The sequence below is a fragment of the Blastococcus brunescens genome (assembly GCF_035320885.1).
GTDB lineage: Bacteria > Actinomycetota > Actinomycetes > Mycobacteriales > Geodermatophilaceae > Blastococcus_B > Blastococcus_B brunescens.
The window spans coordinates 874,245-1,320,164 of sequence record NZ_CP141261.1 but is presented as its reverse complement, the minus strand read 5'-3'; the positions used below and the strand labels follow the sequence as shown (position 1 = coordinate 1,320,164).

General features: G+C 71.1%; 481 protein-coding genes, 7 tRNA genes, 80 pseudogenes and 3 riboswitches (1 of these 571 cut by a window edge). Of the genes and pseudogenes, 207 read left to right on the top strand and 361 right to left on the bottom strand.

The genetic code is table 11. The annotated features are described in order from the left end of the window. The 3 genes and pseudogenes from U6N30_RS08755 to U6N30_RS08745 form a co-directional block, all read left to right on the top strand. A protein-coding gene (locus tag U6N30_RS08755) for an ATP-dependent DNA helicase (protein ID WP_324276968.1) crosses the window boundary here: on the top strand, positions 1 to 219 show its end. It extends 2,286 nt beyond the left edge of the window; 219 of the gene's 2,505 nt are visible here — the last part of the coding sequence; its start codon lies off the left edge, out of view; its stop codon occupies positions 217 to 219. Beyond that, positions 216 to 1,124: pseudogene (locus tag U6N30_RS08750) on the top strand (MobF family relaxase); the annotation flags it as partial. The gene U6N30_RS08755 and the pseudogene U6N30_RS08750, both read left to right, overlap by 4 nt. Before the next feature lie 119 nt (positions 1,125 to 1,243). Continuing rightward, positions 1,244 to 1,432 (top strand): annotated as a pseudogene (locus U6N30_RS08745) (toprim domain-containing protein); the annotation flags it as partial. 312 nt (positions 1,433 to 1,744) lie between these two features. Here U6N30_RS08745 and U6N30_RS08740 read toward each other — a convergent pair. The 10 genes and pseudogenes from U6N30_RS08740 to U6N30_RS08695 all read right to left on the bottom strand — a co-directional run bounded on the left by U6N30_RS08740 (position 1,745) and on the right by U6N30_RS08695 (position 14,268). Further along, positions 1,745 to 4,090 (bottom strand): AAA family ATPase, encoded by a 2,346-nt coding sequence (locus U6N30_RS08740; protein WP_324276967.1) that lies wholly within the window; start codon positions 4,088 to 4,090, stop codon positions 1,745 to 1,747. Continuing rightward, on the bottom strand, positions 3,994 to 4,683 hold the full coding sequence (locus U6N30_RS08735; RefSeq protein ID WP_324276966.1) for an ATP-binding protein: 690 nt from the start codon (positions 4,681 to 4,683) through the stop codon (positions 3,994 to 3,996). The genes U6N30_RS08740 and U6N30_RS08735 overlap by 97 nt, the downstream gene beginning before the upstream one ends. 361 nt (positions 4,684 to 5,044) lie before the next feature. Next, positions 5,045 to 5,692 carry an Abi family protein gene (locus U6N30_RS08730; protein WP_324276965.1) on the bottom strand — a complete coding sequence of 216 codons (648 nt, stop codon included), beginning with the start codon at positions 5,690 to 5,692 and terminating at the stop codon, positions 5,045 to 5,047. Between the two features lie 174 nt (positions 5,693 to 5,866). Then, a complete protein-coding gene (locus tag U6N30_RS08725) occupies positions 5,867 to 6,259 on the bottom strand; it encodes a hypothetical protein (protein ID WP_324276964.1) in 393 nt (130 codons plus the stop codon). Between the two features lie 88 nt (positions 6,260 to 6,347). Continuing rightward, positions 6,348 to 7,865 carry a type IV secretory system conjugative DNA transfer family protein gene (locus U6N30_RS08720; protein ID WP_324276963.1) on the bottom strand — a complete coding sequence of 506 codons (1,518 nt, stop codon included), beginning with the start codon at positions 7,863 to 7,865 and terminating at the stop codon, positions 6,348 to 6,350. A 1,302-nt stretch (positions 7,866 to 9,167) separates the two neighbouring features. Continuing rightward, positions 9,168 to 9,476: a hypothetical protein gene (locus U6N30_RS08715; RefSeq protein ID WP_324276962.1), complete on the bottom strand. Its 309-nt coding sequence runs from the start codon at positions 9,474 to 9,476 to the stop codon at positions 9,168 to 9,170. After that, positions 9,473 to 10,093, bottom strand: coding sequence for a conjugal transfer protein (locus U6N30_RS08710; RefSeq protein ID WP_324276961.1), 621 nt, complete (start codon positions 10,091 to 10,093; stop codon positions 9,473 to 9,475). Before U6N30_RS08710 ends, U6N30_RS08715 begins: the two co-directional genes overlap by 4 nt. Before the next feature lie 192 nt (positions 10,094 to 10,285). Then, positions 10,286 to 11,314 (bottom strand): M23 family metallopeptidase, encoded by a 1,029-nt coding sequence (locus U6N30_RS08705; protein WP_324276960.1) that lies wholly within the window; start codon positions 11,312 to 11,314, stop codon positions 10,286 to 10,288. Beyond that, positions 11,311 to 12,393, bottom strand: coding sequence for an ATP-binding protein (locus tag U6N30_RS08700; RefSeq protein ID WP_324276959.1), 1,083 nt, complete (start codon positions 12,391 to 12,393; stop codon positions 11,311 to 11,313). Before U6N30_RS08700 ends, U6N30_RS08705 begins: the two co-directional genes overlap by 4 nt. A 418-nt stretch (positions 12,394 to 12,811) precedes the next feature. Next, a pseudogene (locus U6N30_RS08695) lies at positions 12,812 to 14,268 on the bottom strand (SCO6880 family protein). 581 nt (positions 14,269 to 14,849) lie between these two features. Here U6N30_RS08695 and U6N30_RS08690 point away from each other — a divergent pair. Then, entirely contained in the window at positions 14,850 to 15,230 is a 381-nt protein-coding gene (locus tag U6N30_RS08690) for a hypothetical protein (protein WP_324276958.1), read from the top strand. Positions 15,231 to 16,712: 1,482 nt separating this feature from the next. On the opposite strand, the gene U6N30_RS08685 is transcribed toward U6N30_RS08690, so the two are convergent. From U6N30_RS08685 to U6N30_RS08675, 3 genes are all read right to left on the bottom strand, one after another. After that, positions 16,713 to 17,093, bottom strand: coding sequence for a hypothetical protein (locus U6N30_RS08685; protein WP_324276957.1), 381 nt, complete (start codon positions 17,091 to 17,093; stop codon positions 16,713 to 16,715). 1,262 nt (positions 17,094 to 18,355) lie between these two features. After that, the gene (locus tag U6N30_RS08680) at positions 18,356 to 18,970 is read right to left on the bottom strand and encodes a hypothetical protein (protein WP_324276956.1); all 615 of its coding nucleotides are present in this window, start codon (positions 18,968 to 18,970) and stop codon (positions 18,356 to 18,358) included. A gap of 523 nt (positions 18,971 to 19,493) precedes the next feature. Continuing rightward, positions 19,494 to 20,246 carry a hypothetical protein gene (locus tag U6N30_RS08675; protein ID WP_324276955.1) on the bottom strand — a complete coding sequence of 251 codons (753 nt, stop codon included), beginning with the start codon at positions 20,244 to 20,246 and terminating at the stop codon, positions 19,494 to 19,496. 617 nt (positions 20,247 to 20,863) lie between these two features. Here U6N30_RS08675 and U6N30_RS08670 point away from each other — a divergent pair. The 5 genes from U6N30_RS08670 (at position 20,864) to U6N30_RS08650 (ending at position 25,651) form a co-directional block, all read left to right on the top strand. Further along, complete coding sequence (locus U6N30_RS08670; RefSeq protein ID WP_324276954.1) at positions 20,864 to 21,883, top strand: KAP family P-loop NTPase fold protein; 1,020 nt, start codon at positions 20,864 to 20,866, stop codon at positions 21,881 to 21,883. Then, on the top strand, positions 21,766 to 22,806 hold the full coding sequence (locus U6N30_RS08665) for a hypothetical protein (RefSeq protein ID WP_324276953.1): 1,041 nt from the start codon (positions 21,766 to 21,768) through the stop codon (positions 22,804 to 22,806). Before U6N30_RS08670 ends, U6N30_RS08665 begins: the two co-directional genes overlap by 118 nt. A gap of 147 nt (positions 22,807 to 22,953) precedes the next feature. After that, on the top strand, positions 22,954 to 23,457 hold the full coding sequence (locus U6N30_RS08660; RefSeq protein WP_324276952.1) for a hypothetical protein: 504 nt from the start codon (positions 22,954 to 22,956) through the stop codon (positions 23,455 to 23,457). A gap of 594 nt (positions 23,458 to 24,051) precedes the next feature. Further along, a complete protein-coding gene (locus U6N30_RS08655; RefSeq protein ID WP_324276951.1) occupies positions 24,052 to 24,903 on the top strand; it encodes a hypothetical protein in 852 nt (283 codons plus the stop codon). A gap of 250 nt (positions 24,904 to 25,153) precedes the next feature. Further along, positions 25,154 to 25,651: a TatD family hydrolase gene (locus U6N30_RS08650; RefSeq protein ID WP_324278211.1), complete on the top strand. Its 498-nt coding sequence runs from the start codon at positions 25,154 to 25,156 to the stop codon at positions 25,649 to 25,651. A gap of 364 nt (positions 25,652 to 26,015) precedes the next feature. Here U6N30_RS08650 and U6N30_RS08645 read toward each other — a convergent pair whose 3' ends face one another. The 21 genes and pseudogenes from U6N30_RS08645 to U6N30_RS08545 all read right to left on the bottom strand — a co-directional run bounded on the left by U6N30_RS08645 (position 26,016) and on the right by U6N30_RS08545 (position 39,353). Beyond that, positions 26,016 to 27,320 carry an AfsR/SARP family transcriptional regulator gene (locus tag U6N30_RS08645; RefSeq protein WP_324276950.1) on the bottom strand — a complete coding sequence of 435 codons (1,305 nt, stop codon included), beginning with the start codon at positions 27,318 to 27,320 and terminating at the stop codon, positions 26,016 to 26,018. Next, on the bottom strand, positions 27,314 to 27,934 hold the full coding sequence (locus U6N30_RS08640; protein ID WP_324276949.1) for a hypothetical protein: 621 nt from the start codon (positions 27,932 to 27,934) through the stop codon (positions 27,314 to 27,316). Before U6N30_RS08640 ends, U6N30_RS08645 begins: the two co-directional genes overlap by 7 nt. Further along, positions 27,931 to 28,206, bottom strand: coding sequence for a hypothetical protein (locus U6N30_RS08635; protein ID WP_324276948.1), 276 nt, complete (start codon positions 28,204 to 28,206; stop codon positions 27,931 to 27,933). Before U6N30_RS08635 ends, U6N30_RS08640 begins: the two co-directional genes overlap by 4 nt. Before the next feature lie 458 nt (positions 28,207 to 28,664). Beyond that, entirely contained in the window at positions 28,665 to 29,387 is a 723-nt protein-coding gene (locus tag U6N30_RS08630) for a LysM peptidoglycan-binding domain-containing protein (protein WP_324276947.1), read from the bottom strand. Beyond that, positions 29,384 to 29,758 carry a hypothetical protein gene (locus tag U6N30_RS08625; RefSeq protein ID WP_324276946.1) on the bottom strand — a complete coding sequence of 125 codons (375 nt, stop codon included), beginning with the start codon at positions 29,756 to 29,758 and terminating at the stop codon, positions 29,384 to 29,386. Before U6N30_RS08625 ends, U6N30_RS08630 begins: the two co-directional genes overlap by 4 nt. Before the next feature lie 47 nt (positions 29,759 to 29,805). Beyond that, complete coding sequence (locus U6N30_RS08620) at positions 29,806 to 30,201, bottom strand: pilus assembly protein TadE (RefSeq protein WP_324276945.1); 396 nt, start codon at positions 30,199 to 30,201, stop codon at positions 29,806 to 29,808. Between the two features lie 68 nt (positions 30,202 to 30,269). After that, positions 30,270 to 30,416, bottom strand: a complete 147-nt coding sequence (locus U6N30_RS08615; RefSeq protein ID WP_324276944.1) for a hypothetical protein — start codon at positions 30,414 to 30,416, stop codon at positions 30,270 to 30,272. Next, on the bottom strand, positions 30,413 to 30,739 hold the full coding sequence (locus U6N30_RS08610; protein WP_324276943.1) for a TadE family protein: 327 nt from the start codon (positions 30,737 to 30,739) through the stop codon (positions 30,413 to 30,415). Before U6N30_RS08610 ends, U6N30_RS08615 begins: the two co-directional genes overlap by 4 nt. A 16-nt stretch (positions 30,740 to 30,755) precedes the next feature. After that, positions 30,756 to 30,923, bottom strand: coding sequence for a hypothetical protein (locus U6N30_RS08605; RefSeq protein ID WP_324276942.1), 168 nt, complete (start codon positions 30,921 to 30,923; stop codon positions 30,756 to 30,758). A 98-nt stretch (positions 30,924 to 31,021) separates the two neighbouring features. Then, positions 31,022 to 31,294 (bottom strand): hypothetical protein, encoded by a 273-nt coding sequence (locus U6N30_RS08600; RefSeq protein ID WP_324276941.1) that lies wholly within the window; start codon positions 31,292 to 31,294, stop codon positions 31,022 to 31,024. 189 nt (positions 31,295 to 31,483) lie between these two features. Next, positions 31,484 to 32,548 carry a type II secretion system F family protein gene (locus U6N30_RS08595; RefSeq protein ID WP_324276940.1) on the bottom strand — a complete coding sequence of 355 codons (1,065 nt, stop codon included), beginning with the start codon at positions 32,546 to 32,548 and terminating at the stop codon, positions 31,484 to 31,486. After that, on the bottom strand, positions 32,500 to 32,781 hold the full coding sequence (locus tag U6N30_RS08590; RefSeq protein WP_324276939.1) for a hypothetical protein: 282 nt from the start codon (positions 32,779 to 32,781) through the stop codon (positions 32,500 to 32,502). The genes U6N30_RS08595 and U6N30_RS08590 overlap by 49 nt, the downstream gene beginning before the upstream one ends. Beyond that, positions 32,778 to 33,041, bottom strand: coding sequence for a hypothetical protein (locus tag U6N30_RS08585; protein ID WP_324276938.1), 264 nt, complete (start codon positions 33,039 to 33,041; stop codon positions 32,778 to 32,780). The genes U6N30_RS08590 and U6N30_RS08585 overlap by 4 nt, the downstream gene beginning before the upstream one ends. Continuing rightward, positions 33,019 to 34,305, bottom strand: coding sequence for a hypothetical protein (locus U6N30_RS08580; protein WP_324276937.1), 1,287 nt, complete (start codon positions 34,303 to 34,305; stop codon positions 33,019 to 33,021). Before U6N30_RS08580 ends, U6N30_RS08585 begins: the two co-directional genes overlap by 23 nt. Beyond that, complete coding sequence (locus tag U6N30_RS08575) at positions 34,302 to 35,045, bottom strand: CpaE/TadZ family protein (RefSeq protein ID WP_324276936.1); 744 nt, start codon at positions 35,043 to 35,045, stop codon at positions 34,302 to 34,304. Before U6N30_RS08575 ends, U6N30_RS08580 begins: the two co-directional genes overlap by 4 nt. Positions 35,046 to 35,087: 42 nt before the next feature. Beyond that, positions 35,088 to 35,330: a hypothetical protein gene (locus U6N30_RS08570; RefSeq protein ID WP_324278667.1), complete on the bottom strand. Its 243-nt coding sequence runs from the start codon at positions 35,328 to 35,330 to the stop codon at positions 35,088 to 35,090. A 154-nt stretch (positions 35,331 to 35,484) separates the two neighbouring features. Further along, positions 35,485 to 35,628, bottom strand: a pseudogene (locus U6N30_RS08565) (SAF domain-containing protein); the annotation flags it as partial. Between the two features lie 188 nt (positions 35,629 to 35,816). Further along, positions 35,817 to 36,212: a hypothetical protein gene (locus U6N30_RS08560; RefSeq protein ID WP_324276935.1), complete on the bottom strand. Its 396-nt coding sequence runs from the start codon at positions 36,210 to 36,212 to the stop codon at positions 35,817 to 35,819. After that, positions 36,209 to 36,781, bottom strand: a complete 573-nt coding sequence (locus U6N30_RS08555; RefSeq protein ID WP_324276934.1) for a hypothetical protein — start codon at positions 36,779 to 36,781, stop codon at positions 36,209 to 36,211. Before U6N30_RS08555 ends, U6N30_RS08560 begins: the two co-directional genes overlap by 4 nt. Then, on the bottom strand, positions 36,769 to 37,386 hold the full coding sequence (locus tag U6N30_RS08550; protein WP_324276933.1) for a hypothetical protein: 618 nt from the start codon (positions 37,384 to 37,386) through the stop codon (positions 36,769 to 36,771). Before U6N30_RS08550 ends, U6N30_RS08555 begins: the two co-directional genes overlap by 13 nt. A gap of 1,139 nt (positions 37,387 to 38,525) precedes the next feature. Then, the gene (locus tag U6N30_RS08545) at positions 38,526 to 39,353 is read right to left on the bottom strand and encodes a coiled-coil domain-containing protein (RefSeq protein WP_324276932.1); all 828 of its coding nucleotides are present in this window, start codon (positions 39,351 to 39,353) and stop codon (positions 38,526 to 38,528) included. Between the two features lie 661 nt (positions 39,354 to 40,014). Here U6N30_RS08545 and U6N30_RS33625 point away from each other — a divergent pair. Then, positions 40,015 to 40,428: pseudogene (locus U6N30_RS33625) on the top strand (SRPBCC family protein); the annotation flags it as partial. 55 nt (positions 40,429 to 40,483) lie between these two features. On the opposite strand, the gene U6N30_RS08540 reads toward U6N30_RS33625, so the two are convergent. From U6N30_RS08540 to U6N30_RS08530, 3 genes are all read right to left on the bottom strand, one after another. Further along, the gene (locus U6N30_RS08540) at positions 40,484 to 40,906 is read right to left on the bottom strand and encodes a hypothetical protein (protein ID WP_324276931.1); all 423 of its coding nucleotides are present in this window, start codon (positions 40,904 to 40,906) and stop codon (positions 40,484 to 40,486) included. A 224-nt stretch (positions 40,907 to 41,130) separates the two neighbouring features. Next, on the bottom strand, positions 41,131 to 42,468 hold the full coding sequence (locus U6N30_RS08535) for an MFS transporter (RefSeq protein ID WP_324276930.1): 1,338 nt from the start codon (positions 42,466 to 42,468) through the stop codon (positions 41,131 to 41,133). After that, positions 42,456 to 43,478, bottom strand: a complete 1,023-nt coding sequence (locus tag U6N30_RS08530) for a rhodanese-like domain-containing protein (protein ID WP_324276929.1) — start codon at positions 43,476 to 43,478, stop codon at positions 42,456 to 42,458. Before U6N30_RS08530 ends, U6N30_RS08535 begins: the two co-directional genes overlap by 13 nt. Before the next feature lie 9 nt (positions 43,479 to 43,487). Between U6N30_RS08530 and U6N30_RS08525 the strand changes: the two genes are divergently transcribed. The 7 genes from U6N30_RS08525 (at position 43,488) to U6N30_RS08495 (ending at position 48,232) form a co-directional block, all read left to right on the top strand. Further along, positions 43,488 to 44,558, top strand: a complete 1,071-nt coding sequence (locus U6N30_RS08525) for an ArsR/SmtB family transcription factor (RefSeq protein WP_324276928.1) — start codon at positions 43,488 to 43,490, stop codon at positions 44,556 to 44,558. Next, positions 44,555 to 45,004, top strand: a complete 450-nt coding sequence (locus U6N30_RS08520) for an MFS transporter (protein ID WP_324276927.1) — start codon at positions 44,555 to 44,557, stop codon at positions 45,002 to 45,004. The genes U6N30_RS08525 and U6N30_RS08520 overlap by 4 nt, the downstream gene beginning before the upstream one ends. After that, a complete protein-coding gene (locus U6N30_RS08515) occupies positions 45,001 to 45,327 on the top strand; it encodes a hypothetical protein (protein ID WP_324276926.1) in 327 nt (108 codons plus the stop codon). The genes U6N30_RS08520 and U6N30_RS08515 overlap by 4 nt, the downstream gene beginning before the upstream one ends. Next, positions 45,312 to 45,848, top strand: coding sequence for an MFS transporter (locus tag U6N30_RS08510; protein WP_324276925.1), 537 nt, complete (start codon positions 45,312 to 45,314; stop codon positions 45,846 to 45,848). The genes U6N30_RS08515 and U6N30_RS08510 overlap by 16 nt, the downstream gene beginning before the upstream one ends. Then, positions 45,845 to 46,345 (top strand): prolyl-tRNA synthetase associated domain-containing protein, encoded by a 501-nt coding sequence (locus tag U6N30_RS08505; RefSeq protein ID WP_324276924.1) that lies wholly within the window; start codon positions 45,845 to 45,847, stop codon positions 46,343 to 46,345. Before U6N30_RS08510 ends, U6N30_RS08505 begins: the two co-directional genes overlap by 4 nt. A 15-nt stretch (positions 46,346 to 46,360) precedes the next feature. Then, on the top strand, positions 46,361 to 47,602 hold the full coding sequence (locus tag U6N30_RS08500; protein ID WP_324278210.1) for a trans-sulfuration enzyme family protein: 1,242 nt from the start codon (positions 46,361 to 46,363) through the stop codon (positions 47,600 to 47,602). A 237-nt stretch (positions 47,603 to 47,839) separates the two neighbouring features. Further along, entirely contained in the window at positions 47,840 to 48,232 is a 393-nt protein-coding gene (locus U6N30_RS08495; RefSeq protein ID WP_324276923.1) for a helix-turn-helix domain-containing protein, read from the top strand. 56 nt (positions 48,233 to 48,288) lie between these two features. Here the strand turns inward: U6N30_RS08495 and U6N30_RS08490 are convergent, their stop codons facing one another. After that, on the bottom strand, positions 48,289 to 49,539 hold the full coding sequence (locus U6N30_RS08490; RefSeq protein ID WP_324276922.1) for a tyrosine-type recombinase/integrase: 1,251 nt from the start codon (positions 49,537 to 49,539) through the stop codon (positions 48,289 to 48,291). A gap of 107 nt (positions 49,540 to 49,646) precedes the next feature. Beyond that, positions 49,647 to 49,725: transfer RNA gene (locus tag U6N30_RS08485), tRNA-Asn, on the bottom strand. Positions 49,726 to 49,860: 135 nt separating this feature from the next. Between U6N30_RS08485 and U6N30_RS08480 the strand changes: the two genes are divergently transcribed. After that, the gene (locus tag U6N30_RS08480; protein WP_324276921.1) at positions 49,861 to 50,070 is read left to right on the top strand and encodes a hypothetical protein; all 210 of its coding nucleotides are present in this window, start codon (positions 49,861 to 49,863) and stop codon (positions 50,068 to 50,070) included. 135 nt (positions 50,071 to 50,205) lie between these two features. Here U6N30_RS08480 and U6N30_RS08475 read toward each other — a convergent pair whose 3' ends face one another. The 10 genes and pseudogenes from U6N30_RS08475 to U6N30_RS08430 form a co-directional block, all read right to left on the bottom strand. Continuing rightward, a complete protein-coding gene (locus tag U6N30_RS08475) occupies positions 50,206 to 50,355 on the bottom strand; it encodes a hypothetical protein (RefSeq protein WP_324276920.1) in 150 nt (49 codons plus the stop codon). Between the two features lie 421 nt (positions 50,356 to 50,776). Beyond that, entirely contained in the window at positions 50,777 to 51,409 is a 633-nt protein-coding gene (locus U6N30_RS08470) for a hypothetical protein (RefSeq protein ID WP_324278209.1), read from the bottom strand. 69 nt (positions 51,410 to 51,478) lie between these two features. After that, positions 51,479 to 52,663 (bottom strand): annotated as a pseudogene (dnaG, locus tag U6N30_RS08465) (DNA primase); the annotation flags it as partial. Further along, entirely contained in the window at positions 52,663 to 53,139 is a 477-nt protein-coding gene (locus tag U6N30_RS08460; protein ID WP_324276919.1) for a hypothetical protein, read from the bottom strand. The gene U6N30_RS08460 and the pseudogene dnaG, both read right to left, overlap by 1 nt. An 8-nt stretch (positions 53,140 to 53,147) precedes the next feature. Further along, on the bottom strand, positions 53,148 to 53,771 hold the full coding sequence (locus tag U6N30_RS08455) for a YdcF family protein (protein ID WP_324276918.1): 624 nt from the start codon (positions 53,769 to 53,771) through the stop codon (positions 53,148 to 53,150). 71 nt (positions 53,772 to 53,842) lie between these two features. Continuing rightward, a complete protein-coding gene (locus U6N30_RS08450) occupies positions 53,843 to 55,162 on the bottom strand; it encodes a putative PEP-binding protein (RefSeq protein WP_324276917.1) in 1,320 nt (439 codons plus the stop codon). 46 nt (positions 55,163 to 55,208) lie between these two features. Then, on the bottom strand, positions 55,209 to 56,540 hold the full coding sequence (locus U6N30_RS08445; RefSeq protein WP_324276916.1) for a PEP/pyruvate-binding domain-containing protein: 1,332 nt from the start codon (positions 56,538 to 56,540) through the stop codon (positions 55,209 to 55,211). 168 nt (positions 56,541 to 56,708) lie between these two features. After that, entirely contained in the window at positions 56,709 to 56,834 is a 126-nt protein-coding gene (locus U6N30_RS08440; protein ID WP_324276915.1) for a hypothetical protein, read from the bottom strand. 309 nt (positions 56,835 to 57,143) lie between these two features. Next, positions 57,144 to 58,007: a tRNA dihydrouridine synthase gene (locus U6N30_RS08435; protein ID WP_324276914.1), complete on the bottom strand. Its 864-nt coding sequence runs from the start codon at positions 58,005 to 58,007 to the stop codon at positions 57,144 to 57,146. Then, positions 57,929 to 58,300, bottom strand: coding sequence for a tRNA-dihydrouridine synthase (locus tag U6N30_RS08430; protein ID WP_324276913.1), 372 nt, complete (start codon positions 58,298 to 58,300; stop codon positions 57,929 to 57,931). Before U6N30_RS08430 ends, U6N30_RS08435 begins: the two co-directional genes overlap by 79 nt. 197 nt (positions 58,301 to 58,497) lie before the next feature. On the opposite strand from U6N30_RS08430, the pseudogene U6N30_RS33620 reads away from it, so the two are divergent. Together U6N30_RS33620 and U6N30_RS08425 are read left to right on the top strand one after the other, a co-directional pair. Further along, positions 58,498 to 58,650 (top strand): annotated as a pseudogene (locus U6N30_RS33620) (type IV toxin-antitoxin system AbiEi family antitoxin domain-containing protein); the annotation flags it as partial. Between the two features lie 559 nt (positions 58,651 to 59,209). Next, complete coding sequence (locus U6N30_RS08425) at positions 59,210 to 59,563, top strand: hypothetical protein (protein WP_324276912.1); 354 nt, start codon at positions 59,210 to 59,212, stop codon at positions 59,561 to 59,563. Positions 59,564 to 59,653: 90 nt separating this feature from the next. On the opposite strand, the gene U6N30_RS08420 is transcribed toward U6N30_RS08425, so the two are convergent. From U6N30_RS08420 to U6N30_RS08320, 20 genes and pseudogenes are all read right to left on the bottom strand, one after another. Next, positions 59,654 to 60,058, bottom strand: coding sequence for an aldehyde dehydrogenase family protein (locus U6N30_RS08420; RefSeq protein WP_324276911.1), 405 nt, complete (start codon positions 60,056 to 60,058; stop codon positions 59,654 to 59,656). Next, the gene (locus U6N30_RS08415) at positions 60,052 to 60,369 is read right to left on the bottom strand and encodes an aldehyde dehydrogenase family protein (protein WP_324276910.1); all 318 of its coding nucleotides are present in this window, start codon (positions 60,367 to 60,369) and stop codon (positions 60,052 to 60,054) included. Before U6N30_RS08415 ends, U6N30_RS08420 begins: the two co-directional genes overlap by 7 nt. A gap of 81 nt (positions 60,370 to 60,450) precedes the next feature. After that, positions 60,451 to 61,103 (bottom strand): annotated as a pseudogene (locus tag U6N30_RS33615) (aldehyde dehydrogenase family protein); the annotation flags it as partial. Between the two features lie 37 nt (positions 61,104 to 61,140). Beyond that, positions 61,141 to 62,679, bottom strand: a complete 1,539-nt coding sequence (locus tag U6N30_RS08405; RefSeq protein ID WP_479690591.1) for a glycine--tRNA ligase — start codon at positions 62,677 to 62,679, stop codon at positions 61,141 to 61,143. Between the two features lie 131 nt (positions 62,680 to 62,810). Then, positions 62,811 to 63,245 (bottom strand): hypothetical protein, encoded by a 435-nt coding sequence (locus U6N30_RS08400; RefSeq protein WP_324276908.1) that lies wholly within the window; start codon positions 63,243 to 63,245, stop codon positions 62,811 to 62,813. Positions 63,246 to 63,356: 111 nt separating this feature from the next. After that, positions 63,357 to 63,767: an HNH endonuclease gene (locus tag U6N30_RS08395; protein WP_324276907.1), complete on the bottom strand. Its 411-nt coding sequence runs from the start codon at positions 63,765 to 63,767 to the stop codon at positions 63,357 to 63,359. A 59-nt stretch (positions 63,768 to 63,826) separates the two neighbouring features. Next, positions 63,827 to 64,102 (bottom strand): antibiotic biosynthesis monooxygenase family protein, encoded by a 276-nt coding sequence (locus U6N30_RS08390; protein ID WP_324276906.1) that lies wholly within the window; start codon positions 64,100 to 64,102, stop codon positions 63,827 to 63,829. A 60-nt stretch (positions 64,103 to 64,162) separates the two neighbouring features. Then, positions 64,163 to 64,474, bottom strand: a complete 312-nt coding sequence (locus tag U6N30_RS08385; RefSeq protein ID WP_324276905.1) for a hypothetical protein — start codon at positions 64,472 to 64,474, stop codon at positions 64,163 to 64,165. Further along, positions 64,465 to 64,890 (bottom strand): hypothetical protein, encoded by a 426-nt coding sequence (locus U6N30_RS08380; protein ID WP_324276904.1) that lies wholly within the window; start codon positions 64,888 to 64,890, stop codon positions 64,465 to 64,467. Before U6N30_RS08380 ends, U6N30_RS08385 begins: the two co-directional genes overlap by 10 nt. A gap of 147 nt (positions 64,891 to 65,037) precedes the next feature. After that, positions 65,038 to 65,837, bottom strand: a pseudogene (gene uppS, locus U6N30_RS08375) (polyprenyl diphosphate synthase). Next, positions 65,797 to 66,495, bottom strand: coding sequence for a DNA repair protein RecO (recO, locus tag U6N30_RS08370; protein ID WP_324276903.1), 699 nt, complete (start codon positions 66,493 to 66,495; stop codon positions 65,797 to 65,799). The pseudogene uppS and the gene recO overlap by 41 nt, the downstream one beginning before the upstream one ends. Positions 66,496 to 66,583: 88 nt before the next feature. Then, positions 66,584 to 66,868 carry a KH domain-containing protein gene (locus U6N30_RS08365; RefSeq protein ID WP_324276902.1) on the bottom strand — a complete coding sequence of 95 codons (285 nt, stop codon included), beginning with the start codon at positions 66,866 to 66,868 and terminating at the stop codon, positions 66,584 to 66,586. Beyond that, complete coding sequence (gene era / locus U6N30_RS08360) at positions 66,847 to 67,500, bottom strand: GTPase Era (protein WP_324276901.1); 654 nt, start codon at positions 67,498 to 67,500, stop codon at positions 66,847 to 66,849. Before era ends, U6N30_RS08365 begins: the two co-directional genes overlap by 22 nt. Before the next feature lie 737 nt (positions 67,501 to 68,237). Then, entirely contained in the window at positions 68,238 to 68,378 is a 141-nt protein-coding gene (locus U6N30_RS08355; protein ID WP_324276900.1) for a hypothetical protein, read from the bottom strand. A 47-nt stretch (positions 68,379 to 68,425) separates the two neighbouring features. Then, the gene (locus tag U6N30_RS08350; protein WP_324276899.1) at positions 68,426 to 68,569 is read right to left on the bottom strand and encodes a hypothetical protein; all 144 of its coding nucleotides are present in this window, start codon (positions 68,567 to 68,569) and stop codon (positions 68,426 to 68,428) included. Then, positions 68,562 to 69,929: a hemolysin family protein gene (locus tag U6N30_RS08345; protein ID WP_324276898.1), complete on the bottom strand. Its 1,368-nt coding sequence runs from the start codon at positions 69,927 to 69,929 to the stop codon at positions 68,562 to 68,564. Before U6N30_RS08345 ends, U6N30_RS08350 begins: the two co-directional genes overlap by 8 nt. Positions 69,930 to 69,942: 13 nt before the next feature. Continuing rightward, positions 69,943 to 70,242, bottom strand: a complete 300-nt coding sequence (ybeY, locus tag U6N30_RS35375) for an rRNA maturation RNase YbeY (protein ID WP_324276897.1) — start codon at positions 70,240 to 70,242, stop codon at positions 69,943 to 69,945. Positions 70,243 to 70,447: 205 nt separating this feature from the next. Beyond that, the gene (locus tag U6N30_RS35370) at positions 70,448 to 72,610 is read right to left on the bottom strand and encodes a PhoH family protein (RefSeq protein ID WP_479690590.1); all 2,163 of its coding nucleotides are present in this window, start codon (positions 72,608 to 72,610) and stop codon (positions 70,448 to 70,450) included. A 166-nt stretch (positions 72,611 to 72,776) separates the two neighbouring features. Next, positions 72,777 to 73,595 carry an enoyl-CoA hydratase/isomerase family protein gene (locus U6N30_RS08325; protein WP_324276896.1) on the bottom strand — a complete coding sequence of 273 codons (819 nt, stop codon included), beginning with the start codon at positions 73,593 to 73,595 and terminating at the stop codon, positions 72,777 to 72,779. A 55-nt stretch (positions 73,596 to 73,650) separates the two neighbouring features. After that, positions 73,651 to 74,010 carry a histidine triad nucleotide-binding protein gene (locus U6N30_RS08320; RefSeq protein WP_324276895.1) on the bottom strand — a complete coding sequence of 120 codons (360 nt, stop codon included), beginning with the start codon at positions 74,008 to 74,010 and terminating at the stop codon, positions 73,651 to 73,653. A 106-nt stretch (positions 74,011 to 74,116) separates the two neighbouring features. On the opposite strand from U6N30_RS08320, the gene U6N30_RS08315 reads away from it, so the two are divergent. From U6N30_RS08315 to U6N30_RS08290, 6 genes are all read left to right on the top strand, one after another. Continuing rightward, on the top strand, positions 74,117 to 75,175 hold the full coding sequence (locus tag U6N30_RS08315; protein WP_324276894.1) for a putative selenate ABC transporter substrate-binding protein: 1,059 nt from the start codon (positions 74,117 to 74,119) through the stop codon (positions 75,173 to 75,175). Positions 75,176 to 75,237: 62 nt separating this feature from the next. Beyond that, positions 75,238 to 75,918 carry a phosphonate ABC transporter ATP-binding protein gene (locus U6N30_RS08310; protein ID WP_324276893.1) on the top strand — a complete coding sequence of 227 codons (681 nt, stop codon included), beginning with the start codon at positions 75,238 to 75,240 and terminating at the stop codon, positions 75,916 to 75,918. Further along, a complete protein-coding gene (locus U6N30_RS08305) occupies positions 75,915 to 76,154 on the top strand; it encodes a hypothetical protein (RefSeq protein WP_324276892.1) in 240 nt (79 codons plus the stop codon). Before U6N30_RS08310 ends, U6N30_RS08305 begins: the two co-directional genes overlap by 4 nt. Then, entirely contained in the window at positions 76,151 to 76,771 is a 621-nt protein-coding gene (locus tag U6N30_RS08300; protein ID WP_324276891.1) for a PhnE/PtxC family ABC transporter permease, read from the top strand. The genes U6N30_RS08305 and U6N30_RS08300 overlap by 4 nt, the downstream gene beginning before the upstream one ends. Before the next feature lie 337 nt (positions 76,772 to 77,108). Next, positions 77,109 to 77,528 (top strand): PhnE/PtxC family ABC transporter permease, encoded by a 420-nt coding sequence (locus tag U6N30_RS08295; RefSeq protein WP_324276890.1) that lies wholly within the window; start codon positions 77,109 to 77,111, stop codon positions 77,526 to 77,528. Between the two features lie 513 nt (positions 77,529 to 78,041). Next, positions 78,042 to 78,905: a transposase gene (locus U6N30_RS08290; RefSeq protein WP_324273226.1), complete on the top strand. Its 864-nt coding sequence runs from the start codon at positions 78,042 to 78,044 to the stop codon at positions 78,903 to 78,905. A gap of 56 nt (positions 78,906 to 78,961) precedes the next feature. On the opposite strand, the gene U6N30_RS08285 is transcribed toward U6N30_RS08290, so the two are convergent. The 6 genes and pseudogenes from U6N30_RS08285 to hrcA all read right to left on the bottom strand — a co-directional run. Then, on the bottom strand, positions 78,962 to 79,570 hold the full coding sequence (locus tag U6N30_RS08285) for a 16S rRNA (uracil(1498)-N(3))-methyltransferase (RefSeq protein WP_324278208.1): 609 nt from the start codon (positions 79,568 to 79,570) through the stop codon (positions 78,962 to 78,964). After that, positions 79,528 to 79,677 (bottom strand): hypothetical protein, encoded by a 150-nt coding sequence (locus tag U6N30_RS08280; RefSeq protein ID WP_324278666.1) that lies wholly within the window; start codon positions 79,675 to 79,677, stop codon positions 79,528 to 79,530. The genes U6N30_RS08285 and U6N30_RS08280 overlap by 43 nt, the downstream gene beginning before the upstream one ends. Before the next feature lie 46 nt (positions 79,678 to 79,723). Continuing rightward, on the bottom strand, positions 79,724 to 80,209 hold the full coding sequence (locus U6N30_RS08275) for a DnaJ C-terminal domain-containing protein (RefSeq protein ID WP_324276889.1): 486 nt from the start codon (positions 80,207 to 80,209) through the stop codon (positions 79,724 to 79,726). Continuing rightward, the gene (locus U6N30_RS08270) at positions 80,206 to 80,856 is read right to left on the bottom strand and encodes a DnaJ domain-containing protein (protein ID WP_324276888.1); all 651 of its coding nucleotides are present in this window, start codon (positions 80,854 to 80,856) and stop codon (positions 80,206 to 80,208) included. The genes U6N30_RS08275 and U6N30_RS08270 overlap by 4 nt, the downstream gene beginning before the upstream one ends. Before the next feature lie 15 nt (positions 80,857 to 80,871). Beyond that, positions 80,872 to 81,237: an HrcA family transcriptional regulator gene (locus tag U6N30_RS08265; RefSeq protein ID WP_324276887.1), complete on the bottom strand. Its 366-nt coding sequence runs from the start codon at positions 81,235 to 81,237 to the stop codon at positions 80,872 to 80,874. A gap of 112 nt (positions 81,238 to 81,349) precedes the next feature. After that, positions 81,350 to 81,865 (bottom strand): annotated as a pseudogene (gene hrcA, locus U6N30_RS08260) (heat-inducible transcriptional repressor HrcA); the annotation flags it as partial. On the opposite strand from hrcA, the gene U6N30_RS35365 reads away from it, so the two are divergent. Together U6N30_RS35365 and U6N30_RS08250 are read left to right on the top strand one after the other, a co-directional pair. Continuing rightward, complete coding sequence (locus U6N30_RS35365) at positions 81,852 to 82,547, top strand: type II toxin-antitoxin system VapB family antitoxin (RefSeq protein ID WP_479690589.1); 696 nt, start codon at positions 81,852 to 81,854, stop codon at positions 82,545 to 82,547. The pseudogene hrcA and the gene U6N30_RS35365 sit on opposite strands and share 14 nt — an antisense overlap. Positions 82,548 to 82,603: 56 nt before the next feature. Further along, the gene (locus U6N30_RS08250; protein ID WP_324276886.1) at positions 82,604 to 83,224 is read left to right on the top strand and encodes a dihydrofolate reductase family protein; all 621 of its coding nucleotides are present in this window, start codon (positions 82,604 to 82,606) and stop codon (positions 83,222 to 83,224) included. Positions 83,225 to 83,231: 7 nt separating this feature from the next. Here the strand turns inward: U6N30_RS08250 and U6N30_RS35360 are convergent, their stop codons facing one another. From U6N30_RS35360 to U6N30_RS08210, 10 genes and pseudogenes are all read right to left on the bottom strand, one after another. Next, positions 83,232 to 83,396 (bottom strand): response regulator transcription factor, encoded by a 165-nt coding sequence (locus U6N30_RS35360; RefSeq protein WP_479690588.1) that lies wholly within the window; start codon positions 83,394 to 83,396, stop codon positions 83,232 to 83,234. A gap of 164 nt (positions 83,397 to 83,560) precedes the next feature. Continuing rightward, a pseudogene (locus tag U6N30_RS35355) lies at positions 83,561 to 83,827 on the bottom strand (response regulator); the annotation flags it as partial. Between the two features lie 5 nt (positions 83,828 to 83,832). After that, positions 83,833 to 84,939, bottom strand: a complete 1,107-nt coding sequence (locus U6N30_RS08240; protein ID WP_324276885.1) for a sensor histidine kinase — start codon at positions 84,937 to 84,939, stop codon at positions 83,833 to 83,835. Positions 84,940 to 85,001: 62 nt separating this feature from the next. Next, positions 85,002 to 85,547: an ABC transporter permease gene (locus U6N30_RS08235; RefSeq protein ID WP_324276884.1), complete on the bottom strand. Its 546-nt coding sequence runs from the start codon at positions 85,545 to 85,547 to the stop codon at positions 85,002 to 85,004. Beyond that, positions 85,544 to 85,705 (bottom strand): hypothetical protein, encoded by a 162-nt coding sequence (locus U6N30_RS08230; protein WP_324276883.1) that lies wholly within the window; start codon positions 85,703 to 85,705, stop codon positions 85,544 to 85,546. The genes U6N30_RS08235 and U6N30_RS08230 overlap by 4 nt, the downstream gene beginning before the upstream one ends. Further along, complete coding sequence (locus U6N30_RS08225; RefSeq protein WP_324276882.1) at positions 85,702 to 86,610, bottom strand: ATP-binding cassette domain-containing protein; 909 nt, start codon at positions 86,608 to 86,610, stop codon at positions 85,702 to 85,704. Before U6N30_RS08225 ends, U6N30_RS08230 begins: the two co-directional genes overlap by 4 nt. Before the next feature lie 68 nt (positions 86,611 to 86,678). Next, positions 86,679 to 87,797, bottom strand: a complete 1,119-nt coding sequence (locus tag U6N30_RS08220; RefSeq protein WP_479690587.1) for an NAD(P)/FAD-dependent oxidoreductase — start codon at positions 87,795 to 87,797, stop codon at positions 86,679 to 86,681. Further along, positions 87,776 to 87,955 carry an FAD-dependent oxidoreductase gene (locus U6N30_RS35350; RefSeq protein ID WP_479690586.1) on the bottom strand — a complete coding sequence of 60 codons (180 nt, stop codon included), beginning with the start codon at positions 87,953 to 87,955 and terminating at the stop codon, positions 87,776 to 87,778. The genes U6N30_RS08220 and U6N30_RS35350 overlap by 22 nt, the downstream gene beginning before the upstream one ends. Before the next feature lies 1 nt (position 87,956). Further along, positions 87,957 to 88,277, bottom strand: coding sequence for a TraR/DksA family transcriptional regulator (locus U6N30_RS08215; protein ID WP_324276881.1), 321 nt, complete (start codon positions 88,275 to 88,277; stop codon positions 87,957 to 87,959). 85 nt (positions 88,278 to 88,362) lie between these two features. After that, positions 88,363 to 89,607 (bottom strand): oxygenase MpaB family protein, encoded by a 1,245-nt coding sequence (locus U6N30_RS08210; protein ID WP_324276880.1) that lies wholly within the window; start codon positions 89,605 to 89,607, stop codon positions 88,363 to 88,365. A gap of 226 nt (positions 89,608 to 89,833) precedes the next feature. Here U6N30_RS08210 and U6N30_RS08205 point away from each other — a divergent pair, with 226 nt between their 5' ends. From U6N30_RS08205 to U6N30_RS08195, 3 genes are all read left to right on the top strand, one after another. Next, positions 89,834 to 90,346 carry a leucine-rich repeat domain-containing protein gene (locus U6N30_RS08205; RefSeq protein ID WP_324276879.1) on the top strand — a complete coding sequence of 171 codons (513 nt, stop codon included), beginning with the start codon at positions 89,834 to 89,836 and terminating at the stop codon, positions 90,344 to 90,346. Between the two features lie 11 nt (positions 90,347 to 90,357). Next, positions 90,358 to 90,726, top strand: a complete 369-nt coding sequence (locus U6N30_RS08200) for a hypothetical protein (RefSeq protein ID WP_324276878.1) — start codon at positions 90,358 to 90,360, stop codon at positions 90,724 to 90,726. 360 nt (positions 90,727 to 91,086) lie between these two features. After that, positions 91,087 to 91,221, top strand: a complete 135-nt coding sequence (locus U6N30_RS08195) for an LPXTG cell wall anchor domain-containing protein (protein WP_324276877.1) — start codon at positions 91,087 to 91,089, stop codon at positions 91,219 to 91,221. A gap of 423 nt (positions 91,222 to 91,644) precedes the next feature. Here the strand turns inward: U6N30_RS08195 and U6N30_RS08190 are convergent, their stop codons facing one another. After that, complete coding sequence (locus tag U6N30_RS08190; RefSeq protein WP_324276876.1) at positions 91,645 to 91,899, bottom strand: hypothetical protein; 255 nt, start codon at positions 91,897 to 91,899, stop codon at positions 91,645 to 91,647. 464 nt (positions 91,900 to 92,363) lie between these two features. Between U6N30_RS08190 and U6N30_RS08185 the strand changes: the two genes are divergently transcribed. Continuing rightward, complete coding sequence (locus U6N30_RS08185; protein ID WP_324276875.1) at positions 92,364 to 92,816, top strand: hypothetical protein; 453 nt, start codon at positions 92,364 to 92,366, stop codon at positions 92,814 to 92,816. Positions 92,817 to 93,243: 427 nt separating this feature from the next. On the opposite strand, the gene U6N30_RS08180 is transcribed toward U6N30_RS08185, so the two are convergent. Further along, the gene (locus tag U6N30_RS08180) at positions 93,244 to 93,489 is read right to left on the bottom strand and encodes a hypothetical protein (RefSeq protein WP_324276874.1); all 246 of its coding nucleotides are present in this window, start codon (positions 93,487 to 93,489) and stop codon (positions 93,244 to 93,246) included. A 228-nt stretch (positions 93,490 to 93,717) separates the two neighbouring features. Here U6N30_RS08180 and U6N30_RS08175 point away from each other — a divergent pair, with 228 nt between their 5' ends. Continuing rightward, a complete protein-coding gene (locus U6N30_RS08175; protein ID WP_324276873.1) occupies positions 93,718 to 95,397 on the top strand; it encodes a hypothetical protein in 1,680 nt (559 codons plus the stop codon). Further along, positions 95,328 to 95,678, top strand: a complete 351-nt coding sequence (locus tag U6N30_RS08170; RefSeq protein WP_324276872.1) for a hypothetical protein — start codon at positions 95,328 to 95,330, stop codon at positions 95,676 to 95,678. Before U6N30_RS08175 ends, U6N30_RS08170 begins: the two co-directional genes overlap by 70 nt. An 85-nt stretch (positions 95,679 to 95,763) precedes the next feature. On the opposite strand, the gene U6N30_RS08165 is transcribed toward U6N30_RS08170, so the two are convergent. Further along, positions 95,764 to 96,195, bottom strand: coding sequence for a hypothetical protein (locus tag U6N30_RS08165; RefSeq protein WP_324276871.1), 432 nt, complete (start codon positions 96,193 to 96,195; stop codon positions 95,764 to 95,766). 1,448 nt (positions 96,196 to 97,643) lie between these two features. Between U6N30_RS08165 and U6N30_RS08160 the strand changes: the two are divergent. Beyond that, positions 97,644 to 99,049, top strand: a pseudogene (locus U6N30_RS08160) (IS1380 family transposase). 494 nt (positions 99,050 to 99,543) lie between these two features. Continuing rightward, complete coding sequence (locus U6N30_RS08155; RefSeq protein WP_324276870.1) at positions 99,544 to 100,380, top strand: pentapeptide repeat-containing protein; 837 nt, start codon at positions 99,544 to 99,546, stop codon at positions 100,378 to 100,380. 243 nt (positions 100,381 to 100,623) lie between these two features. On the opposite strand, the gene U6N30_RS08150 is transcribed toward U6N30_RS08155, so the two are convergent. Further along, complete coding sequence (locus tag U6N30_RS08150) at positions 100,624 to 101,889, bottom strand: coproporphyrinogen-III oxidase family protein (protein ID WP_324276869.1); 1,266 nt, start codon at positions 101,887 to 101,889, stop codon at positions 100,624 to 100,626. A gap of 114 nt (positions 101,890 to 102,003) precedes the next feature. Here U6N30_RS08150 and U6N30_RS08145 point away from each other — a divergent pair, with 114 nt between their 5' ends. Continuing rightward, positions 102,004 to 102,675 carry an enoyl-CoA hydratase-related protein gene (locus U6N30_RS08145; protein ID WP_324276868.1) on the top strand — a complete coding sequence of 224 codons (672 nt, stop codon included), beginning with the start codon at positions 102,004 to 102,006 and terminating at the stop codon, positions 102,673 to 102,675. Between the two features lie 57 nt (positions 102,676 to 102,732). Here U6N30_RS08145 and U6N30_RS08140 read toward each other — a convergent pair whose 3' ends face one another. The 4 genes and pseudogenes from U6N30_RS08140 to U6N30_RS08125 form a co-directional block, all read right to left on the bottom strand. Continuing rightward, positions 102,733 to 103,107, bottom strand: coding sequence for a PH domain-containing protein (locus tag U6N30_RS08140; protein WP_324276867.1), 375 nt, complete (start codon positions 103,105 to 103,107; stop codon positions 102,733 to 102,735). Positions 103,108 to 103,159: 52 nt separating this feature from the next. Then, entirely contained in the window at positions 103,160 to 104,941 is a 1,782-nt protein-coding gene (gene selB, locus U6N30_RS08135) for a selenocysteine-specific translation elongation factor (RefSeq protein ID WP_324278207.1), read from the bottom strand. A 375-nt stretch (positions 104,942 to 105,316) separates the two neighbouring features. After that, positions 105,317 to 106,245 (bottom strand): annotated as a pseudogene (gene selA, locus U6N30_RS08130) (L-seryl-tRNA(Sec) selenium transferase); the annotation flags it as partial. A gap of 86 nt (positions 106,246 to 106,331) precedes the next feature. Then, a tRNA-OTHER gene (locus U6N30_RS08125) sits at positions 106,332 to 106,427 on the bottom strand. 213 nt (positions 106,428 to 106,640) lie between these two features. Between U6N30_RS08125 and U6N30_RS08120 the strand changes: the two genes are divergently transcribed. Continuing rightward, positions 106,641 to 107,051: a helix-turn-helix transcriptional regulator gene (locus U6N30_RS08120; protein WP_324276866.1), complete on the top strand. Its 411-nt coding sequence runs from the start codon at positions 106,641 to 106,643 to the stop codon at positions 107,049 to 107,051. A gap of 109 nt (positions 107,052 to 107,160) precedes the next feature. Here U6N30_RS08120 and U6N30_RS08115 read toward each other — a convergent pair whose 3' ends face one another. After that, entirely contained in the window at positions 107,161 to 107,610 is a 450-nt protein-coding gene (locus tag U6N30_RS08115; protein WP_324276865.1) for a DUF6624 domain-containing protein, read from the bottom strand. Between the two features lie 252 nt (positions 107,611 to 107,862). Here U6N30_RS08115 and selD point away from each other — a divergent pair. The 6 genes and pseudogenes from selD to U6N30_RS08085 form a co-directional block, all read left to right on the top strand. After that, positions 107,863 to 108,847: pseudogene (gene selD, locus U6N30_RS08110) on the top strand (selenide, water dikinase SelD). Positions 108,848 to 108,973: 126 nt separating this feature from the next. Continuing rightward, positions 108,974 to 109,891 carry a zinc-binding dehydrogenase gene (locus tag U6N30_RS08105; RefSeq protein ID WP_324276863.1) on the top strand — a complete coding sequence of 306 codons (918 nt, stop codon included), beginning with the start codon at positions 108,974 to 108,976 and terminating at the stop codon, positions 109,889 to 109,891. Between the two features lie 132 nt (positions 109,892 to 110,023). Beyond that, the gene (locus U6N30_RS08100) at positions 110,024 to 110,212 is read left to right on the top strand and encodes a hypothetical protein (RefSeq protein WP_324276862.1); all 189 of its coding nucleotides are present in this window, start codon (positions 110,024 to 110,026) and stop codon (positions 110,210 to 110,212) included. Between the two features lie 140 nt (positions 110,213 to 110,352). Further along, positions 110,353 to 110,586, top strand: a complete 234-nt coding sequence (locus tag U6N30_RS08095; RefSeq protein WP_324276861.1) for a helix-turn-helix domain-containing protein — start codon at positions 110,353 to 110,355, stop codon at positions 110,584 to 110,586. Positions 110,587 to 110,588: 2 nt separating this feature from the next. Continuing rightward, on the top strand, positions 110,589 to 110,984 hold the full coding sequence (locus U6N30_RS08090) for a Clp protease N-terminal domain-containing protein (RefSeq protein WP_324276860.1): 396 nt from the start codon (positions 110,589 to 110,591) through the stop codon (positions 110,982 to 110,984). Continuing rightward, positions 110,981 to 111,067: pseudogene (locus U6N30_RS08085) on the top strand (Clp protease N-terminal domain-containing protein); the annotation flags it as partial. The gene U6N30_RS08090 and the pseudogene U6N30_RS08085, both read left to right, overlap by 4 nt. A 77-nt stretch (positions 111,068 to 111,144) precedes the next feature. On the opposite strand, the gene U6N30_RS08080 reads toward U6N30_RS08085, so the two are convergent. From U6N30_RS08080 to lepA, 18 genes and pseudogenes are all read right to left on the bottom strand, one after another. Continuing rightward, positions 111,145 to 112,338 (bottom strand): RNA polymerase sigma factor, encoded by a 1,194-nt coding sequence (locus U6N30_RS08080; RefSeq protein ID WP_324276859.1) that lies wholly within the window; start codon positions 112,336 to 112,338, stop codon positions 111,145 to 111,147. A 6-nt stretch (positions 112,339 to 112,344) separates the two neighbouring features. Continuing rightward, on the bottom strand, positions 112,345 to 112,488 hold the full coding sequence (locus tag U6N30_RS08075; protein ID WP_324278665.1) for a YciI family protein: 144 nt from the start codon (positions 112,486 to 112,488) through the stop codon (positions 112,345 to 112,347). Between the two features lie 11 nt (positions 112,489 to 112,499). Continuing rightward, positions 112,500 to 112,751: a hypothetical protein gene (locus U6N30_RS08070; RefSeq protein WP_324276858.1), complete on the bottom strand. Its 252-nt coding sequence runs from the start codon at positions 112,749 to 112,751 to the stop codon at positions 112,500 to 112,502. 167 nt (positions 112,752 to 112,918) lie between these two features. Further along, positions 112,919 to 113,068, bottom strand: coding sequence for a hypothetical protein (locus tag U6N30_RS08065; RefSeq protein ID WP_324276857.1), 150 nt, complete (start codon positions 113,066 to 113,068; stop codon positions 112,919 to 112,921). Between the two features lie 385 nt (positions 113,069 to 113,453). Continuing rightward, positions 113,454 to 114,317, bottom strand: coding sequence for an FAD-binding oxidoreductase (locus U6N30_RS08060; RefSeq protein ID WP_324276856.1), 864 nt, complete (start codon positions 114,315 to 114,317; stop codon positions 113,454 to 113,456). A 97-nt stretch (positions 114,318 to 114,414) separates the two neighbouring features. Next, the gene (locus U6N30_RS08055; protein ID WP_324276855.1) at positions 114,415 to 115,734 is read right to left on the bottom strand and encodes an FAD-binding oxidoreductase; all 1,320 of its coding nucleotides are present in this window, start codon (positions 115,732 to 115,734) and stop codon (positions 114,415 to 114,417) included. 67 nt (positions 115,735 to 115,801) lie between these two features. Beyond that, a complete protein-coding gene (locus U6N30_RS08050; RefSeq protein WP_324276854.1) occupies positions 115,802 to 117,712 on the bottom strand; it encodes an ATP-binding protein in 1,911 nt (636 codons plus the stop codon). A gap of 459 nt (positions 117,713 to 118,171) precedes the next feature. After that, complete coding sequence (locus tag U6N30_RS08045; protein WP_324278206.1) at positions 118,172 to 118,522, bottom strand: ATP-binding protein; 351 nt, start codon at positions 118,520 to 118,522, stop codon at positions 118,172 to 118,174. Then, on the bottom strand, positions 118,483 to 119,262 hold the full coding sequence (locus tag U6N30_RS08040; RefSeq protein WP_324276853.1) for an AfsR/SARP family transcriptional regulator: 780 nt from the start codon (positions 119,260 to 119,262) through the stop codon (positions 118,483 to 118,485). The genes U6N30_RS08045 and U6N30_RS08040 overlap by 40 nt, the downstream gene beginning before the upstream one ends. 202 nt (positions 119,263 to 119,464) lie before the next feature. Beyond that, on the bottom strand, positions 119,465 to 119,779 hold the full coding sequence (locus U6N30_RS08035; protein WP_324276852.1) for a DMT family transporter: 315 nt from the start codon (positions 119,777 to 119,779) through the stop codon (positions 119,465 to 119,467). A 12-nt stretch (positions 119,780 to 119,791) separates the two neighbouring features. Continuing rightward, positions 119,792 to 119,854: riboswitch (guanidine-III (ykkC-III) riboswitch) on the bottom strand. A gap of 4 nt (positions 119,855 to 119,858) precedes the next feature. Beyond that, a complete protein-coding gene (locus U6N30_RS08030) occupies positions 119,859 to 120,512 on the bottom strand; it encodes an MFS transporter (RefSeq protein ID WP_324276851.1) in 654 nt (217 codons plus the stop codon). After that, positions 120,404 to 120,910, bottom strand: coding sequence for a hypothetical protein (locus tag U6N30_RS08025; protein ID WP_324276850.1), 507 nt, complete (start codon positions 120,908 to 120,910; stop codon positions 120,404 to 120,406). Before U6N30_RS08025 ends, U6N30_RS08030 begins: the two co-directional genes overlap by 109 nt. Beyond that, the gene (locus tag U6N30_RS08020) at positions 120,907 to 121,413 is read right to left on the bottom strand and encodes an MFS transporter (RefSeq protein ID WP_324276849.1); all 507 of its coding nucleotides are present in this window, start codon (positions 121,411 to 121,413) and stop codon (positions 120,907 to 120,909) included. The genes U6N30_RS08025 and U6N30_RS08020 overlap by 4 nt, the downstream gene beginning before the upstream one ends. 167 nt (positions 121,414 to 121,580) lie before the next feature. Then, positions 121,581 to 121,826 carry a LolA-like protein gene (locus U6N30_RS08015; protein WP_324276848.1) on the bottom strand — a complete coding sequence of 82 codons (246 nt, stop codon included), beginning with the start codon at positions 121,824 to 121,826 and terminating at the stop codon, positions 121,581 to 121,583. Next, positions 121,799 to 122,284, bottom strand: a complete 486-nt coding sequence (locus U6N30_RS08010; protein ID WP_324276847.1) for an LppX_LprAFG lipoprotein — start codon at positions 122,282 to 122,284, stop codon at positions 121,799 to 121,801. Before U6N30_RS08010 ends, U6N30_RS08015 begins: the two co-directional genes overlap by 28 nt. Before the next feature lie 69 nt (positions 122,285 to 122,353). Then, positions 122,354 to 123,010, bottom strand: coding sequence for an MOSC domain-containing protein (locus tag U6N30_RS08005; RefSeq protein ID WP_324276846.1), 657 nt, complete (start codon positions 123,008 to 123,010; stop codon positions 122,354 to 122,356). A gap of 74 nt (positions 123,011 to 123,084) precedes the next feature. Beyond that, positions 123,085 to 123,438 carry a hypothetical protein gene (locus U6N30_RS35345; protein WP_479690614.1) on the bottom strand — a complete coding sequence of 118 codons (354 nt, stop codon included), beginning with the start codon at positions 123,436 to 123,438 and terminating at the stop codon, positions 123,085 to 123,087. Positions 123,439 to 123,589: 151 nt separating this feature from the next. Next, positions 123,590 to 124,833: pseudogene (gene lepA / locus U6N30_RS08000) on the bottom strand (translation elongation factor 4). Positions 124,834 to 125,158: 325 nt separating this feature from the next. On the opposite strand from lepA, the gene rpsT reads away from it, so the two are divergent. Further along, positions 125,159 to 125,419 (top strand): 30S ribosomal protein S20, encoded by a 261-nt coding sequence (gene rpsT / locus U6N30_RS07995; RefSeq protein ID WP_324276845.1) that lies wholly within the window; start codon positions 125,159 to 125,161, stop codon positions 125,417 to 125,419. A gap of 76 nt (positions 125,420 to 125,495) precedes the next feature. Here rpsT and U6N30_RS07990 read toward each other — a convergent pair whose 3' ends face one another. Both U6N30_RS07990 and U6N30_RS07985 read right to left on the bottom strand, forming a co-directional pair. Further along, positions 125,496 to 125,711, bottom strand: a complete 216-nt coding sequence (locus tag U6N30_RS07990; RefSeq protein WP_324276844.1) for a hypothetical protein — start codon at positions 125,709 to 125,711, stop codon at positions 125,496 to 125,498. Between the two features lie 2 nt (positions 125,712 to 125,713). Further along, positions 125,714 to 125,890 carry a hypothetical protein gene (locus U6N30_RS07985; protein ID WP_324276843.1) on the bottom strand — a complete coding sequence of 59 codons (177 nt, stop codon included), beginning with the start codon at positions 125,888 to 125,890 and terminating at the stop codon, positions 125,714 to 125,716. Positions 125,891 to 126,297: 407 nt separating this feature from the next. Here U6N30_RS07985 and U6N30_RS07980 point away from each other — a divergent pair, with 407 nt between their 5' ends. Next, the gene (locus tag U6N30_RS07980) at positions 126,298 to 126,441 is read left to right on the top strand and encodes a hypothetical protein (protein ID WP_324278664.1); all 144 of its coding nucleotides are present in this window, start codon (positions 126,298 to 126,300) and stop codon (positions 126,439 to 126,441) included. 415 nt (positions 126,442 to 126,856) lie between these two features. Here the strand turns inward: U6N30_RS07980 and U6N30_RS07975 are convergent. Beyond that, positions 126,857 to 127,513 (bottom strand): annotated as a pseudogene (locus tag U6N30_RS07975) (ComEC/Rec2 family competence protein); the annotation flags it as partial. After that, a pseudogene (locus U6N30_RS07970) lies at positions 127,501 to 128,121 on the bottom strand (ComEC/Rec2 family competence protein); the annotation flags it as partial. The pseudogenes U6N30_RS07975 and U6N30_RS07970, both read right to left, overlap by 13 nt. Before the next feature lie 153 nt (positions 128,122 to 128,274). Here U6N30_RS07970 and U6N30_RS07965 point away from each other — a divergent pair. Beyond that, positions 128,275 to 128,736: a hypothetical protein gene (locus U6N30_RS07965; RefSeq protein WP_324276842.1), complete on the top strand. Its 462-nt coding sequence runs from the start codon at positions 128,275 to 128,277 to the stop codon at positions 128,734 to 128,736. 33 nt (positions 128,737 to 128,769) lie between these two features. Here the strand turns inward: U6N30_RS07965 and U6N30_RS07960 are convergent, their stop codons facing one another. Then, a complete protein-coding gene (locus tag U6N30_RS07960; RefSeq protein ID WP_324276841.1) occupies positions 128,770 to 129,345 on the bottom strand; it encodes a hypothetical protein in 576 nt (191 codons plus the stop codon). A gap of 323 nt (positions 129,346 to 129,668) precedes the next feature. Here U6N30_RS07960 and U6N30_RS07955 point away from each other — a divergent pair, with 323 nt between their 5' ends. From U6N30_RS07955 to U6N30_RS33605, 5 genes are all read left to right on the top strand, one after another. Next, a complete protein-coding gene (locus U6N30_RS07955) occupies positions 129,669 to 129,938 on the top strand; it encodes a hypothetical protein (protein ID WP_324276840.1) in 270 nt (89 codons plus the stop codon). A 191-nt stretch (positions 129,939 to 130,129) separates the two neighbouring features. Further along, the gene (locus tag U6N30_RS07950; protein WP_092202759.1) at positions 130,130 to 130,531 is read left to right on the top strand and encodes a hypothetical protein; all 402 of its coding nucleotides are present in this window, start codon (positions 130,130 to 130,132) and stop codon (positions 130,529 to 130,531) included. Positions 130,532 to 130,661: 130 nt separating this feature from the next. Next, a complete protein-coding gene (locus U6N30_RS07945) occupies positions 130,662 to 131,594 on the top strand; it encodes a restriction endonuclease (protein WP_324276839.1) in 933 nt (310 codons plus the stop codon). Between the two features lie 67 nt (positions 131,595 to 131,661). Beyond that, positions 131,662 to 131,943 (top strand): hypothetical protein, encoded by a 282-nt coding sequence (locus U6N30_RS07940; protein ID WP_324276838.1) that lies wholly within the window; start codon positions 131,662 to 131,664, stop codon positions 131,941 to 131,943. 569 nt (positions 131,944 to 132,512) lie between these two features. Continuing rightward, the gene (locus U6N30_RS33605; protein WP_422678052.1) at positions 132,513 to 133,094 is read left to right on the top strand and encodes an HNH endonuclease; all 582 of its coding nucleotides are present in this window, start codon (positions 132,513 to 132,515) and stop codon (positions 133,092 to 133,094) included. 86 nt (positions 133,095 to 133,180) lie between these two features. Here the strand turns inward: U6N30_RS33605 and U6N30_RS07935 are convergent, their stop codons facing one another. Continuing rightward, positions 133,181 to 133,645 carry a hypothetical protein gene (locus U6N30_RS07935; RefSeq protein ID WP_139228873.1) on the bottom strand — a complete coding sequence of 155 codons (465 nt, stop codon included), beginning with the start codon at positions 133,643 to 133,645 and terminating at the stop codon, positions 133,181 to 133,183. 500 nt (positions 133,646 to 134,145) lie between these two features. Continuing rightward, complete coding sequence (locus U6N30_RS07930; RefSeq protein ID WP_324276837.1) at positions 134,146 to 134,778, bottom strand: HNH endonuclease; 633 nt, start codon at positions 134,776 to 134,778, stop codon at positions 134,146 to 134,148. A gap of 241 nt (positions 134,779 to 135,019) precedes the next feature. Between U6N30_RS07930 and U6N30_RS07925 the strand changes: the two genes are divergently transcribed. Continuing rightward, positions 135,020 to 135,322 carry a nucleoside triphosphate pyrophosphohydrolase gene (locus U6N30_RS07925; RefSeq protein ID WP_324276836.1) on the top strand — a complete coding sequence of 101 codons (303 nt, stop codon included), beginning with the start codon at positions 135,020 to 135,022 and terminating at the stop codon, positions 135,320 to 135,322. A gap of 69 nt (positions 135,323 to 135,391) precedes the next feature. Here the strand turns inward: U6N30_RS07925 and U6N30_RS07920 are convergent, their stop codons facing one another. From U6N30_RS07920 to U6N30_RS07905, 4 genes are all read right to left on the bottom strand, one after another. Then, positions 135,392 to 135,997: a hypothetical protein gene (locus tag U6N30_RS07920; RefSeq protein WP_324276835.1), complete on the bottom strand. Its 606-nt coding sequence runs from the start codon at positions 135,995 to 135,997 to the stop codon at positions 135,392 to 135,394. Then, positions 135,994 to 136,902 carry a YDG/SRA domain-containing protein gene (locus U6N30_RS07915; RefSeq protein WP_324276834.1) on the bottom strand — a complete coding sequence of 303 codons (909 nt, stop codon included), beginning with the start codon at positions 136,900 to 136,902 and terminating at the stop codon, positions 135,994 to 135,996. Before U6N30_RS07915 ends, U6N30_RS07920 begins: the two co-directional genes overlap by 4 nt. Before the next feature lie 183 nt (positions 136,903 to 137,085). After that, positions 137,086 to 137,610 carry a protein NO VEIN domain-containing protein gene (locus tag U6N30_RS07910; protein ID WP_324276833.1) on the bottom strand — a complete coding sequence of 175 codons (525 nt, stop codon included), beginning with the start codon at positions 137,608 to 137,610 and terminating at the stop codon, positions 137,086 to 137,088. Positions 137,611 to 137,701: 91 nt separating this feature from the next. After that, the gene (locus tag U6N30_RS07905) at positions 137,702 to 138,100 is read right to left on the bottom strand and encodes a hypothetical protein (RefSeq protein WP_324276832.1); all 399 of its coding nucleotides are present in this window, start codon (positions 138,098 to 138,100) and stop codon (positions 137,702 to 137,704) included. Positions 138,101 to 138,201: 101 nt separating this feature from the next. On the opposite strand from U6N30_RS07905, the gene U6N30_RS07900 reads away from it, so the two are divergent. The 4 genes from U6N30_RS07900 to U6N30_RS07885 all read left to right on the top strand — a co-directional run bounded on the left by U6N30_RS07900 (position 138,202) and on the right by U6N30_RS07885 (position 143,528). Then, complete coding sequence (locus U6N30_RS07900; RefSeq protein WP_324276831.1) at positions 138,202 to 139,389, top strand: hypothetical protein; 1,188 nt, start codon at positions 138,202 to 138,204, stop codon at positions 139,387 to 139,389. A 196-nt stretch (positions 139,390 to 139,585) separates the two neighbouring features. Then, positions 139,586 to 140,284 (top strand): hypothetical protein, encoded by a 699-nt coding sequence (locus U6N30_RS07895; RefSeq protein WP_324276830.1) that lies wholly within the window; start codon positions 139,586 to 139,588, stop codon positions 140,282 to 140,284. A 451-nt stretch (positions 140,285 to 140,735) separates the two neighbouring features. Further along, positions 140,736 to 142,055, top strand: coding sequence for a hypothetical protein (locus U6N30_RS07890; RefSeq protein ID WP_324276829.1), 1,320 nt, complete (start codon positions 140,736 to 140,738; stop codon positions 142,053 to 142,055). A gap of 822 nt (positions 142,056 to 142,877) precedes the next feature. Next, entirely contained in the window at positions 142,878 to 143,528 is a 651-nt protein-coding gene (locus tag U6N30_RS07885) for a hypothetical protein (protein ID WP_092198912.1), read from the top strand. 918 nt (positions 143,529 to 144,446) lie between these two features. Here U6N30_RS07885 and U6N30_RS07880 read toward each other — a convergent pair. The 21 genes and pseudogenes from U6N30_RS07880 to U6N30_RS07785 form a co-directional block, all read right to left on the bottom strand. Continuing rightward, positions 144,447 to 144,590, bottom strand: coding sequence for a hypothetical protein (locus tag U6N30_RS07880; protein WP_324276828.1), 144 nt, complete (start codon positions 144,588 to 144,590; stop codon positions 144,447 to 144,449). Between the two features lie 267 nt (positions 144,591 to 144,857). Beyond that, the gene (locus tag U6N30_RS07875; RefSeq protein WP_324276827.1) at positions 144,858 to 145,196 is read right to left on the bottom strand and encodes a hypothetical protein; all 339 of its coding nucleotides are present in this window, start codon (positions 145,194 to 145,196) and stop codon (positions 144,858 to 144,860) included. Positions 145,197 to 145,254: 58 nt separating this feature from the next. After that, positions 145,255 to 146,004, bottom strand: a complete 750-nt coding sequence (locus U6N30_RS07870) for a DUF3631 domain-containing protein (RefSeq protein WP_324276826.1) — start codon at positions 146,002 to 146,004, stop codon at positions 145,255 to 145,257. Continuing rightward, positions 146,001 to 146,201, bottom strand: a complete 201-nt coding sequence (locus U6N30_RS07865) for a hypothetical protein (protein WP_324276825.1) — start codon at positions 146,199 to 146,201, stop codon at positions 146,001 to 146,003. Before U6N30_RS07865 ends, U6N30_RS07870 begins: the two co-directional genes overlap by 4 nt. Before the next feature lie 640 nt (positions 146,202 to 146,841). Then, complete coding sequence (locus U6N30_RS07860; RefSeq protein ID WP_324276824.1) at positions 146,842 to 147,267, bottom strand: hypothetical protein; 426 nt, start codon at positions 147,265 to 147,267, stop codon at positions 146,842 to 146,844. Positions 147,268 to 147,681: 414 nt separating this feature from the next. Next, complete coding sequence (locus U6N30_RS07855; protein ID WP_324276823.1) at positions 147,682 to 147,873, bottom strand: hypothetical protein; 192 nt, start codon at positions 147,871 to 147,873, stop codon at positions 147,682 to 147,684. A 226-nt stretch (positions 147,874 to 148,099) separates the two neighbouring features. Continuing rightward, positions 148,100 to 148,732: a recombinase zinc ribbon domain-containing protein gene (locus U6N30_RS07850; RefSeq protein WP_324276822.1), complete on the bottom strand. Its 633-nt coding sequence runs from the start codon at positions 148,730 to 148,732 to the stop codon at positions 148,100 to 148,102. Between the two features lie 21 nt (positions 148,733 to 148,753). Continuing rightward, a pseudogene (locus U6N30_RS33600) lies at positions 148,754 to 148,834 on the bottom strand (hypothetical protein); the annotation flags it as partial. Beyond that, entirely contained in the window at positions 148,801 to 149,487 is a 687-nt protein-coding gene (locus U6N30_RS07845) for a recombinase family protein (protein WP_324276821.1), read from the bottom strand. The gene U6N30_RS07845 and the pseudogene U6N30_RS33600, both read right to left, overlap by 34 nt. Before the next feature lie 13 nt (positions 149,488 to 149,500). After that, positions 149,501 to 149,977, bottom strand: coding sequence for a ComEC/Rec2 family competence protein (locus tag U6N30_RS07840; protein WP_324278205.1), 477 nt, complete (start codon positions 149,975 to 149,977; stop codon positions 149,501 to 149,503). After that, positions 149,974 to 150,258, bottom strand: a complete 285-nt coding sequence (locus U6N30_RS07835; protein ID WP_324278663.1) for a hypothetical protein — start codon at positions 150,256 to 150,258, stop codon at positions 149,974 to 149,976. Before U6N30_RS07835 ends, U6N30_RS07840 begins: the two co-directional genes overlap by 4 nt. Then, on the bottom strand, positions 150,255 to 150,401 hold the full coding sequence (locus U6N30_RS07830) for a ComEA family DNA-binding protein (RefSeq protein WP_324278204.1): 147 nt from the start codon (positions 150,399 to 150,401) through the stop codon (positions 150,255 to 150,257). Before U6N30_RS07830 ends, U6N30_RS07835 begins: the two co-directional genes overlap by 4 nt. A gap of 170 nt (positions 150,402 to 150,571) precedes the next feature. Continuing rightward, positions 150,572 to 150,679, bottom strand: a pseudogene (locus U6N30_RS07825) (SLBB domain-containing protein); the annotation flags it as partial. Positions 150,680 to 151,240: 561 nt separating this feature from the next. Next, positions 151,241 to 152,079, bottom strand: a pseudogene (locus U6N30_RS07820) (DegV family protein). 138 nt (positions 152,080 to 152,217) lie between these two features. After that, positions 152,218 to 152,954 (bottom strand): annotated as a pseudogene (locus U6N30_RS07815) (histidine phosphatase family protein). Further along, entirely contained in the window at positions 152,951 to 154,102 is a 1,152-nt protein-coding gene (nadD, locus tag U6N30_RS07810; RefSeq protein WP_324276820.1) for a nicotinate-nucleotide adenylyltransferase, read from the bottom strand. Before nadD ends, U6N30_RS07815 begins: the two are co-directional and overlap by 4 nt. 391 nt (positions 154,103 to 154,493) lie before the next feature. Continuing rightward, positions 154,494 to 155,546 (bottom strand): VWA domain-containing protein, encoded by a 1,053-nt coding sequence (locus tag U6N30_RS07805; RefSeq protein WP_324276819.1) that lies wholly within the window; start codon positions 155,544 to 155,546, stop codon positions 154,494 to 154,496. Then, positions 155,510 to 155,872, bottom strand: coding sequence for a hypothetical protein (locus tag U6N30_RS07800; RefSeq protein ID WP_324276818.1), 363 nt, complete (start codon positions 155,870 to 155,872; stop codon positions 155,510 to 155,512). Before U6N30_RS07800 ends, U6N30_RS07805 begins: the two co-directional genes overlap by 37 nt. Continuing rightward, positions 155,872 to 156,753, bottom strand: coding sequence for an AAA family ATPase (locus U6N30_RS07795; RefSeq protein WP_324276817.1), 882 nt, complete (start codon positions 156,751 to 156,753; stop codon positions 155,872 to 155,874). Before U6N30_RS07795 ends, U6N30_RS07800 begins: the two co-directional genes overlap by 1 nt. Positions 156,754 to 156,786: 33 nt before the next feature. Beyond that, a complete protein-coding gene (locus U6N30_RS07790) occupies positions 156,787 to 157,377 on the bottom strand; it encodes a glutamate-5-semialdehyde dehydrogenase (protein WP_324276816.1) in 591 nt (196 codons plus the stop codon). Next, positions 157,368 to 157,973, bottom strand: coding sequence for an aldehyde dehydrogenase family protein (locus U6N30_RS07785; RefSeq protein ID WP_324276815.1), 606 nt, complete (start codon positions 157,971 to 157,973; stop codon positions 157,368 to 157,370). Before U6N30_RS07785 ends, U6N30_RS07790 begins: the two co-directional genes overlap by 10 nt. 141 nt (positions 157,974 to 158,114) lie before the next feature. Between U6N30_RS07785 and U6N30_RS07780 the strand changes: the two genes are divergently transcribed. The 5 genes and pseudogenes from U6N30_RS07780 (at position 158,115) to U6N30_RS07755 (ending at position 161,439) form a co-directional block, all read left to right on the top strand. After that, positions 158,115 to 158,303, top strand: a complete 189-nt coding sequence (locus U6N30_RS07780; protein WP_324278662.1) for a hypothetical protein — start codon at positions 158,115 to 158,117, stop codon at positions 158,301 to 158,303. Then, positions 158,285 to 159,096, top strand: a pseudogene (locus tag U6N30_RS33595) (metal ABC transporter substrate-binding protein). The gene U6N30_RS07780 and the pseudogene U6N30_RS33595 overlap by 19 nt, the downstream one beginning before the upstream one ends. Then, positions 159,093 to 159,311: pseudogene (locus U6N30_RS07765) on the top strand (ATP-binding cassette domain-containing protein); the annotation flags it as partial. The pseudogenes U6N30_RS33595 and U6N30_RS07765, both read left to right, overlap by 4 nt. A 194-nt stretch (positions 159,312 to 159,505) precedes the next feature. Then, positions 159,506 to 160,132: pseudogene (locus U6N30_RS07760) on the top strand (metal ABC transporter permease); the annotation flags it as partial. A 77-nt stretch (positions 160,133 to 160,209) separates the two neighbouring features. Further along, a complete protein-coding gene (locus tag U6N30_RS07755) occupies positions 160,210 to 161,439 on the top strand; it encodes an iron chelate uptake ABC transporter family permease subunit (protein ID WP_324276814.1) in 1,230 nt (409 codons plus the stop codon). A gap of 58 nt (positions 161,440 to 161,497) precedes the next feature. Here U6N30_RS07755 and U6N30_RS07750 read toward each other — a convergent pair. From U6N30_RS07750 to U6N30_RS07665, 18 genes and pseudogenes are all read right to left on the bottom strand, one after another. Further along, positions 161,498 to 161,919: pseudogene (locus tag U6N30_RS07750) on the bottom strand (peptide deformylase). Between the two features lie 84 nt (positions 161,920 to 162,003). Continuing rightward, positions 162,004 to 163,128 carry a glutamate 5-kinase gene (gene proB, locus U6N30_RS07745; protein ID WP_324276813.1) on the bottom strand — a complete coding sequence of 375 codons (1,125 nt, stop codon included), beginning with the start codon at positions 163,126 to 163,128 and terminating at the stop codon, positions 162,004 to 162,006. After that, complete coding sequence (locus tag U6N30_RS07740) at positions 163,125 to 163,349, bottom strand: hypothetical protein (protein WP_324278661.1); 225 nt, start codon at positions 163,347 to 163,349, stop codon at positions 163,125 to 163,127. Before U6N30_RS07740 ends, proB begins: the two co-directional genes overlap by 4 nt. 42 nt (positions 163,350 to 163,391) lie before the next feature. Further along, a pseudogene (gene cgtA, locus U6N30_RS07735) lies at positions 163,392 to 163,613 on the bottom strand (Obg family GTPase CgtA); the annotation flags it as partial. Between the two features lie 122 nt (positions 163,614 to 163,735). Beyond that, positions 163,736 to 164,652, bottom strand: a pseudogene (gene obgE, locus U6N30_RS07730) (GTPase ObgE); the annotation flags it as partial. Positions 164,653 to 164,750: 98 nt separating this feature from the next. Further along, positions 164,751 to 165,008: a 50S ribosomal protein L27 gene (rpmA, locus tag U6N30_RS07725; protein ID WP_324276812.1), complete on the bottom strand. Its 258-nt coding sequence runs from the start codon at positions 165,006 to 165,008 to the stop codon at positions 164,751 to 164,753. A gap of 7 nt (positions 165,009 to 165,015) precedes the next feature. After that, positions 165,016 to 165,327: a 50S ribosomal protein L21 gene (gene rplU, locus U6N30_RS07720; RefSeq protein WP_324276811.1), complete on the bottom strand. Its 312-nt coding sequence runs from the start codon at positions 165,325 to 165,327 to the stop codon at positions 165,016 to 165,018. Then, positions 165,312 to 167,255, bottom strand: a complete 1,944-nt coding sequence (locus tag U6N30_RS07715) for an Rne/Rng family ribonuclease (protein ID WP_324276810.1) — start codon at positions 167,253 to 167,255, stop codon at positions 165,312 to 165,314. The genes rplU and U6N30_RS07715 overlap by 16 nt, the downstream gene beginning before the upstream one ends. After that, a complete protein-coding gene (locus U6N30_RS07710) occupies positions 167,252 to 167,458 on the bottom strand; it encodes a hypothetical protein (protein ID WP_324276809.1) in 207 nt (68 codons plus the stop codon). The genes U6N30_RS07715 and U6N30_RS07710 overlap by 4 nt, the downstream gene beginning before the upstream one ends. Continuing rightward, the gene (locus tag U6N30_RS07705) at positions 167,436 to 168,536 is read right to left on the bottom strand and encodes a hypothetical protein (protein WP_324276808.1); all 1,101 of its coding nucleotides are present in this window, start codon (positions 168,534 to 168,536) and stop codon (positions 167,436 to 167,438) included. The genes U6N30_RS07710 and U6N30_RS07705 overlap by 23 nt, the downstream gene beginning before the upstream one ends. A 526-nt stretch (positions 168,537 to 169,062) precedes the next feature. After that, positions 169,063 to 169,668, bottom strand: a pseudogene (locus U6N30_RS07700) (TIGR03936 family radical SAM-associated protein); the annotation flags it as partial. A 151-nt stretch (positions 169,669 to 169,819) separates the two neighbouring features. Further along, a pseudogene (locus U6N30_RS07695) lies at positions 169,820 to 171,411 on the bottom strand (TIGR03960 family B12-binding radical SAM protein); the annotation flags it as partial. Positions 171,412 to 171,983: 572 nt separating this feature from the next. Beyond that, positions 171,984 to 172,394 carry a nucleoside-diphosphate kinase gene (gene ndk, locus U6N30_RS07690; protein ID WP_324276807.1) on the bottom strand — a complete coding sequence of 137 codons (411 nt, stop codon included), beginning with the start codon at positions 172,392 to 172,394 and terminating at the stop codon, positions 171,984 to 171,986. Between the two features lie 11 nt (positions 172,395 to 172,405). Further along, on the bottom strand, positions 172,406 to 172,627 hold the full coding sequence (locus U6N30_RS07685; protein ID WP_324278202.1) for a DUF4233 domain-containing protein: 222 nt from the start codon (positions 172,625 to 172,627) through the stop codon (positions 172,406 to 172,408). Then, positions 172,567 to 172,812: a hypothetical protein gene (locus tag U6N30_RS07680; RefSeq protein ID WP_324276806.1), complete on the bottom strand. Its 246-nt coding sequence runs from the start codon at positions 172,810 to 172,812 to the stop codon at positions 172,567 to 172,569. The genes U6N30_RS07685 and U6N30_RS07680 overlap by 61 nt, the downstream gene beginning before the upstream one ends. After that, positions 172,809 to 173,522 carry a glutamate ligase domain-containing protein gene (locus U6N30_RS07675; RefSeq protein ID WP_324276805.1) on the bottom strand — a complete coding sequence of 238 codons (714 nt, stop codon included), beginning with the start codon at positions 173,520 to 173,522 and terminating at the stop codon, positions 172,809 to 172,811. The genes U6N30_RS07680 and U6N30_RS07675 overlap by 4 nt, the downstream gene beginning before the upstream one ends. Positions 173,523 to 173,653: 131 nt before the next feature. Next, a pseudogene (locus tag U6N30_RS07670) lies at positions 173,654 to 174,028 on the bottom strand (dihydrofolate synthase); the annotation flags it as partial. Positions 174,029 to 174,183: 155 nt separating this feature from the next. Then, entirely contained in the window at positions 174,184 to 174,639 is a 456-nt protein-coding gene (locus tag U6N30_RS07665) for a YccF domain-containing protein (protein WP_324276804.1), read from the bottom strand. Positions 174,640 to 174,718: 79 nt separating this feature from the next. Between U6N30_RS07665 and valS the strand changes: the two genes are divergently transcribed. The 3 genes from valS to U6N30_RS07650 all read left to right on the top strand — a co-directional run bounded on the left by valS (position 174,719) and on the right by U6N30_RS07650 (position 178,353). Further along, the gene (gene valS / locus U6N30_RS07660; RefSeq protein WP_324276803.1) at positions 174,719 to 177,313 is read left to right on the top strand and encodes a valine--tRNA ligase; all 2,595 of its coding nucleotides are present in this window, start codon (positions 174,719 to 174,721) and stop codon (positions 177,311 to 177,313) included. A 120-nt stretch (positions 177,314 to 177,433) separates the two neighbouring features. After that, positions 177,434 to 177,637 (top strand): hypothetical protein, encoded by a 204-nt coding sequence (locus tag U6N30_RS07655; RefSeq protein ID WP_324276802.1) that lies wholly within the window; start codon positions 177,434 to 177,436, stop codon positions 177,635 to 177,637. A gap of 128 nt (positions 177,638 to 177,765) precedes the next feature. Then, on the top strand, positions 177,766 to 178,353 hold the full coding sequence (locus tag U6N30_RS07650; RefSeq protein ID WP_324276801.1) for an endonuclease domain-containing protein: 588 nt from the start codon (positions 177,766 to 177,768) through the stop codon (positions 178,351 to 178,353). Between the two features lie 54 nt (positions 178,354 to 178,407). On the opposite strand, the gene clpX is transcribed toward U6N30_RS07650, so the two are convergent. The 10 genes and pseudogenes from clpX to paaK all read right to left on the bottom strand — a co-directional run bounded on the left by clpX (position 178,408) and on the right by paaK (position 186,782). Then, positions 178,408 to 179,676, bottom strand: a complete 1,269-nt coding sequence (gene clpX, locus U6N30_RS07645; protein WP_324276800.1) for an ATP-dependent Clp protease ATP-binding subunit ClpX — start codon at positions 179,674 to 179,676, stop codon at positions 178,408 to 178,410. Between the two features lie 326 nt (positions 179,677 to 180,002). Beyond that, complete coding sequence (locus U6N30_RS07640; RefSeq protein WP_324276799.1) at positions 180,003 to 180,632, bottom strand: ATP-dependent Clp protease proteolytic subunit; 630 nt, start codon at positions 180,630 to 180,632, stop codon at positions 180,003 to 180,005. An 18-nt stretch (positions 180,633 to 180,650) separates the two neighbouring features. Then, the gene (locus tag U6N30_RS07635) at positions 180,651 to 181,229 is read right to left on the bottom strand and encodes an ATP-dependent Clp protease proteolytic subunit (protein WP_324276798.1); all 579 of its coding nucleotides are present in this window, start codon (positions 181,227 to 181,229) and stop codon (positions 180,651 to 180,653) included. Between the two features lie 334 nt (positions 181,230 to 181,563). Next, on the bottom strand, positions 181,564 to 182,883 hold the full coding sequence (tig, locus tag U6N30_RS07630; protein WP_324278201.1) for a trigger factor: 1,320 nt from the start codon (positions 182,881 to 182,883) through the stop codon (positions 181,564 to 181,566). A gap of 231 nt (positions 182,884 to 183,114) precedes the next feature. Then, positions 183,115 to 183,188: transfer RNA gene (locus U6N30_RS07625), tRNA-Pro, on the bottom strand. A gap of 59 nt (positions 183,189 to 183,247) precedes the next feature. After that, positions 183,248 to 183,373 (bottom strand): hypothetical protein, encoded by a 126-nt coding sequence (locus U6N30_RS07620; protein WP_324276797.1) that lies wholly within the window; start codon positions 183,371 to 183,373, stop codon positions 183,248 to 183,250. Then, positions 183,367 to 183,549, bottom strand: coding sequence for a hypothetical protein (locus U6N30_RS07615; RefSeq protein ID WP_324276796.1), 183 nt, complete (start codon positions 183,547 to 183,549; stop codon positions 183,367 to 183,369). Before U6N30_RS07615 ends, U6N30_RS07620 begins: the two co-directional genes overlap by 7 nt. Before the next feature lie 2 nt (positions 183,550 to 183,551). Then, positions 183,552 to 184,894 (bottom strand): annotated as a pseudogene (locus U6N30_RS07610) (amidase). A gap of 138 nt (positions 184,895 to 185,032) precedes the next feature. Beyond that, positions 185,033 to 185,218 (bottom strand): TetR-type transcription factor C-terminal domain-containing protein, encoded by a 186-nt coding sequence (locus U6N30_RS07605; protein WP_324276795.1) that lies wholly within the window; start codon positions 185,216 to 185,218, stop codon positions 185,033 to 185,035. A gap of 409 nt (positions 185,219 to 185,627) precedes the next feature. After that, positions 185,628 to 186,782, bottom strand: a complete 1,155-nt coding sequence (gene paaK / locus U6N30_RS07600) for a phenylacetate--CoA ligase PaaK (protein ID WP_324276794.1) — start codon at positions 186,780 to 186,782, stop codon at positions 185,628 to 185,630. A gap of 168 nt (positions 186,783 to 186,950) precedes the next feature. Between paaK and paaA the strand changes: the two genes are divergently transcribed. The 11 genes and pseudogenes from paaA (at position 186,951) to U6N30_RS07545 (ending at position 193,523) form a co-directional block, all read left to right on the top strand. Continuing rightward, positions 186,951 to 188,009, top strand: coding sequence for a 1,2-phenylacetyl-CoA epoxidase subunit PaaA (gene paaA / locus U6N30_RS07595; RefSeq protein ID WP_324276793.1), 1,059 nt, complete (start codon positions 186,951 to 186,953; stop codon positions 188,007 to 188,009). Positions 188,010 to 188,011: 2 nt separating this feature from the next. Continuing rightward, positions 188,012 to 188,368, top strand: coding sequence for a 1,2-phenylacetyl-CoA epoxidase subunit PaaB (gene paaB, locus U6N30_RS07590; RefSeq protein WP_422678099.1), 357 nt, complete (start codon positions 188,012 to 188,014; stop codon positions 188,366 to 188,368). A 31-nt stretch (positions 188,369 to 188,399) separates the two neighbouring features. Then, positions 188,400 to 188,903, top strand: a complete 504-nt coding sequence (locus tag U6N30_RS07585) for a Phenylacetic acid catabolic protein (protein ID WP_324276792.1) — start codon at positions 188,400 to 188,402, stop codon at positions 188,901 to 188,903. After that, a pseudogene (locus U6N30_RS33590) lies at positions 188,836 to 189,305 on the top strand (1,2-phenylacetyl-CoA epoxidase subunit PaaC). Before U6N30_RS07585 ends, U6N30_RS33590 begins: the two are co-directional and overlap by 68 nt. A 44-nt stretch (positions 189,306 to 189,349) precedes the next feature. Further along, on the top strand, positions 189,350 to 189,730 hold the full coding sequence (locus U6N30_RS07570) for a metal-sulfur cluster assembly factor (RefSeq protein ID WP_324276790.1): 381 nt from the start codon (positions 189,350 to 189,352) through the stop codon (positions 189,728 to 189,730). Beyond that, positions 189,700 to 189,813: a PaaD-like zinc ribbon domain-containing protein gene (locus U6N30_RS33585; RefSeq protein ID WP_422678051.1), complete on the top strand. Its 114-nt coding sequence runs from the start codon at positions 189,700 to 189,702 to the stop codon at positions 189,811 to 189,813. Before U6N30_RS07570 ends, U6N30_RS33585 begins: the two co-directional genes overlap by 31 nt. Next, complete coding sequence (locus U6N30_RS07565; RefSeq protein WP_324276789.1) at positions 189,814 to 190,773, top strand: FAD-binding oxidoreductase; 960 nt, start codon at positions 189,814 to 189,816, stop codon at positions 190,771 to 190,773. After that, positions 190,683 to 190,898 carry a 2Fe-2S iron-sulfur cluster-binding protein gene (locus U6N30_RS07560; RefSeq protein ID WP_324276788.1) on the top strand — a complete coding sequence of 72 codons (216 nt, stop codon included), beginning with the start codon at positions 190,683 to 190,685 and terminating at the stop codon, positions 190,896 to 190,898. Before U6N30_RS07565 ends, U6N30_RS07560 begins: the two co-directional genes overlap by 91 nt. Positions 190,899 to 190,956: 58 nt before the next feature. Then, positions 190,957 to 191,184: pseudogene (locus U6N30_RS07555) on the top strand (thioesterase family protein); the annotation flags it as partial. A gap of 754 nt (positions 191,185 to 191,938) precedes the next feature. Next, complete coding sequence (locus U6N30_RS07550; RefSeq protein ID WP_324276787.1) at positions 191,939 to 193,375, top strand: alpha/beta hydrolase; 1,437 nt, start codon at positions 191,939 to 191,941, stop codon at positions 193,373 to 193,375. 74 nt (positions 193,376 to 193,449) lie between these two features. Beyond that, positions 193,450 to 193,523 (top strand) — tRNA-Gly (locus U6N30_RS07545). Between the two features lie 168 nt (positions 193,524 to 193,691). Here the strand turns inward: U6N30_RS07545 and U6N30_RS07540 are convergent. Continuing rightward, positions 193,692 to 194,801: a PIN domain-containing protein gene (locus U6N30_RS07540; protein ID WP_324276786.1), complete on the bottom strand. Its 1,110-nt coding sequence runs from the start codon at positions 194,799 to 194,801 to the stop codon at positions 193,692 to 193,694. 1,007 nt (positions 194,802 to 195,808) lie between these two features. On the opposite strand from U6N30_RS07540, the gene U6N30_RS33580 reads away from it, so the two are divergent. The 4 genes from U6N30_RS33580 (at position 195,809) to U6N30_RS07530 (ending at position 197,917) form a co-directional block, all read left to right on the top strand. Further along, complete coding sequence (locus U6N30_RS33580; RefSeq protein ID WP_422678050.1) at positions 195,809 to 196,105, top strand: helix-turn-helix domain-containing protein; 297 nt, start codon at positions 195,809 to 195,811, stop codon at positions 196,103 to 196,105. A gap of 135 nt (positions 196,106 to 196,240) precedes the next feature. Continuing rightward, complete coding sequence (locus tag U6N30_RS07535) at positions 196,241 to 196,435, top strand: helix-turn-helix domain-containing protein (RefSeq protein WP_324276785.1); 195 nt, start codon at positions 196,241 to 196,243, stop codon at positions 196,433 to 196,435. Positions 196,436 to 196,826: 391 nt separating this feature from the next. Next, a complete protein-coding gene (locus tag U6N30_RS35340) occupies positions 196,827 to 197,252 on the top strand; it encodes a hypothetical protein (protein WP_479690585.1) in 426 nt (141 codons plus the stop codon). 98 nt (positions 197,253 to 197,350) lie between these two features. Next, positions 197,351 to 197,917, top strand: coding sequence for a site-specific integrase (locus U6N30_RS07530; RefSeq protein ID WP_324276784.1), 567 nt, complete (start codon positions 197,351 to 197,353; stop codon positions 197,915 to 197,917). An 87-nt stretch (positions 197,918 to 198,004) separates the two neighbouring features. Here the strand turns inward: U6N30_RS07530 and U6N30_RS07525 are convergent, their stop codons facing one another. Next, complete coding sequence (locus U6N30_RS07525) at positions 198,005 to 198,904, bottom strand: helix-turn-helix transcriptional regulator (protein WP_324276783.1); 900 nt, start codon at positions 198,902 to 198,904, stop codon at positions 198,005 to 198,007. A 135-nt stretch (positions 198,905 to 199,039) separates the two neighbouring features. Between U6N30_RS07525 and U6N30_RS07520 the strand changes: the two genes are divergently transcribed. From U6N30_RS07520 to U6N30_RS33575, 9 genes and pseudogenes are all read left to right on the top strand, one after another. Next, complete coding sequence (locus U6N30_RS07520) at positions 199,040 to 200,062, top strand: zinc-dependent alcohol dehydrogenase family protein (protein WP_324276782.1); 1,023 nt, start codon at positions 199,040 to 199,042, stop codon at positions 200,060 to 200,062. 113 nt (positions 200,063 to 200,175) lie between these two features. Next, entirely contained in the window at positions 200,176 to 200,355 is a 180-nt protein-coding gene (locus U6N30_RS07515) for a hypothetical protein (RefSeq protein WP_324276781.1), read from the top strand. Positions 200,356 to 200,419: 64 nt separating this feature from the next. Continuing rightward, positions 200,420 to 200,758, top strand: coding sequence for a cyclophilin-like fold protein (locus tag U6N30_RS07510; RefSeq protein WP_324276780.1), 339 nt, complete (start codon positions 200,420 to 200,422; stop codon positions 200,756 to 200,758). Between the two features lie 51 nt (positions 200,759 to 200,809). Further along, positions 200,810 to 201,697, top strand: coding sequence for an NAD(P)-dependent alcohol dehydrogenase (locus U6N30_RS07505; protein WP_422678049.1), 888 nt, complete (start codon positions 200,810 to 200,812; stop codon positions 201,695 to 201,697). Between the two features lie 8 nt (positions 201,698 to 201,705). Then, positions 201,706 to 201,918 carry a hypothetical protein gene (locus tag U6N30_RS07500; protein ID WP_324276778.1) on the top strand — a complete coding sequence of 71 codons (213 nt, stop codon included), beginning with the start codon at positions 201,706 to 201,708 and terminating at the stop codon, positions 201,916 to 201,918. Positions 201,919 to 202,051: 133 nt separating this feature from the next. Next, a pseudogene (locus U6N30_RS07490) lies at positions 202,052 to 203,304 on the top strand (MFS transporter). Continuing rightward, entirely contained in the window at positions 203,301 to 203,966 is a 666-nt protein-coding gene (locus U6N30_RS07485; protein ID WP_324276775.1) for an SDR family NAD(P)-dependent oxidoreductase, read from the top strand. The pseudogene U6N30_RS07490 and the gene U6N30_RS07485 overlap by 4 nt, the downstream one beginning before the upstream one ends. Positions 203,967 to 204,153: 187 nt before the next feature. Continuing rightward, a complete protein-coding gene (locus tag U6N30_RS07480; RefSeq protein ID WP_324276774.1) occupies positions 204,154 to 205,680 on the top strand; it encodes a serine hydrolase in 1,527 nt (508 codons plus the stop codon). 488 nt (positions 205,681 to 206,168) lie between these two features. Then, positions 206,169 to 206,312 (top strand): helix-turn-helix domain-containing protein, encoded by a 144-nt coding sequence (locus U6N30_RS33575; protein ID WP_422678048.1) that lies wholly within the window; start codon positions 206,169 to 206,171, stop codon positions 206,310 to 206,312. A gap of 153 nt (positions 206,313 to 206,465) precedes the next feature. Here U6N30_RS33575 and U6N30_RS07475 read toward each other — a convergent pair whose 3' ends face one another. The 4 genes from U6N30_RS07475 to U6N30_RS33570 form a co-directional block, all read right to left on the bottom strand. Then, the gene (locus U6N30_RS07475) at positions 206,466 to 206,696 is read right to left on the bottom strand and encodes a hypothetical protein (protein ID WP_324276773.1); all 231 of its coding nucleotides are present in this window, start codon (positions 206,694 to 206,696) and stop codon (positions 206,466 to 206,468) included. A gap of 494 nt (positions 206,697 to 207,190) precedes the next feature. After that, on the bottom strand, positions 207,191 to 208,045 hold the full coding sequence (locus U6N30_RS07470; RefSeq protein WP_324276772.1) for an alpha/beta hydrolase: 855 nt from the start codon (positions 208,043 to 208,045) through the stop codon (positions 207,191 to 207,193). Positions 208,046 to 208,443: 398 nt separating this feature from the next. After that, positions 208,444 to 208,917, bottom strand: coding sequence for an IclR family transcriptional regulator domain-containing protein (locus U6N30_RS07465; protein WP_422678098.1), 474 nt, complete (start codon positions 208,915 to 208,917; stop codon positions 208,444 to 208,446). Next, a complete protein-coding gene (locus tag U6N30_RS33570; protein ID WP_422678047.1) occupies positions 208,881 to 209,192 on the bottom strand; it encodes a helix-turn-helix domain-containing protein in 312 nt (103 codons plus the stop codon). The genes U6N30_RS07465 and U6N30_RS33570 overlap by 37 nt, the downstream gene beginning before the upstream one ends. Positions 209,193 to 209,328: 136 nt before the next feature. Here U6N30_RS33570 and U6N30_RS07460 point away from each other — a divergent pair, with 136 nt between their 5' ends. Beyond that, positions 209,329 to 210,015, top strand: coding sequence for an SDR family NAD(P)-dependent oxidoreductase (locus U6N30_RS07460; RefSeq protein WP_324276770.1), 687 nt, complete (start codon positions 209,329 to 209,331; stop codon positions 210,013 to 210,015). 115 nt (positions 210,016 to 210,130) lie between these two features. Here U6N30_RS07460 and U6N30_RS07455 read toward each other — a convergent pair. The 7 genes and pseudogenes from U6N30_RS07455 to U6N30_RS07425 form a co-directional block, all read right to left on the bottom strand. Continuing rightward, positions 210,131 to 210,322, bottom strand: a pseudogene (locus U6N30_RS07455) (IS30 family transposase); the annotation flags it as partial. A 124-nt stretch (positions 210,323 to 210,446) separates the two neighbouring features. Further along, positions 210,447 to 210,629, bottom strand: a complete 183-nt coding sequence (locus U6N30_RS07450; protein WP_324276769.1) for a hypothetical protein — start codon at positions 210,627 to 210,629, stop codon at positions 210,447 to 210,449. Beyond that, positions 210,623 to 211,438, bottom strand: a complete 816-nt coding sequence (locus tag U6N30_RS07445; RefSeq protein ID WP_324276768.1) for a transketolase family protein — start codon at positions 211,436 to 211,438, stop codon at positions 210,623 to 210,625. Before U6N30_RS07445 ends, U6N30_RS07450 begins: the two co-directional genes overlap by 7 nt. Further along, entirely contained in the window at positions 211,435 to 211,878 is a 444-nt protein-coding gene (locus U6N30_RS07440; RefSeq protein WP_324276767.1) for a hypothetical protein, read from the bottom strand. Before U6N30_RS07440 ends, U6N30_RS07445 begins: the two co-directional genes overlap by 4 nt. After that, entirely contained in the window at positions 211,776 to 212,357 is a 582-nt protein-coding gene (locus tag U6N30_RS07435; protein WP_324276766.1) for a hypothetical protein, read from the bottom strand. Before U6N30_RS07435 ends, U6N30_RS07440 begins: the two co-directional genes overlap by 103 nt. A gap of 333 nt (positions 212,358 to 212,690) precedes the next feature. Then, positions 212,691 to 214,237 (bottom strand): annotated as a pseudogene (locus tag U6N30_RS07430) (DUF6537 domain-containing protein). 224 nt (positions 214,238 to 214,461) lie between these two features. Continuing rightward, positions 214,462 to 215,778, bottom strand: coding sequence for a thiamine pyrophosphate-dependent enzyme (locus U6N30_RS07425; protein ID WP_324276765.1), 1,317 nt, complete (start codon positions 215,776 to 215,778; stop codon positions 214,462 to 214,464). 673 nt (positions 215,779 to 216,451) lie between these two features. On the opposite strand from U6N30_RS07425, the gene U6N30_RS07420 reads away from it, so the two are divergent. Then, positions 216,452 to 217,501, top strand: a complete 1,050-nt coding sequence (locus U6N30_RS07420; protein WP_479690584.1) for a PucR family transcriptional regulator — start codon at positions 216,452 to 216,454, stop codon at positions 217,499 to 217,501. Positions 217,502 to 217,627: 126 nt separating this feature from the next. Here the strand turns inward: U6N30_RS07420 and U6N30_RS07415 are convergent, their stop codons facing one another. The 6 genes and pseudogenes from U6N30_RS07415 to U6N30_RS07390 form a co-directional block, all read right to left on the bottom strand. Continuing rightward, positions 217,628 to 218,086 (bottom strand): MaoC family dehydratase, encoded by a 459-nt coding sequence (locus tag U6N30_RS07415; RefSeq protein ID WP_324276763.1) that lies wholly within the window; start codon positions 218,084 to 218,086, stop codon positions 217,628 to 217,630. Continuing rightward, the gene (locus tag U6N30_RS07410) at positions 218,086 to 218,742 is read right to left on the bottom strand and encodes an SDR family oxidoreductase (protein ID WP_324276762.1); all 657 of its coding nucleotides are present in this window, start codon (positions 218,740 to 218,742) and stop codon (positions 218,086 to 218,088) included. The genes U6N30_RS07415 and U6N30_RS07410 overlap by 1 nt, the downstream gene beginning before the upstream one ends. Positions 218,743 to 218,844: 102 nt before the next feature. After that, positions 218,845 to 219,581 (bottom strand): annotated as a pseudogene (locus U6N30_RS07405) (SDR family oxidoreductase). Positions 219,582 to 219,615: 34 nt separating this feature from the next. Further along, positions 219,616 to 220,671, bottom strand: a complete 1,056-nt coding sequence (locus U6N30_RS07400) for an acyl-CoA dehydrogenase family protein (protein ID WP_324276761.1) — start codon at positions 220,669 to 220,671, stop codon at positions 219,616 to 219,618. A gap of 87 nt (positions 220,672 to 220,758) precedes the next feature. After that, positions 220,759 to 221,172, bottom strand: a complete 414-nt coding sequence (locus tag U6N30_RS07395) for a hypothetical protein (RefSeq protein ID WP_324276760.1) — start codon at positions 221,170 to 221,172, stop codon at positions 220,759 to 220,761. A gap of 45 nt (positions 221,173 to 221,217) precedes the next feature. Then, positions 221,218 to 221,933 (bottom strand): annotated as a pseudogene (locus tag U6N30_RS07390) (thiolase family protein); the annotation flags it as partial. A gap of 168 nt (positions 221,934 to 222,101) precedes the next feature. On the opposite strand from U6N30_RS07390, the gene U6N30_RS07385 reads away from it, so the two are divergent. Beyond that, positions 222,102 to 222,779: a TetR/AcrR family transcriptional regulator gene (locus U6N30_RS07385; RefSeq protein WP_324278199.1), complete on the top strand. Its 678-nt coding sequence runs from the start codon at positions 222,102 to 222,104 to the stop codon at positions 222,777 to 222,779. A gap of 262 nt (positions 222,780 to 223,041) precedes the next feature. Here U6N30_RS07385 and U6N30_RS07380 read toward each other — a convergent pair whose 3' ends face one another. The 15 genes and pseudogenes from U6N30_RS07380 to U6N30_RS07335 form a co-directional block, all read right to left on the bottom strand. Beyond that, complete coding sequence (locus U6N30_RS07380) at positions 223,042 to 223,230, bottom strand: hypothetical protein (RefSeq protein WP_324276758.1); 189 nt, start codon at positions 223,228 to 223,230, stop codon at positions 223,042 to 223,044. Between the two features lie 370 nt (positions 223,231 to 223,600). Continuing rightward, positions 223,601 to 224,686: pseudogene (locus tag U6N30_RS07375) on the bottom strand (glycerate kinase). 705 nt (positions 224,687 to 225,391) lie between these two features. Further along, on the bottom strand, positions 225,392 to 225,916 hold the full coding sequence (locus U6N30_RS07370; RefSeq protein WP_324276757.1) for a flavin reductase family protein: 525 nt from the start codon (positions 225,914 to 225,916) through the stop codon (positions 225,392 to 225,394). Between the two features lie 51 nt (positions 225,917 to 225,967). Further along, positions 225,968 to 226,573 (bottom strand): RraA family protein, encoded by a 606-nt coding sequence (locus U6N30_RS33565; RefSeq protein ID WP_422678046.1) that lies wholly within the window; start codon positions 226,571 to 226,573, stop codon positions 225,968 to 225,970. A 68-nt stretch (positions 226,574 to 226,641) separates the two neighbouring features. Continuing rightward, positions 226,642 to 227,197 (bottom strand): annotated as a pseudogene (locus tag U6N30_RS33560) (NAD(P)-dependent oxidoreductase); the annotation flags it as partial. After that, the gene (locus tag U6N30_RS33555; protein ID WP_422678045.1) at positions 227,092 to 227,403 is read right to left on the bottom strand and encodes a hypothetical protein; all 312 of its coding nucleotides are present in this window, start codon (positions 227,401 to 227,403) and stop codon (positions 227,092 to 227,094) included. The pseudogene U6N30_RS33560 and the gene U6N30_RS33555, both read right to left, overlap by 106 nt. Positions 227,404 to 227,637: 234 nt before the next feature. After that, positions 227,638 to 228,155, bottom strand: a pseudogene (locus tag U6N30_RS35335) (amidohydrolase family protein); the annotation flags it as partial. Then, positions 228,053 to 228,517 (bottom strand): amidohydrolase family protein, encoded by a 465-nt coding sequence (locus U6N30_RS33545; RefSeq protein ID WP_422678044.1) that lies wholly within the window; start codon positions 228,515 to 228,517, stop codon positions 228,053 to 228,055. The gene U6N30_RS33545 and the pseudogene U6N30_RS35335, both read right to left, overlap by 103 nt. Positions 228,518 to 228,769: 252 nt before the next feature. Beyond that, positions 228,770 to 229,072, bottom strand: a complete 303-nt coding sequence (locus U6N30_RS33540) for a TOBE domain-containing protein (RefSeq protein WP_422678097.1) — start codon at positions 229,070 to 229,072, stop codon at positions 228,770 to 228,772. A 179-nt stretch (positions 229,073 to 229,251) separates the two neighbouring features. Further along, positions 229,252 to 229,913: pseudogene (locus tag U6N30_RS33535) on the bottom strand (ABC transporter ATP-binding protein). Next, positions 229,906 to 230,289 carry an ABC transporter permease subunit gene (locus U6N30_RS07355; RefSeq protein WP_324276754.1) on the bottom strand — a complete coding sequence of 128 codons (384 nt, stop codon included), beginning with the start codon at positions 230,287 to 230,289 and terminating at the stop codon, positions 229,906 to 229,908. Before U6N30_RS07355 ends, U6N30_RS33535 begins: the two are co-directional and overlap by 8 nt. After that, a complete protein-coding gene (locus U6N30_RS07350) occupies positions 230,286 to 231,536 on the bottom strand; it encodes an ABC transporter permease (RefSeq protein ID WP_324276753.1) in 1,251 nt (416 codons plus the stop codon). Before U6N30_RS07350 ends, U6N30_RS07355 begins: the two co-directional genes overlap by 4 nt. A 93-nt stretch (positions 231,537 to 231,629) precedes the next feature. Beyond that, complete coding sequence (locus U6N30_RS07345; protein WP_324276752.1) at positions 231,630 to 232,541, bottom strand: ABC transporter substrate-binding protein; 912 nt, start codon at positions 232,539 to 232,541, stop codon at positions 231,630 to 231,632. Between the two features lie 360 nt (positions 232,542 to 232,901). Next, positions 232,902 to 233,144 (bottom strand): nuclear transport factor 2 family protein, encoded by a 243-nt coding sequence (locus U6N30_RS07340; protein WP_324276751.1) that lies wholly within the window; start codon positions 233,142 to 233,144, stop codon positions 232,902 to 232,904. After that, positions 233,141 to 234,655 carry an LLM class flavin-dependent oxidoreductase gene (locus U6N30_RS07335; RefSeq protein WP_324276750.1) on the bottom strand — a complete coding sequence of 505 codons (1,515 nt, stop codon included), beginning with the start codon at positions 234,653 to 234,655 and terminating at the stop codon, positions 233,141 to 233,143. Before U6N30_RS07335 ends, U6N30_RS07340 begins: the two co-directional genes overlap by 4 nt. A 186-nt stretch (positions 234,656 to 234,841) precedes the next feature. On the opposite strand from U6N30_RS07335, the gene U6N30_RS07330 reads away from it, so the two are divergent. Further along, on the top strand, positions 234,842 to 235,429 hold the full coding sequence (locus tag U6N30_RS07330) for a Crp/Fnr family transcriptional regulator (RefSeq protein ID WP_324276749.1): 588 nt from the start codon (positions 234,842 to 234,844) through the stop codon (positions 235,427 to 235,429). A 328-nt stretch (positions 235,430 to 235,757) separates the two neighbouring features. Here the strand turns inward: U6N30_RS07330 and U6N30_RS07325 are convergent, their stop codons facing one another. The 24 genes and pseudogenes from U6N30_RS07325 to U6N30_RS07215 form a co-directional block, all read right to left on the bottom strand. Continuing rightward, on the bottom strand, positions 235,758 to 235,934 hold the full coding sequence (locus U6N30_RS07325; RefSeq protein ID WP_324276748.1) for a dodecin: 177 nt from the start codon (positions 235,932 to 235,934) through the stop codon (positions 235,758 to 235,760). Positions 235,935 to 236,066: 132 nt separating this feature from the next. Continuing rightward, positions 236,067 to 237,330 (bottom strand): annotated as a pseudogene (locus U6N30_RS07320) (bifunctional 3,4-dihydroxy-2-butanone-4-phosphate synthase/GTP cyclohydrolase II). Positions 237,331 to 237,517: 187 nt separating this feature from the next. Continuing rightward, positions 237,518 to 237,646, bottom strand: a riboswitch (FMN riboswitch). 1,120 nt (positions 237,647 to 238,766) lie between these two features. Beyond that, the gene (locus U6N30_RS07315; protein WP_324276747.1) at positions 238,767 to 239,612 is read right to left on the bottom strand and encodes a C-terminal binding protein; all 846 of its coding nucleotides are present in this window, start codon (positions 239,610 to 239,612) and stop codon (positions 238,767 to 238,769) included. 338 nt (positions 239,613 to 239,950) lie between these two features. After that, positions 239,951 to 240,571, bottom strand: coding sequence for an aldo/keto reductase (locus U6N30_RS07310; RefSeq protein ID WP_324276746.1), 621 nt, complete (start codon positions 240,569 to 240,571; stop codon positions 239,951 to 239,953). 41 nt (positions 240,572 to 240,612) lie between these two features. Continuing rightward, on the bottom strand, positions 240,613 to 240,837 hold the full coding sequence (locus U6N30_RS07305; RefSeq protein WP_324276745.1) for a hypothetical protein: 225 nt from the start codon (positions 240,835 to 240,837) through the stop codon (positions 240,613 to 240,615). Positions 240,838 to 240,902: 65 nt separating this feature from the next. Then, on the bottom strand, positions 240,903 to 241,730 hold the full coding sequence (locus U6N30_RS07300; RefSeq protein WP_324276744.1) for an enoyl-CoA hydratase-related protein: 828 nt from the start codon (positions 241,728 to 241,730) through the stop codon (positions 240,903 to 240,905). Beyond that, the gene (locus U6N30_RS07295; protein ID WP_324276743.1) at positions 241,727 to 242,686 is read right to left on the bottom strand and encodes an acetate--CoA ligase family protein; all 960 of its coding nucleotides are present in this window, start codon (positions 242,684 to 242,686) and stop codon (positions 241,727 to 241,729) included. The genes U6N30_RS07300 and U6N30_RS07295 overlap by 4 nt, the downstream gene beginning before the upstream one ends. Continuing rightward, positions 242,626 to 243,843 carry a CoA-binding protein gene (locus U6N30_RS07290; RefSeq protein WP_324276742.1) on the bottom strand — a complete coding sequence of 406 codons (1,218 nt, stop codon included), beginning with the start codon at positions 243,841 to 243,843 and terminating at the stop codon, positions 242,626 to 242,628. The genes U6N30_RS07295 and U6N30_RS07290 overlap by 61 nt, the downstream gene beginning before the upstream one ends. Then, the gene (locus U6N30_RS07285; protein WP_324278198.1) at positions 243,840 to 244,631 is read right to left on the bottom strand and encodes an acyl-CoA dehydrogenase family protein; all 792 of its coding nucleotides are present in this window, start codon (positions 244,629 to 244,631) and stop codon (positions 243,840 to 243,842) included. Before U6N30_RS07285 ends, U6N30_RS07290 begins: the two co-directional genes overlap by 4 nt. Before the next feature lie 81 nt (positions 244,632 to 244,712). Further along, a pseudogene (locus tag U6N30_RS07280) lies at positions 244,713 to 245,089 on the bottom strand (acyl-CoA dehydrogenase family protein); the annotation flags it as partial. Next, on the bottom strand, positions 245,061 to 245,828 hold the full coding sequence (locus U6N30_RS07275; RefSeq protein ID WP_324276741.1) for an SDR family NAD(P)-dependent oxidoreductase: 768 nt from the start codon (positions 245,826 to 245,828) through the stop codon (positions 245,061 to 245,063). The gene U6N30_RS07275 and the pseudogene U6N30_RS07280, both read right to left, overlap by 29 nt. 20 nt (positions 245,829 to 245,848) lie before the next feature. Beyond that, positions 245,849 to 246,990: pseudogene (locus U6N30_RS07270) on the bottom strand (thiolase family protein). Between the two features lie 35 nt (positions 246,991 to 247,025). Then, positions 247,026 to 247,415, bottom strand: coding sequence for an aldehyde dehydrogenase family protein (locus U6N30_RS07265; RefSeq protein WP_324278197.1), 390 nt, complete (start codon positions 247,413 to 247,415; stop codon positions 247,026 to 247,028). Positions 247,416 to 247,482: 67 nt separating this feature from the next. Then, positions 247,483 to 248,478 (bottom strand): aldehyde dehydrogenase family protein, encoded by a 996-nt coding sequence (locus U6N30_RS07260; RefSeq protein WP_324276740.1) that lies wholly within the window; start codon positions 248,476 to 248,478, stop codon positions 247,483 to 247,485. 7 nt (positions 248,479 to 248,485) lie between these two features. Continuing rightward, positions 248,486 to 249,058 carry a thiamine pyrophosphate-dependent enzyme gene (locus U6N30_RS07255; RefSeq protein WP_324278196.1) on the bottom strand — a complete coding sequence of 191 codons (573 nt, stop codon included), beginning with the start codon at positions 249,056 to 249,058 and terminating at the stop codon, positions 248,486 to 248,488. 267 nt (positions 249,059 to 249,325) lie between these two features. Beyond that, positions 249,326 to 249,666: pseudogene (locus U6N30_RS07250) on the bottom strand (hypothetical protein); the annotation flags it as partial. After that, positions 249,657 to 250,262, bottom strand: coding sequence for a thiamine pyrophosphate-binding protein (locus U6N30_RS07245; protein WP_324276739.1), 606 nt, complete (start codon positions 250,260 to 250,262; stop codon positions 249,657 to 249,659). The pseudogene U6N30_RS07250 and the gene U6N30_RS07245, both read right to left, overlap by 10 nt. Positions 250,263 to 250,498: 236 nt before the next feature. Further along, entirely contained in the window at positions 250,499 to 250,789 is a 291-nt protein-coding gene (locus U6N30_RS07240; RefSeq protein ID WP_324278195.1) for a TetR family transcriptional regulator C-terminal domain-containing protein, read from the bottom strand. After that, on the bottom strand, positions 250,789 to 251,112 hold the full coding sequence (locus U6N30_RS07235; RefSeq protein WP_324276738.1) for a TetR/AcrR family transcriptional regulator: 324 nt from the start codon (positions 251,110 to 251,112) through the stop codon (positions 250,789 to 250,791). Before U6N30_RS07235 ends, U6N30_RS07240 begins: the two co-directional genes overlap by 1 nt. Before the next feature lie 433 nt (positions 251,113 to 251,545). Beyond that, the gene (locus U6N30_RS33530; protein WP_422678043.1) at positions 251,546 to 251,842 is read right to left on the bottom strand and encodes a TRAP transporter large permease subunit; all 297 of its coding nucleotides are present in this window, start codon (positions 251,840 to 251,842) and stop codon (positions 251,546 to 251,548) included. Beyond that, positions 251,785 to 252,999, bottom strand: coding sequence for a TRAP transporter large permease (locus U6N30_RS07230; protein WP_324276737.1), 1,215 nt, complete (start codon positions 252,997 to 252,999; stop codon positions 251,785 to 251,787). Before U6N30_RS07230 ends, U6N30_RS33530 begins: the two co-directional genes overlap by 58 nt. After that, positions 252,996 to 253,499 carry a TRAP transporter small permease gene (locus U6N30_RS07225; protein WP_324276736.1) on the bottom strand — a complete coding sequence of 168 codons (504 nt, stop codon included), beginning with the start codon at positions 253,497 to 253,499 and terminating at the stop codon, positions 252,996 to 252,998. Before U6N30_RS07225 ends, U6N30_RS07230 begins: the two co-directional genes overlap by 4 nt. Positions 253,500 to 253,714: 215 nt before the next feature. After that, a complete protein-coding gene (gene dctP / locus U6N30_RS07220; RefSeq protein WP_324276735.1) occupies positions 253,715 to 254,701 on the bottom strand; it encodes a TRAP transporter substrate-binding protein DctP in 987 nt (328 codons plus the stop codon). 687 nt (positions 254,702 to 255,388) lie between these two features. Next, on the bottom strand, positions 255,389 to 256,585 hold the full coding sequence (locus tag U6N30_RS07215; protein WP_324276734.1) for an MmgE/PrpD family protein: 1,197 nt from the start codon (positions 256,583 to 256,585) through the stop codon (positions 255,389 to 255,391). A gap of 280 nt (positions 256,586 to 256,865) precedes the next feature. Here U6N30_RS07215 and U6N30_RS33525 point away from each other — a divergent pair, with 280 nt between their 5' ends. Next, positions 256,866 to 257,501, top strand: a complete 636-nt coding sequence (locus U6N30_RS33525) for an FAD-dependent oxidoreductase (protein WP_422678042.1) — start codon at positions 256,866 to 256,868, stop codon at positions 257,499 to 257,501. Between the two features lie 66 nt (positions 257,502 to 257,567). On the opposite strand, the pseudogene U6N30_RS07210 reads toward U6N30_RS33525, so the two are convergent. Further along, positions 257,568 to 258,811, bottom strand: a pseudogene (locus tag U6N30_RS07210) (IS256 family transposase). A gap of 134 nt (positions 258,812 to 258,945) precedes the next feature. On the opposite strand from U6N30_RS07210, the pseudogene U6N30_RS07205 reads away from it, so the two are divergent. Then, positions 258,946 to 259,170: pseudogene (locus U6N30_RS07205) on the top strand (FAD-dependent oxidoreductase); the annotation flags it as partial. Between the two features lie 80 nt (positions 259,171 to 259,250). Here the strand turns inward: U6N30_RS07205 and U6N30_RS07200 are convergent. Continuing rightward, positions 259,251 to 259,505 (bottom strand): tyrosine-type recombinase/integrase, encoded by a 255-nt coding sequence (locus U6N30_RS07200; protein WP_324276733.1) that lies wholly within the window; start codon positions 259,503 to 259,505, stop codon positions 259,251 to 259,253. 216 nt (positions 259,506 to 259,721) lie between these two features. Then, positions 259,722 to 260,465, bottom strand: a complete 744-nt coding sequence (locus U6N30_RS07195; protein WP_324276732.1) for a TetR/AcrR family transcriptional regulator — start codon at positions 260,463 to 260,465, stop codon at positions 259,722 to 259,724. Between the two features lie 208 nt (positions 260,466 to 260,673). On the opposite strand from U6N30_RS07195, the gene U6N30_RS07190 reads away from it, so the two are divergent. The 5 genes from U6N30_RS07190 to U6N30_RS07170 all read left to right on the top strand — a co-directional run bounded on the left by U6N30_RS07190 (position 260,674) and on the right by U6N30_RS07170 (position 264,040). Beyond that, a complete protein-coding gene (locus tag U6N30_RS07190) occupies positions 260,674 to 260,919 on the top strand; it encodes a hypothetical protein (protein WP_324276731.1) in 246 nt (81 codons plus the stop codon). 43 nt (positions 260,920 to 260,962) lie between these two features. Continuing rightward, positions 260,963 to 261,970, top strand: a complete 1,008-nt coding sequence (locus U6N30_RS07185; RefSeq protein ID WP_324276730.1) for an acetate--CoA ligase family protein — start codon at positions 260,963 to 260,965, stop codon at positions 261,968 to 261,970. Continuing rightward, positions 261,961 to 262,695, top strand: coding sequence for a hypothetical protein (locus tag U6N30_RS07180; RefSeq protein WP_324276729.1), 735 nt, complete (start codon positions 261,961 to 261,963; stop codon positions 262,693 to 262,695). The genes U6N30_RS07185 and U6N30_RS07180 overlap by 10 nt, the downstream gene beginning before the upstream one ends. A 111-nt stretch (positions 262,696 to 262,806) precedes the next feature. Then, a complete protein-coding gene (locus U6N30_RS07175) occupies positions 262,807 to 263,097 on the top strand; it encodes a hypothetical protein (protein WP_324276728.1) in 291 nt (96 codons plus the stop codon). Positions 263,098 to 263,440: 343 nt separating this feature from the next. Next, on the top strand, positions 263,441 to 264,040 hold the full coding sequence (locus U6N30_RS07170) for an enoyl-CoA hydratase/isomerase family protein (RefSeq protein WP_324276727.1): 600 nt from the start codon (positions 263,441 to 263,443) through the stop codon (positions 264,038 to 264,040). Between the two features lie 468 nt (positions 264,041 to 264,508). Here the strand turns inward: U6N30_RS07170 and U6N30_RS07165 are convergent, their stop codons facing one another. The 10 genes and pseudogenes from U6N30_RS07165 to U6N30_RS07125 all read right to left on the bottom strand — a co-directional run bounded on the left by U6N30_RS07165 (position 264,509) and on the right by U6N30_RS07125 (position 270,121). Next, a complete protein-coding gene (locus tag U6N30_RS07165; RefSeq protein WP_324276726.1) occupies positions 264,509 to 265,015 on the bottom strand; it encodes a CoA transferase in 507 nt (168 codons plus the stop codon). A gap of 31 nt (positions 265,016 to 265,046) precedes the next feature. After that, positions 265,047 to 265,573, bottom strand: a pseudogene (locus U6N30_RS07160) (CoA transferase). A 109-nt stretch (positions 265,574 to 265,682) separates the two neighbouring features. Further along, positions 265,683 to 266,234, bottom strand: coding sequence for an acyl-CoA dehydrogenase family protein (locus U6N30_RS07155; protein ID WP_324276725.1), 552 nt, complete (start codon positions 266,232 to 266,234; stop codon positions 265,683 to 265,685). A gap of 23 nt (positions 266,235 to 266,257) precedes the next feature. Further along, positions 266,258 to 266,458 carry an acyl-CoA dehydrogenase family protein gene (locus tag U6N30_RS07150; RefSeq protein WP_324276724.1) on the bottom strand — a complete coding sequence of 67 codons (201 nt, stop codon included), beginning with the start codon at positions 266,456 to 266,458 and terminating at the stop codon, positions 266,258 to 266,260. 32 nt (positions 266,459 to 266,490) lie between these two features. Further along, positions 266,491 to 266,829: pseudogene (locus U6N30_RS33520) on the bottom strand (acyl-CoA dehydrogenase family protein); the annotation flags it as partial. A 109-nt stretch (positions 266,830 to 266,938) separates the two neighbouring features. Further along, positions 266,939 to 268,466, bottom strand: a pseudogene (locus U6N30_RS07145) (tripartite tricarboxylate transporter permease). Further along, a complete protein-coding gene (locus U6N30_RS07140) occupies positions 268,463 to 268,711 on the bottom strand; it encodes a tripartite tricarboxylate transporter TctB family protein (RefSeq protein WP_324276723.1) in 249 nt (82 codons plus the stop codon). The pseudogene U6N30_RS07145 and the gene U6N30_RS07140 overlap by 4 nt, the downstream one beginning before the upstream one ends. 73 nt (positions 268,712 to 268,784) lie before the next feature. Beyond that, positions 268,785 to 269,006 (bottom strand): hypothetical protein, encoded by a 222-nt coding sequence (locus U6N30_RS07135; protein WP_324276722.1) that lies wholly within the window; start codon positions 269,004 to 269,006, stop codon positions 268,785 to 268,787. Between the two features lie 78 nt (positions 269,007 to 269,084). Next, a complete protein-coding gene (locus tag U6N30_RS07130) occupies positions 269,085 to 269,285 on the bottom strand; it encodes a hypothetical protein (RefSeq protein WP_324276721.1) in 201 nt (66 codons plus the stop codon). Further along, a complete protein-coding gene (locus U6N30_RS07125) occupies positions 269,282 to 270,121 on the bottom strand; it encodes a Bug family tripartite tricarboxylate transporter substrate binding protein (RefSeq protein WP_324276720.1) in 840 nt (279 codons plus the stop codon). Before U6N30_RS07125 ends, U6N30_RS07130 begins: the two co-directional genes overlap by 4 nt. Positions 270,122 to 270,933: 812 nt before the next feature. On the opposite strand from U6N30_RS07125, the gene U6N30_RS07120 reads away from it, so the two are divergent. Continuing rightward, entirely contained in the window at positions 270,934 to 271,170 is a 237-nt protein-coding gene (locus U6N30_RS07120) for a type II toxin-antitoxin system VapB family antitoxin (RefSeq protein ID WP_324276719.1), read from the top strand. Then, positions 271,167 to 271,496, top strand: coding sequence for a type II toxin-antitoxin system PemK/MazF family toxin (locus tag U6N30_RS07115; RefSeq protein WP_012948661.1), 330 nt, complete (start codon positions 271,167 to 271,169; stop codon positions 271,494 to 271,496). The genes U6N30_RS07120 and U6N30_RS07115 overlap by 4 nt, the downstream gene beginning before the upstream one ends. A gap of 574 nt (positions 271,497 to 272,070) precedes the next feature. On the opposite strand, the gene U6N30_RS07110 is transcribed toward U6N30_RS07115, so the two are convergent. The 7 genes and pseudogenes from U6N30_RS07110 to U6N30_RS07085 all read right to left on the bottom strand — a co-directional run. Then, on the bottom strand, positions 272,071 to 272,238 hold the full coding sequence (locus tag U6N30_RS07110; protein WP_324276718.1) for a hypothetical protein: 168 nt from the start codon (positions 272,236 to 272,238) through the stop codon (positions 272,071 to 272,073). 85 nt (positions 272,239 to 272,323) lie between these two features. Continuing rightward, on the bottom strand, positions 272,324 to 272,644 hold the full coding sequence (locus U6N30_RS07105) for a hypothetical protein (RefSeq protein WP_324276717.1): 321 nt from the start codon (positions 272,642 to 272,644) through the stop codon (positions 272,324 to 272,326). Positions 272,645 to 272,659: 15 nt separating this feature from the next. After that, entirely contained in the window at positions 272,660 to 273,808 is a 1,149-nt protein-coding gene (locus U6N30_RS07100) for a zinc-dependent alcohol dehydrogenase (RefSeq protein ID WP_324276716.1), read from the bottom strand. 662 nt (positions 273,809 to 274,470) lie between these two features. Further along, positions 274,471 to 275,520 carry a hypothetical protein gene (locus tag U6N30_RS07095; RefSeq protein WP_324276715.1) on the bottom strand — a complete coding sequence of 350 codons (1,050 nt, stop codon included), beginning with the start codon at positions 275,518 to 275,520 and terminating at the stop codon, positions 274,471 to 274,473. 116 nt (positions 275,521 to 275,636) lie between these two features. After that, positions 275,637 to 275,759: pseudogene (locus U6N30_RS35330) on the bottom strand (hypothetical protein); the annotation flags it as partial. A 146-nt stretch (positions 275,760 to 275,905) separates the two neighbouring features. Then, positions 275,906 to 276,400, bottom strand: a complete 495-nt coding sequence (locus U6N30_RS07090; protein ID WP_324278660.1) for a hypothetical protein — start codon at positions 276,398 to 276,400, stop codon at positions 275,906 to 275,908. A gap of 227 nt (positions 276,401 to 276,627) precedes the next feature. Continuing rightward, positions 276,628 to 277,049, bottom strand: a pseudogene (locus U6N30_RS07085) (AfsR/SARP family transcriptional regulator); the annotation flags it as partial. A gap of 378 nt (positions 277,050 to 277,427) precedes the next feature. Here U6N30_RS07085 and U6N30_RS07080 point away from each other — a divergent pair. Further along, complete coding sequence (locus tag U6N30_RS07080; RefSeq protein ID WP_324276714.1) at positions 277,428 to 278,435, top strand: LLM class flavin-dependent oxidoreductase; 1,008 nt, start codon at positions 277,428 to 277,430, stop codon at positions 278,433 to 278,435. 102 nt (positions 278,436 to 278,537) lie between these two features. On the opposite strand, the gene U6N30_RS07075 is transcribed toward U6N30_RS07080, so the two are convergent. From U6N30_RS07075 to U6N30_RS07060, 4 genes are all read right to left on the bottom strand, one after another. Continuing rightward, positions 278,538 to 278,810: a hypothetical protein gene (locus tag U6N30_RS07075; RefSeq protein WP_324276713.1), complete on the bottom strand. Its 273-nt coding sequence runs from the start codon at positions 278,808 to 278,810 to the stop codon at positions 278,538 to 278,540. Beyond that, complete coding sequence (locus U6N30_RS07070) at positions 278,783 to 279,373, bottom strand: class I SAM-dependent methyltransferase (RefSeq protein ID WP_324276712.1); 591 nt, start codon at positions 279,371 to 279,373, stop codon at positions 278,783 to 278,785. Before U6N30_RS07070 ends, U6N30_RS07075 begins: the two co-directional genes overlap by 28 nt. A 643-nt stretch (positions 279,374 to 280,016) precedes the next feature. Next, a complete protein-coding gene (locus U6N30_RS07065; RefSeq protein WP_324276711.1) occupies positions 280,017 to 280,673 on the bottom strand; it encodes a response regulator transcription factor in 657 nt (218 codons plus the stop codon). Beyond that, positions 280,670 to 281,833, bottom strand: a complete 1,164-nt coding sequence (locus tag U6N30_RS07060; RefSeq protein WP_324276710.1) for a sensor histidine kinase — start codon at positions 281,831 to 281,833, stop codon at positions 280,670 to 280,672. Before U6N30_RS07060 ends, U6N30_RS07065 begins: the two co-directional genes overlap by 4 nt. A 189-nt stretch (positions 281,834 to 282,022) precedes the next feature. Between U6N30_RS07060 and U6N30_RS07055 the strand changes: the two genes are divergently transcribed. Continuing rightward, positions 282,023 to 282,499, top strand: a complete 477-nt coding sequence (locus U6N30_RS07055) for a DUF6326 family protein (RefSeq protein WP_324276709.1) — start codon at positions 282,023 to 282,025, stop codon at positions 282,497 to 282,499. A gap of 379 nt (positions 282,500 to 282,878) precedes the next feature. Here the strand turns inward: U6N30_RS07055 and U6N30_RS07050 are convergent, their stop codons facing one another. Together U6N30_RS07050 and U6N30_RS07045 are read right to left on the bottom strand one after the other, a co-directional pair. Continuing rightward, positions 282,879 to 283,139 carry a hypothetical protein gene (locus U6N30_RS07050; RefSeq protein ID WP_324276708.1) on the bottom strand — a complete coding sequence of 87 codons (261 nt, stop codon included), beginning with the start codon at positions 283,137 to 283,139 and terminating at the stop codon, positions 282,879 to 282,881. A gap of 267 nt (positions 283,140 to 283,406) precedes the next feature. Then, positions 283,407 to 283,604 carry a hypothetical protein gene (locus U6N30_RS07045; protein WP_324276707.1) on the bottom strand — a complete coding sequence of 66 codons (198 nt, stop codon included), beginning with the start codon at positions 283,602 to 283,604 and terminating at the stop codon, positions 283,407 to 283,409. 12 nt (positions 283,605 to 283,616) lie between these two features. On the opposite strand from U6N30_RS07045, the gene U6N30_RS07040 reads away from it, so the two are divergent. The 6 genes from U6N30_RS07040 to U6N30_RS07015 all read left to right on the top strand — a co-directional run bounded on the left by U6N30_RS07040 (position 283,617) and on the right by U6N30_RS07015 (position 287,727). Further along, positions 283,617 to 283,856 carry a hypothetical protein gene (locus tag U6N30_RS07040; protein WP_324276706.1) on the top strand — a complete coding sequence of 80 codons (240 nt, stop codon included), beginning with the start codon at positions 283,617 to 283,619 and terminating at the stop codon, positions 283,854 to 283,856. After that, complete coding sequence (locus tag U6N30_RS07035) at positions 283,853 to 284,065, top strand: helix-turn-helix transcriptional regulator (RefSeq protein WP_324276705.1); 213 nt, start codon at positions 283,853 to 283,855, stop codon at positions 284,063 to 284,065. The genes U6N30_RS07040 and U6N30_RS07035 overlap by 4 nt, the downstream gene beginning before the upstream one ends. Positions 284,066 to 284,407: 342 nt before the next feature. Then, on the top strand, positions 284,408 to 284,857 hold the full coding sequence (locus U6N30_RS07030) for an ATP-binding cassette domain-containing protein (RefSeq protein ID WP_324276704.1): 450 nt from the start codon (positions 284,408 to 284,410) through the stop codon (positions 284,855 to 284,857). Beyond that, complete coding sequence (locus tag U6N30_RS07025) at positions 284,803 to 285,306, top strand: hypothetical protein (RefSeq protein WP_324276703.1); 504 nt, start codon at positions 284,803 to 284,805, stop codon at positions 285,304 to 285,306. Before U6N30_RS07030 ends, U6N30_RS07025 begins: the two co-directional genes overlap by 55 nt. Then, positions 285,303 to 286,115 carry an ABC transporter permease gene (locus tag U6N30_RS07020; RefSeq protein ID WP_324276702.1) on the top strand — a complete coding sequence of 271 codons (813 nt, stop codon included), beginning with the start codon at positions 285,303 to 285,305 and terminating at the stop codon, positions 286,113 to 286,115. The genes U6N30_RS07025 and U6N30_RS07020 overlap by 4 nt, the downstream gene beginning before the upstream one ends. Positions 286,116 to 286,455: 340 nt before the next feature. Beyond that, the gene (locus tag U6N30_RS07015) at positions 286,456 to 287,727 is read left to right on the top strand and encodes an IS110 family RNA-guided transposase (protein ID WP_324276002.1); all 1,272 of its coding nucleotides are present in this window, start codon (positions 286,456 to 286,458) and stop codon (positions 287,725 to 287,727) included. A 246-nt stretch (positions 287,728 to 287,973) separates the two neighbouring features. Here the strand turns inward: U6N30_RS07015 and U6N30_RS07010 are convergent, their stop codons facing one another. After that, positions 287,974 to 288,270, bottom strand: a complete 297-nt coding sequence (locus U6N30_RS07010) for a type II toxin-antitoxin system PemK/MazF family toxin (protein ID WP_324278194.1) — start codon at positions 288,268 to 288,270, stop codon at positions 287,974 to 287,976. Positions 288,271 to 288,491: 221 nt separating this feature from the next. Here U6N30_RS07010 and U6N30_RS07005 point away from each other — a divergent pair, with 221 nt between their 5' ends. Further along, a complete protein-coding gene (locus U6N30_RS07005) occupies positions 288,492 to 288,833 on the top strand; it encodes a type II toxin-antitoxin system VapB family antitoxin (protein WP_324276701.1) in 342 nt (113 codons plus the stop codon). Then, positions 288,830 to 289,159: a type II toxin-antitoxin system PemK/MazF family toxin gene (locus U6N30_RS07000; protein ID WP_324276700.1), complete on the top strand. Its 330-nt coding sequence runs from the start codon at positions 288,830 to 288,832 to the stop codon at positions 289,157 to 289,159. The genes U6N30_RS07005 and U6N30_RS07000 overlap by 4 nt, the downstream gene beginning before the upstream one ends. A gap of 541 nt (positions 289,160 to 289,700) precedes the next feature. Here the strand turns inward: U6N30_RS07000 and U6N30_RS06995 are convergent. The 8 genes from U6N30_RS06995 to U6N30_RS06960 all read right to left on the bottom strand — a co-directional run bounded on the left by U6N30_RS06995 (position 289,701) and on the right by U6N30_RS06960 (position 296,440). Further along, on the bottom strand, positions 289,701 to 290,219 hold the full coding sequence (locus U6N30_RS06995; protein WP_324276699.1) for a hemerythrin domain-containing protein: 519 nt from the start codon (positions 290,217 to 290,219) through the stop codon (positions 289,701 to 289,703). A gap of 420 nt (positions 290,220 to 290,639) precedes the next feature. Further along, complete coding sequence (locus U6N30_RS06990; RefSeq protein WP_324276698.1) at positions 290,640 to 290,789, bottom strand: hypothetical protein; 150 nt, start codon at positions 290,787 to 290,789, stop codon at positions 290,640 to 290,642. 59 nt (positions 290,790 to 290,848) lie between these two features. Continuing rightward, the gene (locus tag U6N30_RS06985; RefSeq protein ID WP_324276697.1) at positions 290,849 to 291,661 is read right to left on the bottom strand and encodes an alcohol dehydrogenase catalytic domain-containing protein; all 813 of its coding nucleotides are present in this window, start codon (positions 291,659 to 291,661) and stop codon (positions 290,849 to 290,851) included. Positions 291,662 to 291,905: 244 nt separating this feature from the next. After that, positions 291,906 to 293,027: an MBL fold metallo-hydrolase gene (locus U6N30_RS06980; RefSeq protein ID WP_324276696.1), complete on the bottom strand. Its 1,122-nt coding sequence runs from the start codon at positions 293,025 to 293,027 to the stop codon at positions 291,906 to 291,908. Positions 293,028 to 293,214: 187 nt separating this feature from the next. Then, positions 293,215 to 293,421 carry a hypothetical protein gene (locus tag U6N30_RS06975; protein WP_324276695.1) on the bottom strand — a complete coding sequence of 69 codons (207 nt, stop codon included), beginning with the start codon at positions 293,419 to 293,421 and terminating at the stop codon, positions 293,215 to 293,217. A 204-nt stretch (positions 293,422 to 293,625) separates the two neighbouring features. After that, the gene (locus U6N30_RS06970) at positions 293,626 to 293,964 is read right to left on the bottom strand and encodes a VldE C-terminal domain-containing protein (RefSeq protein ID WP_324276694.1); all 339 of its coding nucleotides are present in this window, start codon (positions 293,962 to 293,964) and stop codon (positions 293,626 to 293,628) included. Between the two features lie 544 nt (positions 293,965 to 294,508). Continuing rightward, positions 294,509 to 294,666: riboswitch (cyclic di-AMP (ydaO/yuaA leader) on the bottom strand. A gap of 237 nt (positions 294,667 to 294,903) precedes the next feature. Next, positions 294,904 to 295,542, bottom strand: a complete 639-nt coding sequence (locus tag U6N30_RS06965) for a class F sortase (RefSeq protein ID WP_324276693.1) — start codon at positions 295,540 to 295,542, stop codon at positions 294,904 to 294,906. A 49-nt stretch (positions 295,543 to 295,591) separates the two neighbouring features. Next, a complete protein-coding gene (locus U6N30_RS06960; protein WP_324276692.1) occupies positions 295,592 to 296,440 on the bottom strand; it encodes a hypothetical protein in 849 nt (282 codons plus the stop codon). 385 nt (positions 296,441 to 296,825) lie between these two features. Between U6N30_RS06960 and U6N30_RS06955 the strand changes: the two genes are divergently transcribed. From U6N30_RS06955 to U6N30_RS06945, 3 genes are all read left to right on the top strand, one after another. Then, on the top strand, positions 296,826 to 297,296 hold the full coding sequence (locus tag U6N30_RS06955) for a copper resistance CopC family protein (protein WP_324276691.1): 471 nt from the start codon (positions 296,826 to 296,828) through the stop codon (positions 297,294 to 297,296). 67 nt (positions 297,297 to 297,363) lie between these two features. Next, complete coding sequence (locus tag U6N30_RS06950) at positions 297,364 to 298,608, top strand: copper resistance D family protein (protein WP_324276690.1); 1,245 nt, start codon at positions 297,364 to 297,366, stop codon at positions 298,606 to 298,608. Continuing rightward, complete coding sequence (locus U6N30_RS06945; protein ID WP_324276689.1) at positions 298,566 to 298,835, top strand: cupredoxin domain-containing protein; 270 nt, start codon at positions 298,566 to 298,568, stop codon at positions 298,833 to 298,835. The genes U6N30_RS06950 and U6N30_RS06945 overlap by 43 nt, the downstream gene beginning before the upstream one ends. Here U6N30_RS06945 and U6N30_RS06940 read toward each other — a convergent pair. The 7 genes from U6N30_RS06940 to U6N30_RS06910 all read right to left on the bottom strand — a co-directional run bounded on the left by U6N30_RS06940 (position 298,796) and on the right by U6N30_RS06910 (position 302,854). Beyond that, a complete protein-coding gene (locus tag U6N30_RS06940; protein WP_324276688.1) occupies positions 298,796 to 299,272 on the bottom strand; it encodes a potassium channel family protein in 477 nt (158 codons plus the stop codon). The genes U6N30_RS06945 and U6N30_RS06940 overlap by 40 nt on opposite strands. Next, complete coding sequence (locus U6N30_RS06935; protein WP_324276687.1) at positions 299,230 to 299,592, bottom strand: hypothetical protein; 363 nt, start codon at positions 299,590 to 299,592, stop codon at positions 299,230 to 299,232. The genes U6N30_RS06940 and U6N30_RS06935 overlap by 43 nt, the downstream gene beginning before the upstream one ends. A gap of 51 nt (positions 299,593 to 299,643) precedes the next feature. Beyond that, positions 299,644 to 300,021 carry a VOC family protein gene (locus tag U6N30_RS06930; RefSeq protein WP_324276686.1) on the bottom strand — a complete coding sequence of 126 codons (378 nt, stop codon included), beginning with the start codon at positions 300,019 to 300,021 and terminating at the stop codon, positions 299,644 to 299,646. Positions 300,022 to 300,103: 82 nt separating this feature from the next. After that, positions 300,104 to 301,087: a sigma-70 family RNA polymerase sigma factor gene (locus U6N30_RS06925; RefSeq protein ID WP_324276685.1), complete on the bottom strand. Its 984-nt coding sequence runs from the start codon at positions 301,085 to 301,087 to the stop codon at positions 300,104 to 300,106. An 86-nt stretch (positions 301,088 to 301,173) separates the two neighbouring features. Next, a complete protein-coding gene (locus U6N30_RS06920; RefSeq protein WP_324276684.1) occupies positions 301,174 to 301,530 on the bottom strand; it encodes a hypothetical protein in 357 nt (118 codons plus the stop codon). Then, on the bottom strand, positions 301,521 to 302,684 hold the full coding sequence (locus tag U6N30_RS06915) for a hypothetical protein (RefSeq protein ID WP_324276683.1): 1,164 nt from the start codon (positions 302,682 to 302,684) through the stop codon (positions 301,521 to 301,523). Before U6N30_RS06915 ends, U6N30_RS06920 begins: the two co-directional genes overlap by 10 nt. 35 nt (positions 302,685 to 302,719) lie before the next feature. Further along, a complete protein-coding gene (locus tag U6N30_RS06910) occupies positions 302,720 to 302,854 on the bottom strand; it encodes a hypothetical protein (RefSeq protein WP_324276682.1) in 135 nt (44 codons plus the stop codon). A gap of 218 nt (positions 302,855 to 303,072) precedes the next feature. Here U6N30_RS06910 and U6N30_RS06905 point away from each other — a divergent pair, with 218 nt between their 5' ends. From U6N30_RS06905 to U6N30_RS35325, 4 genes are read left to right on the top strand one after another with little or no spacing between them, the layout of a single operon-like run. Then, on the top strand, positions 303,073 to 304,140 hold the full coding sequence (locus U6N30_RS06905; RefSeq protein WP_324276681.1) for a sensor histidine kinase: 1,068 nt from the start codon (positions 303,073 to 303,075) through the stop codon (positions 304,138 to 304,140). Further along, on the top strand, positions 304,137 to 304,385 hold the full coding sequence (locus tag U6N30_RS06900) for a sensor histidine kinase (protein ID WP_324276680.1): 249 nt from the start codon (positions 304,137 to 304,139) through the stop codon (positions 304,383 to 304,385). The genes U6N30_RS06905 and U6N30_RS06900 overlap by 4 nt, the downstream gene beginning before the upstream one ends. Beyond that, positions 304,373 to 304,852 (top strand): response regulator, encoded by a 480-nt coding sequence (locus U6N30_RS06895; protein ID WP_479690583.1) that lies wholly within the window; start codon positions 304,373 to 304,375, stop codon positions 304,850 to 304,852. Before U6N30_RS06900 ends, U6N30_RS06895 begins: the two co-directional genes overlap by 13 nt. Next, a complete protein-coding gene (locus U6N30_RS35325; RefSeq protein WP_479690582.1) occupies positions 304,840 to 305,013 on the top strand; it encodes a LuxR C-terminal-related transcriptional regulator in 174 nt (57 codons plus the stop codon). The genes U6N30_RS06895 and U6N30_RS35325 overlap by 13 nt, the downstream gene beginning before the upstream one ends. A gap of 4 nt (positions 305,014 to 305,017) precedes the next feature. Here the strand turns inward: U6N30_RS35325 and U6N30_RS06890 are convergent, their stop codons facing one another. Beyond that, complete coding sequence (locus tag U6N30_RS06890) at positions 305,018 to 305,323, bottom strand: hypothetical protein (RefSeq protein ID WP_324276679.1); 306 nt, start codon at positions 305,321 to 305,323, stop codon at positions 305,018 to 305,020. A gap of 252 nt (positions 305,324 to 305,575) precedes the next feature. Between U6N30_RS06890 and U6N30_RS06885 the strand changes: the two are divergent. Together U6N30_RS06885 and U6N30_RS06880 are read left to right on the top strand one after the other, a co-directional pair. Next, positions 305,576 to 305,821 (top strand): annotated as a pseudogene (locus U6N30_RS06885) (GNAT family N-acetyltransferase); the annotation flags it as partial. 41 nt (positions 305,822 to 305,862) lie between these two features. Continuing rightward, positions 305,863 to 306,879 carry a sterol carrier protein domain-containing protein gene (locus U6N30_RS06880; RefSeq protein ID WP_324278193.1) on the top strand — a complete coding sequence of 339 codons (1,017 nt, stop codon included), beginning with the start codon at positions 305,863 to 305,865 and terminating at the stop codon, positions 306,877 to 306,879. Here the strand turns inward: U6N30_RS06880 and U6N30_RS06875 are convergent. Beyond that, entirely contained in the window at positions 306,824 to 307,141 is a 318-nt protein-coding gene (locus U6N30_RS06875) for an RpiB/LacA/LacB family sugar-phosphate isomerase (RefSeq protein ID WP_422678041.1), read from the bottom strand. The genes U6N30_RS06880 and U6N30_RS06875 overlap by 56 nt on opposite strands. After that, positions 307,138 to 307,302, bottom strand: a complete 165-nt coding sequence (locus U6N30_RS33515) for an RpiB/LacA/LacB family sugar-phosphate isomerase (RefSeq protein ID WP_422678040.1) — start codon at positions 307,300 to 307,302, stop codon at positions 307,138 to 307,140. Before U6N30_RS33515 ends, U6N30_RS06875 begins: the two co-directional genes overlap by 4 nt. Positions 307,303 to 307,328: 26 nt before the next feature. Here U6N30_RS33515 and U6N30_RS06870 point away from each other — a divergent pair, with 26 nt between their 5' ends. After that, complete coding sequence (locus U6N30_RS06870) at positions 307,329 to 307,994, top strand: DUF429 domain-containing protein (RefSeq protein ID WP_324276678.1); 666 nt, start codon at positions 307,329 to 307,331, stop codon at positions 307,992 to 307,994. 18 nt (positions 307,995 to 308,012) lie between these two features. Here the strand turns inward: U6N30_RS06870 and U6N30_RS06865 are convergent, their stop codons facing one another. Continuing rightward, the gene (locus U6N30_RS06865; protein ID WP_324276677.1) at positions 308,013 to 308,774 is read right to left on the bottom strand and encodes an SDR family oxidoreductase; all 762 of its coding nucleotides are present in this window, start codon (positions 308,772 to 308,774) and stop codon (positions 308,013 to 308,015) included. 279 nt (positions 308,775 to 309,053) lie between these two features. Here U6N30_RS06865 and U6N30_RS06860 point away from each other — a divergent pair, with 279 nt between their 5' ends. Then, positions 309,054 to 309,848, top strand: coding sequence for an MFS transporter (locus tag U6N30_RS06860; RefSeq protein WP_324276676.1), 795 nt, complete (start codon positions 309,054 to 309,056; stop codon positions 309,846 to 309,848). Continuing rightward, positions 309,812 to 310,711: an MFS transporter gene (locus U6N30_RS06855; protein WP_324276675.1), complete on the top strand. Its 900-nt coding sequence runs from the start codon at positions 309,812 to 309,814 to the stop codon at positions 310,709 to 310,711. The genes U6N30_RS06860 and U6N30_RS06855 overlap by 37 nt, the downstream gene beginning before the upstream one ends. 9 nt (positions 310,712 to 310,720) lie before the next feature. On the opposite strand, the gene U6N30_RS06850 is transcribed toward U6N30_RS06855, so the two are convergent. After that, a complete protein-coding gene (locus tag U6N30_RS06850; RefSeq protein WP_324276674.1) occupies positions 310,721 to 311,386 on the bottom strand; it encodes a mycothiol-dependent nitroreductase Rv2466c family protein in 666 nt (221 codons plus the stop codon). A 122-nt stretch (positions 311,387 to 311,508) separates the two neighbouring features. Between U6N30_RS06850 and U6N30_RS06845 the strand changes: the two are divergent. The 3 genes and pseudogenes from U6N30_RS06845 to U6N30_RS06835 form a co-directional block, all read left to right on the top strand. Then, positions 311,509 to 312,063 (top strand): annotated as a pseudogene (locus tag U6N30_RS06845) (gluzincin family metallopeptidase); the annotation flags it as partial. Further along, positions 311,961 to 313,835, top strand: coding sequence for an aminopeptidase N (gene pepN, locus U6N30_RS06840; protein ID WP_324278192.1), 1,875 nt, complete (start codon positions 311,961 to 311,963; stop codon positions 313,833 to 313,835). The pseudogene U6N30_RS06845 and the gene pepN, both read left to right, overlap by 103 nt. 11 nt (positions 313,836 to 313,846) lie before the next feature. Beyond that, on the top strand, positions 313,847 to 314,086 hold the full coding sequence (locus U6N30_RS06835) for a hypothetical protein (protein ID WP_324276673.1): 240 nt from the start codon (positions 313,847 to 313,849) through the stop codon (positions 314,084 to 314,086). Between the two features lie 246 nt (positions 314,087 to 314,332). Here the strand turns inward: U6N30_RS06835 and U6N30_RS06830 are convergent, their stop codons facing one another. The 8 genes and pseudogenes from U6N30_RS06830 to U6N30_RS06795 all read right to left on the bottom strand — a co-directional run bounded on the left by U6N30_RS06830 (position 314,333) and on the right by U6N30_RS06795 (position 320,145). After that, positions 314,333 to 314,803 carry a DUF5130 family protein gene (locus tag U6N30_RS06830; RefSeq protein ID WP_324276672.1) on the bottom strand — a complete coding sequence of 157 codons (471 nt, stop codon included), beginning with the start codon at positions 314,801 to 314,803 and terminating at the stop codon, positions 314,333 to 314,335. A gap of 43 nt (positions 314,804 to 314,846) precedes the next feature. After that, positions 314,847 to 315,221, bottom strand: coding sequence for an aa3-type cytochrome oxidase subunit CtaJ (ctaJ, locus tag U6N30_RS06825; RefSeq protein ID WP_324276671.1), 375 nt, complete (start codon positions 315,219 to 315,221; stop codon positions 314,847 to 314,849). Between the two features lie 30 nt (positions 315,222 to 315,251). After that, a pseudogene (locus U6N30_RS06820) lies at positions 315,252 to 316,624 on the bottom strand (amidase). A gap of 108 nt (positions 316,625 to 316,732) precedes the next feature. Further along, entirely contained in the window at positions 316,733 to 317,176 is a 444-nt protein-coding gene (locus tag U6N30_RS06815; RefSeq protein ID WP_324276670.1) for a class F sortase, read from the bottom strand. 234 nt (positions 317,177 to 317,410) lie between these two features. Continuing rightward, the gene (locus tag U6N30_RS06810; protein ID WP_324276669.1) at positions 317,411 to 317,623 is read right to left on the bottom strand and encodes a hypothetical protein; all 213 of its coding nucleotides are present in this window, start codon (positions 317,621 to 317,623) and stop codon (positions 317,411 to 317,413) included. Positions 317,624 to 317,676: 53 nt separating this feature from the next. Next, on the bottom strand, positions 317,677 to 318,258 hold the full coding sequence (locus U6N30_RS06805) for a hypothetical protein (protein WP_324276668.1): 582 nt from the start codon (positions 318,256 to 318,258) through the stop codon (positions 317,677 to 317,679). A gap of 464 nt (positions 318,259 to 318,722) precedes the next feature. Then, positions 318,723 to 319,586: an SCO6745 family protein gene (locus U6N30_RS06800; protein WP_324276667.1), complete on the bottom strand. Its 864-nt coding sequence runs from the start codon at positions 319,584 to 319,586 to the stop codon at positions 318,723 to 318,725. Positions 319,587 to 319,608: 22 nt separating this feature from the next. After that, a complete protein-coding gene (locus U6N30_RS06795; RefSeq protein WP_324276666.1) occupies positions 319,609 to 320,145 on the bottom strand; it encodes an HNH endonuclease in 537 nt (178 codons plus the stop codon). Between the two features lie 2 nt (positions 320,146 to 320,147). Between U6N30_RS06795 and U6N30_RS06790 the strand changes: the two are divergent. From U6N30_RS06790 to U6N30_RS06745, 11 genes and pseudogenes are all read left to right on the top strand, one after another. After that, positions 320,148 to 320,813, top strand: a pseudogene (locus U6N30_RS06790) (hypothetical protein); the annotation flags it as partial. Continuing rightward, a pseudogene (locus U6N30_RS06785) lies at positions 320,732 to 321,445 on the top strand (hypothetical protein); the annotation flags it as partial. The pseudogenes U6N30_RS06790 and U6N30_RS06785, both read left to right, overlap by 82 nt. A 113-nt stretch (positions 321,446 to 321,558) precedes the next feature. Further along, positions 321,559 to 322,359 carry a prolyl oligopeptidase family serine peptidase gene (locus U6N30_RS06780; RefSeq protein ID WP_324276665.1) on the top strand — a complete coding sequence of 267 codons (801 nt, stop codon included), beginning with the start codon at positions 321,559 to 321,561 and terminating at the stop codon, positions 322,357 to 322,359. A gap of 126 nt (positions 322,360 to 322,485) precedes the next feature. Continuing rightward, on the top strand, positions 322,486 to 323,490 hold the full coding sequence (locus U6N30_RS06775) for a mechanosensitive ion channel family protein (RefSeq protein ID WP_324278191.1): 1,005 nt from the start codon (positions 322,486 to 322,488) through the stop codon (positions 323,488 to 323,490). 314 nt (positions 323,491 to 323,804) lie between these two features. After that, a pseudogene (locus U6N30_RS06770) lies at positions 323,805 to 324,134 on the top strand (MFS transporter); the annotation flags it as partial. Between the two features lie 80 nt (positions 324,135 to 324,214). Continuing rightward, positions 324,215 to 324,358 carry a hypothetical protein gene (locus U6N30_RS06765; RefSeq protein ID WP_324278659.1) on the top strand — a complete coding sequence of 48 codons (144 nt, stop codon included), beginning with the start codon at positions 324,215 to 324,217 and terminating at the stop codon, positions 324,356 to 324,358. Positions 324,359 to 324,784: 426 nt separating this feature from the next. Next, entirely contained in the window at positions 324,785 to 325,288 is a 504-nt protein-coding gene (locus U6N30_RS06760; protein WP_324276664.1) for a globin, read from the top strand. 8 nt (positions 325,289 to 325,296) lie between these two features. Beyond that, positions 325,297 to 325,413, top strand: a pseudogene (locus tag U6N30_RS35320) (hypothetical protein); the annotation flags it as partial. A gap of 79 nt (positions 325,414 to 325,492) precedes the next feature. Further along, positions 325,493 to 326,155, top strand: a pseudogene (locus U6N30_RS06755) (alpha-amylase family glycosyl hydrolase); the annotation flags it as partial. Positions 326,156 to 326,196: 41 nt separating this feature from the next. Further along, positions 326,197 to 326,868, top strand: coding sequence for an alpha-amylase family glycosyl hydrolase (locus U6N30_RS06750; RefSeq protein ID WP_324278190.1), 672 nt, complete (start codon positions 326,197 to 326,199; stop codon positions 326,866 to 326,868). Positions 326,869 to 327,119: 251 nt separating this feature from the next. Further along, positions 327,120 to 327,560, top strand: coding sequence for a biotin transporter BioY (locus U6N30_RS06745; protein ID WP_324276663.1), 441 nt, complete (start codon positions 327,120 to 327,122; stop codon positions 327,558 to 327,560). 150 nt (positions 327,561 to 327,710) lie between these two features. On the opposite strand, the gene U6N30_RS06740 is transcribed toward U6N30_RS06745, so the two are convergent. Further along, positions 327,711 to 328,118, bottom strand: coding sequence for an acyl-CoA thioesterase (locus U6N30_RS06740; protein WP_324276662.1), 408 nt, complete (start codon positions 328,116 to 328,118; stop codon positions 327,711 to 327,713). Between the two features lie 100 nt (positions 328,119 to 328,218). Between U6N30_RS06740 and U6N30_RS06735 the strand changes: the two genes are divergently transcribed. Next, complete coding sequence (locus U6N30_RS06735) at positions 328,219 to 328,743, top strand: protein-tyrosine phosphatase family protein (protein ID WP_324276661.1); 525 nt, start codon at positions 328,219 to 328,221, stop codon at positions 328,741 to 328,743. Here U6N30_RS06735 and ettA read toward each other — a convergent pair. The 3 genes and pseudogenes from ettA to U6N30_RS35310 form a co-directional block, all read right to left on the bottom strand. Then, entirely contained in the window at positions 328,730 to 330,040 is a 1,311-nt protein-coding gene (ettA, locus tag U6N30_RS06730) for an energy-dependent translational throttle protein EttA (RefSeq protein ID WP_479690581.1), read from the bottom strand. The two genes, U6N30_RS06735 and ettA, sit on opposite strands and share 14 nt — an antisense overlap. Then, entirely contained in the window at positions 330,040 to 330,789 is a 750-nt protein-coding gene (locus U6N30_RS35315; RefSeq protein WP_479690580.1) for an ATP-binding cassette domain-containing protein, read from the bottom strand. Before U6N30_RS35315 ends, ettA begins: the two co-directional genes overlap by 1 nt. A gap of 74 nt (positions 330,790 to 330,863) precedes the next feature. Next, a pseudogene (locus U6N30_RS35310) lies at positions 330,864 to 331,019 on the bottom strand (single-stranded DNA-binding protein); the annotation flags it as partial. A 203-nt stretch (positions 331,020 to 331,222) separates the two neighbouring features. On the opposite strand from U6N30_RS35310, the gene U6N30_RS06720 reads away from it, so the two are divergent. From U6N30_RS06720 to U6N30_RS06705, 4 genes are all read left to right on the top strand, one after another. Then, a tRNA-Arg gene (locus U6N30_RS06720) sits at positions 331,223 to 331,295 on the top strand. Between the two features lie 156 nt (positions 331,296 to 331,451). Further along, complete coding sequence (locus U6N30_RS06715; protein ID WP_324276659.1) at positions 331,452 to 331,928, top strand: flagellin N-terminal helical domain-containing protein; 477 nt, start codon at positions 331,452 to 331,454, stop codon at positions 331,926 to 331,928. A gap of 43 nt (positions 331,929 to 331,971) precedes the next feature. Beyond that, on the top strand, positions 331,972 to 333,015 hold the full coding sequence (locus tag U6N30_RS06710; protein WP_324276658.1) for a flagellin: 1,044 nt from the start codon (positions 331,972 to 331,974) through the stop codon (positions 333,013 to 333,015). Between the two features lie 550 nt (positions 333,016 to 333,565). After that, on the top strand, positions 333,566 to 334,504 hold the full coding sequence (locus U6N30_RS06705) for a lytic transglycosylase domain-containing protein (RefSeq protein ID WP_324276657.1): 939 nt from the start codon (positions 333,566 to 333,568) through the stop codon (positions 334,502 to 334,504). 73 nt (positions 334,505 to 334,577) lie between these two features. On the opposite strand, the gene U6N30_RS06700 is transcribed toward U6N30_RS06705, so the two are convergent. Continuing rightward, positions 334,578 to 336,602, bottom strand: coding sequence for a tetratricopeptide repeat protein (locus U6N30_RS06700; protein WP_324276656.1), 2,025 nt, complete (start codon positions 336,600 to 336,602; stop codon positions 334,578 to 334,580). A gap of 145 nt (positions 336,603 to 336,747) precedes the next feature. Here U6N30_RS06700 and U6N30_RS06695 point away from each other — a divergent pair, with 145 nt between their 5' ends. After that, positions 336,748 to 337,110 (top strand): cupin domain-containing protein, encoded by a 363-nt coding sequence (locus tag U6N30_RS06695; RefSeq protein ID WP_324276655.1) that lies wholly within the window; start codon positions 336,748 to 336,750, stop codon positions 337,108 to 337,110. Here U6N30_RS06695 and U6N30_RS06690 read toward each other — a convergent pair. Beyond that, entirely contained in the window at positions 336,996 to 337,844 is an 849-nt protein-coding gene (locus U6N30_RS06690; protein ID WP_324276654.1) for an NUDIX hydrolase, read from the bottom strand. The two genes, U6N30_RS06695 and U6N30_RS06690, sit on opposite strands and share 115 nt — an antisense overlap. A gap of 71 nt (positions 337,845 to 337,915) precedes the next feature. On the opposite strand from U6N30_RS06690, the pseudogene nadA reads away from it, so the two are divergent. The 4 genes and pseudogenes from nadA to nadC all read left to right on the top strand — a co-directional run bounded on the left by nadA (position 337,916) and on the right by nadC (position 341,488). Further along, positions 337,916 to 338,928: pseudogene (gene nadA, locus U6N30_RS33505) on the top strand (quinolinate synthase NadA). 106 nt (positions 338,929 to 339,034) lie between these two features. Further along, a pseudogene (locus U6N30_RS06675) lies at positions 339,035 to 340,267 on the top strand (L-aspartate oxidase); the annotation flags it as partial. Continuing rightward, positions 340,165 to 340,515 (top strand): annotated as a pseudogene (locus U6N30_RS06670) (hypothetical protein); the annotation flags it as partial. The pseudogenes U6N30_RS06675 and U6N30_RS06670, both read left to right, overlap by 103 nt. 76 nt (positions 340,516 to 340,591) lie before the next feature. Then, positions 340,592 to 341,488, top strand: coding sequence for a carboxylating nicotinate-nucleotide diphosphorylase (nadC, locus tag U6N30_RS06665; protein ID WP_324278189.1), 897 nt, complete (start codon positions 340,592 to 340,594; stop codon positions 341,486 to 341,488). Here nadC and U6N30_RS06660 read toward each other — a convergent pair. From U6N30_RS06660 to U6N30_RS06645, 4 genes are all read right to left on the bottom strand, one after another. Then, entirely contained in the window at positions 341,477 to 342,124 is a 648-nt protein-coding gene (locus tag U6N30_RS06660) for a hypothetical protein (RefSeq protein WP_324276652.1), read from the bottom strand. The two genes, nadC and U6N30_RS06660, sit on opposite strands and share 12 nt — an antisense overlap. A 276-nt stretch (positions 342,125 to 342,400) precedes the next feature. Next, complete coding sequence (locus U6N30_RS06655; RefSeq protein WP_324276651.1) at positions 342,401 to 343,006, bottom strand: hypothetical protein; 606 nt, start codon at positions 343,004 to 343,006, stop codon at positions 342,401 to 342,403. 87 nt (positions 343,007 to 343,093) lie between these two features. Beyond that, complete coding sequence (locus U6N30_RS06650; protein ID WP_324276650.1) at positions 343,094 to 343,519, bottom strand: hypothetical protein; 426 nt, start codon at positions 343,517 to 343,519, stop codon at positions 343,094 to 343,096. Between the two features lie 5 nt (positions 343,520 to 343,524). Then, complete coding sequence (locus tag U6N30_RS06645) at positions 343,525 to 344,127, bottom strand: LLM class flavin-dependent oxidoreductase (protein WP_324276649.1); 603 nt, start codon at positions 344,125 to 344,127, stop codon at positions 343,525 to 343,527. Between the two features lie 287 nt (positions 344,128 to 344,414). Between U6N30_RS06645 and U6N30_RS06640 the strand changes: the two genes are divergently transcribed. The 3 genes from U6N30_RS06640 to U6N30_RS33500 all read left to right on the top strand — a co-directional run bounded on the left by U6N30_RS06640 (position 344,415) and on the right by U6N30_RS33500 (position 347,200). Next, complete coding sequence (locus U6N30_RS06640; RefSeq protein WP_324276648.1) at positions 344,415 to 346,328, top strand: putative bifunctional diguanylate cyclase/phosphodiesterase; 1,914 nt, start codon at positions 344,415 to 344,417, stop codon at positions 346,326 to 346,328. A gap of 153 nt (positions 346,329 to 346,481) precedes the next feature. Then, positions 346,482 to 346,961, top strand: a complete 480-nt coding sequence (locus tag U6N30_RS06635) for a hypothetical protein (RefSeq protein WP_324276647.1) — start codon at positions 346,482 to 346,484, stop codon at positions 346,959 to 346,961. Further along, the gene (locus U6N30_RS33500; protein ID WP_422678038.1) at positions 346,844 to 347,200 is read left to right on the top strand and encodes a transglutaminase-like domain-containing protein; all 357 of its coding nucleotides are present in this window, start codon (positions 346,844 to 346,846) and stop codon (positions 347,198 to 347,200) included. Before U6N30_RS06635 ends, U6N30_RS33500 begins: the two co-directional genes overlap by 118 nt. A 70-nt stretch (positions 347,201 to 347,270) precedes the next feature. Here the strand turns inward: U6N30_RS33500 and U6N30_RS06625 are convergent, their stop codons facing one another. Continuing rightward, entirely contained in the window at positions 347,271 to 347,465 is a 195-nt protein-coding gene (locus tag U6N30_RS06625; RefSeq protein ID WP_324278188.1) for a hypothetical protein, read from the bottom strand. Positions 347,466 to 347,775: 310 nt separating this feature from the next. Next, positions 347,776 to 348,580 (bottom strand): annotated as a pseudogene (locus U6N30_RS33495) (FAD-dependent oxidoreductase); the annotation flags it as partial. A 142-nt stretch (positions 348,581 to 348,722) separates the two neighbouring features. Between U6N30_RS33495 and U6N30_RS06605 the strand changes: the two are divergent. From U6N30_RS06605 to U6N30_RS06525, 17 genes are all read left to right on the top strand, one after another. Continuing rightward, on the top strand, positions 348,723 to 349,373 hold the full coding sequence (locus tag U6N30_RS06605) for a flavin reductase family protein (RefSeq protein ID WP_324276643.1): 651 nt from the start codon (positions 348,723 to 348,725) through the stop codon (positions 349,371 to 349,373). A gap of 13 nt (positions 349,374 to 349,386) precedes the next feature. After that, positions 349,387 to 349,899, top strand: a complete 513-nt coding sequence (locus tag U6N30_RS06600) for a sigma-70 family RNA polymerase sigma factor (RefSeq protein ID WP_324276642.1) — start codon at positions 349,387 to 349,389, stop codon at positions 349,897 to 349,899. 37 nt (positions 349,900 to 349,936) lie between these two features. After that, positions 349,937 to 350,971, top strand: coding sequence for a hypothetical protein (locus tag U6N30_RS06595; protein ID WP_324276641.1), 1,035 nt, complete (start codon positions 349,937 to 349,939; stop codon positions 350,969 to 350,971). Between the two features lie 19 nt (positions 350,972 to 350,990). After that, the gene (locus U6N30_RS06590) at positions 350,991 to 351,968 is read left to right on the top strand and encodes an ABC transporter ATP-binding protein (RefSeq protein WP_324276640.1); all 978 of its coding nucleotides are present in this window, start codon (positions 350,991 to 350,993) and stop codon (positions 351,966 to 351,968) included. Further along, positions 351,965 to 352,813, top strand: a complete 849-nt coding sequence (locus tag U6N30_RS06585; protein ID WP_324276639.1) for an ABC transporter permease subunit — start codon at positions 351,965 to 351,967, stop codon at positions 352,811 to 352,813. Before U6N30_RS06590 ends, U6N30_RS06585 begins: the two co-directional genes overlap by 4 nt. A 167-nt stretch (positions 352,814 to 352,980) precedes the next feature. Next, on the top strand, positions 352,981 to 354,582 hold the full coding sequence (locus U6N30_RS06580) for a sodium-dependent transporter (protein WP_324276638.1): 1,602 nt from the start codon (positions 352,981 to 352,983) through the stop codon (positions 354,580 to 354,582). A gap of 25 nt (positions 354,583 to 354,607) precedes the next feature. Next, positions 354,608 to 354,742: a methionine/alanine import family NSS transporter small subunit gene (locus U6N30_RS06575; protein WP_324276637.1), complete on the top strand. Its 135-nt coding sequence runs from the start codon at positions 354,608 to 354,610 to the stop codon at positions 354,740 to 354,742. A 184-nt stretch (positions 354,743 to 354,926) separates the two neighbouring features. Beyond that, entirely contained in the window at positions 354,927 to 355,241 is a 315-nt protein-coding gene (locus tag U6N30_RS06570) for a dihydrofolate reductase family protein (RefSeq protein WP_324276636.1), read from the top strand. After that, positions 355,238 to 355,510, top strand: a complete 273-nt coding sequence (locus U6N30_RS06565) for a dihydrofolate reductase family protein (RefSeq protein ID WP_324276635.1) — start codon at positions 355,238 to 355,240, stop codon at positions 355,508 to 355,510. Before U6N30_RS06570 ends, U6N30_RS06565 begins: the two co-directional genes overlap by 4 nt. A 419-nt stretch (positions 355,511 to 355,929) precedes the next feature. Continuing rightward, on the top strand, positions 355,930 to 356,130 hold the full coding sequence (locus U6N30_RS06560; RefSeq protein WP_324278657.1) for a hypothetical protein: 201 nt from the start codon (positions 355,930 to 355,932) through the stop codon (positions 356,128 to 356,130). Continuing rightward, positions 356,103 to 357,002, top strand: coding sequence for a 7,8-didemethyl-8-hydroxy-5-deazariboflavin synthase CofG (gene cofG, locus U6N30_RS06555; RefSeq protein ID WP_324278187.1), 900 nt, complete (start codon positions 356,103 to 356,105; stop codon positions 357,000 to 357,002). The genes U6N30_RS06560 and cofG overlap by 28 nt, the downstream gene beginning before the upstream one ends. A 7-nt stretch (positions 357,003 to 357,009) precedes the next feature. Then, a complete protein-coding gene (gene cofH, locus U6N30_RS06550) occupies positions 357,010 to 358,164 on the top strand; it encodes a 5-amino-6-(D-ribitylamino)uracil--L-tyrosine 4-hydroxyphenyl transferase CofH (RefSeq protein WP_324276634.1) in 1,155 nt (384 codons plus the stop codon). Positions 358,165 to 358,372: 208 nt separating this feature from the next. Further along, a complete protein-coding gene (locus tag U6N30_RS06545; protein WP_324276633.1) occupies positions 358,373 to 359,401 on the top strand; it encodes a Pycsar system effector family protein in 1,029 nt (342 codons plus the stop codon). Between the two features lie 1,123 nt (positions 359,402 to 360,524). Beyond that, a complete protein-coding gene (locus U6N30_RS06540; protein WP_324276632.1) occupies positions 360,525 to 361,433 on the top strand; it encodes a hypothetical protein in 909 nt (302 codons plus the stop codon). 307 nt (positions 361,434 to 361,740) lie between these two features. Then, positions 361,741 to 363,642, top strand: a complete 1,902-nt coding sequence (locus U6N30_RS06535; protein WP_324276631.1) for a LuxR C-terminal-related transcriptional regulator — start codon at positions 361,741 to 361,743, stop codon at positions 363,640 to 363,642. A 97-nt stretch (positions 363,643 to 363,739) separates the two neighbouring features. Further along, the gene (locus U6N30_RS06530; RefSeq protein WP_324276630.1) at positions 363,740 to 364,408 is read left to right on the top strand and encodes a flavin-containing monooxygenase; all 669 of its coding nucleotides are present in this window, start codon (positions 363,740 to 363,742) and stop codon (positions 364,406 to 364,408) included. Beyond that, complete coding sequence (locus tag U6N30_RS06525; protein WP_324276629.1) at positions 364,408 to 364,878, top strand: NAD(P)/FAD-dependent oxidoreductase; 471 nt, start codon at positions 364,408 to 364,410, stop codon at positions 364,876 to 364,878. Before U6N30_RS06530 ends, U6N30_RS06525 begins: the two co-directional genes overlap by 1 nt. A 39-nt stretch (positions 364,879 to 364,917) precedes the next feature. Here the strand turns inward: U6N30_RS06525 and U6N30_RS06520 are convergent, their stop codons facing one another. The 12 genes from U6N30_RS06520 to U6N30_RS06465 all read right to left on the bottom strand — a co-directional run bounded on the left by U6N30_RS06520 (position 364,918) and on the right by U6N30_RS06465 (position 374,953). Further along, complete coding sequence (locus tag U6N30_RS06520; protein WP_324276628.1) at positions 364,918 to 365,766, bottom strand: formate/nitrite transporter family protein; 849 nt, start codon at positions 365,764 to 365,766, stop codon at positions 364,918 to 364,920. A 70-nt stretch (positions 365,767 to 365,836) separates the two neighbouring features. After that, positions 365,837 to 369,070 (bottom strand): ATP-binding protein, encoded by a 3,234-nt coding sequence (locus U6N30_RS06515; protein WP_324276627.1) that lies wholly within the window; start codon positions 369,068 to 369,070, stop codon positions 365,837 to 365,839. Further along, the gene (locus U6N30_RS06510) at positions 369,037 to 369,522 is read right to left on the bottom strand and encodes a biotin carboxylase N-terminal domain-containing protein (RefSeq protein ID WP_324276626.1); all 486 of its coding nucleotides are present in this window, start codon (positions 369,520 to 369,522) and stop codon (positions 369,037 to 369,039) included. The genes U6N30_RS06515 and U6N30_RS06510 overlap by 34 nt, the downstream gene beginning before the upstream one ends. Then, the gene (locus U6N30_RS06505) at positions 369,515 to 370,030 is read right to left on the bottom strand and encodes an acetyl-CoA carboxylase biotin carboxyl carrier protein (protein ID WP_324276625.1); all 516 of its coding nucleotides are present in this window, start codon (positions 370,028 to 370,030) and stop codon (positions 369,515 to 369,517) included. Before U6N30_RS06505 ends, U6N30_RS06510 begins: the two co-directional genes overlap by 8 nt. Before the next feature lie 5 nt (positions 370,031 to 370,035). Then, positions 370,036 to 371,103, bottom strand: a complete 1,068-nt coding sequence (locus U6N30_RS06500) for a PEP/pyruvate-binding domain-containing protein (RefSeq protein ID WP_324276624.1) — start codon at positions 371,101 to 371,103, stop codon at positions 370,036 to 370,038. An 11-nt stretch (positions 371,104 to 371,114) separates the two neighbouring features. Next, entirely contained in the window at positions 371,115 to 371,381 is a 267-nt protein-coding gene (locus U6N30_RS06495) for a PEP-utilizing enzyme (RefSeq protein WP_324276623.1), read from the bottom strand. Further along, the gene (locus U6N30_RS06490; RefSeq protein WP_324276622.1) at positions 371,372 to 371,503 is read right to left on the bottom strand and encodes a hypothetical protein; all 132 of its coding nucleotides are present in this window, start codon (positions 371,501 to 371,503) and stop codon (positions 371,372 to 371,374) included. The genes U6N30_RS06495 and U6N30_RS06490 overlap by 10 nt, the downstream gene beginning before the upstream one ends. Next, entirely contained in the window at positions 371,500 to 372,456 is a 957-nt protein-coding gene (locus U6N30_RS06485) for a hypothetical protein (RefSeq protein WP_324276621.1), read from the bottom strand. The genes U6N30_RS06490 and U6N30_RS06485 overlap by 4 nt, the downstream gene beginning before the upstream one ends. Beyond that, on the bottom strand, positions 372,348 to 372,920 hold the full coding sequence (locus U6N30_RS06480) for a hypothetical protein (protein WP_324276620.1): 573 nt from the start codon (positions 372,918 to 372,920) through the stop codon (positions 372,348 to 372,350). The genes U6N30_RS06485 and U6N30_RS06480 overlap by 109 nt, the downstream gene beginning before the upstream one ends. Further along, the gene (locus tag U6N30_RS06475) at positions 372,917 to 373,240 is read right to left on the bottom strand and encodes an AMP-binding enzyme (protein WP_324276619.1); all 324 of its coding nucleotides are present in this window, start codon (positions 373,238 to 373,240) and stop codon (positions 372,917 to 372,919) included. Before U6N30_RS06475 ends, U6N30_RS06480 begins: the two co-directional genes overlap by 4 nt. Positions 373,241 to 373,268: 28 nt before the next feature. Beyond that, positions 373,269 to 373,586 carry a hypothetical protein gene (locus tag U6N30_RS06470; RefSeq protein WP_324276618.1) on the bottom strand — a complete coding sequence of 106 codons (318 nt, stop codon included), beginning with the start codon at positions 373,584 to 373,586 and terminating at the stop codon, positions 373,269 to 373,271. After that, entirely contained in the window at positions 373,523 to 374,953 is a 1,431-nt protein-coding gene (locus U6N30_RS06465; protein WP_324276617.1) for an AMP-binding protein, read from the bottom strand. The genes U6N30_RS06470 and U6N30_RS06465 overlap by 64 nt, the downstream gene beginning before the upstream one ends. Before the next feature lie 89 nt (positions 374,954 to 375,042). On the opposite strand from U6N30_RS06465, the gene U6N30_RS06460 reads away from it, so the two are divergent. From U6N30_RS06460 to U6N30_RS06440, 5 genes and pseudogenes are all read left to right on the top strand, one after another. Continuing rightward, positions 375,043 to 375,864: a helix-turn-helix domain-containing protein gene (locus tag U6N30_RS06460; protein ID WP_324276616.1), complete on the top strand. Its 822-nt coding sequence runs from the start codon at positions 375,043 to 375,045 to the stop codon at positions 375,862 to 375,864. A gap of 22 nt (positions 375,865 to 375,886) precedes the next feature. Beyond that, positions 375,887 to 376,303 (top strand): hypothetical protein, encoded by a 417-nt coding sequence (locus U6N30_RS06455; RefSeq protein WP_324276615.1) that lies wholly within the window; start codon positions 375,887 to 375,889, stop codon positions 376,301 to 376,303. Positions 376,304 to 376,521: 218 nt separating this feature from the next. Continuing rightward, complete coding sequence (locus U6N30_RS06450) at positions 376,522 to 377,682, top strand: NADPH:quinone reductase (RefSeq protein WP_324278186.1); 1,161 nt, start codon at positions 376,522 to 376,524, stop codon at positions 377,680 to 377,682. A 119-nt stretch (positions 377,683 to 377,801) separates the two neighbouring features. Continuing rightward, positions 377,802 to 378,155 (top strand): cupin domain-containing protein, encoded by a 354-nt coding sequence (locus U6N30_RS06445; RefSeq protein ID WP_324276614.1) that lies wholly within the window; start codon positions 377,802 to 377,804, stop codon positions 378,153 to 378,155. 68 nt (positions 378,156 to 378,223) lie between these two features. After that, a pseudogene (locus U6N30_RS06440) lies at positions 378,224 to 379,272 on the top strand (glycerate kinase); the annotation flags it as partial. On the opposite strand, the gene U6N30_RS06430 reads toward U6N30_RS06440, so the two are convergent. From U6N30_RS06430 to U6N30_RS06390, 11 genes and pseudogenes are all read right to left on the bottom strand, one after another. Beyond that, on the bottom strand, positions 379,239 to 379,832 hold the full coding sequence (locus U6N30_RS06430) for a DeoR/GlpR family DNA-binding transcription regulator (protein WP_324276613.1): 594 nt from the start codon (positions 379,830 to 379,832) through the stop codon (positions 379,239 to 379,241). The pseudogene U6N30_RS06440 and the gene U6N30_RS06430 sit on opposite strands and share 34 nt — an antisense overlap. Continuing rightward, positions 379,748 to 380,113 carry a DeoR family transcriptional regulator gene (locus tag U6N30_RS06425; RefSeq protein WP_324276612.1) on the bottom strand — a complete coding sequence of 122 codons (366 nt, stop codon included), beginning with the start codon at positions 380,111 to 380,113 and terminating at the stop codon, positions 379,748 to 379,750. The genes U6N30_RS06430 and U6N30_RS06425 overlap by 85 nt, the downstream gene beginning before the upstream one ends. 17 nt (positions 380,114 to 380,130) lie before the next feature. Continuing rightward, positions 380,131 to 380,898 (bottom strand): annotated as a pseudogene (locus U6N30_RS33490) (PdxA family dehydrogenase); the annotation flags it as partial. 298 nt (positions 380,899 to 381,196) lie between these two features. Further along, a complete protein-coding gene (locus tag U6N30_RS33485; protein WP_422678096.1) occupies positions 381,197 to 381,481 on the bottom strand; it encodes a nucleotide-binding domain containing protein in 285 nt (94 codons plus the stop codon). Between the two features lie 362 nt (positions 381,482 to 381,843). Further along, positions 381,844 to 382,521: pseudogene (locus tag U6N30_RS33480) on the bottom strand (four-carbon acid sugar kinase family protein); the annotation flags it as partial. A gap of 27 nt (positions 382,522 to 382,548) precedes the next feature. Further along, positions 382,549 to 384,042 (bottom strand): GntP family permease, encoded by a 1,494-nt coding sequence (locus U6N30_RS06415; RefSeq protein WP_324276610.1) that lies wholly within the window; start codon positions 384,040 to 384,042, stop codon positions 382,549 to 382,551. A 259-nt stretch (positions 384,043 to 384,301) separates the two neighbouring features. Continuing rightward, the gene (locus U6N30_RS06410; protein WP_324276609.1) at positions 384,302 to 385,456 is read right to left on the bottom strand and encodes an acyl-CoA dehydrogenase family protein; all 1,155 of its coding nucleotides are present in this window, start codon (positions 385,454 to 385,456) and stop codon (positions 384,302 to 384,304) included. 85 nt (positions 385,457 to 385,541) lie between these two features. Further along, complete coding sequence (locus tag U6N30_RS06405) at positions 385,542 to 385,682, bottom strand: biotin/lipoyl-containing protein (RefSeq protein ID WP_324276608.1); 141 nt, start codon at positions 385,680 to 385,682, stop codon at positions 385,542 to 385,544. An 8-nt stretch (positions 385,683 to 385,690) separates the two neighbouring features. Further along, entirely contained in the window at positions 385,691 to 386,473 is a 783-nt protein-coding gene (locus tag U6N30_RS06400) for a biotin carboxylase domain-containing protein (RefSeq protein ID WP_324276607.1), read from the bottom strand. Next, positions 386,470 to 387,459 carry an acetyl-CoA carboxylase biotin carboxylase subunit gene (locus tag U6N30_RS06395; RefSeq protein ID WP_324276606.1) on the bottom strand — a complete coding sequence of 330 codons (990 nt, stop codon included), beginning with the start codon at positions 387,457 to 387,459 and terminating at the stop codon, positions 386,470 to 386,472. The genes U6N30_RS06400 and U6N30_RS06395 overlap by 4 nt, the downstream gene beginning before the upstream one ends. Before the next feature lie 5 nt (positions 387,460 to 387,464). Further along, positions 387,465 to 389,065, bottom strand: a pseudogene (locus U6N30_RS06390) (carboxyl transferase domain-containing protein). 102 nt (positions 389,066 to 389,167) lie between these two features. Between U6N30_RS06390 and U6N30_RS06385 the strand changes: the two are divergent. Further along, a complete protein-coding gene (locus tag U6N30_RS06385) occupies positions 389,168 to 389,785 on the top strand; it encodes an SACE_7040 family transcriptional regulator (protein ID WP_324276605.1) in 618 nt (205 codons plus the stop codon). Between the two features lie 102 nt (positions 389,786 to 389,887). Here U6N30_RS06385 and U6N30_RS06380 read toward each other — a convergent pair whose 3' ends face one another. After that, a complete protein-coding gene (locus U6N30_RS06380; RefSeq protein WP_324276604.1) occupies positions 389,888 to 391,681 on the bottom strand; it encodes a hypothetical protein in 1,794 nt (597 codons plus the stop codon). 48 nt (positions 391,682 to 391,729) lie between these two features. Continuing rightward, on the bottom strand, positions 391,730 to 392,875 hold the full coding sequence (locus U6N30_RS06375) for a hypothetical protein (RefSeq protein ID WP_324276603.1): 1,146 nt from the start codon (positions 392,873 to 392,875) through the stop codon (positions 391,730 to 391,732). A gap of 274 nt (positions 392,876 to 393,149) precedes the next feature. Between U6N30_RS06375 and orn the strand changes: the two are divergent. Both orn and U6N30_RS06365 read left to right on the top strand, forming a co-directional pair. Then, a pseudogene (gene orn, locus U6N30_RS33475) lies at positions 393,150 to 393,617 on the top strand (oligoribonuclease); the annotation flags it as partial. Between the two features lie 228 nt (positions 393,618 to 393,845). Continuing rightward, positions 393,846 to 393,921, top strand: a tRNA-His gene (locus U6N30_RS06365). A 109-nt stretch (positions 393,922 to 394,030) separates the two neighbouring features. Here the strand turns inward: U6N30_RS06365 and U6N30_RS06360 are convergent. Beyond that, positions 394,031 to 394,240: an FKBP-type peptidyl-prolyl cis-trans isomerase gene (locus U6N30_RS06360; RefSeq protein ID WP_324276601.1), complete on the bottom strand. Its 210-nt coding sequence runs from the start codon at positions 394,238 to 394,240 to the stop codon at positions 394,031 to 394,033. A 44-nt stretch (positions 394,241 to 394,284) separates the two neighbouring features. On the opposite strand from U6N30_RS06360, the gene U6N30_RS06355 reads away from it, so the two are divergent. Continuing rightward, entirely contained in the window at positions 394,285 to 394,731 is a 447-nt protein-coding gene (locus U6N30_RS06355; protein ID WP_324276600.1) for a hypothetical protein, read from the top strand. A 4-nt stretch (positions 394,732 to 394,735) separates the two neighbouring features. Here U6N30_RS06355 and U6N30_RS06350 read toward each other — a convergent pair whose 3' ends face one another. Beyond that, on the bottom strand, positions 394,736 to 394,975 hold the full coding sequence (locus tag U6N30_RS06350) for a dihydrofolate reductase family protein (RefSeq protein ID WP_324278185.1): 240 nt from the start codon (positions 394,973 to 394,975) through the stop codon (positions 394,736 to 394,738). A gap of 591 nt (positions 394,976 to 395,566) precedes the next feature. Here U6N30_RS06350 and U6N30_RS06345 point away from each other — a divergent pair. The 3 genes and pseudogenes from U6N30_RS06345 (at position 395,567) to cobC (ending at position 399,550) form a co-directional block, all read left to right on the top strand. Further along, complete coding sequence (locus U6N30_RS06345; protein ID WP_324276599.1) at positions 395,567 to 396,781, top strand: HNH endonuclease signature motif containing protein; 1,215 nt, start codon at positions 395,567 to 395,569, stop codon at positions 396,779 to 396,781. After that, positions 396,721 to 397,533 (top strand): annotated as a pseudogene (locus tag U6N30_RS06340) (cobyric acid synthase); the annotation flags it as partial. The gene U6N30_RS06345 and the pseudogene U6N30_RS06340, both read left to right, overlap by 61 nt. 118 nt (positions 397,534 to 397,651) lie before the next feature. After that, the gene (gene cobC, locus U6N30_RS06335; RefSeq protein ID WP_324276598.1) at positions 397,652 to 399,550 is read left to right on the top strand and encodes an Rv2231c family histidinol phosphate aminotransferase CobC; all 1,899 of its coding nucleotides are present in this window, start codon (positions 397,652 to 397,654) and stop codon (positions 399,548 to 399,550) included. 20 nt (positions 399,551 to 399,570) lie between these two features. Here the strand turns inward: cobC and U6N30_RS06330 are convergent, their stop codons facing one another. The 6 genes and pseudogenes from U6N30_RS06330 to U6N30_RS06310 form a co-directional block, all read right to left on the bottom strand. After that, on the bottom strand, positions 399,571 to 400,899 hold the full coding sequence (locus tag U6N30_RS06330) for a methyl-accepting chemotaxis protein (RefSeq protein ID WP_324276597.1): 1,329 nt from the start codon (positions 400,897 to 400,899) through the stop codon (positions 399,571 to 399,573). A 75-nt stretch (positions 400,900 to 400,974) separates the two neighbouring features. After that, the gene (locus U6N30_RS06325) at positions 400,975 to 401,319 is read right to left on the bottom strand and encodes a GMC oxidoreductase (protein WP_324276596.1); all 345 of its coding nucleotides are present in this window, start codon (positions 401,317 to 401,319) and stop codon (positions 400,975 to 400,977) included. Further along, a complete protein-coding gene (locus U6N30_RS06320) occupies positions 401,316 to 402,716 on the bottom strand; it encodes an FAD-binding protein (RefSeq protein WP_324276595.1) in 1,401 nt (466 codons plus the stop codon). Before U6N30_RS06320 ends, U6N30_RS06325 begins: the two co-directional genes overlap by 4 nt. A 600-nt stretch (positions 402,717 to 403,316) precedes the next feature. Further along, complete coding sequence (locus U6N30_RS33470) at positions 403,317 to 403,751, bottom strand: NAD(P)/FAD-dependent oxidoreductase (RefSeq protein WP_422678095.1); 435 nt, start codon at positions 403,749 to 403,751, stop codon at positions 403,317 to 403,319. A gap of 304 nt (positions 403,752 to 404,055) precedes the next feature. Next, positions 404,056 to 405,039: pseudogene (locus U6N30_RS33465) on the bottom strand (NAD(P)-binding protein); the annotation flags it as partial. A 764-nt stretch (positions 405,040 to 405,803) separates the two neighbouring features. Then, complete coding sequence (locus U6N30_RS06310) at positions 405,804 to 406,418, bottom strand: TetR/AcrR family transcriptional regulator (RefSeq protein ID WP_324276593.1); 615 nt, start codon at positions 406,416 to 406,418, stop codon at positions 405,804 to 405,806. Between the two features lie 60 nt (positions 406,419 to 406,478). Between U6N30_RS06310 and U6N30_RS06305 the strand changes: the two are divergent. Next, positions 406,479 to 406,949, top strand: a pseudogene (locus U6N30_RS06305) (acyl-CoA dehydrogenase family protein); the annotation flags it as partial. 80 nt (positions 406,950 to 407,029) lie between these two features. Then, on the top strand, positions 407,030 to 407,743 hold the full coding sequence (locus tag U6N30_RS06300; protein ID WP_324276592.1) for an acyl-CoA dehydrogenase family protein: 714 nt from the start codon (positions 407,030 to 407,032) through the stop codon (positions 407,741 to 407,743). 305 nt (positions 407,744 to 408,048) lie between these two features. Here the strand turns inward: U6N30_RS06300 and U6N30_RS06295 are convergent. From U6N30_RS06295 to U6N30_RS06260, 8 genes and pseudogenes are all read right to left on the bottom strand, one after another. Continuing rightward, positions 408,049 to 408,381, bottom strand: a pseudogene (locus U6N30_RS06295) (trimeric intracellular cation channel family protein); the annotation flags it as partial. A 60-nt stretch (positions 408,382 to 408,441) separates the two neighbouring features. Beyond that, positions 408,442 to 408,870 (bottom strand): hypothetical protein, encoded by a 429-nt coding sequence (locus U6N30_RS06290; RefSeq protein ID WP_324276591.1) that lies wholly within the window; start codon positions 408,868 to 408,870, stop codon positions 408,442 to 408,444. A 29-nt stretch (positions 408,871 to 408,899) separates the two neighbouring features. Then, on the bottom strand, positions 408,900 to 409,079 hold the full coding sequence (locus U6N30_RS06285) for a hypothetical protein (RefSeq protein ID WP_324276590.1): 180 nt from the start codon (positions 409,077 to 409,079) through the stop codon (positions 408,900 to 408,902). Positions 409,080 to 409,090: 11 nt separating this feature from the next. Continuing rightward, entirely contained in the window at positions 409,091 to 410,467 is a 1,377-nt protein-coding gene (locus U6N30_RS06280) for a 3-hydroxyacyl-CoA dehydrogenase (RefSeq protein WP_324276589.1), read from the bottom strand. A gap of 56 nt (positions 410,468 to 410,523) precedes the next feature. Further along, entirely contained in the window at positions 410,524 to 411,249 is a 726-nt protein-coding gene (locus U6N30_RS06275; RefSeq protein ID WP_324276588.1) for an enoyl-CoA hydratase/isomerase family protein, read from the bottom strand. Between the two features lie 13 nt (positions 411,250 to 411,262). Then, entirely contained in the window at positions 411,263 to 412,477 is a 1,215-nt protein-coding gene (locus U6N30_RS06270; RefSeq protein ID WP_324276587.1) for an acetyl-CoA C-acetyltransferase, read from the bottom strand. A gap of 49 nt (positions 412,478 to 412,526) precedes the next feature. Beyond that, the gene (locus U6N30_RS06265) at positions 412,527 to 413,438 is read right to left on the bottom strand and encodes an acyl-CoA dehydrogenase family protein (protein WP_324278184.1); all 912 of its coding nucleotides are present in this window, start codon (positions 413,436 to 413,438) and stop codon (positions 412,527 to 412,529) included. Beyond that, positions 413,372 to 413,668 (bottom strand): acyl-CoA dehydrogenase family protein, encoded by a 297-nt coding sequence (locus U6N30_RS06260; RefSeq protein ID WP_324276586.1) that lies wholly within the window; start codon positions 413,666 to 413,668, stop codon positions 413,372 to 413,374. The genes U6N30_RS06265 and U6N30_RS06260 overlap by 67 nt, the downstream gene beginning before the upstream one ends. 120 nt (positions 413,669 to 413,788) lie before the next feature. Between U6N30_RS06260 and U6N30_RS06255 the strand changes: the two genes are divergently transcribed. From U6N30_RS06255 to U6N30_RS06245, 3 genes are all read left to right on the top strand, one after another. After that, complete coding sequence (locus U6N30_RS06255) at positions 413,789 to 415,291, top strand: AMP-dependent synthetase/ligase (protein ID WP_324276585.1); 1,503 nt, start codon at positions 413,789 to 413,791, stop codon at positions 415,289 to 415,291. Then, entirely contained in the window at positions 415,252 to 415,578 is a 327-nt protein-coding gene (locus U6N30_RS06250; protein ID WP_324276584.1) for a hypothetical protein, read from the top strand. The genes U6N30_RS06255 and U6N30_RS06250 overlap by 40 nt, the downstream gene beginning before the upstream one ends. 158 nt (positions 415,579 to 415,736) lie before the next feature. Further along, complete coding sequence (locus tag U6N30_RS06245; protein WP_324276583.1) at positions 415,737 to 415,979, top strand: hypothetical protein; 243 nt, start codon at positions 415,737 to 415,739, stop codon at positions 415,977 to 415,979. Between the two features lie 69 nt (positions 415,980 to 416,048). Here the strand turns inward: U6N30_RS06245 and U6N30_RS06240 are convergent, their stop codons facing one another. The 5 genes from U6N30_RS06240 to U6N30_RS06220 all read right to left on the bottom strand — a co-directional run bounded on the left by U6N30_RS06240 (position 416,049) and on the right by U6N30_RS06220 (position 419,393). After that, complete coding sequence (locus tag U6N30_RS06240; protein WP_324276582.1) at positions 416,049 to 416,330, bottom strand: ubiquitin-like small modifier protein 1; 282 nt, start codon at positions 416,328 to 416,330, stop codon at positions 416,049 to 416,051. Further along, entirely contained in the window at positions 416,327 to 417,256 is a 930-nt protein-coding gene (locus U6N30_RS06235; protein WP_324276581.1) for a beta propeller repeat protein, read from the bottom strand. The genes U6N30_RS06240 and U6N30_RS06235 overlap by 4 nt, the downstream gene beginning before the upstream one ends. A 288-nt stretch (positions 417,257 to 417,544) precedes the next feature. Further along, the gene (locus U6N30_RS06230) at positions 417,545 to 418,039 is read right to left on the bottom strand and encodes a hypothetical protein (RefSeq protein ID WP_324276580.1); all 495 of its coding nucleotides are present in this window, start codon (positions 418,037 to 418,039) and stop codon (positions 417,545 to 417,547) included. Positions 418,040 to 418,113: 74 nt separating this feature from the next. Further along, complete coding sequence (locus tag U6N30_RS06225) at positions 418,114 to 418,527, bottom strand: L,D-transpeptidase (RefSeq protein WP_324276579.1); 414 nt, start codon at positions 418,525 to 418,527, stop codon at positions 418,114 to 418,116. Next, positions 418,509 to 419,393 (bottom strand): Ig-like domain-containing protein, encoded by an 885-nt coding sequence (locus U6N30_RS06220; RefSeq protein WP_324278183.1) that lies wholly within the window; start codon positions 419,391 to 419,393, stop codon positions 418,509 to 418,511. The genes U6N30_RS06225 and U6N30_RS06220 overlap by 19 nt, the downstream gene beginning before the upstream one ends. Positions 419,394 to 419,469: 76 nt before the next feature. On the opposite strand from U6N30_RS06220, the gene U6N30_RS06215 reads away from it, so the two are divergent. After that, positions 419,470 to 419,542 (top strand) — tRNA-Lys (locus U6N30_RS06215). A gap of 98 nt (positions 419,543 to 419,640) precedes the next feature. Further along, positions 419,641 to 419,871: a hypothetical protein gene (locus tag U6N30_RS06210; protein WP_324276578.1), complete on the top strand. Its 231-nt coding sequence runs from the start codon at positions 419,641 to 419,643 to the stop codon at positions 419,869 to 419,871. A 12-nt stretch (positions 419,872 to 419,883) separates the two neighbouring features. Here U6N30_RS06210 and U6N30_RS06205 read toward each other — a convergent pair whose 3' ends face one another. The 4 genes and pseudogenes from U6N30_RS06205 to U6N30_RS06190 form a co-directional block, all read right to left on the bottom strand. Continuing rightward, positions 419,884 to 420,186, bottom strand: coding sequence for a hypothetical protein (locus U6N30_RS06205; RefSeq protein ID WP_324276577.1), 303 nt, complete (start codon positions 420,184 to 420,186; stop codon positions 419,884 to 419,886). 44 nt (positions 420,187 to 420,230) lie between these two features. Beyond that, positions 420,231 to 421,703, bottom strand: coding sequence for a potassium channel family protein (locus tag U6N30_RS06200; RefSeq protein WP_324276576.1), 1,473 nt, complete (start codon positions 421,701 to 421,703; stop codon positions 420,231 to 420,233). Further along, positions 421,691 to 421,879: pseudogene (locus tag U6N30_RS06195) on the bottom strand (ion channel); the annotation flags it as partial. The gene U6N30_RS06200 and the pseudogene U6N30_RS06195, both read right to left, overlap by 13 nt. Before the next feature lie 28 nt (positions 421,880 to 421,907). Continuing rightward, entirely contained in the window at positions 421,908 to 422,435 is a 528-nt protein-coding gene (locus tag U6N30_RS06190; RefSeq protein WP_324276575.1) for a DUF6394 family protein, read from the bottom strand. A 105-nt stretch (positions 422,436 to 422,540) separates the two neighbouring features. Between U6N30_RS06190 and U6N30_RS06185 the strand changes: the two genes are divergently transcribed. The 14 genes and pseudogenes from U6N30_RS06185 (at position 422,541) to U6N30_RS06125 (ending at position 430,770) form a co-directional block, all read left to right on the top strand. After that, complete coding sequence (locus U6N30_RS06185; RefSeq protein WP_324276574.1) at positions 422,541 to 423,008, top strand: hypothetical protein; 468 nt, start codon at positions 422,541 to 422,543, stop codon at positions 423,006 to 423,008. Next, on the top strand, positions 422,957 to 424,177 hold the full coding sequence (locus tag U6N30_RS06180) for a CocE/NonD family hydrolase (RefSeq protein WP_324276573.1): 1,221 nt from the start codon (positions 422,957 to 422,959) through the stop codon (positions 424,175 to 424,177). Before U6N30_RS06185 ends, U6N30_RS06180 begins: the two co-directional genes overlap by 52 nt. Next, positions 424,177 to 424,443, top strand: coding sequence for a hypothetical protein (locus tag U6N30_RS06175; protein WP_324276572.1), 267 nt, complete (start codon positions 424,177 to 424,179; stop codon positions 424,441 to 424,443). The genes U6N30_RS06180 and U6N30_RS06175 overlap by 1 nt, the downstream gene beginning before the upstream one ends. Beyond that, a complete protein-coding gene (locus U6N30_RS06170) occupies positions 424,440 to 424,778 on the top strand; it encodes a hypothetical protein (protein WP_324276571.1) in 339 nt (112 codons plus the stop codon). Before U6N30_RS06175 ends, U6N30_RS06170 begins: the two co-directional genes overlap by 4 nt. A gap of 93 nt (positions 424,779 to 424,871) precedes the next feature. Then, positions 424,872 to 425,822 (top strand): MFS transporter, encoded by a 951-nt coding sequence (locus U6N30_RS06165; protein ID WP_324276570.1) that lies wholly within the window; start codon positions 424,872 to 424,874, stop codon positions 425,820 to 425,822. Between the two features lie 53 nt (positions 425,823 to 425,875). Continuing rightward, positions 425,876 to 426,046 carry a hypothetical protein gene (locus tag U6N30_RS06160; RefSeq protein WP_324276569.1) on the top strand — a complete coding sequence of 57 codons (171 nt, stop codon included), beginning with the start codon at positions 425,876 to 425,878 and terminating at the stop codon, positions 426,044 to 426,046. A gap of 198 nt (positions 426,047 to 426,244) precedes the next feature. Further along, positions 426,245 to 427,429: an FAD-dependent monooxygenase gene (locus tag U6N30_RS06155; protein WP_324276568.1), complete on the top strand. Its 1,185-nt coding sequence runs from the start codon at positions 426,245 to 426,247 to the stop codon at positions 427,427 to 427,429. Positions 427,430 to 427,496: 67 nt separating this feature from the next. After that, on the top strand, positions 427,497 to 427,712 hold the full coding sequence (locus tag U6N30_RS06150; protein WP_324276567.1) for a hypothetical protein: 216 nt from the start codon (positions 427,497 to 427,499) through the stop codon (positions 427,710 to 427,712). 37 nt (positions 427,713 to 427,749) lie between these two features. Beyond that, the gene (locus U6N30_RS06145; RefSeq protein WP_324278182.1) at positions 427,750 to 428,487 is read left to right on the top strand and encodes an ABC transporter substrate-binding protein; all 738 of its coding nucleotides are present in this window, start codon (positions 427,750 to 427,752) and stop codon (positions 428,485 to 428,487) included. Between the two features lie 110 nt (positions 428,488 to 428,597). Further along, positions 428,598 to 428,786: pseudogene (locus U6N30_RS33460) on the top strand (helix-turn-helix domain-containing protein); the annotation flags it as partial. Continuing rightward, positions 428,744 to 429,373, top strand: a complete 630-nt coding sequence (locus tag U6N30_RS06140; RefSeq protein WP_422678094.1) for an IclR family transcriptional regulator domain-containing protein — start codon at positions 428,744 to 428,746, stop codon at positions 429,371 to 429,373. The pseudogene U6N30_RS33460 and the gene U6N30_RS06140, both read left to right, overlap by 43 nt. A gap of 243 nt (positions 429,374 to 429,616) precedes the next feature. Further along, the gene (locus U6N30_RS06135; protein WP_324276565.1) at positions 429,617 to 430,048 is read left to right on the top strand and encodes an MFS transporter; all 432 of its coding nucleotides are present in this window, start codon (positions 429,617 to 429,619) and stop codon (positions 430,046 to 430,048) included. Between the two features lie 38 nt (positions 430,049 to 430,086). Continuing rightward, a complete protein-coding gene (locus U6N30_RS06130; RefSeq protein WP_324276564.1) occupies positions 430,087 to 430,563 on the top strand; it encodes a hypothetical protein in 477 nt (158 codons plus the stop codon). A 15-nt stretch (positions 430,564 to 430,578) separates the two neighbouring features. Next, positions 430,579 to 430,770, top strand: a complete 192-nt coding sequence (locus tag U6N30_RS06125; protein WP_324276563.1) for a hypothetical protein — start codon at positions 430,579 to 430,581, stop codon at positions 430,768 to 430,770. Positions 430,771 to 430,832: 62 nt separating this feature from the next. On the opposite strand, the gene U6N30_RS06120 is transcribed toward U6N30_RS06125, so the two are convergent. From U6N30_RS06120 to U6N30_RS35300, 8 genes are all read right to left on the bottom strand, one after another. Then, complete coding sequence (locus U6N30_RS06120; protein ID WP_324276562.1) at positions 430,833 to 432,074, bottom strand: ABC transporter substrate-binding protein; 1,242 nt, start codon at positions 432,072 to 432,074, stop codon at positions 430,833 to 430,835. Then, positions 432,071 to 433,297, bottom strand: coding sequence for a branched-chain amino acid ABC transporter permease (locus U6N30_RS06115; RefSeq protein WP_324276561.1), 1,227 nt, complete (start codon positions 433,295 to 433,297; stop codon positions 432,071 to 432,073). Before U6N30_RS06115 ends, U6N30_RS06120 begins: the two co-directional genes overlap by 4 nt. Positions 433,298 to 433,354: 57 nt before the next feature. Next, positions 433,355 to 433,813: an ABC transporter permease subunit gene (locus U6N30_RS06110; RefSeq protein WP_324276560.1), complete on the bottom strand. Its 459-nt coding sequence runs from the start codon at positions 433,811 to 433,813 to the stop codon at positions 433,355 to 433,357. Next, on the bottom strand, positions 433,759 to 434,178 hold the full coding sequence (locus U6N30_RS06105; RefSeq protein ID WP_324276559.1) for an ABC transporter permease subunit: 420 nt from the start codon (positions 434,176 to 434,178) through the stop codon (positions 433,759 to 433,761). The genes U6N30_RS06110 and U6N30_RS06105 overlap by 55 nt, the downstream gene beginning before the upstream one ends. Continuing rightward, positions 434,175 to 434,606: an ABC transporter ATP-binding protein gene (locus U6N30_RS06100; protein ID WP_324276558.1), complete on the bottom strand. Its 432-nt coding sequence runs from the start codon at positions 434,604 to 434,606 to the stop codon at positions 434,175 to 434,177. Before U6N30_RS06100 ends, U6N30_RS06105 begins: the two co-directional genes overlap by 4 nt. A 94-nt stretch (positions 434,607 to 434,700) precedes the next feature. Then, complete coding sequence (locus U6N30_RS06095) at positions 434,701 to 435,039, bottom strand: ATP-binding cassette domain-containing protein (RefSeq protein ID WP_324276557.1); 339 nt, start codon at positions 435,037 to 435,039, stop codon at positions 434,701 to 434,703. After that, positions 435,036 to 435,386 (bottom strand): ATP-binding cassette domain-containing protein, encoded by a 351-nt coding sequence (locus U6N30_RS35305; protein ID WP_479690579.1) that lies wholly within the window; start codon positions 435,384 to 435,386, stop codon positions 435,036 to 435,038. Before U6N30_RS35305 ends, U6N30_RS06095 begins: the two co-directional genes overlap by 4 nt. After that, on the bottom strand, positions 435,362 to 435,826 hold the full coding sequence (locus U6N30_RS35300) for an ATP-binding cassette domain-containing protein (protein ID WP_479690578.1): 465 nt from the start codon (positions 435,824 to 435,826) through the stop codon (positions 435,362 to 435,364). The genes U6N30_RS35305 and U6N30_RS35300 overlap by 25 nt, the downstream gene beginning before the upstream one ends. Before the next feature lie 466 nt (positions 435,827 to 436,292). Here U6N30_RS35300 and U6N30_RS06085 point away from each other — a divergent pair, with 466 nt between their 5' ends. The 4 genes and pseudogenes from U6N30_RS06085 to U6N30_RS06070 all read left to right on the top strand — a co-directional run bounded on the left by U6N30_RS06085 (position 436,293) and on the right by U6N30_RS06070 (position 439,346). Further along, positions 436,293 to 437,552 (top strand): FAD-dependent oxidoreductase, encoded by a 1,260-nt coding sequence (locus U6N30_RS06085; RefSeq protein WP_324276556.1) that lies wholly within the window; start codon positions 436,293 to 436,295, stop codon positions 437,550 to 437,552. Between the two features lie 36 nt (positions 437,553 to 437,588). Beyond that, a pseudogene (locus U6N30_RS06080) lies at positions 437,589 to 437,915 on the top strand (ATP-binding cassette domain-containing protein); the annotation flags it as partial. 65 nt (positions 437,916 to 437,980) lie between these two features. After that, positions 437,981 to 438,448, top strand: a complete 468-nt coding sequence (locus tag U6N30_RS06075; protein WP_324276555.1) for an AAA family ATPase — start codon at positions 437,981 to 437,983, stop codon at positions 438,446 to 438,448. Positions 438,449 to 438,515: 67 nt separating this feature from the next. Further along, on the top strand, positions 438,516 to 439,346 hold the full coding sequence (locus tag U6N30_RS06070; RefSeq protein WP_324276554.1) for an ABC-2 transporter permease: 831 nt from the start codon (positions 438,516 to 438,518) through the stop codon (positions 439,344 to 439,346). 34 nt (positions 439,347 to 439,380) lie between these two features. On the opposite strand, the gene U6N30_RS06065 is transcribed toward U6N30_RS06070, so the two are convergent. Continuing rightward, complete coding sequence (locus U6N30_RS06065; protein WP_324276553.1) at positions 439,381 to 440,097, bottom strand: helix-turn-helix transcriptional regulator; 717 nt, start codon at positions 440,095 to 440,097, stop codon at positions 439,381 to 439,383. A gap of 494 nt (positions 440,098 to 440,591) precedes the next feature. Between U6N30_RS06065 and U6N30_RS06060 the strand changes: the two genes are divergently transcribed. Next, positions 440,592 to 441,122: a cupin domain-containing protein gene (locus tag U6N30_RS06060; RefSeq protein WP_324276552.1), complete on the top strand. Its 531-nt coding sequence runs from the start codon at positions 440,592 to 440,594 to the stop codon at positions 441,120 to 441,122. A 295-nt stretch (positions 441,123 to 441,417) separates the two neighbouring features. On the opposite strand, the gene U6N30_RS06055 is transcribed toward U6N30_RS06060, so the two are convergent. Beyond that, on the bottom strand, positions 441,418 to 442,596 hold the full coding sequence (locus U6N30_RS06055) for an MFS transporter (RefSeq protein ID WP_324276551.1): 1,179 nt from the start codon (positions 442,594 to 442,596) through the stop codon (positions 441,418 to 441,420). 89 nt (positions 442,597 to 442,685) lie between these two features. Here U6N30_RS06055 and U6N30_RS06050 point away from each other — a divergent pair, with 89 nt between their 5' ends. Next, positions 442,686 to 443,231: a DUF488 domain-containing protein gene (locus U6N30_RS06050; protein WP_324276550.1), complete on the top strand. Its 546-nt coding sequence runs from the start codon at positions 442,686 to 442,688 to the stop codon at positions 443,229 to 443,231. A gap of 80 nt (positions 443,232 to 443,311) precedes the next feature. Here U6N30_RS06050 and U6N30_RS06045 read toward each other — a convergent pair whose 3' ends face one another. The 4 genes and pseudogenes from U6N30_RS06045 to U6N30_RS06030 all read right to left on the bottom strand — a co-directional run bounded on the left by U6N30_RS06045 (position 443,312) and on the right by U6N30_RS06030 (position 445,891). Next, on the bottom strand, positions 443,312 to 444,118 hold the full coding sequence (locus U6N30_RS06045) for an aldehyde dehydrogenase family protein (protein ID WP_324276549.1): 807 nt from the start codon (positions 444,116 to 444,118) through the stop codon (positions 443,312 to 443,314). A 59-nt stretch (positions 444,119 to 444,177) separates the two neighbouring features. Continuing rightward, positions 444,178 to 444,783 (bottom strand): annotated as a pseudogene (locus tag U6N30_RS06040) (aldehyde dehydrogenase family protein); the annotation flags it as partial. A 179-nt stretch (positions 444,784 to 444,962) separates the two neighbouring features. After that, the gene (locus U6N30_RS06035) at positions 444,963 to 445,607 is read right to left on the bottom strand and encodes a proline dehydrogenase family protein (protein ID WP_324276548.1); all 645 of its coding nucleotides are present in this window, start codon (positions 445,605 to 445,607) and stop codon (positions 444,963 to 444,965) included. Beyond that, a complete protein-coding gene (locus U6N30_RS06030) occupies positions 445,598 to 445,891 on the bottom strand; it encodes a hypothetical protein (RefSeq protein ID WP_324276547.1) in 294 nt (97 codons plus the stop codon). The genes U6N30_RS06035 and U6N30_RS06030 overlap by 10 nt, the downstream gene beginning before the upstream one ends. Positions 445,892 to 445,920: the final 29 nt, after the last annotated feature.

Below are 445,920 nucleotides of genomic sequence, written 5' to 3'. Positions count from 1 at the left end.
ACCGCGCGCTGGGCGCCGCTTGTCGACAGCATCGACCCACGCATCGCCGGCGACCCCTACTGGCCGGTCCTGGCCGAGCGGCTCGCCGCCGCCGACCGCGCCGGCATCGACATCACCGCGCTCGCCCGGGCCGTCGCCGCCGAACGTCCCCTGCCGGACGAGCAGCCCGCCGCCGCGCTGTGGTGGCGACTGTGTCGGCACCTCTCCCCGCCGCGATGACCGCCACCGATTCCTACGTCCCGGAGACGCTGCGCCCGGACTGGACCCCGGTTCTGGCCAGCGTCCTCGGCCCTGAAGCAGCCGAGCGGGTGGTCGCCGACCCTGCCTGGCCCGCGCTGGTCGCCGCCGTCACCGCTGCCCGCCCCGCCGGTTGGCAGCCCGACCAGGTGCTGTCCACGGCCCATGACCTGCTGCGCGCCGGTCATCCCGACGACGACCAACTGCGCCCGGATGAGCTGGCCACCGCCCTGGTGTGGCGGATCCGCGTGCTCACCGACCCAGCGTCCGCCGCACGCGCACACGCGCCGACGGTGCCGACCGACCTCGAACGGCTGCCCACTTCAGACGGAGTTGCCGACGACGACTGGCTGGCCAGCCTCGTCGAACCCAACGACACCGACCTCCTCCATGAGGACCTGGACGGCAACGACCCGGCCACTGCCGAACGACTCTTCTCGACAGGAGACGAACGCCGAGACGCCGACGCCGGTCGCCGAGCCGCTGCCGACCGGACTGACGAAGAAGAAGTGCGCGTCGACCGGGACCGTCTCCTGGCGCTCAACCAGCAGGCCGCCGACTTCTTCACAGCCCACTTCCGCGGCTCCTGGGCACCGGCCTACCTCGCCAACCGGCTCGGCACCGACCTTGCCGACGACGAGCGGTTCACCATCGGCTACGCCCCCGACAGCTGGACCGCGCTGACCAGGCATCTGCGCCACCTCGGCGCCACCGACGCGGAGATCGTCGCCGCCGGCCTCGGCAGCTACGCCTCCACCGGCCGGGTCATCGACCGCTTCCGCGACCGGCTCGTCTTCGCCATTCGCGATGGCGACGAGGTCCACGGCTGGATCGGCCGCCGCAACCGCGACCACGACGAGGACGGGGACCACGCCGTCCCCAAGTACCTCAACACCGCGGAGACCGAGCTGTTCACCAAGGGCCACGAGCTGTACGGCATGACCGAAGGAGCCGCTGAACTGGCCGCCGGCGCCGTCCCGGTCATCGTTGAGGGCCCCTCGACGCGCTGGCAGTCACCCTCGCCGGCGACGGCGACCACGTCGGCATCGCCCCACTGGGCACCGCCTTCACCGACGCACAGGCCGAGGCGCTACGCCCATTCATCGGCAACGAAAAGCCCGGGATCATCGTCGCCACCGACGCCGACCGGGCCGGACAGCAGGCCGCCCAGCGCATCTTCTGGCAGCTCACCGCCCGTGGCGACGATCCCCGCCACCTCGCCATCCCGACCGGCAAGGACCCCGCTGAGCTGCTGCAGACGGCGGGCGCCGCCGCTCTGCGTCAGGCCCTCGCGGACTCCCCAGCCTGGCCAGCGCAGTCATCGACGCCCGCGTCGCCGTCTACGCCGACCGGCTGGACACCGTCGAAGGCCAGGTGCACGCCGCTCGCCGCGCCGCCGAGGTCATCGCCGCCGTCCCGTCTACGAGTTGGCCGGCGCACCTCACCCACGTGGTGGCCCGCACGGGCATCGCACCCGACATCGCACTGTCCGAGGTCTTCGACGCGGCTAATGCCCGGGAAGAGAATGCCCGCCTGCGGTCGTGGACAGTGGCGTCCGACGGGCAGCCTGAGGACGCCCCCGAAGCGCATGCAAGGAAGACTCCAACTGAATCGCTCGCCGACAGCGTGCATTCAGCTCAGCGCATTGCGCGGTGGCGCCCTTCTCACACGCCAACTCACCCGAGGCCAGGCCAACGGTTGGGACGGTGACATCGTCGCCCAGGTAACCTGCAGAGCTAGCCAAAGTGGTGGCCCCACGCTGCTCGCGCCATGGCGTTGGAGGGCGCTCACCATGTGGTGTGTCGCGTGCAGTAGGACGTCGCCTCGCCGCCTTACGCCTGATCGTAAGCCTTCTGCACTCCTGCAACTCGCCCCAGTGCGTCTCAAGCCCCGACAGCGTTGGGCTGACGCCAAGCGTCGGAAGCGGTTGCGAGTGGCCCGCGATATAGCGGCAAGCATCCTCGAAGACTCTCGTCACGACAGCGATGGCTTCTGGTAGCGCCTCCGTCTTGATGTTGGGCAGCACGGTCATTCGGATGTTCGGCTGGTAGCGCTGCGAGACACCCTTGAGGAGTTCGGTCTCGGCGAAGACTTCACACCAAGCTCGAATCCAGTCGTAACCTTCACGAACCAGCGCAGCACGCGCTTCTCCATCAACGACCTTCGCGGCTTGAATCGTTTGGTTAACGTTCTTCTTAAGGTTGCTCAAACTGTCCCACCGCGGCCCGGTCGCGCGCGTAACCGTGCCCTTGCCTTCTTCGTCCGTGATGTGGAAGTAAGAGCAGCGCTTGGACTGTTCGAACAAACCCAGCAGGGTCGTGGCAAAGAAGATGTCATGGGTGAAGACGATGACCTGGTTGTTTTCGGTGAGGACCGCTACCCGCTGGGCGACTTCGTTGATCCGTCGGTGATCCAGGTTGGAGACGGGGTCATCGAAGATGACCGGGGCCGTGATGCCGGCAAGGCGCGCTTCGGCGAGGAAGTCGGCCATGGCAAGGACCTTCTGCTCTCCCTCAGAGAGCACCCTCGACGGCTTGTACTTACCACTCAGCACTTTGCGGCGCTGCGCCTTACCCTGACGGCCGACAAACTCGACCTTTAGGCTAGGCGCCCTGAGGGCTCGACACTCTTCGACAAAGAGCTTGTCGAAGCTCTTATTGATCAACTGGTCGCTTGCGTCTTTGGACAGGTCTGTCACGGCACGGCAATGGTTCGGCAGCGCCCGAGCCAGGATCTTGAGCCTGTCGGCCTCTTTGGCATTGCGTACTTGATTCTGGATCGTCGACCAGGACTTGGCTAGTTCGGCAGCGGCGACCAGTTCGCTGACTTCCTTTTTCTTGTCGCTCAGAGCGCTGGCACGGTTCCTCGCCTGCTCTCCCAGCTCGTGCAGCTCGTCACTTGCATGGACGTGAGCCGCCTCCACGTGGGTGAGGAGCGTCGTCGCCTGGGCTTGTGCGTCGCTCGTTGCGGCTCGGTCGTCCGCCACTGCGGCACGCACTGCTAATACAAGAGCCTCTAGGCGCTGCAGGTGCTCGTAGAAACTTGGCTGATCGTCGCGTCCCTCGTACTCCCGAAGGAGTGAGGTCATCTCGCTAATCTGGATCGAACGCACGGCTGCGGTGAGGGTCGTCAGCTGGGCAGTGGTCGCGGTGATATCCGCGCTAATCTTGTCGGATAGGTAGTCGCCATACTTCTTGACCAGGTCCTTCGCCGGGTCACTGAGAGGTTGGCGGCAGTAGAGGCATCGGTCGATGTCGTGGACACCGAGGGCAGCAAGATGCTGGCGGTACACCTCACCGCCAGCGACGAAGGCTTCCCAGGATTCCTCCGGATCCGCTGGCAGGTCGGCCGCCGCGAACAGCTCTGCGCGGAACGCCTTGTAGTCGGCTTGCAGCTCAACTCGCTTGGCTAGTGAGGTGTTGTACGCCGTAACGTCGAAGCCGTTCAGGACCGTCGCTGCAGTAGTCGCTTGGCTCAGCACACGTTCAGCGCGCTGGTGGAACGTGATCTGAGCGGCGACTGTATTGGCTTCCAGTGCAGCAACGGCACGCCTCAACGCGTCGATTCGCCCATCCACCTTCGGGTCGTTGTCGACGCGGCCTTTTAGGTCTTCCAGATCCGTCGACGCCCCAAGTGTTTCAATTAGCGGATAGACACTTGACTCCTTCGGGAATCGGCTCAGCAGAGTCGTACTCTCAGCCTTCAGGTCCGACACTCCGCTTTCGATCCTGGACTGCACGGCTTTGATGCCGGAAATCACATGGTTGAACAAGGCCAGGACAGCAGGCACGTAAACGTATTCGAGATCATCGTCGACATGAAAGTTGACCGACGGGCTATCAAATATCGACATGCGCGTGAAGGGCGCATGCCCCTCTGGCCGGTCCAGACGAGCTCCTGCTCCTCCCCGCCGAGGGTGAAGCCAATCCTCGCCGATGGAGCCTGTTCCACCTCGGCGGTGATGTCGCCCAGGATAATGTCGGCCGTGCGACTGTCAGCTAGCGCTTTGAAGATGCGGGAGTACCCGGTCTTCCCTGTCCCATTCTCGCCGTAGAGGATCGTTAGCCCGGCATGGGGCTCAATGACCGCACCGGGGACCAACGCATTGACCCCACTGACCTCAGCGATCTTCGTGATACTTAGAGGGAGTTCGGCCTCATCAACCTGGACGTCGACCTCAAGCGCCGCCTGGGCAGGCAGCAGACGTTCGTCGAAGGACTTCTCCTGCCGAAACAAGTCGTATGCGTAGTCGATGTCGTTAGCGGCCAGCGGCCGTCCCGTGCTCAAGATCTGCTGAACGATAAATCGGACCCACTCGTCCTGCCGGTTAGCCCAAGAAGCCAAAGTCGAGCGAGGGTCAGGCGCGATGACCGCCTGCTCGTTGGGCTGATTCCCGTTGTCACCAGAACCCGTCACGGCTTGAATCCGAAGTTTGGCCGAGAGCATTTGCTGCCTTCGACATGGCCAAACTTCCGGGCTGGTCGCATGTCAGGTTCCCCGCCAACAGCTTTTGAGAGTGCCCGATGCAATACTTGGGGTCCGGCGTTGCGCCCTCAACGTGCTCGACCGACATCAGACCGCTCCTTCCCTGCTACTCGCGAGATGAGCTCCTCGGGACCACGGTCAGTCCGAGCTGAGCTACGCAGAGCGACACTATCCGCGGCCACCGACAAGACCCGAGCGCCGGACGCTCCTGACGTAGCCGCTCGTCGCCCCCCAGCCAGGGAGGGGCGCAGGTCGCGGCGGAGCCGCACCGGGGCTCCGCGGCGGGTGTCTGCCAGAGCGGGTCGGCCGTGTCCGTCCAACGCTACGGCCGGGTGGCCAGCAGATTGGCCACCGTGCTGGTGGCCTGCAGGTACTGGCCCAGCTGAGGGTCGAGGCGGCCGGCGAGGCCGATCATGTCGGCCAGTCGGCCGGCGACGTCGGTGGTTAGCAAGGGTTCGTGGTGGGCCACGCGGTTCCGCAGGTCATGCAGGCGACCGACCGGACCGTCGACGTGCATGGCCCGGTCGGTGCCCGGCGGAAAGGCGCGGTGCAACGCGGGGACCCACAGCGTCTTCTCGTGCGCTGCGGAGCTGAGGTAGCGCCAGAAGCCGAACATCAGCTCGGCGACGATCTTGCCCGGCGGGGTGGCCGGGCCGCCGGCGTTGGCGATCGCGTGACGCAGGCTGTCTCGGGGCTTGTTGTTCACGTCGACACGGCGTCGTCCTCGCGTGCGGTACAGCGGAGCGAAGACGGTGTCTGCGGCCAGGGTCCAGTGCGGTGGTCCAGGCCAGCGAGCGGACAGGGCCACGTCGTAGGCATTGCGCAGCCCGACCTCCACGTGCGCCAGGTCGTGCATTAGCGCGGCGCTGAGCTGGGCGTTCCACTCGTACAAGGCCAGCGCCCGGTCCAGGTCCGCGTCGGTGGCGGCAAGGTAGACCGCGAATCGCGGGCCGCTCAGCCAAGCCTCCACCCAGCGACCGGCCGGTGGGAAGGCCGGCGGCGTCGGCGTTGTCATCACGTCCCATCCTGGCGTAGAGTGATCGTGAAAGCCCCGGTGGACCGCTGACCTCTGGTCATGTCGCCGGGGCTACGTCTTTCCTGGCCTCCGTCCGCCCGTTTCCCCGCGGTGATCCGCCAGCGCTGATCATCGAGGGGAGGCGTCGAGGAAGGCGGTGTAGCGGCTTTCGGCGGGCCAATCCTGGTGCCGGCCGGTGCGGCAGGTGCTCTCCCCGAGCCGTTGGGCCACGCGGTCGCAGAACATCGGGAAGGCGTAGCGGTTCCACTCCTCCATCAACTGGGGATCTGCGGCCTTCTCTGCTTCCCACCGCAGCACCGCCAGCACGGGCAGTTCCCGGGCGATGTGGGCGTGCCGGGGCCAGCAGGCCGGGACCATCTGCGCGGGCCGCCACGCATATTCGTGGTTGATCCATGCGACGACGTCGTCACACCAGCTCCAGACCGCTGCGCCCAGCTCCCCGGTGCAGGCGGCCGGCTCCCAGGGGCGCTCCAGATCCGCGACCGCGCCGGCCTGTGCCACTCCCCGCGGTCGCCTCGACGCGCGTTCTCCAGGAGTTCGAGCGCACGCAGCACCGCGAGAGGTGGCGGTGGAAACGGCAGGACGATCATCAGGACCGCGACTCGCGCTGCGGTGCGGTCGGCGGGTCGGCCGGGTCGACGTGCCGGCTCGGGACGAGTCGGTAGTCGCGGGCGTAGGCCAGCGCGGCAGCAGTGCGCTGCTCGACATCGTCGATGTCCGGGCGGGCGCGGCTGACACGCGCACGGGCAGCGTCGAGCTCGGTAGCGAGCTGATGACCATCCTTGCCATCGAGGCAGCGCCGCGACCTGGCGATGATCGGCGGCGCGGTACCTGCGACGACGAGAGCGTGCCGCTCGGGGATGCGACGGATGTCGCCGGGGCGCAACACCCGCACGTCCTCGCCTGAGCGGGACGTGCCGATGCCGCCTGGCCCGTCGGTGACGGTCCGCCGGCTGATCCGCACGTCGTCGAGCAGGTCGGACAGTTCCCGGTAGAAGTGGACGTCCTTGCCGCCGCCGAAGATGACAAGGTTGTTGGTGAGCCCGAACAGCGAGCGGGCCTCGTCCTCACCGTAGGAGACGACCATTTGTTTCCAGGTCTGGGCGGCGTAGATGAACGACAGACCGAGCGCGCGTTCGTTGGCCATCCGTACCCGCAGGGTCGGCAGCGGCGTGGTGGACGGCAGTTCGTCGAGGCAGGCCAGGAAGCACGGGGTCAGCCGCCCGTGCGGCGAGGTGGCAGCGACGTGCAGGGCGGTGTCGAGGACGTGTTCGGCGACCGCGGTCATCAGCGGTGCCGCCGAGGCGTAGGGGTCCTCCCGACCGAGCAGGTACACCGTTCCCTGCCGGGCGATGAGGTCGGCCAGATCGGTCGCCGACCGTCCGCGCGAGGGCAGGCAGCGAGCCCTGATGTCCGGCTGGAAGAACAGCGCCATCGCTTGCTGGACCGTGGTTACCGTGTTGCCGACGGTGTCCGGGCTGCCGTGCAAGGCACCGATCAGCAGCCCATCCCAGAACCGGGCCGCGTGCGGATGCTGCTGCAGGATCTCGGCGGGCTGCTCGGCGGCGACCGGGTTGGCGACCCACTCCAGGACGTGCTCCAGAGTGCGGCCGATGAGTGCTGCCGCGTGCAGGAATCCCTGCAGCACCTTGGCGGTCTCCGCGGCGTAGAACCGGGCAGCGTTGTCCTGCCGGCCGCCGGTGACCGCGCCGGCGACGGTGCCTGCGGCGAAAGCCTTGGCTCGTCGTTCGGCGATCCGAGGATCGACGCAGCCGGCGACCGGATCCCACACCAGCTCCGGCAACCCCGGTGCGGCGCCGAACGGATCGAGCACCGCGACCGGACGCGGCGGCTCATCCGGGCCGGAGGGTTGTTGACGACGCCCGGCGGTCAGCAGCAGGTCCTCGACCTTGGTCAGCGTCGCCAGCCCGGCGCCGCGGTGGGCCAGGAGGGCCGGAGCGAGCAGGTCGAGGGTCTTGCCAGACCCCTGCTCGCCGTAGACGCCGGTCGTGCGGTCGTAGCGGCACCACAGCTCCACCCCGTGCGGCTGGGAGGAGCGGCCCAGCCGCCAGCCGACGTCGGTCGGATCGAACCCTGACGTGAACATCCGACTCCCCTTCACCGTGCCCGGCTGGGCCCGGACCGCTGGGCTCGCGCCGCCTGCAGCTGCTGGTGGGCCTGCTGAATGGCCACGCTGAGCGCGACCGGCGTCTGCGGATCGTCGAGCAGCGCCCGATTCGCGGCCCAGGCCCGGCGCGGGAAGCCGGCCGTCGCGCGGGCGCCCGGATCGGCTGCCTGGTCGGCGACGGCGAGGAGAGCAGCCGGGCGTTGTGCAGGGCGCCGGCGACCGGTTGCAGGTCGGTGGCGTTGACCCGGACCAGCCCGCCGGGCTGATATCCGCGCAGGTACGCGGCCACCCGCTCCTCGCGCGGCGGCACGTCCCGGGCGTAGGCGATCAGGGATCCGTTGTCCGCCCAGGACCGGACGGTGCGGTAGAGCAGCTGCGTGGCGAGAGTTGGGAGGTGCTGAGCCGCCGACGTGACCGATGCGCGCAGGGACGCCGTCCAGGTGGCCGGGTCAGGTTCGGACCGGAGGACGGCATGGAGTCGACCGGCTGCGGTCACCCCGGATGGTGTGTGCTGGTGAAAGCGGCGGCTACCGTCGTCGTACGGACGCAGGGCTGCTCGGACGGCCCGCCAGGCGTCGGCCGCCGTCGTTTGACCTGCCGGTGGTGCGTCGGTCGAGCCGAGGTGCGCCGCAGCGGAGCTGAGTGTCTGGGCGGCGATCGTGTAGGCCAGTACCTCGGTGACCGACGGTGGATCATTGGCTCGGGCCGTGGCCTGGAGTAGGACGCCGATGGCGTCGGGGACAACGCGTGCCGGGTCGACGGACGCATTGACCGCGGGGCCTGGAACGGGGCGGTCGAGAATGGCGACGTCGGCACGTGTCGGCGGTTGCAGCGCGGCTGTCTGCTGGACCAGGGCCGCCTGACGCTCGACCTCGGTGTGCCACTGTGTCGCCGGACCGGCAGGCAGGCGGTGGGCGACCACCTCGGCCAGCGGCGTCACTGTCTCGGCTACGGCGGTGGCGACGGCCCACCGGCTGGTCACGGTGGTGTGGTCGTACAGGACGCCGACGGTGTCGGCTGCGGCAGCCGCCAACCGGGTCAACGCCGACTCGGTCGCTGGAGCGCGGACGCCGAGCTCTGTGCAGGCGGCAGCCAGGGCGGCGACCTGCTGTTCGCGGCGATCGCCGGCGAATGGAGAGACGCCGTCGTGGCGCAGGTGGGTCAGCGCCCGACCCAGGTGGCCCAAGGCGGTGCCTGCATCGGCGCGCGCGGCTGCGCTGTCGTCCGTGGTCCGCGCTGTGTCGGCGAGGGCGTCGAGTAGCTGTCCGAGCGACGTGGCCATCAGCGTGGCGCACGCAGCGCTCGGTGGCCGTGCTGGGCGGCGGCGAGGACGTCGGGGTGCGCGAAGTCGTCAGCGGGCAGGTTGCCGAGGATGCGCAGCGCCTGCTCGACGAGCCGGTCGGGGTCAGTGGCGTCGGCGCTTGCGGGCACTGGGCCGCTGGGCGCGCGCAAGGCAGTGGCGGCGGCGAGGCAGTGCAGCTGCGCTGTCGGTCCGGCCTGGTCGTTGCGGGAAGCCGCGGCGAACAGTGCCGCAGCCTCGGCCCGTGCGGCCAGCAGATCGGAGTTCAGGCCGTTGTCGGTCGAGCTCATCGAGGATTCTCCTTCACAGTGCGGACGGCTGATACCTGGGTCGACGGTGCTGGGGAAGTCGATCTGGAAGTGGTCGTCGGGACAGATCTGTGGAGACGGCCGCGGATCGCGTCGCCGCCTGTGGACAGGAGGCGATGAAGACGTCCCCGGCTGTCTCTGGACGGGTAGCGATCCGGGCGGATGACCGCTCGCCCGGCGCGGAGCTGCCGCAACCCGAGGGCTTGCTGGGCCTCCCTGCGGGTGGCCATGCCGCCGCGGGCGTCGCCCGGTCGCCGGTGGCGGGCGACCAGGACAGCGGTGATGACCGCGGCGGTCAGCAGGACGAGCTCGGCGAGGACAACACACGCGTACACCGGCACCGGCCGGGCGACCCGAGCCAGCTGATCCGGTGGCAGGCCGCGGCCGGGATCGCCGCTCAGGAGCCCGCCGAGGACGTGGGTGATCGTCTCGGTGCCCTGCGGCCACACCCAGCCACCGCCCCACAACGCCGAGGCGAGTCCGAGACCGGCCAGGGCCGCCAGCGCGACAGCGATCAGGGCGCCACCGACTGCGGCGACGGCCAGTTCCCATCCCCGAGCGATCGGCTGTGGATCGCGACGCCGGAAGGGCGTCGTCACGCGCCGGCCCTGAACCGGTGGTTGATGTCCACGTCCTGGTTCCCCTCTCTGCCGGTCAGCCGGCGGTGGTGGCATGCAGGTCGACGCCGCGGCTGGCCAGCCACGGCACTGGATCGACGGACGCGCCGTCGAGGCGGACCTCGAGGTGCAGGTGGACGCCGGTGCTGTTGCCGGTGGACCCCTGGAAACCGATCAGCCCCCGGCGCTGACGCGCTGGCCGACGGTGACGGTGTAGGCCGACAAATGCGCGTAGCGGGTGGTCACCCCGCCGCCGTGGTCGAGTTCGACGAGGTTGCCGTAGCCGGCCAGGCTCAGGTTGCCGTCGCGGTCGCAGTAGGCGCTGGTGCACTCGGCACGAACTACGGTGCCGTCGGCGGCGGCGTAGACGGGGGTGTCACGGGGGCCGGCGATGTCCACACCGGCGTGCAGGGTGCCCCAGCGGGGCCCGTAGCCGGAGGTGACGGGGCCGGCGGTGGGGCGGATCCACGACCCGGCCGGGACCGGCAGGCCCGGGCAGACGCCGGCCGCCGCACCGCTCGCGACTGCGGTGGCTTGGGCGGCGGGCCACAGCATGGCGGTCAGCTCGCGGGCGAGCGGCTCCCAGCGGGCGTATGCGCCGCCGGCAGCCGAGATCTGCACGGCCTGGGCCGTCTGAGTGAGCGGAATGGTCTGCCAGTTCGGTACCTCGACCAGCCGGCGGTAGAAGGCCTCGGCGGCGTAGACGGGGTCCATCAGCTGGGCGACCGTGCCCCATCCGGCGGTCCAGCGCTGTTGGAAGGTGTTGACGCTGTCGTGGTCCGAGCCGAGGCCGTCATGCGGATAGGTCAGGCTGCTGGCGGTCACCGCGGCCTGCTCGGCGGTGAGTGCGGGGCTGCTGCCGTCGTTGGCTAGCATCCGGATGCGGGACTCCTGGTAGGCGGTGGCCAGCGCCACGGTGGCCGCGTACGGGTCGAGCCCTTGTGCCGCGGCGACGGCGACGATGGTCTGCGCGTGGCCCATCTGGACGGCGTCCAGTCCGATGCCGGCGACTGTGGCGCCGGTGCCGCCGATCGAGCAGGACGACGACGCCGCCGACGTCGACACCTCTGGAGCGGCGAGAACCGCGAGCGGGATCAGCAGCAGGGTCAGTACGCCGAACACTGGGACGGCGACGGGAGCGGCGGCCTTCCACAGCCACCGCTTCGCGTACGCCCGGGCCAACCCCTCGGCCGTCCTGCTCATGCCGGACGTCCTGTGAGGGCCTCGTTGGTGTCGGTCAGGGCCAGCTCGGGCGAGGTGAGGACGGTCTGCACCTTGAACGCGCGGTCGCCGACCAGCCACAGGGCACGGCCCTTGCCGGCGATCGCCCAGCCGGTGACCACCCGTTGGGCGATCGGAGTCAGCCCGAGCATGGTGGCGAGCTCGTCAGCGACCGCTTGGTCCTGGCCGTGCAGCACCTTGACGTCGCACAGGTGCAGCAGGTCCCGGGCGATGGCCACCGCCTGGGAAGAGGCGTCGCCGGCGGTGAGCATGTCCGAAGGCTTGTGCGCGAGCAGGACCTGCACGTCTGCATCGCGGCGGGACAGCCGCAGGTTGGCGTCCAGGCTCTTCATCGCCTCGGCACCGAGGCGCATCTGCCGCCAAGTCTCGTCGCGGATGACGATGCGCAGGTCACCCGGGTCGGCGATCTCGCGCATCGCCTGGCCCCAGGAGTTCAGGCAGGTCAACGCGATGCCCACGGCCTGGTCACCGAGCGGCTCGAGGCGGGACAGCGACAGCGACTGGATCGGCGCGCGCCAGTCGACCTCGATCGACGTGTGGTCGTCGAACAGCCCGGCCAACGAGCCCTTCACGAGGGAGCCGAGGGCATCGCGCAGAGTCCGGGTGGCGTCGAGGAAGTGCCGCCGGTCGGCGTACCGGCAGCAGGCGACGAGCTCGTCGGTGGGCTCGTCCAGGGCTCGCCACAGCTGCGGGATGGTGGGCTCGGTCAGCCGGGTGGCTCCGCTGCGGTAGCCGGTGAGCAGTCGCAGCGCCTCGCCGACGGCGGTCTCCTCCACCGGGCCGAAGGGGACGTTCTGGGAGCCGACGAGGCCGCGGATTAGCACGATCCAGCGGGCGAACATGATGGCCTCGCGGCGGCGGGCCTCGGCAGCGTCGAGCCGGTCCCAGCCGTGGCCGAGCGGGCCGAAGGCAAGCGGGTTGACCCGGGCGGACAGTCCGTGGCCGATGACGAACGGCTCCACGCCCAGCGCGCGGCAGAGTGGCTCGTACTCGTCCTTGGTGTCACCGAGGACGAGGGTGCGGTAGCCGTAGGCCAGCATGCGCAGCGCGAAGGCCTTAACGGTGGCGGACTTCCCCGGCCGGGCTTGCCGAAGACTACGACGTTGGGATTGGTGACCGGAATGGCGTCGTCAGTGACCCAGCCGACCGGATCGCAGTAGAACGCCCCGCCCGACAGCAGGTCGATGCCCATCTGCGCGCCGGTGGGCGGCAGGCCGGAGCTGGCGATCAGCGGCCACACCACTGGCGTCTGCTCCGAGGTCATCCGCCACACCGACAGTGGCGCCGTCGCCGCCGCACGGCCCTGGCCCCGACCGCGTGGCCCGCGGCGGGGCATCAGCGCGGTGAACGGCCCGCGCTCCCGTTCCGCCGCCTCGACGGTGGGGACGGCCGGGAGCCGGTGGCCGAAGTCGTCGAGCAGGACGGCGACGTCCCGGCCCCGGCGGGAGCCGCGACGGTTCATCGTCGTCCCCTGCGGTCGGGCAGCCCGACGCCGAGGGGAATGGCGGCGGCGGCGAAGCCGGAGTCCTGCGCCATGTCTAGCCGCAACGGCACGAAGCCGGCGGCACGGATGGAGGCGGCGAGCCGGCGGCCGTGCTCGTCCACCGGCCAGGCGGCCGGGACGGTGACGCAGGCCGCGACGGCGGGACGGACGAGCGCCCGCCCGGCGGCCAGCTTCTCGTCGGCGGCACCGATTCGGTCCGTGTCCCGCCGCTGCCGGGCCCGCTGCCGAAAGCCCATGCGGGCGCGCAGCTCGTTGCCGGTGGTGGCGCTCATCTCTTCTCGGCCGACCAGCCGGGTGGCCCGGTCCAGCGGCAGCGGGGCGAGGAACACCGTCAGACAGCGCCGCTCCCCGCCGTCGTCGGAACCAGCACCGGGGCCAGTGCGCCGAGCACCGCTCCGGAGTCGGGCAGCAGGATCGTGTCCGTGACCGACGCCCACGCGTCGTGCACGTAGTGACGCACCTCGGCGCGGGCCTGGGTGGGTCCGGCGGCGGCCATCGGCACCCCGGTCGCCAATTGGGCGCCGTTGGCGGCGGCCAGGTCGGCGGCGATCAACTGCCCACGGTCTCCGGGGGCGAAGCCGGTGCGCACCGCGGCAGCGAGTGCTGCTGAGTCCAGCCAGGTGACCGCGGTGCAGCCGACCGGCCCGCGTAAGGCGCTCTCGACCTCGGCCATCACCCCGTGCAGCACCCGCGCGCGGCCGTCCACCCCACCGCCGGACTCCTTCGCGGCCCGACCCATCCGGCTCTCGCGGACGACGAGGGTCACGAAGGCCTCGGTGCGCACTGCGGCCGGGGTGAGGGTGGCGCCCAGCAGTGCATTCACCCGGGCGGCCAGGGGCGCGGCATCGGAGCGGGTGTGGGCTCGTTCCCAAGCGGCGCGCTCAGCACCGTCGTCGGGCACGGTGCGCACCTGCAGGGCCAGGACGTCGATCAGTTCGGTGCGCGCGGCGATTTCACACAGCTCGGCCAGGCCGGCGCCCATCCGATCCCGCTCGGCCGGCTCGGCGAGGCCGATGCCGGGGTGGTCGATCCGCGCCACGGCCGCCCAAGTGCGCGCCGCGGAGTTCTGCACGATCACCGGGCGGGTGAACAGCTGCCCGTAGGGCGGTCCGTCGTGGGTCCGGATGCCGGCGAGCACTCCGGGCAGGTCTGCCTCGGACAGGTCCTCGGCCGTCCCGGACGCGGCTCGGGAGCCGAACACCGTCCAGCCCATCGCTCCTCCCATCGCGTATAGGCAGAGATCGCTGAACCAGCGGCCCGCCGCGCGTCCCCGGATGGGGACCAGCAGCACGGCGGCCAGCAGCGCCCACACCGGCAGCCAGATGGCGAACAGCCCCCATGCCTGCGCGTTCAGGGCCAACAGCGCCGGTACGCCCGTGAGGGTGACGAGGGCCAGTTGGGCGCCGGTCATCCCGAGGAACCAGCCGGAGACGTCGCGGGAGTAGTCGCCGTAGCGGACGGCGTTCATCGCGCGTCGTCCTGGTCGGGACCGATCGGGTCGCTCTCACCGGGCCGGTCAGGTGCGATGCCGTCGAACCGCTCGGCGGGCCAAGCCGCGGAAGATGCGCCTTCGGGATAGTCAGCGCGCCCGTTCCCGCTCGGTCTCGTCCGCTGTGTTTCATCATCGTCGGGACGGCGCCCGCCTCCGGTCGCTGTCCCTCCGCCGGAGCCGTTGCCGCGCGCCGGTACCCGGGCGGGCAGCGGCTGCCCGTAGTAGGGATGGGTGTGCCCGACTCCGGCGCCCGACAGCACGTCGGACGCCGAGGTGGCCACCCCGCGGCCAATCGGCCGGCCGTGGAGGTCCCGGTGGCGAACGCACGCAGCGCGCCGGCGAAGCGCCCACTGGTCGCTGCGTCTGCGGTCGACTCGCCCTGCGCGCGGTCGCCGACCAGCTGCGCCGCTGCGCCGGAGGCGGCCACACCACCGGATGTGGCACCCGCCGCCGCGGTGGCCACGGCTGCTCGCCCGCCACCAGCCTTCTGCAGCGCACCCATGACTCCGCCGGACGCGGCCAGCGAGGAGCGCAACGACGCCCCACTCGACGTGCCGGGGTCGACGAAGGCCAGCAGCCGGAACAGCGCCAGCGGACAGATGGCTCCGAGCAGGATGAGCAGACAGCCGACAACCGCCATGCCGATCGCGGCCTCGGTGCTCGTCTCCTCTGCTCCGGTGAGGATGCCCTCGGTGATGGTCACTCCGACGCCGAGGACGAGCACGGCGACCGGGGCAACCAGCAGCGCGGCGAGGAACCAGCGGAGGCTCCGCCAGAACCAGCTGCTCGACGTCTGCGCCAGCAGTCCTCCTGCCGAGATCGCCGAGGTCGCGGCCAGCACGATCAGCGCCGCCTCGCGAACCAGCATCAGTAGCAGGTAGCCCACGCTGGCCGGCACCAGCAGGAAGATCGAACTGACCCCGAGCACGGTGGCGACCGTGCCGTCGACCAGGTCGCGGCTCACGCTGATCGACGGGTCGAAAGAGGCCAGGTTGTCGATGTCGAGCAGGCTGCGCAGCAGGGCGGTGGTCAGTCCTGAGACGCCGGTGACCAGCAGCGCCGCCACCCCGATGTAGCTGGCCCAGACCAGCCCGAACTGCAGCAGTCCGATCAGCAGCCGGCCCAGCGTCTGCCCGTCACGGCGCACTGCCGCGATGCCGAGCTGGACCATGGCCATCATCGCGGCCACGGTCGCGCCGATGCCGAAGGTCACCGGATATACCGCGGCCAACGGGCCGCCGGCGGACAGATCCGGGGTCGCCAGAGCGTCGATCACTGAGAACGCCAAACCCAGCAGCCACAGCCCGGCCTCCCACAGCGACAACATGGCATTGACCCAGACGTCTTCGACCACCGCGCCGGCTGCTTCGCCGACCGCGCAGAACGGGTTGATCGGCAGGCACGGCAGCGAGTCTCCGAGACCCGGCACCGCCGGAAAGGCCGTCACCATCGGATCCGCGGCCGCCGACGGACCTGCGGACACCAAGCAGATCGCCAGTGACAAGAGAAGAAGCGTTCCCAGTCGGCGCCACCAACCGCAACGCCCTCCGCGTCGCTGCTCAGACATGGCGCAGGTCCCGGTAGCCAGCTGCGATGGCTGCCTCGGTGCCTGGCCAGACCGACGGCGCCGGCGCCGGCTCCTCCCTGGGCCGATGACCCACCGGTCCCCGACCCAGGCCATGCGCTGACAGTCGACGATCGCAATCCGGGAGGTCTGCTCCACGGTCACGGTGAACTCGAAGTTCACGCACACCACGGCGAAGTCCTCGCCTACCGTGCCCTTGATCAGCCCCATCACCGGACGGACGACGATCGCCAGCTGCGGCGACCCCGCACCGGACAGGCCCGCCGCAGACAACAGGCTGGCCATGCCGTCCACCCCGGACCACGTCTCTGGCGTCGGCCCGCCCAGAGCGGCCCACTCCGCGATCACCCGTCGCACGCCGTCCATCGAGCCGCTCTGCATCGCCGTCACGTCGATCGCCGCCAGCTGCGCCAGCGAACCCTCCGGAGTACGCGGGAAGCCGGTGGGCACGTCCGCCGGGCCCACGCCGGTGGCGCGTGGCAACTCGAGAACGCCTGAAGCCTGTCTCGACAACGGGCCGGGCAGCGCGTCATCTGGGTCGGCGGTCGGCATCGGCGCGGCGGCCAGCGCATCGTGACGCGACATGCCCGGAGAGGGAGCCGCAGTCTGTCGTGCGGCGTCCCTCTCGTCCGGCTTCTCGGTCAGCCCTCCGACGACTGCCAGGACAAGACCGGCCAACACCGCCAGCGACACCACCGCGCTGACCACGAGCACCACAAGGAGACGCGCCGGGCTCCACTCCGGCGCACCGCTCCCCGGATGTCGGAACGGCGGCGCATCAAGTGCACCCACTGCCGGTGATCGATCCGAGGATGACCAGGATGACCGTGTAGGTGATGGCCACCATCACGACCACCGCGACGCCCATCGCCCCGTATCGGGAGGCATGCGGATGCGAGAACATTCGACCTACCAGGACCGAGCCCAGCGACACGACCGCGGCGATCCCGATCAGCGCCAGCACGCCCCACTTCACCCACGCCGTCACCTGATCGGCGAAGGCCTGCACTCCCGGCGGAGCCTCCGGGCAGACCGCCGCGGTCAACTCCACCGGCGCCGCGGTGGCAGGCCACGCGGTCAGCACGACCAGGCCCACAGCGACGAACGCGACGGTCGAGGCCGCTCGTACCGCTGCAGAAGCGGTCCTGCGGGCGTTCACCGGGCCTCCCCGCCGCGCCCCGCTGGGACGATGCCGCCCGGTGCCGATGCCGAGACTGCGGTGGCACGGCCGGCATCAACAGCGCGGCCAGCGACCGGCCGGCAGCCTCCACCGCCTTGGGCAACCGGTCCCCGGTCAGACCGGCGGTCTGCAGTCGTCGGTCGATCGGAACTCGGATCACCCGTCCCCGGGACTGCAACTCGCGAAGCACCGGACCGCAGTTGGCGTTCACCGCCTGGGGCCAGCGCGCCGGGCCTACGACGGCCACCACCACCGGCTGCTCGGCGAGCCGGCTCAGCACGTGCTCGGTCAGTCGCACCCCCGGCACGGTCGGCCGGCAGACGACGACGGTGCGCGTGCGGTCGGCGGCCAGTCGGGCCAGGTCTTCCGGAGCAGGCAGCCCGAGATCGAGGACGGTGACCGCCGGCTCCTCGTTGATCGGGAGGACCGGCCAGCCGCCAGGTTCCACGTCCGCGACGCGGCGGTCGATCGTGACGCGGTCGCGGGAGCCACGTCGCCAGGCGCCGGCGGCGTCGGTGCCCAGCTCCGCCGACGCCGCGGCGATCAGCCCCGACCGGCGGGGATGCGCGGTCTCCACCAGGTGCACCCGCCGGTCGTTGGCTGCGGCAGCGTCGCTGATGGCCAGCGCCACCGTGGAGGCGCCGGCACCGGCGTGTGCCGCTACGACCGTGATCCAGTCGGCTGCCAGCCCGTCGGTGTCGCCCCTGCCCAGGACAGTCGCGGGCGCGCTGTCACCCTTGCTCGCGCCTCGCTGCGGCGCTCTGTCACCGCTGTCAGCCCACCGCCCGCGGTGCGTGTCATCTCCAGCCGGGAGCGCCGTGCTGTCCCGATTTCGCCTTGTGCGGCGCGGAGATTGAACCGGTGCACCCGCCGGTGCAGGGTCCTCGGACACGGAGAGCTCGTGGAGACGCGTCGGCGCCGCGAGCTTGCCTTCGGCGGCTCGCGGACGACGGGCACGCAGTTCGCGGAAGGCCTGCTGGATCTCCGCGACCGACAGCAGCCGCTCGTCGAGGTGGACGTCGCCGCCATTCGAGCCATCGCCCGTCACGGCGAAGGCGCCATCAACGTCCTGCCGCAGTGCGCTCACGCGACGGCCGCCAGGTACTGGGGAGCCACGCCGCGCAAGGCGGTTAGGGTCCGGTTCCGCCGACGGTACAGGGTGCGCGTCGTGATGCCGTGTGCTGCGGCGACCTTCTGGTCGGCGCGCCGGTGTTGCCGGTCGCGGCTGCACTCGGTGGCGATCAGCAGAGCGACGTCCTCGGCGTCGACCCCTGAGCGCACCGCCCACTGCAGCAGGTCGACGACGTCAAGGTCCTCCCCTCCCCGTCGGCGCTCGCCGTTGCGATCCGAGTGATGTCGCCCGTAGCGGTCAGGATCTCGACCCGGTCGGGGTGGTAGCGGCTGCTGGGTCGCAGCTCGGCGAGTACCGCGCGTCGGGTCTCGGCGCGCAGGTTCGCCGCGATCGCGCGAGGCCGGCGTCGCCATGGGTAGCGGCGGATCTGGCAGGCCAGCTCGCCGACGACCACGGCGAGGATGTCCGGGTTCAGGTCAGCGAGCTGCCTGGCCATCGTCCGCACCAGCCCGCTGAGCAGGTGAAGCGTCAGCAGCAGCGCGTCGTTGTCGCGGCCACCGTCCACAGCGGCCAGCCGAACGAGCGCGGCGAGCACGACGTCGCGGTGGTCGTCCGTGCCGCCCTCGGCCCAGACGGCGAGCAGGTCATGGACGCTGCTCAACCCGGCCAGGGCGGGCTCGGTGGCGGCCCAGCGGACGAGGATGGCGTCGTCCAGGCGTGCGGCGAGCGCCGGCCAGCTGCCGACGATGGTGGGGTCGTGGAACATGTGCGGGTCCTCCGGCATCGGTGTGATGCCGTCGACACTCTGCAGAGACGTTCAACGAGTCGTCACCCTCGGCAGGGGTGACAGGAGGCGGTCACGTCACCCCTTCACCAGCGCTGTCCCGCTATCGCGTCCGGGGAGACTTGGCATTCCGAAGCGAGGGGTGACGGAGCGAGAAGTGAGGGGTGACGTACCGAGATGCGACAACGAAGGCGACCTGATCCGCTCGCCGTACCTGGCACGGGTGTATCCCGGAAGCCGATCTTCGACCTGGCCGCCCAGCCGACCACAGGACCCACGGCCGGCTGGGCGGCCTGTTCCGGTGGCCGAACCCGCTACGGCGCCGTTCGACATTGCCGCTGCAGCCGGCCGCTGGTTTCTCATAGCGGTCGCTCCATGGTGACGAACCGCTTATCGCCGTTGCTGGAAACCAGGTACGGCAGGATCGCCGCCCGCATCGCTTTGTTCATGAGTGGAAATTTGGCGTCATCGCCTCATGGAGGCCCCTGCCGGTTGGCTGCTTCGCGTCCGTCCGACTCAAGCCCTACTTGATGCCTAGCAGGTACACCAGCAGCGCCAAGAGAAGAGCGGAGCCGAAACCGAGGGCAGCTACCCGGGCGTCTCTCCGGTGGTTGGCCCTTGCGAGCCGTACCTCCCGCCGCGGGGATGGGTCGACGAGCACGACGTCGCGCTCCAGCGAAAGCCGCTGAACGAGTGGGCGTGCCCACTGAACCAACGCGAAGCTGCCGATCAGCCCGAGCACCAGAGTCGGTGCCCACAGAAGCGGGTGCAGCACGCCGACGACTGCGGCTACTAGGGGCAGTACGAGCAGCGCTGCGATCGCGATTACAGCTAGGGACCAGATGCTGCCAGCGGCGTTGGGTCGCGGCCTGCCCAGCCTCACCACCATGCGGGCGAGCCCATGCGTGATCGCGTCGAGACGCTGTGGGTCCTGGCACCGCACGTGCAGCGTTCCGTTCGTCGCTGGCCGGGAGGTGAGCAGGGTTATCCACGCGAAGCCATCACCGCCAGCTCCACCCGGCCCCTCCTGCAGTACGCCTTCGCGGAGGAGACGTCTCGCGGTGACGAAGTGCAGGCCGTCGAGGTAGACCGGGCTGGGATCCTCGAGCTTCTCAAGGGTAAGCGGATCCGGCCCGGTGTTGCGTAGAACCAGCTCCGCGTTCTCGCCCGCCAGGCGCGTCATCTCGCGGCAGATCTCATAGACCGCCGTCAGGTCGAGTGCGACCCGGTCAAGGATCACGCCGCGAACATCGAACGGGAACGGACCCTCGGCCAAGCGGTAGCCCGGGCCGCGTCGCCACCACACCATTGCTTCTCCTTCGCCGCGAAGGAGCACCGTACTGAGGGCACGTGGCATCGGTGCAGACCGCGCCGGGAACCGAAGGCGGTTGGCGAACGTCCTCCTATGCAGGCGACGTCTGCTGTGTACAGCCTTGGGCGTTCCGTGACCCCGAACTGACACCGTGCGCGACGTCGACGAGGCCACCCGCCGGCGGCTACGTTACCCCGCCCCGAGGGGGCTCCGGCATTGATGACCGAGGCGCGCGTCGACTGCCCCCAGCCCGTTACGCTAGCCGAACCCCTACCGGGACGCCGTGCCCGCGCTTCCGGTGAGCGCGCGACACCGGCGCACCCCACTTGCGGCCGGAACGGGCGCTTCTGCTCGGCCGTTTCACTGCCGAGCTCGGTCGTAGGGCGTGTGCCTCACGGCCGAGCATGCCTCGGACCGTTCCAGGTGTAGCGATCAAATCGGGCTCGCTCTTGCCGTTTGGATCCCGTGGAGGCATCCGACCCGTCGCTGCTCAGCAGCCCACCTGTCGGACGCCCTCGGTACCGTCCGCGAGCGACGAAGGGGGCCGCTGTGTGGGCGGACAATGAGACCGATCTGGACCTTTGGGCTTTGACGAACTGGTCGATGAGCTCGTTGTCGCGCTGACGACGCCGAACCTGCTTCCCCTCACGGTCGGAATCCTCGGCGACTGGGGCTCAGGCAAGAGCAGCCTGCTCAGGATCACCCGCCGGGAGCTTGAGGCGGAGACTGATGAGAACGGCATGTGCCCGTACCTGTGCGTCGACTTCAGCCCGTGGCTCTACGAGGACTACGAGGATGTCAAGACGGCCTTGATGAGGCAGGTCCTCGAAGCGTGCCGTGCTCGAGCGACAGCCCCCGAGGCGCTGGAGACGGTGGAGCGGCTCGGCCGGTTCGCGAGGCTGCTCGGGAGGCAGAGCCGGACCGTCGGCAGGTTGGCGCTGACGGCTGCACCTGCTGCCCTGCCTCTCGTGCTCGGCATGCCGGATATGGGTCTTGCGGACGCGACTACTAGCGCGGTCCAAGGAGTCGCCCAGGCGGTAGCGCCGCTTGCGACGGACGCGCTGAAGGACGAGGCCGAGCCTCCCGCGGAGAACGACGAGATCCGTGACCTCCCAGCCTTCCGGGATGAGTTCAAGAAGCTGATCGCCTCTTTGGACGGTGTCGACGCGGCGGTCGTTTTCGTCGACGACTTGGACCGGTGCCTCCCAGAGACGGTCGTGGACACGTTCGAGGCCATCCGCTTGTTCTTGAACTCACCGCAGACGGCTTACGTCGTCGCGGCGAGCCGCGAGATTGTCGAGTCGGCGATCGACTCCCGGTATCCCGGGCTCGCCCGCGAGGACGGCCGCGGCATCGGGCACGACTACTTGGAGAAGATGCTGCAGTTCCAGGTGTCCGTCCCGCCGCTGTCCCCGGGCAGACCGAGAGCTACATCAACCTGCTCATCACGCAGCTGCATTTGTCGGCGGACGACTTCGACAGGGTGCGCGAGTCGCTGCGCGAGCGCCAGCAAGGAGATCCCTTCGCGCCGACGTTCAACGCCGCGACCGCCCGGGAAGCGTTGCAAGACTTGCTCACCGACAACATCGACGCCGATCTGAGCTGGACCGGCGAGATCAGTGAGGTACTGGGTTTCCTGCGTGGGAACCCACGGCAAGTCAAGCGGTTCCTCAACGAGCTGACGTGGCGGCGCCGAGCAGCGGCACGACGAGGCGTCGACCTGCGGCATGACGTGCTGGCGAAGTTGATGGTCTTGGAGGAGCAGAACGGCGCCGACTTCCAGACGCTTTTCGATTGGCACCGGCAGGCCGGCGGCCCGTCGCCTGAGCTGGCTCTGGCAGAGGCGCAGGCACGGTCCGGCGAAGCGGCAGCATCGGCGAAGCCGACAGCACCGGCGGAAGCCGAGGACGGAAAGCAGGTCGCGTCCGCACGGAAGGGACGCCGTGCAGAAGCGGACACCGACAGCTCTCCGCCGCGGAGCGCGCCCATCGAGGAGGCGGACCCGGCCGCCGACGCGGCGGCGTCGTGGCTGGCGCGCCCGAAGACCCGCGCGTGGCTTCGGCTGTCGCCCGCCCTGGGCGAGATCGATCTGCGCCCCTACTTCTCGTACTTTCGCGACCGGCTGACAGTCGGCAGCGCGACGGCGACGCTGCGGCCGCAGCTGCAGGTTCTGCTAGGCGATCTGCTGTCGAACGTCCAAGCGCAGTCGCGGGCTGCACTCGACGCGTGCAAGAAGCTGGTCGAGGAAGAGCAGGACCTCGTCGCCGGGGCGCTCCTGGATGCGGTCGCCCGCCGGCCCGACGGCCCCGGCTTCTACTCCGCCTGCGAGTTCGCGGCGCGCATGCCGAGGACGGCCCCGCGATCTGCGAGGAACTCGCGGCGATCCCGCACCGGGCCCTGCCGGCCCTCAGGATTCCCGGCGCGGTCAGGCGGCTCCAAGGAGCGTCGGGCAGCGCCGAGCTCGCGGCAAGCTGGGCGGCCAGCAACGTCGTTGCGGTCGCGAAAGCTGCCGCAGCAGCGCTGAGGCCCCGGGCCGGGGCCTGACGTGGGAACATCGGCGGACCGCGGCGCGGGGACGGGCGGCGCTTGGACCCCGCTCAAACGCGCTGCCACGGACTACGCGCGGGCTGCCTCAGGGGGCTCGGGCGGCGCTCGCGTCTCAGCCGAACGGGTGCTGGGCCGGCACGTCGCAGTCCTCGGCGGGGCGGGAGCGGCGACACGCTCGGCGACTGCTGGCAGAACCGGGCTGTCCCGGCTCGGCGGCCTGCTCGCCGGCGTCGGCAGCGCCGGCCTTGGACCGACGCTGGACGCCCTTGGCCTCGGCCACCTCGTCGGCACGGACAGGTTCGAGGTCCTCGACGAGCTCATCACCCTCGTCGCCGGCGACGCGTCCGACGTCGAATCCCAGGCGGCTCGCGACGCGGCGTGCGACGTCCTCGACGAGCTGTATGCCGACGCAGACACGTGGCAGGAGCTGGAAGCGACCGGCGTCTCCGCCGAGCAGCTCCAGGCCCTCCTCACCTTGTTCGTCGCGAAGTACGTCTATAACCGGCTGCCGGTACTCGCGGAACGACTAGCTCGGCTCATGGACCCGACCGCCGTAAAGGAAGCCGACCAGCAGATCGTCGGGATGATCCACGACCTCGTATCGCTGCGGATGCCCGAGGACCCCTGACGTTCGATTGGGGCGGCGCCGCCGGCAGGACATTCGCCGACGACGCAGTGCGCGAGGTCTACGAACTCCTCAGCGAGCTTGGCGGAGAGGACGAGAAGTGAGGTCCTACCTGGTGCGCACGGACGCCAGCGCCGACCCAGACACGCACGGCGCGACGGTCCTCGACTGGGGACCCGGCTCGACGGCGGCAAGCATCGACTGCAGCCCTGACTTCTTCGACGGCTGGCGGCCCACACGCCAGGCCGCCGACCTATTCCTGCTGGCTGCCGCGGCCTACTGCGTCGACAAGGTGAGCCCCCGCCAGGAGGCTCTCGACGCCTGGACCCGCGACCTCCGCCTCGCCGTTCCGGTCCAGGTCCCAGACGGGTTCGGCGCCGACCTATTCGACCGCGCGTTGTCGTTCCTGACGGGCGACATCTGGCGGCTCTCCGCCTACGAGTCTGCGGCCGACCCGCTCGCGGCCCTGCCCGTGCTGATGCCGGCGTTGCTCCCCTCGTCGACATCGACGGCGTCTCCCTGTTCTCCGGGGGCCTGGACTCCCTCTGCGGCGTCATCGATCTGCTCGAGGCCGATCCCGCCTTACGGCTTGGGCTGGTGGCGCACTATGACGGTGGTCACGCGTCCTCGAAGCAGACGGTTCTGCATAAGCGCCTTTCGGACGTCTACGGAGCCCACCGCGTCGTCCTGCGGCGGCTTTGGCTTCGCCCGGCAGCTCGCGATCCCCGCCAGGAGCATCCGTCGCCGCCGCCCGTCGAGACCACGACCCGTGGCCGCTCGCTGCTGTTCTTGGCAGCCGCGCTCGCGCTGGCCTCGTCCATCTCGCCGGAGGCGCCGGTGTATCTACCCGAGAACGGCTACATCGCTCTCAACGTCCCGCTGACACGAGCCCGCACGGGCAGCGCCAGCACCCGGACGACGCACCCGCACTTCCTGCGGCTGTTCGGCGAGGCAGCGCGCGGCGCGGGCGTCCGGAACCCGTTGCTCAACCCCTGCTCGCTCAAGACGAAGGGCGAGATGCTGCGCGACTCGCGGAACCCGGAGCTGCTCCGGGAGCTCGCGCCGCTCACGGTCTCGTGCTCCCACCCGGAAGCAGCCCGGATGCAGGACCGTCCGCAGGGCAACTGCGGCTACTGCTTTCCTTGCCTCATCCGGCGGGCGTCTCTCGCCGTGCCGGGCTGGGACGACGCGGAGTACGCCTGGGACGCGCTCACGGACAGCGGCCTTATCGACGAGACGGACCGGCAGCGTGGAGCCGATCTGCGAGCGGTCCTGAACGGCGCTTTCGGCGAGCGTCCCGACTCTGATTTGCTGCGCAATGCGCCGCTGCCGGCCGGCTCCCACGCCGACCACCTCGCCGTCTGGCGGAGGGGTAACGAAGAGCTCCGGTCTTGGCTCAAGGCAGGAGCCCAGGGCTCGCTGGCCGCCGTCGTGGCCCGGCTGCCGTGATCCGGCTCCTGGACACGCACTGCCACGTGGACGCCTACCCGGACCCCCGGGCGGTCCTAGTGGAAGCCGACGCGGCAGGGGTCGACGTCGTCGCGGTTAGCGAGACCCCGGAGGCGTACCGGCGGTTGAGGACACGGCTCGGCAGGGCGTCGGGCGTCTCCGTCGCTCTCGGTTTGCACCCGGCCAGTCGGTTGGCCGCAGCAGCGGGGCAGCTCGAACGGTTTCTCCGGATGTTGCCGGACGCCCCTGGATCGGCGAGGTCGGTCTCGACTTCGCGCCCGGCACCGACCGCCGCGAGCGGACCCGGCAGGTCCACGCCTTCGCCGCCGTGCTCGACCACGGTCTCTCGAGAGCGAAGCCGATGACGGTGCACAGCCGTGGCGCCGCCAAGGAAACCGTCGAGCTGCTGGCCCAGGCCGGTCAACGCGCGCTGCTGCACTGGTACAGCGGCGACCTCGCAACCGCTGACGACGCCTTCACGGCCGGCTTGTGGTTCTCCGTCAACCCCTCCATGACGCGGAGCAAGAAGGGACGCTCACTGATCGACCGGCTCCCCCGCCAACGGGTTCTCTGCGAAACCGACGGCCCGTATTGCACCACGGGAGGCAGACCGGCTCATCCAGCCGACGTCACCGCGGTCGCCCGATCTCTCGCCGAAGCCTGGTCATGCTCAGAAGCAGACGCTCGATCGCTCCTGTCCTCCAATGCGGTCGCCTTCCTCGACGGAGCGCCCAGCGAGCTGCCTTGATCGCACGCCCGCAACGCGCGACCCGGCACCCGTCTCGGCTTTGATCGACGCCACACCAGCCGGAAGGCCGGTTCCGTCGCCAGATGCCGAACCTCCTATGGGAATGGTGGGGTCCGGGGATCATCGGCTGTCCGTCCCGTAAGACCCGCTCGAGATCCCCGGTGACCGGGGGCTATGCCGGGCAAGTGGTCTGGCTCCCCGGGCGCGACACTGCGGCTGGCTGCCGCTGCCGAATGGCGCGGGCCGTCTGCCCGCTGGGGAGCGCACTGATTGTCCTACCGCCGTCTGCACGGCTATTCGAAGTTGCGCAAGTTCGTCGGTCCACCCGTAGAGGTTCGCGCCTCCGGGCCACCTGCGTCGTTGATCAGCTCGCTCTGTTTATCCACTGTCGGCGGAAGAGGATCTCGGCGGTTCTGGGTGGTAGGTCTTCCTCGACCTCGGCCTCGTGATTGGCCAGAATGCGGGCGACGTAGGCGTCGGCCTCGGCCCTGTTGTCTTGGGCGTCGCAGGCGGCGACCAGGTCGAGCAGCGGCACGTCCTCGTAGCTGCCGGCTTTCAGCGCCACATGAGCGGCGTCCGCGGCAAGCTCGGGCTCGCCTGCGGCGAGGTGGTGCGTCGCGACGGTGTGCGCCACGTCAACGATCATGGCGGCGTACTCGTGGTCGAGCCGGGAGTTCTCCTCGACGAGCCAGCTGTACCCGCCCGGCGCACCCTGCCGCGACGTGGGCAGGTCGAACGGCGGCCCGGTGACCAGGTCGAGAGCGGCCTGCAGGTCGGCGATGCCGTCGACACCGCGGGCCAGCCCGCGAACTCGCAGTCGACGGAACAGCTCAGCGTCGATAAGGACGTCGTCGATGCGATAGCGGCCGACCCCGCCGGCGGTGACGCCGGACGGCAGGTAGTCCGCGCCCGTCGCCGGGTTGGTGCCCAGCCAGGCGCGCACGATCGAGATCGACTGCCGCACCTTGGTCTTGCCGACGACATCGGGCTCGTTGGGCCAGATCGCGGTGGCGTAGCGCTCGCTGGTCACGCTGCCGGGCCTGGTGGCCAGGTAGGCGACGATCTCGGTGTAGAACTGCCGCCGCGGGTTGCGCTCGGGCAGCGTTCCCTGCGCCCGCACTTCGACCGGGCCGAGCAGGGTCAACTTCGGCCGCGGGCAGGACGGGTCGGCCCAGTCGACGAGGTCGGCATCCAGGGCAGGGTCGGCGACCTCGACCTGGTCACGAGTACCGGCATCGGTCGCCGGAGCCAGTGCCTGCAGGTCCTGCTCAGTGGTCGCGGCTCGATCCAAATATGTCTGCGCGGACAGCGGCAACACCGAGTTGGCCATCCACGGCGAGGTGTCTGCTAGGCCGAGCAGCGGGACGCCGTCGTCCGCTCCGGCCACAGCTGGTGGCTGCCGCCGCTCGGAAAGGGCCGGGTCGACTCGGAGGCTCCCGCAGGCGTCGGCGTGCTTGTCCCAGGGCTCGTCACCGTGCGCTGGTGGGATGGGTCGGTCGTTGGGTACGGCGGCCAGCGCGAGCACCCGAGCCAGCTGCGCGGCCTCGTCGGCCGGGATCTGCTGCGCGATCAGCTCGACTCCCAAGGCGGGGATGCTGAGCATGCCGGCCTCGTCGACAGTCAGCTGCCAGCGACCGGCGTCCGCGTGGTCCGGGTCGTCGATCAGCACCAACGCGGCCGCGCCGCGGCGCGCTGCTGCTCCATGGCGGTCAGCAGCCGTTCCAGCACGGCGCTGTCCTCGGCCACAGCCGGGGCGATGAGCAGCACGTGCGGCGCCCACGCGTCGCCGGCCACGTCACGCAACCGGCCCGACAGCACGTCGACGTCGGCGATATGCATGACTTCGGTGACCGATTCGAGGTGGCCGTCGAGCGCCGCGATCGCCTTCTCGACGTCGTCGGTGTAGGTCAGCCGGTCGGGATTGATCTGGGCCAACTCCTGGCCGAAGCCGACCAGGGTCACCTGCAACATCTCCGACCACGTGTTGTGCGCGAGCTCGGCAGCGAGGAACCGGGCCAGGTTCAGGCAGCGTTCGGCGTCCCCGGACAGGGACAGGGTCGCGACCCGTTCCAGGTCGAGCAGCCAGTGCTCGCCCTCGGCCGTGTAGCCCACCGACGTGAGCATGGGGAACGGTGCGAAGAAGTAGGCCCGCTGCTTCTCGTCATAGGTCAGCGGATCGCCGCGCCGGATCGACCAGCGGGTGCCCGCCCGGTCCACCGTCCACGGCTCCGGGGCCTCCGAGGCCGGCTCGGTGAGTACCAGAGTCAGCACGTCGTCGGTCATGCAGGCCGCCACCACGTCGGGCAGACGAGCACCGTCGACCTCGCCAGGGCCTGCACCAGGGCCCGCAGCGCATGGTCCAGCCAGGTGACGTCGGCACTGCCGACGCTGCCGGCCTCCTGCAGTGCTCGTTCGACGTGCAGCAGCTCCGGTGGCGTGCTGCCGATCGTGCGGCCGGGACGTCGCTGCCGGAACTGCCGACGGCGATAGCGCAGCAGCGCGGTCAGCGAGGCCCCGGCCAGCAGCAGCCCACCGCCGGCGGCGAAGGCGATCATCGGCAGCTCCGAGGCGCTACCCGTCGAGGACTCGTCAGGCCTCGCGGGCGACGGCTCGACGCTGTTCGGTGCAGCCGTGGGAGACGAGGTCGGGGCGTTAGTGGCCGGACCGGGCGCGGCCGGAGGCGGCGCATTGGTGCCCGGCGTGGTCGAGTCGGCTGGAGCGGAGGTGCTCGGGGGTGGCGCTGAAGGCGGTGCTGGCTCGGTCGTGGGCGATGCCGGCTCGGCTGCAGGAGGCACCGGTGCGCTGGGCGCAGGCGTCGCGGGACTGGTTGGGTCAGGGATGCTCAGCGTCCAGCCCGGTCGGATCAGCGACGGGTCGGTGAAGGTGGCACCTCCGGGTTGGCTGCGTCCCCGGTTGAGCTCCCAGGCTTGTCGCCAGTTGTGCCCGCTGCCGGTAATCTCCTCCGTGAGGTCCCACAGGGTGTCACCGGGTTCCACCGTGACGTCCTCGACGGTCATCGCGGTGTTCGGGGCCGAACCCTCGACGGCAGGCCGACCGCGTCGGGCGGCAGCACCAACACCGTGCCCGGGAAGATCTCGTTGTCCGGACCGACCGCAGTCGGGTTGAGCCTGGCGATCTCCGGATACCGCAGCGGTTCCCCGAGATACCGCTCGGCCAGCGCCCACAAGGTGTCTCGGCGCTGCACCTGGTAGGTCGTGGTCGCGGCCGGAGGCCCGTGCTCGTCCGGCATGAAGTAGGCGGCCGGTGTCTGCGCTGCGACCGGTGCGCTCGCGTGCTGCGCCGGAGCCGGGACGACGGTGGATGTAGCCGCGACCGGCAACGGCGGCACTGTTGCGGTGGATGCGGGGGCGCCGGGGGCCAACGGAGCGACGGTGAAGCCGACCGCGACGGCGGCGACCAGGGCGGCTGCTGGCCGCTGGAAGATGCCGAGCCCGGGCAGCGCCGGAACCGGTCGTGCGCGGGCGAAGGCCACGATTTCCGCCACTGTCGCGGCGGTGAACAGTGCCCAGCACACCCACACGCCAGCCGCGAGGACGAGTCCAGCGAGCTGTCCGTTGTCGCGGGACGTCAGGACGGCGCCGACCTCGTCCAGCGACGGCAGGCTATGCGGCACCAGATGCAGCACCGCCATCAGCACCGGTACGCCGACGACGACGGCGATCAGCGCCACGAGGGCACCCGTGGCCTTGAGCAGGCGGGCGGCGTGGCCGGTCACGACAGGCCCTCACCGCTGGTGACCCCAACCAGCAGCTGGGCGGTGCGCACGCGGGTATGGCTGACGGGGATGCCGAGCAGAGGTGTCGAGTCGGTGACGGTCACGCTGACCTCGACGATGCCGGGGCCGGTGACGGTCACCGTGCCAGTCGCACCGGCTTGGTCGAGATAGGAGCGGGCCGCGGTCGCCGCCAACTGCGCGTCGGTGCTGCCACCGGTGGGAACCGGGCCGATGGCGATGCTGGCCGCGCGGGCTGCCTCAGCCGAGTACGTGTCGGCGCGGTTGGCGGCCTGGATCGCGGTCCCGGCGTCGACGAGTGCGGTGACCAGGACGCCGACGATGAGCACGATGAAGCAGAACAGCACGGCCACCGAGCCGCGGTCGTCCCGGAGTTGAGCGCTGGCTCTGGGGCGGGGTGTCACGACAGGTCCCTGGCCGGGTCGAGTGGGCTGGTGGCGCTGTCGTGCAGCGTTCGGGAGCCCGGCAGGCCGGCAACTCCACCGAGGTCGGACATGTTGACGGTGCACGACACGGCGACGGTGACCGATGCCGAGGCGCCCGGCGGCGCGGTGAACTCGGAGGTGTCGACGCTGACCTGGACGTCGATGCAGTGCAGGCCCTGGCTGGTCAGTGCGGTGGTGGCGGTATCGGTGGCGATCTGCTGAGCCGCTGCGGCCGATCGGGCCAGCGAGGCGTCCCGCGCCGCGATCCCGGCAACGCCGCTGATGCGGTCGCCGGCCAGCGCGATCCGGGCGCCGACCACCAGCATGGCCACCAGGAGGAGTCCGACCGGCAGCAGGATCGCCAGCTCCACCGACTCCGAGCCTCGGTCGTCCCGCCACCGCCGTCGGCGGCCGTTCGGAGCCGGCTGCAGGTCGCGGCTCATGGCGAGTCCGGGGTGGTGAAGCGTTCCTTGCCGCGCACCACGGTGACATCGACGGTCGGGGCGAACCCGGGCAGCGGGATCACGTTGGGCACGCTGGCGGTGACGTGCACCGAAACCGTGGTCGCGGTGTCGGACTCGGTCACCGAGTAGCCGGTGATGGCGCCGGTCCCGAGTCTGGCCAGGTACGTGTCCGCCGCCGCCTGCCCCGCTCCCCGGCCGCCCCGTGGACGCTGGCGGCGCGGGCTCCGACGTGCGCCGCGGCGTCGGCCGCTTCCCGGGCGAAGTACCACATCGCGAGCTGCGGGCCGGCCAGCAGCAACGCGACGATGATGGGGAAGAGGATCGCGAACTCGACGCTGGATGAGCCCCGCTCGCTTCCGCGGCCGCCGTGTCGGCGGGAGCCTCGGCGCGCGACCGGACCGCGCGGCGAGGATGCCGCACGGTTCCGAGTGCGCGTCTCGAGCATGGAAGGGCTGCCGGTTCTACTGGAACAACGACGTCTTACTGGCCACGAACGCGATGGCCGCTGCGCTGACCGCGCCGCCGAGAGCGATGGCCAGGATGACCATGAACGCCTTCTCCGAGGAGTCCGAGCCTCGGTCGTCAGCGACCTGTTCGGCGCGCAGCCAGGCCAGGATCGACAGGGCCATGACAGACAGGGCCGTGACGCACTGCGCCACGACGGCCTGGGCGCCCCGGCGTCGGATGGTGAGCTGGAACATCGGAAACCTCCGGGTAGGCGGTGCGGTCATGACGAGATCCCGAACATGCGGAGCATGAAGGGGACGAGCACGAACAGGGTCAGACCCGTGACCAGCAGGGCCAGCGGGCGCGACATCCGCTCACTGACCTGGTTGGCCTCGGTACGGGCGTCGGACAGCTCGGCGTGCCGAAGCGTGCGGGCGCTGGCCAGCAGGGTGTTGTAGACCGAGGCGCCGTCGGCAGCCACTGCCGCGATGTCGGCAAGGTTCCGCAGCTCGGCGACCTGTAGCTCCTCGCCGAGGTCGCGCAGCTCCCCCACGGTTTGCGGCCGGACAGCGCTGCGCGGCGGATGGCGCGGCGCATGCGGACGAACGGCATGCTGCCCGAGATCTCGGCGGCCTCCTCCAGTGCCTGCTCCACCGAGCCCCGCGCCCGACGTTCACCGGCCACCAGGGTGAGGAAGGACTCCAGGTTGCTCCGGAACTCCACCCGCGCCTTGTCCGCCGCCTCACGGGCCTCGGCCGAGGGCAGGAACCACCCGACGACGGCGATCCCCAGCCCGACCGCAGCGGGCAGCACGAAGGGCACCGGAACGTCGAGCAGCACGAACACCAGGCCGAACAGCGACGGAGCGAGCAAGCCGGCGAGCGCCAGGGTCAGCTTGCGGGCCGCGAGCTGAGCGCGGGTCCAGCCAATGATCGCCAAGTCGGCGTCCGAGACGCCCAGATGCCCGTCCAACGCCCGCGCCACCGGCACCGGCAGCCAGTCCCACCGGTCTCGGGTGGACGTCGTCACCGCCGGCGCCGTTCGCGCGGTCGGCTCGGCCGCCAACTGCTCCAGTGCGGCCACCAGTGACGGCGGCGCCGGACGCAGTGCACGGACCGCGAGGACGAGGCCGCCCGCGATGAGCATCCCGGCGAGAGTGGCCGTCTGCAGCCCGGTCACCGGTGCACCAGAGCCGGGTCCGGGTCGAAGAGCACCCGCGGGGCTTGACCGGGTCGGACAACCGGCGCATCCACCGCAGCGACGTCGCGAAGATCGCCACCACTGCCAGCAGGGCGATCTGCCCGAACGGCGTCGAGTAGCCCGAGAGGAACGTCCGGGCGAACAGCGTCATCCCGACCACCAGCACCAGGGTCACCACGACGATGGTGCGCATGTTCGACCGCGGCTTGGCGCGTTCGGCCTCCACCTCGCGGACCATGCGGGAGCGGTCGTCGAGGTCGGTGGCCAGCGCGGTGAGCACTTCGGCGAGCCCCGGCCCGCCGTTGCGCTCCCGCAGGATGAGCACCATGGCGATCTTCTCGGCGGCCGGGTCGTCGATCTCGCGGGCGAACTGGCGCAGCGCCGTCTCGGTGCCCTGCGGCCCCATCCTGGTCACCAGGTTGGTGACCGCCGGTGCGATCGGCTCCGGCACCGAGTTCAGGGAGCGACGCAGCGCATCGCGCGTCGACCCGGCGGCGCCGGAGCTGATGAGGTCGGCCAGCCGCCGCGTCCAGTCCGCCAGCGCCTCGGACGTGGCGATCAGTCGCTTGGCCTCCTTGCCGCCGCCGAGCACCTTCGGAATGAACACGACACCGCCGGCAGCGCCCAGCGCCGCGGCCGGCCAGCCAGTGACCAGCAGGACGAGCACGCCGGCGGCCAGCGCACCGAGGAACAGCGGAGTGGCCCCCGCCGCGAGGACGAGCGCACCGACGGCGAGCGCTCCGGCAGGAAGGAGACGCCGCGCACCGCCCCGACGACGCCGACCAGGCCGGCCGCGAGCAGCAACCCGGCCAGGGTCAGGAGCAGGCCACCGGCCGTCACGACGCACGCTCGCGGCGGTGAGGACCGGTGTGCCAATCCGAGGCGCCCGGGTGCAGCCAGTTCAGATCGAAGCCGACCGCGGTCAGCCGCTCGGCCAGCGACTCGCTGAGCATCCCCGGCCCCGTGGCCTGGGCGCGCCCGTCCTCGGCGCGCGGCGCGAAGATCGGCTTGAGGTCCGGCCGACCGGAGTCGCCGATCGGGCCGAGTTCGTAGATGCCCGAGACGTACCGGGCGTAGTCACGGTCGCGATGCACGTGCACGACCAGGCTCAGGGCGGCCAGCGAGCGCAGCACCAGCTCCGGGGACGGGGCCGGATGCGCCTTCAGCGCGTTGATCAGCACCTTGTCGAACACGCCGTCGGCCGACGGTGAGTGGATCGTGCACATGACCGACGAGATGCCGCTGGTCGCGGCCTCCAGCAGATAGGTGACGTAGGCGCCGCGGACCTCCCCACGAGCACCCAGGTTGGGGACGCGCGCAGCGCCAGGTGCAGCGCATCCCCCATGTCGAACCCGCCTCTGCCTTCGGCGTTGGGTAGCCGGGACTCGAACGGTCGGCACACCGCGTGCCGCCTGACCAGCTGCCGGCGTTCGGGGTCCCACCGAGGCAGGTGCAGACCCAGCTCCCGCTCGTCCTCCACGGTGATGACCACGTTGTTCCACGGGATGGCGTTGCCCAGCGCGCGCAGCAGCGTTGTCTTGCCGACCCCGGCGCTCCGCTCACCAGCGGAGATGCGCCGGCGATGATCGCCGCATGCAGGAAGGCTCGCACCGGTGAGTCGACCATGTTCATCTCGTGCAGGTCGTCGAGGCTCGGATCACTGAACCGGTGCACCCGGATCACCCCGGCTGGGCGCGGCAGCACGTCGATAGCCGCCTGCAGCCGCGCGCCGAGCTCGGTCACGCCCTTCAGCCGCACGTTCAGGATGGGGCTGGCCGAGGAGAACTCGCGGCTGGTCTGACCGTCGTCCGACCGTGAACCGATCGACCGCAGCAGCTGCTCGAGCTCCTCGTCGCTGGAGGCGATCGACGGCCCGGGCACGAGTTGGCCGCTGGCCATCCGCAGCATCGTCGGCTCGCAGCCCTCGAAGTGGATGTCCTCCACGTCGTCTCGGGCCATCAGGGGAGCCAGTCGCCCCAGCCCGTCCAGCTCGGCCAGCACGGCCGCGAAGATCCTGTCCTCGGTGGTCAATTCCGGCGCCGGACGGCCGCGATTGGCCTCGTGCAACAGCCACTGGTCGTACTCATCGCGGATCAACTTCCGGGTCAGCTCGCGCCGCGGGCCCGGGGCGTAGTTCCTGTCCTCCACCGTCAACCGGGTCGACACCCGGTCACGCAACTCCACCACGACGCGGTACTCGGTGCTGGTGAGCTCCTTGGTGTCGGCTGGTGTGGCGTCGACCGGCGCGGCCACCGCAGCCAGCGGCTCTGGCGGCGGCAGCGGCGGACGCTCGCGGGCGGGCCGCGGCAGATCGGGGGCGGCAGGCACTTCCAGCCGCGGCGACGCGGTGTCCTCGTTCCTCATCCGGCCACCACCTCGGCGACACGGGACGCCTCCGTCGGACTGGTCAGCGTCTTGGCCAGGGACGACGCCGCGCGCAGCAGTGCGGACCGTTGCAGCGTCTTCGGGCTGACCGTCGCGCCGTCGGAGAGCGCCTGCGCTGCGGTCCGGTCATAGGGCAACGTGCCCGCCAGCGGTAGGTCCAACGCCTTGGCGACTTCGCCGGCGGAGTACGGCCCGTCCCCAACCACGAGTGCCGTGACCTTCGCCAAATCGCCGAGCTCGTGTCGCAGTCGTTGCGTCGCATCCTGCGCCGCGTGCACCGACCGCACGCTGGGCCGCACCGCCAGCAGCACGCGGTCGGCGGCCCGCAGCACCGGCCAGCAGCCGCGCTCGGTCACCAGTCGTCCGGCGTCGACCAAGGCGTCCCGCCCGATCGACGCGCTCGACGTGTGCAGGGCCGAGGCCAGCCGCTCCCATGCGTCGGCGGTGAACGAGGTGCCCTGCGCGGCGGTCGTCACTCCTGGAACCAGCCACACCTGCGGCTGCTCGGGAAGCTGCACCGCATGCTGGGCGACCATCGTGGCGGCCTGCATCGCCGGGACACCCCGCCGGGCCGCCGTCGACCATGACAGGAGTCCCCGGTCGGCGCCGACCCGGCCGGCCAGCAGCCCCGGCGCCATGTCTCCGCCGGCCGGGTCACAGTCGGCGACCAGCAATGGCCCGGGCCACGCCAGGGCCAACGCCCAGGTCGAGGTGGTCACCCGGGCGCCGCCTTGCCCGAGGCCACGACGGTGAGCATCAGCTCACCGCCCCGCCGGTAGCACGATCAGCGCCAGGTTGCCGGTCGAGGCCAGCTCGGCCACACGCACGCCATCGTCCGCGCTGACCCGTACGTCGATCACCGTCACTTGTGTGGCCTGGTTGAGCGGCCCGACCTCGGCGACCGTCGCGTCGATCGGCTGATCGGGCGCGCCGTTGGTCACGCCGGTCGGGGTACCGCTGCCACCGGTCGAGCCGGTGCTGCCGGGCGTCGCCACGATCAGCACCTGCTGCCCCGGGCTCAGCCCTCGGGACGGGAACTGCCCTCCCGCATCGGCAGGGCGACCAGCATCTCCCCGCCGCGAACCCGCTATCCGGGCCGACCTGGGCGCCGGTCAGCAGCTCTCCCCGGCTCAGCGGCACCTGGGCGACCATCCCGACGATCTGAGACCGCTGCGAGGCAGGGATCGGTGACAGGTTGGGATCCGACGTCACGTTCGCGACCGCCAGGTCCTCCGCGGTGATCGTGGAGCCCAGTTGCACATCCCGGGCGACTGCCAGCACCTCGGTGCGCGAGGTGAGCATCTGGCCGGCTGCGAAGGCCAGCAGGCCACCGAGCAGCACGACCAGCACGCTCAGGACCAGCGACTTGCGGCTGGCACGTCTCCTCGCCGCTGCGCTTCGCACCGGAGGAGCCGGCGGCGGCGCGGCCTCTGGCGCCGGAGCCGGACGGCGCCCGGCCGCCGACGACGCCACCCCGTCGACCCGCGTCGTCACCTGATCACCACCGACTGCACCTCCGCCACCGCGAACGTCGCGTTCGAGGTCGTCGTCAGATCTGGCAGCATGCCGGTGGCGCCCGTCGACGACGTCCAGGTGACCGACCACTGGATGCCGTACGTCGCCGTCACCCGCTCACCGGGCTGGTGGATCGATGACTGCGGGTACCGGTAGTCACAGCCCGCCGGCGACGCGGCCCACACCCCGTCGCCCGGCTGCCAGGCCACACCAGGACCCGAGCACGACACCGCGGCAGCTCCATCGCCCGGCGTGAACGACAGCGCCGTCGGCGTCACGCTCACCTCCGCCCACACGCCTCCAGCGTCGGCACGCGCGGTCAGCGCTCGGAACGATTCCGGGTCGGTCCAGAACCAGGTGTAGGCGTTCACGACCGTGAACGGCTGCCCGTCCTGCAGGGTGCCTGCCGGATACCGGCCCTCGTCGGTGACGGCACCGTCAGGGTGCTCAACGCCTGTCGCGCGAGCTGTGCTGGATCGACCGCGGCCGGAGCCGCCGGCGGGGTCGCCGACCAGAAGGTGAAGCCGTTGGTACCGGGGAACGCACCACCGCCGGTGTAGAAGAGGCAGCTGTAGATGGCGCCGTCCGTGCGACCGCCCCAGATGGGTGAGTCCTTCGGAGGCTGTTGGGCCATTGCCTCCGCGTAGCACTGCATGTCCTGTGCCCACCATGCCTGGCCGTCCTGGCAGGGAATGACGCTGCCGGAGGGGCTGACCGTGCAGACAGCCGCAGGCGTGCCGCCACCGCCGCCGGGAGTTGTTGCGCCCGGTGGGGCCGCCGTCCCACCGTCATCCTCGGCCGTCTCGACCTCGACCACACAGATGCCGTGCGAGTCGTACTGCTGGCAGGTCGCCGGATCAGCGACAGCAGCCGGCGAGAGGACCAGCCCGGCGCACATCCACAGCAGCGCACCCGCCAGGGCGAGGGCTACTCGTCGCATGACTGCGCCTGCCTGTTCGGAGCCTCCCTGACCCGCCAGGACGACGTGTCCGGATAGTTCGGGTTCACCACGGTGAGTTGCTGGACGAGGTACCGCGGACGGTCGGGAGGCACGATCGACTGTCCGGTGGCGTCGACCGCGTCGACCTGGCTCACGTCGACGCAGGCGGTGACGACGACGGTCGGGAAGACAGGTGACGGCGAAGCGGCGGGACTGTTGGAGAGGTCGACGCTGGCGGCGGATGCAGTCACCAGCTGCGACCGACCGGTCTGGCGGTAGCCCTGGGAACGGAACTTCCCGATGGCCGTGGCCTGCGCAGTGGCTTCCGGAGCCACGGCGACCTGGTAGATCCCGTCGAGCGGGAGTGACGGGTCGAGGTACAGGTCGTCGATCGTCCGCAGGTACTCCGGGACGAGTTCGACCGCCGCTGCCTGCGCTTCCTCGACGGGGCTCGGCGCGGTCGGCGAGGGAATGGGTGTCCCGGTGGTCGACGTCCCGGAAGTCGGCGAACTCGACGGGCCGGACTCGGACGACGAGGAACAACCCGAGGCCGTCAGCGCCAGGAGCACCGCGGCCGCTCCTGCCGTCGCGCGTATCACCGCCATGCCTGGTCACCCCCAGCGCGTCACCGTCCGTCGACCGAGGTTGCCCTCCGTGTTGAGCGGACGTGTGACCGCCGTCGCCTTCCACCCTTTCGGGTGACAGTTCGTCCCTGAGTTCGTCACTCGCCCTCCCCGTCTGGGTGTATCGCGCGCTGATGACACGCTGCCGCACCGCAAGCTGGGGTGGCGCAGATATCCACAGGGTCGGCGCGGCGAGGAACAGGACGAGATTCCTGTGGAGTTCGAGGGTGGCCACCGGCGGATGAACGACATGTGGATGGTCGCCTCGGTGGCGGGAGCGCTGGTCGGCGCCACAGCTACGCCCTGGCTCACTGCCCACGGGCTCGCGCAGCTGGCGCGGATCGACGCTGCCCGTCCGGGCCTGACGCTGGCCAGCGCCGTCGCCGGCGGCGGGGCGGGAGCCGCGGCGATCGTGACGTCCCACCGTTCGGAGACGTGGTGGCTGGTGCCTGCGCTGCTGGTCTGGGGATGTGCCTTGGTCGCCGCGGCCTCCTGCGATGCGGTCACCCAGCGCATCCCGACACCACTCGTCCGGCAGGCCGCCGTCGGCACCGGCGTACTGCTGACCGTCGGCTTCGCCGTGCACGGTGACTGGCTCGGCCTGCTCGTCAGCGGCCTCGCTGCTGCGGCGGCGGGAGTCGTCCTGCTGTTGTGCTGGCGGTTCGCGGGAGCAGGGTTCGGTGACGTTCGCCTGGCTGTGCTCGGTGGTCTGGGTCTCGGACACGCCACGCATCGGGGCTTGTTGTTGGCCCTCGCCGCCTTCTCTTTGATCACCGTGACGCAGGCCGTGATCACTTTGATGCGGGGCGGGGACCGCCGGGGCACCTTCCCTACGGCCCTGCGCTCGCGGCGGGCTTTCTGCTCGCGGCCACCCTCTGACTGTGACGTCCATCCGAAACCGTTGGCGGTGGGTTCCCCGAGCAACATCGCTGGCACGGCAGCAGGGCGCCGGTCCCAGCGGCGCAAACTTCATCGCCCGCTTCCATCACCGCGCAAGGCGCGTAGGACGAGCTCGGCCACGCTGCTCCGGTCAGTCGCTGGTCTCTTTGGTTCCTGTGGCCGTAATCTCGCCTCGACGCCATGCGCGTCCCGCGGGGACTGGGGGCGCCGCGCCCGGGTGGTCACGGCTTGTCGAATCGGGCTTCGGCGCGGTCGGCTCTGCTGCGCTGCACGCGGGCTTCGTCGCGCGCCGTGTTGAGCTCGCCGCGCAACTCGGCGAGTTCCTCGCGCAGTCGTCGGTTCTCCTCCTCGTGACGGGCACGCAGGTCGTCGGCTCGCTGGTGGCCATGGGTCTTCTCACGTTCGGCGTCGTGTACGGCGGCGTCCCGCTGGGCGGTCATCGCCGCCAGCTTGCCGCGCAGGTCGCTGACCTCGTCACGGAGGTCTGCGGCTTGCCGGTCAGCCTGCGCCAGGCCCCGGCGTACCGACTCGACCGCAACCTCGGCTCGGGTGGCGCGCACCGACTCGGCGTCGGCCCGCTCGACAGCGTTGCGGGATCGCTCTTCCGCCTCGGACTGCGCGACCATCGCGGCTTCCGCTCGTCGGATCGCGCCGTCGCGGTCGCCGTGTGCCTCGACGAGCCGAGCCCGGACGACGGTGAGCTTCTCGGCCAGATCGGCCGACTTCGCGGCGGACTGCTTCCGCTCTGCATCCACGGCCGCGAGGGCGTCGGCCAGCTCGGCGTTCAGCCTCTCTCGCTCGGTCTCGGCCTCCGTCAGCTGCTGGCGAGCCTCTTCGAGCCCGGTACGGAGCTGCTCGCTCATGCCAGAGGCCTCCTCAGCAGCGGCGTCGGCCTCCGCGCGCTCGGCCTCGGCGCGCTGTTGCGCTTGCTCAGCCCGGCTGGCGCGGGCCGCGGCGGTCGCGACCTGCTCGGCCGCCTCACTGGTCACAATTTCGATCTGCAGCTCGGCGGTCTCCGGATCGGCCACCGTCCGCAGCTCCTCGAGCAACCCCTCAGCTGCTGATCCAAGTGCTCGATCATGCCGGCGATCTGGCCGTGCAACTCACTTGCCCGCTGTCGCGTGGCATCGATCGGCCGCTGCTCGATCCCGGTCGCGTGCCCGGACTGCTCCCTGCGCAGCCGGCGACGGGCGTGCCAGGCGGCGGTCCGATTGTGCGCGCTGTCGTCGCAGTACTCCGGCGGCCGACCGGCCCCTGCCTGCGAGGCCGCCGCTAGCCGCCGGCAGCCGGGGAACCGACAGGTACGCCGTTCGGTTTCAGTTACGTCGCTCATAACGCAAAGCTGCACCGACGTAATGACGACAGAACGAGATTCGGCAGTTCCTGTGGAGAGCGAAACCGCTTCCACATCCCCAGGCTGAGGCCTGTCTCTCCGTGCTCCCCCAACGCCCGGTCTACGACCGGCCCGCCCGGGTGGTGCCAGCTGGGATATCGGCCCGACCTGGCAAGTGGAACCCGAGCCGGAGAACACCAGCAAGGTTAAGGTGCGGTTACTGGCCGAAGGGGCCGGGCCGTACCCGGGGAGTTCGAGGCCCGCCACATCGATCGGCACGGCCCCGGGTGGGAGGCCGTGGCCAGGGGCGTCGGCCACGACGACGGCTGGCCGCTGTACCTGGCCCGGTACGCCGCCCTGTTCAGCGAGGCCGGCTGATGCCGCCGATCACCGTCCGCACCGAGGTCGACCGGCCCGCCGAAGCCGCGTTCGCCTACGCCACCGACGCGTCCCGGTTCCCGGAGTGGCAGGCAGGGGTGGTCAGCGGCCACCTCGAGGACTCCGCAGGCGGCCCCGCTGTGGGCGCTCGGTGCGTCACCGTCCGCCGCATCGGTGGCGCCGAGCGGGCCTCGACGTCTGAGCTGGTCCGCCTTGACCCGCCGCGGGCGTGGGCGGTGCGTGGCCTCGACGGCCCCATCCGGGCCGCGGTCGACGTGACCGTCGAATCACTCGACGCCGACCGCTCAACGGTGGCGATCGCGGTGGACTTCACCGGCCACGGCATCGGCAGAGTGCTGGCGACGTTGCTCGTCCGCCGCCAGGCGTGCAAGGAGATGCCGGCCAACATCGCCCGGCTCAAGGAACCATCGAGCAGTCCACCAGCTGACCCGCGCCGCGGAGCACGGGTCAGCGACTGGCTGCCGCGATCTGCCACACCGGGCCGCGATGAGTTCGGGTCGGCCGCATCCCGTGGTCGGCGAGCACTGAAAGCATCGCGGCCGGCGGGTGAGCGAAGGTGCGGAACTGCCGGTCACTCAGGCGCAGCAGCGTATTCTGCGTGGCCACGAACGCGCGCGAAGCGAGATTGCGCGGCGGAAAGCTGAACACCAGCTGTCGGCGAGCATCGTCGGCGGCCACCCCGAGCAGCGTCGCGTAGTCGGGGTAGCAGCAGACGACCCGGTGCAGGACCACGATGTCGGCCGGCTCAACCGCGGCCGGATCGGCGGAGATGTCGACCAGGCGATGCACCGTGCGGCCGGTCACACCCGCCTCGGCTGCGAGCGCCGCCGCCTCCTGCTGGTAGTTGGGTGAGAGCTCGAGGTTGGTCACGGTCGCCGCCCCTGGTGGAGCAGCTCGAGCCCGATCTCGCCGACCCCGCCGCCGATCTCCAGCACCGTCGCGTCGCGCACGCCGTTCCCGGTGAGCAGGTCGACCATCCGGCGGGCGGCCTTGTCCAGCCCCTCTTCCGATAGCGGGCCGCCATCCGTTGCGCGAACCGGTCGTCGAACATCCGGTCGCAGCCGCGGGGATCACAGCAGCCAGCCATGGCCGGACTATCCCACCGACCCGGCCGAACTCGAAGTCCTCGATGGACGTCTGTGAGTCTCGTACATCCGAACGGCGACGACGGCGGCGGAAACGGCACTGATTCCTGCGGCGGCCCAGACGGCGGCGTCCAGTCCCACCAGGTCGGCCACGATTCCGCCAAGGACGGCGCCCACGGCGTAGCCGAGGTCGCGCCAGACCCGGTAGACGCCCACGGCCCGCCCCCGCCAGGCCGGGTGCGCCACGTCGCCGATCACCGCCAGCAGGGTGGGGTAGACCATCGCGGTGCCGGCCCCGAGCAGCACGGTGCCCGCGGCCCAGCCGGTGAAGCCGTTGGAGGCGGCGATGACCGCCAGGGCGGCGGCCTGGGTGGTCATGCCCGCGGTGATCAGGTGCTTGCGCCCGATCCGGTCGGAGAGGGCGCCAGTGATGAGCTGCCCGGCGCCCCAGACTCCGGGGTAAAGGGCGAAGAGCAGGCCGATCTGGGCGACCGGCAGGTCGGCGGTGGCAAAGAGCAGCGGGAACAGGCCCCAGGACAGGCCGAAGTTGAGGTTGTTGACCAGGCCGGCCTGACTGGCCGCCGACAGCGCGGGCTCGGTGAGACTGGTCTGGACGAAGATCTGCCGGTCAGTGAGGTCGGCGTGCAGGTGATCGTGGATGCCGTCGGCACGAGGTGTGTGCTGCCCGGCTTCGAGGCGGGCGTGGCCGCGGGTCTCGCGGATGAACACACCGGAGAGCAGCAACGCCAGGGCGGTGTAGGCGATGCCGAGCAGGAACGGCGCCGGCCGCAGGCCGTATTGCTCGGCCAGGTAGCCGGCGAGCAAGGAGGTGACCGCGACCGCGCCGTAGCCGGCCGCTTCGTTGAGGCCCATCGCCATTCCTCGTCGGGCGGGGCCGACCAGGTCGATCTTCATCACCACGGTGGTCGACCAGGTCAGTCCCTGATTGATGCCGAGCAGCACGTTCGCGGCCACGACCCAGCCCCAGTTCGGGGCGAGAATCAGCATCAGCGGCACCGGGATGGCGAACAGCCATCCCACCAGCAGCACAGGCTTGCGGCCGAAGCGGTCGGAGAACGTGCCGGCGAACCAGTTGGCAGCCGCCTTCGTGATCCCGAACGCGGCCACGTAGGTGAAGATGAACGTGTAGCCGGTGAGCCCGAACTCGTCTTGGGCGAGCAGTGGCAGCACGGTCTGCTGCTGGCCGACCATGCCGCCGACCAGGGCGTTGACCGCGACCAGCAGCGCGAACTGGGCCGCGTTCTCGCGCAGGCCCAGCCGCGGCGGCCGGGACGTGGGCACCGTGGCCTCGTTGGATATGGAGGGGCGCTGGCTCATGCCCGCCATCCCCGGACCAGGTTGTCGCCGGTGGTTTCCGCCCAATCCTCCGGGCCGCCGGTGAGCACGGCGATGTCCGGTCGTCCCGCCTTCGCCAGCACACTTGCTGCGCCCATGGCCCGCTCTCCGTGGCCGCACATCACGACCGTGGGCCGGGTGGGCAGCTCCCCGGCCTGCTGGGCGATCGCGCCGAGCTCAATGTGGCGTGCACCGGGGATGTGCCCGGCGGCGTACTCACTCTCCTGCCGGACGTCGAGCACCTCGACGTCGCCGCGCCGAGCGGCGAGTTGCTCGGCGTCCAGGAGACGCACTCCTTCCACTGGTCGTCCGTCCGCTGTCCAGGCCGCCATGCCGCCGGCCAGCTCCCCGAGGATCCGTTCGTAGCCGATCTTGAGCGACTGCCAAACGATCTCCGCAAGGTCCTGATCCTGGTTGCGCACGATGATCAGCGGGCCGCCGAAGGGGACCAACCAGCCGAGCCAGGTGGCGAACTGGTCGCGCAGTAGGATCGAAATGGCGCCGGGGACATGGGCCTGGCCGTAGTCGGCGATCGGCCGGACGTCGACCACCGTCGTCCCCTCACCGCGCAGCTGCTCCACCATCGACGCGGTGAGGAGGTCGACCCGATGGGCACTGGAGGTGTGGAGCACCCGCGGCCCGCGCCGGTTCAGCTCGCCCAGGTGGTCGAAGTACTCCGGGTAGCTGCCCAGCGAGTTAATGAGGGCCTGCACGAAAGGGTCCTCGTCGGTCGCCTTCAGTAGCGCATTGTGCGTCTTCTCGGTGCCGATGGTGCTGGTGCGCTGGGCGCCGGGTGGCGCGGAGCAGAAAGAGCCGGCGCCATGGGTGGGCCACAGCGCCACGTCGTCACCCAGGCGGGCTAGACGCTGCAGGGATCGGTACTGGGCGCGGGCGAGCTCCTCGGTCCGCTCTTGTCCGAGCAGGTCCGTCCGCGCGGCCGAGCCGACGATCAGCGAGCCACCGGAGAAGACACCCAGTGGCGCGGCGCCGTCGAGGAGCACGTAGGAGAGGTGCTCGTCGGTGTGACCGGGAGTGAAGAGGGCGCGCAGGCGGAGTCCGCCCAGATCGACCTCGTCCTCGTCGTCGAGTCCGAGGTGGTCGAAGTCCCGGCGCCCCCGGGCAGAGGCGATGACCTGGGCACCGGTGTCTCGAGCCAGTTGGAGGGCGCCGGACAGGAAGTCGGCGTGCAGGTGGGTGTCGACGGCATACGCGACCGTGAGCCCGCGGTGCGCGGCGACTGCGTTCAGGGACCGCAGGTCACGGCTGGCGTCGATGGCAAGCCCTCGGCCGTCACCCAGGTCGACCAGATACGCGCTGTTTCCGAGCCCCTCGTCCACCACTGGGACCACATCGACCGACATGGCAGCCCATCCTCTCGTGTTCCAACGATTTATGGAACAGTAGCCCCTCGTGGAGGATCGATGAACAAGACCGAGCTGTACGACGCGATGGCACGCACCGGGAAAGCACTGGCCAGCGGCCGACGACTGGAGATGCTTGAGCTGCTGGCCCAGGGCGAGCGCTCGGTGCAGGACCTGGCCACCGTCGGTGCCCTGAACCTGACCACGGCATCAGCGCACCTACAGGTGCTTCGGGACGCCGGGCTGGTCGCTTCCCGCCGAGAGGGCACCAAGGTCTTCTACCGGCTCAGCGGCGACGACGTCGCGGCGCTGGTGTCGCAGATGTTCGCCGTGGCCGAGGCCCACCGACCCGACGTGCGCTCGGCGAAGGCCGCCTACCTGCCCGACGACGTGCGGGTGATGACCCGCGAAGAGGTCACAACGGCGGCCGGATCCGGTGAGGTGGTGCTGCTCGACGTCCGTCCCTCAGAGGAGTTCGCAGCCGGACACCTGCCCGGCGCAGTCTCCATCCCGCTGCCGGAACTGGCGGCGCGCCTCGAGGAGATTCCCGCCGACGTCGAGGTGGTCGCCTACTGCCGGGGCCGCTACTGCGTGATGTCCTACGAAGCGGTTCACCTGCTCACCAACCGCGGTCGCAGCGCGACGCTGCTGGCTGACGGGATTCTGGAGTGGCGCTCCGACGAGGCCGGCGCGAGCGACCGTCAGGTGGGTGCACCATGACCACCGCTCAACCCACCTCTGCAGCCCTGGCTGCGCAGACAGAGCCGCCCGAGCAGCGCCGCACGCTCATCACCCTGGTGCTGGCTCAGATCCTCAGCGGTGCGGGACTCGCCGCTGGCGTCACCGTGGGCGCCCTGCTCGCCGAGGACATGCTCGACAGCAGCAGCCTGGCCGGTGTGCCCAGCGCCCTGTTCACGATCGGCTCGGCTGCGGCCGCGGTCAGCGTCGGACGCGTCAGCCAACGCCTGGGCCGTCGCGCCGGGCTCAGCGCCGGCTACGCCGTCGGTGCACTGGGCAGCCTCGGTGTCGTGATCGCAGCAGCCGCGGGCAACGTCGGGCTGCTGTTCGTCTCCCTGTTCGTCTACGGCGCCGGCACGGCCACGAACCTGCAGGCCCGCTACGCCGGAGCCGACCTCGCCTCCCCGCCCGCCGAGGCCGAGCCGTGAGCACCGTGCTGGTGGCCACCACCGTCGGCGCGGTGGTCGGCCCCAACATGGTCACCGCCACCGGCCGTTTCGCCGAGTCCATCGGCGTTCCCGGTCTCGCCGGGCCCTTCATGCTCGCCGGTCTCGCCTACGCCGCCGCGGGTGTCGTGCTGTTCGTGCTGCTGCGCCCCGATCCGCTCCTGCTCGCCCGCGACCGCGCCGACCAGGCCAGCGCCGCGGCGCGCGCCAGCGGGAACGCCGCACCGGAGCCGGCACCCGGCCGGGCCAGCGGCTGGTCCCCGCAGTCGCCGTCGGCGCCGGAATCCAAGTGCTCACCCAGCTGATCATGGTTGCGATCATGACCATGACCCCCGTCTACATGCTGCATCACGGCCACGGGGTCGGTGCCGCCGGCACCGTCATTGCCACGCACATCGCAGCTATGTATCTGCCCTCACCCCTGTCGGGGTGGCTGGTCGACCGCTTCGGACGTCTGACGATCGCTGTCGCGTCCGGCCTCACCCTGCTCAGCGCCGGCCTGCTCGCCGCCTTCGCACCCACGGAGTCGGTGTTCCTGCTCGCGGTCGCCCTGGGTCTGTTGGGGCTGGGCTGGAACCTCGGCCTGGTCAGCGGGACCGCGGTCATCACCGACACCGTTCCGCTGGCCACCCGGGCCCGCACCCAGGGTTCGGTGGACCTGTGCATCGCCATCGCCGGAGCAGGCGGTGGGCTGGGCTCAGGCCTGGTCGTGCACGCCAGCAGCTACGCCACCCTCGCCGTCGGCGGCGGTGTCCTGGCCCTGGCGATCATCCCGTTCGTGGCCTTCACGAGGCCGCGCCCCACAGCCGTGAACGTGTCGTCGTGAGCGCACCCGAGGCCCGTCAGCGGCTGCTGGATCACCTGGCCGCACTTGGCATCGACGCGCCCATCGTCGGCTACCCGGCCCACTCCACCGTGGAGGAAGGCAAGGCGCTGCGCGCTCAGATGGCCGGCACGTTCACCAAGAACCTGCTGCTGCGGGACAAGAAGTCCCGGCTCTTCCTGCTCTCAGCCCAAGAAGACACCGCCGTCGACCTGAAGACGCTGCACACCAGGATCGGCGCGCAAGGCCGCCTCGGCTTCGCCGCACCCGATTTCGTGCGGACCCTCCTCGACGTCGAGCCAGGCACCGTCACGCCGCTGGCGCTGCTGAATGACACTGACGGTGCGGTCACCTTCGTCATCGAGAAGGACCTGCTCGACGCCGAACAGGTGAACTTCCACCCGATGATCCAGACCGAGAGCATCGGATTGAGCCCGGCACAGCTCACGGCCTTCCTGGACTCCTGCGCCCACCCGCCGCTGGCCGTGTCACTGGCCTGAGCGCCTTGAGCCGGCCTGTTCCCACGCCTCGTTGCCCCGCCGCCTGCGCCACCGACCCCTCGACGAACGGAGAGTCATCGTGACCCACACACCCGGCCAATCGACCCGCGCCATCCACGGGACCAGCCTCAAGGACCCCCACGGCGCCCCCACCTGCCGATTTACAACACCACGACGTTCGCCTTCGAGGACACCGCGGCGCTGCTGGACGTGGTCGAGGGCCGCAAGGCCGGCTCCCTCTACACCCGCTACGGGCTCAACCCGACGACCTTCGCGCTGGAAGAGACGATGGCCGCCGTCGAGGGAGCCGAAGCCGCCCTTGCCTTCTGCTCCGGCATGGCCGCCGAAGCTGCGCTCTTCGCCCAGTACGGCCGCGAGGGCATCGTCTGCCTCGGTGACGCCTACGGCGGCACGCTCGAACTGCTCGCCGACCAGCTGCCTCACCTGGGCATCAACACGACGTTCCTGCTCGGGTCCGAGCTCGATCAGCTGGAAGGCGCGCTGCAAGCCGGCGCGCGCCTGATCTTCCTCGAGACCCCGACCAACCCAGCGCTGGAGATCTTCGACGTCGCCGCCATCTCCGCGCTCGCCCACCAACACGGGGCACTCGTCGCGGTGGACAACACGTTCGCGTCGCCGGTCAACCAGCGGCCGCTGAAGCTGGGCGCCGACTTCGTCGTGTACTCCGCCACCAAGTACCTCGGTGGGCACTCCGACGTCACCGCCGGCTTCCTGCTCGGCAGCGCTGAGCTGGTCACCCCGGTCTGGGGTTGGCGCAAGAACCTCGGCACGACGATCGGCCCGGAGCCCGCGTCGTTACTGGCCCGCAGCCTGCGCACTCTGACCATCCGCGTCCAGGCGCAGAACGCCTCCGCGCAAGCCATCGCCGATGCCCTGGAAGCCGATCCGCGCGTCGCTCGGGTGCTCTACCCGGGCCTGCCCTCCTTCCCCGGCCACGCGCTTGCCGCCAAGCAGATGAGCGGCTTCGGCGGCATTCTCACCATCGAGGTCAACGCCGACGGCGCGACTACCAGCCGAGTCGCGGACCGCCTTGCGCTGTTCTCCCTGGCGCCGAGCTTGGGCGGGGCCGAGAGCCTGGCCACCCAGCCGGTGACCACCACCCACCACGGACTGTCGGAGCCGGAGCGTGAGCGGCGCGGCATCACCGATTCCATGGTGCGTCTCTCCGTCGGCCTGGAAGACACCGCCGATCTGATCGCCGACCTCACCGAGGCACTCAACGAGGTGACCCGATGATCTCCTCCACCAGCGCCGTGGACCACCGAATCGCCCCACAAGAGGATGGCTCCGGGAAAGCATCCAAGACCATTTAGTTCCCCACGGCGCCTGCTTCGGGTGCGGAAGCACCAACGCGCAGGGGCTGCAGCTCCACAGCTTCCCCGCTGAGACGGGCCTAAAGGCGACCACCGGCCTTGGCTCTTTCGTGGTCTGACAACGAGAGCTCCCTGTGCGTCAGGCTGGAGTAGCGGCCCAATGCGACCAGAACGATCCGAGAGAACGGTCGCTGTTGAGTCTGGGATGCGGAAGGTGAACTCAGCGATCGCATCGGACCCCGGCAATGGTCTTCCGCCGGGGTGCGAGGCAGACGAGGTGTCCACACCTCGCCCTACCTTGCGGTGCAGGGCCTCCCCGGGCGGCGTCGCGAGACCAGAGAGGTTCGTCATGGATAACCCGGATGACCTGCTGACCACGGCCGAGGTTGCCCTGATCATGCGCTCGCCCGTCTCCACGTTGAGGTACTGGCGGCACCTTGGCACGGGACCACACAGCTTCCGTGTGGGACGTCGCGTGGTCTACCGGCGCGCTGACGTTACCGCGTGGCTGCATGAGCAGGCGGAAGCAGGGCGCGCCGAACGAGCGGGGTGAGCGGCGGGATTCAGCGCCGCCCCGCCGCCGTGCCAGGACTTCACGGCGATGACAGCTCAACGGTTCAACACCCGCGCCGCCTCGGCGCTGACGACCTGCCGGCCGAAGTAGACGTCGAGCGTCATGGACGGGTTGGCGTGGCCCAACTGGTCGGCCACCTGGCGCGGACTGAGGCCGGCCTCGTCGAGGCGGGTGGCGACGGTCTTGCGGAAGGTGTGCGAGGTGACCCACGACCAAGGCCCTTCCTCGCAGCGGATGCGTCGCCCGCCTGCCCCGGCCCTGAAGGAGCCGTCCTCGTCGAGCTGATAGCCCGTTCCCCCGCAGGTCTCGCACTCGAACGAGTCGAGCAACTGGCGGAGGTCTCCTGAGACGTTCGACGGATCCCTCAGGGCGCCGGTCAGCGGCGGAGGGAAGACGACCTGAGTGTCCGCCTGCCGGCGGGAACTCGCCCGCCGGTCCTCCAGCATCCGGACGACGAACTCGGGCAGCGCGATGATCCGCCAGCCGGCGGTGGTCTTCGGCCGCGGCTGGACCGCCAGCCCGGCGCCTGGCACGCGGACCACTGTGGCATTCACTTCCCAGGTCCCGGCCCCGAGGTCAAGGATCGGCTTGCCGTCGCCGTTGGTTCCGTACCGCAGAGCCAGCGCTTCGCCGATCCGGCAGCCGGTGGCCAGCATCCAGTCGACGAGGTCGGGCAGGTCGAGCTCGGTCGCGCGGTCGCTGGTTCGGAATAGCTCGACGAGTCGTCCGGTCTCTGCCGCAGTCAGGGCGCGCGGCGTTCGCTTGCCGGTACTGATCTTGGCGATGGCGTCGCGGACCGGATTGACCGCGACGGCGCCGTCCTGGATCGCCAGCGCGAACATCCCGGAAAGGCACGCCCGCGCTGTCTTGGCCGCCCCCGGTCCGCTGCTCTTGGCGATGGCGGCCAGCGCTCGGCTGACCACGCCGGAGGTCACTTCGCGGATGCAGAGCTGACCGAAGGCCGGCTTGACCTGCTTGCTGACCACCGAGCGGTAGGTGCGCTGCGTGCCGGTCGACCAGCCATGGTCGGCCTCCATCCAGGCGTCGGCCAACGTGGCCATTCGTGTTGCGGCAGTGATCGCACCGACGCCGCCGGGAGCCTGGCGGCCGGTGAACTCGGCTTTCAGCGCCCGTTCGGCGGCGGCGCGCGACGGCCCCACCTTGGACACCAGCCGGACCCGGCCGTCGAAGTCGCGGAACTTCGCCCGGGCTTTGACCTGGCCGCTCGGCTGCGCGATGAACAGGACCTTGCCGTACGTGCCGAGCGGGAGCGGTGGCCGGCCCACGGCATCCTCCTCATCCGTATTGGATGCCTAAAGGATGCCCCACCTGTTCAGGCAACGCCACAACGAAAGGCTCTGAGCAGCAAACTCGCTGGTCAGGGCCTCGGTCGCGCTCCCCGACTGGACTTGAACCAGTAACCCTGCGATTAACAGTCGCATGCTCTGCCAATTGAGCTACGGGGGACGAGCGGGTTCGACCCGCTGGCCCGACGAGACTACCCCACGCTCGGAGGACCTCCGGGACCGCCTCGCCCGCCTCTCACGGTTGCGCGCAACACAGGTAGCGTGATCACCGATCTCGCTCGCCCGTCTGCGGAGGTACTCGTGGCCAAGCTGTCCTTTCTCGCCGGATTCGGCGCCGGCTACGTCCTCGGCTCGAAGGCCGGCCGCGAGCGCTACGAGCAGATCCGCCGCGGCTGGGAGAACGCCAAGGACGACCCGCGCCTGCAGAGCATCGCCGGCGTCGCCCAGGCCAAGGCCGACGACGCCGTCTCGTCGCTGCGTGCCCGCATGGGCAGCGAGCCGCCGCGCTGACCAGCGCTCCCGGCTCCGGCGTCCGCCGATGGTGCAGCTGAGGTCAGCGACACGCACCTGCCGGCCGGTCCCGGCGACCACAACTGCTCACTCGGCGACCGGGCAACTGGACGCCGCGCTGAGCGGTGCGTCGGATCAGTCGACCTGGTCGGCCGCGACCAGGTCGGCGAGCTTCCGGCGCGCGGCCTCGCGCGCCTCGGGGTCGCTGCGGCGCTGGTCGTCGTCGAAGACCACGGTCCACTCCCGCCCCGCCTGACCGGGGATCCGGCGGGCGACCAGCAGCACCCCTCCCCACCGGGGAGCGGCGAGCGCTGGCTGGCCACGATCGTCTGGTCCACCCGGCGGCGCACGATCGCGGGCAGGTCACCGGCGTCGGTGACCACGTATCGCCGCTGCGGCTGCCGCGCCTGGACGCCGGGCTCCACCTCGGCCAGCGAGGTGACGACGAAGCTGCCACCGCCGTCCGCGGTGGCCGACCAGCGCGCCTCCGCGATCTCGTGCCAGCGCAGGACCGCGGAGTCCTCGACCGACGTCACCGCCCTCGGCACCACGCTCAGGCCGCGGGAGGTGGCGACCAGCCAGCCCTCCTCGCGCGTCAGCGTGCCCCAGGCGAGCACCCGCTCGTCGGGATCGGGAGAGGCCAGGACGGCGACCCGCACCGGCTCCGGCGGCCGGGCGAAGCGGCGCTTCAGCGTGTCGAGCAAGGTCACGGGGTCAGCCCGCCGGTCGCCCGCTTGCGCAGCGAGATCGCCAGTTGCTCCAGGTCCATCAGCTGCTTGAACGCCTTCATGTAGTCGTCGGAGGACTCGACCGGGTTCATCCGCTGCAGCTTCCCCTTCACCGCCGCGATCTGGCGGACCGTGTAGATCTCCTGGAGCCGGGCCATCAGCGCGTTGACGTAGTGGGTGTCGCCCTCCCCGACCGTCCGCATGGGCTCCACGGCCAGCGCCGTCAACTGCGCGCGGGCGGAATCCCGGGAGCAGTGGACGGTCAGCTGCTCCAGCCAGGCCGCCCCGGTGACCGTCGCGCCCGCGGCCCTCCGGCAGCAGCCACGGCAGCCGCGACCGCGGCGTAGTCGGGGTCGGTGTATGCCTCGGGGGAACGGCGTCGAACGACGGGCCGGCGACCTCCGGTACCTGGAGCGCCGCCTTGACCGCCTCCCGTTCGATCTCGAGGGCGACGTCGTCCGGGCTCTTCTGCGGCACCCGGGCGCGCGGCCGGCCACGGCCGGCGTCCCCGCCCTCGCCGCCGAGCCGGCGCAGCCGGTCCATGACGTCGGTCTCGTCGGGCAGGCCGAGCAGCCCCGCGAGGCGCCGGGCGTAGGCGGGCCGCAGGGCATGGTCCTTGATCTGCGCCAGCAGCGGCGCGGTCTTCTCCAGCGCGGCGACCCGCCCTCGACGGTGTCCAGGTCGTAGCCGCCCAGCGTCGTCTTCAGCACGAACTCGATCAGCGGCGTTCGCCGGGCCACGAGGTCGCGGACGGCGGCGTCGCCGTGCTCCTGGCGCAGCTCGCACGGGTCGTGCCCGTTCGGCTCGACGGCGACGAACGTCTGGCCGACGAACCGCTGGTCCTCGGCGAAGGTCTTCATGGCCGCCGCCTGGCCGGCCGCGTCGCCGTCGAAGGTGTAGACGACCTCGCCGCGGAACTCGTCCTGGTCCATCAGCAGCCGGCGCAGCACACTGATGTGCTCCCCGCCGAACGCGGTGCCGCAGGAGGCGACCGCGGTCGTCACCCCGGCCAGGTGGCAGGCCATCACGTCGGTGTAGCCCTCGACGACGACGGCCTGGTGCCGCCTGGCGATGTCGCGCTTGGCCCGCTCGATGCCGTAGAGCACCGTGCTCTTCTTGTACAGCGGCGTCTCGGGGGTGTTGAGGTACTTCGGCCCCGGGTCGTCGTCCATCAGCTTGCGGGCGCCGAAGCCGATGACGTCGCCGGTGATGTCGCGGATCGGCCAGACCAGCCGGCGGTGGAACCGGTCGATGAGCGTTCCGCGCGAGGACTCCTTGGCCAGCCCGCCGGTGACCAGCTCGGCCTGGGTGAACCCTTTGCCGCGCAGGTGCCGGGTCAGGGCGTCCCACCCGGCCGGCGCGAAGCCGCAGCCGAAGTCGAGGGCCACCTGCCGGTCGAACCCGCGCTCGGCGAGGAACTGGCGCGCGGGCGCGGCCTCCGGCGTCCCGAGCTGCTCGGCGAAGAAGGCCGCGGCGGCGGTGTTCGCGGCGACCAGCCTGGCCCGCTGGCCGACGTTGGCCCGGTCGGGCGCACCGGTGGCGCGGCCGCTGTCGTCCTCGTAGTGCAGCTCGACGTTCGCCCGCCCGGCCAGCAGCTCGATCGACTCGGAGAACGACAGGTGGTCGATCTGCTGGATGAAGGAGATGACGTCGCCACCCATCCCGCAACCGAAGCAGTGCCAGAGCCCGCGACTGGGCGTCACCTGGAAGGACGGCGACTTCTCGTCGTGGAAGGGGCAGAGGCCCTTGAGGCTGCCGCCGCCGGCGCGCTTGAGCTGCAGGTGTTCGCCGACGATCTCGTCGATCTTCGAGCGTTCGCGGACCAGTGCGATGTCCGCGGCCCGGATGCGTCCCCGGCCGGCCATCAGGCGGCCGCCGCCGCTGCGGCCCGACGGCGCATGGTGTGCTCCCACCACAGCAGGAAGACCTGCTGGTCCAGCGGCAGCGACCCGTCGATGGTGATGGTGGCCCGCGGTGTCCAGCCCGGGGTGGTGCCGCTCTCGGCCACCTGCGTGCCGTGCATCAGGAAGCGGTGGGTGCCCTTCCACCGGGAGGCAGGGCGCACGTCGACCGTCGTCCCCTCCAGCTCGATGGCCCAGGTGCCCCTCCAGCCGGAGGTCTGCCGCGCACGCAGCCGCGCCACGCCCTCGGGATCGCCCGACCGGCGGGCGACGAGCTCACGCTTGTGCTTGGCGTACTCCCAGGTGCGGTCGCCCACGGTCACCGTCGCCGCCTCCCGCCATCGCGCGGGTTGCACGGTGGCGACGACGGCGCCGGCGCGCAGCACGGGGACCACACCCTTCGCGGCCCCGGCGGAGCCGGCCTTGCCGAGTTCGAGCACCGCCCTCCTCAGCCGATCCCGGGTGCGCCGGCGACGCTCTCACCGGTCGCGCGGTAGAGCAGGTAGGCGGCAGTCTCCCGCAGGATGTAGCGGAACTGCGTGCCGCGGGTCTGCACGGCCGGGCCCTGCCGGGTGGGTGAGCTCTCCGCATCGATGCCCTGGTCCTCGGCCATCCGCTCGGCCCGCATCGCATGCCACGGATCGGTGACGACGACGGCGCTGGTCCAGCCGTGCTCGCCGAACGCCGTCGCCACCACGCGCATGCTCTCCAGGGTGTCCACGCCCTCCTCGACGGCGAGCAGTGCGTCACGGGACACCCCGCCGTTCGCCAGGTACTCCCGGCCTGCCTCCGCCTCGGTGAACTCATCACCCTCGGCCCGCCCGCCGACGGTCACGATCACCGGAGCCACGCCCTCCTCGTAGAGCGCGATCGCATGCTCCAGCCGCGCCTCGAAGATCGACGAGGGCACGCCGTTGTACTGGGCCGACCCGAGCACCACGATCGCGTCGGAGGCCGGGCGCGCGTCCTGCCGGGCGTTCCACCAGATGGCCAGCCCCGTCGAGGTGACCAGCAGGACGAACGCGAGGACGGCAGCGCCGGCCACGCGGTTCAGCAGGTTCCCGATGCGCACCCCACACGTCATGGGTACCACGCGGGGCTGACGCCGCGAGGCCCCTGGGGACAGTGAGGCGCGCGACCCCGCTACGAGCCCGCGCGGTCCCCGCCCAGGGCGGCCCGTCCCGCCTCGAGGCGGGCGACCGGCACGCGGAACGGCGAGCAGGAGACGTAGTCCAGCCCGACCGCGTGGAAGAAGTGCACCGAGTCGGGGTCGCCGCCGTGCTCGCCACAGATGCCCAGCTTGAGGTCCGGGCGCGCCGCGCGACCGGCCTCGGCGCCGATCTGCACGAGCCGGCCGACCCCTTCGCGGTCCAGGGACTCGAACGGCGAGATGCCGAAGATCCCCTTGTCCAGGTACTGGTGGAAGAACGCCGCCTCCACGTCGTCGCGGGAGAAGCCCCAGGTCATCTGCGTCAGGTCGTTGGTGCCGAAGGAGAAGAACTCGGCGTACTCCGCGATCTCGCCCGCCGTGAGCGCGGCCCTCGGCACCTCGATCATCGTGCCGATCAGCGCCTCGATCTGGACGCCCTCCTCCTGGCACACGTCGGCCAGGACGCGCTCGGACTCCTCGCGGATCGCCTCCAGCTCCTGGACCGCACCCACCAGGGGGATCATGATCTCCGGCCGCGGGTCCCCGCCGGCCTTGCGCCGCTCGCACGCCGCCTCGGCGATCGCCCGCACCTGCATGGCGAACAGGCCGGGGACGACCAGGCCCAGCCGCACGCCGCGCAGCCCCAGCATCGGATTGGACTCGTGCATGCCGCGCACCGCGGCCAGCAGGCGCAGGCTGCCCTCGTCGGGTTCGCCGCGCTCCTCGGCCAGGGCGACGCGGACCGACAGCTCGGTCAGGTCGGGCAGGAACTCGTGCAGCGGCGGGTCGAGCAGCCGGACGGTGACCGGCAACCCGTCCATCGCCTCGAAGATCTCGAGGAAGTCCTGCTTCTGCAGGGGCTCCAGGGCGTCGAGCGCGGCCTGCCGCTCCTCGTCGCCGTCGGCCAGGATCAGCTTCTCGACCAGCTGCCGGCGGTCGCCGAGGAACATGTGCTCGGTCCGGCAGAGACCGATGCCGCGGGCGCCGAAGCGCCGGGCCCGCGCCGAGTCCTCCGGGGTGTCGGCGTTGGTGCGCACGTCGAGCCGCCGCACCTCGTCGGCGTGGGTGAGGATGCGGTGGACGCTGCGCACCAGGTCATCGGCGTCATCGGAGTCCGGATCGATCTCGCCCTCGAAGTAGCGGACGACCGACGACGGCTCCACCGGCACCTCGCCCAGCCACACCTTGCCGGTCGAGCCGTCGATCGAGATGACGTCGCCCTCGGCGACCACGGTGCCGTCGGGGGCGGTGAACTTCTTGGCCTTGGTGTCGACCTGTAGCTCCTCGGCGCCGCAGACGCAGGTCTTGCCCATCCCCGGGCGACGACGGCGGCGTGCGAGGTCTTGCCGCCGCGGCTGGTCAGCACCCCTGGGCGGCGATCATCCCGGAGAGGTCGTCGGGGTTCGTCTCCCGGCGCACGAGCACGACCTGCTCGCCGCGGTCGGCCCACCGCACCGCCTCCTCCGAGGAGAAGACCGCCTTGCCGACGGCGGCACCGGGTGAGGCGTTCATGCCCTGGGTGAGCTGCGTGGCGTCCCCACCGGAGACGAATCGCGGGAACATCAGCTGGGCCAGCTGGTCGCCGGTGACCCGGCGGACGGCCTCGTCCATGTCGATGAGGCCCTCGTCCACCAGCTGGGTGGCGATGACGAACGCGGCTGCGGCGGTGCGCTTGCCGACGCGGGTCTGCAGCATCCAGAGCTTGTTGCGCTCGATGGTGAACTCGATGTCGCACAGGTCGCGGTAGTGCGACTCCAGGCGCGCCATCGTCGTCATCAGCTCGTCGTAGGCGTCGTGGTCGATGTCGTCGAGGTCGGCCAGGGGCACCGTGTTCCGGATCCCCGCGACGACGTCCTCGCCCTGGGCGTTCTGCAGGTAGTCGCCGTAGACGCCCTGCGCGCCGCTGCCGGGGTCGCGCGTGAACGCGACCCCGGTGCCGGAGTCGGCGCCCAGATTGCCGAACACCATGGCGCAGACGTTGACGGCCGTGCCGGCGTCGCTGGGGATCCGCTCGCGACGGCGGTAGATGATCGCCCGGTCGGAGTTCCAGGAGTCGAAGACGGCGTTGATCGCCATGTCCATCTGCTCCCGCGGGTCCTGCGGGAAGTCGGTGCCGGTGTGCTCCCGGACGATCGCCTTGAACCGGTCGACGACGTCCTTCAGGTGCTCGGCGTCCAGGTCGAGGTCGAGCTCCGTGCCCTGCTCGGCCTTGGCCGCGTCGAGCGCCTCGTCGAAGTGCTCGCCGTCGATGTCGAGCACGGTCTTGCCGAACATCTGGATGAGCCGGCGGTAGGAGTCCCAAGCGAAGCGCTCGCTGCCCGACTGCTGCGCCAGGCCCTGCACCGACTCGTCGTTGAGGCCGACGTTGAGGACCGTCTCCATCATCCCGGGCATGGACGCCGCGGCACCGGACCGCACCGAGACCAGCAGCGGGTCCGCCGGGTCACCCAGCGTCTTCCCCATGGCCTCCTGCAGCGCCGCGAGGTACTCGGTGACCTGGGCGTCCAGCTCCGGCGGGGTGCCGCCGTGCTCGAGGTAGTACCGGCAGGCGTCGGTGGTGATCGTGAAGCCGGGCGGGACGGGCAGGCCCAGGTTGGTCATCTCCGCCAGGTTGGCGCCCTTGCCGCCCAGCAGGTCCTTCTGATCCTTGCTGCCCTCGGTGAAGTCGTAGATCCACTTGGTCCCGGCCACCGCGCACCTCCGCATCCGTCAGCCCTCGGCGGGCACGTTCCCCTGGGACGTCCCCGCCGGAGCGGGCAAGACGTCATGAACGTCCCATGGACGTAGTCGTCGATCGTGACGGACGGTGGCGGTGGCCGCGACCCCGTACCGGGTGACACGGATCACCCTCGCCGGCGGTCAGGCGGGGGCGGTCCCGCAGATCCGCAGGCCGTCCTCACCGATGACGGTGAGCTCCGTCGTCGTCCCGTCCGACCACTGCACCGGCACCAGGCGCGCCTCCCCGTCCCGAACGGCTTCGCCCACCTGGCCGGGGCCCTCGCCCAGGTAGGCGGCGGCCAGCTCGTCGGCCGACAGGCGGATCCGCTCCTCCTGGCAGAGCAGGTCGTAGGCGGTCTCGGTGTCCCCTGCGACAGGGCCGCGACGAAGACTCCCGCGACCTCCCGCGCCTGGTCCGCGCCCGAGCCGCGGACGACGAGGGTCAGCACGACCATGAGGACGGCGAACAGCACGGTGCCACCGAAGACGAGGACCAGGATCTTCCCCGACCTGCGCGGCGCGCCCGTGTGCAGCGCCTCTGGCCCGTCGTCGTACAGGAACGGGCCCTGGGGGCGCTCATCCGCCGCTCACCTCGAGCTCGGCTCCCGCCGGCGGGCGCGGGTCGTCACGGTCGGCCAGCCAGCCCTCGGGCAGGGCGACCGGACGCGGCGGGCTGGTGCGCCCACGCGGAGCCCCGAGGACGGCGACCGGATAGGGCTGGTCGGGAATCGCGGCGAGCAGCTCCGCGAGCTCGTCGAGACCGCTGACCATCGCCAGGGCCCGGCGGGTGTCGGAGCCGACCGAGAAGCCCTTGAGGTACCACGCGACGTGCTTGCGGAAGTCGGTGCAGCCGTGCACCTCGCCCTGCTCCTGCGACAGCAGGGTGGCGTGCCGGTGCATGATCGCGGCGACCTCGGCCATCGTCGGCAGGCAGCGCCGCGGGGTCCCGGAGAAGGCGGCCGCCAGGTCGCCGAACAGCCACGGCCGGCCCAGGCAGCCGCGCCCGATGACGACGCCCGCGCAACCGGTCTCGGCCACCATGCGCAGCGCGTCGTCGGCCTCCCAGATGTCACCGTTGCCGAGCACCGGGATGTCCACCGCCTCCACCAGGCGCGCGATCGGCGACCAGTCCGCGGTGCCGCTGTAGAGCTGGTCGGCAGTGCGCCCGTGCAGGGTGATCGCGGCGACGCCCTCGTCCTGCGCCGTCCGTCCCGCGTCGAGGTAGGTGACGTGGTCGGCGTCGATCCCGATGCGGGTCTTCACCGTCACCGGCACGTCCTTCGCCGCGCGGACGGCGGACCGGACGATGTCGCGGAACAGGATGCGCCGCCACGGCAGGGCGGAGCCACCGCCCTTGCGGGTCACCTTGGGCACCGGGCAGCCGAAGTTGAGGTCGATGTGCGCCGGGCGGGTGCCGGCGACGCCCTCGTCGACGAGCATCTCGACCGCGCGGCCCACGGTCGCCGGGTCGACGCCGTAGAGCTGGACGGAGAACGCGTCCTCTCGTCCGCGGTGGCCCGGATCATGCGCAAGGTCTTCTCGTTGCGCTCCACGAGCGCCCGCGTGGTGATCATCTCGCAGACGTAGAGGCCCGCCCCGAACTCGCGGCACAGCGTGCGGAAGGCAGGGTTGGTGATGCCGGCCATGGGCGCGAGCACCACGGCGGGGTCGACCGCGAGCGCGCCGAGCTTCAGCGGCGGGAGCGCCGTCGCCGGCTCGAGCGTGCTGGTCACGCCACCCAGGGTAGGCGGCGACCCCCGTCACTCCTCGTCGCCCGGAGGGTGAGCCTCGCGGGCCGACGTCCAGCCGCGTCGTAGGGCGGCCACACGTCGGGCGATGCGGCCGGACCTCGTCGTCCTCAGGACCGCGACGGATCCACAGATGTCGGCGGTCGTCCACCGGAGCCGCCGGCCTGATTCAGGGTCGACCCATGAACACCCGGCCGCCCGTCCCAATGGTCATCTCCGAACCCTCCCGCCGCAGGCTCGGTATCTTCACCATTGCCGACCTGGCTGAGCGTGGGGTCAGCGAGCGCGAGATCCGGACGGCGGTGCAGGCCGGAGAGTGGGTCCGGCTGCGGACGGGGGTGTTCGTGACCGCGAGCGACCTGGCCGAGGTCGAGCGGACAGATCGCCGTCCAGGCCTCGACGCGCTCGCCGTCACGACCCGTCTTGCCCGCCCGACCGCCGTGCTGAGCGGAGCCACCGCGGCCTGGGTCTGGGGACTTCCTCGGCCGAGGTCGGTGCCGACCACCGTGCATCTCACCGATCCGCACCGGTGGCGCCGGGGCCGCGGCTGGGTGATGACGCACGCCGGCCTGCCGGACGACGAGGTAACAGTGCGCGGCGCCTACCGGGTCACGACACCGGCGCGGACCGTGGTCGACCTCGCCCGCGCCTGGCCGGAGGTGCACGCCGTGGCCGCCGTCGATGCGGTTCTGCTCCGTCAACTGGCCGACCGCGACGAACTCCGGCGCGTCCTGGACCGCCAGGCGTACGTGCCCGGCATCCCCGCGCCGTGCGCGCGGTGGACCTCTCCGACGGGCGGGCGGAGTCGTGGCTGGAGACCTTCGGCCGCCTGGCCTTCGCCTCCTGGCGCTGCCGCCGTTCATTCCTCAGGTCGAGCTGTGGGTCGATGGCCGATTGCTCAAGGTCGTGGACGGCTGGTACCCCGATGCGGCGCTGGCCATCGAGTTCGACGGCCGGGTCAAGTATCGGCAAGCCCGGTACGGCCGGACCCCGGAGGACGAACTCTGGAGGGAGAAGCGGATCGAGGACGTGCTCCGCTCGTTCGGCGTCCGCTTCGTCCGGGTGGTCCATGCGGACCTAGGCCCGTCGCGACGTGCCGACCTCGACGCGCTCGTGCGTCGTCACCTGGCCATCCCGGGCCCCCGCCACCGAGAGTTCGACGAGGTGGCTCGTTCGGAGGGGTACTGGCGTGGCGCGGACGGGGGTGACGACGGTTGGCTCGCCCGCACCCACGACGAGGTGGGTTGAGCCGCTGGAGCCGACATCTGGCCGCGCTGTGACGCGGCCAGACGTCCGGCCCACCGGCCCTGCCCGGCGCACGTCGCCGGTGCGGTGTACTCAGAACGGGTAGACGCGCGGCTCCACCTGCATGCTGATCCAGCGGAGCTCGGTGAACGCGTCGATGCCGGCGAGCCCGCCGAAGCGGCCGTAGCCGCTGTCCTTCACACCACCGAACGGCATCTGCGCCTCGTCGTGCACCGTCGGGGCGTTGATGTGGCAGATGCCGGACTCGATCCGCCGGGCGACCTGGAAGCCGCGCGCGGCGTCCCGGGTGAAGACCGCCGCCGCCAGCCCGTACGCGCTGTCGTTCGCCGCGGCGATCGCCTCCTCCTCGCTGTTCACCCGCGTGATCGTGACGGCCGGGCCGAAGATCTCCTCGTGGAAGATCTCCATGTCCGGCGTCACGTGGTCGACGACGATGCCGGGCATGATCGTGCCCTGCGGCTCGCCCGAGGTCAGCACGGTCGCCCCTTGGCGACGGCGTCGTCGACCAGCTTCCGGACGTGCTCGACGGTGCTGGTGCCGATGACCGAGCCGAGGACGACGTCCTCCTTGCGCGGGTCTCCGCACGGGAGGGACTCCACCCGGGCGACGAGCTTCCCGACGAACTCCTCGGCGATCGACTCGTCGACGATGATCTTGTCGGTCGACATGCAGACGTGACCCTGGTTGACGAAGCCGCCGAACGTGGCGCCCTGGACGGCGGCGTCGATGTCCGCGTCGTCCAGAACGAGGAGCGGGTTCTTGCCCCCGAGCTCCAGGACGGCGGGCACCAGGTGCCGGGCGCAGACCTCCCCACGATGCGGCCCACGCGGGTGGAGCCGGTGAAGTTGAGGCGACGCACCGCCGGGTGCGCCACCATCGCCTCGGTGACCTCGGCGGCGTCCTCGGGGGCCACGGTGATCACGTTGACGACGCCGTCCCCGAGGCCGGCCTCGACGAGGATCTCGCCCAGCAGCATGTGCGTGGCCGGGGAGAGCTCCGAGCACTTGAGGACGACGGTGTTGCCGGCGGCGAGCGGGAAGGCGACGGCGCGGGTCGACAGGATCACCGGCGCGTTCCAGGGCGCGATGCCGATGACGACGCCCGCCGGCTGGCGGATGCCCATGCTCAGGCTGCCGGGGACGTCCGACGGGATGATCTGCCCGCCCACGTGGGTGGTGAGGCCGGCCGCCTCGCGCAGCATGCCCGCCGCGAGGTGGACGTTGAAGTGACCCCAGCCGGCGGTGGCGCCGCACTCTGCGGCCATGCGCTCGACGAAGCGGTCGGTGTTGGCCTCCAGCAGGTCGGCGGCCTTCAGCAGCAGCGTCCGGCGAGCCGTCGGCGTCGTGGCGGCCCACGTCGGGAACGCCGCGGCGGCGGCGTCGACGGCCTTCAGCGCGTCCTCGACACCGGCCGACTGGCTCCGGGTCACCACTTCCCCGCCGACGGGGTTGGCCCGGTCGAACGTCCGGCCGCTGCCGGCGGACAGGGCCTCGTTGCCGATGAGCAGGTTGGTCTCGAACATGGTCGCGACTCCTCGTGCTAGATCTCGGGGTACGGGTTCAGCATCCCGGCAGACGGGCGGCGAGGTATGCCTCGACGGCGTCCAGACCGACCCGTTCCTGACTCATCGTGTCGCGCTCGCGGATGGTGACGGCCTGGTCGTCGAGGGTGTCGAAGTCGACCGTGATGCAGAAGGGCGTGCCGACCTCGTCCTGACGGCGGTACCGGCGGCCGATGGCACCGGCGTCGTCGAAGTCCACGTTCCAGTTGCGCCGCAGGGTGGCGGCCAGGTCCTTCGCCTTGGGCGACAGGTCGGCGTTGCGCGACAGCGGCAGGACGGCCGCCTTCACCGGCGCCAGCCGCGGGTCGAGCGTGAGGACCGTCCGGGTGTCGACGCCGCCCTTGGCGTTGGGCGCCTCGTCCTCGGTGTAGGCCTCGACGAGGAAGGCCATGAGCGAGCGGGTGAGGCCCGCCGCGGGCTCGATCACGTACGGCGTCCAGCGCGTGTTGCTGGCCTGGTCGAAGTACGAGAGGTCCGTGCCCGAGTGCTCCGAGTGCGTGGACAGGTCGAAGTCGGTGCGGTTGGCGATGCCTTCGAGCTCACCCCACTCCGAGCCCTGGAAGCCGAAGCGGTACTCGATGTCGACGGTGCGCTTCGAGTAGTGCGACAGCTTCTCCTTGGGGTGCTCGAAGTGCCGCAGGTTGTCCCGGTCGATGCCGAGGTCGGTGTACCAGGACGTCCGCTGGTCGATCCAGTACTGGTGCCACTCCTCGTCGGTGCCCGGCTCGACGAAGAACTCCATCTCCATCTGCTCGAACTCGCGGGTCCGGAAGATGAAGTTGCCGGGCGTGATCTCGTTGCGGAAGGACTTGCCGATCTGGCCGATGCCGAACGGCGGCTTCTTCCGCGCCGCGCCCATGACGTTCGCGAAGTTCACGAAGATGCCCTGGGCGGTCTCCGGGCGGAGGTAGTGCAGGCCCGACTCGTCCTCGATCGGACCGAGGTAGGTCTTGAGCATCATGTTGAAGTCGCGCGGCTCGGTCCACGCGCCCTTCGTGCCGCAGTTGGGGCAGGAGATGTCGGCCAGCCCGTGCTCGGGGAGCCGCCCCTTCTTCTCCTCGTAGGCCTCCTCGAGGTGGTCGGCCCGGAACCGCTTGTGGCAGCTCTGGCACTCCGTCAGCGGGTCGGTGAAGACGCCGACGTGCCCCGAGGCCACCCAGGTCTGGCGCGGCAGGATCACCGAGGAGTCCAGGCCGACGATGTCGTCCCGGCTCTGGACGACGGTGCGCCACCACTGCTTCTTGATGTTCTCCTTGAGCTCGACGCCCAGCGGGCCGTAGTCCCATGCGGAGCGGGTGCCGCCGTAGATCTCCCCGACGGGAAGACGAATCCCCGTCGCTTGCAGAGGTTCACCACCTTGTCGAGGCGGGCGGGGTCGTGCTTGGCGGTGCTCTCGCTCACGGCGGGGGCTCCATCCGGCTGGCGGTCGGCGGTTGACCTGCCCACGGTAGTTGCCGCCTCCCGGCGCTCCCCACGGCCGGTGCCTGCCCGCACCGCACGACCGCGACGCGCGGGGCGCCGGTTCCCTCCGGTGCACCCGGCCGGCCGGCCTGACTCGTGCCCCGCCGGCCACTGGGGAGCACCCCGCCCTCGGCACTCCCGGCCACGCGTTCACCGTCGACGTCAGCTACCGCCTGCTCGTCTCACCCACGCCCCAGGCCCGGTCGGTCAGGTGACCGCCCGGTCCGGTGAGGACGAGGCCGCGGCGACCTGCGTCCCCTGACCCACGAGGTCGATGTCGCCGTCGACGGTGACCCCACGCAGCATCATGACCAGCAGCACGGCGCCCAGGGCGAGGAGCACGAGCACGACCGCGGCGATCCACGGCCAGGTGCGGTGCCGGCGCCGGGGCTTCGGGCGCGGACCGACCGTCACGTTGACGGCGGCGGGTGTGCCGAACTCGAGGGTGCGGTGCGGAGGCTTCCGGATCTGGGCGTCGAGGGTCACGGTCGATTCGTCCGGGTGGATCGGAGGGGTCGCGAGGTTCCCTGCCGCGACGTCCGCCCGGACCGCCCGCCCCGGTACCGGCGGCCGGGGGACCTTCATGGTCGGATCGGCTGACGTCGGCGGCGGCCCCTGATCGTCGGGCTTCGGTCCGGTCATCGGGTTCCTCCGTGATCGTCGTCCGGGTGGGTCCCGGCCAGCGGCAGCCCGCTCGACGGAACGTGCCCCCGTGGCGGCCGGATCACTCGTGCCCGCGTGGATCCCCCGGTCCTACGGCGGCGCCTCCGTGAGGGCGGGCGCCGGCATCAGCGCTGCCGGAGCGGGGTCCGGCTCGCCGGGGAACAGCCGCGCGAGGTCCCGCCCGATCTCGACGTGCCGCACGAGGAACGCCCGCTCGTCCAGCCGCTTGCGCCGGAGCCAGCCGGTCACCTCGTCGTTGCACTTGCTGGCGTTGCAGGACGCGCAGGCCGGGGCGATGTTGTCGAGGGTGTAGCGGCCGCCCCGCGAGATGGGCAGCACGCAGTCGCGCTGCAGCGGCACGTCGACCGCACCGCAGTAGGCGCAGCCACCCCAGGCCGCCTGGAGCGCCGCCCACTGCTCGGGGCTGAGATCGTGCTCGACCCGCGCCATCCGGCGCTGCCGCTTGCGGGCGCTCCTCGCCCGTCGCGTCTGGGCGGCCACGGGCGCAGCGTAGGGCTCGTGGGGCGCGACGAGCGGCGGCCACGCGGGCAGTCCGACGGTCAGTCGGTGAGGTACACCCCGGGCTCGTCGAGCGCGTGCACCCACACCGGCGCCCCGGCGATCTTCACGTCCGCCGCCCCCAGCCCCCGACGGTAGGAGCCGACGCCGTCCCAGCGGGTGACCAGCGCCCACAGCGAGGGATCGTCGGCCGACCTGCCCAGCTCGCCGTGGAGGAAGCCGGGCCGGGTGGCGAGCGCTGCCAGCAGCGGTTGCACGGCGGCGGCCAGCGCCGCCCCGTCGTCCCCCGTGGCCCGTAGCCGTGTCACTGCGAACACCGTGGTCCTCCCTGTCGGTCTGCCTGCGGCCGCTGACGTTGCCATGCTCCGTCGACCGGCTCAGAAGAAGTCGCAGACCGTCAGGTCCTCCTGCACGTAGACCAGCAGGGTGAACGTCTCGCCGTTGTCCATGGCCAGGGTGAAGGTTCCGACGTCGGCGCCGGAGACCTCGTCGTGCTCGATGCTGTCGAACGTGCCCTCGGTGAACCCGACCCCATCCAGCACCTGCGTGTAGAAGTAGCGCCCCAGCTCGTAGGCCGGGTCGCCACCGGCCGCCGCCGTGGTCGAGGCGTCCTGCACCTCGGCGCACGAGAGGTCGTAGGCGGTCTGCCAGTTGCCGTCGGCCAGGGCGTCGACCCAGGTCAGCGCCACCTCGTCCGATCCTGGGAACGCGTTCGCCGCGACCGCCGTCGGCTCGGCGAGCTGCGCCCCCCGGGCAGGTCACCCAGGGAGGACTCCCGGCTCGGCTCGGCCGAGGACGACGTCGCCGGGGCGCTGGAGGAGGTGCCGGCGGCGGCCGGGGCGTCGTTGCCCGAGTTCCCGCCGGTCAGCAGGAGCACGAGGGCGATGCCGATGCCGGACAGGAGCACGGCACCCCCGACGATCAGCCACGGCAGCATGTTCTTCCCCGGGCTCGGCGGCTGGGGCGGCGGACCGTAGGGGCCCGGAGCCGGCGGACCGTAGGGGCCCGGCTGGTGCTGCGGAGCGGGCTGCCCGTAGGGGCCGGGCTGGTGCTGCGGGGAGGGCTGGCCGTACGGCGGTCCGAACGGCTCGCGGGGCTGCGTCATGGATCTCGGAACTCTCTCGGACGGCGCGCGATGGGCGGTGCTCGCCCGGAGAGGAGCACCGTAGTGAGGAGCGGCGTCGACCGGAACCGGATACGCCGCGTCCCCGTCCCGGGACCCGCACTGAGCCGGCGAGGGCGGGGTCCTCGTTCAGGCGCTGCCGAAGCGCCGCTGCCGCGACGCGTACTCCTCGACCGCCGCCCACAGGTGCCGGCGGTCGAAGTCCGGCCACAGCGTGTCGAGGAAGACCAGCTCCGCATAGGCCGACTGCCACAGCAGGAAGTTGCTGGTCCGGTTCTCCCCGAGCTGCGCACGAACAGGTCGACGTCGGGCATGTCGGGCTCGTCGAGGAACCGGGCGATCGTCGACTCGTCGATCTTGTCCGGGTTCAGCCGGCCCGCGGCGACCTCGCGGCCGATCGCCGCGGCCGCATCGGCGATCTCGGCCCGCCCGCCGTAGTTCACGCACATCGTCAGGGTGAGGACGTCGTTGTCGCGGGTCAGCTCCTCGGCGACCTCGAGCTCCTTGATCACGCTGCGCCACAGCCGGGGACGACGACCCGCCCAGCGCACCTGGACCCCGAGCTCGTGCATCTCGTCGCGCCGCCGCCGGATGACATCGCGGTTGAAGCCCATGAGGAAGCGGACCTCCTCGGGGCTGCGCCGCCAGTTCTCGGTGGAGAAGGCGTACGCGCTGATGGCGCCGATGCCGAGCTCGATGGCGCCTTCCACGCAGTCGAAGAGCGAGGACTCCCGGCCTCGTGGCCAGCCGTGCGGGGCAGGCCCCGCTGCTTGGCCCACCGCCCGTTGCCGTCCATGACGATGGCGACGTGCTTGGGCACCTTGTCCGCCGGGATCTGCGGCGGACGCGCGCCCGAGGGATGCGGGTTCGGCGCCTTCACCTCGCGCCTCACAGCGGGACGATCGCTTCCCGGCGGGCCGCCGTCGCATCCGACCGGTCGACCAGCGGCAGCGAGCGCAGGCCGCGCTCCAGGTGCCACTGGAGCAGCGCCGCGACCAGGCCGCTGCCCTCGCGCCGGTTGGTGGCCTGCGCCGCCTCGGCGCGGTCCCAGTCGCCGGTCAGCAGGGCGTCGAGCAGTTCGATGGTCACCGGGTTGGGCATGGCCGAACCGGTGGGCCGGCAGGCGGGGCAGACGGAGCCTCCGGCCGGGACGGAGAAGTGCCGGTGCGGACCGGGCTCGGCGCACCGGGCGCAGTCACTGAGCGCCGGCTCCCATCCGGCCACCGACATCGCCCGCAGCAGGAACGCGTCGAGGACGAGCCCGGCCGGATGGGTGCGGTCCGCCAGCGCGCGCAGCGCCCCGACGACCAGCAGGAACAGCCGGAGCGAGGGCTCCTTCTCCTCCGAGGTCAGCCGGTCGGCGGTCTCCAGGACGGCGGTGCCGGCGGTGTAGGACGGGTAGTCGTCGACGACGTCGTTGCCGTAGGACCGGATGGACTCCGCCTGGTTGACGATGTCGAGGTTGCGACCGGTGTAGAACTGCACGTCCACGTGGCTGAACGGCTCCAGCCGCGAGCCGAACTTGCTCTTGGTGCGCCGCACGCCCTTCGCGACGGCCCGCACCTTGCCGTGCCGGCGGGTGAGCACGGTGACGATCCGGTCGGCCTCCCCAGCTTCTGGGTGCGCAGGACGATGCCCTCGTCCCGGTACAGCGCCTTCGGCGTCATGCTCATGGTCAGTAGCCCAGCCGGTTGAGCTTCTTGGGGTCGTCCTGCCACTCGCCGAGCACGGTGACGTGCAGCTCCAGGTGCACCCGTGCGCCGAGCAGCGTCTCCATGCCGGCCCGCGCCTCGCTGCCGATCGCCTTGATGATCTGCCCGCCCTTGCCCAGCAGCATCGGCTTCTGGCTGTTGCGCTCGACGTGCAGCAGGGCGTGGATCTCGACCAGCTCGCCGCCGGCCGCCTTCGGGTCGGGGCGGCGGACGATCTCCTCGATGCTCACCGCCAGCGAGTGCGGCACCTCCTGGCGCACCTTCTCCAGCGCCGCCTCGCGAACGAGCTCGGCGAGCTGGCGCTCGACGTCCTCGTCGGTGGTCTGCTCCTCCGGGTAGAGCGGTGGCCCTCGGGCAGGAGCCCGATGAGCAGGTTCTCCAGCAGCTCCACCTGGTCGCCGCTGACCGCGCTGACCGGCACGACCTCGGTGGCCTCGACCAGCGCGCTGGCGGCGATCAGCTGCTCGGCCACCTGCTTCTTCGAGGCGGCGTCGGTCTTGGTCACGACGACGACGATCGGCGCGCTCACCTCCCGCAGCTGCCGGGCGATGAACGCGTCACCGGTGCCGACCGGCTGGTCGGCCGGGATGCAGAAGACGATCACGTCGACGTCGGAGAGCGTGTCCCGGACGACGTCGTTGAGCCGCTTGCCGAGCAGGCTCTTCGGCTTGTGCAGGCCGGGGGTGTCGACGACGACGATCTGCCCGGCCGGCTTGTGCACCACCCCGCGGATCGCGTGCCGCGTGGTCTGCGGACGGTTGCTGACGATGCCGACCTTCTCGCCGACCAGCGCGTTGGTCAGCGTGGTCTTCCCGGCGTTGGGGCGGCCCACGAGGGCTGCGAAGCCGCTGCGGTGCGGCGGCTGTTCCGGGGCTTCCACGGACCCAGTCTCCCACCGGGGTCCGACGTCCCCTGTCCCGCTCCTGCGGTGTTCCTCCCGGCACCGGACTCCTGCACCACTTCAGGAGCAGGAGCACCACGTCGGGAGGCGGCTGGGATGATCGCCGACGTGGCAGGACGACGGAGCAGTGCACGACCACCGCAGGCGACCGTGGCGAGGAGCGCCGGCTGCACGTCGAGCAGACCCGCGGCTTCCGCTTCGTCGTCGGCTGGGGGCTTAAGCGCTCGGCAACCGTGGTGCCCGCGCCGCTGCGCTACTGGCAGTACCGCCCCGCGGGGCCGACGGCGATCGGCTTCGTCGTCCTCGTCGTCGGCCTGTGGCTCGGGGCGTTCGCGTGGGTCGGAGGCTGGCCGGAGGTCCGCGGCGAGCTGCCGCTGGCGCTCATCGCAGGTCTGTCCGTCCTCGTGCTGAGCACCGGCCGGTTCACCGTCTCCGCCCACGGCATGTCCTTCGACGTCGCCGCGACCCGTCCCGACCCGGCACGGGTGCTCCCCTGCTGCTGGTGCGCGAGGCCCGCATCGGTGCCGCGCCGGAGGACTGGCCGAAGCCCAAGCGCCGCGGCGGTTGGTGGCCGGGGCGGACCAAGGTCGCGGTCCGGCACCTGGCGGAGGGCGACGCTCGGGGCGACCAGGCGTTCACCCTGTGGGTGCGCGATCCCGACGACTTCGCGGCCGCCCTGGGTGTTCCCTCGACCGCTGAGCCTGCTGCCGTCCGGCCTAGGCAGTGGTGCGCAGGCTCCCGTCGGGGCCGGCGAGGTGCACGGGCGCGGACGGCGTGAGGTCGCGGACGGCGGCCAGCCCCTCCTGCTCCACGGCGTCGGCGGCCGAGACGATCGCGGCCGCCTCCAGGGCGTCCACCCCGCTGGAGACCGCGGCGGCGACCGCGGCCTGCAGTGCCGACAGCTTCAGGGACGGCAGGTCGACGGTGGCGGCGAGGTAGGTGCGCCCGTCGGTGTCGCGGACGGCCGCCCCTCGGCCGCGCCGGTGCGTCCGCGCGCGGACCGGGCGAGGGTGACGAGCTTGGCGTCCTCGGGCTGCAGATCAGGCACGGCGCGTCAGCCTTCCACCGGGGCCGGCTCCTCGTAGCGGGTGGCCCCTTGCCCGGTGTTCCGCGGGACTCCTCCGCGTCGTCCTCGGCCGGTTCCTCGACGCGGCACACCAGCATCGTGTCGATCCGGTTCCGGCGTCCGCCCGTGCTCTCGGCAACCAGTCGCAGCCCACCGATCTCCGCCGAGGCCCCTCGATCGGCACCCGGCCCAGCTCGCGGGCCAGCAGCCCGCCGACGGTCTCGACGTCGTCGTCCTCGGGCAGCTCGACGTCGAACAGCTCGGCGAGGTCCTCGACCGGCAGCCGCGCGGTGACCCGCATCGATCCGTCGGACAGCTCCTCGACCGGCGGCCGCTGGAAGGCGTCGTGCTCATCGGCGATCTCGCCGACGATCTCCTCGAGGATGTCCTCGATGGTCAGCAGTCCGGCGAAGCCGCCGTACTCGTCGACGACGATCGCGATGTGCACGCGGGCCGCCTGCATGTCCCGGAGCAGCTCGTCGACCGGCTTCGACTCGGGCACGAACGTCGGCGGCCGCATCAGCTCCTCGACCTTGGGGCCGCGGTTGTCGGTGCTGTTCTGGGACCGGCGGACGAGGTCCTTGAGGTAGACGACGCCCACGACGTCGTCGACGTTCTCGCCGATCACCGGGATCCGGCTGAACCCGCTGCGCAGCGCGAGCGCCAGCGCCTGCCGCACGGTCTTGGTGCGCTCGATCCAGACGACGTCGGTGCGCGGGACCATGACCTCCCGGGCGATCGTGTCGCCCAGCTCGAAGACCGAGTGGATCATGTTGCGCTCGCCGGACTCCACGACGCCGCGCTCCTCGGCCATGTCGACCAGCTCGCGCAGCTCGACCTCGGAGGAGAAGGGACCGTCCCGGAAACCGCGGCCCGGCGTGAGCGCGTTGCCGACCAGGATCAGCAGGGTCGCGACCGGCCCGAGCACGCGGCCGAGCAGCTTGATCACGCCTGCGGTGGCCAGGGCGACGCCGTAGGAGTGCTGGCGGCCCAGGGTGCGCGGCCCGACGCCGACCAGCACGTAGCTGACCACGATCATCGCCCCGGCGGCGCCGAGGACGGCCTGCCAGGTGCTGTCCCACAGGTCGAAGAAGAGCAGCGCCACGATGACCGCCGCGAACATCTCGCAGACGATGCGCAGCAGGAGCAGCAGGGCGACGTGGCGGGCGCGCTCGAGCACGACCTCCTCGAGGCCGTCGGCCCGCTTCACGCCGTCGCGCCGCAGCTCCTCGACGCGCGCCTTGGAGACCCGCTGGAGGGCGGCCTCCATGGCGCCGAACAGACCGGCGAGCGGGACGAGGAGGATCGCGATCACCAGCAGGGTGATCGAGCTGGAACTCATCGGGACGCCCCCATCAGGTGCGCGGCTCCCGCGTCACCGGCGCGCCGGTCACCGGCTCACGGGGCGCCGTCCGCCACGCCTCGATGAGCTTCTGCTGGAGACCGAACATCTCTTTCTCCTCATCGGGTTCCATGTGGTCGTACCCGAGCAGGTGCAGCACCCCGTGCGTGGCCAGCAGGATCAGTTCGTCGTCCATGGAGTGCCCGGCGGCCCGGGCCTGCCGCACGGCGACCGCCGGGCAGAGGACGACGTCACCGAGCAGGGCCGGGCCCGGCTCGGGGTCGTCGGGGCGGGCCGTGTCGAGCTCGTCCATCGGGAAGGCGAGGACGTCGGTCGGCCCCTTCTCCCCATCCAGCGCTCGTGCAGGCTGCTCATGTACTCGACGTCGACGCAGAGCACCGACAGCTCGGCCAGGGGATTGACGTCCATCTCCCCCAGCACGAAGCGGCAGATGCCGGCCAGCTCGGCCTCGTCCACGGCGATCTCGGACTCGTTGGCCACCTCGACGGGCACGCCGGTCAGCTCCCCTGGCGGCGCGGTCGGGTCGTCCGGACCGGTGCGCCGGCACCCGGTCGGGCCGCGGTGGGCTGCCGGGTGGCGTCCCAGCGCTCGTAGGCGTCGACGATGTTGCCGACCAGGCGGTGGCGGACGACGTCGGAGCTGGTCAGGTTGGCGAAGTGCACGTCCTCGAGCCCGTCGAGGATCTCGCGGACGATCTTGAGCCCGCTCTGCGCACCCCCGGGAAGGTCGACCTGGGTGACGTCACCGGTGACCACGATCTTGGACCCGAAGCCGAGCCGGGTGAGGAACATCTTCATCTGCTCGGCGGTGGTGTTCTGCGCCTCGTCGAGGATGACGAACGCATCGTTGAGGGTGTTGTGGGTGACGAGGAAGTCGTCGGTCACGTACAGGGAGTCCTGCGCGGCGACCTGGATGCACATGGTCTCCATCTCGCCCACCGGCTCGATGCTGTGGATGAAGCGCATCGGCCGCCCGCCGCCGGCAGCGTCGTACGCACGCCGCTTCCGCTCCAGCCGGAACGGCGAGATCCCGGCCGGCAACCGGATCTCGAGGATGTGGGCCGCGTGCCGGTGGTGGACTGGCCGCCCCTGCGCCAGGCCCGGACGTCGACCGGTCGCCACTCGGGTGCGGGAGGTGACGATCCCGCCCAAGGAACGGACGAGGAACATGACGTCGTCCCGGAGCCGCTCCGACGTCGTCGTGTACTGGATGCGGCACGTTCGTCCGCGCTGCGTGACCGGACCACCGTCCGAGTCCAGCAGCCCTTGGAGGAGCGCAGTCCGGACTTCCGCCGAGTTGTGGGAGTACAGCCAGGGAACGAACTTCGTGGCCGACCGCGTCCCGGCGAGGCCCAGTTCTCTGATGGTCTCGGTGACCGGATTGGCGATCCGGAGGCCGCCTCGGCCGCCGTTCACGTGCCGGAGGACGTATTCGGGGCCTCTCTTGTGCGCCACCTCGATCCCCTCGAGCGCCGACTCGAGGGCCACGACCAGCTCGGGATCCGTCGTGGAGAAGGAAGGCGTCGTCGCGGTGGTGAGGCAGCCATCGCCCAGCAGCAACCCGAGCGCGTAGGGATCGAGCGGCACCTCCTGGGGCTCGAACTCGACCGCATCGACCACCGGGAGTTCGTAGCGGTGAGCACCTGCGCCCCAGCGCAGGTGCCCGATCATCTCCTGCGTCTCGAGGGTGCGCGCCGTTCCGCGACGGCGGTCGTCCGGCGTCGTCACCGTCCACAGGTGCTCCCCGCAGGCCAGCGTCGAAGCGCCGTCCTGGGTGGTGACCCGGTAAACGACCTTCTTGCCCTGCGGATAGACGCCGAGCACCGGGGTCGGCAAGCCGTCGGAACCGACGACGAGGTCGCCGACCTGCAGCGTGCCGATCGGCATGAAGCCGTTCGGCGTGAGCACCATCGCGTCGTACGGCTGCGCCCGGCCCCGCATGTAGGCCAGCGGTGCGACCTCGATGGTGCCGGAGGCCATCAGCCGGGGAATCGACTCGGGGTCGACCATGTCGTGCAGCGCGTCGTAGAGCGGCCGCAGGTAGGGGTCGATCTTCTCCGAGAGGCTGCCGGGCAGGTAGCCCAGCCGCTCACCGGCCTCGACCGCGGGACGGGTGAGGATGATCCGGTTGACCTGCTTGGTCTGCAGCGCCTGCACGGCCTTGGCCATGGCGAGGTAGGTCTTGCCGGTACCGGCGGGGCCGATGCCGAAGACGATGGTGTGCACGTCGATCGCGTCGACGTAGCGCTTCTGGTTCAGCGTCTTGGGCCGGATGGTCCGGCCGCGGCGGCTGATGATGTCGAGGCTGAGCACATCGGCCGGGCGCTCGGAGCCACCGCTCCTGAGCATGCCGATGACCCGGCGCACCGAGTCCGGCCGCAGCTGCTGACCGGTACCGAGCAGCGCGATCAGCTCGTCGAAGACACCGACGGCGAACGCGTTGTCCGCCGGCTGCCCGGTCACGGCGATCTCGTTGCCGCGCACGTGCACGTCGGCGTCGACCTCGGCCTCGACCAGGCGCAGCAGCTCGTCGGCCGACCCCAGCAGAGCGACCATCGAGACGGACTCGGGAACGGTGATGGTGGCGCGTACCGGGGGCCCCGGCGTTCCGGTGCGGGCGACATCCGCGGCGGCGGCCTGCGCGGACGCCTCACGGGACATGTGGGCACTCGGCGGGGGACGCCTGGGGAGGTGTCGGGCAAGAACCCTCGACCCTGCCTTCCAGAGAAGAATCGTGCACCTGGATGCACTGCGGACCGGTCGAGTCTACCCGCGTCGGGCGACCGGAATCCCGGGTTCGCTCCTCGGGGGAGCCCGGCGGCTCCGATCAGCGACCGGAGTACGTCGCCTGCCCCGGGCCCTCGGTGAGGAAGGAGGCGACGGCGCCGCGGAGGTCCTCGGTGGCGAACAGCGCCCCGGAGACCTCCGGCACGAGGGCGTCGGCGGCACGGGCACCGTTGCGCACCGTCTCGGCCACCAGCTTCTTGGTCGCCGCGTGCGCGACGGTCGGCCCCGCGGCGATTCGGTGGGCGTACTCGCGCGCCGCGGCGGCGAAGCCCTCGTCGGGCAGGACCCGGTTGACCACGTTCCACCGCTCGAGGACGGCCGCCGGATAGCGCTCGCCGGTGAACACCAGCTCCCGGGCCCGGGCCGGACCGGCCCGCTCGGCCAGCCGCTGCGGCCCGCCCATCGAAGGCGTCAGGCCGACGACGATCTCCACCAGGCCGAACGACGCCTTCTCGGCGGCCAGCAGGATGTCGCAGGCCAGCGCCAGCTCGAAGGCCGCCGTGAGGGTGAGCCCGTGGGCGGCGAAGACGGTCGGCACCGGCAGGTCCTCGATCGCCTGCGACACCCTCAACAGCCGGGCCCAGAGCTCCGCACCGCGCTCGGCCGGCTCCGGCCCCTCGGCGATGGCTTGGAACTCGGTCACGTCCACCCCGCCGGAGACCACCTTTCCGCGCGCCTCGACCAGCACCGCCCGGGCCCGGTCGGCGCGCGCGGGCTCGGTGAGCGCTCCCAGCTCGGCGGCGACGGCCTCCAGCGCGTCGAACGTCGCGCCGTCGAAGAGGTTCAGCGGCGGGTTGTCCAGGACGACGACGGCGACGTCGCCGTCCCGCTCGATCCGGAGGGGCGCGGTGTCGGTCATGCACCGATCCTGTCAGCCCGCTCGCGAACCGCAGGATCGCCCATGTCTGCGCACCTCAGCCGGGCGGCCAGCCGAGCCCTCGGCCGCCCAGGACGTGCAGGTGGACGTGGTGCACGGACTGCCCGGCCTGCGGGCCGGTGTTGGTGACCAGGCGGTAGCCGGGCTCGGCGCCGCCGTCGGTCACCAGGCCCTCCTGGGTGGCGACCACGTGCGCCCCGGCGACGACGTCGCCCAGCAGCTCCGGGTCGGCCGTGACGAGGGCACCGACCGTGGCGTGGTGTTCCTTGGGGATGACCAGCACGTGGGTCGGCGCCTGCGGATTGATGTCGCGGAACGCGAGCACGCGCTCGGTCTCGTGGACGACGTCGGTGGGGATCTCACCGGCGACCATGCGGCAGAAGAGGCAGTCGGTCACGTCCCGACCCTAGAAGGACGTGCCCGGCCCCGCTCGGAGGCTCGTGTCGGGCCTGCGAGGCAGGACGGGGTCCTGCTGCTCGCGTGCCCGGTGCGGACCCCGACGGGTGGCCGATCGAGTGCCGGGCGAGGATGGCCGCATCCATCGCCGTCCACGCCAGGAGGTCCCGCCGTGCCCGCTCCCCGCCCCCGCGCCCACACGAGGACGTAGTGACGCTCGCTCGCGCCGCCCGGTCGGGTGGTCCCGAATCCGTTTCCCCCACCTTCTCCCGCCGCAGCCTCCTCGCCGGCTCCGGCATCGCCCTCGCCGCCGTCCTCGCCGGCTGCGGCCGCCCTCCCCCGTCTCGGCCTCGCCCGACCCGGCCGGGCCCCTGCGCATCGGCGCGATCCCCGATCAGGACCCGGAAGTCCTGCAGCGGCTCTACGGCACCGTCGCCGACTCCCTCTCCGACGCCCTGCAGCTCGATGTCTCCTACGAGCCGGTCACCGACTACGCCGCGGCCGTCTCCCTCTTCCGCACCGGAGACCTCGACCTCGTGTGGTTCGGCGGGCTGACCGGCGTCCAGGCCCGGCTGCGGACGCCCGGCGCCGTCCCGATCGCCCAGCGCGACATCGATGCGGCGTTCCACTCGGTCTTCGTGGTGAACGCGGCCACCGGGCTGGCACCGTCGGACGACCTCACGCCGCTGGCCGGACGCCGATTCACCTACGGCAGCGAGACCTCGACCTCGGGCCGGCTCATGCCCGCGTTCTTCCTCCAGCAGCAGGGCGTCGATCCGTCGGGCTTCCCCGGCGGGCCGGGCTTCTCCGGTTCGCACGACGCCACGCTGGCGCTCGTCGCCTCGGGCACCTACGAGGCCGGTGTCCTCAACGAACAGGTCTGGAGGAGCCGCACCGAGGAGGGCGCGGTCGATCCGGCGGTGATGCTCTACGCCCGCACCCCGGCCTACCACGACTACCACTGGCTGCTGGCACCGTCGGCCGTCGACCGGCTGGGTGCGGACCTGCCGAGCCGGCTGACCGGGTACTTCACCGGCCTGGCACCGGACGACCCGGACGACGCCGTCGTGCTCGAGCTGTTCGGCGCGGACTCCTTCATCGCGACGGAGGCCGCGAACTACGAGCAGATCGAGGCGATCGGCCGCGACCTCGGGCTGATCAACTGACCGAGGTCGCCCGGCTCACCGGCATCGAGGTCCGCTTCGGCGGCACCACCGCCCTCGACGGGGTGGACCTCGCGGTGGCCGCCGGGGAGCGGGTCGCCGTGATCGGAGCGTCGGGAGCCGGTAAGTCGACGTTGCTCGGCGTCCTGAACGGGTCGGTGACCCCGACGGCGGGATCGGTGCGCGTGCTCGGCACCGAGGTCGCCGGTCTGCGCGGACCGGCCCTCCGCCGGCTGCGTGCCCGGACGGGCACGATGCACCAGCACCTCGAGCTGATCGGCCCCCTGCGGGTGGTGCACAACGTCAACGCCGGACGCCTGGGCACCTGGTCGGCGGCCCGCGCCCTCCGCTCCCTGGTGCAGCCCCAGGGTCTGGACGACGTGCGGACGGCGCTGGCGCGGGTGGACCTGGCCGACCGGATGTTCCAGCGCACGGACCGGCTCTCCGGCGGGCAGCGGCAACGGGTGGCGTTGGCCCGCCTGCTGGTGCAGCGACCGGAACTGGTGCTGGCCGACGAGCCGGCGTCCGCCCTGGACCCCGCCCTCGCCGATCAGGCCCTGCAGCTGCTCGGAGGCCTCGCGGTCGAGCGCGGCGGCGCACTCATCACCTGCCTCCACGACCCGGCGCTCGCCCTGCGTCACTGCGACCGGATCGTGGGGCTGGTCGACGGCCGGGTCACCCTCGACGCTCCGACGTCGTCGCTGACGCTCGCCGAACTGGAGCGGTTCTACGGGGTGGTGCGGTGACCGCCGTCCTGGCGTCGCCGGCCGCTGTGCCGCGGCTGCGTCGGGACCGACGGCGCTGGGCGTGGGGCGTCGGGGGCGCCGCCCTCCTCGTCTGGTCGCTGGCAGGAGCCGGGCTGTTCTCCGGGCCGGTGGTGAACCCGGCGGGCCTGCGGCAGTTCGGCCGGTTCGCCTCCGCCGCCCTCTCCCCGCGCGGGACGCCGGGTTCCTCGCGCTGCTCGCGGAGGCGACCCTGGTGACTGTCGCCTACGCCGCCCTGGGCGCGGCCCTGGCCGTCACGCTCGGTGCGCTGGGGGCGGTCGCGGTCGCGCGCACGACCTGGGGACGACGCCGCGTGGGCTGGACGGCGGCCCGCGGGCTTCTCGCGGTGCCGCGCGGCCTGCACGAGGCGGTGTGGGGCCTGCTGCTGCTCAACGTCCTGGGCCTGGACCCGTGGGTCGGCGTACTCGCCATCGGCATCCCCTACGGCGCGGTCACCGCCAAGGTCTTCGCCGACCTGCTCGACGAGGTTCCCCGCGGCGGCTACGAGGCGCTGCTCGCGGGTGGGTCGGGTCGTGGCAGCGCCGCGCTGTACGGGTTGCTGCCCGCAGCGGCCGGCGGGCTGCTCTCGTACTCCTTCTACCGACTCGAGTGCGCCGTCCGGTCGGCCGTCGTCCTCGGTCTCATCGGCGCGGGCGGACTGGGCTACCAGCTGTCGCTGTCGTTCTCCTCGCTGCGCTGGGACGAGGTGTGGGCGGCCGTGTACGCGCTCGCCGCGTTGTGCGTGCTGGCCGACCTGGGCGGCCGCGCCGTGCGGCGCCGCGTCGGCGAGCCGCGACCGGGGGCGGGCAACGGCCCTCCCGTGACCGGCTCCTGACCAGCGCGGTCCTGGGATCCCTGGCGCTGGTGGCGTGGTCCGGGTGGTTCCTGGCGCTGACGCCGGCGACGCTGACCTCGTCCCGCACCCTCGAGCAGCTGTCGTACGTGCTGCGCGCCGCCTGGCCGCCGGCCACCGGCGGGGATCTGCTGAGCGCGATCGCGTCCGCGGCCGTCGACACGGTGCAGATGTCGGTGATCGCCATCGCCCTCGCCACGGTCGGCGCCGTCGTCCTCTCCGGGCTCGCTGCCCGGCGGCCGGGGGCGGGGCCGGGCCGGTGGATGGTCGGGACCGGCGTTCGCTTCGCCCTGCTGCTGCTGCGCGCCGTCCCTCCCCGGTGTGGGCCCTGGTGCTGCTCTTCGTCCTGCTGCCCGGCGTCCTCCCGGGGGCGCTCGCGCTGGGGGTCTACACGCTGGGCGTGCTGGGCCGGCTCGTGGCCGAGGCGACGGAGGAGGTCGATCCCCGCCCGAGGGCGGCGCTGCGCGCGGCCGGCGCCTCCCCGCTGGGCGGCTGGCTCTACGGCGTGCTGCCCGCCTTGAGCGGAACGGTGCTGGCGCTGTCCCTCTACCGCTGGGAAGTGGCCATCCGCGACACCGTGCTCGTCGGGCTGCTCGGCGCGGGTGGGATCGGCGTCCTGCTGTCCGGCGCCATCGCGGCCTTCGACTGGGCCGCCGTCACCACGGTGCTCGCGGCGATCGTGCTGCTGACTCTCGCCGTCGACCTGGTCAGCGAGCGCGCCCGCACCGCCCTGCGCTGAGCCGCGCGCCGAGGGGCTCCGCGATCCTCCCTCACCGTTCCGGGTCCTCCCCACCGTCGACCGCGAGGGAGGACTGTGAGTGTGGCCGGGTCGGTACATCGGTGATGGGCTGACGGCCGACAGCAGTGGGTGTGACTCCAGGGAGGACTGGCTTCGTGCCTTGCATGGGACCTGTCCGCCTGCTGCTGTCGGCACCGGCCCGGCGGGAGACGTTGGCCTGATCAGGAGCTTGACCGCCAGTAGCTGCTGGCGTGTCTCATCACAGTCCTGCCATCTCCGCACCGGACCGGGACCTGCCGCGTCCCCCGGTCAAGGAGAAGAACGCATGTCCATGCTGGCAGAACTGGTCGAGGTCGTCATCGGCGTCGACACGCACAAAGACACCCACACCGCTGCCGTGATCGACACCGGCACCGGCGGGGTGCTGGCCCGGATCACCGTGCCGGCTGACCCGGACGGTTATGCCCGGCTCAGCGCGGTGGCGCAGGAGCACCCGGGCTGCGGGCCTGGGCGATGGAAGGCTCTGGCGGCTACGGCGCCGGCCTGGCCCGGCACCTGGCCGAGCTCGGTGAACTGGTCATCGAACTGGACCGCCCCAAGCGCCCGGCGCGCAAGGCCGGAGCGAAGTCTGATCCGATCGACGCCGAACGCGCCGCCCGGGATGCGCTGGCCCGCACCCACCTGGCCCAGCCCAAGACCGGTGGCCAGCGCGCGGCGCTGCAGATGCGACTGACCGCCCGCCGGGCCGCGATCGAGGCCGCCACAGCCGCCCAGCGGCAGCTGCACGCGCTGGTCACCACCGCCCCCGAGGTGGTCCGGGGCAAGTTCCGCGGACAGTCCACCCGCACCATGATCACCACCGCTGCCCGGCTGCGACCGACGGCGGCCACCGGGGAGCTGGAGGTGATCACGGCGTTGACGGTGCTGCGCGATCTGGCCCGCCGGATCCGGTTCATGGAGAAAGAAGCCCGCGGGCACGAGACCCAGATCCGCGCCATCGTGCGGTCCTGGCGGCCCGATCTGCTCGAGCTGACCGGAGTCGGCCCGATCGTCGCCGCCACCGCGCTCACCGCCTGGTCCCACCCCGGCCGCTGCCGCGACGATGGCGCCTTCGCCATGCTCGCCGGCACCGCACCGATCCCGGCGTCCTCGGGCAAGACCGTCCGCTACCGACTCAACCGAGCAGGCGACCGACAGCTCAACCGCGCCCTGCACACCGTGGCCCTCGTCCGGCTACAACGCGACGCACGCACCCGCGCCTACGCCGACCGCCGCCGCGCCCAGGGCAAGACCGACCGAGAGATCAAACGCATCCTCAAGCGCTACATCGCCCGCGAGCTCTACCGCCGCCTCGAAACAGTCCCCACGACGCCTTGACACGTCATAGGAGCGTCCCCTGATGACCAGGGACCCTGATCATCAGGGCGGGCGGGTCAGGCCCAGCGGGTGCGCATGCTCAGCGCGGCCAGGGTGGCGGCGCCGGCGGTCGAGGTGCGCAACACCTCGGGGCCCAGACGGACGGCCTCGGCACCGGCCGCGCGGAACGCGACGACCTCGCCGTCGGTGAGACCGCCCTCCGGACCGACGATGACGGCGATGCTGCCGCTCTGCGGGATCTGCAGGCCGGACAGCGGACGGCGGGCCTGCTCGTGCAGCACCACCGCCAGGTCCACGTCCGCCAGCATCCCGCAGACCTCGCGGGTGGTCATCAGGTCGGTGACCTCCGGGACGTGCGGACGGCGCGACTGCTTGCTCGCCGCGTGCGCCGCCGACCGCCACTTGGCGACGCCCTTGGCCACCCGGTCCTCGCGCCAGCGCGTGATGCACCGCGAGGCCGCCCAGGGCACGATCCGGTCGACGCCCAGCTCCGTGGCCAAGTCGACGGCGAGCGGCCCGCGGTCGCCCTTCGGCAACGCCTGGACCAGCACGAACTCCGGTTCCTGCACCGGCACCTCGAAGCGCCGCACGACCGCGACCCGGAGACCGTGCGGACCGGCGCTCACCACGTCGCCTTCGGCGACGGTGCCCCGACCGTCTCCCACCCGCACCCGCTCGCCCGCGGACAACCGCAGCACCTCGACCGCGTGGCGCCCTCGCTGCCGTCGATCAGGAGGTCGTCGGACCCGGCGAGCTCGTCGACGATGAACATGGGAGAGCCGCCCAGCTCCGGAACACCGGTTTCTGGAACGGTCATGTCAGCGCCCGTTGAAGGCGTCGCGGACCCGGGAGAACAGCCCGCCCTGCGCCTCGCGGTGGGAGTCGGCCTGGTCCTCCCCGCGCAGCGCCGCCAGCTCGCGCAGCAGCTTCTCCTGCTCGGCGTCCAGGCGGGTGGGCGTCGCCACCTCCACGTGGACGACGAGGTTGCCGCGGCCGGTCCCGCGCAGCCGGGGCGCCCCGTGCGCCCGCAGGGTCAGCTTGCTGCCCGACTGGGTGCCCGGCTTGATGTCGAGGTCCTCGTCGCCGTCGAGGGTCGTGAGGTTCAGCGTCGTCCCGAGGGCGGCCGAGGTCATCGGCAGGGTGACGCGGCAGTGCAGGTCCTCGCCGTCGCGGGTGAAGACGTCGTGCGGCCGCTCGTGGATCTCCACGTAGAGATCGCCGGCCGGCCCGCCGCCGGGGCCGACCTCGCCCTGCCCGGTGAGCCGGATGCGCATGCCGTCCTCGACGCCCGCCGGCACCTTCACCTGCAGGGTGCGACGGGAACGGACCCGCCCGTCGCCCCGCACTCTCGGCACGGGTCGGGGATGACCTGGCCCGTGCCGACGCAGGTGGGACACACGCGGCTGGAGACGACCTGGCCGAGGAAGCCCCGCTGCACGCTCTGCACCTCACCGCGACCGGAGCAGGTGACGCAGGTGGTCGGGTGGGTGCCGGGCGCAGTGCCGGCACCGGTGCAGACGGTGCAGAGGACGGCGGTGTCGACGGTGATGTCCTTCGTCGTCCCGAAGACCGTCTCGTCCAGGTCCAGCTCGACCGGGATGAGCGCGTCCCGCCCGGCACGGGTCCGGCTGCGGGGCCCGCGGGTGGCCGCCCCGCCGAAGAACGCGTCCATGATGTCGCCGAGCCCGCCGAACCCGGCTCCGCCGAAGCCGCCCGCCCCGCCACCACCGGCGGCGTCGAAGGGGTCGCCACCGAGGTCGACGATGCGGCGCTTCTCCGGATCGGTCAGCGCCTCGTAGGCCCGCGTGACCTCCTGGAACCGCTCCTTCGCCGCCGGATCGGGGTTGACGTCGGGGTGCAGGTCCCGCGCCAGCTTGCGGTAGGCGCGCTTGAGGTCGCTGTCACTGGCATCGCGGGACACGCCCAGCACGCCGAAGTAGTCGGTTGCCATCGGGTTTTCTCAGCCTCAGCTCTCGGCCAGCAGGTGGCCGACGTAGCGGGCCACGGCGCGAACCGCGGCCATGTTCATCGGATAGTCCATGCGGGTGGGCCCCACGACCCCGAGCCCGCCGAGCGCCCGGTCGCCGGAGCCGTAGCCGACGGAGACGAACGATGCGCCGGTGAGAGCCTCGTGGGCGTTCTCCTCACCGATCCGCACCAGCACCGTGCTCGCGTCCACCTGACTCATCAACCGCAGGACCACGACCTGTTCTTCCAACGCCTCCAGCAGCGGCCGGAAGGTGCCGGGGAAGTCGAGGGCGTTGCCGCGCGCGAGATTGGCCGTCCCACCGATGACCAGCCGGTCCTCGCTGGGCTCGACGAGCGTCTCCATCAGGGTGGCGCCGACCGTGGCGACCAGCCCGCGCAGGTGCGGGGGCGGTCTCGACCAGGTCGGGGACCTTGTCACCCGCGTCCACCAGCTTGACCCCGCTGAACGCGGAGTTGAGCAGCGTGCGCAGCTCTGCCACGGCCTCCGCGTCGACGTCCACGGGAGTGTCGACGACGCGCTGCTCGACGCGACCGGTGTCGGTGATGAGCACCAGCATCAACCGGGCGGCGGCGAGCTGCACCACCTCCAGGTGGCGCACCGCGCTGCGCGAGAGGGTCGGGTACTGGACGACGGCGACCTGACGGGTGAGCTGCGCGAGCAGGCGGACGCTGCGGCTCAGGACGTCGTGCAGGTCGACGGCGCCGTCGAGGAAACGCTCGATCGCCCGCCGCTCGGCCGTCGACAGCGGCTTGACCGCGGACAGCCGGTCCACGAACAGCCGGTAGCCCTTGTCCGTGGGCACCCGGCCGGCGCTGGTGTGCGGCTGGGTGATGTAGCCCTGCTCCTCCAGCACCGCCATGTCGTTGCGGATGGTGGCCGGGGAGACACCGAGGTCGTGCCGCTCGGCGAGGGCCTTGCTGCCCACGGGGTCGTTCGTCGAGACGTAGTCCTGGACGATGGCCCGGAGCACCTCCAGGCGGCGTTCGTCGTGCGCCACGGTGACACCTCCCCGTACCGGTCGACGTGCCGTGCGGCGCCGCTGGACTGGCACTCGCACGGGCAGAGTGCCAGGCCAGCATACGCGAAGGACCCCGCCCTCCTCCCCGTTAGAAGGACCCCGCCCCCGCACCGCTCGCAGGCTCGCGGCGAGCCTCCGGACGGGGCCAGGCGAGCCTCTGGAGGGACCGCTGGCGGACGGCGACGCGGCCCTGACTCGGGCGGCTAGGGTGGGTTCTCGGCGTCCCGGCACGGGGCAGAGAGCGGAGGTCGGTTCCCTGATCTTCAAAGCGGTACGTGATGGCCGCCCGTACCCCGACCACGGCTTGTCCACCCGGGACTGGGCGATGATCCCGCCCCGGCAGGTGCGGATGGACACGCTGACGACGACGAAGAAGGAACTGGCGCTCGACGCGCTCCTCGCCGACGACTCCACCTTCTACGGCGACCTCTTCCCGCACGCGGTCCAGTGGCACGGCGAGCTGTACCTGGAGGACGGTCTGCACCGGGCGCTCCGGGCGGCCCTGCAGCAGCGCAACGTCATCCACGTGCGGGTGCTCGATCTGGACGCCCTCACCCCGGTGCAGGCACCGTCGGGTCCCGCCACGGCGTCGATCCCGGCGCAGCCGCCGGTGCCCAACCCCCGACGGGTCTAGCCGGGCGCCGCACCGACGAGCGATGAGGTCAGGCCGCCGATCGGGTCTGACCCGGTATGACCCAGATCATCGCCGACATCTCGGTATCCCTCGACGGTTTCGTCACCGGGCCCGACCCAGGCCCGGACAACGGCCTGGGCACGGGCGGTGAGGCCCTGCACACCTGGGCGTTCTCCGACGATCCCGACGATCGCCGGCTGCTGCGCGAGTCGACAGCCCGTTCGGGCGCCGTCGTCCTCGGCCGCCGGCTCTTCGACATCGTCGACGGGCCACAGGGCTGGAACGACGACTCCGGTTACGGCGCCGGCGAGGTCGGCACGCCCGCGTTCGTCGTCGTGACGAGCTCGTCGCCGGAATCCGTGCGACGCAGCGACCTCGACTGGACGTTCGTCCCCACCGGTCTGGCCGACGCCGTCGCCGTCGCCCGGGAGCGCGCGGAGGCGGCATCGTCGCTGCGCGGCCGGGACCTCGATGTCGTCCTCATGGGAGGTGGCGCCACGATCGGGTCGGCGCTCGCCGCCGGGCTGGTCGACGTCCTCACGCTGCATCTCGCACCCGTCGTGCTCGGCGCCGGCACGCCGCTGTTCACCGGCGGGGAGCGGCGCACCCTGGTCCAGCGCACCGTGGTCCCGACGTCGAACGCCACGCACCTGACCTACGACGTCGTCCCCACCTGACACGGCACTAGAGCCAGCCCTTCTCCGAGGCCACGCGGGCCGCCTCGACCCGCGTGCGCGCACCGGTCTTCCCGATCGCCGAGGACAGGTAGTTCCGCACCGTCCCCTCCGACAGGAACAGCCGGCCGGCGATGTCGGACACGGTCGCCCCGTCCACCGCCGCGCGCAGCACGTCGGCCTCTCGGGTGGACAGCGGCGTGGCGCCGATGGCCAGCGCGGCGGCCGCGAGGTCGCGGTCGATGACCCGCTCCCCGACATCACCGCGCGGATGCCCCGGGCGAGCTCGGCGACGGGCGCGTCCTTCACCAGGAAGCCGGCCGCGCCGACCTCCATGGCGCGGCGGAGGAAGCCGGGCCGGCCGAACGTCGTCAGGATGACCGCCCGGCAGCCCGGCACGGCAGTGGTCAGTTCGCGGGCCGCCTCGATGCCGTCGAGACCCGGCATCTCGATGTCGAGGAGCGCCACGTCGGGCCGGTGCTGGCGGGCCGCGTCGACCACCGCGTCGCCCCGGCCGACCTCGGCGACCACCTCGAGGTCCTCCTCCAGTTCCAGCAGCGCCCGGAGCGCGCCACGGACAAGTGCCTGGTCCTCGGCGATGAGCACCCGGATCACCGGGCCACCGCCTGCTCCGCGGGCACCTCCGCCGGGACGACGGCGGTGAGCCGGAAGCCCCTCCCGTCGGCGGGACCGGCCTCCAGGCGTCCGCCGATGGCTTCCACCCGCTCCTGCAGGCCGGACAGCCCCGCGCCCCGCGGACCGGTGCCGCCACGGCCGTCGTCGGTGACGGCGAGGGTGACCTGGTCGTCGGACACGTCGAGGTCGACGGCCACCGAGTGGGCGCCGCTGTGCCGCAGGACGTTCGTCGTCGCCTCCCGCACCACCCATCCCAGGACCGCGTCCAGGGCACCCGGGAGCGGGTCGACCGGGGCGGGAGCACGCAGACCGATGCCGGCGGCCGACAGCGCCGAACGCGCCTCCACCAGCGCCTGCGCCAGGCTCACCTGCCGGTAGCCGCTCACCGCCTCGCGGACCTCGGCGAGGGCACGCCGGGCGGCGTCCTCGACGTCGGCCATCTCCTGCCGCGCCCGGGCCGGGTCGCGCTCGGCCAGCCGGCCGGCGAGCTCGCTCTTCAGCGCGATCAGCGACAAGCTGTGGCCGAGGAGGTCGTGCAGGTCGCGGGCGAAGCGCATCCGCTCCTCGGCGACGGCGCTGCGGGCCAATTCCTCGCGGGCCTGCGTCAGCTCGGCGTTGACCGACACGAGGTACCGGGTGCCGCGCAGCGCGAATGCCGTGAGCACGCACATCACCGGGAGGATGAAGACGTCGCTCAGCAGGTCGTCCGCCGCGACGACACCCGCGCACACCGCGGTCGCGCCCAGCACCGCCGGCCAGACCCACCGCTCGGGCAGCGTCACCGCCACGGCGGCCGACAGATAGATCATCAGGCCGGCCCACGCCGTTCCCAGGCTGACCGCGAGGCCGACCCCGAGCACGGCCACGACGGCGAGCTCCCGGTACGCCGGGGCGCAGCCGGGGGCGAAGGCCCGGCCGAAGACGAGGAGGTACACGGCCGTGAACACCAGGAGCGCCAGCGCCGCGAGGATCCGCACGCCCAGCGGCCGCGGCTCGGTGACCAGGTCGGCTATCGGGAAGAGCTGGAACAGCAGCCACGGCAGGGCCCACGCCAACTGGTGGAACCGGCTCCGCACGTCCATGACCGGGACCGTAGCCCCGGGTCAGCCGGAGACCGCGTGCAGCGGCCGCCGCCGCGCCACCGTCACCGCGAGGACGGCGAAGAGGGCCGTGAACGCGGCCAGCGCCAGCACGGGAAGGCCGGCCGGCGAGCCGCCCGCGGCCACGTCGCGGCCCATCTCGGCGTACCAGTAGGAGGGCATGAACCGGGCGAGGACCTGCATGGACTCCGGGAACATCTCCACCGGCCACCACAGGCCACCGAGCGCGGCCAGGATGACCCCGAGGATCCCGATCGCTCCCCGGCTGCCTTCTCCTCCAGGCTCAGCCCGATCAGCAACCCGAGCGCCACGAAGGCGATGGAGCCCGCCCAGAGCACCCCCACCAGCGCCACCCAGGTGCTGGGGGCGAGCTCGACCCCGTTGATGAACCGGCCGACGAGCGCGACCACGACGAGGCTGGGCAGCGCCAGGATCGCGCCCACCGCCACGTCGACGGCGAACACCTGGGTCTGCGGCACCGGCGTGACCCGCAGCTGCCGGAGCCAGCCCGACGCCCGGTCGAAGGAGATCCGGATGGTCGCGCCGAGGGCGGCACCCAGGGCCCCGTAGGCCATCATCGACACCATCACCGAGGCGGCGACCTCCTCGAACCCGGCCGCGCCCCCATCTGCCCACCGATGATCTTGGTGATGAAGATGGTGAACAGGGCGGGCAGGAGCACGGTGAAGAACAGGTACTGCTTGTTGCGCCCGACGCGGCGCAGCTGGAAGGCCAACAGCGGGTTCATCGGGCGGCTCCGATCGTCTGGTGCGTAACGGTCGAGATGAGTGACAGGACGGCGTCCTCCAGCGTGGCGCCGCGGACCTCCAGGTCCGGCAGCCCGCCGTCGGCCAGCAGCGCGCGGAGCGTGGCGTCGGCGTCGGCGGTGGCCAGGGTGACCGTGGCGCCCTGGCGGGTCACGCCGGTGACGGCGGGAAGGCAGTCGAGACCGCGGTCGGGCGCGGCGGTGAACGAGATGGTGCGGCCCGCGACGTGCGCCTTCACCTGGGCGGTGGACCCGTCGGCGACCACCCGTCCGTGCGCCACGACGACCACCCGGTCGGCGACCGCGTCGGCCTCCTCCAGGTGGTGGGTGGCGAAGACGACGGTGTGCCCGCTGCCGGCCAGACCGCGCATCGTCGTCCAGAAGGCACGACGGCCTTCGACGTCCATGGCGGAGGTGGGCTCGTCGAGCAGCAGCAGCGGCGGGGCGCCGGCCAGGGCGAGGGCCAGCAGCACCCGCTGCCGCTGGCCGCCGGACAGCGCCTCGACCGGGCGGTCGAGCAGGCCGTCGATGCCGGCGGTGACGACGAGGTCGTCCAGCGGCCAGGCGGTCGGGAAGCTGCGCCGGACCAGGCCGAGGACCTCTCCGACGCGGGCCTCGCTGGGCAGCCCGCCGTGCTGCAGCATCGCGCCGACGCAGCCGGCCCGGACCGCATCCTGCGGCGTCCGGCCGAGGAGGCGCACCGATCCCGCAGCGGGGTTCAGCAGCCCGAGGACGGCGTTGACGACCGAGGACTTGCCGGCGCCGTTGGCACCGAGCAGGGCCACGGTCTGGCCGGTGGGGATGGTGAGGTCGAGGTCGTGCACGGCGACGGTGTCGCCGTAGCGGACGGTGAGACCGGAGACGTCGAGAGCAGGGGAACCAGGCACGGCCCCAGCCTTCCGAGCCGGCGCTCCGGCCAGTAGTGCGGAACGTCGCCGGTCGCGTCTGACATCCGTCAGGTCACCGCAGGGGTCGAAGGGGCGCAGCTCCGGGGGCGCCTTCCCGTCGAGCACGGCCCGGGCCAGCAGCATGCCGGTGACCGGCCCGAGGGCCATCCCCACATGCCATGCCCGCCGGCGACGAAGACCCGGGGTGATGCGGTCGCACCCAACAGCGGCAGGCCGTCGGGGGTGACCGGCCGGGAGCCGACCCACTCGTCCTGCCGGTCGTCGAGGTCGACGCCGGAGAGGAACGGCCGGACGGCGTCCACGATCGCGTCGATGCGACGGGGGTCCAGGGCGTCGTCGGGACGGCGGAACTCCATCATCCCGGCGATCCGGAGCCGCTCGCCGAGCGGCGTGCAAGCCACCCGTTCCACCGGGAAGTACAGCGGTCCGCCCGGCATGCGCCGCGCGGGGACGCTGAAGCTGTAGCCCCGGCCGGCCTGCACCGGCTGCCGGACGCCAAACCGCCGGGCGAGCGCGCCGAGCCAGGCACCGGTGGCCACGACGACGGCGTCGTGGCGCTGGTCACCCGCCTCGGTGGCGACGACCACGCCGTCCCCGGTGTCCCGGAGATCGCCGATGCCCTGCCCCTCCCGGACGTCGCCGCCACGGTCGCGGACCGCGGCGGCGAGCGAGTGCACGAACTCCGGCGGGTCCAGGTAGCGCTGACCCGAGATGCGCAGCGCGGCGCCGGCCTCGGTGGTGAGCACCGGCTCCATCGACCGGGCCTCGGCACTGGAGACGAGGCTGAACCGGACGTCGCGCTGACCGGCGCTCTGGACGCCCCGCAGCTCCGCGAGCAGCCCCTCCCGCTGCCGCTCCGACCGGTAGACGGCCAGGAACGGCTCGCTGCGCGGGGTCCGGGCCGTTACGCCACCGGCGGCCAGGGCGTCGAAGGCATCCAGTGCCTGCTCGTTGAGCGGCACGAGCGCGGCCATGCCACGACGCCACCGCCGGTGCGTGCTGTTGCGGGCGAAGGCGAGGAGGAAGCGCACCAGCCCGGCATCGGCGCGCAGCGGCAGGTAGACCGGGGAGCTCGGGTCGAGGACGGCCGTGAGCCCGTAGCGCAGGACGGCCGGCTCGGGCAGCGGCGCCGCCAGGCTCGGGGTCAGCCAGCCGGCGTTCCCCACGAGGCGCCGGCCGCCACCCGGTCCCGCTCGTAGACCGTGACCGACGCCCCACGCTCCTGCAGGAACCAGGCCGTGGCGAGGCCGACCATCCCGGCCCCCACGACGGCGACGTCGTGCGGCCGCTCCCTGGTCGCGTGCGGCCGGGCGCCTCCGGCCATCTCAGGCCGCGGCGGTGCAGGCGACGCAGGTGCCGGCGAACGGGCGCAGCTCGAGGCGCTCCTCCGGGATCTCCCGCTGGCAGCCGGTGCAGCGGCCGTAGGTGCCGGCATCGATCCGGGCGAGGGCGGCGTCGATCTGCTCGATGGTGGCCTTCAGGTCCGCGGCCCGGCGCTGGGCGACCGGGTCGGGAACGGACTGGGCGCACTCGGCGAGGGCCTCTTCCCGCTGCCGGACGGCGTCGGCGCGGTGCTCGTCGAGCAGGGCACGGAAGCGGTCGTCCGAGCCGGAGGGGACGGTCTGGGTGTCGAGCGAGGTGGACATGCGGAACTCCTTGGGGCAACGCGGGAAGACGCGGTCACCGGGTCGGTGGCGCGTCAGGACGGGCGATCTGGACTCCAGGGAGGAGTCAGGAGGCCTGTGGCGGGGCCCTGTCCTGGCTGCGGCGGAGGACGTCGAGCCCTCGCAGACCGCGTGCTCGCCGGTTCATCGCCAGGGCGAGCAGCATCCCGCCGGAGAGGGCGGGTACGGCGGCGGCGCGAGCACCGTGCGGGGAGCCTGCATCTCGGAACGCGTACGCGTCCATCGCCGACCCACCCCTTGCACAGCCCGGCGCCGTTGCCGGAACGCAGGACTCTAGCCCAGAAACGCGGAAGTTACCCGGCCCTTTCGGGTGAGCGCGGGTCGTGCGCGGCGATCTCCTGGCGGGGGCGCGGCACCGGACAGGTCTGCGGGAAGGTGCCCAGGCCGGCCACCTCGTAGCCGTGCGGATAGCTCCGGACCTGCGGCAGCTGGCGGGCGAAGTACGGCTCTGCGCGGGGTGGGAGGAGGCGCACGAACCGGCCGCGTGCCACCAGCCCGCCCCGGACGAGCGCGCGGAACAGGCGGTTCGGGTGGGGAAGCCGAAGGCGTCGAGCAGCGGTGGGTCCATCACCGCGTGCGAGATCCGCCGGACCAGCGCGCCCGGTAGGCGGTGGTTGGGCGGGAAGGTGGCGAGCAGGGCGAGGGTCGACTCTGCGACGTCACGTGCGCCCGCGTCGAAGGCGAAGTGCTCGCGCTCGTAGGCGTCGAGGAGACGGGCGAACCCCTGCCAGGTCTCGGGGATGTCGCGGATACCCATGCGCCGGCCGAGGTCGCGGTAGTACTCGGCGCTCGCGATGCGCTCGGTCTCGGTGAGCCGACGCCAGCCGTAGGCGTCGATCCACCGGATGGGCATCACCACGAAGGTGGCCAGGACGTAGCGCAGGTCGTCGTTGCCCACGCCGTGGGCGCGGTGCATCTGGTTCATCCGCCGGATCGCGGTCCGGCCCTGGTCGCTGGTGGGCCCGTGCTCCAGGACGGCGTCGAGGATCAAAACCGTGTCGTCGTAGCGCTTCTGCGTCCGCTCGGTGAACTCCCCGTGCCCGCCAGCAGCCCGCCGATGCTCGGGACCGCGTACGTGCGGAACAGCGCGAAGCTCAGCGCCTGGTTCATGTCCCACGGGAACTCGTGGGTGCCCATGAGCCGGTAGATCTCGGCGAACTGCGTGCGCGGGTCCAACTCGTCGATGCGCCGGCGGATCGCGAAGCGTCGTCCCATGCGGCGGAGCATGCCCGCCGGACGGGCGGAGCGGTAGGCCGCCGCACGCTGGGCTCCTGTGGGGCTTCGACTGCATCCTCGCGGCTTGCAGACCCCGCGAGCGGACGGACGACGACAGCAACCGACCAGCTTTGGAGCCACAGCCGGATGCGGCACCTGTTCGCCCCTAAAGGCGGCTTCAGGGACACCTGCGCGGCCCGCCTACGGCGTTGGTCTGCATTGGCGATCCCCGGCTGTGCGAGAGTCCGCTGCGTCCGCAACGGACGGAGCGGATCAGCGCGGGAGTGAGGTCAGCAAGGCCGATGACGGGGCAGCACTACCGGGACACCACCGGCGCCTACGGGCGACCGCAGCCGGTCAACGTGCGGGACGGGCGAATAGTTGGCGGCCGAAGGAGTCGGGCAACGACGGTCGCCCTCGACGGCCCGGCAACCCCGGCGTCGGTCGCGCTAGTCGCAGAGCTGCTCAGCAGCCTGACGCGCAAGCGGTTGATGATCACTACCAACAACAAGGAGCCGAACCTCGACTTCCTGGCCAGCCTCCCGCCGCTGCACGCGCTCACGGTGTTGCGTACAGACACTCGAGACCTGGGCGTCTTGGCCGAGCACTCTGATGCGCTTGAAGAACTCCACCTAGAGCTAGGGCGAGGCAGCGTCGCGGTGGAACCGCTCGGCGCCTTGCCGCACTTGCGTCGGCTGTACCTGCGAAAGACCGGCTCGGGGTCGGTCAAGGCAGCCCCGGAGGCATTGGCAGAGGCCACAGCGTTGGAGCACCTGGTGTTGCACAGCATCACGCTGCCGAGCCTTGCCCCCTGACGGTGTTGCCCATGCTGCGCGGACTTGCGCTCAAGCTTGGTGGGGCGCCCGACCTGACTGCGTTCCCGGACTTTCCGGCGTTGCGCTTCTTCGAGGCCTGGCAGGTGCGCGGGCTGGAAGACCTTCGCCCGGTCGCCGCATCGCGCACGCTCGAAGTGCTCTACCTAGAAAGCCTGCCCCGCGCCGAACTACCGGACTTCTCGCAGGCCGTCTCCCTTGCCCACGTGCGGCTCGACAATCTGCCCATCAGCGAGGGGCTCAGCGGCCTGGCGGCTGCGCCGAATCTCCGTCAGGTGCGGATCAGCCGCAGGGTCTTCTCCCAGAGGAAGTGGCGCCCTTGCGAGGACACCCCACCCTCCAGGCCGCCTTCATCCCGCTGACCGGTCGGGTGTCAGACGACGAGTCGCGGCTCGGGTTGGCGAGCCCTCACGAGGCTCCGTTCGTCGCCTTCGGCGCTGGCGTCATGGACCTTCCACCCGACGGATGGAACGGCGCGTACCTCACCAGCGCCGAACCACCGACTAGCTCCGGAGACTCTGCCCGCTCTGGGGCTGGTGTCCCATAGTGGGCCGCTACAGGACACAAGGCGGCTTCACCGACATCCGAAGCCGCGCCCACCGATCGGGTGATCATTGGAGGAGTAGGGGACTCGTGGGAGCGTCTCCAGCATGAACGGCGCAGCGGACCTGCGGAACTGGCGTGTGTGGGCACTGCTCCTCACGACTTGGGCCGTGATCGTTGTGGCTGCCTTCGTCCTTGGCGACAGTGACTACGGCTATGGCGCCCTCATCGGTGGTCCGGCAGGGCTGCTGGGAGCGTTCGCGGCCATCTACTTCCTCCGCCGTCGCAGGTCGGTGAACGGGAAGCCGGACTGATCTTTCGCCCGCACCGATGTGTCCGTCAGTGGGCCGCTATGAGCCAGAGCCACGGAGAATCCCGCCGCCTGGCACGCGACCACCTGTGCTCGGTGTTAGGCATTGTCGGAGCGACGCCGACGGGCGGCCCTGATGCCGCCACCGAGCGCTAGACCGATGGCTGCGCCGGCGATGCCCCAACCGATCTCACCGTTGCTGAGCCAAAGCGCGACGGCCGCCGCCACTGCGCCGACAAGGGCAAGGGCGAAAAACCATTTGGTCCCCGGCCGGTCGGGCCCATCACCCGCTGCCGGTCGCTGGTCATCCGTCGTCACGCGGCGGAGTCTTCCGAAACAGGGCAACGGGAGCACGTGGTGTCATCCGCGTGAGTGTCTCTAAGTGGGCCGCTCAGGGGCACGCGCATGCAAGCCCGTTGGAACGACGTCATCTCCAGGCGGCTGGCAACCCACCCATCTGGCGATCAAGCTCCCAGTCGGCCGGCCGCTCTTCCGGGGAGAACCAAGCGCACCCGGCGGCAATCCACTTTGACCGGTAGTCGCGGACCCACTTGAGATCGAGATCATCCACGCCTGACTCCGCGCCGCAGCAGGAGCAGATGACGTATTGAGCGCCGCCGGACCTCGACCAACGCTCGTCATCCTCATCGAGACCGCACACCCTGCAGATGCTCTCGACCATCCCCACCTCCTCGTCGACCCCATCATCTTCGGTAGGCGCATGCGTGTCCCTAAATGGGCCGCTCAGGGACACGCTCGCCAGAGAGCGGCCTATGACACCCCTGGCGACCTCGCTTGCACACGGGAGTCCCGCGCCTGCATGGTGACGATCATGAAGCCGCGTCCCCAGGATGATCCAGGGCAGCCCAGAGAGGGCGCGTACACCGAGAACCGGCCCGTGTCATGGCTGCTAGTGGTTGTCCCGGCTCTCACTGCTGTTCTCTTCACGAACAGTTGGGTGTCGGGCAGTGGCTCATGGCCAAACTGGGCGTACGCCCTGCTTGTGACGGGCTCCTTGGGCCTCATCGTCGCGGTTGTCATTCAACGACGGAGAGCCAGGATCGGCCGGCGGTAGTCCTGTCCCAAAGTGGGCCGCTCAGAGCGACTTCCGCGTGACGCCGTTGTTGGCAAGGCAAGCTGTGCGCCGTGAACCGACTCCACGAAGAGGATGAGCCCGGAGGAGAGTTCATCCCTGCGAGCGTCGCGCAGCTGCTTGCTTCATCTCTCCCTCCGAATCGCGCTGAGGGCGGACGGTGGTTGGCCGAGCGGGCGGGCCACCCCGAGGCGGACGACCTGCTCCTGCGGTTGCTTCTGCTAGACGACAACACGTTTGTCCCGCATGAGGTCGCCGAGGTGTTGCTGGAGCGACGTGATCTCTCGGGGAGCCGACTTGTAGCACGGGCCGTCGCTGAGGCCGATCACCGCGATCTGACCTACCACTGGATCCTCGACGCTGTTGAGAACGTCTGGATGCAGACGGCCGAGGACTTGCGCATCGCCCAGGACCTGTGCTGCGAGCTGGCCGATGACGTGGACCCTAGGGTCGCCACTGGAGCGCGAGAACTCCGGGACTTCACAGAAACTGGCAAGCGTCGGTAGGTATGCGCCCCTCTTGAACACTCGCCCTAAATGGGCCGCTCAGGGACACAAGGCGGCCCTACACCTAGGGGCACGTCCTCCCGGCCACCTGCGAAGTAGCTAGACGTTCCTCCTGGTCGCACGGCTCCGCTCGAAGAGAGCCCTGCCTCCCCAGGCAAGTGCGCTCACAAGCAGCAGGCCGTATGCCCACCAGGGAGCTGACCGGTTGTCGTCAAAGAGCAGCAGCAAGACAAAGCACGCGAAGGCAACAAGGGCGGGGCCTAACGTCGGCCACAAAGACGGCGGTGGGTCCACGTGCCGGGCGGGCTCGGAAGTCACCCGTCGAACGGTAGACCAGGGGCTTTCGCGAGGCCTCATCTCGCGCCGGACCTGTCCCTAAATGGGCCGTTCAAGGACACAAGGCGGCCCTGCGGACGTTTCGGTCCGCCTAGGTCGCCTGATCCAGAACGCGAAGGACTGCGGCTACCGCCGCTGGGTCGGGGCGGGTGCCACCCCTCTCCACGAGGGCGCGGGTCTCGTTCAGCATCTCCTTGTCCACACGGCCGGGGGCGAGCGCTGTGTTGATCAGGCCAGCAAGCGCAGACTCCGCCTCCTCGCGCCGCATCCACGCGTCTTGGTCTTCGATGCTGGCACTCTCCGGATAAGGGTCGTACTGCGACAGGTCGTCGTACACGGACTGCAGCAAGTCGCGCGATTCAGGCGTCAGCATGGCGCACTGACGATCCCACACGCCAAGTGGAAGGGGGCATAGTGGGCCGCTGAGGGATGCCGGCGTTCGGCCGGCGCGGAGGGCGGCTGTAGAGACAGCTGAGCAGCCCCTGCAAGGTTCGTGTGCCTCGTCGGTCACTCGCCATGCGAGAGTCCTGATGCTGACGCAGCTTGCTTGGGCCGAGGGCGGGGAATGGCAACGGATCACGCTGCCGATAGGCGCGTCAAGTTCTACGGCGTTCACGACTTGGGTAGTCACTGGCAGGCGGAGCGCGCCGCTGCCGTTCTCGAACACTTCGACTCGACAGCCGTTTCTCGGACGGTCGCTGACGTCCTCGAGCTGCACAACGCGCAACTGTTCGCGGCTAACGGCCTGTTCCCCGGTGCCTATAGCGACGAGCAGCAGGCAACCGCCCGTGCCCGGGTACGGGTCGCGCGCTCGGTGGTCGGCAGGTTCTTCAATGCCCTGAACGAAGGCAACCTGGCGGCGCAGGTTGGCGACGTCGGCTACGAGTACCACTCCGATTTGCTGGAGTTGTTCGCGCGCTTCAAGGTCTATGACCGCTGCAGCACGGCGACCGTCTTGTCGGTGCTCGATGACGCGGGCATCCGTCTGGGCGAGATGCTGGCCCAGCCGGACCTGGTGCGGGCTTGTGATGCCGAGCTGCGGGCCCGGTTGATCGCCGAACCGACCAACGCTGAGCAGTTGCTGCGTAAGTACCTGGAGCGAGATGCCCGACGCGCCGTCCACCTGCCGGCCAGCCTGACGACGGCCGATGCGCGGGCCTTGCTGGACGCCTTTCTGGAAAGTGACGACGCCAACCCCAACTGGGTGGAGCTGATCGCTACGGCCCCGCTGAACAGATACCCGGCCCTGGGGCTCGACGCCAAGCTCAAGCTCAAGGCCAAACGCAAGCATGACCGCTGGACCGAGGACTTCTTCCGGGAGAACACCGGCATCCGCACCGGCTGCGAGGTGGCCATTGCCGATGAGCAGTCGGAACCGGTGGAGGCCTCGCTCGATGGACTGGTCAGCAAGTTCTCCTACAGCCGACGGTGGCTGGAGGACGGTCTGGACTACCCGACAATCCTGAACAACTTCATCCACCTCTTCGAGTTCGCTGACCGGCACATGCTGCTGACGCTCCCGTCGTTCGACGCTCAGCGTGGGGGCATCGAGCGCTTGATGGGCGTCGCGGGCCGCGATGACTACCCGATCGGTGCGGCCTTCCGCCACAAGCATCAGGCCGCGCTGCTGCAGACGGCGCTATACCACCACTTCCTGCGCAGTCAGCAAATTGAGCTGGAAGCCGTCGTCGACTGGTACTTCAGCGACTACCTCCCGAGGCACTTCGGCGCGGCCAATCTCCGCTTCGTCTCGTCAAGTCAGGCAGCCAGCTACTTGGAGAAGAGCCGGCACCTCTTCGTTGAGATGGAGAGGGTCATCAAGCAGTTCGCGCTGTACGTAGAGAATGGGGAGCTGGACACCGAGCTGTTGGCCATCGCCTCAGACCAGGTCAGCTACAAGGCGATCCCCAGTCTGCTCGACGGCAAGTACGTCTATGCCAGCGACGACCGCGACATCCAGCAGGTCCTGTACCTGCTGTTTTCTGATCAATCCGAACTGGCCTACATCAACGAGGCGCTACGGGCCGACGACGCAGCCACTCTCTTGATCGCCAACCAGGTGGCCTACGGCGACTTTGAGGAGTACCAGCGGCGACGGGTGGACTACCTGATCGAGCAGGGCGTCTGGACTGACACGGGGAGCGCGTGCACTTCACCAGTCCGTACGAATTCCGGGTGTTGCGCGGCCTTTCCCATGCGGAGGCGGCCAGCTACTACCACTACCCGGCTGAAGCGCGGGCGCTGATCGACGCGATGGTGGCCAAAGGTTGGCTGGTGCGACGGAGCACCCTGCTGACGGATGCTGAGGCGAGCTACTTCAATTACAGCCTGAACCAGTCCGAGTTCAGCAACGGACCGGACCTACGTAACCGCTACCTCCACGGCTCGCATATGGATGCCAGCGACGAGGACGAGCACTTCCGAACGTACGTGACGGCACTCAAGCTACTCATTGCGCTCGTCATCAAGATCAACGACGACTTCTGGTTGCAGGCTGACGAGACAAGCGGGGACCCGACAAGTTAGGTCGAGTCGGTCGGTACCTAGTGAGTCGCGAACCCGCTCGCGCTGGTGTTCAGCGGACGGCAGCACCGCCACGTCGTCGGATTTTTCACGAATCGGGAAACGTGTCCCTTAGTGGGCCGCTACGGGACACCTGCCAGGCGAAGCAGGAATCTGCTTGAGCGAGGCCGAACGGTGGCTCGCGCAACGGCCGGTGACGGCTACCGCGCCGTCCGAACGGTGACGAGGAACTCCACGCTGTTCGATGCCACGACGTCACCGGTCCAGGGGCCTCGAGGTGGCCGTCGTCGCCGTCGTAGCCGCGCAGCGCCTGCCCGCTCGGTACGCGATGGATCGGCTGCGCTGTCCCGTCGTCCTCGACCACCTGGATCTCGATCACGCGTCCGTGGACCCGCTCCTCGGCCGCGACGCTGAGTCCGCCGTGGTGCGACTCGACGCGGCGTAGCCGGCCGTCCGGCCCGGTGTAGCGGATGCACTGGAGGTCGACGAGCTGGTTCCGCTCGATGGCTTCCCGCAGCACTCGTGCTCCCAGCCGCCCACCTCTACGACGACGTCCACCACATCAACCTATGCCCGGCCGATGTTCGTCCCTAGGTGGGCCGCTCAGGGACAGAAGGCGGCTTCAAAGATCGACCTAGTCACGGTCCACGGACCTCACGGACCCTTCTTCCTCCTCTCCGCAAGCTTCGTGATCAGCCCGTACTTGGCGAAGACCAGGACCATGACCAAGAGCCCCAGTCCGACCGCCAGCAGCGTCTCCATCGGTGCAGGCCCTCCAGGGGAATTTGGGGACACGGTGGGACCCGTTCACTTACGGCGAATCAGCGTGAGCCCTGCTCGTCGCTTGCCCGCTGAACCGCTTCGGCGTGCCGCCCTCGTCCCAGGTACACGGTGCGGAAGTTCCAGGCTTCGATGGCAACGATGCCCAGAGTCCAGATGACGAGAAATGCCAGCCCCTCCGGTAGATCCCGTGCCCACCCGCGTCCATCCAAACCAGATGAGGAACGCCGCTACGGGCAGGCTGACCAGCCACATGACCCTGCTGAATCGGCTACCAGGGCGCATCAACTTCGGCCCTACCCACACCCACATCGCGGCCTCCCGCAGTCACCGCTCAAGATCTTTCCCGTCACTGAGACCTCAGCAGACCTCATCCATCTGCGCCATCGCGACGAACTCACTCCATCCACGCGGGTGCCCCTGATTGGGCCGCGCTGGGACACAGGGCGGCCTAGGAGACCCGGGCTGTCGCTAGTCACTTTCCTCTTCCTCATGAAGAAGAGGACGACAGCTCCAACACGGCGATCACGGGAAGGCCGGCGGACAGGACTATCGGAAAGTCCTGAGAGACGGCCGCCAGGATTGTCGTCTCAGTCATGGCTCCTCCCTACGTCGTTGGGCGGAGGCCCCGCTGGTGGATCCGCGGGCTGTCCGGATTGCGCAGGGCAGCATCAGCCCGAGCATGGCCGCAGCCGCTGCAACAGGGCCGTACGTCGCTCGGAGCGTCCCGACGCGAAGCCTTCCGGCGACCGCGCTCAACACCAGCGTGAAGCAGCTGACGATAAGGATTCCGAGCCCTACGTACTCAGCCGGGCTGTCGGCAACTATCTGGGTCTGGCCGCCGGCTCGGATGATCGCCACTACCCACGTTGCGGCCCACACCGTCCAGGCGGCGAGGTGGACCCCGCATAGGTCACTTCTCGGTCGCTCATAGCCGGCTCAACGTAGCGGCCAATTCGGGCATCGCCTCGCCGTCGGGTGCCGTATCGCCTGAACGAGTGCCCGGCTCGCGGCCCTTCGCTCCGACACCTTCGCGGCACGCTGTCCGCTACTGGGGCCGCTAAGCCTCGATCCACCGATGGGCTGAGCGCCGCGGACGGGCGCGGGAACGCCGAAATGCCCCTCTGACCTGGGAAGATACGACTTGTCTAAGGTCCGTATCGCCAGTTCAAGAAGGGCATCTCGTAGATGCAACTTTCTCACACCCGCCCGGTGGTGTCCGCGACGTTCGATGAGCCCAACCTCGTGTCGGCGGCAGGCCTGGTTCCGCTGATGGCGCTGGCCGGCAAGGCCGGGCTGCGGGAGCTGACCGACGAGCGGATGAGCGTGCCGACCGACAAGGGCGCCAACGCCGGTCTGAAGCTGTCCTCGCTGGTAGCAGGCATGGCCGCCGGCGCGGACAGCATCGATGACATGGCCCTGCTGCGGCACGGCGGCATGGGAAAGGTCTTCAGCGGCGCCTACGCCCCTCGACACTGGGGTCGTTCCTGCGCTCGTTCGCCTTCGGCCACGTCCGCCAGGCCGACGCGGTCGCCTCCCGGTTCCTGGTCGACCTCGCCGAGCACACCGAGCTGCTCGGCCGCGTGGAGGACTCGGGCACGGTGCTCGTTGATATCGACGACACCATCGTGGAGGTCCACGGATACCAGAAGCAGGGCGCCGCGTTCGGCTACTCCGGGGTCCGGGGCCTCAACGCCCTGCTCGCCACCGTCTCCACCGATCAGATCGCGCCGGTGATCGCCGCCCAGCGCCTGCGCAAGGGCTCGGTCGGCTCCCCGCGCGGGGCGGCCCGGCTGGCCACCGACACCCTCGCGCTGATCCGCCGCAGCCAGCTCACCGGCCGGAACGTGCTGGTGCGAGCCGACTCGGCGTTCTACTCCCACGCCCTGGTCACCGCCGCGCTCAAGGCCGGCGCCGAGGTCTCGATCACCGTGCGGATGGACCCCGCCGTCAAGCGCGCGATCACGACGATCGGCGAGGACGCGTGGACCACGATCAAGTACACCGACGCGATCTACGACCAGGCCACCGGCACCTGGGTCTCCAACGCCCAGGTCGCCGAGATCCCGTTCACCGCGTTCGTCTCGAAGAAGAAGGCCGACCAGGTCTCCGGCCGGCTCGTGGTCCGCCGCATCCCCGAGCTCAATCCCACGCAGAGCACCGGACAGGAGACGCTGTTCGACACCTGGCGCTTCCACGCCTTCTTCACCACCACCGCACCCGCCGACCTCGACACCGTCGCCGCGGACCAAACCCACCGCCGGCACGCGATCATCGAGAACGTCCACGCCGACCTCAAGGCCTCCGCCCTGGCCCACCTGCCCTCGGGTGCCTTCAACGCCAACGCGGCCTGGCTGGTCTGCGCCGTCATGGCCTTCAACCTCACCCGCGCCGCCGCGACGGTGACCACGAGCCCCGCGCTGGCCAGAGCGGCAACCGCGACGATCCGCCGCAAGCTCATCCACGTCCCGGCCCGGATCGCGACCTCCGCCCGACGCCTCCATCTGCACCTGCCCAACCGCTGGCCCTGGCAGAAGGAGTGGTCAGCGCTCTACGACGCCCTTCTCACACGACCCGCCGCCACGGTGACCTGACAACGCCGCCGGTCCCTACGAGCAGGAGCAACAGTGGAAGTGCCGGGCAGACCGGCGGCTCCTTCACGCCCTGACGCCAGCGCAGCCACCTCGCCCGAGAACGAACCATGCCCCCGCTCAGTCGGTGGATCGAGGCTAAGGGACCCGGCTGGCCGGCTCGGACCGGAAGCTCCACGACCCGCTGTCAAGCCGTCGAGCGGGGGCGGCACCAGATCTCGCTACCGAGCGGCTGGCGATGATGCACTGATGTCCGCCCGCGCAAGGCATCGCCAGCGACGCGGCGACCTCAGGAGGCCAGTCATGCAGCCTCGTTCGCGCCGTCTACCCTCACACGACACCCACGCCCACCCCAGAACAGCCATAGCCGGCTGGCTGGACCTTCGGCGCGGGCCCGCAAGATCAGGAGCGAGGCGCCAGGGATCACGGGGGCAAGGCGCGGTAGCCCTGTCGCATCGGTCTTCCGTCGACACGGTTACCACATAGTTCGAGATGCCTTGATTGCCCTGCTCGCCGTAGCGGTCACCTTCACGTTGGACAATCGAATCGCCACGCGCCAGGAGCAGGCGGAGGAACGCCGGGCCGACCTGCAGGAAGAGGCAGAGGAACGCCGCGCTGACCAGCAGGAGGTTCTCGAGAATCTCCGCTTTGTCAGAGACCGGTCTGGGGACCGGACCAGCTTGAAACCATTCGGAAGCATGCTCCTGAGAGGCGCAAGCCTCAATGGCCTTGATCTCGGCTGCCCGAAAACCGATCTGACCCGTTGTGCGACGTTCGACTCAGCAGACATGAGAGAAACCGGGCTCGTCACTGCCAAGCTGAACAACGCTTCGCTTCGTGCGACGAACCTGACCGACGCGCATCTCACCGGGGCGGACCTCACCGACGCGGACTTCACCGAAGGGGACCTGATCGGCGCGGACCTCACCCGCTCAGACCTCACCCGCGCGGACCTCACCGAAGCGAATCTCACCGACGCCAATCTCACCGGCGCGAACCTCACCGACGCGGTCCTCCCACGCGCGGACCTCACCGGCGCCAGCCTCTGGTACGCGAAGCTCGGCGGCGCCAACCTCACCGGCGCCAATCTCAGCGGCCAGGACCACTGGTACGCGAGCTTCAGCGGCGCGAACCTTTCCTACGCCGACTTCACCGGCACGGAACTCTGGGCCGCGAACCTCACCGACGCGAACCTCACCGGCGCGAATCTCACCGGCGCGGGACTCTCGTCCGCGAACCTCACCGGCGCGAACCTCACCGACGTCTGCTTCGACAACCGCACGATCTGGCCGCAGCGGTTCCAGCGCCCCGCCGTCGCTCATTGCGGCGGATAGGGCCGCGATTCTGCGCTCATCCACCAGGCACAGTGCCCAGCATCTGTCACGTAGTGGGCCGCACAGGGGCACCGAGTCGCCTCGAGCTGAGCGCTCCCGCGGGAATCGGATCAAGCGGCAGAGCTCGACGGGCGTCTGGGAAGAAGCCCCATGGGCGGCTCATTGGCCTCAGCTGAGGCGCTGGAACGAACGCCTTCCCACGCCCCGCTCCGCCGGCATGCAGCCAAGGCTGGTGCCCCAGGACTAATCCGTGAGGTCGCGGACGACGGCGTCGGCGAGGAGCCGTCCGCGGTCGGTGAGGACGGCGCGGCCCGCTGCGTGCGCGACAGGGTCGAGGAGACCGCGGGCGACGCAGTCCGCGGCCCGCGCGCGGCCGGTGTCGGACAGGAGACCGAGGGCCAGGCCCTCCCGCAGACGCAGGCCGAGCATGATCGTCTCCAGCGCGCGGTCGGCGTCGTCGAGCAGCTCGGCGTCCTGCGCCGGGCTCGTGCCGGCCGTCAGCCGGTCGGCGTAGGCGGCCGGGTGCTTCACGTTCCACCACCGGAGCCCGCCGACGTGGCTGTGCGCCCCGGCCCCACGCCCCACCAGTTGGCGTTGGCCCAGTACAGCTCGTTGTGCCGGCAGCGGGCGGCGTCCGACGTCGCCCAGTTCGACACCTCGTACCAGTCGAAGCCGGCCGCGCGCAGGGTCGTGTCGGCTTGCTCGTAGCGGTCGGCCAGCACGTCGTCGTCCGGCATGGGCAGCTCGCCGTTCCTGATCCGGCGGGCCAGCCGGGTGCCCTCCTCGACGATCAGGGCGTAGGCGCTCACGTGGTCGACCGGGCCGGAGAGGACGGCGTCCAGGAGGCGGCCCAGTCGGCGTCGGTCTCCCCGGCGTGCCGTAGATGAGGTCGAGGTTGACGTGCTCGAACCCCGCGGCGCGGGCCTCGTGCGCCGCCTCGACCGCCCGCCCCGGGGTGTGCCGGCGATCGAGGACGGCGAGCACGTGCTCGGCGGCGGACTGCATGCCGAGGCTGACCCGGGTGAAGCCGGCCTCGCGCAGCCGCGAGAGGTACCCGCGGTCGACGGTCTCGGGATTGGCCTCGGTGGTGACCTCGACGTCGTCCGACACCGGGAACAGGCGCCGGACCTCGGCGAGGACGGCCGCGAGGTCGTCGGCCGGGAGGAGCGTCGGGGTGCCCCCGCCGACGAAGACGGTGGAGACGGTGGGCAGCTCGGGGCCGAGGGTGGCCGCGGCCCGGCGCAGCTCGGCGATCGCCGTCCCGGCGTACTCGGCGCGGTTCGCGCCCGGGCCGAGCTCGTCGGAGGTGTAGGTGTTGAAGTCGCAGTAGCCGCAGCGGGTCGCGCAGAAGGGCACGTGCACGTACAGACCGAACGGCGTGGTGGCGAGGTGCTCGCGCGCGCTGTCCGGCAGGGCGTCGGGACCGGGCGCGCCGGCCGGCACGCCGGGACCCGGGAGCAGCGGCAGGACGGTGTTCATCTGCTCCCAGTGTGCCGCGCCGGCGCCCACGACCGGCAGGATGCCGGGTGTGACTTCCGATCGTGTGGTGCAGGTCGAGGTGTCCCGCGGCGTCGCGACGCTGACCCTCGACTCCCCGCCAACCGCAACGCCCTGTCCCGCGCCGTGCGCACGCAGCTGCGGGCGGCCCTGTCCGATGCGCTGGCCGACGACGCGATCCGGGCCATCGTGCTCGACCACACCGGGCGGGTGTTCTGCTCCGGGATGGACCTCGCCGAGGCCGCGGGCGGTGGCGTGCAGGACCAGGGGGTCCGCGAGTTCCCGGACCTCCTCGAGATGATCTGGTCGTCGCCCAAGCCGGTGGTGGCGGTGGTGCGCGGGCCCGCGCGGGCTGGCGGGGTCGGGCTCCTGGCCGCCTGCGACGTCGTGGTCGCCGGCGCCTCGGCCACGTTCGCGTTCTCGGAGGTGCGGCTCGGCCTGGTACCGGCCGTCATCTCCGCCGTCGTCGTCCCCCGGATGCTGCCGCATGTGGCGCACCGGCTGATGCTGACCGGCCAGGTCTTCGACGCCGACGTCGCGGTGGGCGGCGGCCTGGTGGACCTCGTCGTCCCGGACGACGTCGTCGATGCCGAGGTCCGGGCGCAGCTGGTGCACCTCACTGCGGGCGCGCCGGCCGCACTGGCCGAGACCAAGCGCCTGCTGCGGGCCGGCACGGCGCTGGAGTTCGACGAGCTGCTCGACCTCTCGGCCCGGTTCTTCGCCAGCGAGGAGGGCCAGGAGGGCATCGCCTCCTTCCGGGAGAAGCGCTCCGCCCGCTGGGTGCCGAGCGGCGACTAGATGTCTCAGCAGGCCCTGCTCTGCCCACAGCTCGTCGGCAGAGCAGAGCCTCCGACGTCAGAGGACGTAGGTGGCGATCATCTGGCCGAGCTGCCGGATGTCGGCGTTGCCCTTGAACTCCAGCCGTACCTTGCCCAGGCCGCTGAACCAGAGGTCGAGCTCCGCGTCGAGGTCGAACGTGCCCGCCGTCTCGATCGAGAAGGCCTGGACCTTGCTGTAGGGCAGAGAGGTGAAGTCGCGCTTCTTCCCCGTCATCCCCTGCACGTTGACGGCGATGAGCCGCTTGTTCGTGAAGACGACGAAGTCACGCATGGCCTTGAAGCAGGCGACGATCTGCTCGTTCTGGATCATCAGCGGCGCGACGGCCGGGCCGATTTCCTGCGGGTGGATGGCGCTGAGTTTGAAGACGGAGCCGTTCGAGAAGTCGATCACGACCGCACGTTAGGTGCTCAAGGTGGCACTTATCGTCATCCACGCCGGAGTTTCAGCGCAGGCGGCGGGTGTTGTCCGGGAGTCGGACCGTCACCGCCTGCGCGTCGAGCCACTCGGCCAGGGGGACCGCCACCCGACGGCTGGTGCCCCAGGCTTGCCGGGCCTGGCTCAGCGTGAACGGCTGCTCGATGCTCGCGAGACGGGCCCGGGCGACCTCGGCGATCGTAGGCGCGAGGTAGACGCCGTCGCCGATCCGCACGAGCTGCCCGCTGCGGACGGCTGCGGCCAGCTCCCGCACCCCCAGCCCAGCCGCGACCAGGTCCGGCGCCTCGAGAGCGGCGAACGGGTCCTGCGCGAGCCGAGCCCGGATCTCGTCGACCGCCCGTTGCACCTCCGGCGGGAGCTCGGCGGCCGCGTCGACCACCCGTCCCGCGCGCAGTTCCAGCGGCGGGCGGACCACTGCGGCCACCAGCTCGGCGTCCGGCAGGTCGAGGGCGCGTCGCACCACCTCGACCGGCGGTCCCGGCTCCAGCGGTCGCAGCCGCCGGTAGCGAACGACGACGTCGGGCACGCGGGCGGCGAGATCGTCCTGCAGTCCGGCGGCCATCAGCCAGCCGCCGTGGAGGGAGGCACCCTCCGGGATCGGCCAGCCCATCGCCGTGAAGTCCTCGGTCCGGACGATCCTGCGGCGCGCCAGGTCGACCGCGGCCCCCGCCGCCCCCGTGGCTGGGCGGCCATGTCCGCGGCCCGCGCGCGCGCCGCCCCGCGTCGCTGCAGCTCCGGCGGGTCGACGTCCCGGACGTCGGCCCCGAGAACCCTTCGAGCGCCGGGATCGCGGAGCAGGAGCCGGTCCCCACGCGCAGCGGCAGGGGCGCGCCCAGCCGCAGGCGGACCATCGAGCCCTCGAGCGGCCGCAGCCGGGCGGCGACGGCCGCGGATCCGATGTGCACCACCGGTTCGGCCGGCAACCGCTCCCCTGCTCGCCGTCGAGCGCCACGTCGACGAGTTCGGTGGAGCGGAAGGCGTCCGGGGTCAGGAGGACGTCGCCGCGCGAGAGTGCCTCGACCGCGACGTCCCGGAGGTTGAGCGCCACGCGGGCGACGGCGGTCGCCCGCTCGACCGGCGCTCCCAGCGACTGCACCCGCCGGACCACCACGTCCCGGCCGCCGAGCACGAGCCGGTCGCCGGCGGCGACGCTCCCGGCCGCGAGGGTCCCGGTGACCACCGTGCCGGCTCCCCGGATGGTGAAGGCGCGGTCGATCCACAGCCGCACGGGCGCGGACGGATCGGCCGGCGGCAGACCGACCAGCAGCGCCTCCAGGGCGGTCCCGAGGTCGCGGATGCCGTCGCCGGTGACGGAGCTGACCGCGACGGCGGGGACGTCGCCCATGGACGTGGCCGCCAGCCGCTCCCGGACGTCGGCCACCACCGGCGCCGGGTCGGCGAGGTCGGACTTCGTCACTGCGAGCAACGCGTGCCGCACGCCGAGCGCGTCGAGCACCGCGACGTGCTCCGCCGTCTGGGCGGACCAGCCGTCGTCGGCGGCGACCACCAGCAGGGCGGTCGGCACCGGCCCGACGCCGGCGAGCATGTTGCCCACGAACTTCTCGTGCCCGGGCACGTCGACGACCGCGACCCGGCGACCCGAGCGCAGCGTCGTCCAGGCGAAGCCGAGGTCGATGGTCAGGCCGCGGCGGCGCTCCTCCGCCCAGCGGTCGGGCTCCATCCCGGTGAGCGCGCGGACGAGGGCGGACTTGCCGTGGTCCACGTGCCCGGCCGTGGCGATGACGTCCATGTGGTTGACGTCCGACTGTTCCGTCTCTGGAGGCGTCATCGTGCGGCGGCCGCCAGCACCGCACCGGCCAGCTCCTCGTCCGCCGACGGCGGGAGGCTGCGCAGGTTGAGCAGCGTGCGGCCGTCCTCCACGTAGCCGACCACCGGCGGGGTGCCCAGCCGCAGCAGGACGGCGAAGGATTCCGGCAGGGCGACTGCCGCACTGCCCAGCGGGTGCTCGGGAGCTCCGCCCCGCCCACGCGCGCGTCGGCGTCGACGGCCCGGGCATCGAGGCCCGCGTCGGCGAAGCGCGCGGCCAGCCCCGGGCCCGCTGCCGGAGCCCCTCGAGGTCGGCGGCGAGCATCTCCTGCACCGGTGGCAGCGGCCCGCGCAGCGTCGCCTCCAACGCCGCGAGCGTCGTCTTGTCGACCCGGAGGGCCCGGTAGAGCGGATGCCGCCGCAGCCGCTGCACGAGCTCCGTCCGGCCCAGGACGAGCCCCGCCTGCGGGCCGCCGAGCAATTTGTCACCGCTGGCCAGCACGAGATCGGCGCCGGCGGCCAGCGTGCTCTGCAGATCGGGCTCGTCCGGCAGCAGCGGATGCGGGCGCAGCAGTCCGGACCCGATGTCGGCCACCAGCGGCGTGCCCGTCCCGGCGAGCGCGCCGGCCAGTTCGCCCACCTCCACCTGCCGGGTGAACCCGCGGACGACGAAGTTCGACGGGTGCACCTTGAGCACCGCCCCGTCTCCGGCCCGAGAGCGCCCCGGTAGTCGGCGAGCGTGACCCGGTTCGTGGTCCCCACCTCGCGCAGGCGGGCGCCGGTGGAGGTCAGCAGCTCCGGGATGCGGAAGCCGTCGCCGATCTCGACCAGCTCGCCGCGCGCGAGCACCAGCTCACGCCCCTGGCCGAGGGCGGTCGCGACCAGGGCCAGCGCGGCGGCGCAGTTGTTGACGACGATCGCGGCCTCGGCGGCCGGGACCGCGTCGAGCAGGGCAGCGATGGCCGCCTCGCCCCGCGGACCTCGCCGCCCGCTGGTCAGGTCCAGCTCGACGTCGGTGGTGCCGGCGGCCGCGGCGATCGCCTCGACGGCCGCGGAGGACAGCGGCGAGCGCCCGAGGTTGGTGTGCACGAGGACGCCGGTCGCGTTGAGGACCGGCCGCAGGCTGCTCGCCGTCCCCGGCAGCGAGGCGAGCACCGCATCGACCGCTTCCGGCGGCGCCACCTCGCCGTTCCGGATCCGCTGCTGCACCTGCTGCACCGCGCCCTTGACCAGACCACGCCCCAGCCGCTCGCCCGCGGCGGCGAGCCGCGGGTCGGCGAGCAGGGTGTCGGTGCGCGGGACCTGCCGGCGGGGATCGGCGCTCATCGCCCCGCAGCGTAGGCGGAACTCGATCGTTCTCACCCGTTCGTCGACTTCAGCTCGCTCTCGCGGTGCTGGATCGGGGAAAATTCTGGCGGAGGCGGACGGGAATCGAACCCGCCTGACCGAGATGCTCGGCCACGTCGGCTTTAGAGGCCGCGGGGGTCACCAGACACCCTGACGCCTCCGCCGGCCACCTTACGGGGCGGCGGTCGCCGGAAATTGTCGGAGGGCGGTGCCAGCATCCCGATCGTGAACCACCACGAGTCCTCCCCGCCGCGACGCTGCCCCCGGTCACGCTCGGCCCCGAGGAGGCGGCGGCCGTCGCGGTCGCCCTGGCCGCCCGGCCCGACGGCCCCTACTCCGAGGCGGGGCGGGGCGCTCTGGAGAAGGTCCTGGAGGTGCTCGAGCCCGATCCTCGCCGGCGCGCCGAGCTCCTGGCCACCAGTCTCTGGGTGAGCGCCGAGGCAGGCCGGTCGGCCGAGATCCGCTCGGTCGTCGAGGAGGCCGTCACCCGGCGCCGGGTCGTCTCGCTGCGCTACCGCGACGGCAAGGGCCAGGCCACGCGGCGGGAGGTGGAACCGCAGCTGGTCGTCCAGAGCAGCGACCAGCTGTTCCTCGTGGCGTGGTGCCGGGAGCGCGACGCGCTCCGCTGGTTCCGCGTCGACCGGATCGAATCCGCGAACCCGACCGGTGAGACCGCCCCCGGCGTGAGCTCACCGGGCTGGGTGCACCGCCGTCGACAGGGCATCCCGCCGGCCGGAAGCTGGGTCGCGCCCCGTCGGCGCCCCGGCCTGCACCGCCGCGGCTGACGGTCCTCCCCGGCGGCCGCGCCTGATGGCCCTGCTGCAGGGCCCTCCATCGGCCCCGTCCAGAGGCTCTTCCCGAGCTTGCGAGGGATGAGGAGGACGGGGTCCTTCTTCAGTCGGCGGCGCAGATCTCCGCCATCTCGGCCAGGTAGTCGGCCAGTGGCTCCAGGCGGGCAGCCGCCCGGAGACCCTCGACCGCGGCCGGGTCGGCGAGCGGAGTCGCAGGCTGCGGGCCATCCGGACCGCACCCCACCTGGGTGCCGTACGTCTGGGGCTGCCCCGCCCCGACGGCCACCCGGTCCTCGAGGTACGCGAGGTTGCCCGGTGACGCCTGCCCGGCCGCCACGGCTGTCCGCAGGAGCTCCAGCGCCCGCCGCTGGAAGGCCGGGTCCTGGTCGGAGTGCTGGGCGATGGCCCAGGCGGCGTCCTCGCCGTCCTCGCCGACGAGCTGGACGGTCGGCCACCCGTGCTCGTCGAGGATTTCTTCGAGCCGTTCGGTACGGGCGGCGTCGCCCTCGGCGTCCGGACCGCCCGTGCGGCCGCTCTGGTCCCGCCCGAGCATGGCGAGCAGTTCCTCGTGCAGTTGCTGGTCGAAGCCCGGGGCCGCGACTCCTTGGCCGTGGCGCTCGTCGTCGTGGCGGACCTGGACGGGGCCGCGGACGTCCCGGAACCGTCGTCCGAGCAGCCGGTCACGAGCACGACCACGAAGGCGAGCAGCAGCATGCGCATGGCGACCTCCACGGGGCCCTGGCTCATGATCACGCCCCGCCCCGCTGGGGCTACCGTCGGAGGCGTGACCACCGCACCCGCCCGCATCCGGCTCACCCAGTACGCGCACGGCGGCGGCTGCGCCTGCAAGATCCCGCCCGGTGAGCTGGAGTCCGTCGTCGCCGGGCTCACCTCCACCGGCCCCGCCTCCCCAACGCCGAGCTCGTCGTGGGGCTGGACGACGGCGACGACGCCGCGGTCGTGCGCCTCCCGGGCGGCCAGGGGCTGGTGCTCACGACCGACTTCTTCACCCCCGTGGTCGACGACGCCTACACGTTCGGCCGGATCGCCGCGGCCAACGCGCTGTCCGACGTGTACGCGATGGGCGGCAGCCCCGTCGTCGCCGTCAACCTGCTCGGCTGGCCGCGCGACGTCCTTCCCGCCGAGCTCGCCGCCGAGGTGCTGCGCGGCGGCCTCGAGGTGGCCCAGGAGGCGGGGTGCCACGTCGGCGGCGGCCACTCGATCGACGATCCCGAGCCCAAGTACGGGATGGCCGTGACGGGCCTGGTCGACCTCGACCGGATCATCCGCAACGACGCCGCCGTGGCCGGGACCGCCCTGTCGCTGACCAAGCCGCTGGGCGTCGGCGTCCTGAACAGCCGGATGAAGGCGACCGGCGAGGTGTCGGAGGAGGCGGTCGCCTCGATGACCACGCTCAACCGGGCGGCCGGTGAGGCCGCGGTCCGCGCCGGGATCCGGGCGGGCACCGACGTCACCGGCTTCGGGCTGCTCGGGCACCTCTACAAGATGGCCCGCGCGAGCGGGGTGACCGCGGTGGTCGACGCCGCCGCCGTCCCCTACCTGGCCGGCGCGCGGGAAGCGCTGGCCGAGGGTTCGTCTCCGGCGGCACCCGCCGCAACCTGGACTGGGTCCGGCCGCAGACCGACCTGTCGGCGGTGTCGGAGGACGAGGCTTTGCTGCTCGCCGACGCCCAGACGTCGGGCGGCCTGCTGCTGGGCGGCGAGGTACCCGGGGCCCCGGTGATCGGCGAGTTCGTGGAGCGCGGGGAGTTCGTCGTCGTCCTCCGCTGACGGGGCGTCTTCCGCCGCGAGCCCCCGCGCGCACGGGTTGCCGTCGCCGCTGATCGGCGGCTCGGTTAGCGTCCGACACATGCTCGCCGCCTTCGTCTCCACCGCCGCCCCGAAGGACCCCTCTCCGTGCTGGAGGTGGGCGACCGGCCGGAGCCGGAGGCGCCCGAGGGCTGGACGACGATCCAGGTGAAGGCGGTCTCGCTCAACCACCACGACCTGTTCAGCCTGCGTGGCATCGGTCTGCCCGAGGAGCGGATGCCGATGATCCTCGGCACGGACGCCGCGGGCATCGACGAGGACGGCAACGAGGTCGTGGTGCACGGCGTGATCTCCACGCCGGACTGGATGGGCGACGAGACGCTGGACCCCAAGCGGTCGCTGCTCTCGGAGGTGCACCAGGGGTCGATGGCCGAGAAGGTCGCCGTCCCGAAGCGGAACCTGCTGCCCAAGCCCTCCGAGCTGTCGTTCGGCGAGGCCGCCTGCCTGCCCACGGCCTGGCTGACCGCCTACCGGATGCTGTTCGTGAAGTCGGGGCTGCGGCCGGGTCAGACCGTGCTCGTGCAGGGCGCCAGCGGTGGCGTCGCGACGGCGCTGATCGTGCTCGGCCGCGCCGCCGGCTTCCGGGTCTGGGTGACCGGGCGCAGCGAGGAGAAGCGGGCCGCGGCCCTCGCCCTCGGTGCCGACGAGGCGTTCGAGACCGGCGCCCGGCTGCCCGAGCGGGTCGACGGCGTCATGGAGACCGTCGGTGAGGCGACCTGGAGCCACAGCATCAAGTCGCTCAAGCCCGGTGGGGTGCTGGTGACCTCCGGTGCCACCACCGGCTTCAACCCGGGCGCGGAGCTCAACCGGGTGTTCTTCACCCAGCTGTCGGTCGTGGGCTCCACGATGGGCACCAAGGCCGAGCTCGAGTCCCTGATCCGGATGTGCGCCGTCACCGGCATCCGCCCGCAGATCGACGTCGAGCTGCCGCTGCGCGAGGCGCGCGACGGCTTCGCCCGCATGCTCGAGGGCCGGACCAACGGGAAGATCGTCTTCACGCTCTGAGAAACACCCCTGCCCCCCGCCGCTCGCGCGCTCGCGGCGGGCCCCTGCAGGGGGCCGCGACGCCTACGTCGGCTACGTCGAGGACACCGGCATGAGCGAGTACCGCCGGACACCGGGCAACCGGGTGCTCACATGCTCACCCGCGACCTCGACGACGGGCGCACCGAGATCCTGACGCTGAGCTTCTGGAAGTCACGCGAGGTGATCGCCGGCTTCGCGGGCGACGACATATCCCGCGCCGTCTTCTACCCCGAGGACGACCGGTACCTGGTGGACCGGGAGGCCACGGTGACGCACTTCGAGGTCCACCCGGAGCCCTGAGCATCGGGTCCGGCGACGAGAGGGCAGTTGTGGTCGCCCTGCCCGGCGTGTCCTCACGTGTCGCCGACCGCAACCGCTCACTCGAACCGCCGTGTCAACCGGAATTGACAATCGTGGGGACGCAACTTAGGTTGACAACCATGGCGGACACAGCGCAGGTGGCATCGGCCGCCGGCAGCCGGGATCCCGCGATCGGCCTCAAGGCCGTGCGTTCCCTCCGGACGCTCGTCGAGCGGCTGGAGGCGCTGCAGGTGGGCAACGCGCGCGATCAGGGCTGGACGTGGGAGCAGATCGCCCAGCTCCTGGGCGTGACCCGGCAGGCGGTGCACAAGAAGTACGCGAGCGGTCGCGGGCCGCTCCGGCGGAAGGACTGACCATGTTCGAACGGTTCACCCTCGAGGCCCGGCAGACCGTCGTCCGTGCGCAGGACGAGGCGCGGCGGCTGCACTCCGGCCGCATCGGCACCGAGCACCTGCTCCTGAGCCTGCTGCGCCAGCCGACGCCGAGCGCAGCCGTGCTGACGCGGCACGGGCTCACCCACGACGCCGTGGTGGAGGCGGTCGTCGGCTATGTCGGCGACGGCGACCTGGACGCCGACGCGCTGACGGCGCTGGGCATCGACCTGGACGCCGTCCGCACCTCGGTCGAGGCGAGTTTCGGCCCCGGGGCGCTGGACCGGCCAACGGGCTCGACGGCGTCGGCCGGTCACATCCCCTTCACCCCCGCGCGAAGAAGGTGCTGGAGCTCTCGCTCAGGGAGGCCATCGCGATGAAGACGAAGATGATCACCGACGGGCACATCGCGCTCGGCCTGCTGCGCGAGGGCGAGGGCCTCGCCATGAGGGTCCTGACCGACCGCCGCGTCGACACGGTGGAGCTGCGCCGCGACCTCGCCGAGGCCCTCCGGGGGCCTGACCCCGTCGGGCCGTGCGTTCACCGGGCCGGACGAGGACGGCCGTCCTCTGCCGTCGCGTCGCGCAGCTGCGCGTTCAGCCGGGCGGCCTGGCGCGTCAGGTGGTCGCGCTCGGGCAGGTTGGCCGCGGCTCGGGCGGCGTCGGCGTAGAGCCGGGCCGCGGTGCCCGGGTTCCCGTCCCGCTCGTGCAAGTACGCCGCGACGGCGGTGTACCGCGGCAGCGCAGGGTCGAGCACGGCCAGGGCGGCCAGGCCGGCTCGCGGGCCGTCGGCCTCGCCGACCGCGACGGCGCGGTTGAGGCCGGCCACCGGGCTGCCGGTGAGCCGCACCAGCTCGTCGTACCACTCGACGATCTGCACCCAGTCGGTCTCCGGCGCGGTGCGGGCGTCGGCGTGGAGGGCGGCGATCGCGGCCTGGGCCTGGAACTCGCCCAGGCGGTCGCGGGCGAGAGCCGCCTGGAGCACCTCGACCCCTTCGGCGATCAGTCGGGTGTCCCACCGGGTGCGGTCCTGCTCGGCCAGGGGCACGAGAGTGCCGTCGGGGCGGGTCCGCGCCGGCCGTCGCGCGGAGTGGAGCAGCATGAGCGCGAGCAGTCCCGCCACCTCCTCGTGCTCGATCCCGGCCGCCAGCTGGCGGGTGAGCCGGATCGCCTCGGCGGCCAGGTCGACGTCGCCCGAGTAGCCCTCGTTGAAGACGAGGTAGAGGACGCGCAGCACGGTGCCGACGTCCCCGGGCTGGTCGAACCGCACGCCCGACACCGTCTTCTTGGCGCGGCTGATGCGCTGCGCCATGGTCGCCTCCGGCACGAGGTAGGCCTGCGCGATCTGCCGCGTGGTCAGCCCGCCCACCGCGCGCAGCGTCAGCGCCACCGCCGAGGCCGGCGTCAGGGTCGGGTGGGCGCACAGGAAGTAGAGCCGCAGCGTGTCGTCCACCGCCTCGGCCGGCCCGGGCACGGGCTCGTCGTCGACCAGGACCTCACGCCGCCGGCGGGAGGCGTCCGCCCGGACGACGTCGAGGAAGCGGCGCCAGGCGACGGTCACCAGCCACGCCTTCGGGTCCCGCGGAGGGTCGTCCGGCCACACGCGCACGGCCTCGACCAGGGCCTCCTGGACGGCGTCCTCGGCCGCCGCGAAGTCGACTCCGCGGCGGCCGAGGATCCCGATCACGGTGGGGATGAGCGCCCGCAGCAGGGCCTCGTCAACCGTGCGGTCCACCGAGAGTCACTCCGTGACGGTCGGCGGCATGGTGAGGAACGGGCGCAGCTCGAGCCACTCGTGGATCGGCTTCCCGCCGGCGCCCGGTGCAGCGGACAGCTCGCCGGCCAGTTCGATCGCCCGCTCGTAGCTGTCGACGTCGATCACCATCCAGCCGGCGATCAGGTCCTTGGTCTCCGCGAAGGGGCCGTCGGTGACCGGCGGCCGCCCTCGCCGTCGGAGCGGACCCACGTGCCGTCCGCCGAGAGGGCCTGACCGTCGACGAACTCGCCGGTTCCCTGGAGCCGATCGGCGAAGTCCTGCATGTACTGGATGTGGGCGGTGACCTCCTCCGGCGTCCACTGGTCCATCGGCACGTCGTTGACCGCTGCGGGGGCGCCCCGGTAGTGCTTGAGCAACAGGTACTTGGCCATCGTGTTCTCCCTGGTGAGGTGCGACCCATTCTGGCCGCCTCCACCCGGGGGACGGAGCCGCGCGGGGGTTCTCGACATCCCACGGCGTACTTTTTCCGACCTGCCTCGGGCGCGCGACGGTGCCCGGACGTGGTCCTGCACGTCCGGGCACCGTCGGGATGCGGTCGTCAGTCGATCGCCCGCGTGTACGCCCCCGCCTGCAGGACGCCCTGCGGGTCGTAGGTGTCGACCACCTGTCGGAGCCGGGCGAGCGTCGGCTCGTCGTAGGACCGACGGGCGGAGACGGCGTCGTGCGGGATCCCGAAGTTCGGCCACACGCCCCCGTGTCCCAGTCGGCCAGGGCGGTGAACACCTGGTCGGCGTGCGCCAGAGAGCCGGCGGCCATGCCCTCGTCGATCGCCATCCCGACCGTCAGCACGCTGAAGCGGGCCGCCCGGTGGTTGAAGGCGCTCGGGTGTGCGCCCTCGCGGGAGTAGGCCCCACCCAGGTGCCGGACCTCGACGATCACCTGCGGCGATCCCGACCCGGCGCCGGCGACGGAGAGCAGCCGCTCGGCCGCCTCCGCGGGGAACGCGTCCAGCAGGATCGCCGGGTCGACGACGGGCATCGGGTCGACCGGGTCGGCGTGCACCGAGTCGATCTCGGTGTAGGGCCGCAGCCGGGCGTCGTCCAGGATCACCGGCGCCACCTCCCGCAGCTGGTTCAGCAGCCGGGCGCCCTCGGAGGGCTCCCCGCCCACAGGAACCGGATGGCCAGGCTCATCCGGCCGGCGAGCGGCGGCGGGATCTCGGGCAGCGGCGGCAGCTGGAAGATCGCGAAGGACGTCGTCCCCAGTTCCGGCAGGTCGTCGGCCCAGCCCCGCCACCGGTCGACGACCCGGGCCGCGTCCGCCGCGTCGAAGTAGATCGCCCCGCCGTAGAACTCCGGCATCCGGATCAGATCGAACTCCATGGCAGTCACGATGCCGGCGGCGCCCTTGCCGCCGCGGAGCGCGAAGAACAGGTCGGGGTGCTCGGTCGCGGTCACCCGGCGGAAGACGCCGTCGCCGGTGACCACCTCGAAGGCGCGCACCCGGTCGGCGTTGATCCCGTACGTACGGGCCAGCGGACCGACGCCACCACCGGTCGTGTAGCCGACGATGCTGACGTCGGTGGTCGAGCCGTTGACCCCCGCCAGGCCGTGGGACGCCGCGATCGGGACCAGCCCCGACCACTTCACGCCGGACCCGATGCGGGCCCAGCCCTCCGGGTGCACGGTGACCTCGTCCAGGCCGCGGGTGAGGACGAGCAGATGGCCGGCGAGCGACCGCTCCGCGCCGTGGCCGGTGGCCTGCACGCCGGCGGTGAGGCCGCGGGCACCCGCGAAGCGGACGGCGGCGACGACGTCCTCGGCCGTGCGGACGGCGACGACGGCGGCCGGCCGCATCGGGACGGCGAGGTTCCAGGGGCTCACGAGCGCGTCGTACTCCGGCTCGCCGGGGGTGTGCAGGGAGCCGGTCAGCTCGGCGCGCAGGGCGTCGAACGAGATGTCCGAGTCGACGTAGGGGGCGTCGAGGGTGAGGGTCATGGGGTCCTCCAGGTCGGGTCTGACTGATGGAGGAACCGTGGGCCGTGGCCCTTGACGGGAGCCTGCGGTGAGGTTGAGGCGCGACTTGAGCCCGGCCTCAGGCCGGGCCGTGCGCCGCCAGGAAGAGACCGCCCGGGTCGACGGCACGACGGACGGCGGAGAGCCGAGCGTGCACACCGGGCGGGAACACCTTCCGGGTGTCGGTGCGCGCATCGACCATCGGCAGGTACTGCCGCCCTGTCGCCCAGGCCTCCACCGCGGCCAGGAACCGGCCGGCGTCCTCCCGCTGGCGTGCCCAGTCGGCGTCGTCCCCACCGCCGAGACCGAGACCCAGGGCGAGGAACTCCCCGTCCAGGGCGGCCAACGCGCCGCCGTCGGGATCCGGGCGGGACAGCGCCCCGCCGAGCTGGCGCAGCTCCGCTGCGGCCAGCCGCGTTCCCGAGCCGGGACCGACCGCCTCGACGATGCCGGCGATCGCCGCGTCGGGCAGGCCGGAGACGAGGGTGCTGCTGGCGTAGGCCGGCGTCGGCCCCTCGGGATCGAGGTGCAGCCGCACGAGCGAGGCCGCGGGCACGCGGGTGACCGTGTCGAACTCGGGGGCGAGGGCGCGCAGCGGCGCGAGGACCTCCGCGGCGGCGGCGTCGTCCCCCAGCACGGCGCCGTCGATCATGGCGATGCGCCGGCCCCGCAGTTCGGCCGGGACCGCGTCGTCGGCCGGGATGTCGAGCAGGCGGAAGGCCGTGGTGACCTCCTCGCGGGCATCCGCGCACCAGGCCACCCAGGCAGGGAGCACCCGCTCCACCGCCGTCCAGTCCCAGGACAGGTGCCCGGCGACGACGGTCTCGAGCGGGAAGAGCTGGAACTCGAGCGCGGTGACTACGCCCAGCGGCGCCGCGCCTCCGCGCAGCGCCCAGAACAGCTCGGGCTCCTCGTCAGCGGTCGCGCGCACGCAGGTGCCGTCGGCGAGGACCAGGTCGACGGCGGAGACGGCGTTGCACTGGAGACCCAGCTTCCGGGCGTACCAGCCGATGCCACCGCCCAGCGAGTAGCCGACGACGCCGACGTCGGGTGACGAGGGGTGCCGGGCGGCCAGGCCGTGCCGGCCGGCGAGCTCGGCCAGGTCTCCCCACAGCACACCGGCGCCCGCACGGACCGTCCGGCGGTCGGTGTCGATCTCCAGGTCCGTCATCGCCGAGGTGCGCAGCAGGACGGCGCCGCCCAATCGGCCCTCGAGCGGCGGGGCGCCGTGGCCCGTCCCCTGGGCGGCGACCTGCAGGCCCGCTCCCGCCGCCGCGACCAGGACCTCGGCCACCTCGTCGGGGAATGCCGGGTAGGCCACTGCGGCGGGGTGGTCGCGCACCTGGAGGTTCCACGGCGAGCGGGCCATGTCGTAGGCCGGGTCGCCCGGCAGCTGCACGGACCCACCGCACAGCCCGCGCAGCGCCTCAGCGGGGCCGGCGGCGCCGTCGGGATCTGCTGCTGCGTCACGGGGTCCTCCCGGTTGCCAGTGCCCGACCCTCGCCGCTGGGACTTGAGAGGAACTTGAGGCCGGCGGCGGACGCCTTCTCCAGCACCGTGCGCACCATGCCCGGGGTGAGGAACAGCTGCTGGGCCACCTCGCGGATCCCGAGCCCTCCGGCCGACAACTCGAGGATCCGGAGTTCGGTCGCCGTCGGCGCCAGGACGCTCTCCCGTTCGACGGCGTCGGGACACCCCCGCCGCTGGAGAGCCGCCCGTGCCCGGTCCCGGATGCCCACCGCGGCCCTGGCGTGCGCCTCCTCGAGCGCGGCGCGCAGCAACGGCACCGCCTCGTGGTCCGGCAGCTCCGGTCTCGCCCCCAGCGCGCAGCGGGCGCGGGCGAGGTCGACGGCGGCCGTCGTCGTGGCCAGCAGGCCGACCGCCTCCCGGAGGTGGTCCAGCCCCGCGGCTCCGCGGAGCTCGCCGAGCAGCCGCAGCGACGCGCCGAGATGACCGGGCGCGCCCCAGCGGCGCAGCAGCCGCACCTCCTCCTCGGCCACGGCGACGGCGTCGTCCGTACGGCCGAGGCCTCGGAGCGCGAGCGCCGCGGTGCTGCGCCATGGGTTCCACACCGGGTTCGGCACGGGAACCGGCGTCGGGACCGCGTCCAGCACCGCCAGGGCGCGGTCGTGGTGGCCCTCGGCGGTGAGCACCCGTGCGATCGCGTGCTGCAGGAGCCGGCCGCCGTCCCCCAGCGCGGGCGCCGCCCCCGCCGCATCGGCCGTGGCCCGCGCGGCGGCGAGATCGCCGCGGTCCAGGTGGCAGCCGATGAGGAAGGCCAGGGCGAAGGGCGGGGCGATGCCCGCGCCACCCCACATCCGGCTCTCGTCGAGGGCGTTGGCGAGGCACGAGTCGGCCTCGGTCAGCTCACCCCGGCGCCAGTGCCAGAACCCCTGCCACAGGTTGGTGGAGAGGACAGCGAACAGCGATCCGCGGGCATGCGCCTCGGCACGGGCGCGGGCCCAGAAGTCCCCCAGGTCGTCGTCGGCGAGCATGCGGATGATCGCCGCGACGACCCAGAAGAGCCCGTGGTCCACCGCCCACAGCCGGTCGCCCTCCAGCGCGAAGCGAGCCAGCCGGACGGCCCGCTCGCGGTCGGCGCCCTCGATGGTCACGTCGTAGGCCAGCGCCGCCGCCAGCATCTGTGCCCCGTACCCCTCCCCGTCCGGGTCCGGGACGGGGTGCCGCCAGAGGGCGGGGTCGAGCGCGTGCATGTAGCCGCTGACCAGCTCGATCGCCAGCAGGGCCTGGCGATGATCGGCCAGGTCGCCGGGCAGGGCGTCGGCGGCCCGCCTCGCGAAGGCGGTGGCCGCCCCGGGTGGGCTCGCGAACACCTGGGTCCGGGCGATCGCCACGGCGACGTCGGCCCGTTCCCGCGGGTCCGTCAGGCGCTCGTAGGCCTGGAGCAGGTGCTCGGTGCTCGCCGCGCCGTCCACCAGCGACTCCAGCATCCCGAGCTCGCGGAGGAGGTCGCACCGCTGCGCGTCGGCGGGCAGCTCCTCGAGCGCCCGCCGCAGGTAGGTCACGGCGCTGTCGGCCGCGCCGCGCTCGGCCGCCGTCCGCGCCGCGCGGCACAGCACCTCCGTCGCCTCGCCGTCGCCGCGGACCGGAGCCAGCAGCAGGTGTGCGGCCACCTGCTCGTCGGTGGCCCCGGCCGCGCGCAGCAGGCCGGCCGCGCGCTCGTGCCGCAGCGCCCGCTCCGCGGCCGGCTGGTCGCGGTACACCGCCTCGCGTACCAGCGGATGCACGAACGCCAGCGGCTGTTCGTCCTTGACGACCTCCGCGCGCGCGAGTGCGGCGAGGGCCGCGGCGGTGTCCGGTTCCGGCAGCTCCGCCAGCGCGGCGACCACGGGGAGCGGCGCTCCGTCGCCCAGCACGCCGGCGGCGCAGGCGACCGCCGGTGCCGCGCCCCCAGCCGGCGAAGCCGCATGAGCACCATGCTCGAGATCGCGCGGGACCCGACGGCGACGACAACGTCGGCGTGGGCGGCGTCGGGCCGGACCCCGTCGGCCTCGAGAGCGCGGAGCAGCTGGCGGAGCAACAGCGGGTTGCCCGACGTGGTGCGGTGGCAGGCCACCGCGAACAGGGGTGAGATCGGCTCCCCAGTCGCCGTCCGACCAGCTCGGTCACGGCGTCGAGGGACAGCGTCGTCGGCCGGAGGACGACGGCGGCCGGCTCGAGCGCCAGCTCCGCCAGCAGCTCCTCGTCCTCGTGGGCCTCACCCGTGCGCACCGTCCCGACGACGAGGACCGGCACCGCCTCCAGCCGTCGCACGAGGTAGGCCAGCGCCCGCAGCGAGGCGCTGTCGCACCACTGGACGTCGTCGATCGCCAGCATCACCGGCCCGTCGGCCGTGAGGTTGACGGCGACGCAGTACAGCCCGTGCAGGGCGGCGAAGGACCCGTCGGGCGACTCCCTCCCATGGGATCGAAGACGCCGCGCGCGCTGGCGGCGGCGCCGGCCAGCAGCTCGTCCCGGCGCCCCGGGTCGGTGAGCTGCGGCTCGAACAGCTGCCGCACCACCCCGAAGCCGAAGGTCTTCTCCAGCTGGCTGCCGCGGGCCGTGAGCACTCGCACCGAGCGCTCCGCCGCGAGCCGCCGCGCCTCGGTGAGGAGCCGCGTCTTGCCGATGCCCGCCGGGCCCTCGATCAGGAGCAGCCGTGGGTCTCCGGACGTGAGGTCTGCCAGTGCAGCGCGGACGGCGGCCAGTTCTCGCTCCCGGTCCAGCAGATCCTCGGGGACGTGCTGGGGAGCCGCCGCTCGGACCTCCGCGGCGCGCGAGCGCTGCAGCGGCACGCCGAGTTCCGGCGCATGGGCCAGCACCTGGCGCTCCAGCTCCCGCAACGGGGGCCAGGATCGACACCGAGCTCGTCGGCCAGCGTCGTCCGTGCCCGGCGGAGGGCACCGAGGGCGTCGGCCTGCCGGTTCGCCCGGTAGAGGGCGAGCGCGAGCAGCCGCCACCGCTCCTCGCGCAGCGGTTCCTCCGCGACCATGGCCTCCAGGTCGGGGACGAGCAGTGCTGCCTCGCCCAGCTCCAGGCGCACCGCCATCAGCCGTTCTCGGGCCACCGTGCGGAGCTCGGCCAGGCGGGCGATCTCCGCCTCGGCCCACGGCTCGTCCGTCCACTCCGCCAGCGGAGGGCCGCGCCACAGTGCGAGCGCCTCGCCGACGAGCTGCACGGTCGCGGCGGCGGGCGCCGTTCCCGACCGGTCGAGCAGCCGCTCGAAGCGCCACACGTCGACGGCGTCCTCGGGCAGCCGTACCGCGTACCCGCGCCCCGCACTGACGATGATCGACGTGCGCGCCCGGGCCGCACTCCCCGGCTGCAGCCGCCGACGCAGGTGTGACACGTAGGCCTGCAGTGCGCCCGCGGCGTCGGCCGGCGGCCGGTCACCCCACACCGCCTCGGTCAGTCGCTCGACGGGCACGACTTCGCCGCGGGCGAGGATCAGGACGACGAGGACGGCGCGCTGGCGAGGTCCTCCGAGGTCGAGAGGGGTTCCCCGGAGGTGGCCGTGCACGCACCCAGCAGGCTGATCCGCAGCTGCCCGGTGCCGTCCACAGCGCCTCCCTCGCAGGAAAGCTAGACGAGGAAGCACGCCCCGTGGAGCGGTTGGGCCGCCGTCGGGATCAGTGGACGAGCTTGAGCCCGACGACGCAGCCGATGAGCCCGACGATCAGCAGCACCTTCACCAGTGACACCGGTTCGGTGCCGGTCACCATCGCGTAGACGACGGTGAGCGAGGCCCCGATGCCGACCCAGACGGCGTAGGACGTGCCCACCGGCAGCTCCCGCATCGCGTAGGCCAGGCCGGCCATGCTCAGCACGAGAGCGATCCCGAACACGATCGACGGGGCGAGGCGGCTGAACCCCTCCGAGCGACCCAGGGCCGTGGCCCACACCGCCTCGAGCACCCCGGACACGACGAGCACCAACCACGACACGACGGACCTCCACCGGCACCGTCTTGTCGCCCACCGGGTACGGCACCCCTCGTCCGGGAGCCGGATCGGCGGCTCCCGGCTAGCTTCCCACGGCGTGCTCGGCCGGCCTGCTCTCGCGCAGCAGGACCAGCGCGGCGAGCGCCGCCAGACCCGCCGCGATCGCGGCCCCGGCGAACACGGTGTGCAGCTGGGTGAGGACAGCCGCATCGGTGGCCGCGTCGTAGACGGCGCAGTCCGCGGGCGTCTCCGGGCAGAGCTCGAAGGGCGTGCCGATGGCGTCCACCTCGGCGGTGAACCGGCGCAGCGCCACGGCGGTGAGCAGCGACAACCCGGCCAGCATGCCCACCGTGCGGGCGACGACGGCCAGCGCGCTGGCGCTGCCGTGCATCTCGGCCCGCGTCACCGCGAGCAGCACGGCGTTGACGGGGGCGATGGCCAGCCCGAACCCGAGGCCGGCCGCGACCAGGACGACGGTCGATGCGACGCCGTCCAGGGAACGCGCGTCCCAGGAGGTCATGACCACGAAGGCGACCGTGGTCAGCGCCATCCCGCCGGCGGCGACGAGACGCGGGGGCACGGTGCGGCACAGCAGGCCGCCGGCGACCGCGCCGACCGGGACGGCGATCAGCAACCGGAGCAGCACGAGCGCCGCGCCGAGCTGGTCCCCCGGCGTCGTCGTGGCACGCGCGAAGAGCGGGATGTCGACCAGCGCCGCGACCAGGGCGGCACCCACCAGGAGGTTGACCAGCAGCGCCCCCACGCGCCGACCGGCCGCAGCGCCTGCAGCGGCAGCACCGGCTCCTCGGTCCGGCGCTCGTGCCAGACGAAGGCCACCGCGGCCGCCAGCGCCACCGGGAGGAGGAGCGGGCCGTGCGCCACGATCTCGGTCGCCGGATCCGCCGCCGCGAACGCCCACACGAGGCTTCCCAGCGCGACGACGGCCAGCGTCGACCCGACCACGTCGACCTCACCGGCCAGCCGCCGCAGCCCCCGCAACGGGATCACCGCGCCTCTCGGTGCCAGCAGGCTGCGTGCCACCAGGGCCGCCCCCGAGGCCAGGCCGACCAGCACGAGCGGGGTGGTCCACTCCAGGGCGCCGGCGACGGGCACGTAGAGCAGGCCGAGCGTCACGTCCTCCGCCAGCGCAGCGGAGCGGCCAGCTGGAGACCGAGGGCGAGCGCGGTGAGCGCCGCGAGCCCCAGCCCGAGCGGGTCGGGGCGGCGCACCCCGCCGGTGACCGCGGCGCCGACCGCGAGGGCCAGCCCGAGCAGCAGGTTCAGCCAGAAGATGGCCCGCCAGTCCGCGAACGCGAGCACCGCCGCCCCGGCCAGCGGTCCGAGCACCGCGCCTGCCTCCTGGACGGCACCGACGACGCCGAGCGGCAGCGCACGGCGCTCCGGCGGCCAGCGGTCGGCGACGAGCGCGAGGGTCGCCGGCACCAGGCCGCCGGCCCCGATGCCCTGCAGTCCGCGACCGATCACGGCCGGACCCAGGGTGTCGGCGGTGGCGGTGAGCAGCGAGCCCAGCGCGAACAGCAGCAGGCAGCCGACCAGCACCGGAACACGGCCGCGGAGGTCGGCCAGGCGCCCGAGCAGCGGCAGCGTGGCGGTGTACCCGAGCAGGAAGCCGCCCACGATGGGGTGGCCCGCTGCAGCTCGTCCAGCCCGACGCCGACCCCGGTGAGGATGTCGGGCAGCGCGAGGACGACGACGTAGGTGTCGGCCGCGGTGACCAGGACGGCCAGCGTGGCGAGGACGACGAGCGGGAGGCCGGGTGCCGGTCTGCCGGCGCCGACCCCTGCTCAGCCGGTGGCCGGTGCGGTGATCTCGACATCGGCCCCGAAGTCGCTCAGCTCGAGGATGTAGGTCGCGTCGTCCTCCGCCGTGAAGAACGGCCCGGTCAGCTGCGCCCGCCGCAGCTCGCCGCTGTCGACGGCGATCGAGAAGCGGGCATCGACCGGCCGGCTCGGGTCCTCGCTGGTGAGGAGCTGCTCCACGAGCTCGCCGGGCAGCTCCGCCGTCACCTCGCGGACCACCTCGCCGTCCACCCGGCGCTCCTCCCCAGCTCGGCCGACTCCGCCGACGACAGGAGCTGGGAGATCCCGGTGTCGGCGTCGATGAGCTCGCCCGGGTCGCCGAACCCGAACTGCGCCGGGTCGACCTCGCTGAAGCCGGACGTGAAGGGCAGCTGGGCGTAGACCGTGCCGTCGACCGAGACCACGGCGAGGTCCAGCGTGGAGCCCATGGCCAGGACCTGGAGGGTGCCCTCGAAGGCGGCCGGCCGGGCGATGTCGCCCTCGCCCCCGACCAGCGCGGTCCCGGTCTCTGGCGCACCCTCGCTGGTCAGGACGAAGTGCGCGCTGTCGGCCTCGTCGAGGGTCTGCTTGGCCTGCGCCAGCAGGTCGGCGGCCGACTCGGTGTCGCCGGCGTCGTCGCCGCCGCAGCCGGACAACGCCGGGACGGCGAGCAGCGCGAGGGCGAGCAGCGGTGCCGCCGTGCGGCGCATGGAGACCTCCCGTGGGCCGGGAAAGGAACCCGGCGTATCGCGGCGGACAGTAGCGCGCCGCCGTGCCGCTCAGGCGCTGGCCGTGGTCCGCGCGTCGATGCGGGTCCGGAACCTCGGTTGGTCCTTCAGCGGCAGGTGGTGCACCGCCGGGGCGAGCTCGGCGACGCGGGCCTTCTGGGTCGTGAAGATGCGGAACGCCCGGCCGGTCGTGACGCCGTGGTCGGGGCGGTGGACGACGTCGATACCGTCCCCCTCGCCGAGCTCGCCGGTCTCCAGGACCCGGAGGTAGGCGCCGGTCGCGCCGTGGGCGGTGAAGCGCCTGACCAGCTGCGGCTCGTCCCAGAACCGGGCGAAGTTGGCGCAGGGGATGCGTGGTGCGGTGACCTCGAACAGCGCCGTCCCGATCCGCCACCGCTCACCGAGCAGGGCCCCGGTGAGGTCCAGGCCGCTGGTCCGGAGGTTCTCGCCGAAGCGCCCCGGCGGCAGCTGGCGGCCGAGCTCGGCGATCCAGAAGTCGGCGTCCTCCTGGGCGTAGGCGTAGACCGCCTGCCCCTCCCCGCCGTGGTACTTGCGGTTGACCTGCACGTCGCCGTCCAGACCGAGCCCGTGGACGGCGATCCGGCCGGCAACCGGCCGCTTGTCGATGCCGGTCCGGACCGGCTTGCGGCCCGGAACCGAGGGCAGGTCGGTGCCCGAGACGCAGACCGCGTCGACCCGCGCGGGCACGCCCTCTCCTCGCTCACGCTCGTCGAGCGCGTGCCCGCCAGGTGCTCTGTCCCTCGGTGAGTTCGCGAGCTCGCTCACTTCTTGGACGCGGTGGACTCGTTCGTGGAGAGCGCGGCGACGAACGCCTCCTGGGGAACCTCGACGCGGCCGACCATCTTCATCCGCTTCTTGCCCTCTTTCTGCTTCTCCAGCAGCTTCCGCTTGCGGGTGATGTCACCGCCGTAGCACTTGGCGAGGACGTCCTTGCGGATGGCGCGCACGGTCTCGCGCGCGATGACCCGGGAGCCGACGGCGGCCTGGATGGGCACCTCGAACTGCTGCCGCGGGATGAGCTCGCGCAGCTTGCCGGCCATCATCACGCCGTAGCTGTAGGCCTTGTCCTTGTGCACGATCGCGCTGAAGGCGTCGACGGCCTCGCCCTGGAGCAGGATGTCGACCTTGACCAGCTTCGACTCCTGCTCGCCGCCCTCGGAGTAGTCCAGCGAGGCGTATCCGCGGGTGCGCGACTTCAGCGCGTCGAAGAAGTCGAAGATGATCTCCCCAGCGGCAGCACGTAGCGCAGCTCCACGCGGGACTCGCTCAGGTAGTCCATCCCGCCCAGCTGGCCGCGGCGGCCTGGCAGAGCTCCATGATCGCGCCGGTGTAGTCGCTCGGCGCGATGATCGTGGCGTTGACGATCGGCTCGTAGATCGCCGAGATCTTGCCCGCCGGCCAGTCACTGGGGTTGGTCACCGTGATCTCGGTGCCGTCCTCCATGACCACCCGGTAGACCACGTTGGGCGCGGTGGAGATGAGGCTGATGCCCGCCTCGCGCTCCAGCCGCTCGCGGACGATCTCCAGGTGCAGCAGGCCGAGGAAGCCCACCCGGAAGCCGAAGCCCAGCGCCGCCGACGTCTCGGGCTCGTAGGTCAGCGCGGCGTCGTTGAGCAGCAGCTTGTCCAGCGCCTCGCGCAGCAGCGGGTACTCGCTGCCGTCGATGGGATAGAGGCCGGAGTAGACCATCGGCTTGGGGTCGCGGTAGCCGCCGATCGACTCGGCGGCCGGCTTGTGCTGCAGCGTCACGGTGTCGCCGACGCGGGACTGGCGCACGTCCTTCACACCGGTGATGAAGTAGCCGACCTCGCCGACGCCCAGGCTCTCGACCGGCTTTGGCTCCGGCGAGATGACCCCGATCTCCAGCAGCTCGTGGGTCGCGCCGGTCGACATCATCTTGATCTTGTCGCGGGAGGAGATCCGGCCGTCGACGACGCGGACGTAGGTGATGACGCCGCGGTAGATGTCGTAGACGGAGTCGAAGATCATCGCCCGGGCCGGGTCCTGCGCCTCGCCGGTGGGCGCGGGGATCTCCTCGACGATGCGGTCCAGCAGCTCGGGCACGCCGACGCCGGTCTTGCCGCTGACGCGCATGACGTCGTCGGGCTCGCAGCCGATGATGTGCGCGATCTCCTCCGCGTACCGCTCGGGCTGCGCCGCCGGCAGGTCGATCTTGTTGAGCACCGGGATGATCGTGAGGTCGTTCTCCAGCGCCAGGTAGAGGTTGGCCAGCGTCTGGGCCTCGATGCCCTGCGCGGCGTCGACGAGGAGGACGGCGCCCTCGCAGGCGGCCAGCGACCGGGACACCTCGTAGGTGAAGTCCACGTGCCCGGGGGTGTCGATCATGTCGAGGACGTACTCGGTGCCGGTGTGCGCGCCCGAGCGCGGTGTCCAGGGCAGGCGCACGTTCTGCGCCTTGATGGTGATGCCGCGCTCGCGCTCGATGTCCATCCGGTCGAGGTACTGGGCGCGCATGTGGCGCCCTCGACGAGTCCGGTGACCTCGAGCATCCGGTCGGCCAGCGTCGACTTTCCGTGGTCGATGTGGGCGATGATGCAGAAGTTCCGGATGAGGGCCGGATCGGTGGTGGCAGGAGTCGTCACAGTGCGGCCATCGTCCCACGGCCCCGGGCCGGTCCGGGCGAGTGCCGGGAATCCGGTGCGCCGTGCGGTCCTGGAGGCCCGACTCGGGCTGTGCCGAGCGTCGCCGGACCGCGGGTTGGGGTCCGGCGACCGACGCTGGTAATCTTGCAGGCCGGTCCTGTGGCGCATGCCGCCCGGACGCACGAACGACTGTCAGAAGTACTCCCTCCTGTCGAGACACCGAGGCTCACGCGTGGCGAACATCAAGTCCCAGCTCAAGCGGATCAAGACCAACGAGAAGGCGCGTCAGCGCAACGTTGCCGTCAAGTCCGCCCTGAAGACGGCCGTCCGGCGCGTCCACAAGGCCGCTGACGCCGGCGACGCCGCGGCTGCGGCCACCGCCTTCCAGGTCGCCGCCAAGCAGCTCGACAAGGCCGCCAGCAAGGGCGTCATCCACAAGAACCAGGCGGCCAACCGCAAGTCGGGTCTGGCCAAGCAGGTCGCCGGCCTCTGAGCCGGTGGGCCGCGCTCCGGCGCGGACCGAACGAGCCCCTCCCCTGCGGGACGGGGCTCGTCGCTTTCCCGTGCGGTCAGCGGCCGGGGTAGGCGGCCCGGCCGCCCCTGCCGGTCTCCGCGCGGATGGTGACGATGCGGCGGACGGCCCGTTCGAGGGCGTAGTCGGCGCTCGCGGCGGCACCCTTGACGTCCGCGTTGAGCTCCGCGGCCACACCGATGGCCTGCTGGAGCCCGTCGATGCTCCACCCCCGCGACTGGGCCTGCGCCTTCTTCACCTTCCAGGGCGGCATCTTCAGGGTGCGGGCCAGCTCCCCGGGTTGGTCGAGCTGAGTGAGGCGACGCGGGCGGCGGTGCGCACGCCGTCGGCGATGGCGTCGGCGATGAGGACGTGCGGCACCCCGCGTTCCAGGGCCCACCGCAGCATCTCGATCGAGCCGGCCCGGTCGCCGACCAGCACCCGTTCGGCCACGGTGAAGCCGGTGACCTCTGCCTGGCCGCGATGGAAGCGCGCGACGGCGTCGCCGTCGATCGTCCCCCGAAGTCCGACACCAGCTGGCTCGCGGCCGCCGACAGCTGCCGCAGGTCGTTGCCGATCGCGTCGACGAGCGCGGTCACCGCGTCGGCCGTGATGCGACCACCGAACTGCCGCACCTCGTTGCGGGCGAACCCGGCCAGGTCACCGGGTGACTTCAGCTTCGGGCACTCGTCGAGCGCCGCACCGGCCGCCGTGAAGGCCTTGACCAGGGCCTCGTTGCGTTTGCCGCCGAAGTGGACGATCACCAGGGTCAGCTCGGGATCGGGGTCCTTGGCGTAGCCGATCAGCGCATCCGACAGCGCACCGGCGGCCTCCTGGACCCCGAGCACCACGACGAGCCGGTGCTCGCCGAACAGCGAGGGTGCGAGGACGTCGGCCAGCTGCCCGATCGGCAGCCCCGCGGCCGGGAGCTCGTGCACCTCCGCGTCGGGGTGGCGGCCGAGCACGGCGGTGCGGACGGCGCCGACGGCCCGCGCCCGCAGTAGCTCTTCCTCGCCCATCACGACGCGCAGCCGGGAGGTGGGTTCCACAGGTCGAGCCGCCACCTCTGCATCGTGTCACGGCGGACCGACGCTCCCGTGCGGACGGCACGTCCCTCGCGGTCGGGCCGTCGATCGCTGCCGCTCCCGCTGGCTGGCCCCGGGTCGCGATCCCCCACCCGCTGCCCGACCCCACCACCGCGAGGTCGCCCTGCCGGTCGGTGCGGTGCACCCGCATGCCCGCCCTGGCCAGCCAGGTGAGCAGCCGCTCGGTGGGGTGGCCGTAGGTGTTGTCGGCGCCGACGGAGATGAGCGCGACGCGGGCGCCGCTGGCGGTGAGGAACTCCGGATCGGCGTCACCGCTCCCGTGGTGGGGCACCTTCAGGACGTCAGCGCGCAGGTCGGTCCCGGCCGAGACCAGGTGCGCCTCCTCCTCCGCACCGAGATCGCCGGTGAAGAGGATCGCGACACCGCCGGCCGTCGCGCGGACGACGAGGGACATGTCGTTCGCCTCGGCCGCTGCGCTCACCCGCTCGGGAGCCGGCGCCAGGACCTCCACCGTCACACCGCCCACCGTGCGCCGGTCCCCCGGCACGAGGACCATTCGTTCGCCCCCGGCCCGCCGCACCTGGTCCTCGAAGCCGCGCACCCGGTCGTCGGCGGGCGAGATCGTCCCCGTCGCGACGACTCCGACGTCCCTGCCACCCAGCGCGCCCGCCAGTCCGCCCACGTGATCGGCGTCCAGGTGCGAGACGAGCACCAGCGGCAGCGTGTCGATCCCGAGCCGGTCCAGGCAGCGGTCCACCGGGCCCACCTCGGGACCGGCGTCGACGAGCACCCCGGCACCCGATCCGGTGGGCAGCACGAAGGCGTCCCCTGTCCCACGTCGCAGGCGACGACCAGGGCGTCGGACGGCGGCCACCCCCGTACCACCTGGCGTACCGGCCAGCCGAGGACGAGCAGACCGACGAGACCGGCGAGAGCGAGGGGACGGAGCCGTCGGAAGCGCCACAGCGCCCAGCCGGCGGCCACGAGGAGGACTGTCAGCAGCACGGCACCGGTCGTCCCGGCCGGCCATCCCGTCGCGCCGTCCGGCACACCGGCCGCGCGCTCGGCCACGAGGACCAGCCACCGGGTCGGCCAGCCGGCCAGCCAGACCAGCAGGTCGGCGACCCAGGGCAGCGGAACCCCCACAGTCGCGGCGAGCAGCCCGAGGACGGTGGCCGGCGGGACCGCCGGCGCGGCGAGCAGGTTGGCCGGCAGCGAGACGAGGCTGACCGTCCCCGACAGCCCGGCGACGATCGGCGCAGTGACCAGGCCCGCGGCCGCGCTCACGGCCACCGCGTCGGCCAGCAGGGCCCAGCAGCCGCGCTCGCGGAGCCGCCGGGACCATCCGGGCGCCAGCAGGACGATGCCCGCGGTGGCCGCGACGGAGAGCGCGAACCCCGCATCCCTCGCCAGCCCGGGATCGAGCAGGAGGAGCACGCAGACCGCTGCGCTCAGTGCCGGGACGGCCGCACGGGAGCGGCCCGACGCCAGGGCCAGCAGGGTCACCGCACCCATGGCAGCCGCGCGGACGACGCTCGGATCCGGCCGGGCCAGAACGACGAACCCGACGAGAGCGAGGGCCGCGACGGCGGCCTGCACCCGGCGGTCCACCGCCCGACGACGGAGCGGCCGCAGCACACCGGCCAGCACGATGGCGACGTTCGCCCCCGTCAACGTCAGTTAGACGTATGGCACAAGATCCGCCCGGGGGCCCCACGCATAACAGCAGGCCAGATGGCAATTCCGGGCCTCGCTGACGTCGAGCGATGTCGCCGTGGGAGCGTTCGCTTCGTGCTCGTAGCCGCCTTCGTCCTGTCCTGCATCTCCCTCGCCGTGGCGATCGCGGGCTTCCTCCTTGCTGTGCGCACGTTCCGGCGCGCCGGGGTGCGGGTACGCGTGAGCGTCAGCAAGGGAAAAGCCATCAGTAAGTGGGACGGCACCTTCGCCCCGCTCGCCAAGATACTGAGCCTGACGGTCACCAACACCGGTCTGGCGAAGGTCGAGGTGAGCAACCCGCACTGGAAGGTGCGCGGTCAGAAGGACGTCTTCATCCCGAGCAACACCGTCGGAGCCAAGACCATCGAGGGGTACCACTCTGACCACTGGGAGTACCCGGCCACCATAGCGGCGCAGATGGGTGTCACGAAGGAACGCTCCGTCCGGGCGCAGGCCGGGATCTGCTTGCCCGACGGCCGCAAGGTCTACAGCAAGACTGTGAAACTGGGTCCCGAGGACCTCGAACGCAGCCTGTAGACGCACGTCGTTCGCGTCACCGCAGCGGCACAGCTACGCCTGGGCGGCATCATTCGGCTGCACGTAGCCCGGAGGGATGCCCGTCTCGCGCGAGCTGGCGACGGCGTACGTCAGCTCGCTGATCAGATCTGTGGCCTCGGACAGCGCCCGCTCGACCGCGATCAGCTCATCGAGCGACTGCGCAGGCTCCACGCTGGTCTCCCGACTAGGGACCCGCTGCCACACGTTGGAGTCCACGGATTCGCGATCCCACTGTTCCAAGTAGGCGGCCTGGTCATCCGGCGCGACCCGAAGCCACTCGGACACCGGACGCATGGCCTCGCGTCCGCGTAGCAGCCAGTCCTGGTGGACGATCTCGTTGCGTCGTCTCCGTGCCGCGTAGGCCAGCTTCGCAGCGGCCAGCACCCGGTCCTGTAGCGGCCCGGTCAGCCGCGCCTTCGCCAGCTTCCGCACCTGCCGGTCCTGTTCCCCGCCGCCCTTCCGACGCGTCTCCTCGAACGGGGTGCTGCGGTCGAGGTGATGCCAGAGGAGTCCCATCTGTAGGTCGAGTCGAGATCCCGAGATGGTGACGCGACCGACTTCTTGCAGAACGTCCGGGCCGGGGTACATGCCACCGACCTCATCACAGGCTGACGACCCCAGGCGGACGGCCTACCGCTGCCGGAAGGAACCGACGGCGGGCGCGTCAACGGGTCTGAGAAGGTCCGGGACATGAGCGACCTGACGGACGCAGGTCTCGCACTCTGCGACTGACCGCTGCCGGTCACGGCCGACCACGCGGACGTTCAGCGGCTGCCGGCTCGGGGCACCGCTCGGGTCCTTGGCCGAACACGGACCGAGGGGATGGATGCCATGAAGGGCGACGAGGCCCGGGTGGTGACCGCGTTCTGCGACTACCTCAAGGCTGGGCCGTCGAGACCGGGGTCAAGTGGGTGGACGTCGTAGCCCAGCGGGACGGGCAGACGATGTACGCGGAAGTGAAGGGGCGAGCCGGGCCGGACACCGGGACGGTCCTGGACATCCTGTACGGACAGCTATTGCGCCGCATGGAGACTGAGGACGCGCCCGAAGTCCGCTACGCCGTGGTCGTGCCGGACGAAGCAGTGACCAAGGCGCAACGCGTCCCCGCATGGGTGCGTGGCCGACTGCGCATCGACCTGTACGCCGTCGATGCCGAGGGGCGGGTCTCGCCCGTCCACTAGACCTACTCCGCCGCCGCCCGGCACGACCCCGTCATCGCTGTCTGAGGACCACGCCGTGCGAGCCTTGGCGGCATGGAGTGGTCGACCATCGCCGGGCTCGCGTCAGCTGGTGGTCTGGGGGTGTCGTCTCGAACCTCGTATCTGCGGCTCCTGGCCGTAGGCGGGCAAGGTCGCAGGTGCGCGAAGCCGCTATGAAGCTGGAGAGCCTTCTACCGCAGTGGTCGCTCGTTGAGAAGGAAAAGGCGTTCGACTCCGAAGCCTGGGAGCAAGCAGTCCGGTCTGTGCACATCGAGTGCCTCGCGGCAGGGGTCCCTCGCAAGCTGACCGACCAGTTCGTTCGCGCAGCGCGGGGTTGGTCAACCGTCTACCGCATCAAGGGCGCTGACCTGCTGGTCGGCGAGTGGGAGGCCCTCGATGACTGGTCGAAGGGCCACAGCGCACTGCTCTACGACTACCTGTGGCACCCGCGCCGCACCCGACTTACGTATAAGAGACGGCTACGTGCGCTGGAGACGCAGTTCGACCAGTTCAACGAGGAGGCGAAACAGCGCCAGGCTGCACGGCGAGCGGAGCGAGCTGCCGAGACGGCGTGATGCTGCTCGTTGGAGCGTCGAGTCCGTCGGCTGGCCCGCGCGGTAGCCAAGGATCCCGTGTGTCCCGGCGTCGGCCCGTCGGCGCAGTTAGGGTGCGATCGTTTCCAGTCAGCGACGCAGGAAGTAGGGCATGGCAGTCCCGGAGTACCAGACCTTCATGGCCCCCGTCCTCCGCGCGCTGCAAGATGGCCAACCGCGCCCCGCCAGTGAAATCCGCGAGGTCGTGGCCGCCGAGATGGGCATCACCGAAGAAGACCGGCAGGAGCTGATCAAGAGCGGCATCCCCGTCTTCGACAACCGCGTGGGCTGGGCGATCACCTACATGGTGCAAGCGGGTCTCATCCGCCGCCCGAGGCGGGCGATCAACCAGATCACTGAACGCGGCCTGCAAGTGCTCCGCGACCATCCCGCCCGAGTGGACAACCGCGTACTCACGCAGTTCGAGGAGTTCCGCGAGTTCAAGTCCCGAGCCCGGACGCAGCAGCAGGCGAAGGATGACGCTGCCCAGCCCGCGTCATCGGCTGAGGCGGCCGCATCGGTGGGCGCGCCCCGCGAGACCATCACCACCGCCATCAAGGAGAACAACGCCGCCGTTGCCTCGGACATCCTCATGCGGATCCGTGAGCGGGACCCGGCTTTCCTCGAAGTCCTGGTCCTCCAAGTCCTGACGGCAATGGGCTACGGCGGCGCAGCCGGATCCGCTGAGCGGCTGGGCCGTTCCGGCGATGAGGGCCTGGACGGCGTGATCAAGCAGGACCCGCTCGGGCTGGACCGCATCTACGTGCAGGCGAAGCGATACGCCGCTGAGCGCACGGTCGGACGGCCAGACATCCAGGGCTTCGTCGGTGCCTTGCACGGGGCCCAGGCCGACAGGGGCGTCTTCATCACCACCAGCCGCTTCAGCCAGGATGCCCTGGACTACGCCGAGAAGGTCAACGCCCGCGTAATTCTCATCGATGGCGCGACGCTGGCCGAGCTGCTGGTCAAGCACAACATCGGCGCACAGGACTCGGAGACGTTCGTGCTCAAACGAGTCGACGAGGACTTCTTCGACGAGTCCTGACTCTGACGGAGTCATGCGCGCCCTCAGTCGCGGCCGCGCAGGACGGCTCCCTGGTGGTGTCGCTCCCGTGGTCGACGGCCGTCCGGCGGCCCTGCCTGAAGCCGCCACCGGGCGACGGCGGAGGCTTCAGCAGGTACGCCTTGGAGTCGGCCAAGGCGGCCACGGCCTCAGCGACCCGCTGCCGGTCGACCTCGCCGTCGTCGTCCAGCAGCTCGACCAACTCGACCTGTTGCCAGAGGTCGGCTGGGTCGTGGAGCTGCGCGGCCAGCCGCTCGACCTCGGCGGTCTACATCCGGGTGCCCCGCCTCATCCGGGCGGAATCACTGCGGCTGTCGGTGGCTGGCTGTAGAGACAGCCGCGTGGACCAACACCGGTGCAGCCGGCTCGTGAGCGGAGGACGACGTGACCAGTGTCTGACCCACTAGTGCCTCTTATCGCCGACGTAGCCGCCTTGACTGCCCGTCTGGATTCTCTGATCGACAACACCGGTGGGCCTTCAGCATGTTGGCGTTGGAGGGGAGGGAGCTACTCGAGGGGCTACCCAGTCCTGTGGGTGCGCCTCACGACAGGTTTCCGGCGTCAGCTGAAAGTGCACCGACTAGTGGCCGAGCTCGTCAACGGTGAGGTGGACGAGACCGTTGACCATATTTGTCACGACGCACAGACCTGCGGTGGCGGGGAAGGCTGTCCGCATCGTAGTTGTCTCAACCCGTTCCACCTGCGAGCCGAGTCCCTAGCAACCAACACATCACGGAACCGGGCGGGCATCCAGGGGAGACCTGCCGGCGCGGGCACCCATTCGACGTCACGGAGTCCGGCCGGCGGTACTGCCGCACGTGCGCGGCCGAGGCCGCTCGACAGCGGCGCGCAGCCAACGCCATCCCGAGGCAGCCCGATCGCGAGTATCGACCGCGCGGGATGACCCGCGAGCAGCTTGTGAATTGGGGCTTGGCCGAGCGAGGCGGGGACGGCTGCTGGTACTGGCGTGGCCGGCCGGCCAGCCGAGCCGACGGGTACGTCACGGTGCGGGACGCAGGAACCAACAGAATGATCGACGTGCACCGCCTGGTCTACGAGACCATTCGCGGGCCCATTCCGGCCGGGTACGTCATCGACCACACGTGCCACGGCCCGGAGTGCACCGCGAAGCCGTGTCCGCACCGCGCCTGCTGTCACCCAGACCACCTGGCCGCGGTCCCGGCCAAGGAGAACAACGCGGCGCACCGCCGGCGGCCGCGCGGGAATACCTGCAAGCGGGGGCATGACCTGGCCGACGCCTACGTCGACAAGCGCGGGGCCCGACACTGTCGCATCTGCGCCAACGATCGCCAGCGAGAGTCTTCCGTGCGGTCGGAGGTCGACGGGCGTGCCCGGAAGGACGGCCAGTGCGCGAACGGACACCGGATCGCTGAGGTCGGCCTGACTGCAGCGGGTCGGTGCCGGGAGTGCCATCGGGAGGCTCAGCGGACGTACAAGGCGAGGCAGCGAGCGAGGCACTGACGACCTAGTGGCCGGGGGCCAAGCCGATCGAGACCACGTGCCAGAGGTGACGGACTAGCTGCTGTTCCCTATCCCATGCTTCATCCTCACGCGTTGGCGTAGGCGTCCATCTCCTCGAGAAGCGCCTCAGCGACCTTCTTGTCCATGCGGTACTTCCGCGAGTTGTAGTCGGTGTCGTATGGCCCGGTGACACCCCCGCCGATGGCGTTGCGAGCGAACCCGATAGCCGACATGCGACCACCCATCGCCTTGCCGTCGAAGTCCTGGATGCCCGTGTGTGCACCCATGTGCTCGAAGACGTCGTCGAGGTCCACAGCCGGGGCGTGCTCCGCGATGTAGCGCATCGCCACCGCTGCGTCGGAGTCCGCGAGCCACTCGACGAGCTTGCGCAGGCGAGGGCGGGTCCACTTGCCGGGCAGGTAGTCGTCGTCCTCGCCACCGCCGGCGGCAGGTGCGTCGCCGTTGGACGAGTACGAGACGCCGTAGGCGGCCTGGACAGCGTGAATGACACTGTCGAACGAGTCGTGCTCAGTGTCGAAGCTGATCTTCATAAGGATTGAGCTCTCCTGAGACTCTTCTTTGGTGATCGCCTGCCGTTCACCAAGTGACCTGAACACTAGTCGTCATGGGGGACGTGTGTCAACAAGACGCGAAGAGAGTCGAAGAGGTCCTAAGAAGAGGCTTTCCCTCGCAGCGTTGGAAGCGGCTCCAGGACTTTGCCGCATCGCCTACCACTGACGTGAGCCTTCCCCCGACGTTCAGGAGGCGGTCGCGCGGCGGGCGGGCTTCCGCGACGAGGGGTGGTGCGCGCACTCGACCCGACTGAAGGTGTCAGCGCCCGAGCAGGCCGGCGGCGGCTTCACGTCGATGGGCAAGAGCGACTTAACTCAGCCCACGGTCAGTCGCCAGTAGGTGAACTGACTGCATGAACTGCCGCCTTGCTTCGGGCGTAGTGGCTAGCGGGTCTGTGGCGCTCCGCATGCTGAGCTCGAGCGCCTTGCGCAGGGGTGCGGCGAGCCAGCGATTGCCTCGTTGCGGGCCAGAAGGTCGCCTACCTCGGTTGGCCGAGGTGGGCGGGCGCTCTTGATGAGATTGCACGGGGGCAGGCCACCACGAGGTTCCACACGCCGTTGAGGTCAGGCCCGTCCCAGATGCCGCTTTTCATCAGCGCGAACGGATACACGTGGTCAACATGCACGGCTCCCGCAGCCAGCGTGACGGGCTCGCCGCAGTAGAAGCACCGGCCATGTTGGAAGCCGATCAGGGCCTCGCGCGCGCCGGCCACCGCCACCCGACGGATTGGGGTGAGGAGATGTTCCCCGTCCGCGGAGACGATGACTCCAGTACCGATCAGCCCTCGCCCCACCTCCGCATCGAAACACGCCTCAACGATCGACCAGCGCGCGTCCAGCTCCGGCCCGAGCAGGACCTCGTGCCGGGCGATGGCCAACATCTGCGGCGTCAGTGTTAGCCGCCGGGAGCTGCCCCGGCCACGGATCTCATAGAAGCGGTGCCCCACCTCGCCGACGCCGCGCAGGTTGTGGAACTTCTTCATGACCATCTGCGGCATCGAGGCCACAGCAGCGTCGAGGAGGCGGTCGGTTGGCCGACCGTTCTGCAGGCTCGATACCGACTCCTCTCGTAGAACCGTCAGGAAGTCGGCGGTCCCGGTGACTGACGCCACCGGCCCCTGCGGGTAACGCTAGGCACGCTGAACGAGCTGCATGGCGTACGGAACCGCCAGCTCGGTCAACGACACGTCCTCACGCCCTCGGCGCGCCAGGTCTAGGAGCGCGCTCCCGAGTGCGAACTTGTACGTGCGGGAGTTGGCACCCATGAGGACGGCCATCCGCCACGACGTCACGGCTGTCGGTTCGACTCGGTAGAACTCCACGAGCGAAGTGAAGCCGAAAGGAGCGACAAACGTGGGCAAGCTGGTCCGAGACCTGATCCCCGACATCATCGAGCGCAGCGGCAGGACTCCGCACGTGCGCCTGCTCGGCGAAGCGGAGTACGTCGACGCGCTGCACTCCAAGCTGCTCGAAGAGGCCGAGGAGCTGCGCACCGCCGATCCCAACTCACGCCTTGAAGAAGCGGCCGACGTCTATGAAGTCCTGCTGGCCATCGCTCAGACACTGGATGTAGACATCGCGGACGTTGCCGCCGCCGCCGATGCCAAGCGGGCGGAGCGTGGCGGCTTCGAGCGGCGCATCTGGCTGGAAGCGTGACCTGACGCTCGTCGCCCTGACTGGCTCGTCGGCGTCTGGGATCGGTCCATCGGAGCAGTGGCCAACGGCCTAAGTGGAAGGACCGCCCAGTTGGTACAACGCGAGGTCAACGTCTCGTGCTAGCCAGATGCGACCGGAGTCGGCCAACATGTCGCGCAGGGCTTCGATCGCAGCCATATACGGCCCGTAACTGATCCGGTCACCTACCTGATATCCGAGCTTTTTCAGGCCGATGTGGGCGCGACTGTCATACACCGCCATTCTTTGAGGCGCTGCCGCCAGCAGGATCGTGGAAGGCCAGGCACCGGTCCCCTGCACGCATCCCGGAAGCAGCCTCAGCTTGTCACGTCCTCGTGCCGCGGCCTCCGGTGTACCTGACTCGTCATCTCGCGCGGCTTCCAAAGCTTCGCCCGTGATCTGGCGGACCTCTTCGTCGGACATCCGGTTGAGCGGGAGCGCCCACTTCCGGTAGTCGCCAAGTCGCTTCCAGAGCAGAAGACCGCCGAGATCAAGCTTGCCGAGGCTTCCATCACGGTCGGCGCGGCTGGCGACCTCCGCCAGCGCCTGGTCGTAGTAGGGAGACGCACTCTTTAGGTAGTCCTCGCGAGCCCGCACCAGCTCGTTGACGATCAACTCCCTACTAGAACCGCCGCTGCGCTCCGGGGCCGCGATCACCGAACACCTGCGAAGAACTGGCGGTGGTAGGCCACCGCAGCCATGTCGACATCGTGGCCCGGACGCGTACGCAGAGATGCCAGAACGGAACGGTCCGCGGTCCGGTGCACTTTCCTGTCCTCGCCGATGAAGATCGCGCCCTTGTCGAACAGGACATGATCGTTGGGACAGAGGCACAGCACGTTGTCGATGACGTCGGGGCCGTTGTGCGGCCGGCCCAGGGCGCGGATGTGCGCGCCCTCGGCGTACGCGCCTCCGTCGACTTCGAGACGGATGCCGCAGACCTGGCATGTGTGGTCGTGCAGGTTCTTGACCCACTGGGTCACGGCGCTGTTGCGAACCACCCGTTGGGTCACGCTCTTGGCTCGACTCGGGGCTTGGTCGCCGGCGGGCGTGGACGTGGTCCCAGCTCCCGGTGGTGCCTCCCAGGCGGTACCGCCGTCGGCCTTCTCGAGCAGGTAGCGGAACACGAGCGGCCCATCGGGATGTGGCTCGGACCAGTGTCGGACCACTGTGTACAGGCCGTCGTAGCGGAGTCCGCTGGCCGGCGTGTACGCAGAGCGGTTCCGCTTGCGGCGGGGAACGCCACGGATGACGCGTACCGGCAGTCCCCGTTCCTCGGAGCGGACGAGAGCGAGGTTCCCGCCGGCCATCTGCTGGTCTTCCACATGCCGAGTGCGGTCCTCGTTCTGACCGCCTTCGCCCGTGTAGATGATGCGGACACCTTGATCGTCGTCGGCGTAGCCGCCCGAGACGACGATCGCGTCTGCCCCTTCCTCGGGGTTGCCGCTGATCCCGTTCTGGTTGTGCCGGTGCAAGCCCGCGAGGCGGACCTCAGCCCGAGACTCGAACTCGTGCCCCTCCCGGTAGCCGGGAATCTCGCCTAAAACGCTGGGCAGGGCCACACGAGCAAGATACGAGTTCGTCCTCGCGCGCCGGCAGTCCCGGATCACCCCGCGTGGTGACGCTGCGGCCTTGGTCCGCCCCGCGAGACCGTCAAGGACGGCCAACTGCGAGGCCCGGCCGAGCCGAGTCGCCGGGGCGATAACGACCAGCGACGCGGGCTACTCGTCGGGGAGAAGGGCGGGCTACTCGTCGGGGAGAAGGTAGGCGAACCTTCTGGCCTCAAGAGCTTCCTCGGCTGGCGTCCAGTCCGTCCACACCCGTCGACGACCTCCAGCAGTGTGGAACTGCCCCGTCGACTGATCCTTGGTCACCTCGATCCCGTCCACCACGATGAGGTCCGAGTGGGCGCAGTCCAGTCCGTGGTTCACCTCATTGATGGTCAGCTCCACCGTGTCGATGATCATCGAGCTGCCCTTGACCTCGCAGTGCCGCTCGACGCCGTCGACCATGACCTTGATGTCGTAAGGCTTGCCGAGCACCTCCCAGTCCGTCGCGCCCAGGGCCTTCTCGTAGTACTCCAGGGCGGCGGCAACGGCGTGCTGTTCGACGGCGGCCCGGCGCTCGGGGTCCTGAACGCGCGTCGTGCTCCCCGGGGGTGCCTTCTGCCCGCTCGGTTCGGCATCCTCGATAAGTTCGCCACCCTCGTCCTCGACACCCGTGGTCAGCCTCGCCAGCTCGATGCCGGGGATGAGGTCGAACAGCTGCATCGGGAACTTGACGAAGTAGGCCTGCTGGGTGCGGACCTGCGTCCCGCCGTAGCGGTAGAAGGGAAGTAGACGGGTGCGCCGTGATGCTCAATCAGGGACGCGCGGAGCTCCATGAGCTGATCAAGCAGCGGCAGCAGCGAGGCCGGGGTCGGGGGCTGCGGGAAGTGGGAAAACCCTTCGAGCGGCGCAACCCAGCCTTCGGTGGTGCGGGGCCGGGCAGAGCGCGCCCGCTGGTGCCTCGCGGCTGCCAGGTGTACTCGGGCACCGTCGTCGCCGACTCCATGACGTCTGACCAGCCCACGAGGGCTCGCGCCTTGCCCGACCAGTGCAATACCCGGTCACCGGGCTTCACCTCGCCGACGAGGTCGTACGACCACACGCCGGCGTTCAGCTTCGGGGCCTTGAGGTTGGCACCGAGATCGTCCCGGAGCGTGATCTCCATCCAGTACCGCTGGGCCGGGTCTGCGGTCCACCAGGTGTTGAGCGCCACGGCACGCAGCCTGCTATAGGCGCGGTACTCGCCGTGACCAGGACACGGAGCGACCGCCCCGAAGGCTGATTCCGTCGTACCTGACCGGTATCGATGCGGTCGTGGAGACGAAGCGGTGTGCGAACTGCAGGGTGGTGAAACCCGTCGACCAGTTCTACTGGGACAACACGCACCAGCGACATCTGGCCCGCTGCAAGCCCTGCTACAGGGAGCGGCAGAACCAGCTGCGGCGGCAACGCTGGGCGCAGATGACGCCGGAAGAACGGGCTGCCGCGAACGAGAAGCAGTATGCCGCGGACGCCCGGCGGCGCGAGGAGATGGGAGATGAGGCCTGGCGCGCCTACCGCCTGGCCCTGTTCGACGCCTACGTCGCGGAAAGCCGCCAGAACCTGTGGCAGTACCTGCGCGAGCACCCGTGCATGGACTGCGGCGAGACCGACATCGTCGTCCTCCAGTTCGACCACCGGGACCGCGAGTCCAAGGAGATGATCGTCAGCCGGATGATCGCCTCGGGACGGCGCTGGCCGGTCATCCTGCGCGAGATCGAGAAGTGCGACGTCGTGTGCGGAAACTGCCACGCCGCCGCACGGCGACGCAAATGGGCTGGAGGAAGGCCCCCGTGCGGGAGGCAACGGCCGGTGCAGGATGACCTTGATCGGCGGACCGGCGGCCAGACGTCGGTGATCCGCACCGTTCTGTCAGACACGGCCGGTAGCAACTCGGCCGTGGAGGAGAAGCAGTGCCTGCACTGCCTCGAACGGAAGCCCGTAACCGAGTTCTACTGGGACGAGAAGAGACAGCGCTACAAGGCCTGGTGCAGGCCCTGCGAGAACGCAGTCAAGGGTGAACGCCGGAGGCAACGCAGCGCCCAGATGACGCCGGCCGAGCGGGCCGCGGAGAACCAGAAGCAGTACGCCCGGGACGCGCGGAAGAAGGAAGCGATAGGCGAGGACGCCTGGCGCTCCTATCGCACCGGATTGCACACGGCGTACGTGGAGCAGAACCGCGCGAACCTCTGGCAGTACCTCGAGGACCACCCGTGCGTCGACTGCGGTGAGACCGACATCGTCGTCCTCCAGTTCGACCACCGGGACCGCGAGTCCAAGGAGGTGAACGTGAGCCAGATGATCTACAGCTACAGCTGGCGGTCCATCCTCCGGGAGATCGACAAGTGCGACGTCGTGTGCGTCAACGACCACATGCGCCGGACGGCGAGGCAACTGAACTGGAAGAAGGCCTTGCTCGCCGAGGTCCCGATCACAAGCGTCGCCGACGTGGACGCCGTCTAGTACCGCGACTGGCAACGTTCGCCCTGAAGGCGGCTTCAGAGACACTCAGGGCGTCGGCTCGCTCAAGTCGGATAGGCGTGCGCTCAGGACCGGATAGCGTTCTGCGCCCTGGGCCTGTTCTGAAGAAGACCGAAGCCAGGCACCCTCCGGGTGGATTCGGTCGCGCACCTGCCGCTCGAAGGGAGCACGAGACCCGATGACGTCCAAGGCCCAGCGAAAGGCGGCCAAGCGACGAAAGGCGGCTCTCAGAGCAGAAAAGCTCGCTCGGGGCGAGAAGGTCGACACCGACCTGTTGCCCCGCCCACTTCGACTAATTGCCCAGTCGCACGAGCATCTGCAGTCCGTCGTCAGCGGCGCTGACAATATCGATGAAGCCGTCTCGCTTGTTCGTCAGCAACTATCCTCCGCCGCCGAGCGTATCGAGGATCTCGCCCGACCATACGACAGCTTCGACATCATCGAGTTGATCCGCCAACGAAATGCACTGGCCGACCCGGAGACCTTTACAGAAGCGGAGCACGAGGGCAGCGCCACCGTCATCGAGCTAATTGCCTTCATCCTCTCTGGACGAGGGCAGAGAAGTGGTGAAGCTTCACGCCCCGGTGAGTCACGGCCGAATCCGAGCCGCATAGTAGGCAAGCTGCAAGAGCTGGCCGAATCAGCCGTGAACGCAGGCTCCATGCTTGCAATGTTCACTTTTGTCCAGGCTCAGGATCCTATGTCGCGCATCGGCTTCGGAACCGTCTTGCGAGAGGCATTCCTCCGCAATACATCGTATCCCCACATGGTGGAAGACACCCTAACTGAGCTGTTCGGTGACCCCTGGTCGAGTCCGAGTGTATCCGCGTCCTCGGCTTTACGGTCGCAAATGTACGGGCAATCTTCGACGAACTGATCGAACGACATTCCGAGGCCTGGGAACTAAGATTCGACGCCTTTCGACAGGTCGGCCGATACGCTCAGGAGTACCCGGACGGTCCTCCTCCCGACGTGCGCGATCATGCGACAGAACTCCTCAATAGCGTATGGGCGAATGCTGGCGACGCGTCAACCTTCGACGCGACCCAGTTGGCCACCGCCGTCAACTTGCCGACCCATGTCGTCGAATCCGTTATGAACGTATTCGCCCACACCATGTCGCCGGAGCTCAGCACCACACTCGCATTACGCTATTTTGAGGGGGTTCGCCGTTCCGCGTCCGTCCCATCCTAAGAGACCGCACGTCTGGGACGGCTGTATTCGTGCACCAAGGACTCCTTGTCCCAGCCATCCGCGAAGCGATAGAACAGGCGCTGAAGTCCGACGACGCTGCTTGGGACGTCTACAGCAAGCACCGAGGGACGTATGTGGAGACGGAGGCGTTGCGTCTCTTGTCGTCCAAGTTCAAGGACGCCACGATTCGACCCGGATTCGAATACTTCGTGCCCGACCCCACGAAGCCGAGCGAACACCAGCCGGCCGAGTACACCAAGCTTGTCGAGAGCGACGGTCTCATAATCGTCGACGACATCGCCATCCTCCTGGAAAGCAAGAGCGTGGCCATGCGAGCACAGTCGCGAACCGGCCACTTTGCTCGCCTCAAACAGGATCTCCGGCGAATGGTGGGCGACGCGGCAGAGCAAGCTCGACGAGCCAGGGAACGAATCCATAGCGACGGCGGCCTGAGGATTCGCAATGGTGATTGGCTGGATCTCTCGTTCGTCCGAGAGATCCATACCGTGGCCGTTAGCCTTGACGACCTATCAGGCATCGCCACCGTTACGACGGATTTGGTTGAGGCAGGGCTTCTGCCGGATGAAGAACTGCCCTGGATTGTGTCACTTCACGACTTGCGGATCATTACCGAACTCGTAGAACGGCCATCTGAGCTGGTGATGTACTTGCGTCGGCGGAGAGAGCCGGACGTAACACGCAAGTTTCACGCGATAGACGAGTTGGATTTCTTCTTATACATGTACCGGCGAGGTCTTTACGTTGAGCCGGATCCCGACAGGGTGCAAGCCGAACTGCCACAGTTGGGCGAACCTTCGGTCAGTGCCAAGCGGCGACACAAGGCGCAGCCACTTGAATTCATCACCACCGAGACTGGCCCACTCGACGCTTGGTACATGTCTCAACTGGGCATCCGTCAGGCTGCTAGCCCCAAGCCGACGCTGAATGCCAACCCGGGCATTCTTGCGCTCGTGGATGATTTGGCCCGATTGAATGCGCCAGGCTGGCTCTCGGTGGGGACCACTCTGCTGGAGGCCTCCGCAGCGACCCAGCACCAATGGTCTGAGTATGCAGAACACCTCTGCCGTATGACCCTGCAGGATCGAAAGGCGCACACTGCCACGGTCGTCGGGGGCCATACGGCAGCCGCCAGTTTTGTTCTTGTCTGGGCTACGCCGGAGTTCGGTCAATCCCCGTCCGCAGCTCGCCCTCGCCTTGCTGCGTACCTTCGCGCAAAGAAGTATCAGCTCCGGGTCGCACGTGGCTTGGTACTACTCTTCGATCCACCGAGCAGGAAACTGGTCGACAGCATCTTCACGAATGACGTCTGGGCGTTCGACGAAGAAATAGAGGAGCAGGTTGCCACACTCAAACCCGTAGCTCAGCATTCCCGGTCTGTCCCGCTAGCTCGCAGGGCGGGCAAGACGCGCGGAGCGCGAAAGAAGCGACGCTGAGCCCCGAGAGTTGGATCTTCTCCGCGCGTACGAGGTGCTGGGTCTCCGTCAGGCCTGAGCCTCCTGGGTGTCCCGTAGTGGGCCGTTTAAGGCGCGAAGTGGCACCTTCGCGGCAACTCGGCCTGGCCGCATACGAGGATCAGCAATCTTTGCATGTGGCTGGCGCGCACGTCGGACCTCACCAGCCGCCAGACCGACGGCAACGCGGGCCAGGACACCCTGCTATGCGGCCGCACCCGGGACCGCGGACTGAATCCGCGAGCGTGGTGGCGCTCGGCACAGCGCTGGAATGATGGGCTGTGCCGCGCCTGAGTGCGGCTATCGCTGAATCACGGGCAGCCGTCCTGGTAGACCCGGGGCCCGGGTGGCCAACTGCGTTCCGCAGTCGGTGTTGTACAGCGTTGCTTTCTGCGTCTGACTGGATGTCTCCGCCACGAGAATGGCTTCCACACTCACACTCCCAGTGCCAGTGCATACATTGGCGACCGTCGTGCCAATAGCGCCCGTGTTCGTAAGTCGTCTTCATGCGCGTAATCACTCCACGCTTCGCCATGTGCCTGGGTGACCCTGACTTCCAGTGGCTCCGCATCGTGCCACACCCGGATGACCCGTATGCCTCGACCCGGTTCGCCGCATTCGAGCTCATTCCGGGACACGCCGCCACCGAGGCCGAGGTGCTCGTGCTCTCCGGTGCGGTGCCCGGGGTGACTGAGCAGCCCGGGCCCATGGGTCGTGGGCCCGGCGTCGCGGTAGCGCGCGGGTGGTCAGGCCCGGCCAGCCGTCTGGCTAGCCTCACCCTGACCGCCAGAACGGGAGGCATCGGTGCAGGCAGACGAGACCGCCTACGGTCAGCTCACGGACGTACTCGGCCAGCTGAACGCCATCATCCAGCGGCTGCCCGCAGCCGAGGACTCGGTAGCGGCATACCAGCAGCGCGTCGATCGGTACCTCGCGCTAGGAGACCTGGCCGAGGCGCTCAGCTGGATGCATGAGTCGCTGCAGATGGCCTACATGGAGCTGGAGTCCGCGGCCGCCATCGTCGACCAGGATCGGCCCGTCGACAGCGCATATGGCACGGGACGTCCATGGGCCGGACCGCAGCCGCCCCGCTACCTGCTGGGCTTAGCCGACCGGGCTGCCGACGGCACTGCCCGGGCCACGACGTCTTACCGGGCGCGACTGAGCGACACCCGGCTGACCGAGTCGATGGACCCGGCGTGCCCCAAGATCATGGACGGCCGCCCGTGCTCTGGGACACGGGTCAATCGCGCCGATGGGTCCCGCGCCGCCGCGTGCTGGCCTCATCTGACGGCGGAGCAGAAGAGCGAGATCAACGCGGAGCGCAAGAAGGCCATCGCGGCCAACGCCTGCGCGGAGTGCGGAGTGGCCGCCGGTGAGAAGTGCATCCAGGACGGCCGGACCACGACCGTCCACCAGCGACGCCTACGCGCCCTCCACCAACCAGGTTCCTGACGTCCTCCGCCTGGCCATGGTGTAGCGGCCACGGCCTCGCGGATCTGCTCGGCATTCTCGACGGACAGGTCAATCTTGTAGTCGACGCCCGACGCGCCTAAGGCCACCGCCTTCGTGCGCCTCCAGCTGCGTCTTGCCGGTCCCACGAGCGTCGCGCAGTCGACGAGGATCACCCGGACATTCACCTTCCCGGCGTAGTCGAGGGCGTCATCCTCCTCGTCGTCCTGGTCTTGCTTCTGGTCTTGCTCCTGCGGCGTCGTGGGACTGCCTGACAGTTGATGGTCGCCTGGGGACAACCCAGGCGACCATCAACCGACGAGCCATCGCATGTCACCCCGGTAGGTGCAGTCGTGCTGGCCGTCCTAGACGGCTATCTATCGCTGTAGTCGTCCCGGTATCCCGCCCACCCCGTCCCTGAGCGGGGCCCCGGCCTCGACAGCCTCCCAGACGGCCTGCCGCCACTCGGCCAGCACGGCGCGCGCCGAAGGGTCGCCGGCACGGGCGACGGCCTCGCAGGCACCCACACCGCCCCGAGTGTCGGCGAGGCGTCGCACGGTCCACTCCTCAGGCCCGGCCGAACTGCCGCGGGGATGCTGGCCGAATCGTCTGCGGGCCTCGTCGAGCCCGCGCCGACCGGCCGTCACCCGCCGACCTCGCGCATCTCCAGGACGCCGGGGACGTTGACGCTCAGCAGGTTCGCCCAGGCGTCAGCGTGGTACCGCGCCCGCTGCCTCTTTCGCAGGGCATCACTACTCGTGAGGATTCGGCCACGATCCTGTTCGGCCGCGTCACGGACAAGCCGCTCGTGCTCGGCAGACATGCGGCGGCTTTCCGCGCCATACCAAGCGCCCAGCTCGGCCCCCAGGGCCTCGCGGACCCAGGCCGGGGCCCTCCCGAGGTGCGCCGCCTGGTCGAAGGTCAGGGTCGAGGGTGCGGCCACCGGCCGGGGTCGGGGTCGAGCTCGAGCGGCCGGTCGGGGCCGGTGACCGACTGGGGCCTGGCCTCGCGGTGGGTGACCGTCAGCGGGTGCGGCTCGCGGTCGGCGTAGCGGATTGCGGTCATATTGTGGTTCTCCTTCTCGGTTGCCCCCGCCATGTCCGGCGAGGGAGCTTCTAGATGTGGGGCTGGGGACGACATCGAGACCCCCAGACCCTCAGACCCGAGAATCAGCAGCACGTTCCGGTGTCCAATCAGGGCCGGGGGAGGGGTCCCCCACCTCCCTTCCGGCTGCCACTCGTTCCGAAAGTGAGGGAGTTCCTCGGCGGGCCTGGCACGGGGCGTCGGCCCTTCGGCGGGTCGGCGGGTCGGCGGGTCGGGCCCGGCAGAGGTTCACCGCAGGCCCGAGCCAGTGAGAACGGCCTCGCGGAACATGTCGGTGATCTCGCGCTGTCGACCGGGCTCGCAGCCGACGCGGGCGTACGTCAGGGCACGGGCCAGGTCGGTCATCTGGGCGAGCATCAGAGCCAGGTCGTGGACGTGGGAACCGGGCGTCAGGTAGGCGCGCATCTCCTGGTCGCCCTCGCAGGCGGCGTCCAGCAGGGCGATGCACTGGAGCATTGAGGTCTGCCGCTCGGCGCGGGTGATCCCGTGGTCGGGGTTCTTGACGATGGGCTCCCAGGCGTTGCGGATCGGCTTGGGGCCACCACGGCGGCGGGGGCGTCGGGTCATGGGGCGTCGTTCTCCAGGGTGGGTAGCGGGGTCTGTCGCGGGTGCTGTGCCGTGGGCGCTACAGATGTCGCGGCGCTGACCTGCGATGTAGCGGGTGTCGCCCCAGTCGCGGGATCTGAGGGGTGGCCCCCAGGGAGGGCAGGAGGTCGGGGCAGTACCGCTCCCAGGCCTCCCAGAGGTCCGACCGGCGGTAGCCCTTGCGGACGCCGTCGGAGCGGCGGACGTCAACCGAGCGGATGCCGTGCTCACGCAGAAGGCCGGCGAGTCGCAGCGGGTCCAGTGGCTCCCCTCCCAGGGAGCGCCACGGCGACTCCTCGAGGGCGTGCAGCTCGGTGAGGATGTCGCTGGTCCACATGGCCAGGTGCTCGCCGAAGACGAGGTGCAGGTCCCTCAGCAGCCGCACCCGGAGGGACGGACCTGCTTCGGTGGCGGTCGCCTTGATCAGTGCCTCGCAGGCGTCCCGCGCCAGCTCCGGCCACCGACCCCCGAGGACGTCGGCGACGGCCAGCAGCGGTTCCCAGCAGTCGGCGGCGCGATCCTCCACCCCGGCCGGCATGTCCGGCCAGGCGTTGGCCAGGGCGTCGACCACCGACGCACCCCAGGTAGCCAGGTGTGCCCGCAGTCGGTGGCCCTCGGGCTCCACCCTCCGGCGGCGGTAGGGCTCCAGACGCTCGGTTGGACGACGCTTCCGCATCCGGATGATGACCGACCGGGTCATCAGGGTCTCGGGCAGATTCCCGAGCCCGGCCAGGGCCACCGGGGCGAAGACGTCGAAGTCCTTGACCACGATCGTCTTGCCCTCGGTCACGCACCGGAAGACGGGGTTCCGCGCGCGTGACCGCTGTTGAGCAGCCCGCGCAGGCTCTCGTTGTCCTCGTCCTTGCCATACCGGCCGAAGATGGCGTCGACCTCATCGAACAGCAGCGTCGGCCGGTCCATCTCGATCTTGCGGAAGATTGCGGCAACCGAGCTGTTCGTCGTGTGCAGCGCGTTGGCGGCCAGCATCCCGGCGATCTCCAGCAGTCGGGTCTTCCCCGAGCCGGGCTCGGGGCTGAGGGCGGCCAGTCGGGGGTCGTGTCGAAGGCGTCCAGGACGTGCGTGTGGAGCACCCACAGGGCTGCTGCCACGGCCGCATGCTCGCTGGGGAAGGCGACGTACCGGGTGAAGAAGTCGAGCGCCGCGTCGGCGATCTCGCCCCCTGGGGGACACCCCCATAGACCCGTGACAGCCGCTACAGCCGCTACATGCCTGGTCAGAAGGCTGCTCAGTGTCGCGGGTCGTCGCGGTCGTCGCGGGAGTAGCGGATGTAGCGGGTGTAGCGCTCTCCGGAGAGACCTCGACCAGAGGACTGGCGTGCTGGCGGCACGCAGAGTCCCCGTCGGCGTTGGTCAGTGCCCAGGCGACCATCCCCAGGACGTCGTCTCCTCCTTCGGGCTTGATCTCCTCCAGCGTGGCCGCGATGGCGCGGACGTCGGCGGCCACGGCGCACCCGGCCCGGATCAGCTCCACCACTCGGGTCACCGACCGCATGGCCCAGGCGTGGCGTCCCAGCGTCGGGCTGCCTGGGGTAGTTGCCCGCGCTGCGGCCAGCAGGTCGGCGACGGCCTTCCGGCCGTAGGTGCAACCGTGCTCCGGTCCGTCGTGCTCAGCGAGGAAGGCGCGGGCCTCGGTGTAGCTGGCGGCCCTCTCCCCGGCACCCCTCCCGACTACCGCCCGCGTGGACCAGCGCGCCGATCAGGTCGTCGTCGGGGCCGCAGTCGAACAGCTCGTCCAGGTCGACCGGCTGCTCGATGCCGTAGCCCGCGTCCGGATACTTCGGCCGGGTCGAGCCGGGCAGGAAGGCCAGCAGCCGGCTACCGCCGTTGGGAGTACCGCCGACGTAGTCCCCTACGTGTCCGGCCGACGTCGCCAGCGGGCTGATCTTGCCGATGCCGGTCGAGCGGACGAGGTAGTGCCGGCCGCCCGATGGCGTGGTGTGGATGCCGAAGGACCGGAACGGCGGCAGGTGGCCCACTGACCCGTCGTCCTTGGTGTCGACGTCGACCACGTCGACACCGTGGCCACCGACCATGGCCAGGGCGTCAACCCCCGGCCGGAAGGCGTCCAGCAGCGGCAGGGACTCCGCAGCGGTGATCGTGGCCCACCCTGCCGGGGGATGACGTCGGACCGCTTGTCCCCGGGCTGCCAGCCCTGGCGCGGCTGACAGACCACCACGGGGATGCCGTGGGCGATGAGGTCGAAGGCCAGCGCGACGACGGCGGCCAGCAGCTCCGCGTCGCTACGCTGGACGTCGACCGGCTGGGCGGCTTGGTCACTTGCGGGCGGCGCGGCACTCTCCCCAGGGGCCGCGCCGTTCGTCGTCTCGATCATCGGGCAGCGCCTCGCGGCAGAAGACGCAGACGGGCGCGCTGGGCGTCGGAGAGCGGCGGTGCCGTTGCGGCGACCCGCTGGGCCACCACGCGCATGTGCTCGCGCTCGGCCGGTGTCACTGAGCGTCGCCCCCGGCGAGTCGGTGGGCCAGCGCACAACGGTCCTCGGGGTCGAGGTAGCCGGAGGAGATCAGGCGGTCGATGTACCGCTCAGCGGCGCGGATGGACCGGGCGCGCTGCGCCGGGCGAAGGTGCTCCGACCAGTCGATGTCGGACGGCGGCCAGGTGGCCGCGTTGATGCTGGGCAAGAAGCGCTCCCACCGAATCAAGCGAACAGGAATAAGGTCCCGCCGTGGGAGCCGGTTGCTCTCCCACGGGGTGTCCCGCTTGGTGGTGGTGGTGAACGGTCCTTCGTGCTTCAGCAGACGCCGTCCCGGTGTTGAGGCGTCGTGGTGCCAAAACGGTAGAGCACTGGATCGGGCCGCGTGGGCGGCTTCAGATGAGGAACGGTTCCTCGCTGGTGAGGAGACTTCCTCAGCTCCAGTCGACTGCGATCGACTCCGGCCGGAAGCTCCTCGCGCCGCGCGTGGTGGGCAGAATCCGCACGGTCGCCATCGTGGAGATGACCTCCCGCTTCTGGGCCAGGGTTGCCTTGGTCTCCCACCAGTCCCGCACCCCCGGCCCGGCGACCTCGCCGACCAAGCGCGACGTCCACGTCGTCCTGGCGCGCTGCTCGGCGGCCTCGATCTCGGGGAGCAAGCGGGCTTCGATCCGCGCCAAGGCCTGCGGCGTCAACTCACCGGCAGCAGCAGCGTCGTAGAAGCCATCGAGCCGGGCGCGCTTCTCCTGGGCCTCGGCCAGGGCGTCCTCCCGGTCGGGATTCTTGCTGCTGTCGGCCGTCAGGTCGGCCGCGTCCGGACGCTCCAGACGGGTCAGGATGACCTCGGTGACGTACTCGTCGGTGTCGTCTTCGTTCCGAGAGACGTGGAAGCCGTCCACGCAGAGGTAGGCCAGAGAGCCTCGGTTCTTCTGCACCCGCACCCGGCCACCGCAGACACCACAGACGGCGATGCCGGACAGCAGGTGCTTGACGGCGGAGTCGCGCTGCGAGCGCCGCGCCGGGTCGTTCAACTTGGCCACCAGTGCCAAGTGGGTGCCCTCGTCCACCAGCGGCGGCCAGACCGCGTCACCGACCACCTTGCCCTGGTGGACGCGCTTGCCCGCGTAGCCGGGGTTCACGCACAGCCGCTTGATCTGGGTAAGGTCCCAACCTCGGCCACCACGCGGGGTCGGGATGCCGCGCCGGTCGAAGTCCTGGGCGATGGAGTAGGGCGTCTCCCTTCCAGCACCCGCCGGGCGACCTCGCGGACGACGGCCGACGTCGTCTCGTCGGGCACCTGCTCGACCAGCTCACCGGTCTTCTCGTCGTACACGCGGCGGTAGCCATAGAGCACCTTCCCGTGGGGTCGACCCTTGCCCGCGTTGGCTCGCACGGAGCGCAGCACCCGCTTCCTGGTCTGGTCGGACTCGCGTTCCGACAGTAGGAAGTCCAGGCCGGTCTGGAACCTGTCGTCCGCCTCGGCCATGTCGAAGACCCGACCGGAGTAGCACAGCAGCACGCCACGACGCTCGAACAGGTCCCGCAGCCGCACGTACTCGGCCAGGTCACGCGAGGACCGCGAGGACTCCCAGGTGACCAGCACGTCGGCTTTGCCCGCGTCAATGAAGTCGATCAGGTTGCGGTACGACGGCCGGGCCTTGGTGGCGTAGCGCGAGGCGCTGCGGTCGTTGTCCCGAAACGTCTCCACGAGGTCCCAGCCGTTGCGCTCGCAGACGGCACGGCACTCGGTCTCCTGCTCGTCCACCGAGCGACCCCGGTCGTTGGGGTCCGAGGAGACACGCGCGTAGATGACGGCTCTCATATCCCACACCCTATTAACCGACGTTGGCACCGGACACGGCGGTGAGGTGCGCCAGACCGGCCCGGCGGAAGTCCTCCTCGAGCACCGGGTCCAAGGCCCGGGTGTCACCCACGACCAGCCCGGGGAGCAGGCCGGCGGCCGGGGGCTCCAGGACGCGCCGTGCGGAGTCCGCCAGCGCCGCTCGCAGGCTGCCTGCGGCCTGCTGCACGCGGCCCGGGTCGCCGACCAGCCGTGGTGGTGCGCGGGCGGACAGCAGGGCCACCACGTCGTCGCCGGCTCGCGGGACGCCGGCCCGGACCCGTACCTGGGCCCGCTGACCGGGCAGCAGTCCCCGCCAGTCGTCCGCCGCTCCGAACAGCACGACGTCCGCGTCCAGGCTGAACGTCGTCCCGTCGGCCTCGAGTCGGGTCACGGTCGCATCGGCGACGACGCGACCCGCCCCTGCCCCCAGGACATGTGGATCGCCGTCCAGCTCGAGCACCACCGTCACGGTCCGCTCTCCCTCTGCGGCGGCCCGAAGGGGCGAGCCGTCACGGGCGGCTCCCCGGACCGCCGACGACGCCGAGGCGACCGCCACCCCGCCAGCACGATGAGCAGCACGGCCGTCGCTGGGCCGTGCGCGCGCCGCACCAGGACCGCCAGCAGGCACGCCGCGAGGACGGCGCCGGCCAGCGTGACGGTGGCACCCGAGGGCGCCAGCAGCGTCGTGCCCCAGATCGCGGCGGCGGCTGGGACGAGCCGCAGGTCCACCCAGCTCCAGCGCGGCGTCACACAGCCACCAGCTCGGCAAGCTCCGCGGCGATCGCGGGCCCGATGCCGGGGACGTCGTCGAGCTCGTCCACGCTCCCGAACGGGCCCTGCCGGGTGCGGTGGTCGACGATGCGCTGGGCGAGCACGGGTCCGATGCCCGGCAGCGCGTCCAGCTCCGCGACGTCGGCGGTGTTGAGGTCGACGCGGCCGCCGGTCCCCGCACCTGTCGAGGCGCCGGCGGGACCGCCTCCCCCGGCAGCCCCACGGCGAGCTGCTCCCCGTCGCTGACCACCGCGGCGAGGTTCACCGAGGTCGCGTCGGCTCCCGGCACCAGGCCCCCGGCCGCGGCCAGGGCGTCGGCCACCCGGGAACCGCTCGGGAGCGTCACCAGGCCGGGGCTCGCGACCTGCCCCACCACGGACACGACGACGGTCTCCGTCATATCGGCGACCTCCCCGACCGGGGTCGGGGCGGGGACCGTCGCGCCGGCGGGTGCCTCCTCCACCGGCTCGACCCGGGGCGGTCCAGCCAGGTCCAGCCGGCCAGCACGAGAGCGGCCAGCACTGCCGCGACCCAGAGGGAACGGGCACCGGGCCGGCCGGGATCCCAGCGGGCCTCCTGCCGGGGGCGCGGTGCCGACCGATCCCGCCCGGCAGGACGGTCCCGTCCCCGGGATCGGAGACCACGGGGCCGGTTCGGGCATCGTCCTCCCCGGCCATCCCGCGTCCGAGCCTGGTTCCGGCGGACCGTCGGTCTCCAGGTCCCCAGGAACCCAGCCACCCGGCCGATCCCGCTCGGCCAGCAGGAGCCGCAGGCGCGCACGGATGACGTCGGCGTCGTCGCCGCGGCGGGAGGAAGCGCACGACCGGACGCTAGGGAGGCGTACGCCGACAGACGGCGCGATCAGCCGATCTGTGGACAGTGATGATGCCTGTGGACGGCGGGGAGCAGTTCGACAGTGGTCGACGCGATGCTGCGCCCCATGCCGTGCCAGATCCTGCGCTCAGCCCTCCAACGGGTCCGCGAACGTGTCGTCGCCCGTGTCCTGCCAGAACGGCGCCACGACGATGCCCACCGCGCCCGGCCCGACGTGCGCCCCGATCGCCGCACCCAGCTCGCTGACGTGCAGCTCGCGCAGCTGGGGCAGCCGATCGCGGAGCTCGGCGGCGAGCCGGTCGGCCTTCTCCGGTGCGGCGAGGTGATGGACCGCGATGGACACCGGTCCCTGGCCCGCGGTCTCGACCGCCCGCTGGACCAGGCGGTTCAGTGCCCGCGCGGACGTCCGCACCTTCTCCAGGGGCACGACGCGGCCGTCCTGCACGTGCAGCACCGGCTTGACCGCGAGCGCCGATCCGAGGACGGCAGCGGCTGCGCCGATGCGGCCCCACGGCGCAGGTGCTCCAAGGTCTCGACGACGAACAGGGTGGTGGTCGCCGCCGCGGTCTCGCGCGCCGTGCGCGCGACATCGGCCGCGTCGGACCCCGCCGCCGCAGCCCGGGCGGCGGCCAGGACGGCGAACCCGGCGCCCATCGCCGCCGACCGGGAGTCGACCACGGTGACGATGTGCTCGCCGACCTGCGAGGCGGCCAGCCGCGCGGCGTCCCAGGTGCCCGAGAGCTCGGCCGACAGGTGGATGGAGACCAGCCGGTCCGCGCCCTCGTCGAGCGCCCGGCGGTACGCGGCCACGAAGTCGCCGGGAGTGGGACGCGAGGTCGAGACGGTCTGCCCTCGCACCGCGAGGGCGCGGGCGACCTCGCCCGGCCCGATGTCGTGGCCTTCGCGGCCCGATCGGCCGGGGAGCACCACGTAGAGGGGAACCAGGTGGATGCCGTAGCCCTCCACCAGCTCCTCGGGGAGGTAGGCCGACGAATCGGTGACGACGGCGACGGGCACCCGGCGAGGCTAGCCCGCCGGTGTCGGGGACCCGGAGGAGCGCACGCACAGCGGCACTCCCGTCACCAACCCGATGGCCGGGTACACCTAGACGGCGTCGGCGTCCCCAGGAGGCGGCGGGGCGCCACCCTCCGGCGTCGCCAGCGCCTCCGCGGTCGGCAGCCTCCGGGCGCCTTCCACGGCACCACCCGGCAGCGGCTGCACCGCGGTGTTGTGCCGCAGCAACCGCCAGCGGTCACCCTGCACGGCCAGCTCGCTCCAGGCGCAGTTTGCCAGCGGGCCGAAGACCCGGCGGTGGTCCGCGCCCAGGCCGAGCAGGCGCTCGATGAGCCGCCCGGCCGTCCCGCCGTGGGTCACGACGACGGCGGTCGCCACCGCGGGCAGCTCGGCGAGGGCTGCCACCGTCCGCTCGGCCACCGCGGCGGGATCCTCACCACCGCGGCCCAGCACCGGGCGGCCGGCCATCCAGTCGGCGTACTGCTCGGGAAAGCGGTCGGCGACCTCGTCGCGGGTCAGCCCTCCCAGGAGCCCATGCCGTGTTCGCGCAGCCGTTCGTCGAGCCGCACCTGGACGCCGAGCACCGCACCGAGCGCGGCAGCGGTCTCTGCGGCACGGTCGAGATCGCTGGAGACCACGACGGTATCCTCGGGCACCAGGCCGGAGGCGACGTACGGGGCGGCCAACGCCGCCTGCTGCCGGCCACGGTCGTCCAGTGGCGGGTCGAGCTGCCCCTGGAACCTTCCCGCGGCGTTCCACTCGGTCCGCCCGTGCCGCCACAGGATGAGGCGCGGGACCGGCAGCGCGGGCAGTGCTGCGGAGGTCACCGGCCGGTCGTCTCCCCGTCGCCGGACACCGTTCCGCCGGAGGTCGCGTCGCCGGACGTCGCGCCGCCGGACGTCGCGCCGTGGGCGGTCGTGCCGTCGACCCGCGTGGTGCCGGTCGCCGGCGTGGCTGCGTCGACGAACGGAATGGTGGGGCAGTCCTTCCAGAGACGCTCGAGCGCGTAGTACGCGCGCTCCTCGGCGTGCTGGATGTGGACGACGACGTCGACGAAGTCGAGCAGGACCCACCGGGACTCGGCGACTCCCTCCCGACGGACCGGCTTGATGCCCCGCTCGCGAAGGCGCTCCTCCACGGCGTCGACGATGGACTGGACCTGACGCTCGTTCGGCGCCGAGGCCAGGACGAAGGCGTCGGTGATGGCGAGCCGCTCGCTCACGTCGACGATGGAGACGTCGGTGGCGAGCTTGTCCGCAGCCGCCTGAGCGGCGAGCAGCGCGGTGTCCCGCGCCTCGGCCGAGGCGGTCATCGGGGTACCTCCTGGAGGTGGTCGGTAGGGGCTGGGGCTCGGGCCTGCGGGCGCCGTCGGCGACGGACCGCCGCGGGACCTCGCGGTAGAGGCCCCGCTTCTCGATGTACTGCACGACACCGTCGGGCACCAGGTACCAGACGGGCATGCCGCGGCCGACGCGATCGCGGCAGTCGGTGGAGCTGATCGCCAGGGCCGGCACCTCGACCAGGCTGACGACCCCTCGGGCAGGTGGGCGTCGGCGAGGTGGAAGCCAGGGCGGGTCACGCCGATGAAGTGCGCCAGGTCGAACAGCTGCTGGTTGTCCCGCCAGCTGACGATCTGGGCCAGGGCGTCGGCCCCCGTGATGAAGAACAGCTCGGCGTCGGGCCGCTGCTGCCGGAGATCGGTGAGGGTGTCGATGGTGTACGTCGGACCGCCCCGGTCGATGTCCACCCGGCTGACGGAGAACCGCGGATTGGAGGCGGTGGCGATCACCGTCATGAGATAGCGGTCCTCGGGCGGGCTCACCTCGCGCTCGCTCTTCTGCCACGGCTGACCCGTGGGCACGAAGATGACCTCGTCGAGACCGAACAGGCCCCCGACCTCGCTGGCGGCGACGAGGTGGCCGTGGTGGATGGGGTCGAACGTCCCGCCCATGATCCCGACCCGGCCACCTGCCACCGGACGAGCCTATCCGGGACCTCCGGAGCCGGCCCCGTCAGGACCGGCCCCGGCGAGCGGCCCCGCCACCCTGCCTGGGGCAGGGATGCGGATCCGCTGCGACCGGCTCCCCGTGCAGCCGGTCGCAGTCCGTGCCGTGCGTCGTCGCACGGATGGTGCGGCGCGGTCGGTCGCCCCGGCGCCGTGCTGCCCAACGCACGATCGGTCGAAGGGTTACGGATCCCCGGCGTGTCGCCTTGTGGCCGTGCGCACAACACCTCCCGGGGCGCCCCGACGCGACCGGTGGACCCGTCGACACGTCGACAGGTCGCCGTGTCGACCAGGCGACTCGCTCAGAGCGTGGTGACGAACTCCGCCAGCTGCGCCGCGTTCCGGCACTCGACCATGTCGATCACCTCGCCGTAGCGGTTCGCGACCGAGTCGCCACTCCCCACAGGCGCTGCGGCTCCGGGTTGAGCCAGTGCGCTGACCGCGACCGCCGCACCAGGTCCGCGAGCACCGGCAGGCCGGGCTGCCGGTAGTTCGTCCGGCCGTCACCGAGCACCAGCAGGGATGTCTTCGGCCCGACGGCCGACGCCCAGCGGTCGGCGAACACCTCGAAGGCGGTGCCGTAGTCGCTGTGCCCGTCGAAGCCCACGACGTCGGCCTCGCGGCCGATCCTCGCGACCGCGTCCACGACGTCGGCGCCGGGCCGGAAGAAGCGGGTCACCTCGTCGGTGCTGTCGACGAACGCGAAGGCGCGCACACCGGTGAAGTGCTCGCGCAACGCCTGGGTCAGCATCAGCGTGAAATGGCTGAAACCGGCGACCGACCCGCTCACGTCGCAGAGCACGACGAGCTCGGGCTTGTGCACCGCGCGCGGACGGTGGTGGGTGACCACGGGCACGCCTCCGGTGCCCAGCGAGGCGCGCACCGTCTTGCGGAAGTCCAGCCGGCCCTGCCGGCCCATCTTCCGGCGCGCGGAGAGCCGCACCGCCAACCGGCGGGCCAGCGGGGCGACCGCCCTGCGCAGCTCGGCGAGATCGGAGGACTGGGCGCGGAGGAAGTCCACCTGGTCGGCGAGCGGCCGGACGGCGTTCTTCGCGATCTTGTCCCGCCCCTTCTCCGCCGCCGTGCGCCGCCGGACCTCGGACTCGATCGCCGCCCGGAGCGCGGTCAACCGTTCGCGGATCGTCTGGCGGGCCACCTGCTCCCCCAGCCCGCCGCGGTCACCGTCGGCGAGCAGCCCGGCCAGCAACTGGGCCACCAGGGTGTCCGGCGAGAGCGCCCGCAGGACGCGGTAGCTGAAGAACGACTGCCCCGACGGCGACGGCTGACCGCGGCCGAGCAGCTCGACGGCCTCGCGGGCGAAGCGGCGGAGCGCCTCCTCGTTCCCGTCCAGCAGCAGCTGGAGCAACTGCTCACGCATCAGCGCCGCCAGGTCGACACCGTCGTCGCCGGGCACGTCGAGGGTCGACTCCCCGGCTCGCCGTCGGCGGCGCCGTCCGTCCCGTCCGCGGCGGTGGCGCGCGGCCGGTCCGTCAGCGGCCACCACAGGTCGAAGAGGACGTCGTAGGTGGGGCGCTGGGCGGCCCGCTGCAGCAGCACCGCGGCCAGGCCATGCCGCAGCTGCTCGCGATCGAGCAGGTCGACGACGGTCAGGATCTCCGCCGCGTCGACGGCCTGGCTGATCCCGACCGGGATGCCCGCCTCCCGGACCGCTCGGACGAAACCGTCCAGGTGACCGGCCAGCCCGCCGGGCTCGGCGTCGCGAGCCGCCGGGTCCGTCATCAGTTCAGCCGGAGCTCGGCCGCGGCACGGTCCTGGTCGCTCGCGTGCTTCAGCACCACACCCAGCGTGGAGCGGACCGCCGGCTCGTCCAGGGTGTCCAGGCCGAGCTCGAGCAGCGTCTGCGCCCAGTCGAGGGTCTCCGAGATCGACGGCGACTTCTTCAGCTCCAGCGCCCGCATCGCGCGCACGGTGCGCACGAGCTGCTCGGCCAGGCCCGGGGCGAGATCGGGCACCCGCGACAGGACGATCTCCCGCTCGCGCTCGGCCGAGGGGTAGTCCAGGGCCAGGTAGAGGCACCGTCGCTTCAGCGCCTCGGACAGCTCGCGGGTGGCGTTGGAGGTGAGCACGACCATCGGCCTGCGGGCGGCGGTGATCGTGCCGAGCTCGGGAATGGTCACCTGGAAGTCCGACAGCACCTCGAGCAGCAGGCCCTCGACCTCCACGTCGGCCTTGTCGGTCTCATCGATGAGCAGCACCGTCGGGTCGGTGCGGCGGATGGCGGTCAGCAGTGGGCGGGAGAGCAGGAACTCCTCGCCGAAGATGTCGTCGTGAACGGTGCCCCAGTCGGCGCCGTCGGTGCCTTGGGACGCCTGGATGCGCAGCAGCTGCTTCTTGTAGTTCCACTCGTACAGCGCCCGCGCCTCGTCCAGGCCCTCGTAGCACTGCAGCCGGATGAGCTCCGAGCCGGTCGCAGTCGCCAGTGCCTTGGCCAGCTCGGTCTTGCCGGTCCCGGCCGGCCCCTCCACCAGCAGCGGCTTCCCCAGCCGGTCGGCGAGGAAGACCGTCGTCGAGATCTGCGCGTCGGGCAGGTAGCCCGCCGTCGACAGCCGCTTGCTGACGTCCGCGACCGAGGAGAACTGCGGGGACTGCTGGCGGGGCATGCGGCTCCTCGGGACGGAACGGGACTGCGCGGATCAGCGGGTGTGGCCGATGCCGGTGACGACGTAGGTGGTGGAGGTGAGCTCGGGGAGGCCGAGCGGCCCCCGGGCGTGCAGCTTCTGGGTGGAGATGCCGATCTCGGCCCCGAACCCGAACTCGCCGCCGTCGGTGAACCGGGTCGAGGCGTTCACCAGCACGGCAGCAGCGTCCACGCCGGCGGTGAAGTCGGTGATCGCCGAGGCGGAGTCGGCGACGATGGCCTCGCTGTGCCCGCTCCCCCACTGCGCGATGTGCTCCAGCGCGGCGGGCAGGTCGTCGACCACGCGCACCGCCATGTCCATCGACAGGTACTCGGTCGCCCAGTCCTCGTCGGTGGCAGGCACGACCGCCTCGTGCGCGGCGCGAGCAGCGTCGTCGCCGTGCAGCGTGACGCCGGCGTCGGCCAGTGCGGCCAGCAGGCGGGGCAGGAACGGGACGTCGCGGTGCACGAGCAGTGTCTCCGCGGCGTTGCACACGCTGACCCGGTGGGTCTTGGCGTTGAGCACGATCGCCTCGGCCATCGCGGCGTCGGCCGAGGCGTCGACGTAGACGTGGCAGTTGCCGACGCCGGTCTCGATCACCGGCACGGTCGACTCCCGGACGACGCGCTCGATGAGCGACGCCCGCCCCGCGGGATGACGACGTCGACCAGGCCACGGGCGCTGAGCAGCTCGCCCACCGAGGCGCGGTCCGCGGGCAGCAGCTCCACCGAGCCCGCCGGTAGCCCGGCCTTCTCCGCCGTCTCGGAGAGGATCGTCACGAGCGCGGTGTTGGTGCGGTAGGCCGACGCCGAGCCCCGCAGCAGCGCGGCGTTGCCGCTCTTGAGGCACAGGCCGGCTGCGTCGACGGTCACGTTGGGCCGGGCCTCGTAGACGATGCCCACGACGCCGAGCGGCACCCGGACCTGGCGCAGCTGCAGCCCGTTCGGCAGTCGCGAGCCGCGGACCACGTCACCGACGGGGTCGGGCAGGGCGACGAGGTCGCGCAGCGCGGCCGCGACCCCGGCCACCCGCCCGGCGTCGAGCCGGAGCCGGTCCAGGACGGACTCCGGGGTGCCGTCGGCCGCTGCCGCCGCCACGTCGGCGGCGTTGGCGGTCAGCACCTCGTCGGTGCGCTCCACGAGCGCGTCGGCCATCGCGGTCAGCGCGGCGTCCTTCACGTCGGTCGGCAGGGTGCGCAGCACCGGGCGGCCGCACGCGCGCGCAGCGCGGCGGCTCCGATCAGCGGCAAGGAGGAGACGTCGGACACGCCCGCGAGGGTACGCGGGAACCGGCATGCTCCCGACCCCTGCGGCCCGTCACGTCGTTATGCGAGAATGATTCTCATGAGCGCCCGTACCGCCCGTTGGACCGCCGCCGTCGCCGCGACCTCCGCCGCCGCCCTGCTGACCGGGTGCGGGGTGGACGAGGGATCCGGTACCGACTCGGGCCGGCTCACCGTGCTCGCCGGCTTCTACCCCTCGAGTGGACGGCCGCCCGCGTCGGCGGGGATCTCCTGTCGGTCTCGTCGCTGACCGCGCCCGGCGCCGAAGCCCACGACCTGGAACTGGCGCCGCAGGACGTGGCTGCGGTCTCGGAGGCCGACCTGCTCGTCTACCTCGACGGGTTCCAGCCGGCGCTCGACGAGGCCGCCGAGTCCGAGGGCGGGGACCACGCCTGGGACGCCGGCCAGGCCGCCGACCTCGTCGAGGGCGAGGCGCACGAGCACGCGGAGGACGAGCACGCCGACGAGGCCGAGCACGCGGACGAGGCCGAGCACGCGGAGGAGGGCGGCGAGGAGGAGCACGCGGTCGACCCGCACTTCTGGCTCGACCCGACGCGCCTGGCGTCGGTCGGCGACGCCCTTGCCGACCGGCTGGCCGACCTCGACCCGGACAACGCCTCGACCTACGAGGCCAACGCAGCCGCCCTCCGCGCCGACCTCGAGGAGCTGGACCGGGAGATCGAGACGACCTTGTCGAGCTGCGCCGTCAGCACCCTGGTGACCGGTCACGACGCCTTCGGCTACCTGGGCGAGCGCTACGGTCTCGAAGTGACCGGGATCAGCGGGCTGAGCCCTCGCAGGAGCCGTCGGCCGCCCAGCTGGCCGAGCTCGCCACGCTCGTCCGCGAGCGCGGGGTCACCACCGTCTACACCGAGACCCTCGTGGATCCCGCCGTCGCCGAGACGGTGGCGGACGAGGCCGGCGTCCGCACCGCGGTCCTCGATCCGATCGAGGGTCTGACGGACGAGTCCGACGGCGAGGACTATCTGCAGGTGATGCGCGCCAACCTCGCCACCCTGCAGGAAGGCCAGTCCTGCTCATGACCGCAGTCCCCGATCCACCGGCCGCCGTACAGCTGCGGGACGCCAGCGTCGGCTACGGCGACGTCCCGATCCTCGCGCACGTCGACCTGACGGTGCGGACCGGCGAGGCCGTCGCGATCCTCGGCTCCAACGGCTCGGGGAAGACCACGCTCGCGCGAGGACTGCTCGGACTCGCCCCCGTGCTCGGCGGCGAGGTGGAGCTGCTCGGTGCGCCGGTCGGCAGGCTGCGGGAGCGCGGCCGGGTCGGCTACGTCCCGCAGCGGCACACGGTCAGCGGAGCGGTCCCGGCCACCGTCCGCGAGGTCGTCGCGGTCGGGCGGCTCCCCGCCTCGGCCTCTTCCGGCGGCTCGGCGCCGCCGACCGCGCCGCCGTCGGCGAAGCCGTCGCCGCGGTGGGTCTGGCCGACCGCATGGACGAGCCGGTCGCCTCCCTCTCGGGCGGTCAGCAGCGTCGCGTGCTCGTGGCCCGCGCGCTGGCCGCCCAGCCCGAGCTGCTCATCATGGACGAGCCGACGGCAGGCGTGGACAGCGCGAGCCAGGACGCCCTCGCCGCGGTGCTCGCCCGCGTGTCGGCTGCCGGCACCACCCTCCTGGTGGTCACGCACGAGGCCGGCCCGCTCTCCACCGTCCTCACCCGAGCGGTGGTCGTCGACCACGGGCGCATCCGCTACGACGGGCCCCTCGCCGGGATCGAGGCCACGGCCGACTACGGCCGGCACGACCACTGCGGTGCACCGGACCAGCCCCCGGCACCCGCTACCGGCTCGACCAGCCGACCGTCGCGGCCCGGCTCCGGACGGGAGGCCGCTGACGTGGAGGTGCTCGAGTACGACTTCATGCAACGGGCGCTCCTGGCCTCCCTCATGGTCGGCCTGGTGGCGCCCGCGGTCGGCATCTTCCTGGTCCAGCGACGTCTGTCGCTGCTCGGCGACGGTCTGGGACACGTCGCCCTGACCGGGGTCGCGATCGGCGTGCTGACCTCCACGGCACCGGTGGGCACCGCACTCGTCGCCGCCGTCCTGGGCGCCGTCCTCATCGAGCTGATCCGGGCGCGAGGCCGCACCAGCGGGGACGTGGCGCTGGCCATCCTCTTCTACGGGGGATCGCCGGCGGCGTGGTGCTGCTCAGCCTGGCTCCGCGCGGCCAGGCCACCAACCTCGACGCCTACCTCTTCGGCGCGATCACCACGACCGCGCCGTCCGACCTCGCCGTCTTCGCCGTCATCGCCGTCCTGGTACTGGCCGTGGTGGGTCTGCTGGGCCAGCGCCTCTACGCGGTGAGCGACGACGAGGAGTACGCCCGCGCGGTGGGGCTGCCCGTGCTCGCGTTGAACGTCGTGCTGGCAGCCCTCGTCGCGGCCACCGTCGTGCTCTCGATGCGAGTGGTCGGGCTGCTGCTGATCAGCGCACTGATGATCGTGCCCAGCGCGGTCGCCCAACTGGTCGCGCGCAGCTTCCGGCAGGCCCTGTTCCTCGCCTGCGCCGTCGGTCTGGTGGTCAGCCTCTCCGGGACGACCGCGTCGTACTACACGGGCACTCCCTCCGGCGGGACGATCGTGCTGCTGGCCATCGCCGTGTTCCTGCTGGTCTCCCTCGCGACCGCGGTGCGCGAGAGCGCGGCCCACCGCCGCCACCGTCGGCGCGTCGGCGTGCACGCCGCCCACCCGCACGAGCACGGCGAGGGCTGCGGCCACCTGCCGGTTCCGCACGGCGACCACGTCGACTACGACCACGACGGGCACCGCCACGCGCCGCACCTGACCGGCTCGGGCGTGCACTACGACGAGCACGGGGAGCACGCCGTCCCGGCTCCTTCCTCCCCGCGCCTTCGTCCCCGGCACGGAGTGCCGAATGATCGAGGTCGTGAGCTCACCGATGGACCCAGCAGCGTCGCGACCGCGACCGACGAGCGTCCGCGAGGAGGCCTGGTGAGCGCGCCGGAGCCGATCGACGCCGGAGCCCGGCGTCCCAGCCGTCAGCGCAGCGCGGTTCTGGCGCTCCTGGACGACCTCGACGACTTCCGCAGCGCCCAGGACCTGCACTCCCTGCTCCGCGGCCGGGGCGACTCGGTCGGCCTGGCGACCGTCTACCGGGCGCTCCAGGCACTGGTGGACGACGGCCAGGTCGACGTCCTGCGCGGCGCCGACGGCGAGGCCGCCTACCGGCGCTGCTCGCCGGTCCACCACCACCACCTGGTCTGCCGCTCCTGCGGCACCACCGTCGAGGTGACGGATCCGCCGGTGGAACGGTGGGCGGCGCGGATCGCCGCCGAGCACGGGTTCGCGGACGTGCAGCACCAGGTCGAGGTGTTCGGCACCTGCGCGACCTGCACCGCCGCCGGCTGAGGCTCAGTGGCACGCATCAGGGCGTGGGATGGCCGGATGGCCGCCTCGGGCCGAGCCGTCAGCGGTCGCGCAGTGCGCGCAGCGCGGTCTTGCGCGCGTCGCCGGTGAGCCGGTCGAGGAACACCTTCCCGTCGAGGTGGTCGACCTCGTGCTGGAGGCACCGGGCCATGAGCCCCTCGCCCTCCAGCCGCAGGGGCTTGCCGTCGACATCGAACCCTCGGCCACGCAGTGCATCGCGCGCACCGTCGGCGCCCAGATACCCGGGACCGACAGGCAGCCCTCGTCGCCGTCCTGGATCTCCTCGGACCGCTCGACGATCACGGGGTTGACCATGTGCCCGATGACACCGTCGATGTTGTACGCGAACGCGCGCACGTTCACGCCGATCTGCGCTGCGGCGACACCGGCCCGACCGGGGTGGTCGACGGTGTCGAGGAGGTCGCGGACGAGTGCGGCCAGCCAGTCGTCGAACGCCGTCACCTCGTCGGACGGGGTGCGCAGGACCGGGTCACCGAGCTCACGGATGGGGCGGATCGTCACGCGCAGCAGTCTCTCAGCCCGCGGTCAGCGCCCGACGTGCCGCCCGACCAGGACCATCTCGTCGCGGTGCACGACCTCTCGGCGGTACTCCGGCGCGAGGTCGCCGGTCTTGCGGCCGAGCAGGCCCGGCATCTCGCGGGCGTCGTAGGCGACCAGCCCGCGGGCCACGACGACGCCGTCGGGGCCGACCAGCTCCACCGGGTCGTCGGCCAGGAAGTCGCCGGTCACCCCGGTGACGCCGGCGGCCAGGAGCGAGGCGTGCCGCTCCCGCACCGCCCGGACGGCGCCCTCGTCCAGCAGCACGCGCCCGCGGGGCCGGCTGGCGTAGCGGAGCCAGAACTGGCGGGCGCTCGGTCGGCGGCCCATCGGGGTGAAGAGCGTGCCCACGAGCTCCCCGGCGAGCGCCGCGGCGGCCTGCTGGGTGGAGGTGACCACGACCGGGACGCCGGCGTGGGCCGCGATGAACGCCGCCTCCACCTTGGTGGCCATGCCGCCGGTACCGACCCCGTTGCGCTTCGCGGTCCCGAGGACGACGGCGTCGAGATCTGCCGGCGCGGTCACCGTCTCCACCAGCTGCGCCGGGCCGACGCGCGGGTCGCCGTCGTACACGCCGTCGACGTCGGAGAGCAGGACCAGCGCGTCGGCCCGCGCGACGTGGGCCACGAGCGCGGCCAGCCGGTCGTTGTCGCCGAAGCGGATCTCCTCGGTGGCGACGGTGTCGTTCTCGTTCACCACCGGGAGGACGCGGAGGCTGAGCAGTTTCTCGACCGTCTGCTGCGCGTTGCGGTAGTGGCTGCGCCGGGTCAGGTCGTCGGAGGTGAGCAGTACCTGGCCGACGGTGATGTCGTGCCGGGCGAACGCGTCGGCGTAGGTCTGCACCAGGCGGAGCTGCCCGACGCTCGCGGCGGCCTGGGCGGTGGCGAGGTCACGCGGGCGACCGTCGAGCCGCAAGGGTGCCAGGCCGGCCGCGATGGCACCCGAGGAGACGAGCACGACCTCACGACCGGCGGCGCGGGCCGCGCCGAGGTGGTCGACCAGCGCCGACAGGCGGGCGGCATCGAGCCCGCCCGGAAGTGTCGTGAGGGACGAGGAGCCCACCTTGACGACCACCCGGCGCGCGCCGGCGATCTGCGGACGCGCGGCGCTCACGGCGCCTCGTCCGGGAGATCAGCCGGCAGGTCGTCGTCGGTCCACGTGTCCTCACTGAGCTCGTAGGGCGTACGCCGCGCCTTCTTGGCGGCCAGCCGCTCCTCGGCACGGACGCGGTGCGGCGCGTCCACCCGCGAGTCAGTGCCCCGCCCGCCCAGACCGGCGGACTCCTCCACGGTCAGCGTCCCGGCCGGCAGCGCGGGCACCCAGTCGAAGGTCACGCCGCCGATCGTGACGGCATCGCCCTCGCGTGCCCCCGCCTTGGCCAGCTGCTCCTCCACGCCGAGCCGGTTGAGCCGGTCGGCGAGGAAGCCGACGGCCTCGTCGTTGGTGAAGTCGGTCTGCCGGACCCAGCGCTCGGGGCGGACGCCGCGGACGACGAAGGCGCGGTCGTCCGGCCCGGTCTCCCACTGGTGGTCGCGCTCGACGGTGAAGCCCGAGTCGTCCACGGCCTTCGGCGTGATCGTGACGCGGGCCGGCTCCATCGTGGGCAGGCTCGCGCGGTGCTGCTCGACGTGGGCGGCCAGCGCGAAGCCGAACTCCTTGAGGCCCTCCCCGTCGCGGCGCTCACCGGGTAGACGTCCAGGCCGCGCTTCTCCAGGGCGGCGCGCACGAGGTCGACCAGCTCGCGGCCGTCGGGCACGTCGATCTTGTTGAGGACGGCGATCTGCAGCCGGCCGACGAGGTCGAGCTCGTCGTCGCCGGCCGCCGCTCCCGAGTACAGGGCGAGCTCGTGCTCGAGCGCCTCGATGTCGCTCTCCGGGTCGCGGCCGGGCTCCATCGTCGCCATGTCGACCACGTGCACCAGGACGGCGCACCGCTCGACGTGCCGCAGGAACTGCACGCCCAGGCCCTTGCCGGTGGAGGCGCCCGGGATGAGCCCGGGGACGTCAGCCATCGTGTAGACGGTGTCGCCGGAGCGGATCACGCCCAGGTTGGGCACCAGGGTGGTGAACGGGTAGTCGGCGATCTTCGGGCGGGCGGCCGACATCGCGGAGACCAGCGACGACTTGCCCGCGGACGGGAAGCCGACCAGGCCGACGTCGGCGATGCTCTTGAGCTCGATGACCGCGTCGAGGGCCTCGCCCTCCTCGCCGAGCAGGGCGAAGCCGGGTGCCTTGCGCCGCGCGTTGGCGAGCGCAGCGTTACCGAGCCCGCCCTTGCCGCCCTTGGCGAGCACCACCCGGGTGCCGGCGCCCACGAGGTCGGCGATGACCCGGCCGTCGGGAGTGGTGACCACCGTGCCGGCTGGAACCCTGAGGACCCGGTCCTCGCCCCTGCCGCCGTGCCGGTTGCTGCCCTCGCCCGGACGGCCGTTACCGGCCTTCTGGTGCGGCCGGTGATGGAAGTCCAGCAGGGTGTGCACGCTGGGATCGACCTCGAGGATCACGTCCCCGCCGTCGCCACCGTTGCCCCCGTCGGGCCCGCCGAGGGCTTGAACTTCTCCCGATGGACCGAGGAGACGCCGTGGCCACCGTTCCCGGCGGCGACGTGCACGACTACCCGGTCGACGAAAGCGGCCATCTGCGCCGCCCCTTACCTGTTGTCACGCTGATGCGGAACGACATCGAGCGCACGGGCGAATCGCCCGTGCGCTCGAAGACGTTGGTACGTGTGAGTGCTCAGGCCTCGACGGCCGAGATGGAGACGGTCTTCCGGCCCCGACGGGTGCCGAAGGTGACCGAGCCGGCGGCGAGCGCGAACAGCGTGTCGTCGCTGCCACGGCCGACGCCCAGACCCGGGTGGAAGTGGGTTCCGCGCTGGCGCACGATGATCTCCCCGGCCTTGACGACCTGGCCGCCGAAGCGCTTCACGCCGAGGCGCTGGGCGTTCGAGTCGCGGCCGTTACGGGACGACGAGGCGCCCTTCTTGTGTGCCATGTCGGCGTCAGCCCTTCGAGATGTCGCGGACCACGACGCTGGTCAGGGGCTGACGGTGCCCCTGCCGCTTGTGGTAGCCGGTCTTGTTCTTGAACTTGTGGATGTGGATCTTCGGGCCCTTGCCGTGCTCAATGATCTCACCGGTCACCGTCACCTTGGCCAGGGCCGCGGCGTCGCTGGTGACGGTGTCGCCGTCGACCAGCAGGATGGCCGGGAGGGCGACCGTGTCACCCGCGGCACCCGCCAGGCGGTTGATCGTGAACGTGTCGCCCACGGCCACCTTGTGCTGGCTGCCACCGGCCTTCACCACTGCGTACACCACTGACTCCTCGTATCGCTCTTTGCTAGCTCTGTGTTCCGGCGCGCAGACCGGAGCGATCGCCGGGTGCTGGACGGGCTGCGGTCGCCTGACCCGGCGGCACCCGAAGGCGCCCGCGCGGTGGCGGTGCAACCCGACCAGCGTACCTGAGCCGATTCAGCCCCGCTGCAGGGTCCCGTCGCGCCCCGCTCCGGGTCAGGAGACGGGCGGGCCCGCCGGACGGCTCGCCGCGCGGCGACGGCGGGGACGCGTGGTCGACTCCGCCTCCGCCGGCGCCGGGACGCCCTGTTCCTCGACCGGGGGCGCCTCGACGGACGCCCGCTCCGGAGCCTGGTCCCCCGGAGCCACCTCGACGGCAGCGACCTCGACTGCTGTGGCTTCGGCCGGTACGTGCTCGGCCGGGGAGCCCTCCGCGATCTCCTCGTCGACCGGGAGCACCTCGACCGCGGATGCCTCGGGTCCCGCCACGGCCGACGCCGCCTCGGATGCCTTGCCCTCGGATGCCTCGCCCTCGGATGCCGCGCCCTCGGATCCGGCGTCCTCGGCGGTACCGGCGAGCACGGCGGCGTCCTCGGCCGCCCGCTCCTCCCCGACTGGCCGCGGTTCCGTCGTCCCCGGTTGCGACGACCGCCCCGGGAGCCCTCGGCCTCGCCGTCCGCGGATCCGGCCGCCGTCTCCTCCGACGACCCGGCCGGCACGACCTCCGTGGCGAGGTCCTTGCCGTGCTCCTTGGCGTCGTCCCTGCCCGCGTCCTTGGCTGCGTCCTTGCCTGCGTCCTTGGCGTTGTCCCGGCCGCCGGAGCGGTCACGGCGGCCGGTGCCGCCACCGTTGCCACCCCCGCCGCCGTTGCCGCCACCGGAGTTCCCGCCCGCGCCACCCCCACCGCGGCGCTTCTCGTCCACGGGATCGGTGCTGACGAGGACACCACGGCCGCGGCAGTGCTCGCAGGGCTCGGAGAAGACCTCGAGCAGCCCCTGCCCGACCCGCTTGCGGGTCATCTGGACCAAGCCCAGCGAGGTCACCTCGGCCACCTGGTGCTTGGTGCGGTCGCGGCCCAGGCACTCGGTGAGCCGCCGCAGCACGAGGTCGCGGTTGCTCTCGAGGACCATGTCGATGAAGTCGATGACGATGATGCCGCCGATGTCGCGCAGCCGGAGCTGGCGGACGATCTCCTCCGCGGCCTCCATGTTGTTGCGCGTGACGGTCTGCTCCAGGTTGCCGCCGGAGCCGACGAACTTGCCGGTGTTGACGTCGACGACCGTCATGGCCTCGGTGCGGTCGATGACCAGCGAGCCGCCCGAGGGCAACCAGACCTTGCGGTCTAGTGCCTTCATCAGCTGCTCGTCGATGCGCAGGTCGTGGAACACGTCGCCCTCGCCGGTGTAGCGCGAGAGGCGCCCGGTCAGCTCCGGGGAGACGTGCGCGACGTAGGCCTCGACGGTGTCCCAGGCGTCGTCGCCCTGGACGACGAGGTCCTTGAAGTCCTCGTTGAAGACGTCGCGGATGACCCGGATCGCCAGGTCCGGCTCGCCGTAGAGCAGGGTCGGCGCATTCGAGGTCGACTCGGCCTTCTTCTGGATGACGTCCCACTGCGCGGTCAGCCGGTTGACGTCGCGGGTGAGCTCCTCCTCCGAGGCGCCCTCCGCGGCGGTCCGGATGATCACGCCGGCGTCCTCGGGGACGATCTTCTTGAGGATGTCCTTGAGCCGCTGCCGCTCGGTGTCGGGCAGCTTGCGGCTGATCCCGGTCATGGAGCCGCCGGGCACGAAGACCAGGAAGCGGCCGGGCAGGTTGATCTGCTGGGTCAGCCGGGCGCCCTTGTGGCCGATCGGGTCCTTGGTCACCTGCACCAGGACCTTGTCCCCGGACTTCATCGCCGTCTCGATGGACCGCTGCTTGCCCGACAGCCCTGCGGCGTCCCAGTTCACCTCGCCGGCGTAGAGGACCGCGTTGCGCCCTTGCCGATGTCGACGAACGCGGCCTCCATGCTGGGCAGCACGTTCTGGACGCGGCCGAGGTAGACGTTCCCGGCGAAGGACGTCGCCGACGCCTGCGTGACGTAGTGCTCGACGAGGACGTCGTCCTCGAGGACGGCGATCTGCGTCCGCTCACCCCGCTGGCGGATGACCATCGTGCGGTCGACGGCCTCGCGGCGGGCGAGGAACTCGCTCTCGGTCAGGATCGGCGCGCGACGGCGACCGGTGTCCCGGCCGTCCCGGCGGCGCTGGCGCTTGGCCTCCAGGCGGGTCGACCCGGCCACGCCGCGGACGTCGTCGTCGCTGGTCAGCCGGCCGTTGCGGCCGGCTCGTTCGGGACGGTCGTCGTCGTCGGAGTCGTCGCCGGCGGCCTCGCCGCCTCCCCGCTCCCGCTGCGCCGGCGGCGACGCCGACGGCGCCGGGTGCTGGAACCACCCTCGGACTCGTCGGAGTCGGTGTCCGCGGAGTCCTCGCCGGACTCCCCGTCCTCGTCGTCGTCGGAGTCGGCCTCGGAGGCGTCCTCCGAGGCGTCCTCGTCGCCGGAGTCCTCGCCGGTGCGGCCACGGCCGCGACCCCGGCGGCCGCGGCGGCGACGCCGGCTGCCGGTGCCACCCTCGTCGCGGTCCCCGTCTCGTCGCTGTCGCCGTCCTCGGCGTCCTCGGTGTCGGCGACCTCGGTGCCGGTCGTGTCCTCGGCCTCGGCCTGCTCGGCCGGACGGCGGCGGGAGCGGCTGCGGCGGGGGCGTCCGGGGCCGGAGTCGGCCTCGACGTCCTCCTCGGCCGGAGTGGTCTCCTCGACGGCCTCGACCTCGGGGGCCTCGGCGGGACGGCGACTGCGCCGGCGCGGCGGGGGCGGGACGTCCGTCTCGCTGGGCGCCACGAAGCTGACGAAGGCCGGCGCGGCCGGGGCGGGTGCCGGCGCCTCGACGGAGTCGGGGTCGGCGGCGATCACCGAGCGGGTGGCCCGGCGGCGGGGGCGGGCGACGACGGCAGTCGGCTCGGGCGAGCTGAATGCCGTCGCGAACCGCGGCAGCTCTGGTTCCGGCTCGGCCGGCGCGTCAGCGGCGGCCACCTCCTCGGCGTCCTCGGTCTCCTCGGCCTCCGGGACCGCGGGATCCGCCGGGACCGAGGAGTCCTCGGACACCGCAGGGATCTCGGTGACCTCGCCGTCTGGGGCGGCCCCGGTCGGACTCTCGTCGGTGGTCTCGGTGCTGGTGCTGTCTGAATCGGCCACGAGGGCTCGTCTCCTCATGTGCTCCCGGGCGCCGATCGGATGACTGGCGACCGCGCAGGAGCACGGGTTGGGCGGGGCGGGCCGTCGCACGGGGTACGGCGGGGATGGCCCGTCCTGCAGAAGTCTGGTGTCGGTCTCCGCGCGGCGGTTGCCGCGGCGGTGGCCGGACTGCTGGTGGTGCCCGCGCCGGACGCAACGCCGATGCGGTGGAACTGGTCGAGTGCTGCTGATCGTGTGCTGCTGCGATCCTGCGGTGCTGGTCTGTCGGTGGTGCGAGGGTCTGCGTGGTCCGGACCGGGCGGCCCGGATCGGGTGCGTCACGTCTGGCAGCCGTGGCGCTCGACGTCGCGCGGTCTCCGGGGACCCACCGGTCAGATCGCCGCGTGCTCCTGGGGAGGCGCGCTGCACGGTCCGGTCCGAGCGGATCGGCCACGGTCCCGGTGTCGTCGAGCCGGCCCTGCGCCTCACGCACGGCCCGGGCGGGCAACGGCGGGTGCAGGTCGGCGACGGCAGCCAGGGCGGCCAACACGTCGTCAGGTCGTACGGCGGGCGTCAACTGCCGGACGACCATGTGCAGTATGGCACAACCCGCCTGCTCGCCTGCCGAGGCGCTGGCTACCGACGCGCGCGCGTCGATGTCCTTGAGGCCGTTCTTCGTCCGCTTGGCGACCGTCACCACGTCGCGCGCCAGGAACTCCTCGACGGCGGGCCGCAGCTCGGCCAGCGTGACCCCGGGCAGCTCCACCCGCCAGACGGAGGTGTCGATCCGGTCGGCCAGCGAGCCGGTCCCCTCCCCCGCCTCGACGCACTCGAGGATCGCCACCTCGGCGGGCAGCGAGGCGTCCAGCGCCGCCCGCACCGCCTCCGGGTCGCAGGCGACCGACAGCCCGATCTCCACGTACTCCGCCTCGCTGGCGGCACCCGTGGGTGCCGCGCCGAGGTAGGAGATCTTCGGGTGCGGGCTGAACCCGGCCGAGAACGCCATCGGCACCTGCGCGCGGCGCAGCGCCCGCTCCAGGGTCCGGGCGAGGTCGCGGTGCGAGGCGAAGCGCAGGCGCCCCCGCTTGGCGTAGCGGATGCGCAGCTTCTGGACCGTCGGCGGCGGGGGCGGACCGTCGGGCTGGCGCGCCATCAGACGACGGTGAGCGGCAGCAGGCTGCGCCCGGTGGGGCCGATCTGGATCTCGGTCCCCATGGTCGGGCAGACGCCGCAGTCGTAGCAGGGGTCCACCGGCAGTCGGCGACCTCCTCCTCGGAGAGCGCCTCCTGCCAGTCCTCCCAGAGCCACTCCTTGTCCAGACCCGAGTCCAGGTGGTCCCAGGGCAGGATCTCGTGCTCGGTGCGCTCGCGGGTGGTGAACCAGTCGAGGTCGACACCGAGGGGCTGCAGTTCCTCGGCCGCTGCCGTCGTCCAGCGGTCGAAGGAGAAGTGCTCGCTCCAGCCGTCGAACTTCCCGCCGTCGCGCCAGACCCGCTCGATGACCCGACCGACGCGGCGGTCGCCCCGCGAGAGCAGTCCTTCGATGACGCCGGGCTTGCCGTCGTGGTAGCGCAGCCCGATCGAGCGGCCGATGCGGCGGTCCTCGTTGATCTTCTGGCGGAGCAGGCGCAGCCGGTGATCGATCGTCTCGGCGCTGGCCTGGCTCGCCCACTGGAACGGGGTGTGCGGCTTGGGGACGAACCCGCCGATCGAGACCGTGCAGCGGATGTCCTTCTGCCCGCTGGCCTCGCGGCCGGCCTTGATCACCTCGACGGCGAGGTCGGCGATCTCCAGCACGTCCTCGTCGGTTTCCGTGGGGAGCCCGCACATGAAGTAGAGCTTCACCTGACGCCAGCCGTTGGCGTAGGCGGTGGTGACCGTGCGGACGAGGTCCTCCTTGGACACCGTCTTGTTGATCACCCGCCGGATCCGCTCGCTGCCGCCCTCGGGGGCGAAGGTCAGGCCGCTGCGCCGCCCGTTGCGGGAGAGCTCGTTGGCGAGGGTGACGTTGAAGGCGTCGACCCGGGTGCTCGGCAGGCTCAGGCTGACCTTGGAGTCCTCGTAGCGGTCGGCGAGCTCCTTGGCCAGCTGGCCGATCTCGGAGTGGTCGGCGCTGGACAGGCTGAGTAGCCCGACCTCCTCGTAGCCGGTCGCCTTGAGGCCCTGCTCGACCATGGAGCCGATGCCGGTGATCGTCCGCTCGCGCACCGGGCGGGTGATCATCCCGGCCTGGCAGAAGCGGCAGCCACGGGTGCAGCCGCGGAAGATCTCGACGCTCATGCGCTCGTGGACGGACTCCGCGAGCGGGACGATCGGCGTCTTCGGGTAGGGCCACTCGTCGAGGTCCATGACGGTGCGCTTGCCGACCGTGGCAGGGACGTCCTCGCGGGTGCGCTGCAAGCCGGCGATGGCGCCGTCCGGGCCGTAGGAGACGGTGTAGAAGCGCGGCACGTAGACGCCGTCGACGCGGGCCAGGCGCGCGAGCAGCTCGATGCGACCACCCGGGCGGCCCTGCAGCTTCCACGCCTTGACGACGTCGGTGATGTCGCCGACGACCTGCTCGCCGTCGCCGAGGACGGCGCAGTCGACGAAGTCGGCGACCGGCTCGGGGTTGAACGCGGCATGCCCCCGGCGACGACGACGGGGTGGCTCTCGTCCCGGTCGACGGCGTGGATCGGGACGCCGGCGAGGTCGAGGGCCTCGAGCAGGTTGGTGTAGCCGAGCTCGGTGGCGAAGCTGACGCCGAGGAGGTCGAAGTCGCGCACCGACCGGTGCCCGTCGACGGTGAACTGCGGGACGCCGTTCTCGCGCATCAGACCTGCGAGGTCGGGCCAGACGGCATAGGTGCGCTCGGCCAGGACGTCCGCGCGCTCGTTGAGGACCTCGTACAGGATCATCAGGCCCTGGTTCGGCAGCCCGACCTCGTAGGCGTCGGGGTACATCAGCGCCCAGTGGACGTCGGCGTCCTCCCAGGGCTTCACCTGCGAGTTCAGTTCACCGCCGACGTACTGGATCGGCTTCTGGATCTGGGCCAGCAGCGGCTCGAGGCGAGCGTAGAGCGACTCGCCTGCAGCGGCGTGGAGTTCGGCAGTCATGACCGGTCCAGGGTAGCCGCCGCCGGCCGGGGCCTCTCCGGCCAAGGGCCCGGGAGCGAGGCGCGGTGACGCTCGACCTCGGCATCCGCGGTGTCCTCGACCGGGACGAACGATCACTGGACGAGCACCAACGGCGGCTGGGCGACCGGTCGCACAGCGCGATGGGCCGGCCGAGCTAGGCGCTGACCTTCGCGTCGTTCACGGGGGCGATCGCCGTCCTCGGTCTCACCGGGCACGTCGCGCCGGCACTGTGCCTCGGGTTCCTGCTGTGGTTCACCAGCGGTCTGCTGACCTACTGGCACCTGGCCTGGACGTCCCCCGACCAGCCCGCCGACCTCTGAGAAAGGACCACCTCGCCCCCTGCGAGGGGGCCGTCAGCCGAGGTCGGGGAAGAAGAGCTTCACCTCGCGCGCGGCGGACTCGGGCGAGTCCGAGCCGTGCACGATGTTGTTCTGCACCTCGAGGGCGAAGTCGCCGCGGATGGTGCCGGGAGCGGCCTTCACCGGGTCGGTGGCGCCGGCGAGCGCGCGGAACGCCTCGATCGCGCGCTCGCCCTCGACCACCAGGGCCATGAGCGGACCGCCGGTGATGAACTCGACGAGCGAGCCGAAGAACGGCCGCTCGCTGTGCTCGGCGTAGTGCGTCTCGGCGGTCTCGCGGCTCAGCGTGCGCAGCTCGGCGGCCACCAGCCGCAGGCCCTTGCGCTCCAGGCGGGTGATCACCTCGCCGACGAGGCCACGGGCGACGCCATCGGGCTTGACGAGGACGAGGGTGCGTTCGGTCACGGGGCGGGAGCCTACGTGGTGGCCGTCGACCCACCGTCGCCGTCGTCCCGGACCGACGCCCGGGCCGGCCCGAACGGCGAGCCGAGGAGCTCCTTGCGGACCTGCAGCAGGTAGAGCCAGATGAGCACGAACGCCCCGGCGACGAACCACATCACGCCGTCCAACAGGCCGGTCAGCAGCAGCGGCACCTGCAGGACGCTGCCCACCACCAGGCCACGCGGACGGCGCTGGATGCCCGCTGCCAGGACGAGGACGACGGCCAGTCCGAGCAGGAAGGCGAGCCGTCCACCGGTGAGCCCTCACCGGTCTGCGCGATGCCCCGGGGCACGAACAGCACGGCCAGGCCTTCGAGCACCAGGACGCCGGCCGCCGCTCCGGCCAGGGCCCGACCGGCGCGCGCCGGGTCGGGGGCGGTCATGCGCCGCTCCGGCCCAGGAGCGAGCGAGCCTCACCTGCCGTGATCACGCTGCCGGTCACCAGCACGCCGGAGCCACCGAGGGCGTCGTCGGGACCGGCCTCGGCCAGCTCGATCGCCTCGGTCAGCGCCTCGGCCAGGCGAGGCGAGACGCTCACCCGGTCGGCGCCGAAGACGTCGACGGCCAGGGCCCCCAGCTCGTCGGCAGGCATCGCCCGCGCCGAGCTGTTCTGCGTGACCACCAGCTCGGCGCACACGTCCTCGAGCGCGGCGAGGATGCCGTGCACGTCCTTGCCGCTGACGCAGCTGACGACACCGACCAGCCGGGTGAAGTCGAAGGACTCCTTGATCGCATCGACCGTCGCCGCCATGCCCGCCGGGTTGTGCGCGGCGTCGATGAGCACCGTGGGACTGGTGCGCACCCGCTCCAGGCGGCCGGGCGAGCGGACGCCGGCGAAGGCGGCCCGCACAGCCTCCTGCTCGATCGGCCCGGTCGCGGCACCCGCACCGAGGAACGCCTCGACCGCCGCCAGCGCGGTGACCGCGTTCTGCGCCTGGTGGGCCCCGAACAGCGGGAGGAAGACCTCCTCGTACTCGCCGCCCAGGCCCTGCAACCGGACCTGCTGCCCGCCGACGGCGACCCGCCGCTCCAGCACGCCGAACTCGGTGCCCTCGCGGGCGACCACGGCCTCGACCTCGACGGCACGGCGCACGAGGGCGTCCAGCGCGCCGGGCTGCTGGTGGGCGAGGACGGCGATGGCGTCGGCCTTGATGATCCCGGCCTTCTCCCCGCGATCGTCGCGACGTCGGGCCCGAGGTACTCGGCGTGGTCCAGGTCGACCGGGGTGACGACGGCGACCCGGCCGTCCGCGACGTTCGTGGCGTCCCAGCTGCCACCCATGCCGACCTCGACGACGGCGACGTCGACCGGGGTCTCGGCGAAGAGGGCGTACGCCATGCCCACCATGACCTCGAAGAAGGACAGCGGGTGCTCGCCGGCGGCGTCGACCATCTGGACGTAGGGCGCGATGTCCTCGTAGGTCTCGACGAACCGCTCGGCACTGACCGGCTCGCCGTCCAGCACGATCCGCTCGCGGATGGACTGCAGGTGCGGGCTGGTGAACCGGCCCACCCGCAGCCCGAAGCCGCGCAGCAGCCCGTCGACCATCCGCGCCGTGGTCGTCTTGCCGTTGGTGCCGGCGACGTGGATCACGGGCATGGCGCGGTGCGGCGACCCGAGGAGGTCGACAAGGGCGGTGATGCGGGTCAGCGAGGGCTCCAGCCGGTTCTCCGGCCACCGCGCCAGCAGCTCGTTCTCGACCCGGGCCATGTCACCGGTACTGCCGCTGTTCACCGACCCAGGATGCCAGCCGGTCAGTACGCCGCCGCGCGCGCTCGGCCGGCTCCGTCCACCACGCCGCTGCCCGCGTGCATCCAGTCCCGCGGCGGAGCGGTCTCCACCACCCGCTTGCCCAGGGGGAACAGGCCGACCGCGGCGAGCTTGAAGGAGGCGACGCCGAAGGGGATGCCGATGATCGTGAGGCAGAACCCGATGCCCGCGATGACGTGGACCAACGCCAGCCACCAGCCGGCGACGAGGAACCACAGCACGTTGCCGATGGCCGACGCCACGCCGGCACCGGGCGCGCGCACCGTGGTCCGCCCGAACGGCCAGAGGACGAAGCCCGCCAGCCGGAACGATGCGATGCCGAACGGGATCGTGACGACGAGCAGGCAGGCGAGCACTCCCGCCAGCAGGTAGGCCAGCGCGAGGATCCAGCCCTGCAGGACGAGCCAGACGACGTTGAGCAGCAGGCGCAGCGTGTCCATGCATGGCTGACGGTCGACGCCGGCGGGGGTTCCCGGCGTGCGCGGAACCTCGTTGCCGCGTCTTCCTAGGATGGAGGGCATGGCTCCCGACACCGCGACCTCGGACACCCCTGCCGCGGGAGCGACCGTCGGCGTACCCGAGAAGCCCTCGATCGACGGGCTCGAGGAGAAGTGGGTCGAGCGCTGGGCAGCCGAGGACACCTACGCCTTCGACCGCGAGGCCGCCCTGCAGGGACCGCGTGAGCAGATCTGGTCGATCGACACTCCTCCGCCGACCGCCAGCGGGTCGCTGCACGTCGGGCACGTGTTCAGCTACACCCACACCGACTTTGTCGCCCGCTACCAGCGGATGCGCGGCCGGCACGTCTTCTACCCGATGGGCTGGGACGACAACGGCCTGCCGACCGAGCGGCGGGTGCAGAACTACTACGGCGTGCGCTGCGACCCGTCGCTGCCCTACGACCCGTCGTTCGAGCCGCCCGCCAAGCCCGACAAGAACCAGCTGCCGATCTCGCGCCGCAACTTCGTGGAGCTGTGCATGCAGCTGACCGAGGAGGACGAGGCGGAGTTCGAGAAGCTCTGGCGCCGGGTCGGGCTGTCGGTGGACTGGTCGAACGTCTACCGGACCATCTCGGAGTCCTCGCGCGCCACGGCGCAGCGGATGTTCCTGAACAACCTGGCCCGCGGTGAGGCGTACGCCCAGGAGGCGCCGACCCTCTGGGACGTCACCTTCCGCACCGCCGTCGCCCAGGCCGAGCTCGAGGACCGGGAGCGACCCGGCGCCTACCACCGGATCGGGTTCTCCAGCCGCGAGGGCGCGGTCTGGATCGAGACCACCCGGCCCGAGCTGCTGCCCGCCTGCGTGGCGCTGGTCGCCCACCCCGACGACGAGCGGTACCAGCCGCTGTTCGGCAAGACGGTCCGGACGCCGCTTTTCGACGTCGAGGTGCCGGTGGTCGCGCACCGCATCGCGGAGCCGGGCAAGGGCTCGGGCATCGCGATGATCTGCACCTTCGGCGACCTCAACGACGTCACCTGGTGGCGGGAGCTGCAGCTGCCGACCCGGGCGATCGTCGGCTGGGACGGCCGGATCCTGACCGACCCGCCGCCCGGGGTGCCGGCCCAGCCCTACGACGAGCTCGCCGGCAAGACAATGTTCAGCGCGCAGCAGCGGATCGTGGAGCTGCTGAAGGAGTCGGGTCACCTCGACGGCGAGCCGCGGCCGATCACCCACCCGGTGAAGTTCTTCGAGAAGGGCGAACGGCCGCTGGAGATCGTCACCACGCGGCAGTGGTACATCCGGAACGGCGGCCGCGACACCGACCTGCGCGACGCCCTGGTGGCCCGCGGCAAGGAGATCCAGTGGGTGCCCGAGCACATGCGGCACCGGTACGACAACTGGGTCGAGGGTCTCAACGGCGACTGGCTGATCAGCCGCCAGCGGTTCTTCGGCGTCCCCTTCCCGGTCTGGTACCGGCTGGACAGCTCCGGTGAGCCCGTCCACGACGACCCGATCCTGGCACCCGAGGCGTCGCTGCCGGTCGACCCGTCGTCCGACGTCCCTCCGGGGTTCACCGAGGACCAGCGCGGCACGCCGGGCGGGTTCATGGCCGACCCCGACGTGATGGACACCTGGGCGACGTCGTCGCTGTCGCCGCAGGTCGCCTCGGGCTGGGACACCGATCCGGAGCTGTTCGCCGCGGTGTTCCCGATGGACCAGCGCCCCCAGGCGCACGACATCATCCGCACCTGGCTGTTCTCCACCGTCGTCCGCGCGCACTTCGAGCACGGCGCGGCGCCCTGGACGCACGCCACCATCTCCGGCTTCGTCGTCGACCCCGACCGCAAGAAGATGTCGAAGTCGAAGGGCAACGCGACCACCCCGATCGACGTGCTGGAGCGCTACGGCACCGATGCCGTCCGCTGGCGCGCCGCCGGTGCCCGGCCGGGTGCCGACTCGCCGTTCGACGAGGCGCAGATGAAGGTCGGCCGGCGGCTGGCCATGAAGATCCTCAACATCGGCAAGTTCGTCCTGGGGCTGGGCGCGGGGTCCGTGGACCTCGATTCGGCCGCCGAGCGGATCACCGAGCCGATCGACCGGGGGCTGCTGGCCGGGCTGGCCCGGGTCGTCGACGAGGCGACCGCGGCCATGGAGGCGTTCAACTACACCCGTGCGCTCGAGGTGGCCGAGACGTTCTTCTGGTCGTTCTGCGACGACTACGTCGAGCTGGTGAAGTCGCGGGCCTACCGGTCGGACGCCGCCGCCGAGTCCGCGCAGGCGACGCTGGCGCTGGCGTTGTCGGTGCAGCTACGGCTGTTCGCCCCCGTGCTGCCGTTCGTGACCGAGGAGGTCTGGTCGTGGTGGCAGGCCGGCTCGGTGCACCGCGGGCCCTGGCCGACCGTTGCGGAGCTGCCGACCGGTGGCGACCCCGCCGTGGTGTCGACTGCCGCGGAGGCGCTGGCCGGCGTGCGCAAGGCCAAGTCCGACGCCAAGCAGTCGATGCGGGCCGACGTCCAGACGGCGACCGTGGTCGCCCCCGAGGCGCAGGTGGCGCACGTGGAGGCCGCGCGGTCGGACCTCACCGACGCCGGCCGCATCGCGCAGCTGTCGGTGCTGGCCGGCGACGGTCCGCTGACCGTCCAGGTGGTCCTGGCCCCACCCGCCGAGGCCTGACGACCGCCGATTGAACGCGAGCGGCCCAGATCAGCGAACCTTGTGGGCCGCTCGCGTTCAGTCGCCGCACCGTCCACAGGGTCCGAGCGGGACAGAGGGCGCATCGGCCAGGCTCCGACGGTGCACACGCTGTCCCAGCTGCTCCCCGACGGGGTCGCGCCCCGGGGCGAGGTGGTCCGGTTCACCAGTTCGAGCAGCGTCGCGCGTTGGCTCAGCCGCGGAGACCTGGTGCCCGTGCAGCCCGGAGTCCTGGCGCTGGCCGAGCGGGCCGGCGAATGGGAGGTCCGGGCACGAGCGGCGGCGCTGTGGTCAGGGGCGTGCTGAGCCATCTGTCGGCCCTGACCGTGGCCGGCCTGGCACCGCCCCGCGCGCCGGTGCACGTCACCGTCCCGACAGCGCGCTGCCCGCGGGGTGGTGACGGCGTCGTCGCGCACCGGTCCGACCGCCCGCAGGTGACGATCCAGCGCGGCCGACTGGAAGCTCTCGTGCCGGAACGCAGCCTGGTCGACGCCTGGACCTGGGCCCACACGCCGCGGCGCAACCGGCTGGCCGCTCGAGAGCTGCCGCTGGTCCGCCATGCGCTGATCGACGGCGTCCGCTCCCGCGAGTTCAGGGTCTCGGCGGTGCGGAGGGAATCTGCGCGCCTCGGCTCCCACCCCGGCCGGGCCGCGCTCGAGGAGGTCCTCGCCCTGGTCGCCGGCGGCTGTCAGAGCGAACTGGAGATCTGGGGCGTGCTGCATGTTCTCCCCGGACCGCCACAGGTTCCCGCTGGCGTGCAGCAACATCCCGTTCCGTTGCCCGGCGGCCGGATCGTGCACCTCGATGCCGCATTTCTGGAAGCGATGGTCGCCGTCGAGCTGGACGGGGCATCGTTCCACGGCAGCCGACTGCAACGGGAGCGAGACCTCCGTCGCGACAGCGCGCTGGCGGCGGCGGGATGGGTGGTGCTGCGATTCAGCTACGAACGCCTCGTGACCGACCCTGAGGGGTGCCGGCGGGAGATCGTGGCGGCAGTACTCGGCCGAATGGTGACCCGTTGAACGCGAGAGGCCCAGAACCGCTCGGGTCCTGGGCCTCTCGCGTTCAGTCGATGATCAGGCGGACTTCTCGCGGCGCTCGCGGGTGGGCTTGCGCGGGACGATCGTCGGGTTCACGTGCTCCAGGACGACCTCCTTGGTGATGACGACGGAGGCGACGTCCTCGCGGCTGGGGATGTCGTACATCACCGACTGGAGCACCTCCTCCATGATCGCCCGGAGCCCGCGGGCGCCGGTGCCGCGGAGGATGGCCTGGTCGGCGATCGCCTCGAGCGCGTCGTCGGTGAACTCCAGGTCCACGCCGTCGAGCTCGAAGAGCTTCCGGTACTGGCGCACCAGGGCGTTCTTCGGCTCGGTGAGGATGTTGATCAGCGCCTCGCGGTCGAGCTTCTGCACGCTGGTGATCACCGGGAGGCGGCCGATGAACTCGGGGATCATGCCGAACTTCAGCAGGTCCTCGGGCATGACCTCGGCGAACGCGTTGGCCTCGGCGATCTCGGCCTTGCCGCGGACCTGGGCAGCGAAGCCGATCCCCTGCTTGCTCGTCCGGTCCTCGATGACCTTCTCCAGGCCGGCGAAGGCACCACCCACGATGAACAGCACGTTCGTCGTGTCGATCTGGATGAACTCCTGATGGGGGTGCTTGCGGCCGCCCTGCGGCGGAACCGACGCCGTCGTCCCCTCGAGGATCTTCAGCAGCGCCTGCTGCACGCCCTCACCGGAGACGTCGCGGGTGATCGACGGGTTCTCGCTCTTGCGGGCGATCTTGTCGACCTCGTCGATGTAGATGATCCCGGTCTCCGCGCGCTTCACGTCGTAGTCGGCGGCCTGGATCAGCTTGAGGAGGATGTTCTCGACGTCCTCGCCGACGTAGCCGGCCTCGGTCAGCGCGGTGGCGTCGGCGATCGCGAAGGGCACGTTCAGCATCCGGGCGAGGGTCTGCGCCAGGTGGGTCTTGCCGCACCCGGTCGGGCCCATCAGCAGGATGTTCGACTTGGCCAGCTCGACGCCCTCGTCGCGCCGGTCACCGCCGGCCTGGATGCGCTTGTAGTGGTTGTAGACGGCCACCGAGAGCGTGCGCTTGGCCTTGTCCTGGCCGATGACGTACTGCTCCAGGAAGTCGTGGATCTCCTTGGGCTTGGGCAGCTCGTCGAACTTCAGGTCCGAGGACTCCGAGAGCTCTTCCTCGATGATCTCGTTGCAGAGGTCGATGCACTCGTCGCAGATGTAGACCCCGGGGCCCGCGATGAGCTTCTTGACCTGCTTCTGGCTCTTCCCGCAGAAGGAGCACTTGAGCAGGTCACCGCTCTCACCGATTCGTGCCACGTGCTGACCTCCACCTGTGAATCGCTGGTCCTGGTGCCAGGAGCCTGCGTTGAGATTCTGACTGCTCAGCCCCTGCTCGGCCTCGTTGTTTTGGCCTCTTCGTGAAAGCCGAGGCCACGGGGCTGTCCTCCCGGCGCCATGTGCCGGGGATCGGGCGTCCGCAGACCGTAACCCCCACCGGCGACGTCTCCGGGCAATGACTCACCCGGTTCCGGCGACCGTCCCACATCCGTCCCGCGGGTGCCCTCCGCCCCTCGGTCCACGACCGGTGTCGACGGTACGGGTCGGCGCCGCGACACGCGCAGCTCCGACCCGTACCGACGGGGTCAGACCGCCGGAAGGGCGTTGAGCTTCCGACTCTGGATGACCTCGTCGACGATCCCGTAGGCCTTCGCCTCCGGCGCCGTGAGGATCTTGTCCCGCTCGATGTCGAGGCGGACCTGGTCGACGGTCTGCCCCGTGTGCCGAGCCAGGATCTCCTCCATCTGCGACCGCACGCGCTGGATCTCGGCGGCGTGGATCTCCAGGTCGGAGACCTGTCCACCGGACTCGCCGGAGGGCTGGTGGATCAGCACCCGGGAGTACGGGAGCGCCAGCCGCTTGCCCGGCGTCCCGGCCGCGAGCAGGACGGCGGCGGCCGAGGCGGCCTGGCCCATGCAGACGGTCTGGATGTCGGGCCGGACGAACATCATCGTGTCGTAGATCGCCATCAGCGAGGTGAACGAGCCACCGGGCGAGTTGATGTAGATCGTGATGTCGCGGTCGGGGTCGGCCGACTCGAGCGTGATCAGCTGGGCCATCACGTCGTTGGCCGAGGCGTCGTCGACCTGCACGCCGAGGAAGATGATGCGTTCCTCGAAGAGCTTGTTGTAGGGGTTGGACTCCTTCATGCCGTAGCTCGTGCGCTCCACGAAGGAGGGCAGGATGTAGCGGCTGGAGGGCATCTCGAAGCTCATGTCAGTTCCTCCGAACCGTCAGTTGTCCGCGACGGGGTTCGCGGTGTCAGTCATGGCGGCCTTGCTCACCACGTGGTCGACGAAGCCGTACTCCAGGGCTTCCTGCGCGGTGAACCAGCGGTCGCGGTCGGAGTCCTTCTCGATCTGTTCCGCGGTCTGCCCGGTGTGCAGCGCCTGCAGCTCGTTGAGCTGACGCTTGGTGCTGCGGAACAGCTCCGCCTGGATGGCGATGTCCGACGCCGTGCCGCCGACGCCGGCCGACGGCTGGTGCATCAGGATCCGTGCGTGCGGCAGGGCGTAGCGCTTGCCCTTGGCGCCGGCGGTCAGCAGGAACTGGCCCATCGAGGCGGCCAGGCCCATGCCGTAGGTGGCCACGTCGCAGTCGATGAACTGCATCGTGTCGTAGATGGCCATGCCGGCCGTCACGGAGCCGCCGGGCGAGTTGATGTAGAGGTGGATGTCCTGCTTCGGGTCCTCGGCGGACAGCAGCAGCATCTGCGCGGCCAGCTGGTTGGCGATGACGTCGTCGACCTGGCTGCCCAGGAAGATGATGCGCTCGCGGAGCAGGCGCTCGTAGACCGAGTCGTTGAGATTCATCCCCCGGCCGCGGCGCGCATCAGCGGTGCGCCGGCCAGGTTGGGGTCGGTAATGCTCACGGGTGCGGTGACCTCCGTAGAACTGTCTGAGCAGTCGGTCTCGGCTGGGCGGGTTGCTCGGTGGTGCAGGCCAGTGCGGGCCTCCGGGTGGGGTTACCCCCGGCGATCGCCTGAGTCCTGTCGACCCTAACGCGGACGTCCGACCAGACGGTCCCGCTCGGGGCGGTGTTCGCCGACGGCGCAGCGGAAGGGGCCGGAAACGGCCGACGCCGCCCTGCCCGGTCGGGCAGGACGGCGTCGGGTGGACCCGCCCGGAGTGGGACTCAGGTCCTCGTTCAGACCTTTGCGTCGTCCTGCCCGGCCTCGTCGGGGCTGTCGGCGCTGTCGGCGGGGCCGGCGTCGGCGTCGGCGTCGGCCGGCGTGGCCGCCCGGACGGTCTGCGGGCGCAGCGCCTCGAGGTCGACGACGTTCCCCGACGCGTCGGTGATGGTCGCCTCCTCCAGCAGCTGGGCCAGCGTCTTGGTGCGGCGGACGTCGGCGACGAACTCGGCGATGTTGCCGCCCTGCTGCAGCTGCTGGGCGTACTGCTCCGGGCTCATCCGGCTGCGCTGGGCCTGCGCCATGATCTGCGCGGAGAGGTCGTCGTTGTCGACGGTGACCTCACGGGCGTCGGCGATCGCGTCGAGGATGAACTGCGTCTTGACCGCCTGCTCGACGTTCGTCCGCTGCTCGGAGTCGTACTCCTCGCGGCTCTGACCGCCGGACATCTGCAGGAAGCTGTCCCAGTCCATGCCGGCCTGCTGCAGCTCGCGCTCGAAGGCCTGGTTGCGCCACTCGATCTCGCGCTCGACGAGGTTCTCGGGCATGGGCACCTCGACGGTCTCGATGAGGTGCTCGACGATCTTGTCACGGGCCTGCGCGCCCTGGGTCAGGGTCTTGGTGCGGGCCAGCCGGGTGCGGACGTCCTCGCGCAGCTCGGCGAGGGTGTCGAACTCGCTGGCGGTCTGGGCGAACTCGTCGTCCAGCTCGGGCAGCTCCTTGGTCTTCACCGAGCGGACGGTGACGGTGACCTCGGCGTCCTGGCCGGCATTCGGGCCGGAGAGCAGGGCGGTGGTGAAGGTCTTCGTCTCGTCGGCGGAGAGGCCGCGGACGGCGTCGTCGAGGCCCTCCATGAGGTTGCCGGAGCCGACCTCGTAGGACATGCCGGTGGTCGAGCCGTCCTCGAGCACCTCGTCGCCCAGCTTGGCCTCGAGGTCGATGGAGACGAAGTCGCCGTCCTCGGCCGCGCGCTCGACGCCGGTGAGCATGCCGAAGCGCTCCCGCATGACGTCGATCTGCTGGTCGATCTCCTCGTCGGTGACCTCGACGTCGTCGACGGTGACGGCGAGGCTCTCCAGCGACGGGAGCTCCAGCTGCGGGGCGACGTCGACCTCGGCGGTGAAGGCGAGGGTGTCGTTGTCGTCGAGGCGGGTCACCTCGATGTCGGGCTGGCCGAGCACGCGCACCTGGTTCTCGCGGACGACCTCGGAGTACACCTCCGGGATGGCGTGCTGGACGACCTGCTCGAGGACGACGGGGCGCCCGATGCGCTGGTCGAGCACGCGGTTGGGCACCTTGCCCGGACGGAAGCCGGGAACGCGGACCTGCTTGCCCAGCTCCTTGTAGACCTCACCGAAAGCGTGGTCCAGGTCCCCCAGGGCACCTCGATCGCCATCCGGACCCGCGTGGGGCCCAGTTCCTCGATGGTGCTCTTCACAGCGGCAGTGCTCCTCGGTACGGCAGTGGATGGGACGTCGGCGGAGGCGTCGACGCCGGGTCGACCCCCGAGTCTACGGACGTCGGGAGCACGGGCGCGGGGCGGCATGCGCCGCCTGCAGCGACCTCGGTCGGGGTGACAGGATTTGAACCTGCGGCCCCCTGCTCCCAAAGCAGGTGCGCTACCAAGCTGCGCCACACCCCGCGGCCGCCCGAGTCTAGGCGGGTCCGGGACGGTCACCGACCGGCGAGGGGCCGGAGAGCTCAGGACGGGCCGTCGCCGACCACCAGCGCGGGGTCGATCAGCCGCACGTCCACCCCCACGAGTTCCCACTCCAGCACGGTCGCGGTCATCGCCCCGGAGCTCACCAGCGGGTCCTCGGTCACCACCGCGCGGGCGTCGGCCAGGAGCCGCACCGCAGCACGTAGGCGGCTCCTCCGCCGGGCTCGACCGGACCGCCCAGGAGCACCAGCCCACGCTCGACGAGGATGTCGACGAACGGCTCGTGCTCGGGCGGCTCCCCGTCGAAGCCCGGCCGCTGGAAGAGGAGCACGAGGGCGTACACCGCTAAGCCGAGACCGCCGGACGACGGTCGGCCCACGGCGCCGCCTCCTCGAGCGCGGCGGCCACCCGGACCAGCACGTCCTCCCGGCCGTACGCAGCGACCAGCTGGACGCCGACCGGGAGCCCCTCCTCCGTCCAGTGCAGCGGCAGGCTGATCGCCGGCTGCCCGGTGACGTTGAACTGCGCGGTGTAGGGGATGAAGCTGTTGATCCGGCGCCCCTCCTGCTCGGGGCCCTCCGCGGTGAACCACCCCAGCTCGGGCGGGGGCGCTCCCACGGTGGGCGTGACCAGCAGGTCGAAGCCCAGGCCACCGTCCTCGGGCGCCGCCCACCACGCCGCCATCCGGCGGGTCCAGCGGCCGAGCATGTGCCGGGCGCCGAGGTAGTCCTCGGCGGTCATCCTCTTCCCGGCCGCCCGGTACGCGACGTTGCGCGGCTCCAGCTCGTCGTCGCGCACCGGCCTGCCGAGCACCCGCTCGAAGGCCCCGATCGTCAGCGCCGTGTCGCCGGCGATGGTGGCGTTGAAGAACCGCCCGAACAGCGGGTCGAACATCCCGTCGGGGGCGCCGGGCTCCACCGCGCAGCCGAGCTCCTCGAGCAGCCGCCCGGCCCGCTCCACCGCGGCCCGGCACTCCGGGTGGTCGAGGTAGCGCTCCCCGGGGTCGGCGTCGAGCACCCCGACGCGCAGCCGGCCCACCGGGACGCCGACCTCTTGCGCGAGCGGCCGCGCGAAGGGCGGGGCGATGTACGGATCTCCCGGCATCGGCCGGCCGATGACGTCGAGCACGGCGGCGGTGTCACGGACCGAGCGGGTGACCACCCCGTCGATCGTGGCGCCCGCCCAGCTCTCGCCCGCGTCGGGGCCCTGGCTGACCCGGGCCCGGGTCGGCTTGAGCCCGACGAGCCCGCACTCGCTCGCCGGGACGCGGATGGACCCGCCGCCGTCGCTGGCGTGCGCGACCGGAACGAGGCCCGCGGCGACCGCCGCCGCCGAGCCCCGCTGGACCCACCCGTCGACCGGCCGGGGTCGTAGGGGTTGCGCGCCGGGCCGTTGGCGGTGGGCTCGGTGGTGACGGTGGTGCCGAACTCGGGCACGTTCGTGCGGCCCAGGGGCACGAAGCCGGCCCCGCGGAGGTGCCGCGCGAGGTAGCTCTCGGTCGGCCAGCGCCAGCCGGCGTCCCGGAGGAACGAGGTTCCGTAGTGGGTGGACTCGCCGGCGAGATGGCAGCCCATGTCCTTGAGCAGCATCGGGACGCCGCGGAACGGGCCGTCCGGCAGGCCTTCGGCCACCTCGGCGCGCGCCTCGGCGAACCGGTCCCGGACGACGGCGTCGAGCTGCGGGTTCACCCGCTCCACCCGCTCGATGGCGGCCTCGACGAGCTCGGCCGGGCTCACCTGCCCGGTCCGGACCAGGTGCGCCTGCTCGGTGGCGTCCAGCCACGTGGTGTCGGTCACGTCGGGCACGCTAGCTGCCGCCCCCGACGATCACGACCCGGTACGCAGCCCGCGGAAGGACGTCTCCACCAACGCGTCGGCGAGGTCGTCGGGCGTCAGCCCGCCGCCGGGCCGGTACCACTCGGTGAGCGAGTTGACCGTGCCGAACAGCAGCCGGCTGGTGACGGCGGGATCGACGTCGGGGCGCACGTCCCCCTCGTCCACGGCGGCGTGCACCAGGCGGGTGACGATCGCGTCGAACTCCCTGCGCCGCTGCAGCGCGGCCCGTTCCACGTCGGAGTTCCCCGCACCCGGAGGAGCAGGGTGACGAACGGGAGCTCCGCGGCGAGCACGTGGACCGACCGGCGGACGACGTGCTCGAGGCGGTCGATGGCCCGGCCGGTGGTCGCCCCGGCTTCTTCGGTGACGGCGAACAGGCCATCCAGCGCGCGGTCGAGGGCCAGTCGCAGCAGCTCGATCTTGCCGGGCACGTGGTGGTAGATCGCCGACTTCGTGACGCGGAGCCGCACGGCGAGCTCGTCCATGCTCGTCGCGTCGTACCCGCGCTCGTTGAAGGCGGCGACGGCGACGTCGAGCAGCGAGTCCAGCGAATGACCGGGCCGGCCACGACGGACCGGGGTGGCCGTCACGCGCGGTTCCGGTTGTCGACCAGCCGTTGCAGCTTGCCCACCGAGCGGGGCAGCGTCTCCGGGTCGACGACGAGCACCTCGACGCTGGTGCCGACGGTGTCCTTGATCGTGGTCACCACCTCGGTGGCGGCGGCCGGCCGTCGCTCGAGCGGGCAGTCGGGACGCGCCTCGATGCGCACGACGAGGTGGTCGGCACGACCGCGGGTGGTCAGCTCGAGCGCGAAGTGCGGGGAGAGATCAGGCGTCCGCAGCACGATCTCCTCGATCTGGGTCGGGAACAGGTTCACGCCCCGCAGGATGATCATGTCGTCGGTGCGGCCGGTGATCTTCTCCATGCGACGCATGCCCGGACGTGCGGTTCCCGGCAGCAGTCGGGTGAGGTCGCGGGTGCGGTAGCGCACGACCGGCATGGCCTCCTTGGTGAGAGAGGTGAAGACCAGCTCGCCCGGCTCGCCCTCCGGCAGGACCTCCCCGGTGATCGGGTCGATGACCTCCGGGTAGAAGTGGTCCTCCCAGATGTGCAGGCCGTCCTTGGTCTCTCCGCACTCCTGGGCGACGCCGGGGCCGATGACCTCCGACAGCCCGTAGATGTCGACGGCCTGGATGTCGAGGCGCTGCTCCAGCTCCTGGCGCAGCTGCTCGGTCCAGGGCTCGGCGCCGAAGACGCCGATCTCCAGGGACGACGAGCGGGGGTCGATGCCCTGACTCTCGAACTCGTCGATCACCGTGAGCATGTAGGACGGCGTCACCATGATCACCCGGGGCCGGAAGTCCGTGATGAGCTGTACCTGTCGGGCGGTCATGCCGCCGGAGACAGGGACGACGGTGCAGCCGAGCTTCTCCGCGCCGTAGTGCGCGCCCAGCCCGCCGGTGAACAGGCCGTAGCCGTAGGCGTTGTGCACCGTGTCGCCGGGACGACCGCCCGCCGCGCGGATCGACCGGGCCATCACCGTCGCCCAGATGTCGAGGTCGCGCTCGGTGTACCCCACGACCGTGGGCCGCCCGGTCGTGCCGGACGAGGCGTGCACGCGGCGAACCTGATCCCGCGGGACGGCGAACATGCCGAACGGGTAGTTGTCGCGCAGATCGGCCTTGCTGGTGGTCGGGAACCTCGCCAGGTCGGCGAGCTCGCGGCAGTCGTCCGGGTGCACCCCGCTTCCTCGAACGCCCGGCGGTAGTGCGGGACGTTGTCGTAGGCGTGCCGCACGGTCCACCGCAGCCGCTCCAGCTGCAGGGCACGCAGCTCGTCGACGCCCAGCTTCTCGGCGTCGTCCAGCAGTGCCGGCGGGGGCGCCTGCCCGACGGACCGGGCCGCCCCGTTGGTCGGCGTCGTCATCGGAGCTCTCCCGCCGTCCTTGTGCGCTGCGTCACTCTGCGGCACACTATTACCGACCGTCCGGTCAGTAAATACCTCCGAGGAGCCCGATGTCCGCGCCTCCCTGGACCGCCCCGCCGTCGACGAGACCGCACTGCAGGAGCAGTTCGACGCCACGATCGCCGCAGGGCACCGGATCGAGCCGCGTGACTGGATGCCCGAGGGGTACCGGAAGACGCTGATCCGGCAGATCGCCCAGCATGCGCACTCGGAGATCATCGGGATGCAGCCCGAGGGTGACTGGCTCCTCGCGGCACCGAGCCTGCGCCGCAAGGCGATCCTGCTGGCCAAGGTGCAGGACGAGGCCGGCCACGGCCTCTACCTCTACTCGGCAGCGGAGACGCTCGGCGCCGACCGTGCCGACCTGACCGACAAGCTCATCGAGGGCCGGCAGAAGTACAGCTCGATCTTCACCTACCCGACGCTCACCTACGCCGACGTCGGGGTGATCGGCTGGCTGGTCGACGGCGCGGCGATCTGCAATCAGGTGCCACTGTGCCGCAGTTCCTTCGGCCCCTACGCCCGGGCGATGATCCGGGTCTGCAAGGAGGAGTCGTTCCACCAGCGGCAGGGCTACGAGCTGCTGATGACGATGATGCGCGGCACCGACGAGCAGCGGGCCATGGTGCAGGACGCCGTCGACCGGTGGTGGTGGCCGTCGCTGATGATGTTCGGCCCGCCCGACACCGACAGCCCGAACTCCGCTCAGTCGATGGCGTGGGGCATCAAGCGGCACAGCAACGACGAACTGCGCCAGCGCTTCGTCGACATGACCGTGCCGCAGGCGGAGTTCCTCGGCGTGACGCTGCCCGATCCCGAGCTCTCGCTCGATGCGGCGACCGGCCGCTACCGGTTCGGTGCCATCGACTGGGACGAGCTCACGCGGGTCATCAGCGGCGGCGGCCCGTGCAGCGTCGAGCGCACGGCCCGACGCCGGGCCGCGCGGGACGACAACGCGTGGGTGACCGAGGCGGCCACCGAGTACGCGAGGAAGCACTCGTGAGCATGACGAGCGAGGGTGGCCACGGCGCCGTCCCGACCGGGCCCGAGGTGCCCGTGGCGCCGGCGGCGGGGCCGGTCCGCAAGGACTGGCCGCTGTACGAGGTCTTCGTCCGCGGCAAGCGCGGCCTCAACCACGTGCACGTCGGCTCGCTGCACGCCCCGGACGACGAGATGGCGGTGCACGCGGCGCGCGATCTCTACACCCGGCGCAACGAGGGCGTGAGCATCTGGGTGGTCAAGGCCGTCGACATCACCGCGTCGAGCCCCGACGAGAAGGACCCGATGTTCGCCCCGAGCGGCGACAAGGTCTACCGCCACCCGACGTTCTACGAGATCCCCGAGAACGTCCCCCACATGTGAAGGACCCCTTCCCAGGGCTGAAAGGAGGGCAATGCACGAGGAGACCGTCTACGAGGCGTTGAACGACGCCGGGGGCGGCGAGGGGCACTGGGCGTTCGGCACGGGGTTCGACGAGCCGCTGGCCGGCGTCGACACCACGGTCCCCGAGGGCATCGACCCGGCCGACCTGGGCGCGTACTGCCTGATGCTCGGCGACGACGCCCTGGTGCTCGCCCAGCGGCTGACCGAGTGGATCACCGCTGCTCCGGAGCTCGAGGAGGAGGTGGCGATCGGCAACATCGCCCTCGACCTCCTGGGCCAGGCGCGCCTGCTGCTCGCGCGGGCCGGGTCGGTCGGCGTCATGGGGCGCAGCCGGGAGAGGGCGACGGCGTCGATCCCCGACGAGGATGCGCTCGCCTACTTCCGCGATCCCGACGAGTTCCGGCACACCCCTCGTGGAGGCGCCCAACGGGGACTTCGCGCAGACGATGATCCGCCTGCTCGCCGCCTCGACCGTGCGGCTGGCGGTCGTCACCCGCCTGCGCGGGTCCCGTGACCCGGTGCTGGCCGCCATCGCGGCGAAGGGCGTCAACGAGCTCGCCTACCACCGCGACCACGCCGCGCGCTGGGTCCTGCGCCTCGGCGACGGCACGCCGGAGTCCTCGCGCCGCGCCCAGGCGGGCGCCGACGCCGTCTGGCCGCTCCTGGCCGAGGTCTTCTCCCCACCGACGTGGAGTCCCGGCTCGTCGACGCCGGGGTCGCCGTCGACCCGGCCGGCGTCCGCGACGAGGTCAGGTCGGTCCTCACCCAGGTGCTGGACCAGGCCACGCTGCGGGTGCCCGCATGGCCCGCCGACGCCCCACCTCTGGCCCGGCACGGCGAGCACGGCGAGGTGCTGACCGAGCTGCTCGCCGGCCTGCAGGGGCTGGCCCGGAAGCACCCGGCGGCGACGTGGTGACCGGCGTGCGCCGAGAACCGGACCCGAGGGAGGTCGCCGCGACGGTGACCGACCCCGAGCTGCCGATGGTCAGCCTGGCCGATCTGGGGGTGCTGCGCGACGTCCGGGTCGACGACGACGGCACCGTGGTCGTCGAGATCACCCCGACCTACACCGGCTGCCCGGCGATGGGGGTCATGCGGGCCGACCTGGTGCACGCGCTGCACCGCGCCGGATTCCCCGACGTCGACGTCCGCACCGTCCTCTCCCTGCCTGGAGCACCGACTGGATCAGCGACGAGGGCCGCCGCAAGCTCGCCGTCGCCGGTATCGCGCCGCCGGGGAGAGCGCCGGTGCCGACGGAGGGTCCGGTCCCGCTGCAGCTGGGCCCCAGCCGACGGACGGCGGACTGCCCGTTGTGCGGCTCGACCGACACCGAGGAGCTGAGCGAGTTCAGCGCGACCGCGTGCAAGGCGCTGCGCCGCTGCCGCAGCTGCCGTGAGCCCTTCGAGCACGTGAAGGAGATCTGAGTGACCGCCGCGCCACTGAGCCCAAGACGCCGGCCGCGGTTCCACCCGCTCCGGGTCGCGCACGTCGAGCGGCTGACCGACGACGCGGTCGCGGTGACGTTCGACGTCCCGCCGGAGCTGGCGGAGGACTACGCCTTCCGGCCGGGGCAGGCGCTGACCCTGCGCCGGGTCGACGGCGACCGCGACGAGCGGCGCTCCTACTCGATCTGCGCGCCGATGGGTGCAGCACCTCGGGTCGGCGTCCGCGAGGTGCCCGGCGGCTTCTTCTCGTCCTACCTGGTCCACGAGGTGCAGCCGGGCGACCGCATCGAGGTGCTGCCGCCGTCGGGAACGTTCACCGCCGACCTCTCGGCGCCCGGCGACCACGTCTTCGTCGTGGCCGGTTCCGGCATCACCCCGGCGCTGTCGCTGGCCGGCACGGTGCTCCGGGACGGCGAGTCCACGGTCACCGTCTTCTACGGCAATCGGCGAACGAACACGGTGATGTTCGCCGACGAGCTGGCCGACCTCAAGGACCGCTACGGATCCCGCCTCCAGCTGGTGCACGTGCTCTCCCGGGAGCCGCGTGACGCCGAACTGACCAGCGGCCGGCTCGACGGAGACCGGCTGCGGACGCTCGTCGACAACCTGGTCGACGCCGAGCACGTGGACCACTGGTGGCTGTGCGGGCCGCACGGGATGGTGCAGGACGCCCGCGAGCTCCTCGGCGAACTCGGCGTGCCGACCGCGAAGGTGCACCAGGAGCTGTTCTACGTCGAGAACGTCCCGCCGGAGCCGGTCCGGGGCGACGAGGAGACCGTCGAGGGGCCGAGCGCCCAGGTGACCGTCGTCCTCGACGGCCGGACGACGACGCTGGCGCTCCCCGCGACGTGCCCGTGCTCGACTCGGCGCAGAAGGTGCGCGGCGACCTGCCCTTCGCCTGCAAGGGCGGCGTGTGCGGGACGTGCCGGGCGCGGGTGACCGAGGGCGAGGTGGTGATGCGGCGGAACTACGCCCTGGAGCCGGCCGAGGTCGAGGCGGGCTACGTGCTCACCTGCCAGAGCCTGCCGGTGTCCGAGTCCGTCACCGTCGACTACGACGCCTGACGTGCGGCCCTTCACGGTCGGCGAGACGGCGACGCTGGACGTCGTCGTCACCCCGCAGATGACCGTCGACTTCGACGAGATGGGCAAGGTCCATCCGGTCTACGCGACGTACACGATGGCCAAGCACTTCGAGGAAGCCGGACGCAAGCTGCTGGTGCCCCACCTCGAGCCGGGCGACGCCGGCGTCGGCAGCTCGGTCACCGTCGAGCACCTGGCCCCGGCCTGGGTCGGCGACGCGCTGACGGTCACCGCCCGGTGCACCGAGATGCGCCGCAACCGGCTCGTCTGCGCCTGCACGGCCGTCGACGCGTTCGGACGGGAACTGGGCCGGGGACGACGGAGCAGGTGGTGCTGCCCGCCGACGTCCTCGAGGCCCGCATCGGGCAGCGCGCGCGGCTGCCCCGGGACCGATGACCGGCACGCCGAAGGGCCGTGCGCAGGTGGCTCCCCGCCGTCCGCGAGAATGGGCCGGACCGGCGAGTGCCGGATGAGGTCGGAGCGCGGCCGGACCCACAACAGGCCCGGGCACGGTTCTCCGCGGACAGGAAGCGGGGCCATGTCCGGTCGTCGAGCAGCGTTCCTCCTCGTTCCACTGCTGGCCCTGGGTGCCTGCACCGGCGCGGAGGAGGACGACGCCGCCCCGGAGACCACGGCCGCCAGCGTGGAGATGGGCGCGTGCGAGTTCGACGTGCCGGCGGGTGTGGAGATCGAGTGCGGCACGCTGCCCGTCCCGGCCGATCGCGACGATCCCGACGGCGAGGAGATCCAGCTGGCCTTCGGCATCGTGCGGAGCGACGCCGACAGCCCGGTGGAGGACCCCGTCGTCTACCTGTCGGGAGGACCGGGTCAGAGCACGCTGGAACTCGTGCCGCAGGCGTTCGGCCAGCTCTACGAGCCGCTCACCGCGAACCGGGACCTCGTGCTCCTCGACCAGCGGGGCACCGGGCTGACCGAGCCGTCGCTGGCGTGTGACGAGTACAGCTCGTGGGTCCGGGAGTCACTGGGCTCGGACCTCCCCGGAGGAGCTGGAGAACCAGGCGGTGCAGTCGCTGGACGAGTGCCGGCAGCGGCTGGTCGAGGAGGGCGTCGACTTCGCCGACTACAACAGCGCCGCCTCGGCCGCAGACCTCGAGGACCTGCGGGTCGCTCTCGGCTACGACCAGTGGAACCTGTACGGGATCTCCTACGGCACCCGGCTGGCGCAGGCCGCCATGCGCGACCACCCCGACGGCATCCGGTCGGTCGTCCTGGACGCCGCCTACCCCGTCGACGCCGACCTCTACGCGGAGACGCCGGGCAACGCCGTCCGGGCCATGGAGGAACTGTTCGCCACGTGCGCCGACGACCCCGCGTGCGCCGCCCGGTACCCCGACCTCGAGCAGCGGTTCCAGACCCTCGTCGACGAGCTGAACACCACGCCGGCGCCGATCACCGTGGTCGATCCGACGAACGGCCAGCGCGTGGAGGACGAACTCGACGGGGACTCGCTCGTCGGCTTCCTGTTCCAGACCCTCTACTCCACCGAGCTGGTGGCCCACCTCCCGGAGATCATCGCCGCGGCGGACGACGGCGAGTTCGGCACGGTCGGCCTCCTGCTCGGTGCCCTTTCCGCGCAGCTGGATCTGGTCAGCGTGGGCCAGCAGCTGGCCGTGCAGTGCCAGGACGAGGTCGCGTTCGGCTCCCAGGAGGACGTGGCGGCGGCCGCCGCCGAGCACCCGTTGGTCGAGGGCTTCTTCGAGGGCGCGCCGACCTTGGGCCCCGGCGTCTTCGACGTGTGTGCCTCGTGGGACGCCGGCGAGCCCGGCGACGGGGCGAACGACGCCGTGACGAGCGACATCCCCGCGCTGGTGCTGGCCGGCGACCTGGACCCGATCACGCCGCCGCGCTGGGGTGAGGAGATCGCCGAGCAGCTGCCCGACAGCTTCTTCGTCCGGTTCCCGTTCACCGGGCACGGCGCGCTGCCCAGCCACGACTGCGCCGTGCGGATCGCCGAGGAGTTCCTGGACGATCCCGACAGCGAGCCGACGACGGACTGCGTCGACGACATCGAGCCGCCGGCCTTCACCGCGGACGACGTCCAGGTCGAGATGACGTCGTTCGAGAGCGAGGAGCTCGGCCTCACCGGGCTGCGGCCGGAGGGCTGGACCGAGGTGATCCCCGGCGTGTGGCAGGAGTCGGCCCTGGTGACGCTGATCCAGCAGGTCGTGCCCGGCGCCACCGCCGAGCAGCTGCTCCAGCAGGTCGGCATGCAGCTGGGCCTCGCCGAGCCGCCCCAGCCGGTCGGCGAGCTGGCGACCGAGTCGCTCACCTGGCAGGTCTACCGGCTCGATGACCTCGGGCAGAGCGTCCAGCTGGCGCTCGCCGACGGTCCGGACGGCCTGCTGCTGGTCCAGCTGACGACGAGCCCCGCCCGCGACGACATCCACCGCGAGCAGGTCTTCCTGCCCGCCGTCGAGGCGCTGGCTCCGCAGTCCTGAGCCGGGTGCTCGGTCCCCTCGCTGTCGGCGAGGGACGCCCGCGCTAGGCTCTCCACGGACCTCTCGCAGGTCTCGCGGGTGTAGCTCAATGGTAGAGCCCCAGCCTTCCAAGCTGGCCATGCCGGTTCGATCCCGGTCACCCGCTCCACGCACTGACCAGCTTGTATGCCCGTTTGCGCAGCTCAGCGCGGCCTCGGCGCCGCTCTTGTGCCTTAACGGTGCTGACCTCTGCTGACCGTTGACCACCGGCTTTGGCCGGTGCTTAAGGCACGGATAAGGCACGACCTCGAGCGGCCCAAGCTACGAACGCGTAGTCCTATGGCTCACTGCACTGCCAGGTGAAACCGGCTCTTACATCGGGGGCCGTCGGCTGGGCGCCACGGCTACGGGGATCGTCGTCATGTGTCGAGGAAGTCCCATTCGCTGCCGAGTGCCCAGCGCAGGGCCGAAGGCTTGCCGTTGAGCATCCCGAGCTCGAAATCCGTGTACGGGCCCAGCTGACCAGGCTCTGTGTACAGCCCTCAACACGCCGGCGCCCTGGCCCTGCAATCGCGAGTAGGCGCTCCAGCTCGGCGTCGTCCCCAGCGTCCTCGAGCCGGTACTCGTGCTGGAGGGAGCGGTGGTACCAGATGCGGTCGAACAGCTCCCGTTCTGCCTCCACGATCTCGTCCAGCCGTCGGGGCTCCTCTTCGAAGTAGGTCTCCGCGAACAGCTCCTCGATCTCGTCGCCGAAGTAGTCCAGGAGGACCTGATTGAGGCCGTCGACTCCTAGCCCGTAGGTCGACCCCTCCGCTGCGAACAGACTGGCGAGGTCAGGATGCGACTGCCGCGCGTCTCCGTCGGGCAAGGAGAAGTCGTCGCTGTTGCTAGTGATGAACGCGTGCGGCTCCTGGTCCAGGTCGACCCCGCGGACAGTCGTTTCGTAGAGCTCGATGAGCAAGGCGTCGGCGACACTGTTGCGGGACCGGTGGAACGGCGCCTGCTTCGACAGGCCGCGCTCGACCACCCCGCGCTTCTCTTCGTCCCCCGGCTCGAGGACACGGCCGGCTCGGAGCTGGTCCAGCACCTCATCGAAGTTGCGGGTCGTCATCGCTCCAATGAGCGGGACATGACGCGCAAGGTCCGTGATGACCTTGAGAGCCTGCTCCTGGTCCGAACCGCCAAAGTCATCGAGATCTTGCTTGATGAGCTTGAACCGCTGGGCGATGGTCGCCGTCATCGACGTTTCAACCCGATCTCGGTTCCGCTCGAACTCGTCGATGACGAGTCGAGGGACGAGTAGCCCGACCTGCCCCTGGTGAGCGAGTACCCGGAGCGCGACGATCCAGCGCTGCCCGTCGCGGCGCTTGCACAGGTCCAGCCAGGTGGAGGTGTCAACGAACAGATGGAGCACGACGCCACCGTATGGCGTACCCGGAGGCGACATGGCCCAGGTGACCGAGGAGCAGAAGGCTCAGCGAGCGGCCGCACGCCGCCGCAGCTCTGCCTTCGCGGCCGAGGAGGACGCCTCCGTCATGAGCGCAAGGCGCACCTGACCCACCTGAGCGCCCGGGGGCGGACCTCCCTCTAGCTCCTGGAGGGCACCGCGCTGACGGTGACGTCCGGACAGTCGCCGTAGAGCGGGGGTGACGGGGTGGTGACGACCCGACCGGCCCGACGTCACCCCAACCGGCGCGCCCCTGGCTCTCGCTAGCGACGTGCCTCCTGGCCCTGCCGGACGGCAGTGCCCTCTGCCGGCGCGCCACGCCTCGCTGAGAGGCGCACCGATCCGGTTCGAGTGGTCGCGCGCCGGTGACACCCCGAGCGACTTGCCGTTAGGCAGCTGACCAAACCCTGTCACCCGCGGCGTCGCCTACTCGTCACAACGGATTGCGCAGACCTGGATGCATGAGGTGTGTCAGGTCGTGGTCTTCTCCGGTTCGGCAGTCGAGATGGCCGCGGAGAGCGCTCAGGCGAGGACGCGTGTACGCAGCCGGTCGGGTCCACGGTGCGGAAGTCCGCTGACGGGGTGACGTTGCGCGGCGACCTCGAAAGAACGTGAATTGGACGCTCACTCAGGCGTTAGCGGGCACCAGCTGCTGAGGCGGCAGCAAGATCCCTTCGGCGGCCACCCGTGCGCACCTCGTCCAGCACGCCACGTCGATGCATGCGCTACCACCGCCGAGCCGACTCGATTCGATTCCTGCAACCGCATGACACTGCCCGGAGCCGTCGCTATAAGGACGGAAAACCCGGAGACCGCCAGAGCAGGTGGGGAGGGCGTCAACTCGACGGACGTCACCTCGGCGAACCGGGGCCCGGGCTGCCAGAGAAGCGGCAGAGAACAGGAACTTCGCCGGGCACTGTCACCAACCGGCTGGAAATGGCGCCTTCTCCGGGTGGAGACGCGGCGCCGGACGCCGGCGCACGAGGCCACGCGACGAGGAGGGCGAGATGGGCGACGCGCAGCGACTTCGGGATCCGGTGTTCAGCGACGCCCTCTTCCCCACCCCCGAGGAGGCTGCCACGGTGCTCCGCGTCGGGCGCACCACGATCTACGCGCTGATGAAGGTCGGTGAGCTGCGGGCGGTCCGTATCAGCCGGAGGTGCCGTGGAGGACTTCCTGCTCGACGATGTCGGCATCTACGAGATGAGTGTGGGGCGCGATTGCGTCGTCGCTTTGAGGCCACCGTGCCAGGTCCCTCGACTGCAGCAAGACCGAATCGGGTCTCCAAGGACTCTCGGCCATGAAACGTTCAGCCCATCCGCAGCCCCGACACTCTCCTCACCGGCGACGGTGCGTGACTCCGACCGCACCATCGGTGGAAGAACTCCTGCGGGGTCGGCAGGGCGCCTTCCATGCCTAGGACGAGCTCGCATGGCTTGGTGTCGCATGAGCAGCACGACCAGCTGCTGACCGTCGCGCAGGCCGGGGACTACCTCGGAACCGGCGAACGCTTCATCCGCCGGCTGATCGCTCAACGGCGTATCACCTACGTCAAGCTCGGCAAGTACGTCAGGCTTCAGCGCTCAACGCTCGACGCATTCATCGAGGCCGGACGTGTCACGAGCGAGGAGTAGCGCGACCCCTGCACGCCGGCAGCGACCGCTGTTGCGCGACTAGGGGAAGCGGGAAACCGCGGCGTTCTCCACCCCGCTATACGACGTGTGCGCCGCCCCTTTGTTTTTCGTCACAGCGACGACATGACACAAGGTCTGCGGCGAAACGACCGAACCCATGCGGAGGCCGAGTCAAGGCTCGGCATTCACATGGCTGCGAATGTGGCCCCTCGGCCCGGTCGAAGACTGACGCTCTCAGCTTCCTTGCTCAGTCGACACGACACGTCGAGCTGAGTAAGTCAAGACCTTCGCTTGAAGCAGTGGATCGCAACAGCTGAGTGACGCCGAGGCGCCGACACCTGCTTGCGGTCACGCGACGCTCCCATCGACTGCAAGACACGGAAAGGTCGTCATGGGTCGAAGAGGCTGGGGCACTGTTCGCAAGCTTTCCTCTGGCCGCTACCAAGCCCGCCATCCGGATGGCTCGGGCAACCAAGTCTCGGCGCCGTCCACATTCGCCACCAAAGCTGAGGCCGATCGGTGGCTCGCAAGAGCGCAGACCGAGATGGACTCGGGCCGCTGGGCCAACCCGAAGGCGGGCAAGGAGACGCTCAAGGTTTACGCCGAGCGGTGGGTCGAGACTCGCCTCGTCCGGGGCCGGCCGCTGGCCCTCGCACCGCAGAGCTCTACCGGGCACAGCTCAAGAACCACATCGTTCCGGCCTTGGGAGCGACGCAACTTCGCCAACTGGAGACGTCCGCCGTCCGGGCCTGGTACGGCGAGCTCAGCGGCCCGAGAGGGCCAGGCCAGGTCACGGCGGCCAAGTGCTACCGACTGATTCGTGCCATCTGCACCACGGCCGTGGACGACAACCTCATCGCGCGGAACCCATGCGCCATCCGTGGGGCGGGGCAGGAACGTTCGAGCGAGCGACCGATGTTCACGCTCGCTCAGGTCCAGGCGCTGGCTGATGCCGTCGAGGATCGCTGGCGAGCGCTGATCCTCCTGGCTGCCTGGACGGGCCTGCGCATCGGTGAACTGTCGGCGCTCCGTCGGGAGCACCTCGATCTAAAGGCCGGCACCGTGAGCGTGAAGAGCGCGGTCATCGACGTGATCGGGCAGGGACGTTCCTACGGCCCGCCGAAGTCGGCCGCCGGCCGCCGAGCCGTGGCCATCCCGCCGCACATCATCGGCGAATTGGAGCACCACCTCGCGGCGTACGCTCAGCCCGGCGCGCAGGGTCTGATCTTCGTGGGACCGAAGGGCGGGCCCATCCGACGCAACAACTTCGCCTCACGGGTGTGGGCTCCGGCAGCCGAGGCGGCCGGACTCCCGCCCGGCTCTCACCTGCACGACCTGCGCGGCTGGGGCGCCACCGTCGCCGCCCGGCACGGCGCCACCACCAGGGAGTTGATGCACCGACTCGGGCACGCCTCCCCGCCGCGGCGCTTCGCTATCAGCGCTCCGAGCAGGAGCGAGATGCCGCTCTCGCCGCCGCCATGAGCGCGGCGCTGGCGGACTTGAACGACACGACTCCCGGGGCAAACACGTCGTCCAGTGGCCGGTCTCGTGGGTCGCGTTGAAGAACGATTAAGGCCGGTCCGTGGCTGGGGTGGTTGCGTCGGCGGTGGTTGCGTCGGCGGTGGTTGCCGCCCAGCTGGCCAGCAGCTTGAGGGCGTCTTCGGACGGTGAGCCGGGTTCAGCGGTGTAGATGGTCAGGGCCAGCTTCCCGGAATCCGGGATGGGCAGGTCGAGCGTGTGGTAGGTCAGCTCGAGGGTGCCAACGGCGGGGTGGTGGAACTGCTTGGCGCCGTTGTGGTGGATGCGCACGTTGTGGGCGGCCCAGCGGGTCCGGAACTCCTCGCTGACCGTCGAGAGCTCGCCGACGAGTTCGCGCAGCTGCGCGTCGTGCGGGCGGCGGCCGGCCTCGGCACGGAGTAGGGCGACGGTGGTGTTGGCCGCCTTCTCCCAGTCGGAGTAGTAGTCCTGCGCCTGCGGGTCGAGGAACTGGAACCGGGCGAAATTCGCCGGGCGGCGAGGGTCGTCGAACATGGGTGAGTGCAGCGCCCACCCCAGGGTGTTGGTCGCGAGGATGTCCAGGCGTCCGTTGGCCACGAACGCGGCGGACCCGGTCATCGAGTCCAGCATCCACTGCACCTGCGGCTGGATCTGGGCCTTGCTGCGGCGCTGCGGTGTGCGGTTCGGCTTGGCGGCGGCGCGGGCCAGATCGAACAGGTAGGTCCGCTCGGCGTCGTCCAGCTGAAGCGCCCGGGCGACGGCCTCGAGGACGTCTTCGGAGACCCCGGCGATGTGGCCCTTCTCCAGCCGGGTGTACCACTCGGTGCTCACCCCGGCCAGGACGGCGACCTCTTCCCGGCGCAGCCCAGGGACCCGACGCCGGCCGCCGCCGGGCAGCAGCCCCGCCTGCTCCGGGGTGATGCGGGCGCGCCGGCTGGCGAGAAAGTCACGGATGTCGGAGCGGTTGTCCACGCCGTCGACGCTACGTCGCCCCGCCGGTGAAGGGAGGTCGAGCTTCTCCCCCATAAACCCGACCTCCCACGCCCGCGCCGCGAGGCGTTCTCTGGACGTCGACGTCCGACCAGACCATTCGAGAAGGAGCACCTCTTGCGACAGGTAGTTCTGCACACCGCCGGCGACGTCCGCGTCGAGGACCGCCCGGACCCGAAAATCATCGACCCCACCGACGCGATCATCCGACTGACCGCTACCTGCATCTGCGGGTCGGACCTGTGGCCCTACCGCGGCATCGAGCCGGCCGACCACCAGGTGATGGGCCACGAGTACGTGGGCATCGTCGAAGAGATCGGCGACCAGGTGAAGAACGTAAAGGTCGGCGACTTCGTCGTCGGCTCCTTCGTCATCTCCGACAACACCTGCGAGATCTGCCAGGCCGGCTTCCAGTCCAAGTGCGTGCACGCCGAGTTCGTCGCACAAACCATCGGCACCCAGTCCGAGAAGGCCCGCATCCCGCACGCCGACGGAACCCTCGTCGCCACACCGGGGCAGCCCGACCCGGAGCTGGTCCCCTCCCTGCTGGCCGCCTCCGACGTGCTCGGCACCGGCTGGTACGCCGCCGTGGCCGCCGAGGCGGGCCCGGGCAAGACCGTCGCCGTCGTCGGTGACGGCGCCGTCGGGCTCATGGCGATCCTCGCCGCCAAGCAGCTCGGCGCGGAGCGGATCATCGCGATGTCCCGCCACCCGCAGCGGCAGGAGCTGGCCCGCTTCTACGGCGCGACCGACATCGTAGAAGAGCGCGGCGACGAAGGCGTGGCGAGGATCAAGGAGCTGACCGGCGGGCTGGGCGCGCACTCGGTCGTCGAGGCCGTCGGCACCCAGGAGTCGTTCATGCAGGCCGTCGGCGCCACCCGCGGCGGCGGGCACCTGGGCTACGTCGGCGTCAACTACGACGTGACCATCCCCGGCATCGAGCTGTTCTTCGCCGGCATCCACACCCTGGGCGGACCCGCCCCGGTGCGCCGGTTCCTCCCCGACCTCATCCGGCGCATCTGGGACCGGGAGATCGACCCGGGCAAGGTCTTCGACCTCACCCTGCCGCTGGAGCAGGCAGCCGAGGGATACAAGGCCATGGACGAGCGCCGCGCCACCAAGGTCCTGCTCACCCTCTGAGGCAACCGTCGTCCGCCCGGCCCACCGCTTCGCCGGGCGGACGACGCCAAGGCAGCCACCCACTCACCAACTCCGACATTTCGGTCACCGACGGGCACGCGCGGAAGAGATTCATGGCAGGCGTCTTCACCACCGTCCCGCAGGCGGCCTGGGACGGGCGACCGCGGGAATGCTCCTCGCCGACGGGCACGACGTGGGGACTCATCGCCACGGTCACGCTCCTGGGCCTGCTCCTCACGTCCGGCTGCGTCGCCGGCGGAAACCCTTCCCGCCGGTGGCACGACTACCGGTAGCGGTGACGCAGTCGATCCGACCGCCGCAGATCCGTCCGACACCACAGCACCTCAGGAGGACGCCGTGCGCATCACGTTGAGCACCGGTGACCAGGAGGTCACCGGCACTCTCGAGGACAACCCGGTCACGCGAGACCTGATGTCCCTCCTCCCGGTCACCGTCCCGATGAGCGACCTCTTCGGCCGGGAGAAGCTCGGCCCGCTGCCCCGGGCACTGACCGGCGACGTCGAGCCGGTCCTCACCTATCGGATCGGGCAGATCGCGTACTGGCCCCCAGCCACGACATCTTCGTCGTCTACGAGGGAGACGGTCTACGGGTGCCCAGTCCGGGCCTGGTCCAGCTGGGCCCCGTCGACACCGGTGTGGACGCCATCGCCGCCGCCGGCGACGAGTTCGACATGACCATCGCCGTCCTCGACTGACGACGCCCTCCCCGCGGTCACCGCAACCACAGTGAGCTGTTCGGCGCCCCCATCCCCACCGCGGCCGAGCACCCCGTCCACGAAATCAAGGAGTTCAAGACGTGCGCGTCAACGCCTACGCCGCCCCCGCCGCCGGCCGGCCCTGGCCCCCACCACCATCGAGCGCCGGGACGTCGGCCCGAACGACGTCCTGATCGAGGTCGAGTACGCCGGTATCTGCCACTCCGACATCCACACCGTGAACGGCGACTGGGGGCCCCAGCCCTTTCCCGTCGTGCCCGGTCACGAGATCGTCGGCATCGTCACCGAGACCGGACCCGAGGTCACCGGTCATCGGGTCGGTGACCGCGTCGGCGTCGGCTGCATGGTGAACTCCTGCGGCAAGTGCACCAACTGCCGCAACGGCGACGAGCAGTACTGCCTGGACGGCATGGTGGCCACGTACGCCGGCACCGACCGGGACAGCAGCACCACCCAGGGCGGCTACTCCACCCATGTCGTGGTCGACGCCGGCTTCGTCCTGCGCGTGCCGGACGGCATCGACCCGTCCGCGGCCGCGCCGCTGCTGTGCGCCGGCATCACCACCTACTCCCCGCTGCGCCGCTGGGGCGCGGGCCCGGGCAGGCGCGTCGCCGTCGTCGGCCTGGGCGGGCTGGGCCACATGGCCGTCAAGCTCGCCGCCGCGATGGGCGCCGAGGTGACGGTGCTGTCCCAGTCGCTGAAGAAGCAGGAGGACGGGCTGCGGCTGGGCGCCCACGCCTACCACGCGACCAGCGACCCGGACACGTTCACCGCACTTGCCGGGCGGTTCGACCTGATCGTCAACACCGTCAGCGCGGCCATCGACGTCGACGCCTACCTGTCGCTGCTGGCGGTGGACGGTGCCCTGGTCAACGTCGGCGCCCCGCCGAGCCGCTGAGCCTGAACGTGATGTCGCTGATCAGCGGGCGCCGCACCTACGCCGGCTCGATGATCGGCGGGATCGCCGAGACCCAGGAGATGCTCGACTTCTGCGCCGAGCACGGCATCGGCGCCGAGGTCGAGGTCATCGCCGCCGACCGGATCAACGAGGCCTACGAGCGGGTGCTGGCCTCCGACGTGCGCTACCGGTTCGTCATCGACACCGCCACCCTGCGGTGACCTCCGACCAGCTGACCCGCTCGGCCGGGACGGCGGCCTCCCCGCTGGCCCGGCCGCCGCCGGCGGAGTTCCGACCCCGCGGCCGGTGCGGCTCCCGTTCGTCGTGTACGTGCTGGCGGTCGGCACGTTCCTCATGCTCACCACCGAATTCGTGGTGGCCGGTCTGCTGCCGGAGATCGCCGGCGACCTGCAGGTGAGCGTGGCCCAGGCCGGGCTGCTGATCACGGTGTTCGCCGTCGGCATGGTCGTCGGCGCGCCGACGATGGCGCTGCTGACCCGCAAAACGCCGCCGCGGACAACGCTGATGCTCGCACTCGTCGTGTTCGCGGCCGGCCACGTCGTGGTCGCCCTCAGTTCGAACTTCGTGCTGCTGCTGGCGGCCCGGTTCGTGACGGCCTTCGCGACCGGGGCGTTCTGGTCGGTGGCGTCGGTGGCCGCCACCCGTGCCGCCGGTCCTGGCGCAAGCGCCCGTGCCCTGGGTCTGGTGGGCGCCGGGGCATGCTCGCCAACGTCATCGGGGTGCCGTTGGGCGCGTTCGCCGGACAGCTGACGGGCTGGCGCGGACCGTTCTGGGCGCTCGCTGCCCTGGCGGTGGCCGCTGTGGGCGTCATCGCCCGCCACGTTCCGCGCGACGGCCCCGACGGGCAGGGTGTCTCCGTGCGGTCGGAGCTGGCGGCGCTGCGTTCCGGCCGGCTGTGGCTGGTGCTGGCGGCCTGCGCGACCACCACCGGTGGCGTGCTGTCGGTGTACACCTACATCTCGCCACTGCTGACCGACCGCGCCGGTATCGCCGCCGGCCTGGTCCCGCTGGTGCTCGTCGGCTTCGGCGTCGGCACCCTGGTCGGAACGGTCTACGGGGGCCGCGTCGGCGACGTCCGCCCGCATGCGACGACGATCGCCGTGCCCGCGGTGACCACGGTCGTGCTGCTGGCGATCTGCCTGCTGTCCGCGCACGCAGTGCCCACGCTCGTGCTGGTCGCCTTGCTGGGTCTCGTCGGGCTCAGCGCCAATCCGGTGCTGTCGGCTCTGGCCGTCCGCTTCGCCGGCGTGGCACCCACGCTGGGAGTGGCGATGGCGGTCTCGGCGTACAACCTCGGCACCGCGGCCGGTTCCTGGATCGCCGGCCTCACCTTGAGTACCGGTCTGGGAGCCACCGGTCCTGCTGTGGTCGGCACCGCCGTCGTCGCACTGACCCTGATACCCACGACCGCCATCGCGCTCGCGCAGCGCCGCCGCGGCGCGATCCGCGCGGCCGCCATCACCGACGCACCCAGCAGCCCGCCGGCCCGACGGGCGGCCGATGCCCGCTGCCGCAGGCCTAGCTCGAAACCCATGCAGCTGCGGCATCGCTGGCCCCAGGACCCTCACGAAAGGAAAGACAAATGACGACCATCGCAATCGTGGGTGCCGGCCGCGGCCTCGGCGCCGCTGCAGCCCGCCGCTTCGGCCGGGAAGGCTTCCACGTCGCCCTGCTCTCCCGCAGCCAGGAGAACGTCGACGCGCTCGCCTCCGAGCTGACCGCCGAAGGCCTCACCGCGCACGGCTACGCCACGGACGTCCGCGACGGTGCCTCGCTGTCGGCCGCACTCGAGCGCGCCGCCCAGACACTCGGGCCGGTGGAGGTGCTGCAGTACAGCCCGATTCCGCAGAAAGAGTTCCTGCGCCCGGTGCTGGAGACCACTTCCGACGACCTGACCGGCGCGCTCGAGTTCTCCGTCCACGGCCCGGTCACCGCGGTGCAGCAGGTGTTGCCGGGCATGCGGGCTCTGGGCCGCGGAACCGTGTTGTTCGTCAACGGCGGAAGCGCCGCCCGTCCGAACCCGAAGGTCGCCGGCACCTCGATCGCCTTCGCCGGCGAGTCCGCCTACGCGCAGATGCTGCACGAGGTCCTGACGCCCGACGGCATCCATGTCGGGCAGCTGATCATTCGTGGCGCCATCCAGTCAGGGCACGCCCGCACCGACCCTGCCGCGCTCGCCGACACGCTGTGGTCGATGCACACCGGGCGAGGCGCATTCCGTCAGTTCGCCGACGACCCCGACGCCTGAACACACGCACGACCGCCGCGGCCGGAACGCCGGTCAGTGCACCTCAGGAGGGACGCATGACGGACCAGACCTCGGCCACTCCGGACTGTCGGGCGGGAGGCGGCAACATCGACGACACCGTGGACATCTCGGCGTGCGGCCCGTGACGGGCTGGGTCGGGGCACTTCCTGCGTGTGCAGTGCCGCTGGTGGCACTCGTCCTGGTGGCCGAGTCGGGCCTGCTGGTCGGTCTGGTGCTGCCGGGGTCGTCGCTGGTGATCGGCCTCGGCGTCCTGGCGGGCGCCGGGCTGGTCTCGGTGCCCGTGGTCGCGCTGACCGCGACCGCCGCGACGGTGGCGGGCGCCGCGCTCGGTCATCGCTGCGGCTCTCGTGTCCGCTCCGCCCCTCTCCTGCCGACCGGCGGCAGGTTCGGGCGGCTGCTGCCCGAGCGTGTGCGGCACCTGGTGGAGCGTTCGGCATCGCCGTGGACCGCCGCCGTCGCAGGGCGGCCTGCACGCATGGCGGCACTGGCACAGCTGATCACCGGATCGCGGACCCTCGCACCACGCATCGCCGCCCGAACCGGGGTCCCGCTGCCAACCATGCTGCGGGGGACGGTGCCAGCGGCGCTGCTGTGGTCCTGGGGTCTGGTCGGGATGGGCGCCGCGGCCGGCGCCGCTGTGCCCGTCCTGCGCGACACGGTCGCCTTGGCCGGCCTACCGCTCGTCATCGCGGCCACCTGGCTGCTCCTCCGCCGGCGGGAGCGCCCTGCTGTTGCCACAGGAGACCGTGCCGCTGCCCGTCGAGGACCCCTCCGCCGCGGGTGGCCGCTCACACTCGCCGGTTCGACGGGAGTCGCCAGCATGGCGGCTGTGCTCGTCCTGGGCTGCTGCGTCACCGACGCCGACGCAGACGACGGACACCCCGCCGCTTCGTCATCGCCGACTACCGGCGCGGTGTCACCCTCCGCCGCGCCGGCGAGCGCAACGCCGTCGATCGATCAGGACCAGGTCCTGGGCGAGGTCGAAGCGGCCGCAACGGCCGCCGGCGGTTCGATCAGAGTGGTCGTCCTGGACGCGGACGGGCAGCCGCTGCTCACCGGCCCCGATGCCGACACCTCGGCTTACACGGCGTCGCTGGTCAAGATTCTCGTCGTCGCCCGGCTGCTCGGCCTGAACGCCGCGGGGTCCCTGTCGCTCAGCGGCGACGATTTGAATCTCATGGAGCTCGCCGTCGCCCAGTCCGACGACGACGCGATGAACACGCTGTGGGCTCGGTATGACGGCGCCCAGCTGGTGAGGGACATCGCCGCAAGCGCCCGACTGGTCGGGACCAGCCCTCCGGTGTCGCCCGGCCGATGGGGTCAGACCCTCACCACCGCGACCGACATTGCCGCCTTCCTGGCCGCGGTGGAGGACATCCTGGACCCCGCAGATGCGGCAACGCTGTTCCGCTGGATGCGGTCTGCCACCGCGACCGCTGCGGATGGCTTCGACCAGCGGTTCGGACTGCTGGCCGACGGCTCCGGTGCGGCTGCAGCCAAGCAGGGCTGGATGTGCTGCCCGGACGGCCGCCGGCAGCTGCACTCAGCCGGCATTCTCGAGGACGGGCGCGTGGTGGTCCTGCTGGGCGACTTTCCGGCGTCCACCACCTGGCCTCAAGCGGCCGCGGCATTGGACACCGCAGCTGACGCCGCCCGCACCGGCACCGACGCCGACGCCGACGCCGACGATTGACGGGCGGCCGGTCGTTGCCCCAGCTGCGCACTCCCGAGACCGAGGCTGAGGAACTCGTGCAGCCGCAGGGTCAGGACCGCGTGCACGGTCCTGACCCTGCGAGTGTCGCTACCGAGGCAGGATCTGCTCGTCCTGGTGGAAGCCGCCGGGCGCGCATCGGCAGGCCGATTGCCGACGTGCTCGATGCTGGCCATGCCCTCGGGAACGAGGCGCCCGCCTTCGCCACCGAGATCGGTGGCCGCCAGCCCGGGCTCGCGGCGTGACGGTGATCGCGTCCTCAGCAAGATGGGCAGCCAGCGATCGGGTCAGCGCGTTGAAGCCGCCTTGGCCGCGCCGTAGGCAGGAGTGCGCGCGCCCGTGCGCGCCAGCGAAGCTGCTTCGCTGAACACGTCGACAATGCGGGCGCCCTACGCCTTGCCCAGCAACGGCAGCATCGCCTGGGTGACCGCTACTCGCCAAGAATCGGCAGTGAAAGCTTGCTGGACGTAGTGGTCCACTGCGTTGAGCGCGCCTTCGATCTGCTGGAACGCATCGCGGCACACTCTGACGGCGCGCGGCTGAGCGACCTCGCGGACGGCGTGGGGCTGCCCGCGACACCGCACACGACCTGCTCGTCTCGCTCGAGGCACTAGCTTCGTCGCGCAGACCTGGCGAGGCGCTGCTCACCGGCTGACCGGCTGACCGGCGAGCTCAACCGGCTACTGCGCCTCGACCCCGAAGCCGAGCACGCGCTGCGCGGCCGCGTCCGCCCCGTGCTCGCTCAACTGAGCAAGGCGTCGCGTGAGTCACCTTTCCCGGTCCTGTTCACCGGCACCGACCACCTCTGCGTGGACGCCGTCCAGTCGGACAAGCCGCTGCACCTCGCCGTCAAGCCGGGCGAACGTAGGCCGCTGATCGGTGAGGCGCTCGGCCATGCTTTGCACGCCGCTGACGCCGACCTCGCGAAAGCTGTCCGCGCCGACGACCCGAATCGCTGGGAGCAGCACGCCCAGGAGATCGCCGGCGGGAAGCGCCATGGTTTGCTCTCGACCTCGGCAGTCAGAAGGCCGGGGTTTCCTTCGCGTCGCCCTCGCGGTCACTTCGCGCGCGGGGATCGCAGTCGCCGGACCCACGAGCCGCTTCCCGAAGGCGCGGCTTGTCACCATCGGCAGGAGAGTGCGCGAGGGAGGAACTGGACCAAGGGCGACCGGCCGACCAGGAATGGATGTAGACCCAGCCTCGCGTCCGTAGGTCAATCGGGTGGCCGACCGATGCTGCCGCCGCGTCGCCGGCTCGGAGACGAAGTCCGCGCCGCTCAGGTGTACGTCGACAGTCCTCGTCGTGCCCTAGCAAGTGTGCGCTGCCGAGCTGATCCTTATTCGACCGCCGGATACGTGGAGACCGGGAGGAGTCTGCGGGCACGCGACCGCGAACCGGCTGCATCCTCCACCTCACTTCGAGCAGCCGATTACGCGCTGCCTGTCATGTCTGCCCAGGCATGGTCGCTCCGGGCAGACATGACAAACAACTTCTACTTGAGGTTCTCGAGGAAGAACGTCTCGAACCGGTCGAAGGGGATGAGGTCCTTCCGGTCGTAGAGGTCGACGTGGTCCGCACCGGGCACGATGATGAGTTCGGTGCTCTTGGGTGCCTCGCCGTGAACGTCTTCGGAGTAGTAGCGCGAGTGAGCGTCCGCGCCGGCCGCGAGTAGCACCGGCGCGGTGATCTCATCCAGGCGCGCCAGGAGCGGGAATGCGAAGAACGACGCCGGGGTCGTCGCCGTCCACGCGGTGTTGGAGTTAACTGAGCGCGGGTGGTAGCCGCGATCGGTGCGGTAGTAGTCGAAGAAGCTCGACGTGACCGGGTCGGCGCCCTCGGGGAGTGCCTCGGGCAGGATCCGGTTGCCCGTGACGATGTTGCCGTCGTCGTCGAAGGGGACCTCGTGGAAGCCGCGGGCGTAGGTGCCGTTCTCCGCGTCGACCCACCGCTGTCGGCTGTAGTAGTCGATGACCTCGCGCCGCTGCTGCGGGGTGTAACTGTCCTGGTGACTGCGGGAGACGCTGCGGGACATGTCGTACATCGACGCCGTCGCGACGGCCTTGATGCGGCTGTCGGATGTGGCGGCGGTGATCGCCATCCCGCTCAGACCGCAGATCGCCTGCACGCCGATTCGGTCGCGGTCGACGTCGTCCTGTAGGCCCAGGAAGTCGACGGTGGCGCTGAAGTCCTCGGTGTAGCTCTCCGGCGAGGCGACATCGCGCACCTCTCCGCCGCTCTCGCCGCTGAAGGAGGGGTCGAACGCGATCGTGACGAAGCCGCGGCGGGCGAACTCGTTGGCATACAGGCCCGAGGACTGCTCCTTGACCGCACCGAACGGACCGCTCACCGCGAGTGCGGGAGCTTGCCCGACGCGCCCGTCGGCACGTAGAGGTCGCCGGCGATCTCGATGCCGAACCGGTTCCGGTAGCGCACGGGAGTGCGCGTGACTCCTCGCTGAGTTCGAAGGTGTAGCCGTCAGAGGTGGTCATGGTCTTCTCCTTGCTCGTGGTCGCTATCGGGGTGCGGGGCTGCGACAGTCCATTTCGTATGTCCGCTGCCGAAGACCGCTGCATCCATTACAGGCCTCCGCGAGGGCTTCAAACAGGTCGCGTCAGAGGGGGACGGGCTCTGCCCCTCTGACGGTCTTGCGGTCGACTCGGTCGCGCCCACCGGGACCGGGTAGGCCGACGGGCCTCCTCGCGATCCAATAGTCGGGGCCTGAACCCGGAGGCGTGGCCGAGCCCGCTACAGCCACTCCTGGTTGGCCGGCCGCACGGCGTCGAGCTCCTGGCGAATCTTCAGGCCGATCGTGACCAGGCGCGCTTTCGGCAGGCGCATCGTGGGGCCGGCGACCGCGATCGCTGCGCGTGGGGTGACAGCGACGGCGACGCAAGAGATCCCGGCTTTCTGGCTGTCCAGGTCGAGTGCGAAGCCATGGCGCTCGGCGACGGCGATCTCCCGCGCGTGACGCTCCCACGACTCCGGATCGTCGCCGCGCACCGACGCCGCGAGATCGGTATCGGCTGCGAGCAGGACATGGCCCAGGGCTTCACCGAGCAGCGACTTCCGCTCGCCCGGCCTCACGGCTAGATGCAGCGGCTTGCTCGACTGCACCGCGTCGACGCAGAGGTAGTCGTGCCCGGTGACCAGGGCGAGGAAGGTCGACTCGCCCGATGCCGCGCTCACGCTCTGCAGCACCGGCCGGATACGTGCCCGCAGGGCCTGCTCGGCCTCGGCGTCCAGGCGTTGTAGCCGATTGACCTTCCCGGTGAGCCGATAGGCGGCCCCTTCCTGTCCTGGGTGATGTATCCGAGCTCTTCGAGCGAGGCCAGGAGGTTGTGCGCCGTGCTGCGGTTGAGCCCGGCAGCGTCGGCGAGCTCGCTCAGCCGGGCCCCTCGGGCTGCATGGCGATGTGTTCCAGCAGCTCGAACGCGCGCTGCACGGACTGGACCACACGGCTGGAAGAGGATGTGGGTTCCACGATGCTGAACCATAGCGGGCTTGTCTTTGACAGCACTGAATCCCGAAGCCCAGGATGGTCGCAGGAAGAGCGTTCGAGACGGGCCGCATCTGACCCCGACCGGGTCGCCTCCTACACATCGACCCCTCATCGGAAAGAGACACACAGGCATGGCGCGCATCACCCTCATCACCGGAGCGAACCGCGGTATCGGCCGCGAGCTCGCCGCCCAGCTGGCAGCCGACGGCGACACCGTCCTGCTCAGCGCCCGCAACCGGGACGCCGCGGCCAAGGCGGCCGCGGACATCGGTGGCGACGTCCACCCGATTCAGCTCGACACCTCCGACCAGGCGAGCATCGACGCCGCAGCGAGGAAGGTCGAGGCCGAGTTCGGCCGCGTCGACGTGCTGGTCAACAACGTCGGTGGCCTCTTCGGTTACGACCAGCAGCCCTCCACGGTCGGCCTCGACAAGGTGCAGGACACGCTGAACATCAACCTGTTCAGCAAGTGGCGCACCACCCAGGCGTTCCTGCCGCTGGTGCGCAAGTCCGAGAACGGCCGCATCATCAACGTCTCCAGCGAGGCTGCTTCTCTCACGCGTATGGGTGCACACACCTCCGCGTACAGCGCCTCCAAGGCCGCGCTCAACGCCTTCACCGCCGCGCTGGCCGCGGAGCTGGCTGACGAGGGCATCATCGTGCACGCGGCGAGCCCCGGCTGGACGGCCACCGACCTGGGCGGCGCGGGCGGCCGCCCTGTTCCCGAGGGCGCAGCCAGCATCAAGCACGTCGTCAACCTGCCCGCCCAGGCGGGCACCGGCGGCTTCTACCAGGACGAGGAAGTCGTGCCCTGGTAAGACCCCCGATTTCGCAGTGGCCAGGACCGCTCGCGCGGTCCTGACCACTGCCGTCTTTCACGGCAGAGGTGCCGGCGGCCGGCGGCCCGGTGCAGCCCTCGCCTGCACCCTCGGCGATGCCGGTGTCGACCTTGTACTGTGCGTGCGCGGAGAGCTCTTTGCCGCGGTCCCAGGTCAGTGAGCGCAGCAGCTCGGCGGGCATCGTGGCCATCGTCGTCGTGAGGGCGTCCTTCATCGCGACGGCGCCGTAGCCGCCGAGGGCAGGTCCGTTCTTGACCGGCGGGACAGCGCCGTAGCCCATCGACCGGCACCGCGAACTACGCGCCCAAGGCCTGCGCCCTATTCCGGCCCGTTTCGTCCGTGCCCGCCACGCCTACCGAGTGGCCTAAACGCTGCTGTTCGATCCTGCTGTCAAGGGCCTGAGGCAGCGCTCAGGCGAGCGCGACGGCGCGCGACGTTCGTGTGAATTCCTCGAGGCGGCCGGCGAGCTGTCGGCCGGTCAATCCAAAGAATTCCAGCACCTCGCGCGGAGCGCCGCTTTCGCCGTACCGGTCCTCGATCCCGAGCCGCAGCAGCCGCCGGGGAAGCTTGGAGCCGAGCAGCTCAGCTACCACGCCGCCCAGCCCCCTGCGATCTGCGCTTCTTCCGCTGTCACCGCGAGGCCGGTCTTGCTTACTGAGCGCAGCACCGTCTCCTCGTCGAACGGCTTCACCGTAGGGGCGTGGATGAGCTCGGCATCGATGCCCTGGGCAGCCAGGATCTCGGTGGCCACCAGCAGCTCGTACGTCATGGTGCCCGTGCCGATCAGAGTCACGTCGGTGCCCTCGCGCACGACATAAGCGCGTCCGAGCTCGAACGGGGTGCCGGGCGTCGTGAACGTCGGGGTCGCGTCACGGGCGAGACGCAGATACGAGGGCCGGCTGTTCTGGGCGATAGCGAGTGTCGCCTTCTCCGCCTCGACGGAGTCGGCCGGCGCGACCACCACCATGTTCGGCATGACCCGCATCAGCGCGATGTCCTCGAGCATCTGATGGGTGGCGCCGTCCGGACCCACGTTGACACCGGTGTGTGAGCCAACGACCTTCACCGGCATGTCGTTCAGCGCTGCGGTGGTCTTGATCTGCTCCCAGTTGCGTCCCGGGCTGAAGGCGGCGTAGCTCGAGGTGAACGGGATCTTGCCCGCGCGCGCCAGACCGCTCGCCACGGTCACGAGGTTCTGCTCTGCGATGCCGACCTCGATGAAGCGCCGCGGGAACTCGTCGGCGAACATGTGCATCATCGTCGATTCAGTGAGGTCGGCGCACAGCGCGACCACGCGCTCGTCGCGACGGCCAGCCTCGAGCAGACCGCGGCCGAAGCCGGCGCGGAGCGGCTCGGAGTCAGCCGACTGCCAGTCGGGGGCCAGGGTGAACTCACCGCTCACGCCTCGACCTCGGCCTTCAAGAGCTGCGCTTCGAGGGGCTGCAGGTGACCGAGCGCCACCTCGGCCTGTCCGGGCGTCGGCGGCTTACCGTGCCACTTGTAGTCGTACTCCATGAAGGGGATTCCCTTCCCCGGGATCGTGTAGGCGAGGACCACCGACGGCTTCTGCGCGACGGCTTTGGCCTGCCGGATCGCACCGAGCAGCTCTGACACGTTGTTGCCATCGACCTCAAGCACATGCCAGCCGAACGACTCCCACTTCGAGCGCAGATCGTCGAGCGGCATGACGTCTTCGGTGAGGCCGTCGATCTGGATGTAGTTGCGGTCGACGATGCCGATCAGCCGGCCAAGCTTGTACTTGCTCGCGAACATCGCCGCCTCCCAGATGTTGCCCTCGTTGAGCTCGCCGTCGCCCATGCAGACATAGGTGAATCGGTCCATCTGTCGATCGATGATCTGTGTCGCGTAGGCGTACCCCGCCGCCTGCGAAGGCCGGAGCCCAGTGGCCCGCTCGTGTTCTCCAGACCAGGAAGGGCGGTGCGTTCGGGGTGCCCCTGCAGCCGGCTGCCGAGCTGGCGCAGCGTCGTGAGCTCCTCGAGTGGAAAGTAGCCGGAATGCGCGAGCGCGGCGTACAGGACGGGCGCGGTGTGCCCATTCGAGAGGAAGAAGGTGTCCCGCTTGTCCCACTCGGGATTCGCGGGATCGTGGCGCATGACCGCGAAGTACAGCACCGTCAGGATCTCCGCCATACCGAGCGGTCCGGCGGAATGCCCGCTCTTCGCGGCGGTCAGCATCTCGATGATCGAGACCCGGATTTGGCGCGCCTGCTCCTCAAGATCCGGGACACTCAGCACTCGCAGCGCGGCGGGAGGCGGACTTGCCGTAGTAGCGGGCGGCCCCGTGGCCGGCTGCGTCGTCATTGATTCCTCCAGCTTGAGCGTTAGCGTCGAGAGACGTCGTCGATGACAAAAGTATGGGCAATTCGGCAGTTATAGTACGTGCGGGGCGAGATAGCCTAGCTAGCGAGAGCCGGTGGATCGCGCTCGTGCCCTCGGAGTTCATTGCCGACTCCAGGTTGTTGGCGTGCCGCAGGTTGCGGCATTCGGTTCTCATTCCGGACACGCAGCGGATCGCCGACACGTCCCTGCGATCTGGATCGCCTCGCGGACGTCGTTCAGCTTGCCGACGCTGACCTGCTAGGGGCGCAGTCTGCCGGCGTCCTTCCGGCCTAGGTGCATGGCGAGCAGCACCGATCAGTGGGCCGGGGCGAGCCGGCGGTCGGACTGGTCCAGTGCAGCCAGACGCTGGCTGAGGGCGTCCTCGTAGGCCTCGACGTTGCGCATCTTGATGTGCTCGTATCCCCGGATCATGTCCGGTAGTTCGGCGATCGCGACGATGTCGGCGTGATTCCCAGGGGTCAGTCGGGTCAGCAGGTCATCGACCAGATCGCGGTAGGACTCGATAAGCCCGCGCTCGTTCCGGCGCACGCGCGCGTAGCCGAACACGTCCAACGGTGTGCCGCGAAGTCGACGCAGGGCGTACAGCACCACGAACATTCCGCGGAACCACTGACCGAGGCTGATCTTCCGCTTCATCCCCAAGGCGCGCAGCACCGGCGGGTGGAGGCGGTACTTGTACTTCGCGCCGGGCCCGAACTGCTGCTCGATGTCGGCCGCCAGGGCGGGATCGATGGAGAGACGGGCGACCTCGTACTCGTCCTTGTAGGCCATCAGCTTGTACAGGTAGCGAGCCACCATCCGGGCCAGCTCGGTCTCCCCGGCGCCATCCGGTCCTCGGCCCGGCGCACGCGGTCCACGAACTCGGCGTACCGCTGCGCGTAGGCCCGGTTCTGGTATCGCTCGAGGTCGGCCACCCGCCGTTGCACCAGCCCGTCGAGATCCTCGTGGGCGTCGGCTTCCGTCCCCGCGTCGTCGTCAGCGGAGCCCGGGACACCGTGCAGCTCGTCGATCGCGGCCTGCATTGCGGCCGGATCGGAGACCAGCTGCCGGCCGCGCCGGAATGCCTGCTGGTTGGCCTCGACCGCGACCCCGTTGAGAGCAATTGCGTCCTCGATGCGTCGGACACCGACCGGCAGCGCACCCAGCTGGTAAGCGACCCCGACCAGGAAGACATTCGCGTACTGGTCGTCCCCGAACAGCGACCGCGTCGCCTCCCGCGCATCGACGAAGCGGCCGGCACCCGCCCGTGTCCGGTCACCGATGCGCCCCAGGGTGTCCTCGGCTGCCGGGAAGCCGACGGAGGTGTCGACCACCATCGCGCCCGTGGGGACCTCGGTGGTGGAGACGACCGCAATGGTTCGTGTCGGATCGGTGACCGACAGGTTGTTCTCCGCGGCCGCCACCAGCACATCGCAGCCGAGATACAGGTCGCATTCACCCGAGCCAACCTTGTTCGACAGCTCACGGTCGTCGGCGGTCACCTTCACGTCCGACACGACCGCGCCACCCTTCTGGGCCAGACCTGTCTGGTCGAGGGCCCGGACGTGCCGGCCGGCCATGATCGCGGCCGTGGCCAGGATTTGCGCAACCGTGACGACGCCGGTTCCCCCGATACCGGTGATCCGCACGGAGAACCGGTCTGGGTCCACGGACTGCGCAGGCTCAGGGAGCACGGCTGAGGAGATCGGAGCGACGCTGACCAGCTTCGATCTGCGGCTGCCGGGTACCACAGTCAGGAAAGACGGGCAGTCGCCGTCCAGGCAGGAGAAGTCCTTGTTGCACGAGGACTGGTGGATTTCGGTCTTGCGGCCGAACTCGGTCTGCACCGGCCGCACCGACATGCAGTTCGACTTCGCCCCGCAGTCACCGCAACCCTCGCATACGCGCTCGTTGATGTACGCTCGGAAATCCGGCTCCGCCACCTTGGACCGCTTGCGCTTGCGGCGCAGCTCGGTCGCGCACTCCTGATCGTGGATCAGAACCGTGACGCCGGGAACTTTCGCCAGCTCCTCCTGCGTGCGCATCAGCTCGTCACGGTGCCGGACGTCGCCACCGGGAGCGAGCTTTACGCGCCGATACCGAGCCGGTTCCTCGGTGGTGACGACGATCTTCGCGACCCCTCGGCCGTCAGCATCCGGGTGATGTCGGGGATGCTCAAGTTGCCGACGGCAGCCTGGCCGCCGGTCATCGCGACGGCCGAGTTGTAGAGCAGCTTGAAGGTGATGTTCGTACCGGCCGCCACGGCTGCTCGGATCGCCAGGCTGCCCGAGTGGTGGAACGTGCCGTCGCCGATGTTCTGGAACATGTGGTTGGTTTCCACGAAGGGCGACATGCCGATCCACGACGCGCCCTCACCACCCATCTGGCTCAGGCCAAGCACGTTGCCGACCCGTGGTGCCGGCATGAGCAGCGCCATGCCCGAGCAGCCGATCCCGGCGCCGACAAGGGCACCCTCGGGGGCCTGAGTGGATCGGTTGTGAGGGCAGCCGGAGCAGAAGAAGGGCGTCCTCGGCACGAGGGTGAGCGCCGTGCGCGCCGGAGTGGCCGGAACGGACCGCGCGGCCAGCCACTGGTCGACGCTCGGGATGTCGAGTCGTGCCGAGAGGCGGCCGGCGAGCGCCTTCGCGATGAGTTCGGACCCCAAGTCGCCGTCCGGACGCAGCAAGGGTGTCCCGTCGGTGTTCCGCTTGCCCGTGACGGCCGGAGTTCCCGGTCGCCCATAGAGCAGATCCTTAATCCCGGACTCGATGAAGGAGCGCTTCTCCTCGACCACGATGATCTCGCTGAGGCCGTCCGCGAAATTCTCGATCGTGTCCGTGACGAGCGGGAACACCATGCCGAGCTTGAGTACCCGGATCCCGTTGGCCGCCGCCGTGTCAGGGTGCAGTCCCAGCATGTCGAGGGCCTGCCGCACAGCAAGGTAGGTGTCACCGGCGGCGACGATGCCGATCCGGTCCCCGTCGCGCTTCCACATCCTGTTCACGTCGTTCGCCGCCGCGTATCTGCGAGCCAGTTCGAGCCGCTCGTGCATCAGGCTGTGCTCCAGCTGACCCAGCGTCGGCTGCAGGAACCGCGCGGAGACGGTGTGGACGTACCGGCGGCCGTCCACCCGGTTGTCGGGGCGCACGACTTCGGTCCTCGTCGGGCTGACGGTGGCCGACGCGGAACCGTCGGCGACGTTCGTGGCCACCTTCATGCCCACCCACAGGCCGGAGAACCGGGACATCTCGATCCCGTGGATGCCGAGGTCGAGAATGTCCTGCGGGTCGGCGGGTACCAGGATCGGCATCCCGAGCTCGGCCATCGCGATCTCCGAGCCGCTCGGGACGGTCGACGACTTGGCGGCCGCGTCGTCCCCGACGAGAGCCAGTGCACCACCCACGGGGCTCGTGCCCCCAGATTGGCGTGACGCAGCGCATCCGAGGCCCGGTCGAGGCCCGGGGCCTTCCCGTACCAGTAGCCGGCCACACCCTCGTAGCGTGCGTCTTCCAGAAGGGACGCGAGCTGACTGCCCTGGACCGCATTGACCCCGAGTTCTTCGTTGACCGCCGGTCGGAAGACGACGTCGTACTCGTCCAGCAGCGCCCGCTGGCGCCCTAGCTCGAGGTCGTAGCCGGCGAGGGTGAGCCTTCGTAGCCGGACACGAATGCGGCGGTCGACCGACCGAGCCGCCGATCGTGCCGCCGCTGGTCGATGGGCAGCCGGACGAGCGCTTGGAGTCCGGAGAGGTAGATCGATCCTTCCTCCACTACGTACCTGTCGCTCAAGGTGAACGCGGGCGCAGCAGGGGCGTCGAGCTGGGTCACAGTATCTCCCGATCGAGGTAGGTCATCGGCGCATTGCTCGATCGGAGCCATGCGCGTCCTGTCCATGAGACCTTGTGGGGAGACACATTGTCATCGTCTCCAGACACGAACTTTCCGAGATCGACCACTCCCGGGATGGGAGTTTCCACGAAAGGCCGAGGTAGTGACCGTCCTTGCCACGCCAGCCTGGCAGCCGATGCGCGCCGTCTGTGAGCGATTAATCGAGCAGATGAACGAGCTGGCCCCGTTGTGACCTCCCGGATCCGCTCGGAGGAACCTGCCTATGACGTGGTCCCGCTCGACGAACACCTCAGCCATGTCCGCGAACAGCAGATGCGGCTGCTCCACGCCCTGGCGCAGCAGCGGGAGCCCGATGACGAGGACCTGGCACGGGCTGCGCTGCTCGGGCGCCGGCGGGCCGGCCAGGGCTTGCCGGTCCAAGCCGTCATCGGCGCTTACCACGTGGGCAATCGAGAACTGTGGGACCGACTGCGATCCGTACGAGGGCCCGGCGAGCAGCTCCTTCCCGACGTCGCCGCGCTCATGTGGAGGTCGGTGCAGCTGATCACCGCTCGCCTCGCAGAGGCTCACGCCGAGTTCACCCGTGCACTGCATGCTGACCAGCTCACCTTGCGGCATCGGTTCCTCGCGCTGCTGCAAGCCGAAGTGGCCGACGAGGAAGCCACCCAGATCGCTCACGCCCTCGGCTTCGATCCGGTCGGCACATTCCTCGCCGTGTGCTCGCATGCCGTCGCCTCCGACAACGACGGGCTCTCCGCGCTCCGGTCCGCACTGGAAGCCTTGTCCGGCACGGCGATCACCGTCCGCAGTGGCGACACCATCGTCGTCATCGCCCAGGACGTCGTCGAGTCGGCGCTCCTGTCGACCATCGCGCGGATCCGGCCGGGTGCAGTGCTCGCCACGGGCCTGGCGCGGCCCTCGCTCGCCGGCGCGAGCCGGAGTCTGCGGGACGCGCAGGGCGTCCTCGCCTCGAACGGACCCGATCCGGGGATCCGACGCTTCGAGGACCACTGGTTGAAAGCCGTCCTCAGCTCGTCTCACGAGCTCCGTGCGCTCGTGGAACCCCAGCTCGACGTCGTGCGCGCACATCCGCACCTCGCGGAAGCGGTGTTGGCATTCGCTTCGAACGACCTGTCGGCCACCGGCGCGGCACGAAGCCTCGGGCTTCACCCGAACTCGACGATCTACCGACTCGCCCGGTGGCAGGCGCTGACCGGCTGGGACCCGCGCAGCTTCTCCGGCCTGTCGATCTCGCTGCTCGCCTGTTGGCTGGCGTGATCGGCATTCGCAGGGGCACGAGCACCACCGATCGCCGGCCTCCGTGTAGGCGCAGGACGTGCGACCATGGCGCTGCGTCGCTGGGCACGTCTCGGCCGAACCGACTTCCCTGGGGGTACGGGTCGGTTACCCGCGCTGCCCGACGTCGGAACTCATGAAACGAGTGAGCACGTCCGCGATCTCCGCCGGCTTGTCGCCTGCACCGCTCTCGATCGTGATCCGGGTGGTCGTCTGCACGCCGGCGTCCAACCTGCGTACGTGCAGCAGCTGGCCATGGGCCCGGATCTTGGTTCCCGCGCGTACCGGAGCCGAGAATCGGACACGGTCCAAGCCGTGGTTGACGGCCGACCCTGCGTCGGGCACCACCAGCAGCTCCAGCAGGAATTTCGAGAGCAGCGACAGCGTCAGGTACCCGTGTGCAATCGTGGCGCCGAAGGGACCGGAGGCCTCACGCGTCGGATCGACGTGGATCCACTGCCGGTCCTCTGTAGCTTCTGCGAAGACGTCGATCCTGTCCTGGTCGATGGCGACCCAGGTGCTGCGACCGAGGTCCGCGCCGATCTCGTCCAGGGTGGTCTCGACCATCAGACGCCGCCGCGCAACGTCAGGCCACCGTCAACCGTCAGCACCTGACCGTTGACCCACGACGCATCGTGGGACGCCAGGTAGGCCACGGCTGCGGCGACGTCTGCCGGGAGTCCCAGTCGCCGAAGCGGATACTCGCTGACGACGTCGTCCTCCTTGCCTTCGTACAGAGGGCCGGCGAAGCGGGTCCGGACGACAGCCGGTGCCACCGCGTTGACCCGCACGGCTGGCGCAAGTTCGGCCGCCATCTGCATGGTCAGATGGATCAACGCGGCCTTGCTGGCGCCGTAGAACCCGATGCTGCGGGCTGGACGCAGGCCGGCGACCGACGCCACATTCACCACCGCCCCTCCCCTGCGGTCGAGGCCGGCCGCCAAGGCAGTTCTCAGCCAGGAAAGCGCGGCGATGACGTTCACATCGATCATCTTTCGCATCGCGGAGGTGTCGACCTCGAGCATCGAGCCGAATGCGGGATTGATGCCGGTGTTGTTGACCAGGACGTCGAGGCCGCCGAACCCGCCGACCGTCGCGTCGACCGCTGCTTGCTGGTGTTGCGCGTCGTCCGCCGACCCAGCGACGGCCAGGGCGACATCGGGCCCACCCAGCTCGTCGACCGCGGTGTGCAGTCCCTCGGCGTTGCGCCCGGTGATGCACACCCTTCCCCTCACGGACGATGCGCTCCGCGATGGCCAGGCCGATTCCTCTGCTGGCCCCCGTGACGAGTGCGACCCGGCCCGAGAACCGCTGTTCCGGAGGGTTCACATCGAGATCCCGCCGTCGACCGGTAGCACGGTGCCGGTGATGTAGCCCGCTTCCTCGGAGGCCAGAAAGCTCACGGCGGCACTCATCTCGCTGGGTTGGGCGAACCGCCCCATCGGGATGGTGGCTTCCAACTCGCACTTCTTCTCGGCAGGGATGGACGTGATCATCCGGGTCTCGGCGTTCGGCGAGATGGCGTTTACAGTCACCCCGAAACGCGCCAGCTCCTTGGCCGCGGTCTTGGTGAAGCCGATGATTCCCGCCTTCGCCGCGGCGTAGTTGGCCTGACCCGTGTTACCTCGAAGTCCGGTGTAGGAGGTCACATTGATCACCCGGCCGTACTGCTGCGCACGGAAGTGCGGGACGGCGGCGCGGGTCACGCGGAAGGTCCCCCGAGATGGACGGCGAGGACGACCTCCCAGTCCTCGTCGGTGAGCTTCCAGAGCACCTTGTCACGCAGGACACCTGCGTTGTTCACGATGATGTCCAAGCGGCCCGTCTCCCGGACCGCCGTCTGAACCGCCGCCTCGACGTCCTCGGTCTTGCTCACATCGGCAGCGACTCCGCGGGCGCCGAGCTGCTCGGCGGCCTTTCCCACCTCGTCCCCGTCGTAGTCGAGCAGGTACAGCGTCGCGCCCGAGTCGTGGAGGTGCCGAGCCAGCTCCAGGCCAATCCCGCGCGCTGCGCCCGTGACGATGGCGGTACGGCCACGGAAGTCAAAGCTGAGGTTGTTCACCGCAGTCCTCTCGATCGAAAATCAGGTGGGACCTTCAGAACCCGAGGTCTCGGCCGATGAGCTCTTTCATGATCTCGTTGGAGCCGGCCCAGATCTTGGTCACCCGCGCGTCTCGCCAGGCGCGAGCCACCCGTTGCTCATTCATGTAGCCGTAGCCCCCGTGGAGCTGGAGGCAGTTGTCGAGGATCTCGTTCTGCAGCTGGGCCGACCACCACTTCGCCTTAGCCGCGTTGGTTGCAGACAGCTGCCCCTCGCTGTGCTCGAGAACGCACTGATCGACGTACGCCTGCGTGACGTCGGCCCGTGTGACGAGATCGGCCAGCAGGAACTTGTTGTGCTGGAAGCTGCCGATCGGGGCGCCGAAGGCGTGCCTGTCCCGGGCGTAGGTGATGGTCTCGTCGAGAATCTGTCGGGCGTGCGCGAGGTTGGCCACGGCGGCGCCGAGTCGCTCCTGCGGCAGCCCCTCCATCATGTGGACGAAACCGCGATCCACTGTGCCGATCTCGTAGCCCGCTGGAAGCAGGACATCGTCGAAGAACAGCTCGGCGGTGTCCGCTTCGGGCTGCCCTACCTTGTCCAGCTTGCGCCCGCGGGAGAACCCGGCCATCGAGCTCTCGACGCCGAACAACGTGATGCCCTTCGACCGAGATTCGGGTGTCGTCCGAGCCGCTACGACCACGAGGTCGGCCGAATATCCGTTGGTGATGAAGGCCTTGGCCCCGTTGAGCACCCAATCCTCACCGCGGCGGTTCGCGGTGGTCCGCAGCGCGGCCAGATCGGAGCCCGCGGACGGCTCGGTCATACCGATGGCGGTGACGATCTCTCCGGTCGCCACACGGGGCAACCATCGTTGTCGCTGCTCCTCCGTGGTCATGTGCACGAGGTACGGGGTGACGACGTCGAAGTGGATGCTCAGGGACGAAGCGAGAGCGAGATTGACCTTGGCGAGTTCCTCGATCAGCACGGCATTGAACCGGTAGTCCCCCGCAGCTGACCCGCCGTACTGCTCGGGGATCTCCAGTGAGAGGTAGCCCTGCTTGCCTGCGGCCAGCCACAGGTCCCGCGGGATGCCCCCTGACGGCCATGTCATCGACGTTCGGCCAGACCTCGCGGTCCAGGAAATCGCGGACCGACAGCCGGAATGCTTCGTGGTCGCGGTCGTAGATGCGGCGCGGCATCAGCTCACCCGCTTGAACAGCGCCGCCAGCGCCTGCCCGCCACCGATGCACATGGTGACGACTCCGAGCTCCAGATCACGGCGAGCCAGATCCTTCGCGACACGCAGAGACAGGATCGCGCCGGTGGCACCCACCGGGTGGCCGAGCGCGATGGCCCCGCCGTAAGGGTTCACCTTCTCGGGGTCGAGCTTGGCGTCGCGGATGACAGCGATGGCCTGTGCCGCGAAGGCCTCGTTCACCTCAAACGTGTCGATGTCGGCCGACGACGTGCTGGTCAGCTCGAACAGCTTCCGGAGGGCGAGCACGGGTGCATAACCCATCAGCCCCGGCTCGAGGGCGGCGGTGGTTACGGCCTCCAGGGTCGCCAGGCCGGTGAGCCCGCGCTCCCGGGCAACCGCCTGCCGGGCGAGCACCACGGCTCCCGCGCCGTCATTGATGCCCGACGCGTTACCGGCCGTGACGGTCCCGTTCTCCCGGAACACCGGCCGCAGACGGGCAAGGATGTCCGGCGTCGTGTCCGGCCGAGGGTGCTCGTCCTTGGCGACCGTGTGCTGCCCCCTTCGACCGGAATCATCTCTTCCACGAAGGCGGCCCGGGAGTTGACGGAGGCTGCCTTGCGCTGGGACTCCAACGCGAACTCGTCCTGCTCCTGCCGGGACACCTGGTACTTGGCGGCGACATTCTCCGCGGTGACGCCCATGTGGACGCCGTCGAAGGGGTCGGTGAGCATCATGACGGTGCCATCCGCGAGCTTCCGGTCGCCCAGCTTCCAGCCGGACCGTCCGTTGAAGTCGTAGAACGGCATGCGGCTCATCGACTCGTCGCCGCCGGCGAGGGCAACGTCGACTCCACCCCACCGCATCTGCATGGCCGCGGACCAGATGGCCTGCAGGCCCGATCCGCAGAGACGGTTGACCGTGTAAGCCGGCACGCTCACGGGCAGCCCTGCCGCACGCGCGACCCGCCGCGCGTTGAACGCATCCGCCCCGATCTGGCCGATGCAGCCCATGACGACCTCGTCGACCTCATCAGGAGCGATTCCGGACCGTGCCAGCGCCGCCCGTGCGGCTGCGCCTCCCAACTCATGCGCCGGAACGTCCTTCAACGCTCCTCCGAAAGAGCCGATGGGAGTGCGCGCTCCGTCGACCAGGACGATCTGCTCACCGTTGCTCATGATGACCTCCGCTACCGAGGTGGATTCAGGTCACTCGGCCGCCAATTGCAGACCGGCTGACATCGGGCACGGCGCTCTGGACGGCCCTCTGGGGTGAGGCCATCCGGATGCGCGGTGATGGATACAGGTGTCTCGGCTCGATCCTAAGCGACCGCTTAGTTTTCCAGCCTGCCAGAGGTAACATCACGTCGTCGCGTCACGTCAAGAGCCGCAGGAGATCGTCGGTATGACACAGATCACATTCTCGGCCCCTGGCCCTCGCGCAAGAACGCACGCGGCGAAAGCACCCGCGCAAAGCTCCTCGACGCCGCTCTGCAGGCGTTCGCCGCCCGGGGTTTCCACGGAACCAGTACCCGCGACCTCGCGGAGGCCGCCGGCATGAGCGCGGCATCGGTGTACGTCCACTACCCGACGAAGGAGGAGCTGCTCTACCAGCTGTCACTCAGCGGCCACCGGGATGTGCAGATGGTGCTAGAGCAGGCCGCAGCAAGATCGGAGGTGCCGGAGGAGCAACTCCGCGCGATTGCGCACGACTACACCGCTTGGCATGCCCGCTGCCATACCATGGCGCAGGTCGTCCAGTACGAGATGGCCGCCCTCAGCCCACAGCACGTCGAGCAGATCGCGCAGATACGCCGCGAGATGCAACACAGGGTGCGGGACATCATCGCGGCCGGAGCTGAGGCGGGCCGCTTTCATGTCGAGGACGCGTCGATCGCCGCGCTTGCCGTGCTCTCCCTAGGCATCGACGTAGCGCGGTGGTACCGGGAGGGCGGAACGTGGACCCCCGAGTACATCGCCGAGCACTACCGCGAACTGGCACTCCGCTTGGTGGGCTCTGCCTGACCACGACTCGGCCGCGACCCCAGCTGTCGTATCAGAGTTACCGGGGCGCAGAGGCTTCCCCGGGGCCTCAAAGGCGCCGACGGAAACGGACTGCACCACAAAAACCGACTGTCACCTCCTCGGCAGCGTGAGACGCGTGAAGTGACCCCCGTCAGGCGGACACCTCGTTCTGTGTCAGGTGCATGGTCTCGTGGTCGGCGGGGCTGAGGTTGCCGAGCCGGGAGTGCCGGCGGCGGGTGTTGCAGTTATGCGGGTGATCCTGTCAAGCGGCGGGTCCTGATTCCTCGTGGTCGAGCCGGTCGAGGAGTCCGTCGAAGATCTTCTGCCGGCCGACCTGGCCCTTGCTGTGGGCGTCGTCGCGTTGGGCTTGCAGAGTAGGTCGGAACGCGATCGTGGTGACGAAGAACGCGCAGCTCTCGCAGATCGACTCGAAGTGGCAGTCGGTCTCCACGGGGGCGGGCGCAGTGGCCGTTGCCGAGCATCCGGCGGTGCATCTCCCCGCGGAGCTTGCGCATCTCGCTGCCCTCGTCGCCGCGGGGCAACTGGCGTGGCTGGCCGTAGAGCGCTTCGACCTTCTCGGTGACGTTGAAGTACTCTTGATACAGCGCCTCGAGGAGTTCGAGCAGGGCAGACTTGTCCAGGGCCATCGCGTGGCCTTTCTCTTCACCGTGATCCTTGGCGGGTTCACGCAGAAGATCCACGCGGTGGCCCCTCGCAGGCCAGCAACACGCCGACGAGCTCAGAGCCTCCGACCAACTACACCACTCCCTGGGACGTCACCGGTCGGTCCCGCCGCTCGTCCGACAAGGAACACCCGGCTCTTATCGAGGAAGGGCCGCGAGGCTGCGTGCCGCCTCGTAAAGCCACTTCCTCGGATTCCGGCTGGCTTCGCTGATCGAGCCGGCCAACTCGGTGAGTTCGCAAGAAGCTGCAAAGTCGGCTGTGGGAGCGTCGATCCGCCCAGCCACCAGGAACGTCGGGCGCCCCGCAGCACGCGCCAACGCTACGACATGACTGACCAGCTTTCCTGCTTTGCTCTGCTCGTCATACCGCCCCTCCCCCACGATCACGAGGTCAGCCGCCCTGACCCGTTCGGGCAGTCCGCACAGCCGACCGATCTCCTGAGCGCCCGACACCAGGGTCGCTCCCCACGCCATCAGTCCGAATCCGGTACCGCCCGCGGCCCCGGCGCCGGGCGCGGTCGGGTCGACCTGGCTGAGCAGGGCAGTTAGGCGTTTCAAGCCTTCCTCCATGTCCGTGATCTGGTCGTGATCAGCCCCTTCTGGGGCCCGAAGACGGTCGCGGCACCGAACTCACCGAGCAGCGGATTCGTGACATCAGCGAGGATCACCGCACCGGTGGGCGGAAGCGACGGTAACCCGGCCAGGTCGACGGACGCCAGGTCGGCCAGACCGCGCGCACCGCGCCGGATCGGCCGCCCGGTGTCGTCGAGAAGGCGTGCGCCGAGCGCCATGAGCGCCCCGCTGCCTCCGTCGGTGGAGGCACTTCCCCGACAGCGAGAAGGAGTCGGGAGACCCGGTGATCCAGCGCGGACTTGATGACCTGACCGAAACCGTACGTATCGGCATCCATCGGCTCCAGCACGCGCAGTCCCGCGATCCCGTTGGTCGTGGCCAGCTCGACCACGCCGGTACCGTCGGGCAGCAGGAGCCAGGACGCCGAGGCGCCCGGCCGGTTGCCCTCGGCATCGGGCATCGGTATGCGACGTGCGTCGGGGATCGCCACCTGGAGGGCGTCCAGCGTTCCTTCGCCGCCGTCTGCCAGGGGAGAACGATGCATTCGTCCTCCGGTCTGATCGATTCCCATCCGTCGGCCAGGGCGTCCGCGACGTCGTTGGCCCACAAGGTCCCCTTGAATGAGTCAGGCGCAATGAGGACGGTGCCCACGGTCCGACCTATCCGTCGAGCACGGGCTCGAACCCTTCGACACCGTGATCAGCGGCCGAGCACGGTGCCCGGCAGTTCGATCTGAGCTGCAACCGCGACGAGCCGAGCCACATAGCGGTCCAAGTCCTCGCGGTATGAGCAGCCAGGCAGTCCGAACGCCGTCAATGCCAGACGTGCCCGTCCATCCTTCTCGATGACGGGGACAGTAACGCTTCGGAGTGCGTAGGGTCGGCCCGGCTCGACGTCGATCGGTGTGTGGTCGGCTCCGAGCTTGTCGACGGCTTGCCTCATGGCGTCCAGTTCACTTGGTGACGGCGAGATAGGGAGGCCTGCGACATCGCACGCTCGAACTCCTTGCTGCCAGGGCTAGTAACGGTTGCCGACCATCCTCGCTCCCGGGTGAGGCGCAGTCCGTCCTCGAGTTGACGCCGCGTCGCCTCGTCCAACTTGCTGCGCAGTAGCCACGCGTCCGAGTCGTCGTCAAACGCGGCCACCCCGCGCCGAAGGGTGCCGTGTAGGGCATGCGCTGCCCGACCTGCGTCGGAAGTCTCTCCCTATCGGGGTGCCCACTAGTAGCCAACACTACTAGGTCCTCGCCAGAGACTCCGGTCACAAGCACCTCGACGCCGAGTTCTCGAGACGCATCGTCTAGGTGATGTCGCAGCCTCGCAACGAGTTGGAGATGCTCAAGGATATCGGCCTCGCTCACGGCGAGAAGCGATGGGGATGCCAGCCTCCCGTAACCACCCTGAAAAACAGAAGAGGTGGTCGGCCGTCGTTGAGGGTCAGCCGCTGTACTCGGCCAATGGCGATCTCGTGGTCGCCTGCGTCGTGAACGGCCTCGAGGCTGCAGCTGATCCACGCGACAGAGCCTTCCAGCGCTGGAAGATCACGAGAGTCGGGCGCCCATTCGATCCCCCTGAACTTGTCTCCACCTTTGGCAGCGAGCTTGCGACAGGTGTCCTCCTGGTCGGCACCGAGGACGTTGACGCAGAATGCCGCGCGTTGTCGGATGGCAGTCCAGGTCGTCGACGTCTTGGCGGGAGAAAAAGACACCAACGGGGGGTCCAGGGATACCGAAGTAAACGAGGACACGACCATCCCGACCGGCTCACCGTTGCCGCCAATCGAGGTGACCGCCGCGATCCCGCTAGGGTAGTGGCCGAGCACGCGGCGGAACGTCGCCGGGTCCTGCGGGTCCAGCCCGGGCGTCGCAACTGTCTCAGTCATGCCTTCAGTTCTCCCAACTCAGAGGGCGCCGAGTTCCAGGTCCCGTCAACTTCATGTAAATCGCTCGCCGCTAGCGCTCCTCGAGACCCAAACGGTCGCCCAACGCGACGCCGGCGGCGATTGCCGCACGAATATCCACCTCTTGGTCCGCGCGGGCCTGGGCTCCAGCGAGCACCCTGCGGCAGCAGCGAGGCCCACTCGGAGTACTCCATCGCCGTCGGCGACAATGATGTCGCCGGGCTCCACCACAACACCACCGCAGACGACCGGCACATTAATCTCGCCAGGACCTCTCTTCATTGGCCGCCCGGCGTACGTGCCCCGGCACCATACGGGGAAGCGGCTCTCCATAAGCGCGTCGGCGTCGCGCACCGGCCCATCGACCACAACACCAGCCAAGCCCTTGGCTCGCGCAGCAAGCGATAGCAGTTCCGCGAACAGCGGACTACGCGTCTCTCCAACACTGGTGATGACAAGAACCTGGCCAGGCCCGGCGAGTTGGAGAGCTCGATGGACTGCCAGGCCGTCACCTGGAAAGGTGTGTACGGTGACGGCCTGGCCGGCCATCTTCAATCCTGGCGACAAGGGCCGGATGGACGGGTCGACCAACGCCATACGGCCCGGAATGGTCTCCATGGCCTCGAGTAGGTCGGCCACTACATGCGCTCCAATGGCGTCAACCAAGTCAGGATCGCAGCTGGGGATGCGGGTGAATACACGGTGGGTCACTGTGACAGCTCATGAATGTTGACGCGCGACCTGTTCACTACCGTGGTGTTGATGAGAAACGCAGGGACCTGGCCGTGGATGACAACATCGATCGCGGCCTGGGCTGCAGCGATCGCCGATTGCCGCCGCGCTAGTTCAGTGCCGCCAGCGATGTGCGGGGACACGACGACCCGTGTGCTCTTGAACACCGGGTTTTCCGGGCCGCAGGGTTCGTCCTCAAGAACGTCGAGGCCCGCGCCACGGAGATGGCCAGCTTCGAGGGCATCGAGCAACGCAGCTTCATCGATCACCCCCACGGCTTGTGTTGACCACAACCGCGCCTGCCTTCAGCCGCCTGAGTTCGTCGTCGCCGATCACATGGTGTGTGCGTGCAGTCAAGGGTACGTGCATTGATAGGATGTCGCACCGAGGCAAGAGATCGTGGAGTGCTTCGACCTTCTCCACCCCTACCTCCTCCATTTCGGTATTTGAGACGAACGGATCGAAGGCGAGCACGGAGGCCCCGAAGCCTTGGGAGCACATGTGGGCGACACGGCGGGCGATGTTGCCGAAGCCGACGAGTCCGACCACCGCACCGGAAAGATCTCCGAGGGTGACCTCCCGGGTTTGTTGTAACCGCCTTGGCGGTATTTGCGATCCACATTCGGCACGTCGTGCAGCACGGCGAGCATAAGGGCGACGGCATGTTCGGCGACGCTGCCAGAATTCGCGTCACCGCTGTTAGCGACGATGATGCCCTGCTCGGTGGCCGCCTCCACGTCGACTGAATCAAGGCCAGCGCCGTGCTTGGCGATGACTTTAGGGATGGGCTCCTCGACAGGGCTTCGGCGGTGATGGGGATGGATCGGACAATGACTGCGTCGGCGACACTCAGGGCTTCGTCGAACTCCGCTTGACTGACGACATGGTGATGCGCATGCCGTACGTCGAACACTTCGGCCAATAAAGCAAGTCCTTCGTCGTAGATGGGCGCCGACACGAGAACGATCGGTTTAGTCATTGGTGCCTCCTCTTGGCGAGCTCGGGGAGCCGTCGGTACGTTCAATGAGCGGTTGGTAGAACCGGGCAGGGTTGTCACATAGAATTTGTTGGGCGATGGCGGGGTCACCAGCCCAATGAAGGAGTAGGTCGAAGAGGTCGCTGTCGGCCGGTATCGGCTGCTCCATGTCCAGCATCGGATGTGGCCAGTCGGATCCCCATACGGCGCGGTCCGGTGCAGTCTCGATGATGGCTCGCGCGAATGCCGTGGTGCCGCTGTAAGGCGGTCCTCCCCGTCGATGTGATACGCATGCGACAGTTTGACGAACACGTTTGGTACCAACGGGTCGGCGATAAGGCTGAGCAGGGCACGGAAGCCAGCCGAGCCGGTCCCTTCGCCGACCCGCGGACTCGCCATCTCCTCGACCATCAGCGGCACTGGAAGGCTAGCGAGGACGGGCGCCAAGCTTGGCAGGTCAGCCGCCTGGTCCACCCGGATATCGGCGTGCCAGCCCAGTCTTTGAAGGACCGCGGCCTGCTCCCTGAGAAAGGATTCAGGATAGCGGGGTGGAGCCACAGCCTAACTCCGCACACACCTTGGCGCGACAACTGCTCGAGCAGATCGACCGATGTCTGCGTCACGTCAAGATCGACAACGCCGACTAGACGCCGGTTCCCTTTCTGGAGACCGTCGAGAAGGCAGGAGTTGTCCTGCCCATAGACCGATGGCTGAACCAGGACGCCATGGGATATTCCTAAAGCATCTAGGGTCGCGAGGTACAAGTCGACGGGTTGCAAGGGGCTTCGTAGCGACTGTTCGGAGACTGCGGGAATACGTCTGAGGAGCCGAAGACATGAGCGTGGGTGTCCCAGGCGCCGGGAGGCGGCGGCCATGCAGGAGCCGTGACGGGCTGGCGCGAAGGTCTGACCGGGATGGGGACGCAACTCACTTAGCTCCTCCTAGGAACGTCATACTTATGGTGCTGCAGACGATCCGAGTACGCTTCGACGTTCACTGCCAAGGACTCTTGAGAGTTCGGAGGAGTACTCGGCATCCTGAAGGGCATCGACCACGGCCAGTTGAAGACCAGCGACTTCATCATTTTGAGGTGACGTCATGCGATTGGTGAGTGATCACAGTTCGCATCAGCTCGTCTTCCTCTCGAGCAGCCGGATCCGCTTCTTGGTTCTGCGGCTCGGCTGAATCCGCCGCCTGTTCCCGGGGAAGAACCAACAGTTCCCGGGTAGCAAGACGCTCACTACATCAGCGTCGATTCGATTGCGGCCGTGGGCATGGAAGGTGACGCCGGCGTGATACAAAGTGTGCACGAAGTGCGATCCGACGAACGTTGACGCGACCAGGCGGGCGCGCACATGATCCGGGCCGGTGACTTCCGAGACCTGAACGTCCTCTGGTCGAACCGCAACGGAGATCGGGGTTCCCGGCACCGGAGCGGCCTCGTCGCGGGCATCGAGCCGGACGACCTCGCCGTCCGCGACGGATCCAAGACGAACGAAGATGTGGTCTTGGGATGCCCGAACAACGGTTCCTGTCAAGAGATTGCTTGACCCGAGGAAGTCGGCAACGAAGGCTGAGTGTGGTTCTCGGTAGACGTTCTCCGGAGTTCCTATCTGCTCAATCTCCCCTGATTCATGACGACAATCCGATCGCTCATCGACAGCGCTTCAGATTGATCGTGCGTCACGAACACCGTGGTGATCCCCAACCGAACCTGCATCTCTCTGAGCCAGACCCGCGCCGAGTCGCGCAACTTGGCATCCAGGTTGGAGAGAGGCTCGTCTAGAAGCAAGACGGTCGGTTCATAAACAATCGCACGAGCAAGTGCCACCCTCTGTTGCTGCCCCCCGACAGCTCATGCGGGTGTCGATCGGCGAACTTCTCCAGTTCAACGAATTGAAGCGCTTCGAGTGTTCGCTTGCGCCGGGCGCCTCGAGGGATCTTCCTCAGCCGTAGCGGGTAGGCCACATTTTGCTCGACCGTCATGTGTGGCCAGATTGCATATGACTGAAAAACTACTCCAAACCCGCGCTGCTGTGGCGGTACAACGATGCCCTTGCGGGTGTCGACGATCGTCTTGTCGCCCACCGTAATCGTTCCTCTGGTCGGGACCAGCAAACCCGCGAGGGCCATTAGTGTCGTGGTCTTCCCGCAGCCCGATGGTCCGAGTAGCGTCAAGAACTCACCCTGCTTAATTGTAAAGGATGAATCCTTGAGCGCAGTCTGGTCACCGTAGTCGACCCCTACGCCGGTAAGTGTGATGTCAGGCATGGGTCCTCGCTCCGAAGAGAAAATAGCCGATAGCAATGACGGTGGCAGTGATGACCATTTGAATCACTCCTAAGGCGGCGACCGGTCCAGCAAAACCAGCTGTCCACTGCTGTAGCATGGTCAGGCCGATTACTTCGGTACCCGACGTCACGAGGAACACGGCCGGATCGTAATCATTAAAAATCGAGACGAACATGATCACAAAACAGCTGGCGATCGCTGGCTTCAGCAAGGGCATGATGATGTTCGTCGAGGTCCGCCCCCAGGACGCGCCAGCGGTGTATGCCGCCCAATCCATTTCCCTACTGATCGCTGTGAGCGATGGCTGTATCGCCGCGTATCCAAGCGCTGAGGCCCTCACCGCAAAGGCGATCATAACTCCCCAGATTGTGGTCCGCAGAGGCTCAAGTCCAGGGATTGACACAAAGGCCCAAAGAACCCCATCCCGATCACAAGGCCTGGCACTGCACGTGGATATACGAGCAATGAAGGCATAGTCCCGCGGACGGGGAAGCGGGACCGGTGGGCTACTAGCGTGGCAACCAGGATGCAAATCGTCCCCAGGATCGAGCCGACGACCGAGATAATGACGCTATTCGTTACGGACCGCGTGGTCACTGGCTGGTCGAAGACCATGCGGAAGTTCGCGAGAGTGAGAACTTCCCAGGGAGGAACGAGCGGGGTGAACACGGAGCTGACCGACCTCACCAGCAGCCCCGCCGTTGGCAGCAGGATGGTTATGAGCAGGTAGACCATGCAAAGCGCAGCGATCGGCCATCCCCATCGACCGAGATTTAGAGTGTTCTGTGCCTTCGCCTTACCGAGCGGGGTGACGAAGCGTTGAGTGGCGCCCTCAGCTCGGCCTCGCAGCAAGAGCAGAATGCTGACGAAGACAAGCAGCATGCTGGCTCCCGCGGAGACCACGCCTTGTTGGTCAGTGGATGTTGTCCAGTTGTAATAGAGATAAGTTGAGATCGTGTCGATGCCCGCTGGTGTTCCGAGGATGACTGGAATTCCCAATGACTCGAAGACCAGCATGCTGATGACAACTGCGGAGAGTAGGGCCGACGGTCGTAGCATGGGAAGAGTTACGTCGCGAAGCACTCGAAGTGGACGAGCACCCGCAGTAAGCGCTGCCGACTCGATTGCCGAATCCAGAGTGGCCAGCCGGCCCCACGTGAGCAGATATACCAACGGGACCGTCTTCTCGAGTGACAAGAACGCCATGCCCGGAATGGAGTAGACATTCCATGGTACGAAGCCGAACAACGAGGTCATAACTGTAGAAGCAAGACCGTTCGGCGAGTACATCGACACCCAGCCAAGCGTCATTCCGAGCCCAGGGAACAGCAGGGGGACGATCATTACTGCGAGCACTCCTCGCCGCAGAGGCATTGATGTCCTGTGAACCAAGACCGCCAAGACGGTTCCGATTAGAACGGCGGGCACGGTGGCGAATACGGCGTACTGAACGGTATTCCAGGTCGCCATCCAAAATGCGGCGTCGTTGAACAGGTCCTTGTAATTTTGTAGCCAGAACGAGATGTCATCCTCGTAGAGCGGCTTATCCGCCAAACTTGCGATGACAACAGGGATCAGCGGACCTATAATGAAGAGCAGCACGCCTATCCAGGTGACCCACTGAGTCAGCGACTCGGAGGAGGTCGCTCGCTGGCGAAACTTCACTCTGCGGGCTCCATCGGACATTGCATATCCCTAGTTGCCGGCGGCGGCGCTTACCTGAGCGGCCAAATCTGCGCGATCGTTGACGAAGTCCTCACTCAACGGTGGGGGCATCACCAAACTCTCTTCACCAAGCTCATCGGTGATGTTGGACAACGCGAACATGTCGCATTCTTCGTCGACATCGGTTCGCACCGCTGTCATGCCGGACTTACAAAGGATGGACTGCCCCTCCGCTGTCAGAAGGAAGTCTTGGAGTAGTGCGGCTGCGTTGGGGTGTGCCGCTTCCTCAAATACCGCGCTCAGTCTAGGCAGCACAACGTTGTGATCCGTCGCGAACGTCCAACCCACGATGTCTGCCATCCCCAAGTCATCAAGAACTCCACGAACGATGCCGCCCTGGAAGTACCCTGCCAAGTACTCGCCCTGAGCGATCTTCTCAGCCATGGTGCCGCCGTCGGTCTCGAACGTCGTGTTAGGCGCCAGCTCTTCCATGAGCGTTGTGCCATTCTCGATCTCGTTCACGAGCGTCCACCAATTCGCGTACCCGAAAGCAATGTCCGTGTTGTAGGTTGTGATCATTCCTTCATGCTGGGCCCCCAGGGCTGCCACATCGGCCAATGAGGTGGGGACCTCGTCACCCGTCAGCAGAGCCTTGTTGTATAGGATGATCGATGGGTCAGCCGCGACCGCATACACTCCAGGATTCGATTTAGCAAAATCGGGAAGGTCACCAGCCTGACTCGACTCGCGCGGCATAATGTCCGATTCGAGGTCTATGAATTGTGGGCCATAGTTGTCGATGATCATGTCCGCTGTGGCTGCGCCGGTACTCGATTCGGATTTATAGCGTTGAACGAGGAGTGGGCCAGCGATGTCGACGGTTTCCACCTCAATCCCTGGATAGAGGCTCTCAAAGACCGGGATTACGTCATCCCAGAACACCTGCGGCGCGCTTCCGTAAACGACTACCCTACCCTCATCTTGCGCCGCGGATATTTGAGCTTCTCCGATGGCGGTAGGCGCCGAAGGGGTGCCGGGTGCTTCCGCGTCATTGCCACCGCACGCTGTAAGCGTCGCGATGAGGAAACGGCCAGCGCTGCTGCGTTTCGACCACTGTGCCTTGTCATGTGGACTCCTGGAGATTGTATGTCGTGCGTTCGGATGGCCCATGGGTCCCACCCACCATGTGGATGGGACCTTCCTGAGAACGTGAGCCTCGCCCCGTCGTTCGCGACGCTGGGGGATATTCCTGCGTATTGCGCGGCTCGCTTATCCAATCGTATGTGAATTCCGTGCCAGCGGTCAGACGTTGTAGAGAAGGTGTTGTAACGCAGTGGAGACCTCCCACTCCTGATTGAAATAGTCTTCAGCCGTCCCGGTGTACAGGGCACCGTCATGCCCCAGGTGCACGTCGATCGCACCGGGCCAGAAGCACGACATCGTGAGTTCCTTGTCGAGGCGGTCGACACCGCGGCAGTAGCGGCACATCAGCTCATGAATTAATTGCTTGTCCAGCAATTTCTCGATGTCGCGTTCCTTCGTCATCGAAGGCTTCCCCTGTCTGCCGCAACTCTGAACGTGCAAGGCGCGGTCCCGGCCGCTCGACGTCGTGGGCCGCGCCGCGAGGCGGCATCAGGCGGGTCCTCCGACGGAGTCGAGGGCCCGGATGCTGGCGCGGGCGGCTGCGCCGGCGTGGCTGTCGGGCAGACGAGCGCCGCCACCAGTTGCGTTGCCTCGCAAAGTGTCGGAGGTGTACGCGAGGGAACGCGACCACGCCGCTGCAACTCGCCGACGACGAGATCGACGAAATCCGGGAGAGTGCGAAGAGGGAGGTTGTCGTAGATGTTGAAGCCGTCCAAGTCACCGTCAGACATCATCTCTTCGAGTTTGTCGGCGACGGTCGACGGCGAGCCAACGATAGTGATCGAGCCCAGTGACGATGCCACCTTCTCGGCGACCTGCCGCGGCGTCCAGACCCGATCGGGATCCGCGATCGTGAAGCGCTCGAGCCACGAGCGGATGCCGTCTGTCTCGATGTACTGGAGGGGTTCATCAAGATCGACTGAGCCGAAGTCGAGCTGCATCAGCGAGGCCTGTCGAGCCAAGGTGCCTTCGACGCTGACGAACCGGAGCTGCTGTTGCAGCTTGACGTGCGCCTCTTCGTCGGTGGGGGCGACCACCACGGATACGCCTGCGATGAACTTGATGTCGTCACTGCGCCGGCCGCGCGCAATAGCTTGCTTCTTAACGCTCTCCACCGAGCGACGAACCGATTTAATGTCCGTGTTCACGAGGAACACCGCCTCGGCGTGCTTCGCCGCGAAGTCCTGCCCTGCCGCAGACGCACCAGCCTGGAAGAGCATCGGGGTGCGCTGGGGCGAGGGTTCGCACATGAACGGATCGGGAACCGAGAAGTACTGACCCTTGTGCCCGATCGCGTGGACCTTCGAAGGGTCGGTGTACACGCCACGCTCTGGGTCGCGGACCACCGCGTCGTCTTCCCAGCTACCTTCCCAGAGCTTGTACGCAACCTCCATGAACTCGTCGGCGATCTCGTAGCGCTTGTCGTGCTCCACTTGCCCCGTCAAGCCGAGATTGCGAGCCGCCGAGGCGGTCGCCGAGGTGACGATGTTCCACCCGATGCGCCCCTTCGTCAGGTGGTCCAACGTGGCCATGCGCCGAGCGAAGCTGTACGGCTGCTCGTAGGTGGTCGAGGCCGTGAAGGCGAAACCCACGTGGCGAGTGGCTGCGGCCATCGCCGATATCGCCATCGCGGGGTCATTGAGAGGCACGGCGATGGCCTCGCGTAGAGCCGCCTCGCTGGAGCCGCGATAGACGTCGTGCAGGCCAGGGAAGTCCGCGATGAAGAGCCCGTCGAACATCCCACGCTCGAGGGTTCGAGCGGTGTCGACCCAGTAGTCCAGGTCGGCATACCGGTGCTCCTGGTTGTACGGGTTGCGCCAGGTGCCGATCGCCGTGTGACCGACGCCGGCGAGCTTGAACCCGTACAGGTGCATCTGCTTCACGCCGGTGCCGTCTGACTGGTGGTTGTTCATGGTTCGTGACGTTAGGTGTGACCGGCGTCGCGTACTATCAACCGGGTGACAGTTCGGCGGAGCGACTCCCAGGGTGTCACCCAGTCTGTGCAACCGCCGTCGCTCAGCCCAGTTGCACTCGCTCGCCGACTGGACTTCTTCGAGCACCTCAGCGAGGCGGCTCGAGCCGACTTCACCGCTGCGGCGGTGACGCGCCAGTTCTCGGCGGGTGAGCTCATCTACCGCCAGGAAGCGCACCACCGAGTGATGTACCGGATCGTTTCCGGGCGCGTCTGGCTCTCCTACACCCGAGCTGACGGTCGCGAGCACCTGTCTTCGCTGCTTGGACCCGGAGAATGTCTTGGCATCAGCACCTTGATCGACGGCGACGGCCTACCGCAGAACGCGACGGCCCGCACCGACGTCAGGGTCCAGGTGCTCGAACAGGCCGTGTGGGTCCAGCTACGACAGAAGCACCGGTCGATCGACGACGCCATGATGCGCTCGATGATCCGAGACACACGGATCTTGATCAGCCAGCTGTCCGAGGCCTCGTTGGCCGAGCTGCCACCCCGGCTCGCGTTGCGACTGCTGGCGCTGGCCAGGCTCGGCAGGAATGGCGACCCTGTTGTCGACCTCACCCAGACCGAGCTCGCGGCGACGCTGGGGGTTTCGCGTCAAACCCTCAACAAGCTGCTGCGGCAGTTTGCTGCCGACGGGATGGTCCGGTTGGCCTACGGCGAAGTGCACCTTGCCGACGTAGAGGCTCTTCACGCTCTCGCCCTGTTGGTCTAGGTATCCTGGCGCGCCAGGCCACTGGGACCTGTTGCCTGGTGGACGGGTGTCCGTCGGCCGGTCCCCACCATTGCCTGGGGAACGGGTCTTTCGTCCTTCGTTCGATCGAGCGCGGAGCGTAAGCGAACGCGTCGGCTGCTGCAGGCGCTAGCGGATCTCGCGGCCAAGCCAACCGCGGCGTTTCCCTGCGCGGGGACGCGGCCGCGAAGCTCACGGCGCCGGCGTCGAACCCGGCGGGAGCAGCGTTCGACCTCCGACAGGACGGGCGGCGCAGCGGAACCTGCCCAGGTCGAATTTCAGTCGTCGACGCGGAAGCCAATCTTCAGCTTCACCTGGTAGTGGGCGACCTCCCCTCGACGACGTGTCCTCGCATCTCAGTGGTCTCGAACCACTCGATGTGGCGCACCGTCTCTGCGGCCTTCCGGATGGCGGTACGAACCGCGTCATCGATTCCGGTCGTGCTACTTCCGACGATTTCGCTCAGCCTGTACACGTGGTTGCTCATGCGTAGCTCCTCATCCAGTTGCGTGGTGCTCGTTCTCGCGGGGCAGTGGTTAACCAGGGGCTCGAGCGGCCGATAGCGCTCGTCCCCCGCCGTGAGCCCACTCCGACCTAGGTGTCGCAGGGTGTCACGCGTCTACTTCTGCCTCGCCCGGGTGTCGTCGGGCCAGCTCCAGGTCGGGACGGGCACCACGCCCGACGTGCCACTGGGTCGCCGCGCCGCCCCATCCACCCTGCTCGGCCCCAACGCCTCGAGCAGGTGATGACCGAGTCGCTCCCGCTTGGTGGCCAGATAGCCGACGTTGTCCGGATGGACACCCACGACCAGCGGGAGTCGTTCGGATACGTCGATGCCATGTCGGCACAGCGCCGCCACCTTCGCGGGATTGTTGGTGAGCAGTCGAACAGTCCGGACCCCGAGGTCGGTCAGAATATCGGCGGCCGCCCGGTACTCTCGGGCGTCGATCGGCAGTCCGAGTTCCACGTTGGCGTCCACAGTGTCGAGTCCCTGGTCCTGAAGGGCGTAGGTCTGCAGCTTGGCCAGGAGTCCGATCCCCGGCCCTCGTGGCCTCGCAGGTAGACCACCACGCCACGTCCAGCGGTGGCGACCTGTTCGATCGACGCATCCAACTGAGGCCCGCAATCGCAGCGGCTTGACCCCAGCACCTCACCGGTCAGGCACTCCGAGTGGATCCTGACCAGGACGTCCTCCCCGTCGGGAAGACGCCCGTTCTCGTCCAAACCGGCGACCAGCGCGAGGTGTCCTTCCCCGTGCACCTGATCTCCGTAGCCAATCGCTGTGAGCACGCCGTGGCGAGTGGGCATACGGGTGGCGACGACACGACGAACAGACGTTTCGGTCCGACGACGGTACTCCCGGAGATCCTCGATCGAGAGCATCGCAAGACGGTGTTCCTCGGCAAACGCCCGACAGCTGGCGGCCCGCCGCATGGTGCCGTCGTCCTCCACCATCTCGGCGATCACGCCGACAGGTTCGCGGCCTGCGAGTCGGGCCAGGTCCACGGCTGCCTCGGTATGCCCAGCTCGAACGAGGACGCCCCCTTCCGCGCACGCAGCGGCAGGAGGTGCCCGGGCCGGACCAAATCAGCAGCCTCGGTGCGAGGATCGGCGAGAATCCGCGCCGTGCGTGCACGGTCGCGCGCCGAGATGCCGGTCGTGACCCCAGACCGCGCATCCACGCTGACCGCGAATGCCGTCTGCATCCGGTCCTCGTTCTGCTGCACCATCGGCGGGATCCCCAGCCGGTCGAGCGCCGCGCCGGCCATCGCCACACATACCAGCCCCGAGGAATGGCGCACGATGAAGGCCATCCACTCGGGCGAGACGGCGTCGGCCGCAATGATTAGGTCCCCCTCGTTCTCCCGATCCGCGTCATCCATGACGATGACTGGCCGCCCCGCCGCGATCTCTGCGATCGCTCTCTGAACCGGGTCGAACGGCATTATCGTGGAGACTGGTTCGAGCGCAGGCGACCCTGACTCGACGAGCATGGATGCCCGATCCCGGTCGGGCGCGAGACCCAAGCTTGGTAGACGGCCGCCCCGGATGCGCACCAGCGCCACGGGGTGCGTACTGCCTCCCATCCGGACTCTTACCGTCGGTCCTGGAGTTCCACCAGATCAGTCGGCCGATTTCTCAGCCGGGTCGCGGACTGTCACCGCCGGTAGGGAATTTCACCCATCCCTGGAGCACGCGCTACGTGTCTGTAGCCCGCAAAGTATAACATGGTCTTGCAGGGGCGAGTGCGAGTTGCTGACGGCACTGCGTTGACTCTCGCCCGGCGGCCGACGTCAAACCCGCCAGCGACGCCCTCAGTAGAGGGCTTCGCCGCAACGCTCACCTGCGGAACCCGAGTTGGACGCGGACCGGATGTCCGCGATGATTCGGAGCTCGTCATGCGCCCCACTGGCCCACGCAGCCATGCAGCCGATCGCATCGGCCCCGAGGGAAGCCGAGACCGTCCGGCCCGACCGTCGCCGCTCCCGGAGTGCCCTTCGACATGCTGGGACCGCGTGCCGGCCGACAACAGTGCGGTCAAGGGCTTCCTCCGGATGCCCGGGCGATCTGCGTCGCAGTGGCCGCGATAGTGCGTCCCCGGCGACCATGTCGACCAACTCTGCGATTGAGCGACGCACCCCTCGCGGGCCAATCGGTAGCCTCCCGCCGCGTCCGCCGATCAGTGGGCGCCGACGTCGATCGCGATGAGGGCATCACGGCCCGGGTCGCGGCCGGTCCTGCAGCCCGGTGGCAGTTCGCCTTCATCGACCAGCAGGGAGGCAGCCCCGGTCCGTGCACCTCGGAGGCCGCGCTCCGCACCTGGGCTACGCGGTGGATGGCCCCTGGCGTGATCCGAGCGCTGCTGAGAACGACGAGGAAGTCCTGGACGTGCATGCCTTGACGGGCGTGCAGGCCGCCGGGGCGTCTCGGTCACGCAGGGATGCGTCGATCTCGGTATCGACGCATGCCAGCGCCCTCTCCACGCCGAGGCCGGCGAACACCTCCCGGTTCTCGCCGCGAGTTCGTGAGCTTCCGCGCTGCCGGCCGTGGCCCCGGACGGAACGGACGCGCGGCGAGCGTTTCATATGCAAGCCGAACGTCGACCTCAATGTGGGTCGGCCCGCGAGTCGAGGATCTGGCTCCCGGTGACGTCGGTGATCGTGCTCAAGACCGGGCTCCCTGGGTCGACCCGGCGTGCCCCGTGGGCTCATTGCAGGGGCAGCGTGGCGGATCTCCGCGAAACACGCGGACCACCTCCTCGGCAGCACTGCGCCGAAGCTCGATCAGGGAAACGTCGGACGAGAAGGCGATGTGGGGGTCAGGATCGCCCCGGGTGGGCTCGCAGCGCCTCGGGAACCTCAGGCTCGGACTCCAGCACGTCCAGCGCGGCGCCGGACAGGTGCCCGTCAGCCAGGGCTGTGGCCACCGCGTCGCTGTCCACGAGGCCGCCGCGGCTCACGTTCACGAGCAGTCCGCCTGCCGGCATCCGCGCGATCTCGCGGGCGCCGATCAGGTGGTGCGTGGCCGGTACGAGCGGAGCGTGCAGAACGACAACGTCGCTGTCGGTAAGGAGCCGGTCGAGGTCGACCACCTCGACACCGGGCAGTTCGCGAGTCACACCGGGATCGGACCCGAGCACTCGCGCACCGAAGGCGCCGAGCTTGGCGGCGGTCGCCCGACCGATCCGCCCGAGGCCCACAACGCCGCAGGTCAGCGACGCCAGCCGGCGCAAGCGGGCCGCTGCGGGGTCCCACGTCCCTTCGTGCACCTGCCGGTTGGCGGGGATCAGCCCGCGCGTCCAGGCGAGCACCATGGCCAGCGCGTGGTCGGACACCTCGTCGATGCAGTAGTCGGGCACGTTGGTCACCCAGACCCCGCGGGCGGCCGCCGACGCGACGTCGATGTTGTCCAGGCCGACGCCCATCCGTGCCACGTGTCGGACCGGCGCGGCGGCGATGGCGGCGCCGGTCACCTGCGCCCAGTTGGTCAGCACGGCCACCGGCTGGTGCTTGCGCACGAGGCGTTCGATCTGCTCAGCGGGCGCAGGGACGGCCGGTCCGCTCACCAGACGCAGGCCGGCGGCCTCCAGGACAGCGCGCTCGACGCTGTCGTCCGGCCAGGCGCGGTCGGTGAGCAAGACGGTCGGGGTGTCCACGGACGTCATGAAGTTCCTTAGATTGTTGGTCCCGAGTTGGTGGATTCCGATCTCAGGGCGTTCTGATGGAGAAGTCGCTTCTCGGGCGACGCTGGATCTTGTCCTCCGTTGGCCCAGCCCCAGCGCCTAGGAGCATCTACTCAGAGCGGCGGGGATCAATGCTCGCGTCGTGCACAGCACCACGAACCTCGACGTGGTGCGCTTTCTGGTCGCTCGGGGCCTATGGTATTCACACGTGCTCCACCGGTGGCCGATGGATATCAGCCTCGAAGGTCTGCCACTGACGAACGTGCCACTCGTCAGCAACGCTCCGGACTTGACGTCGTCGTGGCCGCGCCGCAATAGGATCAGCGCAGCCGTCGTGCCCGAGGGATCTCCCTCATGAAGACGGCCGTGCAGCAGCTCCCAGGCAGCCGAGACGACGAGACACCCGTGCCCCCAGAACGGCCGGCGTCCATGAGCTCGAGAAGCGGCTTCCCCGCTACGGCTGAGTCCGCCGACTGCCGATGCTGCGTTACGGAGGTCGAACGTGCTGATGTCCCGTTCGGCGTCGCTGCTGGACGTCGGCCGTTTGGCACGACCGAGCCAGGTCGGAGGCGGGACTTCGCGTGATGCCAGTACGGGTAGATCAGCGCCGGTGCCGACACCCGATCCAGACGCGTGCGCTCGTCCTCGGTCAGGTGCAATTCCGCGGCGGCGAGATTGTCAGCGAGTTGCTGCTCGGTTCGTGCACCGACGATCAGCGAGGAGACTCCCGGTCGGCCGAGCAGCCAGGCCAGCGATACCTGCGCTGCCGACAACCCGCGGGCATCGCCGATGGCGACGAGCTCGTCCACGATGTCGTAGAGGGCGCCCTCATCGCGCACAGGCGACTCGTCCCAGCCGGTGAGCTGCCGTGAGCGCTCCGGCGGCTGCTGACCGCGCCGGTACTTCCCGGTGAGCAGCCCAGCGGCAATTGGGCTCCACACGACACGCCGACCCCGGCGTCTTCGGCGATCGGCAGCAACTCCTACTCGGCTTCCCGAGCTTGCAGCGTGTAGTGGATCTGCTGGGCGATGAACCGCTGGTAGCCGTGCCGCTCGGAGACGCCGAGTGCTTTCGACAGCTGCCAGCCGGCGTGGTTAGAGCTGCCGATGTAGCGCACGGGGCGACCGCGAGCACGGTCGCCCTCTTCGAGGAACCGGAGAACCGTGGCGCGCCCGTTCCCGATCGTCTCGCCCAGGGTCTGGCCCACGCCGATGATGACCGCGACCTTGTCTAAAGCCTACCTGCCACGTGCGTCCTCTCGGAAGTCGACTGTTACCGCCCCTGGTAGTCGGGCTTGCGCTTCTCCAGGAAGGCGCGCATGCCTTCCTTCTGGTCATGCGAGTCGAACAAGATCTGGAATGTCTTGCGCTCGAGCAGCAGGGCGGTGTCGAGCGGCGCGTCGGCACCTGCGCGCACCACCTCCTTGATAGCTGCCACCGCGAGTTGCGGCATGGTGGCCACCGACTGAGCGATCTCGAGTGCCCGATCGAGCGCTGCGCCCTCGTCGGTCACTTCTGACACGAAGCCCATGACGTGAGCCTCGGGCGCGAGAACTGGCTGCCCCGTGAGAAGCAGGTGCATGGCCCGGTACCGCCCGACGGCGCGCAGCAGACGCTGCGTTCCACCCGCTCCGGGGATGACGCCGAGCAGGACCTCGGGCTGGCCGAATCGCGCTGTTCGCGACGCCACGATGACGTCGCAGCAGAGCGCCAGCTCGCAGCCGCCGCCGAGCGCATAACCCTCGACAGCAGCGATCAAAGGAATTGTAGTTTGGCGCAGGACCGTGAACATCCGATCCGTCACACGAAGGCTGTGCTCCACTGGCGTCAGGGACACCATCTCCGCAACGTCGGTGCCAGCGACGAACGCCCCGTTGGCACCGGTGACAACGACGACGCGCACGCCCGGGCGCCGGTCGAGCGCCTCGATGATGTCGGCAACCGTGTTCTTCACCGCGATGTTGAGCGCATTCCGACGCTCCGGACGATCGATCGTCACCTGCAGGACACCGGTCGCAGGCTCGGTGACGCGCACGGACTCGGTGCTCAAGTCGCTGAGGATGGCGGGGTCGGCGGGGTCGACGGAACGGACAGCGGTCACGGGGACTGCTCCTTGCGCCCCAGGACGACCAGTGCGTCAACGGCGACGACTCCCCGCCCTTCCGGCAGAACCAGGAGCGGGTTGAGCTCCGCCTCGGCGATGGACTCCGCCGGATCGGCGGCCAGCTGCGAGAGGTTCACGACCGCTTGTGCGAGTGCCTTGCAGTCGCCGAGTGGAAGTCCCCGGTAGCCGCGAACCACCGCGAGGCCGGTGACCTCCTCGATCATGGAGCGGGCGTCCTCGATACCCACCGGCGCCATGCGGACCGTGAAGTCCTTGTACAGCTCCGCCAGCACCCCACCGACACCGAGCACGACAACAGGGCCGACCTCCGGGTCACGCCGGAACCCCAGGATCACCTCGGCGAGTCCCTTCTCCATTCTCTGGACGAGCACGCCATCGACGACCGCGTCCGGCAGCCGTTCGGCAACGTTCGCAAGAATTCCGTCCACGGCCTCGGCGAGCTCGTCCGCCGACTGGATCCCCACCACCACACCTCCGGCCTCGGTCTTGTGCAGCACGTCTCGCGACAGGATCTTGGCGACCACTGGGTAGTCCCTGACGGACGCAAACGAGGTGGACGCCGCGTCAGGCGGAAGGACGACGGACGGAGCGGCGGGGATACCCAACGCGCCGAGGATCGATGATGACTCGCTCTCGTTTGGGCGGTCGCCGTGCACGGCGGACAGCGCCTCCGTCAGAGCCGTCACCCGGTCGACGTCGGCGGGCGGCACCTCGACAGGCACCGACCACTCGGACCACGCCCGAATCGCGTCGGCGCAGGACTCCGGCGTCCGAAAGCCTGCTACTCCTCCCTCCGCCAGGCGCGCCAGGGCCACGGCCGCGTGGGGTGCGAGGAACGCGGCCAGAGGCTTGCCCGCGGACACCGCACGGATCATCGGCTCGACCGAGATCTCCGGCTGAAACTGCGCCGAGCTACCTGCGATGGCCAGCACGAGGTCGCAGTGGTCCGATCGAACGAGTTCATCGAGAACCGCCCCGTACACGTCGGCGCGTGTGCCGGCATGTGTGAGGTCAGTGAGCGGCCCCCGCGGGATGTCGATCCCCGCTCGGCCAGCGTCTCAACGACCGCATCGCTAGGAGGCACGACGTCGACACCGAACGACCCGAGACGGTCCACGACGGTGGCCGCACCACCACCGGTAGTAGACATGACTGCCACCCGGTGCCGGGCGGTCGGGTGGTGGCCGGTCAGCATTGCTGGAAGCTCGAACATCGTCTCGAGGTTCTCGATACGCAGGATGCCGTTCGCCCGGAAGAACGCATCGGACACCTCGGCGGTACCGGCCATCGCGCCGGTGTGTGACGCCGCGAGGCTCCGGCCGACGTCGGAGCGACCGAGCTTGTACGCGATGACCGGCTTGCCGGCGGCCACCGCACGCCTCGCGGCAGTGGCCAGCCGCGGAGCGTTCCGGATGGTCTCGAGGAACAGAAGGATGGCACCGGTCTGCTCGTCGTCGACCAGCCAATCGGTGATCTCGGCGACCGTGAGGTCGCTTTCGTTGCCGATCGAGACGACCTTGGAGAAGCCCACTCCACGCCCGACTCCGCGGGAGAGCAGGCCTCCGGTCATGCTGCCCGACTGAGAGATGACGGCCAGCGGTCCGGGCTTGACATCCATCTGCTCGATCGCCGCGTTGACCGAGAGGGCGCACGACGGCTGGGTGTTCAGGATGCCGCTGCAGTTGGGGCCGAGAAGGCGCACGCCGCCTGCCTTGGCGCGGGCTACGAGCTCCTCCTGACGGAGTCGGCCCTCGGGTCCCGCCTCCGCGAACCCGTCGGCATAGATCGTCGCGATCGGGATCCGGGAATCGATGCACTGGTCCACCGCGTCGGGCACAGCAGCTGCCGGCACCATCAGGAAGGCGTGGTCAATATCGCCCGGCGCTTCAGCCAACGATGGGTAGGCACGGTCCCCGAACACGTCGTCGTACCGCGGGTTGATCGGCACAATCGTCCCTGTGTAGCCGTGCCGACGGAGCGCACGCTGGGGCCGGGACGTGTGCTTGCGCGCATCCCCGGAGGCCCCGACGAGGGCGATGGTCCGAGGCGAGAAGATCGCGTCGAAGACCCGACGATCCTGCTCGTTCACTGGCTCACGCTCGTGGCCGCGCGCTGCGGGAAGCGACGCTCAAACACCGACTCCGCGATGCGGTTGAGCAGCATCTCGATCGTGCCGCCCGCGATCATCCAGCCGCGGGTCCGCCGCAGGCAGTACTCGACGAGCAACTCGTCGCTGTACCCCATCCCGCCCAGGACCTGGAGTGACTCGTTCGCGATGTCGAAACCCGCCCGGTTGCACGCGACCTTGGCGATCGCGGTCTGCTCCGCAGACGGAAAGCCGCCCTCGGCACCGACGGCGGCCCGGTAGAGGAGCAGCTGAGCGGCGTCGAGCTTGATCTTCATGTCGGCGAACTTCCATTGCAGACCCTGGAACTCGGCCAGCGGGCGTCCGAACTGATGCCGGGTCAGCGCGTGCTCACGCGCCAGTTCGTACGAGTAGCGACCGAGCGCCAGCGCACGAGCGCTGTTGCCGATCCGCTCGACGTTGAAGCCGCTCATCTGACGTTTGAAGCCGCCGGGGCCCAGGAGCACGTTCTCCGCCGGCACGTAGACGTTGTCGAAGAACAGCGGGTTCCAGTCCTCCCCACCGAGGAACTTCGCCGCCGCTCCGAACGACAGGCCCTCGGCGCCTCGTTCGATGAGCACCGACCCGATCCCGTCGACGCCAGGACCGAACCGGACGTACACCAGGAACACGGATGCATGCAGGCCGTGGGTAGTGAAGATCTTGCTCCCGGTGATCCGGAATCCGTCGCCGTCCGGCGTGGCCGTCGTCGTGAGTTCCGTGACCGCCGAACCGGCATCCGGCTCGGTCATCGCGACGCAGATCAGTCCCGTGCCGTCGAGTAAGGGGGCCAGGTAGCGCTCCTTCTGCTCGGGGGTGGCGAAGTTGGCGAGGACGCGCAGCGCACCGAAGTTCCCCGCCTGCACGACGTCGGCACTCCGCGGACAGACCGCGGCGATCTGCTCGATAGCGATGACGGCGTCCATGAGAGAGCCGCCTCCCCGCCGTCCTTCTCGTCGACGGTGATGCCGAGAAGGCCGTTCTGCGCCATCTTCTCGGCGACGTCCCATGGGTAGTCGCTGCTGTGCGCCCGCTCGTGCGCGCCTGCCGCTAGTTCTCGTTGAGCGAAGGCCCGCACCGTGTCGCGGAAGTCCTTCTGCTCGGTCGTCAGATCGAAGTCCACGGTCGATCTCCTCAATTCTTCGTCGCGACGGGTTGCCGTTCTTGGCACTGCACTCCGCTCATCGCGGAGGCATCCGGATCGCGCCATCGAGACGCACCGTGTCGCCGTTGACGTACGAGTTCTCCAACAGCGCCACGACCATGTGACCGAAATCGTCCGGATCGCCCAGTCGACGCGGATGCGGGACGGCGGCCGCCAATGCCTCGCGGATGTCGTCGCGCAGCCGCGCGAGCATGGGGGTCTCGAAGGTGCCGGGTGCAATCGTGTTGACCCGGATGCCGAGGCTGGCCAGGTCGCGTGCCGCCGGCAGCGTCAGCCCGTGGATAGCGGCCTTCGACGCCGCGTAGGACGTTTGGCCGATCTGACCGTCGAACGCCGCCACCGAGGCGGTGAGGACGAATGCTCCGCGATCGCCGTCGAGGAAGTCGTTCTTGGCCATCCGAGCCGCGCCGAGCCGCAGTACGTTGTAGGTGCCGAACAGATTGATGCGGATGACGTCCTGGAAGCTGTCGAAGTCCCCCGGCTCGCCCGCCTTGTCGACGATCCGCAACCGGTCCCCGCCTCGACCCGCGCAATGCACGACCGCCCTCAGCGGGCCCGCCTCCTCGGCGGCGTCGAGCGCGGCACCGACTCCCCGCTCGTCGAGGATGTCCGCGGGCACGAACGTCGCCTGTGGCCCGAGCTTCTCGGCGGCTTCGTCGCCAGGCGATGCCGGCAGGTCGAGGAGCACGACACGGGCGCCCTTTGCGACCAGCCGGCTCGCGGTCGCGAGGCCCAGCCCAGACCCGCCTCCGGTGACGAGCGCGGACGTACCTTCGAGCTGCACAGCGGTTCCTTTCGGGGGTCTCAGGCGACGAGTTCGACGAGCGTGGCGTTGGCGGTCCCGCCGGCCTCGCAGATGGCCTGGAGCCCGTAGCGAATCCCTCGGTCGCGCATGTGGTGGACCATCCGGGTCATCAAGATCGCGCCGGAGGCGCCCAGCGGGTGTCCGACCGCGATGGCGCCACCGAGGGGTTGAGCCTGGCCGGGTCGGCTCCCGTCTCTGCCAGCCACGCAAGGGGCACGGGCGCGAAGGCCTCGTTGACCTCGTACACGCCGATGTCCTCGAGCCGGACGTTGCTCCGGTCCAACAGCTTGGCGGTCGCGGGTATGGGGGCGCTCAGCACCATCACCGGATCGTCACCGACGGCCACGCCGGAGTGGAGCCGCACGATCGGATCCAGGCCGAGCTGGGCCGCCCGCTCCGGCGTGGTGACGATGACGCCCGCCGCCCCGTCCGAGATCTGGGAGGCGTTTCCGGCGGTCACTACCCCGTCCTCTCGGAAGGCCGGCTTGAGTTCGCCGAGCTTGTCGAGCGAGGTGTCTCGACGGATGCCTTCGTCGGTTCGGAAATCCGGCACCGACGGCACGGAAATCAGCTGGCCTCGGAAGGCACCGGCGTCGGTCGCCGCGGCCGCCTTCTCATGGGACGAAAGTGCGAACTCGTCCAGCTGCCGCCGGTCGAGCTTCCACCGACTCGCCATCGCCTCGGCTCCGGGGCCCTGATCGAACCCGTCCACTCCGTAGCGCTCGAGCATCCCGGGGCCGTAGGGCTGGCCTACCGCGCGCGTGGCCCCCAGCGGGACGCGCGTCATCGTCTCCACGCCGCCGGCGACGGCGAGGTCGTAGCGGCCGGACATGACGCCCATCGCAGCGAACTCGATCGCCTGATGGCTGGACCCGCAGGCGCGGTTGATCGTCACACCGGGGATCGATTCCGGCCATCCCGCTGCGAGTACGGCGAATCGACCGACGTTGCCCGATTGGTCACCGAGCTGGGTCACGCAGCCCCACACGACGTCGTCGACAACGTCCGGCTCCAGGCCGGTGCGCCCGAGCAGGCTGGTCAGCACATTGGCCGACAGGTCCACGGGGTGGACGTTGGCGAGTGCGCCCTTGCGGCGGCCGATCGGGGTCCGAACGGCTTCGACGATGACTGCTTCCCGCATCTCGCGTTTCCTCTCATGGCGTCTGGGCGACGGCGTCAGACGCCGCCCATGCAGATGTACTTCGACTCCAGGTACTCCTCGAGACCGTCGTGAGCGCCCTCGCGGCCGATGCCGGACTCCTTGATGCCGCCGAACGGGACGGCCTCGTTGGCCATGAAGCCCACATTGATCCCGACCATGCCGGTCTCGATCGACTCGGCCATGCGCCACGCGCGCCCGATGTCGCGCGTGAAGACATACGCCGCAAGTCCGAGCTCCGTGTCGTTGGCGGCATTCATCACCTCCGCCTCTTCGCTGAACCGGAACAGCGCAGCCACCGGACCGAAGGTCTCCTCACGCGAGAGCAGAGCGTCGCGACTCACGTCTCCGATCACCGTCGGTTCGAAGAAGGACGAGCCGAGTGCTAGCCGGTTTCCACCGGCCAGGATCCGAGCCCCTTGGCGACCGCGTCGTTGAGGTGGGCTTCGACCTTGTCGACCGCCTTCTCGTTGATCAGCGGGCCCATCGTGGTCTCCGACTGAGCCCCGTCCCCACGACGATGTTGCGGACGCGATCGACGAGCTTGGCCGCGAACTCCTCGTACACCGCCTCGTGGATGTAGAAACGGTTGGTACCGACGCATGCCTGCCCCGAGTTGCGGAACTTCGACGCCAGGGCCCCGTCCGCAGCAGCGTCGATGTCAGCGTCCTCGAAGACGACGAACGGCGCGTTTCCTCCGAGTTCGAGTGCCAGCTTCTTGATGGTGCTGGCGCTCTGCTCCATGAGGATCCGACCGACCCTGGTGGATCCCGTGAACGACACCTTGCGGACCACCGGATGGGTGGTCAGCTCCAGACCGATCTCCTCGGGGACACCGGTGATGACGTTGAGCACTCCCGACGGCACCCCGGCGCGGTCGGCCAGCTCGGCCAAGGCGAGCGCGGAGAACGGTGTCGTCGTGTCCGGCCGCAGCACCATCGTGCAGCCAGCGGCCAGTGCGGCCGCCGCCTTGCGGGTGACGATGGTGCTCGGGAAGTTCCAGGGAGTGATGGCGGCACACACGCCGATCGGCTGTTTGATCACCACCACGCGCCGGTCGGGGGCCGGCGACGGGATGGTCTGGCCGTAGGCCCGGCGGGCCTCCTCGGCGAACCACTCGATGAACTGTGCGCCGCTGACGACCTCGGAGAGCGCCTCCTTGTAGGGCTTGCCCTGCTCGGCGGTCAGGATCTGCGCCAGGTCCTCCTGGTGATCGATGATGAGGTCGAACCAACGCCGCAGGATCCGTCCGCGCTCTTTGGCCAGAAGAGCGCGCCAGGCGGGCAGAGCCTGCTCTGCCGCCTGGACGGCACGACGCGTCTCGACGGCGCCGAGCTGCGGCACCCAGCCGACCACCTCTCCGGTGGCCGGGTTGAGCACGTCTGCCGTGTCGCCGAAATCGGCCGGCACCCACTCCCCGCCGATGAGACAGCTCTGCCGCAGGAGCGTCGGATCTTTCAGCTCCACCATGATCGGGTCAGCCCTCGACCCGACCGGCGTCAGCGGCCTCCTTCAGCGGACCGGGCTTCCAGGTCTCGTGGTAGTTCGCGGGGTACGGGTACCAGATCGCCCGGTGCTGAGGGGTTTCGAGCTCGGTGTCGACGTTGATGAGGGTCGGGCGTCCGGAATCGATGGCCGCCTCGAGTGCCGGCCGGAATTCGTCCGCCTTGCTGACCCGGAAGGCTGCGGCTCCCATGGCCTCGGCCATGAGGGCGTAGTCAGGGCCCCACAGCTCCTGCTCACCCACCTTGCGGTAGTCGCACATCGACTCCCGGCCGTACAGCTTGAGCATGGTCTCGCGCTCGATCTGCAGGGAGCGGTTGTCCATGACGACCCACACGATCGGCAGGTTCAGCTCCACGGCCGTCGGAACGACGGTCGCCCGCATCAGGAATGCGCCGTCACCGAGCAGCGCAATCGCGGGGCCGTTGCCACTCGCGAGGCTTGCGCCGAGCACGGACGCCGCACTCCAACCCATGCGGTGCATGAACCCGGAGTGGACGACATGGCGCGACGACGCGGGAAGAAACGACGGCCCGAAGCTGAGCATGTTGCCGGTGTCGAAGTGGATGGAGGCGTCCGGGCACTTCTCGGCGACGACGGCAGCCGTGTCCCAGGTGACCCGGGCGTAGTGCAGCGGTGAGATGTCGGAGGTGCGCATGTACTCGGTCTCGGCGAGCCACTCCGTGCGCTTGCTCGCCAGCAGCTCCGTCCACTCGGTGCGCTCGGAAACGCCGGCCGCCCGCGCAGCGTCGGTGAGAGCCTCCAGGCCCAGGCGCGCGTCGGACGTCATCGCCACCGCGGTCGGGTAGGCGCGGCCGAGCTCGCTGGTGTCGATGTCGATGTGGACGAGCTTGGTGTTCGTCGGGATGTCGAAGAGCGTCCAGCCACCGGTGTCGATGTCGGTGAAGTGGGTGCCGATGCCGATCACGAGGTCGGCATTCCGGGCGCCGTAATTCCCTGCCCCGTCCCGGCGCGGCCGATGCACCCGAGCGACAAGCGGTGGCCCTCGGGGAAGGCAGCCTTGCCCGAGGGGGTGACGGCGACCGGGATCCCGGCGGTCTCGGCGAACTCCAACAAGGCGTCGTTCGCCCGGGAGTTGGCGATTCCGCTGCCGACCACGATGGCCGGACGCTGCGCGCTCTTGATCAGATCCATCGCCTCGGCCACGCCCTGCGGATCCGGGGCGGGGGACGGTTGACCATGTACGGCGTAGGGTCGGGGAGGTCGTCCGGGATCAGGGTGTTCTGGATGTCGAACGGGATCGCCATGACGACCGGACCCGGGCGGCCGGTGTGGGCCGTCTGATAGGCGCGCAGGAACATCTCGATCGCCGTGTCGGGACGAGTCGCCATCAGCGACTTCTTTGTGATGGGCCGCATCACGCCGGCCCAGTCCTCGGGCGAATCGCGGTAGAACTCCTCGATACCGCCGCGGTCGAACCAATGCGTGGCTCCGACGCCGGCCAGGATCAGCATGCCGATCGACTCGTAGTACGCCGTGGCGATCGGCGGGACCGTGTTCATGTTGCCCGGCCCGACGCTGGTCGTCACGATCGGCAGCGGGGGCTTGCGGGTGCGGCGCCAGTAGCCATCGGCCAGCTCGACCGCGTGATCCTCGCTGCGCACGGCGACGCTCGGGATGTCGGTCTCGTGGACCAGCGCGTCGAGAAGTGCCCAGTTACCGTGACCATTGAGCCCAAATACCGCTCGGGTGCCCATCTGCTCCAGCAACCGAGCGATCGCCTGCGCCACTGTAATTTGTCCCATGGAACCCAACCCTCAGCAATCCTTCACGAGTTCGCGAAGACCGGATCGCCGGTCATCCGATTGATTGAAAGTGCGACACACACGCAGTGTTGACGGCCTGGCGCTCGCGTCCAGCCCTTCGACCCATCGCCCCGAGTCCTCAACGTCACTGGTACGACATCCTGGCATTATGTTGAACGCTTAGCAAGTACCTCCTCGATGTGGAGTCCGACCCCGCCGCCCTACTCGGCGAACCGTGGGCGCAGCGACGCGAGCGTCTCGTGGATCGCGGCGCGGACATCCTTCAGCTCCGCCTCATCCGCAGACACGAAGTACTGCAGGACGATGCCACGCAGAAGTCCGTGAAGCAGCAATGCCGCTCCCCTGGGCCCTGCCTCGGAGCTGATGCTCCCGTCGGCCATGCCCTTCTCGACGTACTCCTGGATCCGCTCCCGGACAGCTTTGTAAGCCTCCCGAATCCCCTCACCGATCTCAGGAGCATCCGTCACGGCTTCCGCAGAGAGCAAGAGCATCACACGGGCTGTCGAGTACTCGCGCCCCCAGCGGCCAAGCCGTCGAGGTAGGAGGTGAAGAGCATTTCGATGCAGTCATAGCCGGGCGCCCCGTCGTCGACCGATGGGAGCGTCGCATGGTAGGCGCCGGTTATCTGCTTGATCACCGCCTCGATCAGCTTCCGCTTCGTCCCGAAGTGGTAGTTCGCGAGACCTCGACTCACACCGGCGACCTCGCTGATGCGAATGAGCGAAGCGGCGCCGTAGCCCTCATCGGCGATCACTTTCAGAGTAGCGCCGATCAGCGCATTCCGCGACGCTTCTGTACGCTCCGGCTGAGTCATTTCGGTTCGCGACCTCTTGCTGCTGCTTGCAACACTCATTCCTTCTGCCTCTTCCGGTGCATCGGGTCGATCCAGCCCCGCTGACCGACGTCGTCGTGAGCGCGATCGCCGACACTCCCGCCTCCGATCATCATCGCAGCGGTATCACCGGCACTGCCCACCAGATCGACCACCCGCCACTCGCGGCTCCATCCGGCGTCATGCGGAGCCTCCATGCTGTCCGTGGAAAATCACCGCGCGTCGGATCATCGGCCACCCGCCTCCACGGCGCGCGGTCGACCAATCGCAGCCGAGCTGAGGACGACTGGCGGGGACTACGAGCATGTCGGGATGGGTGGACGTAGCCGAACACCTGCGACTCCTCGCGTACATGGGCAGGCCGGCATTCGCACGATGCGGTGCGGGATGACGGGGAGCGAATGAATGGCATCTCCTATTGCATCAAGGATGGCAGCCACGTCGACAGTGCTGGGAAGGCGAACAAAACCGCAATGACTGCGAACTCGATGAGAACGAATGGCGTCACGCCCCGGAATATCTCTTCGACACGTGTCTTTGACGTAGCAGCCACCACGAAACAGTTCATGCCGACCGGGGGCGTCACAAGACCAACTTCGATGAATTTGACGAAGAGGACACCCAACCAGACCCCGTTGAAGCCCAGGCTTATCGCTACCGGGTAGATGAGTGGCACTGAGATGACGAGAATCGATAATGAGTCAAGGGCCATGCCGAGGGGACGAGTAAGAGCAGGAGCGCGCCCAAGGTCAGGTAAGGATTCAACCCGAGCCCGCTCGCCCAGTCAGTGACCATCTGAGGCAACCGCGCAGAGATGAAGAAGGCAGACAGGATCCCCGATCCCACGACGATTGCGAAAACCATGCTCGTCGTTCCGGCGGTTTCTTTCAAAGCTTCGACCACATTGCTGGTAACGGCCTTGACTCCATCCCTTCGGAACTCCCACACGAGCATTATCGCGGCAGTCAACGCACCCATTGCTGCGGATTCTGTGGCGGTAAAGAGGCCGCTGTAGAGTCCGCCGAGAACGATCAAGAAGAGTATGCCTACGCGGACTACTCCTCGCAGTGGGAGGTCGCGCATGCGGAGTTCATCCGCGTTCATGCGCATATACTCCACAGGCTCTAACGTCTCGGTCGCCGCCTGTGCTTCGCGCTTTGCGATGCCGTGGAGTTCCAGGACATCCTGAGGGTCACCCTGAACGTCCGCAGCGAAACCACTCTGGCGCTCACCCTGAGCAAGGGCGGCCCACTTTTCCTTGTTTTTCCTCGCGACCACGAGAATGTACGCGATATACGCACAGGCGGAGAGTATTCCGGGAATTATTCCCGACGCCAGCATTGCTCCAACTGACTCACGGGTGATGATGGCGTACAGCACGAGGAACAAGCTCGGCGGAATCAGTACGCCCAGCGTGCCGGCGACGGCGACGGTTGCACCCGCGAAAGACGCTGGGTAGCCCGCCTTCCGCATCTCCCCGACCGACAGGCGTGACATGGTCGCTGCCGTGCCTATCGACGATCCCGATACGGCAGCGAACCCGGCGCACGCCATGACGGTGGCAACGGCCAATCCTCCAGGTAGCCGTCGCGAGGCGAGTCTAGCCACCGCGTAGACTTGCTCGGCGATTCGGGCTCTCACGGCGAAGACACCCATAAGGATGAACATTGGAACGATAGTCAACGAGAAGGAGTTTGTCTGCGTGAACGGAATGGAGCCGAGTTGGTTGGTCACATACTCCGCATCGCCCCGCAAGAAGTACAACCCAGTAATGCCGGATAACGCAAGTGCCAGGGCGACGGGCATCCGTATCGCCAGCAGTACCAGAAGCAAGACCACCACTAGTGTGATGAGCAGACCGACAGTCATAGTCCTTCACCTTCGGCACCCAATTGGTCCTGCCCACGCAACAAGCGAACCACATTGGCGATAACGACAATAAGCCAAGAACAAAGTCCGATGGCAATGATCCAGCGAGCCGGCCAGAGCGGCCAGGAAAGCAACCCGGTCCGCGTCTCACCCCTTTGAACCGAGTCGACGGCGCGTTCAAGAGTAGCCAACAGGAGCCATCCGATCGTTCCGATGCTGAGGATTCCAGCGGTGACCAAGGTCCACTTCGCCGTTGCCTTTGGTAGGCGCGTGACCAGCAGATCAACGCCGATATGCGCACCACTGACGCCCGCGTAGGCCAATCCCAGGAATACTGTTGCTACGAGAGCGGTCTCGCTCAGCTCGAGCACGCCTGGTATGGAGCGATCAGTGAGGTTCCGATAGATAACGTCAGCCGCGATAGCTATCAGCATGACCATGGTGCTCACGGATGCCAATATCCCTAGTGGAACAGCCACGGCTTTCGCCAGTTTCTCCATCGTTCGTAGGTTCCCTTCGATGGGAGCAGATCCACTGACTGAAAGTTGGAAAACAAGCCAAAGGCGGCGTAGTCGTCCGCGCAGCCTCAGGTTGGTTCCTCATCACAGTGGGCCGTTATCGTCAGACGACGGCCCACTGTGATGATTGCGCCATCGCCCGAATGACCGATGCACTTCTCAGGCTGGAACTGGCGTGGAGGTCGCACTGGAGCTAGTTAGCTCGGCTCAGAGCTTGCGATGCACTCCAACGTGGGGTCGACGCTCTCGGTGTCATTCGCTTCCAGCAGTTCGAGGTAGGTGTCGAGATATTCCTGCGCGCCTGTTAGGCCGGCGGCCTCCGTCGCGCTGACCCAAGAGTCGAGCTGCTCGTCACGTACCATCTCTGCCCACTCGTCGGTGGCTTCGTCGCTCCACTGATCTAGGGTGAGATTCTCAGTGCGTTCGTGGACGGCCTGGCACTGCTCACCGGCCAACTCCCGCGCGATGTCGGTCGCCGCGCCGCCATTGAGCTCTTCCGTGACCTCGTCGAGGATGGCACGATCCTCGTCCGATAGGTCGCTGTACACGTCAAAGTTGATCCACATACCGTAGCTGTTGTAGTGACCCACTCCGGGGTCCGTCCAGTACGGCAGGAGTTCGTCAAACTGATAAGCGGTGACACCATTGAGAGACATCCCCGTACCCTCGACAACTCCGCGCTCGAGCGCTTCGTACAATTCCGGGACAGGCAGTGTCACCGCCGAGCCCCCGGCCGCGTCAACTGCCTCAAGGATGTACTGGCCCGACTGACGCCAACTTACGTCGGGAATGTCAGCGACTGACTCGACTGGTTCGGGGCTGCCAAGGAGAAGGCGGCCGGGCGAGAAGTGTGCGATCGGCACGAGGCCGTTGTCTTCCCAGACCTGACGGGCTCCTTCGTTCTCCTGGTTCACCTCGTACATGGACTGCATGAATGCCTGTTGATCGTGTGCAACGAAGGGCAGGTTTGCTACGCTAATGGTGGGAAACAACTGCGGCGTGTAGTCAGTGATCGACAGCCCCATGTCTGCGCGACCGTCCTGCACACATATCGCGATCTCATTCGCCGGGCAGAGCGAATTGGCCGGAGTAATATCGAATGTGACGCGCCCCTCCGTACGCTCTTCCACCTCGTCGGTGAACCAGCGTGTAACTCGGTCGCCCACGTCGCCGGCCTCCGCCATTGTGGCAACCACGATCTCGGTCTCGCCGCTCGCTCCTTCGTTTTCGCCGCTCGCTCCTTCGACGCCCCCGCATCCCGCCAGGAGAAGGCTTCCGGCGATCAGGGACGGGAGGACCGTACGGCGCTGTGCGCGTGTATCAGACTTTGTGCGGGGGATAGTCATACGGGACGCCTCACCTATCAGTCGGTTTTCTGGGGTTGCCTGCAAGGGCGGTCAGTTTGATCTGCCCACCGTAGAATGGCTGGGCGGATCAACGGTCATCTCTTATCCTGGAGCCACGTTGCGCATGCACGCGCGGTGGATTTGTAATCGCCGACATCCACTCCGCGTGCCTAAAGGATGGGGTCGTTGGATGGCTGTCAATAGATTACTTGTCGCCGTGTGTTGCTGGCGTGGTATCTGCCGACGTGACCAAGCCGTCAATCGCCTGTGGTGCTACTCCAAACACGGCAATGTCAGGGACCAGGTGCGTCGTCAACGCGAATCTGTGCGTCACGGTTGGTGCACTCCCGGAGGGCCCTGATCGGCTCAAGGTCGACGCCTTGACTAAGGTTCAAACACCAGCCCTCTAATCGGGAGATCTCGTGGGCAGGCAAGGCGCTTCGCGCGTTATCACGATATTTTGCGATGACCTCCTCACGAGGTATCGGCCTCATAAGGCCACCGCGGTGATGCCGGATATGCTTTTCAAGTACCCCACCATCCGACAATTCGACGCGTACTCCCCGGGAGCGACGCGGGGAAAGTGTCGTACTGCATGACCTCATAGTCGACTCTGCTCGCGACGTCCAAGATTCCGGGATCGGACAGGAAGGGTTCATCGAACGTATCTGTGTCCACGACGCCTTCCTGTAGCCAAGCTGCGAGCACAAACGGCACGCTGAACTTGCTTTCGTACGGTGTTGCTGGGCGGATCTTGCGCTCGATAGGATTCGCCACCAACTCCGCGCCGACTTTCGGAGTGAAAACGGTAATCCGGTCCACCTGGTCGGGGCCGAACGCATGGTCGGCTTGCAGCTCGCGAAGCGCGTCGAGAGGCGCGTGCACGAAGTGGCAGGCCGAATAGGGCTTAATTGAGAGTTCGAGCGTATGCCATTCGTCGCTCAAGTCGCCGATGATGTCCTCCGACTTGAAGTCAGTCCGACCGAGGAAGGCGGAGTACAGGCCGTTTCTCCCCTCCAGCACGCTCGTCGGGCCCGTGGCTCCGAGTTGAGCGAGCTGGACTGCGATGTGAGTTGAGTGCGCCGCCCAACCAGGGTGAAGCTGCTTGGTGGATGATCCATCCGACAGGTAAGCCATCAACCCGGACGCCATACTTCCGGCAATGCCAAGAGCATTGGTGGTCTGATCAGCCGTAAGTCGGTTGAGTCGCGCCACAGCGACAGTCGCTCCAAAGACCCCGCAGATTGATGTCGGGTGGAATCCGCGTCGGTGGAAGGCGTCGCCCGCCACTCGACTGATTCGGCTCGTCGTCTCGCCGCCGGCGATCAGCGCCACCAGAAGTTCTTCGCCGGTACTTCGCCGCTCCTCGGCCGCGGCGAGCGCCGCCGGAACAACGACGGTGCTTATATGCATCATCGCCGGAGGGTAGGTATCGTCAAAATCGAGCGCGTGGCATGCAATCCCGTTGACGAGTGCTGCGTCGGCGCCTTGAATGCCGCTGCTTACGCCGAGCCCCGAAGCCGCGCCGGGGGCGGCTCGTAGGCCGTAGCCCCGGGCCACCTCTGCGGCGCCGGTCCCCACGGCAGCGATTCCACATCCGAGGGTGTCGAGAAGGTGGAGCGTCGCGGTACCGATCACGTCCCGCGGGATATCGTCCAACTTCAACGTCGCGCCGAACTCGGCGAACGACCGTGCAGCCGTTGGTTCGAACCGCTCGGTCATGCCGCTCCTCTACGTGTGCGTTTCGAGACGAGGCACCGCTACGAAGTCGTGCGCTGTGAGGCTAATCACCCGGCCTCTTGTTAGTCAAGAACCTTGCTGAATATCCAACATCTTGGTCCGGGCGCTGCGCCGAGCCGGCGGTCCAGGCCAGCAGGTCGGCTCAGGGACTTCGGTCAGGCGCCGCGGAGAAGTCGTGGGGCAGGCGGGCGCCAGGGAAGGGCGAGCGCTTCCAGGAGCGTCTCGCCCTCCACTTGCACAAGGCGTAGACCGATGACTCCGCGTGCTGTTCGCGCTGGCGCCGACGCATCTCGCGGGCGCCCGGCGACCGCAGGGCGAGGGGCCAACTCGCAGCGGCTACCGCAAATGTCGGCGCCCACACCGCCATGGACACGGCGCGATCCCTAGCTCGGGGTTTCGTCGCGCATTACTGAGGGAAGCACGAAAGGTGCGGGGTGGCGCCGACACACTGGCGCGCAGGATCGCACGTGACCTGGAGGGCGCCCCGCGACTGCGGTGGCCGGTCACATCGATCGCGGCCCGGGGCGACGCCGTCGTCATCGGAGGCCCGCAGGGGACGGTGGCCGCGAAGGCGGTGGTCGTCGCTCTTCCCGTCAACGTGCAGCCCAACTTCAAGCTCGATGTGGACCTCGCACCGGCCGCCCGAAGGGCCATCGCAGAGGGGCAAGTGGGGCGCGCAGCCAAAAGGGTGGGCCACGCTGGAGCAGCCGGCGGACGTGCACTTGCTCGGCTGGTCGGATGCGGTGGAGGTCTACACCGTGCCAGGAGAGCGACGCTCGGCCATCGCACCTTCGGTGTGGCCGTCCCGAGCCATGAGGCCGCGCTGGATCAGTCCTGGTCAGCGGTCCAGGAACGGGCATCCCGACATCACGCTGGCCGGTCACCACCTGTCCCATGACTGGAACTCGGCCGTGCCCCGTGGGGTGGTGTAGCTCGTCCGCGTGCTGCCCTGCGGTGGTGCTGACTATGCCGTCTGCAGGGCGGGCTGGTCGATCACCTCGCTGGAGTCGGTGCGGCGGGGCTCGAGAGCGGTCGGCTCGGGCGGGTTGAGCATGGCCATGGAGGCTTCGGAGAGGTAGCGGCGGTCGGTGACCTGCCATTCGTCGTGGGCCTCGATCAGCACGCAGCTGGCGAGCCGGAGCAGGGCGGTGTCGTCGGGGAAGATGCCGACGACGTCGGTGCGCCGCTTGACCTCCTTGTTCAGCCGTTCCAGCGGATTGGTGCTCCAGATCTTCCGCCAGTGCGCCTGCGGGAAGTCGGCGAAGGCGGTGACCTCCTCGCGGGCGTCACGCAGCAGCGTGGCCACGGCGGGGAACTGCCGTTCCAGGGTGGTCGCGACGTTCTCCACGGCCTCACGAACGGTGTCGGCGGTGGGCTGGGCGAAGATCGTGCGGATCGCGGCGGCGACCATCTCGGCCTGCCCCTTGCTGACGCGGGCGAGCACGTTGCGCATGAAGTGCACCCGGCAGCGCTGCCAGGCAGTTCCGGCCAGCACGGTGTCGATGGCGTTGGTCAGGCCGCGGTGGGAGTCAGAGATGACCAGCTGCACCCCGGTCAGGCCGCGGAGGAAGTCGGTCCAGAACACCTCGTTCTCGCTGTCTCCGACGTCGCAGCCGAGCACCTCGCGGCGGCCGTCGGCGGAGACGCCGGTGGCGATCACGACGGCCCGGGAGACGACCCGGCCGTTGACTCGGGCCTTGCAGTAGGTGGCGTCGAGGAACACGTAGGGGAACGACTGCTCGTCCAGCGGCCGGGCGCGCCAGGCGGCGACCTCGGTGTCGAGCTGGCCGCAGATCCGGCTGACTTCGCTCTTGCTGATCCCGGACTCCACGCCCAGCGCGGCGACCAGGTCGTCGACCTTGCGGGTGGACACGCCCTCGACGTAGGCCTGCATCACCACCGCGTGCAGCGCGACGTCGATCCGCCGGCGCGGAGCCAGCAGGGAGGGAAGAACGAGCCGGTGCGCAGCTTGGGGATCTTCACCGTCAGGTCCCCGGTGGTCGTCGCGACGAGCTTGTCGCGGGTGCCGTTGCGCTGCGTCGTGCGGGTCTCGGTGCGCTCGTGCGGGCCGGCGCCGATCTGCGCGGTCGCCTCCGCGTCGATCAACGCCTGCAGCATGGTGAGCAGCAGCCGGCGCATCACCTCGCCGCCGTCAGCGCTGCGCAGTGCGTCGGTCAACTCGAGCAGGGCAGACTGATCCAGGGCCATCGTGTGAGTCCTCTTCTGTGAGTTCCTTGGCGGGTTCTCACAGAGCCTCACGCGGTGGCCCTCGACGTCGGTGACCGACACGATCACCGAGGCCAGGGGCCCGATCTACACCACTCCAGGGGACTCACCCCTGGAACTCCGACCCGTTGGCCCGAGGTACGTGGCACGCGGCGCGACCGGGCCAGGTGAACGGATGGCACGCGCTGGCGGACACCTCCGGGCCCTGCTTCTTCGCCGGCGGTGACATCTCGCGGCGGTGGATCGGGTGGATGGACGGGGCGATCACCTCCGGCGCCGACGCCGGAGCCCGCCTGCAGGCGCATCTCACCGGGCAGGCGGTGCCACCGGCCTCGGGGTGACGCCGCACGAGCCCGGCAGTCGCGCGGCCGAGCGATCAGGGCATCCGAGCCGTCCGGGGTCGGAGGAATGCGCTGACGACCTACCGGCCGAAGTAGACGTCGAGGGTCATCGACGGATTGGCGTGGCCCAGCTGGTCGGCCACCTGGCGCGGGCTGAGGCCGGCCTCGTCGAGGCGTGTGGCGACGGACTTGCGGAATGTGTGCGAGGTGACCTTCGACCAAGACCCTCCTCGCAGCGGATGCGTCGCCCGCCTGCCCCGGCCTTGAAGGGAACCATCCTCGTCGGGCCAATAGCCCGTTCTGTCGCAGGTTTCGCACTCGAACAAATCGAGCAACTGGCGGAGATTGGGGTTCTCCCCGGGCGTTGATGTGGGCTGGAGAGCGAGGTGAACGACGGCCGCTAGCCGACCCCGACCCACCGCGCGTCCGCGAACTCCGGGCGCTCCTCAGGCTTCGGGCGGGCGGCCTCCTCGCCGTCCACAGAGCCATCTTATTGGACAATTCAACAAGAACGCATCCCACCGACACCTTTGCTGCTTGCTAAGGGCGACTCAGCGGAGGGCCGCTGCCTCCCGGTGCTCCGGCGCGTCCGTGGGCGCCTCTCGGCCAGACTGAAGGGGCTCGCCGTCCGAGCCGTTCGCGACGAGTGTCCGGTGCAGCACGTCCAGGACAGCGCCGCTCACGATCCGCAGCTCCACGGCGTTCTGGTCCACGAAATGCTGGAGGACGACGCCTCGCAGCAGTCCGTGGAGCGCCATGGCATGCCCTTCGGCATCGACCGACGAGCGGATGCTGCCGTCGGCCACACCTTCGGAGAGGAAGTCGGCGAGCCGCTGCCTGAAGGAGGCGTACGCCTGCTGGACAGCGGTGCGCAGCTCGGGGACGTCGGAGACGGACTCGGCGGCCAGCACGAGCATGACCCTCGACGACGCCAGCTGGCGCCGCCGGCGCGTCATGCCGTCGAGGTAGTTCTCGAAGAGTTCGACGACCCGCTCATAACCGGAGGCCGCAGCGGTGCTCGACGACAACATGTCCGCGTAATCCGCGGCGATCTGATGAACAACCTCCTCCATAAGCGCGATCTTCGAACCGAAGTGGTAATTAGCCAGTCCGCGACTCAGCCCAGCCACCTCGCTGATGCGCGCCAGGGAGGCAGCGCCGTACCCCTCTTCCGCCAGCACCTTGACCGTGGCATTAATTAGCGCGCGGCGAGAAGCGTCCGTCCGCTGAGCCTGCGTGTGCTCGGGGCGAGCAGCCCTGCGTTCGCCGTTGACCCCCGGGCCGGACGTCACCATGACACCTCCACGTCATCGCCCTGCGGGTGCAGGCTGCGGAAATCCTAACGACGCCCTCGGGCTCCACGGCCGCGCCGCCGCTGTCGCCTTCCCGACAGGCGGCCACGTCGACCGGAGCCGCGCGACCGGCGCATCGAAAAAACTTCCTTGCTGAACGTATAGCATCTACAATCGAAGCCTCCGCGCCGCCCGCCCATCGGAGGAGTCCATGACCGGTACCGCCACATCCGTGGGAGCACGGCGCATGGGCGGACTTCTTCAGACCGTCGAGGCGCGGGACGCCATCCAACCGGACTGCACTCGGCCCGGGCCGGTCACCGGGCACCTACGAGGAGCCGGCAGCGTGCTGCGGTTCACGGCCTCGGACACCGCCCGGTGGTCGCCGGCCATCAGGCACTTCGGCTGTTCCCAGCCATCGACGCCCACGTCGTCAACCCTCGTCGACACCGCATGACCCATCCCGAGACCGACTCCACGCGACACAGAAAAGGTGACAGATGAACCACCGCACGGTCGTGCTATCCGAGACCGATTCTCGCAAGTACCTGCTCGCTCGCTGCGTGGTCGGTCCGCCCTTCGTACCGTCGGTGCTCGCTTCGGATGCCGATGCGGCCGTGTCGGCAGCCGACCGTGTCGGCCTCCCCGTGTCCGTCAAGGGTGTGTCCGCGGGCCTCGCTCACAAAGCCGCGGTCGGCGCGGTCGCGAATGATCTGCGTTCGCTGGACGAGGTCGACGCCGCGTGCCGGTCGATGGCGACGTCTGTTCAGGCCGCTGGACTGCCACTCGACGGCTTCCAGGTCCAGCCCTTCGCGCGCGCCGGAACGGACCTGTTTCTCTCCGCCATGTACGACATGACGTTCGGCGTGTGCTGCGTCGTCGGTCGCGGCGGCGGTGACGTGGAGTCCAACGGCTCGCTCTCGTTCATCCGAGCCGCCGACATCTCGGAGCAGACGGTCCGGGATGCGCTGGCGGGCGCCATCCCGGAGCGGCGCCTGGCAGCGTGGTCCGCAACGACGACGTTCGCCGACTTCGTGCAGCTCGCCCGGGAACTCGCCCGGCTCGTTGAGGTCGAGCCGGACGTTCGCGACATCGAGCTCAATCCGGTGCGCCTGGTCCCGGATGACTCTCTGGTCGTGCTCGACGCTCTGGTGACCCTCGATCATCCGCACGACGCAACGAACGGGCGGGCCCCCGATCCCGACGAGCAGCGGATGATCGCCGGCGTCTTGCGCGGCCTCGCTCCCCGGTCCGTGGCCGTGGTGGGGGTTTCCCGCAACGCCTCGGGAAATGGTTACGGCATCGTCCGGATGATCAGCGAATGCGGCTTCGACGGAGAGCTCTTCGTGATCCACCCGGCCGCGCGCGAAGTGCACGGCCTGCGCGCGACGTCGTTCGACGCGCTGGCCGACGGGAGCCGGATCGACGTCGTCGTGGTCACCGTCCCCCGAGCGCGGTGCCCAGCGTCCTCCAGGACCTCGAGCGTCTGGACGTCGGGATGGTCGTGACCATCACGTCGCTACCCGAGAGCGGCAACCCTGCTCGCGCCGCGATGGAGGACGCCATCGCGAGCAGCCGTCATGCGGTCGTCGGCCCGAACACCGCCGGCTACCTGACGACGCCGGCGCGACTGCGCGCCACCTCCGTGCGCACCGCAGGAATGCGTCCCGCGGAGCACGGGGGCACCATCGCCCTGACCACACAGAGCGGCTCGATCGGGAGCTATCTCGTCGGCCGGTGCTTCGAGGAGCACCTCGGTCTGCGCTACTGGATCCCCACCGGGAACGAGGCCCGGGTTCGCCTCCACCACGTCGTGGAGGCTTTCGCCGCGGACGAGGCCGTCGAGGTCATCGGCCTGTTCATCGAGGGGATCAGAGACGGCGACCGCCTCCTGGCGGCGCTGGACTCCGCTCGGGCGCACGGCAAGTTCGTGGCCGCCTACTGCATCGGCCAGACCGACGCCGGCAAGTCAGCAGCAAGCTCCCACACGGCCGCGGTGTCCGGCACGCACGCCGTGCTCATGCACATGCTGACGCAGCACGGTGTCCTCGTCACCGACACGGTCTCGGAGCTCTTCGACGTCCTCAAGGTCGCCGCCACGGCGTACGCGGGCCTCTGGTCCGAGAGTCGCCCACCGACGAGCGTGACCGCGATCTCGACCAGCGGCGGGTCGTGCAGCATCACCGCCGAGGAGTTCGCACGTCGGGGACGCACGCTGCCGCCCCTCCCCTGAGGTCGCCGCCACGCTGCGCGACACGTTGCCGGCCTACGCCACCATCGCGAACCCGATCGACGTCACCTTCGACGCCGTCATGGACCCAGGCGTGTTCCCAAGGCGCTCCGCGTGGTGGTGGACCATCTGCCGGAGTCCTTGCTGTACTTCCCGTTCGGCACCCAGGCCGGGCCGTCGGCGGTGACCACGGCCGACCAGATCATCGAGATCTATCGGGAGCGCGGCCTCCGGGTGGTCGCCAGCCGACTCGGTCCCGCGACGCTCTCGCCCGAGGTCAACGATCGCTACCGCGAGGTCGGCATCCCCGTCTTCGAATCGCCGCACGCGGCCGTGAACGCCATGTGCCTCGTCGCCGACCATCTCGATCGCCTCCGCGGCTCAGATGCCGACCGGCGCAGCTGAGCTCGCGCCGGTCGGCCTGTGGGGTAGCGCCCCGAGAGCCCCCGCGCATGGGGCGCCGCCGGTGATCCTCGTCCGCGCCGGACATGGCCGATCCGTCCCGGGTCCGTGACCGGAGCGACACGGACCCAACCCAGATCAGAGCATGCACACCCGGTGAGGAGAACTGGAATGACACTGTCTAGTGATGAGATGCGTGAGCCCGACGCCCCCTGGTGGTCCGGACGGACGAGACCGCGGTGACGGTTCTGTTCGCTCGGCCGGAGCGCCGCAACGCCCTGAACGTGGACATGAGCCGTGCACTCGGGAAATCTTGGACCACTATGCCGAGACACCGCTCCCTCTGGTGTTCAGAAGCGTCACCCCGGGGATGTTCGTCGCCGGGACCGACATCCCGTCGCTGTTGAAGCGGACCCTGCACGACAGCCTGGGCCGGATCAACAGCAGACTCTTCCAACGCATTGCCGACCACCCGTACCCGACGGTCGCCGTGGTCGCTGGCGCCGCACTGGGTGGCGGATGCGAGCTGGCGTTGGCGTGCGACTTCAGGATTACCACCGCCGACGCACTGTGGGGACTGCCGGAAGCGCGCCTGGGACTGATCCCGAGCGCGGGTGGACTGACGCGGCTGTCGACGTTGGTCGGTGCCGGTGCGGCTACCGATCTGGTGCTGACCGGGCGTCGCATCACGGGCGAGGAGGCACGGGCGATAGGTCTCGCCTCGCGTCTGGCCGGCACGGACTCGCCGGACGGGTTGGACGCGGCCCTAGACCAGCTACTTCAACAGCTCGCGGCCTGTGCCCCGATGGCGCAGCGCCTCGCCAAGGAGGCCATGCGAGTCGACGGCGACCGGCACAGGCTTGTGGACGCCGCCGCGCAGGCGCTGTGCATCTCGACCGACGACGCTCAGCAGCGACTGCAGGCGCTGGTGAACCGCAGCAAGTAAGAGCTCCGTACCGCGATCGGCGCCATCTGAGGCGTCCCCGGCGGCCGGCCGACATGTGGACGGCGTCCGTATACGTGACGCCGTCGGGGCGCCTGGTTCGAGTGTCCGACGTGGGCCGGCGACCGGGCATCGGCCGACGTAATCAAGCCATGCAGCCGTCCATGAATCTGCTGTGTCCTTCGCCGGAATGCCTACCGCATCCCCGACGGCTGAGCGTAGACCCGTAGGAGGCCTGCCGTGGCCGCGGCGATGTCCGCAGGAGTGGCGCAGCCGCCGCCGGGGAGTCACTGCCGAGCTCCAGGATGCATGTCAGACCGGCGCCGGCCATCCCCGCCGTTGCTCGCCCCAGAGCGCTTCATCGGACCCCGGGACGCTCCTTTTGGATGCTCCCCGAGCGACTGGGAACACCGAGCCTCGGGGCACGGTGCTATTGAGAGTCCAGCGGTCGGCCGGATCAACGTCCGAGACTCAGCCCGGAGACTGGTAGGCCGTCGAACTCCGGAGCATCTCGCCGATGGCTGAGCGCGTGCATCCCGCGCGATCCCTCAAGATCGATGCGGTGTGTTTCCCTGGGGCCGGTGGGGCGTCGGACCGCTTCACCGTTCCATCCGTCAGGGGCACTGCCTCCGCGGGTGAGTTGCCGTCGAGGACGGCTCGCGTCTGCGCGTGCACCGTCGCCTCGTGCAGCGACAAGACAGGGGTCACGCATGCATCCACGTCCGAGAAGACGTCCTCCCAGTGTCCGCGGGGCCGCGTCGCGAGGATGCGGCCGAACATCTCCCGTAGAGCGGACCAGTTCTTCCGGTCCCGTCGGTCGGGGATGTCGGACGGATCAAGCCCCAGGCCGGCCACGAACGTTGTGTAGAAGACCTCCTCGATGGCCCCGACCGCGAGGAACCGGCCGTCGGCCGTGCGATAGGTGGTGTAGTACGGCGCGGCCCCTGGAGGTCGTTCGCGCCAAGGGCGTCGGTCCACCGCCCTTGGCCGTGGAAGGCAAACGTCCTGCTCATGAAGTAGAGGCTGCTCTCGAAGATCGAGGTGGAGACGACAGTCCCCGCCCCGTCCGCCGGCGCTCTTCCAAGCCACTGAGGACGCCGAAAGCCAGCATCGCCCCGCCGCCGTAGTCACCGACGATGTTCAACGGAGGGAAGGGGCCCGCGTCGTCACCCCCGATCGCCCCGAGGACCCCTGCGAGCCCGATGTAGTTGATGTCATGGCCGGCCCGCTCGGAAAGGGGGCCTCGGCCTCCCCAGCCAGTGACGCTGCCGTACACGATCTGATCGTTGATCGACCAGCATTCCTGGGCGGAGAACCCGAGGCGGGCTGCGACCCCGGCCGGAAGCCCTCGATCACGACGTCCACCCCGGGCAGGAGCCGCCGCAGCGACTCTCTGCCTTGCTCGGTCCTGATGTCGAGCGCAATGGACTTCTTCCCGCGACGCAGTGGATGGGCATCGTGTTCGAGGCGGCTGGCATGGGCCCCACTCGGCGGGCGATCGACCCGGATCACGTCGGCGCCGTGGTCACCCAGCATCGCCCCGGCGAAGGGCACCGGTCCACGACCGCCCAGCTCCAGGACGGTGAGCTCGGCCAGGGGCCCTCCGGGATCCCGGACGCGGCCCCGGACGTCGTCGGATGCCACGTCAGCGCCTCTGGTCGAAGCGGCGGTCGAACACCGTCTCGGCGATGCGATTGCGCAGCATCTCGAGGGAGCCGCCGGCGATCATCCAGCCTCGAGTGCGGCGCAAGCAGTACTCCACCAGCGAGTCGGTCGAGTAACCCAGACCGCCCAGCACCTGCAGCGACTCGTTGGCGCACTCGAAGCCGGCGGTGTTGCAGGCGAGCTTCGCCACCGAGGTGTCGTACGCCGAGGGGATCCCTCCCTCGTCGGCGTTGGTGGCAGCCCGGTAGAGCAGCAGCTGCGCGGAATCGAGCTTGACCGCCATGTCGGCGAACTTCCACTGCAGGCCCTGGAACTCGCACAGCGCCTTGCCGAACTGCTCGCGGACCAATGCGTGCTCGCGCGCCTCCTCGTAGGCGTAGCGGCCCAGCGCCAGGGCGCGCGCGGAGTTGCCGATCCGCTCGACGTTGAAGCCGGAGATCTGCTTCTTGAACCCGCCGGGCCCCAGCAGCACGTTCTCGGCCGGGATCCGGCAGTCCTCGAAGACCAGCTCCGACCACTCCTCGCCGCTCATGTACTCGTGCTTGGCGCCGACGGTTAACCCGGGGTGTCCCGCTCCACCAGCACCGAGCCGATGTTCGACGTCCCGGGACCGAACCGGACGTAGACCAGGAAGAGCGTGGCCTCGGGGCTGTGCGTCCCGAAGATCTTCGTCCCGTTGATGACGTACTCGTCGCCGTCCTGGACGGCGCTGGTGCGCAACTCGGTCGCCGCGGAACCGGCCTCGGACTCCGACATCCCCAGCGAGATGAGCTTCTCCCCGGACAGCAGCCCGGGAGGAAGCGCTCCTTCTGCTCGGGGGTCGCGTACTCCGCCAGCGTCCGGATCGCGCCGAAGCTGCCGGCCTGCACGATATCGGCCGCCTTGGGCGAGGCGTAGGCGACCTCCTGGATGGCGATCACCGCGTCCATGAGCGACGCGCCCTGGCCGCCGTCCTCCTCGCGCAACGTCAGGCCGAGCAGGTTGTTCTTGGCCAGCTTCTTCGCCACGTCCCACGGATAGCCAGGCGCGTGCGCCAGCTCCACCGCCGAGTCGCGCAGCTCCGAGCGGGCGAAGTCCCGCACCGCGGCCGCGAACGCCGCCTGGTCCTCGTCGAGCCTGAAATTCACGTCATGTCCTCCTTGATTGTGGGGTTCCGGTCGTTTGCTAGATCAGCGGCGCTCGGTGATGGTGGGCCAGGACTCCTCGCGGACGCCGGCCAACGCCCGTTGCTGGTACTCAGTCCTCGACCTCGAGCTTGACTTTGTCGCCCTCGGCGCCCATGAGCCGACGACGGACCAGCTTCCAGATCGGTCCGCCGAACATCACGACCAGCGCGACGACCCAGATGGCGATCGCGATGCCGCTCTCCAGGAAATACGTCAGGTCGCCCCGGCTGAGGAACATGCCCTCGCGGAAGTGTTTCTCGATGAACGGACCCAGCACGAGGCCGACGATCAGCGAGGCGAGCGCGAAGTCGAGCTTCCGCAGCAGGTAGCCGACCACGCCCATGACCACCAGCACCCAGACGTCGAGCATGCTGTTGCGGGTGCTGTAGGCGCCGAGGACGGCGATGACGAGGATGCCGGGCATCAGCATGCTCTTCGGGATGCGCAGCAGGCTCACCCAGACGCCGACGAGCGGCAGGTTGAGGATCAGCAGCATCACGTTGGCGACGTACATCGACGCGATGAGGCTCCAGAAGATGTCCGGGCGCTGCTCGATCAGCAGCGGTCCGGGCTGGATGCCCTGCACCACCATCGCGGCGAGCATGAGCGCGAACGTGGCCGAGAACGGCAGCCCCAGGGACAGCAGCGGGACGAGGCTGCCGACGGCCGCGCCGTTGTTCGCCGCCTCCGGCCCCGCGACCCCTCCACGGCACCCTTGCCGAGCTCGTCACGGTGCTTGGAGAGCGCCTTCTCCGTGCGGTAGGAGGCGAAGCTCGACAGGGTCGCGGAGGGACCCGGGAGCAGGCCGAAGAAGAACCCGATCAACGATCCGCGGCCCCACGGAGCCCAGGCCCGCCGCCAGTCCTCGCGGGACGGCAGCAACTCGCGCAGCTTGACGCTGCGCACCGTGGCGGCGCGACCGGGGTCCTCCATGATGAGGAAGATCTCCGCGATGCCGTAGAGACCGACCGCGACCGGCACCAGCGAGAACCCGAGGGCCAGCTCCTGCAGACCGAACGTGAAGCGGAAGATGCCGGTGATCTGCTCCACCCCGACGGTGCCCAGCAGGACGCCGATGACCATCGGGAAGTACCCGCTGCCCGGACTGCCGCCGGCGACCCGCGCCAGGACCAGCAGCCCGCCGCCGGTCAGCGCCAGGTACTCCGCAGGCCCGAAGAGCAGCGCCACGTTGGCCAGCAGCGGCGACATGAGCGTGACGAGGATGATGGCGATCGTCCCGGCGATGAACGACCCGACGGCCATGATCGACAACGCGGCCCCGGCCCGGCCCTGCCGGGTCATCTCGTAGCCGTCGATGGCGGTGACCACCGAGGCGGCCTCGCCCGGCATGTTCATGAGGACCGACGTAGTCGACCCGCCGTACATCGACCCGGCGTAGACGCCGGCGATCATGATCAGCCCGCGGCCGGCGGCAGGGTGAAGGTGAGCGGCAGGATGAGCGCCGCGCCGGCCACCGGGCCTAGGCCGGGCAGGACACCGATCGCGGTGCCGGCCGCCGCGCCGACGAAGGCCGCGAGCAGCAGCTCGAACGTGAAGACCAGATCCAGGCCGTAGAGGAGTCCCTCGACGGGGTTCACCAGAACAGCCCTCCCAGCAGGCCCGTCGGCCCCGTGACGCCCATGGGCAGGCGCACCCCAAGCAGCTCCATGAAGAAGGCGGAGATGCCCAGGCCGATCGCCAGCCCGTAGAGGACGTTGCGCGGCCACGAACGATTGCCGAGCACGGACAGCGCGAAGATCATGAACAGCGACGCGCCGACGTACTGGCCGAGGAACTGGTACAGCGCCACGAAGGCGACGAGGCCCGCCGCCAGGAGCAGCACCGTCCGGCGCTTCTCCCCGTGGGCACCCGGAGCTCACCGGTGACCGCTTCGGTCCGCCAGGCCTCCACGATGGTCAGCACCGACGTGAGGACCAGACCGAGGCCGACGACCAGCGGGAACACCCCGCACCCGGCCGGTCCCCGGTCCCCATGGGGACGTTGGCCCACGTGTACCAGGCGAACCAGGCCCCGACGAGGAGGCCGATCGCCCCCGCGATCATCCGGCCCTTGCGCTTGCCGTCCAGGAAAGGCCGACGTGTGTCGATTTCGGCGTCAGCGGCGCTCTGCTGACTCATGGATCCCTTTCGTGTGGGTCGACGGAGGGCTCCGGTCGCGCCCAACCGGAGCAGGCGTGACCGGACCCGTACGCCGGATCAGGCGTCGGAGCCCTCGATCTCCTCGAAGAGGGGCCGGTAGTCGTCGATCTCCTGAGCAAGCTCGTCGAGCTGGATCGGGTCGAGGACGTAGCCGTTCTCCTCTGCGAACTGCGCGAACGCATCCGATTCAACGACCTGCTTCGAGACCTCGACCAGGGTGTCGCGGCAGCTCTCGTCGAGGTCGGCCGGCGCGATCACATAGAACCCCGTCGGCAGCGCCGCACCTCGTACTCCTCCCCGATCAGCGGCAGATCGGGAGCCGCCGCGTAAGGCTCGTCGTAAAAGACGCCCAGCGGACGCAGATCGCCGGAGTCCACGAAGCCCTGCATCGACGGGTAGTAAGTCCCGACCGAGGCGATCTCACCGGAAATGGTCGCGGTCAGCGCCTCACCGCCACCGCCGCTGAACGGCACCCGGTTGAGCTCGATACCCGACCGGATCTCCAGCAGCTTGGCGTTGGTGTCCGGTGTCCCGCCAGCGCCTGAGTGGGCGTACCCGATGCCGTTCGGGTCGGCCTCGGCCGCGGCCAGGAACTCCTCGAGCGTCTGCCACGGCGCATCCGCATCGACCGCCAGCACCACCGGGATGTCACCCAGCTTGATCACCGGCGTGTAGTCGTCGGTGGTCTGGAACGGGAGATCCGCATTAAGCATGGGCTGATTGACGAGGGCGGTCTGGTTGGCCAGCCCGAGCGTGTAGCAGTCCGGCTGCGCGGTCACCATCCCGGTGATGCCGATTGTGCCGGCACCGCCCTCACGGTTCTCCACGATGACCTCGACGCCGAGCTCCTCCGCCAGCAGGGACGCGAACTGGCGGCCGACCGGGTCGGTCGAGCCACCCGTGCCGTAGGGGATGATGAACGTGATCGGCCGGTTGGGCTCCCAAGCCCCGGCCTCGCCACCGCTGTCGCCACCACCGCTGTCACCACCGCCGTTGCTACCGCAGGCGACCAGGGCCAGGGCGCTGGCAGCCGCGATCGTGCCGCGCAGAGCGTGCTTCTTCATCATCGATCTCCTCGTCGTCGAGTACGTCATTCGGCTGCGACGTTCGGCTGTTCGGGTCCGCCGTCGAGATCCGGCGACGGTTTGAAGGAAAGGGCGTCACCCACTGCGCGACCATCCCAAGCCCCCCGCCTCGATGGGGAGCTGGCACTTGGCAGGGCCTCGGTGAGGTGTGTCACGGTTGCGTGCTTCCTGAACGTATAGCAAGTATTCACCGCTGACAACACCCGGCCGACCTGCACCCTCACTGGCGGCTCATCGGGCGCCGCTCGTTGCCTGCCGGTGCGGCTTTAGCTCTCCATGAGAAGCACCGAAGGGCTCCTGACGGTGGACTGCCTCGCCTCGGCGCGGAGGGCTGCCGAATGCAGCCCGACTGGAGGAGGCCAGAAGACCTGTCGCTCACCCCTCAACAGCGACCGTGCGTCGCCGCGTCACGGCAATCTCGTCGCTGACGCCTAGGAGCTGGCTGAAAAGGGGCAGGGCGCCTCTGCAGTCTGGCTGCAGTGAGGTCAGCACCCTTGGGTGCGACAAGAGGTCGGCCTGCCCGCAGTTCACGGTGGTCGGGTGGACGCTGCTGGTCAAGAGGTCAGCGCCCACTCACCGGCGGTGCCAGTGAGCCCGAGAGACCAGCGGCGGAGGTTGATCGCTGCGGTCCGCAGGTGCAACCATGTCCCGTACCGGCTTCAGTGGAGCCTTCCAACTGACGCTCCGACGGATGTCCGGGCGGGGGTCCGGTCGTGGTTCGTCTCTGCCGGGTAAGCCAGGCTCGCCGTTTGGCAGCCTGCGGGACACTGATGCAGACGTCGTCGTAGTGCTGGAGACGACGATCGTGGCATGATTGTGGCATGAGTAGAACACGGCTCAGCACCACTGTCGACGAGGACCTCCTTCAGACCGCTCGACGACTGCGATCCGGTGACACCGACGCCGCCATGATCGATGAGGCGCTCCGCGCGCTGGTGGCGCGCCACCGTTCAGCCGAAGTCGAGGCGAGCTACACCGCGTACGACGAACACCCGCTCGACGAACCGGACGAGTGGGGTGACCTGGCGTCATTCCGCGAAGCCGCCGGACGGTCGTGACGACGCTGCCCGCGCGCGGTGAGGTCTGGTGGTGCGAGATGGCCGAGATCGGGCGCCGCCCGGTCGTCGTCCTTTCCCGCGACGCAGTGATCCCCCGACACCGGCGCGCACTCGTCGCGCCCTGCACCACCACGATCCGCGGCCTCGTCAGCGAAGTCGGACTCGAGCCCGGCGAGGACCCGGTACCCCGCCGCTGCGTGGTCAACATGGACTCGGTCGAGAGCGTCTCTGTCGCGGTCCTCGTTGAGCGGCTCGGACGGTTGGCCGACACACGCATGCGGCAAATCTGCGGAGCACTCGCCGTCGCCGTCGACTGCGCGGACTGACGCTGTCTCGGCGAATAACCCCAAGAGTTCGCAGCGCAGCGGCACATGCAAGTCCGCCACCGTGCCGACCTCCGGTCCCAGAGGTCGTCCCGGACAGGGAAGGGCAACAGGGGACGCGCTTCTCTGGGCCGGCGTGGGTGGCGATGGCGCCGCGGACCGCAGCCCTCGACCGGCCACTGAACGACCGAAGGAGAAGAGCCGTCCGGTGACCACTTTTCGCAAAGGCACGTGGAAGGCACGACATGCGCCTGGCTCGGCGCTGAGCAGCAAAGATGACCCTTGGAGTCCCCAGCCTTCCAAGCTGGCCATGCCGGTTCGATCCCGGTCACCCGCTCCACTGCGAACTTGCTGGACACCGTTCACAGGTGTCCCATGACACCGCATCTGTTCAGGCGATCCGCGGCGTCCACCCCGCTACGAGGACAGCTAACCCAGCGACAGCGCCATCTGCATCCGCGCTGGATAGAGGTTCTCCGCCGCGTCGGCGAGCACGTCCCAGGAATCCACGCGGATCTCCGCTTCCGAGCCGAGGGATGCAGCAGTCAGCGCGACCTACGTCGCGCCTCAGCGCCCGTCAGCGCCGGAGCGACCTGACCACGGTTCGCACACCGACGTACGCGGCGGCGCCTGCGGCCACCCACGGCCCGGCCACGATCACCGGATCCAGGGGCTGGTGCGCGAGGTCGGCCCGCTTGGTACCGACGCGCGACGCGAAGCCGTGATGGGTGAACTCGCTGCGCACCCGGTCTCGGTCAGCGGGTTGTCCGGACGCAGGCTGAGGAACGACATGAGGTGGCTCTCCCAGGCATCGACCCGGTCGGCCGCGATCAGCAGCAGCCAGTGCGCGGCACGCCCTCGCTGTACCTCCGGTAGGAGAGCTTGCGCAGTACACCGGACAGGCCTTTCGGCGGGCATGCGGTGCCGAAGACCGGCGTCAGGAATTTGTGCTCGATCGAACGCTCCCGGGGCCACTTCTCCGGTTGCCGGTCGGGGAACTCCCAGTGCGCGCCGGTGAGGTCCTCCCGGAACTGAAGCTTGGGGACCGAGGGGCGGTCCTTCGGGTCGAGGTCGGCGCCCCAACCCGGGATGCGCGCCCGCAGCTGGTCAGCGGACTCCGCCAGCGGCGGCCTGTGCGGTGTGTAAGCCATGGTTCCGGTTCCCTGTCAGGCCGCGCTCGGCACGACGATCGGCTTGATGCAGCCGTCCAGCTTGGCCGAGAAGACGTGGTAGCCCTCGGCGATGTGCTCGAGCGGGAAGCGGTGCGTCACCAGCTCGCTCGGCTTGAGGTAGCCGTTGCGCACGTGCTCGAACAGGCGGGGCCACTGGCGCTTCACGGGGCACTGGTTCATCCGCAGGGTGAGCCCCTTGTTCATCGCGTCGCCGAACTTCACCGCGCTGAACAGCGGGCCGTAGGCGCCGACGACGGAGACCGTGGCGCCCTTGCGCACCGAATCGATCGCCCAGTTCAGCGCCACGGGCGAGCCACCCTGCAGCTTGAACTTGGCGGAGGTGACGTGCTGCAGGAAATTGCCGTCCGCCTCGGCGCCGACCGCGTCGATGGCCACGTCCGCGCCGAGGTGGTCGGTGGTCTTCTTCATCTCCACGACGATGTCGTCGTACTCGGTGAAGTTGTAGGTCTCGGCGTGGGCGAACGACCGGGCCTTCTCCAGCCGGTACTCGAGGTGGTCGATCACGATCACCCGGCCGGCACCCATCAACCAGGCGGATCTCGCGGCGACCAGCCCGACCGGTCCGGCTCCGAAGACGACGACCACGTCACCCTCGACGATCTCGCCCAGCTGCGCGCCGAAGTAGCCGGTGGGCACCGCGTCGGTCAGCAGCACGGCGTCCTCGTCGTCCATCCACTCCGGGATCAGCGCTGGCCCGACGTCGGCGAAGGGCACGCGAACGAACTGCGACTGCCCGCCGTCGTACCCACCGCAGGTGTGCGAGTAGCCGTAGATGCCGCCGACCGCCGTCGCATTCGGATTGACGTTGTGGCAGTTGGAGTACAGCCCGCGGGCGCAGAACCAGCACGAACCACAGAAGATGTTGAACGGCACCATCACCCGGTCGCCGACCTTCAGGTTCCGCACCGACGAGCCCACCTCGTGGACCACGCCGATGAACTCGTGCCCGAACGTCATCCCGACCCGGGTGTCGGGCATCATCCCGTGATAGAGGTGCAGGTCAGAGCCGCAGATGGCCCCCAGCGTGACGCGCACGATCGCGTCGTTGGGGTGCTCGATCGAGGGGATGTCCTTCTCCTCGACCCTGATCTTGTACGGCCCTCGATAGACCATCGCACGCATCGGCGTTCCTCCGCAGCGGCTGCGGGCGAGACGGCCCCCAGCAGTGGACGGTCACTCCCGGGGCTGAGGGGCGGCCACCACTCGACTCTCCGCCGCGCCCCGCACTCCCGCCACCCGACAGGCCCGCCGGGCGGGTCACGGCAGCGCACGCGGAGAATCCGGTCCACGCTGACCGGACCCTTCCGCACCGTCGCGCTGCCGAGTGATGATCCGCGTCCCGAACGCAGGATTCTCTCGTGGCGTCGTCTGCTGCTCTGCCTCGCGGCAGGCTCCCTTGGAGGAGTCGCGGTCGGCGTGCTCGTGTCACCGGAACTCTCGGTGCTGGTCGGCTGGACCGTCGCGGCGACCGGGATCCCGGCCTGGTGTGGCGGCTGAGCTGACACCAGGACCACGAGGGCACGAGCGGCTCGCCGAGGAGGAGGGGCGGTCGCACGTCACCGACACCGCCGTCCTCATCGCCGCCGTGGCCAGCCTGGCCGCGGTGGTCGTCGGGTTGTTCCGCTCCGGCAGTTCCGGCTGGCGATTCCCAGCTCCCACTGGGGCGCGCCGGCCAGTGTCCCGCCCCGGGTCGGTGCACGTGGGAGGACCTCCGGGGTCGACTCCGGGGCCGACTCAGCGCGCGACACGACGCGTCCCACGCTCGGGGCACGGCGGATGCAGCCTCAGGCGACCCGGCGGAGGGCGGCCCGGGCGTGCGCGACGGCCGCCGCCGTGGACACCACCGACCCGGGTCGAGGTCCGGCCTCCGGCGTCCTCTCCGGGCCCAGGGGTGAGGGTTTGCCCGCGGCGACGAGGAAGGCGTGCAGGCTCGCCGCATCGAACCCGGCGTCGACGCGGTTCAGCAGTCGCGCCACGTAGCGCAAGTTCAACCACTGCTGTGTCGCGTCCCCGACCTTGTCCCAGTGGTCGAGCACGGTGAGGAACGCGCGCGCGGCCGCCACCGGATCGCCGTGCACCGCGCGGGTCGCGGCCGCCTCCATCATCGCGATCCCGTGCCACCAGAAGTTGCGCACGGATGCCGCCAGCTCGGCGGCCTCGTCGAGGAAGGTCAACGCCCGCTCGGGCTCCGACTTCTTCAGCACGAGGCCGAGTGCGTAACGGGCCATCGAACGCGCCGTCGGGTTGGCCGTCTCCTCTGCCACGTCGAGGCACTCTTGCGCGGCCGCAACCCCTTTCTGCGGTTCCCGGCGCACCGCCTGGCACACCGCGACGTAGTACAGCGTCCACACCAGGCGGATCCGCTCGCCGTCTGCGCGGGCGCGCTCCGCCGCGGCGGCGTAGTGCCGCAGGGCGCGGTCCACGTCCCCTCGTAGAGCGCGACGTCGGCGAGCACGTCCCCGGGTACGCGATGCGCGCGCTGCCCGCGGGCGGCAGCCGGCCGTCCGCCCGGCGCGCCAAGCTCGCGGCCAGGGCGAACTCACCGCGGTTCCACGCCCCCGGGAGGCGGCCCCTACGGCCGCGACGTACCGGGGATGGTGGGGGTCGGCGTCGGCCAGCACCCGCTCGGCCCAACCGGAGGCCTCGTACCCGATCCGGAGGTGCACCAGCTCGGGCACGGCCGCCACCAGCCGCACGGCCAGGTCCCAGTCGCGGTCTGCGCAATGCTGGACGAACGCGGCACGGACATTGTCGTAGTCGGCCAGGGCCTCCTCCACCCACGCCCGCTCATCCGGGCCCTGCACGCCGTGCGCCGCTCGCTCGGCAAGCTCCACGTAGTACTCGGCGTGCCTCCGGGCCAGAGCGACGTCGGCTCCTCCGCCCCCGTCCGCGAGCGTCCGTAGGCCCGCAGCGTCTCCAGCAGTCGGTAGCGACTGTGGACACCGCTTGCGGCCACCACCATGGAGCGGTCGACGAGCCGCGTCAGCCGGTCCAACGTGTCGTCCTCGGCTGCCGCCGGGTCGGCGACCCGGTGCACCGCGCGCAGGTCGGCACCACCCACGAACACCGACATGCTGCGGAACAGTTGCCGCTCTGCCTCGGGGAGCAGGCGATAGGACCACTCGATCGCCGCTGTCAGGCTCTGGTGCCGCGCGACCGGGCCCCGTCCCCCGCCGAGCAGCGGAGTCTCCTCGAGCCGCTGAGCGATCTCCACCGGACTCATGACACGCATCCGCGCAGCGGCGAGTTCGATGCCCAGCGGCAGGCCGTCGAGCCGGGCGCAGATCGCGGCCACCGCGTCCGCGGCGGCCGGCTCGAGCCGGACCTCGGGCGACGCCGCGCGGGCCCGTTGGAGGAACAGGTCCGTGGCGTCCTCGACCGGCAGAGGCCGGATCGGCCACAGCTGTTCCCCTCGACACCGAGCGGCTCGCGGCTGGTCGCGAGGACCACGATCTGCGGGCACTGCTGCACGACATCGGCGATGAGCCGGCCGGCATGTGCCAGCACGTGCTCGCAGTTGTCCACGACGAGCAGCAGGGTCCGCGTGTGCAGGTACTCGATCACGGTCTGCTCGATCGACAGGCCGGGACGCTGCTGGATGCGCAGGGCATTGGCCACGACGTGCCCGACCGGGCTCTCATCCGCAAGGGCGGCGAGCTCGCAGAGCCAGACGCCGTCGGGGAACCGCGTCTGGTCGCGGGCCGCGACCTCCACCGCGAGACGCGACTTCCCCGCCCCCCGACGCCGGTCAGGGTGACCAGCGGCCCGGCGCGCAGTGCGGCCAGGACGCGTTCGATCTCTGCGCCGCGGCCGACGAACCCGCTCGCCCGCCGCGGAAGGTTTCCCTGCCGTGGGGCTGCGGCCAGCGCCGGGTCGTGGAGCAGAATCCGCCGGTTGAGCGCCTGTGCCGGCGCGGCGGGCTCGACGCCCAGATCGTCGTCGAGGCGGGCGCGCAAGTCGTGATACGCGGTCAGCGCGTCGGCCTGGCGTCCCGTCGCGTACAGCGCCCTCATCAAGGCCACCGCCAGCCGCTCCCGCGACGGGTGGCGACGCACCAGCGCCTCCAGTTCAGGTACCGCCTCGGCTGCCCGCCCCAGTTCCAGCAGCGCCTTCGCGCGGTCCTCGAGCGCGTCCACACGAAGCTCGTTGAGCCGCGCGGCCGTTGCTGCGGCGAAATCCTCGTCGGCGAACTCGGCGAGCGCGTTCCCCGCCACAGCGCGAGGGCGGCGTCGAGGTCGGCCAGTGCCCGCCCGGGATCGCCCGCCCCGGCGGCAGCCCGAGCGGAGGCGACCAGCTGCTCGAACTCCGCGGCGTCGAGCGTCGCGGCATCGAGGTCCAGGCAGTACCCCGGTGGGCGGTGCACCAGGTGCGCGGCGGCACCGAGGACGCCGCGCAGCCGGGAGGCGTAGGCGCGTAGCGCGGCCGGCGCCGCGGGGGTGGGGCGTTTCCCCACAGGGCCTCGACCAGCCGATCGGCAGGCACCACCTCACCCCCGGCGACCAACAGGACGGCCAGCAGCGCGCGCGGCTTGGAACCGCCGACGGCGGCCGGTCCGCTTTCGTCCTCGACCTGCAGCGGCCCCAGGATCCGTAAGCGCACCATCCAGCACCTGTCTGTCCTGGCCTGCAATCGCATTGCAACGGGCGAGGCGGACAGTAGTGGCGCGCGCCGCTGGAGGACCAGATGTTCGAGCCGACAGCATCGAGATCACCGAGGTGATCGCCAGCCGGAAGGCCGGAACATGACCGCACCGACCCGACGCCTTGCCGTCGGCGTCACTCCGATGGAGAGCCGCCACGAGGTCGTCCTGCACCTCGCCGAGCGGGCCGAGGAACTCGGCTACGACGCCTTCTTGCTCGCGGAGGGTTGGGGACACGACGCCCCCGTGCTGCTCGGCACGATCGCCGCCCGAACCTCCCGGATCCGCCTCGGCACCGGTGTGCTCAACGTCTGGGGCCGCAGCCCGGCCGGCATCGCGATGCTGGCCGCATCCCTCGACGCGGTGTCCGGCGGCCGGTTCGTCCTCGGGCTGGGCGCCGGTTCGCCACAGCTGGCCGAAGGCTGGCACGACCAGCGGTTCGCCGTCCCGGTCGCACGCCTGGAGTCGGTCACGCGGGAGGTGCGGGCGCTCCTCGCCGGAGAGCGGATGAGCCCGTCGCTGGCCGACGGCCAGCGGCCGCTGCGGTTGGCTGTCGAGCCGCGCCCTGGGATCCCGGTGCACCTCGCCGGACTGGGACCGCGCGCCGTCCGCCTCGCCGGGGAGATCGCCGACGCCTGGTACCCGTTCCTGCTGCCACGGTCCGGTCTGCCGGACGGAGTCCAACTGCTCCAGGACGGCGCGATCGATGCAGCCCGGCCCGTGCCCCTGGTCAGCCCCGGTCTGCCGGTCGCGGTCGCGCGGGATCCCGCCACGGCGCGAGCGATGGCTTCCTGGTGGGTGGTGACGTACCTGACGGGCATGGGTCCGATCTACGGACGAACGCTGCGCCGACTCGGCCTCGGCGGAGCCGTCGACGTGGTCCTCGACGCGAACCGGACCCGGGGCAGCACGGAGATCCCGTCGGACGCGCAGGTGCTCATCGACGAGCTCGTCATCTCCGGGAGCGCCGAGACCGGCCGGGCCGGCATCGCCGGCTGGTTCGACGCGGGGGCGGAGCTGCCCGTGCTCGTGCTGCCGCCCGGGCGGCCGGTGGCCGAGCTGGAGTACGCCCTCGAGGTCCTGCGTCCCACCGACGTCAGAAGCCGGTAGCCCCACCCGCCCGACCAGACATGTCGACCATGTCGTCCCGCGCGCGGAAGCAGGGGCGCTCCCCGAGAAGGGAACGCCCCTACCGCTGGTGCCGCGCGTCGCTCAGGTGCGACGCCCGGTCAGGAGCAGGTACTCCCAGTCCATGACCGTCGTCCCGGCGCCGCGGTCGTACCGAGCGGCGAGCGCCGCGAGATCGCGGTCGAGAGCCGCCACGCGGTCGGGGTCGTCGGCAATGTTGCGGTAGGCCACGATCGTCGGCCCGTAGACCGACTTCCAGAAATCCCGCCACGTCTCGGGCGTCTCGAAGCCGCCGACCGTCACGGTCTGCCGCCGGGCGACCACGTCGGTCACCGCATCGCCGAGGAGGCCGCGCACGTGGCCCTCGTCGCCCCACAACGGGGGCGGCTGGGCGCCGGGGGCGGTGCGGGCGCATAGGGCTTCATCGTCCGGAACAGCTCGCCGACGAAACCTTCGGGAGTCCAGCTGATGAGGCCGATCCGCCCACCGGAGCGGCACACCCGCACCAGCTCGTCGGCAGCCTGCTGGTGGTGCGGCGCGAACATCACGCCGACGCAGGACATGACGACGTCGAACGCACCGTCGGCGTAGGGCAGCGCCTCGGCGTCGCCCTCCTCCCACGCCACGTCGACACCCTCGCGCGCCGCGAACTCGCGTCCCGCCGCGAACAGCTCCGGCGTGAGGTCAGAGGCCACGACATCGGCGCCGGTGCGCGCAGCGGGCACAGCGGCATTGCCGGTTCCCGCCGCCACGTCGAGGACCCGGTCCCCGCGTCGGACCTCCGCCGCGGCGACCAGCACCCGACCCAGCTCGGGGATCAGCCGCGTGGCAACGGCGGGGTAGTCGCCCAGCGCCCAGATGGCGCGGTGCCGGGCCTTGAGCGCGCGATCGGCGGTGATCGCGTCGATGGTGTCGGTCATTGCTCGCTCCTCGCGGTCGGGCGGTGGTTCCGCCGTGCGCCGACGATGGGCCCGGCACGTTGCAGAGCGGCTGCAACCCGGATGCAGCCCCGTGCGATCGTCACGCCTGCGCGGAGCCCCCGGGCTGCTTGGGAGGAGGCGGTGACCACGCAGGGCCGTGGCGCTCCCCTTCAGCCACTCGAGGAGCAGGTTGATCACGAGGAGCGACTGCTGGTGGAGGACGACTCGTGCTCGGCGGTGAGCCGCTGGCGGAACAGGTTGCGGGGTGTTGGTCGCAGGCCGAGGACCAGCGCAGCGCGGCGTCTACCTGGCGCAGTTCATCGAAGCTGAGGTGCCCGACCGACTCCCCAGGCGCTGCGGATCCACGGCACTGGTCGCTCGGCCAGCACCCGGGTGGGGCGGCCCTCGATGGAGACCTCAGGACGGAACGTGGCCGCTCGGGCCGAGGTGGACGTCGGCGCGACCAGCCAGGTCGAGAGAGGCAGCAGATCGGATGTCACCTACTCGTGCAGCAGTCCCTCACGATGGCGGGGCCTTGTGACGGCTTCATCCCTCTGTGGGCTCTGCCCTGGGCGCGGGACGACCGGCGCCTCGCACTTTCGGCTGAGACGTCACCGCTGTGACCTCGGGGCCTGCGAGCGGATCAGGTGTCGACGCGGCGCGTCTCGTAGGCCCACATGACGATCTCGACGCGGTTACGGGCATTGAGCTTGCGCATCAGGGCGGCGATGTGTGTCTTGACGGTGCTGAGGCTGATCGACAGCTCATCGCCGATCTCGCCGTTGGTCCTCCCTCGAGCGGCAGCGAGCAGGACCTGTTCCTCCCGAGAGGTCAGCGGCTCAACGGGCTCGGGTGGCATTGGGCGCGAGCGCTTGTCGGCGAAGGAGGACAGAAGCCTGGCGGTGATGTTCGGTGCAATCAGGGCGTCGCCACGGGCGGCGGCATGGACGGCCTGGGCGAGCATCTCGGCGCCGGCGTCCTTGAGCAGGAATCCGCGGGCGCCTGCCTTCAGCGCGCCGTAGACGTACTCGTCGAGGTCGAACGTGGTGATGACGACGACGGCCAGGGGCTCGACGACATCGGGCCCGGCGAGCTGCCGGGTGGCCTCGATCCCGTCGACATCAGGCATGCGGATGTCCAGCAGGCACACATCGGGACGCAGCGAACGCGCCATCGCGATCGCCCGTCGGCCGTCAGCGGCCTCGCCGACGACGGTGATGCCTGGCTGGGCGTCCAGAATCATGCACAGCCCCGCCCTGACGAAGTCCTGATCGTCGGCGACGAGCACGCGGATGGTCATGCCGTACGCACCGTGTGAGGCAGCGAGGCGTCAACGCTCCAGCCGCCGTGCGGGTCAGGTCCCGCCTGGAGGGTGCCTCCGAGGAGGCTCGCCCGTTCCGCCATGCCGCGCAGCCCGAAGCCGGCCGGAGCAGATCCGGCCGTACTGGCTGCGCCGTCGTCGTGAATTCTCAGGCGCACCTGGCCGCGGGATGCGGCGACGTCGATGGTGACCTGGGTAGCCCCGGCTGCGTGCCGGGTCGCGTTGGTGACCGCCTCGGCGGCGATCAGGTAGACGGCGGTGCTGACTGCTGAGTCCACGGCATCGACGTCACCGGAGACCTGCACGCGGACGCCCAGCACCTCTCCACCGGGCCGAGCGAGCCGCTCGATGTCCGCCACGCCCCGGCGCGGGGCGAGATCGGCGTCCGTTCCGTCGCGCAGCACACCCACCAGCGCCCGCATCTCCTTGAGAGTCCGGGACGCCTCCTCCTCGATGGTGACCAGCGTGGCCAGCGCGCGCTCAGGATCTGCAGCCGACAGCGCGCGACCTGCCTGCGCCTGGACGGCGATCGCCGAGACGCGATGTCCGACCGTGTCATGCAGCTCGCGGGCCAGTTCGTTGCGCTGGCGCAACCGCACCTGCTCGATCTCGCGGACGCGGCTGCTGGTGCGGTAGCGCACTGCCGCGCCCATCGCGGCCGAGAACAGGAAGAAGCCGTAGCCGGCGACCATCTCCGCTGGCGAGGTCGGGTCCGCGACATGGGTGACGGGCAGCCAGACGAGCATCAGGGCAAGACCGAGGGCGACCTCCCGACCCGCACCCCACCGCAGCAGCGCGTAGGGCAGCAGGAGCACCCCGGCGATGCTGAGCAGCCCGGTGGTATCGACAGGGCCGGCCGGAAGTCCCTGCGCCGGCGCAGCCACGATCCTGACGACATCGAAGGCGAGCAGGGCTCCGAAGGCGACGGCGAACGCGGCCAGCGGCTGGGTGCGCCGCCACAGCAGACACGCTGCGACGACCAGGCTGACGCTGACGACCAAGGGCGCCCACGCCTTGTCCTCGCGCAGCAGCATCTCGACGAACGTGCCCGCGACGAGGACCACCACGAGAGCCCAGTCCCGCCAGACCCGCGCCGGCGGGTCTGCGGGGCGCGGCTCGGCCCACAACGCAGCCAGCATGCTTCCCCTCCCCGCCAACGTAGAGGGGCCGCCGCTCGGGCGGATCAGCCGAAAGTACAGCGGATGTCCCGTCCCTGCGGCCAGGACAGCTGGAGCCCGCAGGCGGAGGTGGCAGGTGATCGATCCGGTCATGGTGAGACACCGACTGAGCCGACGTGGCCAGCGCGCCAGCAGCACACAGGAGAAGTGATGACCAGAAGCAGCACGACCGCCGGCGCATTCCAGGAAGCGCGACTCCCGGTTCAAGCGAAGCTCGCCGCGGCCTGGGCGAGCGTCATGTTCCTCTACATCTACGTCGACTACCTCGCCCTGTACAAGCCCGGCGTCATCGACGACATCTCGGTCGGCGTCGTCCATGAGTTCGACACCGGCCCGACCTTCGTCGCCCTTGCGCTCACGCTCATGGCCATCCCGAGCCTCATGATCCTGCTCTCCACGACACTGCCCGCCCGTGTCAACCGCGCCACCAACCTCGTCGTGGCAACGCTCTACATCCCCGCCTCGATCTACAACGCGGACGGTGAGTCCTGGGCCTACTCCTATTTCTACGGCCTCTCCATCGGACTCGAGGTGCTGCTCCTGGCCTTCATCCTGCGCGCCGCATGGACCTGGCCCCGGACCACTCGAGCCACCGCCGGCCGCGACCTCGCCCAGGCCCGGGTGTGACGCTCGAGGCAGGCCCGGTGCCCGTGGTCGGTGACAGCAGCTCTGGGAAGCAACGACCGGGGTTCCTGTGGTTGAACCGGTGACCCTCTCGCGGAGGGTCAGTGCTCCCGATGGTCGGCAACCCTCACATCGAGCTGGCGGCGGACGCACTGCGCCAGTCGCCCGACCCGACATCGCCCTGACCGGATGTTGCGCAGCCCTTCCCGTCCGCGCACGGGGCGAGCGGCGACCGCAGCGCTCCCCTGCTGCTCGGGGGTGCGCGGCGGGTCTCGTCACCTGGGCGGTCTGGCTGTGGGACAGCGAGTACCACTGGGACGAGGTGTCCCCAGTCCTTCCAAGGCCCCTACCGCACGGCGCAGGGCGTCGGCTGCGCCCTGACCTACCTCCTGGTTGTGGTGCTGATGTACTGGAAGCTGAGGCCGCTGCTGGCGACGACGGGAATGGCCACCGGGTTCGCGGCCGCGTGGTCTGCCCACGCCGCCGCTCGTGACCAGCAGGGATGTTCCTGTTCGGACCTGTCGTGCTCGTGCCGGTCCTGCTCGGTGCGGGCGTTCTTGCGAACGCCGCCGGGACGTGGCTTCGACGACTGGCCGAGCCTGCCCAGGTAGCCCTTCTGGCTACGTGACAGCCCGGCTTCCACGCTGGGGGTCGTCATCGCATCAGGACACGGGGAGGTCGAACCCGCGCAGCGGTAGCAGATCTCGATGACCGGTCACGGCGGTCGTCCGGCCTCATCTGGCCTCCGACGTGCGCGGGCCGACGGAGAGCGCACACACCGGGCGCAAGCTCGTCGCCGGCTGCCGTGTGCTGGTGCCGACCGAGGGGACGCGGATCGGTGCTCGCTACGTAAATGTAAAGATTCTTGACGCCCGCATCGGCCCGACGCACCGTCATTCTGTCGAGGATTCTAGACATCTAGGAGACGCCTCGTGACGTTCATCGAGAAGAGCACGTTGACGATGACGCTGTTGCTGGTCGTCGTCTTCGGGGCGTACTTCGCGTTGGTCCTGGGTCCGGTCGCAGCCTCCCCGACCGGCAGGGAGCGTTCACCGGACTGTTCATCCTCGCGACGATCCTCCTCACCAGTCTGGCGGCCGGGTCCCACATCGTCCTCGCCGTGCTCGGCCGCAGAGAGGCCAACTCCGCGCACGACGAACGTGACCAGCTCATCGCCCTGCGCTCCGAGCGGCTCAGTGGCTACATCCTCGCGGTGGGGGTGTTCGCGGGGATCGTGCTCGCGATGCTCGACGCAGCGGCCTTCTGGATCGGCCAGACGCTGGTGGCCGCCTGGGTCCTCGCGGAGGTGAGCGAGGGCATCAGCAAGCTCCTCCAGTACCGAAGAGGCACCAGACCGTGACAAAGCCGACCCGAGTCACGAACCGGATCAGGGAACTCCGCCTCAGCGCGCGACTCAGCCAGGCAGAGCTCGCGCAGCGCATCGGGGTGACGCGCCAGACCGTGAACGCGATCGAAGGTGGGAAGTACTCGCCCTCACTGGAAGCCGCGTTCCTGATCGCCCGGGTTCTGCGGCGCCCTCTCGACGAAGTGTTCGACTACCCCGAATGATTTCGGCGTCCGGTTCCACCGGCGCAACGGGTGCTCTTTCCACAAGCCAGTCGCGTGCAGACAAGGCAGCAACTGGAGCGCATCACTGCCGCCACCGGACCCGCCTGGGTCGCGCAAAGGGCGAGGCCCGGACGTCGCCTCCACGCTGCTCGTCAGCGGCAGCTCGACCTGAGACCCGCGTTGCGGTTCATGCCCCGCTTCTGTCCGATGCGGTAACCGGCGGTGCGCTAAGCCAGGTCCTGAGATCGGCCCAAGGCATGGTCCGGCGCCCATACTTTCGGCTAGGCCAAGACTGGCCATCACACCGATGTGCGCACGCCGCGACGCGGCGAGGGTTGTCACATGATCACTGTTGAGTCACTGACCCGGAGGTACGCCGGCTTCACCGCCGTCGACAACGTCTCCTTCACCGCCCTGCCCGGTCGCGTCACCGGCTTCCTCGGCCCGAACGGCGCCGGCAAGTCCACCACGATGCGCGTGATGGTCGGCCTGACCGTCGCGACGTCCGGCACCGCGACCATCAACGGAGAACGGTTCGCCGACCTCCCCAACCCCGGCCTCGAGGTGGGCGTCCTCCTGGACGCCTCCGCCCAGCACGCCGGTCGCACCGGACGCGAGATCCTCACGATCGCCGCCGACACCATGGGCCTGCCCCGCCGCCGCGTCGACGAGATGCTCGAGCTCGTCAGCCTGACACCCACCGAGGCCAAGCGACGCGTGCGCAACTACTCCTCGGCATGCGTCAGCGACTGGGCATCGGCACCGCCCTGCTCGGGGGCCCCCGGGTGCTGATCCTCGACGAACCGGCCAACGGGCTCGACCCGGCCGGGATCCGGTGGATGCGCGACCTGCTGACGGGCTTCGCCGGCCAGGGCGGCACCGTCCTGTTGTCCTCGCACCTGCTGCACGAGATCGAGGTCATCGCCGACGACCTGGTCGTCATCGGGAACGGCAAGATCGTCGCGTCCGGCAGCAAGGAAGAGCTGCTGGCCGCAGCGGGGACGCTCGTCCGGTCGACGTCACCGCGCGACCTCGCGCACGCCCTGGAGCTGGCCGGGATCCCCAGCACGCTCGCAGGGGACGGCTCGGTCCGCACGGACGCCGACCCCGCTCGAGTCGGGGCCGTGGCCCTGACAGCGGGCATCGCCCTCACCGAGCTCCGGTCCGCCGAGGGCGCCGGGCTCGAAGACATGTTCCTGTCGCTCACTGCCGACACCCAACGCGACGGAGTTGCGGCATGACCGCCACGATCATCTCTCCCGACACCATCGAGGCCGCGCCGGCCCGACGGATCGTCCGTCCCATCCCGACCACCCGGCTCGTCAAGACCGAGCTCCGCAAGATGTTCAACACCCGCTCGGGCTTCTGGATGCTCCTCAGCATCGGTGTCCTGTCGATCATCGCGACCGGGTCGGTCCTCATCTTCGCTCCGGACAGCGAGATCGCCTACGAGACCTTCGCCGCGGCGATCGGCTTCCCGATGTCGGTGATCCTGCCGATGATCGCGATCCTGGGCGTCACCAGTGAGTGGAGCCAGCGCAGCGGGCTCACGACGTTCACGCTCGTGCCGAGCCGCAGCCGCGTCATCGGGGCCAAGGCGTTCGCGACCTTCGTGGTCGGGGTCGTCTCGATGGCCGTCGCGTTCGCCGTCGGTGTCGTCGGCAACCTGCTCGGGTCCACGATCATGGGCCTCGACACGGTCTGGGACGTCTCCCTGGCAGCCGCGGCGCAGGTCCTCCTGGGGAACCTGGTCGGCATGGCCATCGGCTTCACGCTCGGTGTCGTGCTGCGCAACTCCGCGGCAGCGATCGTGGGCTACTTCGTCGTCTCCCTGGTCCTGCCGGGCATCCTTGCCCTTCTCGCCCAGGTACGCTCGTGGTTCGCCGACCTGCAGCCGTGGATCGACTGGAACTACACGCAGGTCGCATTGTTCGAGCGCGACACGGACACGGCGAGGGAATGGGCGATGCTGGCCTCGACCACCGGCATCTGGATCGCGCTCCCGCTAGTCATCGGGCTGCTCTTCCTGCGCCGCTCCGAGGTCAAGTAGTCGGACACGCAGTAGGCGGTATCCGACGCTCATGTGTGAGTGCCGGATACCGCCGTCCTCGTCGTGGACCGGCTCAGCGTGCCGCGGAGCCATAGACGGGTATTGAGTGACTTGCTCAGGGAGCATCGGTGGCCTTGGCGGCCGCGCGTTCCGCGCTGAAAATGTGTCGGTCACCCGCTGACGCCGGTTGTCCTTGATCGTGGGAGGTCGTGAGGGAGCAGGGTGCCGAGGGCCGCGTCGTGGGCGCTTCCTTGTCGCTTCGAGCACGCGGATCAGATTGCAGTTCTTGCCCAGCGGTCCTCGCGGGTGACGCCGTGACGGTGGCGCCGGTGAGGAGGCCGTGGTGCTGAACGAGGACGAACAGGTCGAGGAGATCGTCGCCCGGGTCGCGGCGCTCGATATCGGCAAGGCCGAGCTGGTGTGCTGCGTGCGAGTGCCGCATCCGCAACGCGCGGGCAGGCGGATGCAAGAGGTGGTCACCTACCGCACGATGACCCGCTCACTGCTGGTCATGGTCGACCGGCTGACCGAGCTGGGTGTCACCGAGGTGGTCATGGAGGCCACCAGCGACTACTGGAAGCCTCCGTTCTATCTGCTGGAGGCCCACGGGCTGAACCCTGAACTGGTCAACGCCCGCGACGTCAAGCACCTGCCCGGGCGGCCCAAGACCGACAAGCTGGACGCGGTGTGGCTGTGCAAGCTCGCCGAGCGCGGCATGCTGCGGCCCAGCTTCGTGCCGCCGCCGCCGATCCGCCGGCTGCGGGATGTCACCCGGTACCGGGCCGATCTCGTCGAGGTGCGTACCGCGGAGAAGCAGCGGGTGGAGAAGCTGCTCGAAGACGCCCAGATCAAGCTGTCGGTGGTGGTCAGCGACATCTTCGGCGTCTCCGGGCGAGACATGCTCGCCGCGCTGATCGGCGGGCAGCGGGACCCCAAGGTGCTGGCCCAGCTGGCCCGGGGGCGGATGCGGGGCAAGCTCACCGATCTGGAAGAGGCGTTCACCGGCTACTTCACCGATCACCACGCGCGGCTGCTGACCACGATGCTGGCTCGCATCGACGGTCTGACCGCCGATATTGCTGGGCTCGAGGCGATGATCGAGGAGATGGTCGCCCCTTTCGGCCACGCGGTGGCGAAGCTGGATGAGATTCCGGGCATCGGCCGCGCCGCCGCCAGCGCGATCGTGGCCGAGATCGGCTTGGACATGGGCAGGTTCCCCACCCCCGGACACCTGTGCGCCTGGGCCCGTTTCGCTCCGGCCACCAAGGAATCGGCCGGCAAGAAGAAGGGACCGGGCAGCACCGGCCACGGCAACCGCTATCTGGCCAAGGTCATCGGCGAGGCCGTCGCTGGCGCGGCGAAGACCGACACCTTCCTCGGTGAGCGATATCGCCGCCTGGCCCGCCGCCGAGGAGGGAAGAGGGCCGTCGTCGCCGTCGGCCGCTCCATGCTGGTGATCATCTGGCATCTGCTGTCCGATCCCGACGCACACTTCATCGACCTCGGCTCGGACTTCCACGCCAAACGCACCGACCCCGACCGCCGCCGCCGCGCCTACGTTCACCAACTCCAAGCGCTCGGCTACACCGTCACCCTCACCCCGGCCGCCTGACCCACAACCGTTCGCCCGTCCCCGACTCGGCGCAGCCCTACCCCGAGCCGACGGTCCCGTTCGCCCTACCCCAGTCATTTTCGGATCAGTCATTTTCGGATCAGGGACTGAGGGTTGCGGGGCCGGGGGCTTTAGGCACGGCCTACGTGGTCATCCACGAGCGAAAGTCCTCGGAAGGCCATCGTGAGGAACTCGGGAACTCGTGCGCGGCGGTGAGCCGCTGGCGGGACAGGTCGCGGGGGTTGATCACAGGCCGAGGACCAGGCGCAGCGCGGCGTCAACCTGGCGCAATTCATCGAAGCTGAGGTGTCCGGCCGACTCACCTAAGCGCTGCGGGTCCACCGCACTCGTCTGTTCGGCCAGCATCCGGGTTGGGCGGCCGTCGATGGACACCACAGGACCGAACGTGGCCGCTCGGGCCGAGGTGGACGTCGGCGCGACCAGCCAGATCGAGAGGGGCAGCAGGTCGGACTGGACGACGACGGCATAGCGGGTGCCGGCCTGCCTCGGGCACCCCGGGGAAGCGCAGGCGGTAGACCTCACCACGCACGCAGCGTCTCCATGTCCCGGAGGACCTGAGCGCTCTCGGCACGGTCGGTGTCATCGGCTGTCAACGCAGCAGTCTCGGCGCGCAGCCTGTCCTGCGCCGCTGCCTTGGCGGCATCGATCAAGGCCGCTCGAACGGCTGTGGAGACTGTCCCGCACCGGCTTCAATGGAGGCTCCCAACCGACGCTCCCACCGGTGCCCGGGCGGTGGTCCGGTCGTGTTCGCCTCTGCTGGTAAGCCTGAGCTCGCCGTATGGCAGCCCGCGGGCGCTGATGCAGATGTCGTCGTAGTGCTGGGGCGACAATCGTGGCATGATTGTGGCATGAGTAGAACACGGCTCAGCACCACCGTCGACGAGGATCTCCTTCAGGCGGCTCGACGTCTGCGATCCGGTGGCACCGACGCCGCCATGATCGATGAGGCGCTGCGCGCGCTGCTGGCGCGCCACCGTTCAGCCGAAGTCGAGGTGAGCTACGCCGTCTACGACGAACACCCGCTCGAGGAACCGGACGAGTGGGGTGACTTGGCGTCGTTCCGCGAAGCTGCCGCACGATCGTGACTGCGCTGCCCGCGCGCGGCGAGGTCTGGTGGTGCGAGATGGCCGAGATCGGGCGCCGCCCGGTCGTCGTGCTCTCCCGCGACGCCGTGATCCCCCGACACCGGCGCGCACTCGTCGCACCATGCACCACCACGATTCGCGGCCTGGTCAGCGAAGTCGGCCTCGACCCGGGCGAGGACCCGGTACCCCGCCGTTGCGTGGTCAACATGGACTCGGTCGAGAGCGTCTCTGTCGCGATCCTCGTTGAGCGGCTCGGACGATTGGCCGACACCCGCATGCGGCAGATCTGCGGAGCCCTCGCCGTCGCGGTCGACTGCGCTGAATAACGCTGTCTCGGTGGAGGAACCATCCGGATCATCGCAGGGCAGTGCACCTGCCGTCGGCCACCATCCCGTAGGACCGGCCCGGTGAGCCCTCCGGGACGGGGAGGACAACCGGGCCTTCTCCTCGGCCGGCGTGGGAGGCAGGGCGCAGGACCGCGGCGGTCTCAGACTGGGGTAGAGCAACGTGCTCATCGGGCAAGCACGCTTGCAGCGCAGCGCAACGCAGGGCTTGCGGCACTCCGGCCGCGTGATCCCGGCCCGGCGTGGCCCGGTTGCATCCGTGACCCGCAGCACTCGACTGGCGACCGACCGAGCGACAACGAGGAGCTGCCCCTCCGGTCGCCCTACGTGGCGCTGAGGCACGCGGAAGGCACGGCGTCCACCTGACTTGGCGCTGACCAGCCACGATGACGCTTGGAGGCCCCAGCCTTCCCAGCTGGCCATGCCGGTTCGATCCGGTCACCCGCTCCACGCTCCCGACCAGCCACAGATCGATCCAGGGGTTAGGCCCGCCCGACCGGCGAAGCGATGAGGGGTGGCGTCCCTAGAGGGACGGGTCCCCCTCTGGCACCTCGGTCGCGATCACCTCGGCCACCGTCGCGTCGTCGCCAGACAGCCCGTCGGCCTCTTCGTGCTTGTCATGGAATGCCAGCCATTGCATCCCGAGGGCCTCGCGCTGCTCGTCGTCGACCGCCTCGACGAAGGGAGGGAAGAAGTCCGTCTCCTCCTCGGCCATGTGGTCGGCGTTGATCTGTCGCGCGTTTCGCACCGCCTCCCACCAACCGTCGCTGCCGACCTGCTGCTCCCCGACGGCCGCCGCGGCGTGCCGGATCTCGTTGTGGTCGTGCACACCCTCCGCCGTCTCCTGCTCGCCGTCCGCCTCTTGGGCGAGCAGCGGGTAGAACAGCTGCTCCTCGGCCACCGCATGCACCTCGAGCTTGGCGTGCAGCGCCTCCCAGGCGGCGGCGAGGTCCTCGACCGGCAGGTCGTCGAGCGCGGTGAACTCCCGCCGGAAGACTTCGTGCTCGGCCAGTACCAAGGCAGTGATCTCGAAGTCGGACATGCCGGGCCCCATACCCGCATCACCTGCGTGCACGCTGTGCGCGAGCAGTAGGCCCGCCGGGCCGACATCTGGCCGGCGGGGTGGGTCCTGGCGTGACCATCGCCAGGTGACGGAGCGATCTCGTGGCAGTCCAAGCCGGGGCGCCGTGACGCGACTGGTCCGAGCGGCCGGCCGCATGGGCGTGAGACGTTCCCCGCCGTGAGCCGGCGCACGGGTGAGGTCCTCAGGTCAGGCCGTCTCAGGAGTCGTCTCAAAGGAATGACGCGGCGCGCTGAGGTCTCGACGTGTTCCTCAGGGCGCCACGCCAGTAGGTCAGCGCGCCGTCGACACCCGCACCAGCCTTCGCGTACGGACTCGGTGACGGACGACCCCAGGAGCGCCGCTCCGACGTATGACGCTTCAGCCCCGCGGCAGCGTCGATCAGTGCGGCATGCGGATGATCGGCTTGATGACCGCACCACTGTGCGAGGCCTCGACGGCGTCGGCGATGTCCTCCAGCGGGAAGTACTGGACCAGCCGGTCGAACGGGAATCGCCCCTGCCTGTGCAGGTCCATCAGGGCCGCGATCATCGCCTGCCCGCGACCACTGCCACCCAGAGTGCCGCGGATGGTCTTGCCCCACAGCGTGCTCAGGTGATCGGCGCTGAACTCCGCCCCGCTGGTGCACCACCGATGAGCAGGGCGGTCCCGAGCATGCCCACCGAGTCGATCGCCTGCCGCACCACCGAGACGATGCCGGTGCATTCGAGAGCGGCGTCGGCAGGGCCACTGCAGATGTCGGTGGCCGCGCCGATCGGATCGGTGTCCGTGGCATCGATCGTGTGAGTGGCGCACAGATCTGTGGCCAGCCGCAGCCGCGAGGCGTGCCGGTCCACGGCGATGATGGACGTGGCCGGCGAGCACCGGGCTGCCATCACCGCGGCCAGCCCCACCGTTCCGGCGCCGTACACGACGATCGAGGTGCCGGGCTCGGGCCGGATGGTGTTGAAGACCGCGCCGGCGCCGGTGGCCAGCAAGCAGGCAAGTGGGCCCATGAGTTCGACCGGCAGCCCCTCCGGGATTGGCACGAGCGACGACGCAGAGGTCATCGCGTAGGTCGCGAACGACGACTGGCCGAAGAAGTGTCTGGACAGCAGGCCGCCGTCGGGGGTGCGCAGCGCCGAGCCACGCGCCCCGGGGCGCTGCCCGGCGGCGACGAACTCACCCAGGTCCAGGCAGTAGCGCGGTTCGCCGGCCAGGCAGTTGCGGCACTGCCCGCAGTACGGCCAGCCGAGCACGACGTCCTGTCCCTCGCGGACGCCGGTGACGCCCTCTCCCACTGCGACCACCGTGCCGGCACCCTCGTGGCCCAGCACGCCAGGCAGCGGGAAGGGTAGGTCGCCGTCGCGGGCGATCCCGTCGGTGTGGCAGTAGCCGGTCGAAGCGACCTCGACCCAGCACATCTCTAGGCCCGGGCTCCTCGAGCTCGACGGGCCGGACCACGAAGGGACCGTGCAGCTCTTCGACGACCGCGGCAGTGATCTCCAAGACCGGCTCCTCATGATGGGGCGCGTGCGGGCAAGGCCGTTGTGATGGCCGTGGTCGCACATCCTGCTGCAGTCAGCGCTCGCCCGCCGCTGTGGCCGGGAAGCAGCACGCTCGTCCGGCTAGGGAGATCCGGCAGATCCACCTCGGAGCCGCGGGACCTCAGGGAACGGGGAAGACCTGACCGTCCCGGGCCACCGTCACCGGGCCGTCGAAGGTGGTTCGCGCAGCGGAGGCCCACTCGTCGTCGGTCGCCACGCCGGCGAGGTGACTGAGCACCAGGTGCCCCGCGCCGGCCGCCGTCGCCACCCGGCCGGTCCCCTCGGGATCGGTGTGGCTCTGCGCCAGATGATTGATGAACTCCTCGGTGTAGGTGCCGCTGCCACGGTAGAAGTCGAGGTAGACCGCCTCGTGCACCAGCACGTCGGCACCGCGGGCCAGCTCCACGACGTTGGGGTGCTCAGCCGTGTCCCCGGAGAAGGCGATGACCCCGTGCGGGGTCTCGAACCGGAACCCGTACGACGGATAGACCGGCGGGTGCTCCACGAGCGCCGCCAGCACGCGCACCCGATCGTCCTCGTAGATCAGGAAGGGCGCCATCGTCGGCGCCAGCACGCCGTGCGGGCCGGACTGTGCGGCGGCATCCAGCGGTAGGGCGATCTCTTCTGCGCGGACCAGTTCGTCGAGCCGTGGTCGCGCCTCGTCGTAGACCCGGATGTTGATGTCGTACGCGTACCCCTCGAGGACGTGCTCGACGAGTTCCATCGTGCCCGGGGTCGGCGGCCTGATCGTGGTCTCGGCACCTGCCGGCAGTAGGCCGGCACCCGCCGGCCCGATGATCGGGAACGGCTGGGTGAAGCCGTCCACCGGCGGCCCCCAGTTGAACAGCAGCCACGCCGGTAGTTCGGCGATGTGGTCAGAGTGCAGATGGGTCAGGAAGACAGCCCGCAGCTCCGACCGAGGAAGCATCGCCTCGACGGCCTGGCGTACCACGCCCAGTCCCAGGTCGACGACGTAGAGGTGGCCGTCGACCACGACGGCACTGGAGTACCCACGGCGCGGGCTGCGGACGGCCGGCCCGGCTGCCGTCCCGAGAGTCACCAGATAGGTGCCCTCCGGCGAGATCGCCGGCTCGGGCTCCGTCGGCGCCGGGCTCGGCGTGGGGCTCGGCGTGCCGCCGGCTCGTGCCACACCGGACCCGATCGCCGCACCTGCGGCGACCCCGCCCGCGATCGCGACCGACTTGCCGAGGAAGGCACGGCGGCTGGAACCCTCGGAGGTCATTGCTCTCCCTCGACCGGTGTGGCGGGCAGCACAGCCATGGTTGGCACCTGCGTCAGGGTGTGTCACACGCGTCTCGGCCTGTGCGGAAAGCCAAGCATGCGCCGTCGACGACGAGGATGCTCGGCGTAGTTCGATCCCGGTCGCCCGGCTCAGGCACGATCCCGGGCGGTTCCGCTGTCCGGTCCGGTCATGCGATGAGCTCGAGGTCGTGCCGAGCGGCGATGCGCCGAACGATCTCCTCGACCGGCAGCGCCAGCGGCTCCGACGCCGCCCGGCTGTCGATCGCGACGGCGAAGACGGCGTACTGCCACAGCGGCGTCTGCCAGCACTTGGCATCGCTCAGCAGGTCGGGCTGAAGGCCACCGCGCAGGCAAGTGTCGCCGCACGGCGCCACGGCTGGTTCCGCTGCCCCTTTGGGGTGGAGGCAGTCGGTTCGGTCTCGTCGACAGCGCGCGTGGGCATCCCGCGTCCGGAGCAGTGGTGCCTCCGCAGGCGGCTTCTGGGTGCCCTCGATGTGCAAGCGCCCCCACCCGGACGAATCCGGGCAGGGGCGCTTCTCGCCGTTCCCGTGGCTCAGCATCTCCACGGGAACGGCCGGTCACCCGGCCGGCAGGAAAGCCACGTGGGGATGGTCCGTGTGGTTGGCCGTGGGGGATCCACGGTCCGCCATCGCTCGCCACGTGCCCGACGAGACCAGGTAGATCCGCTGCTGCCAGATCACGTACTCGACGCCGAACCGTGCCGCGTTGTCGATCACGTACTGGGCGACGGCGTCGCCCCTGACCCGGTCGTCGTAGACCATGAAGTCAGCGGCGCGTCCCTGGGTGGGGCTGTGGCCGGGGCGCGTGAGGACCGTCGAGATGCCGAACCTCTCGCTGACCTCCTGGACGGCGGGACGCACGTGCGGATCCCACACGCCGTAGCGGCCGACGTCCACGGGGGCGGAACGCTCTCCCCGGCTGGCACGCTCGGCAACCGGTGCGGGGGCGGCGGGGGCTGCCGCCGCTCCCCGACCGCGAGACGCTGACCGACGCGCAGGACATTCGGATTCGCGCCGATGGTCTCGCGGTTGAGAGCGTGCAGCTGCTGCCAGGTGGTGCCGTGGCGGCCGGCGATCGTGCCGAGGGTGTCTCCGGCACGCACGACGTACGCGCCGGACGGGGCCGGGGCGGACGGTGCCGCGGCCGAGCCGCCGATGGACAGCACCTGTCCGACACGCAGGGCGTTCGGGTCGGCGCCGATGGTGTCGCGGTTCTCGGCGTAGATCGTCCGCCACGAGACGCCGTGGCCGGCCGCCAGCTTGCTGAGGGTGTCGCCGGAGCGGACCGTGTGCTCCCCGGAATGAGCCTGGGCCGGGGCCGCCATACCGAGGAGACGGCCGCCGCTGCGGCGATGACCACGGCGGGTCGTGCGACGGCCGCCACGGCGGGGTTCCGGGTGGGACGACGGTGTCGCCCCTGATAGCGCTTGGGCATGGGTAGTGAGCCTCTCGCCGCCTGCGGAGTTAGCTGTCGGGTTCGGGCGAGAGCTGCCCGGTCGCGTGCTGCGGCTTCACCCCAAGGCCCCGTGGGGCCTGGTCCTACGAGGTGGGTCCTCCGTGCCTGCCCGTCGTCTCGAAGAGCATCGGTGACGGCGGGCAGGTTCGGCGGTGCCGCCACTGCGGTCCACCGACAGGTGGACCCCGGCACCGTAGGCAGGCCCCCGGGCGCACAGCCACCGGCGACCGAATTCGTTCCGGATTGCCCGCGAGGCCGAGCACAGAGTTACCAAGCGTGAGCGCCGCGTGCTTCGTCGCGCGGCTCGATCGCCGCTGGATGAGCCGATGCGTCGGCTGGGACACGCCTCCCGAGCCCGCGCCGCCACGCCGATCGACGGGTCAGGCCGGGCGGGTGCCCACCAGCGTCGCGAAGGCGATCACGTTGTCCTCGTAGCTGCGCTCGGCGGAGTCGAAATCGCCCCCGCACGTGATCAGGCGGAGCTGCGCATCGTCGGTGTTGCCGTAGACGTCGATCGTCGGGAAGTCGTCCTTCGGGTGCGTCTCCACCCGGTCGACGGCGAAGACGGCGACCGTGCCGTCGGCACGGTTCACCGTCACCTCCGCGCCGGGCCGGAGCGCACCGAGGTCGAAGAAGATGCCGGGCCCGTGCTCGGCGGAGTCCACGTGCCCCAGGATCACGGCGGGACCCACGGCACCGGGAGCGGGGCCGCGCTCGTACCAGCCGGCCTGGTCATCGGGTCCCAGCGGTGGCACCTCGACGGTGCCGTCGTCGTTGAGGTCCAGGCGCAGCAGGTCGCTGGTGACGCCGATCGACGGCACGGAGACCGACACCGGCTCGGCCACCTGCTCGGCGACGGCGGACGGCCGGTTCTGCCCGGTCGGAGCCTCCCCGGACGGCGAGGGTTCGGATGGAGCCACCGACTCCGACCGTTCACCCGTCGACGCGGCCGGCTGCGGGGCGCTGCGCTGCCCGGTGACCACCAGGACGACCGAGACGACGCCGACCAGGACGAGCACGCCCGCGAGGGCGGCCCAGATGCGCCAGCCCCGCTGGATCGGGAATCGGTCACGAGGTCCTCCTGGGGTAGTGGCAGGGAGTGGGCTCGTGCCGCGCGGGGTGATCCGCCGCGCGGCACGAGCGACCCGGGTCAGGCCTGGTCCGTCGCCTGACGACGGCGGTAGGCCACGGCCCCGCGGCAGCGGCGCCGGTCAGCGCCAGCGCGCCGAAGGCGAGCGCACCCTGCTGCTCGGTACCGGCCGTGCTGCCGGCGCCGGTCTCGGCGCCGCCGCTCGGCGCAGTGCCCATCTGCGCCGCCGTCAGCGGACCGCACGCGGCCGGCGCAGTGGCCTCCATGGGCAGCGCCGGGTCGAGGTCGCTCTTCACGTCGCCGTCGTAGGCGCCGCTGCCGTCCTTGTCGACACCGTGGAGCACCAGGACTGCGGTGCCGGCGTCGAAGGCGGCGTGCACGTCATCGGTGATCTCGAAGGTGCGCTCGTAGGAGACGGTGCCGTTGTCGGCGGTCGGGAACCGGTCGACGGCCAGGCCGCTGTCGGGGCTGGTGTCACCGGTGGTGGTCAGCGACGTGCCGATGGCGCCATAGGCGGGCGCGCCCTCGGTGGTGCTCAGGAAGCCGTCACCGTCCTTGTCGTCGGCGTCGGTCGGGCACTGGCCCAGGGCGCCGATGTGGAAGTGCTGGGCGTGCGGCGAGCCCGCCAGCAGGCCGGACGCCTCGATCATCACGGTGGCCTGGTTGCCCTCGATCGTGACCATGCCGGTGCCGGAGACACCGGACTGGTTCAGCGCGCCGAGATCGGCCTGGTAGCTGCCCGAGTGGGCGGAGGCGGCCGACATGGTCAGCAGCGGGAAGGCCGCTGCGGCGATGGCGACGGTGGGAAGGGCGAATGCCTTGCGCACGGTGTGCTCCTCGGTTTCGAGAATGTGGCGCCGTCGTCCGGATGGACGACGACGTCGACAGCGGTGGGGAACCGCTCGCCTGAACCGATCGGACGCACAGGTGCGGCCGCCGGAACCCGGGTCGGAAGGACCCGGTGGAGCGGACGGCTCCCAGCTGTGATTGCTGCTGTCCCCACGGTGCCGTCCACGAGACGTTCGGCGGGGATGCCCCGGGCGGTTCGCTCTCCAACGCGATTGACCCGATCGTGTACAAGATGGTTGCGGCCCAGTTTTCGTTGGGGATCAGCAACTGTCGTGCTGCCGCGGAGCACCCGGTGCACCGAACCCGAAAGGGGTCTGCGTGCGAAGGCTGTACATGCCTGCTGTCCGGTCTGCTCTTCCCTGCATGACTGTGCAGCGGTTCCTGGTCCTGCTCGTCGCGGGCGCCATCGCCATGGCCGGGCTGCTGCTCGGCCCAGGGGTCACGACCGCTTCCGCCCACGATGCGCTGGTCGCGGTCACCCCCGCGGACGGCGGCACGCTGGAGACCGCGCCGGAGCAGGTGACCCTCGAGTTCAGCGGCTCGCCCCAGGAACTGGGCACGCGGGTGCTGGTCACCGCGCCCGACGGCCGACCGGTGTCGGACGGCCCGGTGGAGCTGAGGGACACCACCGTCAGTCAGGCGCTCGCCGCCGACCTCCCGGCCGGGACCTACACCGTCGAGTGGCGAGTGACCTCGGCCGACGGGCACCCGCTGTCGGGCACGTCCACCTTCGACCTGGCCGGAGGTCCGCCGGGAAGCGTGGCGCAGGCCGACCCGACGACGCCCTCCGCCGCCACGGCCGCCGACACCTCCGGGAGCCTGCTCTCCCCGTGACCCTGACCGCCGCGGGCGCAGTCCTGGTGGCCGGCGTGCTCGTCCTCCGGCGATCGCGCAGCCGACCGTGACCGCGACCCGGCCCGCTCGGGAAGGGAGGACGCTCGTCGGTCCCGCCGATCTCGTGACGCTCGACGGCGGGTCCCCAGAGGCCACGACGCCCGCCCCGAACCGCGCTTCTTGGGCGCGCAGGCACGTACGAGCACTGACCGCCGGATCCCTCGGGCTGGTCGGGCTGCTGGTGCTCGCGCTCGTCGTCGGCGGTGGGGACCCGGATCCCGCCGCCTCGGAGCTGAACGGTGCCGGTCCGCTGGTGTCCTGGGGCGTTCCGATCTCCCGGCTGGCAGCGCGGGTGGCCGCCCTCGGCACCGTGGGAACCCTCCTGTTCGCGGCCGTCCTGCTGCCCGGCCCCCGGCAGGCACTCCCCGCAGCCTCCCGGCGTGCGCTGCACGCAGCCTCCCTCTGGGCCGGCGCCTGGGCCGGCGCGACCGCGCTCAACGCCGTCTTCACGGTGAGCGACCTGGTCGGCGTCCCGCCGACCGCCCTGACGTCGTCCTCCGTGCAGATCTTCCTCACCGACGTGTCGGCCGGCCGAGCCGCGCTCGTCGTGCTCGCGGCCGCCGGCTTCCTCACCCTGGCCGCGCGACGGTGCACCGGCACCGGGTCGGCAGCCCTGCTCCTCGTCGTGGCGCTGTCGGGCCTGGTGGTTCCGGCCGTCCTCACCGGCCACTCCTCCGCCGCCGACGACCACGTGCTGGCCGTCACCAACCTGAGCGTGCACGTGGTCGGCGCGGCCGTGTGGGTCGGTGGCCTGATCGCCCTGCTGGTACACGGTCGTGGCCGCGAGGATCTGGCACCGGCCGCCACCCGGTTCAGCGTGGTCGCGCTGGCCTGCTTCCTCGCCACGGGAGCATCCGGGCTGCTGGCGGCATGGCTCGTGCTGGGCGGCAGCACCGACGTGCTCTCCGCGCTCACGGGAACCGGCTACGGCTGGCTGCTGATCGCCAAGACGGCCGGGCTCGCCGCCCTCGGGCTGTTCGGCTGGCACCACCGGCGCCGCACGCTGCTCGCCCTGAGAGCCGGGCGGCGACGTGCCTTCCGCCGGTTCGCGGTCGGGGAAGCGGTCGTCATGCTCGCGACGATCACCGTCGCCGTGGCCCTGTCCGCCTCTCCCCGCCTCCGGCGAACTCCCCGCCGGCGTCGGCGCAGTCAGGCGCGTCGGAAGCGCAGCAGGGGCCCGCGGCGTCCTCCGAACCGGGCATCGAGGACATGGCCGGACACGACCACGGGGACCTGTCGGTCACCGTGCTGATCGACGAGACGCGCTTCCACGTCTCGGCTGCGGTCCGGCCCGGTGCGTCGGTCACCGTGCACAACCCCACCCGCACCGAGGTCACCATCACCGCGGTCGACGGCAGCTTCGACGTCGTCGTCCCCAGCGGGACGCTCATGACCTTCCGTGCGCCTGACGAACCCGGCAGCTACCCCTTCGAGAGCCGTCACTCGGCGTCGTTCACCGGGGTCCTCGTCGTCCGCTGACCGAGCATGGCGGCCGGGGCGCCGGACCGCCGCCCGTTCAGCTCCGACCGCAGTGCGGCCACCTCCTGCACCAGAGCCTGGACGTCGCGGCGCGTGGCCGTCTGGTTGTCCTCGCCCACCTCCTGCACCCGCTCGACCAGCCACGAGGCGAACGTCGCCGTCACCACGCCCAGCAACGCGATGCCGGCGAGCATGAGCCCGGCGGCGATCACCCGGCCCTCCGTGGTGATCGGGTACCGGTCGCCGTAGCCGACCGTCGTGACGGTGGCGAACGCCCACCACAGGGCGTCGCCGAAGCCGTCGACGTTGGCGTCCGGGTGATCTCCCTCGGCATCGAGCAGGGCCAGTGCGGCGACGAAGATGATCAGCGACGTCGCGCCGCAGACGTAGACGATCACCCGCCCGCGCAACGACTGCCCGGCGTGCCTGTTGAGCACGGTGAGCAGGGTGACGAGGCGGAGCAGCCGCAGCGGGCGGAGCAGGGGAAGGACGACGACCGCCAGGTCGACCAGGTGCGACCGGACGAATGCCCTCGACGTGCCGACAGGGCGAGCCTGACGACGTAGTCGGCCGCGAACGCGCTCCACGCCAGCCACGTCGCCGTGCGGCAGACCGCCGGCCAGGGCGCCGCGAGGTCCCCGTCGAGGATCGGCCAGGCGTAGGCGGCGAGGAAGATCAGCGCGGCGACGGTCAACGGCCACTCCGCGGCGTGCTCCCACCGCTCGCGGCGGTGTTCCGTCGGAAGTGGGTCAGCCATGACGCCGCACGCTAGCGGCGGCGCCCGGCACCCCCGGCGTCCGGTGCGGGGTCAGTCCTCCTGGATCACGGAGAACACGTTGCCCGCCGGGTCGGTGAACCAGGCGATCAGCGGCCCACCGGCCCGCATGATGCCCTTCTCGTCGGTCGGCGGGTTCTCGTAGTGCTCGAACCGGACTCCTCGGGAGACGAGCCCGTCGACGGCCTTCGCCACGTCCGGCACCGGGAAGTTGAGCACCGTGAAGGTCGCCGGCGCGTGGTCGGGCTTGGCGTACACCAGCACGCTGCTGCCGCCGCCGAGGTGCAGGCGGAGGATGCCGTCCATCGCCTCATCGGTGACGCGGAGCCCGAGAGCGTCCTCGTAGAAGCGGCGGGCGGCCACGGGGTCGTCGACGGAGAAGCCGCTGTAGGCCGGGCTGTCGGTCAGCATGAGAAGTCCCTCTCGAAGGTCCTCCTCCTAGGACCGGCCGTTCCCCGGGAGTCATCGGTGGCCGGGCCGCCGCTCCGCCGGGTCAGTCGATCAGCGTCGGCAGACCGAGCGTCCGGAACAGCGGGGTGTCGAGGTCGAGGAAGCTCGAGATGTGGGCGATCCGGCCGCCGTCGGTCTCGAGCACGTGCAGAGCCCACGGCTCGCGACCACCACCCTCGCGCAGCCGGTACTGCGCGAAGGCCGGCGAGCCATTGGCAGTCAACGCGATCACCTTCGACCCGCGGCACTTCGAGCCCGGGCCGAGCATCCACGTACCGATGTCCTCCCGGCCGCGCAGCCACATCTCGAACGGCGGCATGTGCTGGGTCGCGTCCTCGTGCAGCAGTTGCACGAAGGCGTCGATGTCGTAGCGCTCGAACGCGTCGACGTAGCGGGCGAGCAGCTCACGGTCGTCGGCGTCCAACGGTCGAGGTTCAGGCACGCCGCCGGCGGCCGCCAGCGTGGCCCGCGCCCGCTGCAGGGCGCTGTTCACCGAGGCCACCGTCGTCTCGAGCAGCTCGGCCACCTCGTCGGCCTTCCACCGCAGCACCTCGCGCAGGATGAGGACGGCTCGCTGCCGCGGGGGCAGGTGCTGCAGCGCGGCGACGAAGGCGAGCCGGATCGACTCCTTCGCCACCGCCCGCTCGGCGGGGTCGCCGTCCTCGGGGAGGACCTGCCGGTCGAGCACCGGCTCGACCCACGCCGTGGCCGGACGCCGTCCGGCCAGCGAGGCCTGCACCGGCGGGAAGGGTGAGCCGGCGATGTCCATCGGCAGCGCGCGGCGCTTGCGGCCGGACAGCTGGTCGAGGCAGACGTTGGTGGCGATCCGGTAGAGCCACGACCGCAGCGCCGAGCGACCCTCGAAGTCGCCCAGACCGCGCCAGGCGCGGACCATCGTCTCCTGCACCGCGTCCTCCGCGTCGAAGGACGAGCCGAGCATCCGGTAGCAGTAGCCGGTCAGCTCGCGTCGGTGCTCGAGCAGGCGGGGATCGAGTTGATCGGCCGGGCCGATCGCCACGCTGGTCACGGGAGACCACTCCTCGAAGTCGGGTGTGCGCGTCAGCACACCACAGGACCCCGACAGTTCGGGAGAGTCGTCCCCCTACTGGTAGGTCACCAGCTCCGGGAGGGGCTGACCTGCGCGATCGTCTGCTCGGGGGTGAGCATCGGCAGGTCCTCGTCGTAGAAGTTCTTCCAGCCCCAGGTCAGCCCCGGCGGCGCCGTCGCGTGCAGCGCGCGCCAGGTGGCCTGCTTGTCCCCCTGCCCGCCCTGACCGTCCGCGTGGATCATCACCGCCAGCTCGTCGCGGGAGGTGTCCACCCGCTCGCGGCCGGGGAGCATGTCGAGCCGGAACTGGTGCAGGACCAGCAGCTTCTGCGGCAGGGCGTTCTCCCGGGTGAGGTCCGCGAGCCAGGTGATGACGGCGTTGACCTCCTCGATCCCCACCGAGCCGATCTGGGTCAGGTGCACCTCGTTCGGCCCCAGCCGCCATTCGGGGTCCAGGGCGAGCCCGACGTGCGGCAGCTCCAGCAGGGAGCGGTACTGCTCGGCCTGGGTGACGAAGTCCGTCCGGCCCGGCTGGAGGTCGAGCACCACGTACAGCCCCGCCTCCCCGGCCGCCTCGACCCACGGCCGCAGGAACTCCGGGTCGGCCTCGGCCGAGTAGTTGCCGTCCGATCCCGCGGACGACGACGCGACGGTGGCGATGATCTCGAACGCCGGCACGACGGTGGCGTCGACGAGCGGCTCGTAGGGGCGGCGTGCGCCCGTGCCCGCTCGATGGCCGCCTCCAGCGGCTGTTCGCCCATGACGCCGAGCGCCCCCGTGCCGGGATGGCCGTAGAGGGCGACCAGCATCTTCCCCGGGAAGAGCACCTGCCCGCCGCCGGGGAGCTGGGTCCCGGTGGCCGCCGTCTCCAGCTTCCAGTCCAGCCCCGCCTCCTCGCCGAAGGCGGCACCCAGTGCGACCACGTGCTCGGCGTCGTCCTCGGCGAGGGCGCTGATCAGCTCCTCGGACGCCCGGGGGTCGGTCGCCCCGTCGGTGACCAGCACCCGCGCACCGGCCGCGCGGGCGGTGGCGACGCCGGCCAGCCCGTCGGGGTCGCCGGTGGCCAGCACCAGCGTGCTCTCCAGCGGCTCGCCACCCTCGACCCCGGGCAGCTCGCCGTCGGCGATGCCCTCGCCGTCCTCCTGCGCCGCGCCGCCGTCCTCGGGACGCAGCGCGGCCGGCTCCGCGGGGTCCAGTGCTGCGACCGCGGCGACGTCGGCGTCCTCGGCGACCGGCTCGGTCTCGGCGAGGTCCCGGCCCAGCACCTCCGCCAGCGCGCCCGGGTCCGCGGCCACGCCGATGACCCGCAGGTCCTCGCCCGACGGGGAGGAGGACGGCGACCCGGACCCGGAGCCCGGGGCGGGGGCGGCGTCCCCGACGGCGAGCACCGTGGTCGTCCCCAGCCGGTCCAGCTCGGCCAGCACGGGCTCCGCCACGCCGTCGCCGTCGGCCCCGATCAGCAGTGGCACGCCGAGCGCGACGGCGGCCGAAGCGCCCAGGAGCATGCCGGCGCGGTCACCCTCCGCGGCGAGCACGACCACGCCCGACCCCTCGAACAAGGCGCGACTGGCGCTCACGGAGGCGGCGACCGGGTCGTCGTCCGGAACGAGCGTCAGGCGCTCCCCGGGACGGCGGTCATGACCTGTGCGACCTGCTCCTCCGGCTCGGCGTCGTCGTCCGGGGAAGCGGTGCACGCGCCGGTGAACAGCACGGCGGTCAGGGCGAGCGGGAGCGCGCGAGCGCGCACGGGCATCCTCCGTCCGCCGGGCACGCCGGTGGCGCAGGAGCACGACGACGGCGGCACGCCCAGCGGTACCGACAGTAGCGGGGCGGGTGCTGGACACCGCCGCCCGCGGCCAGGAGCATCCGGACCGACATGAGCACGCAACACTCGGGCCGGCCCGACCACCGATCGGCCAGGCAGCGGGCTGGGTTCCGGGAGCGCACGGACCGAGGCTCGACCCCATGACCACCGACACCGCCGTGCTCCCGTCCCTGGGCACTCCGCCCCCTTCCCCGCGACGGCGGGATCCGCTGCGTCAGCTCGGCGTCGACACCGGCTACGCGCTGACCGGTTTCCCGGTCGCGATCGCGTCCTTCGTCGTCGTCGTCACCGGCCTCGCGCTCGGCGCCGGTCTGCTCGTGGTGTGGGTGGGCGTCGCCGTCCTCGCCGCCACGCTGCTGGCCGCGCGCGGCTTCGCCACGATCGAGCGCGCCTGGCTGCCCGCCGTCCTCGGTCACCCGGTTCCGGCGCCGGCCTACCGCTCCCCGGAGGGCGGTCTGCTCCGCAAGCTGATGACGCCCGTGCGGGACCCGCAGACCTGGCTCGACGCGCTGCACGGCCTCGTCCGGTTCCCGGTGGCGATCGCCTCGTTCGTCGTCACCGTGACGTTCTGGTCGGTCGCCCTCGGCGGGATCACCTACGCCGCCTGGGACTGGGCGCTGCCCGACGCGTCGACGGACCCCGACACCATGGACCTCCTCGAGCTGCTCGGCGTGCAGAGCTCGGCGGGGAGCCGGATCGCGCTCTACACCGGCATCGGCCTCGTCGTCGCCGTCCTGCTGCCGTTCGTCGTCCGCGGGTTCGCGCTGCTCCAGGCCTCCCTGGGCCGGGTGATGCTGACCTCCCGCGCCGCCGCGCAGGCCGAGATCGGCCGGCTCTCCCAGGGCCGCGACGCGGCCGTGGCCGCCGAGGCGGTGGCGCTGCGCCGGCTGGAGCGAGACATCCACGACGGCCCGCAGCAGCAGCTGGTCCGGCTGAACATGGACCTCGCCCGCGCGCAGCGGACCCTCGAGCGCGACCCCGACGCCGCGCGCGCGGCGCTCGGCGAGGCCGCCGGCCTGGCCCGGGAGACCCTCGAGGACCTCCGCGCCCTCTCCCGCGGCATCGCGCCGCCCGTGCTGGCCGACCGCGGTCTGGCCGCCGCGCTCGCGGCGGTGGCCGCCCGCTCCCCGTCCCGGTGGATCTCGTCGTCGACCTGCCTCCCGAGCGGCTGGCGCCGGTCACCGAGAACACCGCCTACTTCGTCGTGAGCGAGGCCCTGGCCAACGTCGCCAAGCACAGCGACGCCACCACCTGCCGGATCCAGGTCGGCTGCACCGGCGACCGGCTGTGCGTCGTCGTCGAGGACGACGGCCTCGGTGGCGCGGTGTTCGCGGCCGGGCACGGCCTGACGGGGCTGGCCGACCGGGTGCAGGCCGTCGACGGCACGCTCGTGCTGGACAGCCCGCGCGGCGGTCCCACCCGGCTGATCGCGGAGCTGCCGTGCGCGTCGTGATCGCCGACGACTCGGTCCTCCTGCGCGAGGGCCTGGTCCGCCTCCTCGAGGAGGCCGGCACAGAGGTGGTCGCCGCCGTGGGCGACGGCCCTCTCGTGCGCGCGGTGCGCGAGCACCGCCCGGACGTCGCCGTCGTCGACGTCCGGATGCCGCCGACGCACAGCGACGAGGGCCTGCGGGCCGCGGTCGAGGCCCGGCAGGACGTGCCGGGGACGGCGGTCCTCGTCCTCTCCCAGTACGTGGAGGTGGCCTACGCCGACGAGCTGTTGGCCGACGGCGCGGGCGGCGTGGGCTACCTGCTCAAGGACCGGGTGGCCGACGTCGACACGTTCCTTGGGGCGCTGGAGGACGTGGTGGGCGGCGGCACCGTGCTCGACCCCCAGGTGGTGGCGCAGCTGTTCGCCCGCCGCCGGGCCGACGACCCCGTCCGCCGGCTGACCCCGCGGGAGCGGAGGTGCTCGGCCTGATCGCGGAGGGCCACTCCAACGCGGCGATCGCCCGGCTGCTCGTCGTCACCCCCGGTGCGGTGGAGAAGCACACGCAGCACATCTTCGCCAAGCTCGGGCTCGCGCAGGACGAGGACCAGCACCGGCGGGTGATGGCCACGCTGGCCTACCTGCGGAGCTGACCGGTCACTCCCGGCCCAGCGCCCGCTCGATGTTGGTGACCATGCGGGCGAGCACGAGGATCGTCCGCTCGTACTCCGAGCGCGACAGCCCGTCGGCGACGTGCCGGCGGACGCGGCCCACGGCGCGGGAGACGCGGTCGTGCGCGGCCGCGCCGTCCGGCGTCAGGCCGACGCGACCGTCGCCCAGCCGGGCGACCCAGCCCCGGGCGACCAGCTCCGACACCACGGCCTCGAGGTCGCCGTGGACATCGGTCAGCGCCGCCCGCAGCTCGGCGCCGTCCGCCGGGCCGGTGGCCAGGGAGTGCAGCACCTGCCAGTGACGGCGGGTCAGGCCCTCCCCGTGACGACGGCGTCGACGGCCTCGTCGAGCAGCGCGTCGAGCCGCTTGACCCACCAGTCGATGGGGCGTTCCTCCGCCATGCGGGGCATCCTGACAGCGTCCCGCGGCCCGGCAACTCGTTCGCGTCGGGTATCACCCGACCGGTAGACAGGTGCCGTGCCCGATCTGACCGACCAGCTCCGCCCGGTCACCGCCGACGAATGGCCGCGCTTCGCGCGGGCGATGGTCACCGTCTTCGGGGACGACCCGACCGGCCCCTGGTTCGAGTCCCCGCCCGCGGTCGCCGAGCTGGACCGCTCCCTCGGGTTGTTCGACGGGGAGCGGGTGGCCGCCACCTCCGGCATCTACAGCCTGGAGATGAGCGTGCCGGGCGGCGCACCGGTGCCCTGTGCGGGGATCACCTGGATCACCGTCGCACCCACGCACCGGCGGCGGGGTGTGCTGACGTCGATCATGCGGCGGCAGCTCGACGCCGTCCACGAGGCCGGCCGTGAGCCGATCGCGGCGCTCTGGGCGGCGGAGGCCCCATCTACGGCCGGTTCGGCTACGCGACCGCGTCCTGGAAGGGCGGCTGGACCGGGCGCACCGAACGGCTGCGGATCCGCCCCGACGTCGACCTCGGCACCGGCACCGTGCGGCTGGTGGACGTCGAGGAGTTCCGGCCGGCGGCGCAGCGCGTGCACGACGCGGTGCGGCGGTTCGTGCCCGGCAACCTCGCCCGCGACGAGCGCTGGTGGGACCGCACGCTCCGCGACGAGCCGGATCAGCGCAAGGGCGCCACCGCCCGGCAGCACGTGCTGCACACCGAGGCCGACGGCACGGTCACCGGCTACGCCACCTACCGCCTGAAGTCCGGGTGGAACGACGGCGCCGAGCCGGAGGGGACGCTCACCGTCGGCGAGGTGCGCGCGATGACGCCGGCCGCCTACGCCGCCCTGTGGCAGTACCTGTTCTCGCACGACCTGGTCCGCACGATCGACGCGCCTCAGCAGCCCTACGACGACCCCGTCCGGCACCAGCTCGCCGACCTGCGGCCACTGCACGCCCGTCCGGTCGACGCGCTGTGGGTGCGGGTCGTCGACGTCGGCCGGGCGCTGTCGGCCCGCCGCTACCCGGCGCCCATCGACCTGGTCTTCGAGGTGCGCGACCCGTTCTGCCCGTGGAACACCGGCCGGTGGCGGCTGTCCGGTCACCCCGCCGGGGCCTACTGCGGCCCGACCGATCGCGACCCCGACATCGTGCTCGGCATCGAGGAGCTCTCCGCCGTCTACCTGGGCGGGACGTCGCTGGCCACGCTGCAGGGCGCCGGGCGGGTGACGGAGGTCAGCCCCGGCGCGGTGACGCTGGCATCGACGGCCTTCGGCTGGCCGGTCGCCCCTGGTGCCCGGACGACTTCTGACGAAAGGCCCCGCTGCCCCCACGCCTCGCTCCGCTCGGCGCGGGCCCCTGCAGCGGGGCCGTTCCATCAACTCACGTGGTGGGCTGGCCGCCGGCCGGGCGGTGGCGGTCGCGCTCGTAGTCGCTGACCAGGCCGATCCGGCGGGCGTGCCGCTCGTCGCCGCTGAAGTCCGTGCGCAGGAACTCCAGCACCAGCTCCGTCGCCTCCTCCGAGGTGTGCTGCCGGGCGCCGATCGAGACCACGTTCGCGTCGTTGTGCTGACGGGCCAGCTGCGCGGTGGCGGTGTTCCAGACCAGCGCGGCACGGACACCGGGAACCTTGTTCGCCGCGATCTGCTCGCCGTTGCCCGAGCCGCCGATGACGACGCCGAGCGAGCCCGGCTCGGTCACGGTCCGCTCCCCACCTCGAAGCAGAAGGGCGGGTAGTCGTCCTGGGCGTCGTAGGTGAACGCGCCGCAGTCGACGGGCTCGTGGCCCGCGTCGGTGAGCGCCTGCTTCAGGTGCTCCTTGAACTCGAGGCCGGCGTGATCGGTTCCGATGAAGACGCGCACGGGGGCAAGTCTGACAGGCTGCCGGGATGGCGGTCCTGGGTGTCGACGGCTGGCGCGGACGCTGGGTGGGGGCCCGTCTCGAGGGCCGGACGGTCACGCTCCTCGCGCTGGACGACGTCGTCGCCGTCCTCGCCGTCCCCGGCGTCGAGCTGGTCGCGATCGACATGCCCATCGGGCCGTCGGACGACGGCGTCCGCGCGTGCGACGTGCAGGCCCGCCGGCTTCTCGGCCGCGCGGGCAGCTCGGTCTTCCCCGCTCCCGTGCGCCCGGTCCTCGCCGCCGCCGACTACGCCGACGCCTGCCGCATCTCCCGTGAGCACTCGGACAAGGCGCTGTCGGTGCAGGCGTGGAACCTGGTCCCGGCCATCCGGGGCCTCGACGACGCCGTGGGCGACCCGCCCGACGAGCGGGTGCACGAGGTCCATCCCGAACTGGCGTTCCGAGCGCTCGGCCCGCCGGTGACCGATCCGAAGGCCACCGCCCGGGGTCTGGCGCAACGGCTGGCCGCGCTCCGACCTGTCATGGACGTCGACGACGCGCTGCTCGCGGCTCCTGCCCGTGTGCCGGCGATCGACGCGCTGGACGCGTGTGCGGCCGCCTGGTCGGCCGCCCGTCTGGCCCGCGGCGAGGGCAACTGCGTCGGTGACGGTGTCCGTGACAGCCGCGGCCGACCCATGCGGATCTGCTGGTGAGGCGCCGATCCGGGTCGCTCAGGAGCCGGTGAGGCGCCGCACCACGGAGAGCGGGAGGACGCGCAGCAGGGCGGCGACGGCGCGCCACGGCCACTCGGGCACGTACCCGCGCGCCGGCTCCCGCTCGATCACCTGGACGAGCGCGGCCACGCCCGTGTCGAGCCCCACGGTGAGCGGGCCGCGACGGCCGACGTTGATGTCGGTCTCGATGTAGCCGGGCAGGATCGCGCTGACGACGATCTGCGAACCGAAGACGTCGGAGCGGATCCCCTCGGCCAGCGAGTTCAGGGCAGCCTTGCTGGCGCCGTACGCCGTGCGGGTGCCCGGCATCCCGCGCACGGAGGCGACCGAGGAGATGAGCACCAGGTGCCCGGCGCCCTGCGCGCGGAAGATCTCCATGGCCGCCTCGCACTGGGCGTGGGAGCCGAGCACGTTGGTGAGCAGGGTGGCCCGGTTGGCCCGCGCCTTGCCGGTGCCGATCGAGGCGCCCTTCCCGATGCCGGCGTTGACGATCACGCGGTCGAGGCCGCCGAGCTCGTCGGCCAGGGCCGGGATCACCCGGGCCACGGCCTCGGGGTCGTCCACGTCGAGCGCCGCCGTCGTCACCCGGATGCCGGGGTGCGCGGCGAGCAACTCCTTCTGCAGCGACTCGAGCAGCTCGGTGCGGCGGGCGACGAGCGCCAGGTCGCGGCCCATGGCGGCGAGCCGGCGAGCCATGCCCTCGCCGAGACCGGAGCTGGCGCCGGTGATCAGGATGCGCTGACGGACGGGGTTCGGCACCGCGACAGCATGCCGCACGCGACCGCGGTGACCGCGGGCCGCCCGGCTACGGCCGGCGGGCAGCGGGGCCCATGGTCCCCGATGCTTGGAACCCTCGTGACGGCGCGGTCGCGGCGTAGCAGCACGCGCCGACAGCACCGGATCCGGCATGTCACGGAAACGCCCTCGACGTCGTCTCCATGACTAGCGTCCCGCGCGATCTCAGGCCGTGGTCCGGCCGGTGTCGCCCGGGCCGCCTTCTTCGACCAGCACGGGGCCGGCTCTCCACGGAGGACACCCATGACCACTCCTCGCCCGCACATCCCCGAACCCCGGCCGCCCGCGGACGAGCCGGGAACCGGACCCGGCGGTCGGCCGCTGTGGGTCGCCCTCGTCCTGATCAGCACCGTGCAGCTCATGGTGGTGCTCGACGGGTCCGTGGTGAACATCGCCCTGCCCCGCATCCAGGACGAGCTGGCCATCACCGACGCCGACCTCACCTGGGTGGTCACCGCCTACGCCATCGCCTTCGGCGGCCTGCTGTTGCTCGGGGGCCGGCTCGGCGACATCGTCGGCCGGCGGAAGGTGTTCTTCGGCGGCGTGCTGCTGTTCGCCGTCGGCTCGTTGCTCGCCGGTATCGCCCAGGAGCAGTGGCAGCTCCTCGCGGCCCGCGCCCTGCAGGGCGGCGGCGCGGCAGCCGCCTCGCCCACCGCGCTGGCGCTGATCACCACCACGTTCCCGGCCGGCCCACCGCGGAACCGGGCCTTCGCCGTGTACGCCGCCATGTCCGGTGCCGGCGCAGCCGTGGGGCTCATCCTCGGCGGCGCGCTCACCGAGGCCTCGTGGCGCTGGACGATGCTGATCAACGTGCCGATCGGCCTCGCGGTCGCGGTGCTGACACCCCGGTACCTGGCCGAGTCCGAGCCCCAGCCGGGCCGCTGGGACCTGCCCGGAGCCCTGACGGCGACGCTCGGGCTGGCCGCCGTCGTCTACGGCCTCAACCGCAAGGCCCAGACCGATCTGGACACCGGCCTCCCCAGGAGTGGTCGGACACCCTGGTGTACGGGCCGATCGTCGCAGGGCTCGTGCTGCTGATCGCGTTCTTCGTGATCGAGGCCCGCTCCCCGCACGCGCTGCTGCCGATGCGGGTCATCGCCGACCGGACACGGGCGGTCAGCTTCGGGGTCATGCTCGTGATCGGCGCAGCGATCTTCGCGATGTTCCTCTTCGTGTCGCTGTTCGTGCAGCAGGTCCTCGGCTACGGCCCGCTGGAGGCCGGCATCGCGTTCCTGCCGTTCACCGTGGGCATCGTCGTCGCCGCGCAGGTGGCCTCGACGCTCGCGTCGCGGGTGGATCCGCGCTGGATCGCCGGTGCCGGTGGCGCGCTCTCGGTCCTCGCGATGTGGGGCTACGGCCAGATGGACGTCGGTGCCGGGTACGCCGCCGACCTGCTGCCGTGGATCGTCGTCCAGGCGGTGGGCATGGGGCTGCTGTTCGTGCCGCTGACCCTCACGGCGGTCAGCCGGGTCGACCCCGGGGACGCCGGCGTCGGCTCGGCGGTGCTGAACACGGTGCAGCAGGTCGGTGGCGCCATGGGCATCGCGGTACTGGGCACGGTGTTCGCCAACGGCATCAGCGAGCGGACGGCCACACTGGCCGCCACCGGCGCCCCGCCTGGACCGGCCGCCGCGCTGGAGGCGCAGGCGTTCGGCACGTCCGAGGCCTTCGGCGTCGCCATGTGGATGATGGCCGCCGTCACCGTGGTCATCCTCGTGGGCCTGTCCATCGGGCACGAGGAGCTCGCCACCGACGTCACGCCGGGGGCGGCTGGACCGCCGGCGACACCGACGGCGCCGCCGGCCATCCCGGCCCAGGTGGGGCCCCCGTCGACCGACCGGGCCGGCCCCGAGGTCGGCGACCCGGAGGTGGACGCCCCGGGCAGCCGGGGCGTCACCTGAGCCCGGGGCTCACCCGCGGGTCGTGATCGCCAGGCTGTCGGCCGGCACGGAGTCCATGTCGGGTCCGTCGAGCCGGGTGCGCTTGAGCTCCCAGAAGTCGGGGAGGTTGGCCAGCAGGACGGCGCCGTCGAACGCCTTGCCGGCGTCCTCGCCGGTCGGCACCCTGCTGATCACCGGTCCGAAGAAGGCCACGCCGTCGATGTGCATGACCGGGGTGCCGACGTCGTCGCCGACCGGGTCCATGCCCTCGTGGTGGCTCTTCTCCAGCGCCTCGTCGTAGTCGGTCGAGGTCGCGGCCTCGGCGAGCGACGCCGGCAGCCCCACCCGCTCGAGCGCGGGGCCGACCAGCTCGTCGAGCTCCACTCCCTCGTGGTGCCGGAGGGTGCCCATGGCGGTGTAGAGATCGCCGAGGACGTCGTCGCCGTGCTGCTGGGCGGCGGCGATCGCCACCCGCACCGGGCCCCACGCCTTGTCCATCATGTCCCGGTAGTCCTCGGGCAGGTCCCGCCCGCGGTTGAGGACGGCGAGGGACATCACGTGCCAGTGCAGGTCGATGTCGCGGACCTTGGCCGCCTCGAGCACCCATCGGCTGGTGAGCCAGGCCCACGGGCACAGCGGGTCGAACCAGAAGTCCACGCGCGCCTTCGTGGGGGCGCTCTGCACTGCCTCGGTCATGCTCGATCTCCTCAGGGTCGGTCGGGCGGCCGCTCTCACCGCGCCTGCTCCCCGTCCCAATACCGATCGTCGCCGGCTTGTTCCCGGAGGGGTGCTCCCAGGGCGGTGGAGCGCCGGACGACGTGTCGTCCCGGCATGGGAAGCTCCCGGGTGTGGCTGCTCCCAACCTGACCCGCACCGATGCCGCTGCCCGCGCCGAGCTCCTCGCCGTGCAGAGCTACGACCTCTTCCTCGACGTGACCGACGGTCACGGCCATCCCGGTGAGCGCACCTTCAGGTCGGTGACGACTGTCGAGTTCACCGCCGCGCGGGCCGGCGCCGACACGTTCATCGACCTCGTCGCCGAGACCGTGCACTCGGCGGTCCTCAACGGCGTCGAGCTGGACATCAGCACCTACACCGAGGCCGGTGGCCTGCCGCTGCCCGGACTGGCCGAGCAGAACACCCTCGTCGTCACCGCCGACTGCCCGTACTCCAACTCGGGCGAGGGTCTGCACCGCTTCCTCGACCCCGAGGACGGGCAGGTCTACCTCTACACCCAGTTCGAGCCGGCCGACGCCAAGCGCATGTTCGCCTGCTTCGACCAGCCCGACCTCAAGGCGACCTTCACGATGCACGTCGTCGCGCCGTTCGACTGGCAGGTCGTCTCGAACACCGGCGGGCGAACCATCGAGGCCGGCCCCGCTGGTTCGCAGCTGGCGCACTTCGAGCCCACCAAGCGCATCTCGACCTACCTGGTCGCGCTGATCGCCGGGCCGTACGCCAAGGTCACCGATTCCCACGAGGGCATCCCCTCGGCCTGTACTGCCGCGCCTCGCTGGCCAAGCACCTCGACGCCGACGAGCTGTTCCGCGTCACCAAGCAGGGGTTCGACTACTACCACCGGGTGTTCGACTACCCGTACCCGTTCGACAAGTACGACCAGCTCTTCGTCCCCGAGTTCAACGCCGGGGCCATGGAGAACGCCGGTGCGGTGACGTTCCTCGAGGACTACGTCTTCCGCTCGAAGGCCACCCGCGCCCGGTACGAGCGGCGGGCCGAGACGATCCTGCACGAGCTCGGCCACATGTGGTTCGGCGACCTCGTGACGATGCGCTGGTGGGACGACCTCTGGCTCAACGAGTCCTTCGCCACCTACATCAGCACCCTGTGCCAGGCCGAGGCGACCGAGTACACGACCGCGTGGACGACGTTCGCCAACACCGAGAAGGCGTGGGCGTACGCGCAGGACCAGCTCCCGTCGACGCACCCGATCGCCGCCGACATCCCCGACGTCGCCGCGGTCGAGGTCAACTTCGACGGCATCACCTACGCCAAGGGCGCCCGGTGCTCAAGCAGCTGGTGGCCTACGTCGGCCGCGAAGAGTTCCTCGCGGGGTGCGCCGCTACTTCCGCAAGCACGAGTTCGGCAACACCACGCTGGCCGACCTGCTCGCCCCCTGGAGGAGAGCTCCGGCCGCGACCTCGGCGAGTGGGTCGAGCAGTGGCTCAGGACCAGCCAGGTCAACACCCTCCGGCCGGTCTTCGAGCTGACCGGTGACGGCCGGTACGAGAGCTTCGCGATCGAGCAGACGGCGGTCGCCGAGCACCCGGTGCTGCGCAACCACCGGCTCGCGGTGGGCCTCTACAGCGAGGGCCCCGAGGGCCTCACCCGCACCGACCGGGTGGAGCTGGACGTGGCCGGCGCACGCACCGAGGTCCCCGAGCTGGTGGGGCACCCGGCGGCGGACCTGGTGCTGGTCAACGACGACGACCTCACCTACGCCAAGCTGCGGCTGGACGAGCGGTCCCTGGGCACGCTGCGTACGCGGATCGGCGCCATGCCCGACCCGCTGGCGCGCGCACTGTGCTGGTCGGCCGCCTGGGACATGGCCCGGGACGCCGAGCTGCCCGCGCGCGAGTGGGTGCAGCTGGTGCTCGCCGGCGTCGACGCGGAGACCGAGATCAGCGTCGTCCAGGCGCTGCTGGGCCGGGTGCAGACGGCGCTCTCCTCCTACGCCGACCCGACCTGGGCGCCCACCGGCTGGACCGCCCTGGCCGACCACGCCGTGAGCGCGCTCGGGACGGCGCCCGCCGGCAGCGACATGCAGCTGCAGTGGTCACGCACCCTGGCCAGCGCCGCCCGGAGCGAGGAGCACGCCGATGTGCTGCGCGGGCTGCTCGACGGCTCCCGCACCGTGGAGGGTCTGGAGGTCGACGCCGACGCTCGCTGGGCGTTCCTCTCCGGGCTGGTCGCGATCGGCGCCGCCGGGGATGCCGAGATCGACGCCGAGGCCGAGCGGGATGCCACCGCGACCGGCGTCCGGCGGGCGGCGACGGCCCGGGCGCTGCGCCCGACGGCGGAGTCCAAGGAGGACACCTGGCAGCGGGCCTTCCACGACGAGCAGGTGCCCAACGCCGTGCACGAGGCGCTCCTGCAGGGCTTCTGGCACCCGCCCAGCGGGAGCTGACGGCCGGCTACGTGGACCGGTACTTCGCCGAGATCGGTCCGATGTGGGAGCGGCGCCCGGGCGAGATCGCGAAGAACGCGGTGCAGTACCTGTTCCCGCCGATCGTCGAGCCCCGCACCATCGCCGCCGCCGACACCTGGCTGGCCGACGCCGAGCAGCCCGCCCCGCTGCGCCGGCTGGTCTCCGAGGGCCGCGACGGGATCGCCCGGGCGCTGCGCGCCCGCGAACGGGACGCCGACGCGAACCTCTGACGGACGACGAAGGCGCCGCACCCGGATGGGTGCGGCGCCGTCGTCGTCCGGTGGGCCCACGGTTGTGAGGTGAACCCATGGTTGTGGCTCGATCGCGGGGGCCGGAGGCTCCCCGATCGGGACATGGGCAGCGGCTCAGCGCCGATCGGCGGAAGGACCCCACTGCCCCCACCGGCCCCTGCAGGGCCCCGCCGCGAGCCTGCGAGCGGTGGGGGCAGGGGGTGTTTCAACCTGCAGCGGGGCCGCTCAGTGCGGGCGGCGCAGGGCGGCCGGGTGCCCGGCCTGGTCCGACAGCTGCCGGAGCCCGTTGACGATGCCGCCCACGAGGTCGCCCGCGGCGAAGGACGTCGTCATCGACAGGACGGCGAGCGCGCACGCCCGATCGGGCAGCCGGCGCGCCGCGCCCGCGCCGGTGACCACCTCGACCACCTTCTGGCCGGGCGACACCGCGATGAGCACCGCGTCGGTCGGGTCGGGGCCGGAGCGGGAGTGCATCTCCTCGGCCTGGACGCGGGTGCGCGGACCCAGGTCGCCGATGTAGAGGGTGAAGCGCAGCCCGGTCTCGCGGGAGGACATGGTCAGCGCCTCGTCCAGCCGCGCCAGCTCCTGGAAGGAGAAGATCGCGTCGAGTGCGGCCTGCTCCGACTCGTCCGTCCGGGCCGGAGCCGTCTGGGTCGTCGCCGTGTCGTGCGACCCGGTCTCCAGGGCGCTGGTCATCGCCGTCCTCCCGGGACAGTCGTCGTGGCGTGGGTCATCGTGGTCACCAGGTCCCGCGGGCGCCGCCGAGCGGGCCCGCGTCCACCGAGGGGTACCCGAGGGATGCGGCGTGCGACCCGGTGCCGCCGTCATGCGTGTCGAGGTTCCGCTCCTCGGCCTGCTCCGGGTACATCGAGGAGCCCAGGGCCGACGTCGAGCTTCCCGGAACGGCCGCGGGGCCGTGCGCCGGGGCCGGCCCATGGCCTTCCGATCCGCCGTTCTCCGGGTGCGGCTCGTACCAGACCGGCGCGTGGTCCCAGGACTGGCCGGGCTTGTACCGGAGGCGCTTGCGCCCACCGGGCAGGGTCAGCAGCGCCAGCACCGCGATGACGGCCAGCGGGATGCCGACGAGCACGAGAAGGACCTCGACGGTGTTCACGCGCGACAACTTACCGGCCCGGTGGACGGTTCAGCCGTTCCGCTCCCACGACGCGGGGTGCCGGTGCGCCCAGGGGCGCGCGGCCTCCAGCTGGGCGGACAGCGCGAGCACCGTCACCTCGTCGGTCGGGCGCCCGACGAGCATGCTGCCGACCGGCAGCCCGTCGCCGGTCCAGGACAGCGGAACGCTCGCGGCCGGCTGCCCGGTCACGTTGAAGAGGGCGGTGAAGGCGGCGTAGCGCTTCTGCCGCTCGAAGTCCTCCGCGGCGTCGCCGTCGGTGTCGAACCAGCCCAGCGGCCGGGGCGTCATCGTGCAGACCGGCGCCAGGAGGACGTCGTACTCGGCGGTCGCCTGGAGGAACCGGCGGGAGAAGAGCCGGAGCGCGCTCATCGACTCCATCGCGTCCCGCGCGGACATGGCCAGCCCGCGCGCCCGCAGCCAGCGGGTCAGCGGCCGCAGGTCGCCGACCCGCTCCGGGGAAACCGGCAGCAGCGTCCCGGACAGCGCCCACACCTGCTCGAAGGACGGCAGGACGTCGGCACCGAGCAGCCCCGTGGGCACGTCCACGACCTCGTGCCCCAGGCCGGCGAGCAGCGCCGACGCATCCTCGAAGGCCGCGCTGACCTCCGGGTCCAGGACGACGTCGGGCATGGGCGACTCGAGGTACCGGCCGATCCGCAGGCGCCCCGGTTCGCGCTCCGCCGCGGCCAGGAAGGTCTTCCCGGGCGGCAGGGGCGGCGCCCAGCCGTGGTCGCCGAGCACCGGCCCGGCCATGGCGTCGAGCATCGCCGCGGCGTCCCGCACGGTGCGTGCCAGTGGTCCGTTGGTGCCGAGGCCGGTGACGTCGGTGCCGAACGGTGCGTTGCTGATCCGCCCGCGGCTGGGCTTGATCCCGTAGATGCCGTTGACCGACGCCGGGATGCGGATGGAACCACCGCCGTCGCTGCCCTGGGCGAAGGGCACCATCCCGGCCGCGACCGCCACGGCCGTGCCGCCGCTGGAGCCACCCGCCAGCCGGGACGGGTCCCAGGCGCAGCGCGCCGGCCCGGCCAGCTCGTTGTCGGTGTAGCAGGGAAGCCGAACTCCGGGGTGTTCGTCTTGCCGACGCTGATCGTCCCCGCCGCGGCCAGCTTGGTGACGACGGCGTCGTCGGTGGTCGGGACGAAGTCCGCCATGACCGCGGAGCCGAACGTCGTCCGGACGCCGGCGGTGTTGTTCAGGTCCTTGATCGCCGTCGGGACGCCGAGCAGCGGCGGCAGTTCACCGCCCCGCCGGAGCAGCGACTCCGCGCGGCGTGCGGCCTCCAGCGCCCGGTCCGGCGTCACGGTGAGGAACGCCCCGAGGCCCGGGTCGAGCGCCTCGATGCGGTCCAGCGCGTGCTCGACGAGCTCGGTCGGGCTCACCTCTCCGGACCGGACGGCCGCGGCCTGCTCGAGCGCGGTCAGGTCGTGCAGCTGCGTCACGCAGCGAAAGTAGTACTGCGCGACGGGCGCGAGGCGGCCACCCGTGGGTCAGGACTCGGCGAAGACCACCAGGTTCTCCGTCGGGGTGCGCCCGTCGGCCCGCTGGAAGCAGGTGATCAGCACCAGCCGCCCCGGCGACGCCTCCCACACCTCCGCGGCACCGGCGAGCGCGCGCTTGCCGTACCGCTGCGTGCGCTCGACCGTGTACGTCACCGTGCCGTCGGGCGTGCGCACCTCGACCGCGTCGCCGGCCGCGAGGGCGACCGCACCGTGGTCGGCGGTCAGGAGCGGGTCGAAGCCGTCGTCGCCGTCGCCGGCGGAGTGCGCGGCGACGTAGAGCGTGTTGTCGGCCTGCTCGGGCGATCCGACCGGCGCCCCGTACGGCTCGATCCAGTAGCCGGCGGTCAGCAGCGGCGGGTCGATCACCCCGCCACGGGGCGTCAGCCCGAGCAGCGGCAGCTCCAGGCCCACCGACGGGATCACCAGGTGCACCGCGGACGACGGCGTGTGCCGCGCGGTCGGGGTCGATGTCGGCGGCGGAGCGGACGGCGGGGCCGCCCCGGGGCTTCGGTCACCTGCGCCGTGGCGGACGGCGTCGCGCCCCGTGCGGCCGGCTCCTGGCCGGTCGACAACCCCACCCCGAGGACGATCGCGCCGCTGAGCCCGAGCACGGCGACCCCGAGAGGGCCGCCGTGCGCCGGGTCGGGCGAGTCGGTCGGGACAACGTCAGCCCGCGACGGCGGTCCGGCGGCGCGGGCGGAGCACCAGCGCGGTGCCGAGGCCGGCGACGAGCAGCATGCCGCCGCCGATGCCCACGAGCGGGGAGACGCCGGCAGCGGACTGCTCCCGCGACTCGTCCCAGCCGGTGTCGGACCGCAGGCCCGCGTTGCCCACCTGGAGGTCCATGCCGATGATCGCCGCCCGGTAGGACGGCCACATGCCGCCGTGGACCTCGGCGCCGTCGACGACGGTCAGCCGGTAGGCGCCGGCCGTCAGGCCACTTCCGAGGTGACCTTCGCGTGGTCGGCGCTGATGATCTCGATCGTCAGCCCTGCGTCCGCGAAGAGCACCGGAGTGCCGGTCGGGGCTCCGTCGGCGTCGAGGGCCTGCACGGCGTAGCTCGACGAGTCGAGGCCGGCCAGGCTGAGGGTCCGCAGCCGCGAGGTGTGGGGCACGGTGAGGGAGAACGGCCTGCCGGACGGAACGGCGCACCGCGCCGCCGGGGCGGAGGCGCAGAGGTTCGGCACGACGGCGATCAGCTCGGGCGTGTGGTACTGGATGATGCCGCCGCTGCCGTTGAAGTGCAGCTGGTAGGCGAGCGGCTCGACGTAGGTGAACCCGGCTCCGGCGGTGGACGCGAGCCCGGTGAAGCCGAGCCGGCCCCAGGCGTCGTTGGCGGCGTCGTGGGCCGGCATCTCGATCTCGTACGTCCCGCTCCCGAGGTCGTTGACGACGAGCTGGTCCGCGGGCACGGCGCTCGCGCTCGAGTAGGTGCGCGTGGGGGCCGCACCGGTGGCCGGGGCGAGCCCGAGGGAGACGACCAGCCCGCTGCCGGAGATCTCGGGTGGCAGCACCAGCCGCGAGGTCGCCCCCAGTTGTGCTCCATCACGGTGACGGTCCCGGCGGCGGTCGAGGAGGGGCTCGTGAGGTCGATCCGGCCGACGTTCTCGTGCGGCCGGAGGCTCAGCTCCACCTGCGCCGGGTCGAGGGGATCGTCACGGCCGGAGCGGCAGAGGCGCTGGGCGCCCAGAGGGCGACGACGGCTGCGGCCGCGAGGGCGACGGCTCCCACGCGGGGCATGCTGCGGTTGACCATGCGGGGAGGCGCCCTTCCGACGGTGGCGCCCGTCGCGCCGATGGGCGGGAACGTAGGCGTCTCGAAAGGGCGTGCGGGGTCGCGACACGGCGACGCCCCTCAGTCTGGGGAGGGCGGCGACCACAGGCCGCGATGGCCGTATTGACCTCGGCGTTTCCCGGCGCAACAGTTGATGATCGCGGAACGCGGCAGCTGTCAGTTGTCGCTGCGCGCAGCTCCCCGCTCAGATCGGCTCCGGGGCGCCGATGGGATTGCCCACCGGCCAGTCACCGGCCGCGACCACCGCGCGGCGCACCGGCGTGAGGAGCTCGGCCAGCCGGTCGCAGCCGGCGTCGCCGAGGGCCTGCCACGGATCCAGCGCGAGCCGGTCGGTGTCGGCCTCGATGGCCGCCACCATGGCCAGGCCCTCCGCGGTCAGCTCGTCCTCGTCCAGCCAGCGCCGCTCGACCAGGCCGGCGACCGCCCGCTCCCAGGCCTCGTCGTCCCAGCCGCGGGCCCGCATCAGCCACTCCCGGTCCGACCGCCCGGCGGCCGCGGCGAGCACGTGGGCGGTCACGCCGTCGACCTCCCGCTGGACGAGCGCCACCGAGTGCCCGTCGCCGCGGTGCTCCCGGAGGGTGGTGAGCGCCTGCCAGAGCACCAGATGCGGCTCGCCGGGCACCTCCACCGCGGTGTTGGCGGCGGCCAGCGGCCGTCCCGGCAGGTCGACGGCAGCGGCCGCGGTGGCCGCCAGCTCCATCGCCTCGGCGGCCTCGGCGGAGGCGATCCACTCGTCGCCGAGCACCCGGCGGACCGCCGCGTCGACGCCGGCCAGCCGTGCCTCCAGCGCCGCGGCCGGGGAGGTGTCCGCCCAGATCCCGGGAACCCGGCGGGCGACGAAGGCCGGCGCGAAGTTGTAGAAGACCGCCGAGACGAGCTCCGGTCCGACGGCGCCGAGCGGGGCGGCGCGCAGGGCGAAGTAGCCGTTCCAGAAGCCGCGCAGGCCCACCTGCTCGGCGGCGTCGCGGCACTCCTGAGCGAAGTAGGTCAGCGCGTGGAACGGTTCCGCGAGCGTCCACAGCACGCGGGCCGTCCCCGGAGACGTCACCGGTCCTCCCGGGGGTCCTTCGTCATGCGCTCACGCTCTCGGGCACGCCGAGCCAGTCACGCCAGCGCGGGTCGACCGACCGCGTGCCCAGGAGCCGCCATGCCGCCCCGCTGGGCGTGCGCGGCGGGTGCGGCAGCGCCCAGCCCATCTCGGCCAGCGACCGGTCGGCCTTGGTGTGGTTGCACCGGCGGCAGGCGGCGACCACGTTGTCCCAGGTGTGCGTCCCGCCCCGGCTGCGGGGCACCACGTGGTCGATGCTCGTGGCCGACCCGCCGCAGTACACGCACGTCTGCCCGTCGCGGGTGAAGACCGCGCGCCGGGACAGCGGCACCGACGCCGGATAGGGCACGCGCACGTACCTGGTCAACCGGACGACGACCGGCACGGGGAGGCTGACGCGCTCGGCGTGCACGACGTCCGCCGCGGAGTCGACCGGCTCGGCCTTCTCCGCCAGGACGAGCACGATGGCCCGCCGGCTGGACACCACGCACAGGGGCTCGTAGGTGGCGTTGAGCAGCAGCGTGGCGCTCGTCGTCCCCGGCGACGGGACAGGCAGCACCGATGGACGGTGGGGGTCGCGGCGCGGGCCTGGATGACCCGCCGTCGACGACCCCGGCGCGGAACGCGGCACGGATCACCTCCGGACGCCCGGGACCGCCGGTGGCTCCGAGACCCGCGGGGCTGCCCCATTCTGACCTGAGAACGGCCGTTCGGCGCTGCTGGATTTCCCCGTCGCCCGGCTCGGAGGCCCCGACCGGCCACTACCGTGGGTGCGATGCGCTACCCCGAGGCCCCCGGCTCGACCTCGTCGAGGACCTGCACGGACACCGCGTCGCCGATCCCTACCGCTGGCTCGAGGACGACACCGACCCGCGGACCCGGGCCTGGAGCGAGGCGCAGGACGCCGTCGCCGGCGAGCTGCTCCCCTCCCTGCCGATGCGCCCGGAGTTCGCCACCCGCCTGGAGGCGCTGGTCCGCTCCGGCGCCGTCGGCGTTCCCGTCTGGCGCGGCGGGCGGGCCTTCTCGACCCGCCGGGACCCGGGCCAGGAGCACGCCGTCCTGCGGGTGCGGGAGGCCGACGGGACGGTGCGCGTGCTGGTCGACCCGATGGCGCTGGACCCGGAGGGGACGACGACGCTCGACGCGTGGTCGGCCTCGTGGGAGGGCGACCGGCTGGCCTACCAGCTCTCCACCGGAGGGGACGAGGAGTCCCGCCTGCACGTGCTGGACGTGACCACCGGCGAGCTCCTCGACGGGCCGATCGACCGCTGCCGCTACTCCCCGTGGCGTGGCTGCCCGGTGGCGAGGAGCTGTTCTACGTCCGGCGGCTCGCCCCCGACCAGGTGCCGGCCGGCGAGGAGCAGTTCCACCGCCGCGTCTGGCGGCACCGGGTCGGAGCTCCCGCGGACACCGACGTCCTGGTGCACGGCGAGGGCAGCGACCCCACCACCTACTTCGGCGTGCACGCCAGCCGCGACGGCCGCTGGCTCGTGGTCTCGGGCTCGGCCGGCACCGCTCCGCGCGACGACGTCTGGGTCGCGGACCTGAGCGGGAGCGGGGAGCTGCGTGACCTGCAGGTCGGCGTCGACGCGCAGACGGCCGCCTGGGTGGCCCGCGACGGCCGGCTGTGGCTCATGTCGGACCGGGGCACCCCGCGCTGGCGGCTGGCGGTCGCCGACCCGGCGGACCCGGCGACCTGGGCGCCCGACAGCTGGCAGGACGTCGTCCCCGAACTCCCCGACGCCGTGCTCTCCGACGTGGCGCTGGTCGACGCCCCCGACGGCTCCCTGCAGGTGCTCGCCGTCCACGCCGTCGACGCGACCGACCGGCTCTCGGTGTGGGCCGGGGACGGATCCGGCCGGCTGGCCGACGTCACCGGGCTGGGCGCGGGCAGCATCGCCGGCGTCAGCTCCCCGCCCGAGGGGGCGGCACGGCCTGGGTCGGCTACACCGACTACGCGACACCGCCGTCGGTGTTGCGCTGGGACGCCGCCTCGCCGACGACCCTGGAGGACTGGGAGCAGGCCGCGGTCGCTGGCGAGGTGCCGGAGCTCACCGTCGTCGAGACGCACGCGAGGTCGGCCGACGGGACCCCGGTCCACCTCTTCGTCCTCTCAGGAAGCGGAACCCCCGACGTCCCCCGGTCGACGGTGCTCTACGGGTACGGGGGCTTCAACGTCTCGGTCACCCCTGCCTACAGCGCCCAGGCCCTGTCCTGGGTCGCCGCGGGCGGAGTGTGGGCGGTGGCCAACCTGCGCGGCGGCTCCGAGCACGGCGAGGAGTGGCACCGGGCCGGGATGCGCGAGCGCAAGCAGAACGTCTTCGACGACTTCGCTGCCGCGGCCGAGCACCTCGTGGCCGACGGGTGGACGACGCACCGCCAGCTCGGGATCTTCGGCGGATCCAACGGTGGCCTGCTCGTCGGGGCGACCGTGACCCAGCGACCGGAGCTGGCCGCGGCGGCCGTCTGCAGCGCTCCGCTGCTGGACATGGTGCGGTACGAGCTCTTCGGGCTGGGCCGCACCTGGAACGACGAGTACGGCACGGCCGAGGACCCCACCGAGCTCGGCTGGCTGCTCGGCTACTCGCCGTACCACGCGGTCCGCGAGGGGACGGCGTACCCGGCCACGCTGTTCACCACGTTCGAGTCCGACACCCGGGTGCACCCCTGCACGGCCGCAAACTGGCCGCCGCGATGCAGCACGCCACGTCGTCCCGGGCGCCGATCGTGCTGCGCCGGGAGACCTCCGTGGGCCACGGTGCGCGGGCGGTGAGCCGCACGGTGGGGCTGGCGGCGGACCAGCTGGCGTTCCTCGCCGAGCACACCGGTCTGATCCTTCGGTAGGACGCGACGCACATCTCGCTGACATCGGGCCGCTCACCTGGAAGGATTTCCGGTGATGAGTCGATCACTATCAGTGCTGGCGGCGGACGACTCCGCGGTCATGCCCGACTGCGCGGACTACTGGCTCTGCCAGAAGCTGTTCGACTGGTTCGGGCTGGACTGGCTGGCCGAGAACGCCCGCGTGCTGGTGGCGACGCCCGCGCGGATCCTGCTGGTCGTGGTGCTGGCCACCGTCGCCCGGGCGCTGGCGCACCGCGCCATCCGGCGGCTCACCGACCGCACCGCCACCGGGGCGGTACCGACGATCCTGCGACCGCTGCGCAACCGGGTCGTCGAGGCCGACGTCGAGGGCCAGATCACCGAGCGACGCACGCAGCGCGCCGAGGCCATCGGCTCGGTGCTGGGCAGCTTCGCCTCCATCGTGATCCTCGGGATCGCCGTCGTCCTGGTCCTCGGCGAGCTCGGCATCAACCTCGCGCCGATCGTGGCCAGCGCCGGCGTCGTCGGCGTCGCCCTGGGGTTCGGGGCGCAGAACCTGATCAAGGACTTCATCGCCGGGATCGGCATCATCCTCGAGGACCAGTACGGGGTCGGCGACGTCGTCGATCTCGGCGAGGCGAGCGGCACCGTCGAGGCGGTCGGACTGCGCATCACCAGGCTGCGGGACATCAACGGGGTGGTCTGGTACGTCCGCAACGGCGAGATCCTGCGCGTGGGCAACAAGAGCCAGGGCTTCGCCCAGGTCGTCGTCGACATGCCGGTCGCGCACGACACCGACCTCGAGCGCGCGCGGACGATCATGCAGGAGGTCGCCGACGCCATGTACGTCGAGGACGAGTGGGCGCCGGTGCTGCTGGCCGAGCCCGAGTCCCTCGGCGTCGAGCAGATCACCTCGGAGGGCGTGTTCCTGCGGCTGATGGTCCGTGCCACCAACGCCGACCAGTGGCGGGTCGGCCGTGAGCTGCGGATGCGGCTCAAGGAGCGGTTCGTCGCCGAGGGCATCCGCACGCCCCTGCCACTGCTGACGGGGATGTCCGGCACCGCGGCGGGGCCCCGCTGACCGCGCCGGAGGGACCTCCCCGTCGGCACGCCGTTGCGGCAGGCCACGTTCCGCGAGGTCTTCGCCGTCCGGGAGTTCCGGCCGCTGTTCGGGACCTTCCTGCTCTCCACCGCCGGCGACGAGCTGGCCCGCGTGGCTCTGACGGTGCTCGTCTACCAGCGCACCGAGTCCCCGCTGCTCTCGGCGCTGACCTTCGCGATCGGCTACCTGCCGTGGCTGCTGGGCGGTCCGCTCCTGTCCGCCTTCGCCGACCGGCTCCCCGCCACCAGGTGCTCATCGTCACCGACGCCGCGCGGGCGGTACTCCTGGCCTGCATGGCGCTTCCGGGCATGCCGCTGCCGGCCATGCTCGCGCTGCTCTTCCTCGTCTCGCTGGGATCACCACCGTTCGAGTCCGCGCGCTCGGCGCTCATGGCCGACGTCCTGGACGGCGACCGGTACGCCGTCGCCACCTCGCTCACGAACATCACCCTGCAGCTGGCCCAGGTGGTCGGCTTCCTGGCCGCCGGAGCGCTCGTCGCGGTGCTGAGCCCGTCGGCCGCGCTGCTCATCGACGCCGTCACCTTCGCGGTGTCGGCGGTGTGGCTCTGGGCCGGGCTGCAGCGGCGCCCGGCGCCGTCGAACGGGTCCGGCGCCGCGCGGCGGTCACTGCTGCGCGACACCGGCGACGGTCTGCGGCTGATCCGCCGCTCCCCCGCCTGCTGGCGATCGTCGGCGTCCTGTGGGTGGCGACGCTGTTCGGCTACGCCGCCGAGGGCGTGGCCGCGCCCTGGGCCGACGAGCTCGGCCAGGGCGCCGCAGGCCTGGGTGTGCTGCTGGCGGCCAACCCGCTCGGCGTGGCCATCGGGGGTTGGTGGTCGCCCGGCTGATCGCACCCGAGCGGCGGGAGCGGCTGGTGGTGCCGCTGGTGGTGCTGTCGCTGGTCCCGGTGGTGCTCGCCGGCGTCGTCGGTGTGGTGCTCGGCGCGGGCAGCCTGCCCTTCGGCCTCGTGATCGGGCTGCTCTTCGTCTCCGGGATCGGCGCGGCGTGGCTCATCCCGCTCAACGTCTCCTTCGTCCAGGCCGTGCCGGCCTCCTTCCGGGGCCGCGCGTTCGGGGTCGCCGTGAGCGGCCTCTACGGGGTGCAGGGTCTCGGGGCCCTGGGCGCCGGCCTCGCCGCCGAGGGCGTCTCGGCCGGCGGTGCCGTCGCTCTCGCCGGAGCGGTGGGGCTGGTCGCCGTCGCCCCGATGCTCGTGGCGTTCCGCCGCACCCAGGGCTCCGTGGCGGCCGCCCCGCCGGTGAGGGACCATCGACGGCATGAGCGAGTCGAGCCGGTCCCTCCCCTCGGCGCGCACCTTCTACGACGAGGTCGGCGGCGCCCCGACCTTCAGCACGCTGGTCGCCCGCTTCTACGCGGCCGTGCGCACCGACCCGGTGCTCGCACCGCTGTACCCGCAGGACGACTGGGAAGGCGCCGAGCTGCGGCTCCGCGCCTTCCTGGAGCAGTACTGGGGCGGCCCGACGACGTACTCCCAGCAGCGCGGCCACCCCCGGCTGCGGATGCGGCACGCGCCCTTCGCGATCGGCCCGGTGGAGCGGGATGCGTGGCTGCGGCACATGCGCGCCGCCGTCGACTCCCTCGACCTGACCGCCGAGCAGGACGCCACGCTCTGGGGTTACCTGGAGATGGCGGCACGCAGCATGCAGAACCGGTTCCCCGACGACGCGGCCGGCGACCTCTCCCCTAGCAACGTCCGTCCGGCCCCTCCCGGGCACCGCCGCGAGCGTGCGAGCGGTGGGGAGGAGGGGTCCTTTCGCTGAGGAGCCCGGTGTCCCCGGAGCCGTCTGCCCGTGTGCCGTCCACCGACTGGTGGCGCGACGCGGTCTACTACCAGATCTACGTACGCAGCTTCGCCGACGGCAACGGCGACGGCGTCGGCGATCTGGCCGGGATCCGTTCGCGACTCCCCTACCTGGCCGGCCTGGGGTGGACGCGCTCTGGATCACGCCGTTCTACCCTCGCCCATGGCCGACCACGGCTACGACGTGGCCGACCCGCGGGACGTGGAGCCGGTCTTCGGCGATCTCGCGGAGTTCGACCTGCTCGTCACCGAGGCGCACGCCCTGGGCCTGCGGGTGACCATCGACTTAGTGCCCAACCACAGCTCGCACGACCACGAGTGGTTCCAGGCGGCGCTGGCCGCGGGTCCGGGGTCGCCGGAGCGCGCCCGCTACCTGTTCCGGGACGGGCGCGGGGTCGACGGCAGCGAGCCGCCGAACAACTGGCCGTCGGTCTTCGGCGGACCGGCGTGGACGCGGACGGCCGACGGGCAGTGGTACCTGCACATCTTCGCGCCCGAGCAGCCGGACCTGAACTTCGCGAACGCCGAGGTCGTCGCCGACCTCGAGGAGACGATGCGGTTCTGGCTGGACCGGGGCGTCGACGGCTTCCGGATCGACGTCGCGCACGGGATGGCCAAGCCCGACGGGCTGCCGGACATGGTGCCGATGGACGACACCGGGCTGCTCGCCGACCACGGCCCCGGCGACCACCGCTTCGACCAGGACGGCGTCCACGTGGTGCACCGGCGCATCCGCGCGGTCCTCGACCGGTATCCCGGGACCATGGCCGTCGGCGAGGTCTGGGTGTCCGACGACGTCCGGCTCGCGCAGTACCTGCGGGAGGACGAGCTGCAGCTCGCCTTCAACTTCAAGCTGCTCACCGCGGAGTGGGACGCCGACGCACTGCGGCAGGCGGTCACGGACTCCCTGGCCGCGGTCGAGGGGACCCCGCCCCGGCGTGCTGGGTGCTGTCCAACCACGACCGGCCGAGGCACGTCACGCGCTACGGCGACGGGGAGCTGGGCCTGCGGCGAGCCCGGGCCGCCGCCCTGCTGCAGCTCGCCCTGCCGGGGGCCGCCTACCTCTACAACGGCGACGAACTGGGCATGCCCGACGCCGACCTGCCCGATCACGTGCTGCAGGACCCCATCTGGGAGCGGTCGGGTCGCACCGAGCGGGGGCGCGACGCCTGCCGGATCCCGGTGCCGTGGTCGGGGGCGGAGCCCCGTACGGGTTCTCCTCGCGGGCGGACACCTGGCTGCCGATGCCGAGCGGCTGGGAACGGCTCACCGCGGAAGCCCAGACGCAGGATCCGTCGTCGATGCAGTCGCTGTACCGAACTGCGCTGGAGCTGCGCCGGACGTCGGGGGTGTTCGGCGACGAGAGCCTGGCGTGGGCCCCGGCCCCCGAGGGTTGTCTCGCGTTCCGGCGCAGCGGCGGGCTGCTCTGCCTGGTCAATCTCTCCGGCGCCGCGGTGCCCCTGCCGGAGGGACGGGTGCTGCTGTCCAGCGCGGAGTGCGGCGACGGCACCCTGCCGGTCGACGCCGCGGTCTGGCTGACGGCGTGACCCCGGCTCGACCCGCGAAAGCGGTAGGGCAGACTCTCCGGTGATCAGCGGCGCCCTCGGCGCCCCACCCGCCGTTCCAGGAGGTTCCGTGGCCACCGCCTCGATGCCCGCGCTGCCGTCGCGCCCGCTCGTCCTCGCCGACCTCGTCCCGGCCGTGCGTGCCCGCACCGCTGGTCTCGTGGCGCTCGGCGTGCTGTTCACAGCGCTGCTGGCGCAGGTGGCGGTGCCGGTGCCGGGCTCCCCGTGCCGATCACCGGTCAGACGCTGGCCGTGGTGCTCACCGCCGCCGCGCTCGGCCCGGCCCGCGGGGTGGCGGTCCAGGTGGTCTACATGCTGGCCGCGCTGGTCGGGCTCCCGTTCTACTCCGACGCCAGCGGCGGTGTCGACGTCGTCTTCGGGGCGACCGGCGGCTACGTGGTGGGCTTCATCCCGGCCGCGTTCCTGATCGGTCTGGCCGCCAAGCACGGCGTCGACCGCAACCCACTGAAGGCCGTGCCGCTGTTCATCGCCGGCCAGGCGGTCATCTTCGCGGTGGGCGTGCCGTGGCTGGCCCTGAGCGCTGACCTGTCGGCGAGCCAGGCCCTGGACGCGGGCTTCTACCCGTTCATCCTGGGCGGGATCGTGAAGGCCGCCGTCGCCGCGGCCGTGCTCGGAACGGCGTGGAAGCTCACCCGCCGCGGCTGACGATCGCACGCTCTCCGACCCCCTGGCGCCCCGGCGCCAGGGGGTCGATGCGTTTCACGGGCCGGGTCCCGCCGACGATCATGAACTCTCGGTGGCGACTCTCCGGTGCGACCCGGCGTGTCGGCCCGCCAGCTTCATGATCGTCGGCGATCAGGGCTCGTCGGCGTAGCGCAGCAGGAAGGCTTTCTCCTCCGGCGTGATCCGCCGGGGCCGCTCGAGCGCGAAGTCGAAGGGCACCAGCACGGTGCTGCCGGTGACGGCCAGGCGTCCGTGGTCGAAGAGCTCGTAGTGGCAGCGGAAGGACGCTGCCCGGATGGTGTCGACCCAGACCTGGATCTCCAGCGGATCGGCGTCGTAGACCACCGACCGCTTGTAGGCGATCTCGTGCGAGTGGACGACCAGGCCGCGCCGCATGCCGGTCTTCTCGTCATGGGTCGGGTGCTCGAAGAACAGGTTGACGCGGGCCATCTCGAAGTAGCCGAGGAAGGCCACGTTGTTGATGTGCTGGTAGGCGTCCATGTCCGACCAGCGCATCGGCACGTGCACCGTGTGTCTCACGCCGGCCACCCTGCCGTACCGCGGGGCGGGCGCGCACCCGGGCCCCGCGGACGCCCTACCGTGACCCGATGGGCGACGCCTGGGCTGTGGAGGTGGCGGGGTGCTCACCCTGCCCTCGGGGCGCCGGGTGCTGGGACGGGGCCTCCGGGAGCCGCCGCCGCAGCAGCTGCCCGAGCACGGCGTCTACCTGCTGGGCCGGCGGCCACCCGTGACGGCCTGGGACCAGCGCTGGGTGCGCTGGCGGGACTTCGGGCTGCCGGCCGACGCGACGGATCTGCGCGAGGCGCTGCGGATCGCCTGGGAGCGTGCCTCGGGCGAGCGCGTGGAGATCGCCTGCCGCGGTGGCACGGGGCGCACCGGCACGGCGCTGGCCTGCCTGGCCGTGCTGGACGGCGTGCCCGCGGAGGAGGCGGTCGCGTTCGTCCGCCGCCACTACCGGCCGCGGGCGGTCGAGACCAGGCGCCAGCGCCGGTTCGTGCTCCGGTTCGCGGAGAACGCACAGGCCCCGCTGCAGGGCCCCGCGTCGAGCCTGCCTGGTGTGGGGGCAGCGGGTGACAGGACCCTCCTCCCCTCCGCCCTCGCACGCGCGGGCCGAGCCTCCGACGAGGGCCTCAGTCGCGGCTGAGCTTGCGGTAGGTCGCCCGGTGCGGCCGGGTCGCCTCCTGGCCGAGCCGCTCGATCTTGTTCTTCTCGTAGTCCTGGAAGTTGCCCTCGAACCAGAACCACTTGGACTCGCCCTCGTAGGCCAGGATGTGCGTCGCCACGCGGTCGAGGAACCACCGGTCGTGGCTGACCACGACGGCACAGCCGGGGAACTCCAGCAGGGCGCCCTCGAGGCTGGTCAGCGTCTCGGTGTCCAGGTCGTTGGTCGGCTCGTCGAGCAGCAGCAGGTTGCCGCCCTGCTTGAGGGTCAACGCGAGGTTGAGCCTGTTCCGCTCTCCACCGGACAGCACGCCCGCCGGCTTCTGCTGGTCCGGGCCCTTGAACCCGAACGCCGCGATGTAGGCGCGTGAGGGCATCTCGACGTTGCCCACCTTGATGTGGTCGAGGCCGTCGGAGACGACCTCCCACAGCGTCTTCTTCGGGTCGATGCCGCTGCGGTTCTGCTCGACGTAGGAAAGCTTGACCGTCTCGCCGACCTTGATCTCGCCGTCGTCGGCCTTCTCCTCGCCGACCAGCATCTTGAACAGCGTGGTCTTGCCGACGCCGTTGGGGCCGACGACGCCCACGATGCCGTTGCGCGGCAGGGTGAACGACAGCTCGTCGATCAGCACGCGGTCGCCGAAGCCCTTGGTGAGCTTGTTGGTCTCGACGACGACGCTGCCCAGGCGCGGGCCCGGCGGGATCTGGATCTCCTCGAAGTCCAGCTTGCGGAACTTGTCCGCCTCCGCGGCCATCTCCTCGTACCGGGCGAGCCGCGCCTTGCTCTTGGCCTGACGCGCCTTGGCGCCCGAGCGGACCCACTCGAGCTCGTCCTTGAGCCGCTTGGCGCGCTTGGCGTCCTTGGCCCCTTCGACCTGCAGGCGGGCGGCCTTGGTCTCGAGGTACGTGGAGTAGTTGCCCTCGTACGGGTACGCGCGGCCGCGGTCGAGCTCGAGGATCCACTGGGCCACGTTGTCGAGGAAGTACCGGTCGTGCGTGACGGCGACGACGGTGCCGGCGTACTTCTCCAGGTGCTGCTCCAGCCACGCCACGCTCTCGGCGTCGAGGTGGTTCGTGGGCTCGTCGAGCAGCAGCAGGTCGGGCGCCTCGAGCAGCAGCCTGCACAGCGCGACGCGCCGGCGCTCACCGCCGGACAGCACCGTGACGTCGGCGTCGCCGGGCGGGCAGCGCAGGGCGTCCATGGCCTGCTCGATGCGGGCGTCGAGCTCCCAGCCGTCCTGGTTCTCGATGACCTCCATCAGCTCGCCCTGCTCGGCCATCAGCGCGTCGAAGTCGGCGTCGGGCTCCCCATCGCCGCGCTGACCTCCTCGAAGCGGGTCAGCGCATCCCGGAGGGGCTTCACCGCCTCCTCCACGTTGCCGCGGACGTCGAGGTTCTCGTTGAGCGGCGGCTCCTGGAGCAGGATGCCGACCGTCGCCTCGGGCGCGAGCGTCGCCTCACCGTTCGAGGGCTGCTGCATCCCGGCCATGATCTGGAGCACGGTCGACTTGCCGGCACCATTGGGGCCGACGACACCGATCTTGGCGCCGGGCAGGAACGACAGGGTGACGTTGTCGAGGATCACCTTGTCGCCGTGCGCCTTGCGCGCGCGGACCATCGTGTAGATGTACTGAGCCACTGGGCTTCGGAGCCTTCCGTCGTCGTGCGAGCGGGGGTGGGGCCGCCGTTCGCGGCCCCACCCCGTACGTTCTCGCCTCCGATCCTCCCAGCCCGGGCAACTAGACGTGCGCGGGCTCCCGGGAGTAGTCGGCGGGGTCTCCTCGTCCAACGTCGCGCCCCCGTCCTCGTAGTCCCTGCCCTCGACCAGTCCTTCCGTCTCCTCCGGCGTCTCCTCCGGCGGGCCGGTCGGCGCCGTCGCCCCGTCCGAGCCGGCTGCCGACGGGCGCGCGGCCTTCCGGAAGTCGGCGACGCCGCGCACCAGGTTGGGGCCGACCGCCTCCGCCTTGATCTGCGGCCGGCTGCGACGACCCTGCTCCGACTCCCACTCGTGGGTCCGGATCGCGCCCACGACGACGACCGGATCCCCTTGCTGATGCTGTGCGAGACGTTGCCGCCCAGCTCGCCCCAGCACTCCACGTCGACGAAGAAGGAGTGTCCGTCGATCCAGCCCTCCGTGGCGCTGTCGAAGCGGCGCTCGGTGGCCGCGACGCGGAAGTTGGTGACGCTCCCGTTCTGGGTGCGCTTCCGGGTGGGCGAGGTGACGACGTTGCCGATGACGGTGATCTCGGTGGCGTTCACGGTGCTCCTCTGGGGATGCGGCGCCGGACGGCGCGACCGGCGACGTGCCGATGTGCACCGAGCGTGGTGTCGGCCGACCGCCGGGTGGAGCCCGTCGTGCGATCTGTGGACGGCGTCCCGCCCTGTGGACGCCCACCCCGCCGCATGACCCCGGCGGCGGCGATCGCGTTCCGGACACCGCCGATGCGATGATCGGCAGCCGAGCGCCCGTAGCTCAGTGGATAGAGCAGGTGCCTTCTAAGCACTTGGTCGCAGGTTCGATCCCTGCCGGGCGCGCTCATCGCCGGCACGACCGGCCGGGTCCGTTCCCACCCCGTACGGAAAGCCGCAGGTCAGGGGATTCGGCTCAACTGCGCCCATCGCTGGCCGTAACCACTGGTGCACCACCGTTCACCGCTGACCCACCCGTCGACCGATCCACGAGGAGCACCTGTGGGTCTGCGCGTCGTCTCCGACATCGCGGGGATGAGCGCCCACCGCCACCTGTCGCTGACCAGCACCCGGGTGGGCACGACGCTCGAGCGCCTGGCCTCCGGTCTCCGGATCAACCGGGCGGCCGACGACGCAGCGGGACTGGCCATCTCGGAGGGGCTGCGCTCCCAGGTCGGCGGGATCCGTCAGGCCGCGCGCAACAGCCGGGACGCCGTCGGCGTCGTGCAGATCGCCGAGGGCGCGCTACGCGAGACGACGTCGGTCCTCCAGCGCATGCGCGACCTCGCCGTCCAGGCTGCCAACGACGGCGGCCTGGACGGCGACGCCACAGCCGCGATCCAGGAGGAGCTGGATCAGCTGAAGAGCGAGCTGACACGCATCGCCGTCGTCACGACGTTCAACGGCACCCCCTGCTGGACGGGACCTACACCGGCACGTTCCAGGTCGGGCCCGACCGTGGCGACACCATCTCGGTGACCCTCGGCCGCGCAATGAGCGCGAGGGGCTCGGGGTCGGCGCCGTGAACATCGCCGCCACCACCGACCCCGCCTCCGTGGGCCCGCACCAGGCCCAGGGCCGGACGGAGCGGCCACGGACCGGGCAGGTCGTCTTCGTCGGCGTCACCTCGGCCGGGAGCGTCGGAGCGCTGACCGGCACCATCACCTACGACGGCCAGGAACTCGACCTGAGCAGCGTGGTCCACACCGACACGAACGCCGACGGCGTCATCGACACCGGCGAACAGGTGGCCCGGCTCAACGCCGCCGCCGCGGCGCAGGGCTTCACCCATCGGCCCGATCCCTTCGTGGACGACGGCGACGACCTGATCTTCCGGGGCGCCGAACCCGCCGCGGACGCGACGGCCGCTGAACTGACCGCCCGGAGTCCGCAGTACAGCGAGCTGTCCGACGACGTCCTGGCCGTCGCGGCGAGCACCTCCGTCCCGCCGCAGGGCGGGATGCTCACGTTCCCGGGGACGTCGGCCGCCGACCTGCCCTTCCTGCGCGGCAGCATCACCGTCAACGGCAACACCCTCGAACTGGGCGCCGTCGACTACGGCGACAGCGCCGTCATCAGCGGTTCGGAGGCGCTGAGCCGGCTGAACGCCGCTGCCCAGGCCGCAGGGATCACGACGGACGACCACGCCTTCGTGGAGAGCCGGCTCCTCACGCTGAGCGAGGACGAGTACGCCGACCACGGGAGGACCCTGCGGTTCCTCGGCCCCACCCCTCCCGAGGGGGCCACGAGCGCTGAACTGACGAGTCTCAGCCCCGTCTTCACCCCGGGTCAGGACACCATCACCATGATCGACGCGGCCATCCGGACCGTGTCGACGCAACGAGCCGGGCTGGGTGCGCTGCAGAACCGGCTCGAGCACACGATCGCCAACCTGGACGTCGCCCACGAGAACACCGTCGCGTCGCTGTCGCGGATCCGGGACGCCGACATGGCCCAGGAGCTGGTGTCGCTCACCCGCGACCAGGTCCTCCGGGACGCCGGCGCAGCGATGGCGGCACAGGCGAACCAGTCCACGCGCAACGTGCTGAGGCTGCTGCAGGCCTGAGCGCCGGTGCGGCCGGCCGGAGGAGGACGCACGGTTGTCCGTGAATCCAGGTCGCTGTGTCGTGCATTACACGGCAACGACCTGGGTAGACGCCTCGCCGAGTCACGGGGGAACCAGCGAGTCAACGATGGATCGTCGGGAGTGACGGTGGGGCAGTCGATGTCGCCAGGCCAGTTCGAACCGGACACCAGCACGACCGGGGGCGGGGCCCACGCGCGCCACGGGAGGCCGCCTCGACGGCTGGGCCGGCGGCGCTGGTTCGTGGCGGCCGGCGTGGTCGCGGCGTTCACCGGCATGGTGGCTCCCCTGCGGAGTCACCGGCACTGGTCGCGGTCGGGCATGCGGACGACGTCGCCGTGCCGCGGACCCTCGCGGCACGCTGGGCCATCCCCGCGCTCAGCGAGGGAGCTCCCCGCGGGTCGACGACCCTGACCGCGGTGCCCGCGAGCGCGGCCGGCCCGCAGCCCTCCCCGAACCCGCGATCACCGGTCTGGCCGCCAACGGGATACCGAACGTCGCGCTCAACGCCTACCGCGTCGCCGCCGCCCGCATGGCCTCGGCCAAGCCCGGGTGCGGCCTCGACTGGTCCCTGCTGGCCGGCATCGGCCGCATCGAGTCCAACCACGGCCGGTACGGCGGCGCCGTCCTCGCCCCGGACGGAACGGCCACCCCGAAGATCCTCGGGCCGGCCCTGGACGGCGGGAAGTTCGCCTACATCGGCGACAGCGACGACGGCGCGTGGGACGACGACACCACCTACGACCGCGCGATGGGTCCGATGCAGTTCATCCCGACGACGTGGCGCTCCTACGCGATCGACGCCGACGACAACGGCGTGGCCGATCCGTTCAACATCAACGACGCCGCCCTGGCTGCCGCCAACTACCTCTGCGTCGCCGGGGGCGACCTGCGCACCGACGCCGGCCTGCGCCGCGCCGTCCTGGCCTACAACCACTCCGACGAGTACGTCGCCGAGGTGCTCGCGCTCGCCCGGGCCTACGCCACCGGGATGCCGGTGGCCGATCTGCCCATCGTCGGGAACACCAGCGGGGCCGTGCCGCCGCCCTCGGCGTTCTACGGCGCACCCGCCGCACCCGGGCCCGCGATCGGCCTGCGGGACACCACGACCTCGCCGCCCGGTGAGACCACGGCGTACTCGCCGCCGGCCGGCTCGGGCGGTGGTGCGGCCGCACAGCCGCCCGCCGCAGAGGCCGGACCGGTCCAGCCGGCCGCGACGGGCGGCGGGGGCGCACCGCAGCAGGGCAGCCCGCCGCCGGCCTCGGGTCAGGCACCACCGGCGACGTCCGCGGGTCGGCCGCCCGCTCCAGCTCCTGCGCCCGCACCGGCGCCCGCACCGGCGCCCGCACCGGCGCCCGGGCCGCTGCCGGTGCCCGTCCCGCTGCCGCAGCCCCCGCCGAACCCGCTGCCTCCGCCCCTCCTCCGCCGGCCGACCCCGCACCGCCGGTGGCAGCACTCGTCCCCGGGGTGACCTGCACGCTGCTGGGCCCCTCGGGCAGCCCCTCCTGCCCGACCTCCCGACCTGCCCGTGAGGCGGCGAGCGGTCACAGCTCCCAGGAGGCCGGCACGCGGGAGTCGGGGACGTAGCAGCAGTACGTCCCCGTGCGGATCGTCCGCTCCAGGTGATCGGCCATCGCCGGATGGTGCTCGGCGATGCGGGAGACGGCGTAGCGCAGGGATCGCGTGACGCTGGCGCGGGCCCGCTCGGACGTGGACCCTGCGACTCTGCTCCGCCCACCGAGCCCGAACGCGCCGGCCAGCTCCCGGAGCAGGTAGTCGCGGTCGGCCCGGGCGAGCGCCGAGCGCCCGGTGTCACCGAGCGCCGCCGCCTCGTCCAGGTCGTCGTCGATCTCGGCCAGGCGGCGCTTGTAGGCCGCCCGCGCCTGGCCGTCGACGACCGGCCCGAGGTCGGCACCGATCCCCGCAGCCTCGCCCACCTCGCCCGCCACCAGGTCGAGGACGTGGAACTCCCGGTCCGGCGCGCCCAGCAGCCGGGCCAGGTAGCGCATGCCCTTGAGGTCCCGCAGGACGACGGTCCGGCCCGCGAAGGCGACGCTCCGGACGTCGCCCTCCAGGCGGAACACGCTCCCGGACGTCGGACGCGCGGGGACCGACCCACGGCGAGGCTGCGTCAGTCCACCGGCGCCGATCCGGTCGGCCACCGCGAGCGCCGTGCGTTCCTCCAGGCAGGCGCGGTCCGGGCGCCCCCGCAGCCGCTCGCCCTCGGCCAGGGCCAGGCGCGCGGCCGCGGCCTCGTACGGGGCACCCACCTCGCTCCAGCCGGCCAGTGCCGCACCGCACTCGCGGACGGCGGTCTCGCCGTCCCCCACGGCGAGGGCCACCCGGCCGCGCGCGCCGGCCGCCGCGGCGGCGAGCGCCTGGCTGTGGAACGTCTCGGCGATCGCCGACAGCTGAGCGGCTGCCGACTGCGCGGTCTCGACGTCTCCTGCCGCGACACCGATCTCGGCCTGGGCCGCCAGCAGGGGCGCGCTGCGCAGGGCGCCGAGCGGCGGCCACTCCTTGGACGGCACCGGGCACGGGTGCTCCAGCGCGTCGGCGATCATGACCGCGGCGTCCGCGACCTCGCCCTGGGCCAACCGGAGCAGCGCCAGCCACGGCTGGGGGTTCCAGCCGTGCTCGAGCGCCTCGCGGAACGACTCGTCGGCACCCGGGAGGTCGCCCTTGCGCAACCGGATGGCACCCAGCTCGGTGAGCGGCCAGCCGAACTCCCGGCGCATCCACGGCCGCAGCTCGCGGCAGGCCTCGAGCGCCTCCTGCTCGGCCGCCGAGCAGGAGCCGCGCAACCGCAGGATCTCGGCCCGGTGCACCCGGCAGCGGCCGTTGATGCCCCCGTACGCGGTGCCCGCCCGCCACAGCTCCATGGCCTCGGTCCACTGCTCGGCCCGGTCGTACTGCGCCAATCCCTGCATCGCGCAGATCAGCTCGCAATAGACCATGCCGGCGCCCAGCGGATCGAGCTCGCCCGACACCACGCTCACCGCCGCCTCGTCCAGCAGTTCGAGCCCTCGGTCGACAGAGCCGCCCAGGATGACCAGCCGGGCAGCCGCGACCCGGCCCAGCGCTGCCGCCAGCGGGACGGCCTGGCGCTCACCGAGCTCGACGGCCCGCTCCGCCCAGCGCGCGGAGGACTCGGCGTCGCCGCACATGAAGCGCTCGTAGGTGCGCCCCATCGCCACGAGCGCGTGGGTCGGTGACTCCGGCCGGTCCCCCAGCAGGCGCTCCGCCCTGGCCAGCCAGCCGCGCACCGGCGCCATCAGCCCGGTGTCCATCATCAGGTACATGGCGACCGTCGCGGCGGCTGCCGCCGCGGCCGCGTCGTCCCCGAGCGACTGCGACAGCGCGCACTGCTGCTCCCAGGCGGTGATCGCGGCCTCGAACTCGCCGGCCCCGTAGGCGGCGCGTCCCAGGAGGTCCAGTTCGGCCGGCGTCAGCGGCCGCTGCTGCCGGAGTTCGCGGAGGCGCTCGAGGGCGGCCGACCACTCACCCCGATCCAGAGCAGCACCGGGCCGCCCGTCCGTCCCGAGCTGGTCGACCTCGCCCACCGTCACCGCGCCTCCGCCGTCGAGACGCCCGAGCGTAGGGGCGCGCGGACGCATGGAGGAGACCCGCGACCTCCCCGCCGGAACAACGTTTGTTCCGCCTCTCCCTACGACCGGCCGGATGGCCGGCCCCGGACGAGGAGAGGACACGACCATGAACGGCGCACTCGACGAACTCCCCATCGAGGTCCAGCAGGGCGGCATCGTCACCCGGTACGCGGAGTGGGGTGACATGGCGGTGCGCTTCGCGCGCGTTCCCGCGGGAACGGACATGAGCCCGGTGCTCGAGGGACTGCCCGGCGACCGCTGCCCGAGCCCGCACTGGGGGCTGGTCCTGGAGGGTGCGGTGCGGCTCACCGGGGCGGACGGCGACGAGGAGGTCACCCGGGCCGGGCACGCCTACTACTGGCCGGCCGGGCACACCGCTCGGATGGACGAGGACACGGCCTTCCTCGAGATCGGGCCGGTCGCGGCGATGCGGCAGTTCAGCGAGCACGCGAAGGCGAAGTTCGCCTGATCCGGTGCCGTCGCTCCGGAGGCGCTCAGCGCCGCCGGGTCGACGGCGGCCGGAGGACGGCGAACGGGTCGGTGACCTCCAGGGCGGGGACCGCGAAGCGGTAGAGCGTGGCCGGCCGTCCTCCGGCTCGTCCGGGGACGCCATCTCGCCGGTCGCCTCCAGCACCCCCGGCGCAGGAGCACGCGCTGGAGGTTGGTCGCGGTGACGTCGTAGCCGAGGGCCGCGACGTAGCTCTCCCGCAGCTCGGCGATCGTGAACTCCGGCGGGGCGAGCGCGAAGGCGACGTTGGTGTACGACAGCTTGGCCCGCAGCCGGGCGAGTGCGGATCCGACGATCGAGCCGTGGTCGAAGGCGGTGGCCGGCAGCGCGTCCGTCGGGTGCCAGGCGGTGTCATCGGGCAGCGCGGGATCGATGTGCGACGGCACGAGGCCGAGGTAGGCGGTGGCCACCGTCCGCCCCCGCGGGTCGCGGTCGGGGTCGCTGCGCGTCTCCAGCTGCTCCAGGTGGGCGAGCTGGCGCACCTCCACCTTGCTGGCCAGCTGCCGGGCGATCGAGGTGCCGAGCCGCTCGTCGGGCAGCAGCGGACCGCCCGGCAGCGCCCAGGTGTCCGCGAAGGGCTCGTTGGCCCGCTGCCAGAGCATCACGTGCAGCCGCGCCGCCCGGACCTGCAGCACCGCGGCGAGCGCGTGGTGCGGGTAGGCGGGTCGGTCCGGCGAGGACCACACAGAGGGCACGAGGGGAATGCTACGGTCGTCCCGCAGGTTTTCGACTGTGAGTATCAAACCCCACGCCTCCGGAGGTCCCGGTGACCGCAACGCTGCCCGCCCCCACCGCTTCCAGCTGGTCGCCCGACCAGTGGGATGCCTGGCGCGACGAGGTCCGGCGACTCGCCCGCGAGCGCGACGCCGTCGTCCTGGCGCACAACTACCAGGCCCCGGAGATCCAGGACGTCGCCGACCACGTGGGCGACTCGCTCGCGCTCTCCCGCCTCGCCGCCTCCAGCGACGCGTCGACGATCGTCTTCGCCGGCGTCCACTTCATGGCCGAGACCGCCAAGATCCTCGCGCCGGAGAAGACGGTCCTCGTCCCCGATGCGAACGCCGGCTGCTCCCTCGCCGACACGATCACCGCCGACCAGCTGCGGGCGTGGAAGGCCGAGCACCCGGGCGCCGTCGTCGTCTCCTACGTGAACACCTCCGCCGAGGTGAAGGCCGAGACCGACATCTGCTGCACGTCGTCCAACGCCGTCGAGGTCGTGGAGTCGATCCCCGCCGAGCACGAGGTCCTCTTCCTCCCCGACCAGTTCCTCGGCGCCCACGTCCAGCGGGTCACCGGCCGGCAGAACATGCGCATCTGGATGGGCGAGTGCCACGTGCACGCCGGCATCTCCCCACCGACCTGCGCGCCAGCGTCGAGGCCGCTCCGGACGCCGAGCTGCTGGTGCACCCCGAGTGCGGCTGCGCCACCAGCGCGCTCTGGATGGTGTCGGACGGCCAGCTGCCCACCGAACGCGTGCACATCCTCTCCACCGGCGGGATGCTCGACGAGGCCCGCCGGACGACGGCGAAGCGCGTGCTGGTCGCCACCGAGATCGGCATGCTGCACCAGCTGCGCCAGGCCAACCCGGTGACGTCGTTCGAGCCGGTCAACTCCCGCGCCGCCTGCCCCTACATGAAGATGTCGACACCGGAGAAGCTGCTGCGCGCGCTGCGCGAGGGCCGCGACGAGGTCACCGTCGACCCGGCGATCGCCGCCCGCGCCCGTGCGGCGGTGGAGGCGATGGTGGCCATCGGCACGCCGTCGCCGGTCGGTGAGTGACGTGAGCGCGAGCCTCGCGCGCGTCGTCGCGGCGCTGCCTCTCCCCGCAGCGGGCTGGACCCGCCGCACCGACGTCGTCGTGGTCGGCAGCGGCGCCGCCGGGCTGATGACGGCGGTGGCGCTGGCCGACGCCGGGCGCGCGGTCACCCTCGTGACGAAGGGCGCCCTCGGCGACGGCAGCACCGCCTGGGCCCAGGGTGGCCTGGCCGCCGTGCTCGGTCCGGACGACGACGCCGACCTGCACGTACACGACACCCTCGTGGCCGGAGCCGGCTTGTGCGACGAGGACGCCGTCCGCACCCTGGTGGCCGAGGCGCCGGCCGCCGTCGAGCTGCTGCAGGAGCTCGGTGCCCGGCTCGACCTCGACGGGGCGGGCCGGCCCGCCCTGACCCGGGAGGGCGGGCACAGCCGCGACCGGATCGTGCACGCCGGCGGCGACGCCAGCGGAGCGGAGGTGACCCGCACGCTCGGCGACGGGCTGCGCTCGCGCGGCATCGAGGTGCTGCAGCACACGGCGGCGCTCGAGACCCTGCGCACCGACGACGGGCGGGTCAGGGGCCTCCGGGTCGCGCGGATCTCCGACGGTGCGCTGGTCGACGCCGGCGACCTGCACGCGCGGGCCGTCGTCCTGGCCACGGGCGGCTACGGGCAGGTGTACGCCGCCAGCTCCAACCCGGCCGGGGCGACCGGCGACGGGCTGGCACTCGCGCTGCGGGCGGGCGCCGAGGTCGCCGACGTCGAGATGGTGCAGTTCCACCCCACCGTCCTCTGGTGCGGGCCCGGCGCCGAGGGACAGCAGGTGCTGATCTCCGAGGCGGTGCGCGGCGAAGGTGCCGTCCTGGTCGACGCCGGCGGACAGCGGATCATGCCGGGCGCCCATCCGCTGGCCGACCTCGCCCCGCGCGACGTCGTCTCGGCGACGATCGCCGCGCAACTCCGGGCCACCGGCACCGACTCCGTCTTCCTGGACGCCTCGCACCTGGGTGCGGACTTCCTCGCCCGCCGCTTCCCGGGCATCACCGCGGCCTGCGCGGCAGCGGGGTTCGACCTGACCCGTGCGCCGGTACCGGTTGCACCGGCCGCCCACTACGCCTGCGGCGGGGTGGTCGCCGACCTGGACGGGCGCACCACCGTGCCCGGGCTCTACGCCGTCGGCGAGGTGGCCTGCACCGGCGTGCAGGGCGCCAACCGGCTGGCGTCCAACTCGATCACCGAGGGCCTGGTATCCGCCCGCCGGTGCGCCGCCCTGCTCGCCGAGGACCTGCCCGTCGCCGCGCCACCGGCGCCGGCGGGTGGGGTGGCCGGCGCTGTCGACCCGTCCGCCCGGGCTGCGCTGACCGCGGCCACCACCCGGCACGCCGGCGTGGTCCGCGACGCCGACGGCCTCACCCAACTGGCCGGCCTCCTCGGTGCGCTCCCCGGCTCGGCCCCGACGCCGTCCTCGACGCCGCGGCGGTGGAGACGACGGCGCTGCACACGGTGGCCACGCTCCTGGCTTCCGCTGCGCTGGCCCGGACGGAGAGCCGCGGCTGCCACCGCCGACTCGACTTCCCGAAGACGCGGCCGGAGTGGCAGGTCCGGCTGGTGCACCGGCTCGACCGGAGCGGTCACCTGCACACCCGCACCGAGCCGGTGCGGACCTCGCGGTGGCGCAGGTGGTGGCGTGACCGGCGAGGGGGTGCTGCGCCCCGTCCTGTCGACGGCCCTCGAGGCCGCGGGACTCCACCCGGCCGAGGTCGTGCAAGTCATCCGCCGGGCACTCGAGGAGGACCTGGCGCTCGGCCCGGACGTCACCACCGACTCGACCGTCCCGGCGGGAGCGCGGGCGACGGGCGACATCGTGCCGCGCACCACCGGCGTGCTCGCCGGGGTGCCGGTGGCGGCCGCGGTCTTCGACCTGGTCGGCGGCCCGGAGGTGCAGGTCGAGCTGCACGCCGACGACGGGACGCCGGCGCAGCCGGGCACGCCGGTCCTGACCGTGGCCGGGCCGACGCGGGCACTGCTCACCGCCGAACGGACGGCGCTGAACCTGATCTGCCACCTGTCCGGGATCGCGACGCTGACCCAGCGCTGGGTCGACGCCGTCGCCGGCACCGGAGCGGCCATCCGCGACACCCGCAAGACCACGCCCGGGCTCCGCGCGCTGGAGAAGTACGCCGTCCGGTGCGGCCGCGGGGTCAACCACCGGATGGCCCTCGGCGACGCCGCGCTGGTCAAGGACAACCACGTCGCTGCGGCCGGTGGGATCAGCGCGGCGGTGGACGCGGTGCGCGCCTCCGCGCCGGGCGTGCCGCTGGAGGTCGAGTGCGACACGCTCGACCAGGTGCAGGAGGCCATCGCTTCCGGGGTCGAGCTGGTGCTGCTGGACAACTTCTCGCTGGCCGACACCCGGTCGGCGGTAGAACTCGTGCGCGGATCGGGTGTCCGGCTGGAGGCCAGCGGCGGGCTCTCCCTGGACCGGGCCGCGGAGGTGGCGGAGACCGGCGTCGACTACCTCGCCGTCGGCGCACTGACCCACAGCGCCCCGGTGCTCGACCTCGGGTTCGACCTACGCGGCTGAGTCGTGGGAGGCAGGGTGCTCGTCGAGGAAGCGCCGCAGGCGACGGGTGTCCTTCCGAACGTGCACCACGGCGGCCACCACGCAGGCGGCCATTCCCAGCACGAGGACGAGGCGCACCGTGTCCGGCGCGGCGGTGTACTGACCGACGAAGAGCAGCAGCAGGGCGCTCGGAGAAGCCAGGGGCGCGGGGCGCACCAGCTGCAGGAGCGCCGCGTGGCGCACGAGCGCTAGGTCCTCCGGCGTGAGCGGCTCCTGGCCGCGCGCCTGCCGGAGCAGTCCCTTGTGCTCCTGGCGGGTGAGCCAGTGCAGCGGCCGGCTCCAACCCCGCGTGTGCCGCACGGCGCCGGAGTGGACGACGAGGACGGAGATCATCCCGACCAGACCGACCACCTGCATCGCGATGCCGGCGGCGATGCGCCAGGGCGGAGGGTCAGCGTGCGCCCGGAGCGAGGCCAGGTCCACCACCGCCAGGAGCAGCACGGTGACGACGGAGAACCCCGCCACCAGCACAGCGAGGACGACGAGGCGCCGCTGCAGCCGCAACCGCCGGCGCCGCTTGTCGGCCGGCTCGGGTGGCAGCCGGTCCAGCACCGCCCGGGCCCGGGCCCAGTCGTCCTCGTCCCTGCTTGAAGCCACCTTCGGCAGCCTGCCGTGGAGTTCCACACCCTGCGCCTGTGATTCGCCGCTTTCCTCCGGCCGGGTGACGTTCCTATCGGAGGATGCCGCCCGCTACTGGGGTTCTGCAGGACCCCAGGATCGCGCGCAGCACGCCTACTCATGCAGATCGGGCCCCGGGTGCCCGGCGAGGAAGCGACGGGCCTGCCGCTCCTGCCGCAGCAGCAGCGGCACAGCAACGGCGGCGAGACCCACGAGCAGGACGGCCGCTACGGCGTATCCACGTCGGAAACCCGATCAGCAGGCCTGTCCCACAGCACGGCCTGTCCACCGACGAGGACCATCAGGCCTCGCTGGGCGAGCAGGTTGGACGCCCAGGTGCCGGGCGAGCGGTAGCCGGCCGCGGTGGAGGGGTTCCCGCCCGCGCACGACGGCGAGCAGCTCATTGCGCTGATTCTTGTTCAGGACGGCCAGCGGACTCCGCCAGGCCGCCATCCGGCGGTTCGCACGGAACTGGGAGACGACGCCGACGAACAACACGACCAGTCCGGCTCCCGCGACTGCCAACCCCTCGATCTCCTGCCACTGCGGCACGTCGGCCGGGGTGGAACCACCACCGGAGCCGTCGGCCAGCCAGGCCACCCCGAATCCCAGGGGCCCGCCCAGAAGCGCGACCACCACGAGGACGAGCAGAACCCTGGTCCGGAGCGAGCGTCGTATCCGCCTTTCGGCCGACTCGGTGGGCAAGTCGTCGAGCAAGGACTGGGCCTCCGACCAGCGATCCTCGTCCGACGTCACGCCGGCAGCCTGCCGCAGGTCGGAGCCTCGTGCGCTCGGATCGATCCGGGATCGACCGGCCGGGGACACGGCTTCTGGTGCGCCCCGGGCCGCGTCGGTGGCCACCCGTTGTCGACGCGGCGTGGTGTCGGCGGTCGTGGACACGACGCCGCGTCGACAGCGGGTGCGGACGTCGCGACCGGCGCGGCGGCGTCAGCGCTGGTCGGGGTGCACCCAGCCGATCGCGGGCGCGACGTGCCGCACGACGTTCTCCAGCAGCCGGGCGTTGTAGTCCACGCCGAGCATGTTGGGCACCGTGATCAGCAACGTGTCCGCCTCCTGCACGGCGGCGTCCTTCGCGAGGTCCTCCGCCAATGCGTCGGGCTCGCCGACGTAGCTCTTGCCGAACCGGGCCCGCACTCCTTCGAGGATGCCGACCTGGTCCTCGCTCGACCGCTCGCCGCCGAAGTAGGCGCGGTCCTCGTCGCTGACGATCGGCAGCACGCTGCGGCTGACCGACACCCGCGGCTCGCGCTGCCAGCCGGTCTGCGCCCACGCCGTCTGGTAGCGGGCGATCTGCTCGGCCTGCAGCTCGTCGAACGGCACGCCGGTGTCTTCGACCAGCAGCGTGGAGCTCATCAGGTTCATCCCCTGTTGCGCCGTCCACTCGGCTGTCGCCCGGGTGCCCGAACCCCACCAGATCCGGTCACGCAGGCCGGGTGACTGCGGCTGGATCGCCAGCCGACCGCGCGCTCCCCGGTCATGCCCGGATCTGCCTCGACCACGGTCTGCCCCTCCAACGCGGCGAGGAACAGTGCTGTCTTCTCGCGCGCCAGGTCGGCGTCCGTTGCGCCCGACGGCGGCACGTAGCCGAACGCCTCGCTGCCACGCAGCGCCGTCTCCGGTGAGCCGCGGCTGATGCCGAGCTGCAGCCGGCCGTCGCCGAGCAGGTCGGTCGCCGCCGCCTCCTCGGCCATGTAGAGCGGGTTCTCGTACCGCATGTCGACGACGCCCGTGCCGACCTCGATCCGGCTCGTGCGGGCGGCCATCGCGGCCAGCAGGGGGAACGGCGAGGCGAGCTGGCGGGCGAAGTGGTGGACGCGCACGTACGCGCCGTCCACACCGATCTCCTCCGCGGCGACCGCCAGCTCGATGCTCTGCCCCAGTGCGTCCCGGCCGGTCCGCACCTGCGACCCGGGGATGGGCTGCCAGTGCCCGAAGGACAGGAATCCGATCCGCTTCTCCACGACGGGGAAGCGCTTGCGATGTACGAGCTGTTCCCGAGGGTCACCCGCGCGGGAAGGTTGCCGGCCTCGCGGTGCACGGCGCGGTCGGCGGCCCTACGACGAGGGTCGGACGACGCCTGCCGAGCGCAGATGTGACGGAGGCCGTCACCCTGCTTGGCACAACCCGCCGAACGCGCGCGCGCAGCTAACGCACTGTGACGGCACGATCACGACTCTCCGTGACCAGGGTCCGTCACTTACCGACGAGGATGGGTGACCCTGTGCTGGTGAACATCCCCGCCTCTGAGGTGCCCCGGACGCCCGCCGCATCGTCCGGCGGTGCCGCCGGGCAGCGCATGCGGGCCATCGACACCCTCCTCGCCGACCGCGGCCAGCTGTTCCAGGCCCTGTTCCTGTCCGCGCCGATCCCCAAGGCGCTGGTCGAGCTCGACGGTCACATCCTGGTGGCCAACCCCATGCTGTGCGCCCTCACCGGGCGGACCGCCGACGAGCTGGCGGGTCGGCACGTCGACCTCTTCGCTCACCCTGACGACCCGCCGGTCGCCGACCTCGGCCTCGTGCCGGCTGCGAACGAGCCGGCCGACCTCGACCCGCACCTGATGCTGGACGGCGAACGCCGCCTCCGCCGTTCCGACAGCACCGAGCTGTGGGTCGTGCAGTCCCACGAGCTCGTGCGGCACAACAACGGCGTGGCCCAGTTCGTCGTCCTCTCCCTCGTCGACGTCACCGACCGGCGCCGCGCGGAGGACGACCTGGTCCGCCGCGCCTTCACCGACCCGCTCACCGGGCTGCCCAACCGGCGGGCACTGACCGACCGCCTCCGGCACGCCGTCGCGCTGTCCCGCCGCCGCGGCCTGCACGTGGGCCTGGTGCACCTCAACATCGACCGCTTCAAGGCCGTCAACGACTCCCTGGGCCACGAGGCGGGCGACCTGCTGCTCAGCCAGGTCGCCGACCGGCTGCGCTGGAGCACCCGCGTCGAGGACACCGCCGTCCGGCTCGGTGCCGACGAGTTCCTCGTCGTGGCCGAGGACGTGGAGGACCTCGACGGCCTGCGCGCCCTGGCCGACCGGCTGCTGGCGGTGCTCGACGAGCCCTTCCTCGTCCACGACCGGGAGCTCACCCTCTCGGCGAGCGTCGGTCTCACCCTCGGCTCCGACACCACCCCCGACGACCTGCTGCGCCAGGCGCAGAGCGCACTCACCCGCGCCAAGGCCGACGGCAGCCGGGCCCGGATCGAGGTGCACGAGGGCGCGCTCAGCCGGGACGACGTCGACGCCCTGCAGCTCGAGACCGACCTCAAGCACGCTCTCGACAACGAGGAGCTGCGGCTCTTCTACCAGCCCATCGTGCACCTCGCGGACGAGACGCTCTTGGGCTACGAGGCCCTCGTGCGCTGGGAGCACCCCACCCGCGGGCTCCTCCCGCCGGCCGCCTTCCTCGACGCCGCCGAGAACAACCGGCTCACCTCGAAGCTGGGCGCCTGGGTGCTGCACCGCGCCTGCACCGACGCCGCCGCGTGGCCCGACGACCTGCGCGTCCACGTCAACGTCTCCGCCCGTCACCTCGCCGAGGAGGGGTTCAGCGAGCTGGTCGCCGAGGCGCTGGCGCTCTCCGGGCTGGCCCCGCACCGCCTCGAACTGGAGATCACCGAGTCGACGGCGCTGTTCGCCGCCGAGGCGACGCTGCACTCGGTCGCCGTCGTCACCGACCAGGGCGTGACGCTGGCGCTCGACGACTTCGGTACCGGCTACTCGGCGATCACCGCGCTGCACCGGTTGCCGATCCACACCGTCAAGATCGACCGGTCCTTCGTCGCCGACGTCGTCACCGAGCCCTCCACCGCCGCGCTCGTGCAGGGCCTCCTGCAACTGGGGCGGGGCATGGGCCTGCAGGTCATCGCCGAGGGCATCGAGGACCTCGACCAGGCGGCCTGGCTGCTGGACCACGGCTGCGCCATGGCCCAGGGCTACGCGTTCGGCCGGCCGGCCCCGCTGCCCAGCCCGGCCGCGGTGTTCATCGGTGAGATGACCGACGCCCCGGCCGAGGACGTCGCCGGTGAGCTCCTCCCCGCCGAGCTGGAGACTCCCGCGCTGCCCCAGCAGCGCAGCGCGCCGACGCTCCGGCAGACCGACCTCGACGACACCGGGGCCTTCGCCACCGGTCCGCTCAGCGACGAGCACGGCGACCCGGAGGACTGACCAACCGGGTCGCCCCCGTTGATCATCGTCTGCGTGCACGCGACACCGCAGGACACGCCGACAGGCCGTGCATGCAGACGATGATCGACTACGGTGGCCGGCGCGGAATGGCCGTCATGCGGACGAAACCGCAGGTGGGCGAGGATGGGCGGCATGCGCATCGACGTCGCCGCCACCCTCACCATGAGCTCTCCGGAGCCGGCGACCGCGCTGCTGCAGATCGCCGTCGCCGATCCGCTCAGCGAGCAGCTCACCGTGCTCTCCGATGGCACCGCCGTGGAAGCCGAGGAGTTCGAGGTGAACGGTGCCCGGGTGCACCGGCTGCAGCTGCTCGCCGGCGACACGACCGTCACCTACTCGGCGTCGACGGAGGACGGCGGATCCCCGCGGAAGGTCACCCCGCCGAGTGGGCCGAGGCCCTGCGCCCGAGCCGCTACTGCCCGTCGGACCAGCTGGAGGGTTTCGCGACGACAGAGTTCGACCGGACGACGCCGCGCGCAGCACTGGTCGCGACCGTGGCCGATTGGGTGCACCGGCGGCTGGTCTACACCTCCGGTGCGAGCCGCCCCGTCGACACCGCCGTCGACACCCTGCTCGCCGGCCAGGGCGTGTGCCGCGACTACGCGCACCTGACGGTCACCCTGCTCCGGGCGCTGGAGATCCCCGCCCGGCTGGTGGCCGTGTACGCGCCCGGCCTCTCCCCATGGACTTCCACGCCGTCGTCGAGGCCGATGTCGACGGCGTCTGGTCGGTGGTCGACGCGACGCGGCTGGCGCCCACTCGCTCGCTGGTGCGGATCTGCTCCGGGCGGGACGCCGCCGACACCGCTTTCCTCTCGCTCTTCGGCGGGGTCGCGCAGTTCCACACGCTGACCGTCACGGCGACGACGGGCGGCTCGCTGCCCGCCCCGGACGACGCCCCGTTCCCGCTGCCCTGAGCGCGTCAGCCGCGGTAGGCCTCCAGCAGCCGCAGCCAGATCTCGCTGATCGTCGGGTAGGCCGGCACGGCGTGCCAGAGCCGGGCGATGGGCACCTCGCCCACGACGGCGATCGTGGCGGCCTGCAGCAGCTCGCCCACGGCCGGCCCGATGAACGTCAGTCCGATCAGCACCTCGCGCTCGGTGTCGACGACCGCGATCGCGGTGCCGTCGTAGCCGTCGGTGAACAGCGAGGAGCCGGCGACCGTCAGGGGATGTCCACGACGCGGTGCGGGAGGCCGGCCTCCTCCGCCTCGCGGACCGTGCGCCCCACGCTCGCGACCTGCGGCGAGGTGAACACGACCGAGGGGTGGCGTGCCGGTCGGCGGTGGCGACGAACGGCGACCAGTCCGAGGTGTCGACGTCCTCGCCCTTCGCCCGGGCGACGATCGCCGCACCCGCCTGGCGGGCCTGGTACTTGCCCATGTGGGTCAGCTGCCGGCGTCCGTTGACGTCGCCGACGCCGTACAGCCACGGCAGGCCCGCGACCTGCTGGGTGTCGTCGACGTCGAGGTACGCCCCCGGCTCCAGGTCGACGGTGTCCACGCCGATGTCGGTGGTCCGCGCCCGCCGTCCGACAGCGACCAGCACCTCGTCGCCCCGGATCTCGTCCTCCCCGACGGTGAGCACCACCTCGCCGGCCTCGCGCCGGGCGGCGGTCACCGCGTTCCCCAGCCGCACGTCCACACCCGAGGCCCGCAGTGACGTGGCCACCGCCTCCCCGCGGCCGGCTCCAGCGGTGGCAGCAGGCGGTCCCCGTTCTCGACGAGCGTGACCTCGGCGCCCAGCCCGCGCCAGGCGGTGGCCATCTCGCAGCCGACGACGCCACCCCCACCACGAGCAACCGGCCGGGGACCTCCTTGGCGCTGGTCGCGTCACGGGGTGTCCAGAACTCGATCTCCCGCAGCCCGTCGATGGGCGGCACGGCGGCGCTCGAGCCCGTGCAGACCGCCACCGCGTGCCGTGCGGCCAGCCGGGTCTCGCTGCCGTCGGCCGCGGTGACCACGACGCTGCGCTCCCCGACCAGCCGCCCGGTCCCACGGAGCAGGTCGATGCCGGCGCCCTCGACCCACTCGACCTGCCCGGAGTCGTCCCAGTGGGAGGTGAAGGAGTCGCGGCGCTCCAGCGTCGCCGTCACGTCCTGCTCCCCGGTGACGGCCTGCTTCGCTCCGTCGACGTCGCGGGCCTCCGCGAGCACCTCGGTACCGCGCAGCAGCGCCTTGCTGGGCATGCAGGCCCAGTAGGAGCACTCGCCACCGACCAGCTCGTTCTCCACGAGGACGGCGGTCAGCCCGCCGCGGACGACGGCATCGGCGAGGTTCTCCCCGTCGAGCCTGCGCCCAGCACGATGACGTCATAGGTCTGCTCCTGGTCTGCGCTCACATGCTCCATCCTGTCGATGTGGTCGACTGGCCGCCATGCCGGTCGACCGCGCCGAGTTCTCCGCCGCCCTGGCCCAGTTCGCCGCGGGCGTCTGCCTGCTGACCGTGCGGGACGGCATCGACGACGTCGGGACGACGGTCAGCTCGGTCATGAGCGTGTCCGCCGATCCCCCGCTGATCGCCGTCGGCCTCTCCGCCGCGGGCTACCCGGCCGAGGTCCTCGAGGAGGTCGGGACGTGCGGGGTGACCGTGCTGGGCGCGCAGCACGCGATCGTCGCCTCGCGGTTCTCCTCCGCCGGTCGCCCGAGCGCTCGGCATCTCCTCGAGTCGGTGCCCTGGTCGCGGGCGCCCGGCAGCGACGCGATCGTGCTCGACGGCGGCCTCGCCGCCCTGGACTGCCGGCTGGAGCGACTGGTCGAGGCGGGCGACCACGTGCTGGCCCTGCTGGCGGTGGCAGCCGTTCCGGTGCTCACCTCCGGCGCCCCCGCTGCTGCGGCTGCGCGGCCGGTACGTGGACGAGTCCGGCCACCCCTCCAGCCGGTCCTGAGCGTGGATCGGGAATTCCTGCCGACGGGTGTCACATCCGCGGGCTCGGCGGTGCTTCCCTGGTGTGGAACCCGTACGGCCATCGGCCACCGCAGCAGTGCCCTTCCCCGGGCTGCGCGGCGCGGCGCGGCCCCGGACTGAACGGGGCACGGGCATGTCTCGCGCACGGGTCGACGTCCGGACCGACCTCGAGCAGGTCTTCCGCAGCCACTACGCGCGGGTGGTGGCCGTGGCTGCTCGCGTGCTCGGTTCCCGCGACCAGGCCGAGGACGTCGCCCAGGAGGTCTTCCTCTCCTTCGGCCGCTCCTCGGTGCCGGCGGACGAGGCCGGCGGGTGGCTGACCGTCGCCGCGACCCACACCGCCCTCAACGTGCTCCGCTCGGGTCGCCGCCGCAGCACCCGTGAGGAGATCGCCGGAGACGGTCCCACCGTCGCCCCGGACGTCGCCGACCTCGTGGTCACCCGCGAGGAGCGCAGCACCGTCCGCGCCGCGCTCGGCCGGCTGCCGCACAAGCAGGCGGCCGCACTCGTCCTCCGGCACAGCGGCCTCAGCTACGCCGAGGTCGCCACCGCCCTCGATCTGTCCCCGTCGAGCGTGGGCACCACCGTGCGCCGCGCCGAATCCCATCTGCTCGAGGAGCTGAACCGCCATGCGTCACCCGAGTGAAGGCATCCTGCGCCGACTGGTCGACGAGCCCGCCGGCGTGCCCGACGACGACCGTGCGCACGTCGCCTCCTGCCCGGCCTGCCTGCGTGCGCTGGAGGTCGCACGGGCCGACGCCCAGCTGGTCGGCTCCGCGCTCGCCGCCCCGATGACCGACGATCTGGACAGCGACGCCGCCTGGGCCCGGCTTACCGCAACTCAGGCACGCCCCGCGCCCGCCTTCCGTCCGATGCCCGGTGCCACGCGCCGGCGATGGACGGCGGCGGTGCGGCGGCCCGCGGTCGCCGCGGTGGGCGCGGTGGTCGTCCTGACCGGCGCCGGCGTCGCGGCGGCCAACGAGTGGCTGCCGATCTTCCAGACCGAGCAGGTGCAGACGGTCGAGGTCGCCTCCGCCGACCTGGTGCAGGTGCCCGACCTCTCCGCCTACGGCGACCTGCAGATCACGAAGGCGCCCGAGCCCGAGCAGGTGGCCGACGCCGCCGCCGCGCGCGAGCGGACCGGCCTCGCCGTCCCGGAGGTCGCCGAGCTGCCCGAGGGGGTGACGGGGGAACCGACGTACCAGGCGGCGGGCGTCGTGGAGGCCACGTTCACCTTCTCGGCCGAGAAGGCCGCCCAGGCGGCAGCCGCCGAGGGCGAGGAGCTCCCGCCCGTGCCCGCCGGGCTGGACGGCAGCACGCTGCGGATCCAGGCGGGCCCGGGCGTCGCGGCCGTCTGGACGCAGCCGACCGGCGTGCCGACGCTGGTCGTCGCGCGTGTCGGGGCGCCGACGGTGGACTCGTCCGGCGCGGAGTTCACCGACGTGCGCGACTACCTGCTGTCGCTGCCGGGCCTGCCCGAGGGCCTCGCCGATCAGCTGGAGAGCCTGTCGGAGGACCGCGGCACGCTGCCGCTGCCCGTCCCGGCGGAGATGGTGACCAGCTCGACCGCCGACGTCGACGGTGCCGAGGCGACCGTGCTGACCTCCCGCAACGGGCTGTTCGCCGGCGTGGTCTGGGTCGAGGACGGCGTGATGACGGGCGTCGCCGGAACGCTGAGCGCCGACGAGCTCCTGTCGGTCGCGCGTGGCCTCCGCTGACGCCGCTACCGTCCGCGGGGTGACCTCCGGGACCACCGGCGCGGCTGCCGCGCTCGCCGACCTGCCGCCGTCCCCGGCGGTCTGGTGCTCCGGACTGCGCAAGCGGTACGGCCGCCAGACCGCCGTCGAGGACGTGTCCTTCTCCGTGGCCCGCGGCGAGGTGCTCGGCCTGCTCGGCCCCAACGGTGCGGGCAAGACCAGTGTCATCAAGATGCTGCTCGGCCTCGTGCGGCCCGACGCCGGTGAGGTGCTGTTGCTCGGACGGCGGGCGTCCGACCCGCGCTCCCGCAGCGCGGTCGGCTACCTGCCCGAGCTGTTCCGCTACCAGCCGTGGTTGACGCCCCGCGAGGTGCTGGACCTGCACGTACGGCTCGCGAAGGCCGACGTCCGTGCCTCCGAGCGGCAGGAGTGCCTGGCGCTGGTCGGGCTCGCCGACCGCGCGGGCGACCGGGTGGGCGGGTTCTCCAAGGGCATGCAGCAGCGGCTGGGCCTCGCCGTCGCACTGGTCGCGCGCCCGGAACTCGTCGTCCTGGACGAGCCGACCAGTGCGCTGGACCCGATCGGCCGGGTCGACGTCCGCGACCTCGTGCTGGCGCTGAAGTCCCGCGGCGTCGCCGTGCTGCTCAACTCCCACCTCATCGGGGAGGTGGAGCGGGTGTGCGACCGGGTGGTGATCCTCGACAAGGGCCGGGTGGCGGCGTCGGGCACCCTGGCCGAGCTGCTCGGCCAGCGCGAGGTCCGCCTGCGGCTGGCCGGCGTGGACGGCCGCATCGAGGACCGGTTGCGCGCGGCCGGGTCGCTGACCCGCAGCGGCGACTGGTTCACCGTGCAGCTCACCGCGGACGACGACGGCGTCACCGTGCCCGACCTGGTGCGGGACCTGGTCGGCCTCGGGGTCGCCGTGCACGCCGTGGAGCCGGTGCGGATCAGCCTCGAGGAGCGCCTGCTCGCGGTGCTGCGGCACGACGAGCCCACGGCCGAGGGAACGCAGCGATGATCGTGCTGACCATCGCCGCGCTGACCCTGCGCGAGGCGTTCCGACGACGGGTGGTCTGGGCCCTCCTGGTCCTGACCGTGGCCCTGCTGGTGCTCAGCGGTTGGGGCTTCTCGAAGCTGATCGGGCTCGACACCGATCTCGGCACCATGACCAGCGGCGAGGCCCGGCTGGTGGCCTCGCTGCTGATCAACCTGATCATGTTCGGCTTCAGCCTGATCGCCGCGATCGGCACGGCGTTCCTGGCCGGTCCGACGCTGGCCGGTGAGGTGGAATCGGGGCAGGCGCTGTCGATGCTCGCCCGGCCGGTCCGCCGGTCCTCGGTGCTGCTCGGCAAGTGGCTGGGCCTGCTCACCTTCGGCTGCGGGTACGTGGTCCTGGCCGGTCTCGCGCAGCTGCTCGTCGTGCGCGCCGTGGTGGGCTACTGGCCCCCGTCGCCCGCCTCGGGGCTCGCGCTGCTCGCCGCCGAGACGGTCGTGCTGCTGACGCTGGCCCTGCTGCTGTCCAGCGTCGTCTCGCCGATGGCGTCCGGGATCGTCTCCGTGGGGCTGTTCGGCGCGACCTGGGTGGCGGGCGTCGTCGGCGGGATCGGCGGGGCCCTGGGCAACGAGGGCGTCGAGCGCGTCGGCACCGTGTCCCGCGTCCTGCTGCCCACCGACGGGCTGTGGCGCGGCGCGATGAACGCCTTCCAGGACCCGGTCGCCCTCGTCCAGATGGGCCCCGGCGAGGGCGGGTTCCCGTTCCTCAGCGAGGCGCCGCTGGCCCCGGCCTACCTGGCCTGGGCGGCGGTCTGGATCGCAGTGATCCTGGGCCTCACCGCGCTGTCCTTCCAGCGCCGCGACATCTGAAGAAGGCCCCCGGAAGGACCCCGCCGTCCCCAGCCTTCGCAAGCTCAGGCGGGACCCGGGACGGGGCCTGTGCGCACATCCGGTCGCGGCTGCCGAGAAGCGCGAGTCCTGCCATCCTCTCTCCAGCGGCGCGACGCCGTTCGACCGATCAGGACACGGGAGGGCGCATGAGCTCGACGGCGGGGCGAGCCACCGAACAGGCTGACGAGAAGCGCCGCGGCGCGTTCAGCTCCCGACGCGTCTTCATCCTGGCGGCCATCGGCTCGGCCGTCGGGCTCGGCAACATCTGGCGATTCCCCTACGTCGCCTACGAGAACGGCGGCGGCGCCTTCGTGGTGCCCTACCTGGTCGCCCTGCTGACCGCCGGCATCCCGTTCCTGCTGCTGGACTACGCGATCGGGCACCGCCACCGCGGCTCGGCACCGCTCTCCTTCGCCCGGCTGCGCCGTGGAACCGAGGGGCTCGGCTGGTGGCAGGTCGGCATCTGCTTCGTCATCGCCGTCTACTACGCGGCGGTCATCGCCTGGGCGGTGCGGTACACGTTCTTCTCGCTGGACGAGTCGTGGGGTGATGACCCCGAAGGCTTCTTCTTCGGCGAGTTCCTCCAGGCCGGGGACGTCGAGGTCACCGCCGACGTGGTGCCCGGAGTGCTCGTACCCCTCGTGCTCGTCTGGGTCGCCGTCCTCGTGATCATGGCCCTCGGCGTCCAGCGCGGGATCGGCGCGACGTCGTTGATCTTCATCCCGGTGCTGGTGCTCGCCTTCGCCGCCCTCGTGGTGCAGGCGCTGCTGCTGCCGGGCGCGGCCGGTGGCCTCGACGCGCTGTTCACCCCCGACTGGTCGGCACTCGCCTCGGCTCCCGTCTGGGCCGCCGCGTTCGGCCAGATCTTCTTCTCGCTGTCGATCGGCTTCGGCATCATGATCACGTACGCCTCGTACGTCGGGCGTCGCGAGGACATGATCGGCTCCGGCCTCGTCGTCGGCTTCTCGAACTCCGGCTTCGAGCTGCTCGCCGGCATCGGCGTGTTCGCCGCCCTGGGCTTCATGGCCCAGGCCAGCGGGGTCGCGGTCGGCGAGGTCGCCAGCGACGGCATCGGGCTGGCCTTCATCGCCTTCCCGACGATCATCAGCGAGGCCCCGGCCGGCGCCCTGATCGGCGTCCTCTTCTTCGGCTCGCTGGTCCTCGCCGGCATCACCTCGCTGGTCAGCGTGATCGAGGTCGTGATCTCCGCCGTCCGCGACAAGCTCGACACCAGCCGCCTGACCGCCACCCTCGCGGTCGGCGTTCCCGCCGCGCTGCTGAGCCTGGTCCTCTTCAGCACGACGAGCGGCATCTACGTGCTCGACGTCGTCGACCACTTCGTCAACCAGTACGGCATCCTCGTCGTGGCGCTGGTGAGCATGCTGGTCGTCTCCTGGGCGCTCCGGGCCCTGACCGGTCTCGGCGGGCACCTCAACGTCCACGGCCGCCCCCGGGTGGGCACCGGCTGGCGCGTGCTGACGAGCATCGTCGCCCCGGTGGGCCTGGCCGTCGTGCTCGTCCTCGCGCTGCAGGACGACCTGGAAGCGCCCTACGGCGACTACCCCGGGTGGCTGCTGCTGGTCTGCGGCTGGCTGCTGGTGGTGGCACTGCCGGTGGTCGGCTTCCTCCTCGCCCGGCTGCCGTGGCGCGCCGGGACGCATCTGGACGGGCCGCCACCCGGCTCCGATCCGGGGCCCCGTTGCACGCGGCCTCCACGACGGACCCCACTGCCCACGACCACCCGGTGACCGGGTACGACGAGGGAGGACCCCGATGAGCACGGCCGCGATCGTGATGATGGTGGTGGCGATGCTCGTGATCTGGGGCGGCCTCGCCCTGGCCATCGTCAGCCTGATGCGCCACGGCGCCGTCGAGGACCGCGCCGAGAATCTGCACCGGGACCTCTGACCCTCGGCGGACGACGGGCCGCCGAGGTGTTCGCCGGTGCCCTGCGGCGAGGATCGGCAACCGGTGTGCGGGAATCGGGGCCTCGGTCCGCGTGGTGACCCCGTTCTCCGCACACCCGCCGACGATGAGTCCCGCCCTGGTTCCCGGTCTTCTCTCCGAACCCGATCCGCACCCGAGGAGAGACATGACCGCGACTTACACCTTCGACGTCTTCGCCAGCCTCGACGGCTTCGGCTCCTACGACGACCGCGGCGACTGGGGCGGCTACTGGGGCAAGCAGGGACCGGAGTTTCTCGACCGCCGCCTCGCCCAGTACGAGGAGGAGCAGCGGTTGGTCCTCGGGGCGAACACCTTCCGGCAATTTGTGGAGTACCTGGGCCCGGGCACCGAGGGGCCGGGAGGGGACGACCCGGTCAACGACCGGATCAAGCGCATGCCCACGACAGTGGTGTCGACGACGCTCGAGGGCCCCTCGACTGGCCGGACGCCACCCTCGTGAGCGGCGACGCCGTCGAGGTCGTCGCCCGGCTCAAGGAGGAGTCCGAGGTGCCGTTGCGCTCCCACGGCAGCCTGTCGATGAACCGGGCGCTGATGGCCGCCGGCCTGGTCGACCGCGTCCAGGTGACGATCTTCCCCGTGATCACCGGACGGACCGGGACGGACCCGATCTTCGGGGGCGCGGCCGACTTCGATCTGGAGCTGATCGGGAGCCGGACGCTCGACGGCCGCACCCAGGAGCTCGTCTACCGGCCGACCGTGCACACCTGACGGGAAGCCCCGCCCGCCGTTCCGGCCGTCGAGGGCGACTAGCGTCGTGGACGATGACTGCCCTGCCCGGACCCCCACCGAGTCCGCGCTGCGCCGCGCGCTCACCCGCGCCGAGCGCGGCGTGACCCTCGACGCCGTCGAAGCGGAGACGTTGCTGCACGCCCGCGGTCTGGGCGACGGCGAGCCGCTGGACCGGCTGCTCACCGCCGCCGGGAGGGTTCGCGACGCCGGCCTGGCCTCGGCCGGTCGGCCGGGCGTGGTCACCTACAGCCGCAAGGTCTTCATCCCGCTCACCCACCTGTGCCGCGACCGCTGCCACTACTGCACCTTCGTGACGACGCCCGGGCAGCTACGGGCCCAGGGAAGGCGCCCTACCTCTCCCCGACGAGGTCCTCGACATCGCCCGCGCCGGGGCCGCGGTGGGCTGCAAGGAGGCGCTGTTCACCCTCGGCGACCGCCCCGAGGAGCGCTGGCCGGTCGCCGCCGAGTGGCTGGAGGCGCACGGCTTCGATTCCACGCTGGGCTATCTGCGTGCCATGGCGATCCGGGTGCTCGAGGAGACGGGGCTGCTCCCCACCTCAACCCCGGCGTCCTGTCGTGGGAGGAGATCCAGCGGCTGAAGCCGGTCTCGGCCTCGATGGGGATGATGCTCGAGACGACGGCCACCCGGCTCTGGTCGGAGAAGGGCGGCCCGCACTACGGCAGCCCCGACAAGGAGCCCGCCGTCCGGCTGCGGGTCCTGGAGGACGCCGGGCGCTCCGCCGTCCCGTTCACCACCGGCGTGCTGCTGGGCATCGGCGAGGACTACGCCGAGCGGGTGGAGGCCGTCGCGCAGATCCGGGCCAGCGCGCAGCGGCACGGGCACGTGCAGGAGGTCATCGTCCAGAACTTCCGGGCCAAGCCCCGGACGGCGATGCAGGCCCACGACGACCTGGAGCTGCAGGAGTACGTCGCCGCCGTCGCCGTCACCCGGCTGCTGCTCGGCCCGAAGGCCCGCGTGCAGGCGCCGCCGAACCTGAGCGACTCCACCGAGCTCGCGCTGCTGCTGCGCGCCGGCGTCGACGACTGGGGCGGCGTCTCGCCGCTGACCCCCGACCACGTCAACCCCGAGCGGCCCTGGCCGAACATCGACAAGCTCGCGGCGCTGAGCGCCGAAGCGGGCTTCGAGCTGCGCGAGCGGCTGGCCGCCCAGCCCGGCTACGTCCTGCAACCGGAGCCGTGGCTGGACCCGCGGGTGCGCCCGCACGTGTCGGCGCTCGCCGGGCCGGACGGCCTGGCCGTCGAGGGCGCGTCCCCGTCGGCCTGCCGTGGCAGGAGCCCGACGAGTCGTGGACCGCGTCCGGGCGGACCGACCTGCACGTCGAGGTCGACACGGTCGGGCGGACGTCGGACCGGCGCAGCGACTTCGACGCCGTCTACGGCGACTGGTCGGAGCTGCGGTCGCGCACCGAGAGCGCCCGGGACGGGCACCCACGGCCCTGGCCGCCGGTGACCCCGAGGTGCTGGCCGCACTGCTGCACGCCGAGCAGGACCCGGCGGGGCTGACCGACGCCGAGTACCTCGCGCTGCTCGGCGCCGACGGCACGGATCTGGAGAACCTGTGCGCTCTGGCCGACGCGGTCCGGGCCGACGTCAACGGCGACGACGTCACCTACGTCGTGAACCGGAACATCAACTTCACCAACGTCTGCTACACCGGCTGCCGGTTCTGCGCGTTCGCCCAGCGGCGCACCGACGCGGACGCCTACACGCTGTCGATGAGCCAGGTGGGTGACCGCGTCGACGAGGCGTGGGCGGCCGGCGCGACCGAGATCTGCATGCAGGGCGGCATCCACCCCGACCTGCCGGGGACGGCGTACTTCGACCTCGCCCGCACGGTGAAGGAGCGGCAGCCGGGCATCCACCTGCACGCCTTCTCCCCCATGGAGATCGTCAACGGCGCCGCCCGCACCGGGCTGTCGTTCCGCGACTTCCTCACCGAGGCCAAGGCAGCGGGCCTCGACTCCATCCCCGGCACGGCCGCGGAGATCCTCGACGACGACGTCCGCTGGGTGCTGACCAAGGGCAAGCTGCCGACGGCGACCTGGCTGGAGATCATCGCGACAGCGCACGAGGTGGGCATCCCGACGACGTCGACGATGATGTACGGGCACGTCGACACCCCCGCGCACTGGGTCGGGCACCTGCGCACGCTCAGCCGCCTGCAGGACGAGACCGGCGGCTTCACCGAGTTCGTGCTGCTGCCGTTCGTGCACCACAACTCGCCGATCTACCTGGCCGGGGTCGCGCGGCCCGGGCCGACGGTGCGGGAGAACCGGGCCATCCACGCCGTCGCCCGGCTGCTGCTGCACGGCCGCATCCCCAACATCCAGACGTCGTGGGTGAAGCTCGCCGACACCGGGACGAAGGCGGTGCTGCAGGGCGGCGCCAACGACCTCGGCGGCACGCTGATGGAGGAGACGATCAGCCGGATGGCCGGCAGCGAGAACGGGTCGCTGAAGACCATCGCCGAGCTCGAGGCCATGGCCGCCGCGATCGGCCGGCCCGCCCGCCAGCGCACCACCGAGTACGGCACCCCGTCGGCCGAGCGGCTCGCCACCGCCCACTCCGACGAGGGGCGCCGACGGCTCACTCTCTCGATCAAGCCGTCCTGACCGATCGGCCGCCCGTCCCAGGCACCCAAGCGTGGGCGGTGAGCCTCCAAGAGCGGTCTTTGTGGCACGGTGTAGCACCGTGCCGTTCCGATTCCATCTTCTCCGCGCTGTGCGCTCCAGGTCGCGTGTCGCGACGCCGGATCTAGTCCACTCCTCTCCGACGCGCGACTCCGAGGATGAGCGTAAAGCTCTCGCTCGCGCGTTAGAGTTGGCCCGCCAAACCTATGTTGAGGTTCTTGACGCCACGAAGCATCAGGACGACAAGGTCAACCGCTTTCTGGTTGCCATCGCCTTCCTGACCACCGGCGCCATAGCATTCGTCCTGAAAACAGAGTTGCTCGGTATCCGCTACATAGTCGACAATGAGCGCCTGCCGCTAATTGCCGTCGCGGCCGCCATGTATCTAGTTATGACGATCGCAGCGGTCATCCTCCTGCTAATGGCTCTCAGTACAGAACTAAAGCTTCCGGGTCGCAGCCAGCAGCAAACCGGAGAAGACGTTCGTCTCGACAAGTCGTTGCTGTACTTCCAGATGATCGGGTCGCAGCCGCTCCGGCAGTGGTTCCGCCGCTGGGACCAACCCGATGATCAGCTCGAAGACCTACTTCGCAAGCAGTACCTGCGAGAGGCCCACAATCTAAGCGAGCGCGCTCGGGTGAAGTACGGTCTAACCGACGAGGCAGCTGCGCTGTACATCTATGGGCTCATGTGGCTCGCCACCGGCCTACTCCTAGGAACGCACGCTTCACAACGCCCCTCAATGTTGAGGGTCACGACCGCCGGGCAGCATTTGACTCTGCCGCTGGCGTTTTGGCCATTGGTGATCATGACTTCGATATTCGCCGGACATGCCGCACTGCAAATCTACAATGTCTACAGACATGAACGCTCCGACGCCGAGGTTACCTGGCGGCTTGCGGCCAATCGATTTGTGAAGAAGCATGGCACTCCCGAGTCTGAACACTTCCGTGTTGCCTCGAGTGAAGGTCAAAGCTTCGCCGCAGCCCTTGGTGTACTGCGCTGGTTGGGGGCACTCTTGCCCGCCTACGCCATCTCCGCCGCTGGGGTCCTTATCGCAGATGGCAGCCCCCAGGCGGGTTGGGTGGTCACCGCGACCGTCGCTGCTTGCGCCTGCTTCGCGGCGGTCCGGCCGCGCTTGCGTGGACGCAGACTGCCGACATGGGGAGCAGCGGCTGCGACGGCCATCGCCATCGTGCTCCCGTGGGGGCCGTGGTGACGGGGTTCAGTTGGCTAGCGCTTGCCGCTGTCGCAGCGCCGGCCACTCTCTTGTCTCTCCTCACGGTGGCTCGACAACTCGTGCAGTCTCGCAAGCACCTGCGAGGCACCACGCGAGACCTGCAGGACACGGACACGGCGGATGCCGCGTTCGACCCTGGCCGAGCGAGCATTGGAACGCTCCTTCCCTACGCCGCGGCTCCGCGACGTGAGCGCACTGCCCTCACCCCCAGGGGTCCCGCACGCACCGGAGGGCACGGCACCCAGAGCGATCGTGTCCCTCTCCGGTGATTCCGCACGCCCCTCCGCCCGCTTGTCGCTACCCGGGTCTACGGTCACACGCATGGCACCGAGCGGCGACGCACACGGCCCCAGCGGTGAAGCGACGGTTACAGGCCTTCCTCCCGAGGAGCTGAGCGAGATGCTTATAGGGTTCGCAGCTTGTCTCGGAGTTGAGGGCCGCAACGCGGTCTACGTCAGCACCCCTATCACCACAGGGCCACAATTCATTGAGTGGCACCCACGACAGCCGGATTCAGGGTCTGCCACGTACGCCCTCCGTCTGCGGGAACAGATCATCGAGCCCAATATTCGTCGGGCGCGTCCCCTGGTTCGGGCCTGCCGGGCGAGATGGGTGAGACAACCTGTAATCGACCCCACCGGCCTGGAAGATGTCCCGGGTTGGGCGCAGAACGACTATCACCTCTTTTGGACGCGACTAGTCGAGAGGAACGCGGCGACCGTTGTTTTCGCTCATGGATGGCAGTTCAGCAGCGGTTGCGCCTTGGAATTCGCTGCCGCTCACAATGCCGGATGCGAACTGTTGGATCACCGGTTCAGACCATTGAGCGCCAGCGCGGGACTGTCCATGCTGCGGGATGCTGCTGAACAACTTGCGCGTGTAGGTGTGAGCAACACTCAGTTGCTAAGCGCAATCGCGAACTGCCGAGAGCCAGAGAGGGCAACGGTCGGGAGGTGAGCGAATGACAAGCCTGAAGGATGACCGACTGAAGGACCTAGCAGGCCGCGGGAATGTCGCACAGTTCGCGAGCTTTTCGCCTGGCCGCGAACCCGAGCTACGCCACATGGCGGTCCGAGAGAGGTCCTCCATCGAACCGGGTGGCGTGGACACCGTCATCTCAGCAGTGATCGCATCCGGCACGGGGACGGTGAACGTTCGCAGCTTCTTGCCGGATCGCGATAAAGGCAGCCCGTTCTACTATGGGTTAGGGAACCCTCATGAAGCTGCGGCTCTAGTCCGGTCACTGGCCGCCGATGGCTACTACACCATCGTCAATGAAACTGTCGACGTTTCGGATGGCGGCGTATCGGGAGTAAGTCTTGGCGGAGCGGTAGAGTTCTCTCCTGATGACACCCCTCGGGCGGTAGAAAAGCAGGGAACGGCAGCGCTGCCACACGACCTCGCTACTCGCCTTCTCAAGGTCGTTTACGGCTTCGATCCAGCGTTACCATGGCGCGACGGTGAGCGGCTCGAATTTTCGGTACACCCCGAACGAGTGGGTTTTATGCGAGAGCACACCATTTGGTGGGAAACCGAGCAGGTCGCGTCGGTCACGCTTGATGTGACGCCTCGCTGGCCTAACAAGTTTAGCCGTCATATCGGCGACAAGACATATGGCCTGCTAATCACACATTTGCTCGACCTTCCAGTGCCACGCACTACCGTCATCTCGCGCAGAGTCGCCCCGTTCACCTTCGGGACGCCTACTGGAACCTCGCAGTTCTGGACTCGGACCGCACCTAGAGAACAAACCCCAGGACACTTCAGTACACTTCCGTATTGGGTTGACCCATTTCGACTCCTACAGCAGGAAGACACCGAAGGAGATCGACTCGCCTCAGTGCTCGCCCAGGAGGCGGTGGATGCCTTGTGGTCAGGGGCTTCGATCCCCACACAGGGCGACAGCGAAGACCTTATCGAGGGTGTGCGTGGAACTGGCGATAACTTCATGCTTGGGGCAGCGTCGCCTGCCGAGCTTCCCCGGAGGTCGTATCCGACGTACTGGCGCTGACCACCCAAGCGCGAAAGGCTCTGGGTCCGGTCCGCATTGAGTGGGCGCACGACGGACGCCAGGCCTGGGTGCTGCAGGCGCACATTGCCACACACTTCTTCCTCGACCGGTCGACCCTCAGTCCCGGACATGCAGGTTCTTGGTTGCGGTACCAGTCGGCAGACGGACTAGAGCGATTGAGAGAAATGATTCCAATCGCAGCGAGCCAGGGAGCCGGTATAGAGGTGTATGGCTCCGTCGGCCTAACGTCGCACGTCGGTGACCTGCTACGGAAGGCCGGCATCCCCGGACGCCTGGCGGCACGCTGATGGAGGAGACGATCAGCCGGATGGCCGGCAGCGAGAACGGCTCGCTGAAGACCATCGCCGAGCTGGAGGCCATGGCCGCCGCGATCGGCCGGCCGGCCCGCCAGCGCACCACCGAGTACCGCACCCCGTCGGCCGAGCGGATCGCCACGGCCCCTCCGACGAGGGCCGCCTCCGGCTCACCCTGTCGATCGCTTCCACCTGATCGGCGGGGACGGCCGCACCCATTGACCCGCGCGACCGCGCGAGGAGCATGGCCCGCGTGCCGATTCCCGGATCGGAGCTCGACGCCGGACGTGCCGCCTACGCCCACCACGCGTGGGAGGACGCGTACCGGCACCTCGCGGCAGCGGCCGCCTACGGCGAGTCAGCCGACCTGGAGCGGCTCGCGCTGGCGGCCTACCTCACGGGTCGGGATGCCGACTGCGCCGTCGCGTGGGAGCGGGCGCACCGTCGCCACCTGGCCGACGACGACCCGGAGCGGGCGGCCCGGTGCGCGTTCTGGCTGGCCTGGGGTCTGGCGCTGCGGGGGAAGGGGCCCAGGCCGGGGGTGGCTGGGGCGGGCACTCGCGGTCCTCGACGGCGCCGGGGTGACCGATTCACCCGTCCACGGCTACGTGCAGCTGCCGCCCGCCGTCCAGGCCATGTACGGAGGCGACGCGCGCACCGCCTACGACGGCTTCACCAGGGCGGCCGCCGTCGGCGACCGCTTCGGGGAAGCGGACCTCATGACGCTCGGCCGGCTCGGGCGGGGCCAGGCGCTGGCCCTCCTGGGGGACGTCGGAGGCGGGCTGGCCCTGCTCGACGAGGCGATGATCGCCGTCACCACCGGCGAGACGTCGACCCACGTCACGGGGCTGGTCTACTGCGCGGTGATCGCCACATGCCTCGACAGCTACGACCTGCGGCGTGCGCAGGAGTGGACCGGCGCCCTCACCAGGTGGTGTGCCGCGCAGCCGGACATGGTTCCGTACCGCGGCCAGTGCCTGGTGCACCGCGCCCAGATCCTGCAACTGCACGGGGCATGGCCGGACGCCATGACCGAGGCCGAGCTCGCCTGCGCACAGCTCGCCGACGCCCCTGGTCAGACTGCGACCGGGATGGCCTGGCACGAGCTGGGCGACCTGCACCGGCTCCGCGGGGAGTACGACGCGGCGGAGGCGGCCTACAGGCGGGCGAGCCGGCACGGCCACGACCCGCAGCCCGGGCTCGCCCTGCTCCGGGTCGCGCAGGGGCGGGCCGAGGCGGCGACCGCGGCGATCCGTCGCGCCCTCGCGGAGGAGCCCCTGTCGGGGCCGCACCGGCCCCGCCTGCTGGCGGGGTGCGTCGAGGTGCTCCTCGCCGCCGGGGACCTCAGCGGTGCCGACGCGCCCGCCCACGAGCTGTCGCAGTTGGCGGCGAACATCGACGCGCCGCTGCTCCGCGCGATGGCGATGCAGGCGACCGGCGCCGTCCTGCTCGCCCGCGACGCCTCCGGGCAGGCCGTCGGAACGCTGCGCCGCGCCTGGTCGGCGTGGCAGGAGCTCGGGGCGCCGTACGACGCGGCGCGGACCCGCGTGCTCATCGGTCTCGCCTGCCGGGCACTCGACGACCACGAGACCGCCGCGTTGGAGCTGGGCGCCGCGGGATGGACCTTCGACCAGCTCGGCGCGCGACCCGATGCCGAGCGGGTCGCCGAGCTGACCGGTCGCGGGGCTGGGGCGGCCGCGCCGGGAGGCCTGACGACGCGCGAGGTCGAGGTCCTCCGTCTGGTCGCGACCGGTCGGACGAACCGGGCGATCGCCGGTGACCTCTTCCTGTCGGAGAAGACGGTGGCCCGGCACGTCGCCAACATCTTCACCAAGATCGACGTCCCCTCACGGGCCGCCGCGACGGCCTACGCGTACCAGCACCACCTGGCCTGAACGGAGCCGCCGATCTACACAGTTCTCCCGACGCGGCGCGGTGCCCGGGCTTCCTAGCGTCGTCCCATCAGTTCGGACGACACCCCCGGAGGTTCCGATGACCAGCACTGGACCCATCCCCGCCGACCTCGGCTTCGCGGGACCCGAGCACGTCGAGACCGTGGTCATCGGCGGCGGCCAGGCCGGGCTCGCGACGTCGTACCACCTGGCGCGAGCGGGCCGGCCGCACGTGGTGCTCGAGGGGTCCGAGCGCGTCGGCGACGTCTGGCGGCAACGGTTCGACTCCCTCCGCCTGTTCAGCCCCGCGCGTTACGACGCCCTCCCCGGCATGCCGTTCCCGATGCCCGGGTGGGAGTTCCCGACGGGTTCGGAGACGGCGGACTACCTGGAGTCCTACGCCGCCACCTTCGATCTGCCGGTGCGCACGGGTGTCAGCGTCGACAGCCTCTCGAGGAAGGGCGAGCACTACGTCGTCACGTCGGGGCACCGCCGGTTCGAGGCCCCGAACGTCGTCGTCGCGTCCGGCACGTGGCAGACCCCGATCGTCCCCGAGTTCGCCGACCGGCTCGACCCGCGGATCCGCCAGATGCACTCCGCGGAGTACCGCAACCCGTCCCAGCTCCAGCCCGGTCCCGTCCTCCTGGTCGGGAGCAGCCACTCGGGGCCGGACCTGGCCGTGGAACTCGCCCCTCGCACCGCGTGTACCTGTCGGGGCCGATCCAGGGCGAGATCCCGTTCCGGATCGACGGCCGGACGGCGCACCTGATGCTGCCGATCCTGTGGTTCGCCGCCAACCACGTCCTCACGATGCGCACGCCGCTCGGCCGCAAGGTCGCCGGGCACGTCCGCTCCGGCGGCGGCCCGCTCATCCGGGTCAAGCGGAGCGACATCGAGGCGGCCGGAGTGGAGTACACCCCGGAGCGCACCGTCGGCGTGCAGGACGGCAGGCCGGTCCTGGGCGACGGCCGGGTCCTCGAGGTCACCAACGTCGTCTGGTGCACCGGCTTCGGCAAGGACACCGACTGGATCCAGGTCCCCATCGGCGACGAGCGCTGGCCGACCCAGACGCGCGGGGTCGTCGCCGACGCCCCCGGCCTCTACTTCGTCGGCCTGCCGTTCCTCCACGGCTTCTCGTCGATGCTCATCGGAGGCGTGGGCCGCGACGCCGGGTTCGTGGCACGGCACATCGCCCGGCGGATGCGCAACGCGGCCGCCGCGCCGATCGCCGCCGGCTGAGCGGGCCGGGACGGCCAGCGGCCGTCGACGAGGAGCCCGTCAGGCCCGTTCGGCGGGCTCCTCGTCGGCCACCGCCGGCTTCTCCGGGTGGTCCTTGAGGAAGAGGTACCAGTACGACGTGGACACGAAGATGACCGCGCCGACCAGGTTGCCGGAGCCCGCGAGCAGCCAGTTGAGCAGGGCGTCGTCCCAGCCGAGATCCGGGACCCCGGCGAAGATCGCCGCGGGGAGGAAGAACATGTTGGCCACGACGTGGTCGAAGCCCATCGCGACGAACGCCATGATCGGGAAGAACAACGCGAGGATCTTCCCCGACACCGACTGCGCGGCCAGCGACATCCACACCGCCAGGCAGACCAGCCAGTTGCAGCCCACACCCCGCAGGAACGTCTCCCAGGCCGTGTGCCCGGTCGCCTTGCCCTCGGCGATGCCGGCCAGCCGCTCGTAGGTGAGCGCCGCGCTGCCGTCGGAACCGGCGTCGCCGATGACATCGGTCTGCACCGCGAGGAAGAACGCCACGAACAGGGCGCCCAGCAGGTTGCCGAGCAGGACGAGCGTGAGGTTCCTGGCGACGTCGCCCACGTCGATCTTGCCGCGCATGGCGCCGAGCGGGACCAGCATCATGTTGCCGGTCGCGAGGTCCGACCCGGCGATGAGCACCAGGACCAGGCCGAGGGTGAAGGCGACGCCGGTGAACAGGGTCGGGAGCGTGCCCCAGGTTCCCGGGTCCAACCCGGCGGAGACGGTGATCGCCACCAGCCCGCCGAACGCGATGTACGCGCCGGCCAGGAAGGCGCTGACCAGCACGCGGTCCCACGTGCGACGGGTCTTCTTGGCACCGGTCTCCGCGGCGACCTGGGCCATCTCTGCGGGTTCACGTGCGGACACCGACGCCTCCGGAGCTCGGACCGACAGTCGCGGCGGTCATTCCCGCTCGTCGACCGGTCCACTCCCCGATTCAGGTCCGCAGCAGCCGGGCCAGCTCACCCACGTCGGGCAGGTCCAGGTGCGGCCGCACCGCGGCCGGCAGGTCGGTGAACGAGCCCGCGTGCCCGATGCCGGTGTGCACGGCCACGGCGAAGGCGCCTCCGGCGTGCGCCATCGGCACCTCGAGCTCGGGGTCGTCGCCGACCACGGCCAGCTCGGCAGGTGCCAGGCCGAGCCGCCGCCCGGCCGTCCGCAGCGCGTTCAGCGACGGCTTGCCGACGACGGTCACCTCGCACCCGGTGATGTCGCGGACGACGGCGCTGATCGCCCGCGACGTCCCCAGCGACCGCCCTTCCGCCGTCGCGAAGAACAACGACTGAGAGGCGCTGTAGAACGCCGCCCCGTCGAAGACCGCGAAGACCGCCGCCTCGAGCGCCTCGAAGGTCAGCTCCTGCCGGAACCAGCCGGCCATCACCGCGTCGCAGCCGGTGCCCCGCAGCGGCGGCACCGTCTCGATCCCGGCCGCTTCCAGGGGCTCGATGATCCCCGCGCCGCCGAGCACCATCACCCGCCGGTGGCCCCGCTCGAGGAACACGTCGACCGCGGTGGAGGCCGGCGTCAGTGCCTGGTCGGGGGCGATCGTCAGGCCGAGCTGCCCCAGGGCGTCGGCCACGCGGGCCGGTGTCTTCACCGTCCCGTTGGTGTAGACGCAGAACGGCAGCCCGCGGTCGCCCAGGCCCTGCAGGAGGTCCGCCGCACCGGGCAACGGCACGAGGCCCTGGTTGTTGCGGTCGCCCATCACCAGCGTGCCGTCCATGTCGAGGACGAAACCGCCCACCCGCCGCAGCCGGTCCACAGCGGTGTCAGGCAACGGGGTCCCTCCGGAGGCGCGGCGCACGGTCATGGTCAGGCCCGCCTTGGTGACGCCGAGGTCGTGCACGGTGCGGCGCGAGCCGAGCTCGTCCAGGAGCGTCAGCACGGGAGCCAGCGACGGGTTGAAGTGACGCGGCGCCGGACCGGCCGCGAGCATCGCGTCGACCTGGTCCTCCGGCATGTGCGCCCGGAGCAACAGCTCCTCGTCGCTGATCCCCCGACGGAACTGCTTCCGCAGCTCGGCCGGCGACGGCGGTGGCGGTTCCGACGCCAGCTCCCGCGCCCGCGGCCGGTCGAGGATGCGGTCCTGCACGCCTGCGTCGATCGGCGCCGTCGGCTTGCCGAAACTGCCGAGCACGTAGCGGATCACCTGGTCGGGCACGGTGCCGTACCGCTCGCCGATCACGTTGAACAGCGCCTGGGACACCACCATCTGCGGGAACGGCGTGACCATGATCGGGTGGCCGAGCTCCGCCCGGACGGCGCCGACCTCCTCCACCAGCGCCTCGAACCGGTGCTCCATGCCGATCTCGCGCAGCTGCCGCCGGGTCGTCGTCATCACCCCGCCGGCGATCTGGTGGTGCAGGAACGCCGCGTCGAAGTCCTGCGGCCGCCCCACCGGCAGCTCCTCGGCCGCCGCCAGCCCGTCGAAGAAGTCGCACACCAGGCCCAGCGCGCGGTCGTCGACGTCGACCCGGTGGCCCATCTCCCGCAGGTTGGCGACCGTCCGCCGGGCCTCCGGGAGCGACGAGCCGTTGCCCAGCGGCCCGCAGCCCACCTGGACGACCTCGACGCCGAGCTCCGGCGCGATCGAATAGGTGAGCGGGGAGAGACCGATCGTGGCGTGGGAGTGCAGCTCCAGCGGCGTGCCGGCCAGCCGGGCCTTGATGGCCGGCAGCAGGGTGCGGGCGCGCTCGGCGGTGAGGATCCCCGCCGGGTCCTTCACGTAGACGCGGTCGACGTTCGGGTCGGCGGCGAACTGCGAGGCCAGGTCTGCGTAGAAGGCGTCGTCGTGCACCACGCTGATGGTGAACGTCAGCGCCCCGATGACCTCGTCGACGCCGGCCTGCTTCAGCCGCCGGGCGGTCTCGCGGGCAGCGTCCATGTCGTGCATCGGGTCCAGCACGACGACCCGGTCGATGCCGCCCGCCACCAGCCGGTCGTAGACCAGCTGCATGGTGTCCGGGTGGGAGTTCTGCCAGCTGATGAAGCGGAAGCCGGTGCCGATGAACTGCAGCTTCGTCGTCGGCATGGCGGCCCGGGTCAGCCGCAGCCGCTCCCACGGGTCCTCCTGGTGCACGCGGACGGCCACGCCCATCGCCGTGCTGGAGCTGTAGTCCAGCGCCCGGAAGCCGACCCGCTCCAGCAGCGGGGCGACCTGCGCGACGTGCGCCGTCCGGAGGCCGGTGGCCCCCAGAGGCTCTGGTTGCCGTCGCGGATCGAGACGTCCACGAGTCCGACGTCGGCCATCAGCGCGTCCCCACGAGCTGCGCGTCCAGGAAGCGCTCGAAGAACGTCGTGTCCACTCCCCGGCGGCGAACTCCGGATCGGCCAGCAGCGCCCGGTGCACCGGCACCGTCGTCGTCACGCCCTCGATCCGCAGCAGCCCCAGCGCCGCGCGCGCCCGGGCCAGCGCGTCGTCCCGGTCCCGGCCGTGCACGATCAGCTTCGCCAGCAGGGAGTCGTAGAACGGCGGGACGACGGAGCCGCCCTGCACGTGGGTGTCCACCCGCAGGCCCTCCCCGACCGGGAGGACGACGCGGTCGATCCGGCCCGGCGACGGGCGGAACCCGTGCCGCCAGTCCTCGGCGTTGATCCGGCACTCCACCGCGTGCCCGGTGAGGACGACGTCCTGCTGCCGCAACCGCAGCGGCAGTCCTTCGGCGACGGCGAGCTGCTCGGCGACCAGGTCCAGCCCGGTGACCATCTCGGTGACCGGGTGCTCGACCTGGATGCGGGCGTTCATCTCCAGGAAGTAGAAGGTGCCGCGCTCGCCGTCGACCAGCAGCTCGACGGTGCCCAGGCCGCGGTAGTGCAGGTGCTCGGCCAGGGCGAGCGCCGCGGCGGCCATCTCGGCGCGCAGCGCGTCGGAGAGCTGCGGCGCCGGCGCCTCCTCGAACAGCTTCTGGTACCGGCGCTGGACGGAGCAGTCGCGGTCGCCGAGCGCCACGGCGTGCGAGCCGTCGCCGAGGATCTGCACCTCGACATGTCGACCTGACGACACGAAGCGCTCTAGGTAGACCCGCGGGTCACCGAACGCGGCCGCGGCCTCGGAGACGGCGAGGTCGAGGGTGTGCGCCAGGTCGTCGGGGCCGTGCACCCGCTTCATGCCGCGGCCGCCACCACCGCCGACGGCCTTCACCAGCAGCGGATAGCCCACCTCGGCCGCCACCGCTCGCGCCTGCGCCAGATCCGCGGCCTCCCGCCGGGGACGACGGGCAGTCCGGCCGCCAGGGCGTGCGACCGGGCGGTCAGCTTGTCCCCCACCGCCTCCAGCGACTCCGGCGTCGGCCCGACGAACACGATCCCGGCCGTCGCGCAGGCGCGGGCCAGCGACGGGTTCTCCGACAGGAAGCCGTAGCCGGGGTGCACCGCGTCGGCATCGACCGCCTGCGCCGCCCGCACGACCGCCGCCGGGTCGAGGTAGCTCTGCGCCGCGTTCGCCGGTCCGAGCCGGACCACGCGGTCGGCCAGCCGCGCGGGCAGCGACTCCAGGTCGGCGTCGGAGGCGGCCAGCACGGACTCGATGCCCAGCCGCGTGCACGTCCGGATCACCCGGGCGGCGATCTCGCCCCGGTTGGCGATCAGCAGCCGCCGGATCCGTGGCCCGGTCGCGCTAGCCACCCACCCCACCGCCGCTCTGCTGGCCACCCGCCCCACCAACCCCGACCGGATCCACCACCAGCAGCACCGCGTCCGCGTCGGCGAACTCGCCGTTGCCGGTGCGGAACTCGACCACGCGGCCGCGCACCCCGGCGTGCACCGGCGTCATCATCTTCATCGTCTCCACGATGCCGACGACGGTCTCGGTGTCGACCGGGTCGCCGACGTCCACGAACGGCGGGGCGCCCGGCTGCGGCGCCCGGTAGAAGGTGCCGAGCAGCGGTGGGTGCACCGCCACCAGACCGTCTCCGATCTCCGCGGCGGGCGCTGCCGCCTCGGCCTCCACCGCCGGTGCGGCGGCCTGCTCCACCTGCGGCGCCCGGGTCACCTGCTGTTCGGCGGTCCAGCCGGCGGCGCCCTCCCGACGCACCGTGAGGGTCAGGTCGGCCAGCTCCAGGTGCAGCTCGGCCAGGCCGCTGGAGTCCAGCACCCGCAGCACGTCGCGGACGTCGTCCGGAGTGAGCTCCACCGCGCTCACCCCTGGGACGGGCGCGTGCCGCCCAGCAGGTGGAAGACGTGGTCGAAGGGGCGCGCGGTCGGGGCGGCCTTCCGGGCCCGGTCCTTCTCCGCCCACACGGTCTCGGGCCGGCTCTGCAGGAGGAAGACCGCACCCGTGTCGTCCACCGCCCACTCGATGTCCTGCGGGCAGCCGTAGTGCGCCTCCACCTGGCGGGCGGTCGCGACCAGCTCGGCGATCTCCTCGTCGGAGATCGACGGCTCGTCCTGCAGCTCGCCCGGCACGTCGGTCTCCACCACGCCGGCACCGGAGGGGTCGGGTCGGTGCCACCGCGTCTTCGTGGCCACGGTTCGCTTGATCTCGCCGGTCACCTTGCTGACCACGAACGAGTCGGGCGTGACGTCGCCGCTCACGACGGCGGATCCGAGGCCCCAGCTGGCGTCGATGGCGATCACCGACTTGTCCCCGCTGCGCGGGCTGCGGGTGAACATCACCCCGGAGCTGCGGGCTCCCACCATCCGCTGGACGACGACGGCCATCCCCAGGTCGGTCTCCGGGATGCCGCGGCGGAGCCGGTAGGTCACCGATTCGACGCTGTACAGGCTGGCCCAGCACCGGCGCACGTGCTCGAGCACCGAGGCGGCGCCGTGCACCCACAGGTAGGTGTCCTGCAGCCCAGCGAAGCTGGCCTCCGCGCTGTCCTCGCTGGTGGCACTCGACCGGACGGCGACCGGGAGATCGGGGTCGCCGCACTCGTCGCACAGCGCCGCGTAGGCCGCGGCGACCGCGCCGGCGACCTCGTCCGGCGGGGGCGCGGACTCCAGGACCGCCCGGATCTCGGCGGTCGCGGCGGCGAGCCCCTCGGCGTCGGCGGGATCGAGAGCGGCCACGCGGGCCGGCACCGACCCGCCGTGCACGGTGAGGTGCTCGACGGTCCGCCGGAAGGCCGCCGTGGTCACCGCGAAGCCGGTCGGCACCCGGATGCCGGCGCGCAGCAGCTCGCCGAGGCTGGCGCCCTTGCCGCCGACGGTCGCGACGTCGCCGAGCCCGACGTCGCGGACGTGCAGGACGGGACCTGTGGTCATGAGGGTCCCCATCAGCTCAGCACGGTGACGACGCCGCGGTCGCCGTCGACGCGGACGCGGTCTCCGGTCCGGATGCGGGTGGTGGCCAGGCCGGTCCCGACGACGGCGGGCATGCCGTACTCGCGGGCCACGATCGCCGCGTGCGACATCGTGCCGCCGATGTCGGAGACGGCCGCGGCGATCTTGCCGAAGACCGGCCCCCAGCTGGGCGCGGTCACCGGGCAGACGAGGACCTCGCCCTCACGGATCTGCCCGATGTCGTTCACGTTCAGCAGCACCCGGGCGACCCCTCGACGACACCGGGCGAAGCCGCGTAGCCGCGGACGGTCGACTCGTCGTCGTCCTCGCCGCCGAGCCAGGCCTCGATGGTCTCCTGGGTGATGCCCCAGAGCATCTTCACCGCCGGGTCGTTGAGCGCTTCGGGGACGGCGCCCAGCGCCGGCGGCGGGGACCAGCCCGCCAGCGTCTCGAGGATCCGCTTGCGCTCGGCGACGATCGGCTGCCAGTGCCGGGCACCGAGCTCCGTCCCACCCGAGGCCCAGGCGAGCGAGACGTCGACGAGGGCGTCCTCGACCTCGAGGTGCCGCAGGTGGAAGACGTCGTCGGCCGCCAGCAGCACGCCGCGCTCGGCCAGCAGCGCCCCGAAGGCCCGGATCTTCTGGAAGAAGCGCGTGGTGAACCAGTGCTCGCAGTAGAACTTGTGCGACTCGATGTAGGGGAACACCTGCCGGCACAGGCCCAGCATCTGGTCGAAGGCCGCCTTCTCCTCCTCGGAGTCCAGCAGGGCCCGGTACTCCCCGCGATCCGGTCGCGCTCCTGCGCCAGCCGCTCGGTCGGACGGGTGAGGTCCTCGCCGGCCGCGATCTGCTCGACGTAGCGCGGCAGAGCGGCGAAGGGCACGGTCAGGTCGTCGGCCCAGGACAGGTGGTGGTGGTAGAAGCCGTCGCCGACCGAGACGTTGAACCACGGGTCCTTCGCGGCCTCCAGCGCCGCCAGCCAGCGGGCGCCTCCGTCCCCGCGCTCGCCCAGCTCCGCCAGCACCTTGGCCGGCTCCGCGCCCTCGACGAACAGGTCGGCCAGGTCGAGCTCGACCGCCAGCGCGGCGAGCTTCTTCAGCTCGTCGTCCGGGCGGTACATGGTCACGTCCATGCCGGCGACCATCCGCGCCACCATCTGGTCGCCCATCTCCGGGAACGCCTGCTTGCAGAACTCGAAGAAGACGACGTAGGCGCCGTATCCGAGCATCAGCAGCTCGGTGTGGTGGTGCCACATCTTCGAGTACAGGTCGATGCAGCGGTGGAACCGCTCGCGCAGGTAGTGGTTGGAGGCGAACCCGCGACCGCCGGTGACCACCTCGAGGGGTCGAGGTCACCGAGTTCGGGCACCTCGACGGCCTCGATGTCGGCGATCAGCGCCTCGATGCGCTGCTGCCACTCGCCGTAGATGCGGTCCCAGTTGCCGTAGTAGTGCCCTGCCCGCTCCTGGAAAGCGGCGAACCGCTTCCCCTGCTCCGCCTCGTCGAGCACCGGGTTGGCGGTGATGTAGACCCGCCCGTGGATGATCCGGTACTCGATCCCCATCGTCGTCGGGAAGGAGAACAGCCGGGCGGTGTTCGCCCCGATCGCGGTGTAGGGGATCTCGGAGGTGATGCCGTCGAAGGCCGGGACGACCTCCGGGAAGTGCATGGAGTTGTAGAACCAGAACCGCCCGTCGTCCTCCGGCTGGAAGCGCGAGAAGTACGGGTACATCGCCTCCCAGCCCTCCGCACCGGGCACGGCGTCGATCTGCGAGGGCAGGGGGAACGAGCGCTCGGTCATGGGAGCTCCTGTCGGGGGCCGGCGGGGATCTGCAGCGGGTAGTCGGACTGGGTGCGGGCGTAGGCGACGATGTCGTCGAAGGCGGCCGGATCGGCCATGGCGTTGGGGTCGGCGACCTCGGTGGGGTCGGCGCCGAGCAGCACGCGGCGCACCGGGATCTCCATCTTCTTGCCGCTGCGGGTGAGCGGGACGTCCCGGACGGCGACGAACCGGTCGGGCACGTGCCGCGGCGTGTACTCCTCGCGCAGCGCGCGGCGCAGCCGCTCGACGGTCGTCGCGTCGAAGTCGGCTCCGGGCTGCAGCACGACGAACAGCGGCATGAAGAACCCCCGCCGGGCAGGTCGAGGTTCACCACCAGCGACGTGCGCACGGCCGGGTCGTCCTCGACCACGCGGTAGATCTCCGCCGTGCCGATCCGCACCCCTGCCGGTTGAGCACCGCGTCGGATCGGCCCCGGACGAAGCAGCCGCCGCGCTCGTTCAGCTCGAAGAAGTCCCCGTGCCGCCAGACGCCGGGGAAGGTCTCGAAGTAGCTGGCCCGGTACCGGGCGCCGTCCTCGTCGCCCCAGAACCGCACCGGCATCGACGGCATCGGGGCGGTGATCACCAGCTCGCCGACCCGCCCGACGACGCTGCGCCCCTGCTCGTCCCACGACTCGGCGGCCACGCCGAGGAACGCGCCTGGATCTCCCCGGCCCGCACCGGCAGCGTCTCGACCCCGCCCACCAGTCCGGTGCAGATGTCGGTGCCACCGCTGCCGGTCGCCACCCAGAGGTCGGGCTTGACGTTCTCGTAGAACCAGGCCGTGATGGCCGGGGACACCGGTGACCCGGCCGGCATGATCGTCTCGATCGCGCTGACGTCGAACCGCTCGCCGGGCACCACGCCGGCCTTCTGCATCAGCTCGACGAAGGTGGGGCTGGCGCCGAACAGCGTGGCCCGGCTGTCCTGCGCGATCCGCCACAGCGCATCGACGTCGGGGTGGGCGGGGTTGCCGTCGTAGAGCACCGGCGTGATGCCCAGCAGCAGCATGCTGACCAGGAAGTTCCACATCATCCAGCCGGTGGTGGTGAAGAAGAACGCCCGGTCCCCGGGGTGCAGCCCCTGGTGGAAGCTCAGCCCCTTGAGCTGCTCCAGGAGGATCCCGCCGTGCCCGTGCACGATCGCCTTGGGCAGCCCGGTGGTGCCGGAGGAGAACAGCACCCACAACGGGTGGTCGAAGGGCACCTGCTCGACGACGAACTCGCCGGCGGGCACCGTCGGCCCGGTGACCACCTCGGCCCAGGTGGTCCCCTCCACGTGCAGCCCGAGCACCGGCACGTGCACGACCTCGAGCAGGCCTGGCAGCCCTGCGGCGATGTCGGCCACCTCGGCGCGACGGTCGAAGTCGCGACCGCCGTAGCGGTAGCCGTCGCAGGCGACGAGCACCCGTGGGTCGAGCTGACCCAGCCGGTCGAGCGCGCCGCGGGTGCCGAAGTCCGGCGACACGCTGGCCCACACCGCGCCGAGGCTCGCCGTCGCGACCATCGCGATGATCGCCTCCGGCACGTTGGGCAGGAAGGAGACCACCCGGTCACCGGAGCCGACTCCGCGGCTGCGCAGGTGCGTGGCGACCGCGCGCACCTGCGCGGCGAAGTCGGGCCAGCTCAGCTCGCGGAGCTCGGTGCCCTCGGCGGAGTAGAGCAGTGCGGGCGCGGACGAGTGCTCGTTGCGCAGGATCTGCTCGGCGACGTTGAGCCGGGCGCCAGGGAACCACCGCGCGCCGGGCATGTCCCGGCTCTCCAGGACGGCGGTGTGCGGCGCCGACGAGCGGACGTCGAAGAAGTCCCAGATCGCCTGCCAGAACTCTTCGAGCTCGGTGGTGGACCACGCCCAGAGGTCGGCGTACCCGGGGAACGTCCGGCCGGTGCGGGTCTCCGCGAAGCGGGTGAACTCGGTCAGGCGGGCGCGGGCGATCCGCTCCGGCCCCGGCGTCCACAGCAGGTCGCCCTCGCGCACCGCGGAGGTGCTGCGGCCCGCGGCGGAGGAAGCCATGCGCAGACAGTGGCGCAGGCCGAGTGTGATGGGCAACACTCATCGCGGTTCATTTCACCCAGCGAAAAATTGCAGCTCAGGGGGCCGGCATGCGGGAGTACCGGGTGAAGACCATCGCCTCCCTGTCCCGCGGCCTCGACGTGCTGCAGGTCCTGCGCGACGTGGGCGCGGCAAGCCTGCACGACCTGCACCTGGCCACCGGCATCCCGAAGTCCACCCTGACCCGCATCCTGCACACCGCCGCCCAGCACGGCCTCGTCTGGCAGCGGATGGTCGACGGCGCGTTCCTGCCGAGCCACACGCTGCAGCGCCGCGTCGAGAGCGACGACGGCGAGTGGCTGGCCGAGATCGCCTCACCGGTGCTCGGCGAGCTGTCGCAGCGGCTGCAGTGGCCCTCGATCGTCTCGGTGCCGCGGCTGGACCACATGGAGACGCTGGAGACCAACAGCTCGCGCACCTACTTCGACGGCCTCCCGCCGCGGCCGCACGGGTTCCGGGTGAACATGCTCGGCTCGGCGTCGGGTCGGGCCTACCTCGCCTTCTGCTCGGAGCAGGAGCTGACGGCGGTGCTCGCCCGGCTGCGGCTCAAGAAGGACCCGGCGTACCAACTGGCGCAGGACGACGCCGCCGTCCGCAGGATGGTCGAGGCGACGCGGCAGCGTGGCTACGCCGTCCGGGCCCCCGACTTCGGCGGCGACCACGACCGGCCCCGGTCGGAGGTGGACGACGGCCGGGAGTCGATCGCGATGCCCGTCCGCGTCGACGGGCGGGTCGTGGGGTGCATCAACCTGACCTGGCGCCGCCGTGCCCTCTCCCTGCCCACCGCCGTGGAGCGGCACCTCGACGACCTCCGCGCAGCCGTCCGGACGGTCGAGGATCGGGCTCGCGCGGCGGGCCTCGGGCACGGGTGAGGTCGGCGGTTAGCCTCCGGCGGTGGGGTACTTCGGGAAGCTCGCGTACAGCGACGGTCGGTGGACGTTCGGAGGGCCGACCGCCGTGCCGTTCCTGCTCGTCGACGTGCACGACAGCGACGTCGCGACGATCGACTACCGCTCCGTCGACGCCTCGGGCGGGCGGTTCTACCTGGGCTACGAGCCGCGCATCTACTTCGAGGAACCCGACGCCGGCGATCCGGTGGACACGCAGGCCGAGGCACAGGGTTTCACCCGCTGGGTCAAGGACGCCGCCGGAACGGACGTCGACCCCGACGACGTGCGGCGGCTCATGGCCGCACCGGACGGCGCCCCGCCCGCCGAGGACGTCGTCGAGGAGGCGGTCGAGAAGCTGCTCGCACTCGCCGGCCTCCCGCTCCCGGAGTGGCCGACGGACGAGGACATGCCGGCCGGCTGACGGCCAGCCTCAGCTGAGCCGCTGACGGAGCGCGACCGTCACCCGTTCCCCGGCCCGGGACTTGCCCGTCGCCGTGCACAGCGCGGCCCGCAGGGGCAGCCAGTGCGGGCCGGATCGGCGACGGCATCAGCGTGGCGGCGAACTCGTGGCCGTCGATCGTCCCCGTCACCTTCACCGCCCGCCGGGTGCCGAGCGCCTCGGCCGAACCCGGCACGGTGATGAAGGTGGGGAAGGCGCCGTCCTTCTCGATCGGCGCGGTGACGACGAGGTCCAGGGGCTGCGGTGACGTGGTCACCGAACGTGGACCGGCCCGCACCGCGGAACTCATCGCGCCCCGGGGGCGGGTCGGCGGTAGGAAGGGACGCGTGCGCGCGATCTCCTACACCCAGCCCGGCGGCCCCGACGTCCTCCAGCTGACCGACCGCCCGATCCCCGACCCCGGTCCCGGCGAAGTTCGCGTCCGCGTCGCCGTCTCCGGCGTCAACCCCACCGACTGGAAGTCACGCAGCAAGACGCCACCCGGCCCGGACGGGCAGATCCCGAACCAGGACGGGTCCGGCACCGTCGACGCCGTCGGCGAGGGTGTCGACCCGGTGCTGGTCGGCGAGCGAGTGTGGATCTGGGAGGCGGCCTGGCAGCGGCCGTTCGGCACGGCGGCCGAGTTCACCGTCGTGCCCGCCCGGCAGACGGTGCTGCTCGGCCCCGACCCGTCCTTCGAGCTGGGCGCGGCGCTCGGCATCCCGTTCCTGACCGCGCACCGCTGCCTCACGGTCGCCGAGTCGCTGCCCGACCGCATCGGCCCGGGCACGCTGACCGGTCGCACCGTGCTGGTGCAGGGCGGTGCCGGCGCCGTGGGCAACGCGGCGATCCAGCTGGCCCGCTGGGCCGACGCGACGGTGATCGCGACGGTGAGCAGCCCCGAGAAGGCGCGGCTGGCGGCAGCGGCCGGAGCCGACCACGTCGTGGACTACCGGCGGCAGGACGTCGTTTCCGAGGTCGGGAAGGTCGCACCGAAGGGCGTGGACTCGATCGTCGAGGTGTCGGCCGCCGTGAACGCCGGCATCGACGCCCAGGTGATCGGCATGCACGGGGCGGTCGCGATGTACGCCGACGACGGTGGGGCGGAGGTGACCGTGCCGGTGCGGCTGCAGATGGGCCCGAACGCCCGCTGGCAGTTCGTCCTGGTCTACACCGAGCCGGCCCGCGCCAAGGAGATCGGCGTGGAAGACGTCAACGCCGCCGTCCTCGACGGCGCGATCCGCGTCGGCCGGGAGGCCGGGCTGCCGCTGCATGTCTTCCCGCTGGAGCACACCGACCAGGCGCACCGGGCGGTGCAGGACGGCGCCGTGGGGAAGGTGCTGATCGACGTCACGGCCTGAGGTCGCTCAGCTCGCGGCCGGGGTCATCGGCGGCAGGCACTCGCTGCGCTCGGCCATCGTCGCCGTCATGATCGCGTGCAGCGCCTGCCGCTGCATCTCGCCGCGCCTAGGCTCGGCCCATGCCGCCTGCACCCGTCGACCTGCACGCCCTCCTGGGAGAGCTGCTGGACAAGGCGAGCGGTGAGCACGCCCGCCGGGCCGCCCGGACCCTGCCCCACCCGGTCGACGGACTGCGGCAGACCGTGATCGCGCTCCTCGCCGACGCCGAGCTGGGGGCGCACGAGAGCCCCGGTCCGGCGAGCCTCCTGGTGCTCCGGGGCCGGGTGCGGCTGCTCGCCGGCGATGAGACCGTCGAGCTGGGCGCGCACCAGTTCAGCCCCATCCCGGATCGGCGGCACAGCCTGCACGCCGACGAGGACAGCGTCGTCCTGCTCAGCGTCGCCGTCCCAGACCGGGCTCCCCTGTCCGACTGAACGCGGTGACGCCCCGGGGCGCGTCGCCGGCGGCGCGCCCCCGGTCGAGCGCTGGCACCATCGCCGGTATGGCACGAGTGCTGGTGGCTCCGGACAAGTTCAAGGGTTCGCTGTCCGCCGCGGAGGTCGCTGACGCCGTCATCCGCGGGCTCACCGCGGAGCTGCCCGGACTCCACGTCACGGCCCTCCCCGTGGCCGACGGCGGCGAGGGGACGCTCGCCGCTGCCCTCGCCGCCGGTTTCGACCGCGTGCCCGTGACCGCCTCCGGCCCGACGGGCGACCCGGTCGAGACCGCCTACGGCCGTCGTGGGGCCGACGCCGTCGTGGAGATGGCCGATGTCTCCGGCCTGCCCCGGTTGCCCGCGGGGCAGGTGCAGCCGTTGACGGCGACCAGCCGCGGAACCGGCGAGGTCATCGCCGCAGCCCTCGCCGACGGGGCCAGGCGCATCGTCGTGGGCATCGGCGGCAGCGCCTGCACCGACGGTGGCGCCGGGATGCTGCAGGCCCTGGGCGTCCGGCTCCTCGACGCGGACGGCCGTGAGATCGGCCCGGGCGGCGCGGCGCTCCACCAGCTGACCCGCGTCGACCTCGGGGAGCTGCGCCCGTCACTCGCCGGCGCGCAGGTCGTGGTGGCGTGTGACGTCGACAACCCGCTGACCGGGCCGCTGGGTGCCGCCGCCGTCTACGGCCCCCAGAAGGGCGCCGACGAGGCACAGGTCGAGCTGCTGGACCGGGGCCTGTCCCTGCTGGCGGACCGGATCTCGGAGACCACCGGCCGGGACGTGCGCGAGGCGCCCGGTGCCGGTGCCGCCGGAGGGGTCGGCTTCGCCGCCATGGCGGTCCTGGGTGCGACGCTGCGTCCGGGCATCGACCTCATGCTCGATCTCCTCGACTTCCGGTCACACGTCGAGGGGTGGACCTCGTGGTCGTGGGCGAGGGGTCCCTGGACGAGCAGACCTTGCACGGCAAGGCACCCGTGGGGGTCGCGCGGCTGGCGAGGGACGCCGGCGCCGCCGTGGTCGCGGTGTGCGGCCGGACGACGCTCGATGCCGGTCAGCTGCGGGCGGCCGGTATCCGGGCGGCCTATCCCCTGACCGCACTGGAACCCGACGTCGAACGCTGCATGGCCGACGCGAGCGACCTGCTCGAGCGCGTCTCGCGGCAGATCGCCCGCCGCCACCTCAGCCCGCCGCCACCACGCTGACCCCCGGCGCCCGAAGTCGGCCACGGCCTCGGGATCGACCCCCAGTCGGTCAGGACGGTCCACGAGGTACCGATCGGCGTCCACGCCGGGGCGTTCGCGGGCACGAACTTGGACGAGTCGGCGAGCAGGACCACCTTCTCCGACCGCCCGGCGACGAGCTCCTTGACGTAGGTCTCCTCGACGGTGGGCTCCCCCAGCCCCCTGCCCGCGTCCACCGTGTCCGCGCCGAGGAAGGCGACGTCGAACGCGAGACGGGCCAGCGCCACCTCCGAGAGCGCCCCCGCCACGCCATGGCTCAGCGACTGCACCTGCCCGCCGAGCATGATCACCCGTATCCGCGGGGCCCGCGCGAGCAGCAGGGCGGTCTCCAGGCCGCGCGTCACCACGGTCAGCGGGCCCCGGTCGGCGAGGACCCGGGCGAGCGCCAGGCAGGTGGTCCCGGCGTCGAGGAAGACATGGCCCTCCGCGGGCACGTGCTCCGCCGCAGCCAGGGCGATCGCCGCCTTGGCCTCGGCGTGCAGCAGGGCGCTCTCCCGAAGGACCGCTCGTGGAAGGCGTCCCGGACCATGGCACCGCCGTAGGTACGGGCGATGCGTCCGTCCCGCTGCAACGAGGTCAGGTCCCGGCGCACCGTGGACGTGGAGACGCCGACCCGCTCGGCCAGCGTCTCCACCCCGTCGACGCCGCCGCGCAGCAGGGTCAGCAGCGATTCGTGCCGCTCCTCGGTCGCCCGTCGCCTCCGCGCCTCTCCCATGGACGCCCGCTGCCCGCTCAGGACCCGTAGGTGCGGCGGATGTTGTCGACGAACGGCGCGTAGTCCACCGCCGCCAGGTAAGCCGACAGCATCGTCCCGTGGCCGGCCTTCCCGGTGCCGGCGATGTCGAAAGCGGTGCCGTGGTCGACCGAGGTCCGCAGGATCGGCAGGCCGACGGTCACCGAGATGGTGCCGTCGAAGTCGAACGTCTTGGCCGGGATGTGCCCCTGGTCGTGGTACTGCGACAGCACCCCGTCGTACCGGCCGACCAGCCCCTGGTGGAACACCGAGTCGGCCGGGATCGGACCGCTGACGTCCAGCCCCTCCTCACGCGCCGCCTCGCAGGCCGGCGCGATGTGCACGATCTCCTCGTCGCCGAAGTTGCCGTTCTCGCCCCCGTGCGGGTTCAGCGCGGCGACGGCCAGTCGCGGGTTCTGCACACCGAAGACCTGCAACGCGGTGTGCGCCTTGCGGATGGAGTCCTGGATGCGCTCCTTGGTCAGCTGGTCGATGGCCTTGCGCAGGGAGACGTGCCGGGTCGTGAAGAAGATGCGCAGGTGGTGGCCTTCCGCCGCGGAGTTGCGGACGACGAACATGGTGTCCTGCTCGGTGACCCCGGTCAGCTCGCCCAGCATCTCGGTGTGGCCCAGGTGCTTGGAGCCGGCGGCCCAGATGGCCTCCTTGTTGATCGGCCCGGTGACGATGCCGGCCACCTTCTGGTCCATCGCGGCGCGGGTGGCGGTCTCGATCGCGGCGACCGCGGCCCGGCCGGCCCGCTCGTCGACCTTCCCCACTCGGGGACGTCGTCCCCGAGCACTCCGGTGTCGACGATGTCGATGACCCCGTCGGCAGGCTCCACGTCGAAGCCGTCGACGGTGCGCACCTCCACGTCCAGGCCCATGGCCTCGACGCCGCGCCGCAGCGCCGCCGGATCCCCGACGGCGACGCCGTGGTGGTCGCCCGCGCCGGCCTGCTCGGCCAGCGTCCGTGCCGTGATCTCCGGGCCGATCCCCACGGGGTCGCCCAGGGTCAGTGCGAGTACGTGCCTGGTCATGTGCGTCTCCCTCGATGCCGGTGCTTCGGTCAGGTGGATGCCCGGGTCCGGGCGGAGGCAACATGGCGGCGCTCCAGCTCCACGGTCCGGCGCAGGTGGTCCAGGCAGGCCACGGTCGTCGCGACGTCCCCGACCAGGCCTCCCTTGGTGGCGATGTGCAGGCCGTCCCACGGCCCGCCGACGAGGGTGCCCGCCACGGCCAGCGGCACCACCTCCCCGGAGATCTCCAGCCCGTGCGACTCGAGCTCGGACAGGACGGCCGCAGTGACGTCGCCTCCCGTGGTGAACAGCCCGTCCACGGCGTGCCTCGCCATCGCCCGTCGCACGGCGCCCGCGAGTTCCCGGGGATCCGGTCGGCGTCCTCCGCCGACGTCGGCCGCACGTCGGAGTCCTCGATCACCGTCGCGAAGACGACGATGTCGGCGGGGCCGGCGCTGGACAGGGCGTCGACCAGCACCGCCGTCGCCGCCTCCGGATCGGGCACGGCGCTGCCCGGCAGGCACGGCACCCGGTGCACCGTGGCCGCCCGCTCGGCGGCCAGCTGCTGCAGCTGCTTGCGGGTGAGCTCGGTCGCCGACCCCGAGACGACGAGCAGCGGCGCGCCGCGCGCCGCGGGGTGCAGCCCCAGGGCCCGCGCCATGGCCACCGACCCCGGCCCGGGGTCGCTGGTCACCCACACCAGCTCCATGCCCTCGGACGCCGCCACCGCGGCGTCCGCGATCCGCTGCAGGTGCTCGTCGGTGGTGGCGTCGGCGACCAGCACCGCGACGCCCGTGTCGAGCGCGGACCTGATGTCGGCCACGAGATCCTCCCGGCGGCCGGTCACCGAGGCCATCGGCAGCACCTGGGTGGGCAGGTCGGTCTGCTGGCGCAGGATCTCGGCGACGTCCGAGGTCCGCATCGGGGTCCGGGCGTCCCGGGCCACCTCCGTCTCCTCCAGTCGTCGTCCGTCGAGCAACTGGGTGCCGCCGATCGTGTGCCGTCCTGCCGCCGGGTGCGCCGGGGCGCAGAGCGCCACCACCCGCGTGCCCGTGAGGGCGCCCACCTCGGCCACCACTGCCTCGGTCGTCGCGCCGATGTTGCCACGCAGCGTCGTGTCGATGCGGTTGCAGACCAGCCGTGCCGGCCAGCCGGCCCGCACGGTCGAACGCACCATCCCGGCGGCGACGTCGGGCGCGACGTGGCGGCTGTCCGTCGTGGCCACCACCACGTCGAAGCGGGACAGCATGCCGGTGATCGCTTCGGCCCCGGAGGCGACGCTCGCCGTCGCCGCCCGGAGACCGGCGCCGGCGAACCCCGCAGCCGTGGCGTTCGCCCCCGTCAGGTCGTCGGCCACGACGAGCACCTCAGCCATCGCGTCGCTCCACGGTGCTGGACCGGGTCAGAGGAACAGGCTGGCGATGAGCAGCAACGGCAGCGAGGCCAGCCAGACCGCCGTGGTGATCCCCGACCAGCCCTTCAGCGCGGCCGTTCCCTCCAGGCCGGTGAAGCGGGTCACGACCCAGAAGTACGAGTCGTTGAAGTAGCTGAACACCATGGACCCGGCACAGCAGGCCAGCGCCGCCAGCAGCGCCGAGAGCCCGAGGGTGTCGACCAGCGGTGCGGACACGGACGCCGCGGTGATCATCGCGACCGTGCCCGACCCCTGCGCGATGCGGACCAGGGACGCGATCAGGAAGGGCACCAGCACGCTGGGCAGCGACAGGCTGGACACCGCCTCGGCCAGCTCGTCGCCGACACCGGTGTCACGCAGCACCTGGCCGAGGGCCCCGCCCGCACCGGTGATCAGGATGATCAGACCGGCCGACGCCGCGGCGTCGGCGAGCCAGCCGTGGACCCGGTTGCGCGGCGTCCAGCGGGGCAGCAACAGGTAGACGGCCAGGATGATGCCGATGACCAGCGCGACGACCGGGTTGCCGAGGAAGGCCATGATCGCGGCGAAGCCCGAGGGCGTGTACTCGTCGGTCGGCGACAGCACATCCTGGGCGTTCCGGTCGATCGCGGCAGTGACCGTGTTCAGGACGATCAGCAGCAAGGGCACGAACAGCGGCACCGAGGCCAGCGCGAACCCGACCCGGTGCGGCTCGGCGCCCGCCGGGGCCTCGCCGAGCGCGGTGGTGGATGACTCCTCCCGCAGCGGCTCACCCCCGTCGAGGTCGTCGACCCCGGCCCCGGCACCGCCGGCGGTGCCCGCCCGCCCGACCCCCGTGCTCGCCGGCACGTCGGAGTAGACGGCCTCCCGGACCTGCGGGGTGACCTCGCTCTCCAGCTTCGGCCCGATGTAGGAGGCATACGCGATGACGACGGGTACCAGCAGGACGGCGAAGACCAGACCGGCGAGGATCAGGCCGCCGAGGTCGGCACCGAGGATGCCCGCCACAGCCAGCGGGCCCGGCGTCGGCGGGACGAGGTGGTGGGTCAGGGTCATGCCGCAGCCCAGAGCGAGCGCCAGGGTCACGTAGCGGCCGCGGATCCGGCGGGCGATGGACCGGGCCAGCGGGTTCATGATCACGTAGCCGGAGTCGCAGAAGACCGGGATGGAGACGATCGCGCCCGTCCCGGCCATGGCCCAGTGCTCGCGGCCCTTCCCGAGGACCTTGACGAACTTCTGGGCCAGGGCGTCGGCCGCTCCCGAGACCTCCAGGATCTTGCCGATGGCTACGCCGAGACCGATGACGATGCCGATCGAGGCGAGCGTGTTGCCGAAGCCGGTCGTGATCGAGCCGATGATCTCGCCGGCCGGTGCGCCGGCGACGAAGCCGGTCACCAGGGCCGCGATGAGCAGTGCCACGAACGCGTCGAGGCGGGTGCGCAGCACGAGCACGACGATCGTGGTGATGCCGAGCACGAGTGCGAGGAGAAGCTGTACGTCCACCCGGGAACCTCCCTGCCGCCTCCCCGCCGTCGGGGAGAACCACCGCTAGCGTGAGGTAGGTAACTGCGCGAAGCAAGCGCAACCGAACGGTGACGTGCGCGGAACGCGCAACTAGCGCGTCAGCGTCAGCTCCCGACCGTCCCGCCCGCGTCGGCGTCCCGCCTGACCCCGCCGCACCGTTGTGCGCGCATCCTCCTCATCCGGCGCCGGGAGCGGTGGATGCGCGCACAGTCGGGGTCCGAGCTCGGCCGGTGCTCGCTCAGCCGACGCCGAGGTCGCGGGCGATGAGCATCCGCTGCACCTCGCTGGTGCCTTCGCCGATCTCCAGGATCTTCGCGTCGCGGTAGAAGCGGCCGACCGGGAACTCGTTCATGAACCCGTACCCGCCGTGCACCTGGGTGGCGTAGCGGGCGTTGTCCATCGCGACCTCGGAGCTGTACAGCTTGGCGATCGAGGCCTCGCGCTTGAACGGCTCCCCGCGCAGCATCTTCTCCGCCGCCCGGTAGTAGGCCAGCCGCGCGGTGGAGGCCCGCACCTCCATGTCGGCGATCATGAACTGGATCGCCTGGTTCTTCCCGATCACCTGACCGAAGGCCTCGCGCTCGCCGGCGTACTTCACCGACTCGTCGACGCAGCCCTGCGCCAGCCCGACCGACAGCGCCGAGATCGCGATGCGCCCCTCGTCCAGGATGGAGAGGAACTGCGCGTAGCCGCGGCCCCGCTCCCCCACCAGGTTCTCCTCGGGCACCCGGACGTCGGTGAACGACAGCTCTCGGGTGTCGGAGGCGTTCCAGCCGACCTTCGAGTACCGCTGGCCGACGACGAAGCCCGGCGTGCCCGACGGCACCAGGATCGCCGAGATCTCCTTGCCGCCGTCCGGGCGCGTGCCGGTGACGGCGGTGACGATCACGAGCTGGGTGAGATCGGTGCCGGAGTTGGTGATGAACGCCTTCGACCCGTTGATCACCCAGTGCCCGTCCTCGAGGCGCGCGGCCGTGCGCGTGGCGCCGGCGTCGGAACCGCCACCGGGCTCGGTCAGCCCGAAGGCGCCCAGGGCCTCGCCCGCGCACAGCCGCGGCAGCCACTCCTTCTTCTGCTCCTCCGTGCCGAACCGGAAGATCGGCATGGCCCCGAGCGAGACGCCGGCCTCGACGGTGATCGCCATCGAGGAGTCCACCCGCGCCAGCTCCTCGAGCGCCACGCACAGGTCGAAGTAGGTGCCGCCCGCGCCGCCGTACTCCTCGGGGAACGGCAGGCCGAACAGCCCGAGCTCGCCCATCTGCCGCACGATGTGGGTGGGGAACTCGTCGCGCTCGTAGAACTCGCCGATCTGCGGGGCGATGACCTCCTGCGCGAACTCGCGGACGGTCCTCCGCAGGGACTCGGTCTCGTCGCTGAGCCGGTAATCCAGCATCCTTGTCACAGCTCCTGTTGATCGGGCGCGACCTTGGGCATCACCAGGGCCACCCGCTCGTCCAGCGCGACCGTCTGGCCGGCTGTCACCCGAGCTCGGTGACCGTCCCCGCAACGGGGGCGGTCAGCACGTGCTCCATCTTCATCGCCTCGACGACCAACAGCGGGGTCCCCGCCGCCACCTCGTCACCGACCGCGGCCTGCACCGCCGTCACGGTTCCCGGCATCGGGGACGTCACCGCGCCGTCGGCGCCGGCCCCTCCGCGTGCGCCGTCAGCCGCTCCTGCTCGCGCAGTGCCGCCACCCGGCCGTCCGCGGCCAGCCACACCGTCCCGTCCGCGTGGACGACGGTGTAGGACGCGGTGAGCCCGTCGAGGGTCACGGTCAGCCGGCCGCCGTCCCGGAAGGCCCGCGCGGCCACCGGCTCGCCGTCCCCGACCCGGACCTCGGCGGCCGAGGACCGGCCGCGCAGCCGCACCTCCACGGGATCGCCGCCGGCGACCTGGAGCCGGCGCACCGTCCACGCCGGTTCGCCCAGCCGCCAGCCGTCCGGCACGTCCCACCGATCGACGACGGGTCCGGCGGGCTCGCTCTCGATCAGCAGCGCCAGCGCCGCGGCGGCGTAGACGTGCGGCGGCGGGGGCTCGGGCAGCGTGAGGTCGTCGCCCCGGCGCTCGATCAGGCCGGTGTCGAGTCTCCCGGCGACGACGTCGGGATCGTTCAGCAGCTGCCGCAGGAAGGCGGCGTTCGTCGTCACCCCGAGAACGGCGGTGTGCCCGAGCGCCCCGACCAGGCGCGCGCGGGCGGTCTCCCGGGTGGGCGCCCACGCGATGACCTTGGCCAGCATCGGGTCGTAGTCGGAGCCGACGACGGTGCCCACGGCCAGGGAGCTGTCGACGCGGATACCGGGACCGGCCGGTTCGACCAGTCCGAGCACGGTGCCCGCCTGCGGGAGGAAGCCGCGCGACGGGTCCTCGGCGTAGAGCCGGGCCTCGATCGCGTGCCCGTCGAGCGTCACGTCGCTCTGGTCGATCGGCAGCCGCTCCCCGCCGCGACGCGGATCTGCTGCTCGACCAGGTCCATTCCGGTGATGCACTCGGTGACCGGATGCTCCACCTGCAGCCGGGTGTTCATCTCCAGGAAGAAGAAGTCGCGCGGCCGGTCGGCGTCGACGATGAACTCCACCGTGCCCGCCCCGGTGTACCCGACGGCCTTCGCCGCCTCGACGGCGGCGCGGCCCATGGACGCCCGCATGGAGGTGTCCAGCAGGGGCGACGGCGCCTCCTCGATCACCTTCTGGTGCCGGCGCTGCAGGCTGCACTCGCGCTCACCGAGGTGGATGACGGTGCCGTGCGTGTCGCCGAGGACCTGCACCTCGATGTGCCGGGAGTTGCCGACGTAGCGCTCGACCAGCAGCGTGTCGTCGCCGAAGGAGCTCCGCGCTTCCCGCCGGGCGCCGGCGATCGCGTCGGCCAGTTCCTCCGTGCTCCGGACCACCCGCATGCCCTTGCCGCCGCCGCCGGCGCTGGGCTTGAGCAGCACCGGGAAGCCGACCGCGACCGCAGCGTCGGTGACCTGCTCGTCGCTCATGCCGGGCTCGGTCCGGCCGGGGACGACGGGGACGCCGGCGGCCATCACGGTCTGCTTGGCGCGGATCTTGTCGCCCATCGCCTCGATGGCGGCGACCGGCGGTCCGATGAACACGATGCCCGCCTTTTCGCAGGCGCGGGCGAACTCGACGTTCTCCGACAGGAAGCCGTACCCGGGGTGGATGGCCTGGGCGCCGGTGCGCTGCGCGGCCTCGAGCACCCGCTCGATCGACAGGTAGCTCTGCGCCGCGGACGCGGGGCCGATCGGGACGGCGACGTCGGCCAGGCGGGTGTGCAGCGCGCCGGCGTCGGCGTCGCTGTGCACGGCGACCGACCGGATCCCCATCTCCCGGAGGGTGCGGATGACGCGGACGGCGATCTCGCCGCGGTTGGCCACCAGGACTGTCTCGAACATCGGGCTCACATCCGGAAGACGCCGTAGCCGACGTCCTCCAACGGCGCGTTGGCGCAGGCGGAGAGGGCGAGGCCCAGGACGGTGCGGGTCTGTGCGGGGTCGATCACGCCGTCGTCCCAGAGCCGGGCGGTGGCGTAGTACGGGTGCCCCTGCGCCTCGTACTGCTCGCGGATCGGCGCCTTGAACGCCTCCTCCTCCGCGGCCGGCCACTCCTCGCCACGGGCCTCCAGGCCGTCGCGCCGGACCTGGGCGAGCACCGAGGCGGCCTGCTCACCGCCCATCACCGAGATGCGGGCGTTGGGCCAGGTGAAGAGGAAGCGGGGCGAGTACGCCCGGCCGCACATCGAGTAGTTGCCGGCCCCGAACGAGCCGCCGATGACCACGGTGAGCTTCGGTACCCGGGCGCAGGCCACGGCAGTGACCATCTTGGCGCCGTGCTTGGCGATGCCGCCGGCCTCGTAGTCGCGGCCGACCATGAAGCCGGAGATGTTCTGCAGGAACAGCAGCGGGATCTTCCGGCGGTCGCACAGCTCGATGAAGTGCGCGCCCTTGAGCGCCGACTCGGCGAACAGGACGCCGTTGTTGGCGATGATCCCGACCGGGTGCCCGTGCAGCCGCGCGAACCCGGTCACCAGCGTCGACCCGTAGAGCGGCTTGAACTCGGCGAACCGGGAGCCGTCGACCAACCGGGCGATCACGTCGCGGACGTCGTAGGGGTGCGCGGGTCCGGCGGCACCACCTCGTAGACCGACTCGGGCGCGTGCAGCGGCTCCTCGACCGGTTCGACGTCCCACGGGCGGGGCTCGCGGGGGCCCAGGGTGCCGACGATCTGCCGGACCAGCTGCAGGGCGTGCGCGTCGTCGTCGGCCAGGTGGTCGGTGACGCCGCTGACCCGGCTGTGCAGGTCGCCCCCGCCCAGCTCCTCGGCGGTGACGACCTCGCCGGTCGCGGCCTTCACCAGCGGCGGCCCGCCCAGGAAGATCGTGCCCTGCTCGCGGACGATCACCGCCTCGTCGCTCATCGCCGGGACGTAGGCGCCGCCGGCGGTGCACGACCCGAGGACGGCGGCGATCTGCGCGACGCCGGCCTTGGAGAGGTTTGCCTGGTTGTAGAAGATCCGGCCGAAGTGCTCGCGGTCGGGGAAGACGTCGTCCTGCATCGGCAGGAAGGCCCCGCCGGAGTCGACCAGGTAGACGCAGGGCAGCCGGTTGTGCAGCGCCACCTCCTGCGCGCGCAGGTGCTTCTTCACCGTCATCGGGTAGTAGGTGCCGCCCTTGACGGTGGCGTCGTTGGCGACCACGACGCACTCCCGGCCGGCGATCCGGCCGATGCCGGTGATGATCCCGGCCGCCGGCGCCTCGCCGTCGTACAGACCGTGGGCGGCCAGCGGCGAGAGCTCGAGGAACGGGCTGCCCGGGTCGAGCAGCGCGTCGACGCGTTCGCGGGGCAGCAGCTTGCCGCGATCGACGTGCCGATGGCGGGCCCGCTCTCCACCGCCGAGGGCTGCCCGGTCGAGCTGGGCGGCGAGGTCGGCGACGAGCGGGGCGTGCGCGGCGGCGTTGCGGGCGGCGCTCTCCGCGTCCGCCGCGACGACTGGGGAGAGCACGGGCGCATCCACCGCCTGAGGTTAACCGTCGTTCACTCCAATGGTCCACCTCGCAGCCCCGCCGGGTTAACCATCGTTCACGGCGGACGTAGCATCGGCCCCGTGACCTCGACGCGCGTGGACCGCGGCGCGACCCGCGACACGGCGCTGCACGCCGACGCCGAGCGCCCCTCGCGTCGCGAGCAGATCCTGCAGGCCGCGGCGCAACTGTTCGCCGAACGCGGTTCGCGCGCCGTGGGCGTGGACGACGTCGGCGCCGCGGTGGGCGTCACCGGACCGGCGATCTACCGGCACTTCGCGAGCAAGGACGCGATGCTGGCCGAGATGCTGCTGCGCATCAGCGAGCGGCTGCTGGCCGGCGGCAGCGAGGTCGTGGCCGGAACCGGGGACGACGTGACGGGTCAGCTCCGCGCCCTGATCGCCTTCCAGGTGGACTTCGCGCTGGGCAACCCGGCGCTGATCACGGTGCAGGACCGCGACCTCGGCACGCTCGCCGAGGCCGACGCCGCCCAGGTCCGGCGGCTGCAGCGCCGGTACGTGGAGGTCTGGGTGGCGGTGCTGGCGCGCCTGCACCCGGCTGCCGACGCGGCCGCGTGCCGCGCACGGGCGCACGCCATCTTCGGGCTGATCAACTCCACCCCGCACAGCGCCGGCCGGCTGAGCCGTTCGGCGATGGGGGCGCTGCTCAGCGACATGGCCTGGGCCGCCGCCACCGCCTGAACGGCCGGCGCCGAGGGGCACCGACCTTCGACGGTGGGCGGTGATGCGCAGTTCCGGACCCTGGAACTGCGCCTCAGCGCCCACGGTCGCGCTCGTCTGGGCCTAACCGGCGGGGAGCGGCGGGACCGGGAGCGAGAGGGCGGCGTCGGCGATCGCGTCGATCTCGGCGGCAGCACCGGCGGCGTCCTCGTCGACCCACGCGGTCTCCACGATCGTGACCGTCGGGCCGGACACGGCGCTGGCGTACTGGGCGCCCGAGAGCTCCGCCGGGCTGCCGGGGTAGCGGACCCCTCGCGGAGCAGGTCGTTGACGTTGCCGCTGCCATTCGTGTCGGTCAGCGCCTGCAGCTGCCGGGCCGCGCCGGTGTCGGGCATCTGCACCCGTGCGACCGCGACGACGACCGCCGCTCCACCCGCCTGCGTGGAGTACAGGGCCCGCGACAGTCCCGTGCAGTCCAGCCCGGCGAAGAAACCGGCGGTGTCGCCGTAAGCGTGCCCGGCGCAGCTCTCGTCCACCTGCACCGCTTCCACGCGATACTCGGTGCCCGACACCACCTGGACGTCGCCGGCGACCGGACCGGCGACCGGGGTCTCGACAGCCGTCGCGCCGGCATCGGCGCCGCCGGCGCCGGCGTCCTGGTCCCGCAGCAGCAGCCAGCCCCCACGCCGAGGACGGCGAGGAGGAGCACCCCGACCAGCGCCAGCAGTGCCGTGCGGCCCGTGGCGCGGGTGGGCTCCTCGGCCTGCTGGGCCTGGCTCCAGTAGAGCGGCGGCATCGACGGTGGCGCGGCCGGCGGCGGCTGCTGGAACACCGACGTGGCCGGGGGCGCGGGGTCCTGGGCGGGACGACCGTTCCCACCGGGTGGCGGTCCGGCTCGGCGTCGGCGAAGAGCCCGCCGATGCCTCCGCCGTCGTCCGGCGGGGCGGCCGGCTCGTCGATGGCCACCGTGTCGCGGGACTTCGCCGACGCGGCGGACTCCTCCGCCGCGGCAGCGTGCCCGGCCGCCGCCGAGGCGGCGACCGCCGCGGCGATGGACTCCGGGCTGGGTTGCTCGCGGGCGGGGGCCGCCTCGTCGGTGTCGGGAGCCGACGTCCGGGTGACGACGGGCGACGGCTGGGCGCCGAGCGCAGCGGGGGTGAGCAGCTCGGGGCGGCGGAGCACGTAGGGCGAGTACGGGAATCCCTCGCCGTTCAGCTCCTCGACCGTCGGCCCGCGACCGGAGAGCTCGAGCGCCTCGAGAGCGGCCCGCACGTCGGCCGTCGTCCAGAGCCGTGGGTTGTCGACACCGGCGTACCGGCTGGACCGGGCGATCCCCAGGAGCAGCGACCGGGGCTCCAGCCGGGCCACCAGGTCACCCTCCCCGAGGTCGCCGTCCCCGGGGATCAGGCCGGTCACGTCACCGACGAGCACCGTCAGCCGTGCGATCCGGCCCGGTTCCAGACCCGCACGGCGCAGCTTCATCGCGACGTCCATGCCGGCGCGCATCAGCCCGTCCAGCGGCGTGGACCCGCCACCGGAGAGCTGCAGGGCCTGGCCGGGACCGGACTCCGGCGCGATGGTCCACGCGCCCTCGGGAACGGCCTTGACGACGCCGGACTGCCGCAGCACCTCGGCGATGCGGATGACCGCGATGCCCTCGGGCACGAAGAGGATCGCGTCGGAGATCCGCCGGCCGAGCGGGCCGTCGATCAGCGGGATGCTGGCGATCACGGCGGCCCGGACCGAGGCACCGGTGTCCCAGCGGGTCAGCTCGCCGAAGAGCGCCTCTCCCCCGCGGTCTGCAGCGGCGCCGGGGTCAGGGCCAGCACGTCGGGTGTCCTCCGGGGCGGTCGGTCGGGCGGGCGTCGGTGCGCATCGGACGCCGTCGGTCGTCGGCAGGGCGCCCCCGGCGCGCACTGCCCGTGGGCGATCGACCTGACGTCGGCAGCTGCCCTCGACGCTACGTCATCGCGGTGAACGGAGCGTGCGCCCGCGCCGGACCGGGTCAGACGCGGACGGACTCCTCGTCGGTGACGGCCTGCTGAGCGGTCTGCCACCGGGCGAGCCACCGGCTGCGCTCCAGCAGGTCGACGCAGGCCCAGAGCAGCGCGAAGCCGGCCGCGACGGGCAGCACCGACCACCAGTTCCAGGGCGGCAGCATGCCGAGGGCGTCCTGCCCGACGGCGACGACGTACACGGCGCCGACGACGAGCGGCCCGGCGAGCCACCCGGGCACGCGGTGGGTGACGGCGAGGTCGACCAGCACCGCCCCCACCAGCAGCACGAACGGCAGCACGGAGGGCGGAAGTCACCGGCGACCAGCGCGAGCCAGCAGACCGCGCGGTAGGCGAGGTAGGTCGCGGCGATGATCGTCGCCGTCCAGCGCAGGCCGGTGACCTTGCGGGCCAGCACGAGGGACAGCAGCCCGGCGCAGATCAGCCACGCCGGGTGCACCCACGAGGGCACGGGCAGCATGAACATCGCCGGCGACTGTCCCTGCGAGGCCGCGAAGTCCAGGAGCGAGGGCTCGGCCGTCGTCCGCCCGGCGTCGTAGGCCTCCAGCGACAGCACCCCGTACTCCTGGTGCTGGTTGGGGAAGAGCACGTTCTCGACGAAGAACAGCCACAGGCCCAGGGAGACGAGGTCGCGGATCCGGCCGGGGGCAGCGCAGAGCCACCACCCGCGGATCGCGCCGGCCAGCATGATGGCCGTGCCGATGTAGAGCAGCGCGTGGCTCGGACTCCAGCTGGTGATGTCCAGGCCGTTGATGCGGTGGTTGAGGATGTCGATCGGGACGGCGATCAGGAAGGCGCCGATCCCCCACTGCATGAGTCGCAGCGCCCGGCGGTCGACGCCGTAGCCGCTGTAGCTGTGGAACACGACCAGGGCCACCACGACGACCGTGCCCGCGGAGTTCAGCAGGTGCGGGGGCGCCAGGTCGTCGCGCAGCCACCGGAAGTGCCAGGAGACGTCCCACGTCGAGCCGAGCATCTTGAGCAGGAACGCGCCCAGCCAGGCGGTGTAGATCCAGCGCAGCTCGGTCTGGTTCGTGAACCGCCCCGGGTGCCCTGGGGTCATGTAGGCCAGCCAGAGCCAGCGGAGGGTCGCCAACGGGTGGGCGATCCCGGCGCGCAGGGTTCCCGGGGCCGGCGGGACCGCCGGCCGGACGGGGGCGGGTGCTGCAGGAGAGGGCACGGAAACTTCCTCGCACTCGGTGGACGTCACCCGACCCTAGCGGCGCGGCTCACCGATTCCGAGCCTCCGACTGGCGCAGTCGCGACGCGTGCGCTAGTGCCCGGACAGGCGGGGCGGGCGGTGCGCACGATGCGTACTGTCGGGCGACGTGGCAGAGAGCGCAGGACACCTGGTCTGGATCGACTGCGAGATGACCGGGCTCGACATCGTCAAGGACAAGCTCATCGAGGTCGCCGTGGTGGTGACCGATTCCGAGCTCAACGTGCTCGACCCCGGGCTGGACCTGATCATCGCGGCGGACGACGCCGACCTCGACGGCATGAACGAGGTCGTGGTCGAGATGCACCGGAAGTCCGGGCTCACCGACGCCGTCCGGGCCTCGACGCTCACGGTGGCCGAGGCCGAGCAGCAGGTGCTGGCCTACATCAAGCGCTGGGTGCCCGAGCGGCGCACCGCCCCGCTGTGCGGCAACTCGATCGGCACCGACCGCGGCTTCCTCGCCCGCGACATGCCCGAGCTCGACGACCACCTGCACTACCGGATGGTCGACGTCTCCTCCATCAAGGAGCTGGCCCGTCGCTGGTTCCCCCGGGTCTACTTCGCCCAGCCGCCGAAGGGCCTCGCCCACCGCGCCCTGGCCGACATCATCGAGTCGATCCGCGAGCTGGCCTACTACCGGCGGACGCTGTTCGTGGCGGCACCCGGCCCCAGCAGCGACCAGGCGAAGGGCGCGGCCGAGGAGGTCATCGGCACCTTCGCCGAGGTCCTCGCCGCCGGCGACGCCAACCCCGCGGACGACGCTCCTCCCCGGCCGCGTCAGGAGCCTGACCACCTCCGGTATCGTTGCGCCGGTTCCCCTCAGGCGCGTGCGCCCGGGGAACCGATGGTGGGTGTAGCTCAGTCGGTAGAGCACCAGGTTGTGATCCTGGGTGTCGCGGGTTCGAGCCCCGTCACTCACCCCACGCACGAAGGCCCTGGTCGGTTCTCCGACCAGGGCCTTCGCGCCGTTCGCGCACTCGCCTCGGATCCAGCCGGCGTCCCGGCTCGACAAGTTCTCGTGCCGTGCTCGCGTCAGACGACCTCGACCAGATCGAGGACGAAGACGAGGGTGGCGTCGCCGGGGATCGGGCCCTGACCCGAAGGGCCGTAGCCGAGGTCGCTGGGGATGGTGACCATCCGCCGGCCGCCGACCTGCATACCGGTGATCGCCTGCTCGAATCCGGGGATGACCTGTCCGGCCCCGACGACCACCGGCAGCGTGTCGTCCGCCCCCGGCTCCACGAGGAGTCGAACTCCTCCCCGTCTCGTAGAACGCGCCCACGTACTTGAGCGCGACCGTCGTGCCGTCGACGGCCTCGGCGCCGTCGCCGACCGCGACGTCGCTGATCACGAGGCCACAGGGCGGTGGGGCATCCGACGCCGGCACCTCGGGCTTCTCGGAGAGGTCCGTGGAGATCTCCTCCGGGGCGTCGGCCGTCTCCGACCGGGTCTCGCAGGCCTGCGACGCCGTCCCGCTGCCGCTCTCGTCCTCGTCGTCGTCGCCGCAGGCGGTGAGGGTCAGGACGACGGCGGTCGCGACGGCGAGCACGCGCGGGGTGGTGCGGCGGTTCATGGATCTCCTGGACGACGGGGACGACGGGCTGCCCGCCGTGCTTCCTTCCCAGTGGACCACGGGCACCGGGTCCGGCCGGGCAGGGCCGCTCGGTCAGTGCACGTACTCGTCCGGAGGCCGCAGCACCACTGCCGCCATCGCGGGCACCAGGATCGGCTGAGCGGTCACTTCCGCCAGAACAGGTGGTGGGTCACGCCGCTCGCGCTGGGCACGACGTCGACGTGGAACCGGTCGCGCAGCTCGTCAGGTGACTCCCACAGCCTCGTCCCGGATCCGAGCTCCACCGGCGCGACCGCGACGTGCAGCGTGTCGACGAGGTCGGCGTCGAGGAACTGCCGGATGACGGTGGCCCCGCCACCGAGCCGGACGTCCTTGCCCCGGGCTGCCTCCTTCGCCTGGTCCAGGACCGTCGCGGCCCCCGCCGACGAAGTGGAACGTGGTGTCGGAGAGGGAGAACGAGGGACGCTCGTGATGGGTCATGACGAACACCGGGGTGTGGAACGGAGGCTCGTCACCCCACCAGCCCTGCCACTCGTGGTCCTGCCACGGACCGCGCTGCGGACCGAACTTGTTCCGCCCCATTATCTCCGCGCCCATGTTGTGGGCGAAGTCGCGCGTGAAGTAGTCGTCCAGACCACGGCTGCCCCCGGGATCGGCGCGGTTGGGGAAGCTCGCCGTGCCGAGGGCCCAGGCCATCAGTTCCCCGGGGTTGGCGTGCCCGAACGGACGCTCCAGGCGCTGGCCTTCCCCGGCGCCGAAGCCGTCGCGCGAGACCGTGAAGTTCTGGACTCTGAGCAGCTGTTCCACGGGACTCCTCCTGGGTGGTCGACGGTAGTTGGACCATCCCCGGACCCGGAAGTCATCGCTGCACCTGCGCGAGGTGTCAAGGGCGCCCGCCCACTCTGTGAACAGGGTCCTGACCTGGGGATTCGCTGTGCGGGGCGGCCTCCTCTGCGCTAGACTTCGAACACCTGATCGAACGAGTGGGAGGTGGCGTGCGGGAGCTGCTGCAGTCCCTGCTGGACTCCCTGGACGCCGAGCCGCTGGCGGGCCTGGTGTCCGCCGATCAGGTGCTGGACCGCACGGCGCTGCTGGTGGCGGTGCGCAACGCCGTGGACGCCGAGCTCACCTCGACGGTGCGCCGGGCCGAGACCATGCAGGCCCCCGAGCGCGACGGGCTGGTGTCGATGCGGTCGTGGCTGCGCGGGCACCTGCGGCTCTCGGCCCGAGAGGCGGGGCGGCTGGTCGGCAACGGGCGGGCGCTGGAGCAGCTGCCCGCGGTCGCGGCGGCGTTCGCCGCCGGCGCGGTGACCGCCGAGCAGGTGAGCGTGATCGCCCCGGTCGCCGCCGTGCAGGTGCAGGCCGAGGCCGTCGGGCAGGGCGTGGATCTGGCCGAGGTGGATGCGACGCTGGCCGAGGTCGCCTCGACGCAGGTCCACGCCGCACTCGGCACAGTCGTGCAGCACTTCCTGGCCTGTCTGGACCCCGACGGCACCGAACCCGATCCCACCGAGCAGCGGGCGGTGTGGATCGCCCGGCACGACGACGGCACCGTCACCGGCCGCTTCGAGCTCGACGCCGTCGGCGGGGAGAAAGTGTGCTCGGTGCTGGAGTCGTTCCTGCAGGCTTCCCGCCCGGCCGGTGACCTGCGGACCCGCCCCCAGCAGCTCGGGGACGCGCTCGTGCAGTGGGCCGACGTCACCCTCGCCTCCGGGCAGGCGCCGATCCTGCGCACCGTCAAGCCCCACGTCGTCGCTCTGATCCGGATCGAGGACCTGGCCGACCCCGCGACCGGGCCCGGTGCGGCGGACATGGGCTTCGGCGCCACCATCTCCGCCGCCCGGGCCCGCTGGCTGGCCTGCGACGGCAACGTCAGCCGGGTCGTCATGGGCCCCGAAGGGCAGGTGCTCGATCACGGCCGGAGCAAGCGGATCGTCCCGCCGGGTCTGCGTCGGGCGGTCGAGGTCCGGGACCGGCACTGCGTGTTCGCCGGCTGCGAAGCGCCCACGCACTGGTGCGACGTCCACCATGTTCAGGAGTGGGTCCTGGACGAGGGCGAGACCAGCCTCGAGAACTCAGCCCTGTTGTGCGAACGGCACCACACCAAGGTGCATCACGGGTTCCGGGTCGAACGACAACCCGACGGGCGATGGCGCACCTGGCGCCCCGACGACACCGAGATCTTCGTCGGCACGCCACTCCTCGTCTGAGGCGGTGGGATCCGGGTGGCGGCCCTCCGAGGACCCTCGGCATCATGTGCGCCGTGAGCACCAGCGGGACGAACCTCGTCTCGGGTGGAGCGCTGCTCGTGGCGGGGACGACGTCGGACGCCGGCAAGTCGGTCGTGACCGCCGGGCTTTGCCGCTGGCTGGTGCGCCAGGGCGTGTCCGTGGCCCCTTTCAAGGCACAGAACATGAGCAACAACTCCATGGTCACCGCCGACGGCGCGGAGATCGGCCGGGCACAGGTCATGCAGGCCGCCGCCGCCCGCGTCGAGCCCGAAGCGGCGATGAACCCGGTGCTGCTCAAGCCCGGCGGCGACGACTCGAGCCAGGTCGTCCTGATGGGACGACCGGTCGGCGACGTCACCGCGCTGTCCTACCGGCCGATGAAGGCCGCCCTGCACGAGCAGGTGCTCGACTGCCTCGCGGACCTGCGACGCCGGTTCGACGTCGTCATCTGCGAGGGCGCCGGCTCCCCCACCGAGATCAACCTGCGCGCCGACGACATCGCCAACATGGGCCTGGCCACGGCGGCCGACCTGCCGGTGCTGGTCGTCGGCGACATCGACCGCGGAGGCGTGTTCCCCGCCCTCTACGGCACGGTCGCGCTGATGCCACCGGCCGACCAGCGGCTGGTGGCCGGCTTCCTCGTGAACAAGTTCCGCGGCGACGTCCGCCTGCTGGAGCCCGGGCTGGTCGCACTGGAGCGGCTCACCGGCCGGCCCACGCTGGGCGTGCTCCCGTGGCTGGGCGGCCTGGAGCTCGACGTCGAGGACTCGCTGAACGTCCCCGCGGCGACGTCCGGAGGCCGGCCCTCGGCGAGGACGTCCTCCGCGTCGCGGTCGCCCGGCTCCCCGGTTGTCGAACTTCACCGATCTCGACGCCCTCGCCGCCGAGCCCGGCGTCCTGGTCCGGTACGCCACCCGCCCCGAGGAGCTCGCCGACGCCGACCTCGTCGTGCTGCCCGGCACCCGCGCGACGGTGGCCGACCTCGCCTGGCTCCGGGAGACCGGCATGGCCGCGGCCGTCGGCCGCCACGCCGCCGAGGGCCGGCCGCTGCTCGGCATCTGCGGCGGTCACCAGATGCTGGCGCGCACCATCACCGACGACGTCGAGTCGCGCGCCGGCACCGTCGACGGGCTCGGCCTGCTGCCGGCCGAGGTCCGGTTCGCGCAGGAGAAGACGCTCGGCCGCCCGGTGGGCGAGGCGCTCGGGGAGCCGGTGCGCGGCTACGAGATCCACCACGGCGTCGTCACCGTCGACGAGAGCGCCGAGCCCTTCCTCGACGGCGCCCGCAGGGGCTCGGTGTTCGGCACCACCTGGCACGGCGCCCTGGAGAACGACGGTTTCCGCCGGGCCTTCCTCACCGAGGTCGCGGGCATCGCCGGCCGTCGGTTCGCCGTCGCACCCGGCACCGACTTCGCCGCCCTGCGGGATGCGCGTCTGGAACGGCTGGGCGACGTGATCGCCGAGCACGCGGACACCGACACGCTGTGGCGGCTGATCGAGAAGGGTCCACCGGCGGGCCTCCCCTGCTGCCCCCGGGGGCGGCCGTCCGCTGACCCGGCACCGCGACCGGCTGTGGTGTCATTGCCCGCCAGTCGCGACCGCAGTGGAGGAGACCCGGTGAGATCCCCGCGCGGTCCGGTCGCAGCGACCGGGGAGCCCGTGCCAGGTGCGGGTGACGACGGCTCCGGCGGCGCCCACGCGGATGGCATCGATCTGCGGCACCACGGCGACGCCGAGCTGGCGCCCGGGCTGGTCGACCTGGCGGTGAACGTGCGGGCCGGCGCACCGCCGCACTGGCTGCTCGGCCTCCTGCACGATGCCATCGACCGGAGCTCCGGCTATCCCGATCCGGGCCCGGCCCGCGCCGCCGTCGCCGCCGCCCACGGCCGCGACCAGGGCGAGGTCCTGCTGACCGCCGGAGCCGCGGAGACGTTCACCCTCGTCGCCCGTGCGCTGGCCCCGCGGCGGGCGGTCGTCGTCCACCCGTCCTTCACCGAACCGGAGGCGGCGCTGCGTTCGGCCGGGCACCCGGTGGAGCGCCTGCTGCTGCCGCCGGAGGACGGTTACCGGCTGGACCCCGCCGCCGTCCCCGACGACGCCGACCTGGTCGTCCTCGGCAACCCGACGAACCCGACGTCGGTCCTGCATCCCGCGGCCGACCTCGCGCAGCTGCTGCGCTCCGACCGCGTGGTCGTCGTGGACGAGGCGTTCGCCGACACCGTTCCCGGTGAACCGGAGTCACTGGCCTCGCTCGCCGGTCTGCCGGGTCTCCTCGTCGTGCGCAGCCTGACCAAGACCTGGGGACTGGCCGGGCTGCGGGTCGGCTACGCGCTCGGTCCGCCCGATCTGGTCGGGGCCCTGGCCGCGCAGCAGCCGCACTGGCCGGTCTCCACCCCGGCCCTCGCCGCGCTCGCCGCCTGCACCACCCCGTCCGCACGGGCCGAGGCCGAGGCCGCCGCCCGCGCCCTCGGCACCTGGCGCCAGGCCCTGCTCGACTCCCTGCCGGCCGCCGTGGTCGTGGTGGGGACGCCCCGCTCGTCCTTCGTCCTCCTCCGCGTGACCGACGGGATCCGGGTCCGGCAGGAGCTGCGCCGTCGCGGCTGGGCGGTGCGCCGCGGGGACACCTTCCCCGGCCTGACCGGTGACCATCTGCGGGTGGCCGTCCGGGAGCCCACCGTGGCCCGCGCGTTCGCTGCCGCGCTCACCGAGGTCCTGGAGACACCGCCGGCCACCGAGGCCCACAGCTGAGCCGACGGCGCTCCCGGACGTCAGACGCCGTCGACGATCCGCCGCAGGTCGGTGGCCATCTGGGTGGCCTCGCGGGAGGCGCCGACGATCGCGTCCTGAGCCTGCGCGGTGGACGCGCTCTGCTCCTCGACGGCGGCCGCGATGGTGGTCTGGGCCTCGACGACGCCCTGGATGACCTCCTGGACGCTGCCCAGCGCCGTCCCGGCCGCCTCGACGTCGCCCCGGACCGCGTCGACGACGCGCCGGATCCGCTCGGTGGCCTTCGCCGTCTCGCCCGCCAGGTCCTTGACCTCACCGGCCACGACGGCGAAGCCCTTGCCGGCCTCACCGGCACGGGCGGACTCGATCGTGGCGTTGAGGGCGAGCAGGTTGGTCTGGTCGGCGATCGTGGAGATGCTGCCCGCGATCTGGTCGATCTCGGCCATCGTCCCGGCGAGCCGCTCGACCGTCTGCGCGCTCTCGCGCGAGCCGGCGCTCGCCTCGTTCGCCGTCGTCGTCGCGTGGCTGGCCGCCGCGGCGATCTCGGCGATTGCCTCGCGCAGGCCGGCCATCACCGACGTGGCGGTCCCGACGTTCTCGTCCAGCCGTTGGCCGGACTCCAGCAGGACGGCGAGCTGCTGCTCCAGCAGGGCGGCGCGCTGCTCGCGCTGGGCGAGGGCCGCGGCGGCGGCGTCGGCGGTATGGGCGCGTTCCTCGGCGAGCTCGGCCTGGGCCTGGGCCTGGGCGGCCGCCTGCGACTCGGCGCGCTTCTGCTCGGCGCGGCGGCCGCGGTCCGCGTCCTCGGTGAACTTCCACCCGTAGGCGAGGAACGTGGCCTCGGCCAGCAGGAACACCGCGTGCAGCAGGGCGAACGGCAACGGCTGGTCCAGCGCCAGCGGGGTGGAGTAGACCATCTCCGGCATGACGAGGCTCATGGTGCCGTGGTGCACGGCGACGAACGCCACGGCCAGGAGGAAGGGCACCCAGGACTGGTACAGGGCGACCAGCGCCAGCAGTGCGTAGAACCAGATGTGCATGTCGGTCAGGCCGCCGCTGACGTGCACGAGCGTTCCGGCCGACAGCATGAGACCGACGCCCACCGCGCTCGCGCGCGCCACCTGGCTGCGCAGCACGTGGGCCAGCACGAGCATGGCCACGATCCCGCCGAGCTCGACCCAGAGCCAGGGGCCGTGGGTGTGGTGCTGCCAGTAGCCGATGGCGAACAGGACCGGCGGGTGGACGGCCAGGACTCCCGCGATGATCCGGTGGCGGGACCGGAAACTCGCCTCGTCGAGCTGCGCTCCGCGCGGGATGGTGGCCCAGAAGCCGGTGGGCCGGGACGTCGTCGGCTCGGCGGGAGTGGTGGTCACCCCGTGGCTATCGGCACGCCGCCCGATGTGTTGAGCACAACCGGTGTAACCGCTCCCGTTTCCTGAAGCCGCTTTTCATTGGCCGGCAGTGCGGTCCACCACGGTGAGCGGCAGGAGGCGCAGAGCCCCCGGCGCGTGCGCAGGGACGACGGGCCGTCGCGGAACCACCGCCGCCACCGTGCGGTACGCCTCGCCCGGGGCCGGGCGCGGGTCGACCTCGCCCTTGTTCGGCCACAGCGCCGTCGCCCGCTCCGCCTGGGCGGTGATCGTCAGCGACGGGTTGACGCCGAGGTTCGCCGACACCGCCGAGCCGTCGACCACCGACAGCCCCGGGTAGCCGTGCACCCGGTGGTAGGGGTCGATCACGCCGTCCTCCGCCGTCGCGCCGATCGCGCAGCCGCCGAGGAAGTGCGCGGTCATCGGGATGTTCGCCAGATCGGTGAACGCGCCACCCGGATCGCCGCCGATCCTGGCCGCGATCCGCCGGACCGCCTCGTGGCCACCGGGGCTCCAGCTGGGCACCGGCTCCCCGGACCCGGCCGGCTGGTGAGCCGGCGGCCGAACCGGGCGGACACTCGCCCATTCCACCGCCCCGACCGACCGGACACCACGATGCTGTTGTCCCGCGTCTGCATCACCAGCGCGATCAGGGTCCGCTCCGACCAGCCCCGCACCGACAGGCTGCGGGCGAACGCCGCCGGGTTCCGGGCGATCACCCCGATCGCCTTCAGCCAGCGCGGCCGCCGACCGCCGCCGTCGACGAGCACGGTCTGCAGCAGGCCGATGGCGTTGCTGCCCTTGCCGTAGCGCACCGGCTCGACGTGGGTGTGCTCGTCGAGGTGGAACGACGAGGTGATCGCCACGCCCCGGCTGTAGTCGGTCGGCCCGCCGCGGCGGCCGGTCGCGGCGAGCACGGCCTCGGAGTTGGTGCGGGTCTGGTGGCCCAGCCGCGGGGAGAGCTCGGGCAGCGTGCCGCCGTCCTTCATCGCGTGCAGCAGCCGCTGGGTGCCGTACGTGCCCGCCGCCAGCACGACCCGGTCGCAGGTCCACCGGCGCACGGTGCGCCTGCCCAGCCAGGCGCCGGTACGCCGCGCCTCCACCTCGTACCCGCCGCCCGGGCGCGGTCGGACGGAGGTCACCGTGGTCATCGGGTGCACCACCGCCCCGCCCCGCTCGGCCAGGTACAGGTAGTTCTTCACCAGGGTGTTCTTGCCGCCCACCGCGCAGCCGGTCATGCACGAACCGCACTCGGTGCAGCCGGTGCGCTCGGGTCCGACGCCGCCGAAGAACGGGTCGGGCACGGTCACCCCCGGCTCGCCGTAGAAGACGCCGACCGGCGTGGAGACGACGGTGTGCCCGACGCCCATCTCCTCCGCGACCGCGCGGAAGATCTCGTCGGCCGGGGTGACGGTCGGGTTGGTCGTGACGCCGAGCATCCGCGATGCCTGCTCGTAGTACGGCGCGAGCTCGGCCTGCCAGTCGGTGATGCCGGCCCACTGCGGGTCCTGGAAGAACGCCGGTGGGGGCTGGTAGAGCGTGTTGGCGTAGTTCAGCGAGCCGCCGCCCACCCCCGCCCCCGCCATGACCAGGACGTCGGGCAGCAGGTGGATGCGCTGGACGCCGTAGCAGCCGAGCTGCGGCGCCCACAGGTAGCGGCGCAGGTCCCAGGAGGTCCTCGGCAGCTCGTCGTCGGTGAACCGGCGGCCGGCCTCGAGCACGGCGACCCGGTAGCCCTTCTCGGTCAGCCGGAGGGCGGCGGTGCTGCCGCCGAACCCGCTGCCGACGACGACGACGTCGGTGTGCTCGGACCTAGGCACGAGTTCCTCCTGCGACGGGAACCGGCTCGAACTCCTCGAGGCGAAGGCGCCGCAGCCGGCGCCGGAAGGTGAGGGTCGACGCCGGCCAGTTCTGCGTGTTGCGGCCGCTCTCGGTGAGGTACCAGCTGCGGCAGCCGCCGGCGAACACCGTGTGCCCGACCCGCTCCTGCACCCAGGCGTCGAAGGCCTCGGCGACGTCGCGGCGGATCTCCAGGAGCCGCGTCCGGCCCGCGACGAGGGCCCGGACGCCCTGCACGACCCACCCGACCTGCGCCTCCAGCATCACGATGATCGAGTTGTGGCCCAGGTTCGTGTTCGGCCCGTAGAGCACGAACAGGTTGGGGAATTCCGGCACGACGGTGCCCAGGTAGGCGCTGGCGCCGTCCTTCCACTGCTCGTGCAGGTCGCGCCCACCGCGGCCGGTGATCCGCATCGGGGCGAGGAACTCGGTCGCGGCGAAGCCGGTCCCCAGCACGAGGGTGTCGACCTCGTGCTCCGACCCGTCGGCGGTGACGATCGAGTGCGGTCGCACCTCGACGATCCGGTCGGTCACGACGTCGACCTGGGGCAGCTGCAGTGCGGAGTACCAGTCGTTCGACATCAGGATCCGCTTGCAGCCCATGGGGTCGGTGGGGTGAGCTTCTCCCGCAGCACCGGGTCGGGCACGGTGTTCCGCAGGTGCTTGCGGTACCGGGCCTTGTGGGCGAAGAGCAGCCGCGGCTCGGTGTTGAAGCCCAGGGAGCGCAGCTCGTTGGAGAAGTAGTTGCCCTCGCGGGACAGCCGCAGCAGACCCGGCACGCGGGCGAAGGCCGTCTTCGCCCGCTCGCGGTAGGCGCGGTCGGGCTTGGCGAGGACGTAGGGCGCCGAGCGCTGGAACACCGTCAACGACGCCGTCCGCGGCGCGATGGCCGGCACGAACTGGATGGCGCTGGCCCCGGTGCCGAGGACGGCGACCCGCTCGCCGGTCAGGTCGTGGTCGTGGTCCCACTGCGCGGAGTGGAACATCGTGCCCTCGAAGCGGTCGAGCCCGACGATGGCCGGGGTGCTCGGCCGGCTGAGCTGGCCGGTGGCCGTGATGAGGACGTCGGCCTCGTGCTCGGCACCCCGGACAACGCGAGCCGCCAGGTGCCGCTGTCCTCGTCGAAGGCGGCCGACAGCACCTCGGTGCCGAACCGGATGTGCCGCAGCACGTCGAAGTCGCGGGCGACGTCGCGCAGGTACTGGTGGATCTCCGCCTGCGGGGCGAACCGCCGCGACCAGTCGGCCTTGGGGGCGAACGAGAGCGAGTACAGGTGCGAGGGCACGTCGCAGGCGGCGCCGGGATAGGTGTTCTCCGCCACACGCCTCCGACGTCGTGGCTCTTCTCGAACAGCACGACGTCGCAGACGCCTGACTGCTCGAGCCGGACGGCGGCCGCCAGCCCGCCGAAGCCGGATCCGATGATCGCGACCCTGGTCACCGCGCGCAGCCTACGGTTCTCAGCTCGCGGTCCACGACGGCTTCCGGTGGCCGGGCCTCGATCATGCGGCACCTCCGGGGACGGCGACGGCGGGCTGGCCGTTCCGCAGGAACAACCGCACGGTGCGGCCCACGTGGGTGGTCGCCCCCGCGGGCAGCGCGGCGAGGAGAACGCGGCGGCCTCGGCGGTGTCGCCGGGGGCGGTCGGCACGGCGACGCGGGCGCCCTCCGGCGTCCGGGCCACGACGAAGGCCTGCTCGGGCCCGCCGGAGCGGCCGTGCTCGACGGTGAGCGTCTCGACCACGACGTCGGCGCCCACGGCCGCGAGCGCGACGGGATCGGCCAGGACCGGCGCGTCCCGGTGCTCGATGTGCTGCGGCTCGGGGTCGCCGACGTAGCCCTCCGGGTGCGGGTGGCCGGCGAGCACGATGGCGTGCTGGTAGCCGAGATAGCCGCCGTTGGCGTGCACCAGCCCCGTCGAACCCGTCCCGCGCAGCCGCTGCGCCAGCGTCGCGAGCGCGTGCAGCGAGTAGGTGTTCAGCGGCCCGCCGAACGACGAGTGCCCGCCGGCGACGCTGAGCACCGCGTGCCGGTCCAGCCCGAGGTGCAGGGCGGCCAGCTTGGGCACCACCGGGAAGCAGCTGTACACGTCGATCGCGTCGAGCTCGTCGGCCTTCGTGCCCGTCCGCTCGAGCGCCCGGTCCAGCGCCGCGCCGAGCGCCTCGGAGCGGCTGAAGCCGGTGCGCCGCAGCGGGTCGGGGTGATCGTCGGCCCCGGCGCCGCCCCAGACGTGGGTGAGCCGCTCGTCGGGGACGCCGGCCGCGCGTGCCGCGGCCAGGGAGGTGACGACGACGGCGGCGGCCATGTCGACGTGCGGCATCGCGTTCATCGCCAATGGATACGGCTCGCAGACCATCCGGTTGCCCGGCCCCGGCGTGCCGATCCGCTCCGGCGTCAGCTCCTCGGGGTTCCAGGCGACGGGGTGCGCCGCCGCGACCCGGCTGCAGTCGCTGTAGAGCCGCGCCGACCACGCGGCGCCCTCGCCGGGCGTCAGACCGAGGTCGGCCTGCAGCCGGTTCTCGTAGAGCGGATAGACCCGCGCCGGGAGGAACAGGCCCGCGGCGAGCTGCTCGGCGGTGCCCAGCTCGTCGAGGTCGAGCTGCGGTGGTCCGCCGGGCCCTGCCGACCACCCCAGCTCCGTGACCGGGTCGACCCCGGCCTTGCCGAGCGCGCCGACCGAGGCCTGTGCCTCGCCGCCGACGAGCACCGCGACCTCGCTGTCGCCGGCCGCGATCGCCGCCGCCGCCCGCTCCAGCAGTCGGGCCGGCAGGTGGCCGCCGAGGCCGGTGTTCACGGGGCTGCGCGGTCTGGCGCCGATCCGCGCGGCGACCGCGGCGGCGAGGTCGGCGTAGGTCCAGCTGGCCGCTCGGATCGCGAACACCGCATCGGCCCGGCCCAGCAGCCCCGGGACGCCGGCGTCGCGCTCGGCGAGGCCCAACGCCTCCCCATCAGCGCCAGCGGCTCGCGGGCGGCCGCGGCGGCGCGCTCGCGGTTGGCGCAGACCTGGCCCACCCCACCAGGACGGGGACGCGGGTCTCGTCGGGCAACGGATCTCCTCGGTGGGGTGGGTCAGAGCCGGGCGGCGGCGGCGTAGAGAGCGGTGAGGTGGTCGAGCACGTCGTCGATCGGCGCCCGGGTCATCGGCGCGGAGGCGTAGGCGATGAGCAGCTCGACCAGGCCGCCGGTCAGCGCGATCGCCCGCACCTCGAGGCCGGGCGCCGCGCCGGCGTCGGGCCACAGCGAACGCATGAGCCGCGCAGCCAGCCCGCTGAAGGACTCCAGCAGCCGGCGACGGCGCGCGCGGAACTGCTCGGTGGCCAGCGACTCCATGAGCGCGACGCGCACGGTGCGCGGATCGGCGGTGAAGTACTCGGCGAGCGCGCCGAGCACGGCACGCGCCCGCGCCTGCGGGTCAGCGGCGGGTGCCGCCACCGCGGTCCGCACGGTGGTCTCGACCTGCTCGGCGATCCGGCCGGTGACGGCCAGGAACAGGTCCTCGCGTCCGCCGAAGAGCTCGTAGAAGTAGCGCGGGCTGAGCGCCGCCGTCCGGCACACGTCGGCCACGGTGCTGGCCGCCCAGCCGCGGTCGGCGAAGACCTCGAGGCCGGCGGCGAGGAACTGCTCGCGCCGGCGGGTGGTGCGTTCCTCCGCGCTCATCCCGGCGTAGACGCGCTGCTCGGTCACGGCTCCACCTCCCGTCGCCATCTTGAGCGGTACTGTACAAGATGAACGGTGTCGTACAAGATGTCGCTGGCCTGCCACGGCTCAAGCCACCCCGGCGGACGTCGAGCCGCGCCGTGTCCCGGCTCGACGTCCGGCGAGGCGGCTCGACCTCGAAGACGGCCGCCGAGCGCCAGCAAAGGAGACGACATGAGCGCCTGGGACACCGACGAGCGCGCGGCCCTGCGGGCGTCGGCCCGCCGCTTCACCTACGCCGAGATCGCCCCGCACATGGCCGAGTGGGAGAAAGCCGGCGCCCTCCCACTCGAGCTGCACGCGAAGGCCGCAGCCGCCGGGCTGCTCGGCGTCGGGTTCCCGGAGGAGGCGGGCGGTCAGGGCGGGAACGCGATCGACACCTGGGTGATCGCCGAGGAGATCATCGGCAACGGGGGCTCGAGCGGGCTGGTGGCGAGCCTGTTCACGCACGGCATCGGGCTCCCGCACCTCATCGAGGCCGGGAACCAGGAGCTGATCGACCGTGTCGCCCGCCCGGTCCTGGCCGGCGAGAAGATCGTGTCGCTCGCCGTCACCGAGCCCGAGGGGGCTCCGACGTCGCAGGCCTCACCACCCGGGCGGTGCGCGACGGCGACGACTACGTCGTCGACGGCGCCAAGCTCTACATCACCTCGGCCACCCGGGCCGATTTCTTCACCGTCGCCGTCCGCACCGGCGGCGACGGCGCCGGCGGTGTCTCGCTCCTGCTGCTCGAGCGCGGCATGCCCGGCCTGACCGTGTCGGCGCCGCTTTCGAAGATGGGCTGGCTGTGCTCCGACACCGCGGAGGTCGGCTTCTCCGGTGTCCGGGTGCCGGGAGGCAATCTGATCGGCAGGGAGAACGAGGGCTTCTCCGCGATCATGGGCCAGTTCGCCGCCGAGCGGCTGAGCCTGGCGGTGCAGGCCTACGCCACGGCGCAGCGCTGCCTGGACCTGACGCTGGCCTGGATCACGGAGCGGACGACGTTCGGCCGCCCGCTGTCCAGCCGCCAGGTCGTGCAGCACAAGGTCGCGGAGATGGCCCGCCGGACCGACGTCGCCCGCGTCTACACCCGCGCCGTCGCCGGCTCCTGGCTCGCCGGCGACAACGTCTTCAGCCAGGTGGCGATGGCCAAGAACACCGCCGTGGCCGCGTGCGACTTCGTCGTCGACGCCGCCGTCCAGCTGCACGGCGGGCTGGGCTACATGCGCGGGTCGGAGGTCGAGCGGCACTACCGCGACAGCCGGATCCTCGGCATCGGCGGCGGGACGAACGAGATCATGACCGAGATCGTGGCGAAGCTGATGCTGGCCTGAGGGGTCACTCCTCGGCGCGGCGTCGGCTACCCGGGGGAAGGGTGCGTTGATGTCGAAGTGCACGCCGAGCATCCGGATCGCGAAGCACACGGCGGCGGCACCGACCGCGGCCGCCGGGCCCCGCACGTCGAACACGTCGGCCACGACGACGACGGTGGCACCGACGATCGCCGGAACGGCGTACAGCCCGCTGCTGAGGACCGCCGGCACCTGGCGGATGAGGACGTCGCGGAGGGTGCCTCCTCCAACACCGGTGATCCCCCGACGACCACCGCCTGGGCGGGTCCGAAGCCGAGGTCGAGCGCCTTGAGGGCGCCGGTGACGGCGAACAGGCTCAGGCCGGCGGCGTCCAGGACGTTGATCGCGCCGTAGATCCGCTCCAGGTAGTGGCCGGTGAGGAAGGCGAGCAGCCCGCCGGCGGCGGCCACCACCAGGTAGCGCCAGTCGACGAAGGTGGCCGGAGGGAGGGCGTCGAGGAAGACGTCGCGGATGGTGCCGCCGCCGAGCGCGGTGATCATGCCCAGCGTGACGACGCCGACGATGTCCAGCCGGGTGGTGCGGACGGCGATCAGCGCGCCGTTGAGCGCGAATGCGAACGTGCCGATCAGGTCGAGGACCAGCAGCGCCGTGGTGGCCATCGCCGATCCGCTCCTACCCTGCCGCTCTCCGGGAAGACCCATCCTCCCGGTCGTGCGGGCTCAGGCCGGCGGCGGGGTGAAGGCCTCGATGATCGTGCGCCAGTGCTGCAGATAGGGGCCGGTGCGGGGCGCGTCGGGCTGCAGCGCGTAGGTCATCGCCTGGCCGCGCATGGAGGTGAGCAGCACCTGGTAGAGCGCCTCGGCCGAGGGATGGCCCGCCACCTCCTCGCCGAACACCTCGACGGCCAGGCGGCGCAGCTGTGTGCCCAGGCGGCGCTCGTGGGGCAGCAGCGCCGCCCTCAGCTCGGCATCGGTGCGCGCGGCGGTCCACAGCTCCATGGCGGCGACGAACAGCGGCCCGTGGAACCGCTGCCAGACCAGCTCGATGCCCTCGCGCACCCGCGCGGTCGGCTCACCGGGCAGGTCGACGGCGGCCTCGCGCACGCTGCGGCTGAACTCCTCGTAGAGCTCGTCCATGGCCGCGAGCACCAGCTCGGACTTGGTGGCGAAGTGGTGGGTCAGCGCCCCCGGGAGACCCCCGCGCGGCGCTGCACCTCCTGCGTCGTCGTGCCGGCGTGTCCGAGTTCGACCAGGCAGCCCACCGTCGCCCCGACGAGGGCGGCCTGGGTGGCCGCCCGCCGTTCCGCCTGGGTGCGGCGGAGCGGCGGGCGGGAGCCGGGCACCCCGGGATCGAGCACCGGGACGTCGGTCAGCTCGATGCCCGGCCGGCCAGCGAGGCGCGGAGGCTGCCGGCGGGGACGGCCCGCTCCAGCAGGATCGCCGGTGGACGGAACCGCTCGCCGTAGGCGTCGGCCAGCTCGTCCGCCCGCGCCACGAACCCGGCCACCCCGCCCGTGTACTGGTCGACGTACTGGAGCACGCCTCCGTAGAGGGGCGGGAAGCCGATGCCCATGATCGAGCCGATGTTGGCGTCCTCGACGCTGTTCAGCACCTTCTCCTCGACGCACCGGGCCGTCTCGACCGCCATGGCGAACAGCAGCCGCTCCTGCGCGTCGCGGAACGACACGGACTCCGACGAGGGGAACAGCTCGCTGAGCCCGGCCCACACCCGCTTCTCCGGCTCCCAGTCGAAGAAGCCCTTGCCGGAGGACTTGCCGGTGCGGCCCTGCTCGACGAGCGTCCGCAGCACGGCCACACCCGGGTGGTCGTCCGTAGCGCCGGCCTTGGCCGCCTCGTCGCGGATCTTCAGCGGCAGAGTCAGCGTCACCTCGTCGAGCAGGGTCAGCGGCCCGGCCGGGAAGCCCGCCTGCAGCGCCGCGCGCTCCACGCTCATCGGCGCCAGGCCCTCGGCCAGCAGCGCCGCACCCTCGAGCACCATCGTCCCGAACACCCGGCTGGTGAAGAACCCGCGGCTGTCCTGGACGACGATCGGCGTCTTGCCGATCTGGCGGACGGCGTCGTAGGCGCGGGCGAGTGCGGTGTCGGAGGTTTCCCGACCCACGATCAGCTCGACCAGTGGCATCTTGTCCACGGGCGAGAAGAAGTGCATGCCCACGACGTCGGCCGGCCGCGAGACGCCCTCGGCTAGCCCGGTGATCGGCAGCGTCGAGGTGTTCGAGGCCAACAGTGCGTCCGGCAGGGCGTCGGCCTCCGCCTCGCCGAGCACCCGGTGCTTGAGCGCCTGGTCCTCGAAGACGGCCTCGACGATCACGTCGCAGCCGGCCAGGTCCGCGGCGTCCCCGGTCGGGGTGACCCGGGCGAGGAAGGCGTCCGCCTCGTCCTGGGTTATCCGGCCGCGGGAGACCTGCTTGCCGACCAGGTTCGCGACGTGCGCCTTGCCCTTCTCCGCACCCTCGAGGCTCACGTCCTTGAGGACGACGTCGACACCGACCTTGGCGAAGGCGTGCGCGATGCCCGAGCCCATCATCCCGGCACCCAGCACGCCGACCTTGGTGGCGGTGAACGTCTCCGACACCTGCGGCCGGGAGCCGCCGCCGTTGATCCGGTTCAGGTCGAACCACAGCGCCTGGATCATGTTGGTCGAGATCTGGCCGACGACGAGGTCGACGAAGTACCGGCCCTCCACGGTGAACGCGGTGTCGACGTCGACCTGCAGGCTCTCCACCGCCGCCGACAGGATCGCGTAGGGCGCCGGGTAGGGCGCGCCCTTGAGCTGCTTGGTCAGGTTCGCCGGGAAGGCGGGCAGCGTGCTCGCCAGCGACGGCGAGGAGGGGTGCCGCCGGGCACCTTGTAGCCCGTGACGTCGTAGGGCTGCTGTGCCGTCTCGTTGGCCAGCACCCAGGCCCGTGCCCTGGCGATCAGCTCGTCGCGGTCGGCGGCGGTCTCGTGGATCAACCCCAGCTTCAGCGCCTTGTCGGGGCGGATCTGCTGGCCCTGCAGGAGCAACTCGAGCAACGCCGTCGTCAGGCCGAGCAGCCGGACCGAGCGGACAATGCCGCCACCACCGGGCAGCAGGCCGAGGGTGACCTCGGGGAAGCCGAGCTTGACCTTCGGGTCGTCGAGGACGACGCGGTGGTGGCAGGCCAGCGCGATCTCCAGCCCACCGCCGAGGGCGGCGCCGTTGATGGCCGCGGCCACCGGCAGGCCCAGGGTCTCCAGCCGGCGGAGCTGGCTCTTGACCAGCGTCACCTGGGCCAGCACCTCGTCGCTGCGCTCCGGCGCGGCCTGGATCAGGCTGCCCAGGTTGCCGCCGGCGAAGAAGGTCTTCTTCGCGCTGGTCAGGACGACGCCGCGGACCGACTCCTTCTCCCGCTCCAGCCGGTCGACGGTCTCGCCCATCGAGGCCACGTACGCGTCGTTCATGGTGTTCGCCGACGACGACGGGTCGTCGAGGGTGAGCGTGACGACGCCGTCGGCGTCCTGCTCCCAGCGGATGGTGCTGCTCATGTGGGTCTGCTCCTCAGACTCGTTCGACGACGGTGGCGATGCCCATGCCGCCGCCGACGCACAGGGTGGCCAGGCCGTAGCGCAGGTCGCGCCGCTCGAGCTCGTCGACGAGCGAGCCCAGGATCATGGCGCCGGTGGCGCCCAGCGGATGCCCCATGGAGATAGCCCCACCGTTGACGTTGACCTGCTCGTGGTCGAAGCCGGTGTCGGCCATGAACCGCAGGACGACGGCGGCGAAGGCCTCGTTCATCTCGACCAGGTCGATGTCGTCGACGCTCAATCCGGCCTTGGCCAGCGCCTTGAACGTCGCCGGCGCGGGGCCGGTCAGCATGATCACCGGGTCCGAGCCGGAGACGGCGGCGCTGACGATGCGGGCGCGCGGGGTGAGCCCGTTGCGGGTGCCCGCCTCCTCGGTGCCCACGACGACCAGCGAGGCGCCATCGACGATGCCGCTGGAGTTGCCCGCCGTGTGCACGTGGTCGATGCGCTCGACCCAGTGGTACTTGTTCAGCGCGACCGCGTCGAAGCCGCCCATGTCGCCGATGCCGGCGAACGCCGAGGGCAGCCCGGCCAGCGACTCGACGGTCGTGCCCGGCCGCACCAGCTCGTCGGTGTCGAGGACGACGGTGCCGTTCCTGTCGGTCACCGGAACGACCGAGCGCTCGAAGTAGCCGTTGGACCACGCCTTGGCCGCGCGGGCGTGCGACTCGGCGGCGTAGGCGTCGACGTCCTCACGGGTCCAGCCGGCCAGCGTGGCGATCAGGTCGGCGCCGATGCCCTGCGGCACGAAACCGGTCTGCGCGGCGGTCTCGGGGTCCATCGCCCACGCGCCGCCGTCGGAACCCATCGGGACCCGCGACATCGACTCGACGCCGCCGGCGAACACCAGGTCCTCGAACCCGGACCGGACCTTCTGCGCGGCCAGGTTGACCGCCTCCAGGCCACTGGCGCAGAACCGGTTGATCTGCACGCCGGCGACGGTGTCGGGCAGGCCCGCGGCGATCGCCGCCGTCCGGGCGATGACGGAGCCCTGCTCCCCCACCGGGGAGACGACGCCCAGCACGACGTCGTCGACCAGCGCGGGGTCCAGCTGCGGGTTGCGCGTGCGCACGGCGTCGATCAGGCCGGTGGTGAGGCTGATCGGCTTGACCGAGTGCAGGCCACCGGTCTTCTTGCCCTTGCCGCGCGGGGTGCGCACGGCGTCGTAGATGAACGCCTCGGTGCTCATGCTCGTGCCTCGGTGGCCATGCGGGTCCTCTCGGGATGCGGGTGGAAGGTCAGACGCCGAGCGAGCGGCCGATGATCTCCTTCATGATCTCGGTCGTCCCGCCGTAGATGGTCTGGATGCGTGAGTCGACGAACGCCTTGGCGACCGGGTACTCGAGCATGTAGCCGTAGCCGCCGTGCAGCTGCAGGCACCGGTCGATGACGCGCTTCTGCAGCTCCGTCGTCCACCACTTGGCCATGGCGGCGTCCTCGGCGGTGAACCGGCCGGCGTTGTGCTCACCGATCGCCTTCTCGAGGTAGGTCTCGGCGATCGATACCTCGGTGTGCATCTCGGCGAGCTCGAAGCGGGTGTTCTGGAACGTCCCGATCGGCTTGCCGAACGCGGTGCGCTCCTTGCAGTACTCCACTGTCAGGTCGAGCACGATGCGGGCCGAGGCGACGGCGCCCGCGGCGATCGACAGGCGCTCCTGCGGCAGGTTCTCCATCAGGTGGAAGAAGCCGTGCCCCTCGGTGCCCAGCAGGTTGGCCACCGGCACGCGCACGTCCGAGAAGAACAGCTCGGCGGTGTCCTGTGCCTTCAGGCCGACCTTGTCCAGGTTGCGGCCGCGCTCGAAGCCCGGCATCCCCCGCTCGACGACCAGCAGCGAGAATCCGCGTGCCCCGGCGTCCGGGTCGGTGCGGGCGACGACGATGACCAGGTCGGCGTTGATGCCGTTGGTGATGAACGTCTTCGACCCGTTCAGCACCCACTCGTCGCCGTCCCGGCGGGCCGTCGTCGTCAGGCCCTGCAGGTCCGAGCCGGCGCCCGGCTCGGTCATGGCGATCGCGGTGATGATCTCGCCTCTGACGACCCCGGGCAGCCACCGCTGCTTCTGCTCCTCGGTGGTGAGGCCGATCAGGTACGGCGCGACGACGTCGTTCTGCAGCGTGAAGCCCAGCCCGCTGGCCCCGACCCGGCTGATCTCGGCGGAGAGGATCGCGTTGTAGCGGAAGTCCTTGACCCCGCCTCCCCGTACTCCTCGGGCACGTCCATGCCGAGCAGCCCCTGCTCACCGGCCCTGAGCCAGACCGACCGGTCGACGACCCCTGCCGCCTCCCACGCCGCGTGGTGCGGGAGGACCTCCTTGGCGAGGAAGTCTCGGAGCATCGCGCGGAACGCTTCGTGGTCGGCCTCGTAGAGCGCGGACTGCACAGGGAACCCCCGGATGATCATTTCGGTCTGGTGACGATGACGCCGAGGCCAACATACAGACCATCCGTTCTGTATGTTTGCGTCCCACGTCACACCGCCGTGTCACCGACAGGAGCCCACGTGCAGGAGTACTCCACCCCCACCGCATTCGAGATCCCGGCCTCCGCCGCGCTGCCCGACGCGGTCGGCGAGCACGCCCGGAGCACCCCGGACCACGTCGCGTTCAGCCGCCGCGTCGGCGGCTCGTGGGTGTCCGTCACGAGCAAGGAGTTCGCCGAGCAGGTCTCGGCCCTGGCCCGCGGCATGATCGCCGCGGGGGTCCAGGCCGGCGACCGGGTCGGCATCCTCAGCAAGACCCGGTACGAGTGGAGCCTCGCCGACTACGCCATCTGGACGGCGGGCGGCGTGGCCGTCCCCATCTACGAGACGTCGTCGGACGAGCAGACGCAGTGGATCCTGTCGGACTCCGGCGCCGTGGCCGTGGTCGTCGAGACCGCGGCGCACCAGGCGATGGTCGACTCCGTCCGCGACCGGGTGCCGACCCTCCGCGAGGTCTGGCAGATCGACGCCGGCGACCTCGACGGCCTCGCCGCCCGCGCTCCCGAGGTGCCCGAGGAGCGGCTGACCGAGCGGCGCGCAGCGCTGTCGGCCGACACCCTCGCCACGATCATCTACACGTCCGGCACGACCGGGCGGCCCAAGGGCTGCGAGCTCACCCACGGCAACCTGCTCTACGTCGCCGAGCTGGCGCCCACCGTCATCCCGGCCATGCGCGCCGACGCCGCCAGCTCCCTGCTGTTCCTGCCCCTGGCCCACGTCTTCGCCCGGATCATCCAGGTCAGCTGCGTGCAGAACGGCGCCCGCCTCGGTCACACCGGCGACCTCGCCCAGCTGCTGGCCGACCTCGGCACCTTCCAGCCGACCTTCCTGGTCGCCGTTCCCCGGGTCTTCGAGAAGGTCTACAACGGCGCCCGGCAGAAGGCGCACGCCGGCGGCAAGGGTGCGATCTTCGACCGCGCCGAGCGGGTGGCGGTCGCCTGGTCCAAGGCGCAGGACACCGGCGGCCCCGGCCTGGGCCTCAACCTGCAGCACAAGCTCTTCGACACCCTGGTCTACGGCAAGCTCCGGGCGGCGATGGGCGGCAAGGTCGAGTACGCGCTCTCCGGCGGCGCTCCGCTCGGCGAGCGCCTGGGTCACTTCTTCCGCGGCATCGGCGTGACGATCCTCGAGGGCTACGGCCTCACCGAGACGACCGGGCCGGCCACCGTCAGCGGGCCCGAGGCCCTGAAGGTGGGCACGGTCGGCCGGCCGGCGCCGGGCTCGGCCGTCCGCATCGCCGAGTACGGCGAGATCCAGGTGCGCGGGCCGCAGGTGTTCACCGGCTACTGGAACAACCCGCAGGCCACGGCCGAGACGATGCGCGACGGCTGGTTCGCCACCGGTGACATCGGTGAGATCGACGCCGAGGGCTACGTGACGATCACCGGCAGGATCAAGGAACTGATCGTCACCTCGGGCGGGAAGAACGTCTCCCCGCCGTCCTCGAGGACAAGATCCGGGCGCACCCGCTGGTCAGCCAGTGCATGGTCGTCGGCGACAACAAGCCCTTCATCGGCGCCCTGATCACGCTCGACGTCGAGGCCCTGCCTGCCTGGCTGGAGGGCAGGGGCCGCCCGGCGGACACCCCGATGGCCGAGCTGGTGACCGACCCCGAGGTGCTCGCCGAGATCCAGGCCGCCGTCGACGCCGCCAACAAGCAGGTGTCGAAGGCGGAGTCGATCCGGTCCTTCGAGATCCTGCCGGTGGAGTGGACGGTGGAGGGCGGCCAGCTGACGCCGTCGCTGAAGCTCAAGCGCTCGGTGGTCATGAAGGAGTTCTCCGGCGAGGTCGAGCGGATCTACGCCGGCTGAGCCGATCAGCCCGTTCCGAGGGCCCTCGTCCGCACCGAAGGACGGGGGCTCTCGCATTTCCCCGCTCGCAGCGACAGGTGGGACACCTGTGACGGGTGCGGCCGACACGTGACCGGCGGTGCTGGCGTGACGGACGGAAGGCTCGGACCCTGTCGTACATGACCAGCGTCTACGCGTACGGAACAGCTCACGCGGTCGTGATGGTCGGCTCCTTCGGTGCGGAGGGCCTCAAGCCGCGGCAGATCGGTCCGGCCCACGCCACCATCGGCCGGGTCAACGGTCAGAGCCGCAAGGCGCTGTGCGGGGCCTATGTCTCCATCGACGAGCAGCAGCCGTGGCCGCCGGAGGGCTACGAGGAGCAGCAGCTCTGCGAGAACTGCGCAACCCTCGCCGCCCTCTGACCCCCGGGCATAGGTACCTATACGTGCGTTCCGCGCCCGAGAACGCAGGTATAGGTACCTATGCCTGGCTCAGCCGCCCGCGACCGACGGCAGCACCTGCACCTCGGCGCCGTCCCGGACCGGGGTGACCAGTCCACCCTGGAAGCGGACGTCGTCGCCGTCGACGTAGACGTTCACGAACCGCCGCACCTGTCCGGTCTCGTCCCTGATCCGCCGGGCGAGCATCGGGTGCTCCGCGGCCAGGGCGTCGAGCAGGTCGGCAAGGGTGCCGCCGGCCGGTTCGACGTCCAGGTGCCGGGCGCCGCCCGCGAGCGACGCCAGGACGCCGGGGAGCACCACCTGCACGCTCATGGCAGCCGAGCGGCGCGCACGGTGAGGACGTCGGGCAGGTGGTCGGCGACCAGGGCGAAGGTGTCGCCCTCGTCCGCGCTGGCGTAGACGCAGCCGTCGCGGGTGCCGAAGTAGAGGCCGGTGCGCTCGTGCCCGTCGGCGCAGAAGGCGTCGCGCATGACCGCGCTCCAGTTGCCGTCCGGCAGTCCCACCCCGAGCTCGGCCCAGGTGGCTCCCGCGTCCCGGGTCCGGTGCACCCGCAGCCGACCGTCGGGTGGCACCCGCTGCATGTCGGCGACGAGCGGGATGACCCACGCGGTGCCGGGGGCGTGGGGCGAGGAGACGATCGGGAAGCCGAAATCGGCGGGCAGCCCTCGGCGATCGACGTCCAGGACCCGCCGGCGTCGTCGCTGCGGAAGACGCCGAAGTGGTTCTGCGCGTAGAGCCGGTCGGGACCGCTCGCGTCGACGGCGACCTTGTGCACGCACTGCCCGTACTCGGGCAGCGGATCCGGGCCGAAGGTCACGGTGATGCCGCGGTTGCGGGGCTCCCACTGGCCGCCGCCGTCCTCGCTGACGTAGACGCCGCCGGTGCTCATCGCGACCGTCACGCGGTCGGATGCGGGGTCGGGCAAGACCGTGTGCACGGCCCCTCCCCGCCGCCGGGCTCCCACGTCGTCCGGTGCGGGTGGTCGTGCAGCCCCGGACCAGGTCGAAGGAGCAGCCGCCGTCGGTGCTGCGCCAGAGCGAATGCGGCTCCGCGCCGGCCCAGACGACGTCGGGCCGGTCCGCGGAGTCGGGGCGCAGCTGCCACACGCGGGCGAGCGCGGCGCCGGTGTCCTCCGGGAACCGGATGGCGCCGTGGTCGGTCTCGTTCCAGGCGCCACCGAGATCGTCGCTCCACATGACGGTCGGACCCCAGTGCCCGTACTGGATGCCGGCCAGCACCCGGGGCTCGCCCGCCGGGTGTCGATGGAGACGGCGGCGACCTCCTGGGCGAGCAGGTGCGGCTCGCCGAGCGTCCAGGTGCGGCGGTCGTCGTCACTGCGGGCGAGCCACAGCCCCTTGCGCGTACCGATGGCCAGCAGGTCTGTCATGGCGCCCCTCCGGTGTCGACGGATCGACGTGAGGGCGACCGTAGGACCGGGCGCCGACGCGGTCGACGGCTCCCGGCGCGGTTCCGGAGCCCGCGGACGGTGACCTCACGGGAGGGGTGACCGTCCGGGGCACCGGAACTCAGCGGCGGAGCTCAGCGGCGGGTGGCGCCGCCCCTCCGGACTGGTCCGGGTCCACCGGGCGGGTGGCTTGGTCGGCATGTGCGCCGCTGTAGCCGGACGCCCCGTCGTGGGCGCCGGTGTGCTCCGTCCCGTGCCGACCGCCCTCGTCGTGGACGACGTCGGGAGCGAGCTTCTCGGCCTTCGCCCGCAACGAGTCGGCCTCCGACCGGTGCTCACCGGCGCGGGCGGCGCGCTCGCGGGCCTCCTGCTCGGCGAGCGCGGTGCGCTCCTCGACCTCGGCGCGTTCCCGGCGGGCGCGAGCGGCCTGCTCCTCGGCGAGCGCCTGCTCCTTCTCGGCCTGGGCGCCCCGCACCTGGGCCTCCTGCAGGTGCTCGCGTGCCTGCTCCCGCTTGCGGCCCTTGCCCGCCTGCGAACGCTTCGACAGGGCCAGCGCCGCCAGGACCAGCAGGACGATGACGACGGCGACGATCAGGATGATGAGCCAGGTGTCCACAACGATCCCTCCTCGGAAACAGAGATCTTGTGCCCGGACGCCGAGCTGCGGAAACGCCGCGAGGGCTCAGCCGCTCACTTCAGCGCGCTGCCGGCCTGCCATTCCTCCCACGGGATCGCCCAGTCGTAGATGTCGCCGTCCGCGGCCGAGAGCGTCGGGCCGATCGAGTTCTTGATCTCCACGATGTCGCCCGGCTGGGAGAAGTCGAAGAACCACGCGGCCCGTTCGGTGGACAGGTTGATGCAGCCGTGCGACACGTTGCTGTTGCCCTGCTGCGCCACCGACCACGGGGCGGCGTGCACGAACTCGCCGTTGTTGTTCAGCCGGACGGCGTACTCGACCGGGGTGCGGTAGCCGTTCGGGCTGTCGACCGGCACCCCGTAGGTGCTCGAGTCCATGACGCGGTCGCGGTTGAGCTCGGTGACGACGTGCGGGCCGTTGCGGCTCGGGAAGTCGGGTCCACCGGCGCTCATGGGGAAGCTCTGCACGAGCTGGTCGCCGTCGTAGACGTCGAGGGTGTGCGTCGCCGCGTCGGCGATCGAGACGTGCTTGGCGCCGACCGAGAAGCTGATGCTGCGGTTCTTCTCCCCCACACGCCCTCGCCGAAGTCGACGCCGTACAGGTTGGCGTCGAGCGTGACCTCGGTGTTCGCCGGCCAGTAGGTCGAGGGACGGAAGTGCACCTCGGCGTCGTTGAACCAGCTCCACACGCCGTCGGTCGGGGTGCTGCTGGTGACCTCCAGGTGGCTCTCGACGGCGGCCTTGTCGGCGACCGGGTCGTCGAACCAGACGCGGATCGGCATGCCCACGCCCACGGTCTGCCCGTCGAGCGGACCGATGGACGGCGTGGACAGCGTCGTGGGCGCGACCGTGGTGAAGGTCGAGGACGCCGAGGTCTGCGCGTCGTCCTCGTTCACCGCGGCCGCGCTCAGCGTGTACTGCGTGCCGTAGGCCAGCGGCGTCTCCGGCGTCCAGACCCCGCTGCCCGAGTCGTCGGCGTCAGCGACCGCCCCGGGGACCTGGGCCCCCGCGGCGTCGACGAGGGTGACGTCGGTCAGCTCACCGTCGGACACCGCGATCTCGAGCGGGCTCACGGGCGAGACGTCGGCCGAGCCGTCAGCGACGGACAGGGACACCTGCGCCTCGGGCGCCGCCTCCGCGGTGGGTTCGGCCGATCCGCCCGGGTCGTCTCCGCTGCACCCCGCCAGGAAGATCATCGCGCCCGCGGTGATCGTGGCTGCTGTCCTGCGCACCTCGCCCGTCCCCTCCGATCGACACCACGGCCCGGCCGCGTCGGGACCGCGGGCCTGCCCCCAGTGTCCACGTCGGGACGACGGAACGACCGAGTCGAGCATCACGCCGGGTGCCCGCCCGACCGGGGCCGGGGCGCTGGTATCGTTCTTCCTCGTCGCCCGGCACGCCGGGCGACACGCGCCATTAGCTCAATTGGCAGAGCAGCTGACTCTTAATCAGCGGGTTCGGGGTTCGAGTCCCTGATGGCGCACCCTCGATCGAAGCGGCTCCGTCCTCCATGGACCGAGCCGCTTCGTCGTTCACTGCATCCGGATCCGGCCCTGCGTGCGAACACTTGGCGTGGGTTCTGTGTCTCCTCAGCAGTACGAGTGGATCGTCCGTCCCCTGCTCGACGCGGGTCTCGGCCTGGACCGGATCAGGGACCTGCTGTTCCGGCTCGGTTTCGCGGCGATCGTCAGCGAGGGCCGCGGAACAGCCGCCGAGGTGTCGACCTTGGTCCTCGACCAGCCGGCGCACGTGCAGGCCGCCTGGCACGAGGTCATCGACCGGATGATCTCGCTGCACCGGTCCATCGTCTGACCTTCCCGCCACCTACTCCGCGGCGTCGTCCTCGCGGACCAGGCGCAGGTGCGGGCGGGTCGTGATGCTTTCGCGCTCGTCGGGCACCGTTGGCAGACCGGCGGCCCGGCGGACCCGGTTCTCCGGCACGTCGAGGGCCCGGGCCAGGAACTCGGCCAGACCGTCGGTGATGAAGCTCGTGCCGCCGGTCCGGGCCATGCGGGCGAGCGTCTCGGGCGGGATGACCCAGCGGGACAGGCGCGACGCGTCGTCGGGCGTGCGGGACAGCTCCCACAGCCGGCGCCGCACGAGATCCTGGAGGTCCTTCGCGGCCATCCCAGCAGGCTAGGCCCGCGCGCCGGCCGGTGCACGCGGGACGGTCAGCGGCCCGGCGCGGGCGCCGGCTTCAGCCTCCGCCAGATCCAGCTCGACGGCACCCGGCGGCCGGTCACGACGTACTCGAGGATCCCCTCCACGAAGAGGACCGTGTCCAGCGCCCGCCGGGCCGCCGCCCAACCGGCGAGGAGGAGTTCGTCGCCCGGGCGGAGGACGAAGTCGTCGTCCGGCGCGAGCGTGACCTCCCGGCCCCGGAGCGCGAGCAGCACCATCGCGTGCAGCGGCTCGTCGCGGTCCTCGGGGTTGCGCAGCAGCCGGCCGAGGCGCACCTCCCCTGTGGCCAACCAGGATTCGAGGGCAGGCGCCTCATGCGGGGTGACGCGCACCTTCCAGAGGGTCTGGAGGTGCGAGCCGCAGAGCCCGGTCAGCCGCTCGACGATGCCGGCCGCCCACGCGTCGCCCTTCGCCGGCATCTCGCGCAGGAACCGCCAGAGCAAGGGGGTGGACAGCTGCGCGTACACCTCGTGGGCGATCACCTCGGTCGGCACCAGCAGGGCGTCGACGTCCATGGCCGTGAACAGCGGCGCGCTGGACGCATGGTTCTGGCGGGCCGCGAGGAAGAGCTCGGGGTTGCTGCGCCGGGCCGCGGCGACCAGCGACAGGTTGGTCGTGTCGTTGTCGGTGCCGGCGACCAGCCCGACCGCGCGGTCGAGGTCGGCCTGGGCCAGCACCCACGGGTCGGACCCGTCGCCCTCGAGCAGCTCGGCGTCGCCGACGTCCGGGGTTCCCGACTCGATGACGGTGACCTCCAGGCCCTCCGCGCGCAGGTCGGCGGTCAGCTCCCGGCCCAGCCGTCCGTAGCCGCAGACGATCCAGCGCCCGTCGCGCGGTGGCGCCCCGCGTTCGGGCAGGGCGGCACCCGGGCCGCTCTCCAGCCAGGTCATCAGCTGGTAGGACGCCGGGGCGCGCAGTGCGAGGCGCAGGTGGTCGCCGAACCGGTCGAAGGCGTTGACCGTGTTCGGGCTGCCGAACGCCTGCATGCGCTCGGCGATCGTCCGCGAGCTCACGCGCGCGATGACCGGCAGTTCCGGCCGCAGCAGCGCCGCGGCCATGACGACGGCGAGGTTGGCCTCCTCGTCGTCGGTGAGCGCCACCACCGCCTCGCACCAGGGATGCCCGAGCCCGGCGACGGCGAGGTGGCCGGGGTCGCGGGCATCGGCGACCAGGCCCGGCACGTCGGCGTGGTAGGAGTCCAGCTCCAGCCCGTCGATGCGCTCGGAGTCGTGGTCGAGGACGACGAACCGCCGGCCCAGCGCGTCGAAGGAGTGCCCGAGCAGCTCCCCGTCCGGCCGTACCCGGCGAGCAGCAGGAACGGTTCCCGCAACCGGCCCACCTTGCGGCTGAAGTGCTGCAGCGACAGCGCGGACCGGAAGGCCCGGTCCTGCAGGAGCGACAGCAGCGACCCGATCGCGTAGGCCCAGCCGATCACCGAGAGGTAGATCGTCACGGTCACCCACATCCGCTGGTTGTAGGTGAACGCGTTCGGGATCTCCCCGAAACCGATCGTCGTCGCGGTGTAGCTCATGAAGTAGAAGGCGTCGAAGAAGCCCATCCGGACGGGGTCGCCGTCGGCGTCCTGGCCCGGGATGAGCGTCAGGCCGAGCAGGCTGACGGAGAAGATGACGATCAGCACGATCAGGGGGCGCGCATCCGCCGCAGGATCAGGAAGATCGTGGCCGTGGCCTGGGCGGCCGAGCGGGCAGCGACGCGGCGGGTCGCCCGACGGACCCGGCGGTCGTCGATCTCCTCCCCGAAGATGTTCTTCCAGAAGACGAGCAGCGGGTTGCCCATGGCGGCCTCCGGTCAGCCGCGGTGGAAGGAGACCGTCTCGACGACGAGCAGCACGACGGAGATGACGTTGGCCAGCAGCGCTCCCCGGACAGCGACACGACGCTGGACATGGCCGCCGCCGTCAGTCCCTCGGTGGAGACGTACAACGCGTAGCCGAGGACCAGGGACGCGGCGATCAGCTGCAGGTCGGCCACCAGGCTGGTGGCGAGGTGGACCGCACCGACCTGCGTCCGGTCACCGAACTTCAGCACCGTCGCGATGAGGTTGACGACCACCGCCGCGAAGAGCTCGTAGCGGTCGTGCTGGTCGGGGTCGTCCATGTCGCCGAGGAAGAACCCGAAGTTCAGCGTGGCGGCGAGCACGACGAAGAACCCGAAGACCACCTTTTCCAGGTTCACGTGCACCTCCCCGCTGCCGGCCTGCCGCCGATCTTGGCCTCACGAGCGCATTTCCGCGCCCCGGGAGCGCGGACTTTTCCGTGACCAGGCGTCACCCTTCAGCCGGTGCGTCGTTCCCTGATCAACCTGGCCACGTCCGCCGAAAGGCCCATGATGACCACCACCGCCCGACCGGGACGGCGTCTCGTCCGCTCCCTGGGGATCGCGCTCCCCCTCGTCGTCGCCCTCGCGCTCGCGCAGCCTGCCGCCGCGGGCCCTCGCGAGGACAACCCCGGAAGGGGACACGCGAAACAGCCCGTCGCCGAGCCCGCCGGCGCCTTCGACTACACGCAGGTCGAGGGACTGAGCACCGACCGGTTCGGATCCGTCGAGGAGGCCCTCGATCTGCCGATGCACGACGGCACCGAGGTGCACATCGAGGTGACCCGCCCGGCCGGGGCCGACGGCGTCCCCGTCCCCGGCGAGTTCCCGGTGATCCTGGAGGCCAGCCCGTACCACGGGGCGATGGCCGACCGGGAGGGATGCGGATCCTGCCCGAGCCCCGCGGCGAGGACGGCACGTCGCTCGGCCTGACCGGCTACTTCGTGCCCAAGGGTTACGTCGTCGTGATGATGGACCTGCGCGGCACGGGCCTGAGCGACGGCTGCCTGGACCACCTGGGCCCGAACGACGCCCAGGACCTGAAGACGGTCGTCGAGTGGGCGGCTGCCCAGCCGTGGTCCAACGGCCGGGTCGGCATGACCGGACACTCCTACGTGGGGTCGACGCCCTCGCTGGCCGCCGCGATGGACCCGGAGGGGCTGGCGACGATCGTGCCCAGCGCGGGCATGGCCACGATGTACGACCACCAGTTCCAGGCCGGGGTGCCCTACTTCCTGCAGTGGGCCGGCCCGATGGTCGCCTACGAGCAGATCGCGCTCGAACGCGACCTGCCCGGCGGCGAGCACGTCGGGGAGAAACCCGAGGAGACCGGCTGCGGCCTGCCGAACAGTTCGCTGACCGCGGGTGAGGCCCAGCTCTCGGGCCAGTACACCTCCTGGCACGGCGAGCGCGACTGGCGCGAGGCCGCCACCGCCGCCGACCTCCCGGTGTTCATGGTCCACGGGGTCAACGACAACGCCGCCCGAGTCGCCGGCATGGACTGGTTCACCCAGCGGGCCGGCCGGGACGGGGACAAGATCTGGCTCGGCCAGTGGGACCACGGCTCCGGCTGCTGCCCCACCCGCCGCGGCATCCAGTGGACCTACGCGCTGCACGCCTGGTTCGACGAGCACCTCGCCCAGCGTGACGTGGACACCGGCCCGGCCGCGGAGTTGTTCCTCTCCGACGGGACGTTCGAGGGCGGACGGACCGGCGACCGGACCCAGGTGCTCACCGGGACGCAGTGGCCGCCCGCCGCGGAGACCTTGACCCTGCACCCGTCCGCCGACGGCACGCTGTCCGCGGAACCGTCCACCCTCCCCGGGTCCGTCAGCTTCACCGGTGACCCGCTCGGCCACACCGACCCCCAGGGCACCGGCGGCGTCGACTTCGCGACCGAGCCGGTCACGCAGGACACCGTGCTCGCCGGCAAGCCGCTGCTGGACATGGTCGCCTCGGTGACCGCCCCACGGGTGCACCTGATCGGCACGCTCTACGACGAGAGCCCGGACGGCGACCGCCGGCGGATCAGCCAGTTCGCCATCAACCCCGAGCTCCGGGTCGGCGTGGCCACCCCAAGCCGGTGCTCCCGGGCCAGCTGATGGAGATGCAGCCGCCGGGCTTCGCGATGGCGCACGACCTGCGCGAGGGGCACCGGCTGGTCCTGCGGTTCACCACCTCCGACCCGGACAAGGTGCCGACGTTCGCCGTCGATCCGCGGGTGACGATCGCGACCGGTCCCGGTGGGACGGTCCTGCAGGTCCCGGTCGTCGCCTCCCCTCCCTGGCCGATGACACGGTGCCATTCGGCACGGAGGACGGGCAGCCGCAGGCCGGCCCCGCCCAGCCGGGCGAGAACGCGTCGGTGACGCCGCCACTCGGCGCCCCCGAACGGACGCCGGTGACCGTCGCCTTCCACGAGTTCGACGTCCAGGAGGGCTTCGACAACGCCGCCCTGCTGGTCGGCGCGGTGCCGGCCACGAGCGCCGACGTCGACCTCTACCTGCAGCGGCAGCAGGCCGACGGCAGCTGGAGCAGCGACCTCACCTCGGGCGGGAGCAGCAGCCTCACCGAGGAGTCGCTGCGGCTGACCGACCCCGCACCCGGCCGGTACCGGCTCGAGGTGCACAACTGGGCCGGCGCGCCGAACACCCGCGTCGACCTGACGCTGACCTTCCTCGACTCCGTGGGGAAGGCGGGGTGATGGGTACGGCGGGGTGGTGACCCGCCGGTGAACGCGTCGAGCGCCCTCTCCCGTGCGGGAGGGGCGCTCGTCGCTGGCGGTAGCGTCCGGGCGGTGCGAGTGGTGACGGCTCGCCGGGACCCCGCCCGGCGGCGACTGGACGCCCTCACCTTCGCGCTGTTCTCGGTGGCCCTGGGCACGAACGTGCCCACGCCGCTGCTGCTGATCTACCAGGACACCCTGGCGCTCTCCGAGGCCGAGCTCACCGCGATCTTCGGCTGCTACGCCGTCGGCCTGATCCTCGCGCTCAGCGTTTCCGGCGCCGCGTCCGACCGGTTCGGCCGGCGGGCGCTCGTCCTCCCGTTCGGCATCGTCGCCGGCCTGGTCTCGCTGCTGTTCATCCCCGCCGCGGAGAGCCTGCCGCTGCTCTACGCGGGCCGGCTCCTGCAGGGAGCCGTGTCCGGAGTGGTCTTCTCCGTCGCGAACGCCTGGCTGCAGGAGCTCGCCGGCCCCGACCGCCAGCAGTCGGCGGCGACCCGCGGCGCGGTGTCGACGTCCCTCGGTTTCGCCATCGCCCCGGCCATGAGCGGGGTCCTCGCTCAGTACGGACCGGCGCCGACTGCGCTGCCCTACCTCGTGCACGTCGCGGTGCTGGTCGTCGGCCTGGCCGCGCTGGTCCTCGTCCCCGAGACCGTGCACGAGCGCCGGCCGGCCCGCCTCATGCACCTCGGCCTCCCGCCGGAGGCCCGGCGACCGTTCCGGGCCCTCCTGGCGCCGACGGCCGTGGGCGTGTTCGCCTTCCCGGCGGTGGCCGCCACCCTGCTGCCGCTGCTCGTGGTCCCGGACGGCGTCGGCGTCGCGTACGCGGGGCTGCTGGGCGGGCTGGCCCTCGGCGCCAGCGCGGTCGCGGCCCGGGTCGGGCGCAGCGCCGATCGTGGGGCGCCGCTGGGCATGGCGCTGGGTGCGGTCGGTTACGCCGTCGGCGTGCTCGCCGTCGTCCTGCAGTCCGAGCCCCTGCTGCTGCCCGCCGCGGCCCTGCTGGGGCCGGCGGCGGCCTGTGCCTGACCGCGGGTCTCACGCTCACCGCCCGGCTGGCTCCGGCGGAGACCCGGGGCGCGATGAACAGCGCCTTCTACGCCTTCGCCTACATCGGCTTCGGCACCCCGCTGCTGCTCGCCTGGCTCGGCGCCACCTTCGGCACCGTGCCGGCGCTGGCCGGGTTCCTCGCCGTCCCGACGGCGCTGGCGGTATGGCTCCGGCGGGAGCTGCGTCGCCGCGTGCGGGACTGACCTCCCGAGGAGACCGCCCCGGGGGCCGGCCGAGACGGCTCGGGCGTCCGCAGCGACGTCGGCCCACCGCGAGGAGGCCCCATTGACCCGCTGAGCCCGCGCCCCTACGTTGGCTCCAAGCGGATGCGCACGGTTTTCGGTATCCGAAGACCGTCGGGGGATGAAGCTCCACGGGTACACCGGGACGAAGGAGAGTTGATGGTCGAGCGCCGGCCCCGCGTGGTCATCGTCGGCGGCGGTATCGGTGGTCTCTTCGCCGCCAATGCCCTGGTGCAGCTGGGCATCCCCGTATCCGTGCACGAGCAGGCCCCGGCGCTCGGAGAGGTCGGCGCCGGGGTCTTCCTCACCCCGAACAGCGTCCGGCAGCTGCAGCGCGTGGGACTGGAGCCGGCGGTCAGCCGCCTGGGCGCGCGGGTCGGCGCCGACTCGCGCTACTTCCGGCACGACGGCGCCCCCATCGCACCCGTGCAGACCACCGATTCCTCGGGCTGGAACGCGGTCTTCGGCATGCACCGCGCCGACCTCGTCGAGTTGCTGGCCGAGCGGCTACCGGACGACGTGGTGCACACCGGTCACCGCTGCACCGACTTCGAGCAGGACGGCGACACGGCCCGGGTGTCGTTCGCCGACGGAGCCACCGCGGAGGGCGACGTGGTCATCGCCGCTGACGGCATCCACTCCGAGCTGCGGCACCACGTCGTGCCGCCGTCCCCTCCGGTCTTCTCCGGCTCGGTCGCCTACCGCGGCCTGGTCCCCCACGAGTCGGTCCCCGAGTGGCCCACCGACGCCTGGCAGATGTGGCTCGGCGAGGGCAGGCACTTCCTCGTGTTCCCGGTCCGCGCGGGCGAACTGGTGAACTACGTCGGCTTCGTCCCCGCCGACGAGCAGATGAAGGAGTCGTGGTCGGCCCCTGGCGATCCCGACGTGCTCCGTCAGGAGTTCGCCGGGTGGGACAGCCGCATCGAGTCCCTCCTGGGGCACGTGACGGCGACCCTCCGGTGGGGGCTCTACGACCGCGAACCGTTGCCCACGTGGACCGCCGGGCGGCTCGGCCTGCTCGGGGATGCGGCGCATCCGATGCTGCCGCACCTCGGTCAGGGAGCCAACCAGTCCATCGAGGACGGCATGGCGCTCGCGACCATTCTCGCCCGTGCCGACCGGGCCACCGCTCCGGCGGCCCTCCGCGCGTACGAGCAGCTGCGCCGTGAGCGGGTGGCACTCGTCCAGCAGGGCGCGCGACAGAACGGGCTCCGCTACGACTCCTCGTACGCCGACCTGGGCGTGCGGGACGCGGAGATCGCCGCGCACATGACATACCGCACGTGGCTCTACGACCACGACGTCGTGCCGGAGGCGGAAGCCGCCGCAGCCGCGCTGACCTGACGCCCGTGTCGTTCCCGGCCCCGTCGGGCCGCCCGCACCGTTCCCCATCGACAGACCAGGAGTTCGCATGACGCACCGGTCCAACCGCGGTCTCGCCCTGATCGTGGCCCTCATGACCACTCTCACCGCCTGCGGCGGCGGGGACTCCGGGACGACGACGGGAGCGCCGGCGGAGGCAGGCGAACCGGAGAAGACCGAGCTGACCGTCGGCGTGCTCCCGCTCGCCGACCTGGCCCCTTCTACCTGGCCATCGAGGAGGGACTGTTCGCGGACGAGGGGCTGACGGTGGAGGCCAACGTCGCCCGGGCGGGGCTGCTCAGATCGCCGGCGCCGTCGCGGGTGAGATCGACATCGTCTTCAGCAACTACGTCTCGATCCTGCAGGCGGCCGGCGAGGGGCTCCCGCTCCGCATCATCCGCGAGAACAACCGGTCGGGCCCGCAGGGCATCTACGTCCCCACGGGCAGTCCCATCACCGGGCCCGCGGACCTGGCCGGGGCCAGCATCGCCATCAACAGTCTCGGCAACATCCAGGAGCTCACGGCACGCGCGGTGCTCGAGTCCCACGGCGTGGACCCGGCCGGCCTGAGCTTCGTCGAGCTGCCGCCGCCGGAGATGCCGGCCGCCCTGGAGCAGGGGCACGTGGACGCGGCCTGGATGGTGGAGCCGTTCCTGACCCAGGTCGAGCAGCGCGGCACGGCGACCCGTGTGGTGAGCGCTTTCGAAGGGCCCACGGAGAACCTGCCCGTCGCCGGATGGACGGTCACGCAACAGTTCCTGCAGGAGAACCCCAACACCGTCGCCGCGTTCGTCCGGGCGATGGACGCCGCCATGACGATGGCCGTCGAGCAGCCGGAGACGGTCACCGAGATCATCCCGACCTACACCGAGATCTCGCCGGAACTGGCGGCCCAGCTGTCCACGCCGGGACTAGCCGAGAACAGCGACCTGAGCGACTTCGGCACGCTGGCCGAACTCATGGTCGAGTACGGCCTGATCGAGGACGGCCTCGACCTCGAGGAGGTCACCGTGGACGCCGACGAGCTGCCCCAGGAGTAGTGCGCGATGGGCCCGGAGCCGTCGTGAAAGGCTCCGGGCCCGTGGCCGATCCCACCGAAGGAAGCATCGTGATCGAGTCCCTGCCCGGCAGCGACGTCCCGGAACGACCGATGGCCGACGACGGGGCCGACCGGCCACGCTCCGTGGAGGGCATGGCCGGGCTGGCCAAGGGACTGGCGATCATCGAATCGTTCGGACCCGGCCGCACCCAGCTCTCGGTCACCGAGGCCGCCCGGGCCATCGCGACGTCGCCCGCATCCGCCCGCCGCTGCCTGCTGACGCTCGAAGAGCTCGGCTACCTCAGCTTCGACGGCAAGTTCTTCCGGCCGACGCCGCGGATGGTTCGCCTCGGCGCCGCGTACCTCGAGACGTCGTCCCTCCCCTGCTCGCCCAGCCGCACGTCCTCGCGGCCCGGGAAGAACTCGGCGAGTCCGTCTCGCTGGCGGTGCTCGAGTCCGACGAGGCGGTGTTCGTCGCCCGCGCCGACGCCCAGCGCATCGTCTCCGCCGGGGTGCGCCTGGGCGCCCGGCTCCCCGCTCATGCCTCCGCGACCGGGCGGGTGCTCCTCGCCGGCCTGCCGGACGACCAGGTCGACGCGGTCCTCGAGCGGGCCGACCTCCGCGCCAGCACGCCGAACACGCTGACCTCCGTGGCCGAGATCCGGGAACGGGTGCGCCGCGCGCGAACCGAGCAGATGGCCTACACGGACGAGGAGCTCGAGCTCGGCATGCGCACCATGGCCGTGCCGGTCCGCGACAGCCAGGGACGCGTGCGGGCGGCGATGAGCGTGGCCGCCTTCACCGCCCGCATCTCGCTCCCGGCCATGAAAGCCACGTTCGCCCCCATCCTGCGCGAGCACGCCGAACGCCTCGGCCGGATGCTCTGAGCGACCGCTCCCGCCAGGTGTACTGACCACGGACGTTGGTGACGCCGACCGGCGTGGGTTCGGTGACATGAGGAAGACCCCCGAGTGGGACGAGGCCGTCCGGCGCGACACGTGATCGGAGCACTGCGGCAGCGGATCGGCGAGCCGGTGCACGAGCGCATCGCGGCGCTGTCCACCGTCCTCCCCCGTGCGGCCCTCCACCGTCCGAGGGCATACCACGGCGGCCGTCCGTAGGGTCTGCCGATGACGTGGAAGCGGGCCGTGTTCGCGCTGTTCACCGTGGCGGCCGGCACCAACGTCCCCACACCGCTGCTGCTCGTCTACCAGGAGCGGCTGGACCTCTCGGCGGAGGTGCTCACCGCCCTCTTCGGCTGCTACGCCGCCGGCCTCGTCCCCGCCCTCCTGGTGGCCGGCGAGCTGTCCGACCGCCTGGGTCGCCGCCGTGTCGCGATTCCGGGCATCGTCCTGTCGGCGGTCGCCTCGCTGGCCTTCGCGGCCGCCGGGGACTCCCTGACCCTCCTGTTCCTCGCCCGGTTCGCGCAGGGCGTCGTGAGCGGTGTGGTGTTCAGCGTGGGCAGTGCCTGGGTCGGCGAGCTGTCGCTGGCGTCCGGGGAAGGGGCGGGCGGACGACGCGCGGCGGTCGCCATGACGGCGGGCTTCTCCTCGGTCCGCTGACCAGCGGTTTTCTGGGTCAGTACGCCCCCGCGCCCACCGTGCTGCCCTACCTCGTGCACGTGGCACTCGTGGCCGTCGGGCTCGCGCTCGCCGTCCGGCTGCCCGAGACCGTCGACCTCGCCCACCCGAGCCGGACCGGCGCGGGCACGGCGACGGCGGCGCCGCTGATCGCGCCGGGGACGGCCTCCTGGTGGCGACCGTGCTGGCGCCCGTGGCCGTGTGCGTCTACGCGTTCCCGTCGACGGCGATCAACGCCGTCCCGCTGCTGGTGGAGCTGCCCTACGGCGGGGTGGCGGTCACCGGCGTGCTGGCCGGGGTCACCCTGGGGGCCGGGACGCTCGTCGCCGGCCTCCAGCGGCGGCTGGGCGCGTGGACCGCCGTGCTCGGCACCGGTCTCGGCGCCGCCGGCCTCGGCGCCGCAGCCGCCTTCGCGACCACGGGGGCACTGCCCTGGCTGGTCGTCGCGGCGCCCGTGCTGGGGGCCGGTGGCGGGCTCTGTCTCGCGGCCGGTCTGACGCTCACGGCCCGGCTTGCGGCGCCCGGGCGTCTCGGGGCGCTCACGTCCCTGTTCCTCGCCTGCGCCTACGTCGGCTTCGCCGCCCCTTCGTCATGGCGGTGGTCGCGCGGGCGACGTCGGCGACCGTGCCCTCGTCGCCGCCGCGGCGCTCACCGGGCTGCTGTCCCTGCGCCTGCTCGTGCCCGCGCGCCGCGGCCGGCTCTGACGCCGGACAGCGCGACGGCGCCCTCCGGGAGGAGAGGGCGCCGTCGGCCGTGCCGTGCCGGGTCAGCCGGCGATCTGCTCCGCGAACTCGCCCTCGAAGGCCTCCTCGAGGACAGTGGCGCCACCGGGCACGTCGGCCGGCTGCAGGATGAAGCTCTGCAGGCTGGGCGACTGGCCGAGCTCGAAGCCGCGGATCGGGACGACGAGGCCGCCGGTGTCGACCTCCTCGAGCTCGGTGAAGGCGTTGAGCACGCCCTCACGGGTGAGGTCGCCGTTCTCGCAGGCCTGGTCGAGCACCTGCTTCATCAGCTCGCTCATGCCGAAGCCCACGACCACGCCGAGGCTGACGGCCGCGTCCGGGTAGGCGGCCTCGTACTGCTCGAGCAGCTCGGGGTGCGCGTCGAAGGCCGACACCGGCGAGGCGACGTACAGGTGGGTCTTCAGCCACTCGGCCGCCGGGCCCTGCAGCAGGCCGGGAGCGAAGACCGGGTTGCTGCCGAGGATCGGCACGTCCAGGCCCTGCGCCGCGGCCACCGTGGCGACCGACGCGGTCTGCCCGGGCGCCACGGTCAGCGCGATCAGGTCGACACCGGCCGCCTTGAACTGGGTGATCTGGGCGCTCATGTCCTGGTCGGTCGCCTTGATCTGCGCCGGGATGACCTCCAGGCCGTTCGCCGCGGCGACGGCCTCGGTGCCGGCCAGGCCGTTGGCGCCGTACTCGCCCTCGAAGTAGATGTGGCCGACGGTGTCGCCCTCCGCGAGGAGCCCCTCCCGGAACAGGTAGTCGTAGCCGTTGGCGATCTCGACGTCGTAGGTGGCGCCCACGACCCCCGTGCCCGGGATCTCCGTCAGGGTCTTCGACCACGCCGACGGGAAGTTGACGATCTGGTCGGCCTCGTACTCCGGCGCCAGGGCGGTGTTGATCGGCGAACCGATCGTCTGCTGCATGGCCAGGACGTTGTCCTTCATCCCGCTGTAGAGCTGGACGCCCTGCTGGGGCACGTACCCGGTGTCCTGCACCTCGAGCTCGACGTCGTAGGTGTCGCAGACCTGGTTGTCCTCCCAGAACAGCTGGTTGGCGTTGGTGATGTCGTTGCCGAGCGCCGCGAAGACGCCGGTCAGGTCGGTGAGGACGCCGAGGGTGATGGTCTCGCCCTCGACCCCGATGTCGGTGGCGACGTCGCCGGCGGCCGCTCCTCCGCCGCCGCCGGACGACTCGGGCGCCTTGGTGCTGCAACCGGTGGCGGCCAGGACGAAGCTGGCCGCCAGCATCGTGGCGCCGGTCGAACGCTTGCTGAGTCTCACGTGGTGCTCCCTTGGGCTGGTGGGTCGGACGGAGTGGGTTCGGTGGAACGACTGGGTGTGTCGGGTGGGTGCTGGGTGATCCGTCCTCCGGGACGGCGACGGAACCGGCCGGTGATGCGGTTCGCGATGCCGGCCAGGCCGGCGGGCTCGAAGAGGATGACCAGCACGATGGCCGCGCCGAACAGGAACCGGGCCGCCTCACCGGCCGCCAGTCCCTCGCCCCGGCCCACGAAGGGGATCAGGTCGGCGTACCGCTGGAAGACCAGCGGCAGTGCGCTCACGAAGATCGCCCCGAGCACGGCACCGTTCACCGAGCCGAGCCCACCCAGGACGATCATGGCGAGGTAGAGGATGGACAGCTCGAGGCCGAAGGACTCCGGCGCGATGCTGCCGATCGACAGGGCGTACATCACCCCGGCCAGCCCGGCGTACATCGAGCTGACCAGGAAGATCCGCGCCTTGTAGCCCTGGACGTTCACGCCCATGACCGACGCCGCGACCTCGCTGTCGCGCAGCGTCTGCAGGGCCCGCCCCGGGCGGCTGCGCAGCAGGTTGCGGGCGAACAGGTAGGCCGCGAAGGCCAGGGCGAGCCCGAGGTACCACAGCCGTTCGGCCTCCCGGAACGGCACGCCGAGCACGTACAGCTCCGGGTCCCGGTTGGCGAAGGTGAAGCCGAACAGCGAGAAGTCCGGTGCCGCCCGCCCGTTGAAGCCGCCGGTGACCTCCGTCCAGCTGTTGAGCACGTGGATGCCGATGAAGACCAGCGCCAGCGACGCCACACCGAGGTAGATCCCGCGCAGCCGGGCGGCGAGCGGGCTGAAGATCAGACCCGCCAGACCGGCGAGCAGGACGCCGACGATCATGCCGATGATCGGCGGCAGGCCCAGGCCGCCCAGCTCGGCGACGCCGAGCCCGCCCGGCTCACCGGAGACGTAGACGTAGCTGACCGCCCCGACGGCGAGGAAGAAGGCGTGCGCCAGCGAGAGCTGGCCGCTGGTGCCCACGAGCAGGTTCAGGCCGATCGCGCCCACGATCGCGCCGAAGGCGGCGAAGCCGGTGCGCAGCCAGAACTCCTCGACGTACAGCGGCAGCGCGAGCAGCACCACCAGCGCCGCGAGCAGCAGCAGCGGGCGCAGGAAGGAACGCCGACGTTCGGCCGGCGCCTGCGGGCTCACCCCTGAGCGGTGCGCCCCGGGGGCGTCGGTGAGGGTCGACTCAGACACGGGTCAGCTCCTTCGTCCCGAACAGGCCGGAGGGGCGGAACATGAGGACGGCGATCATCACGATGAACGGCACGACGGCGCTGAAGCCGCGACCGAGGAAGAGCAGCTGGTCCTGGTACCCGGCCGCCATCGCCTCCGCGATGCCGATGAGGAGGCCACCCACGAGCGCGCCGCCCGTGGAGTCCAGGCCCCGAGGATCGCTGCCGGGAAGGCGCGGAGCGCGACGGCGTAGGCCGTCGGGCTCACGCCCGGGGTGGGCGAGCCGACGAGGAACAGTGCCGCGACCGCGGCGAGCACCCCGGCGACCACCCAGGCGAGCGCGGAGACCCGCCCTTGCCGGATGCCCATCAGCGCCGCCGTCTCGCCGTCCTCCGCCGACGCGCGCATCGCGATGCCCCAGCTGGAGTACTTGAAGGCGATGAAGAACGCGGCGATGAGCACCGCCGCGACGATGAAGGCGATCAGCCGGTTCTGGCTGAGCCCGATGCTCCCGACCCGGAACGACTCCCGCCCCACGGGTGCGGGACGTTGAGGATGTCCGAGCCGATCCGCCGGATCAGCTCGGTGAGGATGATGATGTCGACGCCGATGGTGACGATGGCCAGGCTGATCACCGCGGCCCCGCGGAGCCGGTTGATGATCAGGCGCTCGATGACGAACGCCGCGGCGGCGGTGATCAGGATGCCGATCAGCACGGCCGGCAGGAATCCGATCGTCTCCGACATCCGTGCGATGGAGTAGGCGCCCAGCAGCAGCAGGGAGCCGTGCGTGAAGCTCACCACCTCGCTGGACTTGAAGATGATCACGAACCCGAGGGCGATGAGCGCGTAGAGGGCGCCCAGGGAGATCCCGTTGAGGAGCAGGGAGAGGAACTGGGTCACGAGGTCGCCCCTGGGGTGTCGGAGGGGTGGTGGGCGGCGGCGTCGGAGGGGCTCTCCTCGTCGCCGGAACCGAGGTAGGCGCGGATCACCTCGGGGTCGGACTGCACGTCGGCCGGGGTGCCGTCGGCGATCCGGCGGCCGAAGTCGAGGACGGTGACGCGGTCGGCCAGCGACATGACCATCCCCATGTCGTGCTCGACGAGGACGACGGAGATCCCGAGCGCCGACCGGATCTCCAGGATGGCGTCGGCCATCCGGTCGGTCTCCTCGGCGTTCATGCCGGCCACCGGCTCGTCGAGCAGGAGCAGCCGCGGCTCCGTGCACAGCGCCCGGGCCACCTCGACCCGCTTCTGGTCGCCGTAGGACAGGACGCCGACGGGTGTGTGCAGCTTGTCGCCGAGCTCCAGGAAGTCGGCGATCTCGGCCACGCGGGCGCCGTGGACCTTCCCTCCCGCGTCGCCCGCGGGAGCCGCAGGCCGGCCGCCAGGAAGCCGGCCTTGGTCAGGTGGTGGCGGCCCAGCATCAGGTTCTCGGCCACCGACTGGGTGCCGGAGAGGGCGATGTTCTGGAACGCCCGGGCCACCCCGATGCCGGCGATCTGGTACGGCCGCATCTGGTCCAGCCGGGCGTCCCCGAACCGGACCTGCCCTCGGCGGCCTTGTAGACGCCGGAGAGGACGTTGAACATGGTCGACTTGCCCGCACCGTTGGGCCCGATGATGGCGTGGATCGAGCCGGGCGCGACCGTGAAGGAGACCTTCGACAGGGCGTTGATGGCCCCGAACCGGACGCTCACGTCGTCGACCTCGACCGCTGGGATGTCCGACCGGATGTCGGCCCCGGCGGCGTGCGGGGCGGTCATGCCGTCCACCGGGAGAGCTTCTTGCCCGAGGACACCCGCACCCGCTTCTCGCCGGCGTCGCCGCCGTCGTGACCGAGGTACAGCCGCTGGACCTCGTCGGTCTGGGCCAGCTGCCGCGCGTCGCCGGAGAGCGACACCTCCCCGACGTCCAGCACGTAGGCCAGGTCAGCAACCCCGAGCGCCATGGTCGCGTTCTGCTCGACCAGCAGGACCGAGGTCCCCTGCCGGTTGATCTCGGCGATGACCTCACCGATCTGGCCGATGATCCGGGGCGCGAGACCCAGCGACGGCTCGTCGAGCAGGAGCAGCTTCGGGCTGGCCATCAGCGCCCGGCCGATGGCGAGCATCTGCTGCTCACCGCCGGACAGCAGCGCCCCGCGCTGCGAGCTGCGCTCCTTGAGCAGGGGAACAGGTCGTAGACCCGGTCGTGGGCCTTCGCCTTGGCCGACTTGTCCCGGTTGCCCATCCCGCCGGCGCGGAGGTTCTCCTCCACGGTGAGCCGGCCGAAGATGCGCCGCCCCTCGGGTACCTGTACCAGGCCCAGCCGGACGGCCTGGGCCGGGTCGCGGGAGGTGATGTCGGCGCCGTCGAAGGTGACCTTCCCCGACTCCACCTTGCCCCGGTGCAGACGGAGGGTGCCCGAGATGGTGCGCAGCAGCGTCGTCTTCCCGGCGCCGTTGCTGCCGAGGACGGCGACGACCTTGCCGTCCGGGACCTCCATGGAGACCCCGCGTACCGCCTGGACGGCACCGCCGTAGGTCACGTGGAGCGCCTCGATGCTCAGCACGGGCAGCACTTCCTCTCTCGGACGTCGATCGACGCACGCGGACCAGCAGGTGAGGGGCCGGGGGCCGTCACGGGAAAGGGACGGACCCCTGGACGGACCGTGGCCCGGAGGCCGGCTCGCGCGCCGGGCGGGCACACGACCTGACCGCGTGGGCCCGCGATGCGGCCGATGGGGGCGCCGGGCGCCTCCGCAGTGACCTGGCCCACATGCGGCGGAACTCTAAGGGAGTTCGGACCCGATTCCGACCAGATCAGGTCACAGATCGGTCACCTCGCGGCACACCACCCGTCAGGGGCCCGGCGCCTGGGGGTTGACCACAGGGTGGACGGGAGCAGATGCGTGGGCCGGCCACATTGCGCCGGCCCGGCCCGGCCCGGCCCGTCGCCCATCGGGGATCGAGCTGCCGCGCCCGGAGCGGGCCCGACGGCCGACGGAAGCCAGGGGTCGCGCGGGACGTTGCCCCACCGTGACCAACAGCGGGGACGTGGACGTCGTCGTCATCGGCGCGGGTCAGGCCGGGCTGTCCACCGCCTGGGCGCTGGCCCGGCAGGGCTTCGAGCCCGGGACCGGCTTCGTCGTCCTCGACGCCGACGACGCACCCGGTGGCGCCTGGCAGCACCGCTGGCCCTCGCTCACCCTCGCCACCACGCACCGCGTGCACGACCTGCCCGGTCTCCCGTTCGAACAGCCGGATGCCGACACCCCGGCCGTCGACTCCGTCCCCGCCTACTTCGCCGAGTACGAGCGCCGGTTCGCGCTGCCCGTCCACCGCCCGGTCCGCGTGCGCGCCGTCCACCGCACCGACGACGACCGTTTCCGCGTCGAGACTGGCTCCGGCGACTGGACGGCGCGCGCGATCGTCAACGCCACCGGCACCTGGACCCGGCCGTTCGTGCCCCGCTATCCCGGGCAGGAGCTGTTCGGCGGGCGGCAGCTGCACACCGTCGACTACCGGGAGGCGGCCGCGTTCGCCGGCCAGCACGTCGTCGTGGTCGGCGGCGGCGCCTCGGCCACCCAGCTGCTCGGCGAGATCTCCACGGTCGCGACGACGACCTGGGTCACCCGCCGGCCGCCGGTCTGGCGTGACGGTCCGTTCGACGAGCACGTCGGACGCGAGGTGGTCGCGAAGGTCGACGCGGCCGTGCGCGAGGGCGGCGCCCCGGCAGCGTCGTCGGCCTCACCGGCCTGCTCGTCTCCACGCCCTACATCCGTGACGGCCTCGCGCGGGGTGTCTTCGAGCGGCTGCCGATGTTCGACCGGATCACCGAGGACGGCGTCGTCTGGGCGGACGGCCGGAGCGTCCGGGCCGACGCGATCCTCTGGGCCACCGGGTTCCGGGCCGCCGTCGCGCACCTGGCCCCGCTGCGGCTGCGCGCGCCCGGCGGCGGCATCCGGATGGACGGCACCTCGGTCGCCGGTGAACCGCGCATCCACCTGGTCGGCTACGGCCCTCCGCGAGCACGATCGGCGCCAACCGCGCCGGTCAGGCAGCGGCCCGGGCCCTGCGCAGGGTGCTCCGCGACCCGGGGAACTCCCCGCACCGCCTGACGAGGGACCCCCTGCCCCCGGCCCCGTCCCGAGGCTCGTCCCGAGACCGCGAGGGATGAGGAGGACGGGGTCCTTCCACTCGCAGCGGGGCCCTGCGGGGGCCGTGTCGGGGTCCGTTCAGGGTCGGTTCAGGGCGCTCCCCGATGTATCCGAGGGGCTGGGACGACATCGTTCCTGACATGACTTCTCCCCTGCCCGCCAGCGGGTCGATCGCATGATCGTCGCCCGCGGCCTCACCAAGATCTACGGCGACAAGCCGGCCGTCGACGGGATCACCTTCACCGTCGAGCCCGGCCGGGTCACCGGCTTCCTCGGCCCCAACGGTGCGGGCAAGTCGACGACGATGCGGATGGTCCTCGGCCTGGACCGGCCCACCACGGGCAGCGTCACCGTCAACGGCCGCCGCTACCAGGACTACCCCGCACCGCTGCGCGAGGTCGGCGCGCTGCTGGAGGCCAGCGCCCTGCACCCCGGCCGCTCGGCGCGCGACCACCTGCGCTGGCTGGCCGCGAGCAACGGCATCCCGCGGGCCCGGGTCGACGAGGTGCTCGGCCTGGTCGGCCTGGAGGCGGTCGCGGACAAGCGGGTGGGCAAGTTCTCCTCGGCATGGGGCAGCGGCTCGGCATCGCCGTCGCGCTGCTGGGCGACCCGCCGGTCGTCGTCCTCGACGAACCGGTCAACGGCCTGGACCCGGAGGGCATCCGCTGGGTGCGCACCCTGGCCCGCGAGCTGGCCGCCCAGGGCCGGACCGTGTTCATCTCCAGCCACCTGATGTCGGAGATGGCGCTGACCGCCGACCACCTGGTCGTCGTCGGACGGGGCCGCATCCTGGCCGACTGCTCGATGACGCAGTTCATCGCCGAGCACGCCATGTCCTACGTGCGCGTCGCCAGCCCGCAGCGCGGGAGGTCGCCGATCTCCTGCGCCGCCAGGGGCTCGACGTCGCCGTGCACGAGGAGGAGCTGCACGTCCAGGGTCTGGGCACCGCCGCCATCGGAGAGCTCGTGGGGAAGAGCGGCCTGCTCCTCCACGAGCTCACGCTCGTCCGCTCCTCCCTCGAGGACGCCTTCATGACGTTGACCGCCGACAGCGTCGAGTACTCCGCGCACTCCGTCGCGACGACCACCGCTGGGATCCCCGCATGACCACCACCGTCTTCTCCGACACCGTCTCCCTGGACCCGAGGGCCAACGTCCCCGTCCGGAAACCGGGCTTCGGCGCCACGCTCCGGGCGGAATGGATCAAGTTCTGGACGGTCCGCTCGACGATGTGGTCGACGGTGATGCTCTTCGTCCTCGGCGCCGGCCTGACCGTGCTGATCTGCGCCACGAACGCCGAGTGGCTGGCCAGCGGCGAGGCCGACGAGCACCCCGGCTCGTTCATCACGTTCGGCATGACGTTCGCCCAGATCACCGCGATCGTGCTCGGCACGCTGGCCGTGACCAGCGAGTACGGCACCGGCATGATCCGGGCGACGCTGGCCGCCACACCGCGGCGGGGCGTCGTCCTGGCGGCCAAGGCGCTGGTGCTGACCGGTTCGCTGTTCGTCGCCGGCACCGTCACCGCCTTCGCCGGCTGGTTCGGCGGCAACTGGTTCTTCGAGAACGAGGGCATCGGCCTGGCGCTGAGCGACGACGGCGTGCTGCGGTCGATGGTCGGCAGCGGCCTCTACATGGCCGGGCTGGGCCTGCTCGCGGCCGGCGTCGGGCTGCTGGTGCGGCACACCGCCGCCGCGCTGTCGATCGTCCTGGCGCTGGTCTTCGTCGTCGGGAACATGGTGTTCCTGCTCCCCGGCGCCTGGGGCGAGTGGGCCGGAAAGCTGATGCCGGGCAACGCCGGATCCGCCGTCGCCACGCCGGTGTCGTTCAACCCCGACGCGCTCGGACCCTGGGTCGGGTTCGCGGTGTTCGCCGGGGAGGTGGCGGTGGTCCTGCTGGTCGGCTACCTCACCTTCCGCCGCCGGGACGCCTGACCCCCGTCCCCGCGCCGCCCCGCTGGACCCCGGTTCAGCGGGGCGGAGCCGCGGGCAGGTACCAGCCGTCGCCACCGACCGGCACTCCCGACAGCTGCCGCGGCAGGTACTGGTCGAAGAACATGCGGGCGGTCAGCTCGTGCCGGCTGACGACCCCGAGCTTGGCGAACACCTTCTTCAGGTGGTCCTGGACGGTGGTCAGCGAGATCGACAGCGCCACGGCCACCTGGGGGTTGCTGTTGCCGGCCACCACCAGGCGGGCCACCTCGCGCTCGCGCGGGGTGAGCCCGTAGGCCTCGGCGATCACCGCCGCCAGCTCGTAGGGCGCCACGGGCTCGATCACCAGCGACAGCCGTTCCGGGCCGGCCGCGTCGGCCGGTTCCAGGACGTCGAGCTGCACGCTCATCCACCGGCCCGTCCGCAGCCGCACCCGCGCCGACTGGCGCCGTCCACCCGACGCGACGAGGCGGGACACGAGCATGACGACGCCGACGGGCACGCCGTCGATGCGGGAGTCGGGCATCTGGTCCAGCAGGACGCGTGCCGCACGGCTGGCCAGCTCGACGTCGATGCGCAGGCCGTCGACCCGCAGCACCGCCATCCCGGGCCCCTGCTCGACGTCCCGGTGGGCGATCTCGGTGACCAGCAGGGTGCGGCGCACGGCCGTGGCGATGTCCGGTGCGACGGCGGCGACCAGCTCGATCTCGGCCTCGGTGAAGTCCGGCGCCCCCGTCTCCCGGAACAGGACCACCGCCCCCAGGGGCGGCCCCGGTCCCGCAGCACCGCCCGGAGCTCCGGTCCCATCCCGGCGGGCAGCATCACCTCGCGGTACCGGGCGCTGCTCTCCGGTCGACCCCGGGTGCGCCGGTGGAGGGTGGCGACGCCGGACCGGTCGCGCGCCAGGGCGGGCAGCAGGTTGACGTCGTCCGTCCCGACCTCCAGCTCGAGCAGGCGCGGCAGGACGGCCAGCGGCAGGCCCTCGTCGTGGTACCCGCCGGTGTTCATCACGGTCGCCGGGTCGAGGAGCAACCCGCACCAGCAGTCCGACGGCACGGCCCGGTCGAGCACCGGGACGACGCCGCGGAAGAGCGCGAGTGGGTCGGTCGCCGACCGGCAGAGCCGCTCGATCCGGTCGCGCACCGAGGGAGCCGGTGCCATGGCGCAGACGGTAGGACGGCGGGACAGGCAGGGAAACCCCATGGTTCAGGGATGTCGCGGGCCCTCGTGCCGGCCGAGCCTTTCCGCATGACCACTCCCGGCACCGTCCAGCAGGTCCCCGTCGTGCACGCTCCGGGCGAGGGGACGGCGATCTGGCACCTCGACACCCTCATGACGTTCAAGGCCCTGAGCGGGGACACCGGCGGGCGGCTCGCCGTCTGGGAGCAGCTGCTGCCGCACCGTTCCTCCCCGCCGCTGCACGTCCACTCCGAGGACGACGAGGCGTGGTTCGTCCTCGACGGCGAGCTGACGTTCCAGGTAGCGGACCGGACCTGGTCCGCCACGGAGGGCAGCTTCGTGTGGGCGCCACGGGGTCTCCCGCACACCTTCCGGGTCGACTCCCCACGGCCCACCTGCTCGCCCTCGCCGTCCCTGGCCGGTTCGACCGGTTCGTGCGGGCCACCGGCCGACCGGCGCAGGCCCCGACCCTGCCGCCCCCGCCGGACGGCCCACCGGACATGGCCGCGCTGGTCGGCGCAGCCAGGGAGCACGGGATGGAGGTGCTGGGACCGCCCTCGCGTGACGACACCGCCCTCACCAGGGACAGTTGAGCAGTGACCTCCCTGACCCGCTGACCGCCGGCGCCCGCCGCGCCGACCAGTTCCTCACCCTCCTGACCGCGGACGACGCCGCTGCCGGCGAGCTGCTCGACAGCCTTCCCGACGTGCGCGACCTGGTGTTCCTGGGCGCCGGCCTCACCGCGGTGGCCCGTGCCGAGGCGCGGGCCCTCCCCCGGCGCAGCGGGCCCAGGCCAGCACCCGGCAGCTGCGCCTCGGCGCACTGCGGGACGCCCACCGCAGCGACCCGGAGGGGCTGCGCACGTGGCTGCGGCGGTCGGGCGAGGAGATCCTGCTCATCCGCTCGCAGCGGGCGATCGCCGACCGGGTCGCGGACACCGATCAGGCGCGGACGGCCACCGCGCCGCGGCCGAGGCCAACGGGAGCGCCGCAGCCAGCAGCGCCGCGACGACCGCGTAGGTCCAGTCCAGCCCGATGCCGGCGGCGAGGAAGCCGAGCACCAGCGCGCCCATGGCGGTGCCCGCGTCAAAGGAGGCGTTCCACATCGCGCTGGCCGTCGTCGTCCCGCGCTCGCCGGCGCGCGCGAACGCCGCCACCAGGGTGAGGTTCTGGGTGGCCCCGTACCCCGCGCCGAACACCGCCACCCCGACGAGGATCCAGGCGTCGCCCGCGGTCAGCCCGACGCCGGTGCCCACGAGCCCGACGGCGGCGACGACCAGCGCCACCGGGAGCAGCACGCGGGTACCCAGCCGGTCGGACAGGGCGCCGGCCCGCCAGCGCGTGATGGCCCCGGTGACGCCGAAGACGAGCAGCGCCGTCGTGGCGAGGGCGCCGTCGGGACGCTCGATCGGCAGGAACGTCATCACCCCGCCGCCGGCCATGGTGACCAGCAGCAGCACCGCCGACGGCGCCAGCGCGGCACGCACGGCCGCCCGCCCCGACCCGGCCGGCCCCGGGCCCGGCTCCGGCGCCACCGAGCGCACCAGCCGCGGGACCAGGAGCACCCCGAGGACCGGGGAGGCCGCCAGCCACGCCATCCAGCCGACGTGCCCGCCGAGGACCAGCGCCACGCCGGCGGGCACGGCGGCCAGGTTCGGGATCGCGATCGCGAGGCCGTAGAGGCCGACGGACTCCCCGCGCCGCTCGGGTGGGGCGACCCGCGCGGCCAGCGTCGCGCCCAGCACGGTGAGGACGGAGAAGCCCGCACCCCGCACGGCGGAGAGGGCGCAGATCCACGCCAGGCCGTCGTCCAGGACGTAGAGGGGCGCGGGCAGCCCCATCGCGAGTAGACCCGCGATGAGGACCGGGCCCACGCCGTACCGGGCGGTGAGCGCCGGGATCGTCGCCTGGACGGCCACGGTGACGACCAGGAAGACGGCGGTGACGCCGCCGGCGGTGCTGACGGCCGCTCCCCGCCCACCGCGTAGACGGGGAGGGAGGCGAGGGTCAGGCAGAAACTGGCGAACCCCAGCACCGTGACCCCGATCAGGGTCTGCATCCCTCGGAGGCGCCACAGCGCCGTCCGCTCCTCCACCGCTACCCTCCGCACTCCCTGAGCATGAACGCCCGTGCGCACCGCGCTCCCACCGGGTAGGCAGGGCGCATGCCACTGATCACCGTCGGTCACGGGCCGCAGGACCGCACGGCCCTCGGAGACCGGCTCACGGGGGCGAGGGTGCAACACCTGGTCGACGTCCGGCGCTTCCCCGGCAGCCGGAACAACCCCGACGTGGCCCGCGACGCCCTCGCCGACTGGCTCCCGGCGCGCGGGATCGGCTACCGGTGGGAGGAGCGGCTGGGCGGCCGGCGGCGGCTGCCTCGCGACGAGCCGGTCGCGGACGCCTGGTGGACCGTCGCCCAGTTCGCCGCGTACGCCGCGCACACCCGCACGCCGGAGTTCACCGCGGCCCTCGACGAGGTGCTCGGGGAGGCCGGCACCGCGACCGTGGCCGTTATGTGCAGCGAGAGCGTGTGGTGGCGCTGCCACCGGCGGCTGATCGCCGACGTCGCCGTCCTCGGCCGGGGTGTGCCGGTCACGCACCTGATGCCCGACGGGCGGTTGACGCCCCACCGCCCCTCCGACGGCGCCGTCCTCACCGACGGCGCCGTCCACTGGCCCGCCCCGCCCACTGTTGATCAGGGAACCTGATCGTTCCGGGTCCTCCCTCACCACCGGTGGTGAGGGAGGACCCCTGTTGACCAGGAGACCTGATCATCAGGAGGCGCGGCTCAGGCCATGTGCGGGTAGCGGTGGTCGGTCGCGGGGGCGAACGTCTCCTTGATCGACCGGGTGCTCGTCCAGCGCTGCAGGTTCTGCGGCGCGCCGGCCTTGTCGTTGGTGCCCGATGCCCGCCCACCGCCGAAGGGCTGCTGGCCGACGACGGCGCCGGTCGGCTTGTCGTTGACGTAGAAGTTGCCGGCCGCGTTCCGCAGGAACCGCTGCGCGTGCGCGATCGCCGACCGGTCCTGGGCGATGACGGCGCCGGTGAGCGCGTACGGCGCCACCGATTCCATCTGGGTCAGCACCGCGTCGTAGTCGGCGTCGTCGTAGACGTGCACCGCGAGCACCGGCCCGAAGTACTCGGTGCTGAACACCTCGTGGCCCGGGTCGGTGCCCTCGATGATGGTCGGCCGCACGAAGAAGCCCTCGCTGTCGTCGGCCGTCCCGCCGGCGATCACGGTCAGCGCGTCGTCGTCCTTCGCCCGGTCCAGCACGCCGGACAGCTTGGAGAAGGACTTCCGGTCGATGACCGCGCCCATGAAGTTGGTGAAGTCGGTGACGTCGCCCTGCTCCAGGGACTCGGTGGTGGCGACCAGGTCGTCCTTCAACCGGGCCCACACGCTGCGCGGGACGTAGGCGCGGGAGGCGGCCGAGCACTTCTGGCCCTGGAACTCGAAGGCGCCCCGGACCATCGCCGTCCGCAGCACGTCGACGTCGGCGGAGGCGTGCGCGACGATGAAGTCCTTGCCGCCGGTCTCGCCGACGATGCGCGGGTAGCCGCGGTAGGAGGAGATGTTCTCCCCACGGTCCGCCACAGGTGCTGGAACACCGGCGTCGACCCGGTGAAGTGGATGCCGGCCAGGTCGGGGTCGGCCAGCGCCACCTCCGACACCGGGATGCCGTCGCCGGTCACCAGGTTGATCACGCCCGGCGGAAGCCCGGCGGCCTCGAGCAGCCGCATCGTGAGGTGCGCGGCGAACTGCTGGGTGGGCGAGGGCTTCCAGACGACGGTGTTGCCCATGAGCGCCGGCGCCGTGGGCAGGTTGCCGGCGATGGCGGTGAAGTTGAACGGCGTGATCGCGTAGACGAACCCCTCGAGCGGCCGGTGGTCGACGCGGTTCCAGACGCCGGGCGAGGACTGCGGCTGCTCGGCCATGATCTGCCGGGCGAAGTGCACGTTGAAGCGCCAGAAGTCGATCAGCTCGCAGGCCGCGTCGATCTCGGCCTGGAAGGCGGACTTGCTCTGCCCGAGCATCGTCGCGGCGTTGAGCGTCTGCCGCCATGGCCCGGCGAGCAGGTCGGCGGCCTTGAGGAACACCGCGGCGCGGTCGTCGAAGGAGAGCTCCTGCCAGCCGGGTGCGGCCTCCTTCGCGCACCGGACGGCGTCCTGCGCGTCGGCGTGGGTGGCGTGCGCCGACGTCCCGAGGACGGCGGCATGCCGGTGCGGCTGGACGACGTCGAACGCCTCGCCGGAGGCCATCCGCTGGCGGCCGCCGATGGTGCTGGTCAGCTCCAGCGGCTCGGCGGCCAGCTCCTGCAGCCGGGCCTGCAGCTCGGCGCGCTCGGCCGAGCCGGGCGCATAGGTGAGGACCGGCTCGTTGCGGGGAGCCGGGACACGGGTGACGGCGTCCATGATCAGACCTCTCAGGACTTGGTATCTCAGGACTTGGTGAGCAGCGAACGGAGGAAGAAGGCGACGTTGGCCGGGCGCTCGGCCAGCCGGCGCATGAAGTAGGCGTACCAGTCCACGCCGTACGGCACGTAGGCGCGAACCCGGGTGCCCGCGGCCGCCAGCCGGCGCTGCTCGTCGGGGCGGATGCCGTAGAGCATCTGGACCTCCCACGAGTCGGCGGCCCGGGAGTGCTGCGCCGCCAGCTCGTGGGCGCGCGCGATCATCGCCGGGTCGTGCGAGCCGACCATCGGGTAGCCGGGGCCGGCCATGAGGATCTCCAGGCAGCGCGCGTAGGCCGCGTCGACGGCCTTCTTCTTCTGGTGCGCGACGTCGGCCGGCTCGTTGTAGGCGCCCTTCACCAGGCGGACCCGCGAGCCGGTCACGGCCAGCGCCTTGGCGTCGTCCTCGGTGCGGAAGAGCATCGCCTGCAGGACGGCGCCGGTGCCGGGGTGGTCCTTGCGCAGCTCGGCGAGGGCGGCGAGCGTCGAGTCGATCGTCCGGTGGTCCTCCATGTCCAGGGTCACCGTCGTGCCGAGCGCGGTCGCCGCCTCCACCACCGGGCGCACCAGCTCCAGGGCCAGGTCGTGACCGTCGGGCAGCGCCTGCCCGAAGGCCGAGAGCTTCACCGACACCTCGGCGCCCTCCCCAGGCCCAGACCACCCAGCCCCTCGAGGGCGGCGAGGTAGGCGTCGCGGGAGTGGGTCGCCTCGGCCCGGGTGGTGATGTCCTCGCCGAGGTGGTCCAGGGTCACCCGGATGCCGTCGGCGGCCAGCGCCCGGACGACGGGGAGCGTGCCGGCCAGGGTCTCGCCCGCGACGAACCGGTCGACCACCCGGCGGGTTGCCGGGGTGCCGGTGACCGCCCGGCGCAGGCCGGGTCGGCGGGACGCCGCCAGCAAGGCCTTCTGCAGGACCACGGGACCTCCTGGCGGGTGGACGACGGCGC

Coding starts and splice junctions, on each gene's coding strand:
- U6N30_RS08740 (WP_324276967.1), bottom strand. CDS start 4,090: ATGTCGATATTTGATAGCCCGTCGGTCAACTTTCATGTCGACGATGAT.
- U6N30_RS08735 (WP_324276966.1), bottom strand. CDS start 4,683: ATGCTCTCGGCCAAACTTCGGATTCAAGCCGTGACGGGTTCTGGTGAC.
- U6N30_RS08720 (WP_324276963.1), bottom strand. CDS start 7,865: ATGTTCACGTCAGGGTTCGATCCGACCGACGTCGGCTGGCGGCTGGGC.
- U6N30_RS08715 (WP_324276962.1), bottom strand. CDS start 9,476: ATGAGCTCGACCGACAACGGCCTGAACTCCGATCTGCTGGCCGCACGG.
- U6N30_RS08705 (WP_324276960.1), bottom strand. CDS start 11,314: ATGAGCAGGACGGCCGAGGGGTTGGCCCGGGCGTACGCGAAGCGGTGG.
- U6N30_RS08700 (WP_324276959.1), bottom strand. CDS start 12,393: ATGCTGGCCTACGGCTACCGCACCCTCGTCCTCGGTGACACCAAGGAC.
- U6N30_RS08690 (WP_324276958.1), top strand. CDS start 14,850: ATGACTCCGCCGGACGCGGCCAGCGAGGAGCGCAACGACGCCCCACTC.
- U6N30_RS08680 (WP_324276956.1), bottom strand. CDS start 18,970: ATGCCGGAGGACCCGCACATGTTCCACGACCCCACCATCGTCGGCAGC.
- U6N30_RS08640 (WP_324276949.1), bottom strand. CDS start 27,934: ATGACCGACGACGTGCTGACTCTGGTACTCACCGAGCCGGCCTCGGAG.
- U6N30_RS08635 (WP_324276948.1), bottom strand. CDS start 28,206: ATGATCGCCTTCGCCGCCGGCGGTGGGCTGCTGCTGGCCGGGGCCTCG.
- U6N30_RS08610 (WP_324276943.1), bottom strand. CDS start 30,739: ATGCTCGAGACGCGCACTCGGAACCGTGCGGCATCCTCGCCGCGCGGT.
- U6N30_RS08605 (WP_324276942.1), bottom strand. CDS start 30,923: ATGGCCCTGTCGATCCTGGCCTGGCTGCGCGCCGAACAGGTCGCTGAC.
- U6N30_RS08580 (WP_324276937.1), bottom strand. CDS start 34,305: ATGAGGAACGAGGACACCGCGTCGCCGCGGCTGGAAGTGCCTGCCGCC.
- U6N30_RS08555 (WP_324276934.1), bottom strand. CDS start 36,781: ATGCGACGAGTAGCCCTCGCCCTGGCGGGTGCGCTGCTGTGGATGTGC.
- U6N30_RS08550 (WP_324276933.1), bottom strand. CDS start 37,386: ATGGCGGTGATACGCGCGACGGCAGGAGCGGCCGCGGTGCTCCTGGCG.
- U6N30_RS08535 (WP_324276930.1), bottom strand. CDS start 42,468: ATGGCGGGCATGAGCCAGCGCCCCTCCATATCCAACGAGGCCACGGTG.
- U6N30_RS08520 (WP_324276927.1), top strand. CDS start 44,555: ATGACCACCGCTCAACCCACCTCTGCAGCCCTGGCTGCGCAGACAGAG.
- U6N30_RS08495 (WP_324276923.1), top strand. CDS start 47,840: ATGCGACCAGAACGATCCGAGAGAACGGTCGCTGTTGAGTCTGGGATG.
- U6N30_RS08470 (WP_324278209.1), bottom strand. CDS start 51,409: ATGCCCTGCGGCCCGCCTACGCCCGGCGCCTCGCGGGGCTGCTCGGCC.
- U6N30_RS08450 (WP_324276917.1), bottom strand. CDS start 55,162: ATGGGCAAGACCTGCGTCTGCGGCGCCGAGGAGCTACAGGTCGACACC.
- U6N30_RS08435 (WP_324276914.1), bottom strand. CDS start 58,007: ATGCTCGTCGACGAGGGCGTCGCCGGCACCCGCCCGGCGCACATCGAC.
- U6N30_RS08400 (WP_324276908.1), bottom strand. CDS start 63,245: ATGACCGGACCGAAGCCCGACGATCAGGGGCCGCCGCCGACGTCAGCC.
- U6N30_RS08380 (WP_324276904.1), bottom strand. CDS start 64,890: ATGACGCAGCCCCGCGAGCCGTTCGGACCGCCGTACGGCCAGCCCTCC.
- U6N30_RS08345 (WP_324276898.1), bottom strand. CDS start 69,929: ATGAGTTCCAGCTCGATCACCCTGCTGGTGATCGCGATCCTCCTCGTC.
- ybeY (WP_324276897.1), bottom strand. CDS start 70,242: ATGGACGAGCTCGACACGGCCCGCCCCGACGACCCCGAGCCGGGCCCG.
- U6N30_RS35370 (WP_479690590.1), bottom strand. CDS start 72,610: ATGTCCCGTGAGGCGTCCGCGCAGGCCGCCGCCGCGGATGTCGCCCGC.
- U6N30_RS08325 (WP_324276896.1), bottom strand. CDS start 73,595: ATGACCGACACCGCGCCCCTCCGGATCGAGCGGGACGGCGACGTCGCC.
- U6N30_RS08290 (WP_324273226.1), top strand. CDS start 78,042: ATGGAAGGCTCTGGCGGCTACGGCGCCGGCCTGGCCCGGCACCTGGCC.
- U6N30_RS08280 (WP_324278666.1), bottom strand. CDS start 79,677: ATGTTCATCGTCGACGAGCTCGCCGGGTCCGACGACCTCCTGATCGAC.
- U6N30_RS08270 (WP_324276888.1), bottom strand. CDS start 80,856: ATGGCAACCGACTACTTCGGCGTGCTGGGCGTGTCCCGCGATGCCAGT.
- U6N30_RS08265 (WP_324276887.1), bottom strand. CDS start 81,237: ATGGAGACGCTCGTCGAGCCCAGCGAGGACCGGCTGGTCATCGGTGGG.
- U6N30_RS35365 (WP_479690589.1), top strand. CDS start 81,852: ATGGCCCGGAGCACCTCCAGGCGGCGTTCGTCGTGCGCCACGGTGACA.
- U6N30_RS08250 (WP_324276886.1), top strand. CDS start 82,604: ATGACCCAGATCATCGCCGACATCTCGGTATCCCTCGACGGTTTCGTC.
- U6N30_RS08240 (WP_324276885.1), bottom strand. CDS start 84,939: ATGGACGTGCGGAGCCGGTTCCACCAGTTGGCGTGGGCCCTGCCGTGG.
- U6N30_RS08230 (WP_324276883.1), bottom strand. CDS start 85,705: ATGAACCCGCTGTTGGCCTTCCAGCTGCGCCGCGTCGGGCGCAACAAG.
- U6N30_RS35350 (WP_479690586.1), bottom strand. CDS start 87,955: ATGGCCGGAGGCGCCCGGCCGCACGCGACCAGGGAGCGGCCGCACGAC.
- U6N30_RS08215 (WP_324276881.1), bottom strand. CDS start 88,277: ATGTCCACCTCGCTCGACACCCAGACCGTCCCCTCCGGCTCGGACGAC.
- U6N30_RS08210 (WP_324276880.1), bottom strand. CDS start 89,607: ATGCAGTCGAAGCCCCACAGGAGCCCAGCGTGCGGCGGCCTACCGCTC.
- U6N30_RS08205 (WP_324276879.1), top strand. CDS start 89,834: ATGACGGGGCAGCACTACCGGGACACCACCGGCGCCTACGGGCGACCG.
- U6N30_RS08200 (WP_324276878.1), top strand. CDS start 90,358: ATGCTGCGCGGACTTGCGCTCAAGCTTGGTGGGGCGCCCGACCTGACT.
- U6N30_RS08190 (WP_324276876.1), bottom strand. CDS start 91,899: ATGGTCGAGAGCATCTGCAGGGTGTGCGGTCTCGATGAGGATGACGAG.
- U6N30_RS08175 (WP_324276873.1), top strand. CDS start 93,718: ATGGCAACGGATCACGCTGCCGATAGGCGCGTCAAGTTCTACGGCGTT.
- selB (WP_324278207.1), bottom strand. CDS start 104,941: ATGACGCCTCCAGAGACGGAACAGTCGGACGTCAACCACATGGACGTC.
- U6N30_RS08115 (WP_324276865.1), bottom strand. CDS start 107,610: ATGCTCGGGCGGGACCAGAGCGGCCGCACGGGCGGTCCGGACGCCGAG.
- U6N30_RS08100 (WP_324276862.1), top strand. CDS start 110,024: ATGCTCACCCGCGACCTCGACGACGGGCGCACCGAGATCCTGACGCTG.
- U6N30_RS08095 (WP_324276861.1), top strand. CDS start 110,353: ATGGCGGACACAGCGCAGGTGGCATCGGCCGCCGGCAGCCGGGATCCC.
- U6N30_RS08090 (WP_324276860.1), top strand. CDS start 110,589: ATGTTCGAACGGTTCACCCTCGAGGCCCGGCAGACCGTCGTCCGTGCG.
- U6N30_RS08075 (WP_324278665.1), bottom strand. CDS start 112,488: ATGGTGATCGACGTCGACAGCTACGAGCGGGCGATCGAACTGGCCGGC.
- U6N30_RS08070 (WP_324276858.1), bottom strand. CDS start 112,751: ATGGCCAAGTACCTGTTGCTCAAGCACTACCGGGGCGCCCCCGCAGCG.
- U6N30_RS08060 (WP_324276856.1), bottom strand. CDS start 114,317: ATGACCCTCACCCTCGACGCCCCCTACGTCGACTCGGACATCTCGTTC.
- U6N30_RS08010 (WP_324276847.1), bottom strand. CDS start 122,284: ATGCGCCGCACGGCGGCACCGCTGCTCGCCCTCGCGCTGCTCGCCGTC.
- U6N30_RS07990 (WP_324276844.1), bottom strand. CDS start 125,711: ATGCCGCCCTGGAAGGTGAAGAAGGCGCAGGCCCAGTCGCGGGGGTGG.
- U6N30_RS07960 (WP_324276841.1), bottom strand. CDS start 129,345: ATGTACCCCGGCCCGGACGTTCTGCAAGAAGTCGGTCGCGTCACCATC.
- U6N30_RS07950 (WP_092202759.1), top strand. CDS start 130,130: ATGAAGCTGGAGAGCCTTCTACCGCAGTGGTCGCTCGTTGAGAAGGAA.
- U6N30_RS07945 (WP_324276839.1), top strand. CDS start 130,662: ATGGCAGTCCCGGAGTACCAGACCTTCATGGCCCCCGTCCTCCGCGCG.
- U6N30_RS33605 (WP_422678052.1), top strand. CDS start 132,513: ATGACCCGCGAGCAGCTTGTGAATTGGGGCTTGGCCGAGCGAGGCGGG.
- U6N30_RS07935 (WP_139228873.1), bottom strand. CDS start 133,645: ATGAAGATCAGCTTCGACACTGAGCACGACTCGTTCGACAGTGTCATT.
- U6N30_RS07910 (WP_324276833.1), bottom strand. CDS start 137,610: ATGCAGCTGTTCGACCTCATCCCCGGCATCGAGCTGGCGAGGCTGACC.
- U6N30_RS07895 (WP_324276830.1), top strand. CDS start 139,586: ATGACGTCCAAGGCCCAGCGAAAGGCGGCCAAGCGACGAAAGGCGGCT.
- U6N30_RS07880 (WP_324276828.1), bottom strand. CDS start 144,590: ATGACCGCAATCCGCTACGCCGACCGCGAGCCGCACCCGCTGACGGTC.
- U6N30_RS07875 (WP_324276827.1), bottom strand. CDS start 145,196: ATGACCCGACGCCCCCGCCGCCGTGGTGGCCCCAAGCCGATCCGCAAC.
- U6N30_RS07865 (WP_324276825.1), bottom strand. CDS start 146,201: ATGCTGGCCGCCAACGCGCTGCACACGACGAACAGCTCGGTTGCCGCA.
- U6N30_RS07860 (WP_324276824.1), bottom strand. CDS start 147,267: ATGGTCGGTGGCCACGGTGTCGACGTGGTCGACGTCGACACCAAGGAC.
- U6N30_RS07845 (WP_324276821.1), bottom strand. CDS start 149,487: ATGAGAGCCGTCATCTACGCGCGTGTCTCCTCGGACCCCAACGACCGG.
- U6N30_RS07800 (WP_324276818.1), bottom strand. CDS start 155,872: ATGACGGACCCGGCGGCTCGCGACGCCGAGCCCGGCGGGCTGGCCGGT.
- U6N30_RS07795 (WP_324276817.1), bottom strand. CDS start 156,753: ATGCCCCGCCAGCAGTCCCCGCAGTTCTCCTCGGTCGCGGACGTCAGC.
- U6N30_RS07780 (WP_324278662.1), top strand. CDS start 158,115: ATGAGCGCCCGTACCGCCCGTTGGACCGCCGCCGTCGCCGCGACCTCC.
- rpmA (WP_324276812.1), bottom strand. CDS start 165,008: ATGGCACACAAGAAGGGCGCCTCGTCGTCCCGTAACGGCCGCGACTCG.
- U6N30_RS07710 (WP_324276809.1), bottom strand. CDS start 167,458: ATGGTCATCCGCCAGCGGGGTGAGCGGACGCAGATCGCCGTCCTCGAG.
- U6N30_RS07680 (WP_324276806.1), bottom strand. CDS start 172,812: ATGACCGCCCCCGACCCGGCGCGCGCCGGTCGGGCCCTGGCCGGAGCG.
- U6N30_RS07665 (WP_324276804.1), bottom strand. CDS start 174,639: ATGGACACGCTGCGCCTGCTGCTCAACGTCGTCTGGCTCGTCCTGCAG.
- valS (WP_324276803.1), top strand. CDS start 174,719: ATGGCTCCCGACACCGCGACCTCGGACACCCCTGCCGCGGGAGCGACC.
- U6N30_RS07640 (WP_324276799.1), bottom strand. CDS start 180,632: ATGAGCTTCGAGATGCCCTCCAGCCGCTACATCCTGCCCTCCTTCGTG.
- U6N30_RS07635 (WP_324276798.1), bottom strand. CDS start 181,229: ATGAATCTCAACGACTCGGTCTACGAGCGCCTGCTCCGCGAGCGCATC.
- paaB (WP_422678099.1), top strand. CDS start 188,012: ATGACGAGCGAGGGTGGCCACGGCGCCGTCCCGACCGGGCCCGAGGTG.
- U6N30_RS07585 (WP_324276792.1), top strand. CDS start 188,400: ATGCACGAGGAGACCGTCTACGAGGCGTTGAACGACGCCGGGGGCGGC.
- U6N30_RS07540 (WP_324276786.1), bottom strand. CDS start 194,801: ATGTCGCCTCCGGGTACGCCATACGGTGGCGTCGTGCTCCATCTGTTC.
- U6N30_RS33580 (WP_422678050.1), top strand. CDS start 195,809: ATGGGCGACGCGCAGCGACTTCGGGATCCGGTGTTCAGCGACGCCCTC.
- U6N30_RS35340 (WP_479690585.1), top strand. CDS start 196,827: ATGGGTCGAAGAGGCTGGGGCACTGTTCGCAAGCTTTCCTCTGGCCGC.
- U6N30_RS07530 (WP_324276784.1), top strand. CDS start 197,351: ATGTTCACGCTCGCTCAGGTCCAGGCGCTGGCTGATGCCGTCGAGGAT.
- U6N30_RS07515 (WP_324276781.1), top strand. CDS start 200,176: ATGGCAGGCGTCTTCACCACCGTCCCGCAGGCGGCCTGGGACGGGCGA.
- U6N30_RS07485 (WP_324276775.1), top strand. CDS start 203,301: ATGACGACCATCGCAATCGTGGGTGCCGGCCGCGGCCTCGGCGCCGCT.
- U6N30_RS07475 (WP_324276773.1), bottom strand. CDS start 206,696: ATGGCGCTTCCCGCCGGCGATCTCCTGGGCGTGCTGCTCCCAGCGATT.
- U6N30_RS33570 (WP_422678047.1), bottom strand. CDS start 209,192: ATGGTTCAGCATCGTGGAACCCACATCCTCTTCCAGCCGTGTGGTCCA.
- U6N30_RS07460 (WP_324276770.1), top strand. CDS start 209,329: ATGGCGCGCATCACCCTCATCACCGGAGCGAACCGCGGTATCGGCCGC.
- U6N30_RS07440 (WP_324276767.1), bottom strand. CDS start 211,878: ATGGACCGATTCACCTATGTCTGCATGGGCGACGGCGAGCTCAACGAG.
- U6N30_RS07435 (WP_324276766.1), bottom strand. CDS start 212,357: ATGACGACGCAGCCGGCCACGGGGCCGCCCGCTACTACGGCAAGTCCG.
- U6N30_RS07415 (WP_324276763.1), bottom strand. CDS start 218,086: ATGGTCGAGACCACCCTGGACGAGATCGGCGCGGACCTCGGTCGCAGC.
- U6N30_RS07400 (WP_324276761.1), bottom strand. CDS start 220,671: ATGACATGGCCGTCAGGGGGCATCCCGCGGGACCTGTGGCTGGCCGCA.
- U6N30_RS07370 (WP_324276757.1), bottom strand. CDS start 225,916: ATGACTGAGACAGTTGCGACGCCCGGGCTGGACCCGCAGGACCCGGCG.
- U6N30_RS33545 (WP_422678044.1), bottom strand. CDS start 228,517: ATGGCCGCCGCCTCCCGGCGCCTGGGACACCCACGCTCATGTCTTCGG.
- U6N30_RS07355 (WP_324276754.1), bottom strand. CDS start 230,289: ATGATCGCCTTTGCGGTGAGGGCCTCAGCGCTTGGATACGCGGCGATA.
- U6N30_RS07340 (WP_324276751.1), bottom strand. CDS start 233,144: ATGACGAAGGAACGCGACATCGAGAAATTGCTGGACAAGCAATTAATT.
- U6N30_RS07335 (WP_324276750.1), bottom strand. CDS start 234,655: ATGAACAACCACCAGTCAGACGGCACCGGCGTGAAGCAGATGCACCTG.
- U6N30_RS07325 (WP_324276748.1), bottom strand. CDS start 235,934: ATGAGCAACCACGTGTACAGGCTGAGCGAAATCGTCGGAAGTAGCACG.
- U6N30_RS07315 (WP_324276747.1), bottom strand. CDS start 239,612: ATGACGTCCGTGGACACCCCGACCGTCTTGCTCACCGACCGCGCCTGG.
- U6N30_RS07285 (WP_324278198.1), bottom strand. CDS start 244,631: ATGACCGAGCCGGATGCCGGTTCGGCGGTCACGGAACTCACGACGACG.
- U6N30_RS07260 (WP_324276740.1), bottom strand. CDS start 248,478: ATGGTGGAGCTGAAAGATCCGACGCTCCTGCGGCAGAGCTGTCTCATC.
- U6N30_RS07255 (WP_324278196.1), bottom strand. CDS start 249,058: ATGCTCAGCTTCGGGCCGTCGTTTCTTCCCGCGTCGTCGCGCCATGTC.
- U6N30_RS07240 (WP_324278195.1), bottom strand. CDS start 250,789: ATGCTCTTGCTCTCTGCGGAAGCCGTGACGGATGCTCCTGAGATCGGT.
- U6N30_RS07235 (WP_324276738.1), bottom strand. CDS start 251,112: ATGACTCAGCCGGAGCGTACAGAAGCGTCGCGGAATGCGCTGATCGGC.
- U6N30_RS33530 (WP_422678043.1), bottom strand. CDS start 251,842: ATGGCCCTTGACTCATTATCGATTCTCGTCATCTCAGTGCCACTCATC.
- U6N30_RS07230 (WP_324276737.1), bottom strand. CDS start 252,999: ATGACTGTCGGTCTGCTCATCACACTAGTGGTGGTCTTGCTTCTGGTA.
- U6N30_RS07225 (WP_324276736.1), bottom strand. CDS start 253,499: ATGGAGAAACTGGCGAAAGCCGTGGCTGTTCCACTAGGGATATTGGCA.
- dctP (WP_324276735.1), bottom strand. CDS start 254,701: ATGGCGGAGGCCGGCGACGTGGGCGACCGAGTTACACGCTGGTTCACC.
- U6N30_RS07215 (WP_324276734.1), bottom strand. CDS start 256,585: ATGACCGAGCGGTTCGAACCAACGGCTGCACGGTCGTTCGCCGAGTTC.
- U6N30_RS07195 (WP_324276732.1), bottom strand. CDS start 260,465: ATGGTGACGTCCGGCCCGGGGGTCAACGGCGAACGCAGGGCTGCTCGC.
- U6N30_RS07190 (WP_324276731.1), top strand. CDS start 260,674: ATGACCGGTACCGCCACATCCGTGGGAGCACGGCGCATGGGCGGACTT.
- U6N30_RS07185 (WP_324276730.1), top strand. CDS start 260,963: ATGAACCACCGCACGGTCGTGCTATCCGAGACCGATTCTCGCAAGTAC.
- U6N30_RS07180 (WP_324276729.1), top strand. CDS start 261,961: ATGGTCGTGACCATCACGTCGCTACCCGAGAGCGGCAACCCTGCTCGC.
- U6N30_RS07155 (WP_324276725.1), bottom strand. CDS start 266,234: ATGAGCGGCGAGGAGTGGTCGGAGCTGGTCTTCGAGGACTGCCGGATC.
- U6N30_RS07150 (WP_324276724.1), bottom strand. CDS start 266,458: ATGTCGGAGTCCGAGGCCGGTTCCGCGGCGACCGAGTTGCGCACCAGC.
- U6N30_RS07135 (WP_324276722.1), bottom strand. CDS start 269,006: ATGAGTCAGCAGAGCGCCGCTGACGCCGAAATCGACACACGTCGGCCT.
- U6N30_RS07125 (WP_324276720.1), bottom strand. CDS start 270,121: ATGACGTACTCGACGACGAGGAGATCGATGATGAAGAAGCACGCTCTG.
- U6N30_RS07120 (WP_324276719.1), top strand. CDS start 270,934: ATGAGTAGAACACGGCTCAGCACCACTGTCGACGAGGACCTCCTTCAG.
- U6N30_RS07105 (WP_324276717.1), bottom strand. CDS start 272,644: ATGGCTTACACACCGCACAGGCCGCCGCTGGCGGAGTCCGCTGACCAG.
- U6N30_RS07100 (WP_324276716.1), bottom strand. CDS start 273,808: ATGCGTGCGATGGTCTATCGAGGGCCGTACAAGATCAGGGTCGAGGAG.
- U6N30_RS07080 (WP_324276714.1), top strand. CDS start 277,428: ATGACCGCACCGACCCGACGCCTTGCCGTCGGCGTCACTCCGATGGAG.
- U6N30_RS07070 (WP_324276712.1), bottom strand. CDS start 279,373: ATGACCGACACCATCGACGCGATCACCGCCGATCGCGCGCTCAAGGCC.
- U6N30_RS07065 (WP_324276711.1), bottom strand. CDS start 280,673: ATGACCATCCGCGTGCTCGTCGCCGACGATCAGGACTTCGTCAGGGCG.
- U6N30_RS07060 (WP_324276710.1), bottom strand. CDS start 281,833: ATGCTGGCTGCGTTGTGGGCCGAGCCGCGCCCCGCAGACCCGCCGGCG.
- U6N30_RS07055 (WP_324276709.1), top strand. CDS start 282,023: ATGACCAGAAGCAGCACGACCGCCGGCGCATTCCAGGAAGCGCGACTC.
- U6N30_RS07030 (WP_324276704.1), top strand. CDS start 284,408: ATGATCACTGTTGAGTCACTGACCCGGAGGTACGCCGGCTTCACCGCC.
- U6N30_RS07025 (WP_324276703.1), top strand. CDS start 284,803: ATGCGTCAGCGACTGGGCATCGGCACCGCCCTGCTCGGGGGCCCCCGG.
- U6N30_RS07020 (WP_324276702.1), top strand. CDS start 285,303: ATGACCGCCACGATCATCTCTCCCGACACCATCGAGGCCGCGCCGGCC.
- U6N30_RS06995 (WP_324276699.1), bottom strand. CDS start 290,219: ATGTCCGACTTCGAGATCACTGCCTTGGTACTGGCCGAGCACGAAGTC.
- U6N30_RS06990 (WP_324276698.1), bottom strand. CDS start 290,789: ATGATCGCGGCCCTGATGGACCTGCACAGGCAGGGGCGATTCCCGTTC.
- U6N30_RS06985 (WP_324276697.1), bottom strand. CDS start 291,661: ATGTGCTGGGTCGAGGTCGCTTCGACCGGCTACTGCCACACCGACGGG.
- U6N30_RS06980 (WP_324276696.1), bottom strand. CDS start 293,027: ATGACCTCCGAGGGTTCCAGCCGCCGTGCCTTCCTCGGCAAGTCGGTC.
- U6N30_RS06955 (WP_324276691.1), top strand. CDS start 296,826: ATGACTGTGCAGCGGTTCCTGGTCCTGCTCGTCGCGGGCGCCATCGCC.
- U6N30_RS06945 (WP_324276689.1), top strand. CDS start 298,566: ATGGCCGGACACGACCACGGGGACCTGTCGGTCACCGTGCTGATCGAC.
- U6N30_RS06935 (WP_324276687.1), bottom strand. CDS start 299,592: ATGGCTGACCCACTTCCGACGGAACACCGCCGCGAGCGGTGGGAGCAC.
- U6N30_RS06930 (WP_324276686.1), bottom strand. CDS start 300,021: ATGCTGACCGACAGCCCGGCCTACAGCGGCTTCTCCGTCGACGACCCC.
- U6N30_RS06905 (WP_324276681.1), top strand. CDS start 303,073: ATGACCACCGACACCGCCGTGCTCCCGTCCCTGGGCACTCCGCCCCCT.
- U6N30_RS06870 (WP_324276678.1), top strand. CDS start 307,329: ATGGCGGTCCTGGGTGTCGACGGCTGGCGCGGACGCTGGGTGGGGGCC.
- U6N30_RS06860 (WP_324276676.1), top strand. CDS start 309,054: ATGACCACTCCTCGCCCGCACATCCCCGAACCCCGGCCGCCCGCGGAC.
- U6N30_RS06850 (WP_324276674.1), bottom strand. CDS start 311,386: ATGACCGAGGCAGTGCAGAGCGCCCCCACGAAGGCGCGCGTGGACTTC.
- U6N30_RS06830 (WP_324276672.1), bottom strand. CDS start 314,803: ATGACCAGCGCCCTGGAGACCGGGTCGCACGACACGGCGACGACCCAG.
- U6N30_RS06810 (WP_324276669.1), bottom strand. CDS start 317,623: ATGTGGCCGTCCTACCGGGCGGCGATCATCGGCATGGACCTCCAGGTG.
- U6N30_RS06775 (WP_324278191.1), top strand. CDS start 322,486: ATGAGTCGATCACTATCAGTGCTGGCGGCGGACGACTCCGCGGTCATG.
- U6N30_RS06760 (WP_324276664.1), top strand. CDS start 324,785: ATGAGCGAGTCGAGCCGGTCCCTCCCCTCGGCGCGCACCTTCTACGAC.
- ettA (WP_479690581.1), bottom strand. CDS start 330,040: ATGGCCGAGCAGGGCGAGCTGATGGAGGTCATCGAGAACCAGGACGGC.
- U6N30_RS06705 (WP_324276657.1), top strand. CDS start 333,566: ATGGCCTCGGCCAAGCCCGGGTGCGGCCTCGACTGGTCCCTGCTGGCC.
- U6N30_RS06695 (WP_324276655.1), top strand. CDS start 336,748: ATGAACGGCGCACTCGACGAACTCCCCATCGAGGTCCAGCAGGGCGGC.
- U6N30_RS06650 (WP_324276650.1), bottom strand. CDS start 343,519: ATGAGCTCCACGCTGCTGGTCGAAGACACCGGCGTGCCGTTCGACGAG.
- U6N30_RS06635 (WP_324276647.1), top strand. CDS start 346,482: ATGCGCATCGACGTCGCCGCCACCCTCACCATGAGCTCTCCGGAGCCG.
- U6N30_RS06605 (WP_324276643.1), top strand. CDS start 348,723: ATGCCGGTCGACCGCGCCGAGTTCTCCGCCGCCCTGGCCCAGTTCGCC.
- U6N30_RS06600 (WP_324276642.1), top strand. CDS start 349,387: ATGTCTCGCGCACGGGTCGACGTCCGGACCGACCTCGAGCAGGTCTTC.
- U6N30_RS06585 (WP_324276639.1), top strand. CDS start 351,965: ATGATCGTGCTGACCATCGCCGCGCTGACCCTGCGCGAGGCGTTCCGA.
- U6N30_RS06580 (WP_324276638.1), top strand. CDS start 352,981: ATGAGCTCGACGGCGGGGCGAGCCACCGAACAGGCTGACGAGAAGCGC.
- U6N30_RS06575 (WP_324276637.1), top strand. CDS start 354,608: ATGAGCACGGCCGCGATCGTGATGATGGTGGTGGCGATGCTCGTGATC.
- U6N30_RS06570 (WP_324276636.1), top strand. CDS start 354,927: ATGACCGCGACTTACACCTTCGACGTCTTCGCCAGCCTCGACGGCTTC.
- U6N30_RS06535 (WP_324276631.1), top strand. CDS start 361,741: ATGGAGGAGACGATCAGCCGGATGGCCGGCAGCGAGAACGGCTCGCTG.
- U6N30_RS06530 (WP_324276630.1), top strand. CDS start 363,740: ATGACCAGCACTGGACCCATCCCCGCCGACCTCGGCTTCGCGGGACCC.
- U6N30_RS06525 (WP_324276629.1), top strand. CDS start 364,408: ATGCTGCCGATCCTGTGGTTCGCCGCCAACCACGTCCTCACGATGCGC.
- U6N30_RS06500 (WP_324276624.1), bottom strand. CDS start 371,103: ATGACCACAGGTCCCGTCCTGCACGTCCGCGACGTCGGGCTCGGCGAC.
- U6N30_RS06480 (WP_324276620.1), bottom strand. CDS start 372,920: ATGACCGAGCGCTCGTTCCCCCTGCCCTCGCAGATCGACGCCGTGCCC.
- U6N30_RS06475 (WP_324276619.1), bottom strand. CDS start 373,240: ATGCCGCTGTTCGTCGTGCTGCAGCCCGGAGCCGACTTCGACGCGACG.
- U6N30_RS06465 (WP_324276617.1), bottom strand. CDS start 374,953: ATGGCTTCCTCCGCCGCGGGCCGCAGCACCTCCGCGGTGCGCGAGGGC.
- U6N30_RS06460 (WP_324276616.1), top strand. CDS start 375,043: ATGCGGGAGTACCGGGTGAAGACCATCGCCTCCCTGTCCCGCGGCCTC.
- U6N30_RS06450 (WP_324278186.1), top strand. CDS start 376,522: ATGAAGGTGGGGAAGGCGCCGTCCTTCTCGATCGGCGCGGTGACGACG.
- U6N30_RS06445 (WP_324276614.1), top strand. CDS start 377,802: ATGCCGCCTGCACCCGTCGACCTGCACGCCCTCCTGGGAGAGCTGCTG.
- U6N30_RS06425 (WP_324276612.1), bottom strand. CDS start 380,113: ATGGGAGAGGCGCGGAGGCGACGGGCGACCGAGGAGCGGCACGAATCG.
- U6N30_RS33485 (WP_422678096.1), bottom strand. CDS start 381,481: ATGGCGAGGCACGCCGTGGACGGGCTGTTCACCACGGGAGGCGACGTC.
- U6N30_RS06410 (WP_324276609.1), bottom strand. CDS start 385,456: ATGCTGGATTACCGGCTCAGCGACGAGACCGAGTCCCTGCGGAGGACC.
- U6N30_RS06405 (WP_324276608.1), bottom strand. CDS start 385,682: ATGCCGGGAACCGTGACGGCGGTGCAGGCCGCGGTCGGTGACGAGGTG.
- U6N30_RS06395 (WP_324276606.1), bottom strand. CDS start 387,459: ATGTTCGAGACAGTCCTGGTGGCCAACCGCGGCGAGATCGCCGTCCGC.
- U6N30_RS06325 (WP_324276596.1), bottom strand. CDS start 401,319: ATGACCGCGCACTTCCTCGGCGGCTGCGCGATCGGCGCGACGGCGGAG.
- U6N30_RS06275 (WP_324276588.1), bottom strand. CDS start 411,249: ATGAGCAGCACCATCCGCTGGGAGCAGGACGCCGACGGCGTCGTCACG.
- U6N30_RS06270 (WP_324276587.1), bottom strand. CDS start 412,477: ATGAGCACCGAGGCGTTCATCTACGACGCCGTGCGCACCCCGCGCGGC.
- U6N30_RS06250 (WP_324276584.1), top strand. CDS start 415,252: ATGGTCGTCGGCGACAACAAGCCCTTCATCGGCGCCCTGATCACGCTC.
- U6N30_RS06245 (WP_324276583.1), top strand. CDS start 415,737: ATGACCAGCGTCTACGCGTACGGAACAGCTCACGCGGTCGTGATGGTC.
- U6N30_RS06240 (WP_324276582.1), bottom strand. CDS start 416,330: ATGAGCGTGCAGGTGGTGCTCCCCGGCGTCCTGGCGTCGCTCGCGGGC.
- U6N30_RS06220 (WP_324278183.1), bottom strand. CDS start 419,393: ATGCTCGACTCGGTCGTTCCGTCGTCCCGACGTGGACACTGGGGGCAG.
- U6N30_RS06205 (WP_324276577.1), bottom strand. CDS start 420,186: ATGGCCGCGAAGGACCTCCAGGATCTCGTGCGGCGCCGGCTGTGGGAG.
- U6N30_RS06180 (WP_324276573.1), top strand. CDS start 422,957: ATGCGGATCCTGCCCGAGCCCCGCGGCGAGGACGGCACGTCGCTCGGC.
- U6N30_RS06175 (WP_324276572.1), top strand. CDS start 424,177: ATGGAGATGCAGCCGCCGGGCTTCGCGATGGCGCACGACCTGCGCGAG.
- U6N30_RS06160 (WP_324276569.1), top strand. CDS start 425,876: ATGAACAGCGCCTTCTACGCCTTCGCCTACATCGGCTTCGGCACCCCG.
- U6N30_RS06155 (WP_324276568.1), top strand. CDS start 426,245: ATGGTCGAGCGCCGGCCCCGCGTGGTCATCGTCGGCGGCGGTATCGGT.
- U6N30_RS06150 (WP_324276567.1), top strand. CDS start 427,497: ATGACGCACCGGTCCAACCGCGGTCTCGCCCTGATCGTGGCCCTCATG.
- U6N30_RS06135 (WP_324276565.1), top strand. CDS start 429,617: ATGACGTGGAAGCGGGCCGTGTTCGCGCTGTTCACCGTGGCGGCCGGC.
- U6N30_RS06095 (WP_324276557.1), bottom strand. CDS start 435,039: ATGACCGCCCCGCACGCCGCCGGGGCCGACATCCGGTCGGACATCCCA.
- U6N30_RS35305 (WP_479690579.1), bottom strand. CDS start 435,386: ATGCTCGCCATCGGCCGGGCGCTGATGGCCAGCCCGAAGCTGCTCCTG.
- U6N30_RS06075 (WP_324276555.1), top strand. CDS start 437,981: ATGGGGCAGCGGCTCGGCATCGCCGTCGCGCTGCTGGGCGACCCGCCG.
- U6N30_RS06070 (WP_324276554.1), top strand. CDS start 438,516: ATGACCACCACCGTCTTCTCCGACACCGTCTCCCTGGACCCGAGGGCC.
- U6N30_RS06060 (WP_324276552.1), top strand. CDS start 440,592: ATGACCACTCCCGGCACCGTCCAGCAGGTCCCCGTCGTGCACGCTCCG.
- U6N30_RS06050 (WP_324276550.1), top strand. CDS start 442,686: ATGCCACTGATCACCGTCGGTCACGGGCCGCAGGACCGCACGGCCCTC.